This is a genomic window from Actinokineospora cianjurensis, from assembly GCF_003663795.1.
In the GTDB taxonomy this organism is placed as follows: Bacteria; Actinomycetota; Actinomycetes; order Mycobacteriales; family Pseudonocardiaceae; genus Actinokineospora; species Actinokineospora terrae.
Genome location: NZ_RCDD01000004.1, coordinates 57,672 through 519,044, shown reverse-complemented (window position 1 = coordinate 519,044; position 461,373 = coordinate 57,672). Strand labels below are relative to the sequence as shown.

Here is a 461,373-nt window from a genome sequence, read left to right as displayed (position 1 = left end):
GTCGATCCCGGCCTCCTTGCGCTGCTCGGCGGTGATCGGCGCGGGCGCCGCGGTCAGCGGGTCGAACCCGCCGCCGGTCTTCGGGAAGGCGATGACCTCGCGGATGGAGTCCAGCCCGGCCAGCAGCATGACCAGCCGGTCCCAGCCGAGCGCGATGCCGCCGTGCGGGGGCGCGCCGAAGGCGAAGGCGTCGAGCAGGAAACCGAACTTCTCCTGCGCCTCGGCCTTGTCCAGGCCCATCACGCCGAACACGCGCTCCTGGACCTCCTTGTTGTGGATCCGGATCGAGCCGCCGCCGATCTCGTTGCCGTTGAGCACGAGGTCGTAGGCGTAGGCCAGGGCGTTGCCCGGGTCCTGCTCGAACCGGTCGACCCACTCCGGGGTCGGGGAGGTGAAGGCGTGGTGCAGCGCGGTCCAGCGGCCACCGCCCACGGCGACGTCACCGGCGGACTGGGCGGCGGCGGCCTCCTCGAACATCGGGAAGTCCACCACCCAGACGAAGGCCCACGCGGACTCGTCGATCAGCCCGCAGCGCTTGCCGATCTCCAGGCGGGCCGCGCCGAGCAGCGCGCGGGCGTCGTTCGGGTTGCCCGCGGCGAAGAACACGCAGTCGCCCGGCTCGGCGCCCGCGGCCTTGGCCAGGCCCTCGCGCTCGGCCTCGGACAGGTTCTTGGCGACCGGGCCGCCGAGGGTGCCGTCCTCGCCGACGAGCACGTAGGCCAGGCCCTTGTGGCCGCGCTGCTTGGCGAACTCCTGCCAGGCGTCGAGCTGCTTGCGCGGCTGCGCGGCACCGCCCGGCATGACCACGGCACCGACGTAGGGCGCCTGGAACACCCGGAACGGGGTCTCGGCGAAGTACCCGGTCAGCTCGGTCAGCTCGACGGCGAAGCGGATGTCGGGCTTGTCGGAGCCGTAGCGCGACATCGCGTCGGCGTAGGACAGCCGGGGCAGCGGCCCGGTGATCTCGTGGTCGGCCAGCTCGCGCCAGATGGCGCCGATGATCCGCTCGCCGAGCGCGATCACGTCCTCCTGGTCGACGAAGCTCATCTCGATGTCGAGCTGGGTGAACTCGGGCTGCCGGTCGGCCCGGAAGTCCTCGTCGCGGTAGCAGCGGGCGATCTGGTAGTACCGCTCCAGGCCGCCGACCATGAGCAGCTGCTTGAACAGCTGCGGCGACTGCGGCAGCGCGTACCAGGAGCCGGGCTTGAGCCGGGCGGGCACCACGAAGTCGCGGGCGCCCTCGGGGGTCGACCTGGTCAGGGTCGGGGTCTCGACCTCGACGAACCGCTCGGCGTGCAGCACGTCGCGGGTGACCCGGCTGACCTCGCTGCGCAGCCTCAGCGCCTTCGCGGGGGCGGTGCGGCGCAGGTCGAGGTAGCGGTAACGCAACCGGACCTCGTCGCCGACGGTCAGGTGGTCGTCGAGCGGGAAGGGCAGCGGCGCGGACTCGCTGAGCACCTCCAGCTCGGTCGCCAGCACCTCGATGGCGCCGGTCGGCAGCTCGGGGTTCTCGTTGCCCGCCGGGCGGGCGGCGACCTCACCGACGACGCGCACGCAGAACTCGGCGCGCAGCCGGTGCGCGCGCTCGGCCATCTCCCCCTCGCGGAAGACGACCTGCGACACGCCCGAGGCGTCGCGCAGATCGATGAAGATGACGCCGCCGTGGTCGCGCCTGCGCGCCACCCACCCGGCGAGGGTGACGGTCTGCCCGGTGCTCTCGGTCCGGAGGGCGCCTGCCTCGTGCGTGCGGATCACGGTGTGCCTCTTCTTGTCCAGATCATGGGATGTTCGCCGCGACCAGCGGAGTGGTACCGGCTAGTCGGTCAGGCTAACCAACCCCTCGGGGGGCCTGTCGAGCAGGTTTATGCTGACTGGCCACGGTGCCGGGACGCGCGGCGGTGACTGGGAATGGGAACGGTCCCGGTGACCCCTATGGACGGTTCTCATGGACCGTTCGGCGGTATAAGACCGGCGCCATTCAGGCTATCCGGTGACCCCCAGGAGTGATCCGGTTACCCATGAATTAACACTGACGCTACCCAGCGGGCCCCCCAAGACGTAATGTGACCGTCAGGGCGTAAGGGGTAACCCAGGGAGTGAACATGGGTAGCGGTATCACCCGCGAGCCAGTTCGTGAGCTTCACCAGAACGGGAGTGTCCGCCATGCGTTGACGGCCGAGCAGCCCGAGTCGCTGGCGGCCGACGCGTTCCCCACGGCGTTGCGGTCGGCGATCCAGGCCAGTGGTCTGAGCCTCGACCGGATCCAGTACCGGCTGCGCGCACGCGGGGTGTCGATCAGCGTCACGGCGCTGAGCTACTGGCAGTCCGGGCGCCGCAGGCCCGAGCGAGCGGAGTCGTTGGCCGCGCTCGGGCATCTGGAGGACGTCCTCGGGGTGCCCACCGGCTCGCTGATCGCGCTGCTCGGCCCACCGCGGCCGCGCGGCAGGGTCAACCGCGAGTCCTCCCGGCTGACCGTCGAGGCACTGTGGGGCAACAGCGAACCGGTGTCGCACCTGCTCAAGCGCATCGACTACACGACAGACAGCGCGCTGACCAAGATCAGCCAGCACGACAAGATGGAGATCGCCGTCGACCGCGGCGAGAAGGCCCTCAACATCCGCCAGGTATTCCGCGCCGAGCGGGACGGGGCCGATCGCACGCTGCTGGTCTACGACCTGGAGGTGCCTGGCAGACCGTTCCCCGAGATCGTCGCGGGTGACACCTGCCGCATCGGCCGGGTCGCGCAGGACCCCACCGCGGGCCTGGTGGCCGCGGAGATCCTGCTCGACCAGCCGCTCAACCGCGGCGAGACGACGATCGTCGACTACGTGCTGCGCCACCCCGGTCCGCCCTACTCGCGCGGCGACGACAGCTACTGCCGCAAGTTCCCGGGGCCGGTGCGCGAGTTCGTGCTCGAGCTGAGGTTCGACCCCAGGGCGCTACCGGCGTACCTGGAGCAGTACACCGTCGACATGGACGACCAGGTGACCAACCGGCGCAAGCTGGACGTGACCCTGGACGGCAAGGCGCACGCGGTCGCCCTGGACTTCGGTCCCGGGATCCTCTGCGTGCGCTGGGAATGGCCGGACTAGTACCACTGGTCCGGGCGTTCTCGAGGATCGAGTACCGCGGGGACCGGCTCTAGGGCCGGTCCCACCCGGTGATGGTCAGGGTGAAGATGGCCTCGCCGACGCGCCCGTGCGCTCCCGCCGCCGACACGACGACGGGGTAGGCGCCGGGGGCGGCGGACGGGCTGGTGAAGATCCACAGAGTGCAGGCACCGCCACCGACGGGCAACCGCGCCGGGCTGAACGTGGCCCGGGTCCCCGGTGGCACGCCGCCGACGCTGAGCTCCACGGGCTCGTCCGTGGAGACGGTGACGCGCGTCTGGGTCAGGAAACCCGGCTGCGTCGTCGACTCGTCGGGCACCAACCGCACCCGGATGCCACTGTGCGTCGTGGCGTCGTCGACGGTCAGTGAGAGGTACGCGCGCGCGGTCATGCCGTTGGGCGCCGTGGCGTGCACGGTGACCGGGTAGACGCCCGGGCTCGCCTTCTCCGAGATCGCGATGCTGAGCTCGGTGGTCTCGCCCGCCGCCACGACCTTCGGCTCGAACGCCGCCAGCGCCCCGCAGGGCAGACCGGTGACCGACATGGTCAGCGTGTGCCGCTCCCCGCCCGCCCGCGTCACGATGGCGGCGACAGCCCCACCGGGCCTGCCCACGCGCACCGACAGCGGCTCGACGGACACGGTGAAGTCGCCCGGGTGCGTGCTCGGGCTGAGGAACGGGTCGATCGCGTAGGCCACGGTGAGGGTCTCCTCCGGTTTGTGGACCCTCACCATCACCGTCCGGACATACGCGGAACAATCCGTAGTCGTCGCAGTACGGGTACTGATTGTTCTGCTAAGAGAGCGCGGTACGTAGGTCCGCGACGGGGCCGATGACAGTCACCGCGGGCGGCCGGATCCCGGCTTCGACCAGGTCATCGGCCACACGGTCCAATGTGGAACGCAGGATCCGCTGGGACCGCGTGGTGCCCTCTTGGACCACCGCGACCGGCGTCGTCTTGTCCCGCCCGCCGCTGATCAGGACCTCGGCGATGGCCGCCAACTTGTCCACACCCATCATCACCACGATGGTGCCGCCGAGCCGGGCCAGCGCGGACCAGTCGGTGAGCGTGTTGGGGTCGGTAGGGCCGATGTGCCCTGAAACGACAACGACCTCGTGCGCGACACCCCTGTGCGTCACCGGGATCTCGGCGACAGCGGGAACGGAGAACGCGGAGGTCACGCCCGGCACGACGGTGACCGGCACACCTGCCTTAGCGCAGGCGATCAGCTCCTCGAACCCACGGCCGAACAGGTACGGGTCGCCGCCCTTGAGCCGCACCACGAACTTGCCCGCCTTGGCGTGCGCCACAAGGGCGTCGTTGATGGCGTCCTGGCTCGCCGCCCGCCCGTACGGGATCTTGGCGGCGTCGATGACGGTGACGGACGGGGCCAGTTCGTCGAGCAGGTCGCGCGGGCCGAGCCGGTCGGCGACAACGACATCCGCGCGCGCGAGCAGACGACGGCCGCGCACGGTGATCAGCTCGGGATCCCCCGGACCTCCACCGACGAGCGCCACGCCCGCGGGTTCCCGTTCCTGGTCCGCGATCCGGCCTTCCCTGAGCGCGTCGAGCAAACCGTCGCGGATGGCAGCGGACCTCTGGTGCTCACCGCCCGCGAGTACGCCGACGAGCAGACCATCGTGGTCGCCCGTGGCAGGCGTGACAGCACTACCGGCGCTCCCGGCATCCGCGCGCACGCAGAAAACCCGTGTCCGCTCAGCCTCTTCCGCTACCGCCGCGTTGACGGCCGTCTCCGAGGTGCAGCACAAGACATACCAAGCATCCGCGAGATCACCGGCCCGATAGACCCGCCGGTGCCAGACGATCTCACCCGCGTCCGCCATCGCCTCCACCGACGGCGTGGCCTCCGGCGACACCACCTCGACCACCGCACCGGACCGCACCAACCGCGGCAACCGCCGCTGCGCCACCGTCCCACCCCCGACGACGACCACACGGCGCCCGGCCAGGTCCAACCCGGCGAGATAGTGCTGCTCGACTGCCATGCCGGACAGCATGCCCGGTCCCCGGCCCCGAACCCGCAACCGCCGCCCGACAGTGTGACGGAGCGAACGAGCGGTGAACACCGGTGGGTGTCATCGAGCGCCGCGGGCGGAGGACACCGCCCGGGATGGCGGCCGTCCGGTGGTCAGCCTGCCTTCAGCCAGAGGCCCTCGATGCCCTCTGCCCTGGCGCGGTAGTCGATGTAGAGGAGGCACTCGAAGATGATGATGACGACGCCGGAGATGCTGCCCATGATGATGACGGCGAGGATCTCGCCGAGGGCGCTGGCGTTGCTGACGCGGTCGAACAGGGTGGTGATCACCAGGCCGAACATGCCCAGGACCAGGTTCAGCAGGACCGTGATGCCCGCCAGCCGCCACCAGCCGCCCGCGCGGACCAGGTGGCGCGAGCGGTCCAGCGCGGCGGCCGGGCCGAGGCCCTCCACGACGATGAGGGCGCGGGCGAAGCTGAACGCGATGGACAGGTAGATGATCGCCACGAGCAGGGGCAGGGCGATGAGCACGCCCGCGCCGCCCGCGGCCGCCATGGCGAGGACGGCCACGGCGGCGATGCCGCCGAGGATCACCACCACGACCAGCATGGTGACGAGGAGCCTGCCCAGGTGGGGCGCGCTCTCGCGGAGCGCCTGCCGGATGCCGGTGGTGTGGCCGAACACGGCGCGCGGGATGACGACGTTGACCACTGCGGCGAGGACGAGGCCGAGCACGGCGTTGGTGGCCAGGCCGATGCCCAGGTCACCCAGGATCGGGCCTGCGACGTCCCAGTCGATGGCGGTGCCGGTGACCACCTCGGTGGTGGGGACGTCCCCGATGAACAGGGTGCTCAGCAGCAGTCGCAGCAGCTCGGCGCCGACCGCGACGGCGAGCGCCACGCCCAGCAGCGCCCCCGCGTTGCGGCGCAGCGCGCTCACGGTGCCGCCGACGAAGTCCGGCAGGCTCAGCGGCCGCAACGGGACGATGCCGAGCTGGATGGCGCCGGTGTGGTCGGTGCGCGACCGCGACGGGTGCACCGGTGGCGGCGTCGGCTCCGGACCGCTCGGCTGCTCGGGCTGGTCGGGTCGGTCGGTCATTCGCTGGTCCCCAGGTCGTTGTCGGCGCGGACGGGGGCGCCGACCAGCAAGGCTACAGGTAGCCCGCGACGAACTTGAGCGCCTCGGGGATGGCCCGGCGGAAGTAGGCGTCGTCGTGGCCGCCCGGGTCGAACGCGGTCTTGACCGCCTTGACCTTCTGGGCGAGCTGCCTGGTCAGCTCGAGGCGCTCGGCGTCCTCGGTGCCGCACCACAGCCCGATCGGGGTCTTGCCCAGTTCCATCGTGTGCCGCAACGGCTCCAGCCGCTCCCACTGGGCCTGGTCGTTGAACATCTTGGCGCGCTGCGCGGAGTCCCAGGTGCTGTAGAGGGTGGGGCTGATCGCGGCGACGGCCTGGAAGCCGGGCGAGCGGCCCTGGTTGAGCGCGGCCGAGCCGCCCTCGCCGAAGCCGACCACGGAGAACGGGGTGGTCGCCAGGTCGTGGTAGTCGAGCCAGCCGGGCAGGTCCTCGTTGAGCATCCGGTGCGGGTCGTCGTCCTTGTTGCCGACCCAGTTGCCGCCCTCGACGGCGACGACCGCGAACGGCGGCGCCCCGTCGCGCACGATCTGGGTCAGCACCTGCGGCACGCCGTAGTCGAGGAACACCTTCGCCGCGCCCCAGCCGCCGTGCAGCGCGATGCACACCGGGATCGGCTCCGGCGGGATGCCCTCCGGGCGGATGATGACGATGTCGACCTCGCGGTAGCGGCCCGCGGACAGGTTCCTGCCGGTGACCACCGGCGCGATCTCGCTGGTCGGCGTCTTGCTGCCGATCACGGGGTTCGGTGGCGCCGACGGCGACGCCTGCTGCTGGCACCCGGCGACCAGCCCGGCACCCAGCCCGACCCCGGCCACCAGCACCGAGCGCCGCGACAGTCGAACAGTTCGCGCAGTGTTCACAAGTTCTCCGCTCCTCACGGACCCCTGGGCCGAATCCTATTGGTCTACTGCCGCCACGTGGGCGCTCCGTAGTGAAACGGTTGCCGGGAGAGCGCTCCCAGTCCGCCTGTGATCCTTCACAAGGGACGCAACGCTTGTGCGGATAGGGCCAACTGGCAACTGGTAGCTCTACCGTCCCCCGACAATCGTCCCCGGCCAATCGGGTCACACGATCTCTAGCGCTACCACCACTTCACCAGCGGCACGGCCGGAACCAGGCGCATTCAGCCCAACGCCAACAAGGCCGTTTGCCACCACTCGCGTCTCTTACGCCATCCACCGGTGAACGATTCCGGTGCCGCGCGGGCTACGGATTCAAGATGATCTCGTGTTCGGCCGTGGACGTGGACCAGTTCGCGGTCCGGGGCACCAAACCGCACGGTTCGTGCCCACCTTGGTACTGACCGTGATCAGCGGGTGGCCCAGATCAGCGCGGTGGCGTTCGCTGGAGTGAGGGTGGTGCCGTCCGGGGTGGGGGTCAGGGCGGCGGTGGTGAGGTGGCAGCCGTCGACCTCGTAGCCCGCGCCGGTGAGGATCTGGCGGGTCTCGGTGAGGCGGTCGACCTCGCGGACCAGGACCACCACCCGGTCCGCGCCCGCGGCGGCGCACGCGCGGACGAGGTCGGGGCGGGCCGAGGCCAGGAAGATCGAGTCCGGGCGCGGCAGGTCGGTCAGCGCCTCGCCGTCGGCCAGCCGGACGTCGACCTCGTGGGCGGCGGCGTTGGCGACGATCCGCACGCACAGCCCGGGGTCGCGCTCGACGGCGATCACCGCGGCGCCGAGCCGGGCGGCCTCGATGCCGACAGCGCCGGAGCCCGCGCCGACGTCCCACAGCAGTGCCCCCGGGCGCGGGGCCAGCCTGGCCAGCGCCAGCGCGCTGATCTCCGGGGCGACGCCGAGACCCTCGCGGGTGGCGAAAGCGCTTGCGGGCAACGCCCAGCCGCCGGGCGGGGGCACCGGTTCGCCGCCCGCGATCCACCGGGCCGCGCCGACGGCGTCGATCGAGGTCAGGCACAGCACCAGGTTCGGCTCCCGCCAGCGTGCCCGCTCCGCCTCGGTGACGTCCACAATGGACAGCTTCTCGGCCTGGCCGCCGACGTCCTCCAGCACCGCGATCGCACGCCGCCAGCCGCGCAGTTCCCTGGCCAGTTCGGCGGGACCGGCGCCGGGGGCGGTCAGCACCGCGACGGCCTTGCGCGCGCGGCAGACGTTGACCGCGTGCCGGAAGTCGCGGCCGTGCGCGCTGACCACGGTGATGTCGTCCCACGGGCGCCGCAGCATCGCCGCGAGGCGCTGGAGGTCGGTGATCCCGGGGCGCACCACGACCTGGACGCCGCGCTCGCGCAGCACCCGCAGGTCGCCGAAGAAGCCGGGATCACCGGGGACGAGCAGGACCGCGGCGTCGGCGGCGGCCAGGGAGTCCAGCGCGGCGCCGGTGAGCGGACCGGCGGTCTCGATCACGCGCGCCGACCCGGTGTAGCCCGCGAGCAGCGCTCTCGGGCCGACGACCAGGTCCGCGGCGTCGAGCGCGCCACCGGGCACTGCCTGGCCAGCCGCGGCCAGGCCACCTAGAACGGTCACCGTCATGGCGGTATTCGACCACGCCCGTGAACGGGTCTCACTTCTTCGTGGTGCGCCTCGCGCCGGTCCGCGTCGGGCGCGCGGGCTGCTTCTTGGTCGCCGTGGCCCGCTTGACCACCGGTTTCGGCTCCGCGGCGACCGGCACCTCGGGCACCGACTCGACCGCCGGGGCACCCGCCTGCTCGACGGGAGTCGGCTCCGGCTGGGCCACCACGGGCTCGACCGACACGAACTCGGCGTGCTCGGGCGCAGCAGTCCCGGGCTCAGCCGACTCCGGTTCGACAGCGTCGGCCACGGTGGGATCGCCGAGAGTGGGATCGCCGAAGGTGGGCGCGGGCTCCGGGAAGGAGCGGCGCGACCAAGAGCCGTTCGACCGCCACGACCTCGAGGTCCACCGCTTGCCCGTCTCGGCCTCGCGCGGCGCGTACCCCGCCCTCGGCTTGGCCTGGCGCAGCGCGTCGCCCACGAGGAACACCGCGTTGCGCCACAGGTTGGCGCCCTTCACGTCGGCCACGAGCTCACCGATGGTCGTGCGCAGCAGCGTCTCGTCCACCCAGCTGACCTTGTGCGCGACCACCACCGGTACCTCTGGGTCCAACCCGGCACCGAGAAGGGCCTCGACCAGTTCGGCGGCGCGCGCGGCCGGGGCGTGCACTACGAGCGTGCGGCTGTCCGCGGCGACTTCGCGTACCCGCTCGAAATCGGCCTCGGTGACCACTACGGTGTCGGCGCCCGCGGTCTCGACGAGCGCGTTGCCGGTCGCGGCCGCGGCGGCGGACACCGGCGACACCCCGGCCACGACCTCGGTGTCGAGCCCGAGCCGCGCGCACAACTCGCGTTGTTCGCGCAGGTCAGGGCAGTGCGCCGGATCGCCCGCGACGAGCCGGACGGCGCGGTGGTGCCTGCTGGCGAGCCTGCGGTACAGCTCGGCGAGCTCGTCGGCGGCGAGCCGGGCGTGGTCGACGAGGTCCGCGTCGGGTTTGGTGTGCTCGCGCAGCCACAGCGGGTCGACCGCGCTCGGGGTGTAGAGCACCAGGTCCGCCTCGGCGATCCTGGCCGCCCCGCGCAGGGTGATGAGGTCGGCCGCCCCCGGTCCAGCTCCCACGAAACTCACGGCGCCACGCATGGCCCGACCGTATCGTCCGGCCTGCCCCGCCCCCTGGGCACCCCGAGCGGTGGCCGGTGTCAGACTCGCTGCGTGAACGACGCACCCAGCCCCGCCGAGCAGGTCTTCGACTGGCTCGACGCGCACGCCGACGACCGCCGCCGGGCCGGGTTGGCCAGGCAGCTGCGGCCGCGCGGGCACGACTCGGACCTGCTCGACCTCGCGGGCAACGACTACCTGGGGCTGGCCCGCGACAAGCGGGTGACCGGCTCGGCGGCGGCGGCGGCGCTGCGCTGGGGCGCGGGGTCGACCGGGTCGCGGCTGGTCACCGGGACCACGGAGCTGCACAGCGAGCTGGAGTTCGACCTGGCCCGGTTCTGCGGGACGCAGGCGGCGCTGGTGTTCTCGTCGGGGTTCGCGGCGAACCTGGGCGTGGTGACCGCGCTGTCGGGGAAGAACTGCTCGATCGTCACGGATTCCGCCATCCACGCCTCTTTGATCGATGGATGTCGACTGTCCCGCGCGGAGGTAGCGGTGGTCGGGCACGCCGACCCAGCCGCGGCAGGGCGCGCGCTCTCGACGCGACGGACCGAACGCGCCGTCTATGTCACCGATTCCGTGTTCAGTGTTGACGGTGACCTGGCCCCGTTGGATGAACTCGCCCAGGTATGCCGGGAGAACAACGCGGCACTGATCGTCGATGACGCGCATGGCCTTGGCGTGCTTGGTGAAGGCGGCCGGGGCGCGGTCGCGGCGGCCGGGCTGGCGGGCGCGCCGGACGTGGTGACGACGGTGACGCTGTCGAAAGCCCTTGGCGCGCAAGGAGGCGCGGTCCTAGGCCCGCGCCGCGTCATCAAGCACTTGGTCGACAACGCGCGCAGCTTCATCTTCGACACCGGCCTTGCCCCGAGCAGCGTCGCGGCCGCGCTCGCAGCACTCAACATCCTGAAGGAAGAACCAGACCGCCCAGGGCGAGTGCTTGAGGTAGCGCTAACTCTCGCTGAGCGCCTTAAGGCAGCGGGGCTGGCGGTAAGCGATCCGACAGCAGCAGTGGTGTCGGTGCGCGCGCCCTCCGCTGACGCCGCACTCGCGTGGTCCAACGACTGCCGCGCGGCCGGGGTGTGGGTCGGCTGCTTCCGCCCGCCGTCCGTACCGGACTCGATCTCCCGCCTGCGGCTCACCGCACGGGCGGACCTGACCGAGGGCGACATCGACCGGGCGGTCGACGTCATCACCCGCTGCGCCCCCCGGTAATCGACTGGCCGAGCGGTGGGCCCGGCCCGGATCATGCGGGACATGGACCAGGAACCCGAGTACATCGCGGTCAACAAGGCGAAGTGGGACGAACGCGCGCCCGCGCACGCCGCGTCCGCCGACTACGGCTTCGAGCGGTTCCGCGCCGACCCGTCCCACCTCAGCGACGTGGTCCGGTTCGACCGGCCGCGGCTGGGTGACCTGGCCGGCGTGCGCGGCGTGCACCTGCAGTGCCACATCGGCACCGACACGCTGTCGCTGGCCAGGCTCGGCGCGCGGATGAGCGGCCTGGACTTCTCCGCCGAGTCGCTGCGCCAGGCCCGCGCGCTGGCCGGGGACACCGTCGACTTCCACGAGTCCGACGTCTACCGCGCGCTCGACGTGCTCGACCACGGCGGCTACGACTTGGTCTACACCGGCGTCGGGGCGCTGTGCTGGCTGCCGTCGGTCAGCCGGTGGGCCGGTGTCGTGGCCGGGCTGCTGCGCCCCGGTGGGCGGCTGTTCCTGCGGGAGTCGCACCCGCTGCTGTGGGCGCTCGACGAGAAGGCCGACCAGCCGGTGTTGCGGTACCCGTACTTCGAGCACGTCGAGCCGCTGGTGTTCGAGGAGTACGACACCTACGTGGCGACCGACGTGGCGTTCACCCACGGGCACACGCACACGTGGAACCACGGTCTCGGCGAGATCGTGACCGCGCTGCTGGAGCGGGGACTGCGGCTGACGCTGCTGGAGGAGCACGACAGCGTGCCGTGGAACGCGCTGCCCGGCCAGATGACCGAGTCTGCCGATGGCGAGTGGCGGCTGACGTCGGAGCCTGAGCGGCTCGCGGCGAGCTACACGCTCGTCGCGGTCAAGGAGTGACCTGGGCGGCGCATGCGGATGTGCAGGATGCCGTCTTCGTCGAACGGGTCGCCCTCTGGCAGGTAGCCGAACTTCGCATAGAGGGCCTGGGCTGGCAGTTGAGCGTCTAGGACGCTCTCGTCCGGACCGACGATGTCGAGCGCGGCGGCCATGAGCTTGCTGCCCAGGCCGGTGCCTCTAGCGGTAGCGGCCGTGCACACGCGACCTACGCGGCGCACGGTGCCCGGAGCACCGAGCACGCGGAGGTAGGCCAACGGCTCGGTGTCCGGCTGCCACCAGACGTGCACGGTGTCGGGCAAGAGGTCGCGCCCGTCCAACTCGGGGTACGGGCACGTCTGTTCCACTACGAACACGAGAAGCCGCAGCGTGAGCACGGCGTAGAGGTCAGCCGCGGTCATCTCGGGCCCGGGGGCGGCGTGAAGCGTCACGCCACCGTGGATATCACAGGTGGTCGGATATCACAGGTGGTCGCCGATCAGATCGGCGTACGCGGCGACGCGGGTGTAGACGCCGGGCTTGCCGGGTTCGGCGCAGCCCTGGCCCCACGAGGAGATGCCGACGAGCCTGCCGTCGACGATGAGGGGGCCACCGGAATCGCCCTGGCAGGTGTCGATACCGCCCTCGGGCAGGCCGGCGCAGACCATGGAGTCGTCGAGGAAGTTGTCGTAGTCGACCGCGCACTCGGTGTCGGAGACCAGGCGGACCTGGGCGCCGAGCAGGTAGCGCGACGCGGCCCCCGTCTCGGCCACGCGACCCCAGCCGAGGATCCCGGCGGGGGCCTCGGGGGTGTAGACCGCCCGGTCGGTGGCCACCGGCAGCGGCCGGTACGGCACCCGCTCGGCGAGGGTGAGGACAGCCACGTCGTCACCCAGGGTCACGTCGCGGTAGTCGGGGTGCACCCAGATGTCCTTGACGCCGACGGTCACCCCGTCCGTGCTGCTCTTGTCCTCCCGGCCCGCCACGACCAGCACCCGGTCGCGGGGGTACGCCTTGGCGCAGTGGGCCGCGGTGACGACCTTGTCGCGGTCGACGAGGGTGCCGCCGCAGAACTGGAACCCGTTCGAGGTGGCCAGGTACACGACGTACGGGTGATCGGCGATCGGGACGCGCTGCCCGCCGACGATCTGCTCCGCGGCGTCGGCGCGGAACAGTTGGCCGAGCAGCGCGATCAGGATCGCCACTGCGGCCAGGGCGCCGAGGATGCGACGGGCGTAGAGCCCCATGGGTGTTTCTCCTGTCGGGGGTGCCAGCGGGGGTTCGGGCAGGTCGACACGGTAGGTCAAATCGGAGCCGAACGGTTACTCTGCGCTGTCGCTCGAACGGGTGGAACTTTCCGGGTACGGCATGCTGGACGGGTGCGCCGCCTCCTGCCCGCCCTGTGCCTGCTGCTCGCCGCCGGGTGCGTGACGCCCGAACAGCACCGCGCGGCGTCCAGCACCGAGGCGGCCCCGACCAGCGAGTCCGCGGCGACCACGCCGTCCACCGCTGCCCTGCCGACCACGAGCGCGCCGGTGACCACGACGGTTCCCGTGACGCCTGCCCCACCGGTGACGACGCAAGCGCCCACCGAGACGTGGGTGGTCGGGGCGAAGCCGCTGCCGTTGGGGGCGGACGGGTTCGGGAAGGTGCTGCCGACGCCCGCGGTCCTGGTGAACCGGTCACTGCCGACTCGCGACGCGCTGCCACCGCCCGCGGACGGCAAGTACGCCGCGACGGTGTCAGAGGTGCCCGCGGCGGTGTTGCGACGCAGCACCTGGCAGTCGGGATGTCCGGTGACCGCAGGGCAGTTGCGCTACCTGACGATGTCGTTCTGGGGGTTCGACGGGAAAGCGCACACCGGCGAGATGATCGTCAACGCGCGGGTAGCGCAAGACGTGACCAAGGTGTTCGGCACGCTGTTCGCGAACCGGTTCCCCTTGGAGGAGATGCGGGTGACAGCGCTACCCGAGCTGGATCTCCCCCCGACCGGCGATGGCAACAACACCGGCGCCTTCGTCTGCCGCGCGGTCCGCACGGGCACGACGTGGTCGGCGCACGCGTACGGCCTCGCGATCGACATCAACCCGTTCTGCAACCCCTACACGAAGGGAAAACTGGTGCTGCCGGAACTGGCTTCCTCCTATGTGGACAGGGGGCGGAAACGGTCGGGGATGCTGTACTCCGGCGACCCCGTCGTGCGCGCGTTCACCGCCATCGGCTGGACCTGGGGCGGCACCTGGACGTCCCCGGTCGACCGCCAGCACTTCAGCGCGACCGGGGGCTGACGTGCTGCGGTCGGTGGCGCTGTTCCTGCTCGCGGCCATCGCCGAGATCGGCGGCGCGTGGCTGGTGTGGCAGGGCATCCGCGAGGACCGCGGCTGGCTGTGGGTCCTCGGCGGGGTGCTCGCCCTCGGCGCGTACGGATTTGTCGCCACATTGCAACCCGACGCCCACTTCGGCCGGGTCCTCGCCGCCTACGGCGGGGTGTTCGTGGCGGGCTCGCTGGCGTGGGCCGTGGTGGTGGACGGTTTCCGCCCCGACCGCTGGGACCTGCTCGGCGCCACCCTGTGCCTTGCGGGCGTCGCGGCGATCATGTACGCCCCTCGTGGGTGATCACCACCAGGTGAGAGCTGTAACGCTGCGCACAGGCGACGCGACCCTGGAATGGACCGTGCGGAGCGGGAACCACCTTGTCGGCCAGATGTCCCAACGGTGTTCACCCCCGCGCCGCGGTCTCGGCCGAACACGGCGATGGTGACGCAGAGCAACCTGAGCGCGCAGGAGGACCGGTGGTGACCAGCACGAACACAGCCCCCAAGACCGGCAGGCGATGGCTCTTCCTCGCCGTCTGGCTGCTGTGGTTCGCAGTCGGATTCCCCTACCCGACCCCGACCTGGCAACAGATGGGCGTGGCCGCCCTCGTCGCCACCGGGGCCGCCACCCTGATGGTCTTGGCCGCCACGGCGATCGGGTGGTGGCAGCACCGTCCGCGGCGGTCGCGTCCTCAGAACTGAGGGGGCTGGACGCGCAGGCTGGGCTTGGTGCGGCTGGGTTGTCCACAGGCTGGTCGCTCGCTCGGGGCGTTCTGTCGGTGCCGCTCGGTAAGCTGTATATCGGGGGGTGCTGTGGGCGGTTTGATCTTGGGCTGAGGACTGGCGGCTCTCGGTCTCGGCTGCGCCATCGACGGTGAACGCCTCGCCTTCGGCATTGGCCCGGGGCGCGAGAAAGCGACGAGCTCGATGCGGCGAACTTGTTTTGCGCGGGGCCCCTACAACAACCGGGCAGAACCACAAAGCAGGGGCCCAAAAGCAGGCCCTGCCACGGTGAGCGACGCTACGGGCATCGTCCCCCCACACAAAACAAGTCCACCCCATCGAGCCGGCCTGGCACCAGCGGATCCGAGGAGCGGTTGTCGGCCAACGTTATTTAGGGGCGCGGTTGGGCCAACGACTGTGGCGGGCGGGTGGGACCAACGTCTGAGAGGGGCGCGTGGTTGGCCAACGTCGCACAGTCCCTACCGGTTGGGAGTGGTGGCTCCGAGGGGCGCTCAGGGACCAACGGGCACAGGCTCAACCGGTTGGAGCGGCGACTCCTCTGTCGGTTGGACCGGCGGGCCCGAGGAGCGTTGTTAGCCAACGTTGAAGGGGTTGTGTGGGTGGGGCGGCGGGGGTGTCCGCCGCCGCCCCGGGAGTGGGCTAGTTGGGGGTGGGGTTCTCGGAGCGGGGGGTGGTGAACTTGGTGAAGACCTTGCCCGCGGTGTCGGTGATGGTGGAGCCGACGGTGTTGAGGAGGCTGACCAGGGGGTCGGCCGAGGTGGTGAAGGACTCCTTGTAGGACTTCGCGGCCGAGCGGAGGTCCTCGCCGAGGTTGGTGGTGGGGGCGTCGTCGTCGCGGCGCTGGTACTGGCCGGTGAGGATGTCGCGGTACTCGTCCGAGGCGGCCCAGCGCTGCAACTGCGCGGCGCGGACCACGGCGAACGGGTGGGTCATGCCCTCGACGTTGCGCAGCTTGTGGATGCTGTCGCGGATGTCGTCGACCTCCTCGTACTCCTTGGCCTGCTGGAGGAACGACGGGATGTCGATCTGGGTCAGGTCGGTGGCACCCGCGAGGTAGAGGTGGGTGCGCAGCGCCGCGGCCGGGTCCTGGCCCGCGAGCAGACCCGCGCGGTCGGCCGTCAACTCCGCCTTGCGGTACCACTCGTTGAGGGCGGCGAGGATCGCGCGCAGCGCCAGGGCACCCGGCGGGAGCAGCGCCATCGTCTGCTGCACGCTGCGCAGCCGCAGCAGGATGGTGCGCAGCACGGCGTGGCCGGAGAGGATGTGGCCCATCTCGTGGCCGATGACGAACCGCAGGCTCTCGGTGTCGATGGCCTCGACCAGACCGGTGGTGATCACCACGAACGGCTCGTCGATGCCGACCGCCATCGCGTTGGCCCTGGGGTCGCGCTGGATGAACAGGTTCGGCGCCGTGTCCAGGTCCAGCACCTCGGCGGTCTCCCGGCGCAGCTGGTCGACCTTCGGGTACTGCTTCTCCCCCACCCGGATCGCCGAGGCCAGCGCCAGCAGCCGCTCACCGCGCTCGCTGAACAGGCCCGCGACGGACTTCAGCACCTCGGACAGGCCGGGCACGGCCCGCAGGCCCGCCATGGCGCCGCGGTCGGCCGGGTGCTCGTAGGCGCGCGGGCTGATCCGCGGGAACCGAACCCTGCTGGTCGAGCGCGAGACGTCGGAATTGTCGGTCACTGGTCTTCCTCCCCGTGTGTCTCCTTCCACAGTAGGCCCGTCCCCGGTCCGTTTGGCGTAGTTGCGCTCAGGCGACCGGCGCCGGGCCGGACTAGATTCGGCGCCGGAAGATCACCCCACTGGCTGCGAGGTATGCCGATGAGCCTGGACCGCCCGGTCGCACCCGACCCCTACGAGCTGCTGCCCCGGGTCGGCTCGTTCACCGTGACCTCCACCGACGTGCGCGACGGTGAGCCGCTGGCCACCCGGCACGCGCACGGCTCGGCGGGCGGCGAGAACGTCTCACCCCAGCTGACCTGGAGCGGAGCACCCGAGGGCACCAAGAGCTACGTGGTCACCTGCTTCGACCCGGACGCCCCGATCCCCGGCGGGTTCTGGCACTGGGCCGCGGTGAACATCCCCGCCGACACCACGGGGCTGCCCGAGGGCGCGGGCGCGAGCGACGACGCCCTGCCGGGCGCGGCGTTCCACGTGCGCTCCGACTTCGGCACCCGCGACTACGGCGGCGCCGCCCCGCCGCAGGGCGACCAGGTGCACCGGTACTACTTCGTGGTGCACGCCGTCGACGTCGAGCGGCTCGACGTCGACGAGAACGCCAGCCCGTCGGTGGTCAGCTTCAACCTGGCGTTCCACACCCTGGCCAGGGCGATCGTCACCCCGACCTACGCGCACTGAACCCGCGCCTGCCGGGTGGCCGTGGTCACCCGGCAGGAACACGGGAATGCGGGACCGGGCCGATGCGGTTGGATGGGGTCGTGGCGCACTACGACCTGGTGATCATCGGGACCGGCTCCGGGAACTCCCTGCTCGACCCCCGCTTCGCGGGCTGGCGGGTGGCGATGGTCGAACGCGGCGTGTTCGGCGGGACCTGCCTGAACGTCGGCTGCATCCCGACCAAGATGTTCGTGCACGCCGCCGACCTGGCCGCGGTGCCGGGGCACTCGGCGCGGCTCGGGGTGGACACCACGCTCGACGGGGTGCGGTGGCCCGACATCCGGGACCGGGTCTTCGGCCGGATCGACCCCATCGCCGCGGGCGGGCAGGCGTACCGGGTCGAGCACCCGGACAACGCCAACGTCACCGTCTACGCGGGCAACGCCCGGTTCACCGGCGAGCGGCGCCTGGAGATCACGCCCAACGACGGCTCCCCCGCCGAGACCATCACCGCCGACCGGGTCGTGCTCGCGGCGGGCGGGCGCGCGACCGTCCCGGACATCGACGGCATCCACGACGTGCCGCTGCACACCAGCGACACGATCATGCGAATCCCCGACCTGCCCCGGCGCCTGGTGATCCTCGGCGGCGGGTTCATCGCGGCCGAGTTCGCGCACGTGTTCTCGTCGTTCGGCGTCGAGGTGACCGTGGTCGCCCGCTCCGGCGCCCTGCTGCGCGCCGAGGACCGCGACGTGAGCCAGCGGTTCACCGAGCTCGCCCAGCAGCGCTGGGACGTGCGGCTCGACCGCAAGGCCGTGCGCGCGCAGAACCACGACGGCGGCGTCCGCCTGCACCTGGAGGGCCCGCACGGCGCGGAGACCGTCGACGCCGACCTGCTGCTGGTCGCCACCGGCCGCACCCCCAACGCCGACCAACTCGACGTTGCCGCGGGCGGCATCACCACCGCGCCGAGCGGGCACGTGGTCGTCGACGAGTACCAGCGGACCACGGCCGAGGGCGTGTGGGCGCTCGGCGACATCAGCTCGCCCTACGAGCTCAAGCACGTCGCCAACCACGAGGCCAGGATCGTGCAGCACAACCTGCTGCACCCCGACCAGCCCAAGGCCGCCGACCACCGCTTCGTCCCGCACGCGGTGTTCACCTCCCCGCAGATCGCCGCGGTGGGCATCACCGAGCAGGAAGCCGAGAGCTGCGGCATCCCCTGGATCGCCTCGACCCAGACCTTCGGCGGCATCGCCTACGGCTGGGCGATGGAGGACGAGACCGGCTTCGCCAAGGTCATCGCCGACCCCGACACCGCCCAGATCCTCGGCGCGCACATCATCGGCCCGCAGGCACCGACCCTGATCCAGCCGATCATCCAGGCCATGAGCTTCGGCCTCGACGCCAGGACCATGGCCACCGGCCAGTACTGGATCCACCCCGGCATGCCCGAGGTCGTGGAGAACGCCCTGCTCAACCTCCCCTTCCCGAAGTAGGCGGACCTCGCGCGACACCGCCGCAGGGCTAGACCGTGCGGGGGCGGCCCGCGGCGTAGCCGAAGACGGCTTGGATGGCGGTGACGACAAGGACCAGCACCAGGGACGCTGTCCAGCCGCCGGTCAGCCCGCGGAGTAAGCCGAAGAGGAAGGGGCCGCAGGCGGCGATCAGGTAGCCGAGGGATTGGGCCATCGCGGAGAGGGAGGCGGTGTCGGCCGGGTCTTCGGTGCGCAGGGCGATGACGGTGATGACCAGGGGGAAGACGCCCATGCCGAAGCCCGCGAGGACGGTCCAGGCGAGGGGGGCGGCGCTGGGGGCCACCAGCAGGCCGACGATGCCGAGGCCGCCGATCAACGTCAGCACCACGATCAGCAGGGACTGCGAGCGCATCCGCACCGCCAGCGGCGGGAGGAGCAGCCCGGTCGGGACGCCGAACAGGGTGCAGATCGCCAGGTAGAGGCCCGCGGTGGTGCGGTCGACCCCGGCCTCGATGAGGACCTCCGGCAGCCAGCCCATGATCACGTACGCGACCAGGGCCTGGAGCCCGAAGAACACCGTCACCGTCCAGGCCAGCCGGTTGCCCAGCAGCGACCGCCGGGGCCGCGGCGGCTGGTCGACGACCACCTCGGCGTGCCGGGCGCCCACCGACCACAGCAGGACGGCCGCGACCCCGAGCAGCGCCCACACGCCCAGGGCGAACCGCCAACTCCCCATGGCGTCGGCCAGCGACGGCGTCACCGCCGCGCCCAGCGCTCCGCCACCGGCCAGCGCTCCCATGTAGATGCCCGTCACCACGCCCAGCCGGTGCGGGAACGACTGCTTGATCACCACGGGCAGCAGGACGTTGCCCAGGGCGATGCCCGCGCAGGCGAGCAGGGTGCCGCCGAGCACGGCGGGGGCGCCGTCGAGCACCCGCAGACCGAGCCCGGCCGTGAGCAGCGCCAGCGCCCAGCCGACCGCCCTGGCCAGGCCGAACCGCCTGTTCAGCCGGGGTGCGAGCACCCCGGCGGCGCCGAAGCACAGTGCCGGGAGCGCGGTCAGCGCGCTGGCCCAGGCGTGGCTGGCGCCGACGGACCCGCGCACCTGTTCCAGCACGGATGCGAGACTGGTGACAGCGGGTCGCAGGTTCGCCGCGGCGAGGGCGACCCCGAGGACGAGCAGCGAGGTACCGACCAGGGCCGTCCCTCGGCTGGACGCGAGGGCACTGTTTCCGGCCGGGTGGGCCGACCAGGCACCACGCGGCGGGGTCGGCGTGGCAATCTTGACGTCCCTGGCGTTGCGCCTGCGGTGGAGCGTCATGGGCTGAGTATCACAAACATAGGATGTTTGGCTGAAAGGATGGCGCTGTGCCGTTGGCCACTACCCGGCGTTCCGGCCTCGTCGACCAGGTGATCGAGCAGATGCGCGCGGCGATCACCAGCGCGGAGTGGAAGGTCGGCGAGCGCATCCCGACCGAGCCAGAGCTGGTCACCGCCCTCGGCGTCGGTCGCAACACCGTCCGCGAGGCGGTGCGCGCGCTCTCGCACGCGGGCCTGCTGGAGGTGCGCCAGGGTGACGGCACCTTCGTCCGCGCCACCAGCGAGTTCTCCGGCGCGGTGCGCAGGCTGGCAGGCACCGAGCTGCGCGACGTGCTCCAGGTCCGGCGGACGCTCGAGGTCGAGGGCGCGCGGCTCGCCGCGGGCAACCGGACCGAGGACGAGCTGACCGAGCTCACCGAGCTGCTCGACGCCCGCGACCACTCGATGACGGCCAAGGACTACGAGGTCGGCATCGACCAGGACGCCGCGTTCCACCTCGCGGTCGTCCGGTGCTCGCACAACCCGCTGCTCGCCGAGCTGTACCAGGGCCTCACCGAGGTCGTGCGCGCCTCGGTGGCCAGCACGGTGAGCACCAAGCCCAGCCTGGCCACCGTCGACCACCAGCGGCTGCTCTCGGCGATCCGCGACCAGGACACCGACCGCGCCGCCGCCGAGGCGGCGGGCTTCCTGGACGAGCTGATCGCCGACCTGGACACCGACTGACCGGTCCCGGACGAACTCCCGATCCCCACGCATCTCCCCCGACTCCCCTTCTCCGACGACCTGACTCGACAGCCTGACTCGACGGCCTGCCTCAACGAAACGCTCCCCGGTGGACCTTCCCCGGCGAGCGCGGAACACCTGGCACAGTCCAGAGTCGGGGAGCGCCAGCACGGCCGCCAGTTCCGGGTCGGGACCTGTGGATGATCGTGGACGTTGTGGACAACTGGGCCGACGGGGGCTAGGCACCCGGCGGCAGAGTGCGCAGACCGGGCGGCGCTCCCTCGTCGATGAGCCGCAGGACGGCCTCGGTGTCCAGGTGCTCGGCGACCAGGTCGCCGAGCAGGTCGAGCTGCCCCTGCCTGGCCGCGGCGAAGTCGACGTCGTCGGCCGGGCGGAACCCGTCCCGACCAGCCCGTTCGGCCGCCCACCTGAGGAACGCGCGGCGCGCGGCGTCGTTCTCCAGCAACCCGTGCCAGTGCGTGCCCAGCACGGAGCCGACGACCGCGCCCTCGACGGCGCCGTCGTCCACCGAGACCAATCCGGGGACATCACCGCGGCGGACGACCCGGCCGTGGTGGATCTCGTACCCCATTGCGGGCTCGCCGAACACGACCCCGGTCGGCCGCGCGAGGGTCTTCTCCCGCGCGAACTCCACGTCGACGTCCACCAGCCCCAGCCCGTCGACCACGCCCGCCCCGGACTCGACCCGGTCCTCGATCCGCTGCGCCAGCATCTGGAAGCCACCACACACACCGAGCACGGGCAGCCCACGCTCGGCGTGCGCCACAACGGCGTCCGCCAACCCTGTGCGCCGCAACCAGACCAGGTCGTCGACTGTCGACTTCGACCCCGGTAGCACCACCACGTCCGCGTCCGCCAACCGCGACGGCTCGGTCACGAACCGCACCGAGACCCCCGGCTCACAGGCCAGCGCCTCCACGTCAGTCGCGTTCGAGATGCGCGGCAACCGCACCACGGCGACGCGCAGCCACTGCGACCCCAACGGCGGCGCGGGCCGCCCCACGACGCCGTCGGCCGGGTAGGACAGCGAGTCCTCCGCGTCCAGCCACAGCTCCTCGCGCCACGGCAGCACCCCGAGCACGCGCCGCCCGGTCAGGTCGTGCAGCTGGGTCAACCCCGGTGCCAGGAGCGCGGGGTCACCCCGGAACTTGTTGATCACGAACCCGGCGATCAGGGCCTGGTCGGCGGCGTCGAGCAAGGCGAGCGTGCCGAACAGGTGCGCGAAGACGCCACCTCGGTCGATGTCCCCCACGACAAGCACAGGCAGACCTGCCGCACGCGCTAGGCCCATGTTGGCGATGTCGTTGGCTCGCAGGTTGATCTCGGTAGGCGAACCCGCGCCCTCGCACACGACGACTTCGTAGTCCGCGCGAAGCCCTTCCAGAGTCGTCAGGACTGTCTGCATGAGTTCGGCTTTGCGGTCCCGGTAGGACATCGCCGACGCGAAGCCGGCGGGCTTACCGAGCACAACGACCTGAGACGTGCGGTCGGACCCAGGCTTGAGCAGCACCGGGTTGAACCTGACGCTCGGCTCCAGGCCACACGCGGCCGCTTGCACTGCCTGCGCCCGCCCGATCTCACCGCCGTCGAACGTGACCATGGAGTTGTTGGACATGTTCTGCGCCTTGAACGGCGCGACCCGCGCACCGCGCCTGGCCAGCCACCGGCACAGGCCCGCGACCAGGACGCTCTTGCCCGCGTCCGAGGTGGTACCAGCCACCAGCAGCGCTCCCACCATCTGCGCGTCCCCTCCCCACAACCGGCGACCGGCTGCCATCATCTTCGGTTATGCCCGTCGTCGCGGTCACCGCAGTCCTGGTGCACAGCCCGTACCTGGGGCCCGCCAGCCTCCGCCCGCTCGCCGACGGCCTCGCCGCCCTCGGCCACCCGACCGTCCTGCTCGACCTGCAACCCAGCGTCGCCGCCGCGCCGGTGCACCAGCGGCTCATCGGCGCGTTCGCCGACGCGCTGTCCGACGAGGCCCTCAGCGGGCCCGTGGCGCTCGTCGGGCACGGCGCGGCCGGTCCCCTGCTGCCCGCGTTCGCCGAGGCACTGGAGGACGACGTGCGGTGCCTGCTCTACCTCGACGCCGACCTGCCCACGCCCGGCCGCAGTTGGCGCGACGGGAGCCCCGATGCCTACGCGGCCCTGCGCGGGCGCAGCCGCGACGGGCTGCTGCCGCGCTGGCCCCAGTGGTCGGACCGCGACCTGCTCGCCCCGATCGCCGACGAGGCGCTGCGCGCCGAGATCACCGACGAGGCACCCGAGGTACCGCTGGTGTTCCTCAAGGAAGCCCGGCCCACCGTGGAGTGGACCGGACCCACCGCGTACGTCCGGCTCTCGACCGACCACCAGGCAGACGCCGACGCGGCGCGGGCACTCGATTGGCCGGTGACGCGGGCCGACCTGCACCACCTGGCCGTCGCGACCGACCCCGAGCCGGTCGCGCGGCTGGTGCTAGAGGCGCTGCTCGGCCCTACGGGAGAGTGAGGATCTCCGAGCCGGTGTCGGTGACGACGAGCGTGTGCTCGAACTGCGCGGTCCACGACTTGTCCTTCGTCGTGGCGGTCCAGTCGTCGGCCCACATGTCGTAGTCGATGCCGCCGAGGGTGATCATCGGCTCGATGGTGAAGGTCATCCCCGGCTCGATCACGGTGCGGTCGGTGAGGTCCTCGTAGTGCAGCACGACGAGTCCACTGTGGAACGAGCGGGCGATGCCGTGCCCGGTGAACGCGCGCACCACGCCGTAGTCGAACCGCTTGGCGTACTTCTCGATGACCCGGCCGATCACGTTGAACTCGCGACCGGGCCGCACCGCGGCGATCGCGCGCATGGTGGCCTCGTGGGTGCGCTCGACCAGCAGCCTGGCCTCCTCGCTGACCTCGCCTGCCAGGAACGTCGCGTTCGTGTCGCCGTGCACGCCGCCGAGGTAGGCCGTCACATCGATGTTGACGATGTCGCCGTCCTCGATCACCGTCGAGTCGGGGATGCCGTGGCAGATGACCTCGTTGAGCGACACGCAGCACGACTTCGGGAAGCCGCGGTAGCCCAGGGTCGAGGGGTAGGCGCGGTGGTCGAGCAGGAACTCGTGCACCACGGCGTCGACCTCGTCGGTGGTGGCGCCCGGCTTGACGGCCTTGCCGCCCGCCTGCAGCGCCTGGGCGGCGACCCTGCCCGCCACCCGCATCGCCTCGATGATCTCCGGCGGCTGCACCCACGGGTCGGTGTTGCGCGCGGGCGCGGGTCGGTCGACGTACTCGGGCCGGACGATGGTGGACGGCACGACCCGGCGGGGCGTCTGCACGCCGGGCGTCAACGGGGCACGAACGGACATGCCCTCCACCCTACGACCCCCCGATCAGCCCAGGGCGGCCAGGAACCGGCCCGCCGCCTGGACGGCCGTACCGGACTGCCCCACATCGGTCAGCAGCACCGCGAAGGCCACATCGCCGCGGTAGCCGACGAACCACCCGTGTGAGTGGGTGCCGTCGCCGAACTGGGCGGTGCCGGTCTTGCCGCGCACGTCGCCGTAGGGCTTGAGCGCGGTCGCCGTGCCGCTCGCCACGACCTCGGCCATCATGGCGCGCACCGACTCCAGCGTCGCACTGGGCACCGGCTCGCCCGCGGCGTCGGACTTGGTCTCCACCCCCCGCACCAGCACCGGCTTGGGCACCGACCCCGACGCCACGCTCGCGGCGACCACTGCCATGCCGAACGGGCTGGCCACCACCTTGCCCTGGCCGAAGCCGTCCTCGGCGCGCTCGGTCTTGCCGGTCGCGGTGGGCACCGACCCGGTGATCGTGGTCACCCCCGGCACCACGAAGTCGACGCCGAGGCCGAGCCGCTTGGCCATCTGGGTCAGGTCGTCGGGCCCCATGGCCAGCGCGAGCTCGGCGAAGGTCGTGTTGCAGGAGAAGGCGAACGCGCTGCGCAGCGGGATGACGCCCTTGTCGAACTTGCCGCTGTTGGGGATCTCGCGGCCGTCGATGACCGTCGTGCCGGGACAGCCGAGCGGCGTCTCCGCGGTGGCCTTGCCCGAGGAGATCGCCTCGGCGGCCGTCACGATCTTGAAGGTGGACCCGGGCGGGTAGCGGCCGGTGAGCGCCAGCGCGCCCTCCTTGTCCGCGGGGTCGTTCTGCGCCACGGCCAGCACCTCGCCGGTGGAGGGCTGGATCGCCACGATCATCGACGGCGTCGCCTCACCGGCGATCGCGGCCTGCGCCGCGTTCTGGGCCTTCCTGCTCAGCGCCAACTGCACCGCCTTGGCCGGTTCCGCCGCCTTCGCGAACAGCTCCTCCCCCTCGGAGCCCGCGCTGTCGACGGTGAGCACCCGCCAGCCCGACTTGCCCTGCACCTGCTCCTCGACGACCTTGCGCACGTTCGGCAGCAGCGTCGGGGCGAACTTGCGGTCGACCGGGAGCAGCCGCGCCGACGAGGTGAACCGGACGCCAGGCAACTCGTAGATCAGCGACCGGACCTTCTGGTAGTCCGCGTCGCGCAGCGCGACCACCTGGTAGGGCTGCCCGCTCGCCTTGGCCGAGCCGTCGAGGATGCTCTGCGTGGTGATCGAGGCATCGATACCCGACAGCGCCTTGGCCAACTCCCCCGCGATCGCGTTGGCGTCGCCCGCCTTCGCGGGCTCGAACAGCACCGAGACCACCCGCTCCGGTTGCAGCACCGGCTCCCCGTCGCGGTCGAGCACCGGCGCCAACTGCGCGTCGGCGTCCTCCACGGCCAGGGTCTGCTGCGCGGCGAGCTTCGGGTGCAGCACCGTCGGCTCCCAGTGCACCTTCCACGCGTCGTCCTGCCTGCGCAGCTCGAAGGCCGACTCGTAGGTCCACAACCGGCCCCGGCCGAGGTCCCAGGTGAGCTGGTAGGTCGCCTTCGTGCTGCCCTCGGCGACGTCGACCTTGCTCACCTGCGCCATCACCGTGGACGGCTTGAGCGCGCCGCGCACCTTGTCCATCAACGCCCGCGCCGACTCCGGGGAATCGGTCTGGCCCGCGGCCGTCGCGGTGTCACCGCCCGCGAACGCCGCGACGAACTGGTTCGCCGCGTCCTGTGGTTCCGGGTCGGAACCGAACAGGCCGCAGGCGGAGAGCGGGAGCACGGTCACCAGCGCCACGAGCAAGGCGGCGGGGCGACGGAGTGAGGCACGCACGGCCGCAGTATGCCCAATCCGGCGGGCCCGGCGGCGGGAACCATCCACAAGGCAGTTTCAGAAACAACGCGGCGGCGTTCAGAACAGCACAGCGGCGTTCAGAAGAGCACGGTGGCGTACTGCCCCACCTGCGTGAACCCGATCCGGTCGTACACGGCGCGGGCGGGCGCGTTGTAGCCGTTGACGTACAGGCTCGCGGTGCGACCCATGCCACTGACCAACCGCCGCACGACCGCGGCCGTCCCGCCCGCGCCGAGGCCGTGCCCGCGCCGGTCCGGGTGCACCCAGACGCCCTGGATCTGCCCGACCGAGCCGGACATCGCGCCGATCTCGGCCTTGAACACCACGTCGCCGCCCTCGAACCGGGCGAACGCGCGGCCCGCGGCGATCAACTCGGCCACCCTGGCCCGGTAGCCCGCGCCGCCGTCACCGATCCGGGGGTCGATGCCGACCTCCTCGATGAACATGCGCACCGCGGCGGGCAGGTAGCGGTCCAGCTCCTCCGGCCGCACCTGCCGCACCCCGGGATCGGGGGCGACCAGCGGCGCGGTGCTGATCGACATCAGCGGCTGGTCGGCGCGCACCTCGCGGGCCGGGCCCCACTCCGCCTCCAGCTCGGCCCACAGCCCGAGCACCTGCTCGGCGGGACCCACCATCGACGAGCACATGCGCCTGCGCCGCAACGCCCGGTCGGCGAAGGCGCGCAACGCGGACCGCTTGCCGCGCAACGGGATCAGGTTCGGACCGGCGAAGCACAGCGCCTCCAACCGCCCGGGGCCGCGCAGGCCGCGCACGTCGCAGCCCCACATCTCACCGCCGAGCCGCCACGGGTCGAGCCCGGCCGTCTCCACCCGCGCGGCGACCATGCAGGACGCGACGGGGTCGGCGGTGAGCACCGCGCGCACCGCCTGACCGTCCCGCTCATCGAGCAGCCGCGCTCCCGCTAGCCGCAACACCACTCAAGCGTGCCAGAAAGCGGCCGCGCGGGAAAACGCACGCACCCGCTCAGCCGACCGCGACGACGGTCGGCGCCCCGGCCTCGCCGTCCACCGGCTCGCCCATCTCCTCGGCCAGCCGCATGGCCTCCTCGATCAGCGTCTCCACGATCTGCGCCTCGGGCACGGTCTTGATCACCTGGCCGCGGACGAAGATCTGGCCCTTGCCGTTGCCGGAGGCCACCCCCAGGTCGGCCTCGCGGGCCTCGCCCGGTCCGTTGACCACGCAGCCCATCACCGCGACGCGCAGCGGCACCGACATGCCCTCCAGGCCCGCGGTGACCTGGTCGGCCAGCTTGTAGACGTCCACCTGCGCGCGACCGCACGACGGGCAGGACACGATCTCCAGCTTGCGCGGGCGCAGGTTCAGCGACTGCAGGATCTGCGCGCCGACCTTGACCTCCTCGACCGGCGGGGCCGAGAGCGACACCCGGATCGTGTCGCCGATGCCCTGGCGCAGCAGCGCGCCGAAGGCCACCGCGGACTTGATGGTGCCCTGGAACGCCGGACCGGCCTCGGTGACACCGAGGTGCAGCGGGTAGTCGCACTGCTCGGCGAGCAACTCGTAGGCGCGCACCATCACGACCGGGTCGTTGTGCTTGACCGAGATCTTGATGTCGTGGAAGTCGTGCTCGGCGAACAGCGACGCCTCCCACAGCGCCGACTCCGCCAGCGCCTCCGGGGTCGCCTTGCCGTACTTGGCCAGCAGCCTCGGATCGAGCGAGCCCGCGTTGACGCCGATGCGGATCGGGGTGCCCCGGTCCCGCGCGGCGTGCGCGATCTCCTTGACCTGGTCGTCGAACTTGCGGATGTTGCCCGGGTTGACCCGGACCGCCGCGCACCCGGCCTCGATCGCGGCGAAGACGTACTTGGGCTGGAAGTGGATGTCGGCGATGACCGGGATCTGCGACTTCGCGGCGATCGCGGCCAGTGCCTCGGCGTCGTCCTGCGACGGGCAGGCCACCCGGACGATGTCGCAGCCAGCCGCGGTCAGCTCCGCGATCTGCTGCAGGGTCGCGTTGACGTCCGCGGTGACCGTGGTGGTCATCGACTGCACGGAGATCGGGTGTTCGCTGCCCACCCCGACCGACCCCACCTGGAGCTGACGGGTCTTGCGGCGCTCCCCGAGCACCGGCGGTGGGGTGGCGGGCATGCCGAGCATCACGTCGGGCATGTGGACCTCTCTGCTGTCTTCACTGGTCTGGCACTGCGGTCATTGCAGCCGGATGGGGTTGACGATGTCGGCGGTGACGGTGAGCAGCACGATCGCGCCGCCGATGATGACTAGAACCATCGTCACCCCTGCCAGCCGGTTGTAGTCCACGGGCCCCGCGGGGGCCTTGCCGCGCAGCTTGCGCAGGGCGTCGCGGACCCGTTCGTAGAGGCTGATGGCGATGTGGCCGCCGTCGAGGGGCAGCAGCGGCAGCAGGTTGAACACGCCGACGAAGAAGTTCAGCATCGCCAGCATCAGGACGAAGATCTCCCAGATGCCCTTCTCGGCGGCGTCCGCGCCGATGATGCTGGCGCCGACCACGCTGACCGGGCGCTCCGGGTCGTCCTCGCCGCCGATGGCCCTGATGACCGCCGGGATCTTCTCCGGGAAGCGCATCAGGCCCTCCCAGGTGGCGGCGAACATCTCGCCGGTGAACACCACCGCGCCGGTGAACCCGGACGCCGCGCCGTACTGGAAGTACGAGCCCCTGGACACGCCGATCGCGCCGACGTCGGCGAGCTTGTTGTCGGTGCTGCCCGGCTTGGAGTCGAGCCCGACGCGCTGCACGGTGGCCACGTCGACCGACAGGGTGCGCTGCTCGCCGTCGCGCTCGACCACGAACGTGTTCTGCCCGCTCAAGCCGCGGATCTTGCCGATGAGCTGGGTCCAGCTCTCGACCGGCTGCCCGTTGAGGCTGACGATCTCGTCACCGGCCTGGATGCCCGCCGCGGCCGCGGGCGAGACCGAGCCGGGGGCGCACTCGGCGTACTTGAGGGTGACCGGGTCCTGGCTGGGGGCGGCGCACGAGGTGGTGCCGACCAGCGCGCGGTCGGCGGTGTTGGGCAGGCCCATCGTGACGGCCATCAGGTACAGGATGATGAAGCCGAGGAGGAAGTGCGTGATGGACCCGGCGGACAGCACCACGACGCGCTTCCAGGTGGCGTAGCGCCACATCGCGCGCGGCGCCTCCTCCTGGGTCACCGGGTCGAGGGCGGTCATGCCCGCGATCTCGCAGAAACCCCCCGCCGGGATGGCCTTGAGCCCGTACTCGGTCTCCCCCCTGCGGAAGGAGAACACGGTGGGGCCGAAACCGATGAAGTAGCGGCGGACCCGCATGCCGAACGCCTTGGCGGTCAGCATGTGCCCGGCCTCGTGCAACGCGACCGACAGGCAGATCCCCAGCGCGAACAGCACGAGCCCCAGCAGCCAAACGAACACGTGTCAGTCCCTTCCCGACCCCGCGGCGGCGCGCGGGGCAGCAGTCACCGCGAGCAGCTCTCGCGCGCGGGCGCGGGCCCAGTGCTCGGCGGCGAGCACCTCCTCGACCTCGCGCGGCGCGCCGTGCCAGGCGGTGGCGTCGTCGAGTACCCGACTCACAGTGTCCACGATCGCTGTGAAGGTGGTGTCGCCCCGCGTGAAGGCGGCGACGGCCTCCTCGTTCGCGGCGTTGAGGACGGCGGGCAGGCAGCCCCCGGTCTCACCGGCGGCGCGGGCCAGCCGCACCGCGGGGAAGGTGTCGTTGTCGAGCGGCTCGAAGGTCCACTGGGCCGCGGTGGACCAGTCGCAGGCGCGCGCGGCGCCGGGCAGCCGGTCCGGCCAGGCCAGCGCCAGGCCGATCGGCAGCCGCATGTCCGGCGGGCTGGCCTGGGCCAGCGTCGACCCGTCGGTGAAGGTGACCATGGAGTGCACGACCGACTGCGGGTGGACCACGACGTCGACCCGGTCGTAGGGGATGCCGAAGAGCAGGTGCGCCTCGATCAGCTCCAGCGCCTTGTTGACCAGGGTGGCGGAGTTGATGGTGATGACCGGGCCCATCGACCAGGTCGGGTGCGCCATCGCCTGCTCGGCGGTGACGTCGGCCAACTCGGCGCGGGTGCGGCCGCGGAACGGGCCACCGGAGGCGGTCAGGACCAGCCGGTCGACCTCCTCGGCGCGGCCGCCGCGCAGCGCCTGGGCCATCGCGGAGTGCTCGGAGTCGACCGGGACGATCTGGCCCGGCCTGGCCGCGGCCAGCACCAGGTCGCCGCCGGCGACCAGGGACTCCTTGTTGGCCAGGGCCAGGGTGGCTCCGGAGGCCAGCGCCTTGAGGGTCGGCGCGAGGCCCTGGGAGCCGGTGATCGCGTTGAGCACGATGTCGGCGGGGACGGCCTCGATCAGCTCGGTGACCGCGTCCGGTCCGGCGAAGATCCTGGGCAGCGCGAAACCACCGCGGTCGTAGCCCGCCTCCTGCGCCGCGGCGTAGAGCGCGAGCTGCAGGTCCGACGCGGCGGTCGCCCTGGTCACGGCCACCGCGGCGACCCGGTGGCGCAGGGCCTGGGCGGCCAGCAGCGCCGGGTCGGAGCCGCCAGCGGCGATCCCCGCGACGGTGAACCGGTCGGGGTTGGCCGCGACGAGGTCGAGCGCCTGGGTGCCGACCGACCCGGTCGACCCGAGCACGAGCAGTGAGCGCCGGGGGCCGCCGGACGCGAAGGATGCAGTCATCACCGCCATTGTTCCCGATGACTGGACACGGACGGCAACCAGCACGGGGTGATGTCCTCCGATCGTGGTCACACCCACCCTGGGTAGAGGTTGGGCCGAACGGCGCAATCCGAAAAAAGTTCCGCTCCGAAGGAGTGAACTTCGCGCGGGCCGGGCACTTCACCGGCAGCACGGAAAGATCGCCGGGAAAATGACCGGCGGTCATGTGGAAGGAGCTTCGATGGGCATTCTCGGCTGGATCGTCCTCGGTTTGGTCGCCGGACTCATCGCCAAGGCCATCATGCCTGGTAAGGACCCGGGCGGGATCATCATCACGATCCTCATCGGCATCGTCGGCGCCATTCTCGGCGGGTTCATCGGAAACGCGATCTTCGGTGGCGGGCTGGGCAATTTCTTCGACCTGCGCACCTGGCTGCTGTCGATTCTCGGCGCGATCATCCTCCTCGCGATCTACCGCGCGGTCACCGGTCGTGGCCGGGCCAGGGTGTAGCCGAGCGAGACCTGTCACACCCGAGGGCGCCGTGGTCACCACGGCGCCCTCGGGCTGTTCGGGGTGTGGGAGGATTCCCGCGTCAGCGCACTACGGGCCAGGAGGAACAGTGGCGAACACGGAGCTGGAGAAGCGGAAGACCACCGCGGCGGGCACCGTGACCCCCGCCGAGGAGCCGTCGGCGGAGTGGGGCTGGCACGGGTCGTTCCCCAAGGGGACGCTGATCGCCGGGGTGTTCACCGGGCTGGCGATGTTCTTCATGTTGATCGGCAACCACACCGGGCACACCGAGGACCTGTGGCTCGGCGGCATCGGCGTCGTGGTGCTGGCCGGGGTCGCGTGGAAGATCCACAAGAACCGGACGTCCTGGCGGCGCTAGCGTTCGGAGCAAACGAGCGGGCGGATTGGTGGTTACGCCACCGCCCAGCCAGTGGTCGTCCGTTGCAGGTGTGCGCACAGGAGCAGTTGGCTGTGGGCCATGCGCCCCAACCACCTGGAGCCGTTCTGGCCCTCTCGGCGGCCGCGGCTGTACGACGAGGCATGTCCGGGGGCCGCGCGGGAGCACTGACCCGCGTGGCCGTGCCGTCCACACCATCCCGGACGGCCACCCCCGGGATGGTCCACATCCGACGCACCCCCGGAGAGACCACCATGTCCGTCACGGACGAACTGCTCGCCAACAACGCCACCTACGCCGAGACCTTCACCGGCCCGCTGCCGCTGCCGCCAGCCAAGCAGGTCGCGGTCGTGGCCTGCATGGACGCCAGGATCAACGTCTACGGGGTCCTCGGCCTCGCCGAGGGTGAGGCCCACGTGATCCGCAACGCCGGTGGCGTGGTCACCGAGGACGAGATCCGCTCCCTGGCCATCAGCCAGCGCCTGCTGGGCACCCAGGAGATCATCCTCATCCACCACACCGACTGCGGCATGCTCACCTTCTCCGACCAGGACTTCCGCGACGGCATCCGCGACGAGACCGGCATCCGCCCCGCCTGGTCCTCCGAGGCGTTCGGCGACCTCGACACCGACGTCCGCCAGTCCGTCGCCCGCATCAGGTCCAGCCCCTTCATCCCCCGCACCGACTCCGTCCGCGGCTTCGTCTTCGACGTGGCGACGGGCAAGCTGCATGAGGTCGAGTAGCCACCGCCGAGGGACGCGACCCCCTGGTCGCGTCCCCGGCACGCCTCAGAGGGCGAGGACCTTGCGCAAACCCGCGTCCACGTCCCGCATCAGGACCAGCGGAACGGCTCCCACCTGACCCGTGAGGTCGCTCTTGTTCAGCGTCACCAACGCTGTCACGTTGACCACCGAGTCCCGCGGCAACGCTGTGGCCGAGGCGGGCAGGAACACGTTCCCGGGTGCTGCCGCCAGGTTCGTGTTCGACGTGAGGACTGCGACGAGGACGGTCGCCAAGCGGCTCGTGTTGTAGGGATCGGCCTGGATGACGAGCACCGGGCGCCGCTTGGCGGGACGGGAGCCATCGGGCTCACCGAGTTCGGCCCAGTGGATGCCGCCCCGTTCGATCACCACTCGTCGTCAGCCTGGGCGAGGACACCCCGACCCGCGGTGACAGCCGCGGCACCGGAGTCGTCGTCGGCACCGATGACGTCGAGGGCGGCGTTGATGTCGTTGGTCAGGGACTCCTGCTCCAGGTGACTCAGGTAGTACTGAGCCGCGCGGACGTAGAACTCCGACCTCGTGACACCGAGGCACTTCGCACCCCGGTCCACCTGCGCGAACGTCTCATCCGGTACGGAGATCGCGGTTTTCACAAGCCGAGTATAACCGGGTATTACATCCGCTTCAAGCGGGTCAGCCCTCGGCGGCGAGTTGGCCGCAGGCGGCGGCGATCTCCTGGCCCCGGGTGTCCCGGACGGTGCACTCCACGCCCTGGGCCTTGACCCGGCGGACGAACTCGCGCTCCACCGGCTTCGGGGACGCGTCCCACTTCGAGCCGGGGGTGGGGTTGAGCGGGATGACGTTCACGTGGACCAACTGCCCGAGGTGCCTGCGCAGGAGCTTGCCGAGCATGTCCGCGCGCCACGGGTGGTCGTTGATGTCGCGGATGAGGGCGTACTCGATCGACACCCGCCGCCCGGTCTTGTCGGCGTAGCCGCGGGCCGCCTCCAAGACCTCGGCGACCTTCCAGCGGTTGTTCACCGGGACCAGGGTGTCGCGCAGTTCGTCGTCCGGGGTGTGCAGCGAGACCGCCAGGCGGACCTGCATGCCCTCCTCGGTCAGCTTCCGGATCGCGGGCACCAAGCCGACCGTGGACACCGTCACCGAGCGCTGGGAGATGCCGAAGCCGCCGGGCGCGGGGTCGCAGATGCGGTGTACGGCGGCCAGGACCCGGGTGAAGTTCGCCAGCGGCTCGCCCATGCCCATGAAGACGATGTTCGACAGCCGACCGGGGCCGCCGGGGAGGATGCCGTCGCGCATGGCGGCGGCACCGAGGCGGACCTGTTCGACGATCTCGGCGGTGGAGAGGTTGCGCTGCAGGCCGCCCTGGCCGGTGGCGCAGAACGGGCAGGCCATGCCGCAGCCCGCCTGGCTGGAGATGCACAGCGTGGCGCGGTCCGGGTAGCGCATGAGGACGCTCTCGATGAGCGTGCCGTCGTGCGCCTTGAGCAGCGCCTTGCGGGTGTTGCCGTCGTCGCAGGTCACCGCGCGCAGTTCGGTGAACAGCGGCGGGAGCAGGGAGTCGGCGAGGCGGTCGCGGGTGGCGGCGGGGATGTCGGTCATCGCCGCGCGGTCGGCGGTCAGCCTGGCGAAGTAGTGCGTGGAGAGCTGGTTGGCGCGGAACGGCTGCTCGCCGAGCTCGGCCACTGCCTCGCGGCGCTGCTGCGCGGTGAGGTCGGCGAGGTGCCTCGGCGGCAGGCCGCGCTTGGGTGCGTCGAAGACGAGCGGGAGTGAGGTCATGGCGACCTCAGTGTCCCACGTCCGCTAGCGGCAGTTGGGCGCGGCGTCGGCGGCGTCGGTCAGCCGCGGCGGCAGCGTGGCGGCCTGCATCAGCTTCAGCGCCCGCTCGAACCCGCCGAGCGCGGTGGTGAGCCGTTGCGCGGCGGCGGAGAACGCCTCGGCGGTGAGCGGCTCGACCGCGCGGACGTCGTCGCGGGCCACCGCGATGGACCTGCGGGACTCGGTGAACGCGTCGGTGAGCTGCCGGATCAGCGGGTCGACCTCGCGGGCCGGGGCCGGGCGCAGCGCGCGCAGGTCGGCCAGCACCGCGTCGAGCACGCCGATGAGGCGGCCGGTGAGGTCGAGGAACTGCTTCTTGAGCACCGCCGGGTCACCCGAGGTCATCGGCTCCTGCGCCGTCTCCCCCGCGGTGACCATCAGCTTCCCCATGCCGCAGAACCGGTTCATCCACCTGGCCTCCGGGCTGTCCGCGCTGACCGACGTGGTCGGGGTGGGGTCCGCGGCGACCGGGACCCCGGTGACGGGGGTGGCGCACGCGGACAGGGCGATCAGGCACCCGAGGAGCAGCAGCCGCACACGTCGATCATGGCACAGAAATTGGTCGTTGCATCGCGACATGTTCCGATATATCGTTGAGCTATCGCGAGCGACCGGTTCGCGACCACCACCCCAGGGGAGAGAAGAATGCGCACCACCCACGAACACGACCACCACCACCGGCGCGGACCATGGCGCCGACACCCGTTCCGCGGCCGACCCGACTTCGGCGCGGACCTCGGACCGGAGGATGAGATGACCCCGCCCTTCCCGCCGCTGCCCCCGTTCCCGCCCGGCGCCCCGTTCGGCGGCTTCGGCCGGGGGCACGGGTTCGGCGGCCACGGCAGGGGCCACGGGCGCGGCAGGGGCAGGCGGGGCGACGTGCGCGCCGCGCTGCTCGCGCTGCTCACCGAACGGCCGATGCACGGCTACGAGATGATCCGGGAGATCGCCGAACGCAGCGGCGGGTTCTGGAAGCCCAGCCCCGGCTCGGTCTACCCGACCCTGCAACTGCTGGCCGACGAGGGCCTGGTCGCCGCGACCGAGGGCGACGGCGGCAAGCGGATGTTCCAGCTCACCGAGGAGGGGACCGCCGCGGCGGCCAAGCTCGACACCCCGCCGTGGGAGCAGGTCGCCGCCGGTGTCGACCGCACCGAGGTCTCCCTGCGCGAGGCGCTGGGCCAACTCGCCGCCGCCGCGATGACCGTCTCGCAGGCCGCGAGCTCCAGCCAGAAGACCCGCGCGGCGGACATCCTCAACAACGCCCGCCGCGAGCTGTACGCGCTCCTCGGCGAGGACACCCCCGCCGAGGAAGACGCCGAGTAGTCGCTTATCCGAACGACACGACCCACTGGTCGAGCCGCCGCACGTCACCGCGGACCAGGTCGGTGATCCGCAACGTCCACGAGCCGTTGCGGTCACCACCTGCCGGTGACACGGAGTAGATCCGGCGGACAGTGCCAGAGCCGTCGTCCCCGCCGACCTGCTCCAGCTCGTACACCCGGCCGAACGGGTCGAGCAGGTCGATCCTCAGGTCGCCGACGTCCGGGTGGTCGAGGTAGACGCGGACGCGACCGGGGGCCACCGGTGGGCGGGCAACCGCCCACCGGGATCGTCGAGGTCACCGTCGTGCCGTTGTCGGGGATCGCGACATCGCTGGTGTTAGCGCCACCGCGACAGGTAGGGACCTCAGGATCCATGGGGTAGGCCACGTTGGCCATCTGGTTCGGGCTGCCGTCCCCGGGAGCCCGAACAGCGCCCCACACCGCTGCCCTGCTCAGCGCGTCACGCACATCGGACGGCATCGCGAACTGGTTGCGTGCGATGAGCTGAAGGGGCGGTAGTTGCTGCGGTAATAGGACTGCGGTACACCGCCGTAGCGACGGGCCGGCGTCGCGGCTGTTTGCTCAGGTGAGGCTGTCGATGGCGCCAGCACGACGATGTAAGAACCTGGGATTGGCTTGGCGGCAGCGACTACGGGACCTAATCGCGCGGGAAAGATCCAGGGTCCTGCTCTTTCCCACCTCAGCCGATGATCAGCCCACGGGGCTTGCGGCGGACGAGCACCCGGTAGCCGACAACGAACTCCAGGCCCGGGGTGTCGGCGATCGCGCGGGCGGCGACCGGGGCGGAGAACTCGATGCGCAGCACCGATTCCAGGGTCTCCCGGTCGGGGAAGCGCCAGCGGGTGGTGACCCGGTGGCGCTCGAAGCCGGAGATCTCGAAGAACCGGTCGACCTCGGTGGCGTCGTAGCCGGGCAGGTCGGCACGCATCCAGCGGCCGTAGGGCGGGCGGGCCGCGTCGAGGTCGACGACCACCAGCGCGCCACCCGGGCGCAGCACGCGGTCGGCCTCGCGCAGACCCGGTTCGCAGCCAGGGCCGAAGAAGTAGGCCGTCCTGGCGTGCACGACATCGGCGCAGGCGTCCACCACCGGGATGTCCTGGGCGGAGCCGAGCACCACCGCGACGCCGGGAACGCCGTCGACCCTGGCGTTCGCGCGCTCGACGAGCGGCGGGTGCGGCTCGACACCGAGCACCGTCCGCGCGCGTTCGGCGAAGCGCGGCAGGTGGAAACCGTCGCCGCAACCCACGTCGAGCACGTCGCCGGTCCAGTCCGCGAGACCGTCGAGCAGCGCCCACACCGCGCCGTCGACGTCCTGGGCGCGGTTCTCCGCCTCGTACACCGCGGGCCAGTGCCAGATGTTCGGGCTGGGCAGCACCTGGACCGAGCGCAGCGAGGTGGTCAACCGCTCGCGCGCCCGCGCCACCAACCCCCTGCCCGCAAGGCCCATGCGGCAAGGAAAGCACATCCGGTGCCCCGCGTGCCGCCTGCTCAAACGCGGAGAAGATCACCACCCGGCGGTGGCTGACGAAGCCACCCGATCGGGTTAGTGTCCAGGGAACGCGGGAGGAGGTCGCCATGATGCCAACCGACGCGATCAGCGCCCTTGAGGAAGTGCCGGACGGTACGCCGGGCAGGCCCTGCTGGGTCGAGGTCGCCACTCCTGACCCGACCGCCAGCAGTGAGTTCTACCGAGGTCTGTTCGGTTGGACCTACCGAGTCGGCGACGACGGCTACGTGATGGCCTACATGGACGACATCTCCGTCGCGGGCCTCTACACACCCCAAGGCGGGCAACCCAGCCTCTGGACGTTGTACCTGACGATCCACGACACGGGTAACACCGCCGAGCGCGTTCTCCACCTAGGTGGGCAGGTTCTTACCGCACCACGGGAGATCCCGGGCCAGGGTGGGCTGCTCATCGCCGCCGACCCCAGCGGTGGCCCGATCGGTTTCTGGCGCCAGGACCACGGTTGGGACCTGGGCACCGGGTTCCCCGGCGCGTTCACCTGGGCCGAGCTCAACACCTGGGACGGCGCCGCCGCGGACGAGTTCTACCGCTCCCTGTTCGGCTTCGAGCAGACCCAGGTCGGCGACGGCGAGACCTACGACTACACCAGCTGGCGCCTCAACGGCGACGAACTGCTCGGCAGGCTCAGGATGGGCCCGGAGTTCCCGGCGGAGCAGCGGCCGTACTGGATGGTCTACTTCGAGGTAGACCCAGAGGTGGGAACCGACGCCACTGCCGCGCTCGCGGCTAGGTTGGGCGGGCGGATCACCGTGCCACCGTTCGATTCGCCGTACGGGCGCGCAGCGGTGCTGAGAGATGTCACCGGCGCTGAGTTCACCGTGCTCGACCGCTCGTTGGCGCTAACCGTGATCCCCGAGGAAGAGATCGGCGCCGAGGTCGACGACCCGTACGACGATTAGTACTAGTGTCACTCCCTCCCGCCACCCGCCCCCACGTCCCCGCCCGGCATCGTTCCCGACTTGGGTGCGGAAAGGCCCGTCAGCTGGGGAGGGACCGTCAGCTGCGGAGGGACTGTCAGCTGGGGATGAACAGGCGCAGGAGCAGCCAGGACACGACGGCCGAGGGCAGCAGCGAGTCCATCCGGTCCATCAGGCCGCCGTGGCCGGGCAACAGGGTGCCCATGTCCTTGATACCCAGGTCCCGCTTGATGACCGACTCGACCAGGTCACCCAGGGTCGCGGTCGCCACCAGCGCCGCGCCGAACACCACGCCCTGCCACCACTGGCCCTCGAGCATCAGGGTGACCGTGAGCGCCCCCGCGACGACACCGGCGACCAGCGACCCGGCGAAGCCCTCCCAGGACTTCTTCGGGCTGATCGTCGGCGCCATCGGGTGCTTGCCGAACAGCACACCGGCGATGTAGCCGCCGGTGTCGGAGCTGACCACCAGGATCAGGAAGCACAGCACCCGGTAGGTGCCGTCCGCGGGCAGGACGAGCATCGCCGCGAACGACGCGAACAGGGGCACGTACGCGGCGGTGAACACCGACGCCGACGCGTCCCGCAGGTACCCGGTCACGCCACCGCGCAGCCGCCACAGCAGGCACGCCAGGATCGTCACCACGAACGCCGCGAGCACCCCGTCGCGCCCGAACGGCCAGGACAGCCACACCATGGCCTGCCCGCCGAGCAGCACCGGCCACACCGCGACCCCGACCCCGGCGCCCCGGCGCAGCGCACCGGCCAACTCCCAGGTCGCCACCGCGACCGCGACGGCCACCACGGCGACGAAGGTGTGCCGCACCGTCAGCAGCGAGGTCAGGATGACCGCGCCGAGCGCCACCCCGACCCCGATGGCCGCGGGCAGGTCGCGCCCGGCGCGGGGAGTCCGCGCCTGCGCCGGGCCACCCGCGCCCTCGGCGCTCACCCGCCGGTCCCCGACCGAGTCATGCTCCAGCTCCCCAACGGGTCCGGCCACCATCGCGATCCCTCTTCCGTGCCGTGGAGGTCAGACCTCCAGCAGCTCGGTTTCCTTGTGCTTGACCAGCTCGTCGACCTGGTGGACGTACTTGTCGGTCAGGTTCTGCAGCTCCTTCTCCGCGCGGGCCACGTCGTCCTCGCCGGACTCGCCGTCCTTGACCAGGCGGTCGAGCTCCTCCTTGGCCTTGCGGCGCACGCTGCGGATGGAGATCTTGGCGTCCTCGCCCTTGGTCTTGGCGACCTTGACCATCTCCCGGCGGCGCTCCTCCGAGAGCTGCGGGATGACCACCCGGATGACCGTGCCGTCGTTGCTGGGGTTGACGCCCAGGTCCGAGTCGCGGATGGCCTTCTCGATGGTGTTGAGCGAGCTCACGTCGTAGGGCTTGATCACCGCGAGCCGGGGCTCCGGGATGGCGACGCTGGCGAGCTGGTTGAGGGGGGTGTACGAGCCGTAGTACTCGGCGGTGATCCGGGAAAACATCGAGGGCGACGCCCGGCCGGTGCGCACCGCACCGAGGTCGTCCTTGGCCACCGACACCGCTTTCTCCATCTTTTCCTCGGCGTCGAGGAGTGTCTCGTCGATCAAGGGGGCTCCTTGTCCATCTCCCGGCGAACCGGCTACGGCGGGGTCACGCGGTCGGCGTACTGACCAGCGTGCCGATCCTCTCACCACGCACGGCGCGGGCGATGTTCCCCTCCGTCAGGAGGTTGAACACGATGATCGGCATGTTGTTGTCCATGCACAGGCTGAACGCGGTCGCGTCGGCCACCTTCAGGTCGCGCTCGAGCACCTCGCGGTGGGTGATGTCGGTGAACATCTTCGCGTCCGGGGTGGTCTTCGGGTCGGCGTCGTAGACCCCGTCGACCGCCTTGGCCATCAGCACCACGTCGCAGCCGATCTCCAGCGCGCGCTGGGCGGCCGCGGTGTCGGTGGAGAAGTAGGGCATGCCGACCCCGCAGCCGAAGATGACCACGCGGCCCTTCTCCAGGTGCCGCTCGGCGCGACGCGGGATGTAGGGCTCGGCCACCTGGCCCATGGTGATCGCGGTCTGCACCCTGGTGTCGATGCCCTCCTTCTCCAGGAAGTCCTGGAGCGCGAGGCAGTTCATCACGGTGCCGAGCATCGCCATGTAGTCGGCCCGGTCGCGGTCCATGCCGCGCTGGCTGAGCTCCGCGCCGCGGAAGAAGTTGCCGCCACCGATCACGATCGAGGTCTGCACGCCGCCCCGCACCACGTCGGCGACCTGCCTGGCCACGGTCAGCACCACATCGGGGTCGACGCCGATCCTGCCGCCGCCGAACATCTCGCCACCGAGCTTGAGCAGCACGCGGCGGAAACTGCCGTTCTGAGTCACGTAGACCCCTCCTCGTGACTATGCCCCGCCCTCGGGGATCCGAGGGCGGGGCACAACCCTAATCACTCCAGGTGCCGCGGGCGGGTCAGGACTGGCCGACCTCGAACCGGGCGAACCGGGTCACGGTGACGCCCGCCTCGTCCAGCAGCGCCTTCACGGTCTTCTTCGAGTCGAACACCGAGGACTGCTCCAGGAGCACGACGTCCTTGTAGAAGCCGTTGACGCGACCCTCGACGATCCTGGGCAGCGCCGCTTCCGGCTTGCCCTCCTCGCGGGCGGTCTCCTCGGCGATGCGCTTCTCGTTGGCGACGACATCGGCCGGGACCTGGTCACGGGTGACGTAGGCAGGCTTCATCGCCGCGATCTGCTGGGCGGTCTGCTTGGCCACGTCCTCGCCACCACCGCTGTACTCGACCAGCACGCCGACAGCCGGGGGCAGGTCGGAGGAGCGCCGGTGCAGGTAGGTGCTGACGGTGCCGGTGAAGTTCACCGCGCGGCGCAGCTCCAGCTTCTCGCCGATCTTGGCGGAGAGGGCCTGGACGGCCTCCTCCACGGTGCCCCCGTCGAGCGGGGCCGACTTGAGGGCGTCGACATCGGTGGCGCCGGAGGACTTCGCAGCGGCGACGACCTTGTCGGCCAGCTCCTGGAACTCCTCGTTCTTGGCCACGAAGTCGGTCTCGCAGTTCAGCTCGACCAGCACGCCTGCGTCAGCGGCCACCAGGCCCTGCGCGGTGGCGCGCTCGGCGCGCTTGCCGACGTCCTTGGCACCCTTGATGCGCAGGATCTCGATGGCCTTATCGAAGTCGCCGTCGGTCTCGGTGAGCGCCTTCTTGCAGTCCATCATCCCGGCGCCGGTCAGGTCCCGGAGCTTCTTGACGTCAGCCGCGGTGAAGTTCGACATCGTGCGTTTTCCGTCCTTCTTCGGGTACGCGCGTGGGTGGGACCCCGGCGGGTGAGCGGCACCCGCCAGGGCGTCCTGATCAGGACTCGGCCGGGGCCTCGGTCGCGGGAGCCTCGGCGGCGGGGGCCTCGGTGGCCTCCGCGACCGCGGTGGCGGCCTGCTCGCCGTCGGCGGCGGCGGTCTCGGCGCCCGCCAGCAGCTCCTGCTCCCACTCGGCCAGCGGCTCGGCGGCACCCTGGGGCTTGTCGGAGCCGTTGCGCGCGCCGGAGCGGGCGATCAGACCGGCGGCGACGGCCTCGGCGACGACCTTGGTCAGCAGCGCGGCGGAGCGGATCGCGTCGTCGTTGCCCGGGATCGGGTAGTCGACCTCGTCCGGGTCGCAGTTGGTGTCGAGGATCGCCACGATCGGGATGTGCAGCTTGCGCGCCTCGCCGACGGCGATGTGCTCCTTCTTGGTGTCCACGATCCAGATGGCGGAGGGGACCTTCGCCATGTCGCGGATACCGCCGAGGGTGCGGTCGAGCTTGTCCTTCTCGCGGGTGAGCATCAGGATCTCCTTCTTGGTGAGACCCTGGAACCCGCCCGTCTGCTCCATCGCCTCGAGCTCCTTGAGGCGCTGCAGGCGCTTGTGGACGGTCGAGAAGTTGGTGAGCATGCCGCCCAGCCAGCGCTGGTTCACGAAGGGCATCCCGACGCGCTTGGCCTCGTTGGCGATGGCCTCCTGCGCCTGCTTCTTCGTGCCGACGAACAGGATCGACCCACCGTGCGCGACGGTCTCCTTGACGAACTCGTACGCGCTGTCGATGTAGGTCAGCGTCTGCCGCAGGTCGATGATGTAGATACCGTTGCGGTCGGTCAGGATGTAGCGCTTCATCTTCGGGTTCCAGCGGCGGGTCTGGTGCCCGAAGTGCACGCCGGAATCCAGCAACTGCTTCATGGTGACGACGGCCATGGCCGGTTACGCACCTCTTCGTTCGGGCGCGCCCGGCTGGTTGGGCCGAGCACGCGGTCGCGGTTGTCGCCGTGGACCCGGAGGGTCCACTGCCCTGGTGCCGTGCGGACGTCCGGACCCGATGGTGATTCCCACACCATCGAGACCGCCGGGCGTCGGTGGCCGCGTTACCCGGGGGGAACGCGGACGCGCACTGGCACGCGAAGTCGCCCAGTGGTGACCACAGGACGCGGGGGAAGTGTACGCCCGGGGCGGGCGGGCGTCGGACTCGGATCGCTCCCATCCCCAACACCCCGAATTGTCCACAGGCCAGAACGGGACATGGCGCCAGCACGCCACCGGGTCGCATGGTGGTCACATGCGCTCTTACCTGCGGAAACTCATCTCGCTCACCCTCTGCTTGCTGCTGTTGCCGTTCATCTGGGCGGACCCGGTCGTCGCGGCACCGGCCCCGTTGTTCTCGCTGCCCCTGGTACCGGCGCGACCGGTGTCCCGGCCGTTCACGGCGCCCGCGCATCCGTACGGGGCCGGGCACCGGGGTGTCGACTTACCCGGCGCCGTGGGCGAGCCGGTCCACGCGGCCGCCGACGGCGTGGTGGTGTTCGCGGGGGTCGTCGTGGACCGTGCGGTGGTGTCGGTCCAGCACCGCGGCGGGCTGCGGACGACCTACGAACCGGTGGTGCCGGAGGTGGCGGCCGGGACGCGGGTGCGTCGAGGTGACGTCCTCGGGCTGCTCGGCGCAGGCCATCCCGGATGCGCGGCGGCGGCCTGCCTGCATTGGGGGCTGCGGCGCGGGCGGGAGTACCTGGACCCGATGGTGGCGGTGCACCGGCCCCGGGTCCGGCTGCTCCCCCTCGACTGACACCGCGTTCCGGCAGGCGGCAAGTTCGGCAGGCGGCAAGTTCGGCAGGAAACGCGGGGGCGTCGAGGTACGCGAAACACGGGTTCACGAGAGCCGGGTTCACGGGAGCGACGGAGAGGAGGTGGTCAGGCGTCGGCGGTTTCCATCAGCTTGGCGCGCAGGCGCAGGACGGCCCTGGTGTGCAGTTGGCAGACGCGGGACTCGGTGACGCCGAGGACGCGGCCGATCTCGGCGAGGGTGAGGTTCTCGAAGTAGTAGAGGGTCACCACCACCCGGTCGCGTTCGACCAGCAGGCCGATGGCCTCGGCGAGCTGGCGGCGGTTGTCCTGGTCGACCAGGAGGGCGACCGGGTCCTCGGCGGCCTCGTCCTCCAGCACGTCGGCCAGGGAGTTGATGCCCCGGCCCGCGGCGGCCAGTTCGTCGAGTGCGACGACGCTGGTCAGCTGGAGCTGGGCGTAGACGTCGCGCAGCTCGCCGACCGAGAGGCCGAGTTCGTCGGCGAGTTCGGTGTCGTTGGGGGTGCGCTGCAGCTTGGCGCCGAGCCGCTCGATGCCGCGCTCGACCTCGCGCGCCCGGCCGCGGACGGTCCTGGGCACCCAGTCCTGGGCGCGCAGGTCGTCGAGGATGGCGCCGCGGATGCGCTGCATGGCGTAGGTCTCGAACTTCAGGCCGCGCTCGGGCTCGAACTTCTCGATGGCGTCGACCAGGCCGAAGATGCCGGACTGGATGAGGTCGGAGACGTCGACGTGGGCGGGCAGGCCGGTGCCGACCCGGCCCGCGACGTACTTGACCAGCGGGGCGTAGTGCAGCACCAGCCGGTCGCGCAGGAGCTGCTCGCGGGCCTCGCCGAAGCGGCGCCAGAGCGCGACGATGCCCGCCTCGACGTCGTCGGCGGTGCGGTGGTCGCCGGGCAGCACCCCGGATGACTGGCCCTGGCCGTACGGGGCGGCGGGGGTGCTCACCTGGTCCGCCGGTCCAGCGGACCCGCCTGCCCGCGATGGCCGCGCCGATGCCCGGGCGCCATTCCCGCGGTCATCGGGAACGGGGGTGGGTACGGTCATGGATCGCCTTCAGCCGTTCGACTGTCACGTGGGTGTAGAGCTGCGTCGTTGAGAGCGTAGCGTGACCGAGTAACTCCTGGACGCTACGAAGGTCAGCACCTCCTTCGAGCAGGTGTGTCGCCGCTGAGTGACGAAGGCCGTGCGGGCTCAGGCCCGCGGTACCCGGGACGGCAGTCGTCACACCCTGCACGATACGCCGTACGGCCGTCGGGTGGAGCCGTCCGCCGCGAGTTCCCAGCAACAGTGCCGGCGGGGAATCGGCTCGGACAAGTGACGGACGGCCCTGGTCGAGCCAGGTCGTCACCGCCGACGCGGCTGGCGCCCCGAACGGGACGACGCGTTCCCGGTTGCCCTTGCCGAGCACCCGGGCGACCCGGGAGCCCAGATCGAGGTCGGTCACGTCGAGTCCGCACAGCTCGGACACCCGGACCCCGGTCGCGTACAGCAGCTCGACCACCGCGTGATCACGCAAAGCGACCGGGTCGAGCTCCCGCGCCCCCGCCGCCGAGGCCAGCATCACCTCGCTCGCCTGCTCCTGCCGCAACACCGACGGCAACTTCCGCTGCCGCCGCGGCGCCACCAACCGAGCCCCCGCGTCCACCCCCAAATACCCCTCACGGTGCGCCCAGGCCGTGAACCCCCGAGCCCCAGCCGCCCGCCGCGCCAACGTGGTCCGCCCCACCCCGGCGTCCCGCTGCGCCGCCAGCCACGCCCGCAACCCGGGCAACTCCACCTCGACATCATCAAGCCCGACATCATGCCCGACGCCTTCCCGACCGGCTTCCGGCCTGACGGCAGCATCAGGCTGATCGGTCGCGTGGACCGCGTTGGGGTCAGCAGGCCGGGCGAGGGCATCGACCAGGTGCGGGGCGGTGGGCGTGCGGGTCACGGGCACGTCGTCGTGCAACGTGGGGTGGGGTTGGTCTGATTCCCCGGGGTGTCGGTGGGGGGTCGGGTTCGTGTCGCCACGGTAGTCATGGTCGTACGGAACGGAGTCGCCGTTTCCCACGTCGGCCGCGAGTTGCAGAGTGCGACTTGCTGTGGTGGGCACCGGGGCACCGGCCTTGACCACCGGTTCCACCGTGTCCCCGGTCGCGATCCCATCGCCCGACGGTGGATTGAATTCACCCGATCGTGCGCCGTCGGTGGGGCCGATTCCGGCCAGGAAGCCCAGCAGGGACACCGCGTCCCCCAAGTAGGCGCGGACCGTGTGGGGGGAGTGCCCCCGCTCGTGGGTCAGGTAGCGCTCGTACTCGACCAAGGCGACCCGCACCGGCCCGGGCAGCCGATCCCGGACCGCGAGCAGGTCCACCCGGGTACCTCGACGAGGAGCGCGCGCCACCCCCGCCACGCTGAGGCATACCCCCGACCGGGTCAAGCATCGCCACGCCTTTCCGGCCCGAACATCAACTCCTTCCTGTCCACGGCTGTGCGCCGATCTCGAGTCCGGGCGGCCCCGATGGGCTTACGCGGTCGTGCTCAACCACCCCTCCTCGGTTTCAGTGGCCAGGCCGGTGAGCTCGAGTTCGGGCAGGAGTGCCCGTACCCGGTCCAGGGGCACGCCGGACTGGTGGGACAGGTGTTGCGGGGTGTGCGGGGTCCTGCGGTGCAGGGCGTCGTGGACCTGGATGGCCTGGGGGCCGAGCCCGTCGGTCGGGCGGGGTGGCGGGGACTCCCGCTCGGCCAGTTCGCCGATCGCGCCGATCGCCTCGAGGATGTCCGGGACCGAGGTGGCGACGGTGGCGGTGGCGGCCCGGATGAGGTCGTGGCAGCCCTGGGACATGGGCGAGCTGACCGGGCCGGGGACGGCGAGGACCGGTTTGCCGAGCGCGGCGGCGGAACCGGCGGTGTTGCGGGCGCCGCTGCGGCGTCCGGCCTCCACGACCACCGTGCCGACGGCCAGGGCGGCGATGAGCCGGTTGCGGACCAGGAACCGGTACTTGGCGGGCGTGGTGCCCGGCGGGTACTCGCTGACGATCGCCCCGGCGCCTGCTATCCGGCTGAGCAGCGCCGTGTGGGCCACCGGGTAGCCGACGTCGGCACCGCAGGCGAGCACCGCGACCGTCATGCCCTCCGTGGCGAGCGCGCCGCGGTGGGCGGCGCCGTCGATGCCGAAGGCGGCCCCGGACACGACCGTGACGGACTGCTGGGCGAGGTCGTAGGCGAACTCCGAGGCCGTGTGCTCGCCATACGGAGTGGCCGCTCTGGCGCCCACGATCGCCACGGACCGCTGCATGACCTCGTCCAGGTTCGCCGGGCCCCGGACCCACAGGGCCAACGGCGGCGCGGCCCACCGCATGCCCCGCGCGCGGGCGTTGTCCAGCGACAGCAGCGGCCAGGCGGGCCACTCGTCGTCCTCGGGGACCACCAGCCGGATCCCGGCCTGCGCCGCTCTGGCCAGGTCCTCGGCCGCGAGGTCTTGGCCCGCCCGCGCGGACGTCTCGTCCCGGATGGCGTCGGGGACAGCGCCCGCGCGCACCAACTCCGCCGCCCGGACCGGTCCGACTTCCCCGACCAGCAACCCCAGGGCCACCGCGGGCGGCTCGGCCACCCGGGACAGGTACGCCCGAGCCAACCGGATGTCATCCACGGCCCCTCCCCCACTTCACCCGGCGCCGGGAGAGCACCAACGCCACCCGCAGCGCCCCGGAACGGGTCCGCACCACACGCCACTCGCCCGCGACCGGGGTCGACGGCGACAACACACAACTCATGAGAAGTCCTTTGATCGGGGGAGAAAAACTCAGGCAACCTTGCGTTCACGGAAGTTCAACGCGGCGACGACGTGGTCGCGGGCCGGTTCCGCGACGCCCGCCAGATCGGCGAGCGTCCAGGAAACCCGGAGGCACCGGTCCGCACCACGAGCGGTGATCGCACCCGTGGAAAGCGATCTGTCCAAGAGCGCGGTGACGTCTTTCGGTAATGCGAACTCGCGGCGGAGCACCGGACCCGGCACCTCCGCGTTGGTCAGCCACCCGTGCGCCGCCCACCGCCGACCAGCCCTGGCCCGCGCCTCCCCCACCCGCGCCCGCACGGTCGCGGTGTCCTCGGGCGCCGCGTCCAGGCTGAGCGACATCGCGGTGACCGGCCGCATCCGAACCCGGATGTCCACCCGGTCGAGCAGCGGCCCGGACAGCCGCGAGACGTACCGCCGCCGAACCTGGGGCGGACAAACACAATCGAGATCCCGCGGCGGCGCGCACGGGCAGAGGTTCGTCGCCAGGACGAGCTGGAACCGCGCCGGATAGACGACGATCCCGTCCCGACGCGCGAGCCGGATCTCGCCCTCTTCCAACGCCGTCCGCAACGCCTCAAGCCGATCGGAGGCGAACTCGGCCGCTTCATCCAGGAAGAGCACCCCAAAATGGGCTTTGCTGATCCCACCCGGTTTCGCGAGGCCGGATCCACCGCCGATGAGTGCGGCGATAGAGGCTGTGTGGTGGGGAGCAAAGAAGGGGGGAACGGCGACGAGCGGGCAGTTGGCGGTAAGAGAGCCTGCTACCGAGTGGATAGCCGTGACCTCGAGAGCTTGACCCGACGACAGGTCGGGCAGTAGGCCCGGGAGACGACGGGCAAGCATGGTCTTGCCCGTACCGGGCGGCCCGGCCAGTAGGACGTGGTGGCCGCCTGCGGCGGCGACCTCCAGAGCCCAACGGCCCTCTGGCTGGCCGACTACATCGACCAGGTCAGGCTGGTCGACGGGCGGTGGGATGACGAACGGACCTGGGCGTCGCAGGTCGGTCTGCTCGCCACGAGACCAGGCGACGACCTCGGCAAGGGTGTCAGCGCCCAAGACCTCCAGGTCGGTCACCAGGGCGGCCTCCGAGAGGGCGGGGGTGGGCACGATGGCGCGACGAAGACCTGCGCGGCAGGCGGCCAAGAGGCCCGGCAGGACTCCCTTGACGGTGCGAAGGCGGCCGTCCAAGGCGAGTTCGCCGAGCAGCACCGTCTCGGCGAAGGCTTCTCGGGGAAGTTTGTGATCGGCGACGAGCATCGCGACGGAGAGGGCGAGGTCGTACCCAGAACCACCCTTGGGGAGCGCGGCAGGAGATAGGGCAAAGGTGACCAGTTGGTCCGGCCACTCCAGGCCGCTGTTACGCACTGCAGCGCGAACCCGGTCCTTCGCCTCGTTCAAGGCGGCGTCAGGAAGACCGACGATCTGTGTACGGGGCCTGCCACCACCGATGTCGGCCTCGATCTCGACGGGCACCCCATCAACTCCGACGAGCGCCACCGACCACACCCGCGCGAGCACCATCAGAGGACTCCGCGCAGGTGGTGGATCGTCGGCGGGCCCTGGCGGGGGACGAGGATGGAGATGATGTCGAAGCGGAGGGGGGTCGGGGGCAGGCCGTTGTCGAGGCGCCAGCGGTGGGCGAGGGTGCGGAGGCGGCGGGCCTTGGACTCGGTGACGGACTCGGCCGGGGTGCCGTGGTGGGTGGTGGTGCGGGTCTTGACCTCGCAGATCACGATGCGGCCCTGGTGGTCGCAGATGATGTCGAGTTCGCCGAGTTCGCAGCGCCAGTTGCGGGCGAGGATGGTGGCGCCGTCGCGTTCGAGGTGGTGGGCGGCGATGTCCTCGCCGTGGGCGCCTAGGCGCAGGTGGGTGGCCATGCGGGAGCTCCGGGTCCGTGCGGTGGGAGAGCACGGCGGGGGTGCCGTGTCACCATCGACGGTGCGGGCTGGGGGTGGGGCGTGGCCAGGGTGGATCCGCCCGCGGTGGACAACTCGGGGGGTTGGGGACAACTCACCCCGGCGACCAGGTCCTGGTCACCGGGGTGGAGGTGGTCGGCTCAGCCGCCGAACGGGCCGTCCTCCGGTAGCCGCAGGTCCGGCTTGTCCAACTCCTCGACGTTGACGTCCTTGAACGTGATGACCCGGACGTTCTTGACGAACCGGGCAGGCCGGTACATGTCCCACACCCAGGCGTCGGACATCCGCACCTCGAAGTAGACCTCGCCGTCGGCGTCGCGGACCTGCACATCGACGCCGTTGGCCAGGTAGAACCGCCGTTCGGTCTCGACCACGTAGGCGAACTGCCCCACGATGTCGCGGTACTCCCGGTAGAGCTGCAGCTCCATCTCGGTCTCGTACTTCTCGAGATCCTCCGCGCTCATCTGCCGCGCGCCCCTCCTGGTCGTGACCTGTCCCGCCCGCTACTGCGGGGGTCCACCATTCTGGACCACGGCGGTCGCCGCCACACTCAGCGCCACCCGGTGTGGCGCGCGCAAGCCGTGGGCGACCCCCGCTGCGGCGACGTTGGCGTAGGACCAGCGGTGCTCGTGGCTCGGCCCGTGCTCGCGCAGCGCGCGCGTGTGCAGGCCCGTGCAGTACCCCTTGTGCACGTCGAACGCGTAGTGCGGCAACTCGTCGTGCATCGCGGCCATGATCCGGTCCCTGGTGACCTTGGCCAGCACGGACGCGGCCGCGACGCAGGCGGCTGCCTGGTCGCCCTTGAGGACCGGCGTGCTCGGCGCGGTGAGGCCGGGCACCCGAAACCCGTCGACCAGGACGTAGCCCGGGTGGGTGGAGAGCCTGGCCACCGCGCGGCGCATGCCCTCGATGTTGGCGAAGTGCACGCCGGTCGAGTCGACCTCGGCGGCGGGGACGACCACCACGGCGTGGTCGACGGCGCGGGCGCGGACCAGGTCGTACATCCGGTCGCGGGCCGCGGCGGTCATCAGCTTGGAGTCGGTGAGCCCGTCGAGCCGGGCGGCGTCACCGGGTCGTAAGACGCAAGAGGCGATGACCAGCGGTCCGGCGCAGGCACCGCGACCGGCCTCGTCGACCCCGGCGACCGGGCCGAGTCCGCGCCGGTGCAGGGCGGTCTCCAGACCCCAGGTGCCGGTGTCGCGGCGCAGCACCGCGCGCGGTGGCCGCAACGCCCCCTCCAGCACCCCCGTCACCCTTTCCCCTTCCGTCGCGGTAAGAGTCCGCGCGACCGCCTGATCAGCCACAACGTCGGCCAAGCAGCGGCTATCCCCACTCCCGCGGGTAGACCTGTCTGCCACGCTGGGGCTGACAGGGCCTGGGGGTTGTGGTCACCAACCCCCTGCCACCGCGAGGGCGGCAGGATGATCGCGCGCACCTTGCCGATGACATTGTCCACGGGCACCAACCCGTTCTGACCGCCCCCACCCTGAACGCGGGAGTCGGCGGAGTTGCCGCGGTTGTCCCCCATGACGAACAGCTTGCCCTGGGGCACCGTCACCGGCTTGAACTCGTCCTGCTGCTGGTTGCGCTCCGGGTCCCAGTAGATGTAGGGCTCGTCGAGCGGCTTGCCGTCCACGAGGACGTGGTTGGCGTCGTCGCAGCACTCCACGGTCTGGCCGCCGACCGCGATGACGCGCTTCACCACGTCGTCCTCGTCGGGCGCCGCGAAGCCGAACTTCGCCCCCACCCCTTGCAGCCACCGCACGAAACCGTTGTCGGAGCGGGCGGTCACGAACTCCGAGCGGTTCCACGTGTCGGGTCTGCCGAACACGACAACCTCACCCGGCTCGGGTTCGCCGAACGTGTAGACGAGCTTGTCGACGACAACGCGGTCGCCGTAGCAGCCAGGGCAACCGTGCAGCGTCTGTTCCATCGACTCCGACGGGATCACGAACACCCGCGCGATGAACGACTGGATGATGATCGTCAACACCAGCGCCACACCGATCAGGATCGGCAGCTCTATCCAGAACGGGCGCTTCTTACGCTCCCGCTTGGGTTTCGGGCGCTCCTCGAGTTCGAGGTTCTCTTCGTCTTCAGGCGTCTTGGGGCTGTCGGACACCGGCGGGGCCTACCCAGCGCTCTTGTCGGTGCCGCGCGTCAACGCCGCACGCAACCGCCTACCGAGCCACAATGTCGGCCACGCGGCCGCGATCCCGATACCCGCGGGCAGACCTGACTGCCACGCAGGGGCCGAGAGCGCCTGGGGGTTGTGGTCGCCAACGCCCTGCCAACGCGACGGCGGCAGGATGATGTAGCGGGCCTTGCCGATGACGTTGTCGACCGGGACGAACCCGTTGCTGCCACCGCCGCCCTGGATGCGCGAGTCGGCGGAGGCGTTGCGGTTGTCGCCCATGACCCACAGCATCCCGGCCGGGATGGTGATCTTGTCGAACTTGCGCTGCTCCTCGGCCCCGTAGCTGCTGTTGATGTACGGCTCGTCGAGCGCCTTGCCGTCGACCAGCACGTGCTGCTGGGCGTCGCAGCACTCCACGGTCTGCCCGCCGACCGCGATGACCCGCTTGACGACGTCCTCGTTGCTCGGCTCGGCGAGGCCGAACTGGGAGCCGAAGTCCTGCAACCAGGCCACGACCGCGTTGCCGGAGCGGGTGGCCGGTCCGTCGTCGTCCCAGGTGTCCGGGCGCTTGAACACCACCACGTCACCCGGAGCGGGGTCGCGGAAGTAGTAGACGACCCGGTCGACCAGGATCCGGTCGCCCTCGCAGCCGGTGCAGCCGTGCAGGGTCTGCTCCATCGACTCCGACGGGATCACGAACACCCGCGCGATGAACGACTGGATGATGATCGTCAACACCAGCGCCACACCGATCAGGATCGGCAGTTCCACCCAGAACGGGCGCTTCTTCTTCGGCTCCGGCCCGGTGTCGGTGGCCACCGCCCCGGTCTCCGGCGCCACCCCGTCCGCCCCCGCGCCTGGTGTCGAACTGTCCGGTGTCGCCTGCGATGTGCTGGATTCGGCCCTGGCGTCCGGTTGCGCGACGTCGAGGTCCTCGGTGCCGCGTCCGTCCCCTGGCACGACACCGTGTGCGTCCGACAAGCTACTCAGCCTTCCTTGGTGTGAGTGCGTCCTTCACGCGGCGGCTCAGCCACAGCACCGGCCAGGCCACCGCCAGACCGACCCCGAGCGGGACCCCCTGCTGCCAGCCCGTGGCGGACAACTGCGGGCCTGCCTGCGGGTTGTGGTCGCCGATCCCGCGCCAGCGCGACGGCGGGAGCACGATGTAGCGGGCCTTGCCGATGACCTTGCCCAGTGGGACCACCCCGCGCACGCCGCCCCCACCCTGGAAGCGCGAGTCGCTGGAGTTGTTCCGGTTGTCGCCCATCACCCACAGCGTGCCCTCGGGCACGGTAACCCGGGCGAAGTCCTTCTGCGAGTTGGGGTTGCCGTTCTCCCAGTAGATGTAGGGCTCGTCGAGCGGCTTGCCGTCCACCAGCACCCGGTTCTGCTCGTCGCAGCACTCGACGGTCTGCCCGCCGACGGCGATGACCCGTTTGACGAAGTCGCGCTCGTCCGGTGGGGCGATGCCGATGAACGACCCGGCGTAGCGGAACGCGCGGGTGACCGCGTTGCCGGTGTCCTCGGTGGCGGCGTCGTGCTCGGTCCAGGTGTTGGGGCCCTTGAACACGACCACGTCGCCGGGGGTCGGGTCGCGGAAGACGTAGACGACCTTGTCGACGAACACGCGGTCGCCGCTGCAACCGGGGCACCCGTGCAGCGTCTGCTCCATCGACCCGGACGGGATCGAGTAGACGCGGCCGATGAAGTGCTGGATCAGGAAGGTCAGCAGCAACGCGACGCCGACCAGGGTGAGGATCTCGCGCCACAGCGGCTGCCTACGCGGCGGACGGCGGTGACGGCCCCCCTTGGGGCGCTCGTCGGTCTTCACCCGCCTGCGCCTGGAACCCTTGACCGGGATCTCTTGCGCGCGAGCACGTACACGCGGGATGAGCGCGGTCAGGTCGACGTCGGGTACCTCTGCCGCGGGCTTGGCCTTGGCGGCTTCCTCCGCCTCTTCGACTTCCCAGTCCGGCGGCTCCACTAGCTCCGAGATCTGCACGGACGGCCCGACAGGGGCTTCGGTGCGCGGAGACGGCGTGGGCACTACCGCGGGAAGGACGGGTAGGTCTGACCGCGACGGCATCTCCGGACGGGGCTGGGGGGCCACCGGGGGCATGTCGTGCCTAGAGGACTGACCGGCGACAGGTAGGTCTGACCGGGACTGCGAGTCCGGTCGACGCTGGGGGCCGACGACGGGGAGATCCGGCCTTGAGCCACCGGACAGGCGGGGCGGAGGCGGATCTATCCGCGTGGGCGAGTGGGTGGGCCGCGAAACCGGGATCGTCTCGTCGGTGTCGTCGATCGGCACCATCCCCGAATGATGCTCGCCGGGGCCGCGCGGCACATCACCAACACGGGGTGGCGGCTGGCTGCCGCCCGGACGGGTGTACCCCGGGGCGCGGTGCTCGGCGGCCGGGGCCTCCTGGACCCACTGCGGGGGCTCCTCCGGCAGCGGGGAGCCGAACCAGAACTCCGGGTCGGCCGGGGCCACCTCGGGCAGCGCCGGGACCTCGGGGACCGGCGGCTTGCGCCGGATCGGCTCGGTGCGGTTGTCCCGGGGAACCGGCTTGCCGTTCACCCGGGACCCGTTGACCGGCGTCCCGTTGACCTTCGCGGACTTGCCTTGCGCCTGCTTGCCCTGGGCCGCTGTGCCCTGCGCAGGTTGACCCGGCGCCTGCTTGCCCGGCGCGGAGTTGACAGCGGGGGAACTGACGGGCGTGCCGTTCACCAGCGGCGAGTTGGTGGGGGCACCGTTGACCCGGTGCCCGTTCACCCCGCGCTTGCTGATCGGCTCCGTGTGCTGGATGCCCTGGTCAGGCTCAGGGGGGCGCACCGGCTCACGGGTACGGTCGACCGCCTCCCGACGGGAGTGCTCCGACTCTGCCACGGCGTCCGGTGGCACACGGTGAGGAGGGCGGTCGACCACGCAGTCGAGCGTACGTGAGCGGGTGTGCTGACCGCGTCAGGAAGCGGTCTGCGGCTCCCGCTTCTCCTTGATCTTGGCGGCCTTGCCGCGCAGCTCACGGAGGTAGTACAGCTTCGCGCGGCGCACGTCACCGCGGCGGGCGACCTCGATCTCGGCGATGTTGGGGGTGTGCACCGGGAAGGTGCGCTCGACCCCGACACCGAAGGAGACCTTGCGAACGGTGAAGGTCTCGCGGATCCCGCCACCGTGGCGACGGATGACGACGCCCTGGAAGACCTGGACGCGCGAGCGAGAACCCTCGATGACGCGAACGTGGACCTTCAGCGTGTCACCCGGGCGGAAGTCCGGGATGTCGGAACGCAGCGACTTGGCGTCCAGGGCATCCAGGGTGTTCATCGGTAGTCCGTCCTCGTCTTCGTCACGATGCTCGTACGTCCCGGCCAGGGCGGCGTCGTGCCGATCTACCTGGCTCGGGTGGGCTTGTGAGCCGCGCCGGGGGCGCGTCAACCCGGAAAGTATGTCAGACGGGGTCGCCGGACCCGAAATCGGCCCCCGCACGCAGGGTGTCGAGGAGTGCTCGATCGTGTTTGTCCAGGCTGCCGGGGGGAAGCGCGGCGAGCAGGTCGGGCCTGCGCTCGGCGGTGCGCTCCAGCGACCGGTCGCGCCGCCACCTGGCGATCGCGGCGTGGTTGCCCGAGCGGAGCACGTCCGGCACGGCGCGGTCGCGCCACACCTCGGGCCGGGTGAAGCTGGGGCCCTCGAGCAGGCCGTCGGAGAACGAGTCCTGCTGCGCGGAGACCGGGTTGCCCAAAACGCCGGGCAGCAGCCTGGCCACCGCCTCGACGATGACCATGACCGCGACCTCGCCGCCGACGAGCACGTAGTCGCCGAGGGAGACCTCGTCGACGCGCATCCTGGTCGCGGCGTCGTCGACGACCCGCTGGTCGATGCCCTCGTAGCGGCCGCAGGCGAACACCAGGTGCTCCTGCGCGGCGTACTCGTGCGCCATGGCCTGGGTGAACGGGCGTCCGGCAGGCGTGGGGACGATCAGGCGCGGCGTCGAGCCCGCGGCGACCTCGTCGAGCGCCTCGCCCCAGACCTGGGGCTTCATGACCATGCCGGGGCCGCCGCCGTACGGGCTGTCGTCGACCGCCTTGTGCACGTCGTAGGTCCACTTGCGCAGGTCGTGGACGCCGATGCTGATCAGCCCGCGGTCGATGGCGCGCCCGAGCAGCGCCGCGCGCAGCGGCTCCAGGTACTCGGGGAAGATCGTGACGACGTCGACGCGCACTACTCGATCAGACCTTCCGGCGGGTCGAGCACGACCCGGCCACCGGCCACGTCGACGGTCGGCACGATCTCGCGCACGAACGGGACCAGCAGCTCGTCGCCGTCGCGGTCGATGACCAGCGTCTCGCCGCCCGCGCCGTGGCTGATCTCGCGGACGACCCCGACGACGGTGCCGTCGAGCAGCTCGGCGGTGAGGCCCTCGAGCTGGTGGTCGTAGAACTCGTCCGGGTCGTCGATGGGCGGCAGGTCGGCCGTGGAGGCCAGCAGCAGCGCCCCCCGCATCGCCTCGGCGGCGTCGCGGTCGGGTACCTCGGTGAAGCGGACGAGCAGCCGCCCGGCGTGCTGCCGGGCGGCTGACACCGTCAGCTGGTGGTGCGTGCCGTCGCGCAGCCGCGCGGTCACGGTCGCCTCGAGGGCGAACCGCACCCGCGGGGTGTCCGTGCGCACGTCGACGGCGAGTTCGCCGAGGATGCCGTGCGCCTTGGCCACCCGGCCGACGACGACGAGGTCGGGCTTGTCCATGGTCGACACCGTCAGTGGTCGGTGTCCACCACGTCCACCCGGATCCCGCGACCGCCGACCCCGGCCATCACGGTCCGCAGGGCGGTCGCGGTGCGGCCGCCCCGGCCGATCACCTTGCCAAGGTCCTCGGGGTTGACGTGCACCTCGAGGGTACGGCCGCGCCGGGTGGTGACCAGCTCGACCTGCACGTCGTCCGGGTTGTCGACGATGCCGCGCACCAGGTGCTCGAGGGCGTCCGCGAGGGCACTCACTCGGCCGCGGCCTCCGCCTCGGCGGGGGTGTCCTCGGCGGCCTTGCGCGGCGCGGACTTCTTCTTCGGGGTCGTCGCCTCGGTGCCGGGGTCGTCGCCCGCGGCCTTGAGCGCGGCCTCGAACAGCTCCTGCTTGCTCGGCTTCGGCTCCTTGACCCGCAGGGTGCCCTCGGTGCCCGGCAGGCCCTTGAACTTCTGCCAGTCACCGGTGACCTCGAGCAGGTGCTTCACCGGGTCGGTCGGCGTGGCGCCGACACCGAGCCAGTACTGGGCCCGCTCGGAGTCGACCTCGATGAGGCTCGGCTCCTCCTTGGGGCTGTACCGGCCGATCGTCTCGATCGCCTTGCCGTCGCGGCGGGTACGGGCGTCGGAGACGATGATGCGGTAGTACGGCGCGCGGATCTTTCCGAGGCGCTGCAGCTTGATCTTGACGGCCACGGGTAGGGGTGCTCCTCAAAGCTCTCGTAATGCGGTGCCGGGCGCGGCGGTCCCGTGTGGGGCTCGGGAACGCGCCCGAAGGTTTCGGGTGTCACGGCACGGTGAGAGGGTCCGGCCACGACGGACAGCCGCCAATTCTGCCAGACGGGGTCCGGGAACGAGAACTCGCGGGGGTCTAGGGCGTGAACGGGGTGAGTGTGACGCCCGCTTCCGCCAGGGCTTGACGGACCGCGCGCGCGTGGTGGACAGCGCCAGGGGTGTCGCCGTGCAGGCACAGAGACCGCGCCGGTAGGGCCAACACCGTGCCGTCGACCGCCACGATCTCCCCGGTCTGTGCGAGGCGGACAGCGCGTTCGACGACGGCGGCGGTGTCAGTGAGCAACGCCTCTGGAGTGCCGCGCGGCACGAGAGTCCCTTCGGGGGTGTAGCCCCGGTCGGCGAAGGCTTCCTCAACGCCCGCGGACCCTGCGGCGGCAAGAAGACGCGACCCGGGCAGACCAAGCACAGGTAGGTCTCCGAAGGCGCGGACGCCCGCGACGACGGCCTTGGCCTGGGCGTCGTGGTGCACGGTGGCGTTGTAGAGCGCGCCGTGCGGTTTGACGTAAGAGACGCGGGTGCCGGCGGCTCGGGCGAACGCCTCCAGTGCCCCGATCTGGTACAGCACCTCGTCGGCGAGGCGGTCAGGTTCGACGTCGATGAAGCGGCGGCCGAACCCGGCGAGGTCGCGGTAGGACACCTGGGCGCCGACCGCCACCCCCCTGGCCGCGGCCGCGACGCAGACCGCGCGCATGGTCGGGGCGTCCCCGGCGTGGAACCCGCAGGCGACGTTGGCGGAGGTCACCACGTCGAGCAGGGCGTCGTCGTCGCCGAGCCGCCAAACGCCGAAGCCCTCGCCGAGGTCGCTGTTGAGGTCGAGCGCGCTCACGAGTGCATCACGCCGAGGCTGATCAGCAGGACCGCGAGCGCCGGGGTGAAGTTGTTGACCTGGTGGGCGACGATGCTGGCGCCGAGGCGCCCGCTGTAGAGCCTGGCCAGCCCGATCGGCACGCCGATGACCAGCAGCAGCGAGGTGCGCAGCGGCTCGAGGTGGCTGACCGCGAAGATGGCCGTGGTCAGCGCGAACACCGCCCAGCGGCCCCACTGCAGGCGTTCGAGCGCCCCCCACAGCAGGCCGCGGTAGATGATCTCCTCGAACAGCGGGCCGATCAGCCAGACGTAGAGGAACAGGGTGATCGCGGCGGCGACCGGCATGGTCTGGTTGTCCACCAGCCTGCCCAGCGACGAGGTGGCGTCCTGCTCGCCGACGACCCGGGTCCAGATCGCGGCGGCGACGGTGGTGCACACCAGGCCGATGAGGCCGAACTTCAGGCCGACGCGCAGGTCGTCGCGGTTGTAGGACCAGCGCAGGTCGATCTTGGGGCCGTTGCCGCGGATCCGGGTGACCAACAGCGTCGCCAGGGTCGCCAGCGCGGTGGGGACCATGGTGCCGACCAGGATCACCGCGATCGAGTCGGTGGAGTCCGGGCCCGCCAGGCCGATGAGCGCGTTGATGACCACGGCGGAGAGCACGAACACGGCGAAGACGAACAAGAAGGCGCCGAAGCCCCACTTGTGGTCGCGGCCAGGGTCCGTAGCCGGTTCAGGAGGTGACTCCGCCGCAGTCGCGGCGGTGGGGTCACCGGGCGGAGGTGGTGCCATCGCGTTCCCCCGTCAGTACGTCCGATTCCTGCGGTTCGCAGAGACTAGTCGGATCGGTCCGGGCCGCCAGGCCGGATCACCCGACGATCCTGCCTCTCAGGATGATCCTCTTCGGGCTTCGCAGCACTTCCAGATCCTTGCGCGGGTCGGCGTCGAAGGCGAGGACATCGGCGGCGGACCCCTCGTCCAGAGCAGACCACCCCAGCCACGACCTGGCGCCCCACGAGCCCGCCGCGATGGCGTCCTCGGCGGACATCCCGGCCCTGTGCAGTGCGGTGATCTCGTCCACGACCCGGCCGTGGGCGATACCGCCGCCCGCGTCCGTACCCGCGTAGACGGGCACCCCGGCCTCGACCGCGGCAGCGACCATCGCGCCCGCGCGGGCGTGCAGGTCGACCATGTGGCCGGCGTAGGCGGGGTACTTGGTCGCCTTCGCCGCGATGCCGGGGAAGTTCTCGATGTTGATGAGCGTGGGCACGAGCGCGGTGCCGCGGCGGGCCATCTCGGCGATGACGTCCTCGGTGAGGCCCGTGCCGTGCTCGATGCAGTCGATGCCCGCGTTGACCAGGCCGGGCAACGCCTCTTCGCCGAAGACGTGCGCGGTGACCCGGGCGCCCGCGGCGTGGGCTACCGCGATCGCCTCGACGAGGATCTCGTCCGACCACAACGGGGCGAGGTCGCCGCGGTCGCGGTCGATCCAGTCGCCGACGAGTTTGACCCAACCGTCGCCGTTCGCGGCCTGCTCAGCCACCGCGGCGGGCAACTGCTCTGGATCACCGACATCGACGCCCAGGTGCGGGATGTAGCGCTTAGGACGGGAGATGTGCCTGCCCGCGCGCACGATCCTCGGTAGGTCTAGACGCGTCTGAAGCGAGCTGGTGTCGATAGGGGAACCGCAGTCCCGCAGCAGCAACGCGCCGGAGTCGCGGTCGACCTCCGCTTGCGCGGCGGCCGTGTCCAGGTCTACCGGACCCTCGGGGCCGATGCCGATGTGGCAGTGCGCGTCCACGAGGCCGGGCAGCAGGTAGCCGCCGTCGACGACGGTCTCCGCTCCCGGGACCGGTGTGGTCCGGACCCGACCGTTGACGATCCACAGGTCGCGTTCGTCGTGGCCGGGGAGGACGACCCCGCGCAGGTGCAGCGCGGTCACGGCTTCTTGGGGAACTTCAGCCGCGACGGGTCGAAACCGGGGGGCAGCCCGTCGAGGCCGCCGAGGCCGGGCGGGAGCTGGTTGAGACCGGGCGGCATCCCGGACACGTCGGGGAAGCCACCCGGCAGCCCGCCGGGCAGCCCACCGCGGTTGCGCGGCGGCGTCGGGCCCTTGCCCTTCTTCCCCTTCTTGCCCTTCTGCTTGCGCTGGTTGGCCCGGCCGCCGGGCATGCCGAAGCGGCCCGCCATCTGCTGCATGACCTTCTTGGCCTCGAAGAACCGGTTGACCAGGTCGTTGACGTCGCGGACCTGCACGCCGGAGCCGTTGGCGATGCGCAGCCTGCGGGACGCGTTGATCATCTTCGGGTCCTGGCGCTCGGCCGGGGTCATGCCGCGGATGATCGCCTGCAGCCGGTCGATGTGCTTCTCGTCGACCTGGGCCAGCGCGTCCTTCATCTGGCCCGCGCCGGGCAGCATGCCGAGCAGGTTGGCGATCGGGCCCATCTTGCGCACCGCGAGCATCTGCTCGAGGAAGTCCTCCAGGGTCAGCTCGCCGGTGCCGATCTTGGCGGCGGCCTTCTCGGCCTGCTCCTGGTCGAAGTGCTGCTCGGCCTGCTCGATGAGGGTGAGCACGTCGCCCATGCCGAGGATGCGCGAGGCCATCCGGTCGGGGTGGAAGGCGTCGAAGTCCTCGAGCTTCTCGCCGTTGGAGGCGAACATGATCGGCGCGCCGGTGACCTCGCGGACCGAGAGCGCGGCACCACCGCGGGCGTCGCCGTCGAGCTTGGTCAGCACGACGCCGGTGAAGCCGACGCCGTCGCGGAACGCCTCCGCGGTGGTCACCGCGTCCTGGCCGATCATGGCGTCGACGACGAAGAGGACCTCGTCGGCGGCCACCGCGGCCTTGATGTCGGCCGCCTGGCGCATCAGCTCCTCGTCGACACCGAGCCGACCGGCGGTGTCCACGACGACGATGTCGTGCTGGCTGCGGCGGGCCTCGTCGATGCCGCGCCTGGCCACGTCGACCGGGTCGCCGACGCCGTTGCCCGGCTCGGGGGCGAACACCGCGACCCCGGCCCGCTCGGCGACGACCTGGAGCTGGGTGACCGCGTTGGGGCGCTGCAGGTCGCAGGCCACCAGCAGCGGCGCGTGGCCCTGGTTCTTGAGGTAGCGCGCGAGCTTGCCTGCCAGGGTCGTCTTACCGGCACCCTGCAGACCGGCGAGCATGATCACCGTCGGCGGGGTCTTGGCCAGGTTCAACCGCCGGGTCTCGCCGCCGAGGATGGCGACCAGCTCGTCGTTGACGATCTTGACGACCTGCTGGGCCGGGTTCAGCGCGCCGGAGACCTCCGCGCCCTTGGCCCGCTCCTTGACCTTGGCGATGAAGGACCGCACGACGGTCAGCGCGACGTCGGCCTCCAGCAGCGCGATGCGGATCTCGCGCGCGGTGGTGTCGATGTCGGTTTCGCTCAGCCGCCCCTTGCCCCGCAGGTTCTGCAGGACCGAGGTGAGCCGGTCGGAGAGGGTGTCGAACACGGGTGCGGCACTCCAGCCTTGCGGGTCGGGTCGGTCGGCCGCGCTCGGCACGGCCACACCCCGAGGGTAGTCGGCCCGGGGGTGGTACCGCCCGGACGTCCTCGTTCTGACCATCGGGTGGCCTGTGGACAACTCCGCGCGGCCGCCGCCGGGCCGGTGCTAACTTGCCGCCCGGACATCAACCGCGACTGGGGGAAAGCCATGGTGGGAAAGGGAAACACGGCGGTACAAGTGCCGGGAACGCTCGTGTCAAGACTGCTCGTCGTCACCGGTGTCCTGCTCGGCGCCGCCTGCGTCTCGGTGTTCGTGGCGGTGCCGCCGGTGCCGAGGTACCTGGTCCTCGCGGTGGCCATCGCGATCGGGTTCGGCGTGCTGCGCTCCGAGCGGATCACGGCCACCGCGGGCGCCGAGGTGGCGCGCGGGGTCGGGACATCGCTCGTGCTGCTCGGCGCGTACCTGCTCGGCCCGCTGCTGGTCTCCAGCGCGAGGTCGGAGCAGTTCGATCCCGGCGCGACGCGGCTGTCGCCGGTGGTGGTCGTGGCGTTGACCTTCTTGCCCGTGCTCGCGTTCTTGCTCAACTTCGCGGCGCAGGGCATGCGGGCGGCTGTTGTCGGCGTCGGGATCGTTGTCCCTACCGCGATCGTGACCGCGATGGTCGCGACCGAGGCCAGCAGACTGGCGGTGGTGCTGACCATGCTGGGCCTGGCGTTGCTCGCGGTCGGCGTCGTGGTGCGGTCGGGGCCGGGCTCGCCGTGGAGCACGGTGGGGATCACCGCGGGTGCCCTGGCCGCGACGGCGGCGGTCGGCACCGGGCTCATGCCGCTGGGGCTCATCACCGGGTCGGGGTTCGGGCGTGGCGCCACCCGGCACCTGCCGCCCGGGGTGCTGATCGTGACCCTCGTGGCCGGGCTGGGGCTGGCCGCCCTGTTCGGCGTGATCGCGATACTGCGGCGCGACGCGGCGGGCGGGCTCGTGGTGGGGTGTGCGATCGCGGTGCCGCCGCTGGCGCTGCTCATCCGGCCGCCGAGCGGCGGGGTCCAACTGGCGCTGGCCCTGATACCCGCGGCGGTCGTGGTCCTCGCGGTACTCGGGATCTTGCTAGGGCCCGCGTTGGCCGCGGCGAGTCGCCTGGCGGGGTGGTTACGCCCGGGCGGTGGGACGACGCCGGGGGCACTGGCCGCCGTCGCGGGGACGGCCGCGGTCTCGTTCACGACCCACGCGCTGCCGGTGCTGGGGTGGTCGTACTGGGTGCAGGGGTCGGTCACGCTCGTGGTGTGCGCGGGCGCCGCGGTGCTCGCGATCCGGTTACCCGGCGTGCCCGGCGCGGTGCTCGCGGGCGTCGTGCTGGTGGGGTTGGCGTTGACCAAGCCGGTCAGCCAGCTGTTCCTGCTGAACGAGCGGTCGGGTGTGTCGTCGCTGAGCCTGGCGGCGGGCGTGGGGCTGGTCGTGGCGGCGGGGGCCGCGTGGGCGCTGGTGCGCGCACACCAACGGCCGGGGGTGGTCGCGGCGGCGACCTATCTCCTGGTGGGGCAGGTGGCGTTCGCGCTGTGGTGGGCGCACATGCCCGCCGGGTTCGGGCCAGGCGTGCCGATCACCGGCGCGACACCGGTGCTGGTCCTGTTGGCGCCGTTGGTGCTCGCGGGGGTCATCGGGCTCGGGCTCGGGCAGCGGGGCGCGCTCGCCCACGGACAGGCCGTGTTGGCGGTGACGTTGGGCGTGGCCGGGTTCAGCATGCTGGCCACGCTCGGCGGCACCTTCGGGCGTAGCGAGTCACGCGACGCGCTGCGAGGGCTGGCCCCGCTGACACCCACGGACACCTGGGGCGCCTCCGGGATGATCGGCGACGAGTCCCCCTGGGCGCTCTGGGGTGCCGTCGTGGTGCTCCTGCTCGTAGTGGTGGCAGCGCTGACGACCGTGCACCGCCCGAACGCGGCGGTCACGGCCGGGGTGGTCCTGGCCGGGGTCTTCGCGGTCCAGGTCGCGCTGGTGACCGCGTCCAAGATCGGCGGGACGGCGCTGGCCGACGTGGTGATGGGGTTCGCCATCGCGGGGACAGCCCTGGGTGCCGCCACCGTCGTCGCGATCAGATCACCACCGCGGCGGCAACCGTGACACCCCCGGGAATGAGGCCCGACCCCTCGAACGGGCCCCACCCGGGGGCTGCCGCACCGAGTGGGGGTGGGTGGACGCCCTCCCCGGCATCAACCCCAACGGCGTGAACCGTCTTGCTCAGCACGACGGGTGAAGTCTCGCGGGCACGGACGGTTCCGGTACAGCGTGAGGGCACCCGGGTAGGGGTGGGTAGGACTACTCAGCCCTACCCGGACAGAGCAGCCCCCACACAGAACCGCCCCCGAACAGCGCCCCCCCGACCGACCGCAGGGCTACCACGCTGACAGAGCAGTCACCTGGCTCTGCTTGACCTCGAGCAGAGCTGCCACCCTCGACGGGGCAAGCGCCTGTCAGGGCGTCACCGAGCTGGGTTACCCAACCAGCAGGCAGGGCCGTCCTCAGGCAGGACAGTCACCCAGGAGGGCTGAACGCAGGCCGGACAATCACCCGGGCGGACTGAAACGCGGGCAGAACTGTTGCCGGGGCAGCACAGTCACCGGACGGGACAGTCATCCCGATGGGCAGACGCCCGGCAGAGCTCCGCCGAGCAGTGCTGCTTGGCCAGAGGGTGGGCAGCCAACAGGGCCGTCCTCTGGCGGGGCTGTCCTCGGGCAGGGCTGTCATATCGGCAGGAGCAGTCACCCGGCAGGGCGGTCGTCCCGATGGGCAGCGCCCGGAACGGCTCCACGAAGCAGGGCTGCCACACCGGCAGGGCCATCCTTGGGCAGGCAGCCAATCGGCACTTGACCTCACGCAGAGCTGCCACCGGACAGGGCTGGCCTCGGACAGGGCTGTCACCGGGCAGGGCCGCCATGTCGGCAGGAGCAGTCACCCCGCAGGGGCAGACCTCGGCAGGACTACCACCGGACAGGACTGGCCTCGGACGGGGGCTGTCCTCGGGTGGGGCTGCCATGTCGGCAGGGGAAGTCACCTTGCAGGGGCTGTCCTCGGGTAGGTCAGTCACCCGAGGACAGCTGTTCTCGGGCAGGCGGGCACCGGGTGCGGCTGACCATGGGCAGGGCTGCGACCGGTTAGGGCGGCGGGAGGTGGGCAGGCCGGCGGGGAGGGATCAGTGGGCGGGGTCAGCGGGCGGCGTCGAGGACGTGTTGTTCGATGTGGGCTCGCCAGTGGGGGGTGGGGGGTGGGGTGAAGCCGAAGGCGTCGACGGCGGCGGTGCCCAGGGTGGTGGCTCGGGTCCACTTGACGTCGACGCCCTCGGATTCGAGGGCGGTGGCGATGCTGTGGAGTAGGCCGATTCGGTCGGTGGCGCGGAGTTCGAGGACGACCGCGCTCGGGTCGGGGCCGCCCGCCTCGTGGTCGAACCAGAGGACCTTGGGGGGCGGGGCGTCGGTGGCGCGGCCGCCGTAGTCGTGTTCCTTGGCGGCGAGTTTCTCCGCCAGGGGCAGGGAACCGGAGATGGCGCGGGTGAACTGCTCGCGCACGAGGGAGGGATCGGGCAGGGAACCGAAGCGGGGGGTCACCGCGAACACGCCGACGGCGATGCCCGCGTGGGTGGCGACGGTGGCGGCGTGGACCTGCAAGGAGTTGAGGGCCAGGACGCCCGCCGCGCGGGAGAGGACGCCCGGGCGGTCCGCTGTGGCCAGGGTGACGGTGGCGGCCTGGCCCACTACCTCGAACAGGACGTCCGGTCGGCCGGTGGCGGCGACCGACTCGGCGAGGGCGCGCTGGGCGTCGTCGAGCGGGTCCGGTTGGGGCAGGGTGCCGCCCGCCATCGCGGTCCGGCAGTGCCCGACCAGGTCGGCGACCAGCCTGGCCTTCCAGTCGGTCCACACGCCGGGGCCGGTGGCCAGGGAGTCGGCCTCGGCCAGGGCGTGCAGCAGCTCCAGCAGCACCGGGTCGCGGCCGAGGGTGTCGACGACGCGGTGGATGGTGGTCTCGTCGTCGACGTCGCGGCGGGTGGCGGTGTGCGGGAGCAGCAGGTGGTGGCGCACCACGGCGGCCACGATGTCCACATCGGACTTGGGCAGGCCGAGCCTGGTGCCGACCTGGGCGGCGAGCGCGGCGCCGACCACCGAGTGGTCGCGGTCCCTGCCCTTGCCGATGTCGTGCAGCAGGGCGCCGAGCAGCAGCAGGTCGGGCCGCGACACCGAGGTGACCAGGCGGGCCGCGTTGACCGTGGTCCGCACCAGGTGCCGGTCGACGGTCCACACGTGCGCGGCGTCGCGGGGCGGCAGGTCGCGGACCGCGCCCCACTCGGGGAACAGCCGCGCCCACAACCCGGCGCGGTCGAGCGCCTCGACGACATCGGTCAGCCCCTCCCCCGCGCCCAGCAGCGCCACCAGGTCCTGGCGCACGTCGGCGGGCCACGGCGCGCGCGGCTCCGGGGCCGACTCGCTGAGCCGGGCGAGGGCGGCTGGCGCGATGGGGTGACCGGTGCGGCCCGACGCGGCGGCGACGCGCAGCAGCAGGCCGGGATCCCTGGCGGGGTCGGCGTCCCTGGCGAGGGCGACCTCGGTGCCGTGCAGGACGACGCCCTCGTCGAGCGGGCTGCGGGCCGGGGCGCGGAGCAGGACACCGAGGACGCGGCGCGGGGACGATTCCGCGCCTGCGGAGCGGAGCGCGACGTCGAGCGCGTAGGCGACCGCGCGACCGGCACCGGACAGGGCCCTGGCGAGCGCGAACCGGTCGGCGAGGCCCAGCGCGGCGGCGACATCGTCGCCGTCCTGGGGGCGCAGCACGTCGCGGGGCCGCCGGGCGATCCGGCGCAGTTCGGTGCGGGTGTCGAGCAGCAGGGCGTGCGCGGCGGTGACATCGGCGTCGGGGCGGTCGACGAGCTGGGCGAAGGCCAGGGCACGCAGGATGTCGACGTCGCGCAGGCCGCCGCGGCCGTGCTTGAGGTCGGGCTCCGCCCACTGCGCCACCTCGCCCGCGCGCGACCACCTGGCCCGCACCGACTCGACCAGCTCGCCGAGCCGTTTGCGGGCGCCCGCGCGCCACCGGTCGCGGGCGGAGGCGGCGAGCCGGGCGGTGATCTCGGCGTCGCCTGCCAGGTGCCTGGCGTCGAGCAGGCCCAGCGCGGTCCGCAGGTCACCGGAGGCGACCTCCAGGGCCTCGCCGACCGTGCGGACCGAGTGGTCGAGGCCGATGCCCGAGTCCCACAGCGGGTACCAGAGCCGCTCGGCCAGGTCGTCGACCCTGGTGCGGCCGTCGTGGGCGAGGACGAGGTCGAGGTCGGAGTAGGGCACCGGCTCACGCCTGCCGAGGCCGCCGACCGCGAACAGGGCGACGCCGCCGCCCCTGCCGCCGATCCCGGCCCGGTCCGCGTGCGCGGTGAGCCAGAACTCGTGCAGGTCGGCGAGCGCCTCGCGGAGCGCGGCGGGGGTGAGCCGGTGCCCGGCGGCGGACCTGGGACCCGCGGCGGCGAGCAGCCGGTCGCGGGCCAGGAGCAGGTCCGCCGCCGTCGGGGCGGGTGGGTGACCCGGTGCCATCCGCTAGATCGCGTCCGTCCCGCGCTCGCCGGTGCGGACCCGGACCACGGTCTCCACCGGGGTCACCCAGACCTTGCCGTCGCCGATCTTGCCGGTGCGGGCGGCCTCGACGACGGCGTCGACGACCTTGTCGCTGGTGGCGTCGTCGGTGAGCACCTCGACGCGCACCTTGGGCACGAAGTCCACCGAGTACTCGGCGCCGCGGTAGACCTCGGTGTGGCCCTTCTGCCTGCCGTAGCCCTGGACCTCGCTGACGGTCATGCCGAGCACGCCGAGCTGTTCGAGTGCCGCCTTCACCTCGTCGAGGGTGAACGGCTTGATGATCGCGGTGACCAGCTTCATGGTCCTCAGCCTTCCTTGCCCGCGGTCGTGGGGACCTTGTTCGCCAGCACGTCCGCCGTCCTGCTCAGCGACGACCCGCCGCCGCGCAGGCTGGAGAACTCGTAGCCGCTCTCGGCGTGCTCGGCCTCGTCGATGCCCGCCCGCTCGGCCTCGGTGGAGACCCGGAAGCCGATGGTCTTCTGGATCAGGAAGCCGATGCCGAGGGTCAGCACGAACGAGTAGCCGAGCACCGCGACCGCGGCGATGGCCTGCTTGCCGAGCAGGTCCAGGCCGCCACCGTAGAGCAGGCCGTCCTTGCCCGCCGGGTTCACGCCGGTGGTGGCGAGCAAGCCGATCATCAGGGTGCCGACGAGCCCGCCGACCAGGTGGACACCGACCACGTCCAGGGAGTCGTCGAACCCGAACCGGTACTTGAGGCTGACCGCGAGGGCGCACAGCACGCCCGCGACGAGACCGATCAGCAGCGCGCCGAGCGGGCTGACGAACCCGGCCGCCGGGGTGATGGCGACCAGACCGGCCACCGCGCCCGATGCCGCGCCCAGGGTGGTGGGCTTGCCGTCGCGGAACTGCTCGACCAGTAGCCAGCCGAGGATCGCCGCGGCGGTGGCCGCGGTGGTGGTGATGAACGCGACGCCCGCCAGGTCGCTCGCGCCGAGGGCGGACCCGGCGTTGAAGCCGTACCAACCGAACCAGAGCAGGCCCGCGCCGAGCAGGACGAACGGGAGGTTGTGCGGCCGCATGGGCTCGCGCGGCCAGCCCTTGCGCTTGCCGAGCACGATGGCCAGGGCCAGACCGGCGGCGCCCGCGTTGATGTGGACGGCGGTGCCGCCCGCGAAGTCGAGCGCGCCGAGCTTGGTGGCGATCCAGCCGCCCGCGAAGTCGACCCCGGTGAAGCCGTTGAAGTCGAACACCCAGTGCGCCACCGGGAAGTACACGATGGTGACCCACACGGCGATGAACAGCGTCCACGCCCAGAACCTGGCCCGGTCGGCGATGGCACCGGAGATGAGCGCCGCGGTGATGACGGCGAACATCAGCTGGAAGACGACGAAGACCAGGTGCGGGATCTGGTGGCCGTCGACCCAGGGGGCGTTGGGGTCGGTGGGCGCGGTGCCGACCACGGTGCCGACGACGCCCTTGAGGCCCGCGAAGTCGAACCCGCCGAGCAGCCCGCCGCCCAGGTCGTTGCCGAAGGCGAGGCTGTAGCCGTAGAGCACCCACAGCACGGTCACCACCGCCAGGGCGATGAAGCTCATCATCATCATGTTGAGCACGCTCTTGGCCCGCACCATGCCGCCGTAGAAGAAGGCGAGTCCGGGGGTCATGAGCATGACGAGCGCGGCACTGACCAGTACCCAGGCTGTGTCTCCTGCGTTCACATCGTCCTCCCGTGAACTGTTGATTGCCGGGAAGCATCGGGGGGTGCTGTTTCGCGGAGTGACGCCGTGCGTTTCGCGCGGGTGAACTACCTACTCGCGGGTGTTACGGCCAGGTTTCCCTCACGAGTGGTGAGCGCTCGGTAACGGGTAACGTGGTCGGCGATGAGCGGGGTGATCGAGGTCTACGTCGCCGTGGCCACGCGGCTGCCCTATCACGTCGGCGCCGAGACCTCCGGGCTCACGCCGACGCCCGTGGCGCTGGCGACCGACGTCGGGTGGGTCGCCGAGCAGATCCGCGCGGCCGGGCGGATGTACCGGTGCGGGGACCTGCCGGTGCTGGGTGTGCTCTGGTGGTACTCGGCGAGCATGATGCTGCCCGCGCCGACGGTCGAGTCGCTGGTGGTGACCGGGTTGGCGTTGGACCCGGCGGCGGTGACCCTGCACCTGCACGAGGACGGCCGGATCCTGGCGGCCACCTCGGACTCCCTGTGCCCCTCCCCCGGTGTCGCGGTGGGCGCGGTGTTCGAGTCGGTGATCGAGGCGGTGGCCGAGGTGACCGGGGCGAGGGTCCCCACGCTGTGGGCGGTGGCCACGGACTCGTTGGCGAACCGCGTGTTGTGGTCGGGGGGTGCGAAGGAGGTGGCGCTGTCGCTGGCGGAAGACGTACCGGAGTTGCCGACGCCGCGATTCGTGAACGTCAATGGTCGCGATTACGTCCGTCGCGGTTCCTGTTGCCTGATCTACGAGGCGACCGGCGGACCCAAGTGCGTCTCTTGTCCCCGTCAGCTTCCCGAGGAGAGGTTGGCGAGGCTCTCCTCGCTGTGAGTCTCCAGCCGGTGTGTGAACACGGCGGCGTAGCGCGAGACGAGCTGCGCCGGGTGGATGTCGACTCCTTGCGGGAACCCGAGCGCTAGAGAGCGCCGCACCTGCTTGTAGTGCCTACGCCAGCCTTCGACGACGGCGTCCCCTACCGGCAAGAGGGTGGTGGGGCTGTCGCAGAGCCGGACACCGCTACCGGCGGCGCCGATGAGGATCGCGTGCCGGGCGAGGTCGCAGACCGGGTGGTCGACGTCGGCGTCGGTCAGCCCGCAGGTCGCGGCGTAGGTGTCGGCGCCGAACACGAGCCCGGACACCCGGCCCTGGCCTGCCGCGATCAGGGCGGGCACCGCGCACCGGCCGCTGTGGTCGACCACGGCGCGCGCGGTGTCGACGCCGATCTCGAAGCGCAGCGCCCCGTCGGCCATGCCGAGCCTGCGCTCGAGGACCTCCAGCAGGCCCACCATCACCCTGACCTGCTCGGTCCAGGTGACCTCGGGCAGGGTCAGCGTGACGGGCCTGCCCAGGGCGGTGATCGACAGGTCGAGCGAGCGGACCGCGCGGCGGAACGACTCGGCGGTGGCGAACGAGCGGACCCGGAGGCCGGACTCGGCCAGGCCCCAGCGGCCGAGCAGGTCGGCGGCCCTGGCGGCGTCGGCGTCGCCGGTGTCGTGTTCGCGGCGGGCCAGGTCGATCCGGACGTCCTCGACCGGGTCGGTGCCGAGTCTGTCGCGCACCCGCTCGTGGACGGTGGCGGCGAGCGCGGCGGGGATGCCGACGATCCCGGCCAGCGCGGCCGGGTCGGGGGCGTGTTCGGCGAGCGCCTCGGCGGCCAGGGCGCCCCAGCGGGCCGGGAGGTCGTCGGTGGCGTCCTGGACCGGGACCAGGCAGGTGTGCGCGGGTTGCCTGGCGGCGGCCCGGCTGTCCACGGGGGACGCCTCCGGCGCGGTCTCGGCCAGGGTGGCGACGAGACCGGCGATCAGGGCGCCGTCGAGGGTCGTCCGCATGGGTCCATAGTGACCCCGTCCGGCCGATTCAGACAGTTGGATCACCGTCGGGCGTTCAAGTCCCGGTGGCCCGGTGCGGGGGATCGACCAGGAGGCGGTTGCGGACGGCGAACGAGGCCGCCTCCAGGCGCGAGTGGACCCCCAACTTGGTGAGCAGGGCCTGGATGTGGGTGCGCACGGTGGTCGAGGAGATGCCCATCCGGCGCTGCATGGCCACGGTGCTGGCCCCTTCGACCAACAGCGCCAGGCACTGCCGTTCGCGGGGGGTGAGGTGCGCGGCGAGGCGCTGGGCGTCGCCGATCTCCGGTGAACGCGAACGGCTGACGCGGTTCGGTAGTTCGACTACGACCTCGCCGTTCAACGCGCGCCGCAGCGCCTGAGCTAGGGCGGTGACGCTGCCGGTCTTGTGCAGGTACCCGACCGCGCCTGCCTCTAACGCGCGGGCGACGGTGTCGGGGTTGTCGTCGGCGGTCAGCACAAGGATCTTCGTGTGGGGGCTGGCCTTGATGAGCTCACCGAGCGCGTCGACGCCATCGCCATCGGCGAGCGTGCGGTCGAGCAGGCACAGGTCGGGCTTGAGGCCGCGCAGGGCCGCGACAGCGCCCGCGACGGTGGCGGCAACCCCGCGCACGGTGAACCCGTGCTGGGTGAGCACGGTGCTCAACGCGTCGGCGAAGACGGTGTGGTCGTCGCAGAGCAGCAGGTCCGTCATGTCGCCTCCGGGGTGCCGTCGGTTGGCTCAACGACGCCGAAGGCCACCCGGATGCGCGTACCGGTCGGTAGCCGCGGGGTGATCCGGACGACTCCGCCGACCGAGCGCACCAGACCGTCCACGATGCCGAGGCCACGGCCGGAACGACCCGGTGGACCTGCCCCGAACCCGGGGCCGGTGTCGACGACCTCGACCACGAGCGGGTCGGCACCGACGACCACCACGGTGACCTCGCCGCCCGCGCGGACCGCGTTCGCGACCAGGTTGGACACCACCCGCCACAGCACGGCCGGGTCCAGGTCGACGGTGACCGGCTCCCCCGGTGCGAGCCGGACCGGCGCGCCCGCGGCGGCGGCGACCGCGACGACCTGCCCGAGCAGGGCGCGCACGTCGACCCGGGTGGTCGCCGGGGTCCCGCGCACCAGGTCGACGAGCCTGGCCACCTGGGACTCGATCAGCGCGACCCTGGTCCTGGTCTCCTCGGCCAGCCCGGGGGCGCCGAGCACGGACTCCGTCAGCAGCGCGAGGGTGGCCAACTCGTGGCCGATGTCGTGCAGGACGTCCTGGTCGGCCCCGAACGGGCGCACCCGGTCGGTGCCGCGCCGCCCGGGTCCGATCCGGCGGTCCTCTGGCCAGTCCATCCGGCACCTCCTGCGGGGAGTCCACTCGCGAGATCGGCGCGCAGGAGTCGCGCGTTTCGCTGTATTCGGTGCGGACGGCGCAACGGTTCACCCGGATGGCGCACTTTTTCCGGCGAATTGTCTGACGTGGAGTGACGGACCGGTCACCCGAGGGTCTGGTACGCCTCGACGATGATGTTGTCCCGGTAGCTGCGCGCGGCGCGGTCGAAGGCTCCGCCGCAGGTGACCAGGCGCAGTTCGGGGCCCGGCACGGGCGCGTAGGCGAGGTCGGTGGGGAACGCCGTCTTCGGTGCCCGGGTGGTGGCCGCGACGGCGAAGGTGACGCGGGTGCCGTCGGCGCGGTCGACCTCGACGCGGTCACCGGGGCGCAGGTCGACCAGCCGGAAGAACACGCCGGGTCCGGCGTGGGAGTCGACGTGCCCGGCGAGCAGGGCCGGGCCGACGGCACCGGGCACCGGTCCCGCGGTGAACCAACCCGCGATGTCTGCGGCAACGGGTGGGATGAGTGCGCCAGTGTTGTCTGTGCCGATGTCGACTAGCGCGGTGTCGACGCCGATCGCGGGGATGCGCAGTCGGACCGGCCTGGGGTCGGCTGCGGTAGCGGTCGTCGTTGTCGCTACCGACCAGGTCGGCGCGGTGGGTGTGACGGCGGCGGGGCTGATCGCGCGCGGGTGTTCCGCCTCGCCGGTCACGGCGAAGCAGAACAGCACGACGATCGCACCCAGCGCGCCGACAGCGACCCGACCGATCATCCGCGCCTGCGCACCATCGTGGTGAACAGCGCGCCTGCCGCTCCTGCGATGACGAGCAGTCCGAGGGTGAGCAACACGGTGGGGCTGGTCCCGCCTTTACCGGTTTCAACACCGCCGGTTGGGACTACCTCGGCACCCTTGGCGTCAGCGGTGACCTCAGTGGTGAGCGCGCCGTTCTTCTCCAGGACCAGGACCGTGTAGACGCCACCGGGGTCGAGGCTCACCGGGAGGTCGGTGGGGGTGGCGTCCCTCGGGACGACCTTCAGCACGGAGGCACCGGCCGGGACAAGGGTGTAGTTGGTCGCCTGGCCGAAGACAGCGCGCTCGATCACCGGTACGCCTGCCCGGTCGATGTCGAGTTCACCGGTCTTGGGGGCGGCGTTGACGACACGCATCCGCGCCTGCCCGCTTGGCGGGAGGGTGATGTCGTCGTCGAGGACCTTCAGCGCGAGCGAGGTGAACTTGCCCAGCCCGGCCACGGTGTAGGCGCGGCCCTCGGTGGCCTGGAGGGTCGCGGAGATGACCGGCGGGGACTTCGGGTCGGCGCCCGCGGCGCGCATCGCGATCGTGTAGGTGCCCGGCTCCACTCGCTGGTAGCCGGAGACAGCGCCGTAACCGACACCGTCGAGTTTCACCGACCAGTCCGGTCTGGCGAAGTTCGTGACCGTGACGTCGACGTTCGGCGTATCGGGGGAAAGGTGCGCTAACCGGAGGTAGGTACCGCTAGCGGCGTGGGCGGGCGTGACGCCGAGGGCGGTCAGGATCGCCGCTACGAGCAGGATCAGTGTGGGGCGCATCGGACGGGTCCTTCTCTCAGTTCGGCACGGGGTCACCGGAGAGGCGCCAGGACACGGCGAACCCCCGGTCGGTGAGGCGGAAGTCGTCTGGGGCGTAGGGCGGCAGCTGCGCGGTGAACCAGGCGCGGAGTTCGGCGGCGACCGCGGGGTCGGTGACCGGGCGGCCGTCCACAGCGGACAGCACGACGGTGCGCAGCGGCAGCTCGGACCCGGCCTCCGGCGCCGGGTTGGCCACCTCGGCGATGGTGATGGGGAACTGGGCGCTGATCTCGGCGAGCACGGCCATCGCGCGGAAGTCGACCCGGCCGGTGCCGAAGGCGACCAGGACCGGGTCGGGCGCGGTGATCTTGCTGTTCGCGGCCAGGTCCGCGCCCGCGACCGCCCGGTTGCCGTCGCCGACGAACCCCGCGCCGCCCGCGGTGAGGCTGACGGTGGCGCCGGGGAAGGTCGCGACCGGCAGCCCCGGACCGTCGACGGCGAGCGCGGCGGGTCCGCCGCGGCGGACGCGGCCGTCCTTGTCGGCGAGGTCCCTGGTGAGGTCGGACCACAGCAGCGGCGGCGCGGAGAGGTCGAGATCGCCGGTCGCGTTCGAGTCGAGCCAGTCGGCGATCGCTCGGTGGTCGGCCGTTGGCGCTACCGGACGAACCGCCGGGACGCTCAAGGCGACGGCGGCTACGGCGGCCAGCGTCGCTACCGCGAACGCGGGGCGGGCAGCGCGCGGAAGCCTGTCCAGCAGGATCGCCACGCCGAACAACGCGGCCACGAACAAGCCCGGCACAACGACCGCGAGGGGGCTCGGGAGGACAGTCAGGACTACCGCGATCGCCGCGATGATGACGGCTGGGATGAGCTTGGCGGTACGGCGGGTGATAGCCCCAGCAAGTGCGAGCGCGCCGATACCGAGCCACGCGGCGGCGAACGTGCGCGGTCCTGCGGTGGCGAACAGTTGGGCGCTGGCGCAGCAGACAACCAGCACCGCGGACACCAACAACGGGTGTAGACGAAGAACAGCCGCGGTGAGCACAACGCAGAGGGCCAGCACTGCGGCGGCGGCGACCGATGCCTCGCGGGCGCCGGTCAGGACTGTGTCGTAACGGTTGAAGGATCCGCTGACGCCGCCGTAGAGCACGAGTTGGAGGGTGGTCGCCCACATGTCGAAGGCGACCGGGATGCCCTGTAGTCCCGCCACCCGCGAGTAGGCCGCGTCGACCAAGCCAGGCTCAAGTGAGGTGACGGGCAGTCGAGCGGCCATGACGTGCACGCGGAACACGAACACCACAGCGGAGGCGACCGCGACCAGCCAACCGGCCACAGCCACCGAGCGGCGCGGCAGGAGCGCGAGGAACACGAGACTCGCGTCGAGGACGCGGACGAATGGCAGTAAGAGCGCCACAGGCAGGTATCGGGGTTCACGCTGCCGCAACGCCAATACGAGTGTCAGCAGGAGGTCGGGCAGGAACACGCCCAGGAGCAACGCCGGGATAGTGACCACGCCGGTGACAACCAGGACAGGCAGCGCCAACCACAAGGCCGAGGCGATAGCTGTCTCGGCCGCGAAGGCCGGTGTGCCTCGGGGGAACCGGTTACGCCAAGAGCTTCGCCAGAAGTCCCGTGCCCAGGTGCTGACCTGCGCGCAGTACTCCCCCAGGCCCGCTGGGGCCGTAATGTCCACGATGGCCCCGCGAACGACGAGGACACGACCCAGTCGACGGCGGTAGATCTGTTGGGAGAGGGTGGATCCGAGGTCGATGCCTGCGAGTACGCGAGTGCGGAACAGGCGCGCCGGGCTCGGCGACAACCGTGCGACCTCGGTACGTGGACGGGTCCTGGCGACCGTCAGCAACCACTGACCCAACGCCAACGCCCGCGCGCGGTACGCGGACAGCACCCACGGACCACGCCAGTCCACACGCGCGTACCCGGCCACACCGACGACGTCGGGGTCATCGAACAGCGGCATGGTGCGGTCGAGGAACCGCGGGTCCGGTCGGTGATCGGGCTCAAGCAGCAGCACGTACTCGTAGCCCTCGGGGGGCACCGTGCCGACGTAGATGTCCTCGCGCGCGACCAACTTCTCGGCCGCCTCGATCGCGACAGGCGAGTCCTCTTCGCGCCCGTTGATGAGCACGACGACCGAGCGGTGCACGCGCGAGGTCGAGTCGACCGACGACGACCCGTGTTCACGGTCCCTGCGCACCACCCCGAGGACCGCGGCAACAGCGAACCCCACGCCGACGGTGACAACCGCCAACACCCACGCCGGGATCACCTCGGCACCGGTCCGCCGCCGCCCACCACGCCACCCCCAGCCAATCCGACGAGGCGACCGTAGGTTCCGACGGACTAAACCGGCTCACCCCGCTGGATGAGGCGACCTACGACGTCTGGACGGGATCCTTCGCGCGGGGCAAGAGGCCGGCGGCGCGGGCAGCACTAACAGCCTGCAATCGGCTGTGCACACCAAGTTTGGCGTAGACACTGTGGGTGTGTGTCCGAACGGTATTAGTGGACAGTCCTAACTCGGCAGCGATCTGCGGACCGCGCATGCCGTCGACCATGCACTCCAGCACCTCGCGCTCCCGACCGGACAACGCGTCCAGCGGACCATCCGCGCCGCGGCGGAGGTCGTCCCGCAGGCCGCGGAGCACGGTGCCAAGCAGCCGCGGCGGGAACCACGCGTCGCCCCTGGCCACCCCGCGCAGCACCTCGACCAGGTGCGCCATCCCCGACGCCTTCGAGATCCACGCGTCCGCCCCGGCCCTGGCCGCCGCCAGCGCGCGAGCCGGGTCCTTGCTCCCGGTGAGCGCGACCAGCCGCGCCTCGGGCGCCGCCGCGCGCAGGGTCGCGAACAGCTCGGCCTGCGGCACCCGGACCGCGTCCGGCTCGACGGTGATGATCGTCGGCCGCTCTTGAGCCAGCCTGGCGCCCAACCTCGGGTCGTCGCTGGCGCTGCGGCCCGCCACCCACAGGTCGGTGAACGCGGCGAGCCGCGCGGTCAGCGCCTCGGTGAGCAGCGTGTGGTCGTCGACGAGCCAGAGTTTGATGAGCTCCACGGCCGGACACGGTGCAGCAGCGGGCCGCCGCTGTCCTCATCCAGATGGAGGAGAGTCACCCATTCGTGTGGTGGGTGTTTCCCGCTGACCGGTCCGGGAGAGCTGTCAGTCCAGCCGGGCTGTTCAGTCGAGAAGGGCGTCGACGAACGCGCGGGGGTCGAACGGCGCGAGGTCGTCCGCGCCCTCGCCGAGCCCGACCAGCTTGACCGGGACGCCCAGCTCGCGCTGCACCTGGAAGACGATGCCGCCCTTGGCGGTGCCGTCGAGCTTGGTGAGCACGATGCCGGTGACGTCGACGACCTCGCCGAACACGCGGGCCTGGGTGAGGCCGTTCTGGCCGGTGGTGGCGTCGAGCACGAGCAGCACCTCGTCGACCTCGCCCTGCTTCTCCACCACCCGCTTGACCTTGCCCAGCTCGTCCATCAGGCCGGTCTTGGTGTGGAGCCTGCCCGCGGTGTCGATGAGGACGGTGTCGACGCCGCTCTCCCGGCCGAGCTTGACCGCGTCGAACGCCACCGCGGCCGGGTCGGCGCCTTCCTTGCCGCGGACGACCTGGGCGCCCACGCGGTCCGCCCAGGTCTGGAGCTGGTCGGCGGCCGCGGCGCGGAACGTGTCCGCGGCACCGAGGACCACAGAACGCCCGTCAGCGACAAGAACGCGTGCGAGCTTGCCCGTGGTGGTGGTCTTACCGGTGCCGTTGACTCCTACGACCAATACGACGGCGGGCTGCTTGTTGTCACCATCGCCGTGCGGGAGGGCGCGCACCGCGCGGTCCATCTCCGGGCGCAGCACGTCGAACAGGACCTCGCGCAGGAGAGCGCGGGCCTGGTCCGGGGTGCGGACGCCGCGGGAGACCAGCTCGGTGCGCAGCCGCTGGACGATCTCCTCGGTGGTGGTGGCGCCGAGGTCGGCCAGCAGCAGGGTGTCCTCGACATCGGTCCAGGAGTCCTCGTCGAGGTCACCGGCGCCGAGCAGGCCGAGCAGGCCCTGGCCCAGAGTGGAGCGGCTGCGGGCCAGGCGCCCGCGCAGGCGCTCCAGGCGGCCGCTGGTCGGCGCGATGTCCTCGACCGGCTCGGGCTCGGGGCGCACGGGCTCGGGGACGATGACCGGCATCGGCTCCGGGACGACCACCTCGGGCAGCACCGGGAGCACCGGCTGGACCGGCTCGGCGGGCTCGGTGGCGTCCGGGGTGTCGGCGGCGTCCGGGGTGTCGGCGGCGTCCGGGGTGTCGGCGGCGTCCGGCGCGGTGGTCGGCGCGGTCGTGTCGGGGAGGGTGATGTCGACGATCGGCCGCTTGGGCGAGTCGCGCGGCACCGAGGCGTCGTCGCTGACACCGGGCTGGCCGTCCACCTCGGTCCGCTCGCCCGCCGGGTGCGGCGGTGCCTGCTGCCCACCCGGCGCCAGGCTGATCCCGCCGCCAGCCTGGTAGCCACCGCCCTTGGGCCGCTCGGCCACCTCGGGTTTCGGCTTGTCCAGGCTGATCCGCCTGCGCCTGGCCAGCAGCACCCCGGTGACCAGGGCGGCGACGAGCAGCGCCAGCGCGACGACGAGGACGACGATCAGGGTGTTCGACACCGGGCCATCCTCGCATCCCCCGGTACCGGGGTGCCGGACACCGGCCGGGGCCGCGTCCGGCATGGTCCAATAAGCCCTCGGTGACCTTCGTCGACCGTGCCCCGGCGCCCGTCGTCGGTCCAGCCCAGCCCTACCCTGCCCAGCCCTCCGACCGGCGGGAGCCGTTGCCGTGCGCGTGCTCGACCTCGCGATCATCGTGGTGTTCCTGATCGGCATGCCGCTGCTGGGGGTGCTGATCGGCGGCAAACAGCGCTCCGCGAAGGACTACTTCGTCGGGGACGGCAAGATCTCGTGGTGGGTGGCCTGCCTGTCGGTGGTGTCAGCCGAGACGTCCACGCTGACAGTGCTGAGCGTGCCGACAGTGGCCTACCTCGGCGCCTTCACGTACCTGCAACTGGCGATCGGTTACGTCATCGGACGAACCGTGGTCGCCTTCGTCCTCTTGCCGCGTTACGTGGCCGGGAACATGACCACCGCCTACAACTTCCTCGGGCAGCGGTTCGGGGGTGGGTTGCAGGCGACCGCGTCGGTGACGTTCCTGTTGACCCGTTTGCTCGCCGACGGGGTGCGACTGTTCGCGACCGCGATCCCGGTGAAGGTAGTGCTATCGGCCTACGGCGTGGATGCCGCCTATTGGCAGATCGTCGCGGTGCTGGGCGTGGCGATGGTGGCGTACACGTTCTTCGGTGGGGTTCGCGCGGTCGTGTGGGTCGACGCGATCCAGATGCTCTGGTACGTCCTGGGCGGTGTCGCGGTGATCTGGGTCCTGGCGTGGCGGCTACCGGACGGCTGGCTGGGCGCGGCGGTCGACGCGGGTAAGACGCAGCTGTTCAACTTCACCTCCGCACCGCTGAGCAACCAGTACGCCGCCGTCACGGCGATCCTCGGCGGCGCGGTGCTGTCGATGGCCTCTCACGGCGCCGACCAGCTGGTGGTGCAGCGGCTCATGGCCTGCAACGACGTGCGGGCCGGCCAGAAGGCACTGATCGCCAGCGGTGTGGTGGTGTTCCTGCAGTTCGCGATGTTCCTGCTGATCGGCACCATGCTGTGGTCGTTCTACCGCGGCCTGGACCCGGTGGCCGGGCTGGGCCTGACCACCGGCGACGAGTTGTTCGCCTCGTTCATCGTCACCGAGTTGCCCAGCGGCCTGTCCGGGTTCGTCATCGCGGGGATCCTCGCGGCCGCGTTGAGCTCGTCGTTGGGGGCGCTTGCCTCGTCCACCGTCACCGACGTGTACCAGCGGGTGGTGCGCAGGGAGTTGACCGACGCCGAGGCACTGCGGATGGGTCGTATGTGGACGGTTGTGTGGGCGGGCGCTCTTATCGTCTTCGCCTCGATGTTCACCACGACCAAGAACCCGATCGTCGAGACAGCGCTGGCCATCACCGGTTACACCTACGGCGCGCTGCTCGGCGCGTTCGTCCTCGGGCTGGTGGCGAAACAGGCCCGGCAGGTCGACGCGATCGTCGCGTTCGTGGTGACGGTGGCGGTGATGGCGTTCGTGATCCTGGGGATGAAGTTCAGCAAGGCCACCGGGCAGTTCCTCGGCGTCGACTTCGCCAAGGCGCGCGGCGACTCGGTGGCGCTCGCGTTCCCCTGGTACACGCCGCTGGGGGTGGCGGTGACGCTAGTCGTGGGCGGATTGCTCTCCCTGCGCCACCGCACCGACAGCGCTGTCTAGAAGATCCCCTGCTCCGGCGCGAGGATGCCGCGGGGGTCGAACCGGTTCTTCAGACGGCGGACACGACCATGGGCAGAGCCGTAGTGGCGTTGCCAGTCACCCGGTTGGCTCGGGATAGAGCCGATCGGGTACTGGGTGCCGCCAACGGCCAATGCCTTGTCGTAGGCGGACCGGTTGTCCACCAACAGCTTCCGGACCACTGCCTCGTCCGGTGGGGCTACCACGCGCAGGATGGACAAGATGAACACGACAGGGCTGTCGGGGACCGACACCATCGGACGCGTGAGGCGCTTGCGGGTGAACGGGTACAGCAGGATCGGGCCGCCGCCGGTGTCGGCCGGGGTGAGTTCCGCGAGCAGGTTCTCGATGTAGGAGTCGGTGGCGCGGTCGGGGAGGAAGAGGTTGAGCCACGGGTTGGGGAACCTCAGCGGCCGCAACTGCTCCACGACGGCGTAGACCCGGTTGAGCCACTCGAAGTACGGCATGCCCGTGATCTCTGTCTTCGCGGCAATGGGCAAACCGCGCACGACAGCCTTGTCGTCCGGGGCCTTCGCGGAGTGGTAGACGCCGCCCTCAAGCAGGTAGGTCCAACCAGTCCCGGACCACACCACCTGCCCCTCTAGGTAGTCGAATCGACCGTCGGCGAGGGCGATCCGCTGCGCGGCAGTCATAGAGCGCAGGTCTGGGTACGAGAGGTGGTAGATCCGGGCCGTGGTGGGCGCGGGCACCAGGTCCAGGGTCGCGCGGACGATCACGGCGTACTGGCCCAGGCCCCCGAGCACGGCCTCGAACAGGTCCCGTTCGACGGTCGACGAACACCGGACCACCTTGCCCTCGCCGGTCACGACCTCCAACTCCCGCACGGTGTCCACCAACAGCCCGTGCCGCGAGGTAGCGCCACCGATGCCGCCGACCGACAGCGTGCCGCCCACCGAGAGTCCCAGGTAGTCGGTCGCCACCGGCGGGGTGAACCCTGCCGCCAGCGCTGCCTTGGTCACCTCCAGCCAGGTGGCTCCAGCGTCGACAACGACACCGCGGGCCGAGACCCGGTGCACGGTCGCCAGGGTCCGCGAATCGATGACGACGCCACCGGGCGCCTGCGCCTGCCCGAACGTCGAGTGCCCCTGCCCGCGCACCGCCACCGGGATCCGGTGCTCCGCGGCGAACCGCACCACCTTCACCACATCGGACACCGATCCGGGCCGTAACACCGCGCGGGGACGGCGGTGCGCGATCTGGCCGTAGTCGTCGGCGGCCTCGGTGAGCGCGGCGACATCGGTGACCAGGTCACCGTCGAGCCGCGGCACGGGTAAGCCCGCCGCACCGGTGTCGGCCTGGGCCTGGGTCACCCACCCCACGCCGAGCGCGTCGAAGGCGACGATCGCGGCACCTAGGGTCAGGACCTGTCGGCGGTTGGGCATGCGGCACTCCTCGCCAGAGTTGATCACGGGCGGCGCCACGATAACCGCCGATCACCGCAGCCGGTAGGCGACCAGTTCCAGGTGGAGGGTGAAGCCGAGCGCGGTGAACATCCGCTCGGAGGCGTCGTTGCCCAACGCGACCACCGCCGCCGCCTGGCACCGCGCGCCCTGCTCCGCGGCGAGGGTGCGCAGGAGCGCCCGCACCAACGCACGGCCCGCGCCCGCGTCACGCATGTTGGGATCGACCGCGACGTAGTCGACGTAGAACTCCTCTTGCTGCAAGAACCCAGCCGCGTAGCCGATTACGCCGTCGGCACCCGTCAGCACTACCACCGTGTGGCCGCGAGTCCCGTCGACCAACTGCTCACCGCTGATAGTGCGGTTGGGGAAACAGCGCTCGTGCAGGTCGACCACCTGGGCGCGCGTAGTGGCGTCATCGTCCAACTTGCCCGGTCCCACCGCCTGCTCGGCCGCGCTGATGAGCACCGACCGCAGCGCGGCGCCGGTGAGGGTGAACACGCGGCTCGCGGACCCGGCGGCGAACCCGTGGCGCGCGGCGAAGTCACCGAGCCTGCGGTTGCGCCGGTGGCCGTAGAGCTCCAGATCGGTGACGCCCACCAGCCGCGGCCGCGCGGTGACCAGGTCGAGCAGGTCGTCGGCGGTGTTGTGCCAGAGCTGGCGGACGGCCGGGTGGTCGGCGGGGACGTCGACGAACGGCCCGTACAGCCAGGCCCGGCCCAGCTCGGGGTCGACCTCGGCGCTGAGCAGCGCCCGCACCGCCCCGGCCGCGTCGACGCCGACCACGGCGCCACCGGCCCAGTCCGGGGTCAGCCGGGTCAACTCCTCGACCACCTCGTCCTCGGTGGTCCCGTGGTAGCCGATGTGGTGCCCCGGGTCGGCCTGCAGCCGGGCCACCAGGTCGACCGCGGCGGCCAGGTCGGCCTCGGTCGCGGAACGGAACTCGTACATACCGGAAAGCGTGAACGCCGTGTACCGCCCAGCGCGACTGGATTACCGCCCGCGCCCAGCAGGCGAGCGGTGCGCGCGACCGGCGCCCCGGCGCCCACCGCACCAAGTGGACGGTCCGGCTGCGCACCGCGACCGCGTCGCCGCTGGCAGTGACCGTTTTCAGCCGGGAGCGCCCCGATGGGCACCGTTGGTGGTCCGGAAGGCCGCGTTCGTCGACCCGAGACGGTCCCGTTATTTGCGAAACGATCGGATCAGACCATACTTTGTGCGATCCTCACCGCGACCCGCACGTGCGCGCGGGTGCGTGCGTGCGACCCCCAGAGTTCTCCAGGAAGGCCCCTGCCGATGGCTAACTTCGACCCCAAGCGCGTCACCCCGATCGAGTGGGCGGGTATCGGCGCTGGCGCGCTGGCGTTCATCTTCAGCTTCTTCTCGTGGTACTCGGTGTCCTACGACGGCCCGAGCCTGGGCTTCGCGAGCTTCGACCAGTCGGCGAGCGCGTGGAGCCTGGGCATCGGCGGCTGGCTGCCGATCCTGCTGCTGGTGGCCGCCGCGGTGATCCTGGTGCTGCCGCACGTCGGCACCGCGGTGCCGAACCTGGTCACCATCTGGCTCGGCCTCGCCGCCGCGGCCGTGGTGATCCTGCTCATCCGCTGGCTGACCCTGCCCAGCGCGTCGAGCTACGGCCTCGGCGACAGCGGCATCTCCGTCGGCGCGGGCTTCGGCCTCTACCTCGGCCTGATCGCGGCCATCGTGTCCGCCGTCGCCGCCGGGCTGGCCTTCACCAACTCGCGCAAGGCCGTCCCGCCGCAGGCGCCCCCGGCGCCGGGCTACCCGGCCTGAGCGACCGCGGCACCTCTCGACGGGAAAGCCCCGACCGCCACGGCGGTCGGGGCTTTCCCACGTTCTGGGAGTCCTGTCAGGACACTCGCTAGGACGACGCGGTGGCGCCCTCGGCGTCGCCGTGGTCGGCCCGCTCCGCGGTCGCGCCCTGCGCCGGGATCGCCACCGCCACCACCGCGGCACCCGACTCGGCCTCGGTGGGCGGCTCGGTGGGCGCCGCACCCTCCGCCTGCACCGCGACGGGCTCCGGCGCGGTGCCGTCCGGTGCGGTGTTCTCCAGCGCAGCGCTCTCCGGTGCTGTGTTCTCCGGTGCTGCGTTGTGCGGTGCTGTGTTCTCCGGTGCTGCGTTGTGCGGTGCTGTGTTCTCCGGTGCGGCGGCGGCCTGCTCCGCGGCGCGGCGGGTCGCGTCCTCGGCGATCTTGGCGGCCCCGGCGATGGCCCGGCCCGGGTGCTGCAGCCGCTGCGAGATGACCTGGGTGATGCCGTCGCCGCGCATGCTCACCCCGTAGAGGGCGTCGGCGATCTCCATGGTCGGCTTCTGGTGGGTGATGATGATCAGCTGAGAGCTGGCCCGCAGCTGTTCGAGCAGCCCGATCAGCCGCCGCATGTTGGTGTCGTCCAGCGCGGCCTCGACCTCGTCCATCACGTAGAACGGCGAGGGCCGCGCGCGGAAGATGGCGACCAGCATGGCCACCGCGACCAGCGACTTCTCCCCGCCGGAGAGCAGCGAGAGCCGCTTGACCTTCTTGCCGGGCGGGCGGGCCTCCACGTCGACGCCGGTGACCAGCATGTCCTCGGGCTCGGTGAGGATCATCCGGCCCTCGCCGCCGGGGAACAGCACGTTGAACACCGTCACGAACTCGCGGGCGACGTCCTCGTAGGCGGAGGCGAAGACCTCCAGGATCTTGTCGTCGACCTCCTTGATGACGGTGAGCAGGTCGCGCCGGGTCGCCTTGAGGTCTTCGAGCTGGGTGGAGAGGAACTTGTAGCGCTCCTCCAGCGCGGCGAACTCCTCCAGCGCCAACGGGTTGACCTTGCCGAGCAGCGACAGGTCGCGTTCGGCGCGCTTGGCCCGCCGCGCCTGGGTCTCGCGGTCGTACGGGGTCGACGGCGGCAGGGTCACGTCCTCGCCGCGCTCCTTGGCCGCCTCGTACTCGGCCAGCTCCCCCGGGCTCGGCGGCACCGGGACGGTCGGCCCGTACTCGGTGACCAGGTCGTCGAGGCCGATGCCGAACGTCTCGGCGATCCGGATCTCCAGCTGTTCGAGCCGCAGCCGCTGCTCGGCGCGCAGCACCTCGTCGCGGTGCACGGCGTCGGTCAGCTTCTCCAGCTCGGTGCCCAGCTCGCGGACCTTGCCGCGCACGTCGGCGAGCACCCGCTCGCGTTCGGCGCGCTGGGCCTGGATGGTGTCGCGGTCCTGCGCGGAGCGGGCCAGCGACCGGGCGATGCGCTCCAGGGCCAGCTCACCGCCCTCGACCACGGCCGTGGCGATGGTGGCGCCGCGCTTGCGGGAGGCCATGGCCCTCGACGCGCGCTCGCGGGCCTCGCGCTCGGCGCGGGCGGCGCGGCGCAGCTGGTCGGCCTTGCCCTGCAACGCCCGGTGCCGCTCCTCGGAGGTGCGCAGGGTGAGCCTGCTCTCCATCTCCTCCTGCCTGGCGGAGGCGAGGGAGGCGGTGTACTCGTCGCGTTCGCTGGAGTCGGGCTCGTCGTCGACCGAGTGCTCCTGCTCGACGACCGCGAGCCGCTCCTCCAGCTCGGCGAGCCTGGTCAGCGCGTCGGCGCGGGCCTGCTCGACCTTGCCGCGCTGGTGCTCGGCGCGCTGCACCTCGGCCTCGGCGGAGCGCACGGCGGCGCGCAGCCGGTTGAGGCGCTCAGCGGAGCGGGCGGCGCGGACCTTGCCGTCGTTGAGGGCCTCCTTGACCGCGTCGACGTCGGCGCGGCGGGCCTGCTGCTCGGCGCGGGCGCCCTCCAGCGCGGCGGACGCCTGCTCGACGGCGCGTTCGGCGGCGGAGAGCTTGGCGTTGGCCTCGTCGACGGCGGCCTGGACCTCGATGACGCTGCGGGCCTTCTCCGACCCGCCGACCGCCCAGTACGCGCCGAGGACGTCGCCTTCGCGAGTCACCGCCCGGATCTCGGGGTGGTCGGCGACCAGGGCCCGCGCCTCGGCGAGCCCGTCGACCACGGCCATCCTCTCCAGCGCGCGGTGCACGGCGGGCACCAGCGCGTCGGGGGCGCGCACGAGGTCGACCGCCCACCTGGCGCCGGGGGGCAGCGCGGGCCAGCCCGCGCGGTCGAGCGGGACGGCGGGGCCGCCGACCAGCATCCCGGCCCGGCCCTCGTCACCGTTGCGCAGCAGGCGCAGCGCCTCCAGCGCGCCCTCCGGGTCCGACACCGCGACGGCGTCGGCCACCGGTCCGAGCGCGGCGGCCAGCGCGGCCTCGGCCCCGGTCTCGACGGTCAGCAGCGCGGCCACCGACCCGAGCAGTCCCGGCAGGCGACCGGACGCGGCGAGCAGCGCCCCGGCGCCGTCCTTGCGGGACAGGCCGAGCGAGAGCGCGTCGACCCTGGCCCGCCAGGACGCGATGTCCTTCTCGGCCTGGCGCTCGGCGCGGACCAGTTCCTCGACCCTGGCGCGCGCGGCGTCCAGGGACGCGGTGGCCTGGGTGTGGCGTTCGGCGAGGGCCACGTCGTCGGTGTCCTCGACACCGGACTCCTCCTGGCCGATGGCCAGTTCCTCGGCGGCGATCTCGGCGCGCTCGCGGGCCTCGCCGAGGGTGAAGGAGAGCCGCTCGATCTCCTCGTCGGTGGCGTTGGCCTTGCTGCGCAGCGCCTCGACCTGCCCACCGAGCCTGGCCAGGCCCTCGCGGCGGTCGGCGATCGCGCGGACCGCGGCCAGGTGCGCCTTCTCCGCGGCCTGCACCATCCGCTCCAGCTCGGCCCGCCGCTCGGTGGCCTCGGCCAGGGTGTAGCGGGCCTCGGCGACGGCCTCGAACAGCTCGGCCTCGCGCATCGCGGTGTGCTCGGCCTCCTCCTCGAGCTCCTCCGGGTCGCGCCCACCGCGCGGCGCCTCGACCGCGGCCGACAGGTGCCTGGCGCGCTCGACGGCCAACCGGACGGTGCCGCGCAGCCGCTCCTCCAGCGCGGAGAGCCGGTACCAGGTCTCCTGGGCGGCGGCGAGCTTCGGCTGGTCGACCGCGAGGGCGTCCTCCAGCTCGGTCTGCCTGGCCTGCCCGATCTCCAGGGCCTGCTCGACCTCGGCGCGCTTGCTGCGGGAGGTCGCCTCGTCGGCCTCCTCACGGGCGATGTCGCCGCGCTGGGTGACCAGGTCGTCGGCGTGCAGCCGCAGCCGGGCGTCGCGCAGCTCCGACTGGGTGGTCTGCGCCTTGCGGGCGATCTCGGCCTGCTTGCCCAGCGGCTTGAGCTGGCGGCGCAGCTCGGCGGTCAGGTCGTTGAGCCGGGTGAGGTTGGCCTGCATCGCGTCGAGCTTGCGGATGGCCTTCTCTTTGCGCTTGCGGTGCTTGAGGACGCCAGCGGCCTCCTCGATGAACGCGCGGCGCTCCTCCGGCTTGGACTCCAGGATCGCCGCGAGCTGGCCCTGCCCGACGATGACGTGCATCTCGCGGCCGATGCCGGAGTCCGACAGCAGCTCCTGCACGTCCATCAGGCGGCAGCCCTGGCCGTTGATCTCGTACTCGCTGGCGCCGTCGCGGAACATCCGGCGGGTGATCGACACCTCGGTGTAGTCGATGGGCAGCGCGCCGTCGGCGTTGTCGATGGTCAGGGTCACCTCGGCGCGGCCGAGCGGGGCGCGACCGGCGGTGCCCGCGAAGATGACGTCTTCCATCTTGCCGCCACGCAGGCCCTTGGCACTGCCCTCACCCATCACCCAGCGCAACGCGTCGAGCACGTTGGACTTACCGGAGCCGTTGGGGCCCACGACGCAGGTGATGCCCGGCTCGAACTTGAGCGTCGTCGCCGAGGCGAAGGACTTGAACCCCTTCAGCGTCAGGCTCTTGAGGTGCACGAGTCGAGACCCTTCAGGTGAGGCTCCGGGGGACGACGAGCCGCCGTTATCCGGCCGAGACTACCCGTGCGGGCGGGCCGTTCCGGGGAGGCGGGGCCATACCGGCTGCCACGGCTGGTCAGGACGGCGGAGGGACTCTGTTCAGGAGGGCGGAGGGACTCTGTTCAGGAGGGCGGAGGGACGTCTACGAGCACGATGTCGTCGTCGGTGACCACCTGGACCCGGGAGATCCGGGTCAGGTCGATGGAGGTGCTGCCGGGGATCGACTCGCCCTGCCCGTAGCTGGTCGCCCACCAGCCCGCGACCTCGCGGTAGCCGTCGCGGCCGCGCACCACCAGCTTGCACGGCTTGCCCGGCGGCACGTCGTGCAGCCGGATCTTGACCTCGGTGCCCCAGGCGCGGTCGGTCAGGTCGACATCGGCGCGGACCCCGCTGGCCTGGTCGGTCGCCGACCAGCTGACGGTGAGCGGCGGCTGGTTCTCCTGGCCGCGCAGCGCCTCGTAGACCAGCACCCCGCCCACCGAGAGCGCGACCACCACGGCCGCGGCGGCGGCCATGAGCGCGAGCCTGCGGCCCTTCCGGGGCGCGTCGATATCGGGGATCAGGGCGTCGGGGACCAGGGCACCGGGGACCAGGGTGACGGCCGGGGCGAGCTCGGTGACCGGTTCTTCCTCGTACCAGGCGGGGGGCTCACCGCCGCGCAGGTCCGCGGGCACCTCGGGGGTGTCCTCGAAGTCCGCGGCGGAGATGCGGTGCAGCAGGCCGGGCAGCGGGGCCAGCCGGACGAGTTCAGTGCGGCAGTCGGCGCAGCGCGCGGCGTGCGCCTCGAAGGCGGAGCGCTCCACCGGGTCCAGTGCCCCGAGCAGGTACGCACCCAGCGACAGGGTGTGCGAACAGGTCACAGCTCGGTCACCCCACGCTCCTCCAACGCGTCGCGCAGAGCGCGCAGCGCGTAGAACGACCGGGACTTGACCGTGCCCGGCGGCACCCCGAGCACCTTGGCCGCCTCGGCGACCGTGCGGCGGCGGTAGAACAACTCGGCGATCACCGCGCGGTGGTCGCGGGAGAGCACCCGCATGGCCTCGGCGACCTGCCAGCCCTGCAGCACCTGCTCGAACTCGTCACCGGCGCGCGGCCAGTCGGCGTCGTCGATCGGCACCTCGGCCACCCGGGCGCTCTGCCTGCGGTAACCGGAGATCACCAGGTTCTTGGCCACGGTGTAGAGCCAGGGGCCTGCCTTGTCGGCCTCCAACGACTCCGCGTGTCGCCATGCCCGCAACAGTGTCTCCTGCACGACGTCCTCGGCGCGCTGGTGGTCACCGCCGACCGCGCGCAGCACGTAGCCGAGCAGCGGTCGCCGGTATCGGCTGTAGAGCTGTCGGACGAACTCGTCGTCCTGCCCCGGGCTCCCCACGTTCAGGGCTTACGCCTCCCGAAGCCGGTTGGTTCACTGTGGACCCGGTCACTTCAACGCTCGACGAACCCCCGCAGGTTCCCCTTCGGGTCATCCCACCTCTCGACGACCGCGGTGACGGCCCCGGGGCTCTCGCCCGAACGCAGCGCGACCAGCAGCTCGTCGCAGGGCTGCCGGGCGCCCTCGGCGACCACCTCGACCCGCCCGTCGTCGGTGTTGCGCGCCCACCCGACGAGCCCGAGGCGCAACGCCTGAGACCGCGTCCACCAGCGGAAACCCACCCCTTGGACGTGTCCCCGCACGAACGCGGTCAACCGGACCGCGGGAATCCCCGACACCGGCCCATGGTCGCACGGGCCGGTGTCGGAGATCATCCGCGTAGTGACTAGGAGGTCGTGAAGGTCGGGGCGTCGACCGCCCAGTACCAGTTGTTGGCGCCGTTGGCGAGGCGCCAGGTGATCTTGGCGGACTGGGCGCCCGCGGGGACGGCGATCGAGAGGGACTCGATCTTGGCGATGGCGTCACCGGTGTAGGTCAGCGCGGTGCGAGCGGCGCCGCCGTCGAAGGAGACGGTGACCGTGGCGGTCTCGTTGCCCTCCTTGCGGTAGTGCGAGCTGAAGCCGACCTTGAGCGTGCTCTTACCAGCGACCGACACCGCGGGCGAGGTCAGCGCGCTGGTGTAAGTGCCCGAGGTGGCCTTGTCCGACCACTCGTCGGAGTCGGCGACGGCGAAGACGCCGCGGGCGCGGACGTTGCTCTCCCGGCTCTGGCCCGCCTCGGTCCTGGTCCAGAACTCGTCGGTGGCGAACGACCAGCCGCGCCACTCGGTCACGCCGCCGGTGCCCATGGCGGAGTTGTCGATCGTCCAGCCTGCCGGGGTGGTCTTGGTCCAGCCGCGCACCGAGGCGGGGATCCCGGTCTCGTCGACCCTGGCCTGCAGGGAGCCGACCAGGCCGTCGAACGGGTCGCCGGTCGCGGTGCCCAGCACCCGGCCGTCGAGCGCCGCCGGGATCGCGACGCCGAGCAGCGACAGCACCGTCGGGGCCACGTCCACGTTCTTCGGCGCGACCGCGGGCGTGCCGGGGGTGGTGCCGGGGCCGCTGCGGATGATGAACGACGACCGCTCCGGCGTGGAGTTGCCGCCGTGACCGCCCGCGTCGGTGTGGCCGTGGTCGGCGGAGACGAGGAACGTCCAGTCCTCGTTCGGGTAGTTCGACCGGGCGCGGACGGTGTCGACGAACTGCTTGACCCGCTTGTCGGTCGCGGCGATGGCGTCGAGGTAGCAGGTGGTCGCGGCACCGCAGTTGTGGCCCGCTGCGTCGACGTCGTCGAGGACGACGAAGCTCGCGTCCGGGCCGACGTCGCGCAACCGGGCCACGGTCTGGTTGGTGGTGTCGGTGTCGTTGGCGCCGTTGGCCCTGGCGTCGACCGCGCTGGAGAAGATCGCCTTGCCCGCCGAGTCGTTGACCAGCGGGTCCCAGGTGGCGGCCGCGAAGGTGGACAGCGCGGGCCTGGCCTGCTCGGCGCGGGTCAGGAAGTCCGGGTAGGTCGCCAGGTTGGTCGAGGTGCCCCAGCTGTTGCTCAGCACGCGGTGCTTGTCTGGCCAAGTTCCGGTGGCCAGCGTCGCCCATCCTGGCCCGGACAGGGTGGGCGCGAACGGGGGCGCGTAGAGGGCGGTCTTGCTCGACGAGCCCGACGCGATCAGGCTGTCGAGGGTGGGGGCGTCAGCCGGGGCGATCTTGTCGAACAGCAGGCCGTCGATGCCGATGACCAGCACCTTCGGCGTCTTGGCCGCCGCGACGGCGACGGTGGGGGCCAGGGCGGGGGCGATCAAGGCAGCCGCGGTGACGGCGAGGGCGGTGGTGAGGGCTGGCAGTCGTGTTCGCCGCAAGGGGTTCCTCCATGGACTCGGTCCGGCGAGTACCGCGGTAGGTTCCTGTACAGACAAGTCATCGACAACGGACGGCGGCGGTTCGCCGACCGAACTGTGCGTGAACACCTCGCGCCGGGAACCGCCGTTGCGACGGGTGCCCGTTCGCGTTCACCGGAGCGGGTGATAGCTTGCCGCGCCGTGGCCCGCCTTGCCGACGGGTCAGGGAGGTAGGACCGCATGTCCGAGCCAGCCGACGACCGCGCTGACGACCCCGCGACCGATCCCGACCACGCGAACGACCTGGACTTCCCGGACGACAGCCCGGCCAACCGCCGGTCCCCGTTCGCCATCCTGGGCGTCGCGGGCGTGGTGAGCGCGACCGTGTTCGCCGCCGTGGCCGCGTTCGCCGCGGGTGACGGCGAGGACGCCCAGTCCCCCGGCGCCGAGGTCACGGTCAACCAGACGCACACCACGACCCCCACCACGACAACGACGACCGACGCCACCACCACGGACGTCACCACCACGACGGACCCGACGACCACGGACTCGACCACCACGACGACCGAGCCGGGGACGACGACCACCACCACGACCACCAAGCGGCCCGGTCGGACCACCACCACGACGACCCGGCCGCCCAACCCCGGCACGCCGAGTCAGACGACGACCACGCCGCCGGTGATCACCACGACCCCGCCGCCGGTCACCACCACGACCACGACGACCACGCCGCCGCCCTCGCCGACTTCGTGACCGACGGTGGCGACGTCACCCATTAGTGGTACGTTGCCAAACCGTGACACGTGGACACCGTTCCGGCGGTCGCCGTACCCGCTTGGTGCCCGCCGTGCTCGTAGCCCTGGCTGTCGGGGCGGGCACGGCGGGAGTGGCCACCCTGGCGACCGCACCCAGCGTGGGCGACGGGACCCTCGCTTCCCCCGATGAGGCGTCACTCGATCGCCAGATCGCGCTGGTCGAGGGCACGACGGCGGACCCGAGCGCCGAGTCCACCACCACGACGCCCACGACGCTGTCGTCGGTGAGCACGACCCCGACGACGACCACCACGACGTCCTCGTCCGCACCGGTCACGACGACCACCACGACGACGGTCAAGCCCACGACCACGCCGCCGAAGCCGACGACGACCCAGCCGCCACCCCCGGTCGACCCGTCCGCCGCGGGCCAGGTCCTGGCGATCACCAACGACGAGCGGGCGAAGGCGGGGTGCGCGCCGCTGGTGCTCGACGCCCGGCTCAACCAGGCCGCGCAGGCGCACAGCGCGGACATGTCGGCGCAGAACTACTTCTCGCACACCAGCCTCGACGGCCGCACGTTCGTCGACCGGGCGAAGGCGGCCGGTTACCCGAGCCCCGGCGCGGAGAACATCGCCAAGGGGCAGCGGACCGCGGCGCAGGTGATGACCGCGTGGATGAACTCCTCCGGCCACCGCGCCAACATCCTCAACTGCGGGCTGACGACGATGGGGCTCGGCTTCGTGCAGAACGGCTACTACTGGACTCAGATCTTCGGTAGATAGGCGAGCTTCGGCCGGTAGGTCAGAGTTCGAAGCGGTAGCCCATGCCCGCCTCGGTGATCAGGTGGCGCGGGCGCGAGGGTTCGGGTTCGAGTTTCCGGCGCAGTTGGGCCAGGTACACGCGCAGGTAGTGCGTTTCGTTGGCGTAGGCGGGACCCCAGACCTCTTGCAGCAACTGCTTCTGTGCGACCAACCGGCCTCGGTTGCGCGCCAACACTTCCAGGATCCCCCACTCGGTCGGGGTGAGGTGTACTTCCGCGTTGTCGCGGTGGACCTTCTTCGCGGCTAGATCCACCGCGAAGGACGCCGTTGTCACCACGGCTTCTTCGGTCGCGGGCGTTGTGGTGCCTCTACGCACGGCGGCACGTAGGCGGGCAAGGAGTTCGTCCATCCCGAAGGGCTTGGTGACGTAATCGTCCGCGCCCGCGTCCAGAGCCTTGACCTTGTCGGTGGAGTCGCCTCGTGCCGAGAGAACGATGATGGGGACCGAAGTCCAGCCTCTGAGGCCCTCGATCACCTCGGCGCCATCTATGTCCGGCAGTCCTAGATCGAGGACGACCACATCAGGCTTGCTCTCCGCGGCCGCTCGTAGTGCGGCGGCGCCGTCGTGGGCCGTGCGGACGTCGTAGCCGCGCGCGGTGAGGTTGATGCGGAGCGCGCGGACGATCTGGGGTTCGTCGTCGACGACGAGCACGGTGGTCACGGCGGCTCCAGATCGGTGCGGGTCACCCCTCGGTGCATCCTCGCACCACGCGGGCGGTCCGGCCGCAAGAGTGCGCCTCTCGCGGCCGGACCGGTCACGCCTTGACGGAATCCTGATGCCGGGACCCCGGGCGTTGACGCTATTTGGTGGTTGTCGGAGCGGGCGTGGTCGGCGGGGTCGAGGTCACCGCCGTCGCCGAGGTGGGCGCCGCTGTCACGGACGGGGTGGTCGGGGCCGGGGTGGTCGTCGCCGGGGTGGTCGGGGCCGGGGTGGTCGGGGCCGGAGTGGGTGTCGGCCTGGTGTCGGTCGCCTTCGGCGGGAGGGGCACGAACGGCATCCCGGACTCGGGGTCGCAGGTGTGCCTCGCGCCCTGCTGGACCCCGCGCGGCAGCGGGAACCTGTTGACGTAGCCCTCCGACTCGGAGCCGTTCTCGTCGCAGAACCGGCCGAACAGCTTGATCGGGCTGCCGTCCTCGTCGTAGAGGTAGAACTCGGTGATCGCCTTGCCGTCACCGTCGACCGCGTAGACGTTCCTGAGCGAGGAACCGTCGTAGGTCAGGCCGCCGGTGCTGTAGACGGGGTAGTAGTCCCGGCTCTCCCGGGAGCCGGAGTCGACGGCGAACGCCACCATGGCGAGCACCACCCCGGCCAGGCAAGCGTTTGCCGCCACCACGACCGGCACCAGCCGCCGGTCGTCCCGCGAGCGCGGCTGCGCCCACGACACCAGCGCGACCACGCCGAGCAGGATGATCGCCGCCTCGTCGCGACCGGCGAACACGACCAGGACGACCAGGCCGATCCGCACCAGCGACCACGCGGGCTTGAGGGAGCGCAGGTACTCGACGGCCCGGTCGGGCAGCCGGGCGAACGCGGCCCGCGCCTTGCGCTGACCGAACCGGTACTCCGCCAGCGCCTCGACGTCGGCCGGGCGGACCCGGTCGGTGAACAGCCACACCAGTGCGGGAACCGCGAAGATCACGCACACCCCCAGTACGGCGAACTGCCCGTTGCGCCCGGCGAGCGCGACCGCCCCGGTGCCGAACGCGACCACGGTCACCAACAGCGTCACCCACAGGGTGAACCGCGCGGCCCACTTCGTGCCGCCCCGCATCGGGGCGGGCGGTGGATACCCGCCCGCGGCCCGCAACTCCGCCGCGTACGCCTCCGGCGTGCCCAGCCTGCGGGTCACCTCCTCGGCGTCACCCGCCTCGGCGAACACCTCGGTGACGTGCGGCTCGACGTCCTCCATCACCTCGGTCAGCTCGTCGGCGGGCAGATCGGCCAGCGCCGCGCGCACCCGGCCGAGGTAGTCCGCGACCCCGGGCCGCGCCTCCGTCGCGTTCACGCCACAGCCCCCTTCGTCAGAATCCCGTCCATCGCCACGGCGAAGGCCCGCCAGTCGCGCTCCGACTCGACCAACCGCTCCCGCCCGGCGTCGTTGACCCCGTAGTACTTGCGGTGCGGCCCCTCGTCACTGGGCACCACGTAGGACGTGAGGAACCCGGCCCGGTACAACCGCCGCAACGTCCCGTACACCGACGCGTCCCCCACTTCCGCCAACCCCCCACCCCGCAACCGCCGCAGCACGTCGTACCCGTACCCGTCCTCATCCCGCAGCACGGCCAGCACGGCCAGGTCCAGCACTCCCTTGAGCAACTGACTGGTGTCCACGCGCACCCCCTCCCGCTATCGCACTGTGGACACTATTGCGCAGTGCGCACTACCGCGCAAGCCACACCCCTTCCTCGCCGCCGCGACACCCCGCTCGACCTTGGCCCAGCCCTAGCCCCGCGACTCACCCAGCACGACGGCTTCCGCTCGCCCCTGACCCACCGGCCCACCCGGCCGCCTGGCCCACCAGCCCGGCCGCCTGACCCACCGGTCGCCTGGCCGCCCGGCCGCCTGACCCACTGGCCCGCCCGGTCGCCTGGCCCACCAGCCCACACCCACGGCTCATCCCGCACCACGGCTTTCCGCTTCGCCTGCCAGCAGCGGAGAACGCGCTTTCAGCCGCGATTCCCTCGACCCCAGCCGGCATTCTCAGCGCCCCGGTCAATTAATCCGACCGAGCCCTTGACATTCCGCCGCCGCCGGTCCAAAAAGGGCAGGCCCCCACCCACCCGGGGGCCGCCCCGAATCCAGATTACGGCATTTGGTGGGGGCGGAACAAGAGGTCAGGGGCAGGGTGGGGATAACTGGAGGGTATGGGGACAACCGGGAATCGGCAGGTCAGGGCCACAGGGCGAGGTGAGCCGCCGGGAGGTGTCAGGAAGTGGTGGGGCGGGGTTGACAGCGGGGGCAGGAGAAAGAGGAGCGGTTCATGAAAGGCTCCCGCTGAATTGCGCGACCGCAGCGAGGACAGGGAAGACCCTCTTGGCCATAAGCGTTCAAAGACCGGTCGAAATAGCCCGATTGGCCGTTGATGTTCACGTACAGCGCGTCGAAAGAGGTGCCGCCGACGTCGAGGGCGGCGTTCATGACGGCGGTGGCGGCGTCGAGGAGTTCGCCGGTTTTGCGCGGGGTAAGAGTGTCCGTTGGGCGGGCCCAGTGGAGGCGGGCGTGCCACAGGGCCTCGTCGGCGTAGATGTTGCCGATGCCGGAGACGAGGGTCTGGTCCAAGAGGGCGCGTTTGACCTCGGTGCGACGGCGGCGGAGGGCGGCGATCGCGGCGGTGCGGTCGAAGGCCGGGTCCATGGGGTCGCGCGCGATGTGGGCGATCGGGGCGGGGAGCGGCACGCCGTCGACGGTGACCACCGGTTCGACCGAGAGGCCGCCGAAGGTGCGCTGGTCGACGAAGCGGAGTTCGGGGCCGTCGTCGGCGAAGGTCAGGCGGACGCGCAGGTGCTTCTCGTCCGGGGTGCCGGGCGGTTGGACGAGCATCTGGCCGCTCATGCCCAGGTGCGCCAGCACGGCCTCACCGGAACTCAGGTCGACCCACAGGTACTTGCCGCGGCGGCGGGCGGCGACGAGTTCGTGCCCGGCGACGCGGCCACCGAAGTCGACCGTGCCGGGCAGGTGGCGGCGGATCGCCCGCGGGTGCATGACCTCGACCCGCGACACCACCCGGCCTGCCACGTGGTCCTGCAGGCCGCGCCGAACCACCTCGACCTCGGGGAGCTCAGGCACCGTCGTCAGATGAGGGTGACTTGACCTTCGCGCTGAGCTCGGTCCACGCCGCCTCCGCGGCCTTCTGCTCGGCTTCCTTCTTGGTCCGGCCGTCACCGTTGCCGTAACCCTGGCCGTTCACCACGACGATGGCGGTGAACTCCTTGCGGTGGTCCGGTCCCTCTTCGCGGACCCGGTACTCGGGCACGCCGAGACCGGCCGACGCGGTCAACTCCTGGAGGCTGGTCTTCCAGTCCAGGCCCGCGCCCATCCCCGACGCCGCTTCCAGCTTCGGGTCGAAGTGCCGGTGCACGACCGCCCTGGCCACCTCGATGCCGTGCTCGAGGTAGACCGCGCCGATCACGGCCTCCATGCCGTCGGCGAGGATGCTGGCCTTGTCGCGGCCGCCGGTGAGCTCCTCGCCCTTGCCCAGCAGCAGGTGCGCGCCGAGCCCGCCATCGCCCAGCGTCCTGGCGACGTCGGCCAGCGCGTGCATGTTGACCACGCTCGCGCGCAGCTTCGCCAGGTAGCCCTCGGGGCGGTCGGGGTGCGCCCGGTAGAGGTGGTCGGTCACGACGAGACCGAGCACCGCGTCGCCGAGGAACTCCAGCCGCTCGTTGGGCGGCAGGCCGCCGTTCTCGTACGCGTACGAGCGGTGCGTCAAGGCGAGCACGAGCAGCTCGGCGCCCAACCGGACGCCGAGCGCGTCGAGCAGCGTTTCCGGGTCCGCGCGCGGACCTCGGGACGCTTTACCCCCCATGCCGTGGATCTGCTTCCGCCGGGGCTACGCGGGCTGCGTAACCTGGCGGCCGTTGTACTGGCCGCAGGTGGGGCAGGCGATGTGCTGCGGCTTGGGCGCGCGGCATGCCTTGTTCGAGCAGCTGACCAGCGACACCGCGGTGGTCTTCCACTGAGAACGGCGCGCGCGGGTGTTCGAACGCGACATCTTCCGCTTGGGGACGGCCACGACTGACTCTCCTCTGCCGAGCTGTTGTGCAGGACGCCGGTGGGGCCTAGTGCCCCTGGTCCTGTTGGGACCGCTCTTGCAGCGCGGCCCACCGAGGGTCAATGGTCTCATGCCGGTGATCCGGCCCGAGATCGGCCCACTTGCCGCCGCACCCCGCGCACAACCCGGGGCAGTCCTCGGCGCACAGCGGCACGTGCGGGACGGCGAGCACGACCGCGTCGCGCACCACCGGCTCCAGGTCGAGCCGCTCGTCGACCAGCCTGCTGACCTCGTCGTCGTCGGTGGTCTCGTCGGTCGTGCTGTCCGGGTAGGCGAACAGCTCGGTGACGCGGACGGTGACCTCGTCGGTGATCGGGTCCAGACAGCGCGAGCACTCCCCGGCCAACGGCCCGTCGGCGGTGCCGGTCACCAACACGCCCTCGACCACCGACTCGAGCAACAGGTCCAGCTCGACCTCGGCCCCGACCGGCACACCGATGACACCCTCGAGACCGAGGACGTAGGTCGCGGTCGCGGTGCGACGCACCGACCTGCTCGAGCCGGGACGCCTACCCAACTCACGGGTATCAATCACCCACGGGCCGGAGAGCACCTGGCGGGACGAGCCCTTGCGGTTCGCGGACATGGCGGTTCTGGTCAGCACCTTCGACGCGGGGGGTTGGCGGTTCTCGTGGCAAGTGGTTGCCTGCCGCGCCGGAGCGCGGGCAGCCGGGTCGGAACACGGCCGCTCTGCCCAAGCACAGCCACGACAGAGTACGCGACGGCGGTGGCCTGCCGGAAATCAGCCGCCGTCGTAGTCGAAGGGCACCGCGGCGGACACGCTCACCGGGCCGCGCAGGTGCGAGCGGCCCTTGCCGACGGTGCGCAGGGTGTGGGTGAGCAGGTCCTCGAACTCGGCGAGCTTGCCGTCGACGTAGGCGTCGCACTCGTCGCGCTGGCGGGCCGCCTCCTCGGCGGTCGCGTCGAGCACGCGGGCGGACTCGGCGTGCGCGGCCTGCACGACCTCGGTCTGCGAGACGAGCCTGCCCTGCTCGAAGCGGCCCTCCTCGATGGCGCGCTCGTAGGACTCGCGGCCCGCCTGCAGCATCCGGTCGGCCTCGACCTGGGAGCGCCCGACCAGGCTCTCGTACTCGGCGCGGGCGGCGGCCACGGCGCGGTCGGCCTCGTCGCGGGCGTCGGCCACCAGCCGGTCGGCGTGCGCGGACGCCTCGGCGATCAGCGACTCGGCCTGGGCGCGGGCGGCGGCGATGGCGTTCTCCGCCTCCATGGTGGCCTTGCTCACCGCCTGCTCGGACTGGTGCTCGGCGGAGCCGATGATCTCGTCCTTGCGGTCGAGCACGTCCTGGGCGTCGTCGACCTCGGCAGGCAGCGCGTCGCGGATCTCGTCGAGCAGCTCGAGGACGTCGCCGCGGGGCACCACGCAGCCGGAGGTCATCGGCAGGCCCCTGGCCTCCTCCACGATCGTGACCAGCTCATCGATGGCCTCGAAGACCTTGTACACGACTCCTCCTCCGCCCGGTCGCCGCACGGGCACGACAGGCCCCCACGCGGAGATTCTGCCCGCTCGGCGACGGCCCTCGGGGGACGTGGCCGCCGGCGTGTCCCCCGGCGGCCACGCCGCGCCCCCGATCGGGCTGGGACTAGAAGGTGATCAGGCGGAAGGAGGCGTAGTGGTCGGAGGTGTAGAAGTACTCACCGCCGTTGCCGGTGACGATGCGGCGGGCGCCCCGGGTCGACGAGCCGGGGGTCTTGACCGTGTACTCGTGGTAGTAGCCGGTCGAGCAGGCGGGGAGGATCCGCTCGCGGTTCTGGAAGACGACGCCGTCCTGCGGGTAGGGGAAAGGTCCGCCGGAGCGGATAAGACGGTAGGTGTCGGTGGCCTGCGACGGCAGGCTCGACAGGGCGACGCGGGTGTAAGAGGACGTGTTGCCGCACGCGGGCTGGGCGGCAGAAGCGGCGGTTGCGACCGGGGTCGCGGTGGCCTCGCCGCCGAAGAAACCGAGCGCGGCGAAGATGAGGGCGAGCACAGCGGTGACGCTCTTGGTCCTGGTAGCCGGGGACTGCACAGCGGGGGACTTCACAGCGAGGTTGCTCATTCACCGAAAGTAACCAGGTTGGGTGATCATCAGCTGTCGGTGGCGTGAACCGGGCTGTGGCAGGCTGTGAACGTGCTGATCCGCCCCGCCCGCGCCGAGGACGTCCCCGCGATCGTGGCCATGCTCGCCGACGACCCGCTTGGCGCGGCGCGCGAGCAGCCGGGCGACCCGCGCTACGACGAGGCGTACGCCGAGATCGCGGCCGACCCGAGGCAGCTGCTGGTGGTGGCCGAGGTCGACGACGAGGTGGTCGGCACGCTCCAGCTGACGCTGACGCCGGGGCTGTCCCGGCTGGGGGCGACCCGCGCCACGATCGAGGGAGTGCGGGTCCACTCGGCGCACCGCGGCAGCGGACTGGGCCAGGCGCTGATCGAGTGGGCGGTGCGCGAGGCCGGGGACCGCGGCGCGATCATGGTGCAGCTGACCACCGACGTGTCCCGCAAGGACGCCCACCGCTTCTACGAGCGGTTGGGCTTCGTCGCCAGCCATATCGGCATGAAGCTTCCGCTGTAACACTCTCTCCCGCCACCCACCCCCACGTCCCCGCCCGGCATCGTTCCCCAGTCGGCAGCGACGGTCCGGTGTCAGTCGGTGGTGGCGCGGTTCTCGGCCAGGCGGGCGAGGAGTCGCTTGTGCACGGTGGGCGGGAGCAGGTGGGTGACGTCGCCGCCGTAGGTCGCGACCTCCTTGACCAGGGAGCTGGACAGGAAGCTGTTGAGCGGCTTGGTCGGCATGAACATGGTCTCGACGCCGGTGAGGCCCTGGTTCATCTGGGCCATCTGCAGCTCGTAGTCGAAGTCGCTGACCGCGCGCAGGCCCTTGACGATGGCCTGGACGTCGCGCTCGCGGCAGAAGTCGACCAGCAGGCCGTGCCAGGAGTCGACCCGCACGTTGGGCAGGTGCGCCGCGGTCTCGGCCAGCAGCGCCAGCCGTTCGTCGACGGTGAACAGCCCGCGCTTGCTCTTGTTGATCATGACGGCGACCACGACCTCGTCGAACAGGGCGGCGGCCCGCTCGATGATGTCGAGGTGGCCGTTGGTTGGCGGGTCGTATGAGCCCGGGCAGACCGCGCGCGTCATGATCCGGACCGTAGCAGCAGGACCGGCCGCCGACGGGCCGCTGTCACCGCGCTCACCCGGGTTGGTGGGCCGCCCAGTGCACTGTGGTCTCCCCGTAGCGGCGGGAGCGGGTGGGCACCAGCGCGGCTGGCCACCTCGGGTCACCGGACCGGGTGGACCGCTCCACCACGACGGTGGCGTCCTCGGCGAGCCAGCCGTCCGCGAGCGCGGCCAGCACCTCCGCCAGCTCCGCGTCGTCGAGCGCGTACGGGGGGTCGGCGAAGACCAGGTCGTACGGACGCGCCGGGGGGGCGGCGAGCACGCGGTCCACCCGGGAGGCGCGGATGTCGACGCCGGGGAGCGCGACGGTGTCGGCGTTGCGGCGCAGCACGGTCACGGCGGTGCGGTCGTGCTCGACGAGGGTGACCAGGGCGGCGCCGCGGGAGAGGGCTTCCAGGCCCAGCGCGCCGGAGCCCGCGTAGAGGTCGAGGACCCTGGCCCCGTCGAGGTCGACGGCGGCGGCGAGGGCGCTGAACAGGGACTCCCTGACCCGGTCGGCGGTGGGCCGCGTCCCCTTGGGCGGCACGGCCAACCGGCGGCCACCGGCGGCGCCCGCCACGATCCTGGTCACCCGGCCATGGTGCCCGACGACCGCCCACTTGCCGGGAACCGGGGGTTGCGGAGGCGGTGGGCGGGTGCGGCTGAGGGTGGCGGGCGGGTGAGGCAGGGGGTGGCGGGCGGGTGCGGCTGAGGGTGGCGGGCGGGTGAGGCAGGGGGTGGCGGGCGGGTGAGGCACAGCACATCCACCCGGCGACCGATTCACCCGCGCACGCGAACGCGTAATCTCACTCTTCCGTCCGAAGAACACCCCGGGAGAGCTGCGTGTCGGAAACCTCTGTGAGAGAGGCCGAGATCGCGGTCGAGCAGAAGCACGTCGACGTCGTCTACGCCCGCGTCGCCGAGATGCGGCACGAGGCGGAGGCCATGCGCACCCGGGGTGACGCGCTCGCCCACGGCGCGCGCAACGAGGCCGTGTTCGAGCAGGCCGCGATGCTGTTCGAGCGGGACGTGATGGTCCGCCACGCCACCCAGATCCTGCGCACGCTCGACGCCGAGCACGAGGGCCTGGTGTTCGGCCGGTTGGACAGCACCGACGGCGAGACGCAGTACGTCGGCAGGCTCGGGGTGCGCGACGGGGACTTCGAGAACCTGGTGACCGACTGGCGCGCGCCCGCCGCGGCGCCGTTCTACCAGGCGACCGCCGAGATGCCGATGCAGGTGATCCGGCGCAGGGTGATCCGCTCGACCGGACAGTCCGTGGTCGACATCGACGACGACCTGCTGATGCCGGAGAGCAGGCTGGACTCGATGCCGGTGGTCGGCGAGGGCGCGCTGATCGCGAGCCTGACCAGGGCGCGCGGCGAGAACATGCGCGACATCGTGGCCACCATCCAGAAGGAGCAGGACGAGGCGATCCGGGCGCCGTGGCGCGGGGTCACCGAGATCACCGGCGGGCCGGGCACCGGCAAGACGGCGGTCGCGCTGCACCGGGTGGCGTACCTGCTCTACCGGGACCGGCGGCGGATGGGCGGCACCGGCGTGCTCGTGGTCGGCCCGTCGCCCGCGTTCACCTCGTACATCTCGCGCGTCCTGCCGTCGATGGGCGAGGACAACGTGGAGCTGCGGTCGCTGTCGGACCTGCTCGACGGCGCGGCGGCGACCAGGGTGGACCCGGCGCCGGTTGCCGCGGTCAAGGGGTCGCTGCAGATGCGCCGGATCCTCAAGCGCGCGATCCGCGAGGCACCGGTGGACGCGCCGACCGAGCTGCGGATCATGTACCGGGGTGAGGTGCTCAAGCTCGAGGCGCGGGACCTGGTCGGGGTGCGCGCCGCGGTGCACAACGGGCGCAGGCCGCCGAACCAGTCGCGAGTGGACGCCGCCGAGGCGCTGCTGGAAGCGTTGTGGCGCAAGGCGGACTCGTACGAGGACTACCCGGTGAAGCGGGCGGAGTTGATCCGCGACATCGGTGAGCGCATCGACTTCCACAAGTTCGTGGTCATGTGGTGGCAGCTGCTGTCGCCCGCGGAGGTGTTGCGCGGTCTCGCCGACCGCAAGCTGCTGGCGCGGGCCGCCGGTCGGGTGCTCACCCGGTCCGAAGTGGACATGGTGGCCGACTCGTGGGCCAAGCCGGGCTGGTCGGTGGCCGACATCGCGCTGCTCGACGAGCTGCGCGTGCTGCTCGGCAGACCCCCGAAGCGGCGCAGGCGGCTGGAGCACGACCCGTTCGCCCCGGTGTCGGTCGCCAGCGGCCGCCGCCAGGACTACGACGAGTACTCCCACATCGTCGTCGACGAGGCCCAGGACCTGTCCCCCATGCAGTGGCGCATGGTCGGCCGCCGCGGCAAGTACGCCAGCTGGACCGTCGTCGGCGACCCGGTGCAGAGCTCCTGGCCGGACCCGGCCGAGGCCCGCCAGGCCATGGACGCGGCCTTCGGCGGCCCCAGGACTCAACGCCGCCGCTTCGGCCTGCGCACCAACTACCGCAACTCGGCCGAGATCTTCGACCTAGCAGGCAAGGTAGTCCGCGACGTCGCCACCCCCGACCAACTCCCCCACGCCGTCCGCTCCACCGGAGTCGACCCGATCATCCTGGTCACCACAGCCCTGACGAAGGCAGCCATCGAATCGGCCCAGGACTTGCTGGGCACGGTCGACGGCACAGTCGGCATCATCACCGCCACCAGCCGCGTCGACACGTTGCGCGCGGCAGCGGAGGAAGTCGGCAACTCCCGCCTCCGCGTAGTGGACGGCCTGGAGTCGAAGGGCTTGGAGTACGACGCGGTGGTGCTGGTGGAACCGGAGGAACTAATCCGCGAGTCTTCTACCGGCCCGCGCACCCTCTACGTGGCCCTAACCCGAGCCACCCAACGCCTAACCGTGATCACCTCAAACCCCACCTGGCCCGACTAGCCCAGTTCTTGGCCAGACCGTCAGAGACTCGGCGGCGTTGACCCCGACGCGCCCCTCTCAGGCGCTGGTCCGCAGGTGCCCCTCTCAGACGTTGGCCAACAACACGCCCCTAAACAACGTTGGCCAGCCCCGCGCTCCTCGGAGTCGCTGGTGCCAACTGCTCGATGGGGCGGACTTGTTTTGTGTGGGGGGACGGCACACGTAGCGTCGTTCGCGGCAGGGCCTGCTTTTCGGCCCCTGCTTTGCGGTTCTGCCCGGGTGTCGTAGGGGCCCCACGCAAAACAAGTTCGCCGCATCGAGCAAAGCTCGAAACTCGCGCCCCGGCCAATGCCGAAGGCGAGGCGTTCACCGTCGATGGCGCAGCCGAGCACGAGAGCCGCAACCCCTCAGCCCAAGATCAAACCCGCCACAGCAGCCCCCGGTACACAGCTTACCGGCGCACACCGACACAACGCCCCGACCGAGCCGCCAGCCTGTGGACAACCCGCCCCCACAAGATCAACCCGCACAAAGCACCCCCCGATATACAGCCTACCGAGCAGCACCGACAAACCAGGCCGAGCAAGCAGCCACCCTGTGGACAACTCCCCCAACAACCCGCCCCACAACGACCCGCACCCCACCGCCCACTGTCACCAGCAGCCGATGGGGTGCGAATCCGCCACTCCTAAGCCAGCACCACCAACAGATCCCCACCCTCAACCTGCTGCACCGCACCAATAGCCAACCGAGACACCGTCCCAGACTTAGGCGCCGTGATCGCAGCCTCCATCTTCATAGCCTCAATAGTCGCAACGGTCGCCCCAGCCTCCACCGAGTCCCCCTCAGCCACCGCCAACGTCACCACCCCCGCGAACGGCGCAGCAACATGGTTCGCGTTCCCCCGATCGGCCTTCTCAGCAGCAGGCAGATCCGCAGCCACCGACCGATCCCGAACCTGGATAGGCCGCAGTTGCCCGTTGAGCGTGGCCAGCACGGTCCGCATCCCACGCTCGTCAGCCTCGGCGACCGCCTCCAGTTCCAACAGGAGGGTCACACCGCGATCGAGCTCCACCGCGTATTCCTTGCCCTGCTGCAGGCCGAAGAAGAAGTCCTTGCTGGCCAGGACGCTGGTGTCGCCGTACTGGTCGCGGTGGGCCAGGTACTCCTTGGTGGGGCCGGGGAACAGCAGCCGGTTGAGGGTCGCTCGGCGGTCCTCGGCCAGGCCGGTGCGGTCGGCGTCGGTCAGGTCGGCGATGCCCTTGGGGGCGGGGCGGCCCTTGAGGGCCTTGCTGCGGAACGGTTCCGGCCAGCCGCCCGCCGGGTCGCCCAGTTCGCCGTGCAGGAAGCCGATGACGGAGTCCGGGATGTCGAAGCGGCCGGGGTCGGCCTCGAACTCCTTGGGGTCGACGTTCGCGCCGACCAGGTGCAGCGCGAGGTCGCCGACGACCTTCGACGACGGGGTGACCTTCACCAGGCGGCCGAGCATCCGGTCCGCGGCGGCGTAGATGGTCTCGATGTCCTCGAACCGGTCGCCGAGGCCGAGGGCGACGGCCTGGGTGCGCAGGTTGGACAGCTGACCGCCGGGGATCTCGTGGTGGTAGACGCGGCCGGTCGGCGCGGGCAGGCCCGCCTCGAACGGCGCGTACACCCGGCGCACGGTCTCCCAGTACGGCTCCAGGTCCGACACCGCCTGCAGCGACAGGCCGGTCTCCCGGTCGCTGTGGTCGGTGGCGGCCACGATCGCCGACAGCGACGGCTGCGACGTGGTGCCCGACAGCGACGCGACGGCGCCGTCCACCGCGTCCACACCGGACTGGATGGCGGCCAGGTAGGTCGCGAGCTGCCCACCGGCGGTGTCGTGGGTGTGCAGGTGGACCGGGAGGTCGAACTCCTTGCGCAGCGCGGTGATCAGCCGGGCCGCGGCGGGCGGGCGCAGCAGGCCCGCCATGTCCTTGACGGCGAGCACGTGCGCGCCCGCGCCGACGATCTGCTCGGCCAGCTTCAGGTAGTAGTCGAGGGTGTAGAGCTGCTCGGCCGGGTCCGACAGGTCGGCGGTGTAGCAGAGGGCGACCTCGGCGATCGCGGTGCCGGTCTCGCGGACCGCCTCGATCGCGGGCCGCATCTGCTCGACGTCGTTGAGGGCGTCGAAGATGCGGAAGATGTCGATGCCGGTGTCGGTGGCCTCGCGGACGAACGCGTCGGTCACCTCGGTCGGGTACGGGGTGTAGCCGACGGTGTTGCGGCCGCGCAGCAGCATCTGCAGGCAGATGTTGGGCACCGCCTCGCGCAGCGCCGCCAGCCGGTCCCACGGGTCCTCGGCGAGGAAGCGCAGCGCGACGTCGTAGGTGGCGCCGCCCCAGCACTCCACGGAGAACAGCTCGGGGGTGGTGCGGGCGACGTGCGGCGCGACGGCCAGCAGGTCCTTGGTGCGGACCCGGGTCGCCAGCAGCGACTGGTGCGCGTCGCGGAAGGTCGTGTCGGTGACCCCCACCCGCTTGTTCTCGCGCATCCAGCGGGCGAAGCCCTCCGGGCCGAGCTCGACGAGCTTCTGCTTGGTGCCCGCGGGCGGCTCGGCGGCCAGGTCGACCGCGGGCAGCTTCTCCCTCGGGTCGATCACCTGCGGGCGCGGGCCGTGCGGCTTGTTCACCGTGACGTCGGCGAGGTAGGTCAGCAGCCGGGTGGCGCGGTCGGCGGAGCTGCGCGCGGTCAGCAGGTGCGGGCGCTGCTCGATGAACGCGGTGGTGACCCGACCGGCGACGAAGTCCTCGTCGTCGAGCACGGCCTGCAGGAACGGGATGTTGGACGCCACGCCGCGGATGCGGAACTCGGCGACCGCCCGCTTGGCCCGGCGCACCGCGGCCGGGAAGTCGCGGCCGCGGCAGGTGAGCTTCACCAGCATCGAGTCGAAGTGGGCGCTGACCTCGGCGCCCGCCGCTGTGCCGCCGTCGAGGCGGATGCCGCTGCCGCCCGGCGAGCGGTAGGCGCTGATCATGCCGGTGTCCGGGCGGAAGCCCTTGGCCGGGTCCTCGGTGGTGATCCGGCACTGCAGCGCGGCGCCGCGCAGGTAGATGTCGGCCTGGGTGAGGCCGAGGTCGGTGAGGGTCTCACCGGAGGCGATGCGCAACTGCGACTGCACCAGGTCGACGTCGGTGACCTCCTCGGTGACCGTGTGCTCGACCTGGATGCGCGGGTTCATCTCGATGAAGACGTGGTTGCCGCGGGTGTCGAGCAGGAACTCGACGGTGCCCGCGTTCTGGTAGCCGATGTGGCGGGCGAAGGCCACCGCGTCGGCGCAGATGCGGTCGCGCAGCGCGGGGTCGAGGTTGGGCGCGGGCGCGATCTCGATGACCTTCTGGTGGCGGCGCTGCAACGAGCAGTCCCGCTCGTAGAGGTGGATCACGTTGCCCGCGCCGTCGGCGAGGATCTGCACCTCGATGTGCCGCGGGTCGAGCACGGCCTGCTCCAGGAAGACCGTGGCGTCGCCGAAGGCCGACTCGGCCTCGCGCATGGCGGCTTCCAGCGACTCGCGCAGCGTCGAGGCGTCCGCGACCCGGCGCATGCCGCGGCCGCCGCCACCGGCGACGGCCTTGACGAAGATCGGGAACCCGATCTCCTCCGCCGAGGTGAGCAGCGCGTCGACGTCGGTGGACGGCGCGGTGGAGCGCAGCACCGGCAGCCCGGCCTCGCGGGCGGCGGCGATGGCGCGCGCCTTGTTGCCGGTGAGCTCCAGGATGTCGGCGTCGGGGCCGACGAAGGTGATCCCGGCCTCGGCGCAGGCCCTGGCCAGCTCCGGGTTCTCGGAGAGGAAGCCGTAGCCGGGGTAGACCGCGTCGGCACCCGCCTTCTTCGCGGCCTTCACGATCTCCTCGACGGAGAGGTAGGCGCGCACGGGGTGACCGGGCTCGCCGATCTCGTAGGCTTCATCGGCCTTCATCCGGTGCGGGGAGTTGCGGTCCTCGTAGGGGAAGACCGCGACAGTCCCAGCGCCGAGTTCGTACCCGGCTCGGAACGCCCGGATGGCGATCTCGCCTCGGTTGGCGACGAGCACCTTGCGGAACATGCCCGGTTACCTCCTGCTACCTGGAGAAGTCGGTCGGAGGAGATTATCCCGGATGTCCCACGCGTCGGGAACATAGTCCCACGTGACAGGCGCCATCCTGATCGATCAGCATTCTAGGTTTTCCGCCGCTTCGAGCCGGTTCTGGGAAGATTTGCGCCCCGAACGGCCCCTTGTCTCGGCGGCACCGATTAACGGGCGTTCACCGCGCGGGCCGCACCACGATCTCACGGACGGCGGTCCCCGTCGAGTCGGGACCGAACAGCACCCGCACCGCCCCGGTGACGATCCCGCGCGCGGCCACGTCGGTGTACTCGCCCCCGAGCCTGCCCACGGTGCGCCAGGTCCCGCCCCCGTCGCGGACCTGCACCGGGGTGCCCCGGTGGGTGCCGCGGTCGGCGAGCACCACGATCCGGTCGACCGGCTGGTCGACGCCCAGGTTGACCACCACCGGGCCGCCCGCGACCCGGTAGGCGGTGGTGGCGTCGCCGTCGGTGGCGGCGTCGGTGGGGCCGGGCCGCACCGAGACCTCGCGCACGGCCAGCCAGTGCCGCTGGCCCGCGGTGGCGCGCAGCCGCAGGTAACGAACATCACGCGGGTCCGGGCCGAGGGTGGCGGTCACGGTGGGCGAACCGGGCAGCTGCCGCACGGTCGTCCAGGCGACGCCGTCGACCGAGCCCTCCAGCACGCCTGCGCGCAGGAAGTCGCGCGGGCGGTTGGCGGTGCCCATGGCCACCGCGACGCCCTGGACCGGGCGGACCCGGCCGAGGTCGAGCACGAACTGGGTGCCCGGCCGGGGCGCGCCGTCGCTCCAGTAGAAGGTCGTGGCGTCGCCGTCGGTCATCCTGGCGGGCACGTGACCGGCGTAGGCGGCGGGCGCTGTCGACACCGGCGCCTGCCTGCTCAGGCCGAACGCGCGGTCGGAGGCGGTGAGCGCGGCGCCGACGAACGCGGCGTGCCGCAGCGGGGCCGGGGCGCCGAGCAGGTCGAGCCGCTCGCACCAGGCCCGCCGCTGGTCGCCTGCCGAGTGCGCGGCGAGCATCCGCACCGCCCGGCGCGCCTGGTCGCTGGAGGGCCCCTCGGCGCGCAGCAGGGCGTCGAGGATCGCGGAGACCCTGCGGGTGTCGCCGCCGCCCGAGTAGGCCGCCCAGAAGCGGGCCATGGCGCCGGGCAGGTCGACCGGGGCCTCGCGGACGCTGCCGCGCGGGACGAACCGGTCGGGCTCGGGGTCGGCCGACGCGGGGACCTGGCCGGTGCCGAACGCGGCGCCGACGACGGTCAGCAGCACGGCGAACGGCATGCCGCGCGGCCGCCTCCCACCTGGGGGCACGGTGGATCCTCTCGGTCAGGACGACACGCGTCCCGTCGAACGTGACGTGCGGCGGGTCCGCGCGCGAGGCCCCCAGGCCGGACACACCGGCGGGGATGCTGCCGGCACCGGGGCGGTCGCGCCAGGGGTCTCACCCGGACGGCCGCGCCGGTGCGGGCAACCGGCTCAGCGGGTGAACGGTCCGGTGTAGAGGATCCGATCCGGTGTGTTCACGGGAAGTTCGCACACGCCGGTGCTCGCGGCGCGCACGAGCGCCGCCTGCACGCCAGCCGGGGTGAGGGTCGGGTCGACGGCCAGGCGCAGCGCGGCGGCGCCGGTGGTGTGGGCGGCGGCGAGCGAGGTTCCGCTGAGCGTGGCCTTGGCGTCGTTGGCGGTGATCCAGGGTCCGACGATGCCGACGCCGGGCGCGTACAGGTCGACCGCGGGGCCGGAGTTGGAGTTCACCGCGGCGCAGTCGGTCTTGGTGAGGCTGGCCGAGGTGATGGCCTCGGTGACCCGCGCTGGCGAGACGGATCCCGCCTGGCCACCGGAGGATCCGGCGGGCACGGAGTACGTGACGCCCGCGGCGATGGACGCGCGCACGGCGGCGTCGAGCGCCTGGTTGGCGGGGCCACCGAGGCTCATGTTCACCACGGACGGACCGGCGGCGTTGGCGGTGATCCAGTCGATCCCCGCGATGACACCGGAGACGCTGCCGGAGCCGTTCTTGTCCAGCACCCGCACCGGGACGAGCTTGACACCTTTTGCCAGCCCGTAGTCCTTACCGCCCACGATGCCCGCGAGGAACGTGCCGTGGCCGTTCAGGTCATCGGGATCGTTGTCGTTGTCGACGAAGTCACGGCCACCGCGGACCCGGCCGCCGAAGTCGACGTGGGTCGCGCGGACCCCGGTGTCGAGGATGAACGCGGTGACGGTGTCGGCGAGGGTGTCGTAGCGGTAGCGCTTGTCCAGCGGGAGCTTGCGCTGGTCGACCCGGTCCAGGCCCCAGGACGGCGGATTGGGCTGACCACCGAGGGCCCGCACGGGGGTGTCGGGGACGACGTAGGCGACGGAGGGATCGGCGGCCAGTGCCTTCGCGCTCGACCCGGTGAGGCGCGCGGAGAAACCCGTGAGGGCGGCCGTGTACCGGTGGTCCATGCGGGCGTCGTAGCGGTCGGCGAGCGCGGTGACCCTGGTGCCGAACCCTGCTGTACCCAACTCAGCAGCGCCGGTCGGACGTAAGACGACGACGTAGCCCTGGGTCGGGGCGGGCGCCGCGATCGCGGTCGGGGTGAAGGACATGGTGGTGGCACATAGAGCTGTAGCGCTGAGGAGGGCGACCAGTCCGGCGCGCACCACTCGCCCGGAAGTTCCGGTAGATCCGCTGTGCGGGGAGATGTCCATCCGCAATTCGGTACTGGGACACCGGGTCCGCGGCAAGGTTCACCAGTTGCCACGCCCCGGTGATCCCCTTTCGCGGTCAGCCGCCGATCGGCCAGACGGTGGTCCAGACAATTGCGCGGACCAGGTCGCGGGGCGCCCAACCGAGGGAGCGGGAATCGTCGGAACCGCCCGGGTTGTCACCGAGCAGGAACAGTTTCCCGGCGGGCACCAGGGCTTCGGCTGCGACGGGCGCGGCCTTTCCCCCAGCGCCGCAGCACTCGACCGGCTTGGTGCCCCAGTCGGCGGCGGTGGGAATGGCGCGCCATTCGTTCTCGCCCGCGGGGAGCACCCGGACCACCGGGCCGGGGTCGATCCGCACGCGGTCCCCGGCGACGGCGATCACACGTTTGACGACCAGCGGGCCGTCGGCGCTGAACCGGGTCGCCACGACGTCGCCCCGCTCGACGTCGTCCTGGCCGAGGAACGGGTGCGGCAGCACGCGGTCGCCGTCGTGGAGGGTCGGTTCCATGCTCCCGCCGGTGATCGGGATCGCGAGCACCGCGACGGCGACGACGGCCGCGACGACGAGGGCGCCGAGCACCCCGGTCGCCACGCCGAGCACCCGCCAGACCCGGATCCGCACGCGCGTGAGGCTACCTCACGGTAGTACTTATCAAAACGTTACATATCGACACAGGGTGACCGGCGTCGCGAGCCGCGCGGTGCCGTTGATCTGCCCGCGGGGCACTGACCATTGAGATCACTCGCAATCTTTGTCGGCCGACCTCACGGTGCGTAGCTGTTACGTCCAAGTAACAGTGACCCGAGGTCACAAACTACGGCGACTGGCCCCTTGTCGGTACCCGACGCCGTTTGCCATGGTGTCCCCCACCACCGGGGCTGACGGGCTCCCGCGCAGGTCAGCGCGGGTCTGCCCGCCGCGGCCGGTGCCCGATCACAGCTGGGAGCGCCGATGCCCCGACCCGAGCACAGCCGACCGCTGGCCGCGCTGCGCGCCTGGAACGAGCGGATGCGGGCCGACGCCGGAGGACCCCGCAACGGCACCAGGTGGGGTCGCAGCACCCTCGTCGCGCTGCCCGCCGCCGCGCTGACCACCGCGCTGGGCGTGGCGATGGCCCAGGGCGCGCTCGCGGCGAACTTCTTCGTCGCGGGCCAGCCGTTCACGCTGCGCTCCGACCAGGTCAACGGCAGCGGGTTCGCCGCGTTCCTGCACAGCAGGCAGCTCGCGGACGGCAGCCAGGCGGGCAAGGGCGAGGCGATGGCGCGCGCCGGGTTCCAGTCGGCCAAGCTCGACGGCCTGTGCGCGGTGATCCACCAGACGATCCTCGGGCTGCCCTACACGCTCAAGCTCAACGCGGGCTCCCCCGTCGACGGCACGCCCAACGGCGGGCCCGACGTCATCGACGCCTACAACCTGATCCTGGAAGCGAAAGCCGTGCAGGGCACGCAGAGCCAGTTCTCCGAGATGGTGCTGGGCAAGACCGCCCACCAGGTGCAGATGGGCGGGCAACCGCTCGACGGCGGCACGGTCGGCGCGTTCGGCCTGGAGGCGGGCGTGGTGCAGGTGACCGGCCTGACCGCCGACGCCTACACCGCCGAGATCAGCGGCAACATCACGCTGCCGAGGCTGAACCTGGGCATCGTGCCCGGCACCGTCAACTGCTGAGGGGCGGCGGCGATGACAACGGGCGCGCGGGTGGGCAAGGCGGGTTGGGTGGGCGGAGTGGGTCGCGCGATCGGAGCAGGCCGGCGGTGGTTCGCCGACTTCCGGCGGACCAGGCCGTTCTGGGGCGGGCTGTGGATGGTGCTGGGCGGCTGGGCGATCATGTCGCTGACCTTCGCGCCGATCGCGGTGGTGCTGGGCGCGGGGTTCGGCGGCATCGCCGGGTACCTGCTCGGCGGCGGTCTCGTCCTGTTCGGACTGTGCGCGTGGTTCGCGCCGGGGGCCAGGCACCTGGCCGGGGTCCTCGGGGTGCTGTTCGCGGTGGCGTCGCTGGTCGGGGCGAACCTCGGCGGGTTCCTGGTCGGCATGCTGCTGGGCATCCTCGGCGGGTCGATGACCTTCGGCTGGGGACCCAAGCGGGTCCGCGAGTCCGAAGAGGACACCGCGCCCGACGCGGTCGCCCCGGAGGCCGGGGTGGGCGCGTGAGGCGGGCGCTGGCGTTCGGGGCGGCGCTCGCGCTGGTCGTCGGGACCGCTGTCGTACCGGATCTGCCGTACCTGCGCGCCGACGCCGCCTTGGTCGCCGCGCCCGCCCCCGCGCCGCAGATCGGGTTCCTGACCACGCCGAGGGACAAGCCGCTCAAGGTCACCGCGCGCGCCGGGTACGCGGCCTCCATCCAGTACAAGGGGACCGAGACGGTCGTCGACGCCAACGGCGTGTCCTTCCAAGCCGCGCACTACACCTTCCGCGCGCTCACCCTCGACGACCTGACCATCTCCGACGGTAGCCGCACCAACTACGCGCTGACCCTGGGCTCCGGCGGCACCACCCAACTCGGCGGCACCAACGCCGCGGGGCAGCAGATGCAGACCGACCTGTGGGCGAACAACCTCTACGCGTCCAGCCCATTGCTGCTGTGCGTGCTGCCCGCCGCCTGGCTGTTGAGCCTGGGCATCTCGTTGAGCGTGCACCTGTGCGACGTGCGGATGGACCTCTACGCGTTGAAAGCGTTCAACCCATCCCCCACCTCGGGTAGGGACAATCCGGTACAGCTGCCTGGTGCGTCATTGTCCGTCAGCAGCAAGGGCACCTCGTGAAAGGGCGCACGCACTGGCGCAAAGCCGCGGTGCTGGCACTGCCCGCGCTGGCTCTGGCCGGGGTTCTCGGGGCGCGTGTTGCCCAAGGGGCGATCGCGTCGGAAGTGGTGGTCCAGGGCGGCACGCTGTCGCTGTCCACCAGCGGTCTGTACGGGACCGACTTCGGCCTGTCGGTCGGCGACGTCACCCGGCAGAACGCCGACGGGAGCACCACGTCGGTGCGGGTGGGACGGCTCGGGTTCGCCGAGGGCAGGCTGAACGAGCTGTGCCTGTCCTTCCAGCAACAGGTCCTGGGGTCGTGGTTCACCGTCTACATCACCGGCGGCGACGGCAACCGGTCCACTTGGGAGATCCGGACCGACAACGTGGAACTGGATGTGGTGACCGCCACCGGCGCGTTGGACATGGACGGTGTGGTGAAGATCGGCGTGCCAGGCGAGGACGTCACGACGATCAAGGACGCGGCGGGGAATTCCGTACCGAATCCGCTTCGCGTTCCGGCCGCGGAACACCGGATCGGGATCGATGCGACATTCGCGGAATTCCGCCAGGTGCGCGGGCAGATCGCGGTGATGTCGATCCCGCGGCCGTTGCGCATCCCCAACCTGGCGCTGCGGATGGAGCCGGGCCGCGGGCAATGTGCCGCTCCCGTGGCGCCGCAGGGCAATCCATAGCGGAGTCGAGGCCGCCACGGTGGTGCGACTCCGCACTGTCGCGCACTCTGAGAATTAACTACTCCGGCGGGTTCACTCCCGCGGAGGTCATACTAAAGTGGGGCAATGCCCTCTGGTGACGCCGAGTCCACCGACCGACTTCCGCACTTCGACACCGTTCTGCGCGGGTACAACCCACGCCAGGTCAACGAACGGGTCACCCGCCTCACCTACGACCTGCGCCACGCGTCCAAGGGCCGCGACGACGCAGCGTCGAAGGTCGCCGAGCTGACCAAGTCGCTCGGCTCGCTGCAGCAGCAACTGCTGGAGACCACGACCCGGCTCAACCGGATCAGCGCCAACCCCAACAGCACCGAGGGCATGACCGAGCGGGTGCGGTTGATGATGCAGCTGGCCGAGGAGGAGATCGCCGAGTTCAAGCGGCAGGCCGACGACTACGGCGCCGCGACCCGCGCCGAGGCCGAGGGCTACGGCGCCAACACCCGCAAGGAAGCCGACGGGTACTCGGGGGCAACGCGCACCGCCGCCGACGACTACGCCGCGCAGACCCGGCTCAACGCGGAGGCATACGCGGGCAAGACCGCGAAGCAGGCCGACGACGCCTCGGCCAAGACCAGGGGCGAGGCCGACGCCTACGCCAAGGAACTGCGGGCCAGGCACGACAAGCTGATCGTCGACCTCGAGGAGCGGCGCAAGCAGCTCGAGGCCGACTACACCCGCAACCACGCCGAACTCGACGCCGAGTACGAGACCATGCGGGCCACCCTCGCCGGTGAGCACAAGAAGCTCCTTGCCGACGCCCGCGCCGAGATCGAGCAGCAGGCCAAGGCGAACGAGACGCGCATCGGGCAGCTCTACGACGAGGCCGCCGCGCACCGCGACCAGCTCGACACCGAGGCGCTCGGCGTCCGCGAGGCGCTCGACGCCGAGTCCACCGGTCGCCGCACCGCCGCCGAGGAGCAGGCCGAGCGCGAACTCGCCGACAAGCGGGCGGGCGCCGAGGCCGCCATCGCGCAGCGCACCGAGCAGGTCGAGCAGGCGCTGGCCGCCCGCACCACCGAGGTCGAGACCAACCTGGCCGAGCAGACCGCCGCCATCGAGGCCGCGCTGCTCGCGCAGACCGAGGAGACCGAGCAGGCCCTCGCCGACCAGCGGGCCAGCGCCGAGGCCGCCATCAAGACCCAGCGCGACAGCGCCGAGAAGGCCGCCGCCCGGCTGGTCGCCGACGCGGAGAAGCAGAAGGCCGACACCGAGCGGGCGCTGGCCGAGGCCAGGTCCAAGTCCGACGCGGAGCTCAAGGCGCAGCGCGAGGCCGCGGAGAAGGCGGCGGCCAAGCTCGTCGCCGACGCCGAGAAGCAGAAGGCCGACACCGAGAAGGCGCTGACCCAGGCGCGGACCACCGCCGACACCGAGATCAAGGCCCAGCGCGACGCCGCGGACAAGCACGCGGGCGCGCTGGTGGCCGACGCCGAGGCCAAGCTCGCCGACGCCACCGCCCGCCACGAGCAGGCCGACGCCTTCGAGCGCCGGGTGTCCGAGCAGGTCGCGGGCACCTTCGCGGTGCTGGAGGAGGCCCGCCAGCACTTCGCCGAGAGCCTCGGCGCCGCGGTGAAGTCCGCAGGCGCCAAGAACGGCACGCCCGCCAAGGCAGGCGCGCGCTAGAACACCCCAGGACGGGCGGTACCGGATTCCCTCCGGTACCGCCCGTCCTTCTTTCTGGGCCGCCCCGGGAACGCCAGCAGGGCCGGTCCCCGAGTGGGTACCGGCCCTGCTGGTGAAAGCTGTGGGTGACTCGCCGAACGATCAGCCGCGGACGACCTTGCCCGCCTTGAGGCAGGAGGTGCACACGTTGAGGCGCTTGCGCTGGGAGATGCCCAGGCGAGCGTGCACGGTCTGGATGTTCGGGTTCCAGCGGCGGTTGGTCCGCCGGTTCGAGTGCGAGACCGACTTGCCGAAGCCTGGCCCCTTGCCACAGACGTCGCACACGGCAGCCACGTCAGACACTCCTTCGCGTTGGTATTACCCGCATCTGCCCGGACCGCAGGACACACGATCCGGTGACGGGCGCACGTACGAGGACCTGGGCAGGCCCAGGCACTTCGGCACAGGGTAACCGGTGGCCGCGCACACCTCCAAACCGGGGCCGCACTGCGGGCCGCCGGGTCCGGCCGCTGGGTCCGGTCCGCGGTGACCAGGTCCGGGCCGCAGGCTGCTGAGTCTGGCTGCTGGGTCCGGTCCGCCGGATCCGGGCCGCGGGCCGCCAAGTCCCGACCGCCACGTCCAAGCCGCGGGCTGCCGGGTCCGGGCTGCCGGATCCGGGCCGCGGGTCGCCGGGTCCAGGCTGCCCGGATCGGGCTGACGGGTCCGGGCCGGATCGCCCGGTCCAGGCCGCTGGGTCCAGGCCGCGGGCCGCCGGGTCCCGGCTGCCACATCCGGGCCGCAGGCTGCCAGATCCGGGCCGCCAGGTCCGGGTCGCCGGGTCTGGCTGCCGGATCGAGTCCGCCAAGTCGGGTCCGCCGGGTCAGGACCGCGGGCTGCCGGGCCGCGGGCTGCCGGGTCCGGGTCGCCGGTTCCAGGCCGCGGGCCGCCGGGTCCGGGCCGCCGGGGCCAAGCCGCTGGGCCCGGGCTGCGGTCGCCAGTTCGGGCCGCAGGCTGCTGGGTCTGGCTGCCGGGTCCAGGCAGCAGGCTGCTGAGTCTGGCCGCCGGGTCGGGTCCGCCGGGTCCAAGCCGCGCAGGCCGCCCGGGGCCAAGCCGCTGGGCCCGGGCTGCGGGTCGCCAGGTCCGGTCCGCCAGATCCAGGCCGCAGCCCGCCAAGTCCAGGCCGCAGGCGGCCGGGTCGGGCCGCCGGATCCGGACCGCAAGCTGCCAGGTCTGGTCCGCCGGGTCTGGGCCGCAGGCCGCCAGGTCCCGGCCGCCACATCCAGGCCACGGGCTGCCGGGTCCAGGCCACGGGCCGCCAAGTCCCGGCCGCCAAGTCCCGGCCGCCACGTCCAAGCCGCGGGCTGCCGGGTCCGGGGTCGCCGGTTCCAGGCCGCGGGCCGCCGGCGCTGGCTGCCGGGTCGGGTCCGCCGGGTCCGGGCCGCGGGCTGCCGGGTCCGGGTCGCCGGTCCGGGCCGCGAGATCCGGGACCGCTCCGCGGGCCGCGAGGTCCGGGCCGCCCTGCGGGTTACCCTCGCGGAAACCGGGTGGAGGTGGACGTGCTCGACGCGTTGGACGCTGGGGAGGTGCGCCGGTGGGTGGCGGCCTGCGTGCAGTCGCTGGACGCGCACCGGGCCGGGATCGACCGGATCAACGTCTTCCCCGTCGCCGACGGCGATACCGGGTCGAACCTGCTGGACACGCTGCGGGCGGCCCTGGAGGCCCTGCTGCGGGCGCCGTCGGCGGACAGGGCGGACGCGGGCGCCGCGTTCGGGGTGGCGGCGCGGGGCGCGCTGGCCGGGGCGCGCGGGAACTCCGGGGTGATCGCCTCCCAGTTGCTGCGCGGGATGGCGGCCGCGCTGCGCGGGGTCGACGCCGTCACCGGTCCGGACCTCGTGGCGGCCCTGCGCTCCGGGGCGCGGATGGCGGCGGCAGCGGTGTCGGAGCCCGCGCCGGGGACGATGCTCAGCGTCCTGGACGCGGCGGCCACGGCGGTCGGCGATGACCTGCACGGGGTCGCGGTGGCGGCGGCGAGCGCGGCGGCCGAGGCATTGCGGCGTACCCCTGAGCAGCTGCCCGTGCTGGCGGAGGCTGGCGTGGTCGACGCGGGCGGGCGCGGGGTGGTCGTGCTGCTGGACGCGTTGGTGGCCGTGGTCGCCGAGCGGCCCGCGGCGTTGGCGGCAGCGGCCCAGGCGCGCGCGGACGACCTGGGGACCTCGCTGGTGACGGCCAGGGAGGGCGGCTCGGACCTGTACGGCTACGAGGTCATGTACCTGCTGCACGACACCGACGACCCGGCCGCCGACCGGCTGCGCGACGAACTGGACCGGCTCGGCGACTGCGTCTCGGTGGTCGGCGACGGCGACGGCCTGTGGACCGTCCACGTGCACTGCAACGACATCGGCGCGGCGATCGAGGCGGGCATCGACGCGGGGCGCCCGAGGCGGATCCGGGTGGCCCGCTTCGCCGACACCACGCCAGCCGAGCCGCAACGCTACAGCCGCGACAGGGCGGTGGTGGCCGCCGTGCGCGGGGAGGACCTGGCGGAGCTGTTCGTCGCGGAGGGGGTCGCGGTGCTGCGGGTCGGCGCGGCGGAACCGGACCCGTACGCGCTGCTGGAGGTGATCACCGGCACGGCCGCGGCGCACGTGACGGTACTGCCGGGCGACACCGGGCTGATGTCGGTCGCCGACGAGGCCGCGATCCGGGCGGTGGCCGGGGGCCAGGACGTGGTGGTGGTGCCGTGCGCGTCGCCAGTGCAGGCTCTAGCGGCGATCGCCGTGCACGACCCCCGCAGACGCTCCGGCGACGACGTGGTGGCCATGGCCGAGGCAGCCGCCGCGACCAGACGCGGCGAGGTAGTGGTCGCCGAGGCGGACGGCATCACCTGGGTGGGGCCGTGCGCTGCCGGGGACGTCCTGGGCTTCGCCGACGGGGAGGTGGTGCTGATCGAACCGGGCCCCGCCGGACCGGAGGCACTGACCAAAGCGGCGATCGGGGTGGTCGAGCGGATGCTGGCCGCAGGCGGCGAACTGGTGACGGCCGTGGTGGGCCAGACCGCGCCCACTGGGCTGACCGAGGCCGTGGCCAGACACCTGCGCCAAGAACGCCCAGACGCCGACCTGGCCACCCACCGCGGCGGCCAGACCGACTCGGTAGTCCTGTTCGGCGTGGAGTGACGCGGTGCTCGACGACCGGGTGCGGAGTTGATCGGACGCGGATGGATCGGCGCCTACCGCTCGAGCACGAGCGACCACCGACCTGCGTGCCGAGCGCCGGGCGACCGACGCAGCCCTCCCAGTTCCGGGCGACTCGCGCCGGGAGTCCGGCGATCGGCGACAGACCGCGGCCTGTCAGTGGGCCGGGCGCTGGGCGACCAACGCGACCTGCCCAGGTCCGGCGGGCCGGTGCCGGGCGACTCGCCTGGGTCCGGCGATCCGCAGCGAGCAACAGCCTGTCAGTGGGGCGGACGCCGGGCGGGCGCCGCGGTCTGCCAGGGGTCGGGCGGCTCGCGCCGGGAGTTCGGGTCCGGCGATCGGCAGCGGGTGACCGCCTGCCCGCGGGGCGGGCGCCGGATGATCGACGCAGCCTTCCCGGGGTCGGGCAGCCCGGCGCCGAGCGGCTCACGGCGAGGATCCGGTCCCCGCGATCAGCGGCAGGCGACAGCTTGCCTGCGGGGCAAGTGCCGGGCGCTCGACGCAGCATTCCCAGTTCCGGGCGACTCACCCGGAGGTCTGGGTCCGGCGATCGGCAACGGACCACGTCCTGTCAGTGGGCCTGGCATCCGGGGCGACCGACGCGACCTGCCCAGGTCCGGCGGGCCGGTGCCGGGCGGCTCGGCGGTGAGTGGCTTGTGCCGGGGGCCGGGTCCGGCGGATCGGCGGTGGGTGACCGGCTGTCGGTGTGTCGCGACACAATGTGTGCGGCAGGTGGTGTGGGCTGGGCACCCGGGTGCGGCGGCGCGGTGGGCGGTTCGGGTGGCGTGGAGCGGACTGGAGCGGGATGACTGGGCTTGGCGAGCGGCTGGACCGGCTGGTGGGCAAGAAGTCGGCGGACGCGCTCGAGGCGGCGTTCAAGGTGGGCACCGCCGGGGATCTGTTGCGCCACTACCCGCGGCGCTACGCCGAGCGCGGGCAGTTGACCGACATCGCCGGGTTGGAGGTCGGTGAGCACGTCACCGTGATGGCGAAGGTCGTGACGGTGACCAAGCGGCAGATGAAGACCAAGCGCGGGACGTTGGTCGAGGTGGTGCTGACCGACGGGAAGCGGTCGCTGGACTGCGCGTTCTTCAACCAGCCGTGGCACATGGAGAAGTTGAAGCCGGGGATCAGCGCGTTGTTCGCGGGCAAGGTCACCGCGTTCCGGCAGAAGTTGCAGCTGGCGAACCCGGATTACCAACTGCTCGACGGGGACGCCGAGACCGGGTCGGTGGAGGAGTTCGCCGGTGGGTTGATCCCGGTGTACCCGGCGTCGGCGAAGATCCAGTCCTGGCAGATCGCGCAGTGCGTGCAGCAGACGCTGGCGGTGCTCGACGAGATCGAGGACCCGTTCCCGGACGCGTTGCGCGACCGGCTCGGGCTGGCGCCGTACGAGCAGGCGGTGCGGTCGATCCACCGGCCCGCCGAGTGGGCGGACCTGGAACTGGCCCGCACCCGGCTCAAGTGGGACGAGGCGCTGTCGGTGCAGTTGGCGTTGGCGCAACGCAGGCAGGCCGCGAACGCGCGCCCGGCGCCCGCGTGCCCGCCGACCGAGGGGGGCATCGGCGGCGCGTTCGACAAGCGGTTGCCGTTCACGCTGACCGCGGGGCAGGTCGAGGTGGGCGAGGCGATCGCGGCCGACCTGTCCGGTGAGAGCCCGATGAACCGGCTGCTGCAGGGCGAGGTCGGGTCCGGCAAGACGATCGTGGCGCTGCGGGCGATGTTGCAGGTGGTCGACTCCGGCAGGCAGGCGGCGATGCTGGCGCCGACCGAGGTCCTCGCCGCCCAGCACGCGCGGTCGCTGCGGGAACTGCTCGGCGACCTCGGTCAGTCGGGCGAGCTCGGCGCGGCGGAGAACGCCACGAAGGTCACGCTGCTGACCGGTTCGCTGACCGCGCCGCAGCGCAAGCAGGCCATGTTGGACGCGGCGAGCGGCGCGGCCGGGATCGTCGTCGGCACGCACGCGCTGATCCAGGACAAGGTGTCCTTCGCCGAGCTCGGGTTCGTGGTGGTCGACGAGCAGCACCGCTTCGGCGTCGAGCAGCGCGACGCGTTGCGCGGCAGGGCGGGCGAGAACCTGAGCCCGCACGTGCTGGTGATGACCGCGACCCCGATCCCCCGCACGGTCGCGATGACCGTCTACGGCGACCTGGAGACCTCGGCGCTGCGCGAACTCCCGGCTGGCCGCTCCCCCATCTCCACGACGGTCGTGCCGGTCGCGGAGAAACCGTCGTGGCTGGACCGGGTGTGGCAGCGGGTGCGCGAGGAAGTCGGGAAGGGCCACCAGGCTTACGTGGTGTGCCCGCGCATCGGCGACGAGGAGGACGGGCCCGGCGGTGCGGACGACGGTCGGCGCCCCCCGCTGGCCGTGGTCGAGGTGACCGAGATGCTGGCGGCCGGACCGTTGTCGGGGCTGCGGCTGGGGATCCTGCACGGGCGGCTGCCCGCCGACGAGAAGGACGCGGTGATGCGGGCGTTCGCGGCGGCGGAGATCGACGTGCTGGTGGCCACCACGGTCGTCGAGGTCGGCGTGAACGTGCCCAACGCCACCGCCATGGTCATCATGGACGCCGACCGCTTCGGCGTCAGCCAGCTGCACCAGCTGCGCGGCCGCGTCGGCCGCGGCTCGGCCCCCGGCGTCTGCCTGCTGGTCACCGACATGCCGGGCGGCACCTCCACCCGCGACCGCCTCGACGCCGTCGCCTCCACCCTGGACGGCTTCGAACTGGCCAGGATGGACCTCGAACTGCGCCGCGAGGGCGACATCCTCGGCGCCAGCCAGTCCGGCGCCAAGTCCGGCCTGAAGATGCTCTCGCTCATCCGCGACGAACAGGTCATCGCCGACGCCCGGGAAGTGGCCCAGGCCCTGGTCGCCGACGACCCCGCCCTCACCGCGTACCCCGGCCTGGCCGGAATGGTCCACCAGGTCGTCGACGCCGAACGCGCCGAATACCTCGAAAAAGCCTAGGCCCCGCCCCGAATCCCCGGCACGCGCCGGAACTCAGGACGGGGCAAGGGCTTCAGCGAGACAGCGGAAGACCTACGGGAGCTTCCAGTCCACCGGCTCGGCGCCCTGTTCGGCCAGGAGTTCGTTGGCGCGGCTGAAGGGCTTGGAGCCGAAGAAGCCCGCGTGCGCCGAGAGCGGGCTCGGGCGGGCGACTCGACGACGGGAACCGGGCCACGCATCGGGTTCGAGGACAAGGCCGGCCCAAGAGCAGAGACGCGTCCGGTCGCACTGCCCCGCCCCGAGCGTCGTGCTGCTTGCGCGGCCGACCTCGGGCGGCGACCAGATCCCCGCAGCCGCGGCCACCCGACCGGCCCACACCTACGGCAAGGACGCCTGCGGTGCCGCATCCGTGGCTGTCGGGCACGCGGTGGCGCGTGCCCGACAGCGGAAGACCTACGGGAGCTTCCAGTCCACCGGCTCGGCGCCCTGTTCGGCCAGGAGTTCATTGGCGCGGCTGAAGGGCTTGGAGCCGAAGAAGCCCGCGTGCGCCGAGAGCGGGCTCGGGTGGGCGGACTCGATGGCGGGGACGGAGCCGAGCATGGGGCGCAGGTTGCGGGCGTTGCGGCCCCACAGGATGGCGACCAGGGGGCCGCCGCGGGCGGCGAGGGACTTGATGGCCTGTTCGGTGACGTCTTCCCAGCCCTTGCCCTGGTGGGCGTTGGACTTGCCCGGTTCCACGGTGAGCGCTCGGTTGAGCAGCAGCACGCCGTGTTCGGTCCACGGGGTGAGGTCGCCGTTGGCCGGGGTCGGGTGGCCGAGGTCCTCGACGTATTCCTTGTAGATGTTGATGAGGCTCTTGGGGATCGGCCGGACGTCCGGGGCGACCGAGAAGGACAGGCCGACGGCGTGGCCGGGGGTCGGGTAGGGGTCTTGTCCGACGATGAGGACGCGGACGTCGGCGAAGGGCTGTTGGAACGCGCGCAGCACGTTCTCCCCCGCGGGCAGGTAGGTGCGCCCGGCGGCGACCTCCGCGCGCAGGAAGTCGCCCATCGCGGCGATCTTGTCGGCCACGGGTTCCAGTGCCAGGGCCCAGCCCTGTTCGACGATCTCGCTCAGCGGTCGTGCCACGGCGGCAGACCATACCCACCCGGGTGAGTGGGCCCGGTCACGGGGTGAGGATCTTGCCGAGGTGGCGCGCCCTCGGCGAGTCCGCGTAGAACCCGAACGGGGTGACGCTCTCGTAGCCGCTGGACAGGTAGAGCGCGATCGCCTCCGGTTGCTCGGAGCCGGTTTCCAGGACGAGCCTGCGGAAGCCGCGGTCGAGCGCGGTCCGCTCCAGTTCGGCCAGCACCGCGCGGGCCAGGCCGCGGCCGCGCGCGGTCGGGTTGACGTAGAGCCGTTTCATCTCCGCGGTCTCGGGGTCGTGCACGCGCCACCCACCGGAGGCGACGGCGACGTCGTCGAGGTAGCCGACGAGGAACAGGCCGGACGGCGGGGTGAACTCGGTCGGGTCGACCGGGGTCTCGTCGAAGCCGCCGTAGCGGATGACGTACTCCTGCTGGACCTCGTCGATCAGCTTCGCCACGTCGGGGTGGGTGTAGTCCCGGATCTCGATGCGCACGCCCGCGATTGTCGCCTACCGCCAGTGCTGCCAGCCCGCGGCGCCGGTGTAGGTCGCCCCGTCGACGGTGACGCCCTGGCCCCTGGCGACGGTGCCGATCACCTTCCAGCCGTCGGGGACGCCGTGCGGGTCGGGGAAGGTGGCCGCGAGCGCGTGGTCCTCGCCGCCGGTGAGCACCCAGTGCCTCGGGTCGCCGCCGAGCGCGCTGGCCACGTCGACCAGCCGCTGGTGCACCTCGACGAGGTCCGAGCGCACGTCGATGGCCACTGTGGAGGCGGCGGCGATGTGCCCGAGGTCGGCGAGCAGCCCGTCGGACACGTCGATCATGGCGGTGGCGCCCGCGTCGGCGGCGGCTGGGCCGGACTCGTAGGGCGGTTCCGGGGCGCGGTGGGCGCCGACGACGCTGACCGGGGAGCGGAAACCGCGGCCGAGCACGGCCAGTCCGGCGGCGCTCCACCCCAGCTTGCCCGCGACCGCGACGACGTCCCCGGGCCGGGCTCCGCTGCGGGTGACCGGTGCCCGCCCACGCAGATCACCCAATGCGGTGAGGGAGATCACAAGGGTCGCGGACTCGGTCATGTCGCCGCCGACGATGCCGACCCTGGCCCTGGTCGCCTCCTGCCACATGCCCGCGGTGAGCTCCTGCACCACCGAGGCCGCCATGCTGGACGGGCAGGCGATGCCCACCAGCACCGCGGTCGGCACCGCGCCCATGGCGGCGATGTCGGCCAGGTTCACCGCGACCGCCTTGCGCCCCACGTGTTCCGGGGACGACCAGTCGAAACGGAAGTGCACGCCCTCGACGAGCACGTCGTTGCCCGCCACCACCCGACCGTCCGGCGCGGCGACCACGGCGGCGTCGTCACCGGGACCCAACAGGGTGGTCCTCGGCTGGGGTCTGCCCCGGGTAACCCGATCGATGAGCCCGAACTCACCCACCTCGGCAACGGTTTCCGCGCCGTCAGGCGTGTTCGGACTCACTGCTTCCTCCGATCACCGATATTCGGAATCCCCAACGAAAGGCAACTGGGGTACGTTGCTGGACACGTTCCTACCTCTAGGGGACTCCCAACCGCGAAGGGGCGCGCCGTGGTCCACGCATACATCCTGATCCAGACCGAGGTCGGCAAGGCGGCCGCGGTGGCGGCGGAGATCGCGGGCATCGCCGGCGTCACCACGGCCGAGGACGTGACCGGCCCGTACGACGTCATCGTGCGCGCGGAGGCCGACAACGTCGACCTGCTCGGGCAGTTGGTCGTGGCCAGGATCCAGAACGTCGAGGGCATCACGCGCACCCTGACCTGCCCGGTGGTCCACCTCTGAGGCGTGGTCCACTGGTCGGGTGAGTGAACAGCCGACCACGACTGGCCTGTCCCGCACCGCCATCACCGCGGCCGCCGTGCTGGCGGGCCTGCTGGTGACAGGGGTCGTGGTGGCGAGCCGGTTCCTGCCGGAGGCTCCCGATCGGGTGGCGGCGACCCAGTCCGCCGCCGCGCCGCGCACCGGCCCGGTCGGGTTGGTCCCCGTGGACGCGCCCGACGCGGGCTCACCCGACTGCGGTGTCCTCACCGCTGCCCTGCCCCAGGCGCTGCCCAACGGCGACAAGTCGCTGCCCCGCCTGCCGATCGCCGACCCGGCCCCCGTCGGCGCGGCGGCGTGGGGCGACCAGGTGGCCGACCCGGTGGTGCTGCGCTGCGGCCTCGGCAAGCCACCGGAGCTGACCCAGACCTCGGCGCTGCGCGAGGTGTCGAAGGTGCGCTGGCTGGTCATCGATGGCGACGGCGCCTCGACGTGGTTCGCCGTCGACCGCCCGGTCTACGTCGCGTTGACGCTGCCCGCCGGGCTCGGCACCGGGCCGCTGCAGACGGTGTCCGAAGTGGTCGGTCGGGAGCTGGCGGTGCGCGAGGTCAGGCCGTGACCGCGCCGAACACCGGGTGGTGTCGTCAGCGCAGACCGGTCCCGCGGGCCAGCGCGGTGTCGACGAGCACGCTGAGCAGCGTCGGGTAGTCGATCCCGCTGACCTCCCACATCTGCGGGTAGGCCGAGGTCGGGGTGAAGCCGGGCATGGTGTTGACCTCGTTGATGGTCAGCTCGCCGTCCGGGCCGACGAAGAAGTCGACCCTGGCCAGGCCCTGGCAGTCCAGCGCGCGGAACGCGGTGATCGCGGCCTCGCGCAGCCGCTCGGCCACCTCGTCGGGCAGCTTCGCCGGGATGTCGAGCTCGCAGACCGCGTCGAGGTACTTGGCGTCGAAGTCGTACCAGTCGATGCCCTCGGCCAGCCGCACCTCGGCGGGCAGCGACGCGCGGACGGTGCCGTCGGGGAACTCCAGCACGCCGCACTCGACCTCGCGGCCGACGGCGGCGGCCTCGACGAGCACCTTCGGGTCGATGGCGCGGGCGTGCGCGATCGCGGCGTCGAGGTCGTCCCACGAGGTGACCTTGCTGATGCCGGTGGAGGAGCCCGCGCGCGAGGGCTTGACGAACACCGGCAGCCCGAGGTGGGCGCGCTCGTCGTCGGTGAGGGTGGCCCGGTCGCGGCGCAGTTCCACGAACCGGCCGACCGGCAGGCCCTCGGCGGCCAGCAGCCGCTTGGTGAAGCCCTTGTCCATCGCCACCGCGCTGGCCAGCACGCCGGGGCCGACGTAGGGCACGCCGACCATCTCCAGCAGGCCCTGGATGGTGCCGTCCTCGCCGTAGGCCCCGTGCAGCACCGGGAAGACGAGGTCGACGCCGCTGATGACCTCGCCCTGCCTGCCCGGCTCCAGCACGACGAGACCGGCCGAGGTCGGGTCGGCAGGCAGCGTCAGCGCGGTGCCGCCGGTGATCTCGGGCAGCACCCGGTCGCGGATGCTCAGCGTGCTCGTGTCGCCTGGCCCGAGCACCCACGCGCCACTGGGCGTGATGCCGACCGGCACGACCTCGAACCGCTCGCTGTCGAGGTTGGCCAGCACGCTCCCGGCGGAGACGCACGAGATGGTGTGCTCGGTGCTGCGGCCGCCGAACACGACCGCCACCCGCAGTTTCGGCCTGTCCTGGGGGTGGGGCGTGCGCTCGGGGTGCGGCGGCGGGGAGGTCGGCATGGTGAGCGAGACTACCCGGACGGAGTACCCCATTGGTCGCTCGACCGGGACAGCAGCGACAGCAGGTCAGGGATCGCGGCCTGGAGCTGCTCACGTGAACACGCCGCGTAGCCGACCGCGATGCCGAACCAGGTCGCCGGTCCGCAGTGGTGGCGGGCCAGGCCGTCGAGCACGATCCCGCGGCCGGTCGCCGCCTCGATCAGCTCGTGCTCCTGCCCGGCCGAGCAGAGCGGGACCACCAGGTGCGCGCCCGCGTCGTCGCCGAGGAAGCGGACCCCGGCCGCGGTGAGCGCGTCGACGAGCATGCCGCGCCGCTCGGACAGCTCGCGGCGCAGCTTGCGCAGGTGCCTGCCCAGGTCGCCGTTGCGGGCCAGTTCCACCACCACGAACTGCCCTGCTGCCGAGGGGCTGGTTCCGGTGATGTCGCGGTGGTGCAGCACGGCGGCGATGACCGGCGGCGGCGCGACCATCCAGCCGACGCCCAGCGCGGGGGTGAGGATCTTGCTGGTGGTGCCCAGGTGCACGACCACGTCCGGGGCGAGGGAGGCCAGCAGCGGCAACGGGGCCACGTCGTAGCGCAGCTCGCCGTCGTAGTCGTCCTCGATGACCAGCCACCCGTCGCGGCGCGCCCGGTCGACCAGCTCGACCCGGCGCGCGGCCGACATCCGCCTGCCGAGCGGGTACTGGTGCGCCGGGGAGCAGTACACCGCGCGGGCGCCCGCGGGGACCGCGTCGAGCAGGAGGCCGTCCGCGTCGACGGGCACCGGCACGACGACCAGCCCGGCGGCCCGCATGGTCTGGACCGCGCGCTGGTACCCGGGTTCCTCGACGGCCACGACGTCGCCGCGGCACAGCACGGACGCCGCCAGCTCGGCGACCGCCGCGGTGGTGCCCGCGGTCGCCAGGACCGACTCGCCCTCTCCCCTGTCGTACTCGCCGCCGACCCGCAACCCCCTGTGGCGCAGCAGGTGCTCGGCCACCGCGGCCCGGTAGGCGGGCACGCCCGCGCGGGTCGGCCGCGGCAGCGGCGCGACGTCGGCGGCGCCACGCCAGGCCCGCCGCCACGCCGACCGGTCGATCCCGCTGGCCCACGGCGATCCCGGCCGCAGGTCGACCGCGGCCACGTCGGCCGACTCGGTGGCCTTGGCCTTGGGCCGCGCGGACGGGGACCCGGGCGGCGCGGTGGTCACGTAGGTGCCGGAGCCGTGCTTGCCGGTGATCCAGCCCTCGGCGTGCAGCTGCTCGTAGGCGGCCGCGGTGACGGTCCGGCTGACGTTGAGCTGCACGGCGAGCGCGCGGGTGGAGGGCAACCGGTCGCCGCTGCGCAGCCTGCCGTCCCCGGCGGCCGCGCGCAGCTCCTCCGCGAGCTGGACGGCCAGCGGTGTGGGGGACCCCCGGTCGAGGGTCACCGGCAGGGCTGGGCTCTCCGACACCAGTGGCCTCCTGAAATCACCGAGCTGTGGCCCTGTCAGGATGCCACTGCGGTGCGGCAGCGTAAACGGCGTGACCGAGACCTGCCTGCCCCCGGCCGGCGGAACCCCTGGTGGGGCCGCCGAGCTGTCGCCCACCCCGCGCAGCACCATCAAGCGCGGCGCCAACCGCGCCGTGACCGACCGCGGGGCGCTGCACGCGGTGCTCGACGCCGGTCTGATCTGCCACCTGGCCACGGTGGTCGACGGCTTCCCGCTCGTCCTACCCACCGGCTACGGCCGCGACGGCGACACCCTCTACCTGCACGGCTCGACCGGCGCGCTCAGCCTGCGGACCGCGATGTCGGGGGTGCAGGTGTGCGTCGCGGTGACCTTGGTGGACGGGATCGTCTACGCGCGGTCGGTGTTCCACCACTCCATGAACTACCGCTCCGCGGTCATCCACGGCACCGCCGTGCGGGTCACCGACCCGGCGGAGAAGCTGCACGGCCTGCGCGTGCTGACCGAGCACATGGCGCCCGGCTCGTGGGAGCACACCAGGGAGCCGAACCAGAAGGAGCTGGCGGCGACGGCGGTGCTGGCGCTCGACCTCACCGAGGCCGCGGTGAAGACCCGCGCCGGTGGCCCGGTCGACGACGAGGACGACGTCGAGGCGAACGTGGCGTGGGCCGGTGTGCTGCCGATCCGGGAGGTCTGGGGCGAGCCGGAGTCAGCGGCGGAGCTGGACCTGCCCGCGCACGTCAGCGCTCGGGCAGCCGCTCCGGTCCGGTGACCGGGTCGATGCGGTAGTGCCGCATGGCCGGGCGGGCGTCCCGGTAGACGTGGATGCTGACCGCGGGGTCGGTGGAGTCGTTGCCGACCTGGTGCAGGTAACCGGGGCCGAACACCCTGGTCTGCCCCTGGGCCAGTGGGTGCAGCACCTCGGCAGGCCGGTGCGGCACGGCGACCCGCTCGGTCAGCGAGCCGGAGACGACGGTGAACGCGCCCGCGACGACGCCGTGGTCGTGCAGGTCGGTCTGCTGGCCGGGCAGCCAGCTCATCAGCCACACCTCCTGGCCGTCGACCCGGTCGACCAGGGCGGCGAACCGCTCGGTGGGGTCGTAGCGCAGCAGCGGCGCCCACGAGGCGCGGTCCTCGGCGTAGCGGCGGGCGATGAGGGCGGGGTGCGCGGTGGCCAGTGGGGCGGCGAGCGCGACGGTGTTGGGCGGGACGGCGAACATGCGCGGGAAGTCCTTAGGTGGCGGTGAACTCAGCGGGCGACCCGGGACACCGGGTGGCGGATGGGCTGGATCAACGACACGGACAGAGCGCGCTCGCGACAAGACCGAGGTCGACGTGACCCCGGCGGTCGGCGATGGCGCGCAGCAACACGCGGCACAGCGTGGCAGCGGGTCCCCGACGGCGCAAGCCCGCCCCGCCCGCGCCCACACCGTGGGACACTCGCCTGGTGACCAGCGGCCCGGGGCGCGGACCGGGTGGCCAATCCGGTGTGGCCGGTGCGCCGAATGACCCTCGACGTGCGGACGCCGGTCCCGCGGCTGGTCGAGGAGAGCGGGTGGTCATGGCGGAGCGGGTTCGGCGGATCGCGGGCGTGGACACGGCCGACGAGGCGCGCGCCCCGGACCCGGAGGCGTTGCTCCTCCAGGTCGCCCGGGGCGACGAGGGCGCGTTCGAGCGGCTCTACGAGCTGGTGTCCGCCCCGGTGTTCGGGTTGGTGCGGCGCATCGTGCGCGACCCGGCCCAGTCGGAGGAGGTGACCCAGGAGGTGCTGCTGGAGCTGTGGCGGACCGCGGCGCGGTTCAGCCCCGAGCGCGGCAGCGCCATGACCTGGGTGATGACCCTGGCGCACCGGCGCGCGGTGGACCGGGTGCGCTCGGCGCAGTCGGCGACCGACCGCGAGGACCGCGCCTACCGCAGGGAGACCAGCAGGCCGTTCGACGAGGTCGCCGAGCAGGTGGGCACCCGGCTCGAGCACGAGCAGGTGCGCCGCTGCCTGTCCTCGCTCACCGACCTGCAGCGGGAGTCGGTCGAACTGGCCTACTACCGCGGTTTGACCTACCGCGAGGTGGCCGAACTGCTCGACACCCCGCTGGGGACGATCAAGACTCGACTGCGTGACGGACTCATCCGCATGCGCGACTGCCTGGGGGTGGCTCGATGACCGCTGACATCCACGCGCTGACCGGCGCGTATGCCCTCGACGCCATCCCGGAGATCGAGCGCGCCGCGTTCGAACGGCACCTGGCCGAATGCGACGCGTGCGCCCAAGAGGTGCGCGAGCTGCAGGCGACCGCCGCGAGGCTCGGCGACGCGGCGGCCGAGGCCCCGCCCGCGGAGCTGAAGGCCAGGGTGCTGGCCAGGATCGCCGAGGTCCGCCAGCTGCCGCCGATCGAGCACGCCGGAGCGGCCGCGCGCCGCGCCAGGCCGTGGGCGACCCGGCTGACCGCGGTCGCCGCGGCCGCGCTGCTGGTGGTGTCGGTGTCGCTCGGCGCGCTGCTGCTGCGCAGCCAGCAGGAGCTCGACGACCAGAGGTCGCAGGCGGCGACCATGACGGAGCTGCTCTCGGCCGACGACGCGCGGTTCGTCAGCGGCTCGACGACCTCGGGGCTCGCGGGCACCGTGGTGGTGTCGCGCTCGCGCGGCCAGGTCATGCTGCTGGCGGCCAACATGCCGCCCGCGCCGGACGGCAAGTCCTACCAGGCGTGGTTGATGCAGGACGACGGCAGCCCGCGCTCGGTCGGCCTGCTGCGCCCCGACGACACCGGTCGGGCGTCCATCGTGGACAGCTCGGGCATCGGCACCGCCAACCAGGTCGGCGTCAGCATCGAGGCCGCTGGCGGGTCGGACACCCCGCACGGCCAGGTCGTGATGAAGATGGCCCTGCCCGACTAGTCCCGCCCGACTGGTACTGCCGACGAGTCCTGCCCGCGACGACGAGTACGGCTCAGCCCAGGGCTGTGAGGACATCCGCGACCAGGTCGCGGGTGTCCTCGCAGCCGCAGGACAGCCGCAGCAAGCCCTCCGGCACGGCGTCTCCCCAGCGGGCCCTGCGGTCCGCGCTGGAGTGCAGGCCGCCGAAGCTGGTGGCCGAGGACACGAACCGCGACGCCGCCAGGAATCCGGCCACCGCCTCGGCGGAGGCCAGTTCGAAGGTGAGCACCCCGCCGAAGCGGCGCATCTGCCGCACCGCTGTCCCGTGCGCCGGGTCCAGTGGCGAACCGGGCCACCGGACCGAGCGCACCGCCGGGTGTCGGCGCAGGACCTCGTACAGCGCCGCCGCGTTCTCCGCCTGCCGCGCCAGCCGCAGGTCCAGGGTGCCGAGTCCCCGGTGTGCCAACCAGACCTCGAACGGACCGGGCACCGCGCCGCTGACGGTGCGCTCGGATCGCAGGCGGGCCGCCAGGTCCTGGTCCGCCGTCGTGATGTGGCCGAGCAGAACGTCGCTGTGGCCAGCGAGGGCCTTGGTGTCGCTGGCCAGGGTGATGTCCGCGCCGAGTGCCAACGGGCGTTGCCCCAACGGGGTCGCGGTGGTGTTGTCCACCGCGACAAGGGCACCGGCCACGTGCGCCAACCGCGCGATGGCGGCGATGTCGCACACGTCCAGTCCCGGGTTGGACGGGGTTTCCAGCAGTACCAAGCGCGCGCCCGCGACGGTGTCCGCTGTCCACTCGGCCGTGGTCGGGACCTCCCTGACCACCAACCCGCTCATGTACTCGTGCACGTAAGAGCGGCCGAGGTAGTAGCCGTCGGACGGCAGAACGACCGTGTCGCCCGGCTTGAGCAGCACCCGCAGCAAAGACGACACGGCGGCCATACCCGACGGGTAGACCACACACGACCCGCCGTCCAGGTCGCCGATGACCGTCTCCAGTGCCCGCCACGTCGGATTGCCCGCCCGGCCATAGAAGTCGGCGGCAGGATCGTCGGACAGGTGGAACTGGCTGGCCATGACCGGTTGCGGCGGAACAGGACCACCCGGCTCGGCCGGGACGAGACCGCCGTGCACGCACCTGGTGCCGTCGCCGAGGCTCATCGCTCCGGCCTCGTCTTGCGCCCGATCAGCTGACCGGCCATCTCGGTGAGGTCGAACCCGTCGTGGCACACCCGGTGCACCACCTCGGTGATCGGCATCTCCACCCCGTGGCGCATCGCCAGCTCCCGGATCGACGAGCAGGACTTCACCCCTTCGGCGACCTGCCCGCCCACCGCGGCCTGCGCCTGGGCCATGGTCTCGCCGCGGCCCAACCGCGCGCCGAAGGTCCGGTTGCGCGAGAGCGGCGACGAGCACGACGCCACCAGGTCGCCCAGCCCGGCCAGGCCCGCGAAGGTCATCGGGTCCGCGCCGAGCGCCGCGCCGAGCCTGCTGGTCTCGGCGAGACCGCGGGTCATCAGCGTGGCCAGGGTGTTGGCGCCGAAGCCGAGCCCGTCGGCCATGCCGCACGAGAGCGCGATGACGTTCTTGCAGGCGCCGCCCAGCTCGCAGCCGACGACGTCGGTGATCGTGTACGGCCGGAAGTAGCCGGTGGTGCACGCCTGCTGCAACGCCACGGCGCGGTCGTGGTCGCGGCAGGCGATGACCGTCGCGGTCGGCTGCTCCTCGGCGATCTCCTTGGCCAGGTTCGGCCCGGACACCACCGCGACCTGGTCGTCCGGCACGCAGGCGACGTCGACGACGACCTCGCTCATCCGCTTGAGGGTGCCCAGCTCGACGCCCTTGGCCAGGCTGACCAGCGTCGCGCCGCGCGGCAGCAGGGCGCGCCACGCGGTCAGGTTGTTGCGCAGCGTCTGGCTCGGCACCGCGAGCACCACCGCGTCCGCGCCGTCGAGTGCCAGCCTGGGGTCCGATGTGGACGTCAGCGGCGCGGGCAGCGCGACCCCGGGCAGGTAGTCGCGGTTCTGCCCGGTCTCGGTGATGCCCTCCGACACGTCGCGCCGCCGCGCCCACAGCACGACCTCGGTGCCCGCGTCGGCGAGCACCTTGGCGAAGGCGGTCCCCCACGACCCCGCGCCCATGACCGTGATCTTGCCCGCCATGGCCGTCCCGTCAGTCGGTCGAGGAGTCGCGTTTGCCGCTCGCGCGGTAGAACTCGGTCGGCGCCGGTTCCCCGCGGATCTCGGCGACCAGCGCGCGCACCCGGTCCATCAGCAGGTCGGTGACCTCGCGCAGCAGCTGGTTGGTGACCGGCCTGCCCCGGTAAGCCGACAGGTCGACCGGGTCGCCGACCAGCGTCACGACCCGCTTGCGCGGGAACGGCCGGAACTTCTTGTCGTAGCCGTTCCAGATCTCCTGGGTGCCCCAGCGGGCCGCCGGGATCACCGGGACGTCGTTGTCCAGTGCGAGCCGCGCCACCCCGGTGCGCGACCACATCGGCCACCCGGCCGGGTCCTTGGTGATGGTGCCCTCGGGGTAGATGAGCACCAACTTCCCGTCGCGCAACGCGTCGTGCGCCGCGCTGAGGCTGCCGCGGGCGTCCGAGGTGCCGCGGTAGACCGGGATGCCACCGGAGCCCGAGAGCATCTTGCCGAAGACCGGGATCCGGAACAGGCTGTCCTTGGCCATGAACCGCGGCACCCGGCCGTTGCGGTGCACGAACACCGCGTCGCTCGGCGGGTCGAGGTGGGAGACGTGGTTCATCACCAGCAGCGCCGCGCCCTCGGCGGGCAACTTCTCGGCGTGCCGGTAGTCCCGCTTGGCCAACCAGGTCAACGGGTAGAACGCCGCGGCGGACACCCCGACCCAGAACCCGCCCTTCTCACGCTTGCCCAACGCCGCTCCTCGAGTGCTCCGCCAGAACCGCCGCGGCGCTGCCGCCGCGCGTGACCCGTGAGTCTCCCTGGCTGACCCGCCCCGGGTCCACACGGGTCCACCGGCGGGTGGCGCCGACGGCCCGCGCCCGGGTACGGCAGGATCGGTGGTGTGGTCGACCTCGTGGTGCCGGTCAAGAACCTGGACCGGGCCAAGTCCCGGTTGCGCGGCGCGGTACCCGGCGGCGGGGCGGCGCACCGCGAACTCGTGCTCGCTGTGGTGTTGGACACGGTGACCGCCGCGCTGGCCGCCGACGGTGTGCGCAGGCTGCTGGTGGTGTGCGAGGACGCGCGGGTGGTCGCCGCGCTCGCGGGCACCGGCGCGGAGGTCGTCGACGAACGCGGCCTGCCCGGGCTCAACGCGGCGTTGGACTTCGGCGCGCGGGTGCTGCGCCGCGCCGATCCGGACACCGCCGTGGGCGCCATGCAGGCGGATCTCCCGGCGCTGCGGCCCGCGGACCTGGCCGCGGCGCTGGCCGAGGCCGGTGGCAGGCGGGCGTTCGTCGCCGACCGGCAGGGCACCGGGACGACGCTGCTGCTCGGTGCGCCGGGTGCCGCGCTCGACCCCAGGTTCGGGCCGGGGTCGGCCGCGGCGCACGGCGACGGCGCCGTCCGGGTCGGCGACCGGTTGCCCGCACTGCGTTGCGATGTGGACACCCCCGGTGACCTGCGGCTGGCCGCGGGCATCGGGCTCGGCGCGCGCAGCGCCCGGTTGGCCGAGGACGCCTGCCGGGTGCGGTGAGCGGCGCCGCGCGGATGTGGCGAGAATTCACGTCTCCGTACGCCTCGCGGGTGCGCCCGGACGCCCCCCGTACCCGACAATGGGGCGGTGAGCGACGAGAGCAGCACGGACCAGGCCCTGCCGACCAGCGGCGACACCGGCGCGACCCCGGTCGACGAGCCGGGTGCCGAGCGCCCCGCCGAGCCCAACGCCGCCGACGGCGCCGAGTCGCACCGGGCACCGTCCGCCCCGCCCGCGGTCACCCCGGCGGCCACCGAGACGGACCTGCCCGACGACCGCTACCTCAACCGGGAACTGTCCTGGTTGGACTTCAACGGCCGGGTGCTCGCGCTGGCCGAGGACGCCTCGCAGCCGCTGCTGGAGCGGGCCAAGTTCCTGGCCATCTTCGCCTCGAACCTCGACGAGTTCTACATGGTGCGGGTCGCGGGCCTCAAGCGCAGGAACGAGACCGGCCTGTCGGTGCGCAGCGCGGACGGGCTGACCCCGCGCGAGCAGCTCGGCTACATCTCCAAGCGCAACCAGGACCTGGTCGAGCGGCACTCCCGGGTCTTCGCCGAGCAGGTGCGCCCGGCGTTGCGGGAGCGCGGGATCAGCATCGCCAGCTGGAGCGAGCTGACCGCCGACGAGCACAAGAGGTTGGCCGCGTACTACCGCGACCAGGTGTTCCCCGTGCTGACACCGCTGGCGTTCGACCCGGCGCACCCGTTCCCCTACATCTCCGGGCTCTCGCTCAACCTCGCGGTGACGGTGCGCAACCCGGAGACCGGCCGGGAGAGCTTCGCCAGGGTCAAGGTGCCGGACAACGTGCCGCGGCTGGTGCCGATCGACCGCAGCGCCGACGAGCAGGTCGCGGTGTTCCTGCCGCTGGAGGAGCTCATCGCCGCGCACCTGCCGACGCTGTTCACCGGCATGGACGTCATCGAGCAGCACGCGTTCCGGGTGACCCGCAACGCCGACCTCGAGGTCGAGGAGGACCGCGACGAGGACCTGCTCAAGGCGCTGGAACGGGAACTGGCGCAGCGCCGGTTCGGACCGTCGGTGCGCCTGGAGGTCGCCGACGACATGAGCGAGCACATGCTCGAACTGCTGCTGCGCGAGCTGGAGGTGCACCCCAACGACGTCGTGGTGGTGCGCGGCCTGCTCGACCTGTCGTGCCTGTGGCAGCTCTACGGCGTGGACCGCAAGGAGCTCAAGGACCCGCCGTTCCGCCCCGCGACGCACCCGGCGTTCGGCGAGCGGGAGACCCCGCGCAGCATCTTCGCGACGCTGCGGGAGGGCGACGTGCTGGTGCACCACCCGTACGACTCGTTCTCCACCAGCGTGCAGCGCTTCGTCGAGCAGGCGGCCAGCGACCCGCACGTGCTGGCGATCAAGCAGACCCTGTACCGCACCTCGGGTGACTCGCCGATCGTGGACGCGCTCATCGACGCGGCCGAGGCAGGCAAGCAGGTGGTGGCGCTGGTCGAGCTGAAGGCGCGCTTCGACGAACAGGCCAACATCAAGTGGGCGCGGCAGCTGGAGAAGGCCGGGGTGCACGTGGTCTACGGCCTGGTGGGCCTCAAGACGCACTGCAAGACCTCGCTGGTGGTGCGCCAGGAGGGGTCCACGATCCGCCGCTACTGCCACATCGGGACGGGCAACTACAACCCCAAGACCGCGCGGCTCTACGAGGACGTCGGCCTGCTCACCGCGGAGCCGTCGATCGGCGCGGACCTCACCGACCTGTTCAACGTCCTCACCGGCTACGCGCGCCAGGACGAGTACCGCAGCCTGCTCGTCGCGCCCTACGGGGTGCGGCGCGGGATCGTGGAGCGCATCGAGCGCGAGGTGTCGCTGCTGCGCGACGGCAAGCCCGCGGGCATCCGGATCAAGATGAACTCCCTGGTGGACGAACAGGTCATCGACGCGCTGTACCGGGCTTCCCAGGCCGGCGTGCCGGTCGAGGTGGTGGTGCGCGGGATCTGCGCGCTCAAGCCGGGCATCCCCGGGCTCAGCGAGAACATCCGGGTCCGCTCGATCCTGGGCCGGTTCCTGGAGCACTCCAGGATCTTCCACTTCGTCGGCGCCGACGAGCGCTGGATCGGCAGCGCGGACATGATGCACCGCAACCTGGACCGGCGGGTGGAGGTGCAGGTCCGGGTGACCGACCCGAGGTTGACCGCCCAGTTGGACACCATCTTCGACTCCGCGCTCGACCCGTCGACGCGCTGCTGGGTGCTGACCCCCGGCGGGGAGTGGGTGCCCTCCCCCGCCGACGGCAGTTCCGTGCGCGACCACCAGGCCGAGCTGCTCGCCAGCCACCACGCGCTCGGCTGAGCCAGGTGCACGTCCGGGCCGCGGGAGCGGTGCTGTGGCGGCCGTCCGCCGCTCCCGCGGGTGCTGGGGAGTCCATCGAGGTCGCGGTGGTGCACCGGCAGCGCTACGACGACTGGAGCCTGCCCAAGGGCAAGCTGGACCGGCGGGAGACCGTCCACGCCGCCGCGGTGCGGGAGGTGGCCGAGGAGACCGGGTTCGCCGCCGCGCTCGGTCGTCACCTCGCCAGGGTCGAGTACTCGGTGCCGGACGGGCACAAGACGGTCGAGTACTTCGCCGCGCGCGCTGTCCGCGGGGAGTTCGAGCCCAACGAGGAAGTCGACCGGCTGCGCTGGCTGCCGGTCGAGCAGGCGGCGCCGCTGCTGACCTACCCGCACGATCGGGTGGTGCTGGACAGGTTCGGCGCCGCACCGGCGGCGACCACGACGGTCCTGCTGGTGCGGCACGCGCACGCGGGCCGCAAGCGCGAGTGGCCGGGACCGGACGACCAGCGCCCGCTGTCCGCGCTGGGACTGCGGCAGGTCGAGGCCCTGACGAGCCTGCTGCCGCTGTTCGGACCGGACCGGGTGGTGTCCGCGCCGAACCTGCGCTGCACGGCCACTGTGGCGCCACTGGCCGCGGCGCTGGGGGTCGCGGTGGAACCCGCCGCGGAACTGTCCGAGCCCGCGCACCGGGAGCGCGGCTCGGGAACGGCGGCGCTGCTGCGGATCGCCGCCGCAGGCGGCACGCCGGTGGTGTGCAGCCAGGGCGGGGTGATCCCGGACGTGGTGACCGCGCTGACCGGCGTCTCGGATGTGCGTGCCCGCAAGGGCAGTGTCTGGGTGCTGTCCTTCGCGGGCGAGCGGGTGGTCGCGGCCGACCACATCCAGACCGCCTGACGCCCCACCCCGAACGGGTGCAATGGCGCCGCCGCGCCTGTTCGGCGGAAGTGGTGCGAGAAGTCTCGACGAACACGCGAAAGCGCTCCAGGCGACCGCGGAAACCGTTGTGCGCGGCTATCCCCCGGACACCTGCGCGCAATAGTGCGCGACAGAACAACTGAGCAGGTCAGCGCCGGTGTCGCGGTCGGACGGACCGGGCGGGCCCCGGACACGCGAGAGCCCCGCACGGGGGAAGCGTGCGGGGCTCTCGCGATGTGCTCAACACCAGTGAAGACGCGACCTGAACCGCCCCGAGCGGGCCGGTCCAGGCGCCGGTGGCCGTCCTACTTCTTGGTGGCCTTGGCGGTCGCCCGAGGCGTGCTGCTCTTGGCGGCCGTCGTCTTCTTCGCCGCGGTGGTCTTCGCCGCAGCGGTGGTGGTCTTCTTCGCCGCGGTGGTCTTCGCCGCCGTGGCCTTCGGTGCTGCCGCCGCCTTGGTCGCGGTGGCCGCGGGCTTCGCCGCGGTGGCGCGGGTCCGCGTCGTCTTCGGCGCGGTGGTGGTCGCCGCCGCCGCCGCTGCCGCGGGCTTCGCCGCCGCCGCGCGGGTGCGCGTGGTGGTGCTGCGCGTGGTCGCCGCCGCGGGCTTCGCCGCGGTCGCCCGGGTGCTCGCGGCCCGGGTCGTGGTGGCGGCCGCGCCCCGGGTGGCGGTGGTGGCGCGGGCGGTGGTGCCCGCGGTGCTCTTGGTGGCCGCGACCTTGGGCAGCTTCTTGGCCCCGCTCACGACCTCCTTGAACATCGTGCCCGCGCGGAAGGCGGGGACGTTGGTCTTCTTGACCTTCACCGTCTCGCCGGTGCGCGGGTTGCGGGCGGTGCGGGCCGCACGCGCGCGCTTCTCGAACACACCGAAGCCGGTGATGTTCACCTTCTCGCCCTTGTTGACCGTGCGAACGATCACGTCGACGAGACCGTCGACCGCAGCGCCTGCGGCCTTCTTGTCGCCAAGGCGCTCGGTCAACGCCTCGATGAGTTGGGCCTTGTTCACCCTTCAGTCCTCCGTAAGAGAGCCACACTGCCGTTCACGGCCGAATCAGCCGACTTCTGGCAAAGATAGGCCCAATGGCGCGCGATTTCCACGCGACGCGCCCGATTTTTCCTTGCCGCATGCGGGCTCCACCCCCCGCGGGGGGTCGAATCGGAGGTTTTCGGGCGTCGCGGGGGGCCGCGAACGGGGTGTGCGAGATGGGTTGTCAGGTGCGGACCGACGGTCCAGCCGGTCGGATCCCCGGTGTGCGAAGGGGATTGCGAACCGGCTCGCGCCGGGTCAGGCCAGGGGCGTTGTGACAGGCAGGTAATCGGCCCTGGCCTGCTCGAACTCGTCGATCGCGGCCACTTCGCGCAGTGTCAGGCCGATGTCGTCGAGGCCCTCGAGCAGCCGCCAGCGGGTGTAGTCGTCCACCGCGAACGGCGCGGTGAAGTCCTTGGCGCGGACGGTCTTCTCCCGCAGGTCGACGGTGACCTCCGTGCCCGGCTCGGTTTCGAGCAACTTCCACAACAGTTCGATGTCGGACTGCTCCAGTTGGGCGGCCAGCAGGCCCGCCTTGCCCGAGTTGCCGCGGAAGATGTCGGCGAAGCGGGTGGAGAGCACGGCCCGGAACCCGTAGTCCGACAGCGCCCAGACCGCGTGCTCGCGGGAGGACCCGGTACCGAAGTCCGGACCGGCGACCAGCACGCTGCCCGCCCGGTAGGGCTCCTGGTTGAGCACGAAGTGCTCGTCGGAGCGCCACGCGGCGAACAGCCCGTCCTCGAACCCGGTGCGGGTGACCCGCTTGAGGTAGACCGCCGGGATGATCTGGTCGGTGTCCACGTTGGACCGGCGCAGCGGCACCCCGACGCCGGTGTGGGTGGTGAACGGCTCCATCAGTGCTACCCCTCAGTTCTCTGCTGCCGCGGCGGTGGCCGCACCCGCGGTGACCAGGTCTTCCGGTGATGACAGGGTGCCGAGCACCGCGGTCGCGGCCGCCACCAGCGGCGACACCAGGTGGGTGCGCCCGCCCTTGCCCTGCCTGCCCTCGAAGTTGCGGTTCGATGTGGACGCGCTGCGCTCGCCCGGGGCGAGCTGGTCGGGGTTCATGCCCAGGCACATCGAGCAGCCCGCCTGCCGCCACTCGGCGCCCGCGGCGAGGAACACCTCGTGCAGGCCCTCGGCCTCCGCCTGCGCCTTGACCCGCATCGACCCGGGCACCACGAGCATCCGCACCCCGTCGGCGACCTGGTGGCCGCGCAGCACGTCGGCGGCGGCGCGCAGGTCCTCGATGCGGCCGTTGGTGCAGGAGCCGAGGAAGACGGTGTCGACGGAGATCTCCCGCAGCGGGGTGCCCGGGACGAGGTCCATGTACGACAGGGCCTTCTCCGCGGCCACCCGCTCGTTCTCGTCGACGATCTGCTCGGGGTCGGGCACCCGCGCCGAGAGCGGCAGGCCCTGGCCGGGGTTGGTGCCCCAGGTGACGAACGGGGTCAGCTCGTCGGCGTCGAGCACGACCTCGGCGTCGAAGACGGCGCCCTCGTCGGTGCGCAGCCCGCGCCAGTCGGCGACGGCGGTGTCCCACAGTTCGCCGCTCGGCGCGTGCGGGCGGCCCTTGAGGTAGGCGAAGGTGGTGTCGTCGGGGGCGATCATCCCGGCCCGCGCGCCCGCCTCGATGGACATGTTGCACACGGTCATCCTGGCTTCCATCGACAGCTTCTCGATGGCCTCGCCGCGGTACTCCAGCACGTAGCCCTGCCCGCCGCCGGTGCCGATCTTGGCGATGACGGCGAGGATGACGTCCTTGGCGGTGACACCCGGGCGCAGCTCGCCGGTGATGGTGACCGCCATGGTCTTGAAGGGCCGCAACGGCAGCGTCTGGGTCGCCATCACGTGCTCGACCTCGGAGGTGCCGATCCCGAACGCCAGCGCGCCGAACGCGCCGTGGGTGGAGGTGTGGCTGTCGCCGCACACCACCGTCATCCCGGGCTGGGTCAGGCCGAGCTGCGGGCCGACGACGTGCACGATGCCCTGTTCCGCATCGCCCATCGGGTGCAGCCGCACGCCGAACTCCGCGCAGTTGCGGCGCAGCGTGTCGACCTGGGTGCGCGACACCGGATCAGCGATCGGGAGGTCGATCCCAACCGTCGGGACGTTGTGGTCCTCGGTCGCTATCGTCAGGTCTGGCCTGCGCACCGGCCGCCCGGCCAGGCGAAGACCCTCGAAGGCTTGCGGGCTGGTCACCTCGTGCACGAGGTGCAGGTCGATGTAGAGCAGGTCGGGTTCGGCACCGCTGCCCCTGCGCACGACGTGCCGGTCCCACACCTTCTCGGCGAGTGTTCTGACCACCGCTGATCACCACTGCTTCCCACGGACTGGACTTCCCACATAACGGGAAAGTAGTATCGAGACGTGGGACAGCATAGCGGCATCGGAGTTCTGGACAAGGCAATGGCCGTACTGCAGGCGGTCGCGAAGGAGCCCTGCGGGCTGGCGGAGCTGTGCGTCAAGACCGGCCTGCCGCGGGCGACGGCGCACCGGCTCGCGGTCGGCCTCGAGGTGCATCGCCTGCTGCGCAGGGGAAGCGACGGCAGGTGGCGGCCGGGGGCCGCGCTGGCCGAGTTGGCGGGCGGCGCGACCGACCCGTTGCTCGACGCGGCGACGGCCGTGCTCCCCCGGCTGCGCGACCGCACCGGCGAGAGCGTGCAGCTCTACCGCCGCGATGGTCTACACCGGATCTGCGTGTGCTCCGCCGAGCCGCCCAGTGGTCTGCGCGACACCGTCCCGGTCGGCGCGCGGCTGCCGATGACCGCCGGTTCCGGCGCGAAGGTCCTGGCGGCGTGGGCCGATCCGGCGACCCAGCGCAGCCTGCTGGCCGACGCTGTCTTCGGTGAGCGCGCGCTGCTGGAGGTCCGCCGCCGCGGCTGGGCCCAGAGTGTGGCCGAGCGCGAACCCGGCGTGGCTAGTGTTTCCGCGCCGGTGCGGGATGCCTCGGGGGCGGTGGTGGCGGCCGTCTCGGTGTCCGGGCCCATTGATCGGATGGGGCGTCGACCGGGTTCCCGCTGGGCAGCAGATCTGCTGGCCGCCGCAGACGCCCTCCAGAACCGGCTCTAGGCTTCACCTTCTCCCCCAACCCCCACGCCTGCGGCTCGCCCCCGCAGGCGTTTCTCTTTGTGTGGGGCAAGGGACACTGCTCGCCTTCGGCATCGCGAGGGTGCCGCCTCGCCTTCGGCATTGGCCTGGACGCGAGTTTCGAGCTTTGCTCGATGCGGCGAACTCGTTTTGCGCGGGGCCCCGACAGCACCCGTGGCAGAACCACAAAGCAGGGGCCCAAAAGCAGGCCCTGCCGCGTGAACGACGCTACTGGCACTGCTTCCCCACACAAAACAAGTCCGCCCCATCGAGCCAGCCTGGCACCAGCGGATCCGAGGAGCGGTTTCGGGCCAACGTTTGGGAGGGGCACGTGGGGACCAACGCCTGTGAGGGGCACGTTGGGGCCAACGTCTGAGAGGGGCACCTTCGGACAAGCGACTGTGGCGGGGGCGTGGGGGCCAACGTTAAGACGGGCACGTGAGGGTCAACGTCTGAGAGGGCCACCTTCGGACAAACGACCGTGGTGGGGGCATGGGGGCCAACGTCGCCAAGCCTCTACCAGTCGAGACCGATAACTCCGAGCAGCACCCTCAACCAACACCCCAGCGGGCAGGCGAAGCCCTGCCCTTGTGATCTTTAGGCCCTAGACCCACATCCACCAGCCCGACCCCGCACCCCCAACCACCGCACCGTGGGGGTCTGGGGGGTCGCCCCCCAGGTGTAATGACGGAAGAGACCCGCGAGGATACACCGCATCCGAGCAGGTCTCTTCCATCTCGTACGTAGCCCCGACGGGATTCGAACCCGCGCTACCGCCTTGAGAGGGCGGCGTCCTAGGCCGCTAGACGACGGGGCCAGGAACTTTCCGTATTCAGTTGGGTGGAACTGGTGGTGCTGGGCGTTTCCGCCGGGAGAGACTCTAGCAGGGTGATCTTTTGTCTCTCTGGCTGGGGTACCAGGACTCGAACCTAGACTAACTGAACCAGAATCAGTCGTGCTGCCAATTACACCATACCCCAATGGCTCGCCGAGTTGCGCTGGTCCCGCGGGGGTCCAGGGCGTTCCTGCGTGCCGGAGAAGATGTTAGACCACAACCCCGGTGATCGAGAAATCGACCCCTACCGTCGGGGGACGGGGAGGGTGGAGGTGCTGGTCACGGTGGGTGTGCGGTACTCGGTGACCAGGAGGGCGGGCAGGTCGGCGAGGGTGTCGATGACGGGGATGCCGGGGGTGGGCGGGGCGGGGGTGTTGGCCCGGTCGAGCCAGATGCCGTGCAGGCCGGCGTCGCGGGCGCCCTGGGCGTCGTGGTCGAGGCGGTCGCCGATGTGGGCGGTGGTGGCGGGGGTGACGCCGAGTCGGTCGCAGGCGGTGTGGAAGATCACGGGGTCCGGTTTGGCGGTGCCGAGTTCGCCCGCGCTGACGACGGCGTCGAAGAAGCGCGCCAGGCCGAGGCTCGCGAGGCGCTCGCGCTGGCGGGGGCCGGAGGCGTTGGTGACGGCGGCGAGGCGCAGGCCGGCGGCGCGCAGCCAGTCCAGGCAGGGCACCACGTCGGGGAAGGGGCGCCAGGCCCGGCTCATCTGGGCGAGGCGGCGGTCCTCGAGCGCGGCGACGGTGTCGTCGTCGAGGTCGCGGCCGAGGTCGGCGAGGAACGCCTTGGTGCGGGCGTGGCGCATCGCGTCGTAGTCGAGCGCGCCTGCCACGCACAGGGCGCTGTGCTCCTCGGTGACCCGCTGCCAGGCGGGCCACAGGTCGTCGCCGCCGACCGGGACCCGGTCGATCGGGACCGAGCCGATCACCACCGAGAGCGCGGAGCGGGCCGAGCCGGTGAAGTCGATCAGGGTGTCGTCGATGTCGAGGCAGATCGCGTCGATCGTCGGCGGCTCGTGCCCGCTGTTGGCCACCACCCGCCCAGGACCGGCTGATGTGGACGGTGCTGGCACGAGCGCGGAAGTCATCCAGCGAGGCTAGATCTCCTGGCGCGCCCGCCGATTCGTCTGCCCAGGTGATGTTTGGGCTTCTGACACGGTCAAGCGCGAAGCCCGCGGTACAGAGCCAAATCCTCGTTCATCGCGCCGCGGTCCGCACTCGTTACGCGGCGCCCGCCGGGCAATCGGGTGAGAGGGCGATCACCCTCGGCCAACTCCGCGACCCCGACCTGGTGCGGACACTGTACGGGGTGGCCCGCCCGCGCGGACAGGGCCGAAAGCCTTGTGCCGCTTGGCTGTCCAGACCCACCGGGGTGCCCGGTTCGCGCCGCGGCCGGATCGGGGGTCGCCACCAGCGCGGTCACCCAAAGGAAGCGGCCGACTCCGCGCCGCCACCACTGTCCACTGTGGCCATTGAGTGCGCCCGTCCGGTCACCTCGGTCGTCGAGGTGACGACCGGTGGGCGCAGGCGCGTCGCGGGTGGACACTTCCCGGCCACCCGCCCTGGTCCGCGCGGCGGTTGACCCGAACAGCCGATCCCGCTTGACCGCCGGGCGCGGCGGGTGCATGCTCATCTTATTCAACCAGTGTTGAAATCGGGGAGGGGTCATGGGAGGAACAACGAGGACGACGGCGTGCGTGGTCGGCGGTGGGCCCGCGGGGATGGTGCTGGGGCTGCTGCTGGCGCGCGGCGGTGTCGAGGTGACGGTGCTGGAGAAGCACGCGGACTTCCTGCGCGACTTCCGCGGCGACACGGTCCACCCGCCCACGCTCGACCTGCTCGACGACCTCGGCCTGGGACCGGCGTTCCGCGCGCTGCCGCACCGGCTCGTCGAGCAGGTGCAGGTGCCCTTCCGCGGCGGCGCGCTGCGGGTGGCCGACCTCAAGGCGCTGCGCGGCCCGAACAACCACATCGCGATGGTCCCGCAGTGGGACCTGCTCGACCTGCTCGCGGGCGCGGCGGCCGAGGAACCCACCTTCGCGCTGCGCCGCAACACCGAGGCCGTCGGGCTGCGCTGGAGCGGCCGCAAGGTCACCGGCGTCGACTACCGCACCAGCGACGGCGACACCGGCGCGGTCGAGGCCGACCTGGTGATCGCCTGCGACGGGCGGGGTTCGCGGCTGCGCGCCGAGGCGCACCTGGTGCCCAAGTCGTACACCACGCCGATGGACGTGTGGTGGTTCCGGCTGCCGCGCGCGGACGGCGACCCCGAGGGCATCGTGCCGGTGCTGAGCAGGCGGCGGGCGAGCGTGCTGATCGACCGCGGCGACTACTGGCAGGTGGCGACCCTGATCGCCAAGGGCTCGGACCCGGTGGCGCGCAAGGGCCCGGTGACCGACCTGATGCGGGACATGGCCGAGGTCCAGCCGTGGCTGGCCGACCGGGTCGACGCGGTGGGCTCGTGGGACGAGGTGAAGACGCTGGACGTGAAGCTGGACCGGCTCACCCGCTGGCACGTCGACGGATTGCTCTGCATCGGTGACGCGGCGCACGCGATGTCACCGGCGGGCGGGGTCGGGATCAACCTGGCGGTGCAGGACGCGGTGGCCGCCGCGGCGGTGCTGGCCGGGCCGCTGCGCGCGGGCACGGTGTCCACTTCGGACCTGGCGCGGGTGCGGCGCAGGCGGCTGGTGCCGACGGTGCTGGTGCAGACCATGCAGCGGGTCATCCACGAGAAGGCGCTGCGTCCCGCGCTGGAGGGCCGGGTCGACATCGCCGGGTCGACCAAGCCGCCGCTGGCGCTGCGGGTGATGGCGCGGGTGCCGCTGCTGCAGTGGCTGCCAGCGCAGCTGGTCGGCCGCGGCGTGATCACCGAGTCGACCCCGGCCTTCGCCAAGCGCCCAGCGAGCTGACCTGAAATCCACCCGGACGGGTGACTGCGGGTCCTGGCTGGGGGTGGTGGGCGGGGGGGTAGTTGGCACCAGGGTGCGTGGCCGAGCCTGGTGGTCAGCGGTTGGCGACGGGGTTGGTGAGGGTGCCGAGGCCCTCGATGGAGACCGAGACCTGCTGGCCCGCGGTGATCGGGCCGACGCCTGCCGGGGTGCCGGTGAGGATGACGTCACCGGGCAGCAGGGTCATGACGCGCGAGACCCACTCGATGACGGTGGGGATGTCGTGCAGCAGCAGCGAGGTGCGCGAGTCCTGCTTGAGCTCGCCGTCGACGCTGGTGCGCAGGCGCAGGTCGTCGGCGTCGACGCCCGTGCTGATCCACGGGCCGAGCGGGCAGAACGTGTCGTGCCCCTTCGCCCTGGTCCACTGGCCGTCGGCGTGCTGCTGGTCGCGCGCGGTGACGTCGTTGGCGATGGTGTAGCCGAGGACGACGTCCTTGGCCCGCGCGGCGGGCACGTCCCGGCACGGCATCCCGATGACCACCGCCAACTCCCCTTCGAAGTCCACCCGCGACGAGTCGGCGGGCAGCTTGATCGCCGCGCCCGGCCCGATCACCGTGGTGGAGGGCTTGAGGAAGATGACCGGGTTGGCCGGTGCCTGCCCACCCATCTCCTTCGCGTGGTCGGCGTAGTTCTTGCCGACGCAGACGACCTTGCTCGGCAGGATCGGCGCCAGCAACCTGGTGTCGGCCAGCGGCCACCGCCGCCCGGTGAACGTGGGCTTGCCGAACGGGTGCTCAGCGACCTCGGCGGCGACCTCGGCCCCCTCATCCCCCTCGACAGTGACAAACGCGACGCCATCAGGATGGGCAATTCGAGCGATACGCACACCCACACCCTAGGCCCCACCGCCGAGGCCGGTTCCGCGGCTCAGGAAGAGAGGGTGGCGCGCACGCGCATCGCCTTGTGGGCCAGGGCGTCGCACAGGGCCAACCAGCTCGCCTCGACGATGTTGCCGTGGACGCCGACGGTGGTCCACTCGCGTTCGCGGTCGGAGGACTGGACCAGGACCCTGGTGACGGCGTCGGTGCCGTGGTCGGTGCCGCGGGGGCCGCCGCCGGAGGTGAGGATGCGGACCTTGTAGTCGGTGAGTTCCACCTCGTCGAGCCACGGCAGGTGTGGCGACAGCGCCGTGCGCAGCGCGGCGTCGAGTGCGTGCACCGGGCCGTTGCCCTCCGCGGTCGCGATGACCCGCTGCCCGTTGACCCTGACCTTCACCGTCGCCTCGGACACCACCGAGCCGTCGCGGTCGTGGTCGAGGATGACCCGGTAGGACTCCAGTTCGAACGGGGTGACCGGGTCGACCTCGGTGGGGTCGATGCCCGCGATCTCCTCGCGCAGCAGCAGTTCGAAGGAGGCGTCCGCCGCCTCGAACGACCAGCCGCGGGCCTCGAGGTCCTTGACCTTGCGCAGCGCGTTGGTGACGGCTTGCGGCCTGCCAGCCAGGTCAACCCCGAGCTCGTGTCCCTTGAGCTCGAGGCTGGCCCGACCGGCCATCTCGGTGACCAGGACCCGCATGTCGTTGCCGACGGTGACCGGATCGAGGTGGTTGTAGAGCACCGGGTCGACCTTGATCGCGCTCGCGTGCAGGCCCGCCTTGTGGGCGAAGGCCGACGACCCGACGTATGCCTGGTGGGTGTCGGGTGCGATGTTGGCGATCTCGGCAAGGGCATGGGAGACCCGGGTCAGCTCGGCGAGCGCGCCGGTGGGCAACGCCTCGATGCCGAGCTTGGTCACGAGATTGCCGATGACGGCGAACAGGTCGGCGTTGCCAGCCCGTTCGCCGTAGCCGTTCGCGGTGCACTGGACGTGGCTCGCGCCAGCCTGCACAGCCGCGACGCTGTTGGCCACCGCGCAGGACGTGTCGTCCTGGCAGTGGATGCCCACCCGGAACCCGGTGCGGGCGATGACCTCGCCGACGGTCTCGGCGAGGCCCAGCGGCAACTGGCCGCCGTTGGTGTCGCACAGCACGGCCACGTCCGCGCCGGACTCCACCGCGGCGGTGAGGACCCGCAGCGAGGTGTCGGGGTCGAAGGCGTAGCCGTCGAAGAAGTGCTCGGCGTCGAGGAACACCCTGCGGCCCTCGGCGACCAGGAACGCCACGGTGTCGCGCACCATGGCCACCGCCTCGGCCACGTCGGTGCGCAGCGCGCGCTCGATGTGCCTGCGGTCGGACTTGGCCACCAGGGTGACCACCGGCGCCTGGGAGTCGAGCAGGCCGCGCACCTGCGGGTCCTGCGCGGCGGTGCTGCCCGCGCGCCTGGTCGAGCCGAACGCGACGAGCGCGGCGTGGCGCAGGTCCAGCTCCCCCGCCGCGGCACGGGCGAAGAACTCGGTGTCCTTGGGCATCGCGCCCGGCCAGCCGCCCTCGATGAACCCGACGCCGAGCCCGTCCAGCAGCCGCGCCACGGCCAGCTTGTCGGTCACCGAGTAGGAGATGCCCTCCCGCTGGGCGCCGTCGCGCAGGGTCGTGTCGTAGACGTGGAAGGTGTCGCCGAGCGGGGTGCCCGCGGGAACCGATCGGGCTGGGCTGGTCACGGTGCTGCGCTCCTTGGTGCCGGGTTCTTGGGTAGGCGGGTGGGGACAAGTCGCCGGTGGGGATTCCTGGCAAACAAAAAGACCCCCCGCGAAGGTGCGAGAGGTCTGCGCGCTGGGCTCGGAAGAGGAGCTACCCAGCGCGCCGGTCAATAATGATGACAACGGAAGCCATGCACCGATAGTGGCACAGTGGACTCGCCTCGGTCCACTCCACGGACCCCGCGTCCCAGTTCCTGGGAGCGGTTAGTGGCCGCAAACGCCGACGGCCGCCCCGGGGGAACCGGGGCGGCCGTCGCACGAGTGCTCCTCTAGCTCGTCTTGACGTTCGACGAGACCAGTGCGGCCAGCCGGTCGCCGATGGCGAACGTGCCGCCGGGCGAGCCGTGGTCGCGGGTGGCCAGGTCGAAGGCGACCGACGCCTCGATGCGCCTGGCCGCCTCCACCTCGCCGAGGTGGTCGAGCAGCAGCGCCACCGACAGCACGGCGGCGGTCGGGTCGGCGATGCCCTGGCCCGCGATGTCCGGCGCGCTGCCGTGCACCGGCTCGAACATGCTCGGGTTGCGCCGGGTGATGTCGAGGTTGCCGCTGGCGGCCAACCCGATGCCCCCGGTCACGGCCGCGGCCAGGTCGGTGAGGATGTCGCCGAACAGGTTGTCGGTGACGATCACGTCGAACCTGGTCGGGTCGGTGACCATGTGGATGGTGGTCGCGTCGACGTGCTGGTAGGCCACCGTCACGTCGGGGTGCTGCAGCGACACCTCCTCCACCACGCGCGACCACAGCGATCCCGCGTGGGTCAGCACGTTCGTCTTGTGGACGAGCGTGAGGTGCTTGCGGGGACGGGCGGAGGCGCGGGTGAACGCGTCGCGCACCACCCGCTCGACGCCGAAGGAGGTGTTGACGCTCACCTCGGTGGCGATCTCGTGCGGAGTGTCCTTTCGCAACAGTCCACCGTTGCCTGCGTAAAGACCTTCGGTCCCCTCCCTGACGACGATCATGTCGATCTCGCCGGGGTCGACGATCGGGCTCTTCACGCCGGGGTAGAGGCGCGCCGGGCGCAGGTTCACGTGGTGGTCGAGCTCGAAGCGCAGCCGCAGCAGCAGGCCGCGCTCGAGGATGCCGCTGGGCACCGAGGGGTCCCCGACCGCGCCGAGCAGGATCGCGTCGTGCTCGCGCAACTCGGCGAGCACGGACTCCGGCAGCAGCTCCCCGGTCGCGTGCCACCGCGCCGCGCCGAGGTCGTATCGGGTGATCTCCGCGGTCGGAACGACCTCACCGAGCACCTTCAGTGCCTCGGCGATCACTTCCGGCCCGATCCCGTCACCTGGGATCACCGCGAGCCGCATGCACACACCTCCCGGATATCGGCCCGAACTGTCAGGGCCTGGTAGTCGAGGGAAGGCTACCGGGAAGTCGTCCGGTCGCCGCATCTCGCCACCCCTCTGGGTGGCGATTCGTGGTCACAACGCCCCCCGGCTGACACGAACGGTGCCCGGATCGGTTGTCGACCAACCGATCCGGGCACCGTTCACCGCGTAGCGGGCATCCCAGCCCGTGGACGACCGGCGCGCCGCGGCACCGGTGGTAAGTGAGCCGCGCTCAGCCGAAGTCGACCGAGCGAACTGTGCTCCCCGGGCTCAAGCAGGCCGGGCCGCTCAGCCGAAGTCGACGGAGCGCACTGTGCTCCCCGGGCTCAAGCAGGCGGGGCCGCTCAGCCGAAGTCGACCGAACGGACAAGGGTGGCGCCGACCGAGGCGCCGATGGACTCCAGCACCGACTGGTCGACGACGCGGTCCACCCGCAGCAGCATCACCGCGTCGCCGCCGGAGGTCTGGCTGATCTGCGCGGCGTCGATGTTGATGCCGGTCTCGCCGAGCAGGGTGCCGACGGTGCCCATCACGCCGGGGCGCTCCGGGTACTCCAGCAGCAGCACCACGCCCTCGGCGCGCAGGTCGAAGGACCGGCCGTGCACCTCGACGAGCTTCTCCACCTGGCCGAGGCCGGACAGGGTGCCGCTGACTGTCACCACCGAGGCGTCCGGGTACACCCCGCGCAGGGTCACCACGCTGCGGTGGTTGAGGCTCTCGCTCTCCTTGGCGACCTCGACGGTCACCCCGAGGGTCTCGGCGAGCCGCGGCGCGTTCACGAACGTCACCTGGTCCTCGACGATGCCGGCGAACACCCCGCGCAGCGCGGCGAGCGGCAGGATCGAGACGTCCTCAGTGGACAGTTCGCCGCGGACGAGCACGGTGATCGAGGTGGGCGCCTTGCCGCCGAGCGCGGAGAGCACGGTGCCCAGCTTCTGCACCAGCGGCAGGTACGGGCGGACCTCCTCGCCGACGGCGCCACCGGCCACGTTGACCGCGCCACCGGCCACGTTGACCGCGTCCGGGACGAAGTCGCCGCGCAGCGCCAGCCGCACCGAGTGCGCCACGTCGGTGCCCGCGCGGTCCTGGGCCTCGCTGGTGGAGGCGCCCAGGTGCGGGGTCACGACGATGCCCGGCACGCCGAACAGCACGCTCTCGGTGGTCGGCTCCTGGGTGAACACGTCCACGCCCGCGCCGCCGACCTGGCCGCTGCGCACCGCGTCGACCAGCGCGTCCTCGTCGATCAGACCACCGCGGGCGGCGTTGACGATGAGCACGCCGCGCTTGGTCTTGGCCAGCGCGTCGGCGTTGATCAGGCCCTTGGTCTCCGGGGTCTTGGGCAGGTGCACGGAGATGACGTCGGCGCGGGCCAGCAGCTCGTCGAGCTCGACCAGCTCGATGCCCAACTGCGCGGCGCGCGCGGCGGAGGCGTACGGGTCGTAGGCGATGAGGGTGGTGCCGAACCCGGCCAGGCGCTGGGCGAACAGCTGCCCGATCTTGCCGAGGCCGACGACGCCGACGGTCTTGCCGAGCAGCTCCACACCGGAGAACGCGCCGCGCTTCCAGGTCCGGTCCTGCAGCGTCTGGTTCGCGGCCGGGATCTGCCGGGCCACCGCGAGCAGCAGCGCGACGGCGTGCTCGGCGGCGGAGACGATGTTGGAGGTGGGCGCGTTGACGACCAGCACCCCCCGGTCGGTCGCGGCGGGCACGTCGACGTTGTCGAGGCCGACCCCGGCGCGGGCCACCACCTTGAGCGTGTCGGTCGCCTTGAGCACCTCGGCGTCGACCTGGGTGGCCGAACGCACCAGCAGCGCGTCCGCGCCGGACACCGCGGCCAACAACGCGGGGCGGTCGGTGCCGTCGACCTGGCGGACGTCGAACTCCGCGCCGAACACCTCCAGCACGGACGGCGCGAGCTTCTCGGCGATGAGGACGACGGGGCGGCTCGTACTGGTCACGCTGCGGCTCCTGGGCTGGCTCGGCGAGGGACGTGGTTACGGCGCTGTAACCCAAGGCAGCTCAGTCTAGGCGGGTCACTGAACCGTTCAACCCGAGGGTGAGGCAGGTGACATGGCAGTGTTTCGCCACCCGTGATCACTCACCGATGACCGGGGGCGCGGTGAACTCGTCGTTGCCGAACATCTCGTCGTCATCACCCTCGACCAGGTAGGCGGGCCGCTTGCGCACCTGGTCCTTGACGGTGGGCAGGTCATCGGGCTGGGCCGCGCGCAGCGGCACGGGGGTGCTGCCGGTCGGGTACCCACCGGACCCGGTCGGCCCGAAACCCCCCTGCCCGAACTCCACCGGTGGCGGCACCTGGGCGAGCGGCGGGAACCCCGCGGGCGGCTCCTGGCGCGACAACGCGACCGTGGGGTTGTTCCTCGGCGGTGCTGGAGTCGGCGCTGGACGCGGCGGTGCGAGCGGGCGAGGTGGGACCACCGCCGAGAAGCCGCCGCTCGACGCACCGGGACGAGGTGGCGCTACCGGAGGAAAAGCAGGACTGGACATATCGGGGCGAGGCGGAGCAACCGGCCGAAACCCGGGCCGCGACGCATCTGGCGGTCCAGCAGGCGGCAACACCGGCTGCGGCCCGGTCTGATGCGACTGCCCCGCCTGATGCGGCTGTCCCGTCTGGTGCGGCTGTCCCGTCTGGTGCGGCGGCCGCGCAGGCGGGGGCAGCTGGGCGGGAGGGAACGGTTGCGCAGGAGAGGTCGGCTGCGCGGAATGCAGCTGCTGAGCAGGAAGGGCCTGCTGCGCGGGATGGACCGACTGCGCGGGAGAGGGCTGCTGCCCGGACGAGGGCTGCGCGGAATGCGGCTGATGCGCAGGCGAGGTCGGCCGAGCGGGAGGGAGAGGTTGCACGGGAGAGGGCTGCTGCCCGGAACGCTGCTGCCGCGTGGAAAGGGCCTGCTGCACAGGAGGGGCCTGCTGGCCGGGATGGGGCGGTCGCGCCGGAGCGGACTGCTCCGCGAGAACCGGCTGCCGCACCGGAGAAGCAGGCTGCACAGGGCCTGGAGGTGGCGCCTGAGCCGGGAGCGGCTGCGACACCGCCCCCGGTGGCCTGCCCATCGGCGGCGGAACCGGTTGCCGCACAGCACCACCGGGCACCGAACCACCGGGCACCGACCGTGGCCCGGTGGTGTGCGCGGGAGCCTGGAACTGCCCGGAAGGCGCGGGCCGCTGCCCCGACACCTGCGGCGGCGGAGACGGCGCCACAGGCCCGGCGTTGCCCGGCCGCCCAGGCACCTGACCGCGATTCACCGGCGGCTGCCGACCGGTGTCGTTCGGCGCGGGCACCACGGGCAATCGGCCCGAATGACCGCCCCGCGGCCCGGGTTCAGGCGCGGGAAGCGTCCCCGGGGTAGCACCCGACGCGGCCGACCACCCCGGCGGTGGCGCCCGGCGAAGGGCGACTATGGGGTGCTGGATCGCCTCGGTCCGCCCCGGCTCGTCCTCGGACACGAAGCCCGGCGCCTCGGACGGCGGCACCGCGACCTGGTCCGGCACACGCGCAAGCGCGGCACGCTCGACCGCGGAAGGCCCGCTCGCCGAGCCAACCGACCCCGACGGCGCCACGCGGTCAGACGAACGCGAGGACTGGTCGCCGCCACCCGGGGCGGACGAAGCGGTCCCGTCAGCAGCGAACGGCGCGCCCGCAGGACCACCCGCCGCCGCGGGTGCGGTGGTCGGCAGGTCACCCGCGCGGTCGTACGCGGGCGGTGGCCCACGGCGTTCACCAGTGGGCGACGCGGTGGCGGGGCCGGTCGTCGGTCGTGCCGCGCCGCGGTCGATCGCGGGCGGTCCGCTCGGGTGCCCTGTCGCCGCGGACCCGGAGCTCGGGGCCGCGGGCGGGTCGGCGTCGGCTGCCGCCGGGGTGGGGTGATCGGGTGGTGGGGCGGTGGTGTCCGCGGCCGCGGCGAGGGCTTCCGGGGGGATCCAGACCGGGGTGGGGGGCCGGGTGGGTTGGCCGGGGTCCTCGCCGGGTGGGGTCACCACGGCTCGTCGAACTCCCCGGCCTTGGCGCCCTCGACGAAGGCGTCCCACTCCGACTCGGTGAAGACCAGGACCGTGTCGTCGGGGCCGGTGAACTTGGAGTTGCGCATGGCGATGTAGGTCTTGCCGTCGTCGTGCGGCACGAAGGCGATCTCGACGTACTCGCCGTCGGGGTCGGCGTCGGGCTCGGCGGCGCGCTGCCACTCGGCCTTGGCCAGGTCCAGGTTGCCGCGGATCTCGGCCTTGTCGTCGTAGATGGGTGCGCTGTCCATCACGTCTCCTCGGTGGGGGTGGCGGGGTTCCTGCCGGGGATCAGGTATACCGCAGGCCACCAGCGCGCCCGCACGCACCGTGTCGCTGGCGTCCCGGACCGGTCGCGGTGCGTAACGTGACCCGGGTGAGTTCGTACTTCCGGCGCTACCTGCGGGGCGAGCGGGTCGCGGTGTGGGAGGAGTTGCGCGCCCTGGGCCCGGTGCCCGACGCACTGGCCGAGGACGTGGCCGCCGTCGCCGACGAGACGATGATCCGGGTCGGGCAGGACGTGGCGCGGATCGCCGCGGCGCTGCCGGAACTGGGCTGGGTGTCGGCGGACGGGGTGGAGCCGCACGAGCCGCCGACCGAGGGCGCCATCGCGCTCGCGGACTCCCTGGCGGACAAGGTCGGCCTGCCCTTCGCGCTGGAGGCGTGCCTGCGCCGGGTCGGCCGGGTGTGGTTCGCAGGCGACTGCGAGGCGCTGCTGCTGAGCTACCACCTGGAGCCGGTGCCCCGGGGGCAACCGCCTGGACCCGAGTACCCGGACCCGTTGTGCCTGCCCAGCGCCTACACCCTCGCCGCGGACTGGGACGAGTACGGCGGCGAGCCCGGGTTCGTCTTCCCGATGGCGCCGGACGAGCGCAAGAAGGCGAACGTGCCCGGCGGCACCCAGGACCTGGTGCTGCCGTCGCTGGTCGCCGACCCGGTGTTGCGCGGTGTCGCGGGCCGCGAGGGTGTCACGCTGGTCGGGTACCTGCGGGAGTCGGTCCGCTGGGGCGGTTTCCCCGGCTACTCGTTCGCCCCGGAACTGGCGCCTGCGGCCCTGATCACGTTGGGCATCGAGCCGGATTTCTGAAAAAGAAGGGGAGGGGACCGGTGCCCAGGAATCGGACACCGTCCCCTCCTCGATTCCGCTTTGTGTCAGGCCGTCTCGGTGATCGGGCGGTCCACCCAGGACATCAGGCCGCGCAGCTTGGCCCCGGTCTCCTCGATCGGGTGCTTCGCGCCCTCCTCCTGGAGCCGGTGGTAGTTCGCCCGGCCGCTCTCGTCCTCGGCCACCCACTCGCGGGCGAAGGTGCCGTCCTGGATCTCGCCCAGGATCTTCTTCATCTCCGCCTTGACCGCGGGGGTGATCACGCGCGGGCCGCGGGTGAGATCGCCGTACTCGGCGGTGTCGGACACCGAGTAGCGCTGCCGGGCGATGCCGCCCTCGTACATCAGGTCGACGATCAGCTTGAGCTCGTGCAGCACCTCGAAGTAGGCGATCTCCGGGGCGTAGCCCGCCTCGGTCAGCACCTCGAAGCCGGTCTGCACCAGCGCGGACGCGCCGCCGCAGAGCACGGCCTGCTCGCCGAACAGGTCGGTCTCGGTCTCCTCGGTGAACGTCGTCTTGATGACGCCCGCGCGGGCACCGCCGATGGCCGCGGCGTAGGACAGGGCGAGTGCCTGCGCGCCGCCGGTGGCGTCCTGGTGCACGGCGATGAGCGCGGGAACGCCCTTGCCGTCGACGAACTGGCGGCGCACGAGGTGGCCGGGGCCCTTGGGGGCGACCATGGCGACGTCGACGTTGGCGGGCGGCTTGATCAGGTCGTAGCGGATGTTGAAGCCGTGCCCGAAGAAGATCGCGTCGCCGTCGTTGAGGTTCGGCTCGATGTCGTCGGTGTAGATGAAGCGCTGCTTGGTGTCCGGCGCCAGGATCATGATCAGGTCGGCCTCGGCGGACGCCTCGGCCGGGGTGAGCACCCGCAGGCCCTGCTCCTCGGCCTTGGCGCGGGACTTGGACCCCTCGGGCAGTCCGATGCGGACGTCCACACCGGAGTCGCGCAGGCTCAGCGCGTGCGCGTGGCCCTGGCTGCCGTAGCCGATGACGGCGACCTTGCGGCCCTGGATGATGCCGAGGTCGGCGTCGGCGTCATAGAAGATCTCGACGGACATGGGGTGATGACTACCTTTCTGAGGTGTGACCGGGGTTCTCGACGCCACGCGGCGGTCGGCTCGCCAGGCCGGGAACGATGCCGGGCGGGGACGAGGGGGTGGGTGGCGGGGGGAGTGTCACTAGCGGACGGCGGTCGCGGTGATGGAGCGCGGACCTCGGCCGATGGCGACCATGCCGGACTGCACCATCTCGCGGACGCCGTAGGGCTCCAGCATGCGCAGCAGTGCCTCTATCTTGTCCGCGGTGCCGGTGGCCTCGATGGTCAGCGCCTCCGGGGAGACGTCGACCACCTTGGCGCGGAACAACTGCACGGTCTCCAGGACCTGGCTGCGCACGGTGGCGTCGGCGCGGACCTTGACCAGCAGCAGTTCGCGGCGCACCGCGGCGGTGGCCTCGAGCTCGACGATCTTGATCACGTTGATCAGCTTGTTGAGCTGCTTGGTGACCTGTTCGAGCGGCAGGTCCTCGACGGCGACCACGATGGTCATCCTGGACACGTCGGGGTGCTCGGTCGGGCCGACGGCGAGGGAGTCGATGTTGAACCCGCGCCGGGAGAACAACCCGGCGACCCGGGCCAGCACGCCCGGCTTGTTCTCCACCAGCACGCTGAGGGTGTGTTTGGTCATGGGCTCAGTCCTGTCTGGTCCGCCGGGTCACGCTTCGTCGAACAGCGGCCGGATGCCGCGGGCGGCCATGATGTGGTCGTTGCCGGTGCCGGAGGCGACCATCGGCCACACCTGGGCGTCCTTGCCGACCACGAAGTCCACCACGACCGGGCGGTCGTTGATGGCCATCGCCCGGTGGATCACCGCGTCGACCTCGTCCCTGGTCTCGCAGCGCAGGCCCGCGCAGCCCAGCGCCTCGGCGAGCAGGGTGAAGTCGGGGATGCGGTGCTTGTGGGTGCCCAGGTCGGTCTGCGAGTAGCGCTCGCTGTAGAACAGGTTCTGCCACTGCCGGACCATGCCGAGGTTGCCGTTGTTGATGACCGCGACCTTGATCGGCGCGCCCTCGATGGCGCAGGTGGCCAGTTCCTGGTTGGTCATCTGGAAGCAGCCGTCGCCGTCGATGGCCCAGACCACCGCCTCCGGCCTGCCGAACTTGGCGCCCATGGCGGCGGGCACGGCGTAGCCCATGGTGCCCAGGCCGCCGGAGTTGAGCCAGGTGCGCGGGTTCTCGTAGCGGACGTGTTGCGCGGCCCACATCTGGTGCTGTCCGACGCCCGCGGTGTAGACGGCCTCGGGCCCGGCGATGGCGCCGATGCGCTCGATGACGTACTGGGGGGACAGGGTTCCGTCGCTGGGCCACTCGTAACCGAGCGGGAACGTCCCGCGCCACTCGTCGAGCAGCGTCCACCACGCGGTGATGTCGGCGGCGCCGTTGGCCCGCTCGGCCTTCACCGCGGCGATCAGCTCGACCAGGATCTCCTTGCAGTCGCCCACGATCGGCACGTCGGCGCGGCGGTTCTTGGAGATCTCGGCGGGGTCGATGTCGGCGTGCACGATCGCGGCGTCGGGGGCGAAGCTGTCCAGCACGCCGGTGACCCGGTCGTCGAACCGGGCGCCCAGCGCCACCAGCAGATCCGAGCGCTGCATCGCGCCGACCGCGGGCACGGTGCCGTGCATGCCGGGCATACCCAGGTGCTGGCGGTGCGAGTCGGGGAACGCGCCGCGCGCCATCAGGGTGGTGACCACCGGGATGCCGGTCAGCTCGGCGAGCTCCAGCAGCTCGGCGGAGGCGTCTGCCTTGATCACGCCGCCGCCGACGTAGAGGACCGGGCGCTTGGCCGCGCAGAGCAGCTTGGCGGCCTCGCGGACCTGCTTGCCGTGCGGGCGGGTGGTCGGCCGGTAGCCGGGCAGCCGCAGCTCGGGCGGCCAGCTGAAGGAGGTGGTCTCCTGCAGCACGTCCTTGGGGATGTCGACCAGCACCGGACCCGGTCTGCCGGTCTTGGCCAGGTGGAACGCCTCGGCGATGGTGCGCGGGATGTCGGCGGGGTCGGTGACCAGGAAGTTGTGCTTGGTGATCGGCAGCGTGATGCCGCAGATGTCGGCTTCCTGGAAGGCGTCGGTGCCGATCAGGCCGCGGGTCTGCTGGCCGGTGATGGCCACGATCGGCACCGAGTCCATGTTGGCGTCCGCCAGCGGGGTCACCAGGTTGGTCGCGCCGGGGCCCGAGGTGGCCATGCACACGCCGACCTTGCCGGTGGCCTGCGCGTACCCGGTCGCCGCGTGGCCCGCGCCCTGCTCGTGGCGGACCAGCACGTGGCGCAGCTTGGTCGAGTCGAGCAGCGGGTCGTAGGCGGGCAGGATCGTGCCGCCGGGGATGCCGAACACGATCTCGACGCCGACGGCCTCAAGCGAGCGGACGAGCGACTGCGCTCCGGTCACCCGAACGGGGGTTCCGGTCGGCGGCGCGGGCTTGGGCCGGGCAGGCTGCGCGGTGGCGGCGGCCGTCCCAGGGTTCGCTGCGGCCGGGGTGGGCCGCGATGGTGCGCTGGTCATCGGTTCTGCCTCGTGGGTCGAAGTGTTCTCGTGGGGCTCTACGGGATCCGGGGCGATTGCTGGGAAGTCGGACTATCGGTGGTGCGAGTACGGGCCTGGACACGAAAAAACCCCCGTCGACCACAGGGGTCGCACGAGGGTCGCGCGTTCGACGTCGGGAACTTCCGTCAGCGTCGAACGCGCGGCGGGAGTACGAGAATGGAGTGAGCTGGCACGTCGCAGACGCTAGTGCGTTCGGGGTAGAGCGTCAACTCTGCGGGACGGTGCTCCCGGATGGTGGACTGTGATTCGGGACCCGGAGGCGGCTGGCGGGCACCGCGGGTGCACCATCTAAGGGTGTCTGAGCAGCAGCAAGTGCCGTCCCGGCTGGTCTTCCGCGTACCCGGCATCGCCGTGCTGGCCGCGCTCCTGTTCGCGATCTGCGCGACCCCGTTCGCGTTCGCCGCGCCGGGCCTGGTCGCCGTGTACGTCATCCCCATCGCGCTGGTGGTCTGGGTGTTACGCGTGCGCACCACAGCCGACTCGAACGGGTTGGTGGTGCGCGAGGTGGTCAGCACGCACGCGCTGGCCTGGACCCTGCTCAAGGGGTTGCGGATCGACGCCAAGGGCCGGGTGGCCGCGGTGCGCTACGACGAGACCGAGATCGGGCTGCCGCACGTCAGGGCGCGTCACCTGCCCGCGTTGGCCCTGATCAGCGGGGGCAGGCTGGACGACCCCAGCGTGGGCCTCGGCGACGGCGGACCCGCCGACGAGCCCGAGGGCCAGGTGGTGGACGAGGTGGTCCCGGACGCGACCGCGGATTCCACCACCGCGAGCGCCACCACCAACCCCGGCGCCGACCCCGGCGCCGAGAAGGTCACCGAAGACACGGGACGCCGCGCGGCCGAACCGGAGTAGCCTGGGCGACACCGCTCCCCACTCCCAGGCCGACCCCGCACCACGGGCGTCCGCCAGGTAGTACCACGCAGTCAGACCCGCACACGTCGACCATTGGAGGAGCCGTGCCCGCGCTGCGCTCCCGCACCACCACGCACGGTCGCAACGCCGCCGGTGCCCGCTCGCTGTGGCGTGCGACCGGCATGACCGACAGCGACTTCGGCAAGCCGATCATCGCGATCGCCAACTCCTACACCCAGTTCGTGCCGGGGCACGTGCACCTGCGCGACCTCGGCGACATCGTGGCCGAGGCCATCACCGCCGCCGGTGGGGTGGCGCGCGAGTTCCACACCATCGCCGTCGACGACGGCATCGCCATGGGCCACAGCGGGATGCTGTACTCGCTGCCCTCGCGCGAGATCATCGCCGACTCGGTGGAGTACATGGTCAACGCCCACCAGGCCGACGCGCTGGTGTGCATCTCCAACTGCGACAAGATCACCCCGGGCATGCTCAACGCGGCCATGCGGATCAACATCCCGGTGGTGTTCGTCTCGGGTGGACCGATGGAGGCGGGCAAGGCGGTCGTGGTCGGCGGGGTCGCGCACCCCTCGTCCGACCTGATCACCACCATCGCCGCCTCCGCCAACAGCACGGTCGACGCCGCCGCGCTCGACGAGGTGGAGCGCTCCGCCTGCCCGACCTGCGGATCCTGCTCCGGCATGTTCACCGCGAACTCGATGAACTGCCTCACCGAGGCGCTCGGGCTCGCGCTGCCCGGCAACGGTTCCACGCTGGCCACGCACGCCGCGCGCCGGGACCTGTTCTCCCGCGCGGGGACCACGGTCGTCGAGCTGTGCAAGCGCTGGTACGAGCAAGACGACGAGTCGGCGCTGCCGCGCACGATCGCCAACCGGGCCGCGTTCGAGAACGCGATGGCGCTGGACATGGCGATGGGCGGGTCGACGAACACGGTGCTGCACGTGCTCGCCGCGGCGCAGGAGGGCGAGGTCGACTTCACCCTCGCCGACATCGACGCGATCTCCCGCAAGGTGCCGTGCCTGTCGAAGGTGTCGCCGAACTCCGACTACCACATGGAGGACGTGCACCGGGCGGGCGGCATCCCGGCCATCCTCGGTGAGCTGTGGCGGGCCGGGCTGCTCAACGAGGACGTGGCGTCGGTGCACAGCACCTCGCTCGCGCAGTGGCTGTCCGATTGGGACATCCGCGCGGCGAGCCCGACGGCCGAGGCGGTCGAGCTGTTCCACGCCGCGCCGGGCGGGGTCCGCACCACCAAGGCGTTCTCCACGTCGAACCGGTGGTCGTCGCTCGACACCGACGCGGCGGGCGGCTGCATCCGCGACTTCGACCACAAGCACACCGCCGACGGTGGACTGGCGGTGCTGCACGGGAACCTGGCCGAGCGCGGCGCGGTCATCAAGTCCGCGGGCATCGACGAGGACCTGTTCGTCTTCCAGGGCCCCGCGCGGGTCGTGGAGAGCCAGGAGCAGGCGGTGTCGGTGATCCTGGGCAAGAAGATCCAGCCGGGCGAGGTCCTGGTGGTGCGCTACGAGGGTCCCGCCGGTGGGCCGGGCATGCAGGAGATGCTGCACCCCACGGCGTTCCTCAAGGGTTCCGGCCTGGGCAAGAAGTGCGCGCTGATCACCGACGGCCGGTTCTCCGGTGGCTCGTCCGGGCTCTCGATCGGGCACGTCTCACCGGAGGCGGCGGGCGGCGGCACGATCGGGCTGGTCGAGGACGGCGACCAGATCCGCATCGACGTGCACGAGCGGACCCTGGAACTGCTGGTGGCACCGGAGGTGCTGGCCGAGCGGCGGGCGAAGATGGACGCGCGGGAACGGCCGTGGCAGCCGGTGGACCGGGTGCGGCAGGTGACCAACGCGCTGCGCGCCTACGCGCGGATGGCGACCGACGCCTCCACCGGCGCGGTCCGCGACCCGAGCCGCTAGTCGGACACGCGAAGGCCCCCGTCACCTGGTGTGGCGGGGGCCTTCTCGCTTGTGCGCGGAGCCGGGTCAGCGCAGGACGACGAGCGTGACCACGCTCAGCCCCGCGGCGATGATGAGGAAGATGAAGCCGAACGCCGGAGCCCGGCGCAGCCACGGGGTGTTGCGGTCGAGGGAGATCCGGCCCGCCCCGGCGAACAGCAGCGCGAACGCCGCGGCCGCGTAGATCGCCTCCAGTTCGACGCCACCCGCGAACAGGTCGATGTCGACCCGCACCCAGATGGCGTTGGCCATGACACCGAGCACCGCCGCCGCGGCCGCCGGGGTGAACAAGCCGAGGATGAGCAGGGCACCGGCGCCGAGCTCGGTGAACCCGGTGATCCAGGACAGCCAGGTGGCCTGCTGGAACCCGAGCGCGGCGAGCGCCTTGGCGAAACCGTCGATCCCCGGGCCCTCGAGCAGGCCGAAGACCTTCTGCAGGCCGTGGCCGACGAACAACGCGCCCAGGGTGACCCGCAGCACGAACAGCCCGAGGTCGGCGCCAAGGTGCCAGGCGTGCGGCTGGGGGTCGAGCACCTCCTCCCGGCCGCCGTGCCCGCTGTCGTAGTCGCTGTCGGTGGGACGCGGCAGGGCCGTGGTGGTGGCACCGCTGCCGTGGATGTCGTCACCGCTGGTGGGGGTCGCCGGGTACTTGCTCTCCGACGGCGTGAAATAGCCGCTGTCCGCGTATCCGCCGCTCTGGCGCGGGCGGTCGTCTTCGGTACTCACGCCCGCACAGTAAGCGATGGGTCAACCCCCCGCCGATCAATCAGGCGCTGCCCAGGGGATTCAGCTGGCGCCTAGTAGTCGCCGAGCACCAGGTTCGCGGGCTTCTCGCCCCGTACGTACCGCTCGACCTGCGCGGCGACGACCTTGTAGGCGCGCTCGTGCACGCCGGTGCAACTACCCGCGACGTGGGGGGTGAGCAGCAGCCCGGGCGCCGTCCACAGCGGGTGGCCTTCCGGCAACGGCTCGGGATCGGTGACGTCCAGCGCCGCCCGGAGCCTGCCGGAAGTCAACTCCACGAGCAGCGCCTCGGTGTCCACCACCGGCCCGCGCGCGGCGTTGACCACCACGGCGCGGTCGGGCAGCTTCGCCAGGAAGTCTCGATCAACGAGATGACGCGTCGCCGCGGTCATCGGCACCATCAACACCACGGCGTCGTGCTCCGGCAACAACTCCGGCAGTTCGTGAACGCCCCGCACCCCGTCACGCGCGGTGTTGGCCACCATCGTCACGTGCGCGTCGAACGCTTCGAGCTTGCGCCGCATCTGCTGCCCGAGGTCCCCCGCCCCCACCACGAGAACCCGCTTGCCCTGCAACGTCTCCGTCTGGTGCGAATCCCACCGCCCGGCCCGCCGACTGTCCTCGAACTCCCGGATGTCCCGGTAGACGGCCAACAACGCCGCCATCGCCCACTCCGCGGTACTGCCCCCGTGCGCCCCACCGCAAGTGGACAACATCACGTCCGCTGGCAACTGCCCCACCCACGCCTCAGCCCCCGCGGTCAACAACTGCACCAACCGAAGCCGCGGCAACCGCCCCACCAACCGAACCTTGTCCGCCGACAGGAACCCCGGCACCAACACCTCGGCGTCCACGGCCTCGACGGGCAGGTCATCCGGGTCGTACTGGACCACCCGAACCCCGCTCACCGCAGAGAGAGCGGCAACCCCGTGCGCATCAGGCACCAACACAGTCACGGTCACCACCCCACCCTACGTCCGCCCCACCCCCACACTCCACAAAGGCCCCTTCCGACTCCCCCCGCCTCGGCGGGATACCACCCGCCACGCCCCCTGCACCCCAACCTCCGCGCCGCGGTCAGCCCCCCGGCCTTGCCCCATCAACGGCCCTCGCAAGTCCCATGCCGGCCAACCCACATCGCGCAGCCCTGCCCCCACACAGCCTCTCGAACGCGCCGGCTTGAGTTGAGTCCACACAACCACGCCATCGCGGCCCCATGACCGAGCAGGCGCCCCCACCCGGCCCCCTAACCCAGCAGGACCTGCCCCACGCCACTTCTATCGCCACTCCCGGCCCCGCTGGTCTGCCCCACACCCCTCAGACCGCGCCCAGCCTCCGACCCCCACAGGCTGACCTACCGCCCCACACCACCCCGGCCCCCTGGTCCGTCCCGCACCCCTCGGACCGCACCCAGCCTCCAGCCCCCGCAGGCTGACCTACCGCCCCACACCACCCCCGCCCCACTGGCCCGCCCCGCACCCCCCGGACCGCGCCCCACCTCTAGCCCAAGACCTCGTCCCCAACCCCCACACCCGCCCACGTACCTCGCACAGGCTCACTACCTCGCACCGGCCCCACAGCCCCACACCGGCTCTCTCGCCCCATACCGAGTCCGTTGCCCCACGCCGGGCTCTTACCCCCACCGAACCCGCTTCGCGCGCCCGCGCCAGTCCGGCCCCAACCCCCACCCTCTCCGGGGGGCGTCCCAGGTCCCACTCTACCGGCACCCCCCGACAGAAGATCTTGAAACAGCCGCCCGAAGATCCACATGTGGACAACTTCTGTCCCTGAAACGGGTGAACTCAAGTCACCCACAGGCGCCACAACCGCTGGCCAGGAGCTCGAGCAGCGAGGGCGAGCGGCAAGCCGGGGGCAAGTCGTTCGGGAGTCAGGGAGCTAGTCGGCTCCGCCGCCGCCGCCCTGGGGTTGGACGAGGATGGCGATGGCGCGGTCGTCGCTGGAGACGGTGGGGCCGGTTTGGCGGTTGGTGGTGCCCGCGATGGCGATCTGCTCGGTCATCAGGTCGAGGCCGTCGACCTTGCCGAAGCCGTCCGGGGCGGCGAGGGCGATCTGGGGTTTGCCGGTGAAGGTGCCGTCGGGGGCCTGCGGGAGGTTCTCGAGGTGGCCCGCGGTGGCCATCGCGACCCACACCAGCTGCGAGGTCGCCGCGCAGCCCGCCACGCCCGGCTTCTCCGGCCACGACCACGCGGGGCTGCTCAGCGGCTTGCCCGGCGTCACCTTGTAGAGCACGTCCGCGGCCGCGGTGCGGTCGGTCACCCAGGTCTGGGAGCCGTCGAGCGACGCGCAGATCCCGCCGGGCGCGTGCAGCCCGGCCGCGAGCACCGCGCTGCCCGCCGTCGGGTTGCCCGGCGCGGGCTTGCCCTCACCGGTGATCCGCAGGACCTTGCCCGCGAGCGACTTCGGGTCGGCGGCGGCCGTCGGTGAACCCGCGTCCCCGGTCGCGAGGACGAGGGCGCCGCGGTGGTCGCGGGCCAGCGAGCCGCGGTTGCCGGTCGCGCCGCGGGGGATGCCGGTGAGCACGGGCTTCGGCTTGTCACCGGGCGCGATTCGGACCACGCGGTTGTCGGTCGGTGTCGTGATGTAGGCGAAGACCAGCTGGTCCTCGTCGTAGGTCGGAGACAGCGCGAGACCGGTAAGCCCACCGTCTGTGGACGCGTCAACGGGGACGGTGGCGAACACGGTCGGCTGGTTGTCCTTACGCACGAACAGGATTCGCCCTGTCTTGCGCTCTGCCACCAACGCGGTCGGGTTCGAACCGTCGCCAGGTAGCGCTGCCACGGCGACAACCGTGTCGAGGCAGGTAGCCAATACGGCCGGATGGAAGTCCTTGCACCCGTCGGGCGGAGGTACCTTCGTCGGCTCACCGCCAGGCTGTGCACCCTCGACCGCGCCGCTACGGCCACCAGTCTCAGGTTCGGGGGCAGCCTGAGGGGTCAACGGCGCGTTCGCCTGCCAACTGCTCGCGGGAGGCTGCTCGGCGAAGGTAGCGCAAGAGGACACGGCGAGCGCCACACACACCGCCGTGAACAGGCGAAACGGGGTACGCAGCACTCCAGCCATGATGCCCGACCTTACGTCCAACAAGGTGAATCCCCGGTGAGCAGCTACCGCCGCGCGCGCTCCACTACGGCGACCCGATCGACCAGTAGCTGCAACTCCTCGGCGATCACCTCGGGTGCCTCTAGCGGCAAGAAGTGACTGGTAGGCACTACACGCACCCTGGCCTGAGGTAGGCGAGACGCGGCCTTGGTCGCTTGTCTGGGGTCGGCGATGACGTCGAAGCGGGCCGCGAGCACCGTCACCGGGCAGGCGATGCCCGCGAGGTCCCGTGGCGGGATGTCGGCGAGCGCGAGGGCCAGCGTGACGTACCAGCGCCAGTCGTGGCCCAGGAAGCGGCGCACCGCCCGCGCGACGTCGGCCGGGTCGGCGCCGGGCAGCATGAACCCGCTGTGTTGCAGAAGCGTCGCCGTGATGCGATTGACCGGCACCCGGTGCAGCACGGCGTCGACCAACGGACCCGCGGCGCGCACCGCCACCGCGCTCCCGATCACCAACGGCCTGCGCACCGCGGCCGGTATCCCCAGTACGCCGAGCACCCCGCCGAAGAGGTCCCCCGGAACGCCCGCGGCCAGCAGCAACCCGGACACCCGCTCCGGATACCGCCGCGCCAACTCGGCCGCCACCATCACCCCGACCGACCACCCCATGACCACACACCGCTCGACCCCGGCCGCGTCCAACACCGCCACCGCGTCCGCAACGTGGTCATCCAACCCGATCCGCGTCGCAATATCCGGCCGATCCGACCCCATGGTGCCGCGGTGGTACCAACTCAGCACCCGAACCCCGGACGACGGCAACACCAACGCGGGCCAAGCCTCGGGGATCGTGCCCAACCCCGGACACAACAACACGACCGGCCCGTCGGACTCGGTGCACCACCCACGCAGCCTGGTCCCATCGGCCGCCCGCACATCGTGTTCCCGCATCACCGGCCAGTCTGCCGCACCACCCCCCCATTCCACCCACTTTCGCCCCGCCACCCATCACCCACCCATCCGTGCAGCCCCCAGCACATCGCCGACCTGCGCACACCCAGATTCCCGCTCGCGCTCATGTCCCCCGTTTCAGGGACAGAAGTTGTCCACATGTGGATCTTCGGGCGGCTGTTTCAAGATCCTCTGTCGGGGGGTGCCGGTAGGCTGGGACCTGGGACGCCCCCCGGAGAGGGTGGGGGTTGGGGCCGGACTGGCGCGGGCGCGCGAAGCGGGTTCGGTGGGGGCTAGAGGCCGGGTGTGGGGCAGGTGGGCTGGCGCGGGCTGTGGGGCCGGTGCGAGGTAGGTGAGCCGGTGCGAGGTACGTGGGCGGGTGTGGGGTTGGGGACGAGGTCTTGGGCTAGAGGTGGGGCGCGATCCGAGGGGTGCGGGGCGGGCCAGTGGGGCCGGGGTGGTGTGGGGCGGTAGGTCAGCCTGCGGGGGCTGGAGGCTGGGTGCGGGACGGACCACGGGCCTGGGTGGGGATAGAAGTGGCGTGGGGCGGTAGGTCAGTCTGCGGGGGTTAGAGGGCTGGTGCGGGGCGCGGAGCCGGTACGGAGCCAGTGAGTGTGGGTTAGAAGCCAGTCCGGGGTCGGCAGTCCGCTGTGGGGTGAGGCTGGCGTGGGGTGGATGACCGGCATGGGGTCGTCCAGGCTGGGGGCGGCTGGGCAGGGTGATGGGCTCGGCGCGGCTGTGCGGGGCCGATGGGGAACGGGGATACCCGAGGCGCGGCGGGAGAGGTCCGACGCAGGTGAGTGCGGCGCAAGGGGCCAGGGTTACCTGAGGGCTTGCCCGGTGCGGGCGTGCGCCAAGAGAGGCCAGTGCGGGCTGAGGGCGGGCAGGCAAGACGATGCCGCCCGGGCCCCCAGGGGGTGGGGGTGGGCGGCATCGGCGGGTGTGGCTAGGCGCCGCAGCGGGTGAGGATTAGTTCGCGGACTCGTTTGGCGTCGGCTTGGCCTTGGGTGGCCTTCATGACGGCGCCGACGATGGCGCCTGCGGCGGCGTGTTTGCCTTCGCGGATCTTGGTGGCGACGTCGGGGTTGGCGGCTAGGGCCTCGTCGACGGCGGCGTAGAGGGCCGAGTCGTCGGAGACGACCTTGAGGCCGCGGGTCTCGACGACGTGGTCCGGTTCGCCCTCGCCTGCGAGGACGCCGTCGACGACGTCGCGGGCCAGCTTGTTGGTGAGGGCGCCGTCGGCGACCAGGGCGATGACCCTGGCCACCTGCCCCGGCGTGATCGGCAGCGCGCCCAGGTCAACGCCGCGGGTGTTGGCCTGCTGGGACAGGTACGACATCCACCACGAGCGGGCCTCGGCGGGCGGGGCGCCCGCGTCGGCGGTGGCCGCGACCAGGTCGATGGCGCCCGCGTTGACCAGGTCCCGCAGTTCGAGGTCGGTCAGCGACCAGTCGGCCTGCACGCGCTTGCGGCGCTCGGCAGGCAGCTCCGGCAGCGTCCCCCGCAGTTCCTCCACCCAGTCCGCCGACGGCGCGATGGGCACCAGGTCTGGCTCGGGGAAGTAGCGGTAGTCCTCGGAGGTCTCCTTGCGCCGCCCGGCGCGGGTGGTGCCGGACGCCTCCTCGAAGTGCCGGGTCTCCTGCAGGATCGAGCCGCCCGCGGCCAGGATCGCGGCCTGCCGGGTCATCTCGAACCGGACGGCCCGCTCGACGCTGCGCAGCGAGTTGACGTTCTTGGTCTCGGTGCGGGTCCCGAACTCGGCGGCGCCGCGCTCCATCAGCGACACGTTGGCGTCGCAGCGCAGCGAGCCCTGGTCCATCCGCACGTCGGACACGTCGAGCGCCTGGAGCAGGTCGCGCAGCGTGGAGACGTAGGCGCGGGCCACCTCGGGCGCGCGCTCGCCGGTGCCCTCGATCGTCTTGGTGACGATCTCGATCAGCGGCACCCCGGCCCGGTTGTAGTCCAGCAGCGAGTGCTCCGCGCCGTGGATGCGGCCGCTGGTGCCGCCGACGTGCAGGGACTTGCCGGTGTCCTCCTCCATGTGCGCGCGCTCGATCTGCACGCGCACCACCTCGCCGTCGTCGAGGGTGACGTCGAGGTAGCCGTTGAACGCGATCGGCTCGTCGTACTGGGAGGTCTGGAAGTTCTTCGGCATGTCCGGGTAGAAGTAGTTCTTGCGCGCGAACCGGCACCACGGCGCGATCTCGCAGTTGAGCGCCAGCCCGATCCGGATGGCCGACTCGACCGCGACGGCGTTGACCACCGGCAGCGACCCGGGCAGCCCCAGGCAGGTCGGGCAGACGTGGGTGTTGGGCTCGCCGCCGAACTTGTTCGAGCAGCCGCAGAACATCTTGGTCGCGGTGGACAGCTCGACGTGCACCTCGAGGCCGAGCACCGGGTCGAACCGGGTGATGACCTCGGCGTAGTCCATCAGCTCCGCTGTGGTCACTTGGCCCTCCGGTAGGCGCGGACGGCGATGAGCACGCCGGTGATGGCGACGACGACGCTGCCGATGGCGTTGGCCAGCACCAGCTTGTCCTTGTCGGCGCGGGCCGCGGCGAACCCGCGGGCGGCGCTGGTGGCGGAGGTGACCGCGCTGACGATCCCGAACACGCCCTTGTACTTGGACCCGGCCATCAGTGCGCGACCTCCAACTCAGGAACACGGTTGATCAGTGGACCGCCCTGGGCGGCGTTGCGGGCGACCTCGTAGGCGGCGGCCACCCGGTACCCGCGCTGGTCCTGCAGCGCGGGCGACATGATCTGCAGGCCGACCGGCAGCCCGTCGGAGAGTCCACAGGGGACGCTCAGCGCGGCGTTGCCAGCCAGGTTGGACGGGATGGTGCACAGGTCCGCCCGGTACATCGCCATCGGGTCCGCGGTGCGCTCGCCGATCTTGAACGCCGTGGTCGGCGTGGTCGGCGAGACCAGCACGTCGACGCAGGCGAACGCGGCGTCGAAGTCGCGCATGATCAGGGTGCGGACCTTCTGCGCCGAGCCGTAGTAGGCGTCGTAGTACCCGGCGGAGAGCGCGTAGGTGCCGAGGATGATGCGGCGCTTGACCTCGGCGCCGAACCCGGCCGCGCGGGTCAGCGACATGACCTCCTCGGCGCTGCGGGTGGCGTCGTCGCCGACGCGCAGGCCGTAGCGCATCGCGTCGAAGCGGGCCAGGTTGGACGACGCCTCGCTCGGCGCGATCAGGTAGTAGGCGGGCAACGCGAGGTCGAAGCTCGGGCAGGACACCTCGACGATCTCGGCGCCGAGCGCGCGCAGCTGGTCGACCGCGGCGGTGAACGCCTCGGCGACGCCCGGCTCGTAGCCGTCGCCCGCGAACTCGGTGACCACGCCGACCTTGACGCCCTTGAGGTCGCCGTTGGCGCCCTCACGAGCGGCAGCGACAACGGGCGGCACCGGTGCGTCGATGGAGGTCGAGTCGAGCGGGTCGTGCCCGGCGATGACCTCGTGCAGCAGAGCCGCGTCGAGCACGGTCCGCGCGCACGGGCCTGCCTGGTCCAAAGAGGACGAGAAGGCGACTAGACCGAACCGGGAGACGGTCCCGTAGGTGGGCTTGACGCCGACCGTTCCGGTAACCGCGCCGGGCTGGCGGATAGAGCCACCGGTGTCGGTGCCGATCGCCAGTGGTGCCTCGAACGCGGCGAGTGCGGCGGAGGAACCGCCACCGGACCCGCCGGGGATGCGGTCGAGGTCCCACGGGTTGCGGGTGGGGCCGAAGGCGGAGTTCTCGGTGGACGAGCCCATCGCGAACTCGTCCATGTTGGTCTTGCCGAGGATCACCACCCCAGCGGCCCGCAACCGCTGCGTCACGGTGGCGTCGTAGGGCGGCTGCCAGTTCTCCAGGACCTTGGAGCCGCAGGTCGTGGGCGCGCCCTGCATGGTGAGCACGTCCTTGAGCGCCAGCGGTACGCCTGCCAGCGGCGACGCGGCGGGAAGGCCCGCGGCGGCGTTGTCGTCAACGGCCTTGGCGGCGGCTAGAGCGCGCTCGGTGTCGACGTGCAGGAAAGCGTGCACGGCGTGGTCGACCGCGGCGATGCGGTCCAGGTGGGCCTGGGTGACCTCGACCGCGGAGACCTCCTTGGCGGCGATCTTGCCCGCGATGTCGGCCGCGTCGAGGCGGGTCAGCTCGCTCATGCTTCCTCCCCGAGGATCCTCGGCACGCGGAACCGGCCGTCCTCCACCGCGGGCGCGGCGGCGGTGGCCTGCTGCTGGGTGAGCCCCGGGCGCACGACGTCGGCGCGGAAGACGTTGGTCAACGGCACCGAGTGCGACGTGGGCGGGATGTCCTGGTCGGCGACCTGCCCGACCTGGGCGACCGCGGCCACGATCTGGTCGAGCTGACCTGCGAACAGGTCCAGTTCCGCTTCGGTGACGGCCAACCTGGCCAGGCGAGCGAGGTGGGCTACCTCGTCGCGGGAGATGCTGGGCACTCGACGAACCCCCGGGGTTGTCTGTGATAGGACCTGGTGAGTCTATTTCGCGCGGTTCGGCAACCCCGAACGGGTTGTTCCGAGCGCGCCGCGGTGCTAAACCGGTGCCCGGTGGCAGCCGGGGCGACGCGGCCGGGGTCTGCGACAATCGGCGGTCGAGGAAATCCGCGCGTCCGCGCGGGGGTTGCTGAGTGCGGGAGGCGTTCGCCTTGTCGTTCCTGATCCGGGTGCAGCTCCCGGACAGCCCGGGCACCCTGGGCGCGGTCGCGACCGCGCTCGGCGCCATCGGTGCGGACATCCTCAGCGTCGACGTGGTGGAACGCGCGGGTGGGGTCGCCATCGACGACCTGGTGGTGGAGCTGCCCGGCGGCAGGCTGCCGGACGTGCTGATCACCGCGGCCGAGTCGATCGACGGGGTCGAGGTGGACGCGGTGCGCCCGTACGCCGGGCTGCTGGACACCCACCGCGAGCTGGAACTGGTCGAGGACGTCGCGGCCGACCCGCGCGACGGGCTGGCCATCTTCGCCGCGGGCGTCCCGAGGATCATCCGATCGGGGTGGGCGCTGATCGTCGCCGCCACCGCCGAGGGCGCCACCCGGCTGGCGGCGAGCACCGCCGCGCCCGACATCCAGACCATCACCCTGCCGTGGCTCCCGCTGGCCCGCGCCACCGTCCTCGACGGCGAGGAGTCGTGGGTGCCCGCGACCTGGCGCGAGCTCGGCACCGAGCTCGCGGCGACGCCGTTGGGCAAGCCGGACCGCGTGCTGCTCGTCGGCAGGCCCGGTGGCCCGATGTTCCGCGCGGCCGAGGTGGCCCGGCTGGCCCATCTGGCGGGCATCGTCGCGGTAGTCCTACCGGATTGATGGAGCGGTAGTCCTACCGGATTGATCGAGTGGCAGTCCTACCGGACTGATCAGGACTGGACCGCGGTCCGTTCCAGCGCTGCCCGGACCAGGGCCGCGTTGTCGGCGGCCGGGCTTCCGTCTGGCAGGTGGAGGGTGTCCTCCAGGCCGATGCGGGTCGCCAGGCCGCGGTGGACGGCCGCGGTGAGCACGGGCCAGGTGGAGGCTTCCTCGCCGTGCAGCAGGACCGGCAGCGGCACCCAGTCCAGGGCGTCCAGGAGGGGCTCCGGCGCGGCGTCGGCGCGGACCTCGGCCAGGACCCGGATCGCGGCTGGCGGGAGGCCCTGGGCGCGGAGGGTGGCCGCGGCGGGCGGGTCGAAGACGCCCAACTCGACCGCGACGCCCGCCGAGTGCAGGGCCGCGCAGACCTCCCACCAGCCGTCCTCGTGGACGTTGACCGAGGCGAAGTCGGGACGACCGGCGGCCAGACCGGTCCAGGCTGCGACCAGAGCGGCTCGGCGACGTGGGTCTGGTTCGACCCAGGCGCCGGTGGTGACGCCAACGGTGGTGGTTGGCACTGCCGCGCGGACAGCGGCCACGGTGGCGGCCAGTTCGGACCCGAGCAGCGTCGTGCGGCCGGTGGCGTCCCGCGGGTGCAGGTGCACCGCGGTGACCCCGAGCGCGGCGACGTCGGCAGCGGCTGACGCCACCTGCGCCGCGGTCACCGGGACGGCAGGGTGGTCGGCGGGTGAGCGCTCACCGTTGAGGCACGCCTGGAGCTCCACCGGGCCAGTGAAGCAGAGGCCGAGGGTCTCCACCTGTTGCCACTAGCCCGGATGGACGCACGCGGGACGACTTTTCCGCCCAGGACACACCGCAGGTAGGGCGCTCACACGTCCAGGGTGTAAGCGATGAGTTGGACCTCTGGGCCGGGGTGCCAGTCGCGGCTGGGTAAGCGGGTGAAGCCGAGGCGTTCGTAGAGGCGGTGGGCTGGGGATAGCGCTGCCGGGCTGCACAGGACTACCCGTTCCAGGCCCAGTTCGCGGGCTCTGGCGATTACCGCGCGTACGAGCAACTCCCCCACTCCCCTGCCGCGCGCGGGGGCGGCGACGGCGAGCATGCGGAGTTCCAGTTCGCCCGCGCGGGAGATCTCGGCGAACGGGGTGCCGGGCAGCGCGACGGTGACCGTACCGAGCAGACACCCCTCCCGGTTCGCGGCCACCAGCAGTTCGGCCGACCGCAGCCGCGCCTCGGCGTCGGCCAGCAGCGTGGCGTACCCGGACCCGCCCCCGTCCCCCGGGTACCCGACCGCCCGGTACGCCTCCACGGTCAGCGCACCGACCCGCCGCACCTCGTCCGACCGCGCCTGGCGCACCACCAGGTCAGCCACCTCAGCCACGCCTCGCCTCCCACGTTCGTCGTGTCGTCCCGGTGCGATCCCGGCGCCGGGTTCGACGCGGGAAACCCCACCGGACTCCTCCGACGCCCCAGCCCGCGCGCGGTTGCCTGTCCCGCGCGCCGACCGGTCCGACCGGATCCGGTCGCGCACCACCGCGCGCGACCGGCCACTCACCCCATCCCGGACCGTCGACTCCGACCGTGCCCCAGCCAGATCCCCCTCCGCCCGCCGACACCGGGCCGCAGCACCGGCCCGCTCCCCCCACCCTGCCAAGGGATCGCGACCCTGCCAACCACCCGGCACAGCGGATTCGCGACGCGTTGCGGCGGGCGCCCCGGTGGCCGAACACCGCTGTCCACCGCGCTCACACGGATGGCCCAGCACGGGAGCGTTCCCGTACGCGCCGGTACCGTCCCGGCGGGAAAAAGGTTGACTGCGCAACCCTTCCGACTGGACGCATCAGTCCTCGGTGGACTCCACCGCCCCCTGCTCGACCTCGGCGCCGTCGGGGTCGGCGGCGGCGTCGGCGTCGGCGTCGGCGGTGGCGTCGGCGTCGGCGGTGGGGTCGCCGATGGTGGCCAACCCGGTAGCGGCCCGCGGTCCGTCGGCGAGCAGCACCCGGAAGCCGTCCTCGTCGAGCACCGGGACCTTGAGCTGGACGGCCTTGTCGTACTTGGACCCCGGGGCGTCGCCGACCACCACGAACGCCGTCTTCTTCGACACCGAGCCCGACGCCTTGCCGCCCCGGACCAGGATGGACTCCTTGGCCTCGTCGCGGGAGTAGCCGGTGAGGCTGCCGGTGACCACGATCGAGAGGCCCTCCAGCGTGCGGGGGACGCCCTCGTCGCGCTCGTCGACCATCCGCACCCCGGCGTAGCGCCACTTGTCGACCACGTCGCGGTGCCAGTCGACGGCGAACCACTCCTCGACGGCGGCGGCGATGGTCGGCCCGACGCCCTCGGTGTCGGCCAGTTGCTGCTCGTCGGCCGCCTCGATCGCCTGGATCGAGCCGAACGCCTGGGCCAGCGCCCGCGCCGCGGTCGGCCCGACGTGCCGGATCGACAGCGCGACCAACACCCTCCACAGTGGACGGTCCATGGCCGTCGCCAGGTTGGCCAGCAGCTTGCGGGCGTTGGCGGAGAGCTCACCGGACTTGGTGCGGAACAGGTCGACCTCGATCAGGTCGTCCTCGGTGAGGGAGAACACGTCGCCCTCGTCCGCGATCACGCCCGCGGCCAGCAGCGCGCCCGCAGCCTCATAGCCGAGCACCTCGATGTCGAAGGCGCCGCGGCCCGCGAGGTGGAACAACCGCTCGCGCAGTTGCGCGGGGCAGGTCCGCGCGTTGGGGCAGCGGATGTCGGCGTCGCCCTCCTTCTCGTAGCGCAGCGTCGTGCCGCACACCGGGCACTCGGTGGGCATCTCGAACTCGCGCGCGTCCTCGGGTCTGGCCTCGATGACCGGGCCGAGCACCTCGGGGATGACGTCGCCCGCCTTGCGGATGACCACGCGGTCGCCGATCAGCACGCCCTTGCGCTTGACCTCGCCTGCGTTGTGCAGGGTGGCCATCTCCACCGTCGAACCGGCGACCTTGACCGGCTCCATGACCGCGTACGGGGTGACCCGCCCGGTGCGGCCGACGTTGACCCGGATGTCGATCAGCGTGGTGGTGGCCTCCTCCGGCGGGTACTTGTAGGCGATGGCCCACCGCGGCGCGCGGGACGTGCTGCCCAGCCTGCGCTGCAGGGACACCTCGTCGATCTTGACCACGACGCCGTCGATCTCGTGCACGGCGTCGTGGCGGTGCTCGCCCCAGTGCTTGATGTGCGCCGCGAGCTGGTCCGCGGAGTCAAGCAGCTTGGTGTGCTCGGAGACCGGTAGGCCCCACGCGGTCAGTGCGCGGTATGCCTCGGACTGCGCCGTTGGCTCGAACCCGACCCTCTTGCCGAAGCCGTGGCAGATCATCCGCAGCGACCTGCTCGCGGTGATCTTCGGGTCTTTCTGCCGCAGCGAGCCCGCCGCGGTGTTGCGGGGGTTGGCGAACGGCGGTTTCCCGGCCTCGACCAGGCGGGCGTTGAGCTCGGTGAAGTCCTCGACGCGGAGGAAGACCTCGCCGCGCACCTCGACCAGCTCCGGGATGGGGAACTCGGCGCTGGGGGTGAGCCGCTCGGGGACGTCGCGCATGGTGCGCACGTTGAGGGTGACGTCCTCGCCGGTGCGGCCGTCGCCGCGGGTGAGCGCGCGGGTGAGCCTGCCGTTCTCGTAGAGCAGGTTGATGGCGAGGCCGTCGATCTTGAGCTCGCACAGGTAGTGCGCGGCGGCGCCGACCTCCTTGGTGACCCGGTCGACCCAGGAACCGAGCTCGTCGACGTCGAAGGCGTTGTCCAGGCTGAGCATCCGCTCCAGGTGGTCGACGGCGACGAACTCGGTGGAGAAGGTGCCGCCGACGCGCTGGCTCGGCGACTCGGGGGTGACCAGCGCCGGGTGCCGCTGCTCGATCGCCTCCAGTTCGCGCAGCAGCGCGTCGAACTCGCCGTCGGAGATGGTCGGCGCGTCGAGCACGTAGTAGCGGAACTGGTGGCCGAGCAGCTCCTCGGCGAGCACGGCGTGCCGCGCACGGGCCTCGGCGGGCACGTCCTCGACGCCCTCGGCCTCGGCTCCGGGGGCGTGTCGCGGGAGGTCCTGATCAGCACTGGTCACCCGTGCAGAGTAGCGAGGGGGACCGACAACCCGCGTCCTCAGCCCGCCAGCCGGTGGATGAGTTCACGCAGGTCAAGCAGGTCGATGGTGTCGGCGGGGGCGTCGAGGGCGGCCTCGACCCTGCGCAGCCGCCGACCGGCCAGCCGCTCACCCAGGGTGGCGTCGAGGGGCAGGAACGTCATCGCGGAGCGGGCCGCCGGGTCGAGTTCGCGGAGCAGCGGGTGGTGCACGGCGACGTCGACCACTCCGGCCTCTTCGTCGACCTGGGCGTGCACGCGAACGTCGGCCAACCGGATGCGGTGCGGGCCGAGGTTGACGGTCACCTCGGTCGGGTCGGGCACAGGTGGGACTGAGTCGTGGAACTCCCAGATAGCGTCATCCGGCGGCGCTACCGCTTTCCAGGCATCGGTGAATGGCCGCAGTCTCGGGTCCTCTTGGCCGGAGATGACAAGCGCGTAGATGGACCTACCGCCGCGTTCGAGGGCGAAGTGCAGGTCTGGGTGCAGGTCGGCGACGAGGTCGCACAGCTGGTTCTCCACGCGATGCGGCTCACCTTCGCCGAGAGCGGCCGCGACCTCCGGCAGCAGTTCGTGCCACCTTGCCCAGAACCGGTCCGCGAGCGCCTCCGGTTCGAGGGGTTCGGGTTGTGGCTTCCTGCGGAACCAGCTCATCCGCCCATCTTGGCCTAGCCCTCATGTGAGCCGCCCTAGCCCGCGCGCAGGGCGGCCGAGAGCACGTCGTGGTTGAGGCGGGAGATCGTGGATAGCGGGATGCCCTTGGGGCAGACGGCTGCGCACTCTCCGGTGAGTGTGCAACCGCCGAAACCTAGGTCGTCCTGGGTCTCCACCATGTCGCGCGCGCGGGTGTACCGCTCGGGCTGCCCTTGCGGTAGGACGCCGAGGTGGGTGGCCTTGGCGGCGGTGAACAACATCGAGGAGCCGTTGGGGCACGCGGCGACGCAGGCCCCGCAGCCGATGCAGGCGGCGGCCTCGAAGGCGGAGTCGGCGTCGGGTTTGGGCACGGGGAGGGCGTGCGCGTCTGGGGCGGCACCGGCCCGGGTGGAGATGTAGCCGCCCGCCTCGATGACGCGGTCGAGCGCGGTGCGGTCGACGACGAGGTCTCGGAGCACGGGGAACGGTGCGGCCCGCCAGGGTTCGACCACGATCGGGTCGGCCGGGTCGAACTGGCGCATGTGCAGTTGGCAGGTCGTGGTCGCCTTGCCCGGGCCGTGGGCGACACCGTCGATCATGACGCCGCAGGCGCCGCAGATGCCTTCGCGGCAGTCGTGGTCGAAGGCGACGGGGTCGTCGCCTTCGAGTTGGAGTCGCTCGTTGAGGACGTCGAGCATCTCCAGGAACGACATCTCGGCGGTGACGCCATCGATCTCGTAGTCGACGAGCTTTCCCTTGGCTGTTGGGCCTGTCTGTCGCCAGACCCGCACTCGGTACTTCACTTGTAACTCCTCACGGTGGGCCTGACGGCCTCGAAGCGCAGTTGCTCGCGGTGCAGCACGGGCGGCTCACCGACCCCGGTGAACTCCCACGCCGCCACATAGGAGAAGCGGTCGTCGTCGCGGCGCGCGTCGCCTTCGGCGGTCTGGCTCTCGACGCGGAAGTGACCGCCGCAGGACTCGGTGCGGTGGAGCGCGTCGACGCACATCAGCTCGGCCAGTTCGAGGAAGTCCGCGACCCGGCCTGCCTTCTCCAGGGCTTGGTTGAGCTCGCCGCCGGTGCCGGTGACCTTGAGCCGACGCCAGAACTCCTCGCGCAGGGAGGGGATGCGTTCGAGTGCCTTCCGCAAGCCGTCTTCCGACCGTTCCATGCCGCAGAGGTCCCACATGAGCCTGCCCAGCTCGCGGTGGAAGGACTCGGGTGTGCGGTCACCGTTGATGGTCAGGAGGGTGGAGACGAGTTCGCGAACACCGTCCTCGGCTTCGTCGACGGCGTCGGGGTCGACGGAGCCGAACGGGCCGTCGGCGAGGTAGTCACCGATGACGGCAGGGAGTACGAAGTACCCGTCGGCGAGACCTTGCATGAGCGCGCTGGCGCCGAGGCGGTTGGCACCGTGATCGGAGAAGTTGGCCTCACCGATGACGAACAAGCCAGGAATGGTGCTGCGCAGGTCGTAGTCCACCCAGAGTCCGCCCATGGTGTAGTGCACGGCGGGGTAGATCCGCATCGGGACCTGGTACGGGTCCTCGTCGGTGATGCGGTGGTACATCTCGAAGAGGTTCCCGTAGCGGGCAGCGACAGTCTCCCTGCCGAGTCGCGCTATGGCGTCGGCGAAGTCGAGGTACACACCGAGCCCACCCGGACCCACTCCCCTACCGGCGTCGCACGCGGCTTTCGCCGCGCGTGAGGCGATATCGCGCGGGACCAGGTTGCCGAAGCTCGGATAGATCCGCTCCAGGTAGTGGTCACGCTCGGATTCGGGGATCTGGTCGGGCGGTCGACTGTCTCCCGCCTCGACCGGTACCCATACCCGGCCATCGTTGCGCAGGGACTCGCTCATCAACGTCAGCTTTGACTGGTGGTCGCCGCTCACGGGGATGCAGGTGGGGTGGATCTGGGTGTAGCACGGGTTCGCGAAGAGGGCTCCGCGTTTGTGCGCGCGCCAGATGGCCGTGGTGTTGCAGCCTTTGGCGTTGGTCGAGAGATGGAAGACGTTGCCGTATCCGCCGGTCGCCAGGACTACCGCGTCAGCCAGGTGGGTCGTGACCTCGCCGGTGACCAGATCGCGCACGACGACACCGCGCGCACGCCCCTCCGAAACGACGAGGTCGAGCATCTCAGTTCGGGGGAACGACTTGACGCTACCTGCGTGGACCTGCCGCGCAAGCGCTTGATACGCGCCGAGCAAGAGCTGCTGACCGGTCTGCCCGCGCGCGTAGAACGTGCGTGACACCTGGGCGCCGCCGAAGGATCTCGTGTCCAGCAGTCCGCCGTATTCGCGGGCGAATGGCACGCCTTGGGCGACGCACTGGTCGATGATGCTCGTGCTCACCTCGGCAAGGCGGTGCACGTTGGACTCACGGGATCGGAAGTCGCCGCCCTTGATGGTGTCGTGGAAGAGGCGGTGCACGCTGTCACCGTCGCCCGCGTAGTTCTTGGCGGCGTTGATGCCACCTTGCGCGGCGATGCTGTGTGCGCGTCTTGGGCTGTCCTGGTAGCAGAACGACAGCACGTTGTAGCCGAGTTCGCCCAGGGTGGCGGCGGCAGAGCCACCTGCCAGGCCAGTGCCCACGACGGCAATGGTCAGCTTGCGCCGGTTGGCCGGGTTCACCAGTCGGGCGGAGAAGCGCCGTCGCTCCCACTTTGTCTCCAACGGGCCTTCCGGGGCGCGTGTGTCAGCGATCGGGTCGCCGTCGCGGTAGAGCACTGCGTCACCTCACGATTCCGAAGAGGACGGCATACGGCACGGACAAGAACCCGACGGTGATGCCAACGGACACGACCAGTGCCATCACGCTGGAAGCGCCAGGGGCGCGTCCAAGGCTGCGTAGTGCGCTCCACATCCCGTGGCGCAGATGCAGGCCCAGAGCGACAACAGCGAGCGTGTAGGCCGCGACGATGTACCAGTGCTGGAAGTCGGCGATGACGTTGGCGTGGATCTGCCCCTCGACGCCGTGCGGGTTCAGCACGCCCGCGGTGAGGTCGAGCAGGTGGTAGACCACGAACAGGGCGATGATCACCCCGCCCCACCGCGTGGTCCGGGCCGCGTACCCGCCCTGGACCCTCGGCCGCTTCACGTACCCCACCGGCCGCGCCCTGGCCGCGCGCCGGGCGAGCTGGATCGCGGCCGTCATGTGCAGCACCACGGCCGGCACCAGAACGACGCGGATCACCCACACGAACCCGCCGTGGCCCAGCACCGGGGCGAGCAGTCGGCGCAGGAAGACGCCGTAGCCGTCGATGTCGCCGAGGAAGATCGTCAGGTTGCCCACCATGTGCGCGACCACGTAGGCGAGCAGGATGCCGCCGGTGACCGCCATCACGGCCTTCTTGCCCACCGTCGACGACCACAGCCTGCGCGGGAGCCCTTGTCTGCCAGGCGATCCGCGCTGAAGGGTCAGAGCCATGCCCCCACGCTAGGAGCGCGCTCGACAAGTCGTCCAATACATGAATCGGCTCATCTCGATAGCCTGGGGCTATGACGTTGCAGCAGCTCGTGTACTTCCTGGCCGTGGCCCAGACGCGGCACTTCACGCGCGCGGCCCAGCGGGCGCATGTGGCGCAGCCCTCACTGAGCAAGCAGATCTCCAGCCTGGAGGCGGAGTTGGGCGCGGCCCTGTTCACCCGCGCGCGGGGCAACGTCGCTCTTACCGCAGCGGGCGAGGCACTCCTACCGATCGCCAAGCGCATCTTGTCCGATGTGGACTCGGCCAGGTTGGAGGTCGCGGAGCTGGTCGGCCTCCGGCAAGGGCGGATCCGCCTTGGCGCGACACCGAGCGTGTGTGTGGGCGTCCTAGCCGACGTCCTTCGGCGCTACCACGACCGTTACCCCGGTATCCGGTTGCAGGTCGAGGAGAGCGGCTCGCGTGACCTGACATCCGCTCTGCTGGGGGGCGAACTGGATCTCGCTCTGCTGATCGTTCCGCCGCAAGGGGTCGAGTCAGCACTGACCATGACGCCCGTGCTGCGCGAGCACCTCATGGTGGCGTCATCGGCGGCAGAGGCAGCTCTACCGGGCACTGTTCGACTGGAGTCGCTTCGCGACCGGCCGATGGTCATGTTCCGCAGCGGTTACGACCTTCGGGAAACCACGCTGCACGCGTGCAGACAGGTCGGGTTCGAGCCGACGTTGGCGGTGGAGGGCGGCGAGATGGACGCCGTGCTGCGGTTCGTGGAGGCCGGACTGGGTGTGGCGCTGGTACCGAGCCTGGTGCTGCCCGGCCGCCCAGGTCTGCGCGCGACCCCGCTGGCGAGCCCGCCCATCCGCCGCACCATCGCCCTCGCGCACCGCACCGACACCCCGCCGACAGCCGCGGCCCGGGCGTTCCGGTCGACGCTGTTCGGGCACATCGACGCCCTAGTCGCGGCCAACGCCCTGCCGCCGGGTGTCGAACCGCTGCGGTAGGGCTACCAGCCCTCCGGCGGCTCCATGAACGCCTTGCCGGTATCGCGCACGAGGGACATGGCGCGGCGCGCCCAGGTCTCCGTGGCGCCCGCCATGCCGCACGTCGGCGTGGCCACGGCGCGGTCGGCCAGGATGGACCGCCCGAAGCCGAGCCGGTCGGTCAGCCGGAACGCCTGCCCCGCCACGTCGCGCAGGGCGACCGGCTTGCCCGGGTCGGTGCTGGGCACGACGCCGAGGAACAGCACGGTGCCCGAGTCCCACACCTCCCCGATCTCGTCCCACGCCGCCGCGCCCGCCTTGGCCAGCAGCGGCACGTCGAAGGCGATCGCGTCGGCACCCGCGGAGCGCAGCAGCGCGAACGGCGGCCTCGGCGCACAGCAGTGGATCACCACGGGCTGCCCGGTCGCGGCCTTGGCGGCGTCGACGACCGCGCCGAGCACGTCCCTGGCCTCGGGTTCGGCGATCGCGCGCACCGTGCCGTACCCCGACGGGGTGGGCAGGGCCCCGGCGAGCACGGTCGGCAGGCCCGGCTCGTCGAGCTGCACGACCACCTCGGTGCCGAGCCGCCTGCGCACCTCCGCGACGTGCCTGGTCAGGCCCTCGCCGAGGGACTCGGTGAACTCCCGCAGCGCGCCGCGGTCGGTCAGCACCCGGTGCCCGCGCGGTAGCTCCAACCCCGAGGTGAGCGTCCACGGCCCCGCGAGCTGCACCTTCACCACCGGGGGCGGCGTGCCGAGGCGCTCCACGGCCTCCTCGATGGCGTCGAGGTCGCGGCGGATGTGGTCCGTGGCCCGCCGGTGGTCGATACCCGGGTGCGCGGCCACGCGGTAGCCAGAGGGGACGAGCTCGATGGCGAGATCCACGAGCAACGCCGCCGTGCGACCGAGCATGTCCGCGCCAAGTCCGCGCGCGGGGAGTTCAGGCAAGTGCGGTAGGTCTGGCAGTTCCCCGAGGACGGTGGCCGCGGCCTCGACGGGGTCTGTCCCAGGCAGCGAGCCGATCCCGGTAGCACTACCGGGCGGCCAGGGTGTGGTGCTCACAGGAGCAGTCTGGTGGATCGCCTCCGGGCGCCCCACACCACCGGCCCGATTAGCATCGGTGGGCGTGGACCACACCGATGTCGCCGCGGCGGCGGGGCGGATAGCTCCGCACGCCCGCCGCACGCCGATCCTGCGCACCGAACTGGACGGTCGTCCCCTGGTGCTGAAGTTGGAGCACCTGCAACGCACGGGGTCGTTCAAACTGCGGGGCGCCCTCAACGCGCTGCTCGGTGGACCGCGCCCTACGCACGTCGTGACAGCCTCCGGCGGTAACCACGGACTCGCTGTCGCGACCGCCGCGCGCCTCTTGGACCTACCGGCGACGGTCTATGTCCCAGAACGCGCACCGGAGTCGAAGACGCGACGCATCGAGGCAGCCGGGGCGAAGCTGGTGCGGCACGGCAGCGCCTATGCGGAAGCCGCTGCGGCAGCGTTGACCGAGGCGTCCGCCAGTGGTGCGCGATACGTGCCCGCTTACGACGATCCGCTGGTCATCGCGGGCCAGGGGACGTGCGCGGCGGAGGTCGTCGCGGACGCACCGGACGTCGACGCCCTCGTCGTCGCGGTCGGTGGTGGCGGATTGGCTGCCGGAACCGTGCTGGGGGCGGACGGCCGGTCGGTCGTGCTGGCCGAACCCGTGAACTGCCAGGCGATGCACGACGCGTTGGCCGCGGGTACACCGGTCGACTCGGTGGTGGACTCGGTGGCCGCGTCCGCGTTGGGTGCCACGCGCGTGGGGGCGCTGCCGTTCGAGGTAGTGCGCTCCGGCGACACGCGGTCGGTCTTGGTCACCGACAGGGAGTTGCTGGCCGCGCGGGACTTGCTGTGGGAGGAGTTCCGGATCGCGGTCGAGCCCGCCGCCGCGGTGCCGTTGGCGGCTTGGTTGGCGGGACGGGTCGAGGCAGACCTACCTTGCCTGATCGTGTGCGGGGCCAACAGCGAGTGGATCCCCGCCTAGAACCCGGCGGCTGGGTGGGTGGGTCCCGCCACACCACCACCCACCCAGCCTGGGGTTAGGCCCGCATGACGGTGGCGATCGGGATCCTGGCCGCGCGGATCGCCGGGAACAGTCCACCCAGGACTCCCGCGACGATGCCCGCGGCCACCCCGGCCACCCCCGCCTCCCAGGGGAAGGCGACGTTCTGCAGCGAGGGCCGGTTCGCACCGAAGAGTTGGCCCGCCGCTTCAAGTCCCGCGACTCCTACACCGATCGCGGCCGCGGCCGTGAGCAAGCCGATGATGAGCGTCTCCGCCAGCACGATTCCCGCTAGGAGAAGCCGGGGAGTGCCTACGGCTCGGCGGAGCGCGAACTCCTCCACCCGCTCACCGACGGTCGCCAGGCCGACGTTGAGGATGCCTGCCACGCCGATGAGCAGCACGAGCGCCGCCATCCCGTAGAAGATCCACTTCATCATGTCCAACTGGCCGCCGATGCGCTCGCGGGAGTCGATCGTGTGGGTGTAGATCTGGCCCGCCAGCTCGGGGCCGAGCTTGGCGCGCAGGACGGGCGTGATCGAGGCCGACGCCTCCTGCGTCATCAGGATCCCCATGCTCTGACTGGCGTTCGACGCCTCCGGGAGCCAGCGGAGCAGCTCGTCGGCGCGGACGTACGCCGTGGGCTGGGAACTGCCGTCGTGCACGGCGCCGACGACGCGCGGGGTCGGGTGCGGCGAGCCGGGGGACGGTTGGCTGCCACTGCCGCCGATGGTCATCTCGGCGGGCAGCCGGTAGCGGGTGAACGCCTCCGCCGCCTCGCGGTTGAGGACCAGGCGCGGCGACATCGACGGCTCGCCGCCGAAGTCGAGCCAGCTGCCCGTCTCCAGCTGGAACGGCCGGAACTGGCGGATGTCACCGGTGACGCCGACCACCTGCAGCTCGACGGCGTTGCCACGCGGTGGCGGTTTGTCGTCCGTGACCTCGCTGTAGCAGTTGCCCCGCCCGTCACAGACCATCTTCATCACCGGGCCGCCCTGGTCGGCGTAGCGCAGCGGCACGCCGCCCGGGTTGACCGGCGTCAGGCCCGGCTCACCGATGATCGCGCCGGTCGAGGTCGTCGCGACGGCGCCCGGGTGCCCGGTCACCAGGTCGAGCACGGCGGACACGGACTCGGCGCCCGGTGGGACGCCCACCATGACCGTGCCGTCCTTGCCCTCGTTCATCTCGATGTCGGCCAGCAGCGCGCGGTTGGCCAGCACCGAACTCGCCTGCACCGCGACGATCGCCAGCACACCGAGGAACAGGCTGATCATCGACAGGAAGGTGCGCAGCTTGCGGGCGCGGATGCCCTGGCCGCCGATGACCACCGCGGAGCGGAACCGCCCGGTGAGCGCCATCAGAGCGCCACCCCCGCCCGGTCCGGCACCAGCAGGCCGTCGCGCAGCCGCACCACGCGGCCCATCCGGTTGGCGTGGGCGTGGTCGTGGGTGACCAGGATCAGCCCGCAGCCGCGGTCGGTCGCCGCGTGCAGCACGTCGATGACCAGCGCGCCGGTCTCGGTGTCCAACGCGCCGGTCGGCTCGTCGGCCAGCAGGATCCGCGGTTGGCGCACCAGCGCCCTGGCGATGGCGACCCGCTGCTGCTCGCCGCCGGAGAGCCGGGCGGGCCGGTGCTTGGCCAGGTGCGCGATGCCGACCTGCTCCAGCGCCGCCATCACCTTGGCCCTGCGCTTGCGGCGGGCCAGCCAGCCCTGGCCGTTGACCAGCGCCATCGCCACGTTCTGCGCCGCGGTGAGGTGCTTGAGCAGGAAGAACCGCTGGAACACGAACCCGAACTCCTGGCTGCGCAGCCGGGCGGCGCGGCGCTCGGGGACGCGGGTGATGTCGGCGCCGTGCAGCAGGTACTGGCCGCCGTCGGGTCGGTCGAACAGGCCGATGAGGCTGAGCAGCGTGCTCTTGCCGGACCCGGAGCGGCCCAGGATCGCCACGCTCTCCCCGGCCCGCACGGTCAGGTCCACACCGGAGAGGATGGGCCGCGGCTCGCCCTGGCCCTTGAGGGTCTTGGTGACGCCGTTGATCTGGATCAGCGGCTGCTGGATCGGGGTGCCGGTCATTTGCCCGCTGCCCCGTCCTGCGGCGCGGGCAGGTCGGGACCGGGGAGGGCGAGGGTCTCGGTGCCGGTGAGCCCGGACTTGATCTCCACGACATCGCCGTCGGTGCCGCCGAGCACGACGTCCTTGGTCTGCCGGGTGCCGTTGGCGTCGAGCACGTCGACCTTGCCCGCGCCCTGCTTGCCCGCCACGGCCTCGACCGGGGCGACCAGCACCTGCTTGGCCTGCGCGGTGATCACCTCGATGGTGGCCTCGGCGCCGTTGATCAGCTTGAGGCCCGCGGGCGGCACGCACACCAGGCGCATGCCGGTCGACTCGGACGGGGCGCGGGAGTCCTGCTCCGGCTGCGGCGCGGGCGCCTGCACCGGGGCCGCCTCGACGGGTGCGCCGGGCACCGGCGCGGCGGGCGCGGGCGGGGCGGGCGGGTCGGGGATGGTGCCCGGCGGGAGCGCGGCGGTGGTGCCGAGCACGGCGCAGTCGAACGGCCCCGGGCCGCTCTTGATCTGCCCGCGCACCGCGCCGAGGCCCTCGGCCAGGGCGTACGCCTGCGCGCCGTCGATGTCGGCGACGAGGGCGTAGCCGCCGAACTTCGCGGACACCACGGGCATCCCGGCGGTGACGGTGGCCTTGTCGTCGACGAGCCTGCCCGCGAAGGTCGAGCCCGCGGGCACCTCGAAGTGGGTGGGCTTGCCCGCCGCCCACACCGCGCCGACCCGGGTCGGCTTGGTCGGCGTGCCCTTCTTGTCGTCCTTGACCTCCAGGTAGCGCACCTGGCCGTCGACCGGCGCCACCAGGCCGTAGACCGGGTTGAGCGTGACCTTGCCCTTGAGGCTGACCTTGGTGGTGAGGTCCTTGCGGGTCAGCGTCGCGGTGGTCATCGTGGTGCCGCGCTCGGCGAGGCCGGGCACCGGCGGACCCGCCGACGAGGTCGAGCACCCGGCGACGACGGTAGTCGCGACGAGTGCGGTGATGATGAGCCGAAAGTTCACCGGTACCCCCATATCCCCAAGTTCGTGAACCGGTACGCGACCGGACTATACACACGATGAATAGTGGTGTCCCCGGCCAGTACCCACAGGAGTTTCACGCACCGCTACGGGGAAAAGACGCCAGATCGGCGCGCGGGGTTGCCCGGTGTGCGGAGGTCTGGCCGATCGGCCGACCCGGGTGGCCGTTCGGCCGAGGGAGCGCTCAGCGACCGGCCGGCGACACCAGGCCGGTCCGCACCGCGTAGAGGGCGGCCTGGGTGCGGTCGTGCAGACCCAGCTTGCCCAGGATCGCGGTCATGTGCGACTTCACCGTCTTCTCCGACAGCGTGAGCTCGCGGGCGATCTGCCGGTTCGAGTTCCCTTGCGCTACCTGGGCGAGGACCTCGCGCTCGCGCGCGGTCAGCGCGGCACCGCCCGGGCGCGTGTCGCCCTCGGCGAGCAGCCGCGCCACATCGGGGTGCAACAACACGTGGCCCGCGTGCACAGACCTGACCGCGGCGGCCAGCGCCAACGGGTCGACGTCCTTGTAGACGTAACCCGCGGCGCCCGCGCGCACGGCGGGGACTATGCCCACCGGCTCGGTGAAGCTGGTGATGACGAGAACCCGCGCCTTGTTGCCCGCCTCGCGCAGGGCGTTGAGCGCGTAGACGCCGTCGGTACCGGGCATTCGCAGGTCCAGCAGCACCACGTCCGGCAGGAGTGACTCGGCCGCGGCGACACAGGACGCGCCGTCGGCGGCCTCGCCGACGACGGTGATGTCGTCCTGCAGGTCCAGGAAGGTGCGCAGCCCCTGGCGCACCACGGGGTGGTCGTCGACGACGAGCACCCTGATCACCTCAGCCGCCAACGGGCACCTCCAGCCGTACCGTCGTCCCCCCGGGACTGGTCGAGGTGACCCGGAGCCTGCCGCCCGCGGTGCGCGCCCGCTCCCGCATCGAGGTCAGCCCGAGCCTGCGGTCCCGGCTGCCCTCGGCGTCGAACCCCACGCCGTCGTCGCTGACCTCCAACACCACCGACTCGGAGTGGAAGCGCAGATCCACGTTGATGCGGTGGGCGCGCGCGTGCCGCAACGCATTGTGCAGCGCCTCTTGCAGTACCCGGTACACCGCTTCTTCCCGCGTCGTAGTCAGTCGGGGGACGTCGCCACCCCGGTAGACGATGTCCACTCCGTGCACGCGGTTGAGCAACTCGGCCTGCTTGCTGATAGCGCTGTCGAGCCCGTCGCCCGCGAGATCCGGCGAGCGCAGTCCCACGACCGCGGCGCGCAGTTCGTCGCTGACCTCTCCGGCAAGCGCGCGCACCAGGTCCAGCTGGGTCGCCGCGCGCGCGGAGTCGCGACCGGCGAGGGCGGCCGCCGACTCCGCGGCCAACCGCAGGCTGAACAGCTTCTGGGTCACGGAGTCGTGCAGCTCCCTGGCGATCCTGGTGCGCTCCTGCACCATGGACAGCTCCCTGGCCCGCTCGTGCAGCCGCGCGTTGACGATCGCGATGGCCGCGTGCGTCGCCAGCAGCACCAGCAGTTCCTCGTCCTGCTCGGTGAAACCGCCCTCGGCGGTCTTGTTGGCCACGAAGATCTCACCGAGGATCTCGTCCCCGTCGGCGATGGGCACGCCGAGGAAGTCGGTGAGCTCGGGGTGCGCCGCGGGCCACCACTCGAACCGCGGGTGGGTGCGGATGTCGGCCAGCCGGACCGGGTTCGGCTCGTGCAGCAGCACCCCGAGCAGACCGTGCTGGCGCGGCACCGGGCCGATCGCGGCCCACTGCTCGTCGGTGACGCCGTCGGCGAGGAACTCGGCGAAGCCGCCCGCGTCGTCCGGCACGCCGAGCGCGGCGTAGCGGGCGCCGACGAGCCTGCGCGCGGAGATGAGGATCGTGCGCAGGACGTCGCGCACCGACAGGTGTGTCGCGACCGCCAGCACGGCGGCGCTGACGGCGCGCAGTTCGTTCCTCCCGATCCCGGTCACGGGTCCACGGTACCGAGGCGGACCGACGAAACCGCTGGTCCTAGGACCAAAGTCGGAGGGAAGTCCCGCCTCGGGTCCGATGGCACGGCCCGCGGCGGTGCCTAACGTCGATGGCAGTCGTTTCGTGTGCGGGGAAAGCCCGGCGCACGGGGAGGAATGGGGGAAGGCAATGCGGGAAGCGGACGCGGTGCGGGAAGGGGACGCGGGGTGGGGTGGGGACGCGGTGCCGGACGGGCGCGGCGTGCGCCGGGTGGCCATCGTCACCGGTGCCTCGCGGGGGTTGGGTCGCGCGGTCGCCGCCGGTCTCGCCGGGGCCGGGTGGGACCTGGTGCTCGACGCCAGGGGAGGCGACGAACTGGCGGCGGCAGCGGCGGCGTTGCCCGGTCGGGTCGAGGCGATCCCCGGCGACATCACCGACGCCGACCACAGGGAAGAGCTGGTCGCCGCCGCCGACACGCTCGGCGGCGCCACCCTGCTGGTCAACAACGCGGGCGCGCTGGGCCCGAGTCCACTGCCCGGCCTCGCCGAATACCCGCTCGACGGGTTGCGCGAGGTGTTCGAGGCTAATGTGATCGCCTTGCTCGGCCTCACGCAGGTAGCGCTACCGGGGCTGCGCAGGCGAGGCGGCGCGATCCTCAACATCACCTCGGACGCCGCCGTCGCGCACTACGAGGGCTGGGGCGGTTACGGCGCCTCGAAAGCAGCCGTCGAACTGCTCAGCGGCGTCCTGTCCGTCGAGGAACCCGCGATCCACGTGTGGTGGGCCGATCCCGGCGACCTCCGCACCCGGATGCACCAGGACGCCTTCCCCGGCGAGGACATCAGCGACCGTCCCCCACCGGAGACCATCGTCCCCGCCGTGCTGCACCTGGTGTCCACCCGCCCACCGTCCGGCCGGATCCACCTACCGGAGGTGGCCCTGTGACAACCGACCTCACCCTCCCCGCCGGGCTCGACGCCCACGAACCCCCCGAGGCCCGGGGCCTCACCCGCGACGGCATCCGCCTGCTGGTGAGCGACGGCGGCGAACTCAGCCACCACCGGTTCAGCGACCTGCCGTCGGTCTTGCGCGCGGGGGATGTGTTGGTGGTCAACACCTCCGGCACGTTACCCGCGTCCGTGGCGGTGGTCGGCGGTTCGCTGCGCGTGCACCTGTCCACGGAGAACGCGGACGGATCGTGGTTGCTGGAACTGCGCTCGGGAACCCAGCCGTATCCGTTCGGCGCCGCAGGCGACCGCTTGCCTTTGGTCGGCGGCGCATCTGTCCTGTTGCGGGGGCGGTACTCGCGGAACCGACTGTGGGAGGCGACCATCGACCCTGGGCGCTTTGCGACTGTGCAGGCTTACCTGGCTGCGGTGGGGGAACCGATTCGGTATGGGTATGTGCCGCACTCGTGGCCACTGCGGTATTACCAGACGGTGTTCGGTGTTGACCCCGGTAGCGCTGAGATGCCTAGCGCGGGTCGGCCATTCACCGATCGGTTGGTGACACGGCTGGTCGCGGCGGGGGTGCAGTTCGCGCCGGTTCTGTTGCACACGGGGGTGGCGTCACCTGAGGCGCATGAGCGGCCTTATCCGGAGTGGTTCCGGGTTTCTGCCGAGACGGCACGGACGGTGAACGCTGCTCGGGCTGATGGGCGACGGGTGATCGCGGTGGGGACTACTGCGGTGCGGGCGGTGGAGTCGGCTGTTCGGGATGGGGTGGTGCAGGAGGTTAGCGGGTGGACGGAGTTGGTGGTGACGCCGGAGCGGGGGGTGGCGGTGGTGGACGGGTTGCTGACGGGGTTTCACGAGGCCGCGGCGTCGCATGTGGACATGTTGGTGGCTGTGGCGGGGAGGGGGGTGGTGGAGCGGTGTTATGCGGCGGCTGTGGGGGGAGGGTATTTGTGGCATGAGTTTGGGGATGTGAATCTGTTGATGCGGTGAGGGGTGGTTGTTGCTGGGGGCGGTTGTCCACAAGGGGGGTGATTGTCCACAGGGTGGCGGCTCGCTCAGGGCGGGTTGTCGGTGCTGCTCGGTAAGCTGTGTATTGGGGGCTGTTCTGGCGGGTTTGATCTTGAGCTGGGGGGATCCGGCTCTCGTGCTCGGCTGCGCCTTCGACGGTGAACGCCTCGCCTTCGGCATTGGCCTGGGCGCGAGAAAGCGAAGAGCTCGATGTGGCGAACTTGTCTTGCGCGGGGCCCCGACAGCACCCGTGGCAGAACCACAAAGCAGGGGCCGAAAAGCAGGCCCTGCCGCGTGGACGACGCTACTGGCACTGCTCCCCCACACAAAACAAGTCCGCCCCATCGAGCCGGCCTGGCACCAGCGGATCCGAGGAGCGGTTTCGGGCCAACGTCGTAGCGGGGCACGGTTGGGCCAACGTCGTAGAGGGGTGCGGTTGGGCCAACGATCGTGAAGGCCGGGTGGAGGCCACCGTCGTAGAGGGGCGCGTTGGGCCAACGTCTGTGAGGGCCGGGTGGGGGCCAACGTTGTTGGGGGCGTTAGGTACACCGATGGTGTGGGGTTGGGGTCAGGGGGCGGTGGCCAGGTTGACGGTGTCGGGGGTGGGGGTTTCGGCGTAGAGGTTGGTGATGGTTTGGGCGTACTTCTCTGAGATGGGTTTTCGGCGGAGTTTGAGGGTGGGGGTTAGTTCGTCGCCGCCGGGGGGCCAGTAGGTGGGGAGGATGTGGAAGCGTTTGACCTGTTCCACGCGCGAGAGCTTGGTGTTGGCGGTGCGGATGGCGGCGGTGACGAGGGAGCGGATGGGGAGGGCGGTGGCCAGGGCGTCGGGGGTGGTGGGGAGGTTGTGGGCGGCGGCGAGGGATGCGGCGGCGTCGGGGTCCAGGACTACCAGGGCGCAGATGTAGGGGCGGTTGTCGCCGATGGCCACTACCTGGCTGATGGCGGGGTTGGCCGCTTTGATCGCGTTCTCGATGTAGGTGGGCGACATGTTCTTGCCCGAGGAGGTGATGATGAGTTCCTTCTTGCGGTCCACGATGGACACGAAGCCGTCGTCGTCGATCACGCCGAGGTCGCCGGTGTGCACCCAGCCGTCGGGGTCGATGGTGGCGGCGGTGCGGATCGGGTCGTCGCGGTAGCGGAGCATGACCGAGGCGCCGCGGATGAGGAGTTCGCCGTCGTCGGCGAGGCGGACCTCGGTGCCGTGCACGGGGGTGCCGACGGTGCCGATCTTGTTGTGGCCGACCCGGCCGGAGGTGCCCAGGCCCGCGGTCTCGGACATGCCCCAGATCTCGTACACCGGGATGCCGATGGCCCAGAAGAACTCCAGCGTCTCCACCGGGATCGCGGCCGCGCCGGACGCCGGGACCTTGACCTCGGCCAAGCCGAGGCGGGCCCGCAACCGGCGCAGCACCACCCGGTCCGCGACGGCGTGGCAGCCGGTCAGGTACCAGGACCGCGGCCGCCGCAGGTGCCGCCGCGCCACATCCAGCGACCAGGCCGCGATGGCGCGCTTGAGCCGGTGCGGCTCGGCGGCGACCGCTGACTCGATGGCGAGCTGGAACTTCTGCCACACCCTGGGCACCGCGAAGAACAGGTGCGGCCGCGCGTCCGGCAACGCGGTCGCCAGGTCGCGGGCGTCGGCCACCGAGATCACCTCGGTGCCGAACAGGATCGACGCGTAGTGCGAGGCGACCCGGTCGGCGATGTGCGCCGACGGCAGGAACGACACCACCCGGTCGCCGGGTAAGAGCTCGAACGCCTGCTTGACCGCCGCGGCCACCGCCATCACGTTGGCGTGGGTCAGTTCCACGCCCTTGGGCGGGCCGGTGGTGCCCGAGGTGTAGATGATGGTGGCGACGTCGTCCGGTGCGACGGCGCGCCACGCGGCGTCGAAGTCGAAGTCCGGCGACCCGGCCGCCTCCACCTGGGCCAGCGACTCGGCGCCCTCGACCGCGCCGTCCACGCACACCAGCCGCAGCTTCGGCGCCGCCGACCGCAGCAGCGGCACGAACGATCGTTCGGTCACCACGATCCTGTTGCCCGCGTTGGCGAACACGTGCGTCAACTGGTCCGGTGAACTGGTGTTGTAGACCGAGAACGGTAAGGCCCCCAGGTGTAAGACGGCCGTGTCGACGAGGTGGAACTCGGGGCGGTTGGTGAGCATCAACCCCACCGCCTGACCCCGGACGACGCCAAGAGCCGCAAGCCCCGCGGCGATGCTCCGGACCCGCTGCTCGTAGTCGCGCCACGTATACGAGACAACTCCACCCGGCGTGCGTAGGGCTATCTGGGCCGGGTTGATCTGTGCGGTGTCTTGGAATGCCGCGCACAGGGTCAGATATTCGTCCACGGCGACCGCCTCTCACCACTGTGGCCTACGACACAGGTGAGCGGATAGTAGGGTCGCCCGCCTTACCTGTCCACAGTCTCAGCCCGCGCCGAGGCAGATGAACGGGCGGCGGTAAGGGTCTTCGGCGATGGACTTGGCCAACGCCTTGGCCGGGGTAAGACCCGCGGTGAGCAACTGGTGGTAGGTGACCATCGCGGTGGCCGCTGCCTCGTCGCCGACCCGGCTGGTGGCCGCGACGACGGTGCGGACCCCGCTGGCCAGCAGCGCGCCCGCGTACCCGAGGGCCTCGTCGCCCGGCCGCACGTAGTTGAGCGCCAGCTCGCACGCGGCCAGCACGACCTGCCGGGGTGGCTGCCGCAGCCGGGCGACCTCGTAGGCGAACAGCGGGCCGTCGGCCAGTTCCAGCCGGGAGAACAGGGCGTTGGTCGGTTCGTGCTCGCCGTGCGCGGCGATGTGCGCGAGTTCGGCGCCGTCGAGCGCGTCGAGCACGCTCGCGACCGTCGCGTGCTCCTTGTCCAGTGCCACCGCGTCCGGGTAGACCTCACGCAGCGGTCCGTCCTCGGCGACCAACCCGGTCAGCATGGGACCGCGCGCCAACAAGGTGCGCCCCTTGGGAGCGGCGCCCGTGGCCGCACTGAGCCATGCCGTCGCCGATGGCGCTACCACCAGCGGTCTCCCCCACAGCGACGGCAGACTCCCCCACGGCACGGCGTAGAGCGCGCCGGTAGGGACTATGACCAGTTCGCTGTCGCCGATCAGGGAGATCAGCGGCTGGATCAACTGCTTGTCCAACCCCCCGGCGCTGCGGGCGGCGGACGCCTTCACGACGTCGACCACCGGTGGGGGCAGCGTGTCGGGGGCGAGCACGTCCAAGTCCGCGTGCAGCCGGGCGGCCAACTCCGCGGCGGCGCTGGCGGACCCGAGCCGCACCATCCGCGCCCCGGTCCCGAACACCACCACGGCGACGATCTCGTCCTCGGAGGTCGCGAACGACACCAGGACCCGGCCGTCGAGCGCGGGTGCCACCGCCTCCAGCGTGGCCACCGGCCGCGGCCTGCCCCACGGGCTGGCGTACCAGCCCTGCCGCTCGACCTCCCGCTCCAGCGCGGCGGTCTGCTTCTCCAGCTTCTCCGCGGACCGACCGGCCAGCCGCACCAGCTGCGCGGTCCGCTTGGCCAGCCGCAGCTCGGCGGCCTTCTCGGCGACCCTGGGGTCGGCGATGTCGGGCATCGGCTCGTAGCGGTACACCTGCGCCCTGGTGCGCTCCAGCCAGCCGAAGAGCCTGCGCGCGTCCGGCCGGGGGCCCTGCAGCACCAACCGGACCGCCAGCTCGCCCAGGTGCCGCCCGTGCACCGCGGTGCCGCACACCAGTTCCAGCCCACCCATGCGGTCGCGGGTGTGCCCGAGCTCGGACAGTCCCGCGCGCGCCTGCGCCAACGCGGCGCGCACGTCCTTCTCGGCCACCGCCAGCTCCGCGCGGCACAGCCGCAGCAGCATCCGGTGGTCGACGGGGGTGGTGACCCTGGGCGCGGGCACCTGGTCGAGCAGCTTCGCGGCGGTGTCGAGGTCGCCGCGGCGGATCTCCAGCCGCACCGCCATCATCAGCGCCAGCGCGGCCTCGTCCTCCAGCGCGAGCCCGCGCAGCTGCTCGGCGAGCGCCACCGCGGTCGCGGGCAGCGCGGTGTCTACGCGGCGGGGGGACCCGTTGGGGCCCTTGCCCTCCAGTGCGTCGAGGGTGTCGGCGCGCAGCGCGGCCAACGCGGCCACCGCGGCCCAGCGGACGTTGCCGCGCCGGGTGAACATCCGCTCCGAGCGCCGGGCCCTGCGCCTGGCCTGGGCGGTGTCGCCGTGCAGCAGGGCGGCCGCGGCCCTGGCGATCTCGGCCTCGGCGGCGTCCTGGCCGACGCGCTGGCGGCGCAGCCGGGGCAGCGCGTCGTCGAGGTGCCGGGCGGCCTCGTCGACCAGGCCACCGGCGAGCAGCGCGCGGGCCTGGTCGAGCTGGACCACCGGGAGCATGCCGGGGGCGCGGGCGGCGCAGTCGCGGGAGGTCTCGGCGAAGTAGCGCAACGCGGTCGGCACGTCACCGGTCATGTGCGCGACGTAGCCCCGGTTGTGCCTGGCCTTGATGGCGATGTCGTGCAGGCCGTAGCGCTCGCACAGCTCGATGCAGGTGTCGAGCTCCTCGATGGCGGCCGCGGTGTGCGCGCGCTCGATCTGGGCGAGGCTGCGGTTGAGGTACAGGCTCGCCAGCACGTACGGGTCGCCCGCGCCGTCGGCGAGACCGGCGCGCAGCAGCTCGGCGGCCTCGGAGAGCAGCTCGAGGGCGTGTTCGAGGTTGCCTGCCCTGATGTGCAGGAAACCGCGCTGCTCCAAGGAAAGCCCGGCCAGCTCGGCGTGCAGCGGGCCCTCGGGCAGCTGGGCCAGCAGGGCGTCGGCGTCGGAGAGCCTGGCGATGCCCTGGGTGATGGTCGCGCCCTCGGTCTCGGCGTAGGCCAGGGTGACCAGGACGCGCACGCGCAACTCGATGGCCTCGGGCGCGGTCGGCACCTGCGCGGTGTCCAGCACGACCAGGGCATCACCGAGCAGTGCCCGCGCACGGGCGAAGGTGTAGGCGTACACGGCTTTGCGACCGCGGCGGTAGAGCGCGCCTGCACGCCGGACAGCGGGCATGGCTTAAACCCTACGTGCCGCGTCCACCCGTGGTGGACGCGGCACGTGGGTCATGGCGGGTACCCGGCTGATCGGTCGGGTCAGCTGCGCCAGCCGAGGTCGGTGAGGTCGGCGTCGGCCAGGTCGCGGGCCTGCCCGGCCCGGACCACCCGGTCGTCGACGGAGGCGGCGTCGGCCAGCCCGGTGAGCCGGTTGGCGATCATGCCGGCCACCACCGGGGTGGCGAAGGAAGTCCCGGCCCACACGGCGAAGCCGCTGGTGAGGTCGTCCGGGTCGAGGGTCGCGCGGGGCAGCGGGCCCGGCCCGGTGGTGGTGAGGTCGGGGCCCTCGGCGCCCTGCCAGAGCGGGACGGTGCTGACCACCGCGTTGCCCGGCGCCCAGCGGGTCACCCAGGCGCCCTCGTTGCTGAACGCGGCGACCGACTTGCCGGAGGGGTTGAGCGCGCCGACCGCGATGAGCAGCGGGTTGCCGGTGTTGGAGCCGTCGGCGTTGAGCGCCATGGCCGCGGGCACGAACGGCCGGGTGGTGGCGTCGTTGCCCGCCGCGGCGACCACGACGACGCCGAGGTCGGTCAGCTTGCGCACCGCCTCGGCCAACTGCAGGCCGGTGGTCTGGTCGGTGTTCTCCGGGTAGAAGCCCAGCGAGATCGACACGACGTCGACCAGGTCGCCCGGCCGGTTCTCCGCCAGCGCCGAGGTGACCCGCTCGCGCAGCCACTCCAGGGCCAGCAGCACCGAGCCGTCGGTGGTGATGCCGTCGGTGTGCAGCACGCGCAGCGAGAGCACCCGCGCGTCCGGGCAGTTCTGGAAGACCAGGCCGGTGACGAAGGTGCCGTGCCCGGAGTGGGAGTCGGTGATGCCCAGCAGCGGCTGCAGCACGTCGCGCTCGTCGTTCGGCGAGGCCAGCGAGGGCAGCGCGCCGCCGCTCTGGTCGGTCAGCGTGGTCTCCAGGTCGGCCAGCAGGCCCTGGAACTCCTCGGACACCTCGACCACCGGGTCGGTGTCGGCGGCGCCGACGGTCAGCCACGGGTGCTCGCCGATGCCGGTGTCGAGCACCGCGACGACCGGGCGGCGGCCCGGGGTGAGGGTGGCCGGGTCGCGGCGGTGCGGCTTGGGCAGGAACAACCGGACCGCGTTGCGGGCACCGTTGCCGAGCGCGATGGCGCCGCCGCCGACGCCGTTGCCGAACGGGACACCGTTGCCGAAGGGCACGCCGTTGCCGAACGGGACACCGTTGCCGAAGGGGACCCCGTTGCCGAACGGGGCGCCGCTGCCGTAGGTGGCGCCGTACATGCCGACCGAGGCGGCCAGCGCGAGGTGTTCGAGCCCGATGCCCTTGGTGGCATCGGGGCCGAGCACGCGGCGCAGGTTCGCCAGGACGGTCCACGGGTCGGGCGCGGCCTCGGTGACGGCGTCCTCGCGCAGGTGCAGCAGGACCGGGACGGCGAGGTCGCCGTCGAAGGCGTTGACCGCCTCGCGCCAGCGCGGGGTCCTGGGCAGCCGCACCACCAGTTCCACGCCGACCTTGGTCAGCGCCTTGTTGAACCGGGCGATCGCCTTGGCGTCCCTGGCCACCGCGAGCGGGACGAGCAGCGTGTTGGACCGGTACGCGGTGGAGTCGGGGCGTCTGCCCTGCGCGCCCGGCACGGCGGTGGACGGGTTCAGCACCCTGGCCCGGTGCCGCACGAGGACGTCCTCGGTCAGTCCGATCACCTGCGGGAACCGAGCCAGGTCGGTCGGCACCGGATTCGTCGTGTCATGCCGCTGCCCCCCGTTGGCGCTCACATCCGCCATCGAATACCCCACCCCGAAGTCGTTGGTCACGGTCGGTGTCGCTGTCCCGCCGACCTGCTCATCCGTAGTAGAGCAGTAACGGGGTCACCAGATACGTCGATTGAGAAAGCCCCTGCGTAACGACGATTTGGGATCAACTCTGCGCTGATACCCGGGTGACGATCCGTGATCGAATGGCCGCGGCGGAACCAACAACGTCCACTCGGACAGCCCAGCGGCGCGCCGAGCGATTCCAGCCGACGGCCGCGCGAGCCGGACCAGGAGGTAGCAGACCGCAAGACCCGGTCCGGCGCAACGCCCCTAACGGGTAAGAGATGGCGGCGGGGAGCACACCGTGCGCGGTTGTCCACTGTGTGTGGTCACATTAATCGAACACGTGGTCGGTCCACCCGAAAATGATCTTGGTCGCCGAGAAATCCACTGTGGACCCGATGGCGGGAATGCGCGAGCGGACAACCGGACCCGAATTCGCACCCGTGTTCGAATGCGCCGGGAAATGCGCGGGACTAGCGGGTGCGGGAAATGGTGGCGCTGCCGAGCACCACGTCGCCAGCCGGGTCGGGCCGGTAGAGGACAACGGCCTGTCCCGGGGCGACGCCGCGGACCCCGTCCGCGGGCCGGACCAGCAGCTCACCGTCCACAAGCGACGCGGTGGCCGCCGTGGTCCCGCCGTGCGCGCGGATCTGCGCCACGCACTCGACGGTGCCGGTCAGCGGGTCGCCGGAGGGCCAGGTGGGCCGGGTGCCGACGATCTCGCGCACCGCCAGCCGCTCGGCGGGACCGACCCGGACGGTGCCCTGGACCGGTTCGAGCGAGAGCACGTAGCGCGGCCGCCCACCGGGGGCGGGGGCGTCGATGCCCAGGCCGTGCCGCTGGCCGACGGTGAACCCGTGGACCCCCGCGTGCACGCCGAGCACGGCGCCGGTCTCGTCGTCGACCAGCGTTCCCGGTCGGGCGCCGAGCTTGGTGGTGAGGAACGCTCGCGTGTCGCCGTCGGGGATGAAGCAGATGTCGTAGCTGTCGGGCTTCTCGGCCACGGCGAGGCCGCGCTCGGTCGCCTCGGCGCGCACCGCGGACTTCACCGAGTCGCCGAGCGGGAACAGGGCGTGCGCGAGCTGGTGGCTGGTCAGCGAGGCCAGCACGTAGGACTGGTCCTTGTCCAGGTCGGCGGCGCGGCGCAACTGCGGGCGGGAGTCGACTGTGGCCAGCCGGGCGTAGTGGCCGGTGCAGACCGCGTCGAAGCCGAGCGCGATCGCCTTGTCCAGCAGGGCCTCGAACTTGATCCGCTCGTTGCACTTCAGGCACGGGTTGGGGGTGCGGCCCGCGGCGTACTCGGCGACGAAGTCCTCGACCACGTCCTCGGTGAACCGCTCGGCGAAGTCCCAGACGTAGAACGGGATGCCGAGCAGGTCGGCGACCCTGCGGGCGTCGTTGGCGTCCTCCACCGTGCAGCAGCCGCGCGAGCCGGTGCGCAGCGTGCCCGGCTTGGCCGAGAGCGCCAGGTGCACCCCGACCACGTCGTGCCCGGCCTCGACCGCGCGCGCGGCGGCCACCGCCGAGTCGACCCCACCGCTCATCGCGGCCAGTACCCGCATGGTCTACACCTCCGCGTGCGACGCGCCTCGGCGCAGCCCGGCCAGTCCGGCGTTGCGGGCCCGCTCCACCACCGGCCCGATCGCCTCGGCCAGCGCGGCGACGTCGGCGGCGGTGGAGGTGTGGCCGAGGGAGAACCGCAGCGACCCGCGGGCTGGCGCGGGCTCGACACCCATGGCCAGCAGGACGTGCGACGGCTGCGCGACACCCGCGGTGCACGCCGAGCCGGTCGAGCACTCGATGCCCCTGGCGTCGAGCAGCATCAGCAGGCTGTCGCCCTCGCAGCCGGGGAAGCTGAAGTGCGCGTTGCCGGGCAGCCGCGACGGCCCGCCGTCCACTTCGGACTCCCCGGGGTCGCCGTTGAGCTGGGCGGCCGGGACGACGGCGCGGACCGCGCGCACCAGGTCCGCGCGCAGCGCCGCGAGCCGGGTGGCCCGCTCGACCCGCTGCTCGGTGGCCAGGCGCACCGCGGTGGCCATGGCGACGATCGCGGGGACGTCGAGGGTGCCGGAGCGCACGTCGCGCTCCTGCCCGCCGCCGTGCGAGACCGGGGCGCAGGTGACGTCGCGGCGCAGCAGCAGCGCGCCCACGCCGAACGGCCCGCCGACCTTGTGCCCGGACAGGGTCAGCGCGCTGGCGCCGCTGCGGGCGAAGTCGACCGGGAGCACCCCGACGGCCTGCACGGCGTCGGTGTGGAACGGGATGCCGTGCGCGGCGCAGGTCGTCGCCAGCTCGCGCACCGGGTTGACGGTGCCGACCTCGTTGTTGGCCCACATGACGCTGACCAGCGCGACGCCGTCGGGGTCCTCGGCGATGGCCGCGCGCAGGGTGTCCTCGTGGACCCGGCCGAAGTCGTCGACCTCGAGCAGGGTGACCTCGGCGCCGTCGTGCTCGGCCAGCCACAGCGCGGCGTCGAGCACGGCGTGGTGCTCGACCGAGGAGACCAGCAGCCGCACCCGCCTGGGGTCGGCGGCGCGGCGGGCCCAGTAGATGCCCTTGACCGCCAGGTTGTCGCTCTCGGTGCCGCCGGAGGTGAAGACGACCTCGGACGGGCGGGCGCCCAGCGCGGCGGCGATCGACTCGCGGGCCTCCTCGACGGCGCGCCTGGCCCGGCGACCGGAGGAATGCAGCGAGGAGGCGTTGCCATAGGCGGACAACGCCCCGGTGAGTACCGCGGCCGCCTCGGGCAGGATCGGCGTGGTGGCCGCGTGGTCGAGATAGGTCATCGCACGCCAAGGGTAGACCGAACCCGGCCCCACCCGGCAAGCGGCCAGCTCACACCCGGTCATCGGACGACCGCCGGAAGACCAGCGCCCCCAGCAGCGCCACCGCGGCCATCACCAGGTCGATCGGCACCACCGCGGCCGTCGGCGCCGCGGTCGAGGCGAGCGCGGCCAGCAGCACGCCGCCGAGGCCGACCAGGGTCGCGGAGAAGATGATGTCGCTGACCTGCAACGCCGACGACGTGAAGCCCCGCTCGTGCTCCGGCGCCAGGCGCAGCGCGAGGACGTTGATCGACGGGAACGCCAGGCCCATCCCGGCGCCGCACACCGTCCAGAGCAGGCCCGCCAACCACGGCGACCCCCACGGGACGGCGACGAACACCATGGCGGCCAGCCCGGCGGAGAGGATCACGAACCCGAGGCGGATCAACGTGGTGCGCTGGACGTCGGGCCGCCGCCCCTGCCACGCGGACGCGAACGACCAGCCGAGCGCGCCGACGGTCAACGGGAGCCCGGCCAGCGCCGGGGACAGCCCGTGCACGCTGGTGAGCGTCAACGGGACGAATGCCTCGACGCCGAAGAACGCGCCGGCGAACAGGCCCCTGGCCAGGATCACCCTGGGCAGGCCGGGCCTGCCGACCAGCGTGCCCCTGGGCAGCAGCAGGCGCAGCGCGGGGACGAGCACCGCCAACCCGCCGAGCCCCAGCCAGAGCGTGCCCAGCGAGGGGTGCTGCGCCGCCCAACTCACCGCCGGGATCCCCACCGCGGCCGCCAGCGCCGCCAACGGCACCCACCTGCGCACCGGCCGCCCCGCCCGCTCCGGCCTCGGCAACCCCCGCAGCGTCGGCACCAGCAGCACCACCCCGAGCACGGCCAGCGGCACCAACCCCAGGAACACCCACCGCCACCCGAACCGCTCCGTCACGATCCCCGCCAACGTCGGCCCCACGATCGACGGCACCACCCACGCCGCCGCCAACAACCCGAACGCCGCCGCCCGCACCCGCTCCGGGTACACGGCGGCCACCAGCACGTAGATCGCGACCACCTCACCGCCGAGCCCCAACCCCTGCAAGACCCGCGCCGCCAGCAGGACCGGCATGGAGTCAGCGGTCCCGGCCACCACCAACCCCGCCAGGAACACCGCGGGCGCGACCATCAACACCACCCGGGCACCCCTGCGGTCGCAGACCCACCCCCCGAACACGGTCGCCGCCACCGTCGCCGAGAGGAACGCGGTGAACGGCCACGAGTACAGGTGCCCCCCGTCGAGCTCGGCGAGCATCCTCGGCAACGCGGTCGAGACCCCGAGGTGCTCGAAAGCCGCGATGGTGATGAGCAGCAGCATCCCGAACGTGGTGGCCCGGTTCTCCGGCCCCCAGAGCTGCGTGCGGGAAGAGGACTCATCAGCGGTCTCGGTCGCGGTCACCCGCTCATCTTCTGACCTGCACCTGGGTGGAGGTCCACCCCTTTACCGCCCCGACCCCCGTGACCAGCCCCACCCTGCCCCCACCCCAGCCCGGATTCCCACCCCGTCCCGCCCGCGATTCCACCCCGCCCCCGGAATCGCCCCCACCGATCCTCTGGCCCGCGCATGCCTTTTAGCCCACCCCAGCCCCCGGCCTGCGTCCGACCTCTTACCCCACCCCAGCCGCTTCGCGCGCACGCGGTCCCGCCCCGGCCCAGCCCCCACCCACACCGGGGGGCGTCCCAGGTCCCACTCTACCGGCAGCCACCGACAAACGATCTTCAACCAGCCCGCCGAAGATCCACATGTGGATAACTTCTGTCGCTGGACCGGGTGAAGCTCGACCAAGCCCGAACAATGTTCGCCCAGGTCACCGACACCCAGGGCGTCCCACAACTCTCGCAACGGCCAGGCGCGGGCGAAGTCGCGAAAAAGCACCGCCCTCGGCGGGAGGGCGGTGCTGTCGCGCCACGAGGCGCGCGGGCGGGCCGGGCGGACCCGGCCCAGAGGACGAAAGAAGTCAGGCCGCCGGAATGCGGGTGGGGCGGCGGCGGGGGCGTTGGGTGGGGATGGGGGTGACGCGGTGGAGGGCGGAGTTGATGGCGGCCTCGGTGAGCGCGGCGAGTTCGCGGCGGTCGGCGGCGCGGCCGGGGGCGAGTTCGTCGAGGACCGTCAGCTCCAGCACCAGGCCGCGCAGGCGGGCGACGCGGCAGATGGAGTCGATGATGGTCTCGGTGCCGATGAACGCCGGCGTCGTCGTCTCGCGGCCGCCTGCCAGGCGGAAGCGCAGGGCGATCGGGCGGACCGGGACGCCGCCGTCGATGGCGGCCTGGAACAGGGCGGGGCGGAACTTGCCGATGCCCTGGCCGCACCAGGTGGTGCCCTCGGGGCAGGCGTACACCAGCGAGCCCGAGCGCAGGGTCGTGGCGAGTTCGGCGACCGTGTCGGGCAGGGTGCGCAGCCGCTCGCGGTCGATGAATAGGGTGCCCGCCGCGGCGACGACCCGGCCCAGCACCGGCCAGGAGCGGATGTCGACCTTGGCGATGGCGCGCATCGGGCGGACGGCGTTGACCGCGGCGATGTCGAGCCACGAGATGTGGTTGGTGGCGACCAGGGCGCCGCGGTTGCCGCCCGCCCGCAGCGCGTCGCCGCCGCGGACGACGAGCCGGACGCCGAAGGCGCGCAGCACGGCGCGGAAGATGCGCTTGGCGAGCAGTTCCCGCCCGGCGCGGCCGATCACGGGCATCAGCGGGACCGACAGCGCGGCCACGAGCAGCACGCCGACGGCGCCGGTGAGGCGCAGTGCGGCGCGGGCCCGGCCGACGACGGCCTCACCGGTGGTGAGGCAGGTCGGTCCGCACGGCGAGGTGGGCATCCAGTCGTGCGCCATGGCTCTACTCCCCCAGGAAGAACTTCAGGTAGCGCTGGTCGACGTTGGCCAGGTCGAGCAGGACGAAGAAGTCGGCGACACCGAAGTCGGCGTCGAGCGCGGGCGGCCCGCAGACCTTGGCGCCCAGCCGCAGGTACCCCTTGAGCAGCGGCGGCACCACGACCCTGGCCGGTGTCTCGACGGCCGAGAAGTCCCACGGGGTGCGGGGTCGCACGCGCTGGTCGGCGTCGCTGTAGTGCTTGGTGCTGACCGTCTGCCACACCCCGGCGGCCAGCGAACCGCCGTCGGCCAACGGGACCGAGGCGCACCCGGCGAGGAAGCTGTGGCCGGACAACAACATGTAGCGCGCGATCCCGGCCCACACCAGGCTCACCACCGAGCCGTTGCGGTGGTCGGGGTGCACGCACGAGCGGCCGGTCTCCACCAGCGCGCCGCGGATCCCGGTCAGCGCCGCCAGGTCGAACTCGGTGTCGGAGTACAGCGACCCGGCGTCGGCGGCGCGCTCGGGCGGCAGCATCCGGTAGGTGCCGACGATGGCACCGGTGGCGTCCTCGCGGACGACCAGGTGGTCGCAGAACGGGTCGAAGTGGTCGATGTCGATGCCGGGGGTGGAGGTGTGCAGCGTCGCCCCCATCTCCTCGGCGAACACCTGGTAGCGCAGTCGCTGGGCGGCCTCGACCTCGGAGCCGTCATGCGCGACGAGCAGTGAGTAGGTGGGTGCGTCGATTCCGGGCTTCGCAGTGCTGACCAGCACCTGGGCCTGCGTCATACCAGGAGATTAGGGTCATGTCGGCATCGGGGGTGTGTTCTTTGCCGTGACGCGATAGTGGCAACTGAGTGAATTGCCGGTACGTCGGTCCGCTCGGGTGTATCCGGGGCCGGAAAAGCGAAAGGGGCGGCTCCTGGGGAGCCGCCCCTCACACGCCGGACCAGACGATCAGCCCTTGCGCTTCGCGACCTCGTCGGTCAGCTGCGGTGCGACGGCGAACAGGTCGCCGACGACGCCGAAGTCGGCGATCTCGAAGATCGGCGCCTCGGCGTCCTTGTTGACCGCGACGATCGTCTTCGAGGTCTGCATGCCCGCGCGGTGCTGGATCGCGCCGGAGATGCCGAGCGCGACGTAGAGCTGCGGGGAGACCGTCTTGCCGGTCTGGCCGACCTGGAACTGCGCCGGATAGTAGCCGGAGTCGACCGCGGCGCGGGAGGCGCCGACAGCGGCACCGAGCGCGTCGGCGAGCTTCTCCACGACCTCGAACTTCTCCGCCGAGCCGACACCGCGGCCGCCGGAGACCACGATGGACGCCTCGGTCAGCTCGGGGCGGTCGCCGCCGACGACCGGCTCGCGGCCGGTGACGGTGGTGGCCCTGGCCGCGTCGACCGCGGGGACCTCGACGGTCTCCTCGGCCGCGGCGCCCTGCGCCTGCACGGCCTCGACGCCGCCGGGGCGGACGGTGACGACCGGGGTGCCCCGGTTCGACTTCGCCTTGACCGTGAACGCGCCGCCGAAGATCGACTGCACGCCGACGACGTCGCCGCCACTGCTCTGCACCTCGACTGCCTCGATGAGCAGCCCGGAGCCGGTGCGCACGGCCAATCGGCCCGCGATCTCCTTGCCCTCCGCGGTGGCCGGGATGAGCACCGCGGCCGGGGACTTGGCGCCCACCAGGCCCGCGAGCACGTCGACCTTGGGGGTGACCAGGTAGTTGGCCACGTCGTCCGACTCGGCGACGTAGACCTTGGCCGCGCCGTAGGCGGCCAGCGACTCCTTCACCTTGGCTGCGGTGCCGGGAGCGGCGACCACGACGGCGGCGGGCTCGCCGATCTCGCGGGCCGCGGTCAGCAGCTCGAAGGTGACCTTCTTGACCTCGCCGTCGATCTCGTCGACGAGGACCAGGACCTCGGACACTGTCATTCCTCCTTCGCTGCTTCTCAGATGAGCTTCTGGCCGATGAGGTACTCGGCGATCTTGCCGCCGCCGTCACCGGAGTCCTCGACCCGCTGGCCCGCCGAGCGCGGCGGCTTCGGGGTGGCCTCCAGGACGGTGGTGCTCGCCGCGGCCAGGCCCACCTCGGCGGCGTCGATGCCCAGGTCGGCGACCGTGTAGGTCTCGACGGGCTTCTTCTTCGCCGCCATGATCCCCTTGAACGAGGGGTAGCGCGGTTCGTTGATCTTCTCGCCGACACTGACCACCGCGGGCAGGGTCGCCGACAGGTGGGTCAGACCGGTGTCGGTCTCCCGGGTGACGGTGATCGCGGTCCCGTCGACGACGACCTTGCGGGCGTGGGTGAGCTGCGGGAAGCCCAAGACCTCGGCCAGCATCGCCGGGATCGCGCCGCCGCGGCCGTCGGTGGCCTCGTTGCCCGCGATCACCAGGTCGACGCCGTCGACCTTGCCGATCGCGGCGGCCAGCACCCGGGTGGTCTGCAGCAGGCACGAGCCGTGCAGCGCGGGGTCGGACACGTGCACGGCCTTGTCCGCGCCCATCGACAGGGCCTTGCGGATGGCCTCGGTCGCGCGCTCGGGCCCGACGCTGAGCACGGTGACCTCGCCGCCGTGCGCCTCCTTGATCAGCAGCGCCTCCTCGACGGCGCGCTCGTTGATCTCGTCGAGCACCGCGTCGGCGGACTCGCGGTCCAGGGTGTGGTCGGCCTCGGCGAGCCTGCGCTCGGAGTAGGTGTCAGGCACCTGCTTGACCAGGACAACGATGTTTGGCATGGGTCTTGTTCGACCTCCTGGGACGAGCACCGTGTGGCGATCGGCGGGTGTGCCGACCAGCCCGATTTTCGTGCGGTTCGGCTGACCTTGCCACGTCGCGGTGGAACCGGGCACGGTGGGCTGTGCCACCCCTATGTTACTTGTCAGTAGTGGACGGCGCGATCGCAGGAGCCCCGTGACGGTGCCCACAAACACCTGAAGGCCACCCCCGAGACGCGGGGGTGACCTTCAGGGGTGTGATTGACCAGGGCGCGCTGGTCCGATCACAGCGCCCGGTCGTCGCCTCGACCTGCTCGACTCACGCGGAGGCGGGCAGCCACTTCGACCGCCCCGGGGACGTGGGCACCCAGCAGCCGTTGACGACGGTCTCCACTCCGTCGCGCAGCTGGCCGAGCGATCCCGGGGTGCGGTCGTCGGGGAGGTCGATCATCTGCCGCAGCACCTCGGCGGCCCAGCCCTCGCGGTGCCAGAGCACCACGTCGGGGTTGAGCACGTCGTCGGTGTCCCCGGGCAACCGGGTGGCGATGACCTCGTCCTCGGCGTGCAACCGGACGACATCGATCACGTTGTGGTGGGCGCGCACCCCGACGACGGCGGCGATCTCACCGCTGGCGTCGCGCGGGTGCAGGAACTCGAACCCGCGCGAGACGAGCCTGCGCAGGTACGCCTCGGCGGCGTGCGAGGCGTCGGTGGTCGCGACGTGCCCGTTCTTCACCGCACGGGTGAACGACGCGATGACCGCACCGGGGAACAGCAGCGCGGGACCCGTCGGGTTCTTCGAGTCGCGCACCGCGGTGTGGATCTCGTCGACCGGCGACAGTTCGACGCAGTTGCCCACCGCGCCGCTGCGGGAGCTCTTGCGCCACCGCGCTGCTGGCACCCCGTCAGCCGCCATTCCGTTGCGAAACTCAGACACTGGACCTCGCCTTCGGCAGTCACTCAGTCGGTCACTCAGTGCAGGTGCACGTGCGTTGATCGTGACGACCGTAACACGACTGGGCGCCCCAGCAAATGCACGTGCATCCGAAAGGGGCAACCGCACGAGACGGTTGCCTCGGCAACCGGATCCGTTGTGCCACACGCGAAAGCGCCCACCAGCCCAAACGGGTGGTGGGCGCGGAAAACGGACTTCCTAGATCTCTTCGCGCCGCTTGCTGAGCAGTTGCCGGGACCGGCTCGGGGTCTCGGCGTCGACCGTCAGCCGGTCGACGACCCGGCTGTAGCGCTCGATCTCGTCGACGCGGTCGAGGAAGATCGCGCCGAGCAGGTGCTCGATGTAGACGATGTCGGGCAGCTCGGCCTCGGTGAAGCGCAGCATGGTGAACGAGCCCTCGGCCGCGTAGCCGCTGAGCGGGTACGGCATGACCTGCAGGGTGATGTTGGGCAGCCGGGTCATCTCCAGCAGGTGGTCGATCTGCTCGCGCAGCACCCGGGGCCCGCCGATCGGCCGGTGCAGCACCGACTCGTCGATGACCACCCACAGCTTGGGCGCGTCCAGGCGCTGCAACACCTTCTGCCGCGACATGCGCAGCGCGACCCGGCGGTCGATCTCGTCCTCGCGCAGTTCCGGTCTGCCGCGGCTGGCCAGCATCCGGGTGTACGCCTCGGTCTGCAGCAGACCGGGCACGAACTGCAGCTCGTAGGTCTGGATCCGCGCCGCGGACTCCTCCAGGCCGACGAAGTCGTGGAACCAGGTGGGCATCAGGTCGCTGTAGCGGTGCCACCAGCCCGGCTCGTTGGACTGCTTGACCATGTCGAGGAACTGGGTCCGCTCGATCTGGTCGTGCACGCCGTAGAGGGTCAGCAGGTCGGCGACGTCGCGCTCCTTGAAGCCGACCCGGCCCAGCTCCATCCGGCTGATCTTCGACTCCGAGCCGCGGATGTGGTACCCCGCGTCGGCCCGGGTGATGTCCACCTGCTCCCGGAGCCTGCGCAACTGCGAGCCGAGCACGATCCGGCGCGCCGTCGGCCCCGGATTCTGCCCACCGTCTCCACGAACCTCGACCACGACCTGTCCCTCCCGCCGCTCGTCCCACCACCGCCGGTCACGGCGCCGGAACCCAGCGTGGCATCGACACCACGGGTACCCCTAGGGTGAGCGTACTCCTTGAGTGCGCAACGTCCACGGTCTACGACGTTCTGTGAGGAACCCATGGTGCACCGCGAGCCGATTCACATCGACACGAGCAAGGCGAGCATCGCCCGGGTGTACGACGCTTTCCTCAACGGCAAGGACAACTACGAGATCGACCGCGAGGTCCTGCGCCGGGTGCGGCAGGTCGCCCCGGAGGCCGCGCAACTGGCCTTCGACAACCGCGAGTTCCTCATCCGCGCCACCCGGTTCATCGCGCTGCAGACCGGGATCCGCCAGTACCTCGACTGCGGTTCCGGCCTGCCCACCGCGGAGAACACCCACCAGGTCGCGCAGCGGATCCGCCCGGACTCGACCGTGGTGTACGTCGACAACGACCCGGTGGTCCTCGCGCACGGGCGCGCGCTGCTGGAGGAGAACGACCGCACGCACTTCATCGCCGAGGACATCTTCGAACCGGAAGCGGTCCTGGCCAACGAGACCGTGCGGCGCAACCTCGACTTCACCGAGCCGGTCGCCCTGTTCCAGATGGGCACCATCCACCACTACGACGGCGCCCGCTCCCCCGCCGACATCATGGCCACCTACATCGACGCCTTACCGCCGGGCTCGGTCGTCGGCATCTCGCACTTCTTCGACCCGGAGACCACCCAGTACTCCCCCCTGGCCCGCCGCATGGAGGACGTCTTCCTGCACAGCCCCATGGGCACCGGCCTGTTCCGCACCCGCCCCGCCATCGAGGCCATGTTCCACGACCTCGAGATGATCGCCCCCGGCGTCGCCCTCTGCGCCGAGTGGTGGCCGGACGGCCCCCGCCTCAAACCCCTCGACGAGGTCCAGTACTGCATAGTCGGCGGCCTCGGCATCAAGCGCTGACCCGACCTGGCTCTCGAACCCTGGCCCTTGCCGCCCGGAGCAATGACAACGCGGATCAGGTGAAGGCGTTGCCGGTGGGGATCTTGGGGCGGCCCAGGGGGGTGTGGGGGTGGGACTGGGCGGCGCGGTAGACGGTGGTGGTTCGGGTGGCGATGGTGGTCCAGGAGAAGGCTTCGGGGAGACGGGCCTTGGCGGCGCGGGCGCGGCGGCGGGCGGCGGCGGGGTCGTTGAGGACGCGGCGGATGGCGGTGGCGAGGGCGGCGACGTCGCCGGGGGTGAAGGACAGGCCAGTTTCGCCGTCGAGGACGACCTCGCCCAAGCCACCTGCCGTGGACGCGACTAGAGGCGCGCCAGCAGCAGCGGCCTCTAAGGCAACGATGCCGAAAGGCTCGTAGCGGCTAGGTAGCACTACCGCGTCAGCAGCGGACAACGTGGCGACCAAGGACCGGTCCGACAGGTGCCCGACGAAGTCGATGGCGCGGCGGACGCGGAGTTTGCGGGCGAGTTCGGCGAGGTTGTCGGCCTGGGAGCCCTTGCCCGCGACGACCAGCCGGGTGCCCGGGTGCGAGCGGCGGACCTTGGCGAGCGCGGCGATCAGGTCGTGGCCGCCCTTCTCCCACTCCAGCCTGCCGAAGAACACCAGCAGCGGCGCGTCGTCGGGGCTGTGCCTGGCGCGGGCCGCGCGGACGGAGCGGGCCGGGATGCGCCAGTCGCGGGGCTCGATGCCGTTGTGGATCACGGTGATCGCGTCCGGGTCGACCTCGAACAGGTGGGCCGCCTCCGCGCGCATCGCCGACGAGCAGGTGATCAGCGCGTCGGCGCGGTTGGCCAGCCACCACTCGACCGAGTGGACCTGCTGGTTGAGCGGCTGCGAGAGCCACCCGCTGTGCCGACCGGCCTCGGTGGCGTGGATGGTGGCGACCAGCGGCGCGCCTGCCTGCTCGGCCAGGGCGATCGCGGGGTGGGTGACCAGCCAGTCGTGGGCGTGGACGACGTCGGGCCGCCAGTCGCGCAGCAGGGCGAGTCCCGCGCGGACCATGGCGTGCCCCATGGCCAGCGTCCAGGCGACCAGGTCCTTCTCGAACACCAGGTGCGCGGGGTCCTCGGCGACCCGCACGACCCGGACGCCCTCGTGCACGCCGTCCTCGGTGGGGTGGGTGTGCGCGTCGGTGCCCGACTCGTGCCTGCACAGCACGACGACCTCGTCGCCGAGCGCGGCGAGGTGCCTGGCGACGGCGTGCACGTGCCTGCCGAGGCCGCCGACGACCACCGGCGGGTACTCCCAGGACAACATCAGCACGCGCATGGTGGTGCGACCCTACTCGTGGGTACGCAGGGCGCGTGCGTCGAGGCCGCCGAACGGGCCGTCGACCTGGCGCAACTCCCCCGCCCTGGCCCGCGCGCGTCCGGCCGACCCGGCCCTGACCAGCGCCACGAGGTCGGCGTAGCGCTCACCGTGCACGGCAGCCCTGCGGCGCGCGTAGTCGGCGGCGGAGTCCTTGGTGACCATGAATGCCCAGTCGCTGGACAGCGCAAGAAGCGCCTCGCGGACTACCTGGTCCAGAACGGGGTCACGGCCTGTCGACGCAGGGGTGGTGTCGATGAGGTCTAACAAGTCGCGTTGGAGAGTGGCGCCATCGTCGACAAGGTCCGCCACCTGCGCGCCATCCCATACACGCCAGTCCTTACCGGACCCCCAAGAGGACGCCGGTAGCTCTACCGAGCCCGCCACATAACCGGCATCGACAGCACCGCGCAGTGTTGTCACGTGCACGCCTGCTTCGGGCAACGCACGCAGCACACCCTCTAGCCAAGCGGGACCTTCGTGCCACCAGTGGCCGTAGAGCTCAGTGTCGTAGGCAGAGACAACGAGCCCTGGGCGGCCATGGAGGTCGCGGAGTTCCTTGAGCCTTCGGACAACCGTGTCGACGAAGTCGTGGACGTGGCGCTGTAGTGCTTCTGCGGCGAGGGCGGGTTCGTAGGGCTTCTTGTCGTGTGGGGCGACGTTTCTACCGGTCACGCGTGATGGCTTGAGACCGGACGGGTGGTCGTAGGTGTGGAAGTCCCGGTAAGCGTTGTCGCCGGGGTAACCGGCTTTGGGCGACCACACGCGGTAGGTGACTTCAAGGTCGCGGCCGAAGCAGAGGACGTCCGAGTCACCTACCGTGCGGGCGAACGCGGTGTCCCCGTGGAGCGCTGGGCCATCTACGAGAAAGCGCTGCACCCCCGCCGCCGCGTATCCGGTTTCCATGCCTGGCGCGTATCCGCACTCTGGCGCCCAGATGCCCTCTGGCGCACGACCAACCCGAAGCGCCGTGTCGTCAAGACCAAGCCTGAGCGCAAATGCTCGCAGTCGGGGGTCTAGCAGCGGTTGGAACGGGTGGGTCGCAGGGCCGCCGATCAGCTCGATAACCCCACCGTCGACCAATGGCCGTAGTACCGGGGAGAACCCATGGCGCCAACGAGCTTCGAACTCGGATAAGGCTGCCGCAGAAGCGCGGTACTCACTGGCTGCGATCTCTTGCAGCCTCGGGTCACCGCCACGCCATTGGACGCCCGCGAACTGGGCGCGCAGGTTCCAGTTGCCCAGCCAGTCGTGCATGGCGCGCAACGCGTACGGGTCGTCGAGCTGTGCGGCGAGGATCGGGGTAACGCCGAGAGTCAGGACGTCGCGCGCGCCTTCGTCGCCGAGGCGGCGCAGCATGTCGACCAGCGGCAGGTAAGAGTGCGCCCACGCCTGGTAGAGCCACTCCTCCCCCACCGGCCACGTGCCGTGGTGCGGCAGCCAGGGCAGGTGGCTGTGCAGGACGAGGGCGAACCCGCCGACCTCGGTCATGCGCGCGCGACCAGGACGATGTCGAGGCAGGCGTCGAGGTCCCGCCCGGTCACCTCGAAGTCGTCCGCCGCCACACCGGCGACGGCGGTCAGCAGGTCAGCAGGCCAGCCGGTCCCCGCGACGGCGACCTCGACCTGCGCGTCGATGATCGAGCCGCCGAAGCGCGCGTCGAGTTCGCGCAGCACGGGACCGTGGTGGACGCCGCCGAGGTACTCGGTGCCGAACCCGGCCGCGCGGACCAGGTCGTCCAGTTCGGACGGTGCCAGTTCGCGGGTGTGGAACGGGTTCAGCGGGGTGTCGCGGCCAGGCGAGAAGGTGATCCGGTTGGGCGTGGTGACCAACAATCGACCACCGGGGCGCAGGACGCGGTGGCATTCCCGCAGGAACCCCTCTTGGTCCCAGAGGTGCTCGATCACCTGGAGGTTCGCGACCACGTCGACGGAACCGTCCCGCAGCGGCAGGTAAGCCAGGTTCCCCCGGACCGCACGGACAGCCGGGTACTTCTTGCTCACGTGCGCGATAGCCGACTCGTCGTAGTCGAGCCCGATAACGCTGCCTTGCTCGGCGAGAAGCGCGGCGCCGTAGCCCTCACCGCAGCCTGCTTCGAGGATGGCCTTACCTTCGCAGTGCGCGGCTAGGTGGAGATAGGCGATCTCGTGCCTACGGAACCAGTAATTCTCCTCGTCGATGCCTGGCACAGTGCGTTCACCAGTCAGCGGCAGAGTCGTCACCCGCGCACGGTAACCGAGGCTACTGACCGGTACCCGCCCGGGGTCACTACGAGTCGAGGGTGTCCCGCAGCGCCTTCGCGGCCTTGCGCGCCATGTCCTCGACCGCCGCCCGCCGCACGGCATCCGCCTCGTAGGCGTCCCGCCGGTCCCGGACCACCTTCGCCGGGATCCCCGCCGCGACCGCGTAGTCCGGGATGTCCCCGCGCACCACGGCGTGCGCCCCGATGACGCTGCCCCGCCCGATCCGGGTGCCCTTGGTGACCGTGACCTTCGTGCACAACCACGTGTCCGGCCCGATCCGCACCGGGGACTTCACGATCCCCTGGTCCTTGATCGGCTGGTGGACGTCGGCGGTGACGTGGTCGAAGTCGCAGATGTAGACCCAGTCCGCGACCAGCGCCGCCGCCCCGATCTCGATGTCCAGGTAGCAGTTCACCACGTTCTGCCGCCCGAACACCGCCTTGTCGCCGATGCGCAGCGACCCCTCGTGGCAGCGGATCGCGTTCCCGTCGCCGATGTGCACCCAGCGGCCGATCTCCAGGCGGCCGAACCCGGGGCGGGCGTGGATCTCGACGTCCTTGCCGAGGAACACCATGCCGCGCAGCACGATGTGCGGGTTGGCCAGCCGGAACCTGAGCAGCCGCCAGTAGCGGACCAGGTACCAGGGGGTGTACGCCCGGTGCCGCAACACCCAGCGCAGCGACGCCGCGGTGAGGAACCTGGCCTGCTCCGGGTCCCGCCGCGACCAGGACCGCACCCGACTGGCGATGGGCGAACCCCACATGGACGTCATGGGCCGCAACGCTAACCGATCCCCGGAGCGCGCGAACGGGACGGGTTGGCCGCTGGTGCACCGGCGACGCCGACGCGCTACCCGGGTACCAGCGGCCGAACCCCTCGCGGGATGTCCGGAGTGGACTCCTCAGCCGCTCTTGCGGCCGGTGATCATGACGTTGTAGAAGAGCTCGCGCGGGAGGGCCCTGCGCAGCACCGTGTCGTCCAGCCAGGAGAGCCGCTGCCAGGTGCGGAAGGCGAACATCGCCCAGCCGAAGCCGAGCTTCTCGCGCGGGACGGCCGCCTCGAAGGTGCGCACCGGCCAGCCGAACAGGGCGGCGGTGAGCTCCTCGGTCTCGGCTCGGACCTCGACCAGGCCCGCGTCGCGCGCCGTGGTCTCCAACTCGGTCGGGTCGAAGGTGTGCAGGTCGACCACGGCCTCCAGGGCCGCCGCGCGGGAGGACTCGTCCAGTTCGGACTGGGGGCGGCGCCAGGAGCGCAGGAAGCCGAGCTTGGTCAGGTTGGTGGTGAGCCACCAGGTCGCCTGGCCGAGCTTGCGCGCGTAGCGGTCGCCGACGCGGGTGGGTTCGCCCGCGAAGACGAAGCGGCCGCCGGGTTTCAGCACCCGGCGGACCTCGCGGAAGGCGGTGGGCAGGTCGGGGATGTGGTGCAGCACCGCGTGGCCGACGACCAGGTCGAAGGTGTCGTCGTCGTACGGGAGGCGTTCGGCGTCGGCGACCCGGCCGTCGACGTCGAGCCCCAGGCCCTTGGCGTTGCGGAGGGCGACCTCGACCATGCCGGGGGAGAGGTCGGTGACCGAGCCCTTCGCGATCACGCCGCCCTGCATCAGGTTCAGCAGGAAGAACCCGGTGCCGCTGCCCAGCTCCATCGCCGTCTCGTACGGCCAGCCCCCGTCGCCCGCGACCGCGCGGAAGCGGCCGGTGGCGTAGTCGATGCAGCGCTGGTCGTAGGAGATCGACCACTTCTCGTCGTAGGTCCCCGCCTCCCAGTCGTGGTACAGCACGTTGGCCAGCTTCGGGTCGGCGAACGCGGCCCGCACCTGCTCGGCGGTGGCGTGCGGGTTGGGGATGGGGTCAGCGGCCATCGAATCGCGCCTTCCCGGCACCGTTCTCGATGAACGACCGCAGCCCCGTCGTGCGGTCCTCGGTGGCGAACAGCGCGGCGAACAGGTTCGTCTCCACGGCGAGACCACTGCCGAGGTCGGTGTCCAGACCGGTGTCGATGGCGGCCTTCGCGGCGGCGAGCGCGCGCGAGGCGGCGTGGCTGAACTGCCCGGCCCAGCGGCGCGCGGCGTCGTACACGTCGTCCGGGGCGACGACCTCGTCGACCATCCCGATCGCCAGCGCCTCGTCGGCGTTGACGAACCGTCCCGTGTAGACGATGTCCTTGGCGCGGCTCGGGCCGATCAGCCTGGCCAGCCGCTGCGTGCCGCCCGCGCCGGGGATCAGGCCGAGCAGCGTCTCGGGCTGGCCGACCCGCGCGTTGTCCCCGGCGATGCGCCGGTCGCAGGCGAGCGCGAGTTCGTAGCCGCCGCCGAGGGCGTAGCCGGTGATCGCGGCGACGGTCGGCTTGGGCAGCCGGGCGACGGTGGTGATCGACGCGCTCAGCTCGGGGGCGTAGTCGGCGATGTCGGTGTAGGACATCGCCGCGAACTCCTTGACGTCCGCGCCTGCCGCGAACACCTTGGGACCGCCGTAGATGATCACCGCGCGGACGTCCGAGCGGCTGCCCGCCTCCAGTGCCACCTCGCGCAACTCGGCCTGCAGCTGCCGGTTGATCGCGTTCATCGGCGGCCGCGCGAGCCTGATGGTGCCGACGCCGTCCTCGACCTCAAGCGAAACGAACTCACCCACGGCTTGTGTCCTCCTGCTGGTCCGCGATTCCGGGAAGGTTACCTGTCGGTAGGTGCTCAGGCGCGGCGGCGGGCGAAGAACCGGTCGCCGGAGCGCTCCAGCTCCAGCGACTGCCCGAACGCGGCCGAGAGGTTCTCGCTGGTGAGCACGTCGTCGATGAGCCCCTGGGCCACCACGCCGCCGCGGGAGAGCAGCAGCAGGTGGGTGAAGCCGGGCGGGATCTCCTCGACGTGGTGGGTCACCAGGACGGTGGCGGGGGCGTCGGGGTCGAGCGCGATGCCGGTCAGCCGCGCCACGAGGTCCTCGCGGCCGCCGAGGTCGAGACCGGCGGCCGGCTCGTCGAGCAGCAGCAACTCGGGGTCGGTCATCAGCGCGCGGGCGATCAGCGTGCGCTTGCGCTCGCCCTCGGACAGGGTGCCGAAGGTGCGGTCACCGAGCCCGGCGATGCCCAGGGTCTCGAGCAGGTCGTCGGCGCGGCCGGTGTCGAGCTGGTCGTACTCCTCGCGCCAGCGGCCGAGCACCGCGTACCCGGCGCTGACGACGACGTCGCGCACCTTCTCCTCGGCGGGCACCCGGCTCGCGAGCGCGGCGGTCGCGAAGCCGATGCGGGTGCGCAGCTCGAAGACGTTGACCCGGCCGAGGCGCTCGCCGAGCACGTGCACGACGCCGGTGCTGGGGTGCAGCTCCGCGCCTGCCAGTCGCAACAAGGTGGTCTTACCTGCACCGTTGCTGCCGAGGACGACCCAGCGCTCGTCGAGTTCGACGCGCCAGTCGAGGTCTTTGAGGAGATCGGTGCTGCCGCGTCGTACCCCGACCCCCGCCATGTGCAGGACGAGGTCGTCGAGGTCTTCCGGTGCGCTGTCGGGTCCGGTGCCGGCCTGGGTCCGCGAGGTCACGGCCGTCATTCTGCCTTTGCCCACCGGTGCTGTGCGTTTGCCTCCCTGCGCACCCCGGCTCCTCCCGCGGCCCGGTGCGGGGTTGACTTGCCCGGCACGAGAGGAGCGGCCCATGTCATCGGGGTACACGGTCGACACGACCAGCCTGGCCATCCGGGTCGGCGAGCTGCGCGCGCTGGCCGACGAGGTCGAGGTCGCGGCGAACCGGTTGTCGCTGTCGGCGGGCGATCTCGGGCCGGGCGACATCGCCGCGGCGGCGCAAGAGGTGGCCGACCAGTGGCGCGACGACCTCGGGGCGATGCGCGACAAGATCGGCAAGATCGCCGACAACGTGCGCTCGGTGGTGGCCGACTACGAGCAGGTCGAGCAGGGCGGCGCGGACCGGATGCGGCTGGCCGTCGAGCGCGGTGTCGCCGAGGCCCAGTTGAACGCGTTGCGCGGTGGCGCGGCGGCGCAGCAGGCCAGGCTGAACGACCTGACCGGGGGCAAGCCGTGAACTACCCCACGCTCGGGTTCGACCCGACGCCCGGTGAGCAGTCGGCGGTGCGGTCGATGCTGGTCGAACTGGCGGAAGCACAGGTCATGCTGGCCGCGGTCGGGCCAAGGCTGACCGATGCCTGCGAGATCACCGACGACGCCGAGTGGGGCGGGTCGGCGGCCGAGGAGTTCAGCGACCACGGCGACGACCTGCCCAGGGGCATCGCGAAGGGCGCCGAGTCGATCCAGGAGGTCAGCCAGGCGCTGACGACCTGGGCGGGCCGGATGAAGGCGAACCAGGACCGCGCCGAGGACTTGGAGGCGCGCGCCAAGAAGCTCAAGGAGCAGGTCGACGCCGCGGCCGACGCCCAGACCAAGGCGGCCGGGGCGATTCCCCGGGACGTCGGCAGCCCCTCGTACGGCACCCGGTACGACGAGTTCCTCGGCGCGGTGCGGGCGGCGGGGGCGGCTCGGGCGGCCTTCGAGCAGGTGATCTCGGACGCGCACCGGCTCGAACGCAAGCACCGCAAGGAGGCGGACGAGGCGGCGGAGAAGATCCGCAGCGGCCCGGACGAGGTGTTCAAGCCGGAGAACGACGGCTGGGTCGTGCAGACCCTCGACGGCGTCGGCAAGACCTCGGGGATCGTGTCCAGCGCGTCGGCGGCGATCGCGGCGGGGTCGCTGCTGATCCCCGGGGTGGGCGAGGTGGTGGCGCCGATCGCGGGCACCGTGTCGGCGGCGTCGGGCGGCATCAACGCGTTGACGGGCTTGGCGCAGAAGGCGGCCGGGTCGTCGAACGCGCCGTCGTGGGTGGACATCGGCCTCGGGCTGGTCCCCGGCCGCACGATCACCTCGGGCGTGGTCGGCGCGGGCAAGGGCCTGGCCGACGACGCGGTGGAGACCGGCAGCCGCGTCCGCCGCACGGTCAAGGGCGCCCGCGACGGGGCGGTCGAGGGGTTCACCTCGGCGGGCGCCGGGAAGGCCGTGAAGGACATCCGCACCCTGCGCCGCCTCGCCGCCGAACAGGGCTCCACGGGGGCCGCGCTGCGGGAGAAGGCCGCCAAGGACCTGCGGGACAAGGGCGACAAGATCGCCGCCCGCTTCCAGGACCCGACCAAGTTCACCCCCGCCCAACGCGACGCCTTCGGCCGCCTCCGAGCCGCGGGCGACGCCTACTCCGCCAGCATCGACACCGCGGTCCGCTCCGCCCAGGCCGCAGGCGTCCAATTCACCCCCGAACAGCGGCGAGAACTCGAACTGCTCAAGCTCGCGGGCAACCCAGGCCGCACCAGCACCGAAACCGCCCTGGTCAACACAGTCGCAGCCGGCACCCGAGAGCACGCCAGGTGACCCCCACAACGCCGGGAACCGCGAGCCCCGAGGAGCACCCCGGATGAGGCTCGCCATGCCCGCCCAGATCCGGCGGCTCACCCTCCACGACCCCCCGGCAGCGATCCGCGAGTACGCCGCGATCATCGGAGACCTGAGGGGCGCTCCCCCGGGTGCGGCTGCCGATCTCGAGGCCCTGGCGGCCGAGGCGGTGGAGGGCGTGCTCCGGCAGGGTGCCTTCTTGATGGCCGTCGTGGTGTCCGAGGTGGCGGACCCGGCGCTGCTCACCGGGGTGGCGCTGGAGGTGCCGCAGGGGTGGGACATCGAGACCGCCGACGCGCTGCGGGATTCGGTGGAGGAGGTCGGTGGGCCGGACGTGCGGCAGACGATCCTGGTGGAGAGCGCGTTGGGGCCGGTGGTGGTGGCGCAGCGGATTCCCGGGGTCGAGCAGGTCAGGGCGAGGCAGCCGGTGGCCTTGCAGTTGCAGGCGTTCGTCCCGGAGCCCGGGGCGGAGCGGATGTTGCTGCTCACCCTGTCGGCGCCGTCCGCGTGCGGGTGGGCGGAGCACCAGTCGGTGTTCACCGAGCTGGTCGCCTCGGCTAGTCCGTCCGGGGTAGCGCCGCACTCGGCCGAACCGGTGGCGGATGACTCGTTCGAGCACCACACCTTCGGGCTCTGAGCAGCGGGGAAACGTCTCGATCCGATCTTGGTTGGGTCCGCGCGCCTCGATAGCGTCGGCTCTCTGGTCCAGGATGGGGTGGTGCCGTACTCAGCCCCGCGCCCAGGTAGCCCGTTCCCGCTCGGTGCCCACCCCGAGGCCGGTGGGGTGCGGTTCGCCGTCGCCTCGTCGATCGCCGACGCGGTGGAGCTGTGCCTGGTGGCCGAGGACGACGACGGCAGGCAGACCGAGCAGCGCGTCGAGCTGACCGAGCGGACCTTCGGCATCTGGCACGGCGTCGTGCCCGGCGTCACCCCTGGTCAGCGGTACGGCTACCGGGTGCACGGCCCGTACGACCCGCGCCGCGGCCTGCGCTGCAACCCGCACAAGCTGCTGGTCGACCCCTACGCGCGGCGGATCACCGGCGCGGTACCCGACCTGGCCGCCACCCGCGGCTACCGGGGCGACCCGATGAGCGGCGGCCCGTCGCGGATCGACTCGCTCGGCGGGGTGCCGCTGTCGGTGGTCACCTCCCCCGGCGGCCCCGACACCGGGCGGCGCCCTGACGTGCCGTTCGAGGAGACCGTGGTCTACGAACTGCACGTCAAGGGCTTCACCAAGCTGCACCCGGACGTGCCCAAGCACCTGCGCGGCACCTACCTCGGCCTGGCGCACCCCGCGGTCATCGAGCACCTGGTGCGGCTGGGGGTGACGGCGGTGGAGCTGCTGCCGGTGCACACCCACGCCGACGAGCCGATGCTGCTGCGCTCGGGTAGGCACAACTACTGGGGTTACTCCACGCTCGGGTTCCTGTCACCGCACGCCGGTTACGCCAGCCGGGCCGGGCACGAGGTGGAGGAGTTCCGGACGATGGTGGCCGCGCTGCACGCGGTCGGCATCGAGGTGATCCTCGACGTCGTCTACAACCACACCTGCGAGGGCGGGGTCGCCGGGCCGACGCTGTCGTTCCGCGGGTTCGACGCGCCCGCCTACTACGCCATCGACGACGAGGGCCGCGACCGCGACATCACCGGCTGCGGCAACACCCTGGACCCGGGGTCGCCGACGGTGGTGCGGCTGGTGGTCGACTCGATGCGCTACTTCGCCGCCGAACTGGGTGTCGACGGGTTCCGGCTCGACCTGGCCAGCGCGCTGGGCCGCCCGCACTCCGGCGCGTTCGACCCGGACGCGACGCTGCTGACCGCGATCACCACCGACCCGGTCCTGGCCAACCGCAAGCTGGTCGCCGAGCCGTGGGACGCCACCGGGGAGGGCTACCGGGTCGGCGGGTTCGGCGCGCAGTGGGCCGAGTGGAACGGCCGCTTCCGCGACGGCGCCCGCGACTTCTGGCGCGGCGGCACCGGGCTGCGGGACCTGGCGTACCGGCTGTCCGGGTCGTCCGACCTGTACGCGGGCAGGCGGCCGTGGGCGTCGGTCAACTTCGTCACCGCCCACGACGGGTTCACCCTGCGCGACCTGGTGTCCTACGACCACAAGCACAACCACGAGAACGGCGAGCACGGCGCCGACGGCACCAACGACAACCGGTCGTGGAACTGCGGGGTCGAGGGCGAGACCGGCGACCCGGCGGTGCTGGCGCTGCGCGACCGGCAGGCCCGCAACCTGCTGGCGACGCTGCTGCTGTCCACCGGGACCCCGATGCTGCTGGCCGGGGACGAGCGGTGGCGCACCCAGCACGGCAACAACAACGCGTACTGCCTTGACAACCAGACCTCCTGGGTGGACTGGAGCGCCGACCCGAGGGCCGACGACCTGCTGGCGTTCACCCGGCGGCTGATCGCGTTGCGCGCCTCGTCGCCCGCGTTGCGCCAGCCGCAGTTCTTCGACGGCAGGCCCACCCGCTCGGGTGAACCGGACCTGCTGTGGTTGCGCCCGGACGGCGAGCCGATGACCGAACAGGACTGGTTCGACGAGTCCCGCCGCACCCTGGGCATGTGGATCGACGGGTCCGAGTGCCTCTCCCGCGACCGCGACGGCGAACTGGTCGCCGACGACTCGTGGCTGCTGCTGGTGCACTCCGGCGCCGACCGGGTCGAGGTGGTGCTGCCGTCCGAGCGGTACGGCCGCCGCTACATCCCGGTGCTCGACTCCGGCACCCCGCGCGGCCTGCCCAAGGAGACGGACCCGCTGCCGCCGGGCAAGCGGATCACCCTGCCCGGGCGGACCACGGTGCTGCTGCGGGCGCCGCGCGTCAGCCAGTGACCCGGGTGATCCGTACCAGACAGTGAGATCCGTGGCTGGGCCGGTTGGCCCATGCCACGATCGGCCCGTGACCAGGTCCGTGTCGTCCCCGCCGCTGTGGTGCGACCGCGTCGTCGACCTGCTCCTCGTCGCCTCCTGCGGCTGTAGCCGCGCGCGGCGCACCCCCGTGTCCGACTGACACCGGGTGCCGCCGCGTGTGAGCCCGCCCACACCCGACGAGGAGCCCAGCGATGACCGCACCGGCGTTGACCACCGACATCCACCCCCGCTTCGACCACCCCGGCCTGCACGAACTGGTCGCCCCGCGCGATCCGCTGTGGACGCCGAGGGAGCTGCGCGAGCTGACCGCCACGGTCACCGCCGACTTCCGCACCCGCCTGGTCGAGGTCGTCCGCTTCGCCAGCCCCCAGCGCTGGTGGACCCGCCTGGCGGTGACCGACGAGGTGGAGCTGTGGCTGCTGTCCTGGCTCCCCGGCCAGGGCACCGCCCCCCACGACCACGGCGGCGCGGCCGGATCGTTCACCGTCCTGTTCGGCGACCTCGCCGAGACCTACCGGTACCCGTCCGGGCCGATCCGCGAACACCACCACTCGGCGGGCGCGTCGATCGGGTTCGGGCAGGGGCGGGCGCACCAGGTGCGCAACCTGGGCCAGGCGAAGGCGGCCAGCGTGCACGCCTACTCGCCACCACTGGTGCCGACCCGCGAGTACGCCACCCTCCGGGACGTGCCGGACGAGATCCCCGCCCTGCCGATTCCCCGCCTGGCCCGATGAGCGAGTCACCCGGACGCGTTCTTCGCGCTGCCCATCCCCCGGCTCGCGCGATGAGCGGCGCGTGATGGGCGCGGTGGACCACCGGACACGAGGGCCCGGCAGCCGAGCCCTCGGCTTGCGCGATGAGCGGCGTGGACGCACAGGGTCGGTCGAGGGAGGCGTGCGGTGAGTGCTGTGGACGATCAGCAGGATGGCGCGGCGGAGCCCTCGCGGAGCGGCTGGGTCGCCATCGCACCGGGCAGGCGTGACGCCACGGCGTTCACAACGCCGCCAGTGCCGGTCCGCGGGAACGCCCGCCTGCGGGACGGGTCGGACGCGATCCTCGCGCTGCCCCATCCCCCGGCAGGCGCGATGAGCGGCGCGTGATGGGCGCGGTGGACCACCGGACACGAGGGCCCGGCAGCCGAGCCCTCGGCTTGCGCGATGAGCGGCGTGGACGCACAGGGTCGGTCGAGGGAGGCGTGCGGTGAGTGCTGTGGACGATCGGTTGGCGGCGGCTCGGGCCGGGTTGGCGCGGGTGGAGCCGGGTGCGGCGAATGTGCTGCGGGAGCGCGGCGAGGCGGTGTTCATCGATATCCGGCCGGTGGCGAACCGGGTCGCGGAGGGGGAGATCCCGGGGTCGATCCCGGTCGAGCGGATCCACCTGGAGTGGCGGCTGGACCCCGGCGGCGAGCACCGGATCGACGGGTTCGACGCGGAGACCACCGTGGTCGTGCTGTGCAACGAGGGGTACGCGTCGAGCTTCGCGGCGCGCGACATCAAGGAGTTGGGGCTGGTGAACGCGACCGACCTGGTCGGCGGGTTCCGGGCCTGGGCGGCGGCCGGGTTGCCGGTGCGCGCGGGCGGGACCCCCGCCGTCCCCTGAACCGTGGCGGCCCGGGTGCGCCGGGCCGTCACACCCCTTTGGCGACGGCGAGGAAGTCGCGGATCAACCCGGCGTCCTTGACGCCCCGGCTCGACTCGACGCCGCTGGAGACGTCCACCCCCCACGGGCGGGCGGCGGCAATGGCCTCGGCGACGTTGTCGGGGCTGAGGCCGCCCGCGAGCAGCCACGGGCCCGAGGGGCGCTTACCGTCCAATATGGACAGATCCCACCGCTGCCCCGACCCGGCGACCGCCCCGTCGAGCAGCACCATGTCGGCGCCCCAGGGGTCCAGGTCGGTGTCGGCGCCGAGCGAGGTGGCGCGGATGACCTGGAACGACCCGCCGACGACGGTGTCGAAGGCGGCGCGCGGGTAGTCGCCGTGCAGTTGCAGGGCGCCGAGCCCGGCGTCGACGGTCATCCGCGCGGCGTCGGCGGCGTCGATCCCCCGGAAGACACCGACGGTGAGCACGTGCGCCGGGACGGCGGCGGCCAGGTCGCGGGCCTGCTCGACACCCACCCGGCGGACGCTCTCGGCGAAGACGAAGCCCAGCGCGTCGGCGCCCGCGGCGACGGCGGCGGCGACGGTGGCGGGGGTGCGCAACCCGCAGACCTTGACGAACATGCCCCGAGCCTAACCAGTGCGAACACGCGGATTCCTCACGTCCCTGACCTGCGGAACCCCACCCCGACCCCGGGCGTCTGTTGCTCGTGCGCCTCACCCGGGTGGTCCGCCACCCCCTCACCGTCCTCACCGCGGTCGTGTGCGCGGCCGTCGGGTTCGGCTACCGGTCCACCGGGGAGGTCGGCTGGGGCGTCCTCGGCGCGCTGGTGGGGCTGCTGCTGGGGTTGATGTCGTTGCAGGTCGGGATGTTGGTGGGGGCCGTGCTGTTGGGGGCGCGGGTGCACAAGGTGGTCATCGGCATCGGGACCAGGCTGGTGGACTGGACCAACGCGCGCCGTGCGGTCGTCCTGCGGGCGGTGCCGTTGCTGCTGTCGGTGTCAGTGGGACCGGGCAAGGCGCCCGCACGGAAGCGGATGTGGGGCGCGGCGTTGTGCTCGGCGTTCGCGGCGATCGCAACGGTGACGGCGACAGCGCTGGCGGTGTCCGACGGGTTCAGCCTGGGCCTGGCGATCGCCTGTGCGGCGGCGGTCGCGCACGCGCTGGTGCCGCGCAAACTGCCCGGGTCGACGTCAACGGGATGGCTCGTGCTGCACCTGCCGCGCATGACCGGGGTTCAAGCGCAACAGTTGGACGCGGCGCCACTGGTGACCGCGACGGTGGACGCGGTGCAGGACGGCGAACTCGCCCGCGCGTCGGCGATGGCGGCGGAACTGTCGGATCGCTACCCGAGCCTGCGCACCGCAACGGCCGCGCGAGTCCTGGTCCTGCAAGCACAAGGCCGGTACGCGGAAGCACTGTTGCAGGCGATGGCCATCGCGGGCGACACGACGCAGACCCCGCAGGAGGCCGCCGTGTCCTTCGCCGCCCTGGCCGGTCTGGCCTACGCGACCGTCGAGTCGGGCCAACTGTCCGCCGAACTCGGCATGGGCACCGCCGACCAGGCCCTGGAGAACGCCGAGACCCTCGGCTACCCCACCCACCGCCTCGACGGCTGCCGCGCCCTGCGCGAACTCATCCTCGGCAACACCGCCAGGGCCATCTCCCTGGCCCGCCACTCCGCCAACACCACCGACGACCGCCTCGGCCGCGCCGACGACCTGGCCACCCTCGCCCGCGCCCACATGGCCGCCGGCGACAACAAGGCCGCCCGCACCGCCCTCATCGAAGCCGAGCAGGTGGTCCCCTGGTGGCCCCGGGTAGCCGAGACCCGCACCCGCCTCGACATCGCCTAGACGGCCCCTACGACCGCCCCACGATCCGCCGCCGAGCGATCTCGAACGCCCACGCCTCGGTGGACGCCTTCTTCCGCACAACGTCCACCTCGATCCCCAGGACAGCTGGCGACAACGAGCGTGCACCACCGAAGCGCGAACGCAGTTCGACCTCGTAGGTCGTGGATCTCGGCGAGCCGGTGGTGGAACCGCACACTTTCCCGCCGATCGGTCCAGCCAACAAGCGACGCCTCCACCCGAGTACCTGGTGTCGCCAACCCCCACGGATCTCGCAGCACCGCCACCGGGGATGGGCGAACAGCCTCTTGGTGGCCCTGGGTGGTCGAGACCCTGGTCCGCCTGGTGCCTGCCGTAACAGGGGTTCGGGGGTGGGCGACGTCCTGGTTGAGGCGATCTTGGCGGGTGGCTCCTGGAGGCGATCGTGGTCGAGTCGGTCATCGGGGTTCTCAGCGCGGTGCAGGGTTATCTCAAGGTGGCCGCGGTCGGGCTGCTCGTCGTGGGGTTGGTGCTGCGGTGGCGGGCGCGGGTGGTGGGGTGGTCCCGGCAGCAGGTGGTGCCCGTGGGTGTGGTGCTGGGGACGATCGGGGTCGGGGTGCTGGTCGCCTCGGTCTGGGATGTGCCACCGCCGCCGTTCGGTTGGGTCGCGGGGGTGACGCTGGGGCTGGTTTTTGTCCTGCGGTTGGGGGATGCCCGGTTCTGGCAGGGGTTCGCGTGGGCGCTGGGGGGCTTCACGGTCGCCGGGGGTGTGCTGTTGGCGCTCACGGCGGTGACCGTGGTGCAGAGCGGGCGTGGTGGCGCGTTCCACGGGATCACCCGGCTGACCGAGCTCGGCGGCCACCACCTGAACCCGACCTACCCGTTGTGGTGGTTCCCGTTGCTGGCCAACGCGATCCTGGGCTACGGGGTGCCGCTCGCCGCGACGCTGACGTTGTCCTGGCTGGCGGCGACGCGCCGGGACGTGAACCTGCCCGAGCGCGCGGGTTACGTGCTCGCCACCGCCGGGTTCGCGCTCCTGGTGCTCGAGGGTCCAGCGTTCACCCTGATCTTCCTGATCTTCGGTGGCGTCGTCGGCGTCCCGCTCTGGCGGGTCCTGCTCGGGCTGGGACCGGCGGTGCTCGTGTTCGTCCTCGTCGGCCCGTCGGCGCTGCGCGGGCTCTTCCACGGGATCCTCGCGCTGCTCGGCAAGGTCCCGGTGCACGACCCCCCGCCGACCACGTCGCCGCGGGAGGCGATCCGGGCCGTGCTCGGCACCGCGCCGAGGCGGCTCGACGACCGGCCGTTGCTCTCGTACACCGCCGAGGCCGCGACGGCGGGGCAGCGGCGGCTGGGGATCCTGCTCGCCGTGCTGGTGATCCCGTTCGTTGTCGCCGTGTTCAGCCAGTTCACCCTCGACCACGGTGCCGCACGAGCACTTCCGGTCGTGCACGTCCGCACCGAGATCGCCCTGCCCGCGGCGGCGGTGTCGGTGCACCACGCGGGCGGCGACCAGGCGTGGGTCCGACAGGCTGACGGCGGTGTGGTGCGGGTGGACCTCGCCGCGCAGAGCGCGCACCCGATTCCGTTGTCCGCCAGTGCTTTGGCGGTCGTCGACGGTCGCGTGCTCGCACTGGTCCCGGGTACACCGTCGCGGCTGGTCGACCTCGCCGACGATCAACGGGACGTGGTCAGGTTGCCGGACAACGTGGCGGGCGAGTTCGCGATCCTCGGCCAGTTCCTCTACGTCGGCACGACCGCGGGCAAGTTGGCCGCCTACGACAAGAACACCGGCGCGGCGCTCGGGCAGGTGGACACCGGGGGCCGGGTCGCGCGGGTGATGGCCGGGGCGGGCTCGATCTGGACGCTGCACCTGCCCGAGGCGGCGTCACTCTCGGGGCACTACCAACTGATCAGGCGGGACCCGGCGACGCTGCTCGCGGCGGGCGCGCAGTCCAAGCTCCCCCGGGTCGACGACGCCGTGGTCACCCCGGCGGGCGTCGCCTGGACCGCCTTCCCGCCCGTGGCGCTGGCGACCACAGTGGACAACGACGCCGACCAGGTGGCCGCCGCGGAACTGCCCGAGGTCGAAGCGGGTGGCGGGCACTACTCGCTGTCGGTGGGGCGCGACGGCCGTTCGGCGTGGCTGGCCACCAGGCAGGGGCACGTCGAGCACGTGGTGGGCCGCGGGTCCCAGCGCACGGACCTGCCGTACGACGTCGTGTCGGGAATCATCGAGACCGACCAGGGCACCTGGGCGTTGACCACCCTCAACCGCTCCATGGGCGTGCACACCGGTACCTGGCCCAAGAGCTTCCTGGCCCGCTGGATCGAGCAGTAGAACCGGTGCGCCCGCGCGGGTATCCCCACGCGGGCGCACCGAACTGTCAGGCCAGGACGACCTTGCCCAGCTCCGCCGGGGTGGCCAGCAGGCCGTGCCTCGGGAGCACCCTGGCGGTCACGCCCAGCGCGCCCGCGTGCGGCAGGGCCAGTTCCGTCGTGTAGCGCCCGCCCTCGGTCGGCGACATCACCGCCGTCACCACGTCGCTGAGGTCGTCGCTGTCGCCCACCCGGCCGATCACGGCCTGGACCTCGACGTCCGACGGGTCGAGACCGGCCAGGTCGACGGTGGCGTTGACCCGGACGGTCTCGCCGATCACCGGCGAGTGGTTGTCCTCGACCGCCAGTTCGCAGTCGACGACCTTGATCCGGTTCCACGCGGTGAACAGGCGGTGCCGGTAGTCGGCCAGGTCCTTGGCGACCCGGAAGTCGTCGACCTGGGCCATGGCACCGGCGGCGGCCGCGGGGGCGTAGGCGGATTCCACGTACTCGCCGACCATGCGGGTCGCCTGGATGCGCGGGCCGAGCGACGACAGGGTGTGGCGGACCATCGCCATCCACTGCGCCGGGACCCCGGCGGCGTCGCGGTCGTAGTACAGCGGCGCGACCTGGGAGCCGAGCAGCTCGTAGAGCGCCGCCGCCTCCAGGTCGTCCCGGCGCACGGGATCGGTGACCCCGTCCGCGGTGGGGATCGCCCACCCGTTGCTGCCGTCGTAGAACTCGTCCCACCAACCGTCCCGGATGGACAGGTTGAGGCCGCCGTTGAGGGCCGCCTTCATGCCCGAGGTGCCGCACGCCTCCAGCGGGCGCATCGGGTTGTTGAGCCAGACGTCGCAGCCCCAGTAGAGGTAGCGGGCCATGTTCATGTCGTAGTCCGGCAGGAACACGATCCGGTGGCGCACGCCCGCGTCGTCGGCGAAGCGGACGATCTGCTGGATCAGCGCCTTGCCGCCGTCGTCGGCCGGGTGCGACTTGCCCGCCACGACGAGCTGGACCGGGCGCTGCGGGTGCAGCAGCAGGGCCCGCAGCCGCTCGGCGTCGCGCAGCATCAGGGTGAGCCGCTTGTAGGTCGGGACGCGGCGGGCGAAGCCGACGGTCAGCACGTCGGGGTCGAACACCGAGTCGGTCCAGCCCAGTTCCAGCGCCGAGGCGCCGCGTTGCAGCCAGGCCGCGCGGACCCGCTCGCGGACCTCGTCGACCAGGCGGCGGCGCAGCGTGCCGCGCAGCGCCCACAGCTCGCCGTCGGACACCGAGTCGGCGACCCCGGCGTAGCCCTCGTCGGCCGGGTCGCCGATGACCTCGGTCATCTCGCGGGCCGCCCAGGTGGGGCCGTGCACGCCGTTGGTGACCGAGCTGATCGGCACCTCGTCGGTGTCGAACCCGGGCCACAAGCCGCCGAACATGTCGCGGCTGACCGCGCCGTGCAGCCGGGACACGCCGTTGGCGCGCTGGGCCAGCCGCAGTCCCATGTGGGCCATGTTGAACATGCCCGGGTTGTCCTCGGCGCCCAGCGCGAGCACCCGGCGCAAGTCGATGCCGGGCAGCAGCGTGCCGTCGCCGAAGTAGTGCTGCACGAGGTCGACCGGGAAGCGGTCGATGCCCGCCGGGACGGGGGTGTGGGTGGTGAACACCGTGCCCGCGCGGACCGCCGACAGCGCCTGGTCGAAGTCGAGCGCCTGGCCGGAGACCAGTTCGCGCAGCCGCTCCAGGCCGAGGAACCCGGCGTGGCCCTCGTTGGTGTGGAACACCTCGGGCTGCGGGGTGCCGGTCAGCTCGCAGTACGTGCGGACCGCGCGGACGCCGCCGACCCCGGCCAGGATCTCCTGGCGGATGCGGTGGTCCTGGTCGCCGCCGTAGAGCCGGTCGGTGACCCCGCGCAGGTCCTCGGCGTTCTCCTCGATGTCGGAGTCGAGCAGCAGCAGCGGCACCCGGCCGACCTGGGCCTTCCAGATCCGCGCGCGCAGCACCCGACCGCCCGGCATCGCCACGTGCACCAGGATCGGCGCGCCGGAGGGCTCGGTCAGCGGCTCGAGCGGCAACCCGTTCGGGTCGATCACCGGGTAGTGCTCGACCTGCCAGCCGTCGAGTGAGAGCGACTGGCGGAAGTAGCCGGAGCGGTAGAGCAGCCCGACGCCGATCAGCGGCACGCCGTGGTCGGACGCCGCCTTGAGGTGGTCGCCCGCCAGGACGCCCAGGCCGCCGGAGTAGTTGGGCAGCGCCTCGGTGACGCCGAACTCCATCGAGAAGTAGGCGATGGAGGCGGGCAGCCTGCTGCCGTTGTTCCCGGTGTCGTGGCGCTGGTACCAGCGCGGCTCCCGCAGGTAGCGGCGCAGGTCGTCGGCGACCCCGGCCACCCGGTCGAGGAAGGCCGGGTCGGCGGCGAGCCGGTCGAGCCGTTCTGCGGGCACCTTGGCCAGCAGGTGCAGCGGGTCACCGCCCACGGCCGCCCAGATGTCGCGGTCGACATCGGCGAACAGGTCCTGGGTCGGCGGGTGCCAGGTCCACCGCAGGTTGGTGGCGAGCACCCCGAGGTCGGCTAGCGGCGCGGGCAACCCGGCGCGGACGGTGAATCGACGTACGGCTTTCACGGAGACCGACCCTACTGGCCTGCCTGGATCGAGCAAGCCGTGCGCGTGGCCCCCCGGGCACCTGATCCGGGGTAACCGCAGATCAACCAGGGTGCGCCCAATTGGGAATGGTCGCAATGTCGCCGAGCGCGGCGGGCGGGGAGGGTGACCGACCGGGTGACCACACAGGACGAACCGGCCGCGGACCCGAGGTGTCAGGCCGCGGCAACGCCACCGTCGATCGGGTGACGGTTCCCGTTGGCCGAGGCGGGGTACTTCCGGTAGAGGTCCCCCTGTGGTCTCCGGTCGGCGCGCCGCGGTTTGTCAAGATCCATCCCCCGCCCGGGTGGGTCGGATCCGGCCGCGCCAGGCAGACTGGGGGCAAGCACCCGACGGAGAGGAGCCTGACCGGTGAGCGGTCGGCTTGGCATCGATGACGTGTCCCCGCTCGTGTCCTGTGGCCGGTATCCGGGCAAAGCCGTTGTGGGCGAACACATCCCGGTGCGCGCGACGGTGTGGCGCGAGGGGCACGACGCGGTCGCGGCGACGGTCGCGTGGCGCGGCCCCGGCGACGGCAAGGCCCGGCGCACCAGGATGCGCCCGGACGGCCTGGAACCCGATCGGTGGGTCGCCGACATCGCCCCGGACACCGAGGGGCTGTGGACCTTCCGGGTGGACGCGTGGAGCGACCCGTGGGCGACCTGGGTGCACACCGTCGAGGTGAAGGTGGCCGCCGGGCAGCACGCCGGGGAACTGGCCAACGACCTGGAGGTCGGCGCGCGGCTGCTGGAGCGGGTGGGCAGGCGGCCCGACCGGGGCAGCGACCGCAAGCTGCTGGTGTCGGCGGCGCGGGCGCTGCGCGACGAGTCGACGCCGCTGTCCGCGCGGATCGCCGAGGCGCTGGCGGAGACCACCAGGCGGGTGATGCACCAGCACCCGGTGCGCGAACTGGTGACCAAGGGCAAGCCGATGCAGCTGTGGGTCGACCGCAGGGTCGCGCTGTACGGCTCGTGGTACGAGTTCTTCCCGCGCTCGACCGGCGGGCTCGACACCGAGGGCAAGCCGGTGCACGGCACGTTCGCCACCGCGGCCAAGGAGCTGGACCGGGTCGCGGCGATGGGCTTCGACATCGTCTACCTCCCGCCGATTCACCCGATCGGTGAGGAGAACCGCAAGGGCCCGAACAACAACGTCGTCGCCAAGCCCGGCGACGTCGGGTCGACCTGGGCGATCGGCTCGGCCGACGGCGGGCACGACGCGATCCACCCGGAGCTGGGCACCTTCGAGGACTTCCGGGCGTTCGTGGCCCGGGCGCGCGAGCTGGACATGGAGGTCGCGCTCGACTTCGCGTTGCAGTGCGCCCCGGACCACCCGTGGGTGATCAAGCACCCCGACTGGTTCACCACCAGGCCGGACGGCACGATCGCCTACGCGGAGAACCCGCCCAAGAAGTACCAGGACATCTACCCGATCAACTTCGACAACGACGCGGAGGGCCTCTACCAGGAGGTGCTGCGGGTGGTGCTGCTGTGGGCCGAGCAGGGGGTGCGGGTGTTCCGGGTGGACAACCCGCACACCAAGCCGCCGGACTTCTGGGAGTGGCTGATCCGCCAGGTCAAGGCGGTCGCCCCGGACGTGCTGTTCCTGTCCGAGGCGTTCACCAGGCCCGCGCGGCTCTACGGGCTGGCCAAGCTCGGGTTCACCCAGTCCTACACCTACTTCACCTGGCGCACGGCCAAGCAGGAGCTGGTCGACTTCGGGGTCGAGCTGGTGGCGCACGCCGACGAGGCGCGGCCGAACCTGTTCGTCAACACCCCGGACATCCTGCACGAGTCGTTGCAGGTGGGCGGCCCGGCGACGTTCGCCATCCGGGCGGCGCTGGCCGCGACGCTGTCGCCGACCTGGGGGGTGTACTCCGGGTATGAGCTCTACGAGCACGAGGCCGTGCGAGAGGGCAGCGAGGAGTACCTGGACTCGGAGAAGTACGAGCTGCGGCCGCGCGACTACGCGGGCGCGCTCGCCGAGGGCCGGTCGCTGCAACCGTGGATCACCCGGCTCAACGCGATCCGCCGGGCGCACCCCGCGCTGCAGCAGCTGCGGACGCTGCGGTTCCACCACGTGGACAACGACGCGCTGATCGCCTACTCCAAGACCGACCCGGAGACCGGGGACACGGTGGTCGTGGTGATCACCCTGGACCCGAGGTCGCCGCAGGAGGGCGTGCTCTGGCTCGACTGGGCCGCGCTCGGGTTGGACCCGGACGCCACGCACGCCGCGCACGACGAGGTGTCCGGGCAGAGCTGGCGCTGGGGCGCGGGCAACTACGTGCGGCTCGACCCGTGGGTGAGCGTCGCGCACATCGTCCACATCCGACGCTGAGCCACATCCGGCGCCGAGCCGAAAGTCCCCTCTTCACCGCTCCGGCGGCACATCACCCGAACGGCGGTGGCGTGCCGTCGGGGTCGTTTGGCACCGTTCCGCCGGTCCGGCGCCGGTTCCCGCCGACTGAGATGGTGATCACCGCAAGGCATGGATCACCCGGTTCGGGGGTAACCCCTTTGTTGGCCGGTGTGACCGCGCGGGGCGATGGCGCCCGCACGTCCCCCGCACCGACCACACAGGACAGTCTGGGGAGACCGGGAGGTCGCGGGGCGGTGCGCGGTCGACCGGGGCGAAACGTGGTACGCATGGCGCACCGGCACTGGACGCACCGGGCAGGGACACGCTGGCACACGGCCGAGACACGGGGCGAGGGCGACAAGGCATGACGGTTCAGGACACCACCGCGCCCGACGCGGCACTGGGACTCGCGGGCATCCCGCACACCGGCGAGGGGGTGACCGCGGACGGTCACCTGACCGAGCCGCAGGCGGAGGACTTCCACCACGCGCGCTCGGCGCCGCCGCAGACCGAGTGGTACAAGAGCGCGGTCTTCTACGAGGTACTGGTCCGGGCGTTCAACGACTCCGACGGCAACGGCACGGGCGACCTGCGCGGGCTGGCCGACAAGCTCGACTACCTGCAGTGGCTGGGCATCGACTGCCTCTGGCTGCCCCCGTTCTACGCATCGCCGCTGCGCGACGGCGGCTACGACATCAGCGACTTCCGCGCGGTGCTGCCCGAGTTCGGCACCGTCGACGACTTCAGCTACCTGCTCGACCAGGCGCACAAGCGCGGCATCCGGGTGATCACCGACCTGGTGCTCAACCACACCTCGGACGCGCACCCGTGGTTCCAGGAGTCGCGCCAGCACCCCGACGGCCCCTACGGCGACTACTACGTCTGGTCCGACACCGACGAGGCGTACGCCGACGCGCGGATCATCTTCGTCGACACCGAGACCTCCAACTGGACCTACGACCCGGTGCGCGGCCAGTTCTACTGGCACCGGTTCTTCTCCCACCAGCCGGACCTCAACTACGAGAACCCCGAGGTCCAGGACGCGATGCTGGACGTGCTGCGGTTCTGGCTCGACATCGGCATCGACGGCTTCCGGCTCGACGCGGTGCCCTACCTGTTCGAGGAGGAGGGCACCAACTGCGAGAACCTGCCGCGCACGCACGAGTTCCTCAAGCGCTGCCGCAAGGTCGTCGACGACGAGTTCCCCGGCCGGGTGCTGCTGGCCGAGGCGAACCAGTGGCCAGCGGACGTGGTGGAGTACTTCGGCGACGCGGCCATCGGCGGCGACGAGTGCCACATGGCCTTCCACTTCCCGCTGATGCCGCGCATCTTCATGGCGGTGCGCCGGGAGTCGCGGTTCCCGATCTCGGAGATCCTGGCGCACACCCCGTCGATCCCGTCCGGCGCCCAGTGGGGCATCTTCCTGCGCAACCACGACGAGCTGACCCTGGAGATGGTCACCGACGAGGAGCGCGACTACATGTACGCGGAGTACGCCAAGGACCCGCGGATGAAGGCGAACATCGGCATCCGCAGGCGGTTGGCGCCGCTGCTGGACAACGACCGCAACCAGCAGGAGCTGTTCACCGCGCTGCTGCTGAGCCTGCCGGGGTCGCCGGTGCTGTATTACGGCGACGAGATCGGCATGGGCGACAACATCTGGCTCGGTGACCGGGACGCGGTGCGCACCCCGATGCAGTGGTCGCCCGACCGCAACGCCGGGTTCTCCCGCTGCGACCCGGGGCGGCTGTACCTGCCCGCGATCGCCGACCCGGTGTACGGGTTCCAGGCGGTCAACGTCGAGGCGCACATGAACAACACCTCGTCGCTGCTGCACTGGACGCGGCGGATGCTGCAGGTGCGCACCGAGCACCCGGCGTTCGGCCTCGGCGACTTCACCGAGCTGGGCTCGTCCAACCCGAGCGTGCTGGCGTACCTGCGCAGGCACGGCGACGACGTCGTGATCTGCGTGAACAACCTGTCCCGGTTCCCGCAGCCGGTCGAGCTGCACCTGTCGGAGTACGACGGGTACGTGCCGGTCGAGCTGACCGGCGGGGTCCGGTTCCCGGCCATCGGCGAGCTGCCGTACCTGCTGACCCTGCCCGGGCACGGCTTCTACTGGTTCCAGATCACCCGACCCCACGAGGAGGGCGAGCTCCCGTGACCACCCGACCCCTGCCCGCGGTGGCGTCCCTCGCCGACGACCTGCCGACCTGGCTGCCCGCGCAGCGCTGGTTCGCGGCCAAGGGCCGGGACATCGACAGCGCGCAGGTGGAGCGGGCGGCACTGCTGTGGGAGGGCGCCGAGCCCGGTGCCCCCAGCCTCCTGCACGCCTTGGTCGACGCCGACGGTGAGCGCTACCAACTGCTGCTCGGGGTGGTCGACGAGGTGCCCGACCACCTGCGCGGCGCCCTGGTGGGCCAACTCGAGGACGGGCTGCACGCCTACGACGCCACGCACGACGCGGAGCTGATGGGCGGGCTGCTCGACCTGTTCGCCACCCACTCGACCGCCGGTGGTGTCGACTGGCTGCCGGAGCCCGGGGTGCGGATCCAGACCGGACTGCGCGCGAGACCGATCGGGGTGGAGCAGTCCAACACCTCGATCGTGTTCGGCGACCACTACATCCTGAAGGTCTACCGGCGGCCCGTCCTCGGCGAGAGCCGGGACGTGGAGCTGCACCGGGCGCTGGCAGGCGCGGGCAGCACGCGGGTGGCCGCGCCGGTCGCGGTGATGCGCACCGACGACACGGTGCTCGGGTTCGCCCAGCGCTTCCTCGGCGACGCGGCCGAGGGCTGGGCGACGGCGACCGCGAGCGTGCGGGACCTGCTGGCCGAGGCCGACCTGCACGCGGGCGAGGTCGGCGGCGACTTCGCGGGCGAGGCGCGGCGACTGGGCGCGGCGGTGGCCGCCGTGCACGCCGACCTGGCGACCGCGCTGGGCACCGAGCCGGTCGGCCCGGCCGAGATGGCCGCCGGGGCCGACGCCATGCACGCCAGGTTGGACGCGGTGCTGCGCGAGGTGCCCGCGCTGGCCGAGCACGAACCGGTGCTGCGGGCGGCGTTCGACGCGGTGCGCGGCCTGCCGGGAACCACGGTCCAGCAGGTGCACGGCGACCTGCACCTTGGCCAGGTGCTGCGCACGACGACCGGATGGGTGCTCATCGACTTCGAGGGCGAGCCGGACGCGCCGCCCGCGGAGCGCGACCGGGCGAAGTCGCCGCTGCGGGACGTGGCCGGGATGCTGCGCTCGTTCGACTACGCCGCGTTGCACCTGCTGGCGGGCGGGGAACCCGACAACCAGCGGCTCACCCGCGCGGCGGAGTGGGCCGAGCGCAACCGGTCGGCGTTCTGCGACGGGTACGCGGAAGTGGGTGCCGACCCGCGCGCGGACGCGGTGCTGCTGCGCGCTTTCGAGCTGGACAAGGCCGTGTACGAGGTGGGCTACGAACACCGCAACCGGCCCGACTGGGTGCCCATCCCGCTGGCCGCCATCACCAGGGTCACGGCGAGGCGATGACGCCCGGATCAGGACATGACGTGGTTGCGACTTTTGGGCAGCACGAGTTTCGGGTAGTCCAGAACGTGGTTAACCTGATCGACAATGCCCGCTCTCGGGGTGCCGCCGGTTGAAGAATCGGGGTGTGGCGACATGCGGATCGCGGATGTGTTGCGGGGCAAGGGTGCCGGTGGTGCCGTCGTGGCGGCGGTCGACCCCGGTACCACTGTCGAGGGCCTGATCGCTGAACTCGCCAGGCACAACGTCGGCGCCCTCGTGGTGCTCGACGGGGACCGGGTGGTCGGCATCGTGTCCGAACGGGACGTTGTACGGGGCCTGGAACGCAGCGGTAGCGCCCTGTTGGCCACCACCGTCGCCGACATCATGACCGCCGACGTGCGCACCTGCCTGCCGACCGACAGCGTCGACAGCCTGGCCGCCACCATGACCGAGCGCAGAATCCGACACCTCCCGGTGCTCGACGAGCACGGCGCGCTGGCGGGCATCGTGAGCATCGGTGACGTCGTCAAGAGCCACATAAGCCAGCTGGAAGCCGACCGCGACCAGCTCCAGTCCTACATATCCCAGGGTTGATACCTCTTGTTGGTTGACGAGATCGAGCGGCTCATCGCAGGCGCGCACCACGACCCGCACTCCCTGCTGGGCATCCACCCCAGGGGCAAGGGCGGGGCGGTGGTGCGGGCGCTGCGCCCCAACGCCAAGTCGGTCGCGGTGATCTTCGGCGACCAGCGGCACGAGATGGACGAGGTCGGCGACAGCGTGTTCGCGGTCGACCTGCAAGAAGCACCGGAGGAGTACCTCCTGGAGGTCGACTACGGCGCGGGTCCCGAGCTCGTGGAGGACCCGTACCGCTGGCTGCCCACGCTCGGCGAGCTCGACCTGCACCTGTTCCGCGAGGGCCGCCACGAGCGGCTGTGGGAGATCCTCGGCGCGCACGTGCGCCGCTACGACACCGCGAAGGGCGTCGTCGAGGGGACCTCGTTCGCGGTGTGGGCGCCGACCGCGCGCGGGGTGCGGGTGTGCGGCGACTTCGACGGCTGGGACGGGCGCGCGAACCCGATGCGGTCGCTGGGCTCGTCCGGGGTGTGGGAGGTCTTCCTGCCCGGGGTGCCGCCGGGCACCCGGTACAAGTTCCGCATCCACGGCGCGGACGGCTCGTGGCACGAGAAGGCCGACCCGATGGCCCGCGCCACCGAGGTGCCGCCCGCCACGGCGTCGGTGGTGTCCACTTCGGAGTACCGGTGGCTCGACGCCGAGTGGCTGGCCCGCCGGGACGCGACGGCGTGGAGCGCGGCGCCGATGAGCGTCTACGAGGCGCACCTCGGGTCGTGGCGGCAGGGCCTTGGCTACCGGGAACTGGCCGACCAGCTCGGTGACTACCTGGTGGCGCACAACTTCACCCACGTCGAGCTGCTCCCAGTGGCCGAGCACCCGTTCGGCGGGTCGTGGGGCTACCAGGTCACCTCGTACTACGCGCCGACCTCGCGCTTCGGCAGCCCGGACGAGTTCCGGCACCTGGTCGACGAGCTGCACCGGCGCGGCATCGGCGTGATCATGGACTGGGTGCCCGCGCACTTCCCGCGCGACTCGTGGGCGCTGGCCCGCTTCGACGGCAGCCCGCTCTACGAGCACGGCGACCCGCGCCGCGGCGAGCAGCCCGACTGGGGCACCCTGGTGTTCGACTTCGGCCGCTCCGAGGTGCGCAACTTCCTGGTGGCCAACGCGCTGTACTGGATCGAGGAGTTCCACATCGACGGCCTGCGGGTCGACGCGGTGGCCTCGATGCTGTACCTGGACTACTCCCGCAACGAGGGCGAGTGGCTGCCCAACGAGCACGGCGGCCGGGAGAACCTGGACGCGGTGCGGTTCCTGCAGGAGCTCAACGCGACCGTCTACAAGCACCACCCCGGTGTGGTGATGGTCGCCGAGGAGTCGACGGCGTGGCCGGGGGTGACGCGGCCGACGCACCTGGGCGGCCTCGGGTTCGGCTTCAAGTGGAACATGGGCTGGATGCACGACACGCTCAGCTACATCGGCCACGACCCGATCCACCGCTCGTACCACCACAACGAGATCACCTTCTCGCTGGTGTACGCGTGGAGTGAGAACTTCACCCTGCCGCTGTCGCACGACGAGGTGGTGCACGGCAAGGGCTCGCTGTGGACCCGGATGCCGGGCGACGACTGGAACAAGGCCGCCGGGCTGCGCGCCCTGCTGGCGTTCATGTGGGCGCACCCCGGCAAGCAACTGCTGTTCATGGGCGGCGAGTTCGGCCAGGTCAGGGAGTGGTCGGAGTCGCGGTCGCTGGACTGGGAGCTGACTGATCAGCCGCTGCACCGGGGCATCGGCTCGCTGGTGCGCGACCTCAACGGCGTCTACCGCGAGCAGCCCGCGCTCTACCTCGACGACAGCCGCCCCGAGGGCTTCTCCTGGGTCGACGCCAACGACTCGGCTGGCAACGTGCTGAGCTTCCTGCGCCAGGGCGGCGACACCGAACTGCTGTGCGTCGCCAACTTCTCCGGCTCCCCGCACCACGACTACCGGGTCGGCGTCCCCCGCACCGGCACCTGGCGCGAAATCCTCAACACCGACGCCGAGTCCTACGGCGGCTCCGGCGTCGGCAACCTCGGCACCGTCACCGCCACCGCCGCCCCCTGGCACGGCCGCCCCGCCTCCCTGGTCCTGCAACTCCCACCCCAGGGCGTCATCTGGCTGGCCCCCGACCGCGACACCGCGGCCCAGGTCCTCACCGAAGCCGACAACGCCCTCCCCAACGCCGCCCTACCCGATGCCACCCTGGCCGACCCGACCCAGCCCAGCAGGGACTTCCCGGGCGACGCGGTGGACGTCGGCCCGGACGTACCCGCGGTCTGACAGCGCCGCGAGGGGTGGCTGGGGCAGACTGGTCGACGTGCGCACGCATAGCCCTGGGGACCTGGCGCGGTTGTTGCCCGCGTTGATCGCGGTGTTCGCGTTGTTGGCGTGCACGACGACGGTGCCCGGGCAGGCGGTGAGCCAGGGGTCGGTGTCCAAGGGCGAGCCGGGCACCGGGAGCGGGGTCGACCCGTCGTTCGTGCGCAACACCGACGGCGGGGATGTCGACCGGTTGGCGGGCACGGTGGTCACCGACGTGCAGGCGTACTGGACGGCGACGTTCCCGGCGACCTTCGGCAAGGAGTACAGCCCGCCCAAGGGTGGGTTCTACTCGGTGGACACCGCGGACGACGACAGCCCGGCGCCGCCGTGCGCGAACAAGGCCAGCGACGTCGAGGGCAACGCGTTCTACTGCCCGGAGGCCGACATCATCGCCTGGGACCGGGCGGCGCTGCTGCCGGTGCTGCGGGACCGCTTCGGTGAGGCGGCGGTGATGCTGGTGCTCGCGCACGAGATGGGCCACGCGGTGCAGGACCGCACCGGCAGCGGCGCCACCGAGCGCAAGGCGAACCCGAGCAAGTACCCGACGATCCTGATCGAGGCGATGGCCGACTGCTACGCCGGGTCGTTCGTGCGGTGGGTGGTCGACGGGAAGGCCGAGCACCTGACCATCGCCAAGGACCGGCTGGACACCGCGCTGGAGTCGCTGATCAGCTTCCGCGACCCGATCGGCACCGAGCAGCAGGACCGCGGCGCGCACGGCGACGCGTTCGACCGGGTCTCGGCGTTCCAGGACGGCTACGAGCAGGGCGCGGTGACCTGCTCGAAGATGACCGTGGACAACCGGGTGTTCACCCTCAGCGGGTTCATCGACGCCGGTGACCAGGCCCGCGGCGGGAACCTGGAGTTCGCGCAGATGATCGAGTCGGTGACGCTGGGCCTCGACTCGTTCTACGGGGCGCTGCTGCCGACGCTGGGCAAGCAGTGGACCGCGCCGAAGGTGGTCCGCTCGACCGGGGCGCCGACCTGCGAGGGCACCAGGCAGGGGCCGGTCGCGTACTGCCCGCAGGACAAGTCGGTGCAGGTGGACGTGGCCAAGGAGCTGCCGGAGCTGCACGCCGACATCGGCGACTACGCCACCGGCACCCTGATCGCGAGCCGCTACGGGTTGGCCGCCCTCGCCGCGGCGGGCAAGCCGCTGACCGGCGCGGACGCGCAGCGCTCGGCGAACTGCCTCGCGGGGGCGTTCACCCAGTCCCTGTTCACGACCCGGCCCCGGCTGCTGTCCCCCGGCGACCTCGACGAGGCCGTCCAGGTGCTGCTGGACTACGACTACGCGGCCCGTGACCTCGCTGGCGCCGCCCCGGCCGCGGGCTTCGACCGGGTCCGCGCGTTCCGCCAGGGGTTCACTGAGGGTGCTCAACAGTGCGGTCTTTCGTGACTTAGCGCGAACCGGACCCGCGGCGCGCGGGCGCCCGGTTACCCTCTCCCGGAGATCAGGTCGGACGGCTCGGGTAGGGGTTGCGGTGCGGGTTCTCAGTGCGCGGGCGCGGGTCGCGGCTGCCCTGGCGGTGGCGGGGGTACTTCTCGTGCAGCTCGGCGGGTGCGCCGGGCAGCCGATCGAGGGCAGACCGCGCGGGGTCGGTGACATCGACGCGGGCACCGCGGCCGGGATCCCGGTCAACAACGACGGCCCCACCGGCCCGAAGAAGGGCGCGGCGGACGCGACGCTGCAGGTGGAGAACGCCGACGGCGGCGAGATGGACCGGTTGGCGGTCAACGCGCTGTCCGACATCTACGACTACTGGTCCGAGCGGATGCCTGCCGACTTCGACGGCAAGCAGTTCGAGCCGATCAAGCGGCTGGCGTCCTACGACTCCAAGGGCAAGGCCATCAAGCTGTGCGGCCAGAGCACCGCGGACCTGGTGAACGCCTTCTACTGCAACGCAGACGACAGCGTCGCCTGGGACCGCGGCGTGCTGCTGCCGATGCTGGACAAGCAGTTCGGGCCGATGTCGGTGGTCGCGGTGCTCGCGCACGAGATGGGCCACGCGGTGCAGTTCCGGCTGGGCAGCCTCAGCGGCATCAACCAGACGACGCCGACGATCATCAAGGAGCAGCAGGCCGACTGCTACGCGGGCGGCTTCTTCCGCTGGGTCGCCGAGGGCAAGGCCAAGCACTTCGACGTCAACACCGGCAAGGGCCTCAACCACGTGCTGGCCACCATGTTCTTCATCCGCGACCCGGCGGGTCTCTCCGCGAGCAAGCAGGGCGCGCACGGCCTGGCCTTCGACCGCGTCTTCGCCTTCCAGGCCGGGTTCTCCGAGGGCCCGACCCGGTGCGCGCGGATGAACCAGGACGAGATCAACACCCGCATCTCCGAGAAGGAGCGCGGCGAGACCGAGATGGAGAACTCCCGCAACGGCGACGTGGAGTTCGACAACAAGAAGGTCCAGGACCTCCTCCAGGCCAGCCTCGACGAGGCGTACAAGCGCACCGGAGCCACCCCACCCGCGATCACTTACGACGGCGCCGACTGCAAGAAGGGCAACTCCACCCCGCCGGTCTCGTTCTGCCCGGACTCGAACACGGTCGCCATCGACCCGGACGCGATGGAGAAGATCGCGACACCCCCGAAGCGCGGCCAGGAACCCGGCGTCGACGGGGCCGGGATCGGGGACTTCGCGGCCTTCGCGGAAATCGCCTCGCGGTACTCGCTGTCGATCCAGAAGTCGGTGGGCGTGTCGCTCGAAGGAGACAAGACCGGCCTGCGCACGGCCTGCCTGACCGGGGCGTGGGCGAAGTTCACCGACCTCGCGGGCAACGCCAACGAGAGCAAACTCCGCCTCGCCGTCGGCGACCTGGACGAGGCGGTCGCGGAACTGTTGCAGGACAACAGCTTGATCGCCGCCGACATCAACGGCAAACAGGTCCCCTCCGGCTTCGCCCGCGTAGAAGCCTTCCGAATCGGCTACTTCGAAGGCGACAAGGGCTGCGCCAACCAGTTCAGCTGACACCGGGCCCGCGGCAGGCCGGATCCCCAGCGGGTCCCGCCTTCTTCGCCGCCCAACGACCCGACACGCAGCGGCCTTGGCCCGATCCCGGCGGCGCTCCTTCACCGCTCCGCGCAGCCGACAGGACAGGCCGACCAAGCCGACTCCGTCACCAAGCCAGGAGTCCCCTCCGACCGCAGTCGCACAGGAGGTCCCGAACTGCGTCCCGCTGGTCCGGAAACCACGTCCATCCACAAGACCTCGAACCATCCACAGCCCTTCCGCGACCCCTCTTGACAAGCCGCCGGGTTCGATAGGTTCAGAGATGGGCCCCCGGCCCCCGGGAGGGAGTGCCCCGGTCGCGGAGTTGATCATGGCTGGCGGCGGGAGTCGGGGCGCGCTGGTGTGGCTTCGGCGGCGGGGTTCGCGGTGGGCGAACGCGGGGTGATCGAGAGCGCGGGGTGATCGAGAGCGCGGGGTGATCGAGAGCGCGGCGGGTTGGGCAAAGCCCGCGGGAACAAACGAAAGCCCGCACCGGACAGTCCCGGTGCGGGCTTTTCGCTGAGCTGGGTCCAGAGTGGCTGGGTCTAGAAGAGGGCGCTGGCCAGGTCTCGGCGGGCCTTGGCGACGCGGGGGTCGTCGGGGGTGAAGAGGTCGAAGAGGGAGACGAGGTGGGTTCTGGCCTTGTCGCGCTCCGGGCCCGATGTGCGGCGGACGGTGTTGATGAGGCGGGCGAATGCCTGGTCGATCTGCTGGCCCGCGACCTCGAGGTCGGCGGCGGAGAGTTGGGCGTCGACGTCGTCGGGGGAGATGTCGGCGCGGACGATGACCGAGGGGTCGGTGGCGTGGGCGCGGGCCAGGAACTGGACCTGCACCAGGGCGGCCTTGGCGTCGGCGTTGTTCGGTTCCGCGGCGAGGATGGACTGGTAGCCCGCTTCGGCCGCGGTGAAGTCGCCCAGGTTGAGGGCGTTCTCGGCGACGGTGAAGCGCTCGTCCTCCGGCTCCGCGGGCGGTTCGTCACCCGCGGGCGCGGCGGCCTCGGCGGCGCGGATGCCGGGGAGGCGGTCACGCAGGGCGTCGAGGATGGAGTCGACCCACTCGCGGACCCGCTCCTGCGGGGGGACGTCGTTGAACGCGTCCACCGGCTGCCGTCCTGCGATGGCGATCACCATCGGCACCGCCTGGGCACCGAAGAGCTGCGCCACCCGCGGGCTGACCTCGACGTCGACCCTGGCCAGGCGCCAGGAGCCGTTGTCCTGGGCGGCGAGCTTCTCCAGGGTGGCCAGCAGCTGCGTCGACTGGGCGGACCAGCCCGCGACGAGGGCGACGACCACCGGCACCTGGGTCGAGTACTCGACCACGTCGGCCTCGAAGTTGGCCTCGGTGATGTCGACGACGGCGCTGGTGGCGGCCGGGGTGGACGGGTGCGGGCCCGCCGTCGGCGGCGCCGTCTTCGCGGCGTCGGCGCGCGCCTTGAGGGCGGACAGGTCTACGGCCCTGGACAGGGCGGCCGACAGCGCGGCGGTCTGGCGTGGATCTGGCCTGGTCACCCCATCATCCTGGCATGCTCCCCCGAACCGCGTCCGGCCTACCGGTCAACCCCGGCGCAGGAGCCCGCGCGACCCGGGGAAGTCCACTTGCTGGGACGCGCCCGGCTCACCCGGCCCCGGCGAGCTCGGCCAGCCGGTGCTCGGGGGCCAGGGCCATCGGGTTGGGCCGCATCACGTCGTTGAGCCGGGTGATCCGCAGCGCCAGCGGGGCCAGCAGGGACACGAACCGCGCCGTGCCCTGCTCCCCCAGTTCCAGCCACGGCGCGGCGGCGGCCTCGTCGGTGAGGTCCTCCACCGACTGCCGCAGCTCCACCCCGAAGTCGGTCAGCACCCCCGGCGCGGCCAGCAGGTCGCGTTCCAGCAGCCGGGTCTCCGCGTCCGCCCACTCCCCCTCCGGGACGTTGCGGGCCGCCTGCAGGTACGCGGAGGTCAACCCGCGGTCGGCCGCGAAGGCGACAAGGGCCTCGACCGGGTCCAAGCCAGCGGTCACCAGCGCGGCCACGTGCCCGTCGCCCCGGGACTCGCGCAGCGTCGTGGCGACCTGCCAGAGCGCCAGGTGCGGTTGCTCTGGCACCGGCAGCGCCGCGTTGGCGGCACCCAGCGGCCGCCCCGCGGTGGGCACCCACTCGACGATCGACCGGGCCAGGTCCGCCGCCTCGGCCACGTCGGGACCCTCGACCACCTCGTCGCCCAGCAGCCGCCGCAACGCCCCGTCGACCCCGCGCAGCCGGGCCGCCAGGAAGTCGGCTGGCTCGGCGACGGACCAGACAGCGGGCACCTGCCGCTGCACCCTGGAGGCGTGGAAGGTGTAGAAGAGGCTGCCGACCAGCCACCCGGGGGCGGCCCCCAGCGGAGCCGCGCGCAGGCCGAAGTAGCCCATCCACCGGCCTTGGCAGCCGAGCGCGTCGGTCTCGGCGATCGACTCGGGGGTGAAGTAGGTGACGGCGTGATAGGGCTCGAAGCACTGCCACAGCGTGCGCGGATCCACGGCGGTTCCCTTGTTCATCGACGACCGGAACAGTCGGACGTCCTACTGTTCTGCCGGGTCCTAGTCTGCCAGGTACTGCTCGACCCGGTCGACCTTGGCGGTCAGCTGGCCGGTGTGGCCGGGGCGGATGTCGGCCTTGAGCACCAGGCTGACCCGGGGGTAGTCGGCCAGCAGCACGTCGGTGGCCCGCTTGACCACGGCCATCACCTCGTCCCACTCGCCTTCGACGATGGTGTACATCGCGGTGAGCTGGTGCGGCAGGCCCGACTCGCGGACCACCCGCACGGCCTCGGCGACGGCGGGGCCGACGGTCTCGGATTCCCCACCGAGTGGGCTGACGCTGAAGGCGATGAGCATGGTGACTCCTCGGGGACGCGCGACGGTGCCAGCACACTATCCGGGCACCCCCGGCGAACCCCACTGGTAGCTTCAACTCCCATGAGGCCGCGCTCGTTGCCGTTCGACCCGATCGCCCGCGCGGCGCAGCTGTGGGGGGACCGCATCGGCGACGCCACCACCATGGCGGCCGTGACCAGCGTGATGCGCGTGCAGCAGATCCTGCAGTCCGCGGTGGACGGCGCGCTCAAGCCGCACGGGCTGACCTTCGCCCGCTACGAGGCGCTGGTGCTGCTGACCTTCTCCAAGCGCGGCAGCCTGCCGATGCGGGTGATGGGCGAGCGGTTGCAGCTGCACCCGACGAGCGTCACCAACATCGTCGACCGGCTGGAGGCCGACGGCCTGGTCCGGCGCACCCCGCACCCGACCGACCGGCGCACCACGCTGGCCGAGATCACCGACGCGGGCAGGCAGCGGCAGGCGGAGGCGACCGAGGCGGTGACCGCGGTCGACTTCGGCCTGCGCGGGCTCACCGAGCGCCAGACCACCCAGCTGACCGACCTGCTGGCCAAGGTCCGCCGCGCGACCGGCGACTTCCAGGACTGACCCGGGTACGCCGAACGGCCCGGATCCGTGTCGATCCGGGCCGGGAGATCCCCTGCGGTGAGCCGGGCCACGCCGACCGGCGCACCGGGTGGGATCGAGGGTTGCTAGGCGGCGGGGCGCAGTCGCAGGGCGAGGCCGATGCCCGCCGGGGTGGCGGAGTCGTCGAGCTTGCCGGTGCGCAGCGCCCACCGCTCGTAGCCGAGTGTCGCGAGTGGAGGGACGCTGGCCGCCAGTGCCCAGAAGGTGCTCCAGCGGCTCCACCGCAGCTGCCTGGCGGTGATCGCGGTCACCACGAGGTAGGCGACGAAGACGCCCCCGTGCACCGGGCCGAAGACCTTGACCCCGATGTCACCGAGATCGGTTGCGTACTTGAAGACCATGCCGACGAGCAGACCGATCCAGGAAACGGCCTCGGCGAGCGCGACGACGCGGAAACGACCAGCTGGCGTGAACATGCCTCCAGTGTGGAGCGTGAGCGCGCTCACCCCCATCGAGCCCCACCCCCACAGTGGCTCTCCCCACATGTCCGCCTCCCCGGATTTTTGGTGTGGTCACGTAGCGGGGGAATGATCGCGTCGCGTGGTCGTCCGTGGCTGGCCGCCGTCACGGTCCCCTGAGGTTGCGTGCCCTTAACTCTCTTCCCAGGTGAAAACCCTTGATGCGATGAAGGACACAACGAGGGTGAAGCCGAGGAGGACGCCGCACGGCAGCAGCAGCGCCTCGGCTCCCTTGCCGCGCACCAGGAAGTCGGTCACGCCGTCGTTCATGTGCCGCAGCGGGAACACCTTCGACACCGCCTGCAGCCACTGCGGCGCCAGGTCGATCGGGAAGAAGGTGCCGGACAGGAACGCCATCGGCAGCACGACGATGTTGGCCGCGCCGGTCGCGGCTTCCTCGGTCTTGCAGAACGCGCCGACCAGCATGCCGATGGAGAAGAAGGCGAGCACCCCGGACAGGAACACCGGGATCGACAGCCACCAGGTGCCCGCGAGGGTGAGCCCGAACACGGGCAGCAGCGCGACGCCGACGAACAGCAGTGCCTGCGCGATCGCGACGCCGATGGTGACGACCACCCGCGAGGTGAGGATCGGGGTGATGCCGATCGGGGCGAGCCGGAGCCTGCGCAGCACCTGCTTGCGCCGCCAGTTGACCAGGGTGATGGCCGCGCCGAACACCGCGGTGACCGCGATGCCCCAGCTCAGGATGCCCGGGGTGAGGTACTGGATGGACTTGAGCGAGGAGTCCTCGACCTGCTCGGCGCGGAAGTCGTACTTGGCGGGTTTGCCGCTGGCGACCACGTTGAGCTGCTGGGTGATCCCGGACACCAGGCCCTGCACGGTGCCCGCCTGGGCCTGGTCGCTGGCGGCGAAGCGCAGCACGACGGTGTCGCCGGTGGCCTCGACGATGCCGGGCAGGTCGCCGTCGCGGACCTTGGCCTCGCCCGCCGCCGCGGTGTCGAAGCGCTCCAACTCGACCACCCCGGAGCGTTCCAGCGCGGTGATCACCGCGCCGTCGCCGTACGCGCCGAGCTTGATCTTCTCGGTGCCGATGTCGCGGAACAGCAGGCCGAAGATGACCAGGAACATCAGCGGGAACACGAAGGCGAAGAACAGGGTGGCCCGGTCGCGCACGAAGCTCTTGGCCATCGCGACCGCCAGGCTCTTGAACGGTCCCTTCACGCGCGGTACTCCCGTCCGGTGAGGTGGAGGAACACGTCCTCCAGGGTGGCGGTCCGCACCTGCAGCCCGTCGAGGGAGCCGCGCTCGGCGAGCGCGGTCAGCAGCGGCGCCGGGGTGCGGGTGGTGATGGTGAGCGACTGCTCGTCGGCGGTGACCTCGTCGGCGCCGGGGAGCGCGGCGGCGTCGGCCTCGGTCAGCGCGCCGCGTTCGAGGGTGATCCGCGCGGGGGCGTCGAGACCCCGGACGAGGGCGGCGGGGGTGTCCTGCGCCAGCACCTTGCCACGGTCCATGATGGCCACCCGGTCGCAGAGGATCTCTGCCTCGTCGAGGTAGTGCGTCGTGTAGACGATCGTCTTGCCGCGTTCGCGGATGGCGCGCAGGACGTCCCACAGGTTGCGCCTGGCCTGCGGGTCGAGCGCGGCGGTGGGTTCGTCGAGGAACACGACGTCCGGGTCGTGCACGAGGGCGCAGGCGATCGACAGCCGCTGCCGCTGGCCGCCGGAGAGCTTGCCCTCGCGGGTGTTCGCCTTGTCGGTGAGCCCGACCAGCTCCAGCATCTCCGCCGCGCGCGCCGGGCCGACGCCGTAGAGCGCCGCGAACGTCTCCAGCTGTTCGCGCGCGGTGAGCTTGTCGAAGAACGCCGACGCCTGGAGCTGCACGCCGATCCTGGGCAGCAGGGCGACCTTGCGCGGGAAGGGGTCGATGCCCAGCAGCCGCACCGAACCCCGGTCCGGTTCGCGCAGGCCCTCCATGATCTCCAGCGCGGTGGTCTTGCCCGCGCCGTTGGGGCCGAGGATGCCGAAGAACTCGCCGTGGTGGACGGTGAACGACACACCGTCCACGGCGCGCAGGTCGCCGTAGGACTTGTGGATGTCGTCGACGACGATCGCCTCGACGTCAGAGCTGGTCATGCCGCGAACCTAGCGGGTGCGGCCGGGTCGGGGCGACTACTTGTCGTGAATGCCCGCGATTGCGGCGTCTGTGTCGTTCGTGGCGATCACGGCGATCAGGTCGTCGGCCGCGCGATACGGGTCGAGGGTGCCGGACCGGACTTCCGCGGCGAAGCGGTCGAGCAGGTCGCCGCGCAGCTCACCGAGCCGGGAGCGCAACTCGCGCACCGCGATGGACTCGATCTCGGCCCTGGCGCGGGCCAGCCGCCTGGCGGTGAACTCGCCGCGCTCCCCCGCCCACGCCTGGTGCGCCTCGATCGCGTCGACCAGGTCGGCGATGCCCTCGGCGCGCGCGGCGACGGTCTTGACCACCGGGGTGCGCCAGCTCGGTCCGCGGATCTCCCTGCGCCCCAACGAGATCGCGTGCTTGAGCTCCCGCACGGTCGCCTCGGCGCCGTCGCGGTCGGCCTTGTTGACCGCGAACACGTCGGCGATCTCCAGGATGCCCGCCTTGGCCGCCTGGACGCCGTCGCCCATGCCGGGGGTGAGCAGCACCACCGCGCAGTCGGCGAGCGCCACGACGTCCACTTCGGACTGTCCTACCCCGACTGTCTCGATGAGCACGACGTCGAACCCGGCCGCGTCGAGCACGCGCAGCGCCTGCGGGGTGGCCACGGCGAGGCCGCCGAGGTGGCCGCGGGTGGCCATGGACCGGATGAAGACGTCCGGGTCGGCGGCGTGCTCGCCCATCCGGACCCGGTCACCGAGCAGCGCGCCGCCGGAGAACGGCGACGACGGGTCGACCGCGAGCACACCGACCCGCTGCCCCCTGGCGCGGTAGGCCGACACCAGGGCCGAGGTGGTGGTCGACTTGCCGACGCCGGGTGGCCCGGTGATGCCGATGACCCTGGCCCGGCCGGTGTGCGGGGCGAGCGCCTCCGCGACCGCGCGCAGCCGCGGGCTGTCGGCCTCCACCAGGGAGATGAGCCGGGCGACCGCGCGCGGGTGGCGTTCGAGCGCGCGGTCGACCAGCTCGGCTGTCGGCGGCTGCCTGACCAAGGGCTAGACCTTCGGCACGCTGATGATCAGTGCGTCGCCCTGGCCACCGCCGCCGCACAGGCCCGCGGCACCGATGCCGCCGCCGCGCCGCTTGAGCTCGTAGGCCAGGTGCACGACCAGGCGAGCACCGGACGCCCCGATCGGGTGACCGAGGGCGATCGCGCCGCCGTTGACGTTGACGATCTCCGGGTCGACACCCAACTGGCGGGTGGAGACCACGCCGACCGCGGCGAACGCCTCGTTGATCTCGACCAGGTCGAGGTCGGTGGCGGCCAGGCCCTGCTTGGCCAGCGCGGCCTTGATGGCGTTGGACGGCTGCTCGTGCAGGCTCGCGTCCGGCCCGGCGACCACGCCGTGCGCGCCGATCTCGGCGATCCAGCTCAGGCCCAGCTCCTCGGCCTTGGCCTTGCTCATCACCACGACCGCGGCGGCGCCGTCGGAGATCTGCGAGGCGGACCCGGCGGTGATGGTGCCGTCGCTGGCGAACGCGGGCCGCAGCTTGGCCAGTCCCTCGGCGGTGGTGTCGGCCCGCACGCCCTCGTCGGTGTCGAACACGACCGGGTCACCCTTGCGCTGCGGGATGCTCACCGGGGCGATCTCGTCGGCGAGGCGACCGGCGGAGATGGCCTCGGCGGCGCGCTGGTGCGAGGTGGCGGCGAAGGCGTCCTGCTCCTCGCGGGAGATGCCGTAGCGGGAGTTGTGCTTCTCGGTCGAGGCGCCCATCGCGACCTGGTCGAAGGCGCAGAACAGGCCGTCGTGCGCCATGTGGTCGAGCAGGGTCACGTCGCCGAACTTGAAGCCGGAGCGGGACTTGGGCAGCAGGTGCGGCGCCTGGGTCATCGACTCCTGCCCACCGGCGACCACGATCTCGAACTCGCCCGCGCGGATGAGCTGGTCGGCCAGCGCGATCGCGTCGAGGCCGGAGAGGCAGACCTTGTTGATGGTCAGCGCGGGGACGTCCATCGGGATGCCCGCGGCGACGGCGGCCTGGCGCGCCGGGATCTGGCCCGCGCCCGCGGTGAGGACCTGGCCCATGATCGTGTACTGCACCTGTTCCGGTCGCACGCCCGCGCGCTCCAGGGCTGCCTTGATCGCGACGCCGCCGAGCTGAGCGCCGGTGAAGTCCTTGAGCGAGCCGAGCAGGCGACCGATCGGGGTGCGGGCCCCGGCGACGATGACGGATCCGGACACAGCGGTCTCCTAAGCGATGCGAACGGGCGTTAACGTGGACCATACCCGCGGTCACGCGGTTTGCCACGTGCCGGTGTGAGCAGCCGCACAGGCCCTGGTTACCCATCAGTAGGAAGGGCGTATCCTCACGTCATGCGCGATGTAGTCGCTCCCTTTGTCGTGGCCGTCGACCACGTCGGAATAGCCGTTCCCGACCTCGACGCCGCTATCGCCTTCCACCGCGAGCACTTCGGCCTGGAATCCGTGCACGAGGAGGTCAACGCCGAGCAGGGCGTGCGCGAGGCGATGCTGCGCGCGCCCGGCGACGACGGATCGGGGACCGCGATCCAGCTGCTGGCGCCGCTGGACGAGAACTCCACGATCGCCAAGTTCATCGGGCGCAACGGCCCCGGGCTGCAACAGCTCGCCTACCGGGTGACCGACGTCGTGGCCGCCGCCGACGCCCTGCGCGCCGCGGGTCTGCGGTTGCTCTACGACGAGCCCAGGCGCGGCACCAGCGACAGCCGGGTCAACTTCGTGCACCCGAAGGACGCGGGCGGGGTCTTGGTCGAACTGGTGGAACCCGCTCCCGGGCACTAGATGCCCGGGAGCGGGCCTCTAGCGGACGCCGTTCATCAGCTTGCGCACGAACGGGGTCAGCACGGCCATGACCACACCGAGGCCGATCGCGACCGCGCCGAGGATGCCGAAGTAGGTGGGCTCGGAGTCAGCGGTGTAGTACTCGGCGAGCGCACCGGCGACGGAACTGCCCAGTGCCAGCGACAGGTAGAACAGTGCGACCATCTGCGCGGTGTATGCGCGCGGGGCCAGCTTGGTCGACAGCGACAGTCCTACCGGCGACAGGCAGAGCTCACCGAGCACGAAGATGATCAGGACTAGGACCAACAGCAGCGGCGGGACGACATGCTCGCCCTCGATGAACCCCAGCATTGCCATCACCAGGAACGCGACGCCCATCGCGCCGACGCCCATGGCGAACTTCACCGGGGTGGACGGCTGGCGGTCGCCGAGGCGCACCCACAGCGCGGCGAACACCGGGGCCAGCAGCACCACGAACAGCGGCTCGACCGAGTTGAACCACGACGGCGGGATCTGCCAGCCGAACAGGTCGAGGTCCACCCGCTCCTCGGCGTAGATCGCCAGCACGGTGAACTGCTGCTGGAACAGCGACCAGAACCCGAAGCTCACCAGGAACATCGGGATGAACGCCAGCACGCGCTGCCGCTCCACCCGGTCGACCTGGCGACTGAGCAGCAACACCGCGAACAGCGTGACCGCCGCGGCGGCGATCACCCAGGTGACTACGGTGGCCAGGTTGTCGGCGTCGACCACACCGGTCAACACGAGGACGACGACGGCCGCGATCCCGACCGCGATGGCACCGAACGCGCGCAGCTTCCCCGGACCGTCGAGCGGGTTGGGCACGACCTTGCCGGACTCGGGGAGGTTCTTGCGCCCCAGGGTGTACTGCGCCAACCCGACCGCCATCCCGACCGCGGCGAGACCGAAACCCCAGTGGAAGCCCAGGCGGGTCTGCAGGAGCCCGGTCAGCAGCGGGCCGACCAGGGCACCGATGTTGATGCCCATGTAGAAGATGGAGAACCCGGCGTCCCGGCGCTCGTCACCGTCCTCGTAGAGCGCGCCGACGAGCGTGGTCGCGGTCGCCTTCAACCCACCAGACCCGATCGCGACGCAGACGAGTCCCACCGCGACACCCGCGACGCCGGGCAGCACCGCGAGCCCGACGTGGCCGACGAGGATGAGGACCCCGCTGTAGAACAGGGTCCGCTCCGGCCCGAACAACCGGTCCGCCACCCACGACCCGGCGATGGTCGCCAGGTAGACCGACCCCCCGTACGCCCCCACGATCCCCGCCGCGGTCGCCTTGTCGAGCGCTAGCCCACCCTCGGCGACGGAGAAGTACAGGTAGTACAGCAGGATCGCCTGCATGCCGTAGTAGGAGAACCGCTCCCACATCTCCGTGCCGAAGAGGTTCGCCAACCCCCGCGGGTGCCCGAAGAACCCTCGCTCCTGCCCGACCCCGTTAGCGCTGCTCACGGTCTGTCCTTTTCACCCCGGCATGGCCACGCCGCCACACATCAACCGCCCACAACATGCCCCGCCCCCACCCCCCTGACACGTGCCGTACCCCACCCGGAAACCTCCCCCAGCCTGTCTCCCACCGTCACGTTCGGCATCCCTTCCGTGAACGCCAACAAGCCCGGCGTCACCGGACACCGGGCTTGCGGGACGGAGAGCGGAACTAGCGGCGAGCCGCCGGGCGCTTGGGCTGGGGGGCCGGGCGGACGAGTTTCTGGGTGCGGTCGGCCGGGGAGGCGGCGGGGGTGGACGACTCCGCGGGGCGGCCCTGGGGGGCGGCGGGGGCGCGTTCCGGTTCGACCTCGGCCGGTTCCCAGTGTTCCTTCGGCGGGCCGACGACCGGCTTCATGGCCTGGGTGGGGGACTCGTCGGCGGGGCTGCCGTCGATGGTCTTCGGGGGTGTGACGCGTTCCTCGGGGAGCGGGTCGAGGACCGGGGCGGCGTCCGCGAGTTGGACGTGGGCGTCGGCGATGAGGTCGCGGGCCGAGTGGAGCTGGTCGGCGACGCGGGAGCGCAGGGCGCGCAGGGCCGCGACGCGCTGGGCGGCGTGGCTGATGCGGCGGTTGGCCTCCTCGGTGGCCTCGCGCACCCGGCGGTGGGCCTCGCTGGTGGCTTCCTGCAGGCGGGCGGTGGCCTCGGTCGCGGCGTCGTGGCGGCGGCGGTTGGCCTCCTCGGTTGCCTCGCGGACCCGGCGCTCGGCCTCGGACTTGCTGGTGGCCTCCTGCTCGGCCAGCGCGCGCATCGCCTCGGTGCGGCGGGCCGACATCGCGATGTCGAAGTCCTCCTCGACCGTGGTGCGGCGCCGCTCGGACTCGGCCTCCAGGCGGGCGGCCTCGGCGCGGGCGGTGCCGACGGTCTGCTCGGCGTCGGCGCGGGCCTTGTCCACGATGCCGCGGTGCTCGGCCTCCATGGCCGCGCGGCGCGCGTCGAGCTCGGCGATGAGGCCCTCGTAGCGCTGTCGCAGCGCACCGGCGTCGGCCTCGGCCTTGGCGCGGATGCCGTTGGCCTCGGCGTCGGCGCGGGAGCGGGTCTCCTGGGCTTCCTCGGTGGCCAGCCGCAGCATCCGCTGCAGGCGCTCGCTCAGCCCTTCCAGGGTGGTCGGCGGCTGGGAGAGCCGGTCGATCTGGCCGCGCAGGTCGCTGAGGTCGCCGCGCGCGGACTCGAGCTGCTTGGCCAGGTCGGTCGCCTGCGAGACGGCGGCGTTGCGGTCGGCGTGCAGCAGCTGCAGTTCGGCGTCGAGCCGCTCGAGGTGCTCTTCCACCTGCGCGCGGCTGTAGCCCCGCTTGGTGATGTCGAAACCGGCACCGAGCGGTACAAGATCGCGTTCCTCACCCAAGCCCATGCGCCCACGCTACCTGCATCGGATAGACCACTTACGGGTAGATCGGTGAGTGGTGCTCCCCGGCGGCCACCTGCCCAACGGGTGGCCGCCGGGGAGCGGTCACACGCCGCGGAAGCGGTTGATGGCGTCCAAGTGCCGTTCCCGCTTGGCCTGGTCGCGAACGCCGAGCCCCTCTTCCGGCGCCAGGCACAGCACACCGACCTTGCCCTGGTGGGCGTTGCGGTGGACGTCGAGCGCGGCCTGCCCGGTCTCGGCGAGCGGGTAGGTCTTGGACAGCGTCGGGTGGACCAAACCCTTGTCGATCAACCGGTTCGCCTCCCAGGACTCGCGGTAGTTGGCGAAGTGCGAGCCGATGATCCGCTTCAGGTTCATCCACAGGTACCTGTTGTCGTACTGGTGCAGGAACCCGGAGGTGGACGCGCAGGTGACGATCGTGCCGCCGCGCCGTGCCACGTAGACCGACGCGCCGAAGGTCTCCTTGCCGGGGTGCTCGAAGACGATGTCCGGGTCCTCGCCGCCGGTCAGCTCGCGGATCCTGGCGCCGAACCGCTGCCACTCGCGCGGGTCCTGGGTGTGCTCGTCCTTCCAGAACCGGTACCCCTCGGCGCTGCGGTCGATGACCAACTCGGCGCCCATCTTGCGCGCGATGTCCGCCTTCTCCTTGCTGGACACCACACACACCGGGATAGCACCACCGTTGAGCGCGAACTGGGTGGCGTAAGAGCCGAGGCCGCCGGACGCGCCCCAGATGAGCACTACATCGCCCTGCTTCATGGCCGCGCCGTTGCGGGAGACCAGCTGCCGGTACGCGGTGGAGTTGACGAGCCCCGGTGACGCTGCCTCTTCCCAGGTCAGGTGCGCGGGCTTGGGCATGAGCTGGTTGGACTTGACCAGCGCCAGCTCGGCCAGGCCGCCGAAGTTGGTCTCGAAGCCCCAGATGCGCTGCTCGGAGTCCATCATCGTGTCGTCGTGGCCGTCCGGGCCCTCCAGCTCGACGCTGAGGCAGTGCGCGACGACCTCGTCACCGGGCTTCCAGTTGTGCACGCCGGGACCGGTGCGCAGCACGACACCGGCCAGGTCGGAGCCGACCACGTGGTAGGGCAGGTCGTGCCGCTTGGCCAGCGGGGAGACGCGGCCGTAGCGCTCCAGGAACGTGAAGGTGGAGACCGGCTCGAAGATCGAGGTCCACACGGTGTTGTAGTTGATCGCGCTGGCCATGACCGCGACGAGCGCCTCGCCGGGCCCCAGCTCGGGGGTGGCGACCTCGTCGAGGTGCAGCGACCGGCGGGGGTCCTTGTCCCGCGCGGCCAGGCCGTCGAACATCCCGACCTCGTCGGCGTGCACGGTGATCCCGCGGTAGTGCTCCGGTACCGGCAGCGCGCCGACGGCTTCCCGCTCGCCTGCCTGGATCGCGTCGAGGATCTCCTGCACGGCGGACCTCCTGGGGTTCGTCGGACCTGCGGTGCAGCGGGACGTTACTCATGAGTAGCGATTCAGAGCGCCCCGATGTGACTGACAGCACGGCGACCCGTTGTCGTCCACTGTGGTCACTCGGCTCGCGGGACGACCTTGTCCACCAGTGCGTCGATCAACGCCGCCACGGCTTCGCGGCCCAGGAAACCGGGCAGGGTGAGGTGCTCGACGATCAACCCGGTCATCACGACGTGGAGCAGCTCGACGGTCGTCCGGTCGCCGGGCAGGCCGGCGCCGAGGTGGAAGGCGATGTTGTCACACAGGCCGCGGGTCATGGTGTCGGTGAACAACGCCGCGAGTTCGGGCTTGCGCGTGGACTCCAGCCGCAGTTCGAGCAGGGCCAGGTGTCCGGCCCCGTCGGCGACCGCCCGGTCGAGGATGTCGCGCATGAACCGGGCGACGAGTTCGCGATCCCGGGGCAGCCGCATCCTGGCCTCGACCTCGGCGGGGTCGGGCGCGAGGCGGACGAAGACGTGGGCACCAGCGGCGGCGAGCAGGGCGTCCCTGCTGGCGAAGTAGTTCGACGTCGTCCCCGCCGGGACTCCCGCCTTGGCGTCGACGGCGCGGAATGTCAGGCCGCGGGCGCCCTCTTCGGCGAGGACGTCGATGGCGGCGTCGGCGAGCGCGATCCGCCGAGCGGGGTTGGGCATGGAACCTCCTTGACCACTACGGTTACAGTACTACAAGCGTAGTGGAAGGAGCGGGGTATGCGGTTCAGCAGGTTCGCGGTGGCGTTCATGGTCGACGACCCGGCGGCGTGCCGGGACTTCTTCGTGCACCACCTGGGCGCGACCGTCACGGTCGACCTGGGCTGGTACGTCGACCTGGGACACCCGGACGACCCGTCGTTCATGGTCGACTTCGTCCAGCGCGACCACCCGGCGATGCCACCGCAGGTGCGCGTGACGACGGCCGGGACAGTGCTGGCGTTCGTCGTCGACGACGCCCGGGCGCTGGAATCCGAACTGCTCGCCGCCGGGGTGCAGGTCGTGGCGGGATGCCGGGACGAACCCTGGGGCCAGCGGCACTTCTTCGTCGCCTCGCCGGGTCCGGTGGTGGAGTTCGTGCAGCAGATCGCCCCCGACCCGGTGTGGATGGCGACCAACGGCTTGTGACCCGAGCCGGGTCAGCGGCCGATGTCCTCGTACCAGAGGTCGGGGTGCTCGGCGATGAAGGCGGTCATCATCCGGACGCAGCCGAGGTCGTCGAGGATCGTCACCGCGACCCCGTGTTCGGCCAGCCAGTCGTGGCCGCCGGTGAAGGTGCGGGACTCGCCGATGAGGACGGCCGTGATGCCGAACTGGCGGATCAGGCCGCTGCAGTACCAGCACGGGGACAGCGTCGTGACCATCGTCGTGCCGCGGTAGGAGCGGCGGCGGCCCGCGGCGCGGAAGGCGGCCGTCTCGCCGTGGATGGTCGGGTCGTCGTCCTGGACCCGGCGGTTGTGGCCACTGCCCCACAGGTCGCCGTCCGGGCCGAACAGCGCGGCGCCGACCGGGACGCCTCCGGAAGCACGGCCCGCCTCGGCCTCCCGGACCGCCACGGCCAGCATCTCGACAGGTGTCATGTGCCCCCCAGGTGTGACCCGGATCCCGCTACCCCTGGCTTGATCGGTCGTTGTCCTGGTTAAGTCTACTGGCAAGTAGCCAACGGGAGGGACTATGACCGCCTACCAGACCGTGGTCGTCGGCACCGACGGCTCCGACTCGTCGTTGCGCGCCGTCGAGCGCGCCGCCGCGATCGCCGCCGACACCGGGGCGACCCTGGTCATCACCTCCGCCTACCAGCCCAGAGCGGGCCGGGACGTGGAACGCGCCCAGGACGCCCTCGGCGCCGACGTCGCCTACCAGGTCGTCGGCTCGGCCCCGGCGGAGGAGTCGGTGCGCGCCGCCGCCGAACGCGCCAGGAGAGCGGGCGCCACCACCATCGACACCGTCGTCATCGCGGGCGACCCCGTCCCCGCCCTGGCCAAGGTCGTCGCCGACCACAACGCCGACCTGCTCGTCGTCGGCAACCGCGGCCTCAACACCCTCGCGGGCCGCATCCTCGGCTCGGTCCCCGCCGAAACCGCCCGCAAATCCACCGTCGACGTCCTGATCGTCCACACGACCTGACCCCGCCCACCCAACCCCCGCAGCCCCCCACGACCCCCGAAACCACCGCCTCGCGCGCGCGGTCCCGACCCGGCCCAGCCCCCACCCACACCGGGGGGCGTCCCAGTGCCCAGTCTACCGGCACCCCCCGACAGTCGATCTTGAAACAGGGTCGCCCAAGATCCAGATGTGGATAACTTCTGTCGCTGAACCGGGTGAATGTTCGCGCGCGGCCAGGCCGAAAGGCGGAACGGGTCGGCTCGGGCGGTGAGCCCACGAACAGGTGGCGAGCCGTCACGGAGAGGGGCGCGAGACGATCAACAGGCTGGTCACGGTCGCGCGATCGGGGGCAGATTCCCTCGACAAGGGTCTGGCCATAGCACTGGGTGATAGCGCAGACTTCAGCACCCGCGCACGGAGACCGGTCTCGGTGCGCGGTCACCCAGGGGTCGGACGCGGCGTGCCGCGGCTGGACCACCAGGGCCGCGGTCGGCCGCGTACCGGAAAAGGAGCACGTGGCGATATCCGAGGTGCCCCGCACCCCTGCAACCGGACTCCGGTCCGCGGCGGCGGCGCGTCTCGGACGGAGCGGACCACCCCCGGTCCGAGCCCTTGTGGGCGGGGCTCGGACCGGGGAACCTCCTACCGAACCGAGGCCAGCCAAGGCCCGACGGCGGCGGCGAACGCCTCCGGCGCCTCTACCGGCGGCAAGTGACCAACGCCCGGTAGGACTACCAGCGATCCGCGCGTGAGGTCAGCCAGTTCCTCCCCCAGCGACACCGGCATCAGACCGTCAGCGTCGCCGTGCACGACGAGCGTGTCGACGTTGGCCGCGCGCAGCGTGTCCCGCGAGTCCGGTCGAGCCATCATCGCGCGTTGTGTCCACGCGACGGTCTCGGGTGACTGCTCCTCTAGCCATTCACGGACCTGCCCGTGGACGGCAGCACTACCGAGGACAGGCAGCATGGTGTCCGCGAGCCACGGCACGATGCCCTCTCTCTCGGCACGTTCAGCGATGGCGAGTCGGTTAGCCGCGGCTTCCTCCGTATCGGCAGGGGCCTTGGTGTCGACGAACAACAGACCTGACACCCGCTCGGGCGCCGCCCGCAACAAGGCCATCGCGACATATCCGCCCATGGAGCAGCCGCCGATGACCGCGCGGTCGATGGCCAGGGAGTCCAGCAGCGCGATCGCGTCGGCCGCGACCACGTCCAGCGACGGGACGGCGGTGCCGAGCGGTGACCTGCCGAACCCGCGCTGATCCGGCGTGATCACCCTGGCGTGCTCGGCGAGTGCGTCGCGCACCCCGTCCCACATGCGGGCGTCGAGCGGGAAGGCGTGGAAGAGGACCAGTGGCTGCACGGTGCCCATCCTTACCGCTCAGCCCTCGGTCAACTGCCCGGCGGTGACCCGGCGCACCGCGTCGTCGCCGGTGAGCTCGGCCCGGTGGTGCGGGTTGGCCAGGTAGAACCGCAGCGCGTGCAGGACGACGAGCTGGTCGAGGTCGAGGGTCCGCATCGGCACCGCGCACACCAGGTCCGGACCGAACTTGACCGCCACCTTGCGCATCCGGTCCCCGGTGACGTCGTGGTCGCGCGCGGCGAACCCGAGGTAGTTCTGGCTCAACGCCCCCTTGGACCGCCCGACCCGCAGCGCCAGCGGCCGCACCTCGGTGATCGACGCCCACGGCACCCGGACGACCGGCCGCACCCAGGTCAGCACCACGTGCTCGGGGGTGAGCACGATCCCGGAGTCGCGCTGCTTCCTCGTCAACGCGAACACCCCGGCGGCGAGCAGCAACAAGCCGAGCAGCCCGAGCACCACCCCACCGACCACCGCGAGCCCACCGCCCCCCGCGATCAGCAGCCCACCCGGCACCGCGAGCCCCAGCCCCACCAGGACCAACACCACCCCAGCCGCCACCGTCGCAGGCCGAGTCGGCAACAACAACCCCGCCGCCCCCTCGGCCTCGACGGTCGCGACCACCCCGCTCGGCACCCCCGCCGGGTTCGGTGATCCATCGGTCCTACGCCAGGGCTGGGGACACGGCAAGGCATGCACTCGATCCATGATGACCATGGAATCGCACGAGACCCCCCTCTCGCCAGCCACCACGAACCCCCCATCCGTTATCCGCACCAAACGGCTGAGCCCCACCATCCCGGTCAACCACCCCGGGCCACACCCCCTCCCCCACCCGCCCCGACACCGCGGCCCCACTCCTCAACCCCGCACCCACCCCAACCCCGCACGCCCCTCAGAAACCGACCCGCACCCACCACGGCCCAATCCTGGATGCCCCCGGACCAGGAATCTCACCTCAGCCAGCCGCGCACCAACCCAAACGAGACCCCGGCTGCAACCCCGAACACCAGCCCACGAGAGCGTCCACCAAGGCGAAACCCCGGAAGCCGCCACAACCCAGCCCACGGCGAACCACCTCAGCCCAGCCGCTGCCCCAGAACCCTCACTCCGCGTTCGCCCACCGCGAACCCGCTCGCAAAACCCGCCCCACCCCGCGCACCACGCCCCGACCAAGATCCACTCCGCGGCCGGGGCCCACCCTCCCGGGGGCCGGGGGCCCATTCCTGAACCTATCGAACCTGGTGGTTTGTCAATAGGGGCCCGGCGGAGGCTGTGGATGGTTTGAAGGGTTGTGGACAAACGCGGGGAAATGGAGCTGGAAGTGTTGCGCTGCACCAAGCAGCGAGCGGCAGGCTGTGTGGGGAGTGGGTTAGCGCCAGCCGCCGTTGCGGCCGTTTTCGTCTACTGCGGCGGGGAGGCGGATGTCGCCCTCGGTGACGCCCGCGTCGCCGAAGGTGGACATCTCGGCGAGGATCCGGGCGGCCATGGTGAGCAGGGGGAGGGCGGCGATGGCGCCGGTGCCCTCGCCGAGGCGCAGGTCCAGGTCGAGGATCGGGGTGAGGTCCAACTGCTCGAGCACCAGGGCGTGCGCGGGCTCGACCGACCGGTGACCGGCCACCCACCACTCCGAGGCGCCCGGGGCCAGTTCCTCGGCGACCAAGGCAGCCGCGCCGGAGACCAGGCCGTCGAGGATGACGGGGGTCTTGCGGACGGCGGCCTGGGCGAGGAACGCGGCCATGGCGGCGATGTCGGCACCGCCGACGGTCCTCAGCAACGCGACCGGGTTGGCGCTGACCCGGCGGGCGCGGCGCAGGCCGTCGCGGATGGCGACCGCCTTGCGCATCCACGCCTGGTCGTCGATGCCCGTGCCGCGACCGACCACCGCGACCGGTTCGCTGCCGGAGAGCGCGGCGATGATGATCGAGGCCGGGGTGGTGTTCGCGATGCCCATGTCGCCCGCGACCAGCAGGTCGGCGCCCCCGTCGACCTCCTCGTCGGCGATGGCGCGGCCCGCGGCGATGGCGGCGTAGATCTCGTCGTCGGTGAGCGCGTCCACCCGGTCGACCGAGCCGGACGAGCGGCGGACCTTGTGCGCGGTGACCTGCTCGGGGAACTCCGCGTCGGTGTCCACCCCCAGGTCGAGCACGCGCACGGTCGCACCGGCCACGGCGGCCATCACGTTGATCGCGGCACCGCCGGTGAGGAAGTTGGCGACCATCTGGCCGGTCACCTCGGCCGGGAACGCCGACACCCCCTGTGCGGCGACGCCGTGGTCACCGGCGAACACGACGACCCGCGGCCGGGCGAACGGCCGCGGCGGGCATTGGCCCTGGCAGGCCGCGACCCACACGCCCAACTCCTCCAGCCTGCCCAGCGACCCGGCGGGCTTGGTGAGCGTCAAGTGGCGCGCCACAGCCTCCCGGTGCGCCTGCGCGTCCGGGGTCGGGATGTGGGGGAACTCGGTGCTCACCGTGCTACCTCCGCGTGCTCATGGTGGGGTCCACCAAGAGCCTGCCAGATCACTCCTGGGCTACCGTGACCTGGTGAGCTTGCGCTGGCGCTATGAGGACGCATCGGGCAACCCGGTCACCGGTCCGGACGTGGGGTTCGCCGACCAGGACGCCGCCGAGGCGTGGTTCGGCGACGCGTGGGCCGGGCTGCTCGCGGCCGGGGTGGAGCAGGTCGTGCTGCTCGACGGCGCCGACGAGGTGTACGGGCCGATGAGCCTGCGCCCGCCCGCCTGAGACGGTCACCCGGTTCTCACCCGCCCTCGCCTAACCTGGTGACCTGTGCCGCGCCGCAACAATTCCCGTCGAGACGACGAGCCACGCCCCCTCGGCGGTGGCCTCGGCAGCCAGCGCGTCGAGTCGGGCGGTGACGGCGACTGGCAGGTCCGGCACATCCCCGGCGCGCAGGCCACGAAGGTGTACCGCTGCCCCGGCTGCGACCACGAGATCCGGCCGGGCACCCCGCACCTGGTCGTGTGGCCCGCGCAGGAGTACGGGTCGGTGGAGCAGCGCAGGCACTGGCACCCGCACTGTTGGAACTCCCGCGCCCGCCGCCCACCCGGTCGGTGGTGAGATGGGCGGGTGACGAGGATCGGACCGAACACAGTCCTACCTGCCCGCCGCACTCCGGTGGTCCTAACGGCTGCCGACGGTGAACGCCTCGCCGGAGAGTTGGCGCTACCGGCGGAGACAGATCCGACCGCGACCGTTGTGCTGGTGCACCCGAATCCGACCGGCGGCGGGTCGATGGACACTCACCTGATCCGCAAGGCCGCCGCCCGGCTCCCCGCGCTCGCGGGCATCGCCACGTTCCGGTTCAACACACGCGGCACGGTGAGCGAGTCCGGCACCAGCACCGGCACCCACGACGACGGGGGCGCCGAGCGGCACGACATCGACGCCGCGCTCGCGTTCGTGGCAGAGGCGGGACTGCCGGAGGTCTGGCTCGCGGGCTGGTCGTTCGGCACGGACCTGGTGCTCATGCACGGCCTGCGCCCGACGGTGGCAGGCGCGCTGCTGCTGGCCCCCACCCTGCGCCGCAGCCAACCCGAACACCTCGCCGCGTGGGCCGGATCCGGCAAACCCCTGCGCTGCCTCATCCCCGAGTTCGACGACTACGTCCGCCCCGACGCCGCCCGCACCCACTTCGCCGCCATCCCCCAGGCCGAGGTAATCCCCTTCCCCGCCTGCAAACACCTCTTCGTAGGCCACGCCGACCCGGCCTTGGACGCCCTGGTAGACCTCGTGGCCCCGCACATCCCCCCCCCCCCCCCCCGCGAGTGGTAACCCCAGCCCCCCGCCCCACCTCTCACGCCACGCCGACTCTCTAACCCCGCACCGGCCTTCCAGCCCCACACCGGCACTCATGCACTCCCTGCACCGCAGCGGCGCTCTTGCCCCGCACCAACTTCTTCACCCTCACGCCAGCCTCCATGGCCCGCCCCGCGCCAGGAGCGGCCAACGCCGCGCCAACTCCCCTGCCCCGCACCAGCCCCTGCCTTGCATTGCTTCCTTGCCCTGCGCCAGCGCCCCCAGCCACACGCCAACTCCCCCACTTCGCGCAGGCTCCCCCGCCCCGCATCAGCCCCTGCCGTGCGTTGGCTTCCTTGGCCCACGCCGACTCCTCCCACCTCACGCTGGCTCCCCCTGCCCCACGCCAACCCCCTACCGTCCGTTGGCTTACTTACCCCGCGCCAACTCCTCCCACCTCGCACTGGCTCCCCAGCCCCACACCACGCCCCTGTCCTGTGCTGGCTCCCCTGCGCCTCACCAGCCCCTGCCCGGCCAACTTGCCTCCGTGCTGGCCCCCTGCCTCGCACCAGCCTCCACGGCCACGTGCAGGCTCCCTGTCTCGCACTGGCTCTCTTACCCCACCTGGCCAGATTGACCTACGCCAGCCCTCTTGCCTGCATCGACTCTCGTACCTCACGCCAGCCTTGTTGCGCCAAGCTGGCACCCCTTTGCTCCACGCGAGCTCTCTTACCCCGCGCCAACCTCCTCGCCTCGCGCTGCTCGCTACTTCACGCAAGCCTCTTGCCTCGCCTGGCCCTGTTGCCCCACGCAAGACCCTCTTGCCCCACAACGGTTCTCTTGTTCCAGGCTGACACTCTTGCCCGCGCGGGCCCTCTTACCTCACGCCGGTTCCATTACCTCACGACGAATCTCTTGCCCCACGCTGAATCTCCTGCCCCGCAATGGTTCTTTCCCCACGCCGACATCCTTACCCCAGGCGGATCTCTTACCCCAGGCTGATTCTCGTACTCCAGGCTGACACTCTCGCCCCACGCTGGTTCACTTATCCAGCACCAGCGCTCACACGCCACACCCGGCTCCAGCCCCCGCCGAACCCGCTTCGCGCGCGCACGCCAGTCCGGCCCCAGCCCCCACCCTCTCCGGGGGGCGTCCCAGGTCCCAGCCTACCGGCACCCCCCGACAAACGATCTTCACACCGGCCGCCGAAGATCCACATGTGGATAACTTCTGTCCCTGAACCGGGTGAACCTCAAGACGAACCAGCCAGAGAAGCACCTGGTCAGACGCAGATGGCCACAGCGAGAGCGGCGCCCGGAGGCAAGTCGTTCGCGTGGAGATCAACTAGAGCACCAAGGCGCCCGATGAAGTCCACAGTGGACAGAAGACGACGAGCGAACGTACCGCGCCCCCGGTCTCGACGGAGCAAGACCGGGGGCGCGGCAAGAACAAGACCAGGATCAGCTCAGCGTGGTCAGCCAACCCCGGGTGTCGGTCGAACCGCCGCGCTGGAGGGTGGTCAGGGTTTCGCGGAGTTGGGTGGTCACCGGCCCGGTGGCGCCGCCGCTGATGGAGAAGTCGCCGTCGGCGTGTTTGACGTGGCCAACGGGAGTGATCACCGCGGCGGTGCCGCAGGCGAAGACCTCGGTGAGTTCGCCCGAGTCGGCCTTCTTCTCCCATTCCTCGGTGGAGATGCGGCGTTCCTCGACGCCGTAGCCGAGGTCGGCGGCCAGGGTCAGCAGGGAGTCGCGGGTGATGCCGGGCAGCAGGGCGCCGGACAGCTCAGGGGTGACGACCCTGGCGTCGGCGCCGGTGCCGAGGACGAAGAACAGGTTCATGCCGCCCATCTCCTCGACCCAGCGGCGTTCCACCGCGTCGAGCCAGACGACCTGGTCGCAGCCCTTCTCGGCGGCCTGGGCCTGGGCGACCAGGGACGCGGCGTAGTTGCCTGCGAACTTGGCCGCGCCGGTGCCGCCCGGGGAGGCGCGCACGTACTCGGTGGACAGCCACACCGTGACCGGCTTGACACCGCCCGCGAAGTAGGCGCCAGCCGGGGAGGCGATGGCGACGTAGAGGTACTCGTTGGACGGGCGCACGCCGAGCGCGGCCTCCGTCGAGATCATGAACGGCCGCAGGTACAGCGACTCCTCCGCCTGCTCCGGCACCCAGCGGGCGTCGGCGGCGACCAGTTCGCGCAGCGAGGCGAGGAAGAGGTCCTCCGGCAGTTCCGGCATCGCCAGGCGGCGGGCGGAGGCGTTGAACCGGGCGGCGTTGGCCTCGGGGCGGAAGGAGGCGATCGAGCCGTCGGGCTGGCGGTACGCCTTGAGCCCCTCGAAGATCGCCTGACCGTAGTGCAGGACCATCGCGGAGGGATCCAGGGTGATCGGCCGGTACGGCTCGACCCTGGCGTCCTGCCAGCCCTCGTCGCCGGTGTGGCGGATGGTCACCATGTGGTCGGTGAAGAACTGCCCGAAGCCCGGCCTGGCGAGTACCTCCGCAACCCGCTCCGGGGTCGCCGGGTCTGGGTTGGGGGTCCGCGTGAACGGCAGCGTAGGCGTCATACCTGAGCACAGTATCCGCTGATGGGCCAGCGGAAAATCGGTATCCCGATGCTCGGACGCCCGACTACCTGACGTCACTCAGGCGGGTCGGCCACCGCGGCCCGGCGGACACGCAGCGTGCACAGTCCGACGCCGATGAACAGCACGACCACCGCCGCCAGCAACGAGCCCGTCGAGATGTTGACGCCGACCACGACGCTGAGCGCGAGCCCGCAACACCCCGTCGGCACCCACGAAGACCGCTGGGGTCGGGCGAGCGTGCGCGCCGCCGAGTTGAGGAACGCCGCGGCCCCCAGCAACAGGGTCGCGGCGATGGCCACCGCCGTCGCGGGGTCGACCATCAGGGCGACAGCGGAAGCGGCCACCGCGGTGATCAGGTGGCGGCGCGTGGCAGCGGCGGCGGGCAACTCGCCTGCCTCGACGAGATCCGTCAGCCCTGCCCCGGCGCCGGAGAGCAGCGTCCGCACCGCCAGCAGCGCGCCCACGAGGATCCCGGCGGTGAGCATCGGGTCGATCGCGGCACCGTCGGCGGCGGCGAGGGCGTCCCGCAACGGGGTGGGTGACAGCCCCAGTCGTGGTCCGCCGAGTTGGCGCAGCGCCGCGACGCACACCAGGAGGTAACCCACAGCCACCACGACGACCGCGACGATCCCGACCCGCGCCCGGGTGCCGACAGCGCGCTCGACGCCCAGGAAGCCGAAGGCGAAGAGGCCAGCGGCGGCGATCACGCCGGTGGGATCATCGGACCCCGGGGTGCCCGCGGTCGCGGCGACGGCTTGCTGGACGGGCTCGATGGCCAGCCCCGTTGTCACGAACACGGCCAGAGTGACGATCGTCACACCTGCGATTACCCACCGCGACGGAGCCGAGAAGGCCACCCGGCCTAACGCCAGCGCGGCCACCACCACGACCACCCCGACGGCGGCTACCTTCGGTTGCGATGGCGCCAGGTAGGCGCCCGCGGTCCCGGCGACCGCGGCGGCGCCGACCACCCGACCGCCGATGTCGAGCACGCCTGCCATCCGTCCCGGTAGGACACCCAGTCGGGTTCTGACATGCGCGGAAACCCCGGTGAGACAAGACTGGGCGGCAAGATCGGCGAGCGACACCGCGGTCAGCAGGGCCACAAGCCCGGCCAGCACCACCCCGGCCACCGACCACCACCCGGCGGCAGCGGCGGCGGGCGCGCACACCAGCGGTGCCCCCGCACCGAGGGCGGCCGCGGCGGCGGCAGGCACCCTAGTCCAGGCGGCACCGCGGACCTGTCCCATCGCTGTCACGGGCACAACCGTGCCAGACACGCGCCGTGATCTCCATCCGACCACTGGTTGAAAGCCGCGACCAACTCGTTAGCATGCGTCATTACCTGGCCGTAGGACCCCCCGGACCAGGGTCCGTGACAGTCCCACGAGGACTCCGGCCCGGTCCACCAGAGCGACATCCGAGGAGCACACCTGTGACCGCCCCCAAGCTGGCCCTGGCCACCACACCGGTAGCGCAGGCCCCCGTCGACGCGATCGTCGTCGGCACCGTCCAGAACGGCTCCGGTGCCGCGCTCGCCGCGGGCGCCGAGGCGGTGGACGAGGCGTTCGAGGGAAACCTGGCCGAGGTGCTTGCCGCGCTTGGCGCCACCGGCAAGGCGGACGAGGTCGTGAAGGTCCCGACCCTGGGCAAGCTCAAGGCGCGCCTGGTCGTCGCCGCGGGCCTGGGCAAGCAGGCCGAGGACGGGTCGATCACCCCCGAGCAGGTGCGCCGCGCCTCCGGTGCCGCCGCCCGCGCGCTCGGTTCCAGCAAGCACGTGGTCAACACCCTGTCCACTGTGGACCTTCAGGCCGCCGTCGAGGGCACCGTCCTGGGCGCCTACGCCTTCTCCACCTACAAGTCCGACGCCGCGGGCGCGGAACTGGCGAAGGTCGACCTCGCCGCACCCGCCGAGGGCAGCACCAAGGAGCACCGGGCCACCCTCAAGGCGGCGACCGCGATCGCCGAGGCCGTCACCACCGCCCGCGACCTGGTCAACACCCCGCCCAACGACCTGTACCCGGCCTCGTTCGCCGAGCGCGCCACCGCGCTGGCCAAGGAGGCCGGCCTCGAGGTCGAGGTGCTCGACGAGAAGGCGCTGCGCAAGGCGGGCTTCGGCGGCATCCTCGGCGTCGGCGGCGGCTCGGCCCGCCAGCCGCGGCTGGTGCGCATCACCTACAAGGGCGCCAAGGCGCGCAAGCGGGTCGCCCTGGTCGGCAAGGGCATCACCTTCGACACCGGCGGCATCTCGATCAAGCCCGCGCCCAACATGGAGGTCATGAGCTCCGACATGGGCGGCGCGGCGGCGGTGATCGCCGCGGTCGTGCTGGCCGCGAAGCTCAAGTACCCGCTGCACGTCACCGCGACGGTGCCGATGGCGGAGAACATGCCCTCCGGCGACGCCTACCGCCCCGGCGACGTGCTGACCATGTACGGCGGCAAGACCGTCGAGGTGCTCAACACCGACGCCGAGGGCAGGCTGATCCTGTCCGACGCCATCGTGCGCGCCGCCGAGGACGCCCCGGACTACCTGATCGAGACCTCCACGCTGACCGGCGCGCAGCCGATCGCGCTGGGCAACCGCACCGCGGGCGTGATGGGCTCCGACGAGTTCCGCGACCGGGTCGCCGAGATCGCGCGCGCCACCGGCGAGGGCGGCTGGGCGATGCCGCTGCCGGAGGAGCTGCGGGCGGACCTGGACTCGCGGCTGGCCGACCTGGCCAACGTCACCGGGCACCGCTGGGGCGGCATGCTCGCGGCGGGCATCTTCCTGCGCGAGTTCGTCCCGGCGGGCCTGCCGTGGGCGCACATCGACATCGCGGGCCCGTCGTACAACGTCGGCGGCCCGTACGGGTACACCCACAAGGGCGGCACGGGCGTGCCGGTGCGCACCATCGCGGCCGTGCTGGCCGACATCGCCGAGAACGGCTGAGTCGACAACGGCTGAACACAGGGCTGAGCGGGGGGCGGGTGCGGTCGCGCACCCGCCCCTCAGCCCTTGCCCTGCCGCTTCTGCCGCGCCATGTAGTCGCGCATCCGCTGCGGGTAACCGACCCTGGCGACCTCGTAGACCGGGATGCCGCGCTTCTTGCCGAAGTCGAGTGCCGCGTCGAAGTCCGGGATCCGCCGCCTGGTCCACTCGCCGTCGTGCGCGACGAGCACCACAGTCGTGTCCGTCACGTTCGTGCGGGGCTCGACGTACGCCTCCACGCCGTGCCTGCTGCCCGCCCACTCGTCCAGGTGAGCGGTGTCCTGCTTGGTCGCCGAGCGCAGCACGCCCGGCTTCTGCTTCCTGCGCAGCGAGTCGAACAGACCCACTTGTGCCACCTCCGCTATCCGTCTCCGCTACCACCATTGTCCCCGACCCCGATCGGGGTACCGGGGAGTAACCCGAACAGGGGTCTGGGACACCCCGGCCACCTCGCAGGCGTGGCCCGCGTAGTGACAAGATGTCTTGTGGTGGCTGGCGGGGTCCGCGACCACGCCACGCACCGGCACCACCGTCGCTGTCGTTCGTCGAGGAGATCCCGTGACTGACACCTCCGCTGACCTTGTGATCCTGGGTGGCGGGTCCGGTGGCTATGCCTGCGCCTTCCGCGCCGCAGAGCTCGGACTCTCGGTCATCCTGGTGGAGAAAGACAAGGTCGGGGGCACCTGCCTGCACCGCGGCTGCATCCCGACCAAGGCGCTGCTGCACGCCGCCGAGGTCGCCGACAACGCGCGCGAGGGCGACCGGTTCGGGGTGAAATCCTCCCTCGAGGGAATCGACATCCAGGGCGTCAACTCCTACAAGGACGGTGTCGTCTCCGGGCTCTACAAGGGGCTCCAGGGCCTCTTTAAAGCGAATAAGGTGACCGTCGTCGAGGGCACCGGCAGCTTCGTCGGCCCGAACACCGTCGAGGTGGACGGCACCCGCTACACCGGCAAGCACGTCGTGCTCGCCACCGGCTCGTACGCGCGCTCGCTGCCCGGCCTGGAGATCGGCGGCCGGATCATCACCAGCGACCAGGCGCTCAACCTCGACTACGTGCCGAGCAAGGTCGTCGTGCTCGGCGGCGGCGTCATCGGCGTCGAGTTCGCCAGCGTGTGGCGCTCCTTCGGCGCCGAGGTGACCATCGTCGAGGCGCTGCCCCGACTGGTCCCGGCCGAGGACGAGTGGGCCGCCAAGCAGCTCGAGCGCGCCTTCCGCAAGCGCGGGATCAAGTTCAAGACCGGGGTCCGCTTCACCGGCGCCACCCAGGACGACACCGGCGTCGTGGTCAGCCTGGAGTCCGGCGAGAGCCTGGAGGCCGACCTGCTGCTGGTCGCGGTCGGCCGCGGCCCCAACAGCGCCGGGCACGGCTACGAGGAGGCCGGGCTCAAGCTCGACCGCGGCTTCGTGCTCACCGACGAGCGGCTGCGCACCAACCTGCCCGGCGTCTACGCCGTCGGCGACCTGGTGCCCGGCCTGCAGCTGGCGCACCGCGGCTTCCAGCAGGGCATCTTCATCGCCGAGGACATCGCGGGCCAGAACCCGAAGGTGATCGACGAGGCAGGCATCCCCCGGGTCACCTACTGCAACCCGGAGGTCGCCTCCGTCGGCCTGACCGAGGCGCAGGCCAAGGAGAAGTACGGCTCGGTGGAGACGCTGGTCTACGCGCTCTCCGGCAACGGCAAGAGCCAGATCCTCAAGACCAGCGGCGGCGTGAAGCTGGTCAAGTCCCCCGACGGCCCGGTGGTGGGCATCACCCTGGTCGGCGAGCGGGTCGGCGAGCTGATCGGCGAGGCGCAGCTGATCTACAGCTGGGAGGCCACCCCCGAGGACGTCGCCCCGCTGGTGCACGCCCACCCCACCCAGAACGAGTCCCTCGGCGAGGCGTTCCTCGCCCTCGCGGGCAAACCCCTGCACGTGCACGGCTGACCATGGTCGGTTCAGCCCCAACCCGCCCATCAGCCAAGCAGCAAGCACGAGGAGTCTGAACAACCATGGCGTTCTCCGTTGAGATGCCCGCCCTCGGTGAGAGCGTCACCGAGGGCACCGTCACCCGCTGGCTCAAGCAGGAGGGCGACACCGTCGAGCTCGACGAGCCGCTGGTCGAGGTCTCCACCGACAAGGTCGACACCGAGATCCCCTCGCCCGCCGCAGGCGTGCTGCAGAAGATCGTCGCCGCCGAGGACGAGACGGTGGCGGTCGGCGCGCAGCTGGCCATCATCGGCGACGGCTCGGACGCCGACTCGGGTGCACGCTCCGACTCTGATTCCGACGCCGGTGCCGAGCAGGCCCCCGAGCCCGAGGCGCAGCCGGAGCCCGCGCGGGCCGAGGCGCCCAAGCCGGAGCCCTCCGCCGACGCCCCCAAGGGCGGCAACGGCAAGGGCACCGACGTGACCATGCCCGCGCTCGGCGAGAGCGTCACCGAGGGCACCGTCACCCGCTGGCTCAAGCAGGTCGGCGACAGCGTCGAGGTCGACGAGCCGCTGGTCGAGGTGTCCACCGACAAGGTCGACACCGAGATCCCGTCGCCGGTCGCGGGCACCCTGCTGGAGATCAGCGCCGGTGAGGACGCCACGGTCGAGGTCGGCGGCAAGCTCGCGGTGATCGGCGAGGCAGGCAGCGCCCCCGCGGCGGAGCGGGCACCGGAGCCGGAGCAGGAAGCTCCCCAGCAGGAAGCCCCGAAGCAGGAGGCTCCGAAGGCGGAGCCGAAGCCCGAGGTCAAGCAGGAAGCCCCCCAGCAGGCGGCGCCCAAGGCCGAGCCCGCGCCGGTCGCCAAGGCGGAGCCGTCGAGCAACGGCGGCGGCTCCCCGTACGTGACCCCGCTGGTGCGCAAGCTCGCCGCCGAGCACGGCGTCGACCTGTCCGGGCTGTCCGGCACCGGGGTCGGTGGCCGCATCCGCAAGCAGGACGTGCTCGCCGCCGCCGAGGCCAAGAAGGCCCCGGCCCCGCAGCAGAGCGCGGCGCCCAGCACCCCGGCGCCCGCCGCGGCGTCCTCGTCGGCGCCGTCCGCGTCCACTTCGGACGCCTCGCTGCGCGGCACCACGCAGAAGCTGACCCGCCTGCGCCAGACGGTGTCGCGGCGCATGGTCGAGTCGCTGCAGACCGCGGCCCAGCTCACCCAGGTGATCGAGGTCGACGTGACCCGCATCGCCAAGCTGCGGGCCAAGTCGAAGACCGCGTTCGAGCAGCGCGAGGGCGTCAAGCTGACCTTCCTGCCGTTCTTCGCCAAGGCGGCGGTCGAGGCGCTCAAGCAGCACCCGAAGCTCAACGCCTCGATCAACGACGAGACCAACGAGGTCACCTACCACGGCGCCGAGCACCTGGGCATCGCGGTGGACACCGAGCGCGGCCTGCTCACCCCGGCCATCCGCGACGCGGGTGACCTGAGCATCAGCGGCCTCTCGCACAAGATCGCCGACCTCGCGGCGCGCACCAGGGCGAACAAGGTCACCCCGGACGAGCTGTTCGGCGCGACGTTCAACCTGACCAACCTGGGCAGCCAGGGCGCGCTGTTCGACACCCCGATCATCCAGCTGCCGCAGGTGGCGATCCTGGGTGTCGGCTTGGTCGTGAAGCGGCCGGTCGTGGTGACCGACTCCGTCGGCGACGACACCATCGCGATCCGGTCCATGGTGTACCTGGCGCTGACCTACGACCACCGCCTCGTCGACGGCGCCGACGCGGGCCGGTTCCTCACCGCGGTGAAGAACCGCCTGGAAGAGGGCGCGTTCGAGGGCGACCTCGGGCTGTAGTCGGACCTGAGCGCGAGGGCCGTCTCCCGGTGGGGGGCGGCCCTCGTCGCGTCCGGGGGTGATCGACCCGAACGTGCGGGGTGCCCGGCTGGTTGGGACGATCAGGACATGCGCGTACTCGTCGCCGGGTCGTCCGGTCTCATCGGCACCGCTCTCGTGGCCAGGTTGCGCGCGGACGGCGAAGAGGTGCTGCGGCTGGTGCGGCGCCCGGCGCAGGCACCGGACGAGCGCACCTGGGACCCGCCCGCGGGCGTGATCGCGGCGGACGCGCTGTCCGGGGTGGACGCCGTGGTGAACCTGTGCGGCGCCGGGATCGGCGACCGGCGGTGGAGCCACGCGCGCAAGCAGGTGCTGCTGGACTCGCGGGTCGAGCCGACCGAGGTGCTGGCCGCCGCGGTCGCCGAGCACGGGATCCCGGTGCTGGTGAACGGGTCCGCGGTCGGCTTCTACGGCGACACGGATGGCCCGGCTGACGAGAGCACGCCCGCGGGGTCGGGGTTCCTGGCCGAGTTGTGCGTGCGGTGGGAAGCGGCGACGGAGGCCGCGGCCGGTGCCCGGGTGGTGCTGGCGCGGTCCGGTCAGGTGCTGTCGCGGCGCGGCGGGCTGCTGGGGCGCCTGCGGCCGCTGTTCGCCCTCGGGCTCGGCGGGCGGCTGGGTGACGGCACCCAGTACCTACCGTGGATCCACGTGGACGACGAGGTGGACGCGCTGGCGTTCGTCCTGCGCAACGACATCGCCGGGCCGGTGAACCTGGTCGGGCCCGCGCCCGCCACCAACGCCGAGTTCACCCGGGCCTTCGGGGCGGTCAAATCACGGCCCGCGGTCATCCCGGTGCCCAAGGCGGCACTGCGGCTGGCGACCGGCGACTTCGCCGACGAGATCCTGCGCAGCCAACTCGTGGCGCCGAAGGTGTTGCGGGACAACGGGTTCACCTTCCGCTACGACACCGTCGACCGCGCCCTGGCCGCCACCGAGGCGCGGTGAGGCGGCTCGCGACGGCTGGCGTCCTGCTGCTCGGCGTGTTCTTCGTGCTGGGCAAGGTCGTCTCCGACGCGACACCGGGGCTGGACGTGGCGGTCGCCGACACCCTGGGCGCCGACTGGCAGGGCGGGGTCGGGCGGGTCGCGTACGCGGGCAGCCTCGTGCTCGGGCCGGTGCTGCCCGCGGTGGCGGCGCTCGGGTTGGTCGTGGCGGCGCTGGTGAACCGGGGCAGACCGCGGCTGATGGGGCTGCTGCTGCGGTGCGTGCTGCTGCTGGCGGTGTGCCGGGCGGTGTCGCTGGTCAAGCCGCTGTTCGACCGGGCGCGGCCGCGGGACTACCCGGACCTCAGCTTCCCCAGCGGGCACGTGGTGTCGGTGGCGTCGGTGGGGTTCACCGCGGTCGTGCTGTGCGCGTGGCTTGCCCGGCACCGGCTGCGGCTGGTGGTGGCGATCTCGTCGGTCGCGGTGGCGCTGGCGGCGCTGTGCCGGATCCTGCTCGACGTGCACTGGCTGACCGACGTGGTGGGCGCGACGGTGGGTGTGACGGCCGTCGGACTGCTTGCCGGGGTCGCCCTCCGGCTGCTGCCCGCGCGTACGCTAGGGCCGTGAGCACCCTCTCCTGCCGCGCCGACACCCACCCGGTCTCGGTGCGCGAAGTCGGCACCATCGACTACCACGAGGCATGGGCACTGCAGCGCGACCTGGTGGACGCGCGCGCCGACGGCACCGGCGTCGACACGCTGCTGCTGCTCGAGCACCCCTCGGTGTACACGGCGGGCAAGCGCACCACGCCCGAGGAGCGCCCGACCGACGGCACCGAGGTCGTCGACGTCGACCGCGGCGGGAAGATCACCTGGCACGGCCCGGGTCAGTTGGTCGGCTACCCGATCATCAAGCTGTCCGACCCGGTCGACGTGGTGAACTACGTGCGCCGCGTCGAGGAGGCCCTGATCGCGATGTGCGCCCACCTCGGCCTCACCACCGGCCGCGTCGAAGGCCGCAGCGGCGTCTGGCTCCCCGCGGGCGACGGCCGCCCGGAGCGCAAACTCGGCGCCATCGGCATCCGCGTCCAACGCGGCGTCACCCTGCACGGCTTCCAGATCAACTGCGACGCCGACCTCTCGGCGTTCGACACGATCGTCCCCTGCGGCATCAAGGACGCGGGCGTGACCTCCCTGACCGAGGAACTCGGCCGCCAGGTCACCGTCGCCGAGGTCCTGGCCCTGGCCCGCACCGCGATCCCCGACGCCCTCGACGGCGCACTCCCGGTCGCCGAACACTGGATCCCCCGCCCCACCGCCCCCGGCGTCACCTTCTCCCTGGCCTGATCCACCGCACCCACTACCCCGGGCAGCCCAGCCCGGGGCCCTCGCCGCGCCCTGCCGGAGGCCCTCCCCGCTCACCCCAGCCCCCACCCTCTCCGGGGGGCAGCCCCGGCTCCATTCTATCGGGTCACGGTTGCGGGGCGGGCGAGGTGGCGGAAGCTGTGGACAAGTCGGGCGTTGTGGATGGGTGCGACCTGGGGAAAGGGCGGGGGCGCGGAGGGGCGTCACCCGGGCGTGGGTTGAGTGTGGGCTGGGGTGCTCGATGTGTGGCGGGCTACGGCGACTGGGGAACGGTTAGGGAAGCCGTGCAGGGGGCGAGGCTGCGGGGGGCCGTCATCCGGGCGTAGATCAGGTACGGGCTGGGGCCGCCGGACTTGAGGCGGGCCACGGCGGCCAAGGGGTGGTCAGGGAAGCCGAACGCAGGGAAGGCACCCGGGTATAGGTCAGGTGTGGGCTGGGGTGCCCGACTTGAGGCGGGCTACGGCGACCAGGGAGTGGTCGGGGTAGCCGAGGGCGGTGAGGGGGGCGGGTGGGCCCGCGAGCCAGATGTGGCCGGTGTTGTTCAGGTGGTCGACGAGGGGGGTGGGGACGGCGGTGAGGGTGGCGTGGAGGGCGGTGCCGTCGGGGAGGGTGAGGGTGGCGGTGGCGGTGGTGAGGTCGCCGGAGTCGGTGGGCCGGGGGTCGAGGGTGGCGGGGACCCGGTGCCAGGGGCCGCGGCGGGTCAGTCGCGGTAGGCGCCATTCGGCGACGCGGCCGCCGAGGCGGGCAAGGCCGAAACCGGTCAGGCAGAACACGGCCACCAGGAACCCGACCCCGGCCGTGGTCGGCGCCTTGGCGAAGGTCACCACCGCGGCGGCGGGCCACACCAGCACCACGACCACCGCCGGGGTCATCGCCATCGCCGCCCGGACGTGCACCTCCCTCACCAGGGTCGACCGCGGCACCGCGGACAGGCGCGGGTAGGCGAGCCCAAGAGCGAACGTGGCCACCGCGGCCCCGTACACCAATCCGCGCCCCAGGTCGTGAACGGCGTACAGCACAACACTGGCCAACACGAGCACGGCCGACACCACACGAACGACCATCCCACCCCCAGCCACGCACAACCGCTCTACCGTATTAGCCGACCCGTGCGTAAGCGGCGTGGGGCAGGCCAGGGAACCCGACCGCCGCCCGACTGCCGGTCCCCGCGATCCACAGGCTCGAACTGTCGGCCACAGCCCCCACCAGGTCCACCGACGCGGCAGGCAGCACGGCCTCGCGGCTGGACCCGTCGGCGAACCGCAGCACCACCGCGACACGAGCAGTACCGTCCCGACGCGCCTTCCACACACCGAGCACGGCGTCCGCCCGCACCCACTCCCCCGAGCCGACCAACCGGGGCAGCACCAGATCCCGCCCCCGATGGCCGACAACGAGCGCCGTGGACAGCCCGCTGATCACCACTACGACCAGCCACATCACAACCACATAGTGCGCCGCGACCAGGAACAAACCCACCAACACCACACCCCACACCAGGACGAGCTGCGCAAACACCAAGAGCATCCGATCACGCAAGGTCCTAGCCCACCGCTCGGTCACCCCATCCACCAGCCGCGCCACGCCCACCACCGGCACTGCCCCCGCCGCCGGCTCCCGCATCCCCGACACCGGCACAGCCACACCCGACACCCGCTCGGCCGCGCCCGCCACCGACAGCACCGCCCCCGCCACCGGCCCTGTCACCCCCATCGCCGGCTCCGCCACGCCCGTCTCCGGCACTGTCGAGCCCGACACCCGCGCTGTCGCCCCCGCCACCGGCCGCGCCATCCCCGCCGCCAGCTCTGTCATCCCCATCGCCGGCTCCGCCACGCCCGTCTCCGGCACTGCCACCGACACCGGCTCCCCCATCACCGACGCGCGCACAGCGACACCCGACACCCGCTCTGCCGCGCCCGACCCCAGCACGCCCACCTCAGGCTCTGCCACCCCCACCGCACGCCCGGCAACACCCACGACCGACCGGGAGAGCTTGGCCGGGAACAGTTCCCGTGACCCCGGTACCCGTAGCACCGCCCACTTCCCCGGCCCGCGCACCAGGTCCACCGAGTCGGTGATCATCGCCAGGTGGGCTGGGTCGATCCGCACCTCGTACACCGCCGGGTCGTCCCCGGTCGCTTCGATCACCGCCGACCAGCGGCCAGCGCGCAGTACTCGTGCGGGCGTTTGCCGCCACGGATGCGAGTGGAGGTGGGGAAGGCAGTGGTTCACCCACGTGGAGTTGCTGCCCGGCAACGGAACCCACAGCACGGCGAGCAGCAATGGCGTGAGGGCGGTCAAACCCCCGGGCAGTCCGAAGTGGTCCACCAGCGCGGCAAGTCCCCAGAACACCAAGCAGAAGGCGATGCCCGCGACACCGAATGCCCGGGAGCTCATTCCGGTCCGGTATCGCCGTTCCCACGCGCGGACCAGGATCGCGGTGATCGGGTCGTGAATGGCGGCTTTCATGGCCGGGCGATGGTGCCGGTCGCGAGGAGCGGGTAGCCGGGGAAGCCCACGGCCACCGTGCCTTCCGTGCCGGTGACCCACAGCGAGCCGCTGTCCACCACGGCTCCCAGCAGGTCGACAGAGGCGGCGGGCATGGTCACCACGCGCACGGTGCCGTCGTCGAGGCGCAGGGTCGCGACGGCGGTGGCGGTGCCGTCCCGGCGCGCGGTCCAGTTGCCGAGCGCCGCCGCCGCGCGCACCCACTCCCCCGAGGCGACCAGCGCGGGTAGCCGGAAGTCCGCGAGGCGTTGGCGCATCACGAAAGCAGCGACCGCCAGCACGCAAACGAAGACACCCGCGGCCAAGGCGATCGCGTAGGGCGAGAACCAGATGAGCGCGCTGACGAGTGAGATCACCCCGAACACGAGGACCAGCTGAGCGGCCATCCACAAGAGACGGTCACGTGCCAGGCCCGCCCACCGCTCGGTCACCGACACCGCGGGCACCTCGCCCGGCGAGATCGGTTCCCGCACCCGGGCCGGGAACATCTCGCGCGACCCCGGTACCCGCAGCACCGCGCGCTTGCCCCGCTCGCGGATCAGGTACGCGGTGTCGGTGATCATCGCCCGGTGCGCGGGGTCGATCCACACCCGGAACACGACCGGCGCACCGTCGTCGACCACCTCGACCACCGACGACCACCGACCGGCGCGCAGCACCCGCGTGGACACGGCCCGCCACGGGTGGGTGGTCAACTGCTGGAGGGTCGAGCGCACCCAGCGGTAGTGCGAACCCGGCAGCCAGTAGCCGATCAGGATGAGGGCGTTGTTCACGAGGAGAATGATCGGCAGCGGCGTGTTGGTGCTCTCCGCCAAGAAGAACATGGCGATGGCGAACAGCAGGAGCATGCTGGAGACGACCGTGAGCGCGCGGGTGCTGGCTCCGGACCGGTACCGCAGGTGCCACACCCACATCAGGATCGACGTCGTCGGGTCGTGTGCGGCGACCACTCCCTCCCGCGGCGCGGCGACGGGCGAGTCATGAGTGCTGGTCATGCTGGGACGACCTCCCCTAGAGCGAGCAACGGCCAACCCGGGAACCCGACCGCCACCCGGCCTTCCGTGCCCGTGAGCCACAGTTCAGAACTGTCCGCGACAGCGCCCAACAGGTCGACGGACGCGGCGGACATGGCCACCGCGCGCATGGCACCGTCCTCGAAGCGCAGGAACACCTTCGCCTCGGCAGTGCCGTCCCGCCGGGCCTTCCACGGACCAAGGGCAGCGTCCGCCCGCGTCCACCGCGCCGAGTCGACCAGCGCGGGCAACCGAAGATCGGCGAGGCGGTGGCTCACCGCGACCAACCCGACCACGGCGATGAGCAGGTAGCAGCCCACCATCGCCACGACCATGCGGGCTGGAGGGCCGGTGAGCCAGACGCCGAGCAGCAGCACGCCGACCAGCAGCGCGGCTTGGACCGGCAGGAGCAGGATCCGCTCGCGCAGCACCCCGGCCCACCGCTCGGTCACCCGGACCGCGGGCACCTCGACGGCCGCGACCGGTCCCCGCGCCCTGGCCAGGAACATGGCCCGCGACCCGGGAACCCGCAGCACCGCCTGCTCACCGTGCCGGACCAGGTACGCGGTGTCGGTGATCATCGCCAGGTGCGCCGGGTCGATCCAGACCGACAGCTCCACCGGCACCCGGTCGACCACCTCGACCACCGCCGACCACCGTCCGCCGCGCAGCACGCGGGTAGGCACGACCCGCCACGGCTGGGTGCGCAGCAGGTCGAGCGCGGTGTGCGCCCAGCGCAGGCTTGAGCCGGGAAACCAGTACCAGGCATGGAATCCGAGGGCGAACACGATGAAGTAGACCGCGTACGTCGCGCCGGTCGGGCCCGCGAGCAGGACCTGGAGCGCGCCGAACAGCAGGAAGGCTCCGGTGGCGAGGGCGAACGTGCGGGGCGTGGCGCCGAACCGGTACCGCAGGTGCCACACCCGCATCAGCGTGGATGTCACCGGGTCCTGGGCGGCGACCACCTCGGGTCGCGGCGCGGCGACGGGTGGGGTGCCGGTACCGATCATGCCGAGACGACCTCTCCTACCGCGAGCAACGGGTAGCCGGGGAAGCCGACCGCCACCCGGCCCTCGATTCCGGTGATCCACAGCTCCGCGCTGTCGGAGATGGCGCCGATCAGGTCGACCGAGGCGGCTGGCATGACGACCACGCGGACGGTGCCGTCGTCGAAGGTCAGGGTCGCGGTCGCGGGCACGGTGCCGTCGTGCTGGGCGAGCCACGGGCCGAGGTCGGCCTCGGCGGGCAGCCACTCGGCGGAGTCGACCAGCGCGGGCAACCGGAGGTCCAGGGCGCGGTGGCGCGTCGTGGTGGCCACGGCCAGCCCGACGATCAGGGTGAACCCGAGCCAGATCAGCGCCGTGACGAGCGACGGCGTGGTGATCTCGGCGATGATCAGCACGACACCGAGCGCCACGGCCGCCTGCGCGTAGACCCGGCGGACCCGGTCGCGCAACTCCTCGGCCCACCGCTGCGTCACCGGGACGGCGGGGATCTCGACGGGGGTCACCGGTCGCCGTGACACCTTGGCCGGGAACGGCTCGCGCGACCCGGGAACCCGCACCACCGCGCGGTCTCCCTTGCCGCGGACCAGGTACACGGTGTCGGTCACCATCGCCAGGTGCGCGGGGTCGATCCACACCGTGAACCGCACCGGGTCGCCGTCGTCGGTCACCTCGACCACCGCCGACCGCCGACCGGCACGCAGCACCCTGGCAGGCACCGCCCGCCACGGCTCGGTGCCCAACCGGCGCAGGGCGAGGGGGCGCCAGAACACGTGCGAGCCCGGCAGCAGGTAGCCGAGCAGGAACGCCACGACGGTCACGAGGTGGATCCGCGAGGGTGACCCGTCCGGGTCGCCCGCCAGGATCTGCACGAGCGCGGAGAACGCCACGACCAGCAGGAAGAAGCCGGACATCGCCCGGTGGCTGATCCCGGGGCGGTACTGCTGGTCCCACACCCGCACGAGGACCGACGTCGTCCGGTCCCGGACGGCGATCACCCCGGCGGGCGGGGCGGCGATGGGCGGTTCGACGTCGGTGCGCACACCTGCGTGATCGTCGGCGGCACCGGTTCCGTCACGTCGCGCCCGCCGCATCCCGCTGCTCACGCCTGGTCCCCCGAGACGTCACCTGGTGAGACCAGGCTGCCCACGGCCGCGTCACCTCCCACCGGCACGTGGCCGACCGTGGTGACACGACCCACGGCGACCATCGGGTACCCCGGGTACCCGACCGCGACGACGCGGCCGGGCTCGATCCGGCCAGCCACCCAAGCGCCGCCGGTGACGTGGACGGCGCCGAGCAGGTCGGTCATCGCGTTGGGCAGGGCGACCTCGGCGGTGGTGCCATCGGCGTACCGCAGGGCGGCCGTGGTCTTCGCCGACGAGTCCCGCCGCGGCGACCACGGCGTGACCGAGGCACCCACGGGCAGCCAGCCACCCACCGCGACGAGCCCGGGCAAGCGGCGGTCGACCACCCGGTACCAGGTCCGCGCCGAGACCGCGCCGACGAGGCAGGTCATGACGAACACCATCACCAGACCTGCCACCCAGCCGTAGTCCAGCACTCCGACGAAGAACACGAAGAGCAGCACCACCACCGCCAGCGGGAGCACCGGCTGCCAGGCGCGCGCGGCGAGCAGCCGGGCCCAGATCGCGGTCGGGTCACCGGTCTCCAGCCTGGGCACCGGGCGCTGTCGCGGGGACTTCGGCAGTCGGGTCGCGGGGTACGCCTCGTGCGAGCCCTCCACCCGGATCGCCGCGACCGCACCGCCGTCGACCAGCCAGGCCGTGCCGGTCCGCCGCACCACCACCCGGTGCGCGGCGACCAACCCGACCACGCGGAACGGGACCGTGGCCCCGTCGACCACGACGCCGAGGTCGCTGCCGTACATCGAGTGCCGCAGCACGGTGACCTCGACGGGACGCCAGTGGGCGCCGGGCAGCAGCGCGGCGCTCAGCCTGCCCAGCCGCGCCAACCTCCCCACCTGCCAGGCGTTCGAGACGGCCACCAGGGCCACGACCCCGCTCACCGCGGCCAGCAGCGGGTCGCCGAACGCGGCGACGGACACGGCGAGCAGGGTGAGGAACGTGCCCTGGACGAGCGACACCAGGAGCAGCGACCGCGTCGCGCCGGGCCGCAGGCGCACCAACAGGTCCGTGGTCGGATCACTCAGCACAGGTCTGTCCAGGACAGGTTCGATCAACACGACTGACCCCCAGGTAGCCATCCCCGACCGAGGACGACTCTAGGCGATCACCAGCGGCATCAGGGAGTGCCGTCGACCGAGGTGATCTTGGCGATGGCCAGCACCGGGTAGCCGGGGTAGCCGAGTGCCACCCAACGGCCCGGCCTCACCTCGCCCGCCACCGACAGCCACCCGAGTTCGGTGAAGGTGCCCACCACGTCGAACAGCACGAAGGGCATGACGGCGACGGCCGTGGCCCCGCCGGGGAGGGTCAGCCTCGCGGTCAGACCCCCGCGGGGTTGGCCGCTCGGGGGCAACGGCTCGACGGCGACCTGGGCGCTCACCCAACCGCCACGGCGCACCAGGCCGGGCAGCCGCCACGCGGGCCACAGGCGCCACGCCGTGAAGTTCGACCAGGTCAGCGTCAGGCTGAACAGGCAGGAGACGACCAGGATCGCGGGCAACCCCAGGTCGGTGCCCCTGGTGAACACCGGGGTGGCGAACACCGCCGCCAGCACCAGCGGGGTCAGCGGCCGCCTCGCGCGGCTGCGCAGGTGCAGCGCCCAGGCCAGGGTCGGGTCGACCTGCTCGGCCTTGGGGATCGCGCGCCGCCCGGTCGGCGCGGGGACCCTGGTCGCCGGGTGGGCCTCGTGCGAGCCGTCGATCCGCACCGCCGCGACACCACCCGCGTCCGGGCCGACCAGCCACGCCTGCTGCTGGCGCCGCAACTGCGTCCGGTGCGGCCCGTGCAGCGAGGGAACCCGCAGGACGACGGTCTCCCCGTCCACCAGCACCGCGAGGGTGCTCAGGTGGGCCACCCCGCCGAGCACGGTGACGCCGACGTGGCGCCAGGTGGCGTCCCGCACGAGGGCGGCGATGGGCTGGGCCGCGCGGGAATCACGGCGCCAGTACCAGAGGGACTTGAGATAGATCGCGAAGAACGAACCGGAGATCAATGCCAGGAACGGCATTCCGTGCCAAAGGTGGAAAACGACCCAACCGATGAGCGCCAACTGGACCGGGTAAAGCCATCGCACAGCCCGGGTCGACAAAGGGCGCAGCTCAAGCAGTCGAGCGGTGATCGGATCACCCAGAACCGGCATTCCCGGCGCGGGTTCGGTCAACAAGGACATCTCGTTCACCCCAGTGAAAGATGCGATTCAGCGGGCGAACTGTAATACCGCGCACCGGCGCGGGCGCGAGTGGATCAGCCGCGGAGTTCGCGCAGCAGTGCCTGCGGCGCGGGCTGGGTGCCCTCGGTCGGCGCGGTGCCGTCGTGGCCCGCGACCCGCATGCCCTCCAGCACCCGGATGATGGTGCGGGAGACGTCGGCCCCGGCCTTCCTCGGGTCGTCGGCGCCCGCGATGATCGCCGCGCCGGTCTGCAGCGCGCCGAACAGGATCCGCGCGGTGACCTCGACCGGCAGGTCGTCGATCTCGCCCGCGTCGACCAGCGCCTCGATGGCGCCCTTCACCAACCCGAAGCTGAAGTGCTCCTCGGCCTCGCGCCAGCGCTCCCAGCCCATCACCACCGGGCCCTCGTGGATGGCGATGCGCTGGTAGGACGGTTCGAGGCAGACCTGGACGTATGCCTGCAACCCGCTGACCGCCCGGTCCCACGGGGTGCCCGGGCCCGCGACGACCTGGCCGAGCTTGGCCAGCACGGCCCGCTCCACGGCGCCGAAGGCGGCCTCGAACACGGCCTGCTTGCCGCTGAAGTGGTGGTAGAGCGCGCCCTTGGTGACCCTGGCCCGGCGCGCGATGGCGTCGAGGCTGGTGGCGGCGTAGCCCTGCTTGGTGAACAGCGCGACCGCGGAGTCGACCAGGGCCTGCCTGGTCGACTCGCTGTAGTCCTCCCGGCGGGGGCGGGCTGTCGGCACGCTCACAACCCTAGGACATCGGCACGGCATACCGACGGTACGTACCGGTGGTACGTTGGCCGGGACCTGGTCCATACCGCTGGTATGCCACAGACCCGTGGTATGCCACCTCCGGGGGAGGAAGCCATGAGCTGGTCCGACTACCACCGCAGGCGCGCCGCGCTCGACGACGTGCTGGCCCGGCTGCGGCGCGATCCCGGGGCGCCGGTCCCGGTCACCGACGAGGTGGCCGAGCTGTTCGACAGCCCGGCCCAGGTGCTGCTGGCGCTGCACCACCGGTGGACGCTCAAGCTGACCGGCCGGGTCGGGCTCGCCCAGTCCGACGCGGACCGGGACCCCGGCGTCGACCTGGTCGACGCGGTCACCACGGCCTGGCTGGACACCGCCGCCGAGCACGGCCTGCTCCGGGCGGTCATCGACGCGCACGCCGCGGCCGACCCCGAGGTCCTGCGACCGGGCCTGGAGAGCGAGCAGCGGATGCTGGCGCTCGCCGCGGGTCTGGTCGGGCCGGGCGAGCCGCGCGCGGAGATCACCCGGGTCGGCGCCGCGTTCACCGCCCTGCTGCGCTCCGCCCCGCGCAAGCCCTCCCCCGCGCGGCACCTGTTCGGGCGATACGCCGCGAGCGCCTGAGCGGTTCCTCAGTCCGGGTTTCCTACCCTCGGGTAGCACAAGATCCCGAGGAGGCACCCGATGGCCTGGTCCGCCGCTGACATCCCCGACCTGAGCGGGAAAACCGCGCTGGTCACCGGGGCGAACTCCGGGCTGGGGCTGCGCACCGCGCAGGTGCTCAGCGACCGGGGCGCGCACGTGCTGATGGCCTGCCGGTCGGTCGAGCGCGGCCGGGCGGCGCTGGCCACCGTGACCGGCGCGGCCGAGCTGCTCGACCTCGACCTCGCCGACCTGGCGTCGGTGCGCGCGGCCGCGGCGCAGGTGCGGGAGCGCACCGGGGACCGGCTCGACCTGCTGGTCAACAACGCGGGTGTGATGGTGCCGCCGAGGTCGACCACCGCGGACGGGTTCGAGCTGCAATTCGGCACCAACCACCTCGGGCACGCGGCGCTGACCTGGCTGGTGATGCCCGCGCTGCGCGGGGTCCCCGGCGCGCGGGTGGTGACCCTGTCCAGCATCGCCCACCGCAACCAGGGCTTCGACCTCGACGACCTCGACTTCCAGCACCGCGGTTACCGGGCGACCGCCGCCTACGCGCAGTCCAAGGCCGCGAACCTGCTGTTCGCCTTCGAGCTGCACCGCCGCGCGCAGGCCGCCGGGCTGGACCTGGTGAGCGTCGCGGCGCACCCCGGGCTGGCGAGCACGGAGCTGGCGAGCAACTCGGCCCGCGCCAGGATGGCCGGTCCGGTCGGCCGCGGTGTCGCCGCCGTCGTGCGGGCGGGCACCCGCCTGGTCACCGCGCCCGTCGACCGCGCCGTGCTGCCCCAGCTGTACGCGGCCACCGCGCCCGGGGTCACCGGCGGGCAGTACTACGGCCCCACCGGACCGGGTGAGATGTTCGGCGCCGTCGGCCCGGCGAAACCGCGATCACTGGTGCTGGACCCCACCATCGGCCGGACATTGTGGGTGCGAACAGCGGAACTGACCGGCGTTTCCCCGGATCCGGCCTAGAGGCGTAACCTGGCGGGGTGACAGTCGCGCCTGAGGGTCGGAAGATGCTGCGCCTGGAAGTGCGCAACAGCCAGACGCCGATCGAGAAGAAGCCCTCGTGGATCAAGACCCGGGCCAAGATGGGCCCGGAGTACCGGGAGCTCAAGGGCCTGGTCAAGCGCGAGGGCCTGCACACGGTGTGCGAGGAAGCCGGCTGTCCCAACATCTACGAGTGCTGGGAAGACCGCGAGGCGACCTTCCTGATCGGCGGCGAGCAGTGCACCCGCCGCTGCGACTTCTGCCAGATCGACACCGGCAAGCCGTCGGACCTCGACCGCGACGAGCCGCGCCGGGTGGCCGAGTCGGTGCAGGCGATGGGCCTGCGCTACTCGACGATCACCGGCGTCGCCCGCGACGACCTCGACGACGGCGGCGCCTGGCTCTACGCCGAGACCGTGCGCCAGATCCACGCGCTCAACCCGGGCACCGGCGTCGAACTGCTCATCCCCGACTTCAACGCGGTGCCCGAGCAGTTGGCCGAGGTGTTCGGTTCCCGGCCGCAGGTGCTCGCGCACAACCTGGAGACGGTGCCGCGGATCTTCAAGCGGATCCGGCCCGCGTTCCGCTACGACCGGTCGCTCTCGGTCATCACCTCGGCCCGCGAGGACGGCCTGGTCACCAAGTCGAACCTGATCCTGGGCATGGGCGAGACCCCGGACGAGGTCACCGAGGCGCTGGCCGACCTGCACGGGGCGGGCTGCGACATCATCACCATCACCCAGTACCTGCGGCCCAGCGTGCGCCACCACCCGGTCGACCGGTGGGTCAAGCCGGAGGAGTTCCTCGCGCACAAGGAGACCGCCGAGGCGCTGGGCTTCGCCGGGGTGATGGCCGGGCCGCTGGTGCGGTCGTCCTACCGGGCCGGTCGGCTCTACACCCAGGCCGTGGAGCACCGGGGCCAGCAGGTCCCGGAGAACCTGCGCCACCTCGCCGAGGCGGGCGAGTCCAGCCAGGAGATCAGCGCCCTGCTCAAGCGGTAGGTCCACCCGATCAACGCCCGCCCTCCTCCCTCCCCCCGGGGGATGACCCGGCGGATCCACACCGGGGGCGATCTCGGGGGCATCCCGGTTATGTCACGCTCGTCGCGGACGAAAGACTGAGTGCGGGCGGGCGGCAACCGGGTGCGGGTGCGGCGCGTCCCATGTCCCGAGCGCGGCCGCCTGCGGGTCGTACGCGCGGGCAGATCGGCACCGGAGGGTCTGGTGCCCGCTGGTGGAGGGGAACCCGACCGTGGCCTTGCTGACCGACGTCCTGGAGTGGCTGCAGGCGCTGCCGCAGCCCGCCCTGGTGGCCGCGACCGGTGGCCTGGTGCTCGCCGAGTGCACCATCGGCCTCGGGTTCATCGCCCCCGGCGAGGGCGGCCTGCTGATCGCGGCCACCACCGTCAACAGCGTGCCCCGGTTCCTGCTGCTGTGGGCCGTGGTCACGGTCTGCGCGGGGATCGGCGACTCCATCGGCTACTTCGTCGGCCGCAAGTACGGGGTGAGGCTGCGCGAGACGAAACTGATCCAGAAGTACGGGGTGGACGGCTGGGACAAGGCCACCGACATCCTGCGGCGGCGCGGCGCGTGGGCGGTGTTCTTCGCCCGGTTCATGCCGGTGGTGCGGACGCTGACCCCGGCGGCGGCGGGCACCTCGAACCTGCCGTACCGCAAGTTCCTGCCCGCCGTGGTCGCGGGCGCGGCCTGCTGGTCGGCGATCCACATCAGCATCGGCGCGGCACTCGGCGAGGCGGCGCACCGGCTGGAGTCCTACCTCAGCGGCGGCGCGGCGATCCTGCTCGGCGCGGTCGTGCTGGTCGTGGTGGTCAAGATCCTGCTGGGCAAGCGCAAGAAGGCCAAGGCCGCGCGCGCCGCGCAGGCCGAGCCGACCGCGATCACGCTGACCGTCCCCGCGGGCACCTCCGAGCGCAAGCCGGACGACGAGCCGGAGCTCGAGCGCGTCTGACCCACTCGACACCCCTCCCAGCGGCGGCCGATCTCCTCGCGAAGATCGGCCGCCGCTGGGCGTAATGCCGGTGGTCCGCGAGCGATCTCACAGTGGGACGGGTCGCGGGAACCGGAGGGGGTTGGTGACCATCAGCCCGGGGGGTGTGGTCGAGCCGGAGTTCACCGTCGTCGAGCCACCGAGGTCGATCTTCCGCCGCAAGCGCTTCCTCGGCGTGTTCCTGCCCGCCGGGGTGGTCGCCGTGGTCGGGGCGATCGCGCTGTTCGCGGGCGGGGTGATGGCGCTGCCGCTGCGCGACGTGGTCGTGGTCAGCGGCCGGTTGGCCTCGAAGTCGGAGTTCTTCGCCGATGCCAAGGTGCGCCGGATCCTGATGGCGCACGGCATCCAGGTGTCGCTGGACCGGGCGGGCTCGCGCGACATCGCGGTCAACTCGACCGACGGCTACGACTTCGTGTTCCCGTCCGGGCAGCCCGCGGCCCTGCTGATCAAGCAGCGGCTCGCGCAGTCCGGGCACCGGCCCGCGAAGACCTACAAGCCGTTCTTCTCGCCGATCGTCCTGGCGACCTACCGCGAGTACGCCGACGTGCTGGCCAAGCCCACGGCCGAACCCGTGGCCACGGTGCAGAAGGCGGCGCCGCAGAACACCCCGCCGCTGTACTACGACATGCCGATGGACCGGTTCATCGGGGTGATCGAGAAAGGCACCACCTGGGACCGGCTCGCCGCGCCGGACCGGCGGCTGGACAACAGCAACCGGGTGCTCGCGCAGACCTCGGACCTGTGCTCGTCGAACTCCTCGGCCACCTACCTGGGGCTGGTCGCGTTCGTGGCCAACGGCAACGTCATCCCGCAGACCGAGGCGGACGCGGTCGCGCTGGCCAGGAAGATCAAGCCGCTGCTGACCGCGCAGGGCCTGCCCGGCGACGACCTGTCCCGCAGCTACCTCGCCCCGGACGGGCAGGGGCTGGCGCCGATCGCGGTGATCTACGAGCACCAGTTCCTCGCCCACCAGCTGCGCGCCCTCGGCCAGACCGGCAAGGTCGACGACCGCAGGGTGCTGCTCTACCCGGCGGCCCAGTTGCAGACCGTGCCGGAGTTCCTGGCGCTGACACCCGAGGGCGAGCGGCTCGGCGAGCTGATCACCACCGACCCGGACCTGCGCAGGCGGGCGCTCGAGCTGGGCTTCCGGGTGTTCGAGGCGGACGACACGCTGACCACCGGCCAGTTCGCCGAGTTCCTCACCGAGCGCGGGCTGCCGGTGCCCAGCTCCGGCATCGGCGACACCGAGACGTTCCTGCCGTCGCTGCCGCTGCTGGAGAAGATGATCACCGAGATCGGCGAGTGCTGATGCGGACCGCGGCGCTGCTGGTCCTGCTGGCGCTGCTGGCCGGGTGCGTGGCGAGCCCGCCGGAGGCGGTCCGGCTGACCGTGCTGGCCGACCGCGAACTGGCCGACCTGCAACCGTTGCTCGACGACCTGCGGCGCGAGACCGGCGTCGAGTTGGCGATGGAGTACGCCGACGACCCGGACGCCGAGTTGGCCGCGGGCCGCTACCGGCACGACCTCGCCTGGCCGGTGACCGACCGGTACCTGCACCTGCGGGAGAAGGCCGACGGCCGGGGCAACCCGCTGCCGACCTCGACCACGGTGATGTCCTCGCCGCTGGTGCTCGGCGTGCGGCCCGCGGCGGCGGCGAGGCTCGGGGCGACACCGTCCTGGGCCGACATCGCCGATCGCGCGGCGGCCGGGGAGCTGCGGTTCGGCATGACCGATCCGGCCGGGTCCGGGTCCGGGCTGGCGGCGCTGGTGGGGGTGGCGACCGCGGCGGCGGGCACCGGGGGTGCGCTGACCAGCGAGCAGGTGAGCTGCGTCGCGCTCGGCGGGTTCCTCACCGGGCAGGTGCTGCGGCCGCGCACGAGCGGTGAACTGCTCGCCCAGTTCACCGCGCGCCAGGACGAGGTGGACGCGGTCATCGAGCACGAGTCGACGCTGCTCGCGCTCAACGCGAGCGGGAAGCTGCGCGCGCCGCTGGAGATCGTCTACCCGCGCGACGGGATGATGCTGTCCCGCTTCCCGCTGATCCTGCTCGACCCGGCCCGCCGCGACGGCTACCAGCGGGCCACCACCTGGTTGCAGGGCGAGCGGGCGCAGCGCTGGATCATGGACCACACGTCCCGGCGGGCGGCGGACCCGGCGCTGGAGCGGCCGCAGCGGCTGCGCGCGCCGATCGGCAACGCCCTGTACTTCCCGGACCGCCAGGAGGTGCTGGACGCCCTGCTCGCCGCGTACCGGCGACTCACCTCGGGTGGCACGCACCAGGTCGTGTTCGTGCTGGACTACTCCGCGTCGATGGCCGGTCCACGCGTGCAACGGCTGCGGGCGGCGTTCGCGGCGTTGAGCGGGACGGGCACCGGCGGGTTCGCCCGGTTCCACCTCGGCGAGACGATCACGGTGCTGCGCTTCGCGGGAACCGTGCTCCAGCAACAGGAAGTCACGATCACCGACCAGTCCGATGTGGACTCGCTGGCACCCGTGGTCGCTGCTGCCGCGGACGGGCGGGGGACGGCGATCTGGTCGGCGCTGGACCAGGCGTACCGGTCGGTGCGCGGTGACGCGGTGGTGGTGCTGATGACCGACGGCGAGAACAACGCGGGCATCAGCGCGGCGGAGTTCCTCGGCGCGGGCAAGCGAGCAGTGCCGACGTACGCGGTCGCGCTGGGCGAGGCGGACCCGGCGGAACTGGACGGGGTGGCGCGCTCGACCGGTGGTCGGGTGGTCGAGGCCACCGAGGCGTCGCTCGAGGCGGCGGTGAGGGAGATCCGTGGCTGTCGATAGGGCTCTGTGGTGGTCGGTGTGGTGGCCGTGGGCGCTCGTGTGGACCGCGACCGCGGTGGCGATCGTGGTCGCCCTCGCGGCGCTGGGCTGGGCGTGGCGGTCGCGGCGCCGCTTCGCCCCGGTCCGCGAGGTCCCCGGGCTGACGTTCTACCTGCACGGGAAGTCGGTGATGGACCTCTACCTCTCCGGCGGCTACGGCGACGCGCTGCGCAGGGAGGTCGAGGAGCGCGTCGGCACCAACAGCGACCACAAGATCGCGCTGAAGGTCCACGACCTCGGTGTCGACGGCGGCCGCACCAGCGGGCGCGAGGTGGTCAGCCGCTACATCAGCAGCGCGGAACCGATCGCGGTGATCGGCATCCTGCTCGACGTGCTGGAGGCCGCGCACGGCGTGGTCCACGTCGACCTGCGCAAGCGCACCATCACCCGCACCCCCGCGGTCACCCGCGTCCACACCGACTCCCCCACCCTGCGCCTGCGCGCCGTCGACGACTACGTCTCCGTCCGCGGCCTGTTCCGGGTGGCCGAGCACACCGGCACCCGCACCGTCCTGCTGGCCCCCTTCGGCGACCCGGACGACCCGGAGGAAGGCCCCCAGGTCCGCGTCGAGTGCCACCAGGACGGCCTCCGCGACGACGAGATCCCCGACGGCCCCTTCCGAGCCCGCTGCCTGGGCAAGGTCCAGTCCTGGAAGTCCACCACCGGCGAACTGGTCATCCGCCCCATCGCCATCTTCCAGTGACCCCCGGTCATGGCTAGCGGTCGAACTCCAACCGAGTCCCGCTGGCGATGTCGAGGACGTCCTCCAGGCTCAGCGACCCGCCGATCCACACCGGCCAGTCGAAGTCGTTGCGCACCAGGTAGCCCCTCGGCCCGGCCGGTGGCCGCGACCACTGCGGCTCCGCCTCGTCCCGAACCCGCGGGTCACGCGTCCAGTCCATCGCCCTGTCCCCTGTCGTCTCGACGTCGTCGGTCCTCAGCCATGCGCGAGCACCTCGCCCTCACCTTGGGCGCGGGTCGCGAGGTAGGAGTAGAAAGCCGTGCGCCGCAGGTAGAGCAACGCGGTGACAGCGGCGTTGACGCCCGCCAGCAGCACCACGACCAGCCAGGACCAGTCGTTGATCCACAGCACCGAGAACGGCAGCCGGTGCCAGCCGATGACGTGCTCCAGACCCCGGTGGGCCAGGAACAGCCCGGTGCTGAGGATGGAGATCAGCACGGTGCAGCCGAGGCTGAGCCGGGCGGCCAGGGTGCCCTCAAGCAGCCGCCGCCCCGCCGCGTCGAACCCGAGCCAGGCACCGACCACAGCCGGGAAGACGAGCAGGAAGGCGGGCGCGTCGGTGTCCGCGCCCGGGTTGCGCGAGCTGACCACGCCGACGATCCACACCAGCGCCAGGCAGGCGAGCGAGGACACCACGGCCCGGAAGAGCGATCCCGGCGGGGTCTCGAAGAACTTGAGCCGCACGCTGGGCCGCTCGTACCTGGTCGCCCCGTGCTCGGTGGTGATCGCCGCGGGCTCGGGGAAGAACCGGGTGTAGACGTGCGCGTAGGGCTGCCCGAGCCTGCGGCGGAAGCGCACGTGCGGCGGGACGTACTCGTTGGTCGCCTGGCCCTGCAGGGTGGCCGCGCTGTCGACCAGGTCCTGGTCGCCGAGGTACAGGTCGTCGGTCCCGGCGACGCGCAGGTGGTAGGACTGGCAGGTGCTGGCCATGACGATGCTGAAGGTCAGGTCGATCGGGCGGGCGCCGAGCAGCAGCGCCAGCCGCTGCTTGCGGGAGGACAGGTTGAGCTCCGGGGTCAGCGTCTGCTCGAACTTCACCAGCGCCCTGCCGTTGCGGTCGATCCGCAGCGGGACGACGATCGCGTAGTTGAGCGAGAGCATCCGCACGAACTCGGTCGCGAGCAGTTTGGCGTTGTGCTGCGCCTGCGTGGCGTCCGCGGGCAGTTCGACGCGGGCGGCCCAGTCCTCGTCCAGCGCGATGTCCGGGGCGTACCCGTCCGCGGTGCGGCGGGCGACGATGAGCGCCAACGCGTCGCGTTCAGCCGCGCGCACGGCGTCCGGTAGCGACCACGGCGTCCCGACACCGGTGGCGCGCACGAGCAATTGTCGCAACACGGTCGCGGCGAGCTGGAGGTATTGCCGGTAGGGCAACACGTGCAGCGCCTCGCCGTCCGGACCGTGGACGCTGAAGTCGTCCTGGAACTTGGACTTGCGCGGGATCAGCACCGGGAAGTAGATGGTCTGCGGGTGTTCGCGCCCGTTGTTGTCGCGCGGTTGCAGGAGTTTGCGCGGGACCTCGACATCGATGGACACCCGCTGGCGGACCGTGCGCTGGTCCAGCACGTAGGTCTCCACCAGCCGCTGGCGCAGTTGCCTGCTCTGCACAACACCCTGCGCGAAGATGAGCGCCTGCACCGCGGTGCACAGCTTGGTGTCGGTCGCGCCTTCCTGCAACGGATCCACCGCGGTGAGCGGGACCTGGCGCAGGTTCAGCGAACCGTGGCCGGACTTGAACCGCAGGCGGTGCCGGTGACGGACGAAGGTGAAGAAGCCGGTGAGCGCCAAGCAGAACGAGACAACCTGCGCGCCCGCCCACATGTCCAGCGCGAGGGCACCGGTGTCCCCCAGCAGCAGCGGCAGGTCCGGGATGAGCGGGAGGACGAAGAAGAGACCGACGAGCAGGCTCGGCCACCGCGCGGCGCCCCACACCGTGTCCGTGCGGATCGTCGTGCCCGCGCGGACGCAGGCCCGGTCGACCGGCACGGAGTCGAGCCAGTCGTAAGTCGTCCCCTCGCGGTCGGTCAGCGGGCGGGCGGTCCCGTCGACCCGCGCCACCCGCGGTGGTTCGCCGAGGAACTCCAGGCGGTGCGACACCCTCAGCGAGTGGTGCTGGACGTCGAACTGGTCGCGCAGCCTGCGCGAGAGCCGGAACCGCGTCGGCTTGGGCAGCGCCTCGACGAAGCCGAACTGGGCGAGCGGGCGGTGCCCGGCCGCGGACCCGGTGACGGCGGGGCGCAGGACGAACTCGGTGTGCCCGTCGACGACCCGGACCTGGGCGACCTCGGCGTTGTCGACCCGGGCCAGGCGGGTGCCCTGGGGTGCCCGGTGGGTGAACAGGGCCTCGCTGTCGACCACCAACCCCTCGACGGTGTGCCTGCGGCCCTCCAGGCGGCCGTCGAGGTACACCGTGGTGACCTTGTGCGTGCCGATCAGCAGGCCACCGGGGACCACCGCGCACCGCAGCCGCTCGGGCGCGGCGCCGTAGTGCCCACCGAGCAGCCGCGACGCGAGTTCCGCGCTGGCGTGCTCTTCCAGGTGCGAGCAGTCCGACACCGCGAGCGGCGGGTGCGCGCGGGCGAAGGCGAGCCGCCGGTCCTCCAGGGTCGTCTCCCCGTCCGCGCCATCCACGCCCCACGCGGCCCGCAACGCCGCGGCGGCCAGCGGCTCCACCGCGTCGAGGGCCGAGTTCAGCCGCAGGTGGGCGACGTCGGGGCGGTCACCGTTCCACCCCGCGGCGGCGCGGATCGCCCCGCCGCGCTCGTCGAGCACGGCCGCCGTCACCGGGGCGCCGCCGCGCAGGTCGAGGAGCACGTGGTCGAGCGTGGTGCTCGGTGACCTCTCCACGGCGTGCGCACCTCCCGGACATCGGCGCCGATCGGACTCGCCTTGAGGTTCGTACGCCGTCCGGTGCGCGTTACCCCCCTCGGCCGGGGACGACCGATTCCCTCGATGTCGACAGCGACGCAGGGTAATCGCGTCCGCCATTCTGTTATGGGGATCTGAGATTACCCCGGACGTGTCGGCGGCGGTGCAGTCTTTTCTAGGAATTGACACCCTGCAGCCAGGAGCGAAAATGCTTCGACGTCTTATCCCGGCCGCCGTGCTGGTGGCGGCCGTGTTGGGCCCCGCGCCGCCGGTCGGGGCCGCTGAGCTGGGCGAACCGGTAGCGGCACCGATCAGTGCCGAATCGGCGGCCGGGACCCGGGTCACCAAGACCGGGGTCAGCGAGTCGACCGACACCGCGATCCGGTATGGCAATACTGGGAATTCGTGGCGCACCGAGATCAAGGCGGCGGGCGCGACTTATGTGAAGGTGCATTTCGCGCCGCTGAAACTCGTCGGTGGTGACTTCGTGACCGTCGCGTCCCCCGACGGCCGTGAGGTCTACACCTACTACGCCGACCGGGCCAAGGGGTCGCCGTTCACCGAGCACGGCGGTCCGGGCTTCGCGGCCATGTCGATCGACGGTGACACCGCGGTGGTCACCCTGCACGCGACCGGCGCCCGTGACGGCGCGCGGCTGAGCAGGCAGGGCTACGGCACCCGGGTGACCAGCTACGACCGCGGTTACGGCGCCACCGAGTACGCCGCGCAGAACCCGGTGCCGTTCAGCGTGTGCGGCAACGACGCGCGCAAGGACGTGGTCTGCTACCAGAACAGCCACCCGACCGAGTACGCGCGCTCGCACGCGGTCGCCCGGCAGCTGGTGAACGGCCTCGGGTCGTGCACCGCGTGGCGGGTCGGCAACACCAACCGGATGCTGACCAACGCGCACTGCGTCGCCGACGCCGCCGAACTGCGCTCCAGCGAGTTCCAGTTCGACTACCAGTGCGCCACCTGCGGCGGGAACAACCCGCGCACCGGCACCAAGGTCAGCGGCCAGGACCTGATCCGCACCAGCGAGTTGCAGCAGCTGGACTACACCCTGTTCAGCGTCACCAACTTCGAGAGCATCCGCCAGTACGGCACCCTGTACCTGGATGTGCGCGAACCCACCGCCAACGAGCGCATCTACATCGCGGGCCACGGTGACATCCTGCCCAAGCGGATGTCCCTGTTCGAGGAGTCCGACGGCGGGGCCACCTGCAAGATCGACGTGGTGTCCTCGGGCGTCAACACCGGCTACCGCTGCGACTCCTCCGGCGGCAACTCCGGCTCACCGGTGCTGGCCGGGTCGTCGCACAAGGTCATCGCCCTGCACCACCTCGGCGGCTGCCCGAACTGGGGCACCCGGATCACCCTGGTGTACAACGAGATCCGCAACGACATCGACAACACCTCCGGCGGCGGCAACACCCCGGTCCTGTCGCTGAACCCCACCTCGGGCACTGCGGCCCCCGGCACCACGACGACGGCGACCCTGCAAACCCCCACGGTGGCGGGCAATCCCACCCTGACCCTGTCCGCGACCGGCGCCCCCGCGGGCACCACCACCGTGTTCAGCCCGAGCGCCGTCACCGCGGGCCAACCGAGCACCCTCACCATCACCGTCGGCAGCACGACAGCACCCGGCACCTACACCATCACCGCCTCGGCAACCGGCGCCACGACCGCCCCGGCCACCTACACCCTGACCGTCCCAGGTGGACAGACACCCTGCCAGGGCATGAAGGTCACCAAGACCGGCACCCTGTCCACCGGCGCCAGCCAGTACCAACCAGACGGGTCGTTCTTCCAGACCACCGTCACCGGCCCCCACAAGGCATGCCTGACCGGCCCCACCTCGGCGAACTTCGACCTCTACCTCCAGAAGTGGAACGGCTCCACCTGGCCGACCGTCGCCCAAGCCACCACGTCCGGCTCCAGCGAAACCCTGTCCTACAACGGAACCGCCGGCTACTACCGCTACCAGGTCAAATCCGTAACTGGCAGCGGCCAATACACCCTCGGCTACACCGCCCCCTAACCCCCACCGCCTGCCCGGCCCGGCCGCCGGGCAGGCACCCCTCACCCCAGCACACGACCGAGGGTTCCACGAGACTCACTCCTGCTCGCATGATTTCGCCAGGCTCGAGGTCTTGCCACTTCGTGAGGACAACTCATTTTGATCTTTTCCGTCAGCCATGTGCTATGACTGTCAAGGAAGCTGAAGCGACGAGATGGAGCCATCTTGTCATACCAGCATGGCAGTGACCTGAACGTGGCATACAGCCCCAGCAAAGGCTACATGCATTGCCTTGCGACCCCAATGCCCTGCATGTCGCATTGGTCAGCAAGGACGAAGCGTCGAAGCTGTGGGATCCGTGCGTCCTTTCTCGCCACTCGCCCTACCCGATGACGAGCGGAAGATCGTACAGTCGGACGGCCTGGACATCAGCGCTGGAACTTCCCGCGATAGTCCAGGGCGGAATATCGTCGCCTGGACAACAAGTACGGAGTCGAACAGGACCCAGGAACTCACCATCGCCCAGCTTCGACAACTCTGCGGTCTGCAGTAGCCGCCGGGTGTCGCGCCCTCACCGCCGGCTTCATCCAGCCCGGACTTCGTCCCGGCCGGGGCGATGATCCAGGCCGAACGACCTCTGTGGGCGCAGCAGGATTCGAACCTGCGACCGCTCGGGTGTAAACCGAGTGCTCTCCCGCTGAGCTATGCGCCCGGGTCCTGTGACCTCGCTTCGACAAGCGCGGCCACAGGGTCGAACCTACAGCGAGGCGACGGCCTTCTTCCAGGCGTCCTGGTCGCGGGCTTCGCCGGGGGCGTTGATCTCGGCGAAGCGGACGGTGCCCGTGGTATCGATGAGGAAGGTGCCCCGGTTGGCCAGGCCCGCGGCTTCGTTGAAGACGCCGTAGAGCTTGGCGACGTCGCCGTGGGGCCAGAAGTCGGACAGGAGGGGGAACTGGTAGCCCTGCTGGTCGGCCCATGCCTTGAGGCTGAAGGGTGAGTCGACGGAGACGCCGATGACCTGGACGTTGTTGTCGGTGTAGGTGGCGAGTTCGTCGCGGACCTGGCAGAGCTCGCCCTGACAGGTGCCGCTGAAGGCGAACGGGTAGAAGACCAGCAGGACGTTGCGGGCGGCGTGCTGCTCCGAGAGCGTCACCGGCTGCTTGTTGTAGTCGTTGAGCGTGAAGTCCGGGGCCTTCGAACCGACCTCTACCGACATACCCGGCATCCTCCGTGGCTGGGGGCGCGCGGTCGCGCCCGTGACTGTTCCAGACCAGCCTAGGCCACCCGGGTGGGTGACCACCCGGGTGACCGCGGACACGGTCGTCAGCGCTTGGTCTTGGCCGACTTGGGCGCCACCAACCTGGTACCGGACCAGTCCGGCCCGACGCTGATGCTCGAGGTCTGGGCGAGCCCGGCGGTGGGCACCGCCTCGGCGATATCGCTCGGCTCGACGTGCCCCGGCCTGCCCGTCTTGGGGGTCAGTACCCAGATCACCCCGTTGTCTGCGAGCGGTCCGATCGCGTCCATGAGGGTGTCGACCAGGTCACCGTCGTCCTCGCGCCACCACAGCAGCACGATTTCGACGACCTCGTCGGCATCCTCGTCGAGCAGGTCTGAGCCGGTGCGCGCCTCTACGGCGGCACGCAGGTCGTCGTCGACGTCCTCGTCCCAGCCGAGCTCCTGGACTACGGCGCCTGCATCGATCCCCAGCTTGTCGGCGACGTCGGTACTCCCGGCGTCTCCCGCGGCCACCACGGTGTCACTCCTCCAGTTGTGCTCTCGCGACGGGTCAGGACCTGATCTGCCAGGGCCGTCTGCCGCGTTCTGCCTGTTCGGTTAGGCGATAGCGAACACTGACAGTGGCCACCTGCGCAACCGTCCGCTGTTCGACACGCCGCTCCGACACCCGCCGATCGGCTCAGACGGGTACCCACTACCGAACAGTAAGGATGACGCCACCGCCCGGCGAGCGGAACATGGCAGAGTGTCACTCAAGCGCGTGGTATCGCGCGCGCGAAATCTTGTCCTCTGATCAGGCTGGAGCTCCAAGTTGGCCACGCAGAAAAACCAGCCCGCCCCCGAGCGCGTTCGCGTCATCCGCGACGGCCTCGCCGCGCACCTGCCGGACATCGACCCGGAGGAGACCGCGGAATGGCTGGAGTCCTTCGACGCCGCGCTGGCGGGCGGCGGTCAGCAGCGCGCGCGCTACCTGATGCTGAGGCTGCTTGAGCGGGCCAGGGAGAGCCACGTCGGGGTCCCGGCGCTGACCAGCACCGACTACGTCAACACCATCCCCACCGAGAAGGAGCCCTGGTTCCCCGGTGACGAGGAGGTGGAGCGCCGCTACCGGGCATGGATCCGCTGGAACGCGGCCATGACCGTGCACCGCGCGCAGCGCCCCGGCGTGGGCGTTGGCGGGCACATCTCGACCTACGCGTCGTCGGCGGCCCTCTATGAGGTGGGCTTCAACCACTTCTTCCGCGGTAAGAACCACGCGGGCGGCGGCGACCAGATCTACGTCCAGGGCCACGCCTCCCCCGGCATCTACGCCCGCGCGTTCCTCGAGGGCAGGCTCTCCACCTCGCAGCTCGACGGGTTCCGCCAGGAGCTCTCGCACGCGGGCCCCGGCGGCGGCCTGCCGTCGTACCCGCACCCGCGGCTGATGCCGGACTTCTGGGAGTTCCCCACCGTCTCCATGGGCCTGGGCCCGATGAACGCGATCTACCAGGCCCGGTTCAACCGGTACCTGCGCGACCGGGGCATCAAGGACACCTCCGACCAGCGGGTGTGGGCCTTCCTCGGCGACGGCGAGATGGACGAGCCGGAGTCGCGCGGCCTGGTGCACGTCGCGGCCAACGAGCAGCTCGACAACCTCACCTTCGTGATCAACTGCAACCTGCAGCGGCTGGACGGCCCGGTCCGCGGCAACGGCAAGATCATCCAGGAGCTCGAGGCGTTCTTCCGCGGCGCGGGCTGGAACGTCATCAAGGTCATCTGGGGCCGCGAGTGGGACTCGCTGCTGCACGCCGACCGCGACGGCGCCCTGATCAACCTGATGAACACCACCCCCGACGGCGACTACCAGACCTACAAGGCCAACGACGGCGCCTTCGTCCGCGAGCACTTCTTCGGCCGCGACCCGCGGACCAAGGAGCTGGTCACGCCGATGACCGACCAGGAGATCTGGAACCTCAAGCGCGGCGGCCACGACTACCGCAAGGTGTACGCGGCCTACCAGGCGGCCACCGAGCACGTCGGCCAGCCCACGGTGATCCTGGCCAAGACGATCAAGGGCTACAACCTCGGCCCGCACTTCGAGGCCCGCAACGCCACGCACCAGATGAAGAAGATGACCCTGGACGACCTCAAGGCGTTCCGGGACACCCTGCGCATCCCGATCGAGGACGCCGACCTCGAGCGCGACCCGTACCTGCCGCCGTACTACCACCCCGGCCAGGACGCGCCGGAGATCCAGTACCTGCAGGAGCGGCGCCGCCAGCTCGGCGGGTTCCTGCCGGAGCGGCGCACCAAGTCCAAGGCGCTGGTGCTGCCCGGCGACAAGGTCTACGACGTGCTCAAGCGCGGGTCCGGCAAGCAGGAGGTCGCCACCACGATGGCGTTCGTCCGGCTGGTGCGCGACCTGGCCAAGGAGAAGGAGATCGGGCCGCGGCTGGTGCCGATCATCCCGGACGAGGCGCGCACGTTCGGGATGGACTCGATGTTCCCGACGCAGAAGATCTACAACCCGCAGGGCCAGCTCTACACCTCGGTCGACGCGTCGCTGATGCTGTCGTACAAGGAGAGCGAGCAGGGCCAGATCCTGCACGAGGGCATCAACGAGGCGGGGTCGACGGCGTCGTTCACCGCCGCGGGTACCTCTTACGCCACGCACGGCGAGCCGATGGTGCCGATCTACATCTTCTACTCGATGTTCGGCTTCCAGCGCACCGGTGACGGCCTGTGGGCCGCGGCCGACCAGATGGCCCGGGGCTTCGTCCTCGGTGCCACCGCGGGCCGCACCACGCTGACCGGTGAGGGCCTGCAGCACAACGACGGGCACTCGTTGCTGCTAGCGGCGACGAACCCGGCGGTCGTCTCTTACGACGCCGCGTGGTCCTTCGAGATCGCCCACATCGTGCGCGACGGTCTGCGCCGGATGTACGGCGAGCAGGCCGAGGACATCTTCTACTACCTCACGGTCTACAACGAGCCGTACCAGCAGCCCGCGGAGCCCGCGAACCTCGACGTCGAGGGCCTGCTGCGCGGCCTCTACCGCTACCAGGAAGCGCCGTCGACCGAGGGCCCGCGCGCGCGGATCCTCGTCTCGGGTGTCGCGATGCCCGCGGCGCTCAAGGCGCAGCGGCTGCTGGCCGAGGAGTGGGGCGTCGGCGCCGAGGTGTGGTCGGCGACGTCGTGGGCGGAACTGCGCCGCGACGCGGTCGAGGTGGAGCGGCACAACCTGCTGCACCCGCAGGCCGAGCCGCGCGTGCCGTACGTCACCTCGGTGCTGTCCGAGGGCGTCGGCCCGGTCGTGGCCGTGTCGGACTGGATGAGCGCGGTCCCGGACCTGATCCGGCCGTGGGTGCCCACCGACATGCTCACCCTGGGCACCGACGGGTTCGGCTTCTCCGACACCCGGCCCGCGGCCCGCAGGCACTTCCTGGTCGACGCCGAGTCGGTGGCGGTCGGCACGCTGGCCGCGCTGGCCCGCCGCGGCGAGGTGTCGCGCGACACGGTGGTGGAGGCGGCCCGCCGCTACCGCATCGACGACGTGGCCGCCGCCGGTCCGCAGACCTCGGACTCCGGCTCCGCCTGATCCACGCACGACGGCCGGGTCCCCTCGTCGGAGGGGACCCGGCCGTTCGCGTCTAGACGGTCGCGGGGACCTGGCGCTTGGCCGAGCGGTACCAGCTGACCCAGCCGTGGATCACGAGCCCGGCGAACACGGTGTAGACGATCGCGCTGAACCACAGGCCACCGCGCAGCTGCAGCGGCACCCCGATCGCGTCGACCACCAGCCACACCAACCAGAACTCGACCAACCCCCACGCCTGCAACGCGAACGCCAGCACCGTCCCGACGAAGATCGCCGCGTCCGGCCACGGCGCCCACGACGCGTCCAAGGCGTCCAGCACGCTCGCGAACGCCGCCGTGCCCGCCGCGAAGGCCAGGGCCGTCACCGCCAACTCCCGACCCGTGGCGCGCCGCACAGCCACCCCGAACACCGGGTCCCTGCGCCGCGCCCACGCCCACCACCCGTAGACCGCGATCACCCCGACCACGACCTGCCGCACCGCCAACCCACCCAGGTGCGCCGAGGCGTAGACCCAGAACAGCAGCACCACCGACGCCAACTGCACCGGCCACGTCAGCATCGACCGGCGCCGCGCCAGGAACACCACGGCCAACGCGAAGAACTGCCCGAACAACTCCGCCAACGCGATCCGCTGACCGAACACGGTCACCGAACTCTCCAGCAGAACCCCCACCACTCCCCCTCACCGCAGGCGACAGCCAGTCCCAACACCCAGCCCACCCCCGATGTTCCCCCCGGCGATATGCCACGAAAGAGGGAACTCCCCCGCCTCGCCTGGCATCGGCCCCCGTCACGTTCCATAGTGGAACTACCGGTGGGGACCGGGGAGATGGGCCGCCCGGCATCGAGCGCACCGACATGCCGGGCGGCCCGCCCGATTCGCCTTGCGTGTTCGCGGAACGCGCTCAGGGGGATCGGGCGTTGTTGTATCTGGGGGGCGACCCCCCAGACCCCCACGGGGCGGCGGGCGCCGGAACCAGCGGGGTTTCCGCTTGGCCTTCGGCTATCGCATCGAGGTGTGTAACAACGGGGTTGTCGCCCAGGGGGCGGCGGGCGCCGGGACCAGCGTGGGGGTTTCCGCTTGGCCTTCGGCCGTCGCATCAAGGTATGTGACCGATGGGGTTGTCGCTCGCGGGGCGGGGGCGGCGAAGGTAGCGGGGGTTATTCGCTTGGCCTTCGGCCGTCGCATCAAGCCGTCGCATCAAGGTGTGTAGACGATGGGGTTGTCGCCCATGGGGAACTGGTGGGGGGCATTCGATTCTTGGTCGTGCGGTGGGTGTGTGGGGTGGGGGTTAGGTGGTGGTGGGGTGTAGCCAGGGGTGGAGGGTGATCAGGGGGGGGGGGGGGGTTGTGAGGCGGGCGGCTAGGGCGGGGGTTAGGACTACTAGGTCGACGGTGAGTTTGTCGGCGGTTGTGGTGGCGTAGATGCCGGTGGTGGGGTCCGCCATGAAAGGCTCGATCGCCTTCTCGGTGACGTCGCGGACGTGTTGTTGGTCGGCGATGGAGAGGGTGTCGGCTGGGGCGGGGGTCACACAGAGGTTGCCCTGGTAGAGGGGTTCCAGGGCTTTGCGGACGTCCGCGGGATCGCCGTGGGCCACCTCGACGACCATCACCTGGGGGACGCGGGTGACCGCCTCGGTCGTCGTGGTGGTGGGGAAGCCGTTGGGCCAGCCGACGCGGAGGGGGCGGAAGTCCTCGGGGTGGCCGTGGACGTACTCGTGCAGCCGTTTGGTGTCGGCGTCGTTGCCGGGTTTCCAGCCGCCGGTAGGGGCGGGGCAGGGGACGGAGATGTCGGTGTCGGTCGCGGTGGGAGGAGTGGGTTCCTGGGTCGACACTTCGAGGGTGTCGCCGCGCCAGGTGCCGCGGAGGGTCACGGGGGTGGGGAGGCCATCGGGGTCGATGCCGGTGATGGGGACCCCGAAGCGGCAGGGGTTCGTGTCGGTGCCGAGGACCGGCGCAGGCGCGCAGAAGCGGGGTGGGCGGCCCGGTTCGGTGTGGATGGTGCCGGTGGCGACGGCCTGGTCGCCCTCGTGCAAGACCGGGAGGTCGCCGAGGGCGACCGACATCGAGAGCGAACCCGGGTCGCCGGGTGTGGTCTGGGCGCGCGGCCGGTGATCCGCGGTGGCGCAAGACGTGAGTGTGACGACCACCAGTGCCGCTGCCGAAAACCTGGTCCGAGCCCCCATGGCGCCTCCCCTATCGGTGATCGAGAAGTGTGGTGGGTGGTAGGGCCGGGGGACAAGGGAGGGGGTCGTGCGAGAGTGGTGGGATGAATGCGGCGTCGGAGGGGCTGTCCGGGGCGACGCTTGGGGCGGTGGAGCGGGCGTCGGGGAAGTTGGCGGCCGCGGCGGTGGCGGCGATGGACGAGCAGTTCGCCTGGTTCGGCCGGATGCCCGCCGACCAGCGGGCCTCGGTGCTGCTGGTGGCGCAGAACGGCGTCGCCGGGTTCACCGCGTGGTTGCGCGACCCGCGTGAGGCGCTGCGGCTGACCACCGACACCTTCCGCGGCGCGCCGAGGGACCTGTCGCGGTGGATAAGCCTCCGGCAGACGGTCGAGATGGTGCGGGTGTCGCTGCAGATCTTCGAGGACCTGGTGCCCGGCCTGGCCGCCGACGACGCCGAGCGGGCCGTGCTGTCCGAGGCCGTGCTGCGCTACGGCCGGGAGGTCGCGTTCGCCTCGGCGATGTCCTACGCCTCGGCGGCCGAGTCCCGCGGCGCCTGGGACGCGCGGCTGGAGGCGTTGGTCGTCGACGGGATCGTGCGCGGCGACGCCGAGGAGTCGTTGCTGTCGCGGGCCGCGGCGCTGGGCTGGGACCCGGCGGCCGAGGCGACCGTGCTGGTCGGCAACCCGCCGTCGGACGACCAGCCGACCGTGGTCTACGAGGTGCGCAGCCGGGCGGCCAGGGTCAGCAGGCCGGTGCTGCTCGGCGTGCAGGGCTCCCGGCTGGTGGTGGTGCTCGCCGGACCGGCCGAGGACACAGTCGACCAGGAGGTCCTGGTGAAGATGTCGGCCGCGTTCGGCGACGGCGCCGTCGTGGCCGGGCCGACGGTGTCGAGCATCGCCGAGGCGCACCGCAGCTCATCGGACGCGCTGTCGGGCCTGCGCGCGGTGGTCGCCTGGCCGGACGCGCCGCGGCCGGTGCGCTCGGCGGACCTGCTGCCGGAGCGGGCGCTGGCGGGCGACCCGGAGGCCGAGTGGCAGCTGATCGACCGGGTCGCGCGGCCGCTGGAGGAGGCGGGCGGGGCGCTGCAGGAGACCGTCGAGGCGTACCTGGCCACCGGCGGGGTCCTGGAGACCTGCGCGCGGCAGCTGTTCGTGCACCCGAACACGGTCCGCTACCGGTTGCGCAAGGCCGCCGAACTCACGGGCCGCAACGCGGGCGACCCGCGCGACGCCCTCGTGCTGCGGGTCGCGCTGGCGGTCGGACGGCTGTCACGGTCGCGCGGTCTCTGGTAACGGACGGCAACGGCATGGTGTCGCGCGCGACAACTGACAACGAATGGCCGTCTCGGGTGGTAATAGCGTGGTGACATTTGGAGGGTCTCCACAAACACGGTGCCCCGACTTGGTGAGCGACGGCATGCAGCCGAACGGCCGACGCAGTGTTGGCTGGACGACGTGATCGCACTACTCGCGCCAGGACAGGGTTCCCAGGCCCCCGGCATGCTCGCCCCATGGTTGGAGCTGCCCGGTGCCGCCGAGCGGTTGGCCGCGTGGTCGGAGCTGGCCGGGCTCGACCTGGCCAGGCTGGGCACCACCGCCGAGGCCGACGAGATCAAGGACACCGCGATCACCCAGCCGCTGATCGTCGCGGCCACGCTGCTGGCGGCCGAGGAGCTGGCCCGCCGGGTGGAGATCCCGGACGACGCCGTCATCGCGGGCCACTCGATCGGCGAGTTCGCCGCCGCGGTCATCGCCGGGGTGCTCACCGCCGAGGACGCGGTCGCGCTGGCCGCGGTGCGGGGCCGGGAGATGGCCGCCGCCTGCGAGCTGGAGCCGACCGGGATGGCGGCGCTGGTGCGCGGCACCGAGGAGGGCATCCTGGCCCGCCTCGACGAGCTGGGCCTGATCGCGGCCAACCGCAACGGCGCCGGTCAGATCGTGGCCGCGGGCAGCAAGTCCGCGCTGGAGAAGCTGGCCGCCGAGCCGCCGGAGGGCGCCAAGGCGATCACGCTGAAGGTCGCGGGCGCCTTCCACACCCACTACATGGCCCCGGCGCAGGACGCGCTGCGCGCGCACGCGGCGACCCTGTCGACCCCGGCCGACGCGACCCGCACCCTGCTGTCCAACGCCGACGGCGCCGTGGTCGGCTCGGGCACCGAGGTGCTCGAGCGGCTGGTCGCGCAGGTCACCAGCCCGGTGCGGTGGGACCGCTGCCAGGCCACCCTCGCCGAGCGCGGGGTCGGCGCGATCGTGGAGTTCCCACCCGCCGGTGCCCTGGTGGGACTGGCCAAGCGCGAGCTGAAGGGGGTGCCGACCGTGGCGCTCAAGACCCCGGACGACCTGGACGCGGTCGTCGAGCTGGTCGGGGGTGCGGCATGACGGCGCTGCGCTTGGCCCAGACCGCCACGGCCACCCGCATCCTGGGCGTCGGCTCGTTCCAGCCGGAGCGGATCGTCACCAACGACGAGCTCTCCCAGCACATGGACACCAACGACACCTGGATCCGCGAGCGGGTCGGCATCGCCGAGCGCCGCTTCGCCGGGCCGGACCTCAAGCTGGTCGACATGGCGGTCGCCGCCGGGTCCAAGGCGCTGGCCAACGCGGGCCTGGCGCCGACCGATGTGGACACGGTGATCCTGGCCAACTGCACCATGCCCACCCCGATCCCCAACGGCGCCGCCCAGGTCGCCGACCGGATCGGGGTCAAGGCCGCAGGCGCGTTCGACCTCAACGCCGCCTGCGCGGGCTTCTGCTACGCGCTGGGCACCGCGTCGGACCTGGTCCGGTCCGGGTCGGCGAAGCGGGTGCTGGTGATCGGCGCGGAGAAGCTGACCGACTGGGTCGACCCGACCGACCGGGCCAACGCGATCATCTTCGCCGACGGCGCCGGTGCCGCGGTGGTGGGCCCGTCGACCGAGCCCGGCATCGGACCGGTGGTGTGGGGCAGCGCGGGCGACCTGGTCGACATGATCGGGATGCGCGACGACCGGTGGATCTTCCAGGAGGGCCAGTCGGTGTTCCGCTGGGCCACCACCAAGATCGCGCCGATCGCGCTGCGCGCCCTCGAGGCGGCCGGGGTCAGCCCGGAGCAGGTGGACGTGCTGATCCCGCACCAGGCGAACCTGCGCATCGTCGAGGCGATCGCCAAGAAGCTGCGCGCCGTCGGCGCCAGGGAGGACATGGTCGTCGCCGACGACATCGTGCACTCCGGCAACACCTCGTCCGCCTCGATCCCGATGGCCATGGACCACATGCGCGCCGCAGGCCGGATCAAGCCGGGCGACGTGGCGCTGCTGATCGGGTTCGGCGCCGGCCTGTCCTACGCGGGGCAGGTCGTGATCTGCCCCTGACCCAGGGGCACCGCAACTCCCCGCCGGGTGTCGTACCCGGCGGGTTCGAACACTAGGAAGGACACCTCGCATGTCGGAGAAGCCGAGCGACGCCCAGATCCTCGATGGCCTTGCCGAGATCGTCGAAGAGGTCGCCGGGGTCGCGACCGACGACGTGACCGCGGACAAGTCCTTCGTGGACGACCTGGACATCGACTCGCTGTCGATGGTCGAGATCGCCGTGCAGGCCGAGGACCGGTTCGGCGTGAAGATCCCGGACGACGAGCTGGCGAACCTCAAGACCGTCGGCGACGCCGTCAACTACGTCTCCAAGCACGTCTGAGACGCGAGCACTCCCCAGCACCACCCGCCCGGCTCCACCCGCTCCCCCCTCAGTGCCGGCCGAGCGCCGGCGAGTTCCCCCATCCCGCTCGCGAAGGAAACCCGATGAGCAACGTCGATGTCGTCGTCACCGGGCTGGGCGCCACCACGCCGCTCGGCGGTGACGTCTCGTCCACCTGGGATGCCCTGCTCGCCGGAAACAACGGCGTCAGGGTCAACACGGCACCGTGGGTCGAGCGGTTCGACCTGCCTGCCAAGCTCGCCGCCACGCTGGCCGTCGAGCCGACCGCGGTCCTGCCCAGGGTGCAGGCCCGCAGGCTCGACCGGTGCGAGCAGATCGCGGTCATCGCCGCCAGGGAAGCCTGGGCGGACGCCGGGTTCGCCATCCCGACCGACGAGCACGAACCGGTCGACCCGGATCGGCTCGCGATCAGCATCGGCACCGGAATCGGCGGCCCGGTGACCCTGCTCGACCAGGACGACATCCTGGAGGAGCACGGTCTGCGCAAGGTCTCGCCGCTGACGGTGCCGATGCTGATGCCCAACGGCCCGGCCGCGCACGTCGGCATCGAGCTGCGCGCCAGGGCCGGGGTGCACACGGTGGCCTCGGCCTGCGCCTCGGGCGCGGAGGGCATCGCCAACGCCTGGCAGATGATCCAGAACGGCCGGGCCGACGTGGTGGTCGCTGGCGGCGCCGAGGCGTGCATCCACCCGATCACCGTGGCGGGCTTCTGCCAGTCGCGGACGCTGAGCACCCGCAACGACGCGCCGGAGCGGGCCTCGCGGCCCTTCGACGTCGACCGGGACGGGTTCGTGCTCGGCGAGGGCGCGGGTGTGGTGGTGCTCGAGCGCGCCGACCACGCCGCGGCCCGCGGTGCCCGGGTGTACGCGAAGGTGTCCGGCTACGGCATGACCTCCGACGCGCACCACATCACCGGCAACCACCCGGAGGGCATCGGCCAGATCGCGGCCATGACCAACGCGGTGCGCATGGCCGGGCTGACCCCGGGCGACGTCGCCCACGTCAACGCGCACGCGACCTCCACGGTGGTCGGCGACATCGGCGAGGCGGCCGCGATCCGCAAGGCGCTCGGCGAGCACGTCGTGGTGACCGCGCCGAAGGCATCGATCGGCCACCTGGTCGGCGGGGCGGGCGCGGTGGAGAGCATCGTGACGCTGCTGTCGATCTACTACGGCACGATCCCGGCCACCAGGAACCTGGAGAACCTCGACCCGAAGGTCGGCCTGGACGTGGTCACCGGTCAGCCGCGCAAGGTCGAGTTGGCCGCGGCGATCAACAACTCGTTCGGCTTCGGCGGCCACAACGTGGCCGTGCTGTTCACCGCCGCCTGACCGCGGGTCTTCGGCGGGTCTCAAGCCAGAGGGGGCTAGGGACAAGAGGAGTTCGGATCAGATGACCGCCCTGGTCACGCTGACACCACGCCCCGACAGCGAGCGCGAGGTGGACCCGCGGACCCCGCGGGTGCGCCTCGCGGCCCTGCTCGACGAGGACTCGCTGTCGCCGTTGCGGCCCGAGGACGCCAGTGGTGTGTTCGCCGTCCGCGGTCGCATCGATGGCGTGCGAGTGGTCGCCTTCTGCACCGATGCGACCCGGATGGGCGGGGCGATGGGCGCGGCGGGCTGCGCCACCATCGTTGCCGCGATCGACACGGCGTTGCGCGAACGCTGCCCGGTGCTCGGCATCTGGCACTGCGGCGGCGCACGCCTTGCGGAGGGGGTCGAGTCGCTCGACGCGGTGGGCACCGTGTTCGCCGCGGTGGTCCGCGCGTCCGGGCGGGTGCCGCAGATCAGCGTGGTGGTCGGTCCGGCCGCCGGGGGCGCCGCGTACGGGCCCGCGCTGACCGACGTGGTGATCATGTCCCCGGCAGGCAGGGTGTTCGTGACCGGCCCGGACGTGGTGCGCAGCGTCACCGGCGAGCAGATCGACCAGGAGGGCCTCGGCGGGATCGAGGCCCACGGGCGCAAGTCCGGCGTGGTGCACGTGGTCGCCGCCGACGAGCCGGACGCGTATGTCCGAGCGCGGCGGATCACCTGCCTGTTCGCCAAGCCCGGCCTGTTCGACCTGCACGCGGTGCGCGACGAGCAACCGTTGCGCGATCTACTGCCCGAGCGGCGCAACCGCGCGTACGACGTGAAGCCGTTGCTGCGCGGCATCCTCGATTGCGATGCGGCCGGGGTGGCCGAGTTCGAGGAACTGCAGGCCCGCTGGGCGCCCAACATCGTCATCGGCCTCGGCAGGCTGGGCGGCCGCACGGTGGGGGTCGTGGCCAACAACCCGCTGCGCAAGGGCGGCTGCCTGGACTCCCTGTCGGCGGAGAAGGCCGCGCGGTTCGTCCGGCTGTGCGACAGCTTCGGGGTGCCGCTGCTGGTCGTCGTGGACGTGCCCGGGTACCTGCCCGGGGTCGCCCAGGAGTGGGACGGCGTGGTGCGGCGGGGCGCGAAGCTGCTGCACGCGTTCGCCGAGGCCGTGGTCCCCCGGGTGACCCTGGTGACCCGCAAGTCCTACGGCGGCGCCTACGTGGCGATGAACTCGCGCTCCCTGGGCGCCACCGCCGTGTTCGCCTGGCCGGACGCCGAGGTCGCCGTCATGGGCGCCCGAGCCGCCGTCGGCATCCTGAACCGCAAACAACTCGCCGCCGCCCCCGACGACGAGCGCGAGGCCCTGCACGACCACCTCGCCGCCACCCACGAACGCGTCGCAGGCGGCGTGGACCGAGCAGTAGCCATCGGCGTCGTCGACGAGGTCATCGCCCCCCACCACACCCGCCGCCGCCTAGCCGAAGCCCTGGCCGCCGCCCCCGCAGGCCGCGGCGCCCACGGCAACATCCCCCTCTGAAAGCCACTTCCGCCCCCCGCTCCCACGGCGCCGTCTTCTCCCTGCCCGCCATGGCTGTGACCAGCGGGAACCTTTCCTGTCGACCGCCGAGATTCACCCGTTCCAGCGACAGAAGTTATCCACATCTGGATCTTGGGAGGGGCGCTTTCAAGATCGCCTGTCGGGGGGTACCGATAGACTGGCACAGGGCCGCCCCCCGGAGCGGGTGGGGGCTGGGCAGGGTCGGGACCGCGGGCGCGAGGGCGGCTAAGAGGGCTCGGTGGGGGCAAGGAGTGGCGTTGCGGCCGGGGCTCCCGTTGGGGCGTTCAGGGCAGGGTGGCCCGTGGGGATCGGGTGGCCGTTCGAGGCGGGGCCCTGTTGGGGACGGGGCACCCGTTCGAGGCGGGGTGCGTGTTCCGGGCGGGGTGCCCGATAGGGACAGGGTGCGCGTTCGGGACAGGGTGGCGCGTTGGGAATGGGCTCCCGTTCGGGGCAAGGTCGCGTTCGGGGCGGGACGGCCGTTGTCACGTTCGGGGCAGGGTGGCCCGCTTGGGGCGGAGTGCGCGTTCAGGACGGGCTGGCCCGTTGGGAGCGGGCTCGCGCTCGAGGCAACACGGCCTTGGGGCGTTCGGGGCGGGCGACCCGTTGGGACAGGCCGCCAGATCGGGACAGGGTGCGCCTTCAGGGCGGGTGCCCCGTCAGGAGCGGACTCCCGCTCGGGGCTAAGCGGCCGTTGGGCGTTCGGGGCAGGGCGGCCGTTGGGCGTTCGGCGCGGGGCGGCCCTGGGAGGACAGAGCGCCAGATCGGGACAGGGTGCGCGTTCAGGGCGGGGTGGCCCGTTGGGAGCGGACTCCCGCTCGGGGCTAGGCGACCGTTGGGGACTGGGCGGCGCTCGGGGCAGGGCGCCCGTCGGGAGCGGGGCGCTCGGTCGAAACAGGGTGCGCGTTCGGGCGGGGTACGCGTGGCTGGCAAACGCACGGTGGTCCGAAGAGTCGTCCGGCGCCTGAGCAGCCGAACGGTGGGTCAGCAGCGGTCGTGTTGTGGTGAGGCGCCGGTGGGGCCTGCGTCTATGCGCCATTCGCCCTCTACCTCGGTGAGGGGGAAGATGACGTTCCAGCGGATGCACTCGGCGGGCAGTTCCAGCGGGGCGTCGGCGGGGTCTTGTTTGCTGACGAAGGTGAGCAGGATCCTGGCGTTGCTGACGGGGCCGGTCTCGATGCGGTAGACGACGACGCTGCCGTCCTGGGTGGTGCGGTAGGCGGCGCGCCAGGTGTCCTCGGGCATGTCCTTGACGCGGGCCTCGGTGACGGTGGTCTTCCAGCGGGCGTAGTTCTTGCCGTTGATGGCGTCGAAGTAGGTCTGCAGGAGTTGGCGGACCGTCTCGTAGAGCGGGTGGCCGGTGGCGTCCTGGGTGGCGCGGACGTCGCGGGGGCCCGGTTGGGCGCTGATCGGGATGGCGCTCGCGCTGGGCAGGATCGGGGCGGACTGGGACTGCCGCTCGACCGCGACGGTCGCGTACAGCTCCCTGGCGACCATGGCGGCCGCGGCGGCGGCGACCACGGCGACGAGGATCACCGGGAGCAGCCACCGTTGGCGCTCCTGGTCAGGGGCCGGATGCACGCCGCCAGCCTGCCACAGGCGCGCCGGGGAACTCAGCCCGACAGGGTGATCCGCATGGCCCGGCCGACGATCTCGCGCAGCACCGGGTCGTCCTGGGTGGAGGGTTGGTCCAGCCACACGACCTGGACCAGCTTGACGCTGTTGCCCTCGCGGCCGGAGGCGCGCAGCGCGGTCTGGAACGGCGGCACCGCCCCGCCCGGCCAGGCGACGCCCTCGGCGGCCTGGTCGAGCACGGTCCCGGCGCCGGGGCGGTCGAGGACGGACTTGAGCTCGGCGGCCGAGGTGCTGCCGGTGAAGCGCAGGACGCCGACGAGGACGGCGGCGCGGTGGCCGGTGGTGGTGGCCTCGAAGCGGCCGCGCAGCAGGCGGGCGCAGCCGTTGCGCTCCAGCCAGGTCCGGACCTCGCCGTCGGTGTGGGCGGCGCAGTCGGTGGCCGAAGCGGTGCCGACGCCCGCGAACTCCACGGCCGCCTGCGCCGGGGCCCCGGTGCCGCGCGCGGGTCCGGTCGAGGAGTTGTCGGCGCTGACCGCCACGGCGATGCCGACCACGAGCACCAGCGCGACGACAACCGCCGCCACCACCGGCCACCAGCGCACCCGCTTGGGCTTGGCGGCAGGCGCGGGGCGGCGCAGGGCGGTCAGCGGCAGGATCGTGGTGCGCTCGGCGGCGGCCTCGGCGGAGAGGCCGTCCGGGAATCCCTCGGCGGCCAGGTCGTCGTCGGTGAGCGTCGAACCCGGTTCCAGAACGGCGAGCACCCGGCGGAGTTCGTCAATGGGGCACGGCCGGGTGTGCACGGCGAGTTCCCTGGCGACCGCGAGCAGTGTCATCGGTTCCGGGTGCAGAATCCGAACACCCCGGTCTTTGTCGGCGGTGGGCTGGTCGACCTGGGACACATAGGGACCGACCGCGACAACGGTGCACACCGGGAGTGGGCGCGGTTGTTTCTCGCGGACCAGGGCCGCGACCGCAGCGGTGGCGCCGAGCGCGTTGGCCGCCGGGTTCACCGGCCCGTCCGGCCTGCTGATCGGCCAGCCGTCGACCTTCCAGCGGTCCTCGAGCGGGGCCTCCAGCCGCAGCGCCGGGTCCGGCAGGTCGACGCCGAGCACCACGAGCACGCCGCGGGGCAGCAGGACCACCGCCTCCACCGCGGAGCCGAACCCCGGTACCCGCACGCCGAGCAGGGCGATCCCGCCCGCGACCGCGTCGCCGCGGCCCCACGAGGTCAGCGCGGCCCGCACGTGCATGCCCACCTCGGACGTCGTCTCACCGACGCGGACCAAGCGCACGGGCGTCACCTCCGGCAGCGAGTTGGTGGGATTCCCACCATGGCATGACACGCTAGCGGGAGCACCACACGACCGAGTGACGAGATGGCCGCACGTGCCGGAGACCCGCCCATGTCTCACCGGGTCGGGGTAGCCCGATCGCGGAAAGATCACGACTTCACGCAACTCCGCCCCGTCCCGCGCGTCTTCTGGGGAAGATCAACCGGGGCGGTCGGGGGGAAAACCACCGCCCCGGCCGCGCCGTGCCCGCATTCCGGGCGCAATTGCTGGGGCGTGGGGTGATTTCGGGGTTCGTGTGGCCAAAGTGTCCGGTGGCAGGGCACAATGGCGCCGGGAATACCGCGTGTGGTCAGCAGACACCCGTTCCGGCGCAGGACGTAGGGGAAGACGATCCTCGTCGAGCAGCGGAGGTCAGCAGTGAGCACCCGTGGCAACACCCAAGGTGTGGTGTACGTCCACTCGTCGCCGGCTGCGGTCTGTCCGCATGTCGAGTGGGCGATCTCGGGCACCCTCGGGGTGCGCGCCGAGTTGCGCTGGACAGCGCAACCGGCCGCCCCCGGTCTGCTGCGCGCGGAATGCGCGTGGACCGGCGAACAGGGCACCGGGTCGAAACTGGCCGCCGCCCTGCGCGCGTGGCCGATGACCCGGTTCGAGGTCACCGAGGAACCCAGCCACGGCATGGACGGCGAGCGCTACTGCTACGCCCCCACGCTGGGCCTGTGGCGGGCGCGCACCAGCGCCAGCGGCGACATCGTCGTGGACGAGAACCAACTGCGCGCCATCGCCGCCTCCGCCCGCGGTGGTGAGTCCTTCGCGTTCAAGGTCGACGAACTGCTCGGCGCCTCGTGGGACGAGGCGCTGGAGCCGTACCGGCGCGCCGGTGATGGCGCGCCGGTGACCTGGCTGCACCGGGTCGGCTAGCCGCCGAACTCGACCGCCACCTCCGGCGCGTAGGCGAACAGGCCAGGCAGTCCACCGGTGTGCAGGAAGACGATGGTCTCGGCCTGCCCGATCTCCCCCGACCGCGCGGCCGCCACCAGGTAGGCGGCCGCCTTGCCGGTGTAGACGGGGTCGAGCGTGATGCCCTCCGTGCGGGCGAACAGGGCCAGCGCGGCCCACACGTCCGGGGTGGGGATGCCGTAGCCGGGGCCGACCGCGCGGTCGTCGGTGTGCAGGGTCGCCAGCGCGGGCTCGGGGGCGCCGAGCAGGGCGGCGGTATCCGTGGCGAGGCGGGTGATGTCGGCGCGGGACTCGTCGGCGGTGTGCGACACGCAGGCGGCGTCGAGGCGGATCGAGCGGCCGTCCAGGCCGAGCGCGACGCCCGCGGCGGTGCCCGCGCTGCCGACCGGCACGACGACCCGGTCCGGGGTGATGCCTGCCGCGTCGAGTTGGGTGAGCAGTTCGGCGGTCGCGGACACGTACCCGAGGACCCCGGTGGCGTTCGAGCCGCCGACCGGGATGGTGATGGCGGTCCGGTCGTGCTCGGCGGCGTCGGCGGTCAACTCGCGCAGCTTTTCGGCAACCTCGTGTTCATCGGCGCAGAGGTGGATGTTCGCCCCGAAGACACGGTGCAGCGCCATGTTCCCGGACCGCTCATAAGCCTCACCCGATCGCGGGACGGCGCGGGTCAGCACAAGATCACACCGCAGACCCAGGCGCGCGCACGCGGCAGCGGTCTGCCTGCCGTGGTTGGTCTGCAAGGCGCCGAATGTGATCACCTGCTCGACCCCGTCGGCCACCGCGGAACCGAGCAGGAACTCCAGTTTTCGCAGCTTGTTGCCACCCACCCCCAATCCACTGACGTCATCGCGCTTCACCAGCAGGCGGCTGACGCCGAGTGCGGCGGCGAGCCTGGGGCAGTCGTCGAGCGGGGTCGGCCAATGACCGAGCGGGAGCCGGGGGAACGCGGTCAGCGGGTGCGTCATGGGCGAACTGTAACGCCGGCGGGCCGCCAAGCGAGAAGGCCCGGATTGGGCCGCCGGAAATACCTGACCGACCCCCATGTTGCCTGGTAGGCAATTACCGCCGAACGGGTGGCGGTTTACGACCCCCGATTCCACTTACGGGTCTGAGCTGCGAAAACGCTGGATCGGAAGCAGGCCATACGGCCCGGTTCGGACCAACCGGGCACGTCGCTTTCTCGCTAGTGGACCGGCTACCCCCGATGGGGTACTAATAAAGGGACCGCCGCCCCGGGGCGCTGGCTGGTTCCGCGACCGGGCTACCGATACGCTTCCCCCGATCGGTTCAGCAATACCCGGACCGCGGCCGGGACCGGCGATGGAATTAGCCGCCGGACCGGGCCGGGAAACGAACTCTCATCACGCGGAGGAAACCGTGGCGCAGAAGACAGTTGTGGAACTCGTCGACGACATCGACGGTGGCCGGGCGGACGAGACCGTCGCCTTCGCCATCGACGGCGTGGAGTTCCTGATCGACCTCTCGAGAGAGAACGCCGCACGACTGCGAGATTCCCTCGCCCAGTACGTCGGGCACGCCAGGCGCACCGACGGCAGGAAAGCCCGCAACGGCACCCTGCGCCGCTTCGGCCCGACCCGGTTGGACAACCAGGCCATTCGGGAATGGGCGCGCTCCCAGGGGGAGAACATCGCCGAGCGCGGCCGCATCCCGCAGGCGCTGGTGACCAAGTTCCAGGAAGCCCACGGCACCTCCTGAGGGTGACCGCGGTCCCGGCGCCGCCGCCTGCCCGGACACCCGCCACGGGCAGGCAGGCCGCCGAGGGCCAGGCCGCTAGGCGGGCAACCGGTGCGGCGAGGGGGCCGACCACGCACCGAGCCTGCGCACGGCGGCGACGACGGCGGGTTCGGGGGCTCCCAGGGCCCGGATGACCCCGCGCAGGTGCGGCGCGGTGGAGCGCAACGCCCTGGCCAGCGCCGTGGTCATGCCCCGGGGGTACGGGGAGCGGCCGTAGTGGTGGTGGGCCCAGGTGGGCAGTAGCGAGTAGCTCAGGTGTCCGATGGTGGGCTCGTAGAGCGCGACGCCGAACGCGAGCCGCCCGCGCAGCGGTGGGCGGTGCAGGAAGGCGTAGATCACGTCCGCGTCGGGGGTGCGGCGCAGCAGCGGGCGGATCTCGCGCAGGTAGGCGCGCATGGCATCGGTCGAGCCGGGCACCTCGTCCGGGTCGAGACCGACGAGCGCGGCGGTGGCGCGCTGCTCGTGCAAGTAGCGGTCGGCGTGGACCTTGGTCAGCGGGTAGCCCGCGCGGCGGACAACAGCGAGGAATGACGACACCTCGGCGCAGTGCACCCACAGCAGCAGTTCCGGGTCGTCGATCCGGTAGGTCTCACCGCTCTCGGGGTCGGTCGCGCGCAAGGCGCGGTGCACACCACGGACCCTCGCGGCGGCGGCGTGCGCCTCTTGCACCGTGCCGTAGGTGGTGACGCCGACGAAGTCTGCGGTGCGCTTGAGCCTGCCGAGCGGGTCGGTGCGGAAGTCGGAGTTCTGCACGATGGCCGCGACCGCCCTCGGGTGCAGCGCTTGCAGGTAGAGGCTACGGACGCCGCCGAGCCACATCGCCGGGTCGGCGTGCAGCTGCCAGGTCACCGAGTCCGGTCCGAACAGCCCGCGTTCGCCCATCTCCCGAGTGTGCCACGCCCACCACTATTGCGACACAGGCTCGCATTCCACGTCGCGGAATCCTCCGAAACCGGAGCGGTCGATTGAGACCGGCCGCGTGCGGCACGAAAACACCACGGTGCACCAGGTAAGCGAAGTCAACTGGTTCCGCGATTAACCACAGACGTCGCCTGCGGTCCGAAAAGGCCGGTGGTGATTCCGCCGAACCGACTCGCGGTCAGCTGATCCCGGAGGTGGTGGCACCCTGAGGTTCGACCTGGCTGAGGAACTCCTCGATCCGCCGCTCCCTGCGGTACCCGGGCCGGTAGTGGGCGCGGTCGAGCGGGATCACCTTGTCGCCCACCGTGATCGCCGGGTACCGGTACACACCGCGGCCGAGCGGGGCGCGCGCGTCGCGCCGCCACAGGCCGTCGACATCGGCCAGCACTACCGTGCGCAGGCCGCGGACGGTCCGGACGCCCAGCTTGCCGTCGCGGATGAAGCAGTACGGGAACAGCGCCTGGTAACCGGTCGCGGCGGCCGTGGTGCAGGCCGCCGCGACGAACAGGACCTTGTCGAGCCCGCTCTCCGGTGTCCACAGCAGCACCGCGAGCACCACCCCGAGCAGGCACGCCGACGCCGTCCACAGCAGACCGATCCGCTCGACCGGGTGCCGGTACAGGGCGAGCGGTCTCACGGCCGCGCGGTGATCTGCTGCACTGCCCAGCCGTTGCCGTCCGGGTCGCTGAAGAAGAGGAAGCCCGAGTTGTTCAGGTCGTCGTCGTCGGTCGCGGGCCGGAAACCGCCCTCGCGGGAGGCGTACTGGACCTCGCCGACCTCGACCCCGCGCGCGACGAGCTCCGCGTGCGCCGCGCGGATGTCGTTGACCACCAGCTGCAGGCCCTGCAGCGATCCGGGCTCCATCGACCCCATGCCGATGACGATCGAGCAGCCCGAGCCGGGCGGGGTGAGCTGCGCGAACCGCACCGACCCGGCCTGGGTGTCGTGGTCGACGTGGAAACCGAGCCGGTCGGCGTAGAACGCCTTCGCCCGCTCCACGTCGCTGACCGGCACGACGACGACTTCCAGGGTCCACTGCATGAGGTCCTCCAACCAGCCGGGCCGAACGGCCCAAGCATGGCAGAAGGGTCTCAGAGCGCCTTCAGTTCCTCCGTGACATCGGCGACCGACGCCTTCGCGTCACCGAAGAGCATGGTGGTCTTCGGGTCGAAGTAGAGCGCGTTGTCGACGCCCGCGAACCCCGGCGCCATGCCGCGCTTGAGCACGATCACCGAGCGGCTCTCGTCGACGTTGAGGATCGGCATGCCGTAGATCGGCGAGTCCTGGTCGGTGCGCGCGGCCGGGTTGGTCACGTCGTTGGCGCCGATGACCATGGCCACGTCGGTGCGGGCGAACTCGCGGTTGATGTCGTCCATCTCCTTGAGCCGCTCGTAGGGCACGTCCGCCTCGGCCAGCAGCACGTTCATGTGGCCGGGCATCCGGCCCGCGACCGGGTGGATGGCGTAGTACACCGACACCCCGCGCGACTCCAGCAACTCGGCCATCTCACGCACCGCGTGCTGGGCCTGCGCCACCGCCATCCCGTAGCCGGGGACGATGATCACCTGGTTGGCGAAGGCCATCTGGATCGCGGCGTCCGAGGCGCTGGTGCGCCGGACCGTCTGGTCGCCGGTGGCCTGGGTCGTGCCGCCGCCCCCGCCACCGCCGAACCCACCGGCGACGATCGCGGGGATGGACCGGTTCATCGCCTTGGCCATCAGGTTGGTCAGGATCGTGCCGGAAGCACCGACGATCATGCCTGCCACGATGAGTGCGGTGTTGTCCAGCGCCAGGCCCATGGCCGCGGCGCTGAGGCCGGTCAGGGCGTTGAGCAGCGAGATGACCACCGGCATGTCCGCGCCGCCGATCGGCAGCACCACCATCACGCCGAGCACGGCCGAGGCCAGCAGCAGCCCGATGATCAGCAGCTGCGCGTCGCCGCCACCGATGATCACCACCGCGAAGGCGATCGAGGCCAGCAGCAGCACCAGGTTCAGCGGCTGCTGGAGCCTGCCGATCCCGACCGGGCGACCGGTGATCACCTCCTGCAGCTTGCCGTAGGCCACCAGCGAGCCCCAGAACGAGATCGAGCCGACGATCGCGGAGAACAGGCTGGCCACCGCGACGTGCGCGGGCGAACCGTCGAACCCGTGGCTCTCCCGGAACTCCACCCACGCGATGAGCGCGACCGCGCCGCCGCCGACCCCGTTGAACAGGGCCACCATCTGCGGCATCGCGGTCATCTTCACCTGCTTGGCCGACGGCACGCCGACCGCGGTGCCGATCCCGACCCCGAGCAGGATCAACCACCAGTTGCCCATGCCGGGGGTCAGCAGGGTCGCCACGACCGCGACCCCCATGCCCGCGGCGGCGATCCAGTTGCCGCGCACCGCGGTGCGGGGACCGGTCAGGCCCATCAAGCCGTAGATGAACAGGGCGAAGGCCACGATGTAGAGCAGCTGGATGACGACATCGCGGCTCATCGCTGCTCCTTCTTCTGGTTGGTCTTGCTCCCACCCGCCCGCCCTGGCGCCTTGAACATCGACAACATCCGGTCAGTCACCAAGAAGCCGCCGATGACGTTGATCGTGCCGAAGGCGATGGCGATGACCAGCAGGATCTTGTCCAGCACGCCCTCGGCACCGAGTCCGGCGACGATGAGACCGCCGAGCAGGACGATGCCGTGGATGGCGTTGGTGCCGGACATCAACGGGGTGTGCAGCGTGTTGGGGACCTTCGAGATCACCGCGAAACCCACGAAACCCGCGAGCACCAGGATGGCGAGGTTCTGCACCAGCATCTAGACCTCCTGCCCGGTGACGCAGGCACCCGCGACCACCTCGTCGGTGAAGTCGAGCGCGAGCGCCCCGTCCTTGGCCACCAGCAGGTCCAGCAGCGCGGCGACGTTGCGGGCGTAGAGCTCGCTGGCGTGCTCGGGCATGGTGGCGGGCAGGTTCAGCGGTGCGGCGATGGTCACCGCGTGCTCGACGACGACCGCGCCGGGACTGGTGAGCTCGCAGTTGCCGCCGGACTCCCCGGCCAGGTCGACCACGACGCTGCCCGCGCGCATCCCCTGCACCGCCTCGGCGGTGACCAGCGTCGGCGCGGTGCGGCCGGGCACCTGGGCGGTGGTGATCACCGCGTCGAACCCGGTGATCGCCTTGGCCAGTTGCCGTTGCTGCTCCGCGCGTTCGTCGTCGGTCAGCGCGCGGGCGTACCCGCCGCTGCCGGTCGCCTCGATGCCCAGGTCCAGCCACTGCGCGCCGACCGAGCGGACCTGGTCGGCGACCTCGGGCCGCACGTCGTAGCCGGTGGTGTGCGCGCCGAGCCTGCGCGCGGTCGCCAATGCCTGCAAGCCCGCGACTCCGACGCCGAGCACGAGGAGTTTCGCGGGCGGGACCGTTCCCGCGGCGGTGGTCAGCATCGGGAAGAACCGGGTGAGGTGCTCGGCGGCCAACAACGCGGCGCGATACCCGCCGACATTGGCCTGCGAGGACAGCGCGTCCATCGACTGGGCGCGGGAAATGCGCGGGATCGACTCCATCGCGAACGCCGTGACACCCGCCGCGCGCAGAGCTTCCGCCTTTTCCGGTTGGGTCAACGGGGCCAGGAAGCCGATGAACACCGCACCGGCGCGGAGTCTGGCGATCTCGTCGTCGGTCGGCACCGCGACCTTGACCACCACGTCGGCCGACCACGGGTCGCCCAGCGCCGCACCGGAATGGACATACGCGTCATCGGGGATGAGCGCCGCCGAGCCAGCGCCTGGCTCGACGACCACGGAGATGTTCCTGGCGGCCAGCCGCTCGACCACCTTCGGCACGAGCGCGACCCGCCGCTCGCCCCCCGCGGTCTCAGCGGGCACGCCCACCACTGTGTTGGCGGTCACAGTACAGTTGTACCATTTGCGGCCACCGACCGCTGGTCATCACCAGTTGCCACTCGGCCGACCCGGGCGGCGGCCCGGTCCACTCCACCAGCCGCCGGAAAATGTAGCCGATAGTAGGCTGGAAATCCGCGCCGTCGATTTACCGGGGGAATACCCACGGTGGGTCCGGACGTCATGGCCATCGCGCACCACGTACCGCCGAAAAGACGCGAAAAGAACCCTTTGACGGTGTTCCGAGCGGCGCAGTTGCCCGCACTGCTCCACTCGATGGGCAATGCGTGTGAAGCAGATCACAGCCGGTTGTCCCGGATCGCGCACACCGATAGCTTTCAGAGGGTAATGGGGGCTCACCATCGCGAATGACCCGGAGCGCACGGCTTCGGGAACTGGGGAACGCGAGAGGCTGATCTAAGGTCACGCAGTCGGTCGTGGCCTGCGCCCGCGCAGCGCGTTCTGGGGTGAACACAGCGTCTGCGCGGCAAGCGGTCCACTCGCGTCGATCGCACCGCCACCGAGCGTGGCCGACCTTGTGAGGTTTGACGACCATGCACACAGCACGATCAACCGGGGCACTGCGGGCGGACCGCCCGGCCACCGAGCTCGGCGAGTTCCTGCTGGCGACCCGGCTGCGCCGGGGGATGACGCAGTCGCGCCTCGCGGTGCGCTCGGGGGTCAGCGAGCGCACCATCCGCGACCTCGAACTCGGCAAGGTCGAGCGGCCGCGCAAGCAAACCCTGCTGCTGCTCGCCCGCGCGTTGCACATGAGCCCGTCGGACCACCTGCGGCTGCAGTCCGGCGGCGCGGTACCCGCCACCGCGTCCCAGCTGCCGCCCACCGCCGCCGCGCCGCTGGTCGGCCGGGACAGGGTGGTCACCGGGGTGGTCGAGCTGCTCACCACCGGCGGGCACCGCTGGGTGTCCCTGGTCGGCGTCGCGGGCGTGGGCAAGAGCAGGGTCGCGGCCGAGGTGGCCAGGGCGCTGCACGACGCGGTGCCCGACCCGGTGTGGTGGGTCGACCCCGGCGCGAGCCCGGCCCCGCTGCCCGGCACGGTCGCCGACCTGCTGCTCGGCGGCGCGAGCCCGCGGCTGGCCGAGCTGGCCGCCCTGGTCGGCGACACCCCGGCGTACCTGGTGGTCGACGACCGGGTGCCCGGCCGGGTGCCCGAGTCCGGTCTGGCCGAGCTGCTGAGCCGATGCCCCCGGCTGCGGCTGCTCACCACCGCGCGCGTGCCCTCGGCCAGGCCGGAGGCGCACACCGTCGCGCTGCGGCCGCTGGCCGCGCGCGGTGACGGGCCGGACTCGCCCGCCACCCGGCTGCTGGTCTCGCGGTTGCGCGCCCAGGGCCAGGACCGCTCGTTCCCGGCCGCCGAGCTGCGTGAGCTGTGCGACGCGCTCGACGGCGTCCCGGCCGCGCTGATCGCCGCGGCGAGCTGGTTCCCGCTCTACCCGCTGCCGCGGCTGGTCGAGGCGGCCCGCCGCGACCCGTTCCAGCTCACCACCCCGGCCGGGCCAGCCACCCGGCGCGTCGTCGGCGACCTGCGCGCGGCGGTGACGGCGACGCTCGACGGGCTGCGCGGGTCCGACACCGCGCTACTGGCCGGGCTCGTCGGTCCCGGCCGGTCGGTGCGCGACGTGGCGCGCGAGCGCGGCGTCCCGGAGCAGGTGGCCGCGGCGGCGTTGCACCGGTTGCTCCAGGCCGGTCTGATCCGGCCGACCGGGGTGCCCGGGGAGTTCCGCGCGCTGAACATGGTCCGGTCGCTGCTGGCCCCGCGCCGGGTGGGACCGCCCCGGCGGTGAGCAGGCGGCCGCCCCGACCCGCACCCGGTCGTCGGGGCTGCCCCGAGAGCGTCTCCGACTGGAGATGATCCGTGCCTGGTATCGGCCTACAGCCCGGCCGGGCCACTTCGCCGGTGCGCACCGGTGTCGCGGTCCGGTTGGTCAGCCCCGCACCGGACCGCGGTCGAGGTGGGATTCCCCCCTCGACCGGCGGTACCGTCGGTCGACGGCCGCGGCGAACGCGGGCGCGAGCGGGACGGGGGCAGGCCATGGCAGGCGAGTTCGACAGCACCAGGGAGACCATCGCGGAGGTGGCCGAGTCGGCCGCGGCGCACGCGGGCAAGATCGCGGTGATCATCGCGGACGCCGTGCGCGACATCGCCAAGGAGGTCGGCGCCTGGGTCACCGAGGTCGTCGACGCGGGCGCGGCGGCCAGGGACTCGGCGGCCGACCACGGGGACGTCGTCGACACCCCGGTCGCCCCCGAGCCCGTCGTCCCGCCGGAGCCGGTCGTCGACACCGAGGCGAACGCCAGTGCCGAACCGACCACTGACGCCGAGGCGGACGGGGCGGCCGGTGGTGGAGCGGTGCGGGAGCGCTAGCCAGTCGATCGGGTGATCACTCTACTGTGGACTCGCCGCGCGCGGCGGGTTCTGCCAGGCTGCTAGCCGCTGTCAACCCCCTGCCGGACTAGGAGCACAAACCCGCATGCGCACAACAGTTCTGCGCCTCGGAACCGCACTCGGTTTCGTCGCGTTCACCCTCGGCCTGGCTACCGCGACCGCGACGAGCGCGGCGGCCGAGACCACCGACGGCGGTGTCACCGGCGAGTCGATCGTGCCGGACCTGACCATCAACGTGATCAACGCCGACTCGGTGAACGTGGCCAGCCCACTGATCGACCTCACCGGGACCAACCCCTGATCGGAGCAGTCCGAGCACGCCGGGCCGGGGCTTTTGCTCCGGCCCGGCGTTTTTATGATCACGCCACCCACGGACGGGTGTCCTCCTATCGTGGGCGCGGCGATCAGTGAGTTCCGCTCACCGCAGCCGGTTTCTTCCCCCGAAGGTGTACCAATCGCAGTACAAGGGCCATCCGGGCGCGAAATTCGATCACGAACGTGGCCACCCCAATGTGGACTCGCCAGGGCCATTGTCCTTCTGGAACGCTCATGAGTGTCCAATTCGGCCAGTCACTAGGAGCTCTTCCCCATGCGCAAAGCCGCACTCCGCCTCGGTTTCCTGGCAACTGCCACGGCTCTCGCCGTCGGCTTCGCGGCCCCGACGGCCTCCGCTGAGGCGACGGACATCCCGGTGTCCGCGGTCGTCACCCTCCTCGCGAACGCGAACATCGACATCGCGGGTCTCGACGACGACCTGCTCGAGGACCTCGCCGACCACGACTCGATCTACGAGCTCGAGCACCTGCTCGACTGGGCCAACGACCTCGCGGCCGACCTGGACATCGACGTCGAGGACGCGCTCTGGATCCTCAACGAGGAGCTGGACGGCGACGGCCTGCTCGGCGACCTGCTCGACGGTCTGGACATCGACCTGGACCTCGACCTGGACCTGCTCGACGACCTCGACCTCGATGACATCCTCGACCTCGACGGCGACCTGCTGGGCAATCACGGCCTGCTCGACGACCTGCTCGACGGCGACCTGCTCGACCTCGACATCGACGCCGACATCGACCTCGACCTGCGCGGCACCCACAGCCACAACGCCAGCACGGGCAACACCGACACCACCAGCCCGGTCGCCCCGGTCACCGATGTCGTCGCCGACGTGACCGACACCGTCACCGACGTGACCGCCCCGGTCACCGACGCGGTCAGCGACCTGACCAACAACCTGACCGACACCACGAACACCGGTGCGGACAGCGGCGTGGACACCGAGTCCAAGTAACGCCACCCACCCGGCGAAAGGGCCACCAACCACACCGGTTGGTGGCCCTTTCCCTTGCCCGACAACCCCACCACACGACGGCGGGGTACCAGACCAGCAATGACCAGCCAACACCTCGGCAGCGGCGGCCCCAGTCGCCCACTGGCCGCCACGAGCGCCCGCCCACGCCAGCGAGGCACGGTCCTCGCTGGACAAGACGGCACGGCTGAACTGCTCGGCGGAAGTGGCCCTGAGCCTGGTGGACGCCGCCGAGGGCCGCTCACGCCACAGCGGCCACGTCGCTGGACGGTGCGGTGCCAGGCGACGGCGGGTCAGATCTGCGACGGCACAACGGCGTCCACCCAGTGCGGACCGGGCTCCGCGACAACCCGGCTGAACCGCCCCCCGGCGGTAGTGGAACTGGTCGCCGCATAGCCACCGCCCATGCCGACGAGAGCACCGGCGCGGGTCAGATCAGCGACGGCACGATGGCGTCGATCAGGTGCGGGCCGGGTTCGGCGATGGCGCGGCTGAACTGCTCGGCCAACTCCTCGGCGGTGGTGGCCCTGGTCGCGGGGACGCCCATGCCCTCGGCGATGCGGACGAAGTCGAGGTCCGGGGCGGCGAGGTCCAGCAACGCCTTCGCCTTGGGGCCCGCTGCCTCGGCGCCGACCCTGGTGAGTTCCATCCGCAGGATGGCGTAGGCGCGGTTGTTGAGGACCACCGTGGTCACGTCCAGGTTCTCCCTGGCCATGGTCCACAGCGCGGAGATCGTGTACATCGCGCTGCCGTCGGCCTGCAGGCAGATCACCGGTCGGTCCGGGCAGGCGACCGCGGCACCCACCGCGACCGGCAGGCCCTGGCCGATGGCGCCGCCGGTGAGGGTGAGCACGTCGTGGCGGGGTGCTCCCGCGGTGGTCATCGGGATCATCAGGCCGGAGGTGTTGGCCTCGTCGGAGATGATGGCGCCCTCGGGCAGCAGCGCGCCGATGACCTCGGTCCAGTTCTGCGGGGTGAGCGGGCCTGCGGGCAACTCGGGCCGGGAAGCGTTCTGCAGCACCGGTTCCACGCCCTCGGCGACCAGGTCGGCCAGCCGCTCCAGGGCGTCGACGACATCGTCGGCGTGGTCGGCGAGCAGGTGGGTCGCGCAACCGTCCGGCGTCAGCTCGCTCGCCTTGCCCGGGTAGGCGAAGAACGACACCGGCGCCTTGGCCCCCGCCAACACGAGGTGCCGGACGTCGGTGAGCTGCCACTGCACCTGCTCGGCCAGGTAGCCCAACCGGTCGACGGCAGGCAGGCCCGCGCCGCGTTCGATGCGCGCGGGGAAGGTCTCGACGAACAACCTCACCCCGGTCGCTGCGGCGATCCGACTGGCCGCCCGCAACCCGCGCTCGCGCGTCGACGCCCCACCCAGCAGGATCACCGTCGACTCGCCGGACCGCACCACTTCGGCGACCCCGGCGAGCGTCGAATCCTCCACAGTGGACTTGCCCCTCGGTGGAACAGGATTCGCCGCGACGCCACCATCACCCCACGACACGTCGGCAGGCAGCACCAGGTTCGCGATCCGCCCCTCGGCCGCGGCCGCCACGGCCTCAGCGGCATCGGCACCGATCTTCGCCGGGTCGACGCAGGTCCGGCTCCACCCACCGGTCCACCCGGTCAACGCGTCGATGTCGGACTCCAGCGGGGCGTCCACGGCTTTGTGGTGCTGCGCGTGGTCCCCGATCACGTTCACCACGGGGGTCCGACCCCGCCGCGCGTTGTGCAGGTTCGCCAACCCGTTGACCAGACCCGGCCCCAAGTGCAACAACGTCGCCGCGGGCCGCCCCGCCATCCGCGCGTACCCGTCCGCGGCACCGGTGACCACACCCTCGAACAACGCCAACACCCCGCGCATCTCCGGCACGGAGTCCAACGCGGCCACGAAGTGCATCTCCGAGGTGCCCGGATTGGCGAAGCACACCTCGACACCGGAGTCGGCGAGAGTGCGGATCAGAGCCTGCGCGCCGTTCATACCTGTCCTTCGTGGTGGTCGCCGCCATCCCGGGCAGTGCTGCCATCAGGGGTGCTGCCGTCGGGGGTGCCGTCTTCGAGGGTGCCGTCGTCGGGGGTGCTGTCGAGGAGGACGCCGGGGTTGAGGATGCCCGCGGGGTCGAAGGCGTGCTTGATGCGGTGCAGGAGCGCGAGTTTGGCCGGGTCTTCCAGGTCCAGGAAGTACCGCCGCTTGGTGCGCCCGAGGCCGTGTTCGCCGGAGATCGCGCCGCCGAGGGTCATGGCGGCGGCGAAGAGGGCCTTGAGCACGGTGGCGCGCTTGTCCGGGTCCTTCTGGAACAGCGCGAGGTGCACGTTGCCGTCGCCCGCGTGTCCGCAGCCGACGATGAAGGTCTCGTTGGCCTGGGCGATCGTGGTCACCTCGGCCATGAACGCGGGCAGCGCCGCGCGCGGGACGACGGTGTCGATCACGTCGTCGGCGCCCGCCGCCTTCGCGGTGTGGAAGGCCCGTTCCCGGGCCTCGACGAGCTTGCGCGCCGCGCCACCGGGCAGGACGTAGACGTCGATGGCGCCGAGGTCGGACAGGAGTTGGCCCGCGGCCTCCACATCGGCGTCGAGCCGGTCCTGCTCCCGGTTCTCCAGCATCACCACCAGGTACGCCTGCGCGGTGTCGCGGACCTCGTCGGGCACGCCGAGCTGGAGGTCGGCGGTGTAGGTGATGGCACCCATGGTCAGGCCGTCGATGTACTCCAGGATCAGCGGCGCGAGCCCGGACGCGACGACCTCGGGCACGGCGGCGGTGACCCCGGCGAGGTCCCGGAAGGGGGCGAGGACGGTCGCGTTGTGCCGGATCCGGGGCCGCAGCTTGAGGGTGGCCTCGGTGACCAGGGCCAGGGTGCCCTCGGAGCCGACGATCAGCTGGGTCAGGTCGTAGCCGGTGCTGGACTTGACGAACTTCCCGCCGGTGCGCAGGACCTCGCCGGTGGGCAGCACGGCTTCGAGCCCGAGCACGTGGTGGCGGGTGACCCCGTACTTGACCGCCCGCATGCCACCGGCGTTGGTGGCGACGTTGCCGCCGAGGCTCGCGCTCAGCTCGCCGGGGTACACGGGGTAGACCAACCCGGCCGCGGCGGTCCTCTCGTCGAGTTCGCGCAGCGTCACGCCCGGCTGGACGACCGCGACGTGGTTGTCGGTGTCGATCTCCAGGACGGCGTTCATCCGCTCGAACGACACCACGATCCCGTTCGCGCTGGGGATGGCACCGCCGGACAGGCCCGTCCCGCACCCGCGCGCCGTGACCGGCACCCGCTCCTCGGTGGCCACCCGCAACACCGCGGCGACCTCTTCGGCGGTACGCGGCCGGACCACGTAGGCAGGCCGCACCAAGGCCGTGCTCAACGCCTCGTCGTGCCCGTACTCCTCGGCCACGTCGGCACCCGACCGCACATCCTCGACGACTCCCGCGAGCCTGGCCCCGACATCCGCCATGACACTTCCCTCCGCCGCCGACGCCCTCACGATAGTGCGAATCGGGCAGCCAGGGGATCACCGAGGAACTACCCGAGCAGCAGCCTCGCCGGAGACAGGAGCTCGGGTGCGGTGTCGATGGGCTGGCCCAGGATGAGCCGGGCGGCGGTGACGGCGAGGGCAGGGGCCATCTGGATGCCGTAGCCGCCTTGGCCCGCGAGGAAGGTGAGGCCGGGGTGGTCGGGGAGTTCACCGACGACGGGCTCGCGGTCGGGGGCGAACGTGCGCAGGCCCGCCCACGCGGTGCGGACAGAGCGCAAGCCCAGGGTGGTCACCTCGTTGACCCGGTCGACCGCGAGCGCGATGTCGAGGTCATCCGGCTTGGCGTCGCCCGGGTCGACCGGTGTCTCGTCGGCAGGGGACACCAGCACGCCGGGACCCTCGGGGCGGAAGTAGAAGGTGTCGCCGACATCGGCGACCAACGGCCACCCCTGACCCACCGGCGTCGGACCGGTCGCGATGGCGATGGTCCGGCGCAACGGCCGCAACCCGAGCGCGGGCACCCCGGCCAACCCGGCGATCCGGTCGACCCAGGCCCCGGCCGCGTTGACGACGGTGCCCGCGACGATCTCCTCGGTGCCCGCCGTGACCCGCCACCCCTGCCCGTCGCGGCGCAGCGCGGTCACCGGCGCGCCCCTGCGGATCTCCCCACCCGCCGCCCTCAACCGCTGGACGTACCGCTGGTGCAGCCCCATGACGTCGATGTCCATCGTCCCCGCGTCGACCGCGAACCGGTCGAACCGCCCCGGCCGCAACACCGGACACAGCTCCCGCGCCGCGGCCTCGGTGAGCTCCTCGACCCCATCGAGCCCGCCGACCTCCCCGACCCACAACATCGGCCGAGGACTCAGCACCCCATCCCCGAACAAGGGCGCACTGGCGGCGGTAAGAGCCCGCACAACCGGCCCCCCGTAGCTGGGCGCGTACAGCGCCGCCGACCGCCCCGTCGAGTGCCAGGCCAACTCCGCCTCAGCCTCGACCACCACCACCGACCGGTGCGCGGCCAACTCCGCCGCCACCGAGACCCCCGCCATCCCCCCGCCGACAACCACCACGTCGTAGCCCATGCCGGCCACAGTACGGCCGCCGAGCACGACTTCACGAGCGTCGAGATCCCCGACCGGACCCTGCCTCAGCTGCGTGTCTCCCGCTCAGGGCGCACAGGCACGCAACTCACCGGAGACGGAGACAGAACCAGAGGCGGAGTCAGGCTCACCAGGTGGTGTCAGGGTCAGAGGCCGAGTCAGCGGCGCAACTCGGGGTCGCGGCCGCTGACACCGAGGGCCTGGGACAGGGCGGGGGCGTCCGCCGGGACGGGCACCTCGGGGCCGAACACGCCGTACTCGCGCCCCTGCTCGGCCATGGCGGCGGTGCTGTCGCGGGCCACGGCGGCGACCTCGGGGTCGACGTCGAAGGGCAGCCCGGTCGCGGTGGCCAGGTCCCAGCCGTGCAGGACCAGTTCGGCGAGGAGCATGTCGTGGAAGAACCGGGCGGGCCGCGGGCCCGACATCATCGAGGTCTCGCCGTCGAGCGCACCGGGCGCGTCCCACGCCTCGGCGGCCCGGGTGGCGCCGTCGACGAACCGGGCGGGCCACTGGGCGGCGAAGTCGATGGCCTCGTCCTCGGACCCGTCGGTGGGCGCGGGCAGCTTGCGGGCGACGCGCTCGGCGACGACCCCGCTCCACAGGGTGAGGTGGTTGACCAGGTCCCGCACCGTCCACTCGGGACAGGGCGTCGGCTGGTCGAACTGGTCGGGGGTGACGGCGGCGGCGAGCGCGACCACACCCGAGGTGGCACGCGACATCAAGCTCGGACTCATGGGCGGCACCCTGCCACGCCCCGACCCGCCCCGCTTGAACAAACACGACCGATGTCGGTGGCCGGAGTTACCGTGTCGGTGTGGACACCAGGGGCGTGCTCGACGAGCGGACCGGCCGGACCAAGTTCCGGCTGCGCACCGTCGATCCCTCCCCCGCGCTGGCTCCTTTCGTGCACTACCACTGGATCGTGTCGTGGGACCTCGCCGAACCGTTCACCCAGCAGGTCATCCCCCACCCGAACGTCCACGTCGTGTTCAGCGCGGCGGACGCCCTGGTGCACGGCGTGCCGCTCGGCCGCTTCACCCGCCGCCTGACCGACCGCGGCCGGGTGCTCGGGGTGCGGTTCCACCCCGGCGGGTTCCGCCCGTGGCTGGGCGGCCGCGTCGCCGACCTCACCGACCGCACCGTCCCGGTGGCGGACTGGCTGGGTGTCGCGGACACGGAGAAGCCCATCGCCCGCGCACCGGACGACGACGCCATGGTGGCCGCCGCCGAGGCGCTCCTGCTCCCCCGGCTCCCCGCCGAGGACCCCGTGGTCGCCCAGGTGCGCGACCTGGTCGGCCTGATCCTCGACGACCTCACCCTCACCAGGGTCGACCTGCTCGCGTCGGCGTCGGGCCTGTCCGTGCGCGCCCTGCAACGGCTGTTCAACGAGTACGTCGGCGTCGGCCCGAAGTGGGTCATCCGGCGGCACCGCATGCACGAGGCCGCGGCCAGGGCGGACGCGGGCGGCCCCGTCGACTGGGCCGCCCTCGCCGCCGAACTCGGCTACAGCGACCAGGCCCACTTCACCCGTGAGTTCACCGCCACGATCGGCACCTCCCCCGCCCGCTATAGGTTGCGGACGTGAGCGACTACGAGATCGACGACAACCCCGGTCGCATCGACATGGACGTCCTCTGGACGTACCTGTCGACCGATGCCTACTGGGGCGCCTGGCGCACGCGCGAACAGATCACCGCCCAGGTAGCCGTGTCCTGGCGGGTGGTCGGCGCCTACCACCGCGCCACCGGCGCCCAGGTCGGCTTCGCCCGAGCCCTCTCCGACGGCATCGCCATCGCCTACCTGGCCGACGTGTTCGTCCTGGCACCGGCCCGCGGCCAGGGCCTGGGCAAGGCCCTGGTCCGCGCCATGATCGACGACGGCCCCGGCGCCCGGTTCCGCTGGATGCTGCACACCAAGGACGCCCACACCCTCTACCAGTCCTTCGGCTTCGCCGCCCCTGACGAGACGTACATGGACCGCCCCAGCACGTTCTGACCCAACCGCCCAGCGGTCACCGAACCGCGGGCGGGCACGGGTGTGAGCCGGGCAACGGAAGGTGCCGGGGCGTGGTGGCGTTGTAGTGGGCATGGACGTGGTGGTGATCGGGGCGGGGCAGGCGGGGTTGTCGGCCGCGTACTTCCTGCGGCGGTCGGGGCTCGAGTTCGTGGTGCTGGACGCGAACCCGGGGCCCGGTGGGGCGTGGCAACACCGGTGGCCGAGCCTGCGCTTGGGGAAGGTGCACGGCATCCACGACCTCCCCGGCCTGCCCCTCCCGCACGCGGACGCGTCGCGGCCCGCGTCCGAGGTGGTGGCGGAGTATTTCGGGGCGTACGAGCGCGCGTTCGACCTGCCGGTGGTGCGCCCGGTGGCGGTGCGGGCCGTGCGCGAGACCACCGGTGGCCTATCGGTCGAGTCCGACGCGGGTACGTGGACCACCCGCGCCGTCATCAACGCGACCGGCACCTGGGACAAGCCGTTCTGGCCCCGCTACCCCGGCCGGTTCGACGGTCGGCAGCTGCACACCGCCGACTACGACGGCCCGGAGGAGTTCGCGGGCAAGCGCGTCATCGTCGTCGGTGGCGGCGCGTCGGGTGTCCAGGCGCTGATGGAGATCGCGGACATCGCGGCCGAGACCACCTGGGTCACCCGGCGCGAGCCGGTCTGGCGTGACGAGCCGTTCACGCCGGAGTACGGCCGCGAGGTGGTGGCGAGGGTCGCGGAGGCGGTGGAGTCGGGCAGGGTCCCCGAGAGCGTCGTCAGCGTCACGGGTCTGATGCTGACCCCGGAGGTGGCGGCGGCCCGAGCACGGGGTGTCCTCACCCGGCACCCCATGTTCGACCACCTCACCCCGACCGGTGCCGCGTGGCCGGACGGCCACGAGGTGCGGGCCGACACCATCCTCTGGGCCACCGGCTTCCGGCACGCTCTCGACCACCTGAGCCCGCTCCACCTCCGCAACCCCGGAGGCGGGATCACGATGACGGGCACCCAGGTGGCCGCGGACCCGCGCGTCCACCTGGTCGGCTACGGCCCCTCCGCCAGCACGATCGGCGCCAATCGCGCAGGCAGAGCGGCTGTCACCGCGTTGCGCCGCTACCTCGCCACACCCGTCCCCGCCTGACCCAGGCGACCCGACTCCACGGCACGCGACTCACGGGCCCTGCCCTGGGGAACGCGGGCCCACGTTCCCCCGAGCACACCCGCTCGCCACGCCCGACGGGAAGCGCCTGCCCAGCACCGACCGCCCACGGCGGCGGCCTGTCCTCACCACGGCCAGCTGGCCCGCGATTCCGACTCACCGCCCCGCACGCCGCCGGTGCCGAGCCAGTCCCCGGCAGTCACCCACGGGCACCGGTTCCCGCGAACGAACTCCCCGCGACTCGCCACGCCCCGTCGCCCGCTTGTCATGTGTCCATCTCGACCTCCCTGTGTCGGATCCCCGTTCGGCCCGCACAGCAAGCATCGCCCCGGAGCGCAAGCGCCCTCAACACCTCGCCGGAAGCTGGGGACAACTCAGGTGGTTGTGGACAAACTCAGGGCGTGAACGGGTCGAGCTCCGGGCGTTTGGGGAGTTGGCCGTCGCCGGAGGAGCGACCGGTGAGGCGGCGGGCGATCCAGGGTCCCGCGTGGGCGCGGGCCCAGCGCAGGTCGGAGGTCGCGCGGTCACGCCACGGGGTGGGGTCGACGGGGACCGGGGTGTCCCAGTCGAAGGTGGGCGCGATGCCCAGGGCGCGCAGGGTGGCCTCGGCGACGCGGCGGTGACCCTCGGTGTTGAGGTGGATGCGGTCCGGCGCCCACAGCCCCGGCGAGTCGAACACCCGGGAGGAGAACAGGTCGACCACCACCGCGTCGTGCTCGGCGGCGAGTGTGTCCACCAAGGACAGCAGCCGGGAGATGCGGGGCAGCAGCCGAGAGCTCCCGCGCATGCGCCGGGTCGGGTCGATCACCCGGAACAGCACGACCTGGCGCGAACCGGCGGCGAGGGTGCGGACGGCGTACCGGACCCGGGCGGCGAGCGCGTCCATGTCGCAGGCGGGCCGCAGGACGTCGTTCATGCCGCCCGCGAAGGTGACCAGGTCGGGGCGCATGGCCGCGGCGTGGTCGACCTGCTCGTCGACGATCTGGCGGACGAGTTTGCCGCGGATGGCGAGGTTGGCGTAGCGGAAGCCGGGGCTGTCCTGGGCGAGCCGGGCGGCGACGAGGTCGGCCCAGCCGCGGCACTCGCCGTCGGGGCCGAAGTCCGACATGCCCTCGGTGAAGGAGTCGCCGATAGCGACCATGCTGGTGTGCGCGTTCATGGTGCGGCCATGCTAACCAGCAACTTTCGTTGCGGCAGCTACCACCCGAATGGTGGCGATCGGCCTCGGTAGCCCTACCTGGTGCGTACCGTGCCAGGGGTGCGAGAGCCACTGTGGCGTACCAAGCGCGAGGCGTTCTTCTACCTGATGCCCGCGGGCATCGTGTTGGCGTTGCAGATCGGGGCCATGTTCTTCGAGGGTGCCCCGGACCGCCTGGTCGGGTTCGTGGACGGCCTGGTCGCGCTGACCATGATCGGGTTGCTCGTGGTGCGCAAGTGGTACCCGGTGGCGTTGATGGTGACCACGCTGGTGATCTGCACGACCTACCTGTTGTTGCAGGCTTACGCGCAAGGCGACTGGAAGCCGGACTTCGCAGCGACCGACCCGTGGATGCCCGCGTCAGCGCCGATCTACGCCTATACCGCGATGGTCTACGCAGGCGCGCTTGTCGGCCCCGCGCTGGTTCTAGCGCTGTTCAGCCTCGTAGTCCGACCGTGGGACACCTCGACCGAGCTGGTTCTGGGCACGGTCCTCCTGGTACTGCTACCCGCTTTGGTGGGCTTGTACGTGCGCGCCCATCGGATCTTGGTACAAGCGTTGATTGACCGCGCCGAACGCGCCGAACGCGAGCAACACCTCTTGGCCGAACAAGCACGAGCGGACGAACGCGTGCGCTTGGCCGAGGAGATGCATGACGTAGTCACGCACCGGGTCAGCCTCATGGTCCTGCACGCTGGCGCGTTAGCCGTAACAGGCCCAGACGATCACACTCGCTCGGCGGCCGAAGGTTTGCGCGTGGCCGGGTGCGAGGCGCTTAACGAGTTGCGCGAGCTGGTCGGCGTGCTGCGCAACGAGACGACCGAGCACCACCCCCGGGAGACGCGCGACGAGCCGACCGAGGTGCCGGATCTGTCTACCTTGGTAGCCGAGTCGGAGTCCGTGGGCGTGCCGGTAGAGCTGAAGCGCGACGGTGACCCTGCCCGCATCTCAGCCGCAGTTGGCCGTACCGCGTATCGGGTAGTGCAAGAGTCCCTGACCAACATCCGCAAGCACGCGCCAGGAGCACCGACCAGCGTGCACGTGCGCTACGGCGGTGACCGGGTCCGGTTGACGATCCGCAACGCGGTCGCGACCCGATCCGTCGACAGTGGACTGTCCAGGTCGGGTTCGGGCGCGGGTCTGGCAGGCTTGCGGCAGCGGGTCGAGCTCGTCGGGGGCACCTTGACCTCCGGCCCGCTGCCCAGCGGGGGTTTCGAGGTCGACGCGGTGCTCCCCGCGTTCGTGCCTGCCCCGGAAAGCGCGTAGATGATCCGAGTAGTGGTCGTGGACGACGAGCCGATGGTGTGCGCCCACCTGCGCACGATCCTGGGGTCGGCGCCGGACATCGACGTGGTCGACACCGCCCAGGACGGCGCGGCGGCGGTGGAGGCCGTGATCCGGCACGAGCCGCACGTGGTGCTGATGGACCTGCGGATGCCGGGGGTGGACGGGCTGACCGCGATCGAGCGGATCACCCGGCTGCCCGGCGCGCCCGCGGTGGTAGCGCTGACGACGTTCGACGCGGACCAGTACGTGATCAGGGCATTGCGCGCGGGGGCGTCGGGCTTCCTGGTGAAGACGACACCGCCAGAGGACCTCATCAGCCTCGTCAGGGTTGCCGCCGACGGTCACACGGTCCTGTCCCCGGCCGCGACCCGCAGGCTGGTAGCGGCAAGAGTGGGCGAGCAGGCCGCACGGGACCGCGCGTTGCGGCGGGTGCGGGAGCTGACCGAGCGAGAGACGGAGGTCTTGGCCGGGCTCGGCGCGGGGCTGTCGAACGCGCAGATCGCGGGCAACCTGTCGCTGAGCGAGGCCACGGTGAAGAGCTACGTGTCGCGGATGCTGGTCAAGCTGGAGTGCGCCAACCGGACGCAGGCGGGCCTTCTGGCCTACGACGCGGGGCTGGTCACGCGCTGACGGGTACGGCGTTTGGACCTGTCTGGGGGCGCCGCGGCTGGTCTAGGTTCCGCGACATGAAGCGACCCCTCATCATCGGCGTGCTGGCCGTCGTGGCGGCAGGCACGCTGGCCGTGCCCGCCTCGGCGACCCCCGACGCCGCGGCAGCGGGCCACGGTCCCACCCTGACCTGGCGGTTGTCCACCACCGGATCCGACGCGCGGCTGCGCGGGCTGTCGGCGGTCAGCGCGAAGGTCGCGTGGGCCAGCGGCAGCGGCGGCACGGTCCTGCGCACCACCGACGGCGGCCGCACCTGGTCGCGCACCACCCCACCCGGCACCGAGACCCTGGAACTGCGCGACATCGAGGCGTTCGACGCGCGCACGGCGGTCGCGTTGAGCATCGGCCCCGGCGACCAGTCGCGGATCGTCCGCACCACCGACGGTGGCGCGACCTGGACCGAGTCGTTCCGCAACACCGAGCCCACCGCGTTCTACGACTGCCTGGCGTTCTTCGACCGGCGGCACGGCTTGGCGCTCAGCGACCCCGTGGACGGCAAGTTCCGACTGCTCTCCACCGACGACGGCGGCCGTACCTGGTCGGTCGTGCCCAGCGACGGCGTGCCGCCCGCGTTGGACGGCGAGTTCGCGTTCGCCGCGAGCGGGCAGTGCGTGAGCGTCGCGGGCGCTCGGGACGCATGGATCGCGACTGGTGGCGGGTCGAAGGCGCGGGTCTTGCACTCGTCGGACCGCGGCCGAACGTGGACGGTCAGCGACACCGTGCTGGCCAGCAACGCGAGCGCCGGGGTGTTCGCGACCGCGTTCCGTGACCGGTCCCGTGGGATCGCTGTCGGCGGTGACTACGCCAAGCCTGACGGCGCCGTCGACGCGCTGGGCACTACCCGCGACGGTGGCCGTACCTGGCAGAAGCCGTCGTCCGCGCCCAAGGGCTACCGCTCTGGCGTCACCTGGCACCCGTTCCTGCCTACGGTCGCGATCACCGTTGGACCTACCGGCAGCGACATCACCCTGGACGAGGGCCGCAACTGGCGCCAGTTCGACGCTGGCAGCTTCGACACCGTCGACTGCGCTACCGACGGCTCTTGCTGGGCCGCTGGTGAGAAGGGCCGTGTGGCGACGTTGCGCCTAGTGTTCTGACATGCCTTCTAGCGTGGTGAACATCGCCTTCGACTCCAACGACAACTACGCCTTGGCCCAGTGGTGGTCCCAGGTGGTCGGTCACCCGGTGGACCCCGAGTGCGTCGACGGCGAGGAAGAAGCCTGGATCCCGGTCCCGGGCAGTCCGACGCTGTTCTTCAACCGGGTCCCCGAGGCCAAGGCGGTCAAGAACCGCGTGCACCTGTGCCTGACCCCGGACGTCCCCCGCGACGAGGAGGTCGAGCGGCTGCTGGCCGCGGGCGCCCGGCTCGTCGACGACCGGCGCCAGGCCGACGGCACCGGGTGGGCGGTGCTCGCCGATCCCGAGGGCAACGAGTTCTGCCTGCTGCGCAGCGCGGCCGAGCGGGCCGCCACCTCCTGACCTACATCCCCGGCGCCCCGATGGTCCAGACCATCGGGGCGCCGCTTTGTCAAGACCCGGAAACGGTGCGGATAACCGGGCGAATCGACCCGTCACCGGTTCACGAACGCTAACTTCGCTGTGGTCTGGACCACTATTCCCGGACATTCGGCAGGCCCGGTCGGCGGCCGTCCACAGCGCACGTCGAGCTACCGAAGTTGTAGCCAGCGCACAAGAACCACGGGCGAAGTATGTGGTCTGGACCACTTCTCCCCGCAGGAAGTCGTGGTCGACCTGTGTGAACCCCGGGATTGTGGAACCCGGGGCATTACAAATCGGCGGCCAGGCCGGATGATGGCGCGGTGACCGTTTCCTCGCCACAGCGCGGTTTGCTGGAGATCATCGCCTTGACCGTCGCCGACGCGGTGGCCGCCCAACAGGGTGGCGCCGACCGGATCGAAGTCGTCGCCCAGATGGACCGGGACGGGCTGACCCCCGATCCCGACCTGGTCGCCGAGATGCGCGCGGCGGTGGACATCCCGCTGCGGGTGATGGTGCGCGGCACCGACGGCTTCACCGCGGACGAGGCCGAGCTGGCGCGGCTGGTCGCCACGGTCGGCGAGTTGCGCGAGGCGGGGGCTCAGGAGTTCGTGCTCGGCTTCCTGACCGAGAAGGGCGAGGTAGACCTAGAGGCGACCCACGCCGTCGTTGACGCAATCGGCGGCTCCCCGTGGACCTTCCACCGTGCGGTCGACCACGCTGCCGACGCCCGGCAAGCCTGGGCAGCGCTGCGCGGCCTACCCGGCCTGGACACGGTCCTCACCGCCGGCTCCGCTCGCGGCCTGGAAGATGGCCTCCCCCGCCTCGCGGCCCGCGAGGATTGGCGTGAGGCAGGCGTGCGGCTCCTCGCAGGCGGTGGCCTCAAGCACGCGCACGTCCCCGGCCTGCGCTCCATCGGCGTCAACGCCATCCACGCGGGCGGCTTGGTGCGAGACGGCTGGACAGCCCCGGTGGAGGTCGACCGCGTCCGCGCCCTCCGCGCCCTGCTCGACAGCTGACCCCTCGCTGACGGGACTTCCCCTGGTCACCGCCTGCTCTCCGGTCGCTCCATCCACATCCCCCCGATCTGTCCACAACCCCGATCCCGTCCTTGTTTCCCCAGGTCACCCCGCCATACTGTGGTCTCAAGAGGGCCAATGGACGATCTTGGCCCGCAGTGCGGAAGGGGAGCTGTGACCACGATCCGGACCAAGCGCACCGGCGAGCACGTCTTCACGGCGGTGAACGACCGCGGGGCGTCGGTCGAGGTGGGGCGGGCAGGCCAGGACGGCGTGTTCAGCCCGGTCGAGCTGCTCCTCGCGGCCGCGGCGACCTGCGTGGGCATCACAGCGGAGGAGCTGGTGCTGCGGCGGACCGGGACCGCTCCCCTGGTCGACGCCACCGACGTCCGGCCGCCGGGCGCGCACGAGCTGGACGGTGTCCGGATCGACGTGGGCATCGACATGAGCGCATTGGACGACACGGCGCGCCAAGAGCTGCTTGACGTGGTCGACCGGGCGGTCACAGCGCTGTGCACGGTGACGCGGACGTTGAAGCGGTCCACCGCGATCGACATGGTGGTGGCCCCGTGACCAGGAACTCGCACTGCTCCTTCTGCGGCACCCGCTACCCCGATGGACTCCCCTGGCCCAGGCAGTGCGCACACTGCGGACAAACCTCGTACCTGAATCCGGTTCCGGTTGCCGTGCTGCTGCTGCCGGTCGACAGCGGCCTCTTAGTCGTACGGCGCGACATCGAGCCGAAGGAGTTAGCGCTACCTGGCGGGTTCGTGGACCACGGCGAGTCGTGGCAGGCAGCGGCAGCGCGAGAGCTGCACGAAGAGGCCGGTGTCACGGTCGACGCTGATCGGATCACCCTGTTCGACGCCTTAAGCGCTCCCGACGGCACGCTCTTGGTCTTCGGGCTCGCCCCCGCGACGACCGAGTCGGCCCTACCGCCGTCCGTCTCCACCAACGAGACCGCAGGCTGGGAGTTGATCCAAGGACCGGTCCCGGTGGCGTTCCCACTGCACACCAGGGTGGTCCATGCCTACTTCGACCGGTAAGCCCAACGTCGGACCCCACCTCATCCCCAAGCGTGACGCCTCCGAGTGAGCAGTTGCTTACCGTTGGTCTGGGGGTTAGAGGGATCCGGGGGTGATGGCCCTCGCCGGGCGTGACCCGGCGAGGGCTACCCTCGCCGGGTGGACATCCCGGTTCTGGTGGTCGCGGGCTTCCTCGGTGCGGGCAAGACCACCCTGCTCAACCACCTCCTGCACACCGCGTCGGGCCTGCGGGTCGGCGTCATCGTCAACGACTTCGGCAAGGTCAACATCGACGCGCTGACGGTGGCCGCGCAGGTCGACTCCATGGTGTCGCTCGGCAACGGCTGCCTGTGCTGCGCGGTCGACCCCGAGGAGCTGGACGCGATGCTGGAGCGGCTGGCGCACCCCGACGGGCCGGTCGACGTCATCGTCATCGAGGCGAGCGGCCTCGCGGAACCGCCCGCGATGGTCAAGATGGTGCTGGCCAGCGCGAACCCGCACATCCGCTACGGCGGCCTGGTCGAGGTGGTCGACGCCGCCGAGTTCACCGAGAGCAGGCGCGCGCACCCCCGGCTGGACCTACACCTGCGGCAGGCCGACCTGGTGCTGCTCAACAAGGCCGACCGCGCCGAGCCTGGCGTGCTTGAACTGGTATGTGAACTGGCCGAGGGGACGCCGGTAGTGCCAACCGAGTACGGCAGGGTCGACCCGGCTCTGTTGTTCGACCCGGTCGACCGGCCGGATCCGGTAGAGCGGCAACTGTCCTTCGAGGACTTGGTCGAGCACGAGGAGCACCTGCACGCGGGCTATGCGAGCGTCGAGTTCGGCCACGACACACCGCTGCACCCGTTGCGGTTCGCGAAGTTCCTCACCGAGCGGCCCGCCGGGCTCTACCGGATGAAGGGCTTCGCGTGGTTCGCGGACACCGACGAGCCGCTCGGAGTGCAGACCGTGGGGTCCTCGGTCTGGGTGACGCCCGCGCCGGACGCCGCTCGACGCACGGACCTGGTGATGATCGGTGCCGACCTGGAGGCGGACGCGATCACCGCCGAGCTGCGCGATTGCGTGGCAACCGAGGACGACACGATCGACCCGCTGGACCTGTTGTCGATAACGCGATACCAGCAGTCCTAAATAGACGCGGCGGGCACTCGTAAGTGCCCGCCGCGTAACACCTATCGACTAGCGCTTGCTGATAGCCCTAGCAACGCTGCCCGCGGTAACGGTGACGTCGTCGGCGAAGACCGTGCCGAGGCCGTACCAACCGTGGACGTAGACGGTCACGGCACCGCTGGCGCCAGTGGTGAACGGCAGCGACACCTCCTGCCAGTCAGCCGGAGAGGCCCAGGTGCTGGCGGTAGCGCCACCGCGAACACCGATGAACGCGTAGGTGCCCTTGACCCAAGCCCGCAGGGTGTAAGCGGTGTTGGGCTGCAGGGTCAGCGCCTGCGACGCCTCACCGGTGCTGGAGTTGGTCGCGGCGACCGAGAGCGCGTAGGTGCCACCGTGAGCGCCGGAGCCGACGACCGAGGTGCCCGAGAGAGCGGTCCACGGTGCCAGCGAGCCGGTCTCGAAGTCACCATTGACGACCGGACCGGTCGGCGGCGTGCCGGTGTTGACGGTCACCGAGAAGCTGGTGCTGTGCTTGCCCGACGGCGCCGAACCACCGATGTAGAAGTCGTAAGTGCCGGGGGTGGCGGTGGGGGTAGCGGTAACCGTGAGGGTCGCGTTGTTGCCCGCGGTGACCGACGTCGGGTTGATCGAGACGCTGACACCGCTCTGCGGCTTGGTGGCGCTCAGCGTGATGGTCTGCGCGGTGCCGATGGCCGTGGTGTTCAGCGTGGTCGTCGCGGTCTTACCGCGGTCGACGGTCACCGTGGCCGGGTTGACCGCGAGACCGAAGTCGTTAGCCGGCTGGGTTCCGTTGACCGTGACGGCGACAGTGGCACTGCGGCTGCCAGAGGCGGCGGATCCGGTAACCGTGAACTGGTAGGTACCGGGGGTCGCGCTGGCGTTGGCAGTGAAGGTAACCGTCGCCGAGTTGCCCGCGGTGACGCTACCGGGGTTGACGGCAGCGGTGACTCCACCTTGTGCAGGACCAGCAGAGAGGGTGACGGTCTGCGCCGCGCCAGTGGTGACGGCAGTGCTGACAGTCGAGGTGGCGGTCTTACCCGGGTCGAGGCTGACCGCGGCCGGGTTCACCGACAGCGAGTAGTCATCGGACGGGTTCTGGCTGCCACCGGTGAACGGCGCGAAGGTCTTGCTGAAGTAGTAGAGCTCCTGCGCGATGCCAGAGCAGTCATCGCGAGCGGCACCGCCGGGGCAGTTGCCGTTGTCGCGCTGCAGGGCCCAGAACGACAGCGTGTTGATGCCCTTCTGCAGGGCCCAGTTGTAGACGGTGACCGCGTCGGCCTTGGTGAAGGTCTCGGCCGGGCCGAAGTCGTCGACACCGATCATCTCGGTCACGCCGACCATGCCCCACAGCTGCGCCTGGGTCTTGGCCGGGTACAGCTGCGCGAGGGTGTTGACCAGGCCCTGGGACGCCGTCTTGGTGTCCTCGGCCATGTTGTGCGTGCCCGCGTTGTCGTAGTAGTCGAACGTCATGATGTTGACGACGTCGACCTCGGCGTTGTTCTGCACCGCGTTGCGCAGCAGGGCGACGCCGTTCTGCGCCAGACCGGTCGTGGTGGTCGGCAGGGTGTAGGAGAACTGGATCTGCCTGCCGTTCGCCCTCGCCCAGTCCTTGGTGAGCTTGACGGCCTTGTTGCGGCGGTCGACGCCCGCGGTGTTGTCCAGCGCGTCGATCTCGATGTCGAGGTCGATGCGGCTGATGTCGTAGGTGGTGATCAGGCGCTGGTACTCCGCGGCGATCTTGTTGACGTCGGTGCAGCTGTCAGCCAGTTCCGTGCCGGTGGTGTCGGCGGTGTAGCCGCCGAAGGACGGGATGACGTCACCGCCCGCGGCCTGGATCTGCTTGATCTGCGCGCCGAAGGTCGCCTGACCGATCGGCATGCCGGTGTCGCCGTTCCACAGCGCGGTGCACGAGCCGGGGCTGGCGGTCTGCAGGAAGGCCATGGTGAGGTACTTGGCGCCGGACGCGGCCGAGAGGGTGGCCGGGTTCTCGCCGGTCCACGCCTCGAAGTAGGGCGCGAAGACCCTGGTGGGAAGGGGTTTGACCGCCACGGTGGTGGCGGGGGCCGCCTGCGCCGAGTTGGTCACCATCGTGATGCCGACGACGGATGCCGCCGCGGCCGCGGTGGCGAGCAGTGCGGTGAGTGGTCTGGACAGCCGCATGGTTTGCGCTCCAGTGCAGGGTGGGGGACGCGGACCGGGTGGACAGCCCCGACCGCGTTCGGTGCCTACCAAAATTGGACTAGACCAAACCCGATGTCAAGAGCGCTGCGGCAGGTGGTCGAACCATTTCGGCACATCCGGTGGAAATGCCCATCAAGCGGGCATTTCTCCTGGTCAGCCACTGGGAATTCACAGTCTCAAGTAGACCTCGAAACGGGCGGTCCCGGCCACGCCATTGCCATTCCTGTGTGGAGCGACCGGTCGGGTTGTCCGATTCCGGCCTCGGTTGCGTGAACGACCCGGCCGCCGCGTTGTCGCACCCGCGCTGATCTGCGAAGATCCGGCTGACCTGTAGTCCGAATGGAGGACAGCGATGAGTTCTCGGCTCAACCCGTACCTGAACTTCCCCGGCACCGCCCGCGAGGCGCTCGAGTTCTACCAGGGTGTGCTCGGCGGCGAGCTGAAGGTGAACACCTTCGGCGACTTCGGCGCCCCCGACCCCGCCCTGGCCACCAAGATCATGCACGGCCAGCTCGAGACCGACCAGGGCTACACCCTGATGGCCGCCGACTTCCCGCCCGGCCTGGAGAACAACCCGGGCAACAACATCACCCTCAGCCTCAGCGGCGACGACGCCGACCTGCTGCGCGGCTACTGGGCCAAGCTCACCGAGGGCGGCTCCGTCGACACGCCGCTGGAGAAGCAGATGTGGGGCGACGAGTTCGGCTCGTTCACCGACCGCTTCGGCATCAGCTGGCTGATCAACATCACCCAGCAGCAGTCCTGACCCCGGCCCCCACGCCCTCCACACCACCGTGGCGGGCCTGGGGCCCGGCCCCACCGCGACACCGAACAAACCCGAGGTGTCAGCACCCAAACCCCGCCGCGTGTCAGCACCCAAACCCAGCCACGCCCGGATGGGGGTCCGGGGGCACGCCCCCGGCTGGGGTGTGGGGCTTGGCCCCACAAGGAAGGACGATGACCTCGCGTAGTGAAGGCGTGCCCGCCGAACAAGCGCCCCCGAGGTCGAGTGGGGCGGGTGGGGCTCGAACCCACGGCCAAGGGATTATGAGTCCCCTGCTCTGACCAACTGAGCTACCGCCCCCAGCGCGTTGGATCTTACCCACCGTGTCCGTGCAGCGGACACTCCAGGGATTCTCTTGATCAACTTTGGTCGGGAAGCCGCCAAGGGGATCGCGGGGGCGGGCGACAGCGCGGAGTCCCGCGTACTTGCCCCAGATAGCAATGAAGCCCCGGGCGCGTGGCCTGGGGCTTTGCTCCTCCAGCTGGACTCGAACCAGCAACCCTTCGATTAACAGTCGAATGCTCTGCCAATTGAGCTATGGAGGATCGCCGTTGGACCGGGGTCCAACGAGGCGTAACTCTAGCGCATCTCCGCCACCGGTTTCAGCGGGGGTACCCCCGTGGCGGCGCGGCGCGGGTGGGCGTGGTGGGGCAGGATGGGCGGACGACGACATCCTCGGGAGGCGTGGTGGTGAGGTTCCTCGTTGGCGCCGCGGTTGGGTACGTGTTGGGCGCCAAGGCGGGGCGTGGTCGGTACGAGCAGATCGTGCGCGCGTACCGGCGGATCGCTGACCACCCGGCGGTGCAGGGCGCGGCGGGGATCGCGCGGGCGAAGCTGGAGGATCTCCGGCGCTAGGACCACCCGGTCCAGCGACCCCCGCGCGGGTGGCTACCTGACCCTGGCGACGAAGAAGACGCGGCGGAACGGGAACCAGGTCGTGCCGTCGGCCCGCCGCGGGTACGCCTCGGCCAGGCGCGGGGCCAGTTCGGCGCGGAACTCCTGCCACTGCTCGTCCGACAGCGCGGCGCGGATCGGGCGCAGCGCGGTGCCGCTGATCCACTCCAGCACCGCGTTCTCACCGTCGAGCCGCTGCAGGTAGGTGGTCTCCCAGGCGTCGACCTCGCAGCCCGCGGTGGTGAGCAGTTCGGCGTACCCGTCGGGGTTGAGGGTGGCGTCCTCCTCGCGCAGGCGCACCGGTTCGAGGCGTTCGACCCACGTGGGTTCGGCGACCAGCCCGCGGATCAACTCGTGCGACGGCGCGGCGAAGTTGCCCGGCACCTGCACCCCCAGCCAGGCCCCCGGCGTCAGCGCGGAAGCCCACTTGGCCAACAGGTCCGGGTGGTCGGGCACCCACTGGAGCGCGGCGTTGCTGACGACGACGTCGGTCGCCTCGTCCGGGGTCCAGTCCCGCAGGTCGGCCCGGCTCGCCGAGACACCGCGGGTCCGGGCGGCGGCGACCATCTCGGCGGAGGTGTCGATGGCGGTCAGCCGTGCGTTGGGCCAGCGCTGCGCCATGGTGACGGTCAAGTTGCCCGGACCGCAGCCGAGGTCGACGACCGCGCGCGGACTCTCGGCGCGCACCCTGCCCAGCAGGTCGAAGAAGGGGCGGGCCCGGTGGTCGCTGAAACTGAGGTACTTCGCGGGGTCCCACATGACGCCTCCCAAATAAACCGTACGTACGTACTGTTTACCAGAGTAGCGCGTCACTCAGTCGTCCGCGAGCCCTTCACCCATCCGCTGGGCGACCTCTTCGGCGATCTCGCGCACGAGCGCCAGGTCGGTGCCGGGGTCCGGGCGGACCTGCAGCACGGTCCCGTCGCGGCCGGGGACCTTGCGCTGGACGAACCACGCTCCCCCACCGGGCAGCTCACGGCGGTGCCGGGACCGGATCGAGCCGGTGACCCGCCGCTGCACGGCCTGCGGCAGCTTCCCCGGCCGCTCCACCACGAACCGCCGCGGCGCCCGGTCGGCGAGCACGATGGCCTCGCCCGCGGGCTCGACCTCGTCAGCCTCGGTGATCACGAAGACGCCACTGGCCCAGCTCGCCTTGGACACCAGGTGCCAACCGATCCGCCGCGGGCCGTCCTCGGTGGGCACCCACAGACCCAGCGACGTCGCCATCAAGTGCCCGCCATCGCGCACCGGCGCCCACGCCGCCACGGCCTCCTCGCGGTCGAGGGTGCCGGTGAAGTCCCGGGGGACGCCGCCGAGGAGCCTGCCCAGCAGTCCGCTCACCGGCTCACCCCAGGCCGCCCTGCGCCTGCGCGCCCAATGCCTTGTGCCACTCCTCCATTGCTACCAGATCCCCCCACAGCTCCCGGAACTCCTCGGCGTGTTCGAGCGGGGACAGCCGTTGCAGCCGGGACTTGATCTCGGCGATCTGACGGCCGACCTGCTCCTTCTGCAGCGCGTTGAGGTAGGCCGACGCGTGCCGCTCCACGGAGGCGTTCTTCCTCGGCAGCGGCATCGGCTCCACACCGAGCTCGCTGACCAGCCTGCGCACGGTCGGCGCGCAGTTCTTGCCGACCACTTCCAATAACTCGGCCCCGGTGAGGCCGCTGGCCGTGCCGCCTGCCTCGAGGACCGCGGTGTGCACGGCGATGTAGGCGGGGTGGGTGAACGCGCTGAGCGGCATCGAGTCGTACACCGGTCCCGCCAGCGCGGGCTCCTGGAGGGCCACCTTGAGCACCTCGCGCTGGGCCAGCAACTCGGGATCGGCCGGGTTGGGCCGCGGCGGGCCCTCGGCCTCGACCGGGAGCGCGCCCTGGTTCGGGTTGACCGCGCGGGTGCGGCGGGCGGGGGCGATCCCGGCGGTCTCGCGGACCCGGCGCACCACGGTCTGCGGGTCGTCCCAGCCGACCCAGCCCGAGAGCTGGCGGGCGTAGTCGTCGCGCAGCGAGTGGTCCTTGATCCTGGCCACCAGCGGCACCGTGCGGCGCAGCGCCTCGACCCGGCCCTCGGCGGTGTCAAGGTCGAACTCGGCGAGCTCGGCGTGGATGGCGAAGGTGAACAGCGGCCTGCGCCTGGCCACCAGGTCCTTGACCGCGACATCGCCCTTGGCCTGGCGCAGGTCGCACGGGTCCATGCCGTCGGGGGCGACGGCGATGAAGGTCTGCGCGGTGAACTCCTGGTCACCGTCGTCGAATGCCCTGCGGGCCGCCTTCTGCCCCGCCTCGTCGCCGTCGAAGGTGAAGATCACCTCACCGCGGAAGGACGCGTCGTCCATCAGCAGCCTGCGCAGGACCTTGATGTGCTCGATGCCGAACGCCGTGCCGCAGGAGGCGACCGCGGTCGGCACCCCGGCGGCGTGCATGGCCATCACGTCGGTGTAGCCCTCGACCACGACGACCTGGTGCCGCTTGGCGATCTCCCGCTTGGCGGTGTCGAGGCCGAAGAGCACCTGGGTCTTCTTGTAGATCGGGGTTTCCCTGGTGTTGAGGTACTTCGCCTGGATCTGGTCGTCGTCGAAGATCCGGCGGGCGCCGAAGCCGACCACGTCGCCGCCGATGTCCTTGATCGGCCACAGCAGCCTGCGGTGGAACTGGTCGATCGGGCCCTGCCTGCCCTCCTTGACCAGGCCGCCCTTGATCAGCTCGGCCACCTCGAAGCCGCGGCCGAGCAGGTACTTGGTCAGCCTGTCCCACCCGGCAGGGGCGAACCCGCAGCCGAAGGTGGTCGCCGACGCCTCGTCGAACCCGCGCTCGGTCAGGAACTCGCGCGCCTTGAGCGCCTCGGGGGTGCGCAGTTGCTCGGCGTAGAACTCCTGCGCGGCCTTGTGCGCGTCGACGAGCCGGGAACGGGTGCCCCGGTCGCGCTGGACGCTCGTGCCGCCACCCTCGTAGGTCAGCTGCAGACCGACCCGCTCGGCGAGGCGCTCGACGGACTCGACGAAGGTCAGGTGGTCGATCTTCATCACGAAGGCGATCACGTCGCCGCCCTCGCCGCAGCCGAAGCAGTGGAAGGTGCCGTGCGTCGAGCGGACGTTGAACGAGGGGGTCTTCTCGTCGTGGAACGGGCACAGGCCCTTCAGCGCGCCGCCACCGGCACGGCGGAGCTGCACGTACTCGCCCACCACTTCGTCGATCTGGCTGCGCTCGCGGACCTGCGCGATGTCACTCTCCCGGATGCGTCCAGCCACGGTCGTCGAGTCTAGGCGCGCCCCACCCGTGCGTCGCAGGTCACCCTGGAGTGTGAGCCCGCGTCATTACGATGACCGGGTGAACGTCAGCGACGACGCCCTGGCCCAGCGGTTCGCCACGCACCGCGACCACCTCATGGGCGTGGCGTACCGGCTGACCGGCACCCGCGCCGACGCCGAGGACGCGCTGCAGGACGCCTGGCTGCGACTGTCCGCTGTGGACGAGTCGGAGATCCGCGACCTGCGCGCCTGGTTGACCACCGTGGTCGGCAGGCTCTGCCTCGACCGGCTGCGCTCGGCCACCGCGCGGCGGGAGAGCTACGTCGGCCCCTGGCTGCCGGAACCGGTCGTCACCCCGCTCGGGGCGCCGACCAGCGAGGACCCGCTGGAGGTCGCGGTCCGCGACGACGGCGTGCGGCTGGCCGCGCTGCTGGTGCTCGACCGGCTCAGCCCGGAGCAACGCGTCGCCCTGGTGCTGCACGACGCGTTCGACCTGCCCTTCGCCGACATCGCGGCCACCCTCGGCTGCACCGAGGCGACCGCCCGCCAGCACGCCACCCGGGCCCGCCGCGCGGTCGCCAAGGCAGACCCGCCGCCACGGGCCACCCTGGACGACCAGCGCGCCCTCATCGAGCGGTTCACCGCCGCGCTGGCCGCCGGTGACCTGTCCGAGGTGGTCAGCCTGCTGCACCCGACCGCGGTGCTGGTCGGCGACGGCGGCGGCAAGGCGCGCACCTCCCGGCAGCTCATCCTCGGCCCGGACAAGATCGGCCGGTTCTTCCTCGGCCTGCTCCGCCAGTACGGCCCGCTGGTCCTCACCGGCGCCCCGGTCCTGGTCAACGGCGATCTCGGGATGCTGCTCCCCGACGTCGCCGCCTCCGACCTCACCCGCGGCCGAGCCCGCCGGGTGACCACGTTCTCCGTCCGCGACGGCCGCATCGCCGCCGTCTACGACATCGTCAACCCCGACAAGCTCACCGCCGTCCCCGACTTCCCCCAGCCAGAGCCGCACGACCCGGCTGGACTTCCCCGGCCCTAGCCGCGCGAGTTCCACGCCCAGCCGCAAGGGTGCGCACGTCAAGCCTGGGGGACCCGGCAGGCGTCGCCGGAGGTGAACCCCTGGTCGGTGATGCCCAGGGCGTGGTTCATCCGCGCCCGCTGGTTCTCCAGCGCGATCTGGTAGGTCAGTTCCACCACTCCTTTCTCGCCGAGGGTCACGCGGAGTTCGTCGACCTGGGCGTCCGTCACCGTCATCGGGTTGGCCGTCATCGCGTCCGCGTAGGCGATGGCCAGCCGCTCCCGCGCGGTGTACGAGTCCGAGGTCGCGTACTCGTCGATGTGCTTGAGACGGTCGATGTCGAGCCCGTCGAGCCGCTGCAGCATGGTGCCGAAGTCGACGCACCACGAGCAACCCACCTGTTGCGCCACGCGGAAGACCGCGAGTTCGCGGACGCCCGCGGGCAGCTCGCGCGACGCCCGTTGCACACCGAGCTCGTGCTTGGCCGAGGCGAGCATGAGCTTGCGGTGGTGCGCCAGCACGGTGAACGGCTCCGGGACCGCGCCGAAGCGCCGCTTGGCGAACCAGTACAGGGCGCGCAGGGTCGGGCCTGCCGCACGGGTGTCGACACCGGGGATCCGGGGCATGACTGCCTCCTCCGTTCACCGCCCCCGGTCTGGGGGCGTGTCACGGGGAGGACGAGGCACCCCGGCCCGGCGTGACAGCTCAGGACGGGTCGGTGACGCGCGCCACGAAGTACACCACCCCCGAGTCCTGGTGCCGGACGAGCAACAGGAACGGCCGGTCGACGGTGATGTCGACGCGCTCGGTCGGCAGCGCGGCCAGGGCCATCGCGACCGCGGTCGCCGCAGCGCCCTCCAGTCCCTGCTCGTCGACGCGCAGAACGGCCTCGTGCAGGACCGACTGGGCGTAGAGCGGGTCGGGGCTGATGCCGGACAGGTCGGCGCGGTCGGAGAACACCGTGGTGACCCCGAGGTCGTTGAGCGCCTTGGTGAGGTCGGACTGGGTCGAGACGTCCAGCTTCGGCACGCGCAGCCCGACCTGGATCCAGTTCAGGTCGGCCAGCAGCGCGCCGAGCGACTCCTCGGTGAGCGCCGCCTCCGCGGGGCCGAGGTCGCCATCGGGGAGCAGGACCACGGCCTGGACCCCGCCGAGTGCGGGGAGGGCCACGACCTGCCACCCGTCGCGCGCGGTGTGCATCAGCTGCTTGTCGAGGTACATCGTCGGCACCTCGACCGTCCCGCGCACACCGGTGAACGGCTGCGGGCTCTCGTCCGGGGTGAACTGGCTGTCCCACGAGGTCTTCAGGTACAGCGCGTTGACCACAATGGACACCGTGTCGGCGGTGATCGCCTCGGGCGGCAGCAGCTCGGGGATGAGCCCCCTGGTCGTGTCGGCGATGTCGGCGTTGATCTGGTCGCGGGCCTTGGTCGGCTCCGCCTGGAACGGGGCGTTGCGCACGCCGCCGCTGCCGGTGAACAGCTCGGCGAAGCCCGGCTCGATGTCGATCACCGCGTCCGCCCACAGCGTGTTCGCCACCGCGAGGGCCGGTTCCGGCTGGCCGTCGCGCACCCCGGCCAGGGCGCCCGCCGCGCGCAACGCCGTTTCCAGCTCGTCGAGGTCGCCGAGCAGGGCGCACAGCTCGGCCTGGGTCTTGCCCCGCGCGCCCCTGGTCAGCAGTGCTAACGCGCTGGCAGCCGAATAGGGCGACCAGCAGACCTGCTCGGTGGGGTCCGGGGCGATGGCCCGGTGCATGGCGAGGGTGAAGTCCAAGTGCGACACTGCGTTCTCCCGACTCGGTGCGTGCGTGGCTCCAGGTTCCGTGTCCTGTTCTCGCACCGAGTGTGCCGGCTCAGCGGGGGTCGGCTCGGAAGTTGTGCACAGGGCCGCCGCCGACCAGCGCCGCGTGCCAGCCCTGGGCCTGCGCGTCGGTCAGCGAGGCCACCTGGTCGACGACCACCCGCAGCAGCCCGGCGTCGTCCGCGGCGGCGTGCCAGGCGGGTTGGAAGGCCGGTTCGAGGGCGGTCGCGCCGCGGTCGGTCAGCGCGGCGACGAGCTCGGTGATCAGTTCGCGTTGCCTGGCCTGCAGTTGCAGCCGCCGCGGGTCGCTCATCACGTAGTGCACCGCCATGGCCTTGAGCAGGGCGACCTCGGCAGCGACCAGTGGCGGGACGACCAGGTCGGCGGCATACCTGGTCAACGGGCCGTGGCCGTGCGCGGCGCGGGTTCCGGTGACCGCGGCGGAGGCGAACCGGCCGACCAGTTCGCTGGTCAACCGCTTGAGCGCCACCTGCGCGGTGAGCGTGCCGTCGTAGTCGTGGCCGACAAGGTCAGCGACGACAGGTAGGGCCAACAGTCCGGCTGCGGCCTCTTCCACTACCGACAGCGGTTCAGGCGAGAAGTGCTTGGCAGCGAGTTCGGCTACCGCTGCGCGCTCGACCGGATCCGCTAGTGCTGACAGGGAAATCCGGCCGGAACGCACCCCGTCCTCGACATCATGAACCGAGTAGGCGACGTCGTCGGCCCAGTCCATCACCTGCGCCTCTAGGCACTGTCGGTCGCCGGGCGCGCCTACGCGTACCCACAGGAAGACGGGGAGGTCATCGTCGTAGGCGCCGAACTTCACCTGGCCCGGGCGTCGCGGCCACGGGTACTTCGTCGCGGCGTCGAGAGACGCGCGCGCGAGGTTCAACCCGTGTGGGATGTCGTCGGCGCCGAGGACCTTGGGTTCGAGCCTGGTCAGGATCCGCAGCGTCTGCGCGTTGCCCTCGAAGCCACCGCACGGCTGGGCGACGAGGTCCAGTGCCTGCTCGCCGTTGTGCCCGAACGGTGGGTGACCGATGTCGTGGGCCAGGCCCGCGGTGTCGACGATGTCGGGGTCGCAACCCAACTCGTCGGCGATGCCGCGCCCGATCTGGGCTACCTCCAGCGAGTGGGTCAACCTCGTGCGAGGGATGCCGTGAACCTCGGATCCCTCGTTAGGTCCTACGACCTGGGTCTTACCCGCGAGTCTGCGCAATGCCGCGGAGTGCAGCACTCGCGCTCTGTCCCGGCTGAACGGACTTCTGGCAGTCGGTAGGGCACCATCCAACACCGCGCCCTTGGGCCGTTCGGCGAAGAGGCGTTCACTGTCCTGATCGGTGTAGCCCACGAGGAGAGACTACGTCCCGTCAGCCCACTTCCTGGTCGATGGCGATACCGTCGGCGGACGCGTTGGTAGCGCGGTAGTAGAGCAACGCCGCGGTCTCCCGGAGGATGTACTTGGCCTGGGTTTCCCGGGTCTGCACGATCGGGCCGGAGTGCGTCGGTGACGTCCACGCGTCCAGGCCAGCGTCCTTGGCCATGGTGCGCGACCGCAACGAGTGCCAGGGGTCGCTGACGATCACGGCACTCTCCCAGCCGCGCTCCTTGACCTCGATGGCGACGGCCTTGAGCGTGCCGAGGGTGTCGTTGCCCTCCCCCACGGTGATCACCCGGTCCGCGGGCACACCCCGGTCGACCAGCCAGCGGCGACCCGCCTCGGCCTCGGTGAACCGGTCACCGGCGCGACGGCCACCGCCGGTGACGATGTGCCCGGCGACGCCCTGCTCGTAGAGCGCCTTGGCCTGGCGCAAGCGGGCCTCGAGGACCTTGGACGGCTTGCCCGCGTACTGGGCGGCGCCGAGCACGACCACGACGTCGGCCTTGTCGCGGTCGTCGATCCTGGCGACCTGCCAGACGCGGAAGGCGGTACCGCCGACCACGAGGAACCCCATGAGCACGAAGCCGACGAGCAGCCTGCGCAGGAAACGGCGGACTGGATGGGGGTGGGGAGGCACGCGCAGCATCCTTCCAGAACGGGTGTACGGCGCCCCGGCACGGGCTCGGCTGCCACCTGGTCAGACGTCCACGCAGGTCACCGGGTTGCTTCCGGGTCCTTTCCCGGGCGGCGGGTTTGTCCACATCCTCCGACCTGTCCACAGATCCAGATTTCCGACTTCCACCGCCTTGTCATCCACGGTTACCTCGAAACCATGCGAATGAACCGCCACACCCCAGAGGTCATCCAGCTCGCCGAGTCCGGCCCCAGCCGCCTGCGGCGCCTCCGCGCCGCGATGCGGATCGCGCACCCCGACGCCGTGGTCACCGGTCGGGAAGCGCTGTGGCTCAACGGAATCCCAGTGCCCCAACTGGGCGTGGTGCACCTGCTGGTGCCGCTGAAACGACCGGGGCGGGCCGACGGGTCGGTCACCGTGGAACGCACGACGCGCATGCCGGATCCCCTGTGGCGCCGGGGGTTTCCGACCGCGCCGAGCCCGCGGGCGGCGGTCGACGCGTGCAGGCGGGCGGCGACGGTGGACCACGTCCGGGAGTTGGTCACCGCGGCTGTGCGCACGGGCTGTGTCGACGTGGGCGATCTGCACGTGGAACTGGGGCTCGCGCCCGAACGGGGGACGACGCTGCTGCGCCGGGTGCTCGGCGAGGTCGACCGGGACCTGCGGGGGCGGTCCGCTCGGGCGGCGCAGGACCTCGTCGACCGGGCTGGGCTGCCGCCGCCGATCTGGACAGCGCGGCTGAGCACGAGCAGGGACGTGCACCTGGCGGTGGTGGACGCCTGGTGGGACGAGGTCGCCTTCGCCTGGGACTGCGACCTGCACCGGCCCTGGGCGCCACGCGTCGGACTGCCCGCGCTGGCCAGGGCGGCCCGGCTCACCGCCGCGGGGATCGTCCCCCTGCACACCGACCCGTTCCGCGTCCGCGCCGACCCCGACTCCGTCGCCGACGAGCTGCGCGGCGCCTACCAACTGGCCGCCGCCCGCCCCCGACCGGAGGTGATCATGTCCTGACCCCGCGTCCGGCACCCCACGGACTTCCTTGAGCCCTCGCAGGCGCGACAGCCCGCCCACCGCCTGTGCGAGCGAGCACCACCGGGGTACACAGCACTGGGTTACGTAGCACTGGGGTTCACAGCACCCGCCGGGGTGCATAGCGAACACCGGATACCCAGCGAACACGTGCCGAGAGGAGTGAATCAGACAGCAGAAGGAGGAAGGGGTATCAGCAGCCGATGAGGTGAGAGGCGAGGTAGGACTCGAGGTTGTCGATGGAGACGCGGTTCTGCGACATGGTGTCGCGTTCGCGGATGGTGACGGCCTGGTCGTTGAGGGAGTCGAAGTCGACGGTGACGCAGAAGGGAGTGCCGATCTCGTCCTGCCTGCGGTAGCGGCGGCCGATGGCGCCCGCGTCGTCGAAGTCGACGTTCCAGTGCTTGCGCAGGGCGGTGGCGACGTCGCGGGCCTTCGGCGAGAGGTCGGCGTTGCGGGAGAGCGGGAGGACGGCGACCTTGACCGGGGCGAGCCTGCGGTCGAGGCGGAGTACCACGCGCTTGTCGACGCCGCCCTTGGCGTTGGGCGCCTCGTCCTCGACGTAGGCGTCCAGGAGGAACGCCATCATCGGGCGGCCGACACCGGCGGCGGGTTCGATGACGAACGGGCGGTAGCGGGAGTTGGTGGCCTGGTCGAAGTAGGACAGGTCCACACCGGAGTGGTTGGAGTGCGTCGTCAGGTCGAAGTCGGCCCGGTTGGCGATGCCCTCGAGCTCACCCCACTCCTGGCCGCCGAAGCCGAACCGGTACTCGATGTCGACGGTCCGCTTCGAGTAGTGCGACAGCTTCTCGGCCGGGTGCTCGTAGACCCGCAGGTTGTCCTTGGCGATGCCCAGGTCGGTGTACCAGCGGGTCCGCTCGTCGATCCAGTACTGGTGCCACTCGTCGTCGGTGCCCGGCTCGACGAAGAACTCCAGCTCCATCTGCTCGAACTCGCGGGTGCGGAAGATGAAGTTGCCCGGGGTGATCTCGTTGCGGAACGACTTGCCGATCTGGCCGATGCCGAACGGCGGCTTGCGGCGGGAGGTCGTCTGCACGTTGAGGAAGTTCACGAAGATGCCCTGCGCGGTCTCGGGGCGCAGGTAGTGCATGCCCTCGTCGGTCTCCACCGGGCCGAGGTGGGTCTTGAGCATCATGTTGAACTCGCGCGGCTCGGTGTACTGGCCGCGGTTGCCGCAGTTCGGGCAGGGCACGTCGGACAGGTCGTTCTCGGCGACCTCCTTGCCCGAGCGCGCGGCGTACTCCTCGACGAGTTGGTCGGAACGGAAGCGCTTGTGGCAGGAGGTGCACTCGACGAGCGGGTCGTGGAAGGCGTTGACGTGGCCGGACGCCGTCCAGACCTCTCGGGGCAGGATCACCGACGAGTCGAGGCCGACGACGTCGTCGCGGCCCTGGACGACGCTGCGCCACCACGCGCGCTTGATGTTGTCCTTGAGTTCGACGCCGAGGGGTCCGTAGTCCCAGGCTGAGCGCGTGCCACCGTAGATCTCCCCGGACGGGTAGACGAAACCACGGCGCTTGCACAGGCTGACGACGGTCTCGATCCGGTCGGCTGCCACGACCCCTCCTGTCGGGAACTCAAAGGCTGTCGGGAACTCAAGGGCGAGGCGACCAGCGTAGTCCGCACCCCGGCCTGGCCCGTCCGGGGGACGGGTGATCAGCGGGCGGTGGCCGGGCCGGACGCCTCCCCGAGGCGCACGGTGTCCGCGTCGGCGGCCAGCAGGCTGACGTGGTGGCGGACCTCGCCTGGCTGGCCTTCCAGCACGACCTCGTAGGCGGCGGGCTCGGTGGTGTCGGCCTCGGCCAACAGCGGGATGACGTGCGTCCGCACGTCGAACGGCGACAACGCCCTGCGGTAGGCCGACACCGAGGCGAACTCGACGGTGAGCACCCACTGGTCGGCAGCCTCGGTCGACCGCGCGAGCAAAGCCCGCTGGCACCCCGGCTGCGCCAACAGCAACTCCAGGGCCACCCGCACCCGCTCCACGAACGGCTCCACGTCGTCGGCGGTGAACCTGGCGATCAGCAGCACGGGCACGAACCTTCCGAGAGGAGACACCGAGGACGAGCATCAGAGCACAGACCACGAGCCCGCGTGGTCAGCACCCCGCGATCAACACCAACTGGTCAGCACCATCTGCTCAGCACCAACTGGTCAGCACCAACTGGTCAGGAAACACCTGGCGGTGCGGCGGAACGACCCGGGCCACCCGGCGGCACAGGGGTGAACCGCTGTCAGCACGTGGTGCGGCCAGGTCACCCGCCGCTGAGAACGTCCGATACGCATGGCCACGATCTGGCGCGCACGGCTCGGGGTGGGAGCGCGCGCGGGGTCGAGGGCGGTGCGAGGATGCGGGGCTTGGTGGCGCGAGTGGTGGGCAGGGCCTAGTGGTGGGAGGGCCTAGTGGTGGGAGGGCATTGTGCGGGGTAGGCGGTCGATGAGGGCTCCTTTGTTGGGTGGGGAGGGGCCGTTGGCGAAGGTTCCGCCGGTGGTGGTGTTCGGGGTTGTTGTGGGGGTGTTCGTGGCGGGAGTGGTGGTGCGCGGGGTCGTGGGGGCGTTGCTGCTCGGGGTGCTCGCGGTGGGGGTGGGGGTGTTGTTGGCGGCTACCTGGCGGGTGTTGGCGCCCGCGCAGCGGTTCGGGCGGGTGCTGGTGCTCGGGTTGGTGGTGGGGATCGCGGTCTCGGTGCTGTGAGGTCGCCGCTATCAGGGCTGGGAGCGCCTAAGATGAACACGGTAACCATCACCCCGTCGGGCCGCCTGCCTCCGGGACGAGGAGAGGACCGATGTCGACCGTGACTTCGGAAACCGCGTCGCACGAGCTCCAGGTCGCCGCCGAGCAGCACGACCACTCACCCGGGCGTCCGGCGCCGGACCCCGTGCACCGCAGGCCCGCGGTGACCCTCGGGGCCGCCGGGGACCTGCTGCGCGCGCTGGCGGCGCCGGTGCGGATCGCCATCGTGCTGGAGTTGCGGGCCGCGGACCGGTGTGTGCACGAGCTGGTGGACTCGCTCGGGGTGGCGCAGCCGCTGATCAGCCAGCACCTGCGGGTGCTCAAGTCCGCCGGGGTGGTCTACGGCGAGCGGCACGGCCGGGAGGTGGTCTACCGCCTCGTGGACGAGCACCTGTCGCATATCGTCGTCGACGCAGTTGCCCACGTGGAGGAAGGCGACCGGTGACGACGGATCGAACATCGGCGACGGTGCCCGGCAGGCGGTCGACCCGCCAGCGGACCGCCGTCGCCCAGCTGCTCGACCAGCTCGACGAGTTCCGCTCCGCGCAGGAGCTGCACGAGGAGCTGCGCAAACGCGGCGAGGGCATCGGGTTGACCACCGTCTACCGGACGCTGCAGTCGCTGGCCGACGCCGGTGAGATCGACGTGCTGCGCACCGACAGCGGTGAGGCCATCTACCGGCGCTGCTCGAGCCACCACCACCATCACCTCGTGTGCCGCACCTGCGGGCACACCGTCGAGGTCGAGGGGCCCGCGGTGGAGCGGTGGGCCGAGAAGGTGGCGGCCGAGAACGGGTTCACGCAGGTCAGCCACACCGTGGAGATCTTCGGGACCTGCGCGGCCTGCTCGGGCTAGCCCTCGTACGGGTTCTCCGGCTGCGGGATCTCGGTGATCGAGGACACGGTCAACGTGGGGACGTAGTCGTTCTCCTTGGTCGCTGTACCTGGCTGGACGCGGCCGACCACTTGCAGCCACGTGTCGTTGGTCAGGCCCGTGACGTCGTCGCCGGTGAGCTTCACCTTGACCGGGAACGCGTCGGCGGCGCAGCAGGCGATGGACAGGCGGGCGAGGTAGACGTCGGCGTCCTGGGCGACGATGAAACCGGCCAACTGGACGTCGCGGTTGTCCAGCGAGTTGCCCGAGTCCCAGGCGGCGCGGGCGGCGAACTCGCTCATCGGCACCGGCACCGGGCTGCCCGCGGGCAGCGGCGAGAAGGCGACCATCCCGTCGGACCCGGCGGCGCGGCCTGCCGCGGCCCGGTTGTCGCCGCGCATGACCGAGTCGGCGCCGAGCGCGGGCGGGGCGATCAGGAAGATCGCCAGCACCGGCAGGAGCAGCAGCCACGCACTGCGGGCCGGGTGGTTGTGCGTCCCGTCCTCGCCCCCGTGGCCGTCGGCGTCGTGGTCATGGCCTGCCGCGGCCTCGTGGCCGTGGTCCGACGACTCCGCGTGGGCCTCATCGGAGCCCACCACAGCGTGGACCCGGTCGTCGGATCCGGCTGCGGCAGGACTCGCGGCGGCGACCCGGCGGGGAGCGAGCAGGTCTCGGCCGATGGAGATCACCGCGAGCGCGACCATCACCGCGCCGCCGCCGATGAGCCAGAACTGGTGCGCGGGCTTGACGTACTGCAGGTAGGCGCCGGTGAAGCTGATCTTGAGCAGCGCGCCGCCGACCAGGATGAGCAGGATGTTCTGCGTCTCGCGCCGCATCACGCACCCCCGAGGAAGATCAGACCGGACAGCACCGCGCAGGCCATCGCCACCACCAGGGTGGCCGGGCCGAACCGGATCGCGAACGCCCGGCCGAAGGTGCCCGCCTGCAGGGCGAACAGCTTCACGTCGATGGCCGGGCCGACCACCAGGAACACCAGCTTGGGCAGCAGCGGCATGCCCGAGATGGAGGCCGCGACGAACGCGTCCGCCTCGCTGCACAGGGCCAGGACCACCGCGAGCGCGGCCATCACCAGCACCCCGACCACGACCTGCTCGCCCAGGGTGTCGACCCAGGAGCGCGGGATGACCACGTTGAGCACCGCGGCGGTGAGGCCGCCCAGCACCAGGAACCCGCCCGCGTCGACCAGGTCGGCCCGGGAGGTCTCGAAGAACAGCCGCCAGCGGGAGCGCCCGTCCGGCTCCGGCAGCCTGCGCAGCGCCCGCTCGATGATCCACTCGGCCTTGCCGAACCTGGCCCACAGCCAGCCCATGACCACCGCGGTGGCCAGCGACCCGACCAGCCGGGCGGCGACCATGCCGGGGTTGTTCGGGAAGGCGACGTTGGTGGCGACCAGCACGACCGGGTTCACCGCGGGCGCGGCCAGCAGGAACGCCAGCGCGACCGAGGTGGGCACGCCCTGCTGCATCAGCCGCCTGGCCACCGGGACCGCCGCGCACTCGCAGGTCGGCAGCGCCACCCCGGCCACCCCGGCGACCGGGACGGCGATGGACTCGCGCTTGGGCAGCAGCCGGTTGAGCACCGAGGCGGGCACGAAGGCCGCGATCGCGCCGCTGATCAGCACGCCGAGGACCAGGAACGGCAGCGCCTGGACGCACACCGCGACGAAGATCGTGGCCCCGGTCTGGATGGCGGGGACGTCGAGCCAGTCGACCAGCCGCCCCTGGGCCAGCAGGGCGACGACCAGCACGACGCAGAGCACCTCCAGGGAGGTGACCCGCCGCTTGGGTTCTGGCGCGGTGCCGCCCGGCTCCGGCTCGACCGCGGTCCGCGTGCTCATCGGGCTCCTCCCGCGGTGGCCGGTGGGAGGTCCATCAACCCACACAAACCGGCGCCGGTGGAGCGCGTGGCGCGGGAATCAACCCACTGGGCGACAACGGCCAGTGGTGACCGTGCGCGCACGGGGCTCGGCTGCGGCGGGTGGCTCACCCGGCAGATGATGCCAGGAAGACGATCAGTTGCCAGCAGCCGGGGTTGAACTGTGTTCAGCGGCTTTTCCCAGCAGTTCTCCGCGCAACTGGGAAGCGGTGGAGACCACCAGCATGAGCAGGGTGCCGAGCGCGGGCAGGGCGAGGCCCTCGGCCGGGGCGGCGTAACGCAGCGTCACGTCCATCCCGCGCTCGGTGTGCACGACGCCCAGGGTGCCGAACAGGCCCTGGCCCGCGCGCTCGGCGGCGGACACCGCGAGGTCGCGGTCGTCGGGCAGGTCCCAGGCGACCACGCAGGTCAGGCTGAGCACGGTCAGCCCCTCGGCCAGCTCCATCGCCTGGACCGCGCACGGGACGTCGCCGTGCCGGAAGGTCAGCGCGCCGTCGGGGTCCACCTCGACGTCGTGGTAGCTCTCCAGCGCCCGGCGGGCGCGGTCGACCAGCTCGGCGACCTCGGTGCTCATGCGGTTCCCTTCTCGTCGGCGAGCCTGGCGGCGACCTCGGCGGAGTCGGCGGCCGCGCCGAAGCGGCGGTCCCGGCGCGCGTAGGTCTCGACCGCCTCCCACAGGTGGATCCGGTCGAAGTCGGGCCACAGGTGGTCCTGGAAGACCAGCTCGGCGTAGGCGGACTGCCAGAGCATGAAGTTCGAGGTGCGCTGCTCGCCGGAGGGCCGGATGAACAGGTCAACGTCGGGCATCTGCGGCTGGTACAGGTACTTGGCGACGGTGCGCTCGTCGACCTTGTCCGGGTTGATCTTGCCTGCGGCGGCGAGCCTGGCGATCTCGCGGGCGGCGTCGCCGATCTCGGCGCGGCCGCCGTAGTTGATGCACATGGCGAGGTTGAGCACGGTGTTGCCCGCGGTGCGCTCCTCGGCGACCTCGAGCTCCTTGATGACGCTCTGCCACAGCCGCGGCCTGCGCCCGGCCCAGCGGACCCGCACGCCCATCTCGTCGAGCTCGTCGGTGCGGCCGCGGATGACCTCGCGGGTGAAGCCCATCAGGAAGCGGACCTCCTCGGGGCTGCGCCGCCAGTTCTCCGTGGAGAACGCGTAGAGCGAGAGCCACCGCACGCCGAGGTCGATGCAGCCGCGGGCCACCTCGACCACCTGGGCCTCGCCGCGCTTGTGGCCCTCGACCCGGGTCAGCCCGCGCTGGTTGGCCCACCGCCCGTTGCCGTCCATCACGATCGCCACGTGCCTGGGCACGAACTCCAGCGGGATCGCGGGCGGGCGCGCGCCGGAGGGGTGCGGCTCGGGTGGGGCGACCGGTCGCCCCGCATCGGACCTGCTGGTCCGCCGCCGCCGCAACATCGCCACACACACCTCCACCGGGATCGGCCAAGCCGGTCGGAAATGCTACCGGCGCCCCCCGCCGAGCACGGGGCGCCCCAGTTCGTCCACCGCTCACCTCCGGGTGCGCTCCGGTACACCTCGCCCGCGACGTCCCCGGTGAGAGCGGCACGAAGGAGCGACGGGGCATGCGGGTTCGGCACATCTTGTCGGCGTTGGCGGTACTCGTGGCCGGGATGGCCGTCACGGGCACCGCGGCGGCCGCGCCCACGGGCCCGCCGGTGGTGGGGACCCTGCGGGACTTCCCGACGTCGGGCTCCGCCGACGCGGCGCCGTGGTACCGGACCTCGGGGCCGTGCCCGATCGGCACGATGAGCTCCGACATCGTCATCGACGGCCACGGGCTCACCAACGCGGTCGCCAAGCCGCTCAACGACGTGGAGGTGTCGACCTCGGCACCGTTCTTCATCGCGCAGAACGACACGTTCCGCTCCATCGCCACCGCGCACGGCACCACCCTGCAAGGCAGGTACACCGTGTCCGCGCGGTGCATCGACCCGTTCTCGGGCGAGGTGCTGGGCGTCTTCCGGGTCGATATCGTCTTCCTCAACCCGAACAGCTGGGTACGGTCTCCTACCGCGCCCACCATGGCTATGGCGATCGCGCCAGGTGACGATGTCGCGGAAGGCAGCCCGGTGACGCTGTCTGCGCAGGTTGGGCCTGCCGACATCAGTGGGACCATGCAGTTCTTCGACGGCACCACACCGATCAGCCCGCAGATGCCGTACCCGGGTGGGCCCTACACGGTCACCACCAGCGCGCTCGCTCCCGGCGTGCACACCCTGACCACCCGGTTCGCCCCGTACGACCTGCTCGACGGCCCCAGTGCGTCGACCTCGCTGGTCCTGCAGGTCACCTCGGGCGCGGTGGCGACGGCGAGGCAGAACATCAGCACCGAGGTGCTCGCGGGCGAACTGCTGGTCAGCGTGCCGAACCAGGACGTCGTCCTGCCCGCGCCGGTGATGTTGCCGGACGGGTCGATGCTGACGACGTCCGGACCGCTCAACCCGATCACGGTCATCGACACCCGCGCGGGCAACCCGGGGTGGACCCTCTCCGGGCAGGTCGGCGACTTCACCTCTGGCCAGAACCGGGTCAACGGCGCCAACCTCGGGTGGGTACCGGGGCTGGTGAGCTCGGCCGCGGCCCAGTCCGTCCGGGTCGGCACCGCCGTTCCCCCGGCGGAGGCCATCGAACCCGGCGCTGTCCCCCCGGCGGACCGGGGGCTCGCCGCCGCCCGCACCTTGGCGGATGCCCCGGCCGCGCACGGCAACGGGACCGCGACCGTGACGGCCCTGCTGGCGCTCAAGGTCCCCACATCCACCGTCGCGGGCACCTACACCGCGACCCTCACGCTCACCGCGATCTAGGGGCTCCACCCCCGAACCCTGCGCCTTCGGTCCTTGCTCGATCTCAACGATGAGAACGAAAGAAGGGGCTCAACGAAATGCGCGTTCGCACTATCCTTGCCGCCGCGGTGATCGCGATGGCAGCAGTGGGTGTGGTGGGCACCGCCACGGCACAAGCGGAACGGCCAAGCGGAACGCTCGGTGGCCTGTCCGTCAACCGGTCCAGCGGTACCGACACCACCACCCAGGTCTACCAAACGCAGTCCGGGTGCCCCAAGGGCACCGATGTCTGGGACCTGACCGTGTACGGGCCGGGTGGGTTCAGCGACGGCCTGCGCGCCACGGATCCGACGAGTGCCGGTCTCTCGACGATGGGCGGGTTCTTCGCCCCGCAAGACCGGTCGTTCCGGGAGATCGCGGCGGCGAACGGCACCACGATCACGGCAGGCGGCTACACCGTCGTGCTCACCTGCCGCGAGTCGTTCACCGCCACGGTGCTGGGCACGTTCACCGTGGACGTCGAGTTCGCCTCGCCCATCGAGTACACCGTCCAGGTGGCGGAGCAGACGTACACGTCCGTGTCCGCCTATCCGGCGGCCAGGAGCGCGCGGGGCACGTCGATCGCCCTGTCCGCGTTCGTGCACCCGGCGAACGCGACCGGGCTCATCACCTTCCGCAGCAACAACTCGGTGGTGGGCACCGCACGGGTGTCCGGCGGTCGCGCGGATCTGACCACGACCACGTTGCCGGTGGGGGTGTTGGCGCTGACCGCGACCTTCACCGGTGACCGGCCGCTGTTCTCCGGTTCCACGTCGTCACCGGTCGCGCACCAGGTCTACGCCGTTCCAGGAGTCGCGTTCTCGGTGTCGCCGGGCAATCGGATCGCACCGGGTCGTCCACTCACGTTGACCGCGACGCTGAGCCCCGTCGACATCACCGGAGGCGTGGAGTTCTTCGACGGCACCACCCGGATCGCCGATCCGCTCCCGGTGCACAACGGCCTCGTCACGGTGATGACGGACCGCCTGACGCCGGGTAGGCACGTGCTCACCGCGCGGTTCTACCCCAACGACACCATCTTCTCGATGCAGGTGTCGCCGCCGATCACCGTTGACGTCGTCTCGGTCATCGACGCAGCATCAGAAAACATCTCCACGACAGTGCTACCCGGTGCGTTGCTGATCAGTGTGGACAACCGGGAGGTAGTGCTGCCGTCGCCGGTGATGACCCCGGATGGTGGGCGGCTGGTGACGAGCGGGGTGCTCAACCCCGTCACCGTCACCGACACCCGTGCGGGCAACCCGGGGTGGAACGTCTCCGGGCAGGTGAGCGACTTCGCGTCGGGTCCGAACCGGATCAACGGGGCCAATCTCGGCTGGTTGCCCCGGTTGCTCGACAAGTCCCCGGTGCAGGCCGTGTTCCCCGGTTCCGCTGTGCCGACGGCGAATGCCATCGCACCTGGGGCCACGCCGGGGGCGGGACAAGGGCTCGTGTCGGCGCGGAGCATGGCGCTGGCGGCGCCGCTGGGCGGCAACGGGACGGCGCGGCTCACCGCTGACCTCTCCCTCGCCGTACCGACGTCCACAGTCGCGGGGACCTACTCGGCGACGTTGACGCTCACGGCGATCTAGGGGCTGAAGGGGCGGCGCTCGACCAGCGGCAGGGAGCGCAACTGGCGTTCCAGGTGCCACTGCAACAGCGCCGCCACCAGCCCGCTGACCTCCCGGCGGGTCGACTCGCCGGTGCCTTCCGCGCTGTCCCACCTGCCGTTGGCGAGGGAGTCCATCAGCCGCAGCACCTCGATCGACGGGCTGACCGATCCCGGTGGCTTGCACCGGGGACAGACCGACCCTCCCGCGTGGACGCTGAACGCGCGGTGCGGGCCCGGGTCGCCGCAACGAGCGCACTCGGTGATGGCGGGCGACCAACCCGCGAAGGCCATGGCGCGCAACAGGAACGCGTCGAGCACCAGGGACGCGTCACGCTCCCCGTCGGCCAGTGCGCGCAGTGCGCCCGCGACGAGCAGGTAGAGCCGGAGCACCGGCTCGCCCTCTTCGGCCGACATCCGGTCCGCGGTCTCTAGCACCGCGCAGGCGGCGGTATAGCGCTGGTAATCGCCGACGATGCCCGCGCCGAACGCGTCGAGGGTCTGCACCTGGGTGATCACGTCGAGCGTGCGGCCGGTGTAGAACTGCACGTCGACGTGGGCGAACGGCTCGACCCGGGCGCCGAGTCGGGAGGTGGTGCGGCGCACGCCCTTGGCCACGGCGCGGACCTTGCCGTGCTTCTGGGTGATCAGCGTGATGATCCGGTCCGCCTCGCCGAGCTTCTGCACGCGCAGCACTACACCGGTGTCGCGGTACAGGCTCACCGGCACATTCTCACACGTACAGCCCGGTGCCCGGCACGTTGCGCGCCGCCGACCACAGCACCAGCGCCGCCACCGCGGCCACCCGCGCCCACTGCCAGTCCAGCCAGGTCGTCACCGCGCGGCCGCGGACCCGCCGCAGCACCCACGCGACGGCCACCCACGCGTACAGCGCGACGAACACCAGGGCGACGGCGTTGTACCGGACCGCGTCGGCGAACCGGCCGTCGAACAGGGCCAGCACCATCCGGAAACCACCGCAGCCGGGGCAGCACAGGCCGGTCAGCGCCTTGATCGGGCAGACCGGCCAGTCCACGTCAGAACCCGAGGCGGCGCAGCTGCTTGGGGTCGCGCTGCCAGTCCTTGGCGACCTTGACGTGCAGGTCCAGGTACACCCGGGTGCCGAGAAGGACCTCGATCTGGCGGCGCGCGGTCGACCCGACGTGCTTGAGCCGCTCGCCGCGGTGGCCGAGCACGATGCCCTTCTGGCTGGAGCGCTCCACGTACAGCAGCGCGTGCACGTCGATCATGTCGTCGCGGCCCTCGCGCGGGACCATCTCCTCGATGGTGACGGCGATGGAGTGCGGCAGCTCGTCGCGCACGCCCTCCAGCGCGGCCTCCCGGATCAGCTCGGCGACCAGCGTGGTCTCCGGCTCGTCGGTCAGCTCGCCGCCCGGGTAGAGCTGCGGGCCCTCCGGCATCCTGGCCACCAGCAGGTCGGTCAGGGTGGCCACCTGGAACCCGTCCACCGCCGACACCGGGACCAGCTCGGCGAACTCCATGACCTCCTGCAGCGCCAGCAGCTGCTCGCCGACCTGGTCGGGGGACACCAGGTCGGTCTTGGTGATGATGCCGATGACCGGGGTGCGCTTGGCGACCTTGGTCAGCTCGGCGGCGATGAACCGGTCGCCCGGTCCCACCTTCTGGTCGGCGGGCACGCAGAAGCCGACCACGTCGACCTCCGACCAGGTCTCCCGGACGATGTCGTTGAGCCGCTGGCCGAGCAGGGTGCGCGGCCGGTGCAGGCCGGGGGTGTCGACGATCACGAGTTGGGCGTCGTCGCGGTGCACGATGCCGCGGATGGCGTGGCGGGTGGTCTGCGGCTTGCTCGAGGTGATCGCGACCTTGCTGCCGACCAGGGCGTTGGTCAGCGTCGACTTCCCCGCGTTGGGCCTGCCGACGAAGCAGGCGAATCCGGAACGATGGCCCTGCGCGGTGCTTGTCACCAAGTCATTGTGCCCTTGCGCTCCCCGGCGGGCTGACGCGGTTCAGCTCCAGGGTGGCTGGCAGGTCGGCGACACCGGGTCCACCGGCGTCCAGCCACGCCTCGATGTCGTCGAGGACGCCGTCGTCGAGGACGAACCCGAGCCAGGTCGGTTTGCTGCCCTTGGCCTGCACGACCACCACGTTGGAGGTCTCGCAGGTGTCCAGGCACTCGGACACCCGGACGGTGCCGCCGTGGCGGGCCGCGATGGCGCGCAGGCGGCTGACCTGGGCGCCGTGGTTGACGGTGGGGTGCTTCTTGACCGTCCCGCAGCAGCAGTCCCGGCAGACGGTGACCAGGACGCTCATCGCAGCACGTCGACGACGGTGCCCGTGGCGTCGGCGCGCAGCACCGGCACACCGGCGGTGAGGTCGCGGGCGGCGGCGAGCGAGTCGGCGTCGACCTGGTCGGAGTCGGTGACCACGGCGGCGGCCTCCAGGCCCTCGGCGCCGCTGGAGACGGCGGCGGCCACGGCGGCCTGCAGCGCGGTGAGCCGCAGCGAGGGCAGGGCGACGGTGGCGGCGGCGTAGGTGCGGCCGTCGGTGTCGCGGACCGCGGCGCCCTCGGCGGCACCGGTGCGCGCCCGGCTGGACCGCGCGAGGGTGACGATCTTGGCGTCCTCCTGGTCGAGCTCAGCCACGCTCACCGCTCCTCTCCCACTCCTGTTCGTCGACCGGGGTGGTGTCGACGTCCGCGGGCTCCGGCCGGTCGACCGGGCGCACGACCACGGAGGTGATCCGCACCCGGCCCCGGTTGTCCTTGCCGCCCTCGGCTCGGAACCGTAGCCCGGTGATCTCCGCCTCGGCGCCGGGAAGTGGCACACGTCCCAGCCGCTGGGCGAGCAGGCCGCCGACGGTCTCCACGTCCTGGCCCTCCAGCCGCAGCCCGAACAGCGCGCCGAGGTCCTCCACCGGCAGCCGGGAGCTGACCCGGACCGCGCCGTCGTCGAGGTGCTCGACCGGCGGCCGGTCGTCGGTGTCGGACTCGTCGGTGATCTCGCCGACGATCTCCTCCAGGATGTCCTCGATGGTCAGCAGGCCCGCGGTGCCGCCGTACTCGTCGACGGCGATGGCGATGTGGTTCTTGGACACCTGCATCTCGCGCAGCAGGTCGTCGAGCCGCTTGGTGTCGGGCACGAACACCGCGGCGCCCATCACCTCGACCAGCGGGACCGGCCGGTCGCCCGCCTCGAGCCCGGCGCGCACCAGGTCCTTGAGGTTGACCACGCCGACCACGTCGTCGACGCTCTCGCCGATCACCGGGATGCGGGTGTAGCCGGTGCGCAGCGACAGCGCGAGGGCCTGGCGGCCGGACTTGGCCTGCTCGATCCACACCATCTCGGTGCGCGGGACCATTACCTCGCGGGCGATCGTGCCGCGCAGCTCGAACACCGAGTGGATCATCTCGCGCTCGTCGGCGTCGACGACCCCGCGCTCCTCGGCCATGTCGACCAGCTCGCGCAGCTCCACCTCGGACGAGAACGGCCCTTCCCGGAAGCCCTTACCGGGGGTGATGGCGTTACCGACGAGGATCAGGAAACGAGAGAGAGGGCCCAGGATCGAGCCGAGGACCCGCACCGGAGCAGCGGCGAGGAGACCGACGCCGTAGGGGTGCTGGCGGCCGATGGTGCGCGGCCCGACCCCGACGAGCACGTACGACACGACGATCATGCCGAGCGCGGCGACCAGGCCGGACACCCAGGCCGGGCTGATCGAGCGGGCGCAGACGAAGGTGACCAGCACCGTCGCGGCGAGCTCGCAGCCCAGCCGCAGCAGGAGCAGCAGGTTGATGTGCCTCGGCCGCTCGGCGACCACGGCGAGCAGCTGCTTGGCGCCCGCCCGCCCGGAGCGCAGCAGGCCCTCCACCCTGGCCTTGGACACCGCGGACAGCGAGGCGTCGGCGGCGGCGAAGCACCCGGCGGCGAGGATGAGCAGGACGGCGATGACCAGCAGACCGGCCGAATCGGCGGACACCTCGGGTCAGTCCTCCGGTTCGGTGAGGCCGACCGCGCCGAGCAGCTTGTCGTCCTCGACGCGCTGCGCCGCGCGCCGCTTGGCGTCGGCCGCCGCGGTGCGGAAGTCGGCCAGGATGCGCTTCTGCAGGGTGAACATCTCGCGTTCCTCGGCGGGCTCGGCGTGGTCGTAGCCGAGCAGGTGCAGCACGCCGTGCACGGTCAGCAGGTGCAGCTCGTCGATGAGGCTGTGGCCCGCGGTGCGCGCCTGGTCCTTGGCGAAGGCCGGGCACAGCACGATATCGCCGAGCAGCGCGGGGCCGGACTCGGAGGCGTCGGGGCGGCGCGCCGAGTCCAGCTCGTCCATCGGGAAGGCCATCACGTCGGTGGGGCCGGGCAGGTCCATCCAGCGCTCGTGCAGGTCGGCCATGACGTCGAGCTCGACGAGCAGGACGGACAGCTCGGCGAGCTTGCTGACGTTCATCCGGTCTAGCGCGAAGCGGGCCGCGGAGACGATGGACGCCTCGTCGACCGCCACCCCGGACTCGTTGGCGATCTCGATACTCACCGCGCCATTGTCCCCGCAGGCCCTACCGGCCGCCGCGCCTGCCCCCGGCACGGACCGGGCCGCGCTGGGTGGCGACGTCGTTCTCGGCCGCGTCCTGCACGACCTGCCAGCGCTCGTAGGCGTCGACGATGTCGCCGACGAGCCGGTGGCGGACCACGTCGGCGCTGCTGAGCTGCGAGAAGTGCACGTCGTCGACGCCGTCGAGGATGTCCCTGACCACCTTGAGCCCGGAGCGCTGCCCGCCGGGCAGGTCAATCTGGGTGGTGTCGCCGGTGACCACGATCTTGGAGCCGAAGCCGAGCCGGGTGAGGAACATCTTCATCTGCTCCGGCGTGGTGTTCTGCGCCTCGTCGAGGATGATGAACGCGTCGTTGAGGGTGCGGCCGCGCATGTAGGCCAGCGGGGCGACCTCGATGGTGCCCGCCTGCATCAGCCGCGGGATGGACTCGGGGTCGATCATGTCGTGCAGCGCGTCGTAGAGCGGGCGCAGGTACGGGTCGATCTTGTCGAACAGGGTGCCGGGCAGGAAGCCGAGCCGCTCGCCCGCCTCGACCGCAGGCCGGGTCAGGATGATCCGGCTGACGTGCTTGGCCTGCAACGACTGGACGGCCTTGGCCATCGCCAGGTACGTCTTGCCGGTACCGGCGGGGCCGATGCCGAAGACGATGGTGTTGGCGTCGATGGCGTCGACGTAGTGCTTCTGGTTGAGCGTCTTGGGCCGGATCGTGCGGCCGCGCCTGGAGAGGATGTCGAGGCTGAGCACCTCGGCGGGCGATTCGGCGGAGTTGGCCGAGAGCATCGCCACGGTGCGCCGGACGGTGTCCGGGCCGACCTGCTGGCCGCGGGCGGCCAGGGTGGTGAGTTCGGTGAACACGCGCTCGGCGAAGGCCACGTCGGCGGGGTCGCCGGACAGGGTCACCTCGTTGCCGCGCACGTGGACGTCGGCGTCGAGCAGGTCCTCGGCGAGGCGCAGGTTCTCGTCGCGGGAGCCCAGCAGGGCCAGCACGGCGCCCTCCGGGATCGCGAACCTCGACTGCGCGTCGCGGATCGGCTCAGCAGAAGAAGGACGGGGGTCTCCCCCAGGTGCGGTACCCGTCACGTGCTCTCTGGCCCACCTTCTGCGCTCGCGCGCCTCACCATCCGACCTCCCCGATGCTAGCCCTCCCCCCACCCCCACCGCACCGAAGAAACCATCACGGCCTGGCTAGGGTTCGCCCATGAGCGGCTGCCTCTTCTGCAAGATCATCGCCAGCGAGATCCCGTCCACGAAGGTGTACGAGGACCCGCACGTCTACGCCTTCCGCGACATCAGCCCCCAGTCGCGGGTGCACGTGCTGGTGGTCCCCCGTGCCCACCACGAGGACGCCGAAGAACTGACGGCCGACCCCGGACTACTGGCGGCGGTGCTCGCAGCAGGCGTTGAAGTGGCCAAGGTCGAGGGAATCCACGACTCCGGCTACCGCTTCGTCTTCAACACCGGCGACGACGCCTGCCGAACCGTCTTCCACGCCCACCTCCACGTCCTGGGCGGCGAACAACTCTCCACCTTCGGCCGCTAACCAACAGCAAACAGCAACAACCAAGCAACCAAGGAAAGCCCCAACCCCCAACGACTTCCACCCCAGAACCACTTCCACCCAAGAACCGCCCCGCTACGCGCTCGCCCCTCGCACCACGCCGGAACCGCCACCCACCACACCGCCACCACCGCACCGTCGGGGCTCCGGGGGCTCGGCCCCCGGGAGATATCGGCGGCGCAAGGGGGAAGAAGCCCAAAGGGCTTCGAACATGCTGGAGGAAGCCGCGCGGGCGGTGAGACCTGGGGGTCGCCCCACCGGGCCCGCGCGGCGCCGCCGGACCGAGGGGGGAGGTGTCCGGCGGTAGTCGGGTGAACGCGCTTCGGAATATCTGAAACGCTTTGCGGATAAAGGGTAAACCTTGGGGTGACCTAACGCCAGCGGGCAGTAAGGGCGCCGAGTGCGCCGAGTGCGACGGCGGCGGCGGTGGAAGTCCGCAGCACTGCGGGTCCGAGTCGGACGGCGGTGGCCCCGGCCTGTTCAAGGGTGGTCTGCTCGTCCGGCGCGATGCCGCCCTCGGGGCCGACGACCAGGACAAGATCACCCGATTCGGGTAGCCGGGCCTCGGCCAACCGGGTGGCGAGGTGGGCTTCGAGGACGAGGGTGCCCGCGCTCGCCCGGACCAGGTCGAGCAGTCCGGCCTGGTTGACGGGGTCGCGGACGTCCGGGACCCAGGGGCGCCTGGCTTGTTTGGCGGCTTCGCGGGCGGTGGATCGCCAGCGGGCGAGGGCTTTCTCGCCGCGTGGACCGTCCTCCCACTTCGCGACGCAGCGGCTCGCGCGCCACGGCACGATCGCGTCGACGCCCGCCTCAGTGGCCAGTTCCACGGCCAGTTCGCCCCGGTCGCCCTTGACCAGCGCCTGCACCAGGATGACGCGCAGTTCCGGCCGTTGCTCGGTCCACCGGCGTTCGACGGCCACGTCGAGGCTGTCCCTGGCCGCGGCGGTGACCACGCACTCGGCGACCGAGCCCGCGCCGTCGCCGACGAGCAGCCGCTCCCCCGCGCGCAACCGGCGCACGGCCGCCGCGTGCCTGCCCTCCGGGCCGTCCAGGGTGAACGACCCGGCGGCGGGCAGCGCGTCGACCAGGAACTGCGCCAGGGTCATCGGCGGGAGCGCAGGCGGGAGAACAGGCCACCGGTGCGGCTGTTGGCCGAGGCCAGCGTGTGCTCCTCCTCGCCGCGCAGGGTGGCCAGCTCGCGCAGCAGCTCGCCCTGCCTGGCGTCGAGGCGGGTGGGGATCTCCACCTCGATGTGCACGTGCAGGTCGCCGCGGCCGTCGACCCGGCCGGTGGAGCGCAGCCTCGGCAGGCCGCGGCCCGGCATGACCAGCTCGGCGCCGGGTTGGGTGCCCGGTTCCAGGTCGAGCTCGATGCGCCCGTCGATGGCCTCCAGCGGCAGCACCGCGCCGAGCACCGCGGTCGTCATCGGGACCCGCAGCGTGCAGTGCAGGTCGGCGCCCTCGCGCTCGAAGGTGGCGTGCGGCAGTTCCTCGACCTCGATGTAGAGGTCGCCCGCGGGGCCGCCGCCGGGGCCGACCTCGCCCTGGCCGGACAGCCGGACGCGCATGCCGTCGGCCACGCCGGGCGGGATCTTCGCGGTGATGTTGCGCCGCGCCCGGACCCGGCCCTCCCCCGCGCACTGGCGGCACGGGTCGGGGATGACCTCGCCAAGACCGCGGCAGGTAGGGCAAGCGCGCGCGGTGACTACCTGGCCGAGGAACGACCGCTGTACCGACTGCACCTCACCCCGACCGCCGCAGGTGTCGCAGGTGATCGGGCTGCTGCCGTCGGTGCACCCCGAGCCGCGGCACAGGTCGCACAGGATCGCGGTCTCCACCGCGATCTCCCGGCTGATCCCGGTCGCGCACTCCTCCAGCGTCATCTGGATGCGCAGCAGCGCGTCCGAGCCCGGCTGCACCCGGCTGCGCGGACCGCGACCACCGCCGCCCCCGCCCGCCGCGCCGAAGAAGGCGTCCATGATGTCGCCGAGCCCGAACCCGCCGAACGGGTCGCGGCCACCGCCCCCACCGCCGCCGCCCCCGTTGCCGAGCGGGTCGCCGCCCATGTCGACGATCTTGCGCTTCTGCGGGTCGGAGAGGACCTCGTAGGCCGCGGTGACCTCGCGGAAGCGGGTCTGCGCCGCCTCGTCCGGGTTGACGTCGGGGTGCAGCTCGCGCGCCAGCTTCCGGTAGGCGCGCTTGATCTCCTCGGAGGTCGCGTCCTGACGCACCCCGAGAGTGCCGTAGTAGTCCCTCGCCACCTGTCCAGTCCTCCTGCCCCGGGCGTGCCGGGGCGCTTCGATACCTGTTCGACCGATCCTCTACCGACCGAGGATCTTCCCGACGTAGTTCGCCACCGCGCGTACCGCGGCGATGTTGGTGGGGTAGTCCATCCGGGTCGGACCGACCACGCCCATGCCGCCCAACAGGGTGGCACGGGTGCCGTAGCCGATGGACACCACCGAGGTGGAACGCATCTCCTCGGCCTCGTTCTCCTCGCCGATGCGCACCGTGATGGTGCCCGGGTCGGCGGTCGCGGCGAGCAGCTTGAGCACGACGACCTGCTCCTCCAGCGCCTCGAGCACCTGGCGCAGCGAGTGGGGGAAGTCGGCGACGTTGCGGGTGAGGTTGGCGGTGCCGCCGAGCACCAGCCGCTCCTCGGGGTGTTCGACGAGCGACTCGACCAGCACCGTGGCCAGCCTGGTGACGACCTCGCGCAGCTCGCCCGGCGCGGATTCCGGCAGTTCGGCGACGCTGGCCGCGGCGTCGGCGAGCCGCTTGCCCGCCAGGGTGGTGTTGACCATGGAGCGCAGCCTGGCCACGGTCTCGTCGGTGACCACGTCGCCGAGGTCGACCACCCGCTGGTCGACCCGGCCGGTGTCGGTGATCAGCACCAGCATCAACCTGGCCGGGGTGATGCTGACCAGCTCGACGTGGCGCACCGTGGAGGTGGTCAGCGTCGGGTACTGGATCACCGCGACCTGCCGGGTCAGCTGGGCGAGCAACCGGACGCTGCGGCGCATCACGTCGTCGAGGTCGATGGCGCCCTCCAGGAAGCTCTGGATGGCCTTGCGCTCGGCGGTGGACAGCGGTTTGACGTCGCTGAGCCGGTCGACGAAGAGCCGGTAGCCCTTGTCGGTGGGGATGCGGCCCGCGCTGGTGTGCGGCTGGGTGATGTACCCGTCCTCCTCCAGCGACGCCATGTCGTTGCGGACGGTCGCGCTGGACACCCCGAGGTTGTGCCGGTCGACGATCGCCTTGGACGCGACGGGCTCGTGGTCGCGCACATAGTCGGCGACGATCGCCCGCAGCACCTCGAACCGGCGCTCGTCGGAACTGACCACGGGCCACCTCCCTCATCCGTGTGCGCGGGGTCTCGACGCGAGTTTACGGAGAGCGGGGCGGCGGGGGGCGCCTAACGGGTCCGGTCCGCCTGCCGCAGGTTGCGCAGCGCCGCCGACGCCGCGATCCGGATGATCGGATCCGCGTGGTCCGCGGCACTGGCGATGATCTCCGTCGACCGCGGCCCGCCGATCAGACTGGCCAGGTAGAGCGCCTTGCAGGCGAGCACCGTGTCCGCGCGCGAGGCGAGTTCCTCCAGGTGCGGCAGGGCGTCGTCGCCCAACTCGGCCGCGGTGGAGTAGTCCACCTCCTGGGCGGATAACTGCTGCCGGACGTGCTGCATCGTGACCGCCATCGCATGACCCCTCACTTGTGGCGTTGCGCTGCCGACAAGAGGCCGCGACCTCGTAGCAGATACGCCCGAGCCCCAAGTCAGGCCGAAAGTCCCGAACCAGACCCGCGACCCCGGCCGCGTCGCGGGGGTGATCCGCGTGGCCACCTGGGCAGAACTGCCGCCAACGCTCGGGCAGCGGCTCAGGTGAGTCGGCGCACCACGGCGTCGGCCAGGAGGCGGCCCCGGGGGGTGAGGACGCAGCGGCCGGAGGTGAGGGCGGTGGGGTCCAGCAGGCCGTCGGTCGCGGCGCAGTGGGCCTCGGTCAGGGCGGCGGGGGTGAGGGCGTCGGTGGGGAGGCCGTCGGAGAGGCGGAGTTCCAGGAGGACGCGTTCGAGGCGTTGGTCGGCCTGGGTGAGGTGTTCGCGGGCGGCGGCGGGGGAGGAGCCGTCGGCGAGCAGGGCGGTGTAGCGGGCCGGGTGCTTGACGTTCCACCAGCGGATGCCGCCGACGTGGCTGTGCGCGCCAGGACCGGCGCCCCACCAGTCGCCGCCGAGCCAGTAGCCGAGGTTGTGCCTGCACCTGGCCGCGTCGGTGGCGGCCCAGTTGGAGACCTCGTACCAGTGCAGACCGGCCGCCGCCATGGCCGCGTCGACCTGCTCGTAGCGGTCGGCGAGCACGTCGTCGTCCGGCATCGGCAACTCGCCCCCGCGCACGCGCCTGGCCAGCGCGGTCCCGTCCTCGACGATCAGCGAGTACGCCGACACGTGGTCGACACCCGCCGCCAGCACCGCGTCCAGCGAGGCGGCCAGGTCGCCCGGCCGCTCCCCCGGCGTCCCGTAGATCAGGTCCAGGTTGACGTGCTCGATGCCCGCCGCCGTGGCCTCCCGCGCGGCGGCGACGGCCCGGCCAGGGGTGTGCGTCCGGTCCAGGATCGCCAGCACGTGCCGGGCGGCGGACTGCATGCCGAGCGACACCCGGGTGTAGCCGGCGTCGGCGATCCCGGCGAAGAACTCGGGCGAGGTCGACTCCGGGTTGGACTCGGTGGTGACCTCGGCGCCGGGCGCGAGGCCGAACACCGACCGCACCGCGTCCAGCACCTGGGACAGCCCGGCGGACCCCAGCAGTGACGGAGTGCCACCGCCGACGAACACAGTGTCAGCGGCGGGCGCCGATCCCAGAACGTGGGCGGCGAGGTCGAGTTCTTGTCGCAGACCCGCCAACCACGACTCCGGCGACGCCGAAGTGCCCAGTTCACCGGCGGTGTAGGTGTTGAAATCGCAGTAGCCGCACCGGGTCGCGCAGAACGGGACGTGCACGTACACCCCGAACGGCCGGTCCCCGAGGCCCGCGAGGGCGGACTGCGGCAGGGAACCGTCGACGGGCGCGGGGTCACCCTGCGGGGGAGCTGCGGCCATGTCGGACATCCTCCCAGGTCCGGCCGCCCGCCCCGGCGCAGGCGGCGCAAGACCCGTGACCTGCGTCCCAGCATCCGGATGGTGGTGGACCACACCGTGGACGCGTGGCACGCTGACCCCCATGTCCGCGACTGAGGTCTTCCTGGTGGCCCGCCGCCACGTGGACTTCCAGCGCGTGTCCAGCGCGATGTGCCGTCAGCACCGCTGACGTCCACGCCTATTCGCATTCAGCAGGCGTCGGGTGCGCCGCTGAGTGATCCCCCGCACCGCCGCCTGGGGTCGTCGTGGCGCGCACGAGCGCCCCGATCCCGGAGGAACCACCGGTGTCCCCCACCACACCCCCCACCCCGGTTTCCCCCACCAAGCCCCCGGCCCGCACGCCGCGGGGCGAGGGTCAGTGGGCGCTCGGCTACCGCGAGCCGCTGAATCCCAACGAACGGTCCAAGAAGGACGACAACCCGCTCAACGTGCGGGCCAGGATCGAGAACATCTACGCCAAGGGCGGGTTCGACAGCATCGACCCCGGTGACCTGCGCGGGCGTTTCCGCTGGTACGGCCTCTACACCCAGCGCAAGCCGGGGATCGACGGCGGCCGGACCGCGACCCTGGAGCCCGAGGAGCTCGACGACTCGTACTTCATGCTGCGGGTGCGCACCGACGGCGGCGCGGTGACCACCGAGCAGCTCGCCGTGCTCGGCGAGGTGTCGCAGACCTACGCGCGCGACACCGCCGACATCACCGACCGGCAGAACATCCAGTACCACTGGATCCGGGTCGAGGACATGCCCGCGATCTGGCAGAAGCTCGAGGGCGCGGGCATGACCACGATGGAGGCTTGCGGCGACAGCCCCCGGGTCATCCTCGGTTCGCCGGTGGCGGGCATCGCCCAGGACGAGGTCATCGACGGCACCCAGGCGATCGAGGACATCAAGCGCCGGTTCATCGGCGACCCGGCGTACTCGAACCTGCCGCGCAAGTTCAAGTCCGCGGTGTCCGGGCTGCCCGACGTCGCCCACGAGATCCACGACATCGCCTTCGTCGGCGTGGTGCACCCGGAGCACGGTCCCGGGTTCGACGTGTGGGTCGGCGGCGGCCTGTCCACCAACCCGATGATCGGTCAGCGGCTGGGCGCGTGGGTGCCGCTCGACGAGGTCGCCGACGTCTACGGCGCGGTGATCGGCGTGTTCCGCGACTACGGCTACCGCCGCCTGCGGCACCGGGCCAGGATCAAGTTCCTGCTCAAGGACTGGGGCGCGGCCAAGTTCCGCCAGGTGGTCGAGGACGAGTACCTGCACCGCAAGCTGGTCGACGGCCCGGCGCCGGAGGTGCCCGCGGTGCCGATCGACCACATCGGCGTGCACAAGCAGAAGGACGGCCGCTACTACGTCGGCGCCGCCCCGATCGCGGGCCGGGTGTCCGGGTCGGCGCTGGTGGAGATCGCCAAGGCCGCCGAGCGGGCCGGGTCGAACCGGGTGCGGTTCACCCCGCAGCAGAAGCTGGTCGTGCTCGACGTGCCCGAGGCCGAGGTGGCCGGGTTGCAGGCCGACCTGGCCAAGCTGGGTCTGCAGTCCACGCCGTCGCCGTGGCGGCGGGGCGTGATGGCCTGCACCGGCATCGAGTTCTGCAAGCTGGCCATCGTCGAGACCAAGGCCCGCGCGCACGACCTGGTGTCGGCGCTGGAGGCCAGGCTCACCGACGTCACCGACGGCATCACCGCGCCGATCTCGGTGCACATCAACGGCTGCCCGAACTCGTGCGCCCGGATCCAGACCGCCGACATCGGCCTCAAGGGCCAGATCGTCACCGACGACGACGGCAACCAGGTCGAGGGCTTCCAGGTGCACCTGGGCGGCGGGCTCGGCATGGACGCCGGGTTCGGCCGCAAGCTGCGCGGGCACAAGGTGACCGGCGCGGAACTGCCCGACTACGTCGAGCGCGTGGTGCGCAACTTCGTCGCCAAGCGCGACGGCGACGAGCGGTTCGCGCAGTGGGTCGTGCGCGCCGACGAGGACGACCTGCGATGAGCGAGCGGGCGACGCCCTTCTACTGCCCGTACTGCGGTGACGAGGACCTGCGACCGCAGGAGGAGCCGCACATGGCCTGGCTGTGCACCGGGTGCAGGCGGGTCTTCACGGTCAAGTTCGTCGGACTGAATCTGTCGGGGGAGGCAGCGAAGTGACCACCACCCACCAGGACCTGGCGGCTCGGGCGGAACGCGAGTTGGCGGGGGCGAGCGCGGCGGAGGCGTTGGCCTGGACGGCCGAGACCTTCGGCGACGAGTTCATCGTGGCGTCGAACATGCAGGACGCCGTGCTGATCGACCTGGCCTACCGGGCCAAGCGCGATATCGACGTGCTGTTCCTGGAGACCGGCTACCACTTCGCGGAGACCATCGGCACCCGCGACGCGGTGGCCGTCGTCTACCCGGAGGTGCGGATCGTCAACGCGGCGGCCAAGCAGTCGGTTGCCGACCAGGAGGCCGAGTTCGGGTTGCTGAACCAGACGAACCCGACGCAGTGCTGCTTCCTGCGCAAGGTGGTGCCGCTGCGCCAGACCCTGTCCGGGTACCGCGCGTGGGTCACCGGGGTGCGCCGGGTGGACGCGCCGACGCGGGCGGACACGCCGATCGTGCAGTGGGACGACCGCAACGGCTTGGTGAAGGTGAACCCGATCGCGCCGTGGAGCGACGACGAGTTCACCCGCTACATCGCCGACCACGGGATCCTGGAGAACCCGTTGGTGCAGGAGGGCTACCCGTCCATCGGCTGCAAGCCGTGCACGGCCAAGCCGTTGCCGGGGCAGGACGCCCGCAGCGGTCGCTGGGCGGGCACGGGCAAGACCGAGTGCGGACTGCATGGCTGAGGACGACGGGAACATGAGTACACAACAGACACAGCCGGGGTCGACCCGCGCACCGCTGGACGCCCTCGCCCGACTGGAGTCCGAGGCCATCCACATCTTCCGGGAGGTGGCGGGTGAGTTCGACCGACCGGTGATCCTGTTCTCCGGCGGTAAGGACTCCACCGTACTGCTTCACTTGGCGGTCAAGGCGTTCTGGCCCGCACCCGTCCCATTCCCGCTACTGCACGTGGACACCGGGCACAACCTGGACGAGGTCATCGAGTTCCGCGACCGCACCGTCGAGCGCTACGGCTTACGGCTCGTGGTGGCCAACGTGCAGGACTACATCGACGACGGTCGGCTCGAAGAACGGCCGGACGGAACGCGAAATCCTTTGCAGACGGTGCCGTTGCTCGACGCCATCACCACCGGCAAGTTCGACGCCGTGTTCGGTGGTGGCCGCCGCGACGAGGAACGCGCCCGCGCGAAAGAAAGAATCTTCAGCCTACGGAATTCCTTTGGCCAGTGGGAGCCGCGGCGCCAGCGTCCCGAACTGTGGAACCTCTATAACGGCAGGCACCGCGCGGGCGAACACGTTCGTGTGTTCCCGCTCTCCAACTGGACCGAACTCGACGTCTGGCGCTACATCAAGCGCGAGGCGATCGTGCTGCCGTCCATCTACTTCGCGCACACCCGAGAGGTGTTCCAGCGCGACGGGATGTGGCTGACGGCCGGTCCGTGGTTCGGCCCGCGCGCCGACGAGCCCGTCGAGGAGTTGACCGTGCGGTACCGGACGGTCGGCGACGGGTCGTGCACCGGTGCCGTGCTGTCCGAGGCGGCCGACCTCGACGAGGTGATCGCCGAGGTCTCGGCGAGCCGGTTGACCGAGCGCGGGGCGACCCGCGCCGATGACCGACTGTCCGAGGCCGCCATGGAGGACCGCAAGCGGGAGGGCTACTTCTAATGGCTACCACCACCCAGGACCTGCTGCGACTGGCGACGGCGGGCAGTGTCGACGACGGGAAGTCCACCCTGGTCGGGCGGCTGCTCTACGACACCAAGTCCGTGCTGGCCGACACCCTCGACGCGGTGCACCGCGCCAGCGTGGACAAGGGACTGTCCACTCCGGACCTGTCGCTGCTGGTCGACGGGCTGCGCTCCGAGCGCGAGCAGGGCATCACCATCGACGTGGCCTACCGCTACTTCGCCACGCCCAGGCGCTCGTTCGTGCTCGCCGACACCCCCGGGCACGTGCAGTACACCCGCAACACCGTCACCGGCGCGTCCACCGCGCAGTTGGCCGTGCTGCTGGTCGACGCGCGCAAGGGGGTGCTGGAGCAGACCCGCCGCCACGCCGCGGTGCTGGCGCTGCTCGGCGTTCCCCGCCTGGTGCTGGCGGTCAACAAGATCGACCTCGTGTCCTACGACGAGGCGACCTTCGAGGTGATCGCCAAGGAGTTCACCGACCACGCCACCGCGCTGGGCTACCCGATCGGCTCGGTGCTGTCCATCCCGGTGTCGGCGCTGGTCGGCGACAACGTGGTGGAGCGGTCCGGGCACACACCCTGGTACGCCGGTCCGACGCTGCTCGAGCACCTGGAGACCGTCCCGGTCGAGCCGGACCCGCACGACGCGCCGCTGCGCTTCCCGGTGCAGTACGTGATCCGCACCAACACCGCGGAGCACACCGACTACCGCGGCTACGCGGGCCAGGTCGCGGCGGGCACGGTCCGCCCGGGTGACGAGGTGGTCGTGCTCCCGTCGGGGCTGCGCACCACGGTCGCCAGGATCGACACCCCGGACGGCGAACTGGCCGAGGCCGAGGCGGGTCAGTCGGTGACGCTGGTGCTGGCCGACGACATCGACATCTCGCGCGGCGACCTGATCGCCGCGGCGATCGAGCCGCCGCCTGCCGTGGACGAGTTCGAGGCGACCCTGGCGTGGCTGTCGGACAAGCCGCTGCGGGCGGGCGCCAGGGTGCTGGTCAAGCACGGCGCGCGGACGGTGCAGGCCGTCGTCGGCGAGCTCAACGCCCGGTTCGACGAGCAGAAGCTCATCTCGGTGCCCGACCCGAGGTCCCTCGAGCTCAACGAGATCGGCCGGGTGCTGGTGCGCACGGCCGAGCCGCTGCCGGTCGACGACTACGCGGTCAACCGGCGCACCGGCGCGTTCCTGGTGATCGACGCCGCCGACGGCTCGACGTTGGCGGCCGGTCTGGTCGGCGCCGGTCTGCAAGCCCTGTCCACCACCGGATCCGCGTCCGGTGCGAGCACGGCGGGAGACCTCGTCTCCCCCGGTCCGTAACAGCAGTACAACCCCTCCCCGGAAAGGCCCCACCGAAGTGAAGCGATCCCGCGTCTTAGCCGCAGCCGCTGTTGCCCTGTCCCTCGCGAGCGCCCTGGCGGGCTGCTCCCGCGCGGACTCGGGCGACACCGGTTCCGCCCCCGCGAGCAGTGGCGCCGCAAGCGCGGGCAAGGGTCCCGCCGCCGAGCTTCGGCTGGGGTACTTCCCCAACGTGACGCACGCCCCGGCGCTGGTCGGCTTGGAGAAGGGCCTGTTCACCAAGGAGCTGGGCAGCACCAAGCTGGTGCCGACCAAGTTCAACGCCGGTGGCGAGGCCGTCAACGCGCTCTACGGCGGCTCGCTGGACGCGACGTTCATCGGCTCGGGCCCCTCGCTCAACGCCTACGGCAAGTCCGACGGCAAGGCCGTGCGGCTGGTGGCGGGCACCGCCTCGCGCGGCGCGCAGCTGGTGGTCAAGCCGGAGATCAACTCCGAGCAGGACCTGGTCGGCAAGACGGTGGTGACCCCGCAGCTGGGCAACACCCAGGACATCGCGCTGAAGAAGTGGCTCGCGGACAAGCAGCTCACCGACAAGGTGAAGGTGCAGAACACCGAGAACGCGCTGGCGCTGGAGGAGTTCAAGAAGGGCAGCGTGCAGGCGGCGTGGCTGCCGGAGCCGTGGTCGTCGCGGCTGGTGCTGGAGGCGGGCGCCAAGGTGCTGCTCGACGAGAAGGACCTGTGGCCGGGCGGCGAGTTCCCGACCACCGTGCTGATCGTGTCCACCACCTTCCTCGCCGACCACCCGGAGACGGTGAAGGGCCTGCTCAAGGGCCTGGTCGCCAGCGTCGACTACACCAAGAAGGACACCGCTGGCGCCAAGACCGCGGTCAACGCCCAGCTCAAGGCGCTGACCGGCAAGGAGCTCAACGCCGCGACCATCGACCGCGCGTTCACCAACCTCAGCTTCACCCTCGACCCGTACGCCGCGCTGCTGCCGCAGCTGAGCAAGGACGCGGTCACCGCGAAGGTCGCGCAGAAGGAGACCGACGTGAAGGGCTTCCTCGACCTGAGGCTGCTCAACGAGGTGCTCACCGGGGCCGGTCAGTCCGCTGTGGACGCCGCGGGCCTGGACAAGAAGTAGGACGCGGGCAGTAGGAGAGAGGGGCGCGAGATGGCAATCGCACTGGAGAACGCGGTCGAGACCGAGGTCGCCGTCCGGTTGGAGGACCTGCACAAGGTCTTCGGCACCGGCAGGCAGGCGGTCACCGCGCTGGACGGCATCGACCTGGCGGTCCGACCAGGGGAGTTCGTGTGCCTGGTCGGCGCCTCCGGGTGCGGCAAGACCACGCTGCTCAACCTGATCGCCGGGCTGGAGCAGCCCTCGTCCGGCCGGATCACGCTCACCACCTCGCGCCCCGCGGTGATGTTCCAGGAGCACGCGCTGATGCCCTGGCTCACCGTGCACCGCAACATCGAACTGCCGCTGCGGCTGGCCGGGGTGGGGCGCGCCGAGCGCGCCGCCAAGGTCGAGGAGCTGCTGAGCCTGGTGCGGCTGGAGGGCACGGGCCGCAAGCGCCCGCACGAGCTCTCCGGCGGCATGCGCCAGCGGGTCGCGCTGGCCCGCTCGCTGGCCTCGGCGGTCCAGGGCTCCGCCGACGGCAAGCACGCGCTGATGCTGATGGACGAGCCGTTCTCCGCGCTCGACGCGATCACCCGCGACCTGCTGCAGGCGGAACTGCTGCGGGTGTGGCGGGCGACCGGGACCGCGGTCGTCTTCGTCACCCACGACGTGCGCGAGGCGGTCCGGCTCGGCCAGCGGGTCGTGCTGCTCTCGTCGCGGCCGGGCCGGGTCGTCGACGAGTGGGACGTCGACGGGCTCACCGGGTCCGACGAACTGGTGGCCGTGGACACCATCGCCGCCAAGTTGCGGGAGGTGATCAGCACCCATGCCGCGGCTTGACCAGGACACCAAGGACGAGGGCACCGCGCGCGTGTCGACCGAGGCCACCGCGGAGGAGGTCGACGGCGCGATCGGCGGTCTCGACGCGCTCGACGCGCCCCGCACCGGTCCGCAGCGCTCGCGGGCCCGCCGGATCGGCGGCGCGGTGCTGCCGCCGATCGGGGCGGCGATCCTGTTCGTCGCGGTGTGGCAGGCGGTGTGGGCGACCGCGTGGCTGCCCGAGCACCAACTGCCCTCGCCGGGGACCATCGCCGGGGTCTTCTGGGGTCTGGTCGAGTCCGGTCAGGTGTGGGAGTTCCTGTGGACGTCGGTGCACCGTGCGGTGATCGGGTTCGTCATCGCCCTGGGCATCGCGACCCCGCTCGGGCTGCTGCTGGCCAGGGTCAAGCTGGTCCGCGCGGCGATCGGGCCGCTGGTGTCGGGCCTGCAGAGCCTGCCGTCGGTGGCCTGGGTGCCCGCCGCGGTGATCTGGTTCGGCCTGACCGACACCACGATCTACATGGTGGTGCTGCTGGGCGCGGTGCCCTCGATCGCCAACGGGCTGGTGGCGGGCATCGACCAGATCCCGCCGATCCTGCCCAGGGTGGGCAAGGTGATGGGCGCGGGCACGTTCGCCAACGCCCGGCACATCCTGCTGCCCGCGGCGCTGCCCGGCTACCTGGCCGGGATGAAGCAGGGCTGGGCGTTCTCGTGGCGGTCGCTGATGGCCGCGGAGCTGATCGCGTCGTCGCCGGAACTCGGTGACGGCCTCGGCCAGTTCCTGCACAACGGGATGTCGCTGTTCGACATGCCGATGGTGATCACCGGCATCATCCTGATCCTGTTCGTGGGCGTCGGCATCGAACTGCTGGTGTTCGCCCCGGTGGAGAAGATCACGCTCAACGCCCGCGGGCTCCGGAAGAACTAGGTACCCGTGCACTCGATCCCCCTAGTCGGTGTCGCCCACGGCAGTCGCGATCCCAGATCCGCGGCTGCCGTGGGCGATCTGCTCGACGCCGTCCGGGCGCTGCGCCCGGGGTTGGACGTGCGTGGAGCGTTCCTCGACCTGTCAACGCCACCTCTGTTGGAGGTGCTGACCGGGCTCTATGCCGAAGGGCACCGGCAGGTCGTTGTTGTGCCACTCCTGCTCGGGCGGGCCTACCACGCTCGGGTAGACCTACCGGGCCTGCTTGAAGAAGCCCGGTCTCGGATGCCGCGGCTGTCCACGACGGTCGGCGACGTGCTGGGTCCGGACCCGAAGCTGGAGTCGGCGCTGCTCGGCCGGTTGGCCGAGGTCGGCGCGGCGCCGGGCGACCCGGACCTCGGCGTCGTGCTCGCCGCCACCGGGTCGTCGCACGCGCCCGCGAACGCGCGGGTCACCGACATCGCGGAGCGGTGGGCGCACACCCAGGGGTGGTCGGGGGTGCGGGCGGCGTTCGCCTCGACCTCGACGCCGGACGTCGCCGCCGCGGTGGCCGCGCTGCGCGCCAGGGGTGCCCGCCGGATCGCGGTCGCGTCGTACTTCCTCGCGCCCGGCCTGCTGCCGGACCGGGTGCGCTCGCTGGCCGGGGACGCCGCGGTGGCCGAGCCGCTCGGCGCGTCGGTCGCCGATGTGGTGCTCGACCGGTACGACGAGGTCACCGCCTCCGCCGCGCGCACCGCCTGACCGCTGCCTTACCGAAACGCGAACTCCACTCGTGTGGCCGCCCCGGTCGCTGACGGGCACCGGGCGCTGGGCCTTGTGGGTGGGCGCCGGGGGTGATGTGTCGAGTCGGGGGTCGCCCGCCCGGGCGGGTCGGAACTCCGGGGAGTCGCTGTGCACAAGGTGCCCAGAGCCGACTACGTGAACGGGCGTTTGCCGACTCCGCCGAACAGCGCAACCATGATTACGCCGCGCGGCCGAGTCCGAAGTCCGACACACCGAAGTCGAGGTGCTCTGATGAAGCCGACATCGCGTCGCGCCCTGTCCATCGCCGCTCTCGTCACACTGCCACTGGTGTTGCTCGCCCCGCCCGCGTCCGCCGTCCCGGTGACCGTCAACTACGCCTGCCAGGCCACCGCGCTGGGCACGACCTACCCGGCCACTCTTACCCAGCCGCTGGACGTGAGCGCGCCCGCGAGCGTGGCCGCCGGTGGCGCGTTGAGCGTGGTGATCGACCCGCAGCCCGCGAGCATCCCGGCGACCGTCGGGACCTACACGCTCAAGCGGGTGCAGAACCTGACCTTCAAGGTCCCGATCCCGGCGAACTCGACCTACGTGTCCAGCTCGCTGTCCGGCGGGTCCGGGGTCGGCACCACCAACCTCACCGTCTCCGGCGGTGTCGCGTCGCTCACCGCGGCGGGACCGGTCGTCGGCGGGTCGACCTTCGAGCTGCCGACGATCACGCTCAACCTCACCGCGAACGCCCCGGGCACCATCGACACGTCGTTGTACGGCACGAGCTTCAGCGACCCGGGGCTGACCGCGACCGGGGTGGTGCGCGTCCTGTTCGTGGACGTGACCGTGCCCGCAGCGTGCTACCCGAGCCCGAACCCGGCGATCACCACCACGATCGTCACCTGAGGCCCCGACCCGGTGACGTGACCGGGTGATGTGACTGCTGATGTGACCGAGACCGCAGGGCGCCCCTCCCGCGCCCTGCGGTTTCGATACCCCCCAGGGGTATAGTCGGCCGCATGGAACACCACGGACACACCCAGGTGAACCCCTGGCGGCAGGCCATGAGCGCGACGCTGCACTGCCTGACCGGCTGCGCTATCGGCGAGGTGCTGGGGATGGTGATCGGCACCGCACTCGGCTGGTCGAACCTGGCCACGGTGGTGCTATCGATCGCGTTGGCCTTCGTTTTCGGCTACTCGCTGACCATCGGCCCGGTGCTGCGCGCGGGTGTTCCGGCCGCGAGGGCCCTACGGATCGCGCTGGCCGCCGACACGGTGTCGATCACGGTGATGGAGATCGTCGACAACGGCGTGATGCTCGTCGTGCCCGGCGCGATGGACGCGGGCCTCGCCAGCGCGCTGTTCTGGCTAGCGTTGGCGTTCTCGCTGGTGGTGGCGTTCGCGCTAACTGTCCCGGTGAACAAATGGCTCATCGGGAGGGGTAAGGGTCACGCCGTCGTGCACTCCTATCACCAGCACTAGCGCCACTAGGGTGAGCGGCATGGCTGATGAGCTTGTGCACTACGCGGTCGAGGCGGGCATCGCACGGATCACCCTGGACTCGCCGGACAACCGCAACGCGCTATCCGCGCAACTGCGGCGCGAACTGCGGGCCCACCTGAGCACCGCGACCGACGACGACGCCGTCCGCGTCATCGTGCTCGACCACACCGGACCGGTGTTCTGCGCGGGAATGGACCTCAAGGAGGCGGGTGGCGCTTCCGCGGCCGCGCAGGGGGTCCAGGAGTTCCCGGCCATCCTGCAGCAGATCTGGACCAGCCCGAAGCCGGTCGTGGCGAAGCTGGCCGGTCCGGCGCGGGCGGGCGGCGTCGGCATCGTCGCCGCCGCGGACATCGCCGTGGCGGCCACCACCGCGACCTTCGCGCTCACCGAGGTCCGCATCGGCGTGGTCCCGGCCATCATCTCGGTCACCCTGCTGCCCCGCCTGCTGCCCCGCGCCGCGCACGAGCTGTTCCTCACCGGCGAGCAGTTCGACGCCGCCCGCGCGGTGCAGATCGGCCTGCTCAACTCCGCGGTGCCCAGCACCGACCTCGACGACGAGGTCGCCCGCTACACCTCGATGCTCGCCCTCGGCGGGCCCAAGGCGCTCGCGGGCACCAAGGCGATGCTGCGCCGCGAGCGCCCCGCCGACATGACGACCGACTTCGCCGAGATGCTGGCCCTGTCGGCGGGGTTCTTCGCGAGCGAGGAAGGGCAAGAGGGCATCTCGGCCTTCGCGCAGAAGCGCAAGGCGAACTGGGTGCCCTGAGGTCAGGAGATCACGACCGCCAACGACCGGCCGGGGGTCGCGAACCCCTCCACGGCGTCGTCGAGCACCTCGCGGATGCCCGCGTACCCGGCCGGGTCGGCGGCGGCCAGCACGGTCGAGTCGGTCCACACCACCGTGATCACGCCCTCCGGCAGCCACGACAGGTCGGTCAGGCAGTCGTAGAGGCCGTCGAGGTTGTGCCCGAACCAGTCCGGGAAGGACAACGCGCCTGCCAGGCTGGTGAACATGGCGCGCTTGCTGCGGATTCCGGTGCCGTCGACCGTGTAGTCGGTCATCGGGTCGGGTCCACGGTGACGAAGCCGGCGTAGTGGTCGCCGGTGTAGAACAGCTCACCGGCGCTGCCGGTGATCAAGCGTCGGGCGCCGCGGTCGCGGCTGCCTGGGGTGGGCACGGTGTACTCCCGGTAGTGGTCGGGGGCTTGCTCCGGCAGCCTGCGCTCGCGGTTGGCGAAGGTCTTGCCGTCGTGGGCAGGGTAGGGGAACGGTCCCCCGCTCTCGACCAGGCGCCAGGTGGCGGCGGCCTCCACCGGCAGGGTGGACAGCGGGGTCGGGCCGGGCGCGGCCCCGGGGGTACCGGCGTCCTTGATCAGCCAGCCGGCGAGGACCAGGAGGACCAGACCGACCAGCGCCACGGTGATGCGTCTGCGCGAAGCCACCGGGGCAGCCTACGAATCCACGTCCTGGCGCGATCCGAGGGGCGCCTCGTCGCGGGAGGACCCGAACCGGGCCGACGCGTAGTCCACGACCCGGTCGATGAACCAGGCCAGCACCACGCACAGCGGCAGCAGGATCGCCATGACCAGGGCGAACTGCAGCGGGAACGACAGCTGGATCAGCCACAGCTCCACGTCGTTCCACCAGTCGGACAGCCCTCGCAGCACGATCCGAGGGTAGACCTAGGCCACTTCACCGGGGCGCCGGGCGTGCGGGGTGGTTATGTTCGGTCCATGTTCGCCGTCTACGCCTCCGCCCCCAGCCCGGACGACCCGTTGGCCGCGCTCACCCTCGGGGAGCGCCCGGAACCCGAGGTCCCGGCCGGGTTCGTGGCGGTGGCGGTCAAGGCCGCGAGCCTGAACATGCACGACCTGTGGACCCTGCGCGGGGTGGGCATCAAGGCCGAGCAGTTCCCGATGACGCTGGGCTGCGACGGCGCGGGCGTGCTGGCCGACGGGACCGAGGTGGTGCTGCACTCGGTGATCAGCGACCCGGCGTGGTCCGGTGACGAGACCCTCGACCCGAGGCGCACCCTGCTGACCGAGAAGTACCAGGGCACCTTCGCCGACACCGTGGTCGTGCCGGCCCGCAACGCGCTGCCCAAGCCAGCGGGGCTGACCTTCGGCGAGGCGGCGTGCATGGGCACGGCGTGGCTCACCGCGTACCGGATGCTGTTCGTGAAGTCGGAACTGCGGCCGGGGCAGACGATGCTCGTGCAGGGCGCCTCCGGCGGCGTGTCGACGGCGTTGGTCGAGCTGGGGCGGGCCGCGGGCATGCGGGTGTGGGTCACCGGCCGCACCGAGCAGAAGCGGGCGCTGGCGGCGGAGCTGGGCGCGCACCAGACGTTCGAGTCCGGCGCCCGGCTGCCCGAGCGGGTCGACGCGGTGTTCGAGACGGTCGGCAAGGCAACCTGGCAGCACTCGATGCGCGCGCTCAAGCCGGGCGGGGTGCTCGTGGTGTCCGGCTCGACCAGCGGCCCCGACCCCAGCGCCGACCTGCAGCGCCTGTTCTTCCTGCAACTGCGGGTGGTCGGCTCCACGATGGGCACCCGCGAGGAGCTGACCGACCTGCTGCGCTTCTGCGACCTGGCGGGCATCCGACCGCGCATCGGCGCCGAACTGCCGCTGGAGCGGGCCCGCGAGGGCTTCGAGCAGATGCTGGCGGGCGACACCGCCGGGAAGATCGTCTTTACCCGCTGAGCCCGGCGTGGAACCGGTCGACCAGCGGCCAGGTCGAGCCCCTGGCCGCGCGGCCGGTGAGGACGCCGAGGTGGCCGCCGGGAGCGGTGCTGAAGGTGGCGTTCGGGAGCAGGTCGACCAGGGCACGGGCAGCCAGGGGCGGGGCGATGACGTCCTCGCGCCCGGCGATCACCAGGGTCGGCTGGGTGACGCCGGTGAGGTCGACGCGGGTGCCGCCGAGGGTGATGGAGCCGGTGGCGAGGGCGTTGGCGCGGAAGAACCGGTGGTAGATCTGGGCGACGGCGCGGCCCGGGTAGGCGACCATCGCGGCGGTGAACCGGTCGACCGCCTCGATCTGGGCCAGGTAGTCGCGATCGGCGAGGTTGGCGGCGATCGCGAACGGCTTGGTGAGGTGCTTGTCCAGCGCGCTGATCTGGAACGCCCGCCGGACCAGCGGCGCGGGAACGCCACCGAGGGTCCGGTAGAGCGCCGGGAACGCGGTCTGCCCGGTGAGGGTGTCGAGCGGGCGCACCGGCCACAGCAGCGGGATCGCGGAGAAGTCGAACGGACTGGCCACCGCCGTCAACGACGCGATGGGACCGGCCCCCACGCGGGCCGCGGTGAGCACGGCCAGGATGCCGCCGAGGCACCAGCCGACCAGGTGCACGGGCCTGCCACCGGAGTGCTCGTGCACCGTCCGCACCGCGCTCGGCAGGACGTCCTCGACCCAGTGCTCCAGCCCGAGGTCGCGGTCACCGAACCCGATCTCCCCGTACCCGACGCCGTAGGTCGGCCGACCCGAGGTGACGAGGTGCTCGACCAGGCTGCACCCCCGGCGCAGGTCAAAGCAGGAATCAGGCACAGCGAGCGGCGGCACGAGCAACACCGGCTCCCCAACGGGCCGCACCCCCACCACCCGGTGATACCCGAACACCGATCGGGCACGCCCCTGGTCCAACAGAGTGCGCGGCACCGGCCGGTGATCAGCAAGCCCCCCGAACAACACCCGCCGCGCCACATTCCCCGCAGCGGCCCGCACCACTCCCGAAGTGATCACCGACGGCCTCCCGATTAGCTACTCCCGAGTAAAGTAAGCCGGATCAGGCTGCGCCAAGCCCCGCTCTGTGGGCAACCGCACACGCGACTCCCAGGGTCACAACGGAGATGCCCGCCAAGGAGCAGGTCGCTAGTCGGGGATGCCCAGTCTGCGGGTGAGGGTGATCGCGGCGGTGCGGGCTTCGCCTGCCAGGTCGCGGATGAGGTCGCCGACGGGGGTTTCGCGGGCTAGGGGGTATGCCTGCCCGGCCCAGAGGGACATTCCCTCGGCGTCGCCTGCCTTGCCTGCGGCGGCGCGGACTGGGCGGGTCAGGTTGTGCAGGTTGGGGTAGGCGCTGGGGGCGTTGGGGTGGTCGGTGATGAAGCGGTTGACCAGGCCGCGTGCGGGGCGGCCGGTGAAGGCGCGGGTCAGGATCGTCTCTCGTCCGCCTTGGGCCAGGGCCGCGCGCTGGGGTGCGGCCGTGCCTGCTTCCGGGCAGCGCAAGAAGACCGTGCCCAACTGCGCGGCGACGGCACCCGCGGCGAGGACGGCGGCGACGTCGGCGCCGTGGGTGAGGCCACCGGCGGCGATCAGGGGCAGGTCGACCTCGGCGGAGGTCAACCGGAGCGCGGGGAGCAGGTCGTAGAGCGGGCCGCCACCCGGGTAGGCGGGGTCGTCGACGAACACGCCGCGGTGCCCGCCCGCGGCGGAACCCTGCACGCACAGGACATCCGCGCCCCGCTCGGCGGCCGCGACGGCCTCGGCGGGTGTGGTCACGGTGACCACGACGACCGAGCCGATCTCCTTGAGCCGCGCGACATCCTCGGCGCGGGGCAGGGCGAAGGTGAACGACACCACCGGGATCCGTGCCTCGACCACGGCGTCGACCTTGGCCGCGTAGTGGTCGTCGTCCCACTGCTCGACGCCCGCCTCGGCCCCGTACCTGGCCGCCGCCTCGGCGCGCACGGCGTCCCCGTACCCCGAGAGGTCCTGTGTGGACTGGGCGCTGGGCGCGAAGATGTTGACCCCGAACGGTTTCCCGGTCAGCTCCCGCGTCTGCCGGATCTGCTCGCGCACCACCTCCGCGGTGACGTAACCGGAGGCGAGGAACGCGAAGGCACCCGCGTCCACCGCCCCGGCGACCAGCGCGGGCGCGCTGACCCCGCCCGCCATCGGAGCCACGACAATCGGCACAGCCAGCTCGGTGATCACCGCTCGACCGTACCGCGCACCCCGGCCGCCGCCCTGGCTCACCGCGGACATCACACCCGCGGCAACGCCTGCCCGGCGTCAGCCGCCGCAGCCACCGCCACCGCAGCCGCCTCCGCCGCAGCTGCTCCCGCTGCTGCAACTGCTGCCGCTGCTGCACGAGCTGGAGCCGGAGTCCCCGCTGCCGCTGCTGGCGGCCGCCGCGTGGTGCTGGTTCAGGAGATCGCCGACCTCCTCGTCCGGGTAGGCGGCCCAGCCGTAGAGGGCGACCGGGGCCAGCAAGCCGACGCCGAGCATCCCGGCGCCCGCGCCCGCCCCGCTGATCCTCGGGTTCGAGACCGACTGCCTGGCCCGGTTGAGCACGGCCCGACCGTGCCGGGTGGCGTGGCGCGACTTCGAGCCGACCAGCACCCTGGCGACGATCCACAGCACCAGGGTGGCGGGCAGCGACAGCGCGAGGTAGGTGACCGGGCGCTCCAGCGCGATGCCGTTGACCATCCGGGCCACGGCCACCAGGAAGAGCACGCCGAACAGCAGGTGCACCCGCCGCACCCAGCGCTTGTCCCTGGTCAGGTAGCCGCGGCCGGACAGGCCGTCCGCTAATCGCCGAGCGAGGTCGGTGTTGCCGAGGCCGAGGCCGCGACGCCCCTTGAGCGCGTGCGACGAGCCGATCAGCCGCAGCACCTGGTCCTGCACCGCGTCAGCCGGCCTGCCGCCCCCGGTCGGGCTGACGACGCCGTCCCGGTTCACCCGCACGGCGTTGCGGCTCAGCAGGCCGGCGAGGGCGGTCTGCTCGACACGCCCAGGACCTTGCGCGAGCATGGCCAGCTCGTAGTGGTCGAGCTGCCCGTTGTCCCGAGCGGCCGCGTTGGTCGCACGCACGACCGACACCACCCGCACCAGGATCGCCAGCCCGAGCAACACCGCGATCGCGGCCCAGTACGCGGCCAGGAACTCCTGCCCGGACAGACCCCACGGTTCGTCCATCACCCCTCCTCAGCCGCGCCCCACGCGGATAGTGTGCAACACGATCGAGTGATCGACGTGCGTTTCACCGACCACCGGTTAGATTCCCGGCATGTTCTCCCTGGACGACGCCGTCCGCATCGCCCGCGCGGCGCACGGTGAGCAGCTCGACAAGTCCGGCCTGCCCTACATCGAGCACCCGCTGCGGGTCATGGCAGGCGTGGCCACCGACCACGAACGGATGACCGCCGTCCTGCACGACGTGGTGGAGGACACCGGGGTGACCCTCGCCGACCTGGCCGAGGCCGGGTGCCCACCCGAGGTCGTCGCCGCGGTCGACGCGATCAGCAAGCGCCCCGGTGAGTCCCAACCGGACTACCTGACCCGGGTCGCCGCCAACCCCATCGCCCTCGCCGTGAAGCACGCCGACATCGCCGACAACTCCTCCCCCGCCCGCCTGGCCAAGCTCGACCAGGCGACCCGCGACCGCCTCCGCGAGAAGTACGCCAACGCCCTCGCGTTCCTCTCCGTCCACTGACCCCCGCTCCCTCCCCACAGCAGGACGCGGCGGGGTGGCCCGGGTTGTCCCATCAGGTCCGGGCGTCCAGCTCGGCGACCGACCGCTTGGTGGCCACCACCCGGAACGCCTGGTCGACGATCTCGGCGATCTCCGCCCAGTCGTTCTCCCGGTCGAGGTACACCCCGAGCCAGCCGCGGTGACCGACGTACGGCGGCCGGAAGAACCGGTCGGGGTCCTCGGCCACCATCTCCTCCTGCGCCCCCGGCGGCGCCGCGCACCAGAACGCCAGCCGTTCGCCGTGGTGCTCGCCGACGAAGGACACGAACATGCCCTTGTCGCCGCGCGCGAACCAGGACGGCGACCCGTGGCTGACCTTCTCGGTCACTCCGGGCAGCGCCAGGCATGCCTTCCGCAGTCTCGGTAATGGGTTGGCCATCGGGATGCCCTTTCGTCGTGTGCCGTCCAGGGACCAGAATCGCGCATGCGGCCGACATCCGTCGGAAGTTGTCCACAGGCGAGGGAGACCCAGGGTGCGCGGACAGGCGAGCGGGACGTTCACAGTGGACGCGTGGGAGCCGGAAAGCCCCTACGACCAGCGCGACGGTGTCGACTTGGGCCACACGGTGCTGCGCAAGACCTTCTCCGGCGGCTTGGCCGCCACCAGCGAGGTGCACATGACCAGCGCCGTCGCCGCGGCCACCGGGGCGGCCGCGTACGTGGCCATCGAGCGGGTCGAGGGCACCCTGGACGGCCGCACCGGCAGCTTCGTGCTCCTGCACTCGGCCACCTCGTACGAAGCGGACAGCTCGGAGCGGTCGCTGACGGTCGCCGTCGTCGCCGGGACCGGCGCGGGCGAGCTCTCCGGCCTCACCGGCACGCTGCGGATCACCAAGACCGGCGACGAGCACCAGTACGACCTGGAGTACACCCTGCCGTAGCGGCTACTTCTTGCCCTTGCCCTTGTCGGCGGACTCGTCAGTGGACAGTGCCGCGACGAACGCCTCCTGCGGCACCTCGACCCGCCCGACCATCTTCATCCGCTTCTTGCCCTCCTTCTGCTTCTCCAGCAGCTTGCGCTTGCGGCTGATGTCACCGCCGTAGCACTTGGAGAGGACGTCCTTGCGCATGGCGCGGATGGTCTCGCGGGCGATCACCCTGGCGCCGATGGCGGCCTGGATGGGCACCTCGAACTGCTGGCGCGGGATCAGCTCGCGCAGCTTGGTGGTCATCCTGGTGCCGTAGCCGTAGGCCGAGTCGCGGTGCACGATCGCGCTGAACGCGTCGACCGGCTCGCCCTGCAGCAGGATGTCGACCTTGACCAGCTCGGCGGCCTGCTCGCCCGCCTCCTCGTAGTCCAGCGAGGCGTAGCCGCGGGTGCGCGACTTCAGCGAGTCGAAGAAGTCGAAGATGATCTCGCCGAGCGGGATGGTGTAGCGCAGCTCCACCCGGTCCTCGGACAGGTAGTCCATGCCGCCGAGCTGGCCGCGCTTGCCCTGGCACAGCTCCATGATCGTGCCGACGAAGTCGCTCGGGGCGATCACCGTGCACTTGGCGACCGGCTCGAACACCTCGCCGATCTTGCCGACCGGCCAGTCCGAGGGGTTGGTGACGACGAGTTCCTTGCCGTCGTCGAGCACTACCCGGTAGACCACGTTGGGGGCGGTGGAGATCAGGTCGAGGCCGAACTCGCGCTCGAGCCGGTCGCGGGTGATCTCCAGGTGCAGCAGGCCGAGGAAGCCGCAGCGGAAGCCGAAGCCCAGCGCGGCGGAGGTCTCCGGCTCGTAGGTGAGCGCGGCGTCGTTGAGCTGGAGCTTGTCGAGCGCCTCGCGCAGGTCGGGGTAGTCGGAGCCGTCGACCGGGTAGAGGCCCGAGTAGACCATCGGGCGCGGCTCGCGGTAGCCGGCCAGTGCCTCGGTGGCGCCCTTGCGCTCGGAGGTGACCGTGTCGCCGACCCTGGACTGGCGGACGTCCTTCACGCCGGTGATCAGGTAGCCCACCTCGCCGACGCCGAGGCCCGCGCTCGGCTTGGGCTCCGGGGAGATGATGCCGACTTCCAGCAGCTCGTGGGTGGCGCCGGTGGACATCATCTTGATCCGCTCGCGCGGGGTGATCTTGCCGTCCACCACGCGGATGTAGGTCACCACGCCGCGGTAGGTGTCGTAGACCGAGTCGAAGATCATCGCGCGGGCGGGCGCGTCGGCCTGGCCGACCGGGGCGGGCACGACGCGCACGACCTCGTCGAGCAGCTCGCCGACGCCGTGACCGGTCTTGGCCGAGACGCGCAGCACGTCGTCGGGCTCGCAGCCGATGATGTGCGCGATCTCGGCGGCGTACTTGTCCGGGTCGGCCGCGGGCAGGTCGATCTTGTTGAGCACCGGGATGATCTGCAGGTCGCGGTCGAGGGCCATGTAGAGGTTGGCCAGCGTCTGCGCCTCGATCCCCTGCGCGGCGTCGACCAGCAGGACCGCGCCCTCGCAGGCGTCGAGCGCGCGCGAGACCTCGTAGGTGAAGTCGACGTGCCCGGGGGTGTCGATCATGTGCAGCACGTGGTCGGACCCGCCGACCGTCCACGGCAGGCGCACGTTCTGCGCCTTGATGGTGATGCCGCGCTCGCGCTCGATGTCCATCCGGTCGAGGTACTGAGCGCGCATCGCCCGCGCATCGACGACACCGGTGATCTGCAGCATCCGGTCGGCCAGGGTCGACTTGCCGTGGTCGATGTGCGCGATGATGCAGAAGTTGCGGATCTGCTCCGGCGCCGTGAAGGTCGTGTCAGCGAACGTTGCCACTCGAGGTCCTCGCATGGTCAGGGGTACGCCCATCGTCCCATGCCCAGGCGGCGACCGGGCTGCTCGGGTGGCTGGGCGGGCTGGACGATCCGCGCCGTTCGCCCGTTGCCCGCGTGCCCGCCCGGTCGTGCTGACCACCTCCGGCCTGGACGCGGTCGACTAGGGCTCCCGGGAGTCCAACCGCATCGGGTGATCCGGCGGCACCTCGACGAGCACGATCCGCACCCCGTCCGGGTCGGCCAGCCACGCCTCGCGCAGCCCCCACGGCTGTAGCCGCGGCTCCTGCGCGAACACGACGCCGTGCCGCCTCAACTCGGCCGCGGCGTCGGCGAGGTTGCGGACCTGCAACCACAGCGCGAGGTCCGGGCTCGCCTCGTGGCCGCCCTGGCCGGAGAGCTCCAGGTGGCCGTTGCCGAGGAAGAAGACGGTGCCGCCGGGGAACTCGCGGAACACCGCCAACCCCAGGGTGTCGCGGTAGAAGGCGAGGGACCGGTCCCGGTCGCGGGGGTGGATGATCACGCGGCTGCTGAGGAACTCCACGGCTCAAGTCCTACCCGTCGCGGCGGGTGGCCGCAGGACGTCCCACTTCACCTCACCCGTCCGTCGCCCCGGCATTACGCTCCGCTTGTGCAGACCGACGACGACCCGCGTCCCGCCCACGGTGCCGTGTGGGAGGTGCCCACCGGCGACCGCCCGGAGAGCCTCACCTACGCCCCCGACCTCGACGGCGACGCCGATCCCGGCGAGATCGTCTGGGCCTGGGTCCCGTACGAGGACGACCCGGGGCGCGGCAAGGACCGCCCGCTGCTCGTGGTCGGCCGCACCGGCTCCGACCTGCGGGCACTGATGCTGACCAGCAGGCCGCCGCGGCACCCGGGCGACCCCGACTGGCTCGAACTCGGCACCGGCGGCTGGGACCGCGACGGCCGGGTCTCCTACCTCCGCCTCGACCGCCTCTTCGGCCTGGGCGAGCACGACCTGCGCCGCGAGGGCTCCGTCCTCGAATCCGACCGCTTCGACCTGGTCGCCGACACCCTCCGCACCCGGTTCGGCTGGAGCTAGCCAGTCCGACCCCAGCCCCGGCGCGTGATCGACAGCGCCGGGCCTGACGCATGCCCCCGGCTCGACGTGCTGGCGTTCTCCGCGAAAAAGTGATATCACTTTGCTAGAGCTGAGCTAGCCCCTGGAGGACCTGTGAACAGCACCGTCGAGGACTTCGACCGACCGTTGTTGCCCGCGCCGCACGTGCGGGAGAAGCCCGCGTTCGGCGCGGCGGGGTTGCCGATCGCCGCGGGGGCGCTGGTGATCGCGCTCGGCGGACTCGCCCTGGTCGGCGTGGGGGTGGTGGCACTGGGCGGTGAGATCGAGCTGAGCACCGGGGCCGCCGTGGCCGCGCTGGTGTTCGGGGCGTTGATCACGTTGGCCGCCGTGGTCACCACGGGCGGGCTGACGATGGTCGCGCCCGGGGAGGCCAGGGTCGTGCAGTTCCTGGGGCGCTACACGGGGACCGTGCGGCTCGACGGGCTGCGGTGGGTCAACCCGTTCACCACGCGGCGCAAGGTGTCCACCCGGATCCGCAACCACGAGACCGCGGTGATGAAGGTCAACGACGCCGACGGCAGCCCGATCGAGATCGCCGCGGTCGTGGTGTGGCAGGTGCAGGACACCGCGCGGGCGGTGTTCGAGGTGGACGACTTCATCGCCTTCGTCGCGATCCAGACCGAGACCGCGGTCCGGCACATCGCCACCACCTACCCGTACGACGCGCACGACGACGAGCCCGGCCTGTCCCTGCGCGACAACGCCGACGAGATCACCCAGCGGCTCTCGGCCGAGATCGCGGCCAGGGTGGAGGCGGCCGGGGTCGGCGTCATCGAGTCGCGGATCACCCACCTGGCTTACGCGCCGGAGATCGCGGGCGCCATGCTGCGCAGGCAGCAGGCAGGCGCGGTGGTCGCGGCCCGCAAGCGGATCGTGGAGGGGGCGGTGGGGATGGTGGAGCTGGCGCTCGACCGGCTCGCCGCGCGCGAGGTGGTCGACCTGGACGAGGAGCGCAAGGCGGCGATGGTGAGCAACCTGCTGGTGGTGCTGTGCAGCGACCACGAGGCGCACCCGGTGGTCAACGCGGGCTCGCTCTACCACTGATGGCCGAACGCAAGAAGGTCCTCCTGCGGCTGGACCCCGCCGTGCACGACGCGGTGGCCCGGTGGGCGAACGACGAGCTGCGCAGCACCAACGCGCAGATCGAGTTCATGCTCCGCCGCGCCCTCGCCGAGGCCGGGCGGCTGCCGGACGCCGCGGGGGGCCTGCCGAGGCGGGGACGGCCACCCAAGGCCCCCGACGCGGACGAGCCGGAGGGGTGACTGTTAACCTGGCTCGTCGCGCCGTGCGGCACTCCGCCATGGAGGAGACCTGCCCCGGCAGGGCCACCCCGATCGCTCACCGCGGTCGACCAGCGGCGCGCGATCCGGACCAGACCTCGAGGAGCACCACTATGGCGAACATCAAGTCCCAGCTGAAGCGGATCAAGACGAACGAGAAGGCGCGGCTGCGCAACAAGTCCGTCAAGTCCTCGGTCAAGACCGCGATCCGCAAGTTCCGCGAGGCCGCCGACGCCGGTGACCAGGCCAAGGCCCAGGAGCTGCTGGCCGTCGCCAGCCGCAAGCTGGACAAGGCCGCAGGCAAGGGCGTCATCCACACCAACCAGGCCGCCAACAAGAAGTCGGCGATGGCCCAGCGGGTGAACAAGCTCGGCTGAGCCCAGGCTCACACGCGGCGCCGTCCCCTCCCGGGGGCGGCGCCGCTGTCGTATGCGCGAGACTGGCGGCATGGACCCCAAGCCAACGTCGGCCGCGAGGACCTCGCTGTCGCACATCATGACCGTGGTGGACACGAACCTCCTCGGGACAGTCCACGGTGGAGTCATCATGAAGCTGGTCGACGACGTGGCGGGCGCCGTCGCCCAACGCCACTCCGGCGGCCCGGCGGTGACCGCGGCCATGGACGGCATGACCTTCCTGCACCCGGTCCGCGTCGGCGACCTGGTGCACGCGCACGCCCAGGTCAACTGGGCGGGCAAGTCCTCCATGGAGGTCGGCGTCCGCGTCCTGGCCGAGCCCTGGGACCGCGCCGACGTCCCCCAGACCAAGGTCGCCACCGCCTACCTGGTCTTCGTGGCGGTCAACGAGGACGGCACCCCCCGCGCCGTACCCCCCGTCACCCCCGAAACCGAGGAAGACGACCGCCGCCTGCGCGAAGCCGAGATCCGCCGCCAACACCGCCTATCCCGCCGCGACGAGATCCTCGCCAGCCGAGCCCCCAAGCTCTGACCGCAGCCTGTCCACAACCCCCCACACCGTCCACAGCCCGCCACCGCACGCTTCCACCCGCCACCACGCCCCCCATACCCTGGATCTTCGGGGGGTGCTCGGAACAGGGCATGCCCTATTTGGGCTGTCCACTGCGGACAGAGTGAGGGTCGAGGTCCGTTGTGGACGGTGGTCAGTCTTGGCGGTGGGCTTCGGCGAGGCGGAGGACGGCGCGTTCGAGGGCGTAGCCCGCGTCGGCGGCGACGCCCTTCACGTCGGCGTTGACGTCGGCTACGGCGCGCATGGCGGCGGCGAGTCCGGCCGGTTTCCAGCCGCGGGACTGGGCGAGCGCCTTCTTGACCTTCCAGGCGGGCATGCCGAGTTCACCGGCGAGCTTGAACGGGTCGGCCCGGCCCGCGCCCGCCACCCTGGCCACGGTGCGGACGGCGTCGGCGAGCGCGTCGGCGACCAGCACGTGCGGCACCCCCAGCTGCATCGCCCAGCGCAGGGCCTCCATGGCGCCCGCGACGTCCCCGGTGACGGCTTTCTCCGCGACGGCGAAGCCGCTCACGTCGGCCCGCCCCCGGTGGTACCGGCGCACGGCCTCCTCGCTGACGTCCCCCGCCGCGTCGGCCACCAATTGAGCCGCGGCCGCAGCCAGCTCGCGCAGGTCGGAACCGACGGAGTCGATCAGCGCGGCGACCGCCCTCGGGTCGGTCTTGCCCCCGGCGCGGCGGATCTCGTTGCGCACGAACGCCTCGCGCTCGGCGGCCTTGGTGATCTTGGCGCACTCGGTGACGACGGCGCCGGACTTCTTCATCGCGGCGACGATGTCCTTGCCCGCCTTGCGCCCGCCGCCGTTGTGGACCACGGCGAGCACGATCCCGTCGGCAGGCGACTTGGTGTAGTTGATCACCAGTGCGGCGATGTCCTGGGTGGCCTCGTGCACGGCGTCGAGGACGATCACCCTGCCCTCGGCGAACAGCGACGGGCTGACCATCTCCACCAGCTCCGGGCCTGTGAGATCAGCCACCTTGAGCCTGGTCAGGTCGGCCGAGGCGTCGGCCAGCCGCGCGGTCTCGAGGATGGCCCGGACGGCGCGTTCGATGAGCAGTTCCTCTTCTCCCAGCACCAGTTGCAGCGGTGGCGGGAGGACCGAGGGCGAGTTCACGCCCGCGATCCTGCCACGCCCCGCCGACCGGACCCGCCGGGGCACGCCACGGTGTACGGGCTGGCCGAGGTGCCGGGCGGTGCCGTACCGTTGCCGTCACGCACCGGTCAGCCCGGGCGACAACTGAATACCGCTCATCCAGAGGGGCAGAGGGAAACGGCCCGATGAAGCCCCGGCAACCGGCGTACGCGTCACTTCCTCATCGCGAGGAGGCGGACGACCACGGTGCCAATTCCGACCCGCAGCCGCGGGATAGATGAGGAGACACCTCGCGATGACCTCTGTCGACGTCCAGACCAGCACCCTCGACCTCGGCCCCGCCCGGGCCCTGTCCTGTCGTGAGTGCGGCCACCAGATCCCCCTCGCCGCCGAGTTCGCCTGCGCCGAGTGCTTCGGCCCGCTCGAGGTCGCCTACGACTTCGGCACCGTGACCAGGGCCGACATCGAGGCGGGCCCCAAGTCGATCTGGCGCTACAAGGGCCTGCTGCCCGTCCCCGCCGACGTGGAGCGCTTCCCGAACACCGACCCCGGCATGACCCGCCTGGTCAAGGCCGACCGGCTCGCCGCCGCGCTCGGCGTCAAGTCGCTGTGGGTCAAGGACGACACCGGCAACCCGACGCACTCGTTCAAGGACCGCGTGGTCGCCGTCGCCCTCGCCGCGGCCCGCACGCTGGGCTTCAGCGTCCTGGCCTGCCCGTCCACCGGCAACCTCGCCAACGCCGTCGCCGCGGCCGCCGCCCGCGCGGGCTGGGACTCGGTGGTGCTGATCCCGTCGTCGCTGGAGCGCGCGAAGATCCTGACCACCGCGGTCTACGACGGCGCGCTGATCGCCGTCGACGGCAACTACGACGACGTCAACCGGCTGGCCACCGAGCTCGCGGGCGAGCACGAGGACTGGGCGTTCGTGAACGTCAACGTCCGCCCGTACTACGCCGAGGGCTCCAAGACGCTGGGCTACGAGGTCGCCGAGCAGCTCGGTTGGCGCCTGCCCGGCCAGGTCGTGATCCCGGTGGCGTCCGGTTCGCAGCTGACCAAGGTGGACAAGGCGTTCCGCGAGCTCGGTGAGCTGGGCCTGGTCGACCCGACCCCGTACCGGATCTTCGGCGCGCAGGCCACCGGCTGCTCCCCGGTGTCGGCGGCGTTCAAGGCGGGCGCGGACGTGATCCGGCCGGTCAAGCCGGACACCATCGCCCGCTCGCTGGCCATCGGCGCCCCCGCCGACGGCCCGTACGTGCTCGACTCGGTCCGCCGCACCGGCGGCGCCGTCGAGGACGTCACCGACGCCGAGGTGGTCGAGGGCATCCGCCTGCTGGCCCGCACCGAGGGCATCTTCGCCGAGACCGCGGGCGGCGTCACCGTCGCCACCGCGAAGAAGCTCATCGAGACCGGCCAACTCGACCCCGACGCCGACACCGTCCTGCTCATCACCGGCGACGGCCTCAAGACCCTCGACGCCGTCCAGGACCACATCGGCCCGCGCGCCACCATCCCCCCGACCGCCGCCGCCGTCCACGAGGTCCTCAACCGCGGCTGACCGGTCTTTTCCACCCCGGCCTGCCTCTGTCGCAGACGCCAGCGGTTTCCGTGGGTGAGGTGACGCACTCGCCTCACCCACGGAATCCGCACTCGCCCCACCACCGCGCGGCATCAAGCCACACCCCGCACCCACCGCGCCGCCATCACCTCCACGTCGCACGCCACCAAAGCCGTGCCCACGGCGTGTTCAGCGATGCCGTGCTCAGCGACGCCGCGATGCTCGCGGCACCAGGCTGCCCACGGTGGGGCGCCCGCACCCGGCACCCGGCACCCGGTGATGCTCCACCACGCCGCCGCACCGAAGGGAACGCGGCACACCGACTGGGCACTCCCCCACCCACTGGAACACCGCACCCACTGGACGCCGTGCTCACTGGAACGCCGTGCTCACTGGCGGCACACGCAGTGGCGCCACACCTTCTGGTGCCATGCACGGCCTTGCGCTGGCGTCGGTGGCACACGCGGAGTTGGTGGCACACGCGGGATCCCGTGTTGGGAGCGCTCGTCGGGGTGTCAGCGGCGGGACGGGGGTCTGGGGTTGCCTCGGACGACGAGTTCGGGGCCGTTCGGGGTGGGAACCACCGCTGTGTCGCCGGTGCGGTCGGTTCGGGCTATGTGGGTGCCTTGGCGGATGAGGGCGGCCAGGGTCTGTGGGCTGGGGTGGCCGTAGCGGTTTCCCCCGCCCACGCTGACCAGGGCGAGTCTCGCGCCCACCGCGCCCAGGAAATCCGGGGCGGTGTACCGAGAGCCGTGGTGCGGGACCTTGATCACGTCAGCCGTCAGGTCGGTGCGCCCGGTGAGCAGTTCGGCCTGGGCGGCCAGTTCAACATCACCGGTGAGCAGTACCCGGCCTGCCCGGGTGGTCGCGCGCAGCACCACCGAGCGGTTGTTGATCGCCGTGCCGTCGGTCTCGGATCGTTCCTCCTTTCCCTGTGGGGCAAGCACTTCCACCGTCAACCCCGGCCACGCCAGCCGCTGTCCGGCGGTGACGCTGACCAGGGGCACCTTGGCGGCCGCGGTCTGGTCCCTGACCTGCCGCCACGCCCAGTCCGGCGCGCGGCCAGGGCCGACGGCGACCGCGCCGACCGACCGGTCGGCCAGGACGGAGGCCAGTCCGCCCACGTGGTCGGCGTGCAGGTGGCTGAGGACCACCAGCGCCACCTGCCGGACGCCGAGCCGGTCCAGGCATTCCCGCACCGGCGCGGGGTCCGGCCCGGTGTCGACCAGCACCACCCGCCCGCTGTCCTCAGTGGACAGGACGATGGCGTCGCCCTGCCCGACGTCGCACGCCACGACCGCCCACCCCGGCGGTGGCCATCCCGGTGCCAACGCCCGCACCGGGAGCAGCACGACCGCCGTCACCACGACGCCAACGCCCAGGGCGACCCGAGCCGACCGCCACCGCAGGCCGACCACCAGAGCGCCGACCAGCAGGGCGAGTGCGACCCCGCCCCACCACCCGCTGGGCCAGTCGAGCGCGGCGCCGGGCATCCGGGCTGCCCAGCGCCCGACGACCACCAGCCAGTCCACCTCGGGCCCGGCAGCCCGCACGAGCCATTCCGCTGCCCACGGGGCGACGGGCATGACCAGTGCGGCACCGAGACCGAGCACCGTGGCGGGCGCCACGACCGGTGCCACGACCAGGTTGGCCACGACCGCGACCAGGCTGACCTGCCCGCTCATCCCGGCGACGACCGGCGCCGTCACGAGGTGAGCCGCGGCGGGCACCGCGATCGCCGCGGCCAGCAGCCTGGGCACGCGGCGCTGCTCCAGCCGGTCGACCCACCCCGGCACCACGAGCACCAGGGCGGCGGTGGCCAGCACCGACAGCACGAACCCGAAGCTGACCGCCATCGCCGGGTCGACGGTGACGAGCACGATCACCGCGACGGCCAACGCGGGCAACGCCGACCGCTCCCGACCCAGTGCGAGTGCCACCAGCCCGATCGCGCCCATGACCCCGGCCCGCAGGACACTCGGCTCCGGCCCGGCGAGCACGACGTACCCGACCAGCGCGAGCATCGCGGCCACGGCCGACCCCCGCGGCCCGAGCCGAGCCAATCGCGCCAGGAACAGCACGGCGACACAGACCACGGCCAGGTTCGCGCCGCTGACGGCCAACAGGTGCGCCATCCCGGCGGCCTTGAAGTCGTCCTCGACCGAGGGGACCATCCCCTCGGTGTCGCCGACCACCAGCGCGGGCAGCAACCCGGCGGGCTCGTCGTCCAACACCGAGGACGCCTCGCGGAGTCCGTCGCGCAGCGCACGCGCGGCCACCTGCCACGCGGGTGCCTCAGTGACCTGTGTCGGCGGTCCCCGGACCCGCAGCACCGCGACAGTCAGGCTGCCTGGTTCAGCGGTCCCCAACGTTGCGCTGGCCACCAACCGCTGACCGGGCAACAGTTCCGCCCACCGCTCCACCGGCGCGAGCAGCAACACCCGACTGCCCTCGACGGTCGCCGGGATGACGACCGACCGCACCCCGGACGGCATGGCCCCGAATCCACTCGACCGCACCTTCCTCGGTCGTTCAGCCACCTCCACTCGTAGTTCGACAACCGCCGCCCTGGCCGCCTCGACCCGCAACGGATCGTCCGCCGCCTCACGGATCCTCGGCGCCACCGGAACCAGGGCCAGCAATCCGCACACCACGAGCGGCCACCCGGCCCTGACCGCCTCCACCACACGCGTGTGCCGCAGGTGGACGATCCCCGCCACCACAGCGATCCCGCCGACTACCAGCGCCACAGTCCACTGCACCAGCAGCCCACCCAGCCCGGCCAACCACACAGCGATGGCCCCGGGCACCAGCCGCCAGTCCGAACGACCGACATCACCCGCCATCGGATCCCCTGAACCCCATTCCATCCACGGCAAGCCCAGGCACCGGCCGCGAGCCAGGACTGCGGCGACAGGAGCTTGGCCACAGCTCCGTTGACGGCGCACCGGAACGGCGGGCATGCGTGGTGATTCGACGACTCGCGCCAGACGGCACCGAAGTCACCGAGGTGCGGGATGGCTGTCCGGCAACGGGCCTCGGGGCTGGTGGTCCGGCACGGACACGGGCTCTGGGGATCATGGTCTGGTCCCGGTGGTGAGGGCGGCTCCGGTGACGCACGCCAGGACGGTGAGGAGGGCGGCCAAGGACCAGTGGACCACCAGGCCCAGGAAGGCCAGGGTGCCGAGGAGGGCGAGGGTCGTGGTGGTGCCGACCTGGGTCATCGGATGACCACCAGGTCGCGGAGGGTGTCGTAGCGGGCGGGGCCGATGCCGTCCACCTCGCGGAGTTGGTCGACCTTGGTGAAGCGGCCGTGTTTCGCGCGCCAGTCGAGGATGCGTTGGGCGGTGACCGTTCCGACGCCGGGGAGGGTGTCGAGGCGGGCGAGGGTGGCGGTGTTGAGGTTGACCTTGCCGCCTGGTTCCGGGATGTCCTCGCTGACCGGCGGGGCGGGGGCGCCGACGTGGATCTGCTCGCCGTCGACCAGCTTGCGGGCCAGGTTGAGCGGGGTCAGATCGGTCCCGGGCAGTGCTCCCCCACCGGCGCGCAGGGCGTCGTCGACGCGGGCGCCGTCGGGCAAGGTGCGCAGGCCGGGCTCACGCACCTTCCCGACCACGTCGACGACGATCGTGGCCGCCGGTGGCGCTTCGACCGCGGCCGCGGCCAAGGCGGGGGCCGGCTCCCCCGGCGGCGGCGAGCCGGAGAAGGCGAGCACCCCGACGATGGCCGCCGCCGCGACCGCGAGCCCGATGGCCACCGACACCGGGAACCGCCCGCGGCGTGGTTGTTCGGTGTCGGGTTCACCCCGGTCCCAGGGTCGCCCGGCGATCGAGGCGAGTCGGGCGAGTACGGAGTCGATCTGCTTGACGCGCTGTTCGTCTGCCATGAGATCGAAGGTAGGAACCCCGCAGGGGCTGGGGGAAGGCGCGCTCGTCTTCTGTGGACAGTTCGGGGGGTTGTGGACAACTCCGGCGTCAGCGGGAGTCGACGACCACGCCCAGCACGCCCGGCCCGGTGTGCGCGCCGATCACCGCGCCCAATTCGGAGATCACGCAGGTCGCGGCTGGCAGCCGGGCGCTGAGGCGATCCGCGAGGTCCGCCGCTCGGTCCGGGTCGGCGAGGTGGTGCACGGCGATCCGCACCGACGACTCCCCCGCGGCGTCCACAGCGAGGTCGACCAGGCGCCCGACCGCGCGGCTGGTGGTGCGCACCTTTTCCAGCGGCACGATCTGGCCGTCGACGACGTGCAGGATCGGCTTGACCGCCAGCGCCGTCCCCAGCAGTGCCGCCGCCGCGCCGATCCGCCCGCCGCGCCGCAGGTACTCCAGCGTCTCGACGACGAAGAAGCACCGCGTCGCGGCTGCTGCCTCGACGGCCGCGGCCTCCACCGCCGCTCCCCCAGCGCCCGTGGCCGCAACCTCGGCGGCCCGCAGCACGGCGAATCCCAGCCCCATGGCCGTGGTCCTGGAGTCGACGACCCGCACCGCCGTGCCGAACTCCTCGGCGGCCAGCCGGGCGGACTCCCAGGTCCCCGACAACTCGCGCGATAGGTGCACGGAGAGCACACCCTCGGCTCCGGCGTCGAGCATCGCGCGGTAGTTCTCGGCGAACTCAGCCGGGCTCGGCCGGGAGGTCGTGACCATCCGCCGGTCGCGTAGAGCGCTCGCGAGCTGCGTGGGACCTATGTCGATGCCATCACGGCCCTCACGACCGTCCACACGCACCAGCAGTGGGACGACCCGCACCCCGTGCCGGTCTGCCGAGCCCTCCGGCAGGTAGGCGGTGGAGTCGGTGAGGACGGCGAAGGGCACGTGTTGGGAGCCTAGTTGTCCGGGGGCGTGTCCAACAGCGGCGCGAGGTGCTCGGCGAGCGCTGACGCCACCATCCGGTGCCCGTCCCAGCCCCAGTGGATGCCGTCTGGATTGCCGTGACCACGGAGAACGTGCTCCCCGACGACCTCGGCGACGTCGAACGGCACAACGTTGTTCCGATCCGCCCAGTCGCGCATAAGAGCCAGCGTTCGTGACCGGCCAGCGTGCATGTAACCGTAAGCAGGTGCTCGGTGGACCGAGGGCAACATCGCCACTACAGGCAGGTCCGGCCGCAGTGCTCGAACAGCGACCACGATGTCGTTGAGGTAGCGGACGGTCAGTTCCGCCGGTAGCGCCACCGGCCATCCGCCTGTCGCACGAGACGCCCACGGCTGGACGGCCAGGTATGCCTTACGGACGTGTCGGCGCAACCAGTCGGGACGCAGGTATCGGATGCCTTGGCGCAGGTAGGTCGGTAGCGGCGAGGGAAGCGTGTCCATCCCACCGACCGCTAGCACCAACACGTCGATGTCGGGCATGTGCGTCCACACGCGAGGGTCGCCGACCAGGGACCAATAGGCGTCACGCGCGGTCCAGCCGAAGCTTGCGAACAGCTCCGCGCGCCCGTTGACGGCGGAAGCGGCGAGGTTGGGCCAGAGACGGGCGTCATCCGCCGGGTGGGGGCCATCGGGACCGTGGAAGCTCAGCGAGTCGCCGAACACCAGGACGGTCCGGGGCGCGCTACCCGGTGATGCCAACGTTGTACGCGATCAGGCGCCAGGCGAGACCGCTGGTCTCACGGCGGGCCAGGACCGTCCAGTGGCAGTTCGAGATGCCGCCGAGCTGCCACCAGTTGCCCACCGGGAGCTCCAGCAGGCTGCCTGCCAGCGCCGTGATGAGGCCACCGTGCGCGCACAGCACCGCTGTCTCGTCGGTGCCCTCGTCGAGCCCCGCGACCACCTCGGTCGCCCTGGCGGCCACCTCGACCCGGGACTCGCCACCGGGCGGGGTCCAGGTCGCGTCGGTCTGCCACTCCGCGCGACCGCCCGGCCACTCCTGGTCGATCTCGGCGCCGGTCTTGCCCTGCCAGAGGCCCAGGTTGGTCTCGCGCAAACGCTTGTCGAACCGCAGCGGGACCCCGACCGCCTCGCTGAACACGGTGGCGGTGTCGGTGGCCCTGCGCAGGTCGGAGGCCACGATGACGTCCGGGGAGAACCGCGCGAGCGCGGGTACCGCGAACCGGGCCTGGTTACGGCCGACCTCGGTGAGGTTCGAGTCGATGTGGCCCTGCATCCGGCCCGAGGCGTTGTAGTCCGTCTCGCCGTGGCGCCAGAGCACGAGCCTGCGCAGGGTCACTCGACGTCCGCGCGGGTCTTGTCGCCGTCCTCGATCACACCCGAAGGCTCGGTCACGGCCGACTCCTCGGTGACGTCCGACGGGCCCGCCTCGAACTCGACGCGCGGGCAGTCCTTCCACAGCCGCTCCAGGCCGTAGAACGAGCGCTCCTCGTCGTGCTGGACGTGCACCACGACGTCGACGAAGTCGAGCAGCACCCAGCGGCCCTCGCGGGCGCCCTCGCGGCGCACCGGCTTGGAGCCCGCCTGGCGCAGCCGCTCCTCGACCTCCTCGACGATCGCGCCGACCTGCCGTTCGTTGGCGGCCGAGGCGATCACGAAGCAGTCGGTGATGACGAGCTGGTCGGAGACGTCCAGCACGATCACGTCGGTGGCCTTCTTGTCGGCCGCCGCTCCAGCCGCGACCAGTGCCAGTTCGCGTGCCTCGTGCGTCGCTGCCACGTCACTCCTCGTTCAGATATCCCAGGGGCTAACCCGTCGAGGATACCGGGTGAGGTACCGGTCAGTTCTCGGCGGCGTAGAGGCGGCGCTTGGAGATGTACTGGACCACCCCGTCAGGCACCAGATACCAGACCGGGAGACCCGATCCGACCCGCGTGCGGCAGTCGGTGGAGGAGATGGCCAGGGCCGGGACCTCGACCAGGCTCACGGTCCCGGACGGCAGGTGCACGTCGGCCAGGCTGTAACCGGGGCGGGTGACGCCAACGAAGTGCGCCAGGGTGAACAGCTCCTCGGCGCGGTGCCACGACAGGATCTGTTCGAGTGCGTCGGCACCGGTGATGAAGAACAGCTCAGCGTCGGGGTGCTGCGCGCGGAGGTCACGGAGGGTGTCGACCGTGTAGGTCACGCCGGTGCGGTCGATGTCGACCCGGCTCACCGAGAACCTGGGGTTCGACGCCGTTGCCACTACCGTCATCAGGTAGCGGTCCTCAGCGGCACTGACCCCCTTGCCGTCTTTCTGCCAGGGCACCCCGGTGGGGACGAACACGACCTCGTCGAGGTCGAACCGGGCCTGCACCTCACTCGCCGCCACCAGGTGACCGTGGTGCACGGGGTCGAAGGTGCCGCCCATGATGCCAATCCGGCGCGCCATGTCCGGAGCCTACGGCCGCGCCCGGCCACCGTCCTGACATGCGGCGACGGGTATGAGCAACATCATGCGCACCCCGCGTGGCGGTCGACTTCCGAACGCCACCGTTCGGGTCATGACATGGACCCTATGACCGGATCGGTATGACCGTGTGTGGCCACCGGACCGGGAGACTGCCGAGCATGGCTTGGATACCGATCCACGATCAGCCGTATGACCCCGTGCCCTACCGGCCGGCGAAGGTCACCGCGGCGGAGTCGCTGCAGGCGGCTGCTGATCTACGCGCGAAGATGGACCAACGCAGGACCGTGCGCGCGTTCTCCACGGATGCGGTTCCCGAGCAGGTCGTTGTGGACGCTATAGCCGTTGCGGCTACCGCGCCCTCTGGCGCCCACCAACAGCCGTGGACGTTCGTCCTGGTCACCGACCCCGAGGTCCGCGCGCGGATCCGGGAGGCGGCGGAGACCGAGGAGCAGATCTCCTACGCGGGCAGGCTCGGCGAGGAGTGGCTCTCGGCGTTGCGTCCACTGGGGACCGACCAGAACAAGCCGCACCTGACCGACGCGCCGTTCCTGATCGTGGTCTTCGAGCAGCGGTACTACCTCGACGAAGAGGGCGAGCAGCACAAGCACTACTACGTCGACGAGTCGGTGGGCATCGCCGTCGGCATGCTGCTGACCGCGTTGCACCTGTCGGGGCTGGCGGCGCTGACACACACACCGAGCCCGATGAAGTTCCTGTCCGAGGTGCTGGGCAGGCCCAAGAACGAGAAGGCGTTCGCGGTGATCCCGGTCGGTTACCCGGCCGACGACGCCACGGTCCCCAGGCTGATCCGCAAGGACCTCGACCAGGTCATGGTCAAGATCTGAGGTCCCCGGGTCCGATGACTCCGGCGGAAAGCTGCCGCTTCGCCCGCCGGGGACGCCGGTCACCATGACCGGGGACCCGCCACACGCGGATGGTGCGCGTCCGCGCGCGGCGGGTCCATCCCCAACCCCCGAGTTGTCCACAGCTCACCGGCACCGGCTCGACGCCCCTTGACGAGGCGCTGTATCCATGTGATGTGGACGACAACGCATTGCGGGAATCGGCGGAAGAACGGCTGCGCGCCCTGGCAGGGCCCGGGGCGAGCCTGCGCGACGACCAGTGGACAGCCATCGAGGCACTGGTCGCGCGGCGCCGTCGCGCGTTAGTGGTGCAGCGCACCGGCTGGGGCAAGTCCGCTGTGTACTTCGTCGCGACCGCGCTGCTGCGCGAACTCGGCGAGGGCCCCACGGTGATCGTGTCCCCGCTGCTCGCCCTGATGCGCAACCAGGTCGAGGCGGCAGCACGGGCCGGGGTGCGCGCGGCGACGATCAACTCGTCGAACGCCGAGGAGTGGGACCGGGTGCAGGAGGCGGTCGCCCAGGGCGAGGTCGACGTGCTCCTGGTCAGCCCGGAGCGGTTGAACAACCCGGACTTCCGCGACTCGGTGCTGCCCGGGCTGACCGCGTCGGCCGGGATGCTGGTCGTCGACGAGGCGCACTGCATCTCCGACTGGGGCCACGACTTCCGGCCGGACTACCGTCGCCTTCGGACACTCCTGGGTGAACTCCGCCCCGGGGTGCCGGTCCTGGCGACGACCGCGACCGCCAACGACCGGGTGGTGCGCGATGTGGCGCACCAGTTGGGGCTCGGCACCGAGGACGCGCTCGTCCTGCGCGGCGCCCTGGACCGGGAAAGCCTGCGGTTGGGGGTGCTGCGGCTGCCGACGCCGCAGGCCAGGTGGGCGTGGCTGGCGGAGAACCTGGGCAAGTTGACCGGGTCCGGCATCATCTACACGCTGACCGTCGCCGCGGCGGAGGAACTGGCGTCGTTCCTGCGGGAACGCGGGTACGAGGTGGCGTCCTACACCGGCCGGACGGACACCACCGACCGGCTCCGCGCCGAGGACGACCTGCTCGGGAACCGGGTCAAGGCGCTGGTCGCGACCTCCGCGCTCGGCATGGGGTTCGACAAGCCGGACCTGGGGTTCGTGGTGCACGTCGGGGCGCCGCAGTCACCCATCGCGTACTACCAGCAGATCGGGCGTGCTGGTCGTGGTGTGCGGCGGGCGGACGTGGTGCTGTTGCCCGGGACCGAGGACAAGGACATCTGGTCGTACTTCGCCTCGCTGGCCTTCCCGCCGGAGCACTTCGTCCGGCAGGTGCTCGCGGCGCTGGCCGAGGCGGGGCGGCCGCTATCGACGATGGCGCTGGAGCCGCGGGTCGACCTGTCGCGCGGGCGACTGGAGATGGTGCTGAAGGTCCTGGACGTCGACGGCGCGGTCCGGCGGGTCCGCGGCGGGTGGGAGCACACCGGCGAGGCGTGGGAGTACGACGCCGAGCGGTACGAGCGGATCGCGGGCGCGCGCAAGGCCGAGCAGGACGCGATCCTGGCCTACCAGGAGACGACCGGCTGCCGGATGGAGTTCCTGCTCCGCCAACTCGACGACCCGCACGCCGCGCCCTGCCGCCGGTGCGACAACTGCGCGGGCGCGCAGTGGTCCGCGGTGGTGTCGGCCGAGGAGATGGCCGTGGCACAAGAGAAATTACGTCGGCCCGGGGTCGAGGTCACGCCCAAGAAAGCCTGGCCGACCGCGATGGCAACCCTCGGCGTCGCGCTCACGGGGAAGATACCGGCGGGCAGGCTAGCCGAACCGGGCCGCGCGCTGGGGCGGTTGACCGACATCGGGTGGGGCAACCGGCTGCGGGACCTGTTCGCGTCCACAGAGGACGGAGAGGTCCCGGCGGACGTGGTCGACGCCTGCGTGAAGGTGTTGACCGCGTGGGGATGGGCGGAGCGACCGGCGGGCGTGGTCACCGTCGGCTCGACCCGCCGCCCCCGGTTGGTGTCCAGCTTCGGCGCCGCCATCGCGTCGATCGGGCGGCTGCCGGTGTTGGGCGAGGTGACCGTGGGGGCGTCGGCTCCCCGGGCCAACAGCGCGCACCGGTTGGCGTGGCTGTGGAACTCGATGTCGGTGGGAGAGGAGCTGGGAGAACGGATCCGCGAGACCCCTGGCCCGCTCCTGCTGATCGACGACCGCGTCGACACCGGCTGGACCATGACCGTCGGCAGCGCCCTCCTCCGCGACGCGGGCGCCGCCGCGGTCCTGCCGTTCGCCTTGGCCACCACCAGTTGAGGCTCACGGATCAACCCTCGACAACGCAGCTATCCGCGAGAGAAAGGAGAGTTCACCCGACGGGAGTCGGAGACAACTGAATCGCCTGACGCCCTCGGTCGACGCAGGCCGCTGGCGAACCGGGCCATGCCGACCCGCTGTCCGATCCAGATGCCCGTGACCACCTCTCCGGAAGGGGATCAGCCCCGCCGGTCAGGTGGTGCGGGTGAGGGGCACCAAGTCGTCGGCGTGGACCACTTCGCGGCGGCGGTCGGCGGGGAGGGGTGGGGATGGGTGGCCGATGAGGGCGGGGAGTTCGGCGGCGTCGAAGTTGGTGATGCCTCGGGCGATCACCTTGCCGGTGAGGGTGGCCAGTTCGACTACGTCGCCTGCCTGGAAGTCGCCCTTGACGGTGGTGATGCCGGGGGCCAGGAGGGAGCGGCGGCGGTCGACGACGGCGGCTACTGCGCCGTCGTCGAGGGTGAGGGTGCCGGTGGCGTCAGCGGCGTAGGCGAGCCAGAAGCGGCGGGAGGTGAGGCGGCGGCCAGTGGGGGCGAAGGCGGTGCCCACGTCAGCGGGGCCCAGAGCCTGGGGCGCGTCGGAGGCGGCGGCCAGCAGAACGGGAACGCCTGCGGCGGCAGCCAAGCGGGCGGCGGCCAGTTTCGAGGCCATACCGCCGGTTCCGAGGCCGGAGGCACCGACCGCGCCCGCGCGCACACCCTCCACATCGGACTCGCCTGCCACCTCGGCGATCCGGCGAGCCGCGCCGAGCCGGGGGTCGCCGTCATAAAGGGCGTCCACATCGGACAGGAGAACCAGGGCGTCCGCGCCGATGAGGTGGGCCACCAGCGCCGCGAGGCGGTCGTTGTCGCCGAAGCGGATCTCCTCGGTGGCAACGGTGTCGTTCTCGTTGACCACCGGAACAGCGCCCAGGGCCAGCAGACGGGTCAGGGTGCGCTGCGCGTTGCGGTAGTGCGAGCGGCGCACGATGTCGTCCGCGGTCAGCAAGACCTGGCCAACCCGCAACGAGTACCGACCGAACGAGGCCACATAAGCGTGGCCAAGGGCGATCTGCCCCACACTGGCCGCGGCCTGCTGGGTCGCCAGGTCACGCGGGCGCCGGGCCAACCCCAACGGGGCCAACCCGGCCGCGATGGCACCGGAGGACACCAGGACGACCTGGCTCCCGGCGTCCCGGCGAGCGGCGACCGCGTCGACCAGGGCGTCGAGCCTGGCCGGGTCGAGGCCGCCCTCGGCCGTGGTCAGCGACGACGAGCCGACCTTCACCACGACCAGCCGGGCACCGGCGACCGCGGCGCGGGCGCTCACTCCTCGTCCTCGTCGAGCAACTCCTCGAACGGCGTGCGGCGCAGGACCTTCTGGGCCTTGCGCTCGGGGGCGCCCACGCGGGTCGGGCGGTCCAGGCGCGGGTCGTCGCCCCGGTTGTGCATCATCACCGCGACACCAGCCGGGGTGGACGGCTCCCAGTCGAACGTGACGCCGCCGACGGTGACCGGGCAGCCGGGCACCGCGCCCGCCTTCGCCAGCGCTTCCTCGACGCCCAGGCGGGCCAGCCGGTCGGCGAGGTAGCCGACGGCCTCGGTGTTGTTGAAGTCGGTCTGCCGGACCCAGCGGTCGGGTCGGTCGCCGCGGACGATGAAGCCGGTGTCGTCGGCGGGGTCCTGGACGATGGTGAAGCCCGCGTCGTCGACGGCGGTGGGCCGCAGCACGATCCGGGTGGCTTCCGGCGCGGGCTTGCTCGCCCGGTCGTCCTCGATGACCTTGGCCAGCGCGAAGCTCAGCTCGCGCAGCCCGGCCCGGCTCACCGTGGAGATCTCGAACACCGGCAGCCCGCGCGCCTCGATCTCCGGGCGCACCAGCTCGGCCAGCTCGCGCGCCTCGGGCACGTCGATCTTGTTCAGCACGACCAGCCGGGGCCGGTCGGCGAGCGTGCCGCCCAGCGCGGGCGTGTAGCGGGCCAGTTCTTCTTCCAGCGCGTCGATGTCCGACAGCGGGTCGCGGTCGGCCTCGTAGGTGGCGCAGTCGACCACGTGCACCAGCACGGCGCAGCGCTCGATGTGGCGCAGGAAGTCCAGCCCCAGCCCCTTGCCCTGGCTGGCGCCCGGGATCAGGCCGGGCACGTCGGCGATCGTGTATACCGAGTCCCCCGCGGTGACCACGCCCAGGTTCGGCACGAGCGTGGTGAACGGGTAGTCGGCGATCTTCGGCTTGGCCGAGGACAGCACGGCGATCAGCGACGACTTGCCAGCCGAGGGGAAGCCGAGCAGCCCGGCGTCGGCGACGGAGCGCAGTTCGAGGACCAGGTCGCGGGTCTCACCCGGCTCGCCGAGCAGCGCGAACCCGGGCGCCCGCCTGGCCTTGGACGACAGCGCGGCGTTGCCGAGCCCGCCGCGACCACCGCGGGCGGCGATGAACCGGGTGCCGTGACCGACGAGGTCGACCACGATCTCGCCGTCCTCGTCGAGCACCACGGTGCCGTCCGGGACGCGCAGCTCCAGGTCCTCACCGGTCGCGCCGTCGCGGTTGGCGCCCTGGCCCTGCTTGCCGCTGGCCGCGTCCGCGTGCGGGCGGAAGTGGAAGTCGAGCAGGGTGTGCACGTTGCTGTCGACGACGAGCACGACGTCGCCGCCGTTGCCGCCGTCGCCGCCGTCCGGGCCACCGAGCGGCTTGAACTTCTCGCGGTGCACCGAGGCGCAGCCGTTGCCGCCACTGCCAGCGGCGACGTGGATGACGACCCGGTCGACGAAACGGGACACCTGGGGGTACTTCCTCTCACAAACGGACGAGGGGCGAGCCGGAGTGTGTCCAGCCCGCCCCTCGTCTCAAGGGTCTTGCGTCGTCCGCGGGGCTCAGGCCGCCTCGACCGGGACGATGTTGACGGTCTTGCGGCCACGCTTGCTGCCGAACTGGACCGAACCGGCGGAAAGCGCGAAGAGGGTGTCGTCCTTGCCGCGGCCGACGTTCACACCGGGGTGGAACTTGGTGCCGCGCTGGCGGATCAGGATCTCGCCGGACTTGACGACCTGGCCGCCGTAGCGCTTCACGCCGAGGTACTGGGCGTTCGAGTCGCGTCCGTTGCGGGAGCTGGACGCACCTTTCTTGTGTGCCATGGCTGCTCAGGTCCTCTACTTGGTGATGCCGGTGACCTCGACGCGGGTCAGCTTCTGACGGTGACCCTGCCGCTTGTGGTACCCGGTCTTGTTCTTGAACTTGTGGATCCGGATCTTGGGGCCCTTGGTCTGCTCGACGACCTTGCCGGTCACCGAGACCTTCGCCAGGGCGTCCAGATCCGTGGTGACGTCGGTGCCGTCGACGACGAGCACCGCGGCGAGGTTGAGCTCGGTGCCCGGCGCGCCCTCGAGCTTCTCGACCTCGACGACGTCGCCGACAGCCACCTTGTACTGCTTGCCGCCGGTCTTGACGATCGCGTACATCGGGACGGAAGTCTCCTGCTACTAGACGGTGGGGGTCCTACGCGCCCTTATCCACCGCAGACCGGATCGGGCTTCGCACGACACAGCCCACCGAGCGGCGGGCCATGAGACAGGTTACGTGCCTGCTGGAAGAGGGGTCAAACCGGGGTGGGTTTACCCCCGGTTCGACCCCTCGTCATCAGCTCTCCTGCGCCACGTCGACCGGGGGTCCGGCCGGGCGGGACGCGGCCCTGCGGGCGACCCGGCGCCGCGGCGGGACCACGGCGGCGACCGGCTCGGCCGCCTGCGGTTCCGGCTGGGTCTCGCGGGGCTGCGACGCCGAACGCACCTCGGCGGCGGACGCGGACACCGCGGGCTCCGGCTCGGCGCGGACCGGCTCCGGCGGCGACCACGGCGCGGCCGGGGCAGCGGCGGGCTCGGACTCGGTGACCGGGGCAGCCGCGCCCTGGGCCCTGCTGGCCGACCTGCGCCTGCGCCTGCTGGTCGGGGCTTCCTCCACCGGGACGACCGGCGCGACCGCGGCGTCGGGTTCCACGACGGGCGTGGGCTCCTCGACCTGGGCGTGCGGGCGGGACCCGTTGGAGGTGTGCTCGACCGGGTGCTCGTCGTGCTTGGTGGTGGCCTTGGCGATGTCGCGCACGGCCACCTTGGCGGCCTCGTCGCGGGACTGCTCGCCGCCACCGCCGCGGTTGCGGTTGCGCCTGCCGCCGCCCTGGGTCTTCTCGGCGACCGGGGCGGGTGCGGACTGCTGTGGCGGCTGCTGCTGGCCGCTCGGGTTGGCCGGGGCCCGCACCGTCGGCTCCGTGGTGACGACCACACCGCGGCCCTTGCAGTGCTCGCAGGTGGTGCTGAACGCCTCGAGCAGACCGGTGCCGACCCGCTTGCGGGTCATCTGCACCAGGCCGAGCGAGGTGACCTCGGCGACCTGGTGGCGGGTCCGGTCGCGGCCGAGGCACTCGGTGAGCCTGCGCAGCACCAGGTCCCGGTTGGACTCCAGCACCATGTCGATGAAGTCGATCACGATGATGCCGCCGATGTCGCGCAGCCGCAGCTGGCGGACGATCTCCTCGGCCGACTCCAGGTTGTTGCGGGTGACCGTCTCCTCGAGGTTGCCGCCCGACCCGGTGAACTTGCCGGTGTTGACGTCGATGACGGTCATCGCCTCGGTGCGGTCGATCACCAGGTAGCCGCCCGACGGCAGCCAGACCTTGCGGTCGAGCGCCTTGAGCAGCTGCTCGTCGACCCGGTGGGTGGCGAAGACGTCGGCGACGCCGACATGCTTGCGGACCCGGTCGAGCAGCTCGGGGGCGACGTGGCGGACGTAGGCGTCGATGGTCTCCCAGGCGATGTCGCCCTGCACGACCAGCGAGGTGAAGTCCTCGGTGAACAGGTCGCGCACGACCTTGACCAGCAGGTCGGGCTCCTCGTAGAGCAGCACGGGTGCGCTGGTGCGCTTGCCGCCGTTGCCACCCGACTTCTCCTTGATGACCTGCCACTGGGCCTGCAGGCGGCGCACGTCGCGGCCGAGCTCCTCCTCGCTGATGCCCTCCGAGGCGGTGCGGATGATCACACCGGCGTCCTCGGGGACGATCCGCTTGAGCAGGTCCTTGAGCCTGCGCCGCTCGTTCTCGGGCAGCTTGCGGGAGATGCCGGTCGCGCCGCCGCCCGGCACGTACACCAGGAAGCGGCCGGGGAGGCTGATCTGGGTGGTCAGCCGGGCGCCCTTGTGCCCGACCGGGTCCTTGGTGACCTGGACCAGCACGCTGTCGCCGGTGGACAGCGCCTGCTCGATCTTGCGGGCCTTGCCCTCGAGCCCGGCCGCGTCCCAGTCGACCTCACCGGCGTAGAGCACGGCGTTGCGGCCGCGGCCGATGTCGACGAAGGCGGCCTCCATGCTGGGCAGCACGTTCTGCACGCGGCCCAGGTAGACGTTGCCGACCAGCGAGCCGGTGCCGAACGAGGTGACGAAGTGCTCGACGAGCACGCCGTCCTCGAGGACGCCGATCTGGGTGCGGTCGCCGTGCTCGCGCACGACCATGGCGCGGTCGACGGCCTCGCGGCGGGCCAGGAACTCGGCCTCGGACAGGATCGGGGCGCGCCTGCGGCCCGCCTCCCTGCCGTCCCTGCGGCGCTGCCGCTTGGCCTCGAGCCTGGTCGAGCCGCGCACGCTGCGCACCTCGTCGCGGGCGATCTCGCCGCGGTTGTCGTCGCGGGCGTCGCGGGTGTCCCTGGGGTCGCGCGCCTCGCGGGTCTCGCGGACGTGGACGACCGTGTTGGGCGGGTCGTCGCCCGCGTCGGCGCTGTCGTCGTCGCCACCCTTGCGGCGGCGGCGCCTGCGGCGGCGGCGGTTACCACCGTCACCCGCGTCGGACTGGTCGTCGTCGGCCTCGGGCTCCTCCTGGGGCTCCTCGGCGGCGGGGGTCTCGTCCTCGCCCTGCTCGCCCGCCTCGTCAGCGGCGCCCTTGCCCCGGCCGCGACCACGGCGACCACGGCGGCGGCGACGGCCGGAGCCGCCGTCCTCGTCGTCGTCGTTCAGGTCGTGGTCGGGCTGCTCGGGCTCGACGACCTCGGCCTCGACCGGCTCGGGCTCCGCGACCACCGGCTGGGCGGGCGCGGGCCGGGCGACGGGGGGCTCCGGCGGCAGGAACAGCGGCGACGCCGAGGCGAACACCGGCGTGGGGGGGATGCGGCGGCGCTTGGGCTCGACCGGTTCGTCGACGACGACCGGCTCCGGCTCAGGCTCGGGTTCGGGCTCCCGCGGCTCGTCAGCGGCGTGCTCCGGCGCCAACAGCGCCCTGGCGACCCGCTCCGCGGTGTCCTTGGACACGCTCGACTGCGCGCCCCGCACCGCCTCGCCGAGCCCCTCCAGGGCCGCGATGACGTCCTTGCTGCTCACCTCGAGCAGCTTGGCCAGCGCGTGCACGCGGACCTTGGCTGGTACCTGGGCCAGCAACTCGGCCACGGCCTGGTCGCTGGGTGTGGTGGTAGCCCCGCCGGCACTTCCGGCAGGGGTGGACATATCCGACATGTAGCTCCTCCGCCCCCGGGCGCGTCGTCCAGACGCGAGCCGCTCAGGGGCCTAGTTGTCATTCCACCGCGCTGGGGCGGCGGGAATCCTCGCCTGTACACCGCCGCGGCGTGGTCGTCACCGACCACGGCCCGCCTGCGGCAGGTCGTTCGACGGCGGTAGAGGCGCTCCGATTCCCCGATGGACTACCCGAGGCCCGCCTGCCTGTCGAGGGCCAGCGGGTCGGACAGGCCGCCATCGTCGTCAAGCCGCCCCTGGGCCAACCGGGTCGCCTTCGCGGGGACCGGTGGTTCCAGAGCGGCGACGACACGCAGCGCGCTCAGTACGTCGTCGGGTCGAACGGCAGGTGTTGTTTGCCGGACGACCACACGCAGTATCCCACACGAACGCTCCGGGTAGGACATGTCGACGCCCACACGGCTCGGCGCGTCGTCATCAATAGGGGTGTCCTCGGTCTCCGAGACCCCACCGGCCCCTGGGGACCCGAGAGCGTCGAACGACTCCACCGGGCCCTCCAGCACCACGGCCCTGACGACCGCGGGCCGCGCGTCGATGAGCCGCCTGCCGTCCTTGGTGAGCCGCTCCACCTCGACGTGCTCGGTGGCCAGCAACTGCTCGACCGCGCCGCGCAGGTCCGCTGGGGCGACGCCGGGCAGCTCGATGCGCCAGTCACTGGCCTCCATCCGCTCGGCGAGCCCACCTGGGCCCGCCTCGACGGCCTCCAGCACGTCGAGCCCGGGGGCGAGGGCGGCGTCGAGCACCTGCGCGAGCCTGGCCGGGTCGACCCGCTCGACGAGCGAGACCTCGACGTACTCCGCCTCGCTGGCCACCCCGGTGGGCGCGGCGCCGATCCAGGAGATCTTCGGGTGCGGGTTGAAACCCTGCGAGTAGGCCATCGGCACGCCCGCGCGGCGCAGCGCCCGCTCGAACGCCCTGGCCACGTCTCGGTGGGAGGTGAAGCGGAGCCTGCCCCGCTTGGCGTAGCGGAGCCGGATCTTCTGCACCGGCGGCGCCGAGGGGTTGGGCTGGTCCTGGCGGCTCAGGATTACTCCTTCTGGTGGTCTGGTGGTGCTCCGGTGGTGAGCCCACCACCGTTGGTGGCACCGTACCGGGAGCGCCAATTCGGCTCGCGAGCTTGTTTCCCACTCGGGGGCCGGCTAGCGTCCGCACCGAGTGGACAACCCGCGCCGAGGGAATGCACTGGAGGTCGCCCGTGCCTCTGCTCCGCCTGACCAAGGCGGCAGCGGTCAGCGCCGTGATGGTCGCGGCAGCACTCGCCGTCCCCCTCATCGCCGACGGGGAACCCCTGGAGGACGGCTCGCTGCCCTGCCACCCGACGGGCGCGCAGTCGCGCTACCTGGTCCTGTTCACCGAGGGCACCAGCCCCGAGGGCGCCTCCCACGAGATGACGTTGGCTTGTGGGTCGACGGTTGCCTACTACCCGGAAATCGCCGTCGGGGTGGCCACCTCGGGTGACCCGAGGTTCGCCGAGCGGATCGGCAGGGACCGGGCGTTCAGCACCGAGGCGGTCGAGGCGGCGTCCGGGCGGCACGGCAGGCAATCGGCCCCGGTCACGACCGGCGGCGGGGACGACACGGCCGTGGACCGCTCCGGCGAGCAGTGGGACATGGATCTCATCAAGGCGGGCGAGGCGCACGCGCTGTCGACGGGCAGCGGGGACGTGCTGGTCGGCGTGCTCGACTCGGGCATCGACGCGACGCACCCCGACCTGGCGCACGCGGTCGACGCAAGCAAGTCAGCCGGGTGCGTGAGCGGCAAGGCGGATCAGAGCCCCCAGGCGTGGGCCCCGACGACGTCGGTGCACGGCACGCACGTGGCAGGGATCATCGCGGCGGCCGACGACGGCCTGGGGATCACCGGTGTGGCGCCCGGGGTGCGGCTGGCCTCGGTGAAGGTGGTCGACGACGACGGGACGGTGCGGCCGGAGTCGGTGGTGTGCGGGCTGATGTGGGCCGCGGCCAACGGCATGGCGGTCGCCAACAACAGCTACTTCGTGGATCCGTGGCCGCTGACCTGCGACCGGGGCGAGGAGCACGTGGTCTTCGAGGCGGTCCGGCGGGCGGCGGACCACGCGACCAGCCGGGGTGTGCTCACGGTGGCCGCGGCGTCGAACGAGGAGCGTGACCTGGCGTCGCCGAGCGGGCAGACGGCCGGGCCGGGCGGGCAGTGGCGGACGCTCGACAGCAGCTGCCGGGTGTTGCCCGCGGGGCTGCGCGGGGTGGTCGCGGTGTCGGCGGTCGGCCCTGATCGGGTGAAAGCCGGGTACAGCGCGTACGGGCTCGGGGTGATCGACGTGACCGCACCGGGTGGTGAGCAGTCATCCGGTCGGTGCGTCCTGTCGACGGTGCCGGGTGGGTACGCGCAGGTGTGCGGGACGTCGATGGCGGCGCCGCACGTGTCCGGGGTGGCCGCGTTGCTGGCCTCCACGCACCCGGGGGCGTCGCCGCAGCAGTTGATGCGGCTGCTGACCTCGCAGGCGACCAGCATCGCCTGTCCGACGGACTACGACCTCGACGGCGCGGGCGGGCAGGACGCGTACTGCTCGGGGTACGCGCCGTTCAACAGCTTCTACGGGCACGGCATGGTCGACGCTCTCGCCGCCGTTACTCCGTAGCGAACACGCGCAGCATCAACGAGTCCGCGGGGCTTAACCCGGCGCGTTCGTAGAACGGGATCGCGCGCTCGGACGGAGTCAGCACGACGCGGGGGTATCCGAGGTCCTCGGCGTGTCGCAGCAACGCGGCGATCAACGCGGCCCCTACGCCAGCGTTGCGGTGCTCGGGTAAGACGAAGAAGTTGCTGAGGTAGCCCCAGGCACCGCCTCTTATCCCCGGCTTGGGCATGCGGGTAACCTCGACCAGACAGCAGAACCCGACCGGCTTGTCGTCGATCTCGGCGAGCCAGAACTCCCGGTAGGACCGCTCCCGTTCCCACCATCGGGCGAACTCGGCCTCGAACCCCGGATCGGGTACCGGCCCGTCCTCCTCGCCCGCCCGGCGGCGCAACAAGGCCACCGACACCATGTCGGCGTCGGTGGCCTTGCGGACGATCACGGGGCCGACAGGACCGGGTTGCGCACCGGGGAGCCGACGCCGACCGGGCTGATCGGCAGCAGTTTGCGCCCGGTGGGGCCGATCTCGATGTCGGTGCCCATCGCGGGGCAGACACCGCAGTCGAAGCACGGGGTCCACCGGCAGTCGTCCTGCTCGCGCTCGTCGAGGGCGTCCTGCCAGTCGTCCCACAGCCAGTTCTTCTCCAAGCCGGAGTCCAGGTGGTCCCAGGGCAGGACCTCTTCCTCGGTCCGCTCCCTGGTGGTGAACCAGTCCAGCGACACCCCGAGCGGCTCCAACTCGGCCGCGGCGGCGGTGGTCCAGCGCTCGTAGGAGAAGTGCTCGCTCCAGCCGTCGAACCGGCCGCCCGCGCGCCACACGGCCTCGATGACCTTGCCGACGCGCCGGTCGCCGCGCGAGAGCAAGCCTTCGATGATGCTGGGCTTGCCGTCGTGGTACCGCATACCGATGTTGCGGCCGATGCTGCGGTCGCGGTCGGAGTTGACCGCCTCGCGCAGCTTGCGCAGCCGGGAGTCGACGGTGTCGGGGTCGCACTGCGCGGCCCACTGGAACGGGGTGTGCGGCTTGGGCACGAACCCGCCGATGGAGACGGTGCAGCGGATGTCCTTGCGGCCGCTGGCGACCCGACCGGCGCGGATGACGTTCTTGGCCATCTCGGCGATCTGCAGCACGTCGTCGTCGGTCTCGGTGGGCAGCCCGCACATGAAGTAGAGCTTCACCTGCCGCCAGCCCTGCGCGTACGCGGCGCTGACGGTCTTGATGAGGTCCTCCTCGGACACCATCTTGTTGATGACCTTGCGGATGCGCTCGCTGCCGCCCTCGGGGGCGAAGGTCAGCCCGGAGCGGCGGCCGTTGCGGGAGAGCTCGTTGGCCAGGTCGATGTTGAACGCGTCGACCCGGGTGCTGGGCAGCGACAGGCCGGTGTTGGTGCCCTCGTAGCGGTCGGCGAGCTGCTTGGTGATCTCGCCGATCTCGGAGTGGTCGGCGCTGGAGAGGCTGAGCAGGCCGACCTCCTCGAAGCCGCTGGCCTCCAGGCCGGTCTGGATCATCGCGCCGATGCCCTCGATGGACCGCTCGCGCACCGGGCGGGTGATCATGCCCGCCTGGCAGAACCGGCAGCCCCGGGTGCAGCCGCGGAAGATCTCGACGCTCATCCGCTCGTGCACGCTCTCCGCGAGCGGCACCAGCGGCTTCTTCGGGTAGGGCCACGCGTCGAGGTCCATGGTGGTGCGCTTGGCGATGGTCTCGGGCACTCGCGGCCGGTTAGGGCCAACGGTGTCGATGTGGCCATCGGGGCGGTAGGTGAAGTCGTAGAAGCGCGGGACGTAGACGCCGCCGGTCTCGGCCATGCGGGTCAGCAGCTCGTCGCGCCCGCCGGGGCGGCCCTCGGCCTTCCAGGCGCGGATGATGTCCGAGATCTCGATGACGGCTTCCTCGCCGTCGCCGAGCACCGCGGCGTCGATGTAGTCGGCGATGGGCTCCGGGTTGAACGCGGAGTGGCCACCGGCGAGCACGACCGGGTGGTCCTCGGTGCGGTCGGCGGCCAGCAGCGGGATCCCGGCCAGGTCGAGCGCGGTGAGCATGTTCGTGTAGCCCAGCTCGGTGGAGAAGCTGACGCCGAGCATGTCGAAGGCGCCGAGCGGGCGGTGACCGTCCACGGTGAACTGCGGGACGCCGTGCTCCCGCATGAGCTTCTCCAGGTCCGGCCACACCGCGTAGGTGCGCTCGGCGAGCACGTCGGCGATCTCGTTGAGCACCTCGTAGAGGATCATGACGCCCTGGTTGGGCAGCCCGACCTCGTAGGCGTCCGGGTACATCAGCGCCCACCGCACGGTGGTGCTGTCCCACTCCTTGACGGTGGCGTTCAGCTCCCCGCCGACGTACTGGACCGGCTTGGACACCCTGGGCAGCAGCGGCTCGAGTTGGGGGAAGACCGATTGGACGCTCACAGCGAACCAGGGTAACCCGCTGCGTGGGGCGCCCTTCGCTCAGGCGAGCAGCAGCTTGCCCAGCCGCCGGGACGCCACGACGACCCCGACGGCCGCCATCACCACGAAGTAGCCGAGGTGGCCCACGATCGAGACGTCCACGTACCCGGTGCACAGCGCCCGCATGACCTCGATGGCGTGGTAGAGCGGGAAGCACTTGACCGCGAACTGGACGGCCCCCGGGTACACCGTGATCGGGTAGAAGGTCGTCGAGAACAGGAACATCGGGACCAGCGCGAGCTGCACCAGGTCGAAGTCGTGCCAGGACCGCATGAAGGTGGTGCAGGCCATCCCCAGCGCACCGAAGGCGAACGCGATCAGGATGGCCGCCGGTAACACGAACACCGCCCACGGCGAGGTCAGCAGGCCCATGCCGAGCATGACGGTCAGGAAGCCGGTGCCGTAGAGCGCGCCGCGGATCAGCGCCCAGGTGATCTCGCCGATGGCGATGTCGAGCGGGCCGAGCGGGGTGGCCAGCACGGCGTCGTAGAGCTTGGCGTACTTGAGCTTGAAGAACAGGTTGAACGTCGCGTCGTAGACGGCGCCGTTCATGGCGGAGGAGGCCAGCAGCGCGGGCGCGACGTAGGCGACGTAGCTGATCGTCTCGCCGCCGGGGCCGACGACGTCGCCGATGAGCTTGCCGAAGCCGAACCCGAGGCCGAACAGGAAGAACAGCGGCTCGAAGAAGCCGGACACCACCTGCAGCCAGGTCCGGCGGTTGACCAGGAACGAGCGCTCCACGAGCGCGCGCGAGCGGCCCGCGTACATGCCGACCGGCAGCACGCGCAGCAACAGGCCGCTGCGCGAGGTCTCCGGGGCCTGCGTGGTCGTGGACACCTAGACCTCCAGCCTGCGGGTGAAGGTACGCACGGCGAAGCGCGCACCGATGACGACGATCGCGGTCAGGTACACCAAGTGGCCGAGCACGGGTAAGAGCTCTCCGGTGCCGAACGCGGACGCGCGGGAGAGCTCGGTGCCGTGCCACAGCGGGGTCAGCCAGACGATGGGCCGCACCCAGGCGGGCAGCTGGTCGACCGGGAAGAAGGTGCCCGCGAACACCGTCATCGGCAGGACGATGAACCGGAAGATGGCGCTGAACTGCTGCCCCTCGGTGTCCAGGCTCGCCGAGTAGGCGACCAGCGGGGCGGCGAGGGCCATCGCGGTGAGCAGGGCCGCGAACAGCGACCCGATGACACCGATGCTGGTGACCGCGCCGAGCAGGGCGGCGACCACCAGGAACGCCGCCGACGAGACCGACAGCCGTAAGAAGATCCAGAGCAGCTGGCCCATGGCGAGCTGCCTGGAGGTGATCGGGGTCGACGCGATGCCCAGGAACGTGCGGTTCCACTTGAACGCCGCGAGCACCGGGTAGGTCGACTCGAACGCCGCGGTCTGCAGCGCGGACGCCACGACCAGCGCGGGGGCGAGGTACTGCACGTAGGGCAGGCCGCCGGTCGCGGCGCTGGGCTGGATCTGCGAACCGAACCCGAGGCCGAGGGCCAGCAGGAACAGCACGGGCTCGACGACGCTGGACACCGCCGAGGATCGCCAGTTGCGCCGGTACCAGGTCCACAGGCCCTCGACGACCAGCCAGACGGCGGTCGGGGTAGGGCAGACGCGGGCCCGTTCGCGGGTGGTGGTCGTCATCAGTCCACCAGCGTCCGGCCGGTGAGGCGCAGGAACACGTCCTCAAGGGTGCCGCGGCGGACCAGGCTCGACGCCGGGGCCAGACCGCGCTGGTGGGCGGCGGCCAGGGACGCCTCGCCGTCCGAGGTGTAGAGCAGCAGCCGGTCGGGCAGGACCTCGATGCGGTCCGCGAGCCCCTCGGTGGCGGCGGCGTCCGGCTTGTCGGTGACGAACCGCAGCTCCAGGACCTCGCGGCTGCAGTAGCGGGCGATCAGCTCACCCGGGCTGCCCTCGGCGACGATCTTGCCGCCGTCCATGACCACGAGCCGGTCGCAGAGCTGCTCGGCCTCGTCCATGTAGTGGGTGGTGATGATCAGCGTGACGCCCTGCTGGCGCAGCCGGAACAGCCGGTCCCAGAGCAGGTGGCGGGCCTGCGGGTCGAGGCCGGTGGTCGGTTCGTCGAGCAGCAGCAGCTCGGGGTCGTTGATCAGCGAGCGGGCGATGGTCAGCCTGCGCTTCATGCCACCGGAGAGCGGCTCGACCTCGGCGTCGGCGCGGTCGGTGAGCTGGGCGAAGTCGAGCAGCTCGACCGCCTTGGCCCGGACGTGCGCTTTGGACAGTCCGAAGTAGCGGCCGTAGATGTGCAGGTTCTGCCGGACGGTCAGCTCGTTGTCCAGGTTGTCCTGCTGGGGCACCACACCGAGCCGGGCGCGGATGTCGGGGCCCTGGGTCCTGGGGTCCATGCCGAGCACGGACAGGTCGCCGCCGGTGCGCGGGGACACGCACGACACCATGCGCATCGTCGAGGACTTGCCCGCGCCGTTGGGCCCGAGGAACCCGAACGCCTCCCCAGGCTCGACGTCGAGGTCGATCCCCCTGACCGCCTCGAAGTCCCCGAACTGCTTGGTCAGGCCCCTGGCCCTGACCAGCCCGCCGTCTCGTACCGCCGTTTCCGCCACCACGTCGGGCACGATAGCCGGGCGCACCGACAATTCCCGCCGGGTTTTCGGGCCGCCCGGTGTTCGCCCGGGCGGCCCGGGGACCTCAGAGGTTCGGGAACCAGATCTTGATCTCGCGCTCGGCGGACTCGGTGGAGTCGGACCCGTGCACCAGGTTGTACTGGACCTCCAGGCCGAAGTCACCGCGGATGGTGCCCGGGGTGGCCTTGTCGACCGGGTCGGTCCCGCCGGCGAGCTGGCGGAACGCGGAGACGGCGCGCGGCCCCTCGACGACCAGGGCCACGACCGGACCACCGGTGATGAAGTCGAGCAGGTCGCCGAAGAACCCCTTCTCGGCGTGCTCGGCGTAGTGCTGCTCGGCAACCGAGCGCTCCACGGCGCGCAACTCGAGCGCGGCGAGGGACAGCCCCTTGCGCTCGATGCGGGAGATGACCTCACCGACCAGCCCACGACTCACGCCGTCGGGCTTGACCAGGACCAGGGTGCGCTCACTCACGGCTCTCGGTACTCCATTCCAGGGGTTTGCGGCGTCGTGTGGACCACACGAGCGTGTGAGCAGGGTAACCCGGTGCGGTGGCACCGTTTGTCCGGCTCCTCTTTAGCTGACCACCGTTGGCCTCATGTTCAAGTCGACAGCTCTAGCAGCGGTCCTGGTTCTAGCCACCGCCACACCCGCTTGTGCCGATCTCTCGTACTCCTACCGCTACGCGCTTCGCTTGGAGACCGACGCCAGCGCGGAAGCCCTGACGGCCGCCGTCACCGCCGACTTCCGCCGCCTCTTCCCCTTCGACTCCAACTGCCCCGCTCTGCCTCCGGTAGGCGGCCGCTGCGACCTCTACTCGGCCGGGCAGAGCTACCCGGTGCAGGTCATCGACAGAACTGCCAACTCGTGGACGTTCCTCTCCCCACCCGCAGGCAGAAACATCGTCTTCTCCCTAGAGAACGGCCCCGCAGGCATAGAACTCCGCACCCGCTCCGGAGGCCCCTCCACCCCAACCACCGCGGCGACCATCCACTCAGGCACCGCCTACGCCCTCTGGTCCCTCTTCGCCAACAACATCTCGGCCGCGTACTGACCTGGGCCAATCCAGCCATCGCCGCGACACCGATAGGCAAGTGGAAGCCCACATCCCGTGCGTCAGCCGATCAGCTGCCGAGCCATTCCACGAAGTCGACCTCGCCGATCATCTCTATCTTGTGCCCCCGGCTGAGCAGTTCCTGGGCCTTGCGGTGCTTACCGCTCACATCCATCCCCACGGCGAACCGGGACGGGTCGGCCATTCCCACCACGAGCAAGTCGGTTCTCTTGGATACTCCGGGTACGGCCTGCCCGCCCCGTTCGGCGAGGCGATGCTGGGCTTCCGCACGGGTCATGGTCGTCAAGGTGCCGGTGAAACACACGTTGAGGCCGTAGAGCATTGTGCTCGGGTCGGCGTCGAGGTTGGCCGCGGGGATCTCACGACGCGTTGTGGACGAACCGCGTTGTCGGAAGCCCGCCCAGGAATCCCTGGTCAACCGCCCGTAGGGGATGCGCAAGGTATCGAGCAAGCCGTCGACCGTGTCGACGTGGTGAAACCGCATCGCCGCGAGCATGACCTGGGCGGCCGTGTCGGCGTCGGCCTGGGCTTCGTGGTGCCCGCTCATCGCGATGCCCGCGGCCGCCGCGACGAACGGCAGCCGGTATGTCAGCAGTTGCCAGGTCAACCGGGAGATGACCAGGGTGCAGACATAACTCAGTTCGGGCCACGGCATGGCGCTCGCCGTGCAGGCATGGCGGATCACGCCGATGTCGAATGCCGCGTTGTGGCTGACCAGCGGGCGGCTGCCCGTGAAGTCCACGATCTGGGTGAGCGCGCGCGGCCAGGTCGGGGCGGAGCGAACCGCCTCGGCCGTGATTCCGTGCAGTGCCGTGTTGAACGAGTCGAAACCACCGCCGTCCGGGGGCTGGATGAGGGTGGACCATCGGTCGACGACAACCCTGTCCCGCACCAAGCTCATGCCGACCGCGCAAGCGCTTCCGCGCGACGAGTTGGCGGTCTCGAAGTCGATCGCGACCCATTCCCTGCTCATGATCTCCTCACTCGCGGCCAAGACGGGACGACCGGGCGTCCAGTCGCGCAGGCAGCGCATCGAGATAAGTCGATCAAGAGTTACGCGCCGGGGATGAGGTGGCGGAAACCCGTTGGGCATGGCACTCGACTGAGATCATCGCGCGTGAAACAAACGGGGCGCACCAGCGATGGACTGTCGCAGGTGAAGATCGTCAGCAGTGGTGCAGGAGGGGTGATGACCACCGATCAGCTCAAGCCCGGTCCGCTCGGCTTGCTGTCCACTCGGGCGGGTGATGGCCGGACCATGATCGGCCACGTTGTCGTCTGCCGGGCCGGGTCAGGTCAGGATGACTCGATCGCCGTCTGGCACCTCGACACCGAGGGCACGCGGACCGGGGCGTGGGTGAATCCCGCTGCGGTGGCCTTGACCGAGCCGGAGACCGCCCGACTCGTGCTCAGCCTGTGCAAGCGCAAGGCGGTACTCGCGTGGGACTTGGCCGAGGTCGTCGAGTTGCTGCGCGAGCTGGAGCAGACGGCGGGTGTCGCTTCGACGAACTGGGGCGATTGCGGTGTCACCCTGCCCGTGCTGCTCAGCGAGGTAGCAGGTATCCGGGCCTCTTATGCCAAGCGTGTCGCCGAGGAGAAGGCGTCCAAGAAGAGCATCGCTGACCTGGAGTGGTCGATCGATCTGCCAGACCCGCTACCGGCGACGGTCGAACAACTGGAGCACCTCGCACGTGTCGGGAACCTCGTCGCTCCCACCGAGTCGGCGACCGAAGCGCTTCGCATCAGCAGGTTGGGCGGCTGGATTGTGCAGCGCTGGCGCGAGACCACCGTCGCGCTCGGCCGGTCCTACCTCCGGGAAACCTTCGGACAACCCACTGTCCTGGCACCCATGTGGGAGGCGCGTCTCGCCGACGCTTACGCCTACCAGCGATGAGGATCGGAGCAGTGGAGTCGACGCGGTAGCGCCGACTCCACTGTCAGGTCAGGCCCTCAGGGTCTTGGACCAGAGCGAGGTGCCCTTACCGTCTCGCAGGTACACGGTCAGGTCACCTGAGCGACCGTCCACTTGGACCTCTCCGAAGTGTTGGAACCCCTCCAGCGGCGACGTGTTCGCGACCGGTGGTGCGTGCACGAACGCCGCCTCTGGCCCGAACGTCGGGTCCAGCACGTTGGGCCCGAAGGCTCCCGCGTGCAGCGGGCCGGACACGAACTCCCAGAACGGGTCGAAGTCGCCCACGGCCGCGCGGTCCGGGGAGTAGTGGTGGGCGGCGGTGTAGTGCACGTCCGCCGTCAGCCAGACAACGTTGCGGATGTGGCGACGGGCGAGCGTGCGCAACACCCAGGCGAGTTCGAACTCGCGGCCTGCGGGGGCGCCGGGTAGGCCGTTTGCAACCCCTTCGATGTCCTTGCCGTCCGGGACGATCAGGCCGATGGGGAGGTCGGCGGCGACGATCTTCCAGGTGGCGCGGCTGCGGGTGAGGCCGTCGACGAGCCAGCGGGCCTGGCGCTCGCCGAGGACGTGGCCTTGGCCGTTCTTGTCGGCGGTGTTGGCGTCCTTGTAGGTGCGCATGTCCAGGACGAACACCTCGACGTGCTTGCCGTAGGCGAAGCTGCGGTAGACGCGGCCGTCGGCGGCGCGGCGCTGGTCGATGGGCTGCCACTCGTGGAATGCCTGCGACGCGCGGGCGGCGAGGACGTCGACCCGCTTCTCGGTGTACTGCGGCAGGTCCAGGATCTCGCCGGGGTACCAGTTGTTGGTGACCTCGTGGTCGTCCCACTGCACGATCGACGGCACCCGGGCGGCGAACGCGCGGACGTTCTCGTCGAGCAGGTTGTAGGCGAACTGGCCGCGGTACTCGGCGAGGGTCTCGGCGACCTTCAGCTTCTCGGCGGTCACAACGTTGCGCCAGATGCGACCGTCGGGCAACGTCACCGACTCCTTGAGCGGCCCATCCGCGTAGACGGTGTCGCCGCTGTGCAGGAAGAAGTCGGGCCGCCGGGCGAGCATGGCGGCGTACGCGGTCATGCCGCCGATGTCGGGGTTGATGCCCCAGCCCTGGCCCGCGACGTCCCCGGACCAGGTGAACCGGACGTCGGCGCGCCCGACGGGGGCGGTGCGGAAGGAGCCGACCAGCGGCGCGCTGGCGGTGCGGCCGTCGAGGTCTTCGGCGCGGACCCGGTAGTGGATCTCGTCGCCCGCGGGCAGGCCGGTGAGCCGGAGCCTGCCGGTGCCGTCGGTGGTGGGGGTGAGGACGGGGCCGCGCAGGCACCGGGCGTGCCGGAACGACGGGTCGCGGGAAACCTCGACCAGCATCCGCGACGGCCGGTCGGCCCGCGTCCACAGGATCGCGCCGTCACTGGTCACGTCCCCGGTCTGCACGCCGTGCGTCAACACCGGCCGCGCCTTCGGCGTCGCGTACGCGACCCCGGGCAGCACGACCCCAGCGGCAACCACACCAGCGCCGATCCCGCCTGCGCGCAACAGAGCCCTACGGTTCAGTTCGGTCATGCGCCGGTTTGTAATCGCCCACCGCAGCCCTCGGGCCAACCCGAGTTGACCAGTGGATGACGCTTGCGCCGCACGCGGGGGCCAAACGGCCCCACAATGCCGCACGGCTGCGCATTTCCTCGCGTGGGACAAATGGCGGCAGTCATTGCGCCGATTTCTTTTCCTCATGAAAACTCACCGGTAGTGCTAACGCTCGGACCCTCCCGAGATATGTTGACTCCGGAAGATCAGCTTGGCGCGAGCGCCGCGACGAGGCACCGACGGAGGGGCGTCCGGTCGACGAATTCACCTTTCGGTCCCGGACGTCACAAATAGCTCTGCGCAAAGAAGACATGCGTTGTTCACGTGCACAGGGGAGCATTTTGTGGATATTTTCGCCAAGTGCGTCGACTTCACCGACGCGAAAGACCTGATGGCAACCGGTCTGTACCCGTACTTCCTGCCGCTGACCGGCAATGACGGGTCCACCGCCCGTTACGAGGACCGCGAGATCGTCATGTGCGGGTCGAACAACTACCTGGGGCTGACCGCCGATCCCCGGGTCAAGAACGCCGCGCAAGAAGCCATAGCCGACCTGGGCACGTCGAACACGGGTTCACGTTTCCTCAACGGCAACCTGGAGTTACACGAACGACTGGAGAGATCCCTGGCCGACTTCTACGGCCGCGAGGAGGCGTTGGTCTTCTCCACCGGCTACCAGGCCAACCTGGGTGCCGTCGCGGGACTGGCGGGCAGGCACGACGTCGTGCTGCTGGACAAGCTCGTGCACGCCTCGGCGATCGACGCGGCGATGCTCAGCGGCGCCAGGATCAAGTTCTTCCAGCACAACGACCCCGAGGCGCTCGACCGGCGGCTGGCCGCGTGCCCGCCGGACGCGGGCAAGCTGGTGGTCGTCGACGGCGTGTACTCGATGGAGGGCGACATCTGCGCGCTGCCGCTGCTGCGGGATGTGTGCCGCGCGCACGGCGCCAGATTGGTCGTCGACGACGCGCACGCGCTCGGGGTGCTGGGTGATGGCCGTGGTACCGCGGCGCATTTCGGCGGCGAAGGCGCTGACCTGGTGACGGTGACGTTCAGCAAGTCCTTGGCTTCGATCGGCGGCGCCGTGATCGGCGATTCCGCCGTTGTGCAGTACTTGCGCCACCACGCGCGGAGCCTCATTTTCAGCGCCAGCCCGTCGCCGTCGAACGCCGCTTCCGCGCTCATGGCGCTCGAGATCCTGAAATCCGAGCCGTGGCGGGTTCGGCAGGCGTTGAGCAACGCGCGCTACGTCCGCGACGCACTGGCCGCGCGGGGTGTGCCGGTCGGTTCTTCGGACACGCCGATCGTCCCGGTGTTCACCGAGGGGCGGACGGAGACGTTCACCCTGTGGCGTTCGCTGCTGGACCGGGGTGTCTACACGAATCCGATCATCCCGCCCGCCGCGTCGTACCGGTTGCGCACGAGTTTCATGGCCACGCACACCACGGAACAACTCGACTTCGTGATCGAGGCTTTTCTCGCCGAGTTCGCGAACCTGCCCGCCGCGGTGAGCTGAGAGACCAGACCGCTGACCGGTGGGGCGCGGCGATCACGCCGTGCCCCCCACCCGCGGCTAGTCGGGTGGGGGTTGTTGGCTGGCAAGGCGGCCTTCGGTGAGGCGTTTGAGGACGTCGTGGCGGGCCCAGAGCATCCAGGTCCAGCCTAGGGCGAAGACGACGGCGACTATGCCTAGGGCGGAGTCGATGAAGAAGCCGCCGAGCATGACGATCTGTAGGCCCGCGGCTAGATAGAGGCCCCAGGGGCGGCCTACGAAGGCGCAGGCCAGGATCAGGACTAGAGCCATGATGCCGACTGACCAGCCCTGCCACGTCGCTAGGCCGCCGTCGGACTTGGCGACTACGAGTAGGGCCAGGAGTACTACGAGGGCTTCCAGGATGAGGACCGCGGACATGACGCCGCGGAAGCCCTTCATGGGGTCGGGGGGTGTCATGCGGGGTCCTTGCCGAAGAGGGCTCGGACCTCGCCTGCGGTGACGACCGAGCCGGTGACGATGACGCCGGTGCCGGAGACGGGTTCGTCGGGGTCTTCGGTCTCTTCGGCGAGTTCGATGGCAGCGTTGACGGCGCTTGTCAGGTGTGAGTACACGCTGACGCGTTCGTCGCCGTAGATGTCGGTGGCGATGTTGGCGAGGTGGTCCGGGTCCATCGCGCGGGTCGACGAGTTGGTGGTGATGACTACCTCGGTGAGCACGGGCTCTAGCGCGGAGAGGATGCCTGCGGCGTCCTTGTCGGCCATCACGCTGACTACGCCAACGAGCTTGCGGAAGCCGAACTCGGCGTCGAGGGCCTTGGCTAGAGCGGCCGCGCCGTGGGGGTTGTGGGCAGCATCCACGAAGACGCTCGGGGACGTGCGAACGCGCTCTAGACGGCCCGGGCTGACTACGGACGCGAAGCCTTCGCGGATGGCCTCGACGTCGAGTTGCCGTTGGGCTCCAGCACCGAAGAACGCCTCGACAGCGGCTAGAGCGAGAGCGGCGTTCGTGGCCTGGTGCTCGCCGTGCAGCGGCAGGAAGATCTCGTCGTAGACGCCGCCGAGGCCCTGTAGGCGTAGGACCTGCCCGCCGACTGCTACGTCGTGGTTGAGGACGCCGAACTCTAGGCCCTGTCGGGCGACGGTGGCGTCAACCTTCGTCGCTTGCTCGATCAGGACCCGGGCGACCTCGGGGGTCTGCTCGGCGAACAGCGCGATGGAGTCGGGCTTGATGATCCCGGCCTTCTCCCCCGCGATGCCCAGGATGTCCGGCCCCAGGTAGTCGACGTGGTCGATGCCGATCGGGGTGATCACCGCGACCTTGCCGTCAGCGACATTGGTGGCGTCCCACGCGCCGCCGAGGCCGGTCTCGACCACGGCGACGTCGACGGGGGCGTCGGCGAACGCGGCGTACGCCATCGCGGTGAGCACCTCGAACTTGCTCAGCCGGATGTCGGAGCCCGCGTCGACCATCGCGATGTACGGCTCGATGTCGCGGAACACCTCGACGTAGCGCTCGGGGTCGATCGGCGCGTTGTCCAGGCTGATGCGCTCGGTGACCAGCTGTAGGTGCGGGCTGGTGAACCGGCCGGTACGCACCCCCAGCCGGGTGAGCAGCGCGTCGATCATCCGGGTGACCGAGGTCTTGCCGTTGGTCCCCGCGATGTGCACCACCGGGTACGCCCGCTGCGGAGACCCGAGCAGGTCGACCAGCGCGGCGATGCGCGCCAGCGACGGCTCGATCTTGGTCTCCGGCCAGCGGGTGTCCAGCTCCGACTCGACCTGACGCAGTTCTTCCAGACTCACGCCTAGAGGGTACGGAGGGCCCGCGCGAACGAGGCGACGGGGAAGGCCAGGGTGGGGCCATCGGGGTTCTTGGAGTCCCGCACAGCGGTCACGGCCGGGGTGCGCGCGACCTCCACGCAGTTGGAGTTCGTGCCACTGCGGCTGGACTTGCGCCAGACGTAGCCCACCTCGACACAGTCGGAGTTCGTACCGCTCCGGCTGGACTTGCGCCACACGATCGAAGCCCGGTCCACCGCGTTCATCAAGATCCTCACTCTCGGTCGTGCTCCCGTGCGATGGTCGCAACGAGTTCCACCGACTTGGCGGGGCTCAGAGCCACCTCGCTCAGGGTATCGGCCTCGGCCCGGAAGAACTCGACCTGATCGGGTTCTTCCAGGAAGAGGCCGGAAATCTTGTGTTCCAAATGCACCACTGGCTTGTTCCGCACGAAGTCCAGAAGCGTGAACGAACCGTCCAGACCGGAGTGCCCGCGTAGCGACAGGGGCAACACCTGCAAGGTGGTGGCGCCTTGTTCAACCGATTCCAGGACATGCCTCAACTGCCGCGACATGATCTTCGTGCTGCCCAGCACCCGCCGCAGCACGAACTCGTCCACGATCAGTCGCAGGGTGGGCGGCTCATCCTTCGTGAGGATCGCCTGCCTGGCCAACCTCGCGGCGACTCGCGAGTCGATGTCCTCTGCGGGAACGTTTCCGACCCGCATCAACGCGCGGACGTAGTCCCCGGTCTGCACCAAGCCGGGGATCAGCAACGGCTCGTAGTTCACGATGCTGATCGCCTCGCGCTCGATGCGCATGAGGGTTTTGGACTCCGCCGACAGGGCTGCCTGGTTCTCCCAGTACCCTATGTCATCGGAACGTTCGGCCAACTTGACCAGACGGTCTCGATCCCTTCCGATCACTCGGTAGATCACGAGTAGGGACGCGACGTCGGCGGGCCTGATTCCCTGTTTGCCGGTCTCCATCCGGGAGATCTTGGACGCCTGCCACCCCAGCAGGTCGGCCACCTCCTTGCAGCTCATCTTCCGGCCCTCGCGCAGCACCCGCAGTTCGCCGCCGAGGCCCCTGCCGATGACAGTGGGTTGCTTCGAAGTAGCCATGTCCATCCCTCCTGATCTTGGGCCAACGGCGACAGTCTCTCGCATCTGAAGAGCAAAATCATTCACTCGATGGCGTCATTGTGATCCGACCCATCGTGATGCGATGCTCCCCAGGCAGTATCGCAACGTTGCTATCTTGGAGGTACAAGTTGCAGACGATCATTCCCGAGGACGAGCTCAGGCAGCAGATCGCCCAGGTCACGGCCGAGTGCGCGCCGCGCCGGTTCGCCGTCTACCAGGTGCAACGGGACGCGGACGGGCAGGCGCTGGACTTCGCCGTGCTCGGCTGGGGCATGGAGATCGCGGACGGGTTCGGCGAGGACTACGTCGAACTGTTCGGCATGCCCGACCACAAGGGCGCGCGGCTGCGCGGGCAGTTCCAGTCCGCCGAGTCGGCGACGCGGGTGTTGGCGGGCAGCAGGCCGGTCGAGGTCCGCTGGGTCGACGAGGACCCCGACCAGCTCGCTAAGTCCGCCTAGGGATCAACCGAGCGGGGTCAGCCCGCGGGCAGGGCGGCGAGCCTGGCCTGCACGCGGGCGATCTCGGCCTGGGCGGCGTCGCGCCGGGTCTGGATCTTGGCGACGACGTCGGCCGGGGCCTTGTCGGTGAACTTGGAGTTGCCCAGCTTGGCCTCGCACTGCGCGAGTTCCTTCTCGGCGACCGTCAGGTCCTTGGTGAGCCGCTTGCGTTCCGCCGCAACGTCGATAGCACCGGACAGGTCCAGCTCGACGGTGACGCTACCGCCCGCGAGAGACACTTCCAGCGAAGCGCTCGCGGTGAAGTCCTCGCCGGGAACGTCCAACCGCGCCAGCGACGTGACAGCGCCAACGAGCGCCGTCAGACCTGCCTCGTCCACACCGGACAACCGGGTCGCGACGCGCTGACTGGGCTTCACACCCTGGTCGGCGCGGAAGCGGCGGATCTCGGTGATGAGCTTCTGCACGCCTTCGACCCGGCGGGTCGCGTCGGCGTCGGCAACGCTACCGGAGACGGTCGGCCAGTCAGTGACGACGATGGACTCCTTGCCCGTCAACGCCTTCCACAGCACCTCGGTGATGAACGGCGTGATCGGGTGCAAGAGGCGCAGCACGGTGTCGAGCACGTGACCCAGGACAGCGCGGGTGGCCTCGGCGCGCGCGCCGCCCTCGGCGATCTGCACCTTCGTCAGTTCGAGATACCAGTCGCAGTAGAGGTCCCAGGTGAAGTGGTAGAGCGCGTCGCAGATCTTCGCGAACTCGAACCTCTCGAACAGGGCATCCACTTCGGACACCAGCGCGTCGGCCTTGTCCAGGATCCACAGGTCCGCGTCCGTCAACTGGTCGCGGGCGGGCACCGGGATGGCCGTCGTGGCGCCGTTCATCAGGGCGAAGCGGCTGGCGTTCCACAGCTTCGTGCCGAAGTTGCGCGACCCGGCGGCCCACTCCTCCGCCAACGCCATGTCGCTACCGGGGTTCGCGCCGCGCGCGAGGGTGAAGCGGGTGGCGTCGGCGCCGAAGCGGTCGAGCCAGTCCAGGGGGTCGAGCACGTTGCCGCGCGACTTGGACATCTTCTTACCCTGTGCGTCGCGAATAAGACCGTGCAAGTACACGTGGTCGAACGGCTGCTTGCCGTCCATCGCATAGAGGCCGAACATCATCATCCGGGCGACCCAGAAGAAGAGGATGTCGTAGCCGGTCGACAGGACGCTCGTCGGATAGAACTTGGCGAGGTCGTCGGTGCTGGCAGGCCAGCCGAGCGTGGACACGGGCCAGAGGCCGGAGGAGAACCACGTGTCGAGGACGTCCGGGTCCTGTGTCCAGCCGTCGCCGGTGGGGGGCTCCTCGTCGGGGCCCACACACACGACCTCGTCATTGGGCCCGTACCAAACCGGGATGCGGTGGCCCCACCACAGCTGCCGCGAGATGGTCCAGTCGTGCATGTTGTCGACCCAGTCGAAGTAGCGCTTGGCCAGCTCCGGCGGGTGCACCTGGGTCCTACCGTCGCGGACAGCGTCACCCGCGGCGCGCGCCAGCGGCTCGACGTTGACCCACCACTGCAACGACAGGCGCGGCTCGACAACGGTGTCGCAGCGCGAGCAGTGCCCGACCGAGTGCAGATAAGGGCGCTTCTCCGCGACAATGCGGCCGTCTTCGCGCAACGCGGCCACCACGGCGGGGCGCGCCTCGAAGCGGTCCAGGCCCTCGAACGGGCCCTTGACCGTGATCACGCCGGTCAGGTCCATGACCGTCAGCGACGGCAGGTCGTGGCGGCGGCCGATCTCGAAGTCGTTGGGGTCATGCGCGGGGGTGACCTTGACGGCGCCGGTACCGAACTCGGGGTCGACGTGCTCGTCCGCGACGATCGGGATACGCCTACCGGTCAGCGGCAGTGCGACCTCGGTGCCAATGAGGTGGCGGTAACGCTCGTCGTCCGGGTGCACGGCGACGGCAGTGTCACCGAGCATGGTCTCCGCGCGCGTGGTGGCGACCACGATGGCGTTGTCGCCGTCGCCGTAGCGGATGGAGACGAGCTCGCCCTCGTCCTCGGAGTGCTCCACCTCGATGTCGGACAGCGCGGTGCGGCAGCGCGGGCACCAGTTGATGATGCGCTCGGCGCGGTAGATCAGCTTGTCGTCATAGAGGCGCTTGAACACGGTCTGCACCGCGCGGGAAAGGCCCTCGTCCATCGTGAACCGCTCACGCGACCAGTCGACCCCGTCGCCGAGGCGCCGCATCTGGTCGAGGATCTTGCCGCCGTACTCGGCCTTCCACTCCCAGACCCGCTCGACGAACTTCTCCCGCCCCAGGTCGTGCCGCGACAGCCCCTGGCTCGCCAGCTGCCGCTCCACGACGTTCTGGGTCGCGATCCCCGCGTGGTCCATGCCGGGCAGCCACAGCACCTCGTAGCCCTGCATCCGCCGCCGCCGGGACAGCGCGTCCATCACCGTGTGGTTGAGCGCGTGCCCCATGTGGAGGCTGCCCGTGACGTTGGGCGGCGGCAGCACGATCGTGAACGGCGGCTTCTCACTCGCGGCATCCGCGGTGAAGTACCCAGCCGCTACCCAGCCCTCGTACAGCTCCGCCTCTACCGCTGCCGGCTCCCAGGCCGGGGGAAGGTCAGAGCTGGGCAAGGTGGGGTTATCAGTCACCCCACGAGTCTACGAAGGCCAGCGAAAACAAGTCGAACCGGGCGCTCGGTGGTGACTACCCTCCGCGCATGGCGCATACACCGAAACTCCCCGAGCGCCCGTCGTTGGACGGGTTGGAAGCCACCTGGGCGGCTCGGTGGGATGAGGTAGGCGTCTACGCGTTCCGGGGCGATGGGGATCGGGAGTCGGTCTTCTCCATTGACACGCCGCCGCCGTCGGTGAGCGGGAGCCTGCACATCGGGCACGTGTTCTCGTACACGCACACGGATGTGATTGCCCGGTACCAGCGGATGCGCGGTAAAGACGTGCTGTATCCGATGGGGTGGGACGACAACGGTCTGCCTACCGAGCGGCGCGTGCAGTTGGTGCACAAGGTGCGGTGTGACCCGTCGCTGCCCTACGAGCCTGACTTTGTGCCTACGGGCAAGCCGACTGCGGTGTCGCGGCGGAACTTCGTGGAGTTGTGCGCGCAACAGACCGCGCTGGACGAGCAGACCTACGAAGCCTTGTGGCGGCGGCTAGGACTATCCGTGGACTGGTCGCGGACCTATACGACTATCGGTGCTCGGGCGCAGCGGTTGTCGCAACGGTCGTTCCTAGGGCTACTCGCGGAAGGTGAGACCTACCAGGCTGAGGCGCCGACGTTGTGGGATGTCGGGTTTGGGACGGCGGTGGCCCAGGCGGACGTGGAGCACCGGCCGTTTAGAGGTGCCTGGCACACGCTGCGGTTCGGCGATGGCATCGAGGTGGAAACAACGCGGCCGGAGCTGCTACCTGCGTGCGTGGCGCTTATCGCTCACCCTGACGACGACAGGCATAAAGCGCTGATCGGGACAACCGTGCGCACGCCGCTGTTTGACGTGCCTGTGCCCGTGTTGGCCCACCACGAGGCGGATCCGGAGCGCGGTAGCGGACTGGTGATGTGCTGCACCTTCGGTGACCTCACCGACGTGCGGTGGTGGCGCGAGCTAGGGCTACCTGTGCGGGCGGTGATTGGCCGCGATGGGCGTTTCCTGCCCGATGCTCCCGAAGGTGTGCAAGAGCCCTACTCGGCGCTCGTGGGCGCGACCGTCCACACGGCACGTGAGCGGGTGGTGTCGCTGCTGCGCGCGGATGGGTCTCTCGTGGGTGAGCCGCGACCGGTGGAGCGGCCGGTGGCGTTCTATGAGCGCGGTGACAAGCCGTTGGAGATCGTGTCCGGGCGACAGTGGTTCATCCGATCAGCCGGACATCGGGAAGTCCTGCGCGAGCGCGGCCTCGAACTCGACTGGCAGCCCGCGCAGATGCAGGCGCGCTACCAAAGTTGGGTGGACGGCCTCGCGGGCGACTGGCTGGTGAGCCGCCAACGCTTCTTCGGCGTGCCGTTCCCGCTCTGGTACCCACTCAACGCCGACGGGGAACCTGACCACGACAGCCCTATCCTGCCCACCGCGCTACCGGTCGACCCAGCGTCCGAGACCCCGCCTGGCTACACCGCCGAGCAGCGCGACGCGCCCGGTGGGTTCACCGCCGATCCGGACGTGATGGACACCTGGGCCACGTCATCGCTAACTCCGCTGCTTGTGTGTGGCGCCGACGATGACCCTGACTTGTTCGCCAAGACCTATCCGATGGACCTGCGCCCACAGGCTCACGAAATCATCCGCACCTGGCTATTCAGCACGGTCCTCCGAGCCCACACCGAGACAGGTGTGCTGCCCTGGCGGCGGGCGGCGATCTCAGGCTGGGTGGTCACTCCTGACCGGCACAAGCTGAGCAAGAAGTCCGGTAGCGCTACCTCGCCTGACGACCTTCTCGACCGCTATGGCGCTGACGCGGTGCGGTACTGGGCAGCATCAGCACGACCAGGCGTGGACACCGTGTTCGACGAGGCCAAGATGCGCGTAGGGCGCAGGCTGGCAACCAAGCTGCTCAACGCCAGCCGGTTCGCGCTGGGTATGGGTGCAGGTGGTGAACCCAGCGCTCCGCTGGATCTAGCGCTGCTCGCCGAGTTGGACAAGGTGGTGGCGGGTGCGACCGCGGCTCTAGAGGCGTCCGACTACGCCGAGGCGTTGGAGCTGGTGGAGCGCTTCTTCTGGTTCTGGTGTGACGACTACATCGAGCTGGTCAAGGACAGGGCCTACCGCGAAGACGACTCCGCGAGGGCAACTCTCCGTATAGCTCTGTCGGCAGTGCAGCGCCTCTTGGCCCCATTCCTGCCGTTCGCGACCGAGGAATCGTGGTCGTGGTGGCAAGAGGGATCGGTGCACACCGCGCCCTGGCCTGTGGTGACCGGTAGTAGCGGAGACATCGGTGTTCTCCGAACCGCGGTGACGGTGCTCGCCGCGGTCCGGCGGGCCAAGTCCGAGGCCGGGAGATCACTGCGGTGGCGGGTCGACGAAGTGATCGTGACCTGCTCGGACGCCGGCGTGACGGCCCTCACGGCTGCGGAGGGTGACCTACGGGCGGCCGGGGCCATCCAGACGATCGAATACGCTCGATCGGATGATGATCGAGTGGAGGCGCGGGTCGTGCTGGCGGCCGAGTAGCGCTGTGACCTGGACCACGTCCACCCCTGGTGATCCACTCCGAGGCGGCCGGGCACCCACGCGCTGTGTACCCGCCACGGAGGCGTGGCGGCGGTCTGCGCCGTTCGGGTGACACTGCGCGACGGCTGAGCGGCGATCGTGACCGTTGGTCCGGCTTCGGCCGCCGCTCACCGCAGCACGAGCGGTCCGCGCGGGCATCCTGTTAACACGGGCTGTGGCCATATCGATGAGGAGTTCACCAGGCAGTCGACACCTCAACCAGCCCGGCACGCCGGGTTGGATCGCCCTTGGGGGGCCGGTGGACCAACGTGAGTACGGCGATCACGCGGCGTTACAAGATGCCGCGTGGCGCCGCCGAGTGCGCGCGTCGGCGCAAGCCGACGTGAAGGCGATGCTGCGCAGGACGCGACGTCGCCGTCTTGAGCGTTGGCTCGTGACGTCGATGCTGCTGGTCGCCGTGGTGGCCGTGGTGATGCTGCTGGCCGGGGTCGGGGTGTTCGACCGGTCCGGGCGCGGCGGACCGCCAGGACCAGGCGGGGACGAGCCGGGCGCCGAGAACGTCGTCGACCTCAACCGGCCGTTCGCGCTGACGCCTGCCGCGCACTGGGCCGACGGCGAGGCGGGCATCACGACCCCGCCCGCGATGCAGGTCGGCGAGTTCAGCGCCGAGGAGGTCGCCGACGCCACCCGCCAGGTCAAGGACGTGCTGGTCGCCAGCAGGCTCGACCCGGCGATGCTGCGCGACCACAACCCCGACCGCTACCTCGGCATGCTCGCCCCCGACGTGGCCAGGCAGTTGCGGCCGCTGTTCGGCTCCGGCAACGAGCGCCAGGTCCAGGCCCTGGTCAGCATGATCGACAACGGCTCCCGGCTGCTGCCCGCGGCGCCGAAGGTCAAGGGCTCGATGCGGGTCGAGGCGGGCAAGGCGGGCGAGCTGGTGGTGCACACCAACTACGTGTTCGCCTACGCCTTCACCGCGGACGACGTCGCCCTGCCGCTGGACCCGATGAGCGTGATCGTCGTGGTCCGCGCCGACATCGAGTACGTGATGCGCAAGGGCGCGCGGTGGGCGCCGGGCAGCCTGGGGCTGTGGTACGAGAAGGTCGACGGCTTCTACTACTCGATCTCCTGCGACGCCTACGCCAAGGGCTTCATCGCCTCGGACTACCACGACCGCACGCCGACGCGGACGAAGGCCAAGCACGACAAGGTCACGTATTTCGACCCGGAAGCCGACATCCCGCTGGAAAGCGGCTGCCCCAGCTAGGCCCCCTGTGGACAACTTTTTGCAGGGTTGACACAGATAGCCGACGATGAGTCGCATGGTCAGCACACCGCCAGAACGCGACGTCGACGAAGCCGAGCTGGACGTCACCGAGCGCAAGAAGTGGGCCGCCGGGATCCCGGGGGTCGCGACATCGCTGCGCCGGGGCGTGGAGCAGATGGGCGCCCTGCGCACGGGCGCCACGCTGCGGTTACTGAACCAGCGCGAGGGGTTCGACTGCCCCGGCTGCGCCTGGCCGGAGCCGCGTGGGCACCGCGCGGCGGCCGAGTTCTGCGAGAACGGCGCCAAGGCGGTGGCCGAGGAGGCGACCCGGCGGCGGGTCGGGCCGGAGTTCTTCGCCGAGCACCCGGTGGCCGAGCTGGCCGAGCGCACGGACTACTGGCTGGGGCAACAGGGCCGGATCACCCAGCCGGTGGTGCTGCGCCCGGGGGCGACGCACTACACGCCGATCGACTGGTCGGACGCCTTCGAGCTGATCGCCGGGCAGCTGCGCGCACTGTCCACACCGGACGAGGCGCTGTTCTACACCTCGGGTCGCACCAGCAACGAGGCCGCGTTCCTCTACCAGCTGCTGGTGCGGTCGTTCGGCACCAACAACCTGCCGGACTGCTCGAACATGTGCCACGAGTCCTCCGGTGCCGCGCTCGCCGAGACCACCGGCGTCGGCAAGGGCTCGGTGACGCTGGAGGACATCACCCGGGCGGACCTGCTGGTGGTGGTCGGGCAGAACCCGGGGACCAACCACCCCCGGATGCTGACCGCGTTGGAGAAGGCGAAGGCGAACGGGGCGCGGATCATCGCGGTCAACCCGCTGCCGGAGGCGGGGCTGCTGCGGTTCAAGAACCCGCAGAAGGTGCGGGGGCTGCTGGGCAAGGGCACGGCGCTGGCGGACGTGTTCTGCCAGATCCGGCTCGGCGGCGACCAGGCGCTGTTCCAGGCCATCGGGCACCTGCTGCTGAGGTGGGAGCGGGAGCGGCCCGGCCAGGTGGTGGACCAGGACTTCGTGAGCGGGCGGACCGAGGGGTTCGAGGAGTACGCCGCGCACGTCGCCGACCTGGACTGGGCCGAGGTGGACGCCGCCACCGGGCTCGACCGGGCCGAGGTCGAGCAGGTCGCGCGGATGTTCGCCGAGTCGGAGCGGACGATCGTGTGCTGGGCGATGGGGCTGACCCAGCACAAGCACTCCGTGCCGACGATCCGCGAGATCGCCAACGTGGTGCTGCTGCGCGGCATGATCGGGAAGCCGGGGGCCGGGCTGTGCCCGGTGCGGGGGCACTCGAACGTGCAGGGCGACCGCACCATGGGCATCTGGGAGAAGATGCCGGAGAAGTTCCTGGCCGCGCTGGACACCGAGTTCGGCATCACCTCCCCGCGCTCGCACGGGTTGGACACCGTCGGGGCGATCCGGGCGATGCGCGACGGCAAGGCGAAGGTGTTCATGGCGGTCGGCGGGAACTTCGCCTCCGCCAGCCCAGACACCGCGGTGACCGAGGCGGCGCTGCGGGCGTGCGACTTAACAGTGCACGTGTCGACAAAACTGAACCGGTCGCACGTGGTTCACGGGCGCACCGCGTTGATCCTGCCGACGCGCGGTCGCACCGAACGCGATGCCCAGTCGTCCGGTGAGCAGTTCGTGACGGTCGAGGACTCGATGTCGGTGGTGCACCGGTCCCGGGGGCGGTTGGAGCCCGCGTCCCCGGACCTGATGTCCGAGGTCGGGATCGTGTGCGGGCTGGCGTTGGCGCTGTTCGGTGCCTCGCACTCGGTGCCGTGGGCGTCGCTGTCCGGCGACTACGACCTGATCCGCGATCGGATCTCGCGCGTGGTGCCGGGGTGCACCGACTACAACGCGCGGGTGCGGGAGCCGGACGGGTTCGTGCTGCCGCACGCGCCGCGGGACTCGCGGGAGTTCACGGGGACCCGCACGGGGAAGGCAGTGTTCACGGCGAACCCGTTGACAGTGCTGCGCGTGCCGCCCGGTCGTCTGCTGCTGCAAACCCTGCGCAGCCACGACCAGTACAACACCACGATCTACGGCCTCGACGACCGCTACCGCGGCATCAAGGACGGGCGCCGCGTGGTGCTGGTCAACCCCGCCGACATCACGGCACTGGGGCTGGCCGACGGGCAACTGGTCACTCTCATCAGCGAGTGGCCGGACGACCCGACAGGGGTCACGGAGCGGCATGCCCACCGCTTCCGCGTGGTCGCCTACGACACCGCCCGGGGCTGCGCCGCCGCCTACTTCCCCGAGGCGAACTCCCTGATCCCGCTGGACTCGACAGCCGACACGTCGAACACCCCCACGTCGAAGTCGGTCGTCGTGCGCCTGGAAGCGGAGGTGGTGTGAGGGGACAACTGCTGAGTGGCCGACCGTGCGCTTGGCCCAGGTGCTGGTCGTGGCTGAGTGGGGAGGTGGGGTGAGGGCGGTTCGCATCGTTGGGCTGACCGTGCTCCTGATCGGAGGTGGTGTGACAACAGCCCGGGTACCGGTCGCGGTGTGACGTGCGCCTCATGATTGGGTGGCATCGGAGTGACGGTCCTGGCGTTGATGCTGGTGACCGACCGACTCGCCGATGAGGGAGCCCTCGATGTCCGCGCCCGAGACGCTGACCATGTACTCCACCACCTGGTGCGGCTACTGCCGCAGGCTCAAGACGCAACTGGACGCCGAGGGCATCGAGTACGTCGAGGTCGATATCGAGGAAACCCCGGGCGCCGCCGAGTACGTCATGTCCGTCAACGGCGGCAACCAGACCGTCCCGACCCTGCACTTCCCCAACGGCGCCGCGCTGACCAACCCGTCACTGGCCCAGGTGAAGGCAGAGCTGGGCTGAGCCGGGCTCAGTCGACACGGACCGCTGCGGGGTGGCGGCTCGGCCACCATCCCGCTTGGTCGGCGCGCCGGCCTGGGCGGCGTGCTGGTCCGGGTGGTCTGCGTGCCGGCCCGGATGGTCTGCGTGCTGGCTCGGGTGGGTCGCGTGCCGGCCCGAGTGGGGCGGCGTTGCCTGAGAGACGAACAGTTCAGTCGCCTCAGGGGTCAGGCGGCTGGGTGGCCTGGGGTCAGGCGGCTCGCTGGTCTCGGGGGTCAGGCAGTTCGGTCGCGGCAGGGGTCAGGCAGTTCGGTGGCCTCGGGGGCCAAGCAGTTCGGTCGCCTCTGGGGGTCAGGCAGTTCGGTGGCCTCGGGGGCCAAGCAGTTCGGTCGCCTCTGGGGGTCAGGCAGTTCGGTGGCCTCGGGGGCCAAGCGGTTCGGTCGCCTCTGGGGGTCAGGCAGTTCGGTGGCCTCGGAAGAGGAGCCAGAGCAGCCAGGTCTGGAAGAGGGCCGCGCCGACGAGGGTGGCGCTCGCGGTGATGCCGTCCCAGGGTTGGGGTAGTTCGGGCACCAGGATGATCAGCAGCGACGCGGGCAAGGTCACCGCCACCGCCAGCACCGGCGCGAACGAGGCGTCGGCGGACTCGTTGACCGCCAACACCACGGCCACGACGGCGAACACCACGGTGATGACGGCGATGTAGCCCAGCACCACCTTCCGCGCCGCCCGTCGATTGCTCCACCTGGTGGCCCGGCCGCTTGTCGTCACCCCGACAAGCCTGCCGGTTCCTCAGCGTGCCCGCACGAGGACGGCCTCGTGACGACGTCCGCACGCGCTCCAACCCTGTTCGCCCACCCGCCGACCATGTCGGGTCTTGCGGGCTAGGGGTGGAGTAGGGCTAGGGGTGGAGAAGAGCCATGGCGGCGTTGTGGCCGCCCAGGCCGCTGACGCCGCCGCCGCGTTGGGTGGCGCTGGCGCAGAGGTGGAGGTTGGGGGTGTCGGTTTCCACGCCCCAGCCGGTGCCGTGGGGCCAGGTCAGGGGGCCGTGGAAGATGTTGCCGCGGGGCATGGCGAGTTCGGCTTCCAGGTCTTGGGGGGTGCGAGCTTCCAGGCAGGGGACGCCGTTGGTGGTGGAGAGGCAGGATTCGATGGGGTCTAGGAGGTAGCGGTTGAGACCGGCGAGGTAGCGGTTCACCAGCTCGTCGCGGGCGTTCGGGTCGGCGAACAGGGTGTCGGGGGTGTGCAGCCCGAACAGGGTCAGGGTGTGGGCGGTTGGAGAGTCCACAATGGACCTGTCGGTGAGTGTGTGGCAGTACATCTCGCCTGGTGGGCGGGCGGGCAGTTGGCCTGCCGCGCTCTCGCGGTACGCGGTTTCCAGGTCGTCGTAGGTCTCGTCCAGGTGGAAGGTGCCCGCGAAGGCGTCCTCCGGGCGGATGCCGGACCTCAAGCGGGGCAGGCGGTCCAGCAGGAGGTTGACCTTCAGCTGCGCACCTGGCGCGGCCGGGCGCGCGGGTCGACCCAGCAGTCGGTCGAGCACCGAGGGGGCGACGCCCGCGAGGACGTGGCGGGCGCCGACGGTGATCTCCTCGTTGGCGTGCTGGTAGACCACCTCGGCGGTGATCCCGTCCGCGGCAACGGAAGTGACCTCGGCGTCGGTCAGGAGTCGGGCACCGGACTCGCGGGCGACGCGGGCCAGTTCGCTGGTCACCGCGCCCATGCCGCCGACCGGGACGCGCCAGTCGCCGGTGCCGTTGCCGATGACGTGGTACAGGAAGCAGCGGTTCGCGGCGAGGTCCGGATCCGCCAGCGACGTGTGGGTCCCGATCAGGCCGTCCGTGGCAACCACACCGCGGACGACGTCGTTGGTGAAGACCTCTTCCAACGTCTCGGCCAAGGGCTGCTCGAACACCCACCGCCAGGCATCGGGGCCCGCGGCGGCGATCACCAACTCGCGAAGAGCCTCACGGCTGGGCAGCGGCTCCAGCATGGTCGGCGCGACAGCCTCCGCCAGCCGCGCCATAGTGCCGTAGAACTCGCGCCAGCGAGCGTACTCAGCGTCAGAGCCGGTAAGAGCGCGGAACGACCCCGCCGTGTCAGGACCACCCACCAGCAGACCGGTATGCACACCGTCGCGTTCAACTGGGGTGTAGGAGGAAACCGACCGCGAGCGCAGCGTCAGGCGTAGGCCGAGGTCGGACACGATCTGGTCTGGTAGCAAGCTGACAAGGTAGGAGTACCGCGACAAGCGCACCCCAGGAAACGGGCTAGCGCTAACCGCGGCACCGCCGACATGACCAAGCCGTTCCACTACGAGCACCGAGCGGCCTGCGCGGGCGAGGTAGGCGGCGGCGACTAGCGCGTTGTGCCCGCCGCCCACCACGACAACGTCATATGCGTCCACCCAGCCGACCGTACTGGCCGACGGGCGAACAGCCTATGTGCGCAGGTAAGAGGCCCCGTTGAGGTCAAGGATCGTCCCCGACGCCCACAGCGCCTCCGCCGACGCCAGGTAGACCACTGCCCCGGCGATCTCCTCCGGCGTCGCGACCCGGTCGAACGGGCTCTGCGCGCGGATCGCCTCCCCCGCCGACCCCGCCAGCCGCTCGGACACCCGCTCGGTGTTGACGAACCCCGGCGCCACCGAGGTCACCGCGATCCCGTGCGGCGCCAGCGCGACCGCCAACGACTGCCCCAGGGCGTGCAGACCGGCCTTGCTCGCGCCGTACGCCGGGTGCTGCGGCTCGCCGCGGAAGGCGCCCCGCGAGCCCACGTTGACGATCCGGCCGCCGCCGCCCTGCTCGATCATCCGCACCGCGACCTGGTGGGTCAGGTTGGCCGCGCCGAGCAGGTTGACCGCGAGCACGTCCTGCCAGGCTTTGGTCCACTCCTGGTACGACGTGGTCACCGGTGGGTGCGCCGGGGTGAGCACCGCGGCGTTGTTCACCAGCACGTCCACGCCGCCAAGACCATCCACGACGGTCTCGACGAACGGCGGGATCGCGGCCGGGTCCGACAGGTCGGCCCCGACGACCAGATGACCGTCGCCGGGCAACTCGGCGACGAGCCGCTCGGCCCGATCCACCCGACTGGAGTAGTGCACCGCGATCCGGTCACCCAGAGCAGCGAAAGCGCGGGCCACAGCGGCGCCTATACCACCGGACGCGCCGGTAACCAGTACGCGGCGTGGTGGTCGGGGGCCTTCGGCGCCGGAGTTGTTCCCAGTATTCATGTTCCCACCTTCCCAGTAGCGGTCGAAATGGGAGGTATGACCTCATTGGTATGTACCAATATGGGTGATCCCCCTCCTACCGTCGGGTCTTACCCTGCACAACTCGCCCTCAATTGGAGAGCGTGATGAATCGCAAGTTCACCGCTGCCGCACTGGCAGCACTCACGGCGGCCGGCCTGTCCACGGCCATCGCCATGACCCCGTCGGCGACAGCGGGCCAGGCCGCCCCCGCTGTCACCGCCGCCGACTCGACCTCGCCCGAGGTCCTCAGTGCCATGTCCCGGGACCTGAAGATCACCACCGAGCAGGCCAAGCAGCGCCTGAACCGCGAGTACAAGGCGAGCAAGACCGAGGGCGCCCTGCGTGGCACCCTCGGCGCGAACTTCGGCGGTGCCTGGCTGGACGCGGGCGCCACCACGCTGACCGTCGCGGTCACCGACGCCACCAAGGCGGACCAGGTGCGCGGCCTCGGCGCCGTGCCGAAGGTCGTCAGCCGCAGCCAGGCCCAGTTGGACTCGGCCAAGTCCCGGCTCGACGACAACGCCCGCAAGGCGCCCAAGTCCATCCCCGGCTGGTACGTCGACGTGACCACCAACGCGGTGGTCGTGCTGACCAAGTCCGGCGGCCAGGACGCCGCCACCGCGTGGGTCAAGGCCAGTGGCCTCGACGCCGCCGCCGTGCGCTTCGAGACCTCGGCCGAGGAGCCACGGCCGTTCATCGACGTCATCGGTGGCAACGCCTACAGCTTCGGCGGCAGCCGCTGCTCGATCGGCTTCTCGGTCGAGGGCGGGTTCGTCACCGCGGGCCACTGCGGCACCGCGGGCACCCAGACCACCAACCCCAGCGGGTCGGTCGCCGGGTCCAGCTTCCCCGGCAACGACTACGGCTGGGTCCGCGTCGCCGCGGGCAACACCCCCCGGCCGCTGGTCAACCGCTACTCCGGCGGCCAGAACGTGTCCGTCGCCGGCAGCACCGAGGCCGCCGTCGGCGCGTCGGTCTGCCGCTCCGGCTCCACCACCGGCTGGCGCTGCGGCACCATCCAGCAGAAGAACTCGTCGGTCACCTACCCGCAGGGCACCGTGACCGGCCTGACCCGGACCAGCGCGTGCGCCGAGCCGGGCGACTCGGGCGGTTCGTGGCTGGCGGGCGACCAGGCGCAGGGCGTCACCTCCGGTGGCTCCGGCAACTGCAGCCAGGGCGGCACCTTCTACTTCCAGCCGGTCAACGAGATCCTGCAGGTCTACAGCCTGCGCCTGCTGACCTCCGGTGGTCCCAACCCGACCACCAACCCCACCACGACCACCCCCGGTAACCCCGGTGGCGGTACCTGGGCCGCTTACACCAACTACGCGGTTGGCGCGACCGTCACCTACGGCGGCGCCAGCTACCGGGCCATCCAGGGTCACTACTCCCTGCCTGGCTGGGAGCCGCCGAACGTGCCGTCGCTGTGGGCACGGTCCTGATCCAGGACTGACGCGGTAACCCCCTGAGCGGCCCGCTCCCGACGAACGCAGGCGTCGGGAGCGGCCCACCTTTCATTTCCGGGCCTAGGCTTGGGGCCATGGGACGGGTGACGGTGCGCAGGCCGGTGGTCCGGGTCGGTCCGGACGGGCGGCGGAGCAGGCCGGACGCGCTGGCGGCCGAGGAGCCGCTGGAGATCCGGGTCGGCGGGCGGGCACTGGCGGTCACCATGCGCACCCCGGGGCACGACGTGGAACTGGCGCACGGGTTCCTGCTGACCGAGGGGGTCATCGGGGACCGGGCCGACATCGCGATCGCCCGCTACTGCGACGGCGTCGACGACCAGGGGCGCAACACCTACAACGTGCTCGACATCGCTCTCGCCGATGGCGTCCCGCCGCCGGACCCCGGGGTGGAGCGGAACTTCTACACGACCTCGTCCTGCGGGGTCTGCGGCAAGGCGGCACTGGACGCGGTCCGGCTCAAGACGCGGTACTCCCCCGCCGCCGACCCGGTGCGGGTGTCGATGGACGTGCTGGCCGGGCTGCCGGATGTGCTGCGGGAGAAGCAGAAGGTGTTCGGCAGCACCGGGGGCCTGCACGCGGCGGGACTGTTCACTTCGGACGGTCGGGCGCTGGTGGTGCGGGAGGACGTCGGGCGGCACAACGCGGTCGACAAGGTGCTGGGCTGGGCGTTGCAGCAGGGACTGGTGCCGCTCGCCGGGATGGTGCTGCTGGTGTCGGGGCGGGCGTCGTTCGAACTGGTGCAGAAGGCCGCGATGGCGGGCGTACCGGTGCTGGCGGCGGTATCGGCGCCGTCGTCGCTGGCGGTGGAGCTGGCGGACGAGCAGGGGATGACGCTGATCGGCTTCCTCCGCGGCGACACGATGAACCTCTACACCGGCGACACACGAGTCGACTGAACCCGACACCGTCCGACGCGCTCAACCCGGCCGGCGCGCGCGGTCGGCGCATACCTCGAAACACGCCCTGACCACCGTCTCGACGTCGATCCATCCACAACCCCTCGAACCATCCACAGCCCTCGCCAAGCCCCTATTGACAAGTCACCAGGTTCGATAGGTTCAGAGATGGGCCCCCGGCCCCCGGGAGGGTGGGCCCCGGCCGCGGAGTTGATCATGGCGGGCGGCGGACGCCGGGTGGTCGAGGTGGCGGCTGGCTGGGTGGAGCTGTACGCACGGCTCCGGTCATGGTCCGATCGGCTGACCGCCGATGAGGTGACAGCCAGGTCAGCGCACAGCGCCGGTCGCGCGCCGATCAGCTGATCGGCGACGAGGTGACGGGCAGAACGGCGCACAGCGCCAGCCACGCTCCAATCAGCTGACCGGCGACGAAGAGACGGCCAGACAGACGCATCGCTCCGGCCGGGCTCCAACCAGCACACCGCTGATGAGGTGACGGGCAGGTCAGCGCACAGCGCCGGTCGCGCGCCGATCAGCTGATCGGCGACAAGGTGACGGGCAGATCAGCGCACAGCGCCGGTCGCGCTCCACCGACCGGCGACGAAGTGACGGGCAGAACGGCGCACAGCGCCGGTCGCGCGCCGATCAGCTGATCGGCGACGAGGTGACGGGCAGATCAGCGCACGGCGCCAGCCACGATCCAATCAACTGACCGACGACGAAGCGACGGTCAGGCTGACGCACGGCTCTGGGTCGGGCTCCGATCGGCTGGCGGCGATGAGGTGATGACCGGGTCGGGGAGCGGGCTCGGCGCCTGTGGTGGGTTGTGCGGGGTCGGTGCTTGAGGCGCGGGGTGCGGGAACCGCCATGCCGGATCGCTGACCTGCGTCTGAGGGGTGATATCGGCGACACCACTGGGTCGGTTCGGCTGGTCGGGGTGCCATTTTCCAGTCGCAAGCACAGTCTGTGTCTGAACCGAGAAACGTCGGCGCCGCCGGACACGATTGAGTGTGGTGACGAACCCGGGCGCGGCCGGGGTCCGTCAACGGTTCGGGGAGGGACCATGGCGGGATTCGGCTCGGCGCGGGTGAGCAGGCGGACGCTGCTCGTCGCGGGGACCGCCGCTGCCACGACCGGGGGGATCGCGCTCGGGGCGGCGACCGGGGCGTTGCCCGTGCTCACCGCGCTCGCCGAGGCCGTCGGCGGGGTCGACCCGGTGATCCGGACCGAGCGGGTGCGGTCGACGGCCCGGGGGACCGACGTCGACCTGGTCACCATGCTGCCCACGGAACTGCCCGCGCGGAACCTGCCCGTCTGCCTGTTCCTGCACGGCCTGCGCGGCAACGCCCGCCGCGCCGCCCCCACCGGCCTGGCCCGCACGCTGGCCAAACGCGTCGCCGCCGGGACGCTCCCGCCGTTCGCCTTCGTCGCCATCGACGGTGGCGACAACTACTGGCACGAGAACCACGTCGGCGACAACTCCATGGCCATGCTCCTCGACGAGATCCCCCGCTGGCTGGCCCAGCGCGGCCTCTCGACCGACCCGTTCGCCTGCGCGGGCGTCTCCATGGGCGGCTTCGGCGCCCTGCTGTACGCCCGCCGCCGCGCCGAACTCGGCAGGCCGCTCGACGCCGTTGCCGCCATCTCCCCCGGTCTGCTGATGTCCTGGCGCGAGATGAGCACCCGCCGCGCCTTCAAGAACAACACCGAGTGGACCGCGCTCGACCCGCTGCGCAACATCGACAAGCTCGGCCGCACCCCGGTCGGCATCTGGTGCGGCACCGAGGACCACTTCATCGAAGGCACCCGCAAGTTCATCCGCCTGGCCAAGCCCGAGGTCGCCTACACCGGCCCAGGCGGCCACGGCGACCCCTTCTACCGCGGCGTGGTCCCCTCGGTGCTCGACTTCCTCGGCAAGCACGCCCCCAACGCCGCCGCCCAGGGGTAATCAGCGGGCGTCCTGGGCGCGTGCGGCGCGTTGAGCAGAACGGTGACACCCGATTCTCGCAGCTCAGCCACACTGCGGTGGAACACCCGATTCGCCGCCAACGCCGAGTTCACGTACGGCATGGCGACTATGGGCACACCGAGACCGGTGAGTTCGGCGAGCTGGATCAGGACATAGGTGTCCGCGATCCCGGCGGCCCACTTGTTGATCGTGTTGTAGGTCGCGGGGGCGACCAGCACGGCGTCGGCCTTGGGAAGTGCCTGCTGCCGTGGCCCCTGGTGCGTGGTGCGGACCGGGTGACCGGTGCGGCGTTCGAGGTCGTCGAGGTCGAGGAAGTGCTCGACAGCGGACGGGGTGGCCAGGCACCAGACGTCCCACTCGGGCAACGCCAGGTCGATCATGTCGGCGACCCTCTTGGCCGGACCGGCACCGCAGATCACCAGGTAGAGAACCGGCTTGCTCACGCGGCAACCCCGGCGCGCTCAGCGATCCCGGCGACAAGACCGGCAGGCGCGCCCGTGGTGTGGCGCAACAACGTGCGAACCAGACCATGCGCGACCGGCCGACACCTGACCTCCTCCGGCGCGACCCGCTCAGCCTGGGCGAGCACGTACGCGGCCCGATGGTGCTCGGCGACGGCGATGTGGGCCTCAGTGAGGTCGAGCAGGAGGTTCGCCTTCCGCTCCGGAGTGAGGCCAGCGGGGTCGATGGTCCTGGCAGTCTCGATGGCCTTCCCGGGCTGACCCAACCTGACCAGCGCGGCGACGCGGTGCACGCGCACATTGGCCACCCCGAAACAGGTCTGGTGGTCGGCGAAGTGCGGCTCGAACCGACCCGCCACCGCGGACGCCTGCTCGTGCATCTCCCCCGCGAACCCCGCGTCGCCCAGATCAGCCGCGGTGATCGAGGCGGCGAGGAACAACATCCCGTACACCGCCAGCAAATCCGCCTCGTCGGCCGCGACCTGCTCGCGCACCCGATCCGCCACCCCCGTCAGCACCGCGACAGCCTGCTGCGTCCGCCCCATCGCCCGCGCCACACTCCTGGTCGCCCTCGCCAGTGACCAGGGATCGTCAACCCCCTGCGCGGCGTGCATGGCCCGGTCGGCGGCGAGCCACGCGAGATCGGTGGAGTCGAACTTCAGCAGCACCGACGAGGCCAGCCGGTAGGTCGACACCTTCACCCGGTGCGCTGACAACTGGTCCGGCGTAGCCACGACCGCACGCCGCGCGTCGGCCATCAAGCTGGGCAGGTGGCGGGCCACGACGGTGAAACGGGAGGACAACCAGGCGTGGTCGAGGTAGGTCGCCTGACGCGTCACTGCGGCCAAGTCGACCGGGCGATCGTCATCGACGTACTGGCCGAGAGCGGCGCGGATCGCGGCGACCTCGGTGGGATCGACGCACTGCTGCGCCCGGTCGGCTGCGCGGCGATCGGTGAGGACGCTCGGCTCGATCCCCAGGACCTCCGCGACGCGCTCGATCAGGGGAAGGCGTTCGAGGGCCCGCTCGCCGGACTCGACCTTGTCGAGCCAGGAGGTGGACCGGCCGACGAGGTCGGCGAACTGCTTGCGGTCGAGCTGCCTGCGGTCGCGCCAGTACCGCACCCGCGCACCGACCTCGAACGAGTCCGCCACACCCCGAGACTAGCGACCAATAGGTCTGCCCCAACTGGTCACCGATGCTGGCCCTTGGCGCGGGGTGGCCTCAGAGTGATCTACGGCTGGAGCGGAGGTTCACCCGGTCGAGGGCATGCGGGTGGAGTCGCCCGATGGGGGAATGGCTGAGGCCGCCTGTCCCGGGTGGGGAGGCGGCCTCAGTGGGTTCGAGCAGGCGTCTTCAGGCCGACTTCTCGCGGCGTTCGCGGCGGGAGGGTTGGCGGGAGACGATGGTGGGGTTGACGTTCTCGCGGACGGTCTGCTCGGTGATGACGACCTTGGCCACGTCGGTGCGGCTGGGGATGTCGTACATGACCGACTGGAGGACTTCCTCCATGATGGCGCGCAGGCCGCGGGCGCCGGTGCCGCGCAGGATCGCCTGGTCGGCGACGGCCTCGAGGGCGGTGTCGGTGAACTCGAGTTCGACGCCGTCCATCTCGAAGAGCTTCTGGTACTGCTTGACCAGGGCGTTGCGCGGCTCGGTGAGGATCTGGACCAGGGAGACCTTGTCCAGGTTGGTGACGCTGGCCAGCACGGGCAGGCGGCCGATGAACTCGGGGATCAGGCCGAACTTGATCAGGTCTTCCGGCATGGTGTCGGAGAAGACCTCGGCGGCGTCGATGTCGGCCTTGGAGCGGATCTCGGCGCCGAAGCCGAGGCCGCGCTTGCCGATCCGGTCCTGGATGATCTTCTCCAGGCCCGCGAACGCACCGGCCACGATGAACAGCACGTTCGTCGTGTCGATCTGGATGAACTCCTGGTGCGGGTGCTTGCGGCCGCCCTGCGGGGGCACGCTGGCGGTGGTGCCCTCCAGGATCTTGAGCAGCGCCTGCTGCACGCCCTCGCCGGAGACGTCGCGGGTGATCGACGGGTTCTCGCTCTTGCGGGCGATCTTGTCGACCTCGTCGATGTAGATGATGCCGGTCTCGGCGCGCTTGACGTCGTAGTCGGCGGCCTGGATCAGCTTGAGCAGGATGTTCTCGACGTCCTCGCCGACGTAGCCCGCCTCGGTGAGGGCGGTGGCGTCGGCGATGGCGAAGGGCACGTTGAGGAGCTTGGCGAGGGTCTGCGCGAGGTAGGTCTTGCCGCAGCCGGTCGGGCCCAACATCAGGATGTTGGACTTGGCCAGCTCGACGGTCTCCTCGCGGGACTCGCGGCCCTCGGGCCGGGCGCGGTCACCGGCCTGGATGCGCTTGTAGTGGTTGTAGACCGCCACGGCCAGCGAGCGCTTGGCGTCGTCCTGGCCGATGACGTACTGGTCGAGGAACTCGTGGATCTCGGCGGGCTTGGGCAGCTCGTCGAGCTTCACGTCGCCCGCTTCCGCGAGCTCCTCCTCGATGATCTCGTTGCAGAGGTCGATGCACTCATCGCAGATGTACACGCCTGGTCCGGCGATGAGCTTCTTCACCTGCTTCTGGCTCTTCCCGCAGAAAGAGCACTTGAGCAGGTCTCCGCCGTCACCGATACGTGCCATGACCGCTGACCTCTGTCCCCTCCGGCGCGCCCGGGGCGGCACGCCTGGCTGTGTGTCCGGCTCGTCCGGTCCCGGTCACGCGCGGCACGAGGAGAACCGCGGCGTGACCGGGCCGGTCGCGACCGTTGCCCTCGACGGTACCCGCCCACCCCCGCCGAGCGGGAGAAGCAAGGACCGACGCGAGCCGATCTGCTGCACTGCGCATGTCGAGCAAGTGTCGAACCTTAGTCGACCACGGTAGGCCGCTGACGGCCCGCGTGTCGGGTCTTTTCGACCGCTCACCGCCTCGGGCGAGGGATTTCGCCCACTCAGCTCTGGGTGGAGAGCTTGCGGTAGGGCAGCACCTCGTCGATGATGCCGTACTCCTTGGCCTCGGCGGCGGTGAGGATCTTGTCGCGCTCGATGTCGCGGCGGACCTGGTCGACGTCCTTGCCGGTGTGCCTGGCCAGGGTGGTCTCCAGCGCGCCGCGGACCCGCTGGATCTCGGCGGCCTGGATCTCCAGGTCCGACACCTGGCCGTAGACGCCCTCGGTGGAGGGCTGGTGGATGAGCACGCGCACGTTGGGCAGGGCGAACCGCTTGCCCTTGGTGCCCGCGGCCAGCAGCACCGCGGCGGCGGAGGCCGCCTGGCCGAGGCAGAACGTCTGGATGTCGGGCCGGACGTACTGCATCGTGTCGTAGATGGCCATCAACGAGGTGAACGAGCCACCCGGGGAGTTGATGTACATGGTGATGTCGCGGTCGGGGTCGGTCGACTCCAGGTAGATCAGCTGCGCCATCACGTCGTTGGCGGAGGCGTCGTCGATCTGGACGCCGAGGAAGATGACCCGCTCCTCGAACAGCTTGTTGTACGGGTTGGACTCCTTGGGCCCGTAGCTCGTGCGCTCCACGAAGGACGGCAGCACGTAGCGGGACTGCGGGAGGTGCGGGACGTGGATCTCACTCACGAGGTGCTCCTGTTTTCTCTGCGTCCGCGGCCGGGATCAGTTCGCCGAGCCCACGCGGGCCGCGCGGCTCACCACGTGGTCGATGAAGCCGTACTCCTTGGCCTCCTCCGCGGTGAACCAGCGGTCGCGGTCCGCGTCGAGGGTGACCTTCTCCACCGTCTGGCCGGTCTGCTCCGCGGTGATCAGCGCCATCTCGTACTTCCACTTCGCGTACACCTGCGCGCGGATGGCGATGTCGGACGCGGTGCCGCCGACGCCCGCGGAGGGCTGGTGCATCATGATCCGGGCGTGCGGGAGCGCGTAGCGCTTGCCCGGGGTGCCGGAGGCGAGCAGGAACTGGCCCATCGACGCCGCCAGGCCCATCCCCCAGGTGGCCACGTCCGGCTCGATCAGCTGCATGGTGTCGTAGATCGCCATGCCCGCGGTGACGGAGCCGCCCGGCGAGTTGATGTAGAAGGTGATGTCGCGCTCGGGGTCTTCCGCGGCGAGCAGCAGCAGCTGCGCGGTGATGCGGTTGGCGATCTCGTCGTCGACCTCGGAGCCGAGGAAGACGATGCGCTCACGGAGCAGCCGCTCGTACACCGAGTCGTTCAGGGTTAGCCCCGCGGTGGACCGCATGTGGGGCGAGAGGTGCTGCGTCACGTCTGCCTGCCTTCTCCAAGTCTGCCTGGGTACAACTAGATCTCTAGACCGACAGTAACGAAGGCGGGCGGCGCCGACTTCCCGACACCGCCCACTTTCGCTCAGAGCGTCAAACCGACTTCAGCCTTCCGGGTGGCTACCGCGCCGCCGTGTCCTCGGCCGGGGCGTCGGTGGCCGCCTCGGGGGCCGGGGCGGGCGCGTCGTCCTCGGCGGCACCGAAGAGCTCGGTGAGGTCGACCTTGTTGCCGGAGGCGTCCACCACGTCGGCCTGGCGGACGACCGAGGCGAGCGCCTTGCCGCGGCGCACGTCGGCGAAGATCGCGCCGAGCTGGCCGGACTGCTGCGCGCGCTGCACGTACTCGTCCGGGCTGATGCCGAAGCGCTGCGCCTGGTAGATGATCCGCTCGGTCAGCTCGGCGTCGGACACCGAGACCTGCTCGGACTCGGCGATGGCGTCGAGGATGAGCTGGGTCTTGACCGACTTCTCCGACTCGGCGAGCACCTCGGCGTCGAAGTCCTCGCGGGTCTTGTCCTGGGTGGCGAGGTAGGCGTTGAGCTTCTCCTCGTCGTGGTCGAACGGGTGCACCGCGTCGTGCTGGCGCGAGGACACCTCGGCCTCGACGACCTTGTCCGGCAGCGGCACCTCGACGACGTCGAGCAGCGCGTCGAGGACCTTGTCGCGGGCCTGGACGCCCTGCTGCATGCGCTTGACCCGCTCGAGCCGCTCGCGCAGGTCGGCGCGCAGCTCCTCGACGGTGTCGAACTCGCTCGCCAGCTGGGCGAACTCGTCGTCGACCTCGGGCAGCTCGCGGACCTTGACCGACTGGACGGTGACCGACACGTCGGCGTCGCGACCGGCGAACTCGCCCGCGACGAGCGCGGTGGTGAAGGTCTTGGTGTCCCCGGCCGAGGCGCCGAGCAGGGCCTCGTCGATGCCGTCGATCAGCTCACCCGAGCCGACCTGGTAGGACAGGCCGCTGGTCTTGGCGTCCTCGACCTCCGCGCCGTCCACGGTGGCGGAGAGGTCGATGGAGACGAAGTCGCCGTCCTCGACCGGGCGGGTGGCACCGGTGAGGGTGCCGAAGCGGGCGCGCAGCTCGTCGAGCTGCTCCTCGACCTCGGTGTCGGCGAGCTCGACGTCGTCGACGGTCACGGTGAACTCGCCGAAGGCGGGCACGGTGATGTCGGGGCGGATGTCGACCTCGGCGGTGAACGCCAGGTGGTCGCCGTCCTCGAGCTTGGTGACCTCGATGTCGGGCTGGCCGAGGGCCTTGATCTCGCCCGCGGTCACCGCCTCCATGTACTTGGCCGGGATGGCCTCGTTGACCACCTCGTCGAGCACCGGCGCGCGGCCGATGCGGGACTCGATGACCCTGGCGGGTGCCTTGCCCGGGCGGAACCCGGGGATGCGGACCTGGCTGGCGAGCTTGCGGTACGCGCGGTCGAAGTTCGGCTTGAGCTCGTCGAACGGCACCTCGACGTTGATCCGGACCCGCGTCGGGCTCAGCTGCTCGACGGTGCTTTTCAACGTGTTCTCCTCGTGCGACTGTCTACGACAACTGCGGTTGCTGTGGTGACGGAGCACCCTCTCGGGACTCCTGGGTCCAGCCCGGTCGGACACGCGTGGCCTGGATCAGCCCCCGAGTCTAGGCGAGCTTGCCCAGGTCGGGACCGGGTGGGGTCGGCTGCACTGCCGCGAGGGCGCCGATGGTGCGCAACGCGTGGTCAGGGGACCCGGTGAGCTCGACCATCGCGATGACGTGGTCGATCCCGGAGACGGCGGCGGCGTCCCGCAGACCACGCGCGCAGTGGGCGGGATCGCCGACTGGGTGAAGGTCGCACAGGTGCCTGGCGTACGCCACTGGATCTCGGTCGGGACCAGGGCCGCCGTCGACCCTGATGTAGGCGGCCAGGCCGTCCGCGAGCCAGCCGGGGGCGGCGGCCATGACCTCCGCGACGGCCTCTTCGCGCGAGTCGGAGACGTGGACGGAGATGGCGGAGACGTGGTCGGCGTCGGTAGGGCCACCTTGGGCGCGGTAATGGTCTACGAACGCGCGCTTCTCCTCGTTGGTCATGTGCATGCCGAGCAACATGGGCAGGCCGCGCGCTGCAGCCAGGTCGACCGTCGCGTGGGAGGTGCAGGCGACGTGGACTGTCGGTGGGGCGAGCGGGGTCGGTACGAGTGGGACTGACCGAAATGGATAGTCGGCATCACCTTCGACGGTTGGGTCTTTCAGCGCTCGGAGGAGGAGGTCGAGCGCTCCGGGCATGCCGTGTTGGTAGCGCTCTAGCGACGAACCGAACACCTCTAGGTCCATCCACGGGCCGCCGCGCCCGACGCCTAGCCGGAAGCGGTTGTCGCTGACGACGCTGAGCAGCCGTGCGCGCTCTGCCAGGGCGACAGGGTGCGCTGTCGTGAGGACGCTTACCGCCGTCCCGATCTCGATGCGGTTAGTGCGACCCAGGAGGTGCGCGGCAAGAGTCGTGGCGTCCGGGCAGGTGCCGTAGGGCATGAAGTGGTGCTCGGCGACCCAGGCACTGGCCAAGCCAGCCCGGTCGGCGGCGACAGCGACCTCGACGGTGCGCTTGAGGGCATCGATGTCGCTCTGCCCGGGGAAGCGGGCGGCGAGGAGGAACACTCCGAGTTTCACCCTTCCTGCTCGTACCGGGCCGGGTGGCGGCCGGGCAAGCGGCAGCTGGGTGATCGCGACTGGGCCGAACCGGTGGCGGGTCTTGTCCGGTGTTCAACGAACGCGGTACGCAGTACCAGCGGCCCTCCCGCCGCCCATGACCTGGAGGTGCGGATGTCTCTCGATGTGCCTGCCGACCTGTTGGCACGCGCCGAAGCGGGCCCCGTTGACGACGCCGACTTCGTCGCCGTGGTCCGCGACTCGCTGCCCTACGCCTGGGAGGTGATCTCGTCGGTGGCGACCTCGGTCGACGCCTCCGGGTTCGCCGACAACGAGATCCCCCCGCCGAGCGAGACCGAACGCGGCCAACTGCTGCGCGCGCTCGCCTCGGACGCGATCCGAGGCGGCCTGGAGCGCCACTTCGGCGTCAAACTCGCCTTCCAGAACTGCCACCGCGTCGCCGCCTTCACCCCGTCAGCGGTGGACGGCGACCGCTACCGCGCGTTCATCTCCCCGCGCGGCCAACTCCTCAACCAGTCCCCCGAACTCCGCGACTGCTAGGCCGGACCAGGCAGGGGGCGGGCGGACCAAGCGGGAAGCGACCTCCCACCCCGCCACCCCCTGCCGTCTCGTGGAACGACACAGGGCGGCGTGTCTCAGTCGAGACACGCCGCCCTGTGACTGTCGGGCAGACAGGATTTGAACCTGCGACCCCCCGCTCCCAAAGCGGGTGCGCTACCAAACTGCGCCACTGCCCGGGGGTTGCGTCACCCACCCTAGCGCCACCCGCTAGGCTGTTTCACGCGTGGTACCTCATGGCACGTACGCGGGCGTAGCTCAATGGTAGAGCCCTAGTCTTCCAAACTAGCTACGCGGGTTCGATTCCCGTCGCCCGCTCTCCAGCGGTCAGGCCCTATCAGGTCTGGCCGCTTTACGTCACTTGGGAACGTTCCCAGCCCCTGTTTCGCTGGGAAGGGGCGACCGTCGCCGTTGAATCGTCGGGGGGTGTGGTGTGAGCCACAGCCAGGCGGGTGATTTTCGGTCACCGGCGTGAAGAACGGGTCAACGGCCGTGGTGCCGGTGACCGCTTGTTCGGTAGGCAGGGACCATGTCGCAATCCGGCTATTTCGACCTAGCGAAGTCCTTGTCCGTTCGGAGAACCGTGGTCGGGGCGGGGGTGGTGGTGCTCGACGACGCCGGGCTGGTGTTGCTGGTCCGCGCGGACGGCGGGTACCGGCTGCCCGGCAAGCCGCAACCGGCCACCGAGGCGCTCCCGGTGGCGGCCGTGCGGGCCGTCGAGGCGCTGACCGGGGTGTGGGTGGAGATCACCGGCCTGGTCGGGGTGTTCACCGACCCCGGCGAGCCGTGGAGCGCGGAGCTGGCGATCTGCTTCCGCGGCCGCCCGGTCGGCGGGCGGCTGTCGTCCGCGCGGGCCGCCTGGCTCGAGCCGGAGCGGCTGCACGAGCTGCCGGTGTCCGAGGCCACCCGCACCGTCATCGAGCACAGCCTCGACGGCGAGACCTACTTCACGTGATCGAACCTCGCCCGACCGGGTGACGCGCGTACGCCACATCGTGGATCGAGTCCCCGTCCCGGTAGTCGCGTCCGCCCGTCCCGGCCCGGGGGCGGAAATCCCTGGCGGGCTTCGAGGATCTGCCGTAGACACCCGGTGGTGGACACCTACACCGTGCGGCAGCAGACCCCCGACGAGGCGGCGACGGCACCAGCGGTGCTGGCGGCGGCGTTCCTGGCCGACCACAGCCTCGAGGAGATCCGGGCCAAGGAGGTCGGGCTCACCGAGCACTCGGTGAACCTGGGCGCCTACCTGGGCGACCGCCAGGTCGGCGCGGCGCAGGTGCAGGACCGCGGCCTCCGGGTACCCGGCGGGGCACTGGTGCCGGTCGCCGGGCTCACCTCGGTGGCGGTGGCACCGGACCACCGCAGGCGCGGCGTGCTGACGAAGATCATGCGCGCCGTCCTGCCCCGGTCCGGCCAGGCGGTGTCGGCGCTGTGGGCCTCGGAGTCGGCCATCTACGGGCGGTACGGGTACGGGGTGGCCAGCGAGATCACCCACTTCACGGTGCCGACGAAGGTCCCGTTCCGGGTGGGTGTCGACGCCGACCCGACCGTGGTGCGCGAGCTGCCGCGCGACGAGGCCATGCCGGTGATCCGCGGGCTCTACGAGCGGTACGCCGAGACCACGGTGGGGCCGCTGACGCGCATAGACGGCAACTGGGACTACCACTTCCACGACTCGGTCCGGGCGCAGGCGGGGCGCACGCCGTTCCGCTTCGCCGTGCACCCGGACGGGTACGCCGTCTACCGGGCGCAACCGAAGTGGACCGACAACGGGCCGGGCGGAACCGTGTCCGTGCACGAGTTCATCGCCAACACGCCCCAGGCGGTCACCGGCCTCTGGCGGTACCTGCTCGACATCGACCTCACGACGTCGGTCGAGTACGAGGGCAGTGGGGACGACCCACTGACATTGCTGCTACCTGACTCCCGGATCGCTCTACGGAAGCGGTTTCACGCGCTGCACATCCGTCTGACCGACCTTGAGCGCGCGTTGCCCCTACGCGGGTATCTGGCGCCGGTGGACGTCGTGGTCGAGGTGGCTGACGCGTTCTGCCCGTGGAACGCGGGTCGGTGGCACCTAGTCGCCAACGGTGGTCAGATGACCGTGGCGAGCACCGACGCGGCACCGGACCTAGAGCTGGATGTTCGGGATCTTGGCGCCGCCTACCTAGGCGGCATCCGGTTGAGCACTCTTGCCGCGGCGGGCCTGGTCCGCGAACACACGGCGGGAGCAGCGGCGGCGCTGTCGAACGCGATGCTCGCCGAGCGCGAGCCGTCCTGCCGCGAGGTGTTCTGAGCGATACCCGGGAACCAGCACGGGCGCGTTCCGCGTTGTCCCAGGTAAGCGGACGAAGGAGGCGCCATGGGCGGGGCGATCGTGGTGGTCATCATCCTCGCGGTGGTGGTCCTGGGTGTCGTGTGGTCGCGCAACCGGGCCGCCCGGGCGCTCGACGACGCGAAGGCCGACGCGCGGCGCTGGGTGGAGCGGCTCGGCGGGCAGGTGATGAACCTGACCGGCACCGACGAGCCGTCCAAGCAGGCGATCGCCGACGCGGCCGAGCGCTACACCGCCGCCGGGTCGCAGATGGAGCAGGCGGGCACCGTGGAGCAGGCCAGGCTGGTCACCAGGACGGCGATGGAGGGCCTGTACTACGTGCGCGCCGCCCGGCTGGCGATGGGCCTGGACCCCGGTCCCGAGCTGCCCGCCGACCCCGAGCAGCTGCGCGCGGGCAAGGTCGGGCAGGACCGCAGGGTGACCGTCGAGGGTCACTCGTACGAGGCGTCGCCGATGCCCGGACGGGGGACGCCGCACTACTACCCCGGTGGTCGCGTGGCGGGCAGGCCGGTGCCGCAGGGCTGGTACAGCGAGCCGTGGTGGAAGCCCGCGCTGGTGGCGGGCGCCTGGGGCATCGGGACCGTGCTGCTGTTCGACGCGATGTTCACCGGCATGGCGGGCATCCCGGACGCGGCGGCGTGGGAGTCGGGCTACGACGCGGGCCAGGCCGACGCGATCGCCGACTCGGGTGGCGACTACGGCGGCGACGCTGGTGGTGACTACGGCGGCGGCGGGGACTACGGCGGCGGCGATTTCGGTGGTGGCAGTGACTTCGGCGGTGGCGACTTCGGCGGCGGGGACTTCTTCTAGACCGCAGGCTGGCAGGTCGGGCACCAGTAGTTGTTGCGCGCCGCTAGAACCTCGGTGCGGATAGGGGTTCCACAGACCAGGCAGGGCATACCGGTGCGGCGGTAGACGTAGACCTCGCCGCCGTGTCGGTCCTGTCGGGGCGCGCGACCGGTCGCCTCGGGCAGGTGCTCGTCGCGGACCGTGTCGATCCGTCCTCTGTGGACGCCCAACTCCATGAGCGCGACCAGGTCCGGCCACATCTCGGCCCACCGCGCCCGGTCGAGGTCGCGGCCGAGCACGGACGGGTGGATGCCGTGGCGGAACAGCAACTCCGCCCGGTACACGTTGCCGACGCCCGCGATCACGGACTGGTCCATCAGCAGCACCGCCACCGCGGCCCGCGAACGGGAGATCCGCGCCCACACCTGCTCGGGGTCCGCGTCATCGCGCAGCGGATCAGGACCGAGGCGGGCGCGCAGGGCGTCAACCTCGACGTCGGTCAGCAGCTCGCAGCGGGTCGGGCCGCGTAGGTCCGTCCACTGTGTCCCGTCGACCAGCCGCATCCTGATCTGGCCCACGGGATCGGGGGCGGGTGGCTCGCCGTCGGTGAACGTGCCGTAGAGCCCCAGGTGCACGTGGACGACACGGTCCGGGCCGTACACGTGGAAGAGATGCTTCCCATGCGCCTCGGCCAGCTCAAGCACCGAACCGTCCACAAGCGACGCGTCAGCAGAGAAACGCCCCTGCGGACTGCTCACCCGAACCGGAGACCCGGCGTACGCCTTGTGGTGAAGAAGAGCCAACCGGTGCAGCGTATGCCCTTCGGGCAAGCGAGGTTCACCCCATCGCGCAGGTGGTGCGGTGGGCTCGATGGGGCGAACTTGTTTTGCGCGGGGCCCCTGCGGCCTCCTGGGTAGAGCTCAAAGGCGGGGCCTGAAGAGCGGCCCTCCCCCACGCTGGCGAGTTTACGGACGCCGCTGCCCCACACAAAACAAGTTCGCCCCATCGAGCAGGAAGAGTGGTGCGGGTTGTTCAGGCAGGCAGGGCAGGCGGTTCGCCGGTGCGCTCGTACTCGGTGAGCAGGTCGATGCGGCGCTGGTGGCGTTCGTCGCCGGAGAAGGGGGTGGCGAGGAAGGCGTCCACGATGGCGGTGGCCTCCTCGGTGCTGTGCTGGCGGGCGCCGACGCCGATGAGTTGGGCGTCGTTGTGCTCGCGGCTCAGTTGCGCGGTGGACACGCTCCAGGCGAGGGCGGCCCTGGCGCCGGGCACCTTGTTGGCGGCGATCTGCTCGCCGTTGCCGGAGCCGCCGAGGACGACGCCGAGGCTGCCCGGGTCGGCCACCACGCGGCGCGCGGTCTCCACGCAGAACGGCGGGTAGTCGTCGAGGGCGTCGTAAGCGTGCGGGCCGACGTCGACGACGTCGTGGCCCGCGGCGGTGAGGTGCTCGACGAGGTGGGTCTTCAGTTCGAAGCCCGCGTGGTCGGATCCCAGGTATACGCGCACGGCGCTGAGTGTGCCATCAGACCCGCGCCAGGCCCCAACCGGGCGCGGGCGGCGTGATCGGGGTTACCGGCGGATTGCCCCGGATCGTGTAGAAACCCGGGATGCGATGGATCGAACTTGCTGACCGGGTGTTCGCCTGCCGCTACACCGAACTGGACCAGACGCTGGGGTTGGTCGTCGGGGACACCGGGTGCCTGGTGATCGACACCGGGACCGACGAGACGCACGGCGCGCAGTGGGCCGCCGCGGTCCGCGAGGTCACCGATCTGCCGTGGACGGTCGTGATCACCCACGCGCACTGGGACCACTTCCTCGGCACGACGGCGTTCCCGGGCGCCGACGTCTGGGCGCACCCCCGGTGCACAGCGGAGATCGTCGACGGCGCGGGCGCGCAGGCCGAGTCCTGGGCCGCGCGGTACCGGGAATCCGGCCGCGACGACCTCGCCGAGCGCTTGTTGGCCGCGCGCGTCGTCCTGCCCACGCACGCGGTCGCCGACCGCGTCGACCTCGACCTCGGCGACCGCGTGGTGACGCTGCGGCACCCCGGACACGGCCACACCGACAACGACATCGTGGTGCACGTGCCCGACGAGGGCGTGCTGTTCGCGGGCGACACCGTCGAGCAGGGTGCCCCGCCGTCGATCGGCAAGGACGGCTACCCGCTCAGGTGGCCGTCGGCGCTGGACGCCTTGCTGGACCTGGGACCGCGAATCATCGTGCCCGGTCACGGCGAGCCGGTGGACCCGGGTTTCGTGCGCGGGCAACGGGCCGAGTTGGCGGTGATCGCGAGCCTGTTCGACGGCGTGCGCAGCGGGACCCTCACCGTGGACGAAGCCGTTGCGCAGAGCCCTTACCCGGAGGAGGCGACCCGTCCCGCGTTGGAACGGGGACGGGTCGCGTAGCCGCTAGCGCTGGATGGACTTGACCTCCAGGAACTCCTCCAGCCCGAACCGGCCCAGTTCGCGGCCGTTGCCCGACTGCTTGTAGCCGCCGAAGGGCGCGACCGGGTTGAAGGCGCCGCCGTTGACGTCGACCTGACCGGTGCGCAAGCGCTTGGCGACCGCGACCGCCCGGTCCTGGTCGGCGCCGAACACCGCGCCTGCCAGGCCGTAGATGGTGGAGTTGGCGATCGCCACGGCCTCGTCCTCGTCGGCGTAGGGCAGGATCGACAGCACCGGGCCGAAGATCTCCTCCTGCGCGATCCGCATGTCCGAGCGGACCCCGGCGAAGATCGTGGCGGGCACGTAGGCGCCGCGCTCGGGCAGACCGTCGGTCTTGCCGCCGTAGGCGAGGGTCGCGCCTTCCTCGACGCCGACGCGGATGTAGTCGAGCACGCGGTCGCGCTGGGCCGCCGAGGCCATCGGGCCGATGCGGGTGGAGTCGTCGAGCGGGTCGCCGACGGTGTACTTCGCGGCGGCGGCCACGGCCAGTTCGACGGCCTCGTCGTGCCGGTCGGCTGGCACCAGCATCCGGGTCCACGCGGTGCAGGTCTGGCCGCCGTTGATGTAGGTGTTCGCCAGGCCGATCTTGACGGCCCTGGCCAGGTCGGCGTCGTCGAGGACGACGTTGGCCGACTTGCCGCCCAGTTCCAGGGCGACCCGCTTGACCGTCTGCGCGGCCACCGCGGACACGGCCTTGCCCGCGGCGGTGGAGCCGGTGAAGGAGACCATGTCGACCCGGGGGTGCGCGGCGATCGCGGCGCCGACGACGGGACCGGTGCCGTGCACCAGGTTCACCACGCCGTCGGGCACGCCCGCCGCGGCGAGGATCTCCAGGAACAGGTTGGCGTTGAGCGGCGCGACCTCGCTCGGCTTGAGCACCACGGTGTTGCCCGCGGCCAGCGCGGGGGCGACCTTCGCGGCGATCTGGTGCAGCGGGTAGTTCCACGGGGTGATCGCCCCGACCACACCGATCGGCTCGCGCACCACCAGGGAGTTGCCGATCTCCTCGGTGAAGGCGTAGCCGCCGTCGAGCAGGTCGGCGATGCCCGCCGTGGTCGCCGCGGGCAGCGACGCCTGGACCTTCGTGGCGAACCCGATCGGCGAGCCCATCTCGGCGGTGATCAACGCGGCGATCTCGGCACGGCGGGCGACGAGGCCCTCGGCGACCTTGCGGACGACGGCGGCGCGCTCGCGCGGGTCGCGGGCGGCCCAGGCGGGGAACGCGGCCGCCGCGGCGGTGACGGCGGTGTCGACATCGGCCGGGGTGCCCGCGGGGACGGTGGCGATGACCTCCTCGGTGGCCGGGTTCACCACCTCGATCCGCTCCCCTGCGGACTCGACCAGCGTGCCGCCGAGCACGTGACCTGCGCGGACGGTGACGGGGGCAGCCATGACGACCTCCACTTGTGACACCTGACGACCATTTCGGGGTCAGAGTGTCACATCGAGGCCGCCGCGCGCACGGCCGGGGCGCCCCACCCGGGTGGACGTGACCCGGGTGGGTGGGCCGGGGCCTGGTCGGACTTTCCGGGGCCTAGTCGAACTTGAGGTCGCCGGTGCGGGTGCGCTTGAGCTCGAAGAAGTTCGGGTAGCTCGCCAGCGCCACGGCACCGTCGAACACCCGCAGGGCGTCGTCCCCGCGCGGGATCTCGGTGAGGACCGGGCCGAAGAACGCGACCCCGTCGATGTGGATGGTCGGGGTACCGACCTCCTGGCCGACCGGGTCCATGCCCTCGTGGTGCGACTTGCGAAGCGCCTCGTCGTACTCGGTGCTGGTCGCGGCCTCGGCGAGCTCGGCGGGCAGGCCCACCTCGGCCAGCGCGGCGGCGATCGCCTCGGTGTAGTCCTTGACGCCCTTGTTGTGGATCTGGGTGCCCAGCGCGGTGTACAGGTCGCGCAGGACCTCCTCGCCGTGGTGCTGCGCGGCGGCGATCGCGACCCGCACCGGACCCCAGCCGCGCGAGAGCAGCTCGCGGTACTGCTCGGGCAGGTCGGGCTTGTCGGCGTTGAGCACCGAGAGGCTCATCACCCGGAACCGGAGGTCGAGTTCGCGGTGCTTCTCGACCTCGAGGATCCAGCGCGAGGTGATCCAGGCGAACGGGCAGATCGGGTCGAAGTAGAAGTCGACCTTGGTCTTGTTCCCAGTGTCGGCGTGCTGTGCAGCGGTCATGAAACGTCTCCAGAGTTGGATCTTCGCCGCGTGCGTCGGGTGCGCGCGGCCTCCCCCGCCGGTGCAACGCGGCCCGCTTGGGAATGCTTCCCCGAGGATGGGGGCACCGCCGGCCCCCGGAGCGTGATTGGATGCGATTGTCAGCACCGAGTCGCCAGTCAGCTCCAGCCAGTTTCCACCCAGTGCCAAGTCAGTATCAGGCCACCACGGGGAGATCACCCGCCCGTGGCCTGGCAGTGCCCGCAGTCCCCCCGCCCCAGTCCGACCGACGAGTTCGCCGAGGTGTTCGCCGTGGCCGCCCCCAACCTGACCCGAGACCAAGCCCAACAGCGCGCCGCGCTGCTGGAGGTGGAGTCCTACGAAGTCGAGTTGGACCTCACCGACGGCGTCGGCCAGCCAGGCGAGACGACCTTCGCCTCGACCGCCACCATCCGGTTCACCAGCCGTGCGGTGGGCGCTAGCACGTTCATCGACATCGTGGCCGACACCGTGGTGTCCGCCGAGCTCAACGGCGTCGCGCTCGACGTCTCCGGCTACACCCCCGAGCACGGGGTCGAGCTGACCGGGCTCGCCGAGGACAACGTGCTCACCGTCGTCGCCACCTGCCTCTACACCAACACCGGTGAGGGCCTGCACCGCTTCGTCGACCCGGTCGACAAGGGCGTGTACCTGTACTCGCAGTTCGAGACGGCCGACGCCAAGCGGATGTTCGCCTGCTTCGACCAGCCCGACCTCAAGGCGACCTACGCGATCACGGTCACCGCGCCGCGCTCGTGGAAGGTCGTCTCCAACGCCGCCGCCGAGTCGATCAGCGACGTCGAGGGCGTCGAGGGCACCGCGCGGCACGTGTTCGAGACCACCAAGCCGATCTCCACCTACCTGGTGGCGCTCGTGGCCGGTCCCTACGCCGAGTGGCGCGATGAGTTCAGCGACGAGCACGGCACCATCCCGCTGGGCATCTACTGCCGCGCCTCGCTGGCCGAGCACATGGACGCCGAGCGGCTGTTCACCGAGACCAAGCAGGGCTTCGCGTTCTTCCACGACAACTTCGGCGTTGCCTACCCGTTCGGCAAGTACGACCAGTGCTTCGTGCCGGAGTTCAACGCGGGCGCCATGGAGAACGCGGGCTGCGTGACCTTCCTGGAGGACTACGTCTTCCGCAGCCGGGTCACCCGCTACGCCTACGAGCGCCGGTGCGAGACCGTGCTGCACGAGATGGCGCACATGTGGTTCGGCGACCTGGTCACCATGCGCTGGTGGGACGACCTGTGGCTCAACGAGTCGTTCGCGACCTGGGCCAGCGTCCTGGCGCAGGCCAGCGCCACCGAGTACGAGCACGCCTGGACCAGCTTCGCCAACATCGAGAAGTCCTGGGCCTACCGGCAGGACCAGCTGCCCTCGACGCACCCGGTTGCCGCCGACATCCCGGACGTGCAGGCGGTCGAGGTCAACTTCGACGGCATCACCTACGCCAAGGGCGCCGCGGTCCTCAAGCAGCTGGTCGCCTACGTCGGCCTGGACAACTTCCTGTCCGGGCTGCGGGTGTACTTCGGCAAGCACGCGTGGGGCAACGCGACCCTGTCGGACCTGCTGGCCGCGCTGGAAGAGGCATCCGGCCGGGACCTGTCCTGGTGGAGCGCGCAGTGGCTGGAGACCACCGGTCTCACCTCGCTGCGGGCCCGGTTCGAGGTCGACGCAGAGGGTAGGTTCACCGAGTTCGCGGTCCTGCAGGGCGGGGCGAAGCCGGGCAAGGGCGAGCTGCGCACGCACCGCGTCGCCATCGGCGTGTACGACGACGCGGCCGACACCGTCGGCAAGCTGGTCCGCACCCACCGGGTGGAGATCGACGTCGACGGCGACCGCACCGACGTGCCCGAGCTGGTCGGCA

At 71.4% G+C, this 461,373-nt stretch carries 434 protein-coding genes, 7 tRNA genes, 1 pseudogene and 1 riboswitch (2 of these 443 running past the window's edge); of the genes and pseudogenes, 164 read left to right on the top strand and 278 right to left on the bottom strand.

Translation table 11 applies throughout. The features are described 5' to 3' along the window. A protein-coding gene (gene aspS / locus CLV68_RS25080) for an aspartate--tRNA ligase (protein ID WP_121393311.1) crosses the window boundary here: on the bottom strand, positions 1-1,755 show its 5' portion. The gene continues 57 nt to the left of window position 1, outside the view; the window shows 1,755 of its 1,812 coding nt (coding positions 1-1,755); it begins with the start codon at positions 1,753-1,755; its stop codon lies off the left edge, out of view. A 347-nt stretch (positions 1,756-2,102) separates the two neighbouring features. Between aspS and CLV68_RS25075 the strand changes: the two genes are divergently transcribed. Then, entirely contained in the window at positions 2,103-3,092 is a 990-nt protein-coding gene (locus tag CLV68_RS25075; protein WP_245782288.1) for a helix-turn-helix domain-containing protein, read from the top strand. Positions 3,093-3,141: 49 nt separating this feature from the next. Here the strand turns inward: CLV68_RS25075 and CLV68_RS25070 are convergent, their stop codons facing one another. From CLV68_RS25070 to CLV68_RS25045, 6 genes are all read right to left on the bottom strand, one after another. After that, positions 3,142-3,846: a hypothetical protein gene (locus tag CLV68_RS25070; protein ID WP_147460154.1), complete on the bottom strand. Its 705-nt coding sequence runs from the start codon at positions 3,844-3,846 to the stop codon at positions 3,142-3,144. A gap of 58 nt (positions 3,847-3,904) precedes the next feature. Further along, positions 3,905-5,116: a uroporphyrinogen-III C-methyltransferase gene (gene cobA / locus CLV68_RS25065; protein ID WP_170224559.1), complete on the bottom strand. Its 1,212-nt coding sequence runs from the start codon at positions 5,114-5,116 to the stop codon at positions 3,905-3,907. 143 nt (positions 5,117-5,259) lie between these two features. Beyond that, the gene (locus CLV68_RS25060; RefSeq protein ID WP_121393308.1) at positions 5,260-6,204 is read right to left on the bottom strand and encodes a DUF7847 domain-containing protein; all 945 of its coding nucleotides are present in this window, start codon (positions 6,202-6,204) and stop codon (positions 5,260-5,262) included. Between the two features lie 52 nt (positions 6,205-6,256). Continuing rightward, positions 6,257-7,102, bottom strand: coding sequence for an alpha/beta hydrolase-fold protein (locus tag CLV68_RS25055; protein WP_170224558.1), 846 nt, complete (start codon positions 7,100-7,102; stop codon positions 6,257-6,259). 449 nt (positions 7,103-7,551) lie between these two features. Continuing rightward, positions 7,552-8,727: a precorrin-6y C5,15-methyltransferase (decarboxylating) subunit CbiE gene (cbiE, locus tag CLV68_RS25050; protein ID WP_121393306.1), complete on the bottom strand. Its 1,176-nt coding sequence runs from the start codon at positions 8,725-8,727 to the stop codon at positions 7,552-7,554. Between the two features lie 31 nt (positions 8,728-8,758). Next, positions 8,759-9,847, bottom strand: coding sequence for an SAM-dependent methyltransferase (locus CLV68_RS25045; protein ID WP_121393305.1), 1,089 nt, complete (start codon positions 9,845-9,847; stop codon positions 8,759-8,761). Between the two features lie 72 nt (positions 9,848-9,919). On the opposite strand from CLV68_RS25045, the gene CLV68_RS25040 reads away from it, so the two are divergent. Next, the gene (locus CLV68_RS25040) at positions 9,920-11,080 is read left to right on the top strand and encodes an 8-amino-7-oxononanoate synthase (protein ID WP_121393304.1); all 1,161 of its coding nucleotides are present in this window, start codon (positions 9,920-9,922) and stop codon (positions 11,078-11,080) included. 42 nt (positions 11,081-11,122) lie between these two features. After that, positions 11,123-11,941, top strand: coding sequence for a class I SAM-dependent methyltransferase (locus CLV68_RS25035; protein WP_121393303.1), 819 nt, complete (start codon positions 11,123-11,125; stop codon positions 11,939-11,941). Here the strand turns inward: CLV68_RS25035 and CLV68_RS25030 are convergent. Both CLV68_RS25030 and CLV68_RS25025 read right to left on the bottom strand, forming a co-directional pair. Next, positions 11,914-12,339 (bottom strand): GNAT family N-acetyltransferase, encoded by a 426-nt coding sequence (locus CLV68_RS25030; protein WP_121393421.1) that lies wholly within the window; start codon positions 12,337-12,339, stop codon positions 11,914-11,916. The genes CLV68_RS25035 and CLV68_RS25030 overlap by 28 nt on opposite strands. Before the next feature lie 60 nt (positions 12,340-12,399). Next, on the bottom strand, positions 12,400-13,164 hold the full coding sequence (locus CLV68_RS25025) for a S1 family peptidase (protein ID WP_121393302.1): 765 nt from the start codon (positions 13,162-13,164) through the stop codon (positions 12,400-12,402). A 132-nt stretch (positions 13,165-13,296) separates the two neighbouring features. On the opposite strand from CLV68_RS25025, the gene CLV68_RS25020 reads away from it, so the two are divergent. The 3 genes from CLV68_RS25020 to CLV68_RS25010 all read left to right on the top strand — a co-directional run bounded on the left by CLV68_RS25020 (position 13,297) and on the right by CLV68_RS25010 (position 14,934). Further along, positions 13,297-14,205 carry a M15 family metallopeptidase gene (locus tag CLV68_RS25020; protein WP_246010083.1) on the top strand — a complete coding sequence of 303 codons (909 nt, stop codon included), beginning with the start codon at positions 13,297-13,299 and terminating at the stop codon, positions 14,203-14,205. A gap of 1 nt (position 14,206) precedes the next feature. Continuing rightward, on the top strand, positions 14,207-14,533 hold the full coding sequence (locus CLV68_RS25015) for a YnfA family protein (protein WP_121393301.1): 327 nt from the start codon (positions 14,207-14,209) through the stop codon (positions 14,531-14,533). Between the two features lie 179 nt (positions 14,534-14,712). Further along, positions 14,713-14,934 carry a hypothetical protein gene (locus CLV68_RS25010; protein WP_147460153.1) on the top strand — a complete coding sequence of 74 codons (222 nt, stop codon included), beginning with the start codon at positions 14,713-14,715 and terminating at the stop codon, positions 14,932-14,934. Positions 14,935-15,615: 681 nt separating this feature from the next. Here CLV68_RS25010 and CLV68_RS25005 read toward each other — a convergent pair. Beyond that, positions 15,616-16,662: a M48 family metallopeptidase gene (locus CLV68_RS25005; protein ID WP_121393299.1), complete on the bottom strand. Its 1,047-nt coding sequence runs from the start codon at positions 16,660-16,662 to the stop codon at positions 15,616-15,618. A 138-nt stretch (positions 16,663-16,800) separates the two neighbouring features. Here CLV68_RS25005 and CLV68_RS25000 point away from each other — a divergent pair, with 138 nt between their 5' ends. Together CLV68_RS25000 and CLV68_RS24995 are read left to right on the top strand one after the other, a co-directional pair. Continuing rightward, positions 16,801-17,337, top strand: coding sequence for a YbhB/YbcL family Raf kinase inhibitor-like protein (locus tag CLV68_RS25000; RefSeq protein WP_121393298.1), 537 nt, complete (start codon positions 16,801-16,803; stop codon positions 17,335-17,337). An 80-nt stretch (positions 17,338-17,417) separates the two neighbouring features. After that, entirely contained in the window at positions 17,418-18,815 is a 1,398-nt protein-coding gene (locus tag CLV68_RS24995) for a mycothione reductase (RefSeq protein WP_121393297.1), read from the top strand. A 28-nt stretch (positions 18,816-18,843) separates the two neighbouring features. Here CLV68_RS24995 and CLV68_RS24990 read toward each other — a convergent pair whose 3' ends face one another. After that, complete coding sequence (locus CLV68_RS24990; protein ID WP_121393296.1) at positions 18,844-20,115, bottom strand: CynX/NimT family MFS transporter; 1,272 nt, start codon at positions 20,113-20,115, stop codon at positions 18,844-18,846. Between the two features lie 47 nt (positions 20,116-20,162). Between CLV68_RS24990 and CLV68_RS24985 the strand changes: the two genes are divergently transcribed. Further along, positions 20,163-20,837 carry a FadR/GntR family transcriptional regulator gene (locus CLV68_RS24985; RefSeq protein WP_177215504.1) on the top strand — a complete coding sequence of 225 codons (675 nt, stop codon included), beginning with the start codon at positions 20,163-20,165 and terminating at the stop codon, positions 20,835-20,837. A 238-nt stretch (positions 20,838-21,075) separates the two neighbouring features. On the opposite strand, the gene CLV68_RS24980 is transcribed toward CLV68_RS24985, so the two are convergent. After that, on the bottom strand, positions 21,076-22,593 hold the full coding sequence (locus tag CLV68_RS24980; RefSeq protein ID WP_121393419.1) for a cobyric acid synthase: 1,518 nt from the start codon (positions 22,591-22,593) through the stop codon (positions 21,076-21,078). A 53-nt stretch (positions 22,594-22,646) separates the two neighbouring features. On the opposite strand from CLV68_RS24980, the gene CLV68_RS24975 reads away from it, so the two are divergent. Continuing rightward, positions 22,647-23,348, top strand: a complete 702-nt coding sequence (locus tag CLV68_RS24975) for a hypothetical protein (protein WP_121393295.1) — start codon at positions 22,647-22,649, stop codon at positions 23,346-23,348. Here CLV68_RS24975 and map read toward each other — a convergent pair. The 6 genes from map to dxr all read right to left on the bottom strand — a co-directional run bounded on the left by map (position 23,335) and on the right by dxr (position 30,717). Continuing rightward, the gene (gene map, locus CLV68_RS24970; RefSeq protein WP_121393294.1) at positions 23,335-24,192 is read right to left on the bottom strand and encodes a type I methionyl aminopeptidase; all 858 of its coding nucleotides are present in this window, start codon (positions 24,190-24,192) and stop codon (positions 23,335-23,337) included. The two genes, CLV68_RS24975 and map, sit on opposite strands and share 14 nt — an antisense overlap. Positions 24,193-24,216: 24 nt before the next feature. Next, positions 24,217-26,019 carry a penicillin-binding transpeptidase domain-containing protein gene (locus tag CLV68_RS24965; protein ID WP_121393293.1) on the bottom strand — a complete coding sequence of 601 codons (1,803 nt, stop codon included), beginning with the start codon at positions 26,017-26,019 and terminating at the stop codon, positions 24,217-24,219. A gap of 98 nt (positions 26,020-26,117) precedes the next feature. Beyond that, positions 26,118-26,975 (bottom strand): GNAT family N-acetyltransferase, encoded by an 858-nt coding sequence (locus CLV68_RS24960; protein WP_121393418.1) that lies wholly within the window; start codon positions 26,973-26,975, stop codon positions 26,118-26,120. Between the two features lie 49 nt (positions 26,976-27,024). Further along, positions 27,025-28,188: a flavodoxin-dependent (E)-4-hydroxy-3-methylbut-2-enyl-diphosphate synthase gene (ispG, locus tag CLV68_RS24955; protein WP_092776484.1), complete on the bottom strand. Its 1,164-nt coding sequence runs from the start codon at positions 28,186-28,188 to the stop codon at positions 27,025-27,027. A gap of 39 nt (positions 28,189-28,227) precedes the next feature. Next, positions 28,228-29,445: a M50 family metallopeptidase gene (locus tag CLV68_RS24950; protein WP_121393292.1), complete on the bottom strand. Its 1,218-nt coding sequence runs from the start codon at positions 29,443-29,445 to the stop codon at positions 28,228-28,230. Positions 29,446-29,448: 3 nt separating this feature from the next. After that, positions 29,449-30,717: a 1-deoxy-D-xylulose-5-phosphate reductoisomerase gene (dxr, locus tag CLV68_RS24945; RefSeq protein ID WP_121393291.1), complete on the bottom strand. Its 1,269-nt coding sequence runs from the start codon at positions 30,715-30,717 to the stop codon at positions 29,449-29,451. Between the two features lie 211 nt (positions 30,718-30,928). On the opposite strand from dxr, the gene CLV68_RS24940 reads away from it, so the two are divergent. The 3 genes from CLV68_RS24940 to CLV68_RS24930 all read left to right on the top strand — a co-directional run bounded on the left by CLV68_RS24940 (position 30,929) and on the right by CLV68_RS24930 (position 32,338). Next, the gene (locus tag CLV68_RS24940; RefSeq protein WP_092776493.1) at positions 30,929-31,198 is read left to right on the top strand and encodes a GlsB/YeaQ/YmgE family stress response membrane protein; all 270 of its coding nucleotides are present in this window, start codon (positions 30,929-30,931) and stop codon (positions 31,196-31,198) included. Between the two features lie 109 nt (positions 31,199-31,307). Beyond that, complete coding sequence (locus CLV68_RS24935; protein ID WP_092776496.1) at positions 31,308-31,577, top strand: DUF2631 domain-containing protein; 270 nt, start codon at positions 31,308-31,310, stop codon at positions 31,575-31,577. Between the two features lie 272 nt (positions 31,578-31,849). After that, positions 31,850-32,338, top strand: coding sequence for a beta-class carbonic anhydrase (locus CLV68_RS24930; protein ID WP_121393417.1), 489 nt, complete (start codon positions 31,850-31,852; stop codon positions 32,336-32,338). Positions 32,339-32,383: 45 nt separating this feature from the next. Here the strand turns inward: CLV68_RS24930 and CLV68_RS24925 are convergent, their stop codons facing one another. The 4 genes from CLV68_RS24925 to CLV68_RS24910 are packed head-to-tail and all read right to left on the bottom strand — an operon-like array spanning position 32,384 to position 34,693. Continuing rightward, positions 32,384-32,728: a type II toxin-antitoxin system PemK/MazF family toxin gene (locus CLV68_RS24925; protein ID WP_092776499.1), complete on the bottom strand. Its 345-nt coding sequence runs from the start codon at positions 32,726-32,728 to the stop codon at positions 32,384-32,386. After that, positions 32,722-32,970: a CopG family transcriptional regulator gene (locus CLV68_RS24920; protein WP_092776502.1), complete on the bottom strand. Its 249-nt coding sequence runs from the start codon at positions 32,968-32,970 to the stop codon at positions 32,722-32,724. The genes CLV68_RS24925 and CLV68_RS24920 overlap by 7 nt, the downstream gene beginning before the upstream one ends. Positions 32,971-33,010: 40 nt before the next feature. Further along, positions 33,011-34,117 (bottom strand): dual-specificity RNA methyltransferase RlmN, encoded by a 1,107-nt coding sequence (gene rlmN, locus CLV68_RS24915; RefSeq protein WP_121393290.1) that lies wholly within the window; start codon positions 34,115-34,117, stop codon positions 33,011-33,013. Positions 34,118-34,141: 24 nt separating this feature from the next. Continuing rightward, positions 34,142-34,693, bottom strand: a complete 552-nt coding sequence (locus CLV68_RS24910; protein WP_121393289.1) for a hypothetical protein — start codon at positions 34,691-34,693, stop codon at positions 34,142-34,144. 108 nt (positions 34,694-34,801) lie between these two features. On the opposite strand from CLV68_RS24910, the gene CLV68_RS24905 reads away from it, so the two are divergent. Then, positions 34,802-35,479: a PadR family transcriptional regulator gene (locus CLV68_RS24905; protein WP_121393288.1), complete on the top strand. Its 678-nt coding sequence runs from the start codon at positions 34,802-34,804 to the stop codon at positions 35,477-35,479. 4 nt (positions 35,480-35,483) lie between these two features. Here the strand turns inward: CLV68_RS24905 and CLV68_RS24900 are convergent, their stop codons facing one another. Both CLV68_RS24900 and CLV68_RS24895 read right to left on the bottom strand, forming a co-directional pair. Continuing rightward, positions 35,484-35,738 carry a proprotein convertase P-domain-containing protein gene (locus tag CLV68_RS24900; protein ID WP_121393287.1) on the bottom strand — a complete coding sequence of 85 codons (255 nt, stop codon included), beginning with the start codon at positions 35,736-35,738 and terminating at the stop codon, positions 35,484-35,486. Between the two features lie 440 nt (positions 35,739-36,178). After that, entirely contained in the window at positions 36,179-36,946 is a 768-nt protein-coding gene (locus tag CLV68_RS24895; protein ID WP_121393286.1) for a class I SAM-dependent methyltransferase, read from the bottom strand. Between the two features lie 128 nt (positions 36,947-37,074). Here CLV68_RS24895 and CLV68_RS24890 point away from each other — a divergent pair, with 128 nt between their 5' ends. Beyond that, the gene (locus CLV68_RS24890) at positions 37,075-37,926 is read left to right on the top strand and encodes a VOC family protein (protein ID WP_246010082.1); all 852 of its coding nucleotides are present in this window, start codon (positions 37,075-37,077) and stop codon (positions 37,924-37,926) included. A gap of 115 nt (positions 37,927-38,041) precedes the next feature. On the opposite strand, the gene CLV68_RS24885 is transcribed toward CLV68_RS24890, so the two are convergent. From CLV68_RS24885 to rpsB, 5 genes are all read right to left on the bottom strand, one after another. Beyond that, positions 38,042-38,893, bottom strand: coding sequence for a phosphatidate cytidylyltransferase (locus CLV68_RS24885; RefSeq protein WP_121393415.1), 852 nt, complete (start codon positions 38,891-38,893; stop codon positions 38,042-38,044). An 81-nt stretch (positions 38,894-38,974) separates the two neighbouring features. After that, positions 38,975-39,532 (bottom strand): ribosome recycling factor, encoded by a 558-nt coding sequence (gene frr, locus CLV68_RS24880; RefSeq protein WP_092776521.1) that lies wholly within the window; start codon positions 39,530-39,532, stop codon positions 38,975-38,977. A gap of 43 nt (positions 39,533-39,575) precedes the next feature. Next, complete coding sequence (gene pyrH / locus CLV68_RS24875; protein WP_092776524.1) at positions 39,576-40,301, bottom strand: UMP kinase; 726 nt, start codon at positions 40,299-40,301, stop codon at positions 39,576-39,578. Positions 40,302-40,386: 85 nt separating this feature from the next. Next, positions 40,387-41,202 carry a translation elongation factor Ts gene (gene tsf, locus CLV68_RS24870; RefSeq protein WP_121393285.1) on the bottom strand — a complete coding sequence of 272 codons (816 nt, stop codon included), beginning with the start codon at positions 41,200-41,202 and terminating at the stop codon, positions 40,387-40,389. A gap of 79 nt (positions 41,203-41,281) precedes the next feature. After that, positions 41,282-42,154: a 30S ribosomal protein S2 gene (rpsB, locus tag CLV68_RS24865; protein WP_121393284.1), complete on the bottom strand. Its 873-nt coding sequence runs from the start codon at positions 42,152-42,154 to the stop codon at positions 41,282-41,284. A 358-nt stretch (positions 42,155-42,512) separates the two neighbouring features. On the opposite strand from rpsB, the gene CLV68_RS24860 reads away from it, so the two are divergent. Next, on the top strand, positions 42,513-43,016 hold the full coding sequence (locus CLV68_RS24860; RefSeq protein WP_121393283.1) for a M23 family metallopeptidase: 504 nt from the start codon (positions 42,513-42,515) through the stop codon (positions 43,014-43,016). A gap of 125 nt (positions 43,017-43,141) precedes the next feature. Here the strand turns inward: CLV68_RS24860 and CLV68_RS24855 are convergent, their stop codons facing one another. The 19 genes from CLV68_RS24855 to ffh all read right to left on the bottom strand — a co-directional run bounded on the left by CLV68_RS24855 (position 43,142) and on the right by ffh (position 60,679). Next, positions 43,142-43,978, bottom strand: a complete 837-nt coding sequence (locus CLV68_RS24855; RefSeq protein WP_092776532.1) for a FliA/WhiG family RNA polymerase sigma factor — start codon at positions 43,976-43,978, stop codon at positions 43,142-43,144. A gap of 70 nt (positions 43,979-44,048) precedes the next feature. Continuing rightward, entirely contained in the window at positions 44,049-44,984 is a 936-nt protein-coding gene (locus CLV68_RS24850; protein WP_170224571.1) for a tyrosine recombinase XerC, read from the bottom strand. 558 nt (positions 44,985-45,542) lie between these two features. Next, positions 45,543-46,667 carry a DNA-processing protein DprA gene (gene dprA, locus CLV68_RS24840; RefSeq protein WP_121393282.1) on the bottom strand — a complete coding sequence of 375 codons (1,125 nt, stop codon included), beginning with the start codon at positions 46,665-46,667 and terminating at the stop codon, positions 45,543-45,545. A gap of 153 nt (positions 46,668-46,820) precedes the next feature. Further along, on the bottom strand, positions 46,821-48,335 hold the full coding sequence (locus CLV68_RS24835; protein WP_121393281.1) for a YifB family Mg chelatase-like AAA ATPase: 1,515 nt from the start codon (positions 48,333-48,335) through the stop codon (positions 46,821-46,823). Further along, a complete protein-coding gene (locus tag CLV68_RS24830) occupies positions 48,335-48,691 on the bottom strand; it encodes a YraN family protein (RefSeq protein WP_121393280.1) in 357 nt (118 codons plus the stop codon). Before CLV68_RS24830 ends, CLV68_RS24835 begins: the two co-directional genes overlap by 1 nt. 179 nt (positions 48,692-48,870) lie before the next feature. Beyond that, entirely contained in the window at positions 48,871-49,194 is a 324-nt protein-coding gene (locus tag CLV68_RS24825; RefSeq protein WP_075976606.1) for a DUF2469 domain-containing protein, read from the bottom strand. Positions 49,195-49,233: 39 nt separating this feature from the next. Beyond that, a complete protein-coding gene (locus tag CLV68_RS24820; RefSeq protein WP_121393279.1) occupies positions 49,234-49,983 on the bottom strand; it encodes a ribonuclease HII in 750 nt (249 codons plus the stop codon). Further along, on the bottom strand, positions 49,980-50,852 hold the full coding sequence (gene lepB, locus CLV68_RS24815) for a signal peptidase I (RefSeq protein ID WP_121393278.1): 873 nt from the start codon (positions 50,850-50,852) through the stop codon (positions 49,980-49,982). The genes CLV68_RS24820 and lepB (CLV68_RS24815) overlap by 4 nt, the downstream gene beginning before the upstream one ends. 9 nt (positions 50,853-50,861) lie before the next feature. After that, on the bottom strand, positions 50,862-51,707 hold the full coding sequence (gene lepB, locus CLV68_RS24810; RefSeq protein ID WP_246010101.1) for a signal peptidase I: 846 nt from the start codon (positions 51,705-51,707) through the stop codon (positions 50,862-50,864). A gap of 142 nt (positions 51,708-51,849) precedes the next feature. Then, entirely contained in the window at positions 51,850-52,728 is an 879-nt protein-coding gene (lepB, locus tag CLV68_RS24805) for a signal peptidase I (RefSeq protein ID WP_425454880.1), read from the bottom strand. A gap of 1,104 nt (positions 52,729-53,832) precedes the next feature. After that, on the bottom strand, positions 53,833-54,192 hold the full coding sequence (rplS, locus tag CLV68_RS24800) for a 50S ribosomal protein L19 (RefSeq protein ID WP_121393276.1): 360 nt from the start codon (positions 54,190-54,192) through the stop codon (positions 53,833-53,835). A gap of 124 nt (positions 54,193-54,316) precedes the next feature. Continuing rightward, positions 54,317-55,087 (bottom strand): tRNA (guanosine(37)-N1)-methyltransferase TrmD, encoded by a 771-nt coding sequence (gene trmD / locus CLV68_RS24795; RefSeq protein WP_121393275.1) that lies wholly within the window; start codon positions 55,085-55,087, stop codon positions 54,317-54,319. Next, on the bottom strand, positions 55,087-55,608 hold the full coding sequence (rimM, locus tag CLV68_RS24790; protein WP_121393412.1) for a ribosome maturation factor RimM: 522 nt from the start codon (positions 55,606-55,608) through the stop codon (positions 55,087-55,089). The genes trmD and rimM overlap by 1 nt, the downstream gene beginning before the upstream one ends. Positions 55,609-55,619: 11 nt before the next feature. Next, positions 55,620-55,859: an RNA-binding protein gene (locus CLV68_RS24785; RefSeq protein WP_092776549.1), complete on the bottom strand. Its 240-nt coding sequence runs from the start codon at positions 55,857-55,859 to the stop codon at positions 55,620-55,622. After that, on the bottom strand, positions 55,856-56,296 hold the full coding sequence (gene rpsP, locus CLV68_RS24780) for a 30S ribosomal protein S16 (protein ID WP_092776551.1): 441 nt from the start codon (positions 56,294-56,296) through the stop codon (positions 55,856-55,858). Before rpsP ends, CLV68_RS24785 begins: the two co-directional genes overlap by 4 nt. Before the next feature lie 175 nt (positions 56,297-56,471). Beyond that, positions 56,472-57,221: a LamB/YcsF family protein gene (locus CLV68_RS24775; RefSeq protein WP_121393274.1), complete on the bottom strand. Its 750-nt coding sequence runs from the start codon at positions 57,219-57,221 to the stop codon at positions 56,472-56,474. Beyond that, positions 57,218-57,994, bottom strand: coding sequence for a CPBP family intramembrane glutamic endopeptidase (locus CLV68_RS24770; RefSeq protein WP_121393273.1), 777 nt, complete (start codon positions 57,992-57,994; stop codon positions 57,218-57,220). Before CLV68_RS24770 ends, CLV68_RS24775 begins: the two co-directional genes overlap by 4 nt. 76 nt (positions 57,995-58,070) lie before the next feature. Then, positions 58,071-59,144, bottom strand: coding sequence for an amidohydrolase family protein (locus CLV68_RS24765; RefSeq protein WP_211346750.1), 1,074 nt, complete (start codon positions 59,142-59,144; stop codon positions 58,071-58,073). Then, a complete protein-coding gene (gene ffh / locus CLV68_RS24760; RefSeq protein WP_092776557.1) occupies positions 59,141-60,679 on the bottom strand; it encodes a signal recognition particle protein in 1,539 nt (512 codons plus the stop codon). Before ffh ends, CLV68_RS24765 begins: the two co-directional genes overlap by 4 nt. 246 nt (positions 60,680-60,925) lie before the next feature. On the opposite strand from ffh, the gene CLV68_RS24755 reads away from it, so the two are divergent. Beyond that, positions 60,926-62,791: a hypothetical protein gene (locus CLV68_RS24755; RefSeq protein WP_147460152.1), complete on the top strand. Its 1,866-nt coding sequence runs from the start codon at positions 60,926-60,928 to the stop codon at positions 62,789-62,791. Between the two features lie 1,082 nt (positions 62,792-63,873). Here the strand turns inward: CLV68_RS24755 and CLV68_RS24750 are convergent. The 3 genes from CLV68_RS24750 to CLV68_RS24740 are packed head-to-tail and all read right to left on the bottom strand — an operon-like array spanning position 63,874 to position 67,961. Beyond that, on the bottom strand, positions 63,874-66,240 hold the full coding sequence (locus CLV68_RS24750; protein WP_121393271.1) for a [protein-PII] uridylyltransferase: 2,367 nt from the start codon (positions 66,238-66,240) through the stop codon (positions 63,874-63,876). 3 nt (positions 66,241-66,243) lie between these two features. After that, positions 66,244-66,582, bottom strand: coding sequence for a P-II family nitrogen regulator (locus tag CLV68_RS24745; RefSeq protein ID WP_092776563.1), 339 nt, complete (start codon positions 66,580-66,582; stop codon positions 66,244-66,246). Positions 66,583-66,587: 5 nt separating this feature from the next. After that, the gene (locus CLV68_RS24740) at positions 66,588-67,961 is read right to left on the bottom strand and encodes an ammonium transporter (protein WP_281274691.1); all 1,374 of its coding nucleotides are present in this window, start codon (positions 67,959-67,961) and stop codon (positions 66,588-66,590) included. Positions 67,962-68,123: 162 nt separating this feature from the next. On the opposite strand from CLV68_RS24740, the gene CLV68_RS24735 reads away from it, so the two are divergent. Continuing rightward, positions 68,124-68,786: a (2Fe-2S)-binding protein gene (locus CLV68_RS24735; RefSeq protein WP_121393270.1), complete on the top strand. Its 663-nt coding sequence runs from the start codon at positions 68,124-68,126 to the stop codon at positions 68,784-68,786. On the opposite strand, the gene CLV68_RS24730 is transcribed toward CLV68_RS24735, so the two are convergent. From CLV68_RS24730 to ftsY, 8 genes are all read right to left on the bottom strand, one after another. After that, positions 68,744-69,784: a DUF6986 family protein gene (locus CLV68_RS24730; protein ID WP_121393269.1), complete on the bottom strand. Its 1,041-nt coding sequence runs from the start codon at positions 69,782-69,784 to the stop codon at positions 68,744-68,746. The genes CLV68_RS24735 and CLV68_RS24730 overlap by 43 nt on opposite strands. Positions 69,785-69,839: 55 nt before the next feature. Then, a complete protein-coding gene (locus CLV68_RS24725) occupies positions 69,840-70,496 on the bottom strand; it encodes a response regulator (protein WP_121393268.1) in 657 nt (218 codons plus the stop codon). After that, positions 70,493-71,137 (bottom strand): ATP-binding protein, encoded by a 645-nt coding sequence (locus CLV68_RS24720; protein WP_121393267.1) that lies wholly within the window; start codon positions 71,135-71,137, stop codon positions 70,493-70,495. The genes CLV68_RS24725 and CLV68_RS24720 overlap by 4 nt, the downstream gene beginning before the upstream one ends. A gap of 143 nt (positions 71,138-71,280) precedes the next feature. Next, complete coding sequence (locus CLV68_RS24715; RefSeq protein WP_121393266.1) at positions 71,281-71,889, bottom strand: class F sortase; 609 nt, start codon at positions 71,887-71,889, stop codon at positions 71,281-71,283. Continuing rightward, on the bottom strand, positions 71,886-72,686 hold the full coding sequence (locus CLV68_RS24710) for a DUF4397 domain-containing protein (protein ID WP_121393265.1): 801 nt from the start codon (positions 72,684-72,686) through the stop codon (positions 71,886-71,888). The genes CLV68_RS24715 and CLV68_RS24710 overlap by 4 nt, the downstream gene beginning before the upstream one ends. 16 nt (positions 72,687-72,702) lie before the next feature. Next, positions 72,703-74,940: a glycosyltransferase family 2 protein gene (locus CLV68_RS24705; protein WP_147460151.1), complete on the bottom strand. Its 2,238-nt coding sequence runs from the start codon at positions 74,938-74,940 to the stop codon at positions 72,703-72,705. Between the two features lie 121 nt (positions 74,941-75,061). Beyond that, positions 75,062-75,739, bottom strand: a complete 678-nt coding sequence (locus CLV68_RS24700; protein WP_121393263.1) for a response regulator transcription factor — start codon at positions 75,737-75,739, stop codon at positions 75,062-75,064. 123 nt (positions 75,740-75,862) lie between these two features. After that, the gene (gene ftsY / locus CLV68_RS24695; RefSeq protein ID WP_121393262.1) at positions 75,863-77,314 is read right to left on the bottom strand and encodes a signal recognition particle-docking protein FtsY; all 1,452 of its coding nucleotides are present in this window, start codon (positions 77,312-77,314) and stop codon (positions 75,863-75,865) included. A gap of 169 nt (positions 77,315-77,483) precedes the next feature. Between ftsY and CLV68_RS24690 the strand changes: the two genes are divergently transcribed. Further along, positions 77,484-78,995, top strand: a complete 1,512-nt coding sequence (locus CLV68_RS24690; RefSeq protein ID WP_121393261.1) for a sodium:solute symporter — start codon at positions 77,484-77,486, stop codon at positions 78,993-78,995. Here CLV68_RS24690 and CLV68_RS24685 read toward each other — a convergent pair. Beyond that, positions 78,992-80,416, bottom strand: coding sequence for an FAD-binding protein (locus CLV68_RS24685; RefSeq protein ID WP_121393409.1), 1,425 nt, complete (start codon positions 80,414-80,416; stop codon positions 78,992-78,994). The two genes, CLV68_RS24690 and CLV68_RS24685, sit on opposite strands and share 4 nt — an antisense overlap. A 51-nt stretch (positions 80,417-80,467) precedes the next feature. Next, complete coding sequence (locus CLV68_RS24680) at positions 80,468-81,385, bottom strand: GNAT family N-acetyltransferase (RefSeq protein ID WP_121393260.1); 918 nt, start codon at positions 81,383-81,385, stop codon at positions 80,468-80,470. 345 nt (positions 81,386-81,730) lie between these two features. On the opposite strand from CLV68_RS24680, the gene CLV68_RS24675 reads away from it, so the two are divergent. Further along, on the top strand, positions 81,731-82,228 hold the full coding sequence (locus CLV68_RS24675) for a hypothetical protein (RefSeq protein ID WP_121393259.1): 498 nt from the start codon (positions 81,731-81,733) through the stop codon (positions 82,226-82,228). An 88-nt stretch (positions 82,229-82,316) separates the two neighbouring features. On the opposite strand, the gene smc is transcribed toward CLV68_RS24675, so the two are convergent. From smc to CLV68_RS24650, 5 genes are all read right to left on the bottom strand, one after another. Next, entirely contained in the window at positions 82,317-86,252 is a 3,936-nt protein-coding gene (gene smc, locus CLV68_RS24670; protein WP_121393258.1) for a chromosome segregation protein SMC, read from the bottom strand. Positions 86,253-86,416: 164 nt separating this feature from the next. Beyond that, positions 86,417-87,154 carry an anti-sigma factor family protein gene (locus CLV68_RS24665; protein ID WP_121393257.1) on the bottom strand — a complete coding sequence of 246 codons (738 nt, stop codon included), beginning with the start codon at positions 87,152-87,154 and terminating at the stop codon, positions 86,417-86,419. Next, positions 87,151-87,666: a sigma-70 family RNA polymerase sigma factor gene (locus CLV68_RS24660; RefSeq protein ID WP_092776587.1), complete on the bottom strand. Its 516-nt coding sequence runs from the start codon at positions 87,664-87,666 to the stop codon at positions 87,151-87,153. The genes CLV68_RS24665 and CLV68_RS24660 overlap by 4 nt, the downstream gene beginning before the upstream one ends. A 53-nt stretch (positions 87,667-87,719) precedes the next feature. Then, the gene (locus CLV68_RS24655; protein WP_121393256.1) at positions 87,720-88,040 is read right to left on the bottom strand and encodes an acylphosphatase; all 321 of its coding nucleotides are present in this window, start codon (positions 88,038-88,040) and stop codon (positions 87,720-87,722) included. Between the two features lie 11 nt (positions 88,041-88,051). After that, positions 88,052-89,557: an alkaline phosphatase family protein gene (locus CLV68_RS24650; RefSeq protein ID WP_121393255.1), complete on the bottom strand. Its 1,506-nt coding sequence runs from the start codon at positions 89,555-89,557 to the stop codon at positions 88,052-88,054. A 219-nt stretch (positions 89,558-89,776) separates the two neighbouring features. Between CLV68_RS24650 and CLV68_RS34795 the strand changes: the two genes are divergently transcribed. Beyond that, on the top strand, positions 89,777-90,295 hold the full coding sequence (locus tag CLV68_RS34795) for a hypothetical protein (RefSeq protein ID WP_211346749.1): 519 nt from the start codon (positions 89,777-89,779) through the stop codon (positions 90,293-90,295). Positions 90,296-90,338: 43 nt separating this feature from the next. Beyond that, positions 90,339-91,082, top strand: coding sequence for a CAP domain-containing protein (locus tag CLV68_RS24640; protein ID WP_246010081.1), 744 nt, complete (start codon positions 90,339-90,341; stop codon positions 91,080-91,082). Between the two features lie 19 nt (positions 91,083-91,101). Here the strand turns inward: CLV68_RS24640 and CLV68_RS24635 are convergent, their stop codons facing one another. The 9 genes from CLV68_RS24635 to CLV68_RS24595 all read right to left on the bottom strand — a co-directional run bounded on the left by CLV68_RS24635 (position 91,102) and on the right by CLV68_RS24595 (position 97,950). Continuing rightward, positions 91,102-91,782: a response regulator gene (locus CLV68_RS24635; protein ID WP_092776594.1), complete on the bottom strand. Its 681-nt coding sequence runs from the start codon at positions 91,780-91,782 to the stop codon at positions 91,102-91,104. A 139-nt stretch (positions 91,783-91,921) separates the two neighbouring features. After that, a complete protein-coding gene (locus tag CLV68_RS24630; RefSeq protein ID WP_121393254.1) occupies positions 91,922-93,127 on the bottom strand; it encodes a DUF1700 domain-containing protein in 1,206 nt (401 codons plus the stop codon). Beyond that, positions 93,124-93,453: a PadR family transcriptional regulator gene (locus CLV68_RS24625; RefSeq protein ID WP_121393253.1), complete on the bottom strand. Its 330-nt coding sequence runs from the start codon at positions 93,451-93,453 to the stop codon at positions 93,124-93,126. Before CLV68_RS24625 ends, CLV68_RS24630 begins: the two co-directional genes overlap by 4 nt. Positions 93,454-94,047: 594 nt before the next feature. After that, on the bottom strand, positions 94,048-94,908 hold the full coding sequence (gene mutM / locus CLV68_RS24620; RefSeq protein ID WP_121393252.1) for a bifunctional DNA-formamidopyrimidine glycosylase/DNA-(apurinic or apyrimidinic site) lyase: 861 nt from the start codon (positions 94,906-94,908) through the stop codon (positions 94,048-94,050). Further along, the gene (gene rnc, locus CLV68_RS24615) at positions 94,901-95,647 is read right to left on the bottom strand and encodes a ribonuclease III (protein ID WP_121393251.1); all 747 of its coding nucleotides are present in this window, start codon (positions 95,645-95,647) and stop codon (positions 94,901-94,903) included. Before rnc ends, mutM begins: the two co-directional genes overlap by 8 nt. A 24-nt stretch (positions 95,648-95,671) precedes the next feature. Then, the gene (gene rpmF / locus CLV68_RS24610; RefSeq protein ID WP_092776602.1) at positions 95,672-95,854 is read right to left on the bottom strand and encodes a 50S ribosomal protein L32; all 183 of its coding nucleotides are present in this window, start codon (positions 95,852-95,854) and stop codon (positions 95,672-95,674) included. A gap of 46 nt (positions 95,855-95,900) precedes the next feature. Further along, positions 95,901-96,479, bottom strand: coding sequence for a YceD family protein (locus CLV68_RS24605; protein WP_092776604.1), 579 nt, complete (start codon positions 96,477-96,479; stop codon positions 95,901-95,903). A 156-nt stretch (positions 96,480-96,635) separates the two neighbouring features. Continuing rightward, on the bottom strand, positions 96,636-97,355 hold the full coding sequence (locus tag CLV68_RS24600) for a DivIVA domain-containing protein (protein ID WP_121393250.1): 720 nt from the start codon (positions 97,353-97,355) through the stop codon (positions 96,636-96,638). Positions 97,356-97,494: 139 nt separating this feature from the next. Then, on the bottom strand, positions 97,495-97,950 hold the full coding sequence (locus tag CLV68_RS24595) for a guanyl-specific ribonuclease (RefSeq protein WP_121393249.1): 456 nt from the start codon (positions 97,948-97,950) through the stop codon (positions 97,495-97,497). A gap of 72 nt (positions 97,951-98,022) precedes the next feature. Between CLV68_RS24595 and CLV68_RS24590 the strand changes: the two genes are divergently transcribed. Next, positions 98,023-98,463, top strand: coding sequence for a GNAT family N-acetyltransferase (locus tag CLV68_RS24590; RefSeq protein WP_211346748.1), 441 nt, complete (start codon positions 98,023-98,025; stop codon positions 98,461-98,463). Positions 98,464-98,534: 71 nt separating this feature from the next. Here the strand turns inward: CLV68_RS24590 and coaD are convergent, their stop codons facing one another. Together coaD and rsmD are read right to left on the bottom strand one after the other, a co-directional pair. Next, entirely contained in the window at positions 98,535-99,029 is a 495-nt protein-coding gene (gene coaD, locus CLV68_RS24585) for a pantetheine-phosphate adenylyltransferase (protein WP_121393247.1), read from the bottom strand. Between the two features lie 52 nt (positions 99,030-99,081). Then, on the bottom strand, positions 99,082-99,639 hold the full coding sequence (gene rsmD / locus CLV68_RS24580) for a 16S rRNA (guanine(966)-N(2))-methyltransferase RsmD (RefSeq protein WP_121393246.1): 558 nt from the start codon (positions 99,637-99,639) through the stop codon (positions 99,082-99,084). 251 nt (positions 99,640-99,890) lie between these two features. Here rsmD and CLV68_RS24575 point away from each other — a divergent pair, with 251 nt between their 5' ends. After that, positions 99,891-101,978, top strand: coding sequence for a HelD family protein (locus tag CLV68_RS24575; RefSeq protein ID WP_121393245.1), 2,088 nt, complete (start codon positions 99,891-99,893; stop codon positions 101,976-101,978). 667 nt (positions 101,979-102,645) lie between these two features. Here the strand turns inward: CLV68_RS24575 and CLV68_RS24570 are convergent. The 4 genes from CLV68_RS24570 to lepB (CLV68_RS24555) all read right to left on the bottom strand — a co-directional run bounded on the left by CLV68_RS24570 (position 102,646) and on the right by lepB (CLV68_RS24555) (position 109,352). Continuing rightward, positions 102,646-106,020 carry a pyruvate carboxylase gene (locus tag CLV68_RS24570; protein ID WP_121393244.1) on the bottom strand — a complete coding sequence of 1,125 codons (3,375 nt, stop codon included), beginning with the start codon at positions 106,018-106,020 and terminating at the stop codon, positions 102,646-102,648. A 199-nt stretch (positions 106,021-106,219) separates the two neighbouring features. Then, entirely contained in the window at positions 106,220-107,347 is a 1,128-nt protein-coding gene (locus CLV68_RS24565; protein WP_147460150.1) for a discoidin domain-containing protein, read from the bottom strand. Positions 107,348-107,512: 165 nt separating this feature from the next. Next, complete coding sequence (locus CLV68_RS24560) at positions 107,513-108,628, bottom strand: S8 family peptidase (RefSeq protein ID WP_246010080.1); 1,116 nt, start codon at positions 108,626-108,628, stop codon at positions 107,513-107,515. A gap of 178 nt (positions 108,629-108,806) precedes the next feature. Continuing rightward, positions 108,807-109,352 (bottom strand): signal peptidase I, encoded by a 546-nt coding sequence (lepB, locus tag CLV68_RS24555; RefSeq protein WP_121393242.1) that lies wholly within the window; start codon positions 109,350-109,352, stop codon positions 108,807-108,809. Positions 109,353-109,682: 330 nt separating this feature from the next. Here lepB (CLV68_RS24555) and CLV68_RS24550 point away from each other — a divergent pair, with 330 nt between their 5' ends. From CLV68_RS24550 to CLV68_RS34200, 5 genes are all read left to right on the top strand, one after another. Continuing rightward, complete coding sequence (locus CLV68_RS24550) at positions 109,683-110,396, top strand: DUF6230 family protein (protein WP_121393241.1); 714 nt, start codon at positions 109,683-109,685, stop codon at positions 110,394-110,396. 48 nt (positions 110,397-110,444) lie between these two features. After that, a complete protein-coding gene (locus tag CLV68_RS24545) occupies positions 110,445-110,879 on the top strand; it encodes a DUF6114 domain-containing protein (RefSeq protein WP_211346747.1) in 435 nt (144 codons plus the stop codon). Beyond that, the gene (locus CLV68_RS24540; protein ID WP_121393239.1) at positions 110,876-111,490 is read left to right on the top strand and encodes a hypothetical protein; all 615 of its coding nucleotides are present in this window, start codon (positions 110,876-110,878) and stop codon (positions 111,488-111,490) included. Before CLV68_RS24545 ends, CLV68_RS24540 begins: the two co-directional genes overlap by 4 nt. Continuing rightward, on the top strand, positions 111,487-112,164 hold the full coding sequence (locus CLV68_RS24535; RefSeq protein ID WP_147460149.1) for a DUF6230 family protein: 678 nt from the start codon (positions 111,487-111,489) through the stop codon (positions 112,162-112,164). The genes CLV68_RS24540 and CLV68_RS24535 overlap by 4 nt, the downstream gene beginning before the upstream one ends. A 105-nt stretch (positions 112,165-112,269) precedes the next feature. Then, the gene (locus CLV68_RS34200; RefSeq protein ID WP_170224556.1) at positions 112,270-113,826 is read left to right on the top strand and encodes a coiled-coil domain-containing protein; all 1,557 of its coding nucleotides are present in this window, start codon (positions 112,270-112,272) and stop codon (positions 113,824-113,826) included. A gap of 141 nt (positions 113,827-113,967) precedes the next feature. Here CLV68_RS34200 and rpmB read toward each other — a convergent pair whose 3' ends face one another. After that, positions 113,968-114,159 carry a 50S ribosomal protein L28 gene (gene rpmB / locus CLV68_RS24525; RefSeq protein ID WP_018682090.1) on the bottom strand — a complete coding sequence of 64 codons (192 nt, stop codon included), beginning with the start codon at positions 114,157-114,159 and terminating at the stop codon, positions 113,968-113,970. A 1,202-nt stretch (positions 114,160-115,361) separates the two neighbouring features. Here rpmB and CLV68_RS24520 point away from each other — a divergent pair. Together CLV68_RS24520 and recG are read left to right on the top strand one after the other, a co-directional pair. Beyond that, a complete protein-coding gene (locus tag CLV68_RS24520; protein WP_121393405.1) occupies positions 115,362-116,981 on the top strand; it encodes a DAK2 domain-containing protein in 1,620 nt (539 codons plus the stop codon). A gap of 823 nt (positions 116,982-117,804) precedes the next feature. Next, positions 117,805-119,967, top strand: a complete 2,163-nt coding sequence (gene recG, locus CLV68_RS24515) for an ATP-dependent DNA helicase RecG (RefSeq protein ID WP_121393237.1) — start codon at positions 117,805-117,807, stop codon at positions 119,965-119,967. 72 nt (positions 119,968-120,039) lie between these two features. On the opposite strand, the pseudogene CLV68_RS24510 reads toward recG, so the two are convergent. From CLV68_RS24510 to CLV68_RS24495, 4 genes and pseudogenes are all read right to left on the bottom strand, one after another. Beyond that, positions 120,040-120,188: pseudogene (locus tag CLV68_RS24510) on the bottom strand (uracil-DNA glycosylase); the annotation flags it as partial. Between the two features lie 211 nt (positions 120,189-120,399). Beyond that, on the bottom strand, positions 120,400-121,074 hold the full coding sequence (locus CLV68_RS24505) for a uracil-DNA glycosylase (RefSeq protein WP_121393236.1): 675 nt from the start codon (positions 121,072-121,074) through the stop codon (positions 120,400-120,402). Positions 121,075-121,111: 37 nt separating this feature from the next. Next, on the bottom strand, positions 121,112-121,561 hold the full coding sequence (locus tag CLV68_RS24500) for a GNAT family N-acetyltransferase (RefSeq protein WP_121393404.1): 450 nt from the start codon (positions 121,559-121,561) through the stop codon (positions 121,112-121,114). Positions 121,562-121,582: 21 nt separating this feature from the next. Beyond that, on the bottom strand, positions 121,583-122,548 hold the full coding sequence (locus CLV68_RS24495) for a thiamine-phosphate kinase (protein WP_121393235.1): 966 nt from the start codon (positions 122,546-122,548) through the stop codon (positions 121,583-121,585). Between the two features lie 108 nt (positions 122,549-122,656). On the opposite strand from CLV68_RS24495, the gene CLV68_RS24490 reads away from it, so the two are divergent. After that, positions 122,657-122,890: an Lrp/AsnC ligand binding domain-containing protein gene (locus CLV68_RS24490; protein WP_092776641.1), complete on the top strand. Its 234-nt coding sequence runs from the start codon at positions 122,657-122,659 to the stop codon at positions 122,888-122,890. 19 nt (positions 122,891-122,909) lie between these two features. After that, positions 122,910-123,485 (top strand): DUF3515 domain-containing protein, encoded by a 576-nt coding sequence (locus CLV68_RS24485; protein ID WP_121393234.1) that lies wholly within the window; start codon positions 122,910-122,912, stop codon positions 123,483-123,485. 25 nt (positions 123,486-123,510) lie between these two features. On the opposite strand, the gene CLV68_RS24480 is transcribed toward CLV68_RS24485, so the two are convergent. Together CLV68_RS24480 and pdxR are read right to left on the bottom strand one after the other, a co-directional pair. Continuing rightward, on the bottom strand, positions 123,511-124,647 hold the full coding sequence (locus tag CLV68_RS24480) for a D-alanine--D-alanine ligase family protein (RefSeq protein ID WP_170224555.1): 1,137 nt from the start codon (positions 124,645-124,647) through the stop codon (positions 123,511-123,513). Positions 124,648-124,658: 11 nt separating this feature from the next. Continuing rightward, on the bottom strand, positions 124,659-126,080 hold the full coding sequence (pdxR, locus tag CLV68_RS24475; RefSeq protein ID WP_425454875.1) for a MocR-like pyridoxine biosynthesis transcription factor PdxR: 1,422 nt from the start codon (positions 126,078-126,080) through the stop codon (positions 124,659-124,661). A 70-nt stretch (positions 126,081-126,150) separates the two neighbouring features. Between pdxR and CLV68_RS24470 the strand changes: the two genes are divergently transcribed. After that, on the top strand, positions 126,151-126,849 hold the full coding sequence (locus CLV68_RS24470; protein WP_246010079.1) for a pyridoxamine 5'-phosphate oxidase family protein: 699 nt from the start codon (positions 126,151-126,153) through the stop codon (positions 126,847-126,849). On the opposite strand, the gene CLV68_RS24465 is transcribed toward CLV68_RS24470, so the two are convergent. Continuing rightward, complete coding sequence (locus CLV68_RS24465; RefSeq protein ID WP_121393233.1) at positions 126,818-127,297, bottom strand: cysteine dioxygenase; 480 nt, start codon at positions 127,295-127,297, stop codon at positions 126,818-126,820. The genes CLV68_RS24470 and CLV68_RS24465 overlap by 32 nt on opposite strands. A gap of 341 nt (positions 127,298-127,638) precedes the next feature. On the opposite strand from CLV68_RS24465, the gene CLV68_RS24460 reads away from it, so the two are divergent. Next, positions 127,639-128,238 (top strand): sigma-70 family RNA polymerase sigma factor, encoded by a 600-nt coding sequence (locus tag CLV68_RS24460; RefSeq protein WP_121393400.1) that lies wholly within the window; start codon positions 127,639-127,641, stop codon positions 128,236-128,238. Continuing rightward, positions 128,235-128,969, top strand: coding sequence for an anti-sigma factor (locus tag CLV68_RS24455; RefSeq protein WP_121393232.1), 735 nt, complete (start codon positions 128,235-128,237; stop codon positions 128,967-128,969). Before CLV68_RS24460 ends, CLV68_RS24455 begins: the two co-directional genes overlap by 4 nt. Before the next feature lie 52 nt (positions 128,970-129,021). On the opposite strand, the gene CLV68_RS24450 is transcribed toward CLV68_RS24455, so the two are convergent. Genes CLV68_RS24450 through CLV68_RS24440 form a run of 3 tightly spaced genes read right to left on the bottom strand, consistent with a single transcriptional unit; the run spans position 129,022 to position 131,844 of the window. Continuing rightward, positions 129,022-130,110: a cystathionine gamma-lyase gene (locus tag CLV68_RS24450; RefSeq protein WP_121393231.1), complete on the bottom strand. Its 1,089-nt coding sequence runs from the start codon at positions 130,108-130,110 to the stop codon at positions 129,022-129,024. Further along, positions 130,107-131,111 (bottom strand): NAD(P)H-dependent glycerol-3-phosphate dehydrogenase, encoded by a 1,005-nt coding sequence (locus tag CLV68_RS24445; RefSeq protein WP_121393230.1) that lies wholly within the window; start codon positions 131,109-131,111, stop codon positions 130,107-130,109. The genes CLV68_RS24450 and CLV68_RS24445 overlap by 4 nt, the downstream gene beginning before the upstream one ends. Positions 131,112-131,121: 10 nt before the next feature. Further along, a complete protein-coding gene (locus tag CLV68_RS24440) occupies positions 131,122-131,844 on the bottom strand; it encodes a lysophospholipid acyltransferase family protein (RefSeq protein WP_121393229.1) in 723 nt (240 codons plus the stop codon). Between the two features lie 150 nt (positions 131,845-131,994). On the opposite strand from CLV68_RS24440, the gene cofC reads away from it, so the two are divergent. The 3 genes from cofC to CLV68_RS24425 all read left to right on the top strand — a co-directional run bounded on the left by cofC (position 131,995) and on the right by CLV68_RS24425 (position 135,815). Continuing rightward, a complete protein-coding gene (cofC, locus tag CLV68_RS24435) occupies positions 131,995-132,624 on the top strand; it encodes a 2-phospho-L-lactate guanylyltransferase (protein WP_425454874.1) in 630 nt (209 codons plus the stop codon). Positions 132,625-132,711: 87 nt separating this feature from the next. Then, positions 132,712-134,940 carry an RNA degradosome polyphosphate kinase gene (locus CLV68_RS24430; RefSeq protein WP_246010078.1) on the top strand — a complete coding sequence of 743 codons (2,229 nt, stop codon included), beginning with the start codon at positions 132,712-132,714 and terminating at the stop codon, positions 134,938-134,940. A 5-nt stretch (positions 134,941-134,945) separates the two neighbouring features. Beyond that, positions 134,946-135,815, top strand: a complete 870-nt coding sequence (locus tag CLV68_RS24425) for an NUDIX hydrolase (protein ID WP_425454873.1) — start codon at positions 134,946-134,948, stop codon at positions 135,813-135,815. Between the two features lie 326 nt (positions 135,816-136,141). Here the strand turns inward: CLV68_RS24425 and CLV68_RS24420 are convergent, their stop codons facing one another. The 3 genes from CLV68_RS24420 to leuC all read right to left on the bottom strand — a co-directional run bounded on the left by CLV68_RS24420 (position 136,142) and on the right by leuC (position 139,165). After that, a complete protein-coding gene (locus tag CLV68_RS24420; RefSeq protein ID WP_121393227.1) occupies positions 136,142-136,837 on the bottom strand; it encodes an HU family DNA-binding protein in 696 nt (231 codons plus the stop codon). Positions 136,838-137,116: 279 nt separating this feature from the next. Beyond that, positions 137,117-137,713 (bottom strand): 3-isopropylmalate dehydratase small subunit, encoded by a 597-nt coding sequence (gene leuD, locus CLV68_RS24415; protein ID WP_121393226.1) that lies wholly within the window; start codon positions 137,711-137,713, stop codon positions 137,117-137,119. A gap of 12 nt (positions 137,714-137,725) precedes the next feature. Beyond that, complete coding sequence (leuC, locus tag CLV68_RS24410) at positions 137,726-139,165, bottom strand: 3-isopropylmalate dehydratase large subunit (RefSeq protein WP_121393225.1); 1,440 nt, start codon at positions 139,163-139,165, stop codon at positions 137,726-137,728. A gap of 63 nt (positions 139,166-139,228) precedes the next feature. Here leuC and CLV68_RS24405 point away from each other — a divergent pair, with 63 nt between their 5' ends. Then, positions 139,229-139,930 carry an IclR family transcriptional regulator gene (locus CLV68_RS24405; RefSeq protein WP_177215510.1) on the top strand — a complete coding sequence of 234 codons (702 nt, stop codon included), beginning with the start codon at positions 139,229-139,231 and terminating at the stop codon, positions 139,928-139,930. Positions 139,931-140,692: 762 nt separating this feature from the next. Here CLV68_RS24405 and CLV68_RS24400 read toward each other — a convergent pair. The 3 genes from CLV68_RS24400 to CLV68_RS24390 all read right to left on the bottom strand — a co-directional run bounded on the left by CLV68_RS24400 (position 140,693) and on the right by CLV68_RS24390 (position 141,864). Further along, positions 140,693-140,765 (bottom strand) — tRNA-Glu (locus CLV68_RS24400). A gap of 88 nt (positions 140,766-140,853) precedes the next feature. Beyond that, positions 140,854-140,928: transfer RNA gene (locus tag CLV68_RS24395), tRNA-Gln, on the bottom strand. Between the two features lie 99 nt (positions 140,929-141,027). Continuing rightward, positions 141,028-141,864, bottom strand: a complete 837-nt coding sequence (locus CLV68_RS24390; RefSeq protein ID WP_121393224.1) for an HAD family hydrolase — start codon at positions 141,862-141,864, stop codon at positions 141,028-141,030. Between the two features lie 579 nt (positions 141,865-142,443). Between CLV68_RS24390 and CLV68_RS24385 the strand changes: the two genes are divergently transcribed. Continuing rightward, positions 142,444-143,688 (top strand): FAD-dependent oxidoreductase, encoded by a 1,245-nt coding sequence (locus tag CLV68_RS24385; RefSeq protein ID WP_121393223.1) that lies wholly within the window; start codon positions 142,444-142,446, stop codon positions 143,686-143,688. A 94-nt stretch (positions 143,689-143,782) separates the two neighbouring features. Here the strand turns inward: CLV68_RS24385 and CLV68_RS24380 are convergent, their stop codons facing one another. From CLV68_RS24380 to CLV68_RS24350, 6 genes are all read right to left on the bottom strand, one after another. Further along, positions 143,783-144,553: a fumarylacetoacetate hydrolase family protein gene (locus CLV68_RS24380; protein WP_121393397.1), complete on the bottom strand. Its 771-nt coding sequence runs from the start codon at positions 144,551-144,553 to the stop codon at positions 143,783-143,785. A gap of 41 nt (positions 144,554-144,594) precedes the next feature. Next, complete coding sequence (gene cimA, locus CLV68_RS24375; RefSeq protein ID WP_121393222.1) at positions 144,595-146,262, bottom strand: citramalate synthase; 1,668 nt, start codon at positions 146,260-146,262, stop codon at positions 144,595-144,597. Positions 146,263-146,570: 308 nt separating this feature from the next. Then, complete coding sequence (locus tag CLV68_RS24370) at positions 146,571-147,608, bottom strand: 3-isopropylmalate dehydrogenase (protein WP_121393221.1); 1,038 nt, start codon at positions 147,606-147,608, stop codon at positions 146,571-146,573. Positions 147,609-147,973: 365 nt separating this feature from the next. After that, on the bottom strand, positions 147,974-149,587 hold the full coding sequence (gene serA / locus CLV68_RS24365; protein ID WP_121393220.1) for a phosphoglycerate dehydrogenase: 1,614 nt from the start codon (positions 149,585-149,587) through the stop codon (positions 147,974-147,976). Positions 149,588-149,723: 136 nt separating this feature from the next. After that, positions 149,724-149,933 carry a hypothetical protein gene (locus CLV68_RS24360; RefSeq protein WP_147460148.1) on the bottom strand — a complete coding sequence of 70 codons (210 nt, stop codon included), beginning with the start codon at positions 149,931-149,933 and terminating at the stop codon, positions 149,724-149,726. Positions 149,934-151,618: 1,685 nt separating this feature from the next. After that, positions 151,619-151,894 (bottom strand): DUF397 domain-containing protein, encoded by a 276-nt coding sequence (locus CLV68_RS24350; RefSeq protein ID WP_092776682.1) that lies wholly within the window; start codon positions 151,892-151,894, stop codon positions 151,619-151,621. A gap of 125 nt (positions 151,895-152,019) precedes the next feature. Between CLV68_RS24350 and CLV68_RS24345 the strand changes: the two genes are divergently transcribed. Continuing rightward, entirely contained in the window at positions 152,020-152,730 is a 711-nt protein-coding gene (locus tag CLV68_RS24345; RefSeq protein ID WP_147460147.1) for a hypothetical protein, read from the top strand. 65 nt (positions 152,731-152,795) lie between these two features. On the opposite strand, the gene ilvC is transcribed toward CLV68_RS24345, so the two are convergent. The 3 genes from ilvC to CLV68_RS24330 all read right to left on the bottom strand — a co-directional run bounded on the left by ilvC (position 152,796) and on the right by CLV68_RS24330 (position 156,308). Further along, complete coding sequence (gene ilvC / locus CLV68_RS24340; protein ID WP_121393216.1) at positions 152,796-153,809, bottom strand: ketol-acid reductoisomerase; 1,014 nt, start codon at positions 153,807-153,809, stop codon at positions 152,796-152,798. Between the two features lie 120 nt (positions 153,810-153,929). Next, on the bottom strand, positions 153,930-154,436 hold the full coding sequence (gene ilvN, locus CLV68_RS24335) for an acetolactate synthase small subunit (RefSeq protein WP_092776687.1): 507 nt from the start codon (positions 154,434-154,436) through the stop codon (positions 153,930-153,932). Positions 154,437-154,463: 27 nt separating this feature from the next. Next, positions 154,464-156,308, bottom strand: a complete 1,845-nt coding sequence (locus CLV68_RS24330; RefSeq protein ID WP_121393215.1) for an acetolactate synthase large subunit — start codon at positions 156,306-156,308, stop codon at positions 154,464-154,466. Between the two features lie 336 nt (positions 156,309-156,644). Here CLV68_RS24330 and CLV68_RS24325 point away from each other — a divergent pair, with 336 nt between their 5' ends. Further along, entirely contained in the window at positions 156,645-157,205 is a 561-nt protein-coding gene (locus tag CLV68_RS24325) for a PH domain-containing protein (RefSeq protein ID WP_170224554.1), read from the top strand. A gap of 104 nt (positions 157,206-157,309) precedes the next feature. Then, positions 157,310-159,154, top strand: a complete 1,845-nt coding sequence (gene ilvD, locus CLV68_RS24320; protein ID WP_121393213.1) for a dihydroxy-acid dehydratase — start codon at positions 157,310-157,312, stop codon at positions 159,152-159,154. 66 nt (positions 159,155-159,220) lie between these two features. Here ilvD and CLV68_RS24315 read toward each other — a convergent pair whose 3' ends face one another. The 8 genes from CLV68_RS24315 to gatC form a co-directional block, all read right to left on the bottom strand. Continuing rightward, complete coding sequence (locus CLV68_RS24315; protein ID WP_170224553.1) at positions 159,221-159,919, bottom strand: DoxX family protein; 699 nt, start codon at positions 159,917-159,919, stop codon at positions 159,221-159,223. Between the two features lie 71 nt (positions 159,920-159,990). Continuing rightward, positions 159,991-160,899 (bottom strand): 2-hydroxyacid dehydrogenase, encoded by a 909-nt coding sequence (locus CLV68_RS24310; protein WP_121393396.1) that lies wholly within the window; start codon positions 160,897-160,899, stop codon positions 159,991-159,993. A gap of 934 nt (positions 160,900-161,833) precedes the next feature. Further along, positions 161,834-162,736: a PQQ-dependent sugar dehydrogenase gene (locus tag CLV68_RS24305; protein WP_342772804.1), complete on the bottom strand. Its 903-nt coding sequence runs from the start codon at positions 162,734-162,736 to the stop codon at positions 161,834-161,836. A 326-nt stretch (positions 162,737-163,062) separates the two neighbouring features. Next, positions 163,063-163,947 (bottom strand): alpha/beta fold hydrolase, encoded by an 885-nt coding sequence (locus CLV68_RS24300; RefSeq protein WP_121393395.1) that lies wholly within the window; start codon positions 163,945-163,947, stop codon positions 163,063-163,065. Positions 163,948-164,893: 946 nt separating this feature from the next. Beyond that, positions 164,894-166,396, bottom strand: a complete 1,503-nt coding sequence (gene gatB / locus CLV68_RS24295) for an Asp-tRNA(Asn)/Glu-tRNA(Gln) amidotransferase subunit GatB (protein ID WP_281274690.1) — start codon at positions 166,394-166,396, stop codon at positions 164,894-164,896. Further along, the gene (locus CLV68_RS24290) at positions 166,393-166,584 is read right to left on the bottom strand and encodes a hypothetical protein (RefSeq protein ID WP_092776697.1); all 192 of its coding nucleotides are present in this window, start codon (positions 166,582-166,584) and stop codon (positions 166,393-166,395) included. The genes gatB and CLV68_RS24290 overlap by 4 nt, the downstream gene beginning before the upstream one ends. Beyond that, complete coding sequence (gene gatA, locus CLV68_RS24285; protein ID WP_121393210.1) at positions 166,584-168,095, bottom strand: Asp-tRNA(Asn)/Glu-tRNA(Gln) amidotransferase subunit GatA; 1,512 nt, start codon at positions 168,093-168,095, stop codon at positions 166,584-166,586. Before gatA ends, CLV68_RS24290 begins: the two co-directional genes overlap by 1 nt. After that, the gene (gene gatC / locus CLV68_RS24280) at positions 168,092-168,391 is read right to left on the bottom strand and encodes an Asp-tRNA(Asn)/Glu-tRNA(Gln) amidotransferase subunit GatC (protein WP_092776701.1); all 300 of its coding nucleotides are present in this window, start codon (positions 168,389-168,391) and stop codon (positions 168,092-168,094) included. Before gatC ends, gatA begins: the two co-directional genes overlap by 4 nt. A gap of 209 nt (positions 168,392-168,600) precedes the next feature. Here gatC and CLV68_RS24275 point away from each other — a divergent pair, with 209 nt between their 5' ends. Beyond that, a complete protein-coding gene (locus CLV68_RS24275) occupies positions 168,601-169,254 on the top strand; it encodes an ACT domain-containing protein (protein WP_121393393.1) in 654 nt (217 codons plus the stop codon). Positions 169,255-169,304: 50 nt separating this feature from the next. Here the strand turns inward: CLV68_RS24275 and CLV68_RS24270 are convergent, their stop codons facing one another. The 7 genes from CLV68_RS24270 to CLV68_RS24240 form a co-directional block, all read right to left on the bottom strand. Next, positions 169,305-170,018: a 3-keto-5-aminohexanoate cleavage protein gene (locus CLV68_RS24270; RefSeq protein ID WP_121393209.1), complete on the bottom strand. Its 714-nt coding sequence runs from the start codon at positions 170,016-170,018 to the stop codon at positions 169,305-169,307. 104 nt (positions 170,019-170,122) lie between these two features. Beyond that, complete coding sequence (locus tag CLV68_RS24265) at positions 170,123-170,623, bottom strand: GNAT family N-acetyltransferase (RefSeq protein ID WP_121393392.1); 501 nt, start codon at positions 170,621-170,623, stop codon at positions 170,123-170,125. 468 nt (positions 170,624-171,091) lie between these two features. Next, entirely contained in the window at positions 171,092-173,329 is a 2,238-nt protein-coding gene (gene ligA, locus CLV68_RS24260) for an NAD-dependent DNA ligase LigA (protein WP_246010077.1), read from the bottom strand. A 38-nt stretch (positions 173,330-173,367) separates the two neighbouring features. Next, the gene (locus CLV68_RS24255; protein ID WP_121393208.1) at positions 173,368-174,000 is read right to left on the bottom strand and encodes a hypothetical protein; all 633 of its coding nucleotides are present in this window, start codon (positions 173,998-174,000) and stop codon (positions 173,368-173,370) included. Positions 174,001-174,035: 35 nt separating this feature from the next. Next, complete coding sequence (locus CLV68_RS24250) at positions 174,036-174,782, bottom strand: succinate dehydrogenase/fumarate reductase iron-sulfur subunit (RefSeq protein ID WP_121393207.1); 747 nt, start codon at positions 174,780-174,782, stop codon at positions 174,036-174,038. Continuing rightward, positions 174,779-176,707, bottom strand: a complete 1,929-nt coding sequence (locus tag CLV68_RS24245; protein ID WP_121393206.1) for a fumarate reductase/succinate dehydrogenase flavoprotein subunit — start codon at positions 176,705-176,707, stop codon at positions 174,779-174,781. The genes CLV68_RS24250 and CLV68_RS24245 overlap by 4 nt, the downstream gene beginning before the upstream one ends. A 4-nt stretch (positions 176,708-176,711) precedes the next feature. Further along, on the bottom strand, positions 176,712-177,407 hold the full coding sequence (locus tag CLV68_RS24240; protein WP_121393205.1) for a succinate dehydrogenase cytochrome b subunit: 696 nt from the start codon (positions 177,405-177,407) through the stop codon (positions 176,712-176,714). Between the two features lie 71 nt (positions 177,408-177,478). Between CLV68_RS24240 and CLV68_RS24235 the strand changes: the two genes are divergently transcribed. After that, positions 177,479-178,405 carry a LysR family transcriptional regulator gene (locus tag CLV68_RS24235; protein ID WP_121393204.1) on the top strand — a complete coding sequence of 309 codons (927 nt, stop codon included), beginning with the start codon at positions 177,479-177,481 and terminating at the stop codon, positions 178,403-178,405. 2 nt (positions 178,406-178,407) lie between these two features. Here the strand turns inward: CLV68_RS24235 and CLV68_RS24230 are convergent, their stop codons facing one another. Beyond that, positions 178,408-179,445 carry a methionine synthase gene (locus tag CLV68_RS24230; RefSeq protein ID WP_121393203.1) on the bottom strand — a complete coding sequence of 346 codons (1,038 nt, stop codon included), beginning with the start codon at positions 179,443-179,445 and terminating at the stop codon, positions 178,408-178,410. Positions 179,446-179,509: 64 nt separating this feature from the next. Between CLV68_RS24230 and CLV68_RS24225 the strand changes: the two genes are divergently transcribed. Then, entirely contained in the window at positions 179,510-180,403 is an 894-nt protein-coding gene (locus CLV68_RS24225; RefSeq protein WP_211346745.1) for a serine/threonine dehydratase, read from the top strand. A gap of 55 nt (positions 180,404-180,458) precedes the next feature. On the opposite strand, the gene CLV68_RS24220 is transcribed toward CLV68_RS24225, so the two are convergent. From CLV68_RS24220 to CLV68_RS24200, 5 genes are all read right to left on the bottom strand, one after another. Then, on the bottom strand, positions 180,459-181,778 hold the full coding sequence (locus CLV68_RS24220; RefSeq protein ID WP_121393201.1) for an ABC transporter permease: 1,320 nt from the start codon (positions 181,776-181,778) through the stop codon (positions 180,459-180,461). Then, on the bottom strand, positions 181,778-182,494 hold the full coding sequence (locus CLV68_RS24215; RefSeq protein WP_121393200.1) for an ABC transporter ATP-binding protein: 717 nt from the start codon (positions 182,492-182,494) through the stop codon (positions 181,778-181,780). The genes CLV68_RS24220 and CLV68_RS24215 overlap by 1 nt, the downstream gene beginning before the upstream one ends. Further along, positions 182,491-183,480, bottom strand: coding sequence for an efflux RND transporter periplasmic adaptor subunit (locus CLV68_RS24210; protein ID WP_121393390.1), 990 nt, complete (start codon positions 183,478-183,480; stop codon positions 182,491-182,493). The genes CLV68_RS24215 and CLV68_RS24210 overlap by 4 nt, the downstream gene beginning before the upstream one ends. Before the next feature lie 202 nt (positions 183,481-183,682). Further along, positions 183,683-184,327, bottom strand: a complete 645-nt coding sequence (locus tag CLV68_RS24205; protein ID WP_121393199.1) for a response regulator — start codon at positions 184,325-184,327, stop codon at positions 183,683-183,685. Beyond that, entirely contained in the window at positions 184,317-185,444 is a 1,128-nt protein-coding gene (locus tag CLV68_RS24200) for a GAF domain-containing sensor histidine kinase (RefSeq protein WP_121393198.1), read from the bottom strand. The genes CLV68_RS24205 and CLV68_RS24200 overlap by 11 nt, the downstream gene beginning before the upstream one ends. 169 nt (positions 185,445-185,613) lie before the next feature. Here CLV68_RS24200 and CLV68_RS24195 point away from each other — a divergent pair, with 169 nt between their 5' ends. Both CLV68_RS24195 and CLV68_RS24190 read left to right on the top strand, forming a co-directional pair. Beyond that, positions 185,614-186,369, top strand: coding sequence for an SDR family NAD(P)-dependent oxidoreductase (locus CLV68_RS24195; protein WP_121393197.1), 756 nt, complete (start codon positions 185,614-185,616; stop codon positions 186,367-186,369). Next, a complete protein-coding gene (locus CLV68_RS24190; RefSeq protein ID WP_121393196.1) occupies positions 186,366-187,370 on the top strand; it encodes an S-adenosylmethionine:tRNA ribosyltransferase-isomerase in 1,005 nt (334 codons plus the stop codon). The genes CLV68_RS24195 and CLV68_RS24190 overlap by 4 nt, the downstream gene beginning before the upstream one ends. Before the next feature lie 586 nt (positions 187,371-187,956). Here the strand turns inward: CLV68_RS24190 and CLV68_RS24185 are convergent. From CLV68_RS24185 to CLV68_RS24125, 12 genes are all read right to left on the bottom strand, one after another. Continuing rightward, a complete protein-coding gene (locus tag CLV68_RS24185; RefSeq protein ID WP_121393195.1) occupies positions 187,957-189,738 on the bottom strand; it encodes an AMP-dependent synthetase/ligase in 1,782 nt (593 codons plus the stop codon). A gap of 78 nt (positions 189,739-189,816) precedes the next feature. Beyond that, positions 189,817-192,408 (bottom strand): CHAT domain-containing protein, encoded by a 2,592-nt coding sequence (locus tag CLV68_RS24180; RefSeq protein WP_246010076.1) that lies wholly within the window; start codon positions 192,406-192,408, stop codon positions 189,817-189,819. Between the two features lie 80 nt (positions 192,409-192,488). Next, a complete protein-coding gene (locus tag CLV68_RS24175) occupies positions 192,489-194,192 on the bottom strand; it encodes a S8 family serine peptidase (RefSeq protein ID WP_147460146.1) in 1,704 nt (567 codons plus the stop codon). Between the two features lie 515 nt (positions 194,193-194,707). Continuing rightward, a complete protein-coding gene (gene mnmA / locus CLV68_RS24170) occupies positions 194,708-195,796 on the bottom strand; it encodes a tRNA 2-thiouridine(34) synthase MnmA (protein WP_121393193.1) in 1,089 nt (362 codons plus the stop codon). 3 nt (positions 195,797-195,799) lie between these two features. Further along, a complete protein-coding gene (locus CLV68_RS24165; protein WP_121393192.1) occupies positions 195,800-197,020 on the bottom strand; it encodes a cysteine desulfurase family protein in 1,221 nt (406 codons plus the stop codon). Positions 197,021-197,069: 49 nt separating this feature from the next. Further along, complete coding sequence (locus CLV68_RS24160; protein WP_246010075.1) at positions 197,070-198,446, bottom strand: MFS transporter; 1,377 nt, start codon at positions 198,444-198,446, stop codon at positions 197,070-197,072. Positions 198,447-199,005: 559 nt separating this feature from the next. Then, a complete protein-coding gene (locus tag CLV68_RS24155) occupies positions 199,006-199,875 on the bottom strand; it encodes a lysophospholipid acyltransferase family protein (protein WP_121393191.1) in 870 nt (289 codons plus the stop codon). 4 nt (positions 199,876-199,879) lie between these two features. Next, positions 199,880-200,644: a GNAT family N-acetyltransferase gene (locus CLV68_RS24150; RefSeq protein WP_121393190.1), complete on the bottom strand. Its 765-nt coding sequence runs from the start codon at positions 200,642-200,644 to the stop codon at positions 199,880-199,882. A gap of 168 nt (positions 200,645-200,812) precedes the next feature. Then, positions 200,813-201,781, bottom strand: coding sequence for an electron transfer flavoprotein subunit alpha/FixB family protein (locus CLV68_RS24145; protein ID WP_121393189.1), 969 nt, complete (start codon positions 201,779-201,781; stop codon positions 200,813-200,815). 23 nt (positions 201,782-201,804) lie between these two features. Then, positions 201,805-202,590, bottom strand: coding sequence for an electron transfer flavoprotein subunit beta/FixA family protein (locus tag CLV68_RS24140; protein ID WP_121393188.1), 786 nt, complete (start codon positions 202,588-202,590; stop codon positions 201,805-201,807). Positions 202,591-202,888: 298 nt separating this feature from the next. Further along, positions 202,889-203,506, bottom strand: a complete 618-nt coding sequence (locus CLV68_RS24135) for a DUF397 domain-containing protein (RefSeq protein WP_342772803.1) — start codon at positions 203,504-203,506, stop codon at positions 202,889-202,891. A gap of 216 nt (positions 203,507-203,722) precedes the next feature. Next, positions 203,723-204,598 carry a helix-turn-helix domain-containing protein gene (locus tag CLV68_RS24125; RefSeq protein WP_121393187.1) on the bottom strand — a complete coding sequence of 292 codons (876 nt, stop codon included), beginning with the start codon at positions 204,596-204,598 and terminating at the stop codon, positions 203,723-203,725. Between the two features lie 144 nt (positions 204,599-204,742). Here CLV68_RS24125 and CLV68_RS24120 point away from each other — a divergent pair, with 144 nt between their 5' ends. Then, positions 204,743-205,558, top strand: coding sequence for an SAM-dependent methyltransferase (locus tag CLV68_RS24120; RefSeq protein ID WP_121393186.1), 816 nt, complete (start codon positions 204,743-204,745; stop codon positions 205,556-205,558). A gap of 55 nt (positions 205,559-205,613) precedes the next feature. Here CLV68_RS24120 and CLV68_RS24115 read toward each other — a convergent pair whose 3' ends face one another. The 7 genes from CLV68_RS24115 to CLV68_RS24085 form a co-directional block, all read right to left on the bottom strand. Next, positions 205,614-206,864, bottom strand: coding sequence for a glycosyltransferase family 4 protein (locus tag CLV68_RS24115; protein WP_121393185.1), 1,251 nt, complete (start codon positions 206,862-206,864; stop codon positions 205,614-205,616). A gap of 12 nt (positions 206,865-206,876) precedes the next feature. Continuing rightward, on the bottom strand, positions 206,877-208,394 hold the full coding sequence (locus tag CLV68_RS24110) for a 1,4-alpha-glucan branching protein domain-containing protein (protein ID WP_121393184.1): 1,518 nt from the start codon (positions 208,392-208,394) through the stop codon (positions 206,877-206,879). Continuing rightward, complete coding sequence (locus tag CLV68_RS24105) at positions 208,391-209,125, bottom strand: class I SAM-dependent methyltransferase (RefSeq protein WP_246010074.1); 735 nt, start codon at positions 209,123-209,125, stop codon at positions 208,391-208,393. Before CLV68_RS24105 ends, CLV68_RS24110 begins: the two co-directional genes overlap by 4 nt. A 46-nt stretch (positions 209,126-209,171) precedes the next feature. Then, the gene (locus tag CLV68_RS24100; protein ID WP_121393182.1) at positions 209,172-209,918 is read right to left on the bottom strand and encodes an acyltransferase; all 747 of its coding nucleotides are present in this window, start codon (positions 209,916-209,918) and stop codon (positions 209,172-209,174) included. 129 nt (positions 209,919-210,047) lie between these two features. Continuing rightward, complete coding sequence (locus CLV68_RS24095) at positions 210,048-211,004, bottom strand: class I SAM-dependent methyltransferase (protein ID WP_121393181.1); 957 nt, start codon at positions 211,002-211,004, stop codon at positions 210,048-210,050. Further along, positions 210,994-211,773 (bottom strand): enoyl-CoA hydratase/isomerase family protein, encoded by a 780-nt coding sequence (locus tag CLV68_RS24090; protein ID WP_121393180.1) that lies wholly within the window; start codon positions 211,771-211,773, stop codon positions 210,994-210,996. Before CLV68_RS24090 ends, CLV68_RS24095 begins: the two co-directional genes overlap by 11 nt. Before the next feature lie 56 nt (positions 211,774-211,829). Next, positions 211,830-212,678 carry an ABC transporter ATP-binding protein gene (locus CLV68_RS24085; RefSeq protein ID WP_121393179.1) on the bottom strand — a complete coding sequence of 283 codons (849 nt, stop codon included), beginning with the start codon at positions 212,676-212,678 and terminating at the stop codon, positions 211,830-211,832. 103 nt (positions 212,679-212,781) lie between these two features. Between CLV68_RS24085 and CLV68_RS24080 the strand changes: the two genes are divergently transcribed. From CLV68_RS24080 to CLV68_RS24050, 7 genes are all read left to right on the top strand, one after another. Next, positions 212,782-213,165, top strand: coding sequence for a WXG100 family type VII secretion target (locus CLV68_RS24080; RefSeq protein WP_121393178.1), 384 nt, complete (start codon positions 212,782-212,784; stop codon positions 213,163-213,165). Beyond that, on the top strand, positions 213,162-214,496 hold the full coding sequence (locus CLV68_RS24075) for a hypothetical protein (protein ID WP_121393177.1): 1,335 nt from the start codon (positions 213,162-213,164) through the stop codon (positions 214,494-214,496). The genes CLV68_RS24080 and CLV68_RS24075 overlap by 4 nt, the downstream gene beginning before the upstream one ends. 43 nt (positions 214,497-214,539) lie before the next feature. Then, entirely contained in the window at positions 214,540-215,154 is a 615-nt protein-coding gene (locus CLV68_RS24070; protein WP_121393176.1) for a hypothetical protein, read from the top strand. Between the two features lie 81 nt (positions 215,155-215,235). Beyond that, positions 215,236-217,356 carry a glycogen debranching protein GlgX gene (gene glgX, locus CLV68_RS24065; protein WP_425454872.1) on the top strand — a complete coding sequence of 707 codons (2,121 nt, stop codon included), beginning with the start codon at positions 215,236-215,238 and terminating at the stop codon, positions 217,354-217,356. A 230-nt stretch (positions 217,357-217,586) separates the two neighbouring features. Beyond that, the gene (locus tag CLV68_RS24060) at positions 217,587-218,129 is read left to right on the top strand and encodes a cysteine dioxygenase (protein WP_121393174.1); all 543 of its coding nucleotides are present in this window, start codon (positions 217,587-217,589) and stop codon (positions 218,127-218,129) included. Positions 218,130-218,294: 165 nt separating this feature from the next. Beyond that, complete coding sequence (locus CLV68_RS24055) at positions 218,295-218,495, top strand: hypothetical protein (RefSeq protein WP_147460145.1); 201 nt, start codon at positions 218,295-218,297, stop codon at positions 218,493-218,495. Positions 218,496-218,595: 100 nt separating this feature from the next. Continuing rightward, positions 218,596-218,994: a rhodanese-like domain-containing protein gene (locus CLV68_RS24050; protein WP_121393172.1), complete on the top strand. Its 399-nt coding sequence runs from the start codon at positions 218,596-218,598 to the stop codon at positions 218,992-218,994. A gap of 28 nt (positions 218,995-219,022) precedes the next feature. Here the strand turns inward: CLV68_RS24050 and CLV68_RS24045 are convergent, their stop codons facing one another. Further along, positions 219,023-219,616 (bottom strand): phosphoribosylanthranilate isomerase, encoded by a 594-nt coding sequence (locus tag CLV68_RS24045; RefSeq protein WP_121393171.1) that lies wholly within the window; start codon positions 219,614-219,616, stop codon positions 219,023-219,025. An 86-nt stretch (positions 219,617-219,702) separates the two neighbouring features. On the opposite strand from CLV68_RS24045, the gene CLV68_RS24040 reads away from it, so the two are divergent. Then, positions 219,703-220,848: a tetratricopeptide repeat protein gene (locus CLV68_RS24040; protein ID WP_121393170.1), complete on the top strand. Its 1,146-nt coding sequence runs from the start codon at positions 219,703-219,705 to the stop codon at positions 220,846-220,848. Positions 220,849-221,269: 421 nt separating this feature from the next. Then, positions 221,270-223,162 carry a hypothetical protein gene (locus CLV68_RS24030; protein WP_121393168.1) on the top strand — a complete coding sequence of 631 codons (1,893 nt, stop codon included), beginning with the start codon at positions 221,270-221,272 and terminating at the stop codon, positions 223,160-223,162. Positions 223,163-223,208: 46 nt separating this feature from the next. On the opposite strand, the gene glgP is transcribed toward CLV68_RS24030, so the two are convergent. Then, the gene (gene glgP, locus CLV68_RS24025) at positions 223,209-225,749 is read right to left on the bottom strand and encodes an alpha-glucan family phosphorylase (RefSeq protein WP_121393167.1); all 2,541 of its coding nucleotides are present in this window, start codon (positions 225,747-225,749) and stop codon (positions 223,209-223,211) included. A gap of 390 nt (positions 225,750-226,139) precedes the next feature. Between glgP and CLV68_RS24020 the strand changes: the two genes are divergently transcribed. The 7 genes from CLV68_RS24020 to CLV68_RS23990 all read left to right on the top strand — a co-directional run bounded on the left by CLV68_RS24020 (position 226,140) and on the right by CLV68_RS23990 (position 237,535). After that, positions 226,140-228,107 (top strand): alpha-1,4-glucan--maltose-1-phosphate maltosyltransferase, encoded by a 1,968-nt coding sequence (locus tag CLV68_RS24020; protein WP_121393166.1) that lies wholly within the window; start codon positions 226,140-226,142, stop codon positions 228,105-228,107. Between the two features lie 385 nt (positions 228,108-228,492). Further along, entirely contained in the window at positions 228,493-230,292 is a 1,800-nt protein-coding gene (gene treS, locus CLV68_RS24015; RefSeq protein WP_121393165.1) for a maltose alpha-D-glucosyltransferase, read from the top strand. Continuing rightward, positions 230,289-231,647 carry a maltokinase N-terminal cap-like domain-containing protein gene (locus CLV68_RS24010; protein WP_121393164.1) on the top strand — a complete coding sequence of 453 codons (1,359 nt, stop codon included), beginning with the start codon at positions 230,289-230,291 and terminating at the stop codon, positions 231,645-231,647. Before treS ends, CLV68_RS24010 begins: the two co-directional genes overlap by 4 nt. Positions 231,648-231,779: 132 nt before the next feature. Continuing rightward, a complete protein-coding gene (locus tag CLV68_RS24005) occupies positions 231,780-232,220 on the top strand; it encodes a CBS domain-containing protein (RefSeq protein ID WP_121393163.1) in 441 nt (146 codons plus the stop codon). Positions 232,221-232,229: 9 nt separating this feature from the next. Continuing rightward, positions 232,230-234,521 (top strand): 1,4-alpha-glucan branching protein GlgB, encoded by a 2,292-nt coding sequence (gene glgB, locus CLV68_RS24000; protein ID WP_121393386.1) that lies wholly within the window; start codon positions 232,230-232,232, stop codon positions 234,519-234,521. 37 nt (positions 234,522-234,558) lie between these two features. Continuing rightward, entirely contained in the window at positions 234,559-235,962 is a 1,404-nt protein-coding gene (locus CLV68_RS23995) for a neutral zinc metallopeptidase (RefSeq protein ID WP_246010073.1), read from the top strand. 85 nt (positions 235,963-236,047) lie between these two features. Next, positions 236,048-237,535, top strand: a complete 1,488-nt coding sequence (locus tag CLV68_RS23990; RefSeq protein WP_121393161.1) for a neutral zinc metallopeptidase — start codon at positions 236,048-236,050, stop codon at positions 237,533-237,535. A 566-nt stretch (positions 237,536-238,101) separates the two neighbouring features. Here CLV68_RS23990 and CLV68_RS23985 read toward each other — a convergent pair. From CLV68_RS23985 to CLV68_RS23975, 3 genes are all read right to left on the bottom strand, one after another. Beyond that, entirely contained in the window at positions 238,102-239,064 is a 963-nt protein-coding gene (locus CLV68_RS23985; protein WP_121393160.1) for a tetratricopeptide repeat protein, read from the bottom strand. A 106-nt stretch (positions 239,065-239,170) separates the two neighbouring features. Further along, positions 239,171-240,070 (bottom strand): SCO6745 family protein, encoded by a 900-nt coding sequence (locus CLV68_RS23980; protein ID WP_121393159.1) that lies wholly within the window; start codon positions 240,068-240,070, stop codon positions 239,171-239,173. A gap of 42 nt (positions 240,071-240,112) precedes the next feature. Then, entirely contained in the window at positions 240,113-240,409 is a 297-nt protein-coding gene (locus tag CLV68_RS23975) for an MTH1187 family thiamine-binding protein (RefSeq protein ID WP_121393158.1), read from the bottom strand. An 81-nt stretch (positions 240,410-240,490) separates the two neighbouring features. Here CLV68_RS23975 and CLV68_RS23970 point away from each other — a divergent pair, with 81 nt between their 5' ends. Then, the gene (locus CLV68_RS23970) at positions 240,491-240,994 is read left to right on the top strand and encodes a MarR family winged helix-turn-helix transcriptional regulator (protein ID WP_121393157.1); all 504 of its coding nucleotides are present in this window, start codon (positions 240,491-240,493) and stop codon (positions 240,992-240,994) included. A 104-nt stretch (positions 240,995-241,098) separates the two neighbouring features. Here the strand turns inward: CLV68_RS23970 and CLV68_RS23965 are convergent, their stop codons facing one another. The 5 genes from CLV68_RS23965 to CLV68_RS23945 form a co-directional block, all read right to left on the bottom strand. Then, the gene (locus CLV68_RS23965) at positions 241,099-241,449 is read right to left on the bottom strand and encodes a DUF3817 domain-containing protein (RefSeq protein WP_121393156.1); all 351 of its coding nucleotides are present in this window, start codon (positions 241,447-241,449) and stop codon (positions 241,099-241,101) included. 174 nt (positions 241,450-241,623) lie between these two features. Further along, a complete protein-coding gene (locus CLV68_RS23960; protein ID WP_246010072.1) occupies positions 241,624-242,673 on the bottom strand; it encodes an ABC transporter permease in 1,050 nt (349 codons plus the stop codon). Then, positions 242,670-243,584, bottom strand: coding sequence for an ABC transporter ATP-binding protein (locus tag CLV68_RS23955; RefSeq protein ID WP_121393155.1), 915 nt, complete (start codon positions 243,582-243,584; stop codon positions 242,670-242,672). Before CLV68_RS23955 ends, CLV68_RS23960 begins: the two co-directional genes overlap by 4 nt. A gap of 36 nt (positions 243,585-243,620) precedes the next feature. Further along, on the bottom strand, positions 243,621-244,622 hold the full coding sequence (gene meaB, locus CLV68_RS23950) for a methylmalonyl Co-A mutase-associated GTPase MeaB (RefSeq protein WP_121393154.1): 1,002 nt from the start codon (positions 244,620-244,622) through the stop codon (positions 243,621-243,623). Positions 244,623-244,625: 3 nt separating this feature from the next. After that, positions 244,626-245,813 (bottom strand): acetyl-CoA C-acetyltransferase, encoded by a 1,188-nt coding sequence (locus tag CLV68_RS23945; protein ID WP_121393153.1) that lies wholly within the window; start codon positions 245,811-245,813, stop codon positions 244,626-244,628. 132 nt (positions 245,814-245,945) lie between these two features. On the opposite strand from CLV68_RS23945, the gene mce reads away from it, so the two are divergent. After that, a complete protein-coding gene (gene mce / locus CLV68_RS23940; protein ID WP_121393152.1) occupies positions 245,946-246,392 on the top strand; it encodes a methylmalonyl-CoA epimerase in 447 nt (148 codons plus the stop codon). Positions 246,393-246,410: 18 nt separating this feature from the next. Here the strand turns inward: mce and CLV68_RS23935 are convergent, their stop codons facing one another. From CLV68_RS23935 to CLV68_RS23920, 4 genes are all read right to left on the bottom strand, one after another. Then, positions 246,411-247,871: a peptide MFS transporter gene (locus CLV68_RS23935; protein WP_121393151.1), complete on the bottom strand. Its 1,461-nt coding sequence runs from the start codon at positions 247,869-247,871 to the stop codon at positions 246,411-246,413. A gap of 205 nt (positions 247,872-248,076) precedes the next feature. Continuing rightward, positions 248,077-249,255, bottom strand: coding sequence for a chromosome segregation protein (locus CLV68_RS23930; RefSeq protein ID WP_121393150.1), 1,179 nt, complete (start codon positions 249,253-249,255; stop codon positions 248,077-248,079). A 99-nt stretch (positions 249,256-249,354) separates the two neighbouring features. Continuing rightward, complete coding sequence (gene ccrA, locus CLV68_RS23925) at positions 249,355-250,686, bottom strand: crotonyl-CoA carboxylase/reductase (protein ID WP_121393149.1); 1,332 nt, start codon at positions 250,684-250,686, stop codon at positions 249,355-249,357. Positions 250,687-250,802: 116 nt separating this feature from the next. Next, positions 250,803-251,378 (bottom strand): TetR/AcrR family transcriptional regulator, encoded by a 576-nt coding sequence (locus CLV68_RS23920; protein ID WP_121393148.1) that lies wholly within the window; start codon positions 251,376-251,378, stop codon positions 250,803-250,805. Positions 251,379-251,435: 57 nt separating this feature from the next. Between CLV68_RS23920 and CLV68_RS23915 the strand changes: the two genes are divergently transcribed. After that, positions 251,436-251,843, top strand: a complete 408-nt coding sequence (locus CLV68_RS23915; protein WP_121393147.1) for a VOC family protein — start codon at positions 251,436-251,438, stop codon at positions 251,841-251,843. 11 nt (positions 251,844-251,854) lie between these two features. Here CLV68_RS23915 and CLV68_RS23910 read toward each other — a convergent pair whose 3' ends face one another. Continuing rightward, complete coding sequence (locus tag CLV68_RS23910; RefSeq protein WP_211346744.1) at positions 251,855-252,295, bottom strand: nucleoside deaminase; 441 nt, start codon at positions 252,293-252,295, stop codon at positions 251,855-251,857. A gap of 94 nt (positions 252,296-252,389) precedes the next feature. Here CLV68_RS23910 and CLV68_RS23905 point away from each other — a divergent pair, with 94 nt between their 5' ends. Continuing rightward, a complete protein-coding gene (locus tag CLV68_RS23905; RefSeq protein WP_121393145.1) occupies positions 252,390-252,842 on the top strand; it encodes a universal stress protein in 453 nt (150 codons plus the stop codon). A gap of 621 nt (positions 252,843-253,463) precedes the next feature. On the opposite strand, the gene CLV68_RS23900 is transcribed toward CLV68_RS23905, so the two are convergent. The 3 genes from CLV68_RS23900 to cobT form a co-directional block, all read right to left on the bottom strand. Then, positions 253,464-254,192 (bottom strand): alpha/beta fold hydrolase, encoded by a 729-nt coding sequence (locus CLV68_RS23900; RefSeq protein ID WP_121393144.1) that lies wholly within the window; start codon positions 254,190-254,192, stop codon positions 253,464-253,466. Positions 254,193-254,201: 9 nt separating this feature from the next. Beyond that, positions 254,202-254,807 carry a hypothetical protein gene (locus CLV68_RS23895; protein ID WP_147460144.1) on the bottom strand — a complete coding sequence of 202 codons (606 nt, stop codon included), beginning with the start codon at positions 254,805-254,807 and terminating at the stop codon, positions 254,202-254,204. Positions 254,808-255,555: 748 nt separating this feature from the next. Further along, positions 255,556-256,656, bottom strand: a complete 1,101-nt coding sequence (cobT, locus tag CLV68_RS23890) for a nicotinate-nucleotide--dimethylbenzimidazole phosphoribosyltransferase (protein WP_121393142.1) — start codon at positions 256,654-256,656, stop codon at positions 255,556-255,558. Positions 256,657-256,729: 73 nt separating this feature from the next. Here cobT and CLV68_RS23885 point away from each other — a divergent pair, with 73 nt between their 5' ends. The 3 genes from CLV68_RS23885 to CLV68_RS23875 are packed head-to-tail and all read left to right on the top strand — an operon-like array spanning position 256,730 to position 257,980. Continuing rightward, positions 256,730-256,930 carry a hypothetical protein gene (locus CLV68_RS23885; protein WP_092776837.1) on the top strand — a complete coding sequence of 67 codons (201 nt, stop codon included), beginning with the start codon at positions 256,730-256,732 and terminating at the stop codon, positions 256,928-256,930. Between the two features lie 45 nt (positions 256,931-256,975). Continuing rightward, positions 256,976-257,266 carry a hypothetical protein gene (locus CLV68_RS23880; RefSeq protein WP_121393141.1) on the top strand — a complete coding sequence of 97 codons (291 nt, stop codon included), beginning with the start codon at positions 256,976-256,978 and terminating at the stop codon, positions 257,264-257,266. Positions 257,267-257,275: 9 nt separating this feature from the next. Then, entirely contained in the window at positions 257,276-257,980 is a 705-nt protein-coding gene (locus CLV68_RS23875) for an alpha/beta hydrolase (protein ID WP_121393140.1), read from the top strand. A 1,424-nt stretch (positions 257,981-259,404) separates the two neighbouring features. Here the strand turns inward: CLV68_RS23875 and CLV68_RS23870 are convergent. Continuing rightward, the gene (locus CLV68_RS23870; RefSeq protein ID WP_121393139.1) at positions 259,405-260,505 is read right to left on the bottom strand and encodes a branched-chain amino acid aminotransferase; all 1,101 of its coding nucleotides are present in this window, start codon (positions 260,503-260,505) and stop codon (positions 259,405-259,407) included. Positions 260,506-260,579: 74 nt separating this feature from the next. Next, positions 260,580-261,785 carry a hypothetical protein gene (locus tag CLV68_RS23865; RefSeq protein ID WP_147460143.1) on the bottom strand — a complete coding sequence of 402 codons (1,206 nt, stop codon included), beginning with the start codon at positions 261,783-261,785 and terminating at the stop codon, positions 260,580-260,582. A 176-nt stretch (positions 261,786-261,961) separates the two neighbouring features. Between CLV68_RS23865 and CLV68_RS23860 the strand changes: the two genes are divergently transcribed. Beyond that, positions 261,962-263,458 carry a leucyl aminopeptidase gene (locus CLV68_RS23860; protein ID WP_121393137.1) on the top strand — a complete coding sequence of 499 codons (1,497 nt, stop codon included), beginning with the start codon at positions 261,962-261,964 and terminating at the stop codon, positions 263,456-263,458. A 59-nt stretch (positions 263,459-263,517) separates the two neighbouring features. On the opposite strand, the gene CLV68_RS23855 is transcribed toward CLV68_RS23860, so the two are convergent. Next, positions 263,518-263,853 (bottom strand): oxidoreductase, encoded by a 336-nt coding sequence (locus CLV68_RS23855; RefSeq protein WP_092776849.1) that lies wholly within the window; start codon positions 263,851-263,853, stop codon positions 263,518-263,520. A gap of 202 nt (positions 263,854-264,055) precedes the next feature. Here CLV68_RS23855 and lpdA point away from each other — a divergent pair, with 202 nt between their 5' ends. The 5 genes from lpdA (at position 264,056) to lipB (ending at position 269,557) form a co-directional block, all read left to right on the top strand. Beyond that, a complete protein-coding gene (lpdA, locus tag CLV68_RS23850; RefSeq protein ID WP_121393135.1) occupies positions 264,056-265,426 on the top strand; it encodes a dihydrolipoyl dehydrogenase in 1,371 nt (456 codons plus the stop codon). Between the two features lie 65 nt (positions 265,427-265,491). Continuing rightward, complete coding sequence (gene sucB / locus CLV68_RS23845) at positions 265,492-267,249, top strand: 2-oxoglutarate dehydrogenase, E2 component, dihydrolipoamide succinyltransferase (RefSeq protein ID WP_121393134.1); 1,758 nt, start codon at positions 265,492-265,494, stop codon at positions 267,247-267,249. 108 nt (positions 267,250-267,357) lie between these two features. Next, complete coding sequence (locus tag CLV68_RS23840) at positions 267,358-268,233, top strand: TIGR01777 family oxidoreductase (RefSeq protein WP_121393133.1); 876 nt, start codon at positions 267,358-267,360, stop codon at positions 268,231-268,233. Then, the gene (locus CLV68_RS23835) at positions 268,230-268,838 is read left to right on the top strand and encodes a phosphatase PAP2 family protein (RefSeq protein ID WP_121393132.1); all 609 of its coding nucleotides are present in this window, start codon (positions 268,230-268,232) and stop codon (positions 268,836-268,838) included. The genes CLV68_RS23840 and CLV68_RS23835 overlap by 4 nt, the downstream gene beginning before the upstream one ends. Beyond that, positions 268,835-269,557 carry a lipoyl(octanoyl) transferase LipB gene (gene lipB, locus CLV68_RS23830; protein ID WP_121393131.1) on the top strand — a complete coding sequence of 241 codons (723 nt, stop codon included), beginning with the start codon at positions 268,835-268,837 and terminating at the stop codon, positions 269,555-269,557. The genes CLV68_RS23835 and lipB overlap by 4 nt, the downstream gene beginning before the upstream one ends. Before the next feature lie 440 nt (positions 269,558-269,997). Here the strand turns inward: lipB and CLV68_RS34195 are convergent, their stop codons facing one another. The 8 genes from CLV68_RS34195 to CLV68_RS23790 all read right to left on the bottom strand — a co-directional run bounded on the left by CLV68_RS34195 (position 269,998) and on the right by CLV68_RS23790 (position 278,194). Further along, the gene (locus tag CLV68_RS34195) at positions 269,998-270,639 is read right to left on the bottom strand and encodes a hypothetical protein (RefSeq protein WP_170224552.1); all 642 of its coding nucleotides are present in this window, start codon (positions 270,637-270,639) and stop codon (positions 269,998-270,000) included. Positions 270,640-270,673: 34 nt separating this feature from the next. Beyond that, positions 270,674-272,044: a hypothetical protein gene (locus CLV68_RS23820; protein ID WP_121393130.1), complete on the bottom strand. Its 1,371-nt coding sequence runs from the start codon at positions 272,042-272,044 to the stop codon at positions 270,674-270,676. Continuing rightward, complete coding sequence (locus CLV68_RS23815; RefSeq protein ID WP_147460142.1) at positions 272,041-273,078, bottom strand: hypothetical protein; 1,038 nt, start codon at positions 273,076-273,078, stop codon at positions 272,041-272,043. Before CLV68_RS23815 ends, CLV68_RS23820 begins: the two co-directional genes overlap by 4 nt. Beyond that, positions 273,075-274,106 (bottom strand): hypothetical protein, encoded by a 1,032-nt coding sequence (locus tag CLV68_RS23810; RefSeq protein WP_121393128.1) that lies wholly within the window; start codon positions 274,104-274,106, stop codon positions 273,075-273,077. The genes CLV68_RS23815 and CLV68_RS23810 overlap by 4 nt, the downstream gene beginning before the upstream one ends. Next, entirely contained in the window at positions 274,103-275,206 is a 1,104-nt protein-coding gene (locus CLV68_RS23805; RefSeq protein ID WP_170224551.1) for a hypothetical protein, read from the bottom strand. The genes CLV68_RS23810 and CLV68_RS23805 overlap by 4 nt, the downstream gene beginning before the upstream one ends. Continuing rightward, positions 275,203-276,276, bottom strand: a complete 1,074-nt coding sequence (locus CLV68_RS23800) for a hypothetical protein (protein WP_147460141.1) — start codon at positions 276,274-276,276, stop codon at positions 275,203-275,205. Before CLV68_RS23800 ends, CLV68_RS23805 begins: the two co-directional genes overlap by 4 nt. Before the next feature lie 89 nt (positions 276,277-276,365). After that, positions 276,366-277,256 (bottom strand): hypothetical protein, encoded by an 891-nt coding sequence (locus tag CLV68_RS23795; RefSeq protein ID WP_121393125.1) that lies wholly within the window; start codon positions 277,254-277,256, stop codon positions 276,366-276,368. 236 nt (positions 277,257-277,492) lie between these two features. Beyond that, positions 277,493-278,194, bottom strand: coding sequence for a TetR/AcrR family transcriptional regulator (locus CLV68_RS23790; protein ID WP_121393384.1), 702 nt, complete (start codon positions 278,192-278,194; stop codon positions 277,493-277,495). Between the two features lie 96 nt (positions 278,195-278,290). On the opposite strand from CLV68_RS23790, the gene CLV68_RS23785 reads away from it, so the two are divergent. From CLV68_RS23785 to CLV68_RS23755, 7 genes are all read left to right on the top strand, one after another. Further along, positions 278,291-278,794, top strand: coding sequence for a hypothetical protein (locus tag CLV68_RS23785; protein WP_121393124.1), 504 nt, complete (start codon positions 278,291-278,293; stop codon positions 278,792-278,794). Positions 278,795-278,854: 60 nt separating this feature from the next. Beyond that, entirely contained in the window at positions 278,855-279,784 is a 930-nt protein-coding gene (locus CLV68_RS23780) for an oxidoreductase (protein WP_121393123.1), read from the top strand. A gap of 17 nt (positions 279,785-279,801) precedes the next feature. Next, on the top strand, positions 279,802-280,803 hold the full coding sequence (gene lipA, locus CLV68_RS23775) for a lipoyl synthase (RefSeq protein ID WP_121393122.1): 1,002 nt from the start codon (positions 279,802-279,804) through the stop codon (positions 280,801-280,803). 250 nt (positions 280,804-281,053) lie between these two features. Next, on the top strand, positions 281,054-281,770 hold the full coding sequence (locus CLV68_RS23770) for a DedA family protein (protein WP_211346743.1): 717 nt from the start codon (positions 281,054-281,056) through the stop codon (positions 281,768-281,770). A 124-nt stretch (positions 281,771-281,894) separates the two neighbouring features. Further along, a complete protein-coding gene (locus tag CLV68_RS23765; RefSeq protein ID WP_246010071.1) occupies positions 281,895-283,118 on the top strand; it encodes a hypothetical protein in 1,224 nt (407 codons plus the stop codon). After that, on the top strand, positions 283,118-284,605 hold the full coding sequence (locus CLV68_RS23760) for a substrate-binding domain-containing protein (protein WP_121393381.1): 1,488 nt from the start codon (positions 283,118-283,120) through the stop codon (positions 284,603-284,605). Before CLV68_RS23765 ends, CLV68_RS23760 begins: the two co-directional genes overlap by 1 nt. Then, positions 284,592-285,347, top strand: coding sequence for a hypothetical protein (locus tag CLV68_RS23755; RefSeq protein ID WP_121393121.1), 756 nt, complete (start codon positions 284,592-284,594; stop codon positions 285,345-285,347). Before CLV68_RS23760 ends, CLV68_RS23755 begins: the two co-directional genes overlap by 14 nt. Before the next feature lie 13 nt (positions 285,348-285,360). Here the strand turns inward: CLV68_RS23755 and CLV68_RS23750 are convergent, their stop codons facing one another. Next, on the bottom strand, positions 285,361-285,546 hold the full coding sequence (locus tag CLV68_RS23750; protein WP_121393120.1) for a hypothetical protein: 186 nt from the start codon (positions 285,544-285,546) through the stop codon (positions 285,361-285,363). Between the two features lie 35 nt (positions 285,547-285,581). After that, a complete protein-coding gene (locus CLV68_RS23745) occupies positions 285,582-288,230 on the bottom strand; it encodes a hypothetical protein (protein ID WP_121393119.1) in 2,649 nt (882 codons plus the stop codon). A 229-nt stretch (positions 288,231-288,459) separates the two neighbouring features. On the opposite strand from CLV68_RS23745, the gene CLV68_RS23740 reads away from it, so the two are divergent. Then, positions 288,460-290,292 carry a trypsin-like serine peptidase gene (locus tag CLV68_RS23740; RefSeq protein WP_121393118.1) on the top strand — a complete coding sequence of 611 codons (1,833 nt, stop codon included), beginning with the start codon at positions 288,460-288,462 and terminating at the stop codon, positions 290,290-290,292. Positions 290,293-290,911: 619 nt separating this feature from the next. Here the strand turns inward: CLV68_RS23740 and CLV68_RS23730 are convergent. From CLV68_RS23730 to CLV68_RS23720, 3 genes are all read right to left on the bottom strand, one after another. Continuing rightward, a tRNA-Val gene (locus CLV68_RS23730) sits at positions 290,912-290,983 on the bottom strand. 45 nt (positions 290,984-291,028) lie between these two features. Beyond that, positions 291,029-291,487, bottom strand: coding sequence for a peroxiredoxin (locus CLV68_RS23725; RefSeq protein WP_121393117.1), 459 nt, complete (start codon positions 291,485-291,487; stop codon positions 291,029-291,031). 107 nt (positions 291,488-291,594) lie between these two features. Further along, positions 291,595-292,026 carry a DUF3052 domain-containing protein gene (locus CLV68_RS23720; protein ID WP_092776893.1) on the bottom strand — a complete coding sequence of 144 codons (432 nt, stop codon included), beginning with the start codon at positions 292,024-292,026 and terminating at the stop codon, positions 291,595-291,597. Between the two features lie 295 nt (positions 292,027-292,321). Here CLV68_RS23720 and aceE point away from each other — a divergent pair, with 295 nt between their 5' ends. Next, entirely contained in the window at positions 292,322-295,087 is a 2,766-nt protein-coding gene (aceE, locus tag CLV68_RS23715) for a pyruvate dehydrogenase (acetyl-transferring), homodimeric type (protein WP_121393116.1), read from the top strand. A 52-nt stretch (positions 295,088-295,139) separates the two neighbouring features. On the opposite strand, the gene CLV68_RS23710 is transcribed toward aceE, so the two are convergent. After that, complete coding sequence (locus CLV68_RS23710) at positions 295,140-295,760, bottom strand: nicotinamide mononucleotide transporter family protein (RefSeq protein ID WP_121393380.1); 621 nt, start codon at positions 295,758-295,760, stop codon at positions 295,140-295,142. A gap of 619 nt (positions 295,761-296,379) precedes the next feature. Further along, positions 296,380-297,153, bottom strand: a complete 774-nt coding sequence (locus tag CLV68_RS23705) for a hypothetical protein (protein WP_147460140.1) — start codon at positions 297,151-297,153, stop codon at positions 296,380-296,382. A gap of 203 nt (positions 297,154-297,356) precedes the next feature. Here CLV68_RS23705 and CLV68_RS23700 point away from each other — a divergent pair, with 203 nt between their 5' ends. The 6 genes from CLV68_RS23700 (at position 297,357) to CLV68_RS23675 (ending at position 303,779) form a co-directional block, all read left to right on the top strand. Beyond that, positions 297,357-298,544, top strand: coding sequence for a PucR family transcriptional regulator (locus tag CLV68_RS23700; protein ID WP_121393114.1), 1,188 nt, complete (start codon positions 297,357-297,359; stop codon positions 298,542-298,544). Between the two features lie 162 nt (positions 298,545-298,706). After that, the gene (locus CLV68_RS23695; RefSeq protein WP_121393113.1) at positions 298,707-299,630 is read left to right on the top strand and encodes an ACP S-malonyltransferase; all 924 of its coding nucleotides are present in this window, start codon (positions 298,707-298,709) and stop codon (positions 299,628-299,630) included. Further along, positions 299,627-300,601, top strand: a complete 975-nt coding sequence (locus tag CLV68_RS23690; RefSeq protein ID WP_121393112.1) for a beta-ketoacyl-ACP synthase III — start codon at positions 299,627-299,629, stop codon at positions 300,599-300,601. Before CLV68_RS23695 ends, CLV68_RS23690 begins: the two co-directional genes overlap by 4 nt. Before the next feature lie 70 nt (positions 300,602-300,671). Further along, on the top strand, positions 300,672-300,923 hold the full coding sequence (locus CLV68_RS23685) for an acyl carrier protein (protein ID WP_092776905.1): 252 nt from the start codon (positions 300,672-300,674) through the stop codon (positions 300,921-300,923). A 104-nt stretch (positions 300,924-301,027) separates the two neighbouring features. After that, on the top strand, positions 301,028-302,275 hold the full coding sequence (locus tag CLV68_RS23680; RefSeq protein WP_121393111.1) for a beta-ketoacyl-[acyl-carrier-protein] synthase family protein: 1,248 nt from the start codon (positions 301,028-301,030) through the stop codon (positions 302,273-302,275). A 61-nt stretch (positions 302,276-302,336) separates the two neighbouring features. After that, positions 302,337-303,779, top strand: a complete 1,443-nt coding sequence (locus CLV68_RS23675) for an acyl-CoA carboxylase subunit beta (protein WP_121393110.1) — start codon at positions 302,337-302,339, stop codon at positions 303,777-303,779. Between the two features lie 1,002 nt (positions 303,780-304,781). On the opposite strand, the gene CLV68_RS23670 is transcribed toward CLV68_RS23675, so the two are convergent. Together CLV68_RS23670 and CLV68_RS23665 are read right to left on the bottom strand one after the other, a co-directional pair. Then, on the bottom strand, positions 304,782-305,378 hold the full coding sequence (locus CLV68_RS23670) for a hypothetical protein (RefSeq protein ID WP_147460139.1): 597 nt from the start codon (positions 305,376-305,378) through the stop codon (positions 304,782-304,784). 32 nt (positions 305,379-305,410) lie between these two features. Beyond that, positions 305,411-306,664, bottom strand: a complete 1,254-nt coding sequence (locus CLV68_RS23665) for a hypothetical protein (RefSeq protein WP_121393108.1) — start codon at positions 306,662-306,664, stop codon at positions 305,411-305,413. 417 nt (positions 306,665-307,081) lie between these two features. Here CLV68_RS23665 and CLV68_RS23660 point away from each other — a divergent pair, with 417 nt between their 5' ends. After that, positions 307,082-307,585: a DUF3145 domain-containing protein gene (locus tag CLV68_RS23660; RefSeq protein ID WP_092776915.1), complete on the top strand. Its 504-nt coding sequence runs from the start codon at positions 307,082-307,084 to the stop codon at positions 307,583-307,585. On the opposite strand, the gene CLV68_RS23655 is transcribed toward CLV68_RS23660, so the two are convergent. Next, positions 307,582-308,589, bottom strand: a complete 1,008-nt coding sequence (locus tag CLV68_RS23655) for a D-cysteine desulfhydrase family protein (RefSeq protein ID WP_121393107.1) — start codon at positions 308,587-308,589, stop codon at positions 307,582-307,584. The two genes, CLV68_RS23660 and CLV68_RS23655, sit on opposite strands and share 4 nt — an antisense overlap. A 412-nt stretch (positions 308,590-309,001) precedes the next feature. Here CLV68_RS23655 and CLV68_RS23650 point away from each other — a divergent pair, with 412 nt between their 5' ends. Continuing rightward, entirely contained in the window at positions 309,002-309,340 is a 339-nt protein-coding gene (locus CLV68_RS23650) for a histone-like nucleoid-structuring protein Lsr2 (protein WP_121393106.1), read from the top strand. Between the two features lie 75 nt (positions 309,341-309,415). Here CLV68_RS23650 and CLV68_RS23645 read toward each other — a convergent pair whose 3' ends face one another. From CLV68_RS23645 to CLV68_RS23620, 6 genes are all read right to left on the bottom strand, one after another. After that, entirely contained in the window at positions 309,416-310,261 is an 846-nt protein-coding gene (locus CLV68_RS23645; RefSeq protein ID WP_121393105.1) for an oxygenase MpaB family protein, read from the bottom strand. A 217-nt stretch (positions 310,262-310,478) separates the two neighbouring features. Next, positions 310,479-310,937: a hypothetical protein gene (locus CLV68_RS23640; protein WP_121393104.1), complete on the bottom strand. Its 459-nt coding sequence runs from the start codon at positions 310,935-310,937 to the stop codon at positions 310,479-310,481. Next, on the bottom strand, positions 310,934-311,341 hold the full coding sequence (locus CLV68_RS23635) for a VOC family protein (protein WP_121393103.1): 408 nt from the start codon (positions 311,339-311,341) through the stop codon (positions 310,934-310,936). The genes CLV68_RS23640 and CLV68_RS23635 overlap by 4 nt, the downstream gene beginning before the upstream one ends. A gap of 50 nt (positions 311,342-311,391) precedes the next feature. Continuing rightward, on the bottom strand, positions 311,392-312,783 hold the full coding sequence (locus CLV68_RS23630) for an NAD(P)(+) transhydrogenase (Re/Si-specific) subunit beta (protein WP_121393102.1): 1,392 nt from the start codon (positions 312,781-312,783) through the stop codon (positions 311,392-311,394). Further along, positions 312,780-313,100 carry an NAD(P) transhydrogenase subunit alpha part 2 gene (locus CLV68_RS23625; RefSeq protein WP_092776939.1) on the bottom strand — a complete coding sequence of 107 codons (321 nt, stop codon included), beginning with the start codon at positions 313,098-313,100 and terminating at the stop codon, positions 312,780-312,782. The genes CLV68_RS23630 and CLV68_RS23625 overlap by 4 nt, the downstream gene beginning before the upstream one ends. Then, positions 313,101-314,189: a Re/Si-specific NAD(P)(+) transhydrogenase subunit alpha gene (locus CLV68_RS23620; protein WP_121393101.1), complete on the bottom strand. Its 1,089-nt coding sequence runs from the start codon at positions 314,187-314,189 to the stop codon at positions 313,101-313,103. A 545-nt stretch (positions 314,190-314,734) separates the two neighbouring features. On the opposite strand from CLV68_RS23620, the gene CLV68_RS23615 reads away from it, so the two are divergent. The 4 genes from CLV68_RS23615 to CLV68_RS23600 all read left to right on the top strand — a co-directional run bounded on the left by CLV68_RS23615 (position 314,735) and on the right by CLV68_RS23600 (position 317,878). After that, positions 314,735-315,985: a helix-turn-helix domain-containing protein gene (locus tag CLV68_RS23615; protein WP_121393100.1), complete on the top strand. Its 1,251-nt coding sequence runs from the start codon at positions 314,735-314,737 to the stop codon at positions 315,983-315,985. Between the two features lie 248 nt (positions 315,986-316,233). After that, on the top strand, positions 316,234-316,566 hold the full coding sequence (locus CLV68_RS23610; protein ID WP_121393099.1) for a hypothetical protein: 333 nt from the start codon (positions 316,234-316,236) through the stop codon (positions 316,564-316,566). A 106-nt stretch (positions 316,567-316,672) separates the two neighbouring features. Continuing rightward, positions 316,673-316,888 carry a hypothetical protein gene (locus CLV68_RS23605; RefSeq protein WP_121393098.1) on the top strand — a complete coding sequence of 72 codons (216 nt, stop codon included), beginning with the start codon at positions 316,673-316,675 and terminating at the stop codon, positions 316,886-316,888. 288 nt (positions 316,889-317,176) lie between these two features. Continuing rightward, positions 317,177-317,878, top strand: coding sequence for a hypothetical protein (locus CLV68_RS23600; protein ID WP_121393097.1), 702 nt, complete (start codon positions 317,177-317,179; stop codon positions 317,876-317,878). 448 nt (positions 317,879-318,326) lie between these two features. Here CLV68_RS23600 and CLV68_RS23595 read toward each other — a convergent pair whose 3' ends face one another. The 4 genes from CLV68_RS23595 to CLV68_RS23580 all read right to left on the bottom strand — a co-directional run bounded on the left by CLV68_RS23595 (position 318,327) and on the right by CLV68_RS23580 (position 323,198). Then, positions 318,327-319,874: an acetolactate synthase large subunit gene (locus CLV68_RS23595; protein WP_121393096.1), complete on the bottom strand. Its 1,548-nt coding sequence runs from the start codon at positions 319,872-319,874 to the stop codon at positions 318,327-318,329. Beyond that, complete coding sequence (locus tag CLV68_RS23590; protein WP_121393095.1) at positions 319,871-321,340, bottom strand: FAD-binding oxidoreductase; 1,470 nt, start codon at positions 321,338-321,340, stop codon at positions 319,871-319,873. The genes CLV68_RS23595 and CLV68_RS23590 overlap by 4 nt, the downstream gene beginning before the upstream one ends. 68 nt (positions 321,341-321,408) lie before the next feature. Next, positions 321,409-322,446 carry an NAD(P)/FAD-dependent oxidoreductase gene (locus CLV68_RS23585; RefSeq protein ID WP_121393094.1) on the bottom strand — a complete coding sequence of 346 codons (1,038 nt, stop codon included), beginning with the start codon at positions 322,444-322,446 and terminating at the stop codon, positions 321,409-321,411. Between the two features lie 176 nt (positions 322,447-322,622). Further along, complete coding sequence (locus tag CLV68_RS23580) at positions 322,623-323,198, bottom strand: TIGR03086 family metal-binding protein (RefSeq protein ID WP_121393093.1); 576 nt, start codon at positions 323,196-323,198, stop codon at positions 322,623-322,625. Between the two features lie 80 nt (positions 323,199-323,278). Here CLV68_RS23580 and CLV68_RS23575 point away from each other — a divergent pair, with 80 nt between their 5' ends. From CLV68_RS23575 to CLV68_RS23565, 3 genes are all read left to right on the top strand, one after another. Next, entirely contained in the window at positions 323,279-324,049 is a 771-nt protein-coding gene (locus CLV68_RS23575; RefSeq protein ID WP_121393092.1) for a helix-turn-helix domain-containing protein, read from the top strand. Positions 324,050-324,087: 38 nt separating this feature from the next. After that, complete coding sequence (locus CLV68_RS23570; protein ID WP_121393378.1) at positions 324,088-324,459, top strand: GNAT family N-acetyltransferase; 372 nt, start codon at positions 324,088-324,090, stop codon at positions 324,457-324,459. 91 nt (positions 324,460-324,550) lie between these two features. After that, the gene (locus CLV68_RS23565) at positions 324,551-325,585 is read left to right on the top strand and encodes an FAD-dependent oxidoreductase (protein ID WP_121393091.1); all 1,035 of its coding nucleotides are present in this window, start codon (positions 324,551-324,553) and stop codon (positions 325,583-325,585) included. A gap of 412 nt (positions 325,586-325,997) precedes the next feature. Here CLV68_RS23565 and CLV68_RS23560 read toward each other — a convergent pair whose 3' ends face one another. After that, positions 325,998-326,762, bottom strand: a complete 765-nt coding sequence (locus CLV68_RS23560; RefSeq protein ID WP_121393090.1) for an SGNH/GDSL hydrolase family protein — start codon at positions 326,760-326,762, stop codon at positions 325,998-326,000. A 99-nt stretch (positions 326,763-326,861) separates the two neighbouring features. Here CLV68_RS23560 and CLV68_RS23555 point away from each other — a divergent pair, with 99 nt between their 5' ends. The 8 genes from CLV68_RS23555 (at position 326,862) to CLV68_RS23520 (ending at position 333,432) form a co-directional block, all read left to right on the top strand. Continuing rightward, the gene (locus CLV68_RS23555) at positions 326,862-328,067 is read left to right on the top strand and encodes a sensor histidine kinase (RefSeq protein ID WP_121393089.1); all 1,206 of its coding nucleotides are present in this window, start codon (positions 326,862-326,864) and stop codon (positions 328,065-328,067) included. Beyond that, complete coding sequence (locus tag CLV68_RS23550) at positions 328,068-328,718, top strand: response regulator (protein WP_121393088.1); 651 nt, start codon at positions 328,068-328,070, stop codon at positions 328,716-328,718. 56 nt (positions 328,719-328,774) lie between these two features. After that, on the top strand, positions 328,775-329,854 hold the full coding sequence (locus CLV68_RS23545; RefSeq protein WP_121393087.1) for a WD40/YVTN/BNR-like repeat-containing protein: 1,080 nt from the start codon (positions 328,775-328,777) through the stop codon (positions 329,852-329,854). A gap of 1 nt (position 329,855) precedes the next feature. After that, on the top strand, positions 329,856-330,236 hold the full coding sequence (locus CLV68_RS23540) for a VOC family protein (RefSeq protein ID WP_121393086.1): 381 nt from the start codon (positions 329,856-329,858) through the stop codon (positions 330,234-330,236). 341 nt (positions 330,237-330,577) lie between these two features. Next, the gene (locus tag CLV68_RS23535) at positions 330,578-331,273 is read left to right on the top strand and encodes a copper homeostasis protein CutC (protein ID WP_121393085.1); all 696 of its coding nucleotides are present in this window, start codon (positions 330,578-330,580) and stop codon (positions 331,271-331,273) included. A 174-nt stretch (positions 331,274-331,447) separates the two neighbouring features. After that, complete coding sequence (locus tag CLV68_RS23530) at positions 331,448-331,846, top strand: OsmC family protein (RefSeq protein WP_121393084.1); 399 nt, start codon at positions 331,448-331,450, stop codon at positions 331,844-331,846. After that, complete coding sequence (locus CLV68_RS23525; RefSeq protein ID WP_121393083.1) at positions 331,843-332,319, top strand: NUDIX domain-containing protein; 477 nt, start codon at positions 331,843-331,845, stop codon at positions 332,317-332,319. The genes CLV68_RS23530 and CLV68_RS23525 overlap by 4 nt, the downstream gene beginning before the upstream one ends. A 138-nt stretch (positions 332,320-332,457) precedes the next feature. Then, positions 332,458-333,432, top strand: coding sequence for a CobW family GTP-binding protein (locus CLV68_RS23520; protein ID WP_121393082.1), 975 nt, complete (start codon positions 332,458-332,460; stop codon positions 333,430-333,432). Between the two features lie 48 nt (positions 333,433-333,480). Here the strand turns inward: CLV68_RS23520 and CLV68_RS23515 are convergent, their stop codons facing one another. Next, a complete protein-coding gene (locus tag CLV68_RS23515) occupies positions 333,481-335,592 on the bottom strand; it encodes a glycosyl hydrolase family 18 protein (RefSeq protein WP_121393081.1) in 2,112 nt (703 codons plus the stop codon). Between the two features lie 373 nt (positions 335,593-335,965). Between CLV68_RS23515 and CLV68_RS23510 the strand changes: the two genes are divergently transcribed. Next, positions 335,966-336,379 carry a VOC family protein gene (locus CLV68_RS23510; RefSeq protein WP_121393080.1) on the top strand — a complete coding sequence of 138 codons (414 nt, stop codon included), beginning with the start codon at positions 335,966-335,968 and terminating at the stop codon, positions 336,377-336,379. 244 nt (positions 336,380-336,623) lie between these two features. Here the strand turns inward: CLV68_RS23510 and CLV68_RS23505 are convergent. Continuing rightward, positions 336,624-336,697: transfer RNA gene (locus CLV68_RS23505), tRNA-Ile, on the bottom strand. 172 nt (positions 336,698-336,869) lie between these two features. Next, positions 336,870-336,942: transfer RNA gene (locus CLV68_RS23500), tRNA-Asn, on the bottom strand. A 145-nt stretch (positions 336,943-337,087) separates the two neighbouring features. Between CLV68_RS23500 and CLV68_RS34190 the strand changes: the two genes are divergently transcribed. Next, positions 337,088-337,252 (top strand): hypothetical protein, encoded by a 165-nt coding sequence (locus CLV68_RS34190; protein ID WP_170224537.1) that lies wholly within the window; start codon positions 337,088-337,090, stop codon positions 337,250-337,252. A gap of 33 nt (positions 337,253-337,285) precedes the next feature. Here CLV68_RS34190 and CLV68_RS23495 read toward each other — a convergent pair whose 3' ends face one another. Genes CLV68_RS23495 through dnaG form a run of 3 tightly spaced genes read right to left on the bottom strand, consistent with a single transcriptional unit; the run spans position 337,286 to position 340,535 of the window. Beyond that, positions 337,286-338,050, bottom strand: a complete 765-nt coding sequence (locus CLV68_RS23495; protein WP_121393079.1) for a trans-aconitate 2-methyltransferase — start codon at positions 338,048-338,050, stop codon at positions 337,286-337,288. Positions 338,051-338,104: 54 nt separating this feature from the next. Further along, positions 338,105-338,632 (bottom strand): hypothetical protein, encoded by a 528-nt coding sequence (locus CLV68_RS23490; RefSeq protein ID WP_121393078.1) that lies wholly within the window; start codon positions 338,630-338,632, stop codon positions 338,105-338,107. A 4-nt stretch (positions 338,633-338,636) separates the two neighbouring features. After that, positions 338,637-340,535 carry a DNA primase gene (gene dnaG / locus CLV68_RS23485; protein ID WP_121393077.1) on the bottom strand — a complete coding sequence of 633 codons (1,899 nt, stop codon included), beginning with the start codon at positions 340,533-340,535 and terminating at the stop codon, positions 338,637-338,639. Positions 340,536-340,614: 79 nt separating this feature from the next. Between dnaG and CLV68_RS23480 the strand changes: the two genes are divergently transcribed. Continuing rightward, on the top strand, positions 340,615-341,574 hold the full coding sequence (locus tag CLV68_RS23480; RefSeq protein WP_246010070.1) for a sigma-70 family RNA polymerase sigma factor: 960 nt from the start codon (positions 340,615-340,617) through the stop codon (positions 341,572-341,574). A 38-nt stretch (positions 341,575-341,612) separates the two neighbouring features. On the opposite strand, the gene CLV68_RS23475 is transcribed toward CLV68_RS23480, so the two are convergent. The 4 genes from CLV68_RS23475 to CLV68_RS23460 all read right to left on the bottom strand — a co-directional run bounded on the left by CLV68_RS23475 (position 341,613) and on the right by CLV68_RS23460 (position 345,308). After that, positions 341,613-342,179: a carboxymuconolactone decarboxylase family protein gene (locus tag CLV68_RS23475; protein WP_121393075.1), complete on the bottom strand. Its 567-nt coding sequence runs from the start codon at positions 342,177-342,179 to the stop codon at positions 341,613-341,615. Positions 342,180-342,258: 79 nt separating this feature from the next. Next, complete coding sequence (locus CLV68_RS23470) at positions 342,259-343,335, bottom strand: serpin family protein (protein WP_246010069.1); 1,077 nt, start codon at positions 343,333-343,335, stop codon at positions 342,259-342,261. A 70-nt stretch (positions 343,336-343,405) separates the two neighbouring features. Continuing rightward, positions 343,406-344,704 carry a deoxyguanosinetriphosphate triphosphohydrolase gene (locus tag CLV68_RS23465; RefSeq protein ID WP_121393074.1) on the bottom strand — a complete coding sequence of 433 codons (1,299 nt, stop codon included), beginning with the start codon at positions 344,702-344,704 and terminating at the stop codon, positions 343,406-343,408. Between the two features lie 19 nt (positions 344,705-344,723). Continuing rightward, complete coding sequence (locus CLV68_RS23460) at positions 344,724-345,308, bottom strand: YdcF family protein (protein ID WP_425426263.1); 585 nt, start codon at positions 345,306-345,308, stop codon at positions 344,724-344,726. A 258-nt stretch (positions 345,309-345,566) separates the two neighbouring features. Here CLV68_RS23460 and CLV68_RS23455 point away from each other — a divergent pair, with 258 nt between their 5' ends. Beyond that, positions 345,567-346,379 carry a hypothetical protein gene (locus tag CLV68_RS23455; RefSeq protein ID WP_147460138.1) on the top strand — a complete coding sequence of 271 codons (813 nt, stop codon included), beginning with the start codon at positions 345,567-345,569 and terminating at the stop codon, positions 346,377-346,379. A 211-nt stretch (positions 346,380-346,590) separates the two neighbouring features. Here the strand turns inward: CLV68_RS23455 and CLV68_RS23450 are convergent, their stop codons facing one another. Together CLV68_RS23450 and CLV68_RS23445 are read right to left on the bottom strand one after the other, a co-directional pair. Next, positions 346,591-347,976 carry a glycine--tRNA ligase gene (locus CLV68_RS23450; RefSeq protein WP_121393072.1) on the bottom strand — a complete coding sequence of 462 codons (1,386 nt, stop codon included), beginning with the start codon at positions 347,974-347,976 and terminating at the stop codon, positions 346,591-346,593. A 98-nt stretch (positions 347,977-348,074) separates the two neighbouring features. Further along, positions 348,075-348,476, bottom strand: coding sequence for an antibiotic biosynthesis monooxygenase family protein (locus tag CLV68_RS23445; RefSeq protein WP_246010068.1), 402 nt, complete (start codon positions 348,474-348,476; stop codon positions 348,075-348,077). A gap of 412 nt (positions 348,477-348,888) precedes the next feature. Between CLV68_RS23445 and CLV68_RS23440 the strand changes: the two genes are divergently transcribed. From CLV68_RS23440 to CLV68_RS23430, 3 genes are all read left to right on the top strand, one after another. After that, positions 348,889-349,110, top strand: coding sequence for a hypothetical protein (locus CLV68_RS23440; protein ID WP_246010067.1), 222 nt, complete (start codon positions 348,889-348,891; stop codon positions 349,108-349,110). A 91-nt stretch (positions 349,111-349,201) separates the two neighbouring features. Continuing rightward, positions 349,202-349,594 carry an ArsR/SmtB family transcription factor gene (locus tag CLV68_RS23435; RefSeq protein WP_121393070.1) on the top strand — a complete coding sequence of 131 codons (393 nt, stop codon included), beginning with the start codon at positions 349,202-349,204 and terminating at the stop codon, positions 349,592-349,594. Next, complete coding sequence (locus tag CLV68_RS23430) at positions 349,591-350,004, top strand: Fur family transcriptional regulator (RefSeq protein ID WP_121393069.1); 414 nt, start codon at positions 349,591-349,593, stop codon at positions 350,002-350,004. Before CLV68_RS23435 ends, CLV68_RS23430 begins: the two co-directional genes overlap by 4 nt. On the opposite strand, the gene CLV68_RS23425 is transcribed toward CLV68_RS23430, so the two are convergent. The 4 genes from CLV68_RS23425 to CLV68_RS23410 all read right to left on the bottom strand — a co-directional run bounded on the left by CLV68_RS23425 (position 350,001) and on the right by CLV68_RS23410 (position 353,337). Then, positions 350,001-350,858, bottom strand: a complete 858-nt coding sequence (locus tag CLV68_RS23425; protein WP_121393068.1) for a TIGR03943 family putative permease subunit — start codon at positions 350,856-350,858, stop codon at positions 350,001-350,003. The two genes, CLV68_RS23430 and CLV68_RS23425, sit on opposite strands and share 4 nt — an antisense overlap. Then, positions 350,858-351,880 carry a permease gene (locus CLV68_RS23420; protein ID WP_121393067.1) on the bottom strand — a complete coding sequence of 341 codons (1,023 nt, stop codon included), beginning with the start codon at positions 351,878-351,880 and terminating at the stop codon, positions 350,858-350,860. The genes CLV68_RS23425 and CLV68_RS23420 overlap by 1 nt, the downstream gene beginning before the upstream one ends. A gap of 174 nt (positions 351,881-352,054) precedes the next feature. Then, the gene (locus CLV68_RS23415) at positions 352,055-352,492 is read right to left on the bottom strand and encodes a hypothetical protein (RefSeq protein WP_092777007.1); all 438 of its coding nucleotides are present in this window, start codon (positions 352,490-352,492) and stop codon (positions 352,055-352,057) included. Further along, complete coding sequence (locus CLV68_RS23410) at positions 352,489-353,337, bottom strand: isoprenyl transferase (protein ID WP_121393376.1); 849 nt, start codon at positions 353,335-353,337, stop codon at positions 352,489-352,491. Before CLV68_RS23410 ends, CLV68_RS23415 begins: the two co-directional genes overlap by 4 nt. Before the next feature lie 167 nt (positions 353,338-353,504). Between CLV68_RS23410 and CLV68_RS23405 the strand changes: the two genes are divergently transcribed. Both CLV68_RS23405 and CLV68_RS23400 read left to right on the top strand, forming a co-directional pair. Further along, a complete protein-coding gene (locus CLV68_RS23405) occupies positions 353,505-354,746 on the top strand; it encodes an Ig-like domain-containing protein (RefSeq protein WP_121393066.1) in 1,242 nt (413 codons plus the stop codon). Positions 354,747-354,823: 77 nt separating this feature from the next. Beyond that, positions 354,824-356,356 (top strand): Ig-like domain repeat protein, encoded by a 1,533-nt coding sequence (locus CLV68_RS23400; protein ID WP_121393065.1) that lies wholly within the window; start codon positions 354,824-354,826, stop codon positions 356,354-356,356. Here the strand turns inward: CLV68_RS23400 and recO are convergent. Genes recO through CLV68_RS23360 form a run of 8 tightly spaced genes read right to left on the bottom strand, consistent with a single transcriptional unit; the run spans position 356,353 to position 361,975 of the window. Next, positions 356,353-357,096 carry a DNA repair protein RecO gene (recO, locus tag CLV68_RS23395; protein ID WP_121393064.1) on the bottom strand — a complete coding sequence of 248 codons (744 nt, stop codon included), beginning with the start codon at positions 357,094-357,096 and terminating at the stop codon, positions 356,353-356,355. The two genes, CLV68_RS23400 and recO, sit on opposite strands and share 4 nt — an antisense overlap. Before the next feature lie 10 nt (positions 357,097-357,106). Beyond that, the gene (locus tag CLV68_RS23390) at positions 357,107-357,409 is read right to left on the bottom strand and encodes a DUF2752 domain-containing protein (RefSeq protein ID WP_121393063.1); all 303 of its coding nucleotides are present in this window, start codon (positions 357,407-357,409) and stop codon (positions 357,107-357,109) included. Position 357,410: 1 nt separating this feature from the next. Beyond that, positions 357,411-358,319: a GTPase Era gene (era, locus tag CLV68_RS23385; protein ID WP_121393375.1), complete on the bottom strand. Its 909-nt coding sequence runs from the start codon at positions 358,317-358,319 to the stop codon at positions 357,411-357,413. Between the two features lie 4 nt (positions 358,320-358,323). Beyond that, positions 358,324-358,665 (bottom strand): (2Fe-2S) ferredoxin domain-containing protein, encoded by a 342-nt coding sequence (locus CLV68_RS23380; RefSeq protein WP_121393062.1) that lies wholly within the window; start codon positions 358,663-358,665, stop codon positions 358,324-358,326. Continuing rightward, the gene (locus CLV68_RS23375) at positions 358,662-358,997 is read right to left on the bottom strand and encodes a cytidine deaminase (RefSeq protein WP_121393061.1); all 336 of its coding nucleotides are present in this window, start codon (positions 358,995-358,997) and stop codon (positions 358,662-358,664) included. The genes CLV68_RS23380 and CLV68_RS23375 overlap by 4 nt, the downstream gene beginning before the upstream one ends. Next, positions 358,990-360,330 carry a hemolysin family protein gene (locus CLV68_RS23370; RefSeq protein ID WP_246010066.1) on the bottom strand — a complete coding sequence of 447 codons (1,341 nt, stop codon included), beginning with the start codon at positions 360,328-360,330 and terminating at the stop codon, positions 358,990-358,992. Before CLV68_RS23370 ends, CLV68_RS23375 begins: the two co-directional genes overlap by 8 nt. Positions 360,331-360,336: 6 nt before the next feature. After that, complete coding sequence (gene ybeY, locus CLV68_RS23365; RefSeq protein ID WP_092777365.1) at positions 360,337-360,876, bottom strand: rRNA maturation RNase YbeY; 540 nt, start codon at positions 360,874-360,876, stop codon at positions 360,337-360,339. Positions 360,877-360,898: 22 nt separating this feature from the next. Continuing rightward, positions 360,899-361,975, bottom strand: coding sequence for a PhoH family protein (locus CLV68_RS23360; protein ID WP_211346742.1), 1,077 nt, complete (start codon positions 361,973-361,975; stop codon positions 360,899-360,901). 118 nt (positions 361,976-362,093) lie between these two features. Between CLV68_RS23360 and CLV68_RS23355 the strand changes: the two genes are divergently transcribed. Beyond that, the gene (locus CLV68_RS23355) at positions 362,094-362,435 is read left to right on the top strand and encodes a histidine triad nucleotide-binding protein (RefSeq protein WP_121393060.1); all 342 of its coding nucleotides are present in this window, start codon (positions 362,094-362,096) and stop codon (positions 362,433-362,435) included. Between the two features lie 389 nt (positions 362,436-362,824). On the opposite strand, the gene CLV68_RS23350 is transcribed toward CLV68_RS23355, so the two are convergent. From CLV68_RS23350 to hemW, 5 genes are all read right to left on the bottom strand, one after another. Further along, positions 362,825-363,559: a 16S rRNA (uracil(1498)-N(3))-methyltransferase gene (locus tag CLV68_RS23350; protein WP_121393059.1), complete on the bottom strand. Its 735-nt coding sequence runs from the start codon at positions 363,557-363,559 to the stop codon at positions 362,825-362,827. Beyond that, a complete protein-coding gene (dnaJ, locus tag CLV68_RS23345; RefSeq protein ID WP_121393058.1) occupies positions 363,556-364,713 on the bottom strand; it encodes a molecular chaperone DnaJ in 1,158 nt (385 codons plus the stop codon). The genes CLV68_RS23350 and dnaJ overlap by 4 nt, the downstream gene beginning before the upstream one ends. A gap of 60 nt (positions 364,714-364,773) precedes the next feature. After that, positions 364,774-365,796 carry a heat-inducible transcriptional repressor HrcA gene (gene hrcA / locus CLV68_RS23340; RefSeq protein ID WP_121393057.1) on the bottom strand — a complete coding sequence of 341 codons (1,023 nt, stop codon included), beginning with the start codon at positions 365,794-365,796 and terminating at the stop codon, positions 364,774-364,776. A gap of 71 nt (positions 365,797-365,867) precedes the next feature. Continuing rightward, the gene (locus CLV68_RS23335) at positions 365,868-366,149 is read right to left on the bottom strand and encodes a hypothetical protein (RefSeq protein ID WP_121393056.1); all 282 of its coding nucleotides are present in this window, start codon (positions 366,147-366,149) and stop codon (positions 365,868-365,870) included. Positions 366,150-366,328: 179 nt separating this feature from the next. Next, positions 366,329-367,543 carry a radical SAM family heme chaperone HemW gene (gene hemW / locus CLV68_RS23330; RefSeq protein WP_170224549.1) on the bottom strand — a complete coding sequence of 405 codons (1,215 nt, stop codon included), beginning with the start codon at positions 367,541-367,543 and terminating at the stop codon, positions 366,329-366,331. Here hemW and CLV68_RS36040 point away from each other — a divergent pair. The 13 genes from CLV68_RS36040 to CLV68_RS23270 all read left to right on the top strand — a co-directional run bounded on the left by CLV68_RS36040 (position 367,542) and on the right by CLV68_RS23270 (position 378,534). Next, positions 367,542-367,751, top strand: coding sequence for a putative leader peptide (locus tag CLV68_RS36040; protein ID WP_425454871.1), 210 nt, complete (start codon positions 367,542-367,544; stop codon positions 367,749-367,751). The two genes, hemW and CLV68_RS36040, sit on opposite strands and share 2 nt — an antisense overlap. 115 nt (positions 367,752-367,866) lie before the next feature. After that, a complete protein-coding gene (locus CLV68_RS23325; protein ID WP_121393054.1) occupies positions 367,867-369,567 on the top strand; it encodes a nitrite/sulfite reductase in 1,701 nt (566 codons plus the stop codon). Next, positions 369,564-369,722: an Insertion element protein gene (locus CLV68_RS23320; RefSeq protein ID WP_121393053.1), complete on the top strand. Its 159-nt coding sequence runs from the start codon at positions 369,564-369,566 to the stop codon at positions 369,720-369,722. Before CLV68_RS23325 ends, CLV68_RS23320 begins: the two co-directional genes overlap by 4 nt. Further along, the gene (locus CLV68_RS23315; protein ID WP_121393052.1) at positions 369,719-370,405 is read left to right on the top strand and encodes a phosphoadenylyl-sulfate reductase; all 687 of its coding nucleotides are present in this window, start codon (positions 369,719-369,721) and stop codon (positions 370,403-370,405) included. Before CLV68_RS23320 ends, CLV68_RS23315 begins: the two co-directional genes overlap by 4 nt. A 13-nt stretch (positions 370,406-370,418) precedes the next feature. Beyond that, a complete protein-coding gene (gene cysD / locus CLV68_RS23310; protein WP_121393051.1) occupies positions 370,419-371,348 on the top strand; it encodes a sulfate adenylyltransferase subunit CysD in 930 nt (309 codons plus the stop codon). Then, positions 371,348-372,688: a sulfate adenylyltransferase subunit 1 gene (locus tag CLV68_RS23305; RefSeq protein WP_121393050.1), complete on the top strand. Its 1,341-nt coding sequence runs from the start codon at positions 371,348-371,350 to the stop codon at positions 372,686-372,688. Before cysD ends, CLV68_RS23305 begins: the two co-directional genes overlap by 1 nt. Positions 372,689-372,725: 37 nt before the next feature. Continuing rightward, a complete protein-coding gene (locus CLV68_RS23300) occupies positions 372,726-373,808 on the top strand; it encodes an ABC transporter substrate-binding protein (protein WP_121393049.1) in 1,083 nt (360 codons plus the stop codon). 30 nt (positions 373,809-373,838) lie between these two features. Then, a complete protein-coding gene (locus CLV68_RS23295; RefSeq protein ID WP_121393048.1) occupies positions 373,839-374,627 on the top strand; it encodes an ABC transporter ATP-binding protein in 789 nt (262 codons plus the stop codon). Then, on the top strand, positions 374,614-375,534 hold the full coding sequence (locus CLV68_RS23290; RefSeq protein WP_121393047.1) for an ABC transporter permease: 921 nt from the start codon (positions 374,614-374,616) through the stop codon (positions 375,532-375,534). Before CLV68_RS23295 ends, CLV68_RS23290 begins: the two co-directional genes overlap by 14 nt. A gap of 15 nt (positions 375,535-375,549) precedes the next feature. After that, positions 375,550-376,272, top strand: a complete 723-nt coding sequence (locus tag CLV68_RS23285) for a sirohydrochlorin chelatase (RefSeq protein WP_121393373.1) — start codon at positions 375,550-375,552, stop codon at positions 376,270-376,272. 273 nt (positions 376,273-376,545) lie between these two features. Next, positions 376,546-377,169, top strand: coding sequence for a cyclase (locus CLV68_RS23280; RefSeq protein ID WP_121393046.1), 624 nt, complete (start codon positions 376,546-376,548; stop codon positions 377,167-377,169). 113 nt (positions 377,170-377,282) lie between these two features. After that, positions 377,283-377,747 (top strand): DUF4396 domain-containing protein, encoded by a 465-nt coding sequence (locus CLV68_RS23275; RefSeq protein WP_121393045.1) that lies wholly within the window; start codon positions 377,283-377,285, stop codon positions 377,745-377,747. Positions 377,748-377,766: 19 nt separating this feature from the next. Further along, a complete protein-coding gene (locus CLV68_RS23270) occupies positions 377,767-378,534 on the top strand; it encodes an enoyl-CoA hydratase-related protein (RefSeq protein WP_121393044.1) in 768 nt (255 codons plus the stop codon). 2 nt (positions 378,535-378,536) lie between these two features. Here the strand turns inward: CLV68_RS23270 and CLV68_RS23265 are convergent, their stop codons facing one another. From CLV68_RS23265 to CLV68_RS23255, 3 genes are read right to left on the bottom strand one after another with little or no spacing between them, the layout of a single operon-like run. Then, on the bottom strand, positions 378,537-378,830 hold the full coding sequence (locus CLV68_RS23265) for a barstar family protein (RefSeq protein ID WP_121393043.1): 294 nt from the start codon (positions 378,828-378,830) through the stop codon (positions 378,537-378,539). After that, positions 378,827-379,210, bottom strand: a complete 384-nt coding sequence (locus tag CLV68_RS23260) for a guanyl-specific ribonuclease (protein ID WP_121393042.1) — start codon at positions 379,208-379,210, stop codon at positions 378,827-378,829. Before CLV68_RS23260 ends, CLV68_RS23265 begins: the two co-directional genes overlap by 4 nt. A 9-nt stretch (positions 379,211-379,219) precedes the next feature. Further along, on the bottom strand, positions 379,220-379,435 hold the full coding sequence (locus CLV68_RS23255; protein WP_121393041.1) for a hypothetical protein: 216 nt from the start codon (positions 379,433-379,435) through the stop codon (positions 379,220-379,222). A 66-nt stretch (positions 379,436-379,501) separates the two neighbouring features. Here CLV68_RS23255 and CLV68_RS23250 point away from each other — a divergent pair, with 66 nt between their 5' ends. Then, a complete protein-coding gene (locus CLV68_RS23250; protein WP_121393040.1) occupies positions 379,502-380,467 on the top strand; it encodes a zinc-binding dehydrogenase in 966 nt (321 codons plus the stop codon). Here CLV68_RS23250 and CLV68_RS23245 read toward each other — a convergent pair. The 3 genes from CLV68_RS23245 to CLV68_RS23235 all read right to left on the bottom strand — a co-directional run bounded on the left by CLV68_RS23245 (position 380,457) and on the right by CLV68_RS23235 (position 383,678). Next, the gene (locus tag CLV68_RS23245; protein ID WP_425454879.1) at positions 380,457-381,485 is read right to left on the bottom strand and encodes an alpha/beta fold hydrolase; all 1,029 of its coding nucleotides are present in this window, start codon (positions 381,483-381,485) and stop codon (positions 380,457-380,459) included. The two genes, CLV68_RS23250 and CLV68_RS23245, sit on opposite strands and share 11 nt — an antisense overlap. 147 nt (positions 381,486-381,632) lie before the next feature. Further along, positions 381,633-382,694 (bottom strand): nitronate monooxygenase, encoded by a 1,062-nt coding sequence (locus CLV68_RS23240; RefSeq protein ID WP_121393039.1) that lies wholly within the window; start codon positions 382,692-382,694, stop codon positions 381,633-381,635. A gap of 78 nt (positions 382,695-382,772) precedes the next feature. Continuing rightward, positions 382,773-383,678 carry a TIGR04222 domain-containing membrane protein gene (locus CLV68_RS23235; RefSeq protein WP_121393038.1) on the bottom strand — a complete coding sequence of 302 codons (906 nt, stop codon included), beginning with the start codon at positions 383,676-383,678 and terminating at the stop codon, positions 382,773-382,775. A 91-nt stretch (positions 383,679-383,769) separates the two neighbouring features. On the opposite strand from CLV68_RS23235, the gene CLV68_RS23230 reads away from it, so the two are divergent. After that, complete coding sequence (locus CLV68_RS23230; RefSeq protein ID WP_121393037.1) at positions 383,770-384,195, top strand: HD domain-containing protein; 426 nt, start codon at positions 383,770-383,772, stop codon at positions 384,193-384,195. A 52-nt stretch (positions 384,196-384,247) separates the two neighbouring features. On the opposite strand, the gene CLV68_RS23225 is transcribed toward CLV68_RS23230, so the two are convergent. Continuing rightward, positions 384,248-384,613 (bottom strand): MmcQ/YjbR family DNA-binding protein, encoded by a 366-nt coding sequence (locus CLV68_RS23225; protein WP_121393036.1) that lies wholly within the window; start codon positions 384,611-384,613, stop codon positions 384,248-384,250. A gap of 94 nt (positions 384,614-384,707) precedes the next feature. Here CLV68_RS23225 and CLV68_RS23220 point away from each other — a divergent pair, with 94 nt between their 5' ends. After that, positions 384,708-385,115 carry a DUF3224 domain-containing protein gene (locus CLV68_RS23220; RefSeq protein ID WP_211346741.1) on the top strand — a complete coding sequence of 136 codons (408 nt, stop codon included), beginning with the start codon at positions 384,708-384,710 and terminating at the stop codon, positions 385,113-385,115. Between the two features lie 3 nt (positions 385,116-385,118). Here the strand turns inward: CLV68_RS23220 and lepA are convergent, their stop codons facing one another. Continuing rightward, positions 385,119-386,966, bottom strand: a complete 1,848-nt coding sequence (gene lepA / locus CLV68_RS23215) for a translation elongation factor 4 (RefSeq protein ID WP_121393034.1) — start codon at positions 386,964-386,966, stop codon at positions 385,119-385,121. 159 nt (positions 386,967-387,125) lie between these two features. After that, a complete protein-coding gene (locus tag CLV68_RS23210) occupies positions 387,126-387,506 on the bottom strand; it encodes a VOC family protein (RefSeq protein WP_121393033.1) in 381 nt (126 codons plus the stop codon). A gap of 87 nt (positions 387,507-387,593) precedes the next feature. Between CLV68_RS23210 and CLV68_RS23205 the strand changes: the two genes are divergently transcribed. From CLV68_RS23205 to CLV68_RS23185, 5 genes are all read left to right on the top strand, one after another. Next, positions 387,594-388,028 carry a type II toxin-antitoxin system PemK/MazF family toxin gene (locus tag CLV68_RS23205; RefSeq protein ID WP_092777071.1) on the top strand — a complete coding sequence of 145 codons (435 nt, stop codon included), beginning with the start codon at positions 387,594-387,596 and terminating at the stop codon, positions 388,026-388,028. Between the two features lie 132 nt (positions 388,029-388,160). Beyond that, positions 388,161-389,111, top strand: coding sequence for an SPFH domain-containing protein (locus CLV68_RS23200; RefSeq protein WP_170224547.1), 951 nt, complete (start codon positions 388,161-388,163; stop codon positions 389,109-389,111). Beyond that, positions 389,111-389,329: a type II toxin-antitoxin system antitoxin gene (locus CLV68_RS23195; protein ID WP_121393032.1), complete on the top strand. Its 219-nt coding sequence runs from the start codon at positions 389,111-389,113 to the stop codon at positions 389,327-389,329. The genes CLV68_RS23200 and CLV68_RS23195 overlap by 1 nt, the downstream gene beginning before the upstream one ends. A 131-nt stretch (positions 389,330-389,460) precedes the next feature. Beyond that, on the top strand, positions 389,461-389,724 hold the full coding sequence (rpsT, locus tag CLV68_RS23190; RefSeq protein ID WP_121393031.1) for a 30S ribosomal protein S20: 264 nt from the start codon (positions 389,461-389,463) through the stop codon (positions 389,722-389,724). A 70-nt stretch (positions 389,725-389,794) separates the two neighbouring features. Next, positions 389,795-390,295, top strand: a complete 501-nt coding sequence (locus CLV68_RS23185; protein WP_246010064.1) for an acyl-CoA thioesterase — start codon at positions 389,795-389,797, stop codon at positions 390,293-390,295. 172 nt (positions 390,296-390,467) lie between these two features. Here the strand turns inward: CLV68_RS23185 and holA are convergent, their stop codons facing one another. Further along, the gene (holA, locus tag CLV68_RS23180) at positions 390,468-391,445 is read right to left on the bottom strand and encodes a DNA polymerase III subunit delta (protein ID WP_121393029.1); all 978 of its coding nucleotides are present in this window, start codon (positions 391,443-391,445) and stop codon (positions 390,468-390,470) included. Between the two features lie 131 nt (positions 391,446-391,576). Next, positions 391,577-391,708, top strand: a riboswitch (SAM riboswitch). 11 nt (positions 391,709-391,719) lie between these two features. On the opposite strand from holA, the gene thrC reads away from it, so the two are divergent. Beyond that, complete coding sequence (thrC, locus tag CLV68_RS23175; RefSeq protein WP_121393028.1) at positions 391,720-392,979, top strand: threonine synthase; 1,260 nt, start codon at positions 391,720-391,722, stop codon at positions 392,977-392,979. Between the two features lie 515 nt (positions 392,980-393,494). Here thrC and CLV68_RS23170 read toward each other — a convergent pair. The 8 genes from CLV68_RS23170 to nadD form a co-directional block, all read right to left on the bottom strand. Then, a complete protein-coding gene (locus CLV68_RS23170; protein ID WP_121393027.1) occupies positions 393,495-395,825 on the bottom strand; it encodes a ComEC/Rec2 family competence protein in 2,331 nt (776 codons plus the stop codon). A gap of 231 nt (positions 395,826-396,056) precedes the next feature. Then, positions 396,057-396,203 (bottom strand): hypothetical protein, encoded by a 147-nt coding sequence (locus CLV68_RS34185; RefSeq protein ID WP_170224546.1) that lies wholly within the window; start codon positions 396,201-396,203, stop codon positions 396,057-396,059. Next, on the bottom strand, positions 396,200-396,865 hold the full coding sequence (locus tag CLV68_RS23165) for a ComEA family DNA-binding protein (RefSeq protein ID WP_121393026.1): 666 nt from the start codon (positions 396,863-396,865) through the stop codon (positions 396,200-396,202). The genes CLV68_RS34185 and CLV68_RS23165 overlap by 4 nt, the downstream gene beginning before the upstream one ends. 88 nt (positions 396,866-396,953) lie before the next feature. Continuing rightward, entirely contained in the window at positions 396,954-397,790 is an 837-nt protein-coding gene (locus CLV68_RS23160) for a DegV family protein (RefSeq protein ID WP_121393025.1), read from the bottom strand. An 11-nt stretch (positions 397,791-397,801) separates the two neighbouring features. Continuing rightward, positions 397,802-398,548: a diglucosylglycerate octanoyltransferase gene (gene octT / locus CLV68_RS23155; RefSeq protein ID WP_121393024.1), complete on the bottom strand. Its 747-nt coding sequence runs from the start codon at positions 398,546-398,548 to the stop codon at positions 397,802-397,804. Continuing rightward, positions 398,532-399,146, bottom strand: coding sequence for a histidine phosphatase family protein (locus CLV68_RS23150; RefSeq protein WP_121393023.1), 615 nt, complete (start codon positions 399,144-399,146; stop codon positions 398,532-398,534). The genes octT and CLV68_RS23150 overlap by 17 nt, the downstream gene beginning before the upstream one ends. Further along, entirely contained in the window at positions 399,143-399,586 is a 444-nt protein-coding gene (gene rsfS / locus CLV68_RS23145; RefSeq protein WP_121393022.1) for a ribosome silencing factor, read from the bottom strand. The genes CLV68_RS23150 and rsfS overlap by 4 nt, the downstream gene beginning before the upstream one ends. Positions 399,587-399,647: 61 nt before the next feature. Then, complete coding sequence (gene nadD / locus CLV68_RS23140) at positions 399,648-400,238, bottom strand: nicotinate-nucleotide adenylyltransferase (RefSeq protein ID WP_121393021.1); 591 nt, start codon at positions 400,236-400,238, stop codon at positions 399,648-399,650. A gap of 179 nt (positions 400,239-400,417) precedes the next feature. On the opposite strand from nadD, the gene CLV68_RS23135 reads away from it, so the two are divergent. Beyond that, positions 400,418-401,104, top strand: coding sequence for a nitroreductase family protein (locus CLV68_RS23135; protein ID WP_121393020.1), 687 nt, complete (start codon positions 400,418-400,420; stop codon positions 401,102-401,104). A 194-nt stretch (positions 401,105-401,298) separates the two neighbouring features. Next, complete coding sequence (locus CLV68_RS23130; RefSeq protein WP_121393019.1) at positions 401,299-403,395, top strand: RecQ family ATP-dependent DNA helicase; 2,097 nt, start codon at positions 401,299-401,301, stop codon at positions 403,393-403,395. A gap of 192 nt (positions 403,396-403,587) precedes the next feature. On the opposite strand, the gene proB is transcribed toward CLV68_RS23130, so the two are convergent. From proB to CLV68_RS23100, 6 genes are all read right to left on the bottom strand, one after another. Further along, complete coding sequence (gene proB / locus CLV68_RS23125) at positions 403,588-404,703, bottom strand: glutamate 5-kinase (protein ID WP_121393018.1); 1,116 nt, start codon at positions 404,701-404,703, stop codon at positions 403,588-403,590. Beyond that, positions 404,700-406,151, bottom strand: a complete 1,452-nt coding sequence (gene obgE, locus CLV68_RS23120; RefSeq protein ID WP_121393017.1) for a GTPase ObgE — start codon at positions 406,149-406,151, stop codon at positions 404,700-404,702. Before obgE ends, proB begins: the two co-directional genes overlap by 4 nt. Positions 406,152-406,244: 93 nt before the next feature. Beyond that, positions 406,245-406,505: a 50S ribosomal protein L27 gene (rpmA, locus tag CLV68_RS23115; RefSeq protein ID WP_121393016.1), complete on the bottom strand. Its 261-nt coding sequence runs from the start codon at positions 406,503-406,505 to the stop codon at positions 406,245-406,247. A 15-nt stretch (positions 406,506-406,520) separates the two neighbouring features. After that, a complete protein-coding gene (rplU, locus tag CLV68_RS23110; RefSeq protein ID WP_092777105.1) occupies positions 406,521-406,829 on the bottom strand; it encodes a 50S ribosomal protein L21 in 309 nt (102 codons plus the stop codon). 178 nt (positions 406,830-407,007) lie between these two features. Next, entirely contained in the window at positions 407,008-409,857 is a 2,850-nt protein-coding gene (locus CLV68_RS23105) for a translation initiation factor IF-2 N-terminal domain-containing protein (RefSeq protein WP_121393015.1), read from the bottom strand. 185 nt (positions 409,858-410,042) lie between these two features. Beyond that, a complete protein-coding gene (locus tag CLV68_RS23100; protein ID WP_121393014.1) occupies positions 410,043-410,861 on the bottom strand; it encodes a TIGR03936 family radical SAM-associated protein in 819 nt (272 codons plus the stop codon). A 191-nt stretch (positions 410,862-411,052) separates the two neighbouring features. Here CLV68_RS23100 and CLV68_RS23095 point away from each other — a divergent pair, with 191 nt between their 5' ends. Continuing rightward, complete coding sequence (locus tag CLV68_RS23095; protein ID WP_121393013.1) at positions 411,053-412,492, top strand: S8 family peptidase; 1,440 nt, start codon at positions 411,053-411,055, stop codon at positions 412,490-412,492. Here the strand turns inward: CLV68_RS23095 and CLV68_RS23090 are convergent. From CLV68_RS23090 to ndk, 6 genes are all read right to left on the bottom strand, one after another. After that, positions 412,482-412,931, bottom strand: a complete 450-nt coding sequence (locus CLV68_RS23090; RefSeq protein WP_121393012.1) for a GNAT family N-acetyltransferase — start codon at positions 412,929-412,931, stop codon at positions 412,482-412,484. The two genes, CLV68_RS23095 and CLV68_RS23090, sit on opposite strands and share 11 nt — an antisense overlap. After that, complete coding sequence (locus tag CLV68_RS23085; RefSeq protein ID WP_121393011.1) at positions 412,928-414,898, bottom strand: TIGR03960 family B12-binding radical SAM protein; 1,971 nt, start codon at positions 414,896-414,898, stop codon at positions 412,928-412,930. Before CLV68_RS23085 ends, CLV68_RS23090 begins: the two co-directional genes overlap by 4 nt. A gap of 39 nt (positions 414,899-414,937) precedes the next feature. After that, complete coding sequence (locus tag CLV68_RS23080) at positions 414,938-415,705, bottom strand: ABC transporter permease (protein ID WP_121393370.1); 768 nt, start codon at positions 415,703-415,705, stop codon at positions 414,938-414,940. 69 nt (positions 415,706-415,774) lie between these two features. Further along, complete coding sequence (locus CLV68_RS23075) at positions 415,775-416,584, bottom strand: ABC transporter permease (RefSeq protein WP_121393010.1); 810 nt, start codon at positions 416,582-416,584, stop codon at positions 415,775-415,777. After that, a complete protein-coding gene (locus tag CLV68_RS23070; protein WP_121393369.1) occupies positions 416,584-417,492 on the bottom strand; it encodes an ABC transporter ATP-binding protein in 909 nt (302 codons plus the stop codon). The genes CLV68_RS23075 and CLV68_RS23070 overlap by 1 nt, the downstream gene beginning before the upstream one ends. 115 nt (positions 417,493-417,607) lie before the next feature. After that, the gene (gene ndk, locus CLV68_RS23065) at positions 417,608-418,018 is read right to left on the bottom strand and encodes a nucleoside-diphosphate kinase (RefSeq protein ID WP_121393009.1); all 411 of its coding nucleotides are present in this window, start codon (positions 418,016-418,018) and stop codon (positions 417,608-417,610) included. Between the two features lie 124 nt (positions 418,019-418,142). Here ndk and CLV68_RS23060 point away from each other — a divergent pair, with 124 nt between their 5' ends. Continuing rightward, positions 418,143-418,598, top strand: a complete 456-nt coding sequence (locus tag CLV68_RS23060) for a hypothetical protein (RefSeq protein WP_121393008.1) — start codon at positions 418,143-418,145, stop codon at positions 418,596-418,598. Between the two features lie 70 nt (positions 418,599-418,668). On the opposite strand, the gene CLV68_RS23055 is transcribed toward CLV68_RS23060, so the two are convergent. After that, complete coding sequence (locus tag CLV68_RS23055; protein ID WP_170224545.1) at positions 418,669-419,592, bottom strand: exonuclease domain-containing protein; 924 nt, start codon at positions 419,590-419,592, stop codon at positions 418,669-418,671. A gap of 216 nt (positions 419,593-419,808) precedes the next feature. Here CLV68_RS23055 and CLV68_RS23050 point away from each other — a divergent pair, with 216 nt between their 5' ends. Further along, positions 419,809-420,513, top strand: a complete 705-nt coding sequence (locus CLV68_RS23050; protein ID WP_121393006.1) for a DUF6218 family protein — start codon at positions 419,809-419,811, stop codon at positions 420,511-420,513. Between the two features lie 48 nt (positions 420,514-420,561). Here CLV68_RS23050 and CLV68_RS23045 read toward each other — a convergent pair whose 3' ends face one another. Continuing rightward, positions 420,562-422,088: an alkaline phosphatase D family protein gene (locus tag CLV68_RS23045; RefSeq protein ID WP_121393005.1), complete on the bottom strand. Its 1,527-nt coding sequence runs from the start codon at positions 422,086-422,088 to the stop codon at positions 420,562-420,564. A gap of 364 nt (positions 422,089-422,452) precedes the next feature. On the opposite strand from CLV68_RS23045, the gene CLV68_RS23040 reads away from it, so the two are divergent. Then, on the top strand, positions 422,453-423,625 hold the full coding sequence (locus CLV68_RS23040) for an aminotransferase class I/II-fold pyridoxal phosphate-dependent enzyme (protein WP_121393004.1): 1,173 nt from the start codon (positions 422,453-422,455) through the stop codon (positions 423,623-423,625). A gap of 57 nt (positions 423,626-423,682) precedes the next feature. On the opposite strand, the gene CLV68_RS23035 is transcribed toward CLV68_RS23040, so the two are convergent. Genes CLV68_RS23035 through CLV68_RS23020 form a run of 4 tightly spaced genes read right to left on the bottom strand, consistent with a single transcriptional unit; the run spans position 423,683 to position 426,505 of the window. Continuing rightward, positions 423,683-424,060, bottom strand: coding sequence for a DUF4233 domain-containing protein (locus CLV68_RS23035; protein ID WP_121393003.1), 378 nt, complete (start codon positions 424,058-424,060; stop codon positions 423,683-423,685). Continuing rightward, complete coding sequence (folC, locus tag CLV68_RS23030) at positions 424,057-425,406, bottom strand: bifunctional tetrahydrofolate synthase/dihydrofolate synthase (RefSeq protein ID WP_121393002.1); 1,350 nt, start codon at positions 425,404-425,406, stop codon at positions 424,057-424,059. Before folC ends, CLV68_RS23035 begins: the two co-directional genes overlap by 4 nt. 2 nt (positions 425,407-425,408) lie before the next feature. Beyond that, on the bottom strand, positions 425,409-425,648 hold the full coding sequence (locus CLV68_RS23025; protein ID WP_121393368.1) for a DUF397 domain-containing protein: 240 nt from the start codon (positions 425,646-425,648) through the stop codon (positions 425,409-425,411). A gap of 8 nt (positions 425,649-425,656) precedes the next feature. Next, a complete protein-coding gene (locus CLV68_RS23020) occupies positions 425,657-426,505 on the bottom strand; it encodes a helix-turn-helix domain-containing protein (RefSeq protein WP_121393367.1) in 849 nt (282 codons plus the stop codon). 149 nt (positions 426,506-426,654) lie between these two features. Between CLV68_RS23020 and CLV68_RS23015 the strand changes: the two genes are divergently transcribed. Then, positions 426,655-426,984 (top strand): hypothetical protein, encoded by a 330-nt coding sequence (locus CLV68_RS23015; RefSeq protein ID WP_121393001.1) that lies wholly within the window; start codon positions 426,655-426,657, stop codon positions 426,982-426,984. Between the two features lie 17 nt (positions 426,985-427,001). Here the strand turns inward: CLV68_RS23015 and CLV68_RS23010 are convergent, their stop codons facing one another. Beyond that, on the bottom strand, positions 427,002-429,632 hold the full coding sequence (locus CLV68_RS23010; protein WP_121393000.1) for a valine--tRNA ligase: 2,631 nt from the start codon (positions 429,630-429,632) through the stop codon (positions 427,002-427,004). Between the two features lie 68 nt (positions 429,633-429,700). On the opposite strand from CLV68_RS23010, the gene valS reads away from it, so the two are divergent. The 4 genes from valS to CLV68_RS22990 all read left to right on the top strand — a co-directional run bounded on the left by valS (position 429,701) and on the right by CLV68_RS22990 (position 436,282). Further along, the gene (gene valS / locus CLV68_RS23005) at positions 429,701-432,160 is read left to right on the top strand and encodes a valine--tRNA ligase (RefSeq protein ID WP_121392999.1); all 2,460 of its coding nucleotides are present in this window, start codon (positions 429,701-429,703) and stop codon (positions 432,158-432,160) included. Between the two features lie 298 nt (positions 432,161-432,458). Continuing rightward, positions 432,459-433,427 carry a hypothetical protein gene (locus CLV68_RS23000; protein WP_147460137.1) on the top strand — a complete coding sequence of 323 codons (969 nt, stop codon included), beginning with the start codon at positions 432,459-432,461 and terminating at the stop codon, positions 433,425-433,427. A gap of 55 nt (positions 433,428-433,482) precedes the next feature. Continuing rightward, the gene (locus CLV68_RS22995) at positions 433,483-435,795 is read left to right on the top strand and encodes an FdhF/YdeP family oxidoreductase (RefSeq protein WP_121392997.1); all 2,313 of its coding nucleotides are present in this window, start codon (positions 433,483-433,485) and stop codon (positions 435,793-435,795) included. Between the two features lie 241 nt (positions 435,796-436,036). After that, on the top strand, positions 436,037-436,282 hold the full coding sequence (locus CLV68_RS22990) for a mycoredoxin (RefSeq protein ID WP_092777151.1): 246 nt from the start codon (positions 436,037-436,039) through the stop codon (positions 436,280-436,282). A 429-nt stretch (positions 436,283-436,711) separates the two neighbouring features. Here CLV68_RS22990 and CLV68_RS22985 read toward each other — a convergent pair whose 3' ends face one another. The 3 genes from CLV68_RS22985 to CLV68_RS22975 all read right to left on the bottom strand — a co-directional run bounded on the left by CLV68_RS22985 (position 436,712) and on the right by CLV68_RS22975 (position 439,487). Further along, positions 436,712-437,026, bottom strand: coding sequence for an SCO4225 family membrane protein (locus CLV68_RS22985; protein WP_147460136.1), 315 nt, complete (start codon positions 437,024-437,026; stop codon positions 436,712-436,714). A 130-nt stretch (positions 437,027-437,156) separates the two neighbouring features. Continuing rightward, a complete protein-coding gene (locus CLV68_RS22980; protein ID WP_121392995.1) occupies positions 437,157-438,659 on the bottom strand; it encodes a phytoene desaturase family protein in 1,503 nt (500 codons plus the stop codon). Between the two features lie 33 nt (positions 438,660-438,692). Beyond that, positions 438,693-439,487, bottom strand: a complete 795-nt coding sequence (locus CLV68_RS22975; protein ID WP_121392994.1) for an SDR family NAD(P)-dependent oxidoreductase — start codon at positions 439,485-439,487, stop codon at positions 438,693-438,695. Between the two features lie 125 nt (positions 439,488-439,612). Between CLV68_RS22975 and CLV68_RS22970 the strand changes: the two genes are divergently transcribed. The 3 genes from CLV68_RS22970 (at position 439,613) to CLV68_RS22960 (ending at position 443,818) form a co-directional block, all read left to right on the top strand. After that, the gene (locus CLV68_RS22970) at positions 439,613-440,950 is read left to right on the top strand and encodes an alpha-lytic protease prodomain-containing protein (RefSeq protein ID WP_121392993.1); all 1,338 of its coding nucleotides are present in this window, start codon (positions 439,613-439,615) and stop codon (positions 440,948-440,950) included. Between the two features lie 98 nt (positions 440,951-441,048). After that, complete coding sequence (gene fdhD / locus CLV68_RS22965) at positions 441,049-441,870, top strand: formate dehydrogenase accessory sulfurtransferase FdhD (protein ID WP_121392992.1); 822 nt, start codon at positions 441,049-441,051, stop codon at positions 441,868-441,870. A gap of 1,063 nt (positions 441,871-442,933) precedes the next feature. After that, positions 442,934-443,818, top strand: coding sequence for an alpha/beta hydrolase (locus CLV68_RS22960; RefSeq protein ID WP_121392991.1), 885 nt, complete (start codon positions 442,934-442,936; stop codon positions 443,816-443,818). On the opposite strand, the gene CLV68_RS22955 is transcribed toward CLV68_RS22960, so the two are convergent. The 7 genes from CLV68_RS22955 to CLV68_RS22925 all read right to left on the bottom strand — a co-directional run bounded on the left by CLV68_RS22955 (position 443,746) and on the right by CLV68_RS22925 (position 451,189). Continuing rightward, complete coding sequence (locus tag CLV68_RS22955) at positions 443,746-444,282, bottom strand: flavoprotein (protein WP_121392990.1); 537 nt, start codon at positions 444,280-444,282, stop codon at positions 443,746-443,748. The two genes, CLV68_RS22960 and CLV68_RS22955, sit on opposite strands and share 73 nt — an antisense overlap. Next, complete coding sequence (locus tag CLV68_RS22950) at positions 444,279-445,454, bottom strand: helix-turn-helix domain-containing protein (protein WP_121392989.1); 1,176 nt, start codon at positions 445,452-445,454, stop codon at positions 444,279-444,281. The genes CLV68_RS22955 and CLV68_RS22950 overlap by 4 nt, the downstream gene beginning before the upstream one ends. A 202-nt stretch (positions 445,455-445,656) precedes the next feature. Further along, the gene (clpX, locus tag CLV68_RS22945) at positions 445,657-446,949 is read right to left on the bottom strand and encodes an ATP-dependent Clp protease ATP-binding subunit ClpX (protein ID WP_121392988.1); all 1,293 of its coding nucleotides are present in this window, start codon (positions 446,947-446,949) and stop codon (positions 445,657-445,659) included. Between the two features lie 308 nt (positions 446,950-447,257). Further along, a complete protein-coding gene (locus tag CLV68_RS22940) occupies positions 447,258-447,887 on the bottom strand; it encodes an ATP-dependent Clp protease proteolytic subunit (RefSeq protein WP_211346757.1) in 630 nt (209 codons plus the stop codon). A 45-nt stretch (positions 447,888-447,932) separates the two neighbouring features. Then, positions 447,933-448,514, bottom strand: coding sequence for an ATP-dependent Clp protease proteolytic subunit (locus CLV68_RS22935; RefSeq protein WP_092777388.1), 582 nt, complete (start codon positions 448,512-448,514; stop codon positions 447,933-447,935). 160 nt (positions 448,515-448,674) lie between these two features. Continuing rightward, positions 448,675-450,066 carry a trigger factor gene (gene tig / locus CLV68_RS22930; RefSeq protein ID WP_121392986.1) on the bottom strand — a complete coding sequence of 464 codons (1,392 nt, stop codon included), beginning with the start codon at positions 450,064-450,066 and terminating at the stop codon, positions 448,675-448,677. A 118-nt stretch (positions 450,067-450,184) separates the two neighbouring features. Further along, complete coding sequence (locus CLV68_RS22925) at positions 450,185-451,189, bottom strand: LLM class flavin-dependent oxidoreductase (protein WP_121392985.1); 1,005 nt, start codon at positions 451,187-451,189, stop codon at positions 450,185-450,187. A gap of 153 nt (positions 451,190-451,342) precedes the next feature. On the opposite strand from CLV68_RS22925, the gene CLV68_RS22920 reads away from it, so the two are divergent. Next, positions 451,343-451,729 carry an SCO5389 family protein gene (locus CLV68_RS22920; protein WP_121392984.1) on the top strand — a complete coding sequence of 129 codons (387 nt, stop codon included), beginning with the start codon at positions 451,343-451,345 and terminating at the stop codon, positions 451,727-451,729. A gap of 123 nt (positions 451,730-451,852) precedes the next feature. Here the strand turns inward: CLV68_RS22920 and CLV68_RS22915 are convergent. Further along, positions 451,853-451,926 (bottom strand) — tRNA-Pro (locus CLV68_RS22915). Between the two features lie 68 nt (positions 451,927-451,994). On the opposite strand from CLV68_RS22915, the gene CLV68_RS22910 reads away from it, so the two are divergent. The 4 genes from CLV68_RS22910 (at position 451,995) to CLV68_RS22895 (ending at position 454,892) form a co-directional block, all read left to right on the top strand. Further along, positions 451,995-452,065, top strand: a tRNA-Gly gene (locus tag CLV68_RS22910). 247 nt (positions 452,066-452,312) lie between these two features. Continuing rightward, the gene (locus CLV68_RS22905; protein WP_143073437.1) at positions 452,313-452,702 is read left to right on the top strand and encodes an NUDIX hydrolase; all 390 of its coding nucleotides are present in this window, start codon (positions 452,313-452,315) and stop codon (positions 452,700-452,702) included. 138 nt (positions 452,703-452,840) lie between these two features. Then, positions 452,841-454,043, top strand: coding sequence for a GNAT family N-acetyltransferase (locus CLV68_RS22900; RefSeq protein WP_170224544.1), 1,203 nt, complete (start codon positions 452,841-452,843; stop codon positions 454,041-454,043). A 66-nt stretch (positions 454,044-454,109) separates the two neighbouring features. Next, entirely contained in the window at positions 454,110-454,892 is a 783-nt protein-coding gene (locus CLV68_RS22895; protein ID WP_121392981.1) for a hypothetical protein, read from the top strand. Here the strand turns inward: CLV68_RS22895 and CLV68_RS22890 are convergent. Continuing rightward, positions 454,889-455,701 (bottom strand): Fpg/Nei family DNA glycosylase, encoded by an 813-nt coding sequence (locus CLV68_RS22890; RefSeq protein WP_121392980.1) that lies wholly within the window; start codon positions 455,699-455,701, stop codon positions 454,889-454,891. The two genes, CLV68_RS22895 and CLV68_RS22890, sit on opposite strands and share 4 nt — an antisense overlap. 202 nt (positions 455,702-455,903) lie before the next feature. Continuing rightward, positions 455,904-456,374 carry a ribose-5-phosphate isomerase gene (locus tag CLV68_RS22885; protein ID WP_092777189.1) on the bottom strand — a complete coding sequence of 157 codons (471 nt, stop codon included), beginning with the start codon at positions 456,372-456,374 and terminating at the stop codon, positions 455,904-455,906. Between the two features lie 101 nt (positions 456,375-456,475). Between CLV68_RS22885 and CLV68_RS22880 the strand changes: the two genes are divergently transcribed. Continuing rightward, positions 456,476-457,276 (top strand): MBL fold metallo-hydrolase, encoded by an 801-nt coding sequence (locus CLV68_RS22880; protein WP_121392979.1) that lies wholly within the window; start codon positions 456,476-456,478, stop codon positions 457,274-457,276. A 3-nt stretch (positions 457,277-457,279) separates the two neighbouring features. Here the strand turns inward: CLV68_RS22880 and CLV68_RS22875 are convergent, their stop codons facing one another. Together CLV68_RS22875 and CLV68_RS22870 are read right to left on the bottom strand one after the other, a co-directional pair. Continuing rightward, on the bottom strand, positions 457,280-458,707 hold the full coding sequence (locus CLV68_RS22875; protein WP_121393366.1) for an aldehyde dehydrogenase family protein: 1,428 nt from the start codon (positions 458,705-458,707) through the stop codon (positions 457,280-457,282). A gap of 142 nt (positions 458,708-458,849) precedes the next feature. Then, positions 458,850-459,485: a DsbA family oxidoreductase gene (locus CLV68_RS22870; RefSeq protein WP_121392978.1), complete on the bottom strand. Its 636-nt coding sequence runs from the start codon at positions 459,483-459,485 to the stop codon at positions 458,850-458,852. A 291-nt stretch (positions 459,486-459,776) separates the two neighbouring features. Between CLV68_RS22870 and pepN the strand changes: the two genes are divergently transcribed. Then, positions 459,777-461,373, top strand: the 5' portion of a protein-coding gene (gene pepN, locus CLV68_RS22865; RefSeq protein ID WP_121393365.1) for an aminopeptidase N. Its footprint extends 977 nt past the window's final position; only the first 1,597 of its 2,574 coding nucleotides appear in the window; its start codon is at positions 459,777-459,779; its stop codon lies off the right edge, out of view.

Excerpts from the sequence above, each read along its gene's own strand:
- CLV68_RS25075 (WP_245782288.1), top strand. The coding sequence starts at position 2,103 with ATGGGTAGCGGTATCACCCGCGAGCCAGTTCGTGAGCTTCACCAGAAC.
- cobA (WP_170224559.1), bottom strand. The coding sequence starts at position 5,116 with ATGGCAGTCGAGCAGCACTATCTCGCCGGGTTGGACCTGGCCGGGCGC.
- CLV68_RS25060 (WP_121393308.1), bottom strand. The coding sequence starts at position 6,204 with ATGACCGACCGACCCGACCAGCCCGAGCAGCCGAGCGGTCCGGAGCCG.
- cbiE (WP_121393306.1), bottom strand. The coding sequence starts at position 8,727 with ATGACGGTGACCGTTCTAGGTGGCCTGGCCGCGGCTGGCCAGGCAGTG.
- CLV68_RS25045 (WP_121393305.1), bottom strand. The coding sequence starts at position 9,847 with ATGCGTGGCGCCGTGAGTTTCGTGGGAGCTGGACCGGGGGCGGCCGAC.
- CLV68_RS25035 (WP_121393303.1), top strand. The coding sequence starts at position 11,123 with ATGGACCAGGAACCCGAGTACATCGCGGTCAACAAGGCGAAGTGGGAC.
- CLV68_RS25030 (WP_121393421.1), bottom strand. The coding sequence starts at position 12,339 with ATGACCGCGGCTGACCTCTACGCCGTGCTCACGCTGCGGCTTCTCGTG.
- CLV68_RS25025 (WP_121393302.1), bottom strand. The coding sequence starts at position 13,164 with ATGGGGCTCTACGCCCGTCGCATCCTCGGCGCCCTGGCCGCAGTGGCG.
- CLV68_RS25000 (WP_121393298.1), top strand. The coding sequence starts at position 16,801 with ATGAGCCTGGACCGCCCGGTCGCACCCGACCCCTACGAGCTGCTGCCC.
- CLV68_RS24990 (WP_121393296.1), bottom strand. The coding sequence starts at position 20,115 with ATGACGCTCCACCGCAGGCGCAACGCCAGGGACGTCAAGATTGCCACG.
- CLV68_RS24975 (WP_121393295.1), top strand. The coding sequence starts at position 22,647 with ATGCCCGTCGTCGCGGTCACCGCAGTCCTGGTGCACAGCCCGTACCTG.
- map (WP_121393294.1), bottom strand. The coding sequence starts at position 24,192 with ATGTCCGTTCGTGCCCCGTTGACGCCCGGCGTGCAGACGCCCCGCCGG.
- ispG (WP_092776484.1), bottom strand. The coding sequence starts at position 28,188 with ATGCCCGACGTGATGCTCGGCATGCCCGCCACCCCACCGCCGGTGCTC.
- dxr (WP_121393291.1), bottom strand. The coding sequence starts at position 30,717 with ATGGCGGTGATGACTGCATCCTTCGCGTCCGGCGGCCCCCGGCGCTCA.
- CLV68_RS24940 (WP_092776493.1), top strand. The coding sequence starts at position 30,929 with ATGGGCATTCTCGGCTGGATCGTCCTCGGTTTGGTCGCCGGACTCATC.
- CLV68_RS24930 (WP_121393417.1), top strand. The coding sequence starts at position 31,850 with ATGTCCGTCACGGACGAACTGCTCGCCAACAACGCCACCTACGCCGAG.
- rlmN (WP_121393290.1), bottom strand. The coding sequence starts at position 34,117 with ATGACCTCACTCCCGCTCGTCTTCGACGCACCCAAGCGCGGCCTGCCG.
- CLV68_RS24905 (WP_121393288.1), top strand. The coding sequence starts at position 34,802 with ATGCGCACCACCCACGAACACGACCACCACCACCGGCGCGGACCATGG.
- CLV68_RS24895 (WP_121393286.1), bottom strand. The coding sequence starts at position 36,946 with ATGGGCCTTGCGGGCAGGGGGTTGGTGGCGCGGGCGCGCGAGCGGTTG.
- CLV68_RS24890 (WP_246010082.1), top strand. The coding sequence starts at position 37,075 with ATGATGCCAACCGACGCGATCAGCGCCCTTGAGGAAGTGCCGGACGGT.
- tsf (WP_121393285.1), bottom strand. The coding sequence starts at position 41,202 with ATGTCGAACTTCACCGCGGCTGACGTCAAGAAGCTCCGGGACCTGACC.
- rpsB (WP_121393284.1), bottom strand. The coding sequence starts at position 42,154 with ATGGCCGTCGTCACCATGAAGCAGTTGCTGGATTCCGGCGTGCACTTC.
- CLV68_RS24860 (WP_121393283.1), top strand. The coding sequence starts at position 42,513 with ATGCGCTCTTACCTGCGGAAACTCATCTCGCTCACCCTCTGCTTGCTG.
- CLV68_RS24835 (WP_121393281.1), bottom strand. The coding sequence starts at position 48,335 with ATGGTGCTCGCGCGGGTGTGGTCGGTGGCGCTCGTCGGAGTTGATGGG.
- CLV68_RS24830 (WP_121393280.1), bottom strand. The coding sequence starts at position 48,691 with ATGGCCACCCACCTGCGCCTAGGCGCCCACGGCGAGGACATCGCCGCC.
- CLV68_RS24825 (WP_075976606.1), bottom strand. The coding sequence starts at position 49,194 with ATGAGCGCGGAGGATCTCGAGAAGTACGAGACCGAGATGGAGCTGCAG.
- rplS (WP_121393276.1), bottom strand. The coding sequence starts at position 54,192 with ATGAACACCCTGGATGCCCTGGACGCCAAGTCGCTGCGTTCCGACATC.
- rimM (WP_121393412.1), bottom strand. The coding sequence starts at position 55,608 with ATGGACAAGCCCGACCTCGTCGTCGTCGGCCGGGTGGCCAAGGCGCAC.
- CLV68_RS24770 (WP_121393273.1), bottom strand. The coding sequence starts at position 57,994 with ATGGCACCACCTCCGCCCGGTGACCCCACCGCCGCGACTGCGGCGGAG.
- CLV68_RS24750 (WP_121393271.1), bottom strand. The coding sequence starts at position 66,240 with ATGGCACCGGGTCACCCACCCGCCCCGACGGCGGCGGACCTGCTCCTG.
- CLV68_RS24745 (WP_092776563.1), bottom strand. The coding sequence starts at position 66,582 with ATGAAGCTGGTCACCGCGATCATCAAGCCGTTCACCCTCGACGAGGTG.
- CLV68_RS24735 (WP_121393270.1), top strand. The coding sequence starts at position 68,124 with ATGAGCGGGGTGATCGAGGTCTACGTCGCCGTGGCCACGCGGCTGCCC.
- CLV68_RS24730 (WP_121393269.1), bottom strand. The coding sequence starts at position 69,784 with ATGCGGACGACCCTCGACGGCGCCCTGATCGCCGGTCTCGTCGCCACC.
- CLV68_RS24725 (WP_121393268.1), bottom strand. The coding sequence starts at position 70,496 with ATGACGGACCTGCTGCTCTGCGACGACCACACCGTCTTCGCCGACGCG.
- CLV68_RS24720 (WP_121393267.1), bottom strand. The coding sequence starts at position 71,137 with ATGGACTGGCCAGAGGACCGCCGGATCGGACCCGGGCGGCGCGGCACC.
- CLV68_RS24715 (WP_121393266.1), bottom strand. The coding sequence starts at position 71,889 with ATGATCGGTCGGGTCGCTGTCGGCGCGCTGGGTGCGATCGTCGTGCTG.
- CLV68_RS24710 (WP_121393265.1), bottom strand. The coding sequence starts at position 72,686 with ATGCGCCCCACACTGATCCTGCTCGTAGCGGCGATCCTGACCGCCCTC.
- CLV68_RS24685 (WP_121393409.1), bottom strand. The coding sequence starts at position 80,416 with ATGCCCAACCGCCGACAGGTCCTGACCCTAGGTGCCGCGATCGTCGCC.
- CLV68_RS24680 (WP_121393260.1), bottom strand. The coding sequence starts at position 81,385 with ATGTACGAGTTCCGTTCCGCGACCGAGGCCGACCTGGCCGCCGCGGTC.
- CLV68_RS24675 (WP_121393259.1), top strand. The coding sequence starts at position 81,731 with ATGGCTAACTTCGACCCCAAGCGCGTCACCCCGATCGAGTGGGCGGGT.
- CLV68_RS24655 (WP_121393256.1), bottom strand. The coding sequence starts at position 88,040 with ATGATCTCCGACACCGGCCCGTGCGACCATGGGCCGGTGTCGGGGATT.
- CLV68_RS34795 (WP_211346749.1), top strand. The coding sequence starts at position 89,777 with ATGTCCGAGCCAGCCGACGACCGCGCTGACGACCCCGCGACCGATCCC.
- rnc (WP_121393251.1), bottom strand. The coding sequence starts at position 95,647 with ATGGGGGGTAAAGCGTCCCGAGGTCCGCGCGCGGACCCGGAAACGCTG.
- CLV68_RS24605 (WP_092776604.1), bottom strand. The coding sequence starts at position 96,479 with ATGTCCGCGAACCGCAAGGGCTCGTCCCGCCAGGTGCTCTCCGGCCCG.
- CLV68_RS24595 (WP_121393249.1), bottom strand. The coding sequence starts at position 97,950 with ATGAGCAACCTCGCTGTGAAGTCCCCCGCTGTGCAGTCCCCGGCTACC.
- coaD (WP_121393247.1), bottom strand. The coding sequence starts at position 99,029 with ATGACGCGCGCGGTCTGCCCGGGCTCATACGACCCGCCAACCAACGGC.
- CLV68_RS24570 (WP_121393244.1), bottom strand. The coding sequence starts at position 106,020 with ATGTTCCGCAAGGTGCTCGTCGCCAACCGAGGCGAGATCGCCATCCGG.
- CLV68_RS24560 (WP_246010080.1), bottom strand. The coding sequence starts at position 108,628 with ATGTCCTTCACCCCGACCGCGATCGCGGCGCCCGCCCCGACCCAGGGC.
- CLV68_RS24550 (WP_121393241.1), top strand. The coding sequence starts at position 109,683 with ATGCCCCGACCCGAGCACAGCCGACCGCTGGCCGCGCTGCGCGCCTGG.
- CLV68_RS34200 (WP_170224556.1), top strand. The coding sequence starts at position 112,270 with ATGCCCTCTGGTGACGCCGAGTCCACCGACCGACTTCCGCACTTCGAC.
- recG (WP_121393237.1), top strand. The coding sequence starts at position 117,805 with ATGACTGGGCTTGGCGAGCGGCTGGACCGGCTGGTGGGCAAGAAGTCG.
- CLV68_RS24480 (WP_170224555.1), bottom strand. The coding sequence starts at position 124,647 with ATGCCGACCTCCCCGCCGCCGCACCCCGAGCGCACGCCCCACCCCCAG.
- CLV68_RS24465 (WP_121393233.1), bottom strand. The coding sequence starts at position 127,297 with ATGTTCGCCGTCCCGCCCAACACCGTCGCGCTCGCCGCCCCACTGGCC.
- CLV68_RS24460 (WP_121393400.1), top strand. The coding sequence starts at position 127,639 with ATGGCGGAGCGGGTTCGGCGGATCGCGGGCGTGGACACGGCCGACGAG.
- CLV68_RS24455 (WP_121393232.1), top strand. The coding sequence starts at position 128,235 with ATGACCGCTGACATCCACGCGCTGACCGGCGCGTATGCCCTCGACGCC.
- CLV68_RS24450 (WP_121393231.1), bottom strand. The coding sequence starts at position 130,110 with ATGAGCCTCGGCGACGGCACCAGGTGCGTGCACGGCGGTCTCGTCCCG.
- CLV68_RS24445 (WP_121393230.1), bottom strand. The coding sequence starts at position 131,111 with ATGGCGGGCAAGATCACGGTCATGGGCGCGGGGTCGTGGGGGACCGCC.
- leuD (WP_121393226.1), bottom strand. The coding sequence starts at position 137,713 with ATGGAGCCGTTCACCACCCACACCGGCGTCGGGGTGCCGCTGCGCCGG.
- CLV68_RS24390 (WP_121393224.1), bottom strand. The coding sequence starts at position 141,864 with ATGACTTCCGCGCTCGTGCCAGCACCGTCCACATCAGCCGGTCCTGGG.
- CLV68_RS24385 (WP_121393223.1), top strand. The coding sequence starts at position 142,444 with ATGGGAGGAACAACGAGGACGACGGCGTGCGTGGTCGGCGGTGGGCCC.
- CLV68_RS24370 (WP_121393221.1), bottom strand. The coding sequence starts at position 147,608 with ATGCGGCTCGCGGTGATCCCAGGTGACGGGATCGGGCCGGAAGTGATC.
- CLV68_RS24350 (WP_092776682.1), bottom strand. The coding sequence starts at position 151,894 with ATGGACAGCGCACCCATCTACGACGACAAGGCCGAGATCCGCGGCAAC.
- ilvC (WP_121393216.1), bottom strand. The coding sequence starts at position 153,809 with ATGTCCGTCGAGATCTTCTATGACGCCGACGCCGACCTCGGCATCATC.
- ilvN (WP_092776687.1), bottom strand. The coding sequence starts at position 154,436 with ATGACCAAACACACCCTCAGCGTGCTGGTGGAGAACAAGCCGGGCGTG.
- CLV68_RS24330 (WP_121393215.1), bottom strand. The coding sequence starts at position 156,308 with ATGACCAGCGCACCATCGCGGCCCACCCCGGCCGCAGCGAACCCTGGG.
- CLV68_RS24300 (WP_121393395.1), bottom strand. The coding sequence starts at position 163,947 with ATGCGGGAACACGATGTGCGGGCGGCCGATGGGACCAGGCTGCGTGGG.
- CLV68_RS24290 (WP_092776697.1), bottom strand. The coding sequence starts at position 166,584 with ATGGCCGGGTCCAAGTACAAGGGCGTGTTCGGGATCGTCAGCGCGGTC.
- gatA (WP_121393210.1), bottom strand. The coding sequence starts at position 168,095 with ATGAGCGAGCTGACCCGCCTCGACGCGGCCGACATCGCGGGCAAGATC.
- CLV68_RS24255 (WP_121393208.1), bottom strand. The coding sequence starts at position 174,000 with ATGAGCTGGTTCCGCAGGAAGCCACAACCCGAACCCCTCGAACCGGAG.
- CLV68_RS24240 (WP_121393205.1), bottom strand. The coding sequence starts at position 177,407 with ATGGCTCTGACCCTTCAGCGCGGATCGCCTGGCAGACAAGGGCTCCCG.
- CLV68_RS24235 (WP_121393204.1), top strand. The coding sequence starts at position 177,479 with ATGACGTTGCAGCAGCTCGTGTACTTCCTGGCCGTGGCCCAGACGCGG.
- CLV68_RS24220 (WP_121393201.1), bottom strand. The coding sequence starts at position 181,778 with ATGGCGCTCACCGGGCGGTTCCGCTCCGCGGTGGTCATCGGCGGCCAG.
- CLV68_RS24215 (WP_121393200.1), bottom strand. The coding sequence starts at position 182,494 with ATGACCGGCACCCCGATCCAGCAGCCGCTGATCCAGATCAACGGCGTC.
- CLV68_RS24195 (WP_121393197.1), top strand. The coding sequence starts at position 185,614 with ATGCGGGAAGCGGACGCGGTGCGGGAAGGGGACGCGGGGTGGGGTGGG.
- CLV68_RS24180 (WP_246010076.1), bottom strand. The coding sequence starts at position 192,408 with ATGCCCGCTGTCCGGCGTGCAGGCGCGCTCTACCGCCGCGGTCGCAAA.
- mnmA (WP_121393193.1), bottom strand. The coding sequence starts at position 195,796 with ATGCGGGTACTGGCCGCGATGAGCGGTGGGGTCGACTCGGCGGTGGCC.
- CLV68_RS24165 (WP_121393192.1), bottom strand. The coding sequence starts at position 197,020 with ATGACCTATCTCGACCACGCGGCCACCACGCCGATCCTGCCCGAGGCG.
- CLV68_RS24155 (WP_121393191.1), bottom strand. The coding sequence starts at position 199,875 with ATGGCGCACGACTGGATGCCCACCTCGCCGTGCGGACCGACCTGCCTC.
- CLV68_RS24150 (WP_121393190.1), bottom strand. The coding sequence starts at position 200,644 with ATGACGCAGGCCCAGGTGCTGGTCAGCACTGCGAAGCCCGGAATCGAC.
- CLV68_RS24140 (WP_121393188.1), bottom strand. The coding sequence starts at position 202,590 with ATGCCAAACATCGTTGTCCTGGTCAAGCAGGTGCCTGACACCTACTCC.
- CLV68_RS24120 (WP_121393186.1), top strand. The coding sequence starts at position 204,743 with ATGGTGCACCGCGAGCCGATTCACATCGACACGAGCAAGGCGAGCATC.
- CLV68_RS24115 (WP_121393185.1), bottom strand. The coding sequence starts at position 206,864 with ATGCGCGTGCTGATGTTGTCCTGGGAGTACCCGCCGGTGGTCGTCGGC.
- CLV68_RS24110 (WP_121393184.1), bottom strand. The coding sequence starts at position 208,394 with ATGACCGAGGTCGGCGGGTTCGCCCTCGTCCTGCACAGCCACCTGCCC.
- CLV68_RS24100 (WP_121393182.1), bottom strand. The coding sequence starts at position 209,918 with ATGACGTCCATGTGGGGTTCGCCCATCGCCAGTCGGGTGCGGTCCTGG.
- CLV68_RS24095 (WP_121393181.1), bottom strand. The coding sequence starts at position 211,004 with ATGGCCGCTGACCCCATCCCCAACCCGCACGCCACCGCCGAGCAGGTG.
- CLV68_RS24085 (WP_121393179.1), bottom strand. The coding sequence starts at position 212,678 with ATGACGGCCGTGACCTCGCGGACCCAGGCCGGCACCGGACCCGACAGC.
- CLV68_RS24080 (WP_121393178.1), top strand. The coding sequence starts at position 212,782 with ATGTCATCGGGGTACACGGTCGACACGACCAGCCTGGCCATCCGGGTC.
- CLV68_RS24070 (WP_121393176.1), top strand. The coding sequence starts at position 214,540 with ATGAGGCTCGCCATGCCCGCCCAGATCCGGCGGCTCACCCTCCACGAC.
- CLV68_RS24060 (WP_121393174.1), top strand. The coding sequence starts at position 217,587 with ATGACCGCACCGGCGTTGACCACCGACATCCACCCCCGCTTCGACCAC.
- CLV68_RS24045 (WP_121393171.1), bottom strand. The coding sequence starts at position 219,616 with ATGTTCGTCAAGGTCTGCGGGTTGCGCACCCCCGCCACCGTCGCCGCC.
- treS (WP_121393165.1), top strand. The coding sequence starts at position 228,493 with ATGACGGTTCAGGACACCACCGCGCCCGACGCGGCACTGGGACTCGCG.
- CLV68_RS24005 (WP_121393163.1), top strand. The coding sequence starts at position 231,780 with ATGCGGATCGCGGATGTGTTGCGGGGCAAGGGTGCCGGTGGTGCCGTC.
- CLV68_RS23980 (WP_121393159.1), bottom strand. The coding sequence starts at position 240,070 with ATGAACAAGGGAACCGCCGTGGATCCGCGCACGCTGTGGCAGTGCTTC.
- CLV68_RS23975 (WP_121393158.1), bottom strand. The coding sequence starts at position 240,409 with ATGCTCATCGCCTTCAGCGTCAGCCCACTCGGTGGGGAATCCGAGACC.
- CLV68_RS23970 (WP_121393157.1), top strand. The coding sequence starts at position 240,491 with ATGAGGCCGCGCTCGTTGCCGTTCGACCCGATCGCCCGCGCGGCGCAG.
- CLV68_RS23965 (WP_121393156.1), bottom strand. The coding sequence starts at position 241,449 with ATGTTCACGCCAGCTGGTCGTTTCCGCGTCGTCGCGCTCGCCGAGGCC.
- CLV68_RS23955 (WP_121393155.1), bottom strand. The coding sequence starts at position 243,584 with ATGACCAGCTCTGACGTCGAGGCGATCGTCGTCGACGACATCCACAAG.
- mce (WP_121393152.1), top strand. The coding sequence starts at position 245,946 with ATGCGCGATGTAGTCGCTCCCTTTGTCGTGGCCGTCGACCACGTCGGA.
- CLV68_RS23930 (WP_121393150.1), bottom strand. The coding sequence starts at position 249,255 with ATGGGCTTGGGTGAGGAACGCGATCTTGTACCGCTCGGTGCCGGTTTC.
- CLV68_RS23920 (WP_121393148.1), bottom strand. The coding sequence starts at position 251,378 with ATGCCCAACCCCGCTCGGCGGATCGCGCTCGCCGACGCCGCCATCGAC.
- CLV68_RS23915 (WP_121393147.1), top strand. The coding sequence starts at position 251,436 with ATGCGGTTCAGCAGGTTCGCGGTGGCGTTCATGGTCGACGACCCGGCG.
- CLV68_RS23910 (WP_211346744.1), bottom strand. The coding sequence starts at position 252,295 with ATGACACCTGTCGAGATGCTGGCCGTGGCGGTCCGGGAGGCCGAGGCG.
- CLV68_RS23905 (WP_121393145.1), top strand. The coding sequence starts at position 252,390 with ATGACCGCCTACCAGACCGTGGTCGTCGGCACCGACGGCTCCGACTCG.
- CLV68_RS23900 (WP_121393144.1), bottom strand. The coding sequence starts at position 254,192 with ATGGGCACCGTGCAGCCACTGGTCCTCTTCCACGCCTTCCCGCTCGAC.
- CLV68_RS23870 (WP_121393139.1), bottom strand. The coding sequence starts at position 260,505 with ATGACGCCTACGCTGCCGTTCACGCGGACCCCCAACCCAGACCCGGCG.
- sucB (WP_121393134.1), top strand. The coding sequence starts at position 265,492 with ATGGCGTTCTCCGTTGAGATGCCCGCCCTCGGTGAGAGCGTCACCGAG.
- CLV68_RS23840 (WP_121393133.1), top strand. The coding sequence starts at position 267,358 with ATGCGCGTACTCGTCGCCGGGTCGTCCGGTCTCATCGGCACCGCTCTC.
- CLV68_RS34195 (WP_170224552.1), bottom strand. The coding sequence starts at position 270,639 with ATGGTCGTTCGTGTGGTGTCGGCCGTGCTCGTGTTGGCCAGTGTTGTG.
- CLV68_RS23820 (WP_121393130.1), bottom strand. The coding sequence starts at position 272,044 with ATGAAAGCCGCCATTCACGACCCGATCACCGCGATCCTGGTCCGCGCG.
- CLV68_RS23815 (WP_147460142.1), bottom strand. The coding sequence starts at position 273,078 with ATGACCAGCACTCATGACTCGCCCGTCGCCGCGCCGCGGGAGGGAGTG.
- CLV68_RS23810 (WP_121393128.1), bottom strand. The coding sequence starts at position 274,106 with ATGATCGGTACCGGCACCCCACCCGTCGCCGCGCCGCGACCCGAGGTG.
- CLV68_RS23795 (WP_121393125.1), bottom strand. The coding sequence starts at position 277,256 with ATGCCGTTCCTGGCATTGATCTCCGGTTCGTTCTTCGCGATCTATCTC.
- CLV68_RS23790 (WP_121393384.1), bottom strand. The coding sequence starts at position 278,194 with ATGCCGTGCCGATGTCCTAGGGTTGTGAGCGTGCCGACAGCCCGCCCC.
- CLV68_RS23785 (WP_121393124.1), top strand. The coding sequence starts at position 278,291 with ATGAGCTGGTCCGACTACCACCGCAGGCGCGCCGCGCTCGACGACGTG.
- CLV68_RS23780 (WP_121393123.1), top strand. The coding sequence starts at position 278,855 with ATGGCCTGGTCCGCCGCTGACATCCCCGACCTGAGCGGGAAAACCGCG.
- CLV68_RS23760 (WP_121393381.1), top strand. The coding sequence starts at position 283,118 with ATGCGGACCGCGGCGCTGCTGGTCCTGCTGGCGCTGCTGGCCGGGTGC.
- CLV68_RS23750 (WP_121393120.1), bottom strand. The coding sequence starts at position 285,546 with ATGGACTGGACGCGTGACCCGCGGGTTCGGGACGAGGCGGAGCCGCAG.
- CLV68_RS23740 (WP_121393118.1), top strand. The coding sequence starts at position 288,460 with ATGCTTCGACGTCTTATCCCGGCCGCCGTGCTGGTGGCGGCCGTGTTG.
- CLV68_RS23725 (WP_121393117.1), bottom strand. The coding sequence starts at position 291,487 with ATGTCGGTAGAGGTCGGTTCGAAGGCCCCGGACTTCACGCTCAACGAC.
- CLV68_RS23705 (WP_147460140.1), bottom strand. The coding sequence starts at position 297,153 with ATGTCGGTCGCCCTCGGCGACCTCCCGGTCTTGCACGAGGGCGACCAG.
- CLV68_RS23700 (WP_121393114.1), top strand. The coding sequence starts at position 297,357 with ATGAATGCGGCGTCGGAGGGGCTGTCCGGGGCGACGCTTGGGGCGGTG.
- CLV68_RS23690 (WP_121393112.1), top strand. The coding sequence starts at position 299,627 with ATGACGGCGCTGCGCTTGGCCCAGACCGCCACGGCCACCCGCATCCTG.
- CLV68_RS23685 (WP_092776905.1), top strand. The coding sequence starts at position 300,672 with ATGTCGGAGAAGCCGAGCGACGCCCAGATCCTCGATGGCCTTGCCGAG.
- CLV68_RS23680 (WP_121393111.1), top strand. The coding sequence starts at position 301,028 with ATGAGCAACGTCGATGTCGTCGTCACCGGGCTGGGCGCCACCACGCCG.
- CLV68_RS23675 (WP_121393110.1), top strand. The coding sequence starts at position 302,337 with ATGACCGCCCTGGTCACGCTGACACCACGCCCCGACAGCGAGCGCGAG.
- CLV68_RS23655 (WP_121393107.1), bottom strand. The coding sequence starts at position 308,589 with ATGACGCACCCGCTGACCGCGTTCCCCCGGCTCCCGCTCGGTCATTGG.
- CLV68_RS23645 (WP_121393105.1), bottom strand. The coding sequence starts at position 310,261 with ATGGGCGAACGCGGGCTGTTCGGACCGGACTCGGTGACCTGGCAGCTG.
- CLV68_RS23635 (WP_121393103.1), bottom strand. The coding sequence starts at position 311,341 with ATGCAGTGGACCCTGGAAGTCGTCGTCGTGCCGGTCAGCGACGTGGAG.
- CLV68_RS23630 (WP_121393102.1), bottom strand. The coding sequence starts at position 312,783 with ATGAGCCGCGATGTCGTCATCCAGCTGCTCTACATCGTGGCCTTCGCC.
- CLV68_RS23625 (WP_092776939.1), bottom strand. The coding sequence starts at position 313,100 with ATGCTGGTGCAGAACCTCGCCATCCTGGTGCTCGCGGGTTTCGTGGGT.
- CLV68_RS23615 (WP_121393100.1), top strand. The coding sequence starts at position 314,735 with ATGCACACAGCACGATCAACCGGGGCACTGCGGGCGGACCGCCCGGCC.
- CLV68_RS23610 (WP_121393099.1), top strand. The coding sequence starts at position 316,234 with ATGGCAGGCGAGTTCGACAGCACCAGGGAGACCATCGCGGAGGTGGCC.
- CLV68_RS23605 (WP_121393098.1), top strand. The coding sequence starts at position 316,673 with ATGCGCACAACAGTTCTGCGCCTCGGAACCGCACTCGGTTTCGTCGCG.
- CLV68_RS23600 (WP_121393097.1), top strand. The coding sequence starts at position 317,177 with ATGCGCAAAGCCGCACTCCGCCTCGGTTTCCTGGCAACTGCCACGGCT.
- CLV68_RS23595 (WP_121393096.1), bottom strand. The coding sequence starts at position 319,874 with ATGAACGGCGCGCAGGCTCTGATCCGCACTCTCGCCGACTCCGGTGTC.
- CLV68_RS23590 (WP_121393095.1), bottom strand. The coding sequence starts at position 321,340 with ATGGCGGATGTCGGGGCCAGGCTCGCGGGAGTCGTCGAGGATGTGCGG.
- CLV68_RS23585 (WP_121393094.1), bottom strand. The coding sequence starts at position 322,446 with ATGGGCTACGACGTGGTGGTTGTCGGCGGGGGGATGGCGGGGGTCTCG.
- CLV68_RS23580 (WP_121393093.1), bottom strand. The coding sequence starts at position 323,198 with ATGAGTCCGAGCTTGATGTCGCGTGCCACCTCGGGTGTGGTCGCGCTC.
- CLV68_RS23570 (WP_121393378.1), top strand. The coding sequence starts at position 324,088 with ATGGACGTCCTCTGGACGTACCTGTCGACCGATGCCTACTGGGGCGCC.
- CLV68_RS23565 (WP_121393091.1), top strand. The coding sequence starts at position 324,551 with ATGGACGTGGTGGTGATCGGGGCGGGGCAGGCGGGGTTGTCGGCCGCG.
- CLV68_RS23560 (WP_121393090.1), bottom strand. The coding sequence starts at position 326,762 with ATGAACGCGCACACCAGCATGGTCGCTATCGGCGACTCCTTCACCGAG.
- CLV68_RS23550 (WP_121393088.1), top strand. The coding sequence starts at position 328,068 with ATGATCCGAGTAGTGGTCGTGGACGACGAGCCGATGGTGTGCGCCCAC.
- CLV68_RS23545 (WP_121393087.1), top strand. The coding sequence starts at position 328,775 with ATGAAGCGACCCCTCATCATCGGCGTGCTGGCCGTCGTGGCGGCAGGC.
- CLV68_RS23540 (WP_121393086.1), top strand. The coding sequence starts at position 329,856 with ATGCCTTCTAGCGTGGTGAACATCGCCTTCGACTCCAACGACAACTAC.
- CLV68_RS23515 (WP_121393081.1), bottom strand. The coding sequence starts at position 335,592 with ATGCGGCTGTCCAGACCACTCACCGCACTGCTCGCCACCGCGGCCGCG.
- CLV68_RS23510 (WP_121393080.1), top strand. The coding sequence starts at position 335,966 with ATGAGTTCTCGGCTCAACCCGTACCTGAACTTCCCCGGCACCGCCCGC.
- CLV68_RS23495 (WP_121393079.1), bottom strand. The coding sequence starts at position 338,050 with ATGTGGGACCCCGCGAAGTACCTCAGTTTCAGCGACCACCGGGCCCGC.
- CLV68_RS23475 (WP_121393075.1), bottom strand. The coding sequence starts at position 342,179 with ATGCCCCGGATCCCCGGTGTCGACACCCGTGCGGCAGGCCCGACCCTG.
- CLV68_RS23460 (WP_425426263.1), bottom strand. The coding sequence starts at position 345,308 with ATGGGGTTCCTCGTGGTCGGCGGTACCGCCTTCCGCGTCTGGCAGGTC.
- CLV68_RS23455 (WP_147460138.1), top strand. The coding sequence starts at position 345,567 with ATGCGAATGAACCGCCACACCCCAGAGGTCATCCAGCTCGCCGAGTCC.
- CLV68_RS23435 (WP_121393070.1), top strand. The coding sequence starts at position 349,202 with ATGTCGACCGTGACTTCGGAAACCGCGTCGCACGAGCTCCAGGTCGCC.
- CLV68_RS23425 (WP_121393068.1), bottom strand. The coding sequence starts at position 350,858 with ATGCGGCGCGAGACGCAGAACATCCTGCTCATCCTGGTCGGCGGCGCG.
- CLV68_RS23420 (WP_121393067.1), bottom strand. The coding sequence starts at position 351,880 with ATGAGCACGCGGACCGCGGTCGAGCCGGAGCCGGGCGGCACCGCGCCA.
- CLV68_RS23415 (WP_092777007.1), bottom strand. The coding sequence starts at position 352,492 with ATGAGCACCGAGGTCGCCGAGCTGGTCGACCGCGCCCGCCGGGCGCTG.
- CLV68_RS23410 (WP_121393376.1), bottom strand. The coding sequence starts at position 353,337 with ATGTTGCGGCGGCGGCGGACCAGCAGGTCCGATGCGGGGCGACCGGTC.
- CLV68_RS23405 (WP_121393066.1), top strand. The coding sequence starts at position 353,505 with ATGCGGGTTCGGCACATCTTGTCGGCGTTGGCGGTACTCGTGGCCGGG.
- CLV68_RS23400 (WP_121393065.1), top strand. The coding sequence starts at position 354,824 with ATGCGCGTTCGCACTATCCTTGCCGCCGCGGTGATCGCGATGGCAGCA.
- CLV68_RS23380 (WP_121393062.1), bottom strand. The coding sequence starts at position 358,665 with ATGAGCGTCCTGGTCACCGTCTGCCGGGACTGCTGCTGCGGGACGGTC.
- CLV68_RS23355 (WP_121393060.1), top strand. The coding sequence starts at position 362,094 with ATGAGCGGCTGCCTCTTCTGCAAGATCATCGCCAGCGAGATCCCGTCC.
- CLV68_RS23350 (WP_121393059.1), bottom strand. The coding sequence starts at position 363,559 with ATGACCCTGGCGCAGTTCCTGGTCGACGCGCTGCCCGCCGCCGGGTCG.
- CLV68_RS23335 (WP_121393056.1), bottom strand. The coding sequence starts at position 366,149 with ATGGCGGTCACGATGCAGCACGTCCGGCAGCAGTTATCCGCCCAGGAG.
- CLV68_RS36040 (WP_425454871.1), top strand. The coding sequence starts at position 367,542 with ATGTCGGACATCCTCCCAGGTCCGGCCGCCCGCCCCGGCGCAGGCGGC.
- hemW (WP_170224549.1), bottom strand. The coding sequence starts at position 367,543 with ATGGCCGCAGCTCCCCCGCAGGGTGACCCCGCGCCCGTCGACGGTTCC.
- CLV68_RS23320 (WP_121393053.1), top strand. The coding sequence starts at position 369,564 with ATGAGCGAGCGGGCGACGCCCTTCTACTGCCCGTACTGCGGTGACGAG.
- cysD (WP_121393051.1), top strand. The coding sequence starts at position 370,419 with ATGAGTACACAACAGACACAGCCGGGGTCGACCCGCGCACCGCTGGAC.
- CLV68_RS23305 (WP_121393050.1), top strand. The coding sequence starts at position 371,348 with ATGGCTACCACCACCCAGGACCTGCTGCGACTGGCGACGGCGGGCAGT.
- CLV68_RS23295 (WP_121393048.1), top strand. The coding sequence starts at position 373,839 with ATGGCAATCGCACTGGAGAACGCGGTCGAGACCGAGGTCGCCGTCCGG.
- CLV68_RS23290 (WP_121393047.1), top strand. The coding sequence starts at position 374,614 with ATGCCGCGGCTTGACCAGGACACCAAGGACGAGGGCACCGCGCGCGTG.
- CLV68_RS23280 (WP_121393046.1), top strand. The coding sequence starts at position 376,546 with ATGAAGCCGACATCGCGTCGCGCCCTGTCCATCGCCGCTCTCGTCACA.
- CLV68_RS23275 (WP_121393045.1), top strand. The coding sequence starts at position 377,283 with ATGGAACACCACGGACACACCCAGGTGAACCCCTGGCGGCAGGCCATG.
- CLV68_RS23270 (WP_121393044.1), top strand. The coding sequence starts at position 377,767 with ATGGCTGATGAGCTTGTGCACTACGCGGTCGAGGCGGGCATCGCACGG.
- CLV68_RS23265 (WP_121393043.1), bottom strand. The coding sequence starts at position 378,830 with ATGACCGACTACACGGTCGACGGCACCGGAATCCGCAGCAAGCGCGCC.
- CLV68_RS23250 (WP_121393040.1), top strand. The coding sequence starts at position 379,502 with ATGTTCGCCGTCTACGCCTCCGCCCCCAGCCCGGACGACCCGTTGGCC.
- CLV68_RS23235 (WP_121393038.1), bottom strand. The coding sequence starts at position 383,678 with ATGGACGAACCGTGGGGTCTGTCCGGGCAGGAGTTCCTGGCCGCGTAC.
- CLV68_RS23230 (WP_121393037.1), top strand. The coding sequence starts at position 383,770 with ATGTTCTCCCTGGACGACGCCGTCCGCATCGCCCGCGCGGCGCACGGT.
- CLV68_RS23225 (WP_121393036.1), bottom strand. The coding sequence starts at position 384,613 with ATGGCCAACCCATTACCGAGACTGCGGAAGGCATGCCTGGCGCTGCCC.
- CLV68_RS23195 (WP_121393032.1), top strand. The coding sequence starts at position 389,111 with ATGGCCGAACGCAAGAAGGTCCTCCTGCGGCTGGACCCCGCCGTGCAC.
- rpsT (WP_121393031.1), top strand. The coding sequence starts at position 389,461 with ATGGCGAACATCAAGTCCCAGCTGAAGCGGATCAAGACGAACGAGAAG.
- CLV68_RS23185 (WP_246010064.1), top strand. The coding sequence starts at position 389,795 with ATGGACCCCAAGCCAACGTCGGCCGCGAGGACCTCGCTGTCGCACATC.
- thrC (WP_121393028.1), top strand. The coding sequence starts at position 391,720 with ATGACCTCTGTCGACGTCCAGACCAGCACCCTCGACCTCGGCCCCGCC.
- CLV68_RS23170 (WP_121393027.1), bottom strand. The coding sequence starts at position 395,825 with ATGGCGGGTGATGTCGGTCGTTCGGACTGGCGGCTGGTGCCCGGGGCC.
- CLV68_RS34185 (WP_170224546.1), bottom strand. The coding sequence starts at position 396,203 with ATGACCCAGGTCGGCACCACCACGACCCTCGCCCTCCTCGGCACCCTG.
- CLV68_RS23165 (WP_121393026.1), bottom strand. The coding sequence starts at position 396,865 with ATGGCAGACGAACAGCGCGTCAAGCAGATCGACTCCGTACTCGCCCGA.
- nadD (WP_121393021.1), bottom strand. The coding sequence starts at position 400,238 with ATGGCGCGCCGGATTGGCATCATGGGCGGCACCTTCGACCCCGTGCAC.
- CLV68_RS23135 (WP_121393020.1), top strand. The coding sequence starts at position 400,418 with ATGGCTTGGATACCGATCCACGATCAGCCGTATGACCCCGTGCCCTAC.
- rpmA (WP_121393016.1), bottom strand. The coding sequence starts at position 406,505 with ATGGCACACAAGAAAGGTGCGTCCAGCTCCCGCAACGGACGCGACTCG.
- rplU (WP_092777105.1), bottom strand. The coding sequence starts at position 406,829 with ATGTACGCGATCGTCAAGACCGGCGGCAAGCAGTACAAGGTGGCTGTC.
- CLV68_RS23105 (WP_121393015.1), bottom strand. The coding sequence starts at position 409,857 with ATGTCGGATATGTCCACCCCTGCCGGAAGTGCCGGCGGGGCTACCACC.
- CLV68_RS23095 (WP_121393013.1), top strand. The coding sequence starts at position 411,053 with ATGCACTGGAGGTCGCCCGTGCCTCTGCTCCGCCTGACCAAGGCGGCA.
- CLV68_RS23080 (WP_121393370.1), bottom strand. The coding sequence starts at position 415,705 with ATGTACGCGGGCCGCTCGCGCGCGCTCGTGGAGCGCTCGTTCCTGGTC.
- CLV68_RS23075 (WP_121393010.1), bottom strand. The coding sequence starts at position 416,584 with ATGACGACCACCACCCGCGAACGGGCCCGCGTCTGCCCTACCCCGACC.
- CLV68_RS23060 (WP_121393008.1), top strand. The coding sequence starts at position 418,143 with ATGTTCAAGTCGACAGCTCTAGCAGCGGTCCTGGTTCTAGCCACCGCC.
- CLV68_RS23055 (WP_170224545.1), bottom strand. The coding sequence starts at position 419,592 with ATGAGCAGGGAATGGGTCGCGATCGACTTCGAGACCGCCAACTCGTCG.
- CLV68_RS23050 (WP_121393006.1), top strand. The coding sequence starts at position 419,809 with ATGACCACCGATCAGCTCAAGCCCGGTCCGCTCGGCTTGCTGTCCACT.
- CLV68_RS23045 (WP_121393005.1), bottom strand. The coding sequence starts at position 422,088 with ATGACCGAACTGAACCGTAGGGCTCTGTTGCGCGCAGGCGGGATCGGC.
- CLV68_RS23035 (WP_121393003.1), bottom strand. The coding sequence starts at position 424,060 with ATGACACCCCCCGACCCCATGAAGGGCTTCCGCGGCGTCATGTCCGCG.
- CLV68_RS23025 (WP_121393368.1), bottom strand. The coding sequence starts at position 425,648 with ATGAACGCGGTGGACCGGGCTTCGATCGTGTGGCGCAAGTCCAGCCGG.
- CLV68_RS23020 (WP_121393367.1), bottom strand. The coding sequence starts at position 426,505 with ATGGCTACTTCGAAGCAACCCACTGTCATCGGCAGGGGCCTCGGCGGC.
- valS (WP_121392999.1), top strand. The coding sequence starts at position 429,701 with ATGGCGCATACACCGAAACTCCCCGAGCGCCCGTCGTTGGACGGGTTG.
- CLV68_RS22995 (WP_121392997.1), top strand. The coding sequence starts at position 433,483 with ATGGTCAGCACACCGCCAGAACGCGACGTCGACGAAGCCGAGCTGGAC.
- CLV68_RS22990 (WP_092777151.1), top strand. The coding sequence starts at position 436,037 with ATGTCCGCGCCCGAGACGCTGACCATGTACTCCACCACCTGGTGCGGC.
- CLV68_RS22975 (WP_121392994.1), bottom strand. The coding sequence starts at position 439,487 with ATGAATACTGGGAACAACTCCGGCGCCGAAGGCCCCCGACCACCACGC.
- CLV68_RS22970 (WP_121392993.1), top strand. The coding sequence starts at position 439,613 with ATGAATCGCAAGTTCACCGCTGCCGCACTGGCAGCACTCACGGCGGCC.
- fdhD (WP_121392992.1), top strand. The coding sequence starts at position 441,049 with ATGGGACGGGTGACGGTGCGCAGGCCGGTGGTCCGGGTCGGTCCGGAC.
- CLV68_RS22960 (WP_121392991.1), top strand. The coding sequence starts at position 442,934 with ATGGCGGGATTCGGCTCGGCGCGGGTGAGCAGGCGGACGCTGCTCGTC.
- clpX (WP_121392988.1), bottom strand. The coding sequence starts at position 446,949 with ATGGCACGTATCGGTGACGGCGGAGACCTGCTCAAGTGCTCTTTCTGC.
- CLV68_RS22935 (WP_092777388.1), bottom strand. The coding sequence starts at position 448,514 with ATGCGGTCCACCGCGGGGCTAACCCTGAACGACTCGGTGTACGAGCGG.
- CLV68_RS22920 (WP_121392984.1), top strand. The coding sequence starts at position 451,343 with ATGTCTCTCGATGTGCCTGCCGACCTGTTGGCACGCGCCGAAGCGGGC.
- CLV68_RS22895 (WP_121392981.1), top strand. The coding sequence starts at position 454,110 with ATGGGCGGGGCGATCGTGGTGGTCATCATCCTCGCGGTGGTGGTCCTG.
- CLV68_RS22880 (WP_121392979.1), top strand. The coding sequence starts at position 456,476 with ATGCGATGGATCGAACTTGCTGACCGGGTGTTCGCCTGCCGCTACACC.
- CLV68_RS22875 (WP_121393366.1), bottom strand. The coding sequence starts at position 458,707 with ATGGCTGCCCCCGTCACCGTCCGCGCAGGTCACGTGCTCGGCGGCACG.
- CLV68_RS22870 (WP_121392978.1), bottom strand. The coding sequence starts at position 459,485 with ATGACCGCTGCACAGCACGCCGACACTGGGAACAAGACCAAGGTCGAC.